This window comes from Nonomuraea sp. NPDC005730, from assembly GCF_040630865.1.
Lineage (GTDB): Bacteria > Actinomycetota > Actinomycetes > Streptosporangiales > Streptosporangiaceae > Nonomuraea.
Genome location: NZ_JBEXYK010000003.1, coordinates 111,330 through 496,403 on the forward strand (window position 1 = coordinate 111,330; position 385,074 = coordinate 496,403).

Here is a 385,074-nt window from a genome sequence, read left to right on the forward strand (position 1 = left end):
CGTGAACGTCAGCCCGGAGAACGCGGCCTGGTTCATCAAGAACACCCTGATCGGGGACCCGATCATCATCACGGGCTCGCCGCGGAAGCTGGAGCCCACCAACGGGTGGGGCCACTGGCAGGAGAACTGGAAGGAGTGGCTCAAGTGGAGCACGCTCAAGGACGGTCCCAGCATCACCTTCTGAGCGACTGACCGCCATCCGGGCCCTGAGCAGGCCCTGGAGGCTCTGCCAGGGCCCGCGGGATTCCGTGTCGCCGAAGGAGGTGAGCGCGCCTCAGAGGCACGCTCACGGTCACGACGGGCGGTAGGAGCTGCTGACCTCGATCCAGCGGCGCAGCGTGTCGGCGGCCAGGCCGGAGTCGATCGCCTGCGTGGCGCGCTCGTAGCCCTTGATCATCGCCGTGTCGAGGTCGTCGCCGGCGCCGTCGTGGGCGACCAGCGCGGCCGCGGTGTTGAGCAGGACGGCGTCACGCACCGGCCCCTTCTTGCCGCCCACCACGTCGTGCACGGCCTGGGCGTTGAACTGCACGTCGCCACCGCGCAGCGCGCCCGCGTCGGCCCGGGGGATGCCCAGGACCGCGGGGTCGAACCTGGCCTCGGTGGCCGTGCCGTCGCGGACCACCCACACCGTGGAGGTGCCGGTGATGGTCAGCTCGTCGAGCCCGTCGTCGCCGCGGAAGACCAGGGCGGACACGCCGCGCTCGGCGAAGACGCCGGCGATGACGGGCAGCATGCGGGCGTCGTAGACGCCGATGGCCTGGGCGCTGGGCCGGGCCGGGTTGGTCAGCGGGCCCAGGAAGTTGAAGACCGTCGGGACGCCGATCTCCTTGCGCGCCGGGCCGGCGAAGCGCAGCGCCGGGTGGTAGACGGGCGCGAAACAGAAGGCGATGCCCGCCTCGCGCGCCACCCGCGCGGTCTGCTCGGGCGTCAGGTCGAGCCTGATGCCCATGTGCTCCAGGACGTCGGCGGCCCCGCACAGCGAGGAGGCCGAGCGGTTGCCGTGCTTGACGACCCTGGCGCCCGCCGCGGCGGCCACGATGGCGGCCATGGTGGAGACGTTGACGGTGTGGGCGCGGTCGCCGCCCGTGCCGACGACGTCGAGGACGGGCCCCTCGACGGTGAGCGGCGTGGAGAACTCCAGCATCGTCCGGGCCAGGCCCACCACCTCGGCCACCGTCTCGCCCTTGGCGCGCAGGGCCAGCGCGAAGCCCGCGATCTGGGCGGAGGTGGCGTTGCCCGAGAAGATCTCCCGCATCGCCCAGGCCGTCTCGTCGGCCGACAGGTGCTCGCCGGAAAGGAGCGCGGAGAACAGGGCAGGCCAGGTCGTCCGGGAGTCCATGGGCACCTACTTCGCGTTGAGTCGGGTGGCGGATCGGCGGCGCATCAGGTCGGCGACGGTGTCGGCCAGCACCATGGGCTCGATGGGCTGCGGGACGACGGCGTCGGCCTTGGACCACTCGGCCAGCCAGCGGTCGTCGCGCCTGGCGATGATCAGGCAGACGGGCGGGCAGTCGTAGACCTCGTCCTTGGCCTGACGGGAGACGCCCATGCCGCCGGCGGGCTGGGTCTCGCCGTCGAGGACCGCCACGTCGATGTCGCCGGAGCCGAGCCACTGGTGGACCTTGGGCTCGGTGGCGCACTCGATGATCTCGACGAGGGGCAGGTCGGCCGCCGGCCGCCGGCCGATCGCCTGGCGGACCTCGGCCCGGGTGGCGGCGTCGTCGCTGTAGACGAGGACCCTCATCGTGTCGTCGGTGCTCCCAGAGGACGTCACTGTCGCGCTCACTATCGGTCGAAGCTGTATGGTCACCTGGATCGTACCGTTGCGCCGGGATGCAATCCCAGGCCACCGGGTCTGACAGGCGTTTTGTCCCAATTATCCCAGGTTGATGGCCGGTTTGTTCCTCCTAACGGGGGGTCGTTGGCCGGACCGAACACCGGAGCCGCAATAATGCTGCCCGTGGCGACAGCATCCGCAATAACTTCGACGACGACAGCACAGTCGTACCGGCGGCCGAACCTGGTCAGTGTCGGGACGATCGTCTGGCTGTCCTCTGAGCTCATGTTCTTCGCGGCGCTGTTCGCGATGTACTTCACCATCCGGTCGGTGAGCGAGGGGAAGGGCATCGAGTGGGGCCCTGCCTTCCTTCCTGCAGGCGTAGAGGCAGAAGGCGCTCACCTGAACATCCCGTTCGCGACGGTCAACACGATCATCCTGGTCCTGTCGAGTGTGACGTGCCAGCTGGGCGTGTGGGCCGCGGAGAAGGGGCAGGTCGGCAAGCTCCGCTTCTGGTACATCGTCAGCTTCCTGATGGGCGCGGTCTTCGTCGCCGGTCAGCTGTACGAGTACGGCGAGCTGGCGTCAGAGGGCGCGACCCTGTCCGCCAACGCTTACACCTCGGTGTTCTACCTGACGACGGGCTTCCACGGCCTGCACGTGACCGGTGGCCTGATCGCGTTCCTGTTCATGCTGGGACGCACGTACGCCGCGAAGCGCTTTACGCATGAGCAGGCCACCAGCGCGATCGTCGTGTCCTACTACTGGCACTTCGTAGACGTCGTCTGGATCGGTCTTTTCGCGACCATCTACATCATTCGTTAAGGAACGGGATCTCTGTGACTAGGATCACCGCTTGGCGGCGGCATCCCCTCGCGAGATACGCCGTCCTGATTTTGGCCTTGGCGCTGGTCGGGATGGTATACGCCGCCTTTGTCCAGGCGGGCAAGCCTGCCGACGCGGCGCTGGCGGCAGGCAAGGTCGACGACGTGGCCGAGGGCAAGAGCCTGTTCGTGGCCCACTGCTCGAGCTGCCACGGCATGAACGCGGAGGGCACCAACACCGCCCCCACGCTCGTCGGCGTCGGCGCCGCGGCGGTCGACTTCCAGATGAGCACCGGCCGCATGCCCGCCGGCAACCCCGGCCCGCAGGCGCCGCGCAAGCCCCTGGCCCACTGGGTCAACGAGGAGTCGACCCGTCAGGTCGCCGCCTACGTGCAGTCGCTCGGCGGCGGCCCGCAGGTCCCGGGCAAGGAGCAGGTCGACCCGAAGCTCGGCGACGCCGGCAAGGGCGGCGAGCTGTTCCGGGCCAACTGCATCCAGTGCCACAACTGGGCGGGCGCCGGCGGTGCCCTGACGCAGGGCAAGTACGCGCCCAACCTCAACGAGTCCTCACCGACGCAGATCTACGAGGCGATGGTCACCGGCCCGCAGGCGATGCCGGTCTTCAACGACTCGACGATCACGCCTGAGGAGAAGCGCAGCATGATCGCGTACATCACCCAGGTCCGTGAGCAGAAGGACCCCGGAGGGTTCGGCCTCGGGCGCATCGGCCCGGTCACCGAAGGTCTCGTAGCGTTCGTGGTAGGCATCGCCGCCCTAGCCCTCGCCGCCATCTGGATCACCGCGAAGAAGCGACAGAAGTCATGACAGACAACGAGCACGAGATCGAGCAGCCGGACGAACGCGTGCCCAAGCGCGTCATCGGCACTCCCGCGCCGGGCACGTCGATGCTGGGCGCCGCGGAGAAGGAAGACGTCGCCGACCGCGACGTCCCAGGCGTGACGCTGCAGGACGAGACGAAGGCCGGCAAGGCCGAGAAGATCGTGGCGCTCTGCTTCGCGATCACGTTCCTGGCCGGCATCGCCTTCCTCATCTCCTACGTGGTGTTCCAGGTCGGCAGCCCTGAGGCGACGGGGGTCTCCAACCTCGCCCTCGGCGGCACGCTGACCCTGGCCGTCCTCGGCCTGGCGGTCGGCATCGTGGTCTGGGTCCGCCAGATCATGCCGAAGTACGCGCTGGTCCAGGAGCGCCACACGATGGCCTCCGACGAGGACGACCGCGAGGTCGTCTCCGAGACGTTCCTGCAGGGCGCCAACGAGAGCGGCTTCGTCAAGCGCAAGCTGATGCGCCGCACGCTGCTGCTGGCCGCCGCGCCGCTCGGCCTGGTGCCGCTGGTGCTGCTGCGCGACCTCGACAACTCCAAGATGCCCGCCGCGAAGTTCAACAAGCTGCTGCGCCACACGGTCTGGGGTGAGAAGACCAAGGAGGGCAAGCCGCTGCGCCTGGTCGTCGAGGGCACCGGCCAGCCGATCCGCGCGGCCGACTTCAACTCGCCCGGCGGCATCCTGTCGGTGGTGCCCGAGGGTTACGAGCACGACCTCAACGCGCTCGCCAAGGCCACGCTGATCCTGATCAAGTTCCGTCCGGAGGAGCTCAAGAGCGGCGTCAAGCAGAACTGGACGCACGACGGCATCGTCGCCTACTCCAAGATCTGCACGCACGTCGGCTGCCCGGCGGCGCTCTACGAGCAGACCACCCACCACATCCTGTGCCCGTGCCACCAGTCGACCTTCGACGCGGCCGACGGTGCGAAGGTCATCTTCGGCCCGGCCGCCCGGCCGCTGCCGCAGCTGCCGATCACCGTCGACGGCGAGGGCTATCTGATCGCCCAGGGTGACTTCAACGTGCCCGTCGGTCCCAGCTACTGGGAGCGCGGCGACGCCGAGGCCGAGGCCAGGGAGAAGGGAGGCCAGGCATGAGCGACCTGAACGCCGTACCGAAGGCCATCGCCGGGCCGTCGACCTTCCTCGACGACCGTCTGGGCGGGGCGAACTTCCTCAAGCGCAACCTGCGCAAGATCTTCCCTGACCACTGGTCGTTCCTGCTGGGTGAGATCGCGCTCTACTCGTTCATCATCCTGCTGCTCACCGGTACGTTCCTGACGCTGTGGTTCAAGCCGAGCATGGGCGAGATCGCCTACGACGGCTCGTACGCGCCGCTCAAGGGCGTCATGATGTCGGAGGCCTACGCGTCGTCGCTGGAGATCAGCTTCGACGTCCGGGGTGGTCTGCTGATGAGGCAGATGCACCACTGGGCGGCCCTGCTCTTCGTGGCCGGCATGACGGTGCACATGCTGCGGGTGTTCTTCACCGGCGCCTACCGCAAGCCGCGCGAGCTCAACTGGATCATCGGCGTGCTGCTGCTGACCCTGGCGCTCGCCGAGGGCCTGACCGGCTACTCCCTCCCCGACGACCTGCTCTCCGGCGCCGGTCTGCGGATCACCGAGGGTGTGGCGATCTCGCTGCCGCTGGTGGGCACGTACATCACGTTCTTCCTGTTCGGCGGGGAGTATCCGGGCGGGGACGTCATCTCCCGGTTCTACTCGCTGCACATCCTGCTCATCCCGGGCATCCTGCTGGCGCTGGTCTCGGCTCACATGGTGCTCATGTGGGTGCAGAAGCACACGCAGATGCCGGGCAAGGGGCGCAACAACAAGAACGTGGTGGGCGCGCCGTTCTACCCGGCCTTCATGGCCAAGGCGGGCGCCTACTTCCTGTTCACGCTCGCCGTGGTGTCGGGGCTGGCGACGTTCGCCCAGATCAACCCGATCTGGTTGTTCGGGCCGTACACGCCGGCGGACATCTCCGCCGGTTCGCAGCCCGACTGGTACATGGGCTTCCTCGAAGGCTCGCTGCGGCTCATGCCGCCGTGGGAGTGGAACCTGTTCGGCACGGCCCACGCGGGCACCTTGCCGATGAGCGTGATCATCCCGGCGCTGGTGCCGATGGGCATCATCATGACCGGTCTCGCGCTCTACCCGTTCATCGAACGGTGGGTCACCGGGGACCACCGCGAGCACCACGTCGCCGACCGCCCGCGCAACAACCCCCACCGCACCGCGATCGGCATCTCGGCGATGACGTTCTACGGTGTGCTGTGGCTGCTCGGCGCCAACGACGAGATCTCGGCGAACTTCCACGTCAGCCTCAACTGGACGACGTACATCGGCCGGGTGCTGGTCTTCGTCGCGCCGGCGCTGGCCTACCTGATCACCTACCGCATGTGCCTCGGCCTGCAGCGCAGCGACGCCGCGGTCATCGGGCACGGTGTGGAGTCGGGTGTCATCAAGCGGCTGCCGCACGGTGAGTTCATCGAGGTGCACACGCCGGCGTCCGACGACCTCGAGGCCCACATGCGGGGCAAGGAGGCCGTGCCGGCCCTGCCCGTGGACGAGGACGCCTCCGGCATCCCGCCCAAGGGCATGCGCGGCCCGCTCGGCAAGCTCCGCGGCCGGATGTCCAAGGCGTACGGCGGGGAGAAGATCCCGCTCGACGACGGGCACCACGGCGAGCACGGGGAGCACGGCGAGCACGCCGCGATCGGTTCCGGCGACGACCGGAGCCTCACCCACTAGGGTTTCGCCTGATCGAGATCGGCCCGGACGGGGTTTCCCCGTCCGGGCCGTTCCGCGTTCCGGGCCGCCTGCCGAGGACGGCTCGGGCCCGGGAACGCGTCGGGCCCGGCCGTGGGACGGCTCGGGCCCAGAAGACGGACGCAGAAGACGGACGCAGAAGACGGTCGCAGAAGACGGTCGCAGAAGACGGTCGCAGAAGCGAACGCGGGGACTTACGGGGAAATTCAGGCGGGGACCGCAGGGGAGCGGGTCAGTCGGCCTCGGGGAAGCCGATCGAGAAGGCGGCGTCGAGGTCGTGCCTGGAGTAGGTGCGGAAGGCGATGTGGGTCTCGGTGTGCTCGACGCCGTCGACCTTGTTGACCCGCCCGGGGATGACCTCGGCCACCTCCTCGTAGCGGGCGACCCTGACCATGGCGAGCAGATCCCATTCGCCGGTGATGGAGTAGACCTCGCTGACCCCGTCGATCTCGGCGATCGTCTGGGCGACCTCCGGGATCCGGTCTACCTCGGCCTTGATGTGGACGATTGCCGTGACCATGCATTAACTGTATCCGGTCATCGCAAAGGCCGTCCCTCTCGGTCGCGCCGCTGATCAAGCCCGCGGTAGGCCAGGTCGATGCGGGCCTTGTGGCGGGCGGCGCCCCGGGCGGGCATCGACCACACGCCGTCGACCTCGACCAGCCGCACGCCCGGCGACTCCAGCCAGCGCAGGATGCACTCGGTCTCCTCGGCGCTGGCCGCGTGCACCGGGCCGGGGCCCGGGATGACGGCCTCCGCCATGGCCTTGAGCGAGGCGACGAACGGCGTGGGATGGGCGCCCTTCGGCATCACGCCCGCCGCGGCCAGCCGGCCGTAGCGGACGACGTGGATGTCCCAGCCGCCGTCGAAGGCCGGGCTGGCGGCCACCAGCTCGGGGATGCGGGTGATGGCGCTCAGGCGCTGCATGCGGGCCGCCGCCCGGACGAACGCGGCCAGCCGGTCGCGGTCGACGGACGCCTCCTCGTAGCGCTGCTCGACCGACAGGCGCTCCATGCGGGCCGACACGGCGGTGTAGACGAGCGAGGCGTCGGAGGTCATGGCCCGGCGGGCGCTCTCGACGTGCGCCGCGTACTCCTCCGGGCTCTCCTTGCCCGCGCAGGGCGCGCCGCAGCGGCCCATCTCGTGCAGGACGCAGGCGGCCCGGCGGGTGCGCAGGCTGATCGGCTGGGTGCACTGGCGCAGCGGCACGGCCTCGTGCAGGGCGATGCGGGCCTCGTCGGCCAGGCGTGAGCTGCTGAACGGGCCGAGGTAGGTGGCGTCGTCGTCCTTCAGCTCGCGCACGATCGACAGGCGGGGGAAGGGGCCGGCGGTGAGCTTGAGCCAGACCATCTTCTCCGGGAAGCGCGAGCGGCGGTTGTAGCGCGGCTTGGCGCCGCCGATCAGCCGCAGCTCCCTGACCTCGGCCTCCAGCCCGGTGGCGCAGACGACGTGGCGCACGCGCTCGGCGATGCCGATCATCTCGCGGATGCGCGGCCGGGTCTCGCCGGCCGTGAAGTAGGAGCGCACGCGGTTGCGCAGGTTGGTGCTCTTGCCGATGTAGAGCACCTCGCCGCGGTCGTCCTCGAAGAAGTAGACGCCGGGGGCGTGCGGGACGGACTCGGCCAGGTGGCGCTTGCGCTGCTGCTCCGGCGTGGGGGCGCGGACGAACGACTTCAGCTCCTCCAGCGTGTGGACCTGGAAGGAGCCGGCCCGCTCGATCAGCCCGTGGAGCACGTCGACGGTGGCCCTGGCGTCCTGCAAGGCGCGGTGGCACGGCTCGGTGGGGCTGCGGAAGAACCGGGCCAGGGTGGACAGCTTGGCGTTGGGCGTCTCGTCGCGGGTCAGCACCCGCCGGGCCAGGTCGACGGTGTCGACGACCGGGTTGGCGGGCGGGGGATAGCCGTGGGCGGCGCAGGCGGCCTTGACGAAGCGGGTGTCGAAGCCCGCGTTGTGGGCCACCAGCGTGGAGCCCTTGATGAACTCGAGGAAGCTCGGCAGCACCGCCTCGATGCGCGGGGCGGCCACCACCATGGCGTCGGTGATGCCGGTCAGCACCGAGATGAACGGCGGGATCGGCCCCCCGGGGTCGATCAGCGTGGAGAACTCGCCCAGCACCTCACCCGCCCGCACCTTGACCGCGCCGATCTCGGTGATCGAGTCTTCGGCCGGCGAGCCGCCGGTGGTCTCGAGGTCGAACACGACGAACGTGACGTCGCTCAGCGGGGTGCCGAGCTCGTCGAGGGTGCCTTGTACCGCGTCCACGTTCCAAGACCATAGAGAGGGGGACCGACAGTTACTCCGGCGGACCACGCCGAAGCGCGGGGAAAGCGGCCGAGAGGGCGAAGGGGGGCGAACGGGAAACGTGCTCGAATAACCATCCTTCTTGATCCTTAGTTACCCTTCCCTTTATGTCCGCGGGAAGACTTGCCGGCCGCTACGCCCTGCTGCGCCCACTCGGCGCCGGCGGCATGGGGAAGGTGTGGCTGGCCAAGGACGAGATGCTCGACCGCGAGGTCGCGGTCAAGGAGCTCACCCTGCCCGAGGGCATGCCGCCCAAGGACCGCGCGGACGCGGTCACCAGGGCCGTGCGCGAGGCGCAGGCCACGGCCCGGCTGCGCCATCCCGGCATCGTGGCGCTGCACGACGTCATCGTCGAGCACGAGCGGCCGTGGCTGGTCATGGAGCTGCTGCGGGGCCGTACGCTGGCCGACACCGTGCGCGAGTTCGGCCCCATGCCCCCCGAGTACGCCGCCCGCGTCGGCGCCGACGTGCTGGAGGCGTTGCAGGCCGCCCACACCCAAGGGCTGCAGCACCGCGACGTGAAGCCGGGCAACGTGTTCCTCACCGACAGCGGCAGGGCGGTGCTGACCGACTTCGGCATCGCCCGGCAGGAGGGGCAGTCCACGCTCACCGAGCAGGGGCTCATGATCGGCTCGCCCGGGTTCATCGCGCCCGAGCGGCTGGAGGGCGAGCCCGGCGGCCCGTCCAGCGACCTGTGGTCGCTCGGCGCGACCCTGTTCGTCGCCGTGACCGGCGGCAACGCCTACCAGGGCTCGGTCGCCGAGCGGGTCAGGGCGACCGTGACGCAGCCGGTGCCGCTCGCGGCGGGGCCGCTCGGGCCGCTGCTGGCCGCCATGATGGCGCGCCATCCGGGCGCCCGTCCCGATCCGCGCAACGTCGTGCACGCGCTCAGGCAGGTGGCCGCGGGCGGCCCCCCGCCGGTCCTGGCGGCCGGCGAGCAGGCGACAGCGCCCCGCCGGGTGGGGCGGCGCGGGCGGCCGCTGCTGCTGTGGGGCGCGGTCGCGGCCGTGCTCGTGGTCGCCGCCGGGGCCACCGGCTTCGTCGTGCTGCGCGACGACGACGGGCCGCCGGCCGCGTTCACCGTGCCGATGGACGTGTGCACCCTGCTCACCCCGCAGGACGTCGGCGGCCTGCTGCGCACCCAGAGCCCGCCCAAGGCCCAGCCGGACAGCAACGAGGTGGGCCCGGAGTGCGGCTGGCCGGCCGCCGGCACCGGCGTCGGGCTGCAGGTGCAGAAGGACTCCGACACCGTCGATCCCTGGTCGATGACCGCCGCCACCGCCCGCACCCTGTTCCAGAACCAGAAGCGCTACTGGGCCACGTACGACCAGATCGACTGGACCTGGCCAGAGATCGGCGTCAAGACCAACATGCGCTCCACGCGCACCACCGTCCACGACCTGGCGGGCCTCGGCGAGGAGGCGTTCGCGTTCGAGCTGAAGGGCGGGACCGGCCGCGTCCACTCGGCTCACGTCTACTACCGGATCGCCAACCTGGTGGTGGCCGTCCAGTACGCCACCCTGGCCGACAAGCCGACCGACGAGGACGTCCGGCAGGCGGCGATCAAGGCGGCACGGGCGAGCGAGCAGGCGTTGCGCCGTGCGAAGTGACCACTACCTGCTGGCCGGCCGCTACCGGCTGGTCGAGCAGCTCGGGCAGGGCGGCGCGGGCACGGTGTGGCGGGCGCTGGACGAGACGCTCGACCGCGAGGTCGCCGTCAAGCAGGTGCGGGTGCCGCCGGGGCTGAGCCCCCACCAGCGGGCCGAGTTCGCCGGCCGCGCCATCCACGAGGCCAGATCGGCCGGACGCCTGCGCGACCCGGCCATCGTGCTCGTGCACGACGTGGTGCTCGACGGCGACCAGCCGTGGATCATCATGGACCTGGTCACCGGCCGGTCCCTGGACAAGGTGATCAGTGAGAACGGCCCGCTGCCGCCCCCGTACGCGGCCCGCATCGGGCTGCAGGTGCTGTCGGCGCTGGAGGTCGCGCACTCCCACGGCATCCTCCACCACGACGTCAAGCCGGCCAACATCCTGCTCGACGCCGACGGCTCGGCGATGCTGACCGACTTCGGCATCGCCGTCCCCCTGGGCGGTCAGGGCGACGGCGCCGGGAGCGGCGGCTCGCCCGGCTACATGGCGCCCGAGCGGCTCAACGAGCAGGCGCCGGGCCCGGCGTCCGACCTGTGGTCGCTGGGCGCGAGCCTGTACACCGCCGTGGAGGGGCGGGCGCCGTTCGAGCGGCAGCTTCCCGCGGCGGTCGCGGCGGCGGTGCTGCTGCACGATCCGCCCTTCCCCGCGCGGGCGGGCCGCGAGTTCGGCGGGCTGCTCATGGCGATGCTGGCCAAGGAGCCCGCCGCCCGTCCCACGGCGGCCCAGGTCCGGCAGGTGCTCAGCGGCGCGCCGGTGCGCTCGGGCCCGGTCCCCGGGCGTCGCCGGCGGTGGTCGCTGCCGGTGGCCGTCGCGTCCGGCGTCGCGCTGCTCGGCGCCGGCTGGTACGCCGTGGACGCCCTGGCCGGTCAGCCGGAGGCCGGCCGGTACGCCGCCGCCCCCGACCCCTGCCGACTGTTGAGCGACGCCCAGGCCGCCGAGCTGGTGCGGGGCGCCGTCCGGCGCAGCGCCACGCGGGACGGCGAGTGCCAGTGGGTCGCGGGGCTGGAGGAGCGGCGGGGCCGGCGGATCACCGTACGTACCTGGATCGAGAAGCCCGACGGCGACCTCGGCGGGCCGCAGGTGGCCGCGCGCCGGTTCACCAGCGAGAAGGGCACCAGGAACGCGGCGCAGGGCACCCGGGCGCGGGCGGCCGCCGGCGAGGTCGTCGACGTCGCGGGGGTGGGGGAGGCCGCGTTCGTGCAGAACCGGTTCCAGCTGTTGATGTCCTCCAGCACGGTCGGCCGGTCCGACAGCACCGTGCTCTTCCGTTCCAGCAACCTGCTCGGTGAGGTGGTCTGGCACCGCGACGAGGTGTCGGTCAAGACGCCGGTCGACAAGGAGACGGCCCTGCGGATCGCCCGGCTGGTCTCCGGGGCGCTGCCGGGATGACCGTCAGGCGTGCTGCAAGGGGCGTTTCGCCATGTCTCACCGCAAGTCACGGCAATCTCAGGAGTCGCAGTGAATCCCGGTAGCGAGTACGAGCCGCCGACCACCCCTCGTCCGGTGCCGGGCCGGCGGTTCGAGCCGCAGGGAAGGCCACCGACGCCACCGCCCGGTTCGCCCCCCGCGCCGCAACCGGGCCCGCCGCCTCGCCCGCAGTCGGGCCCCCAGCCCGGCCCGCAGTGGGGGCCGCCGCCGGAGCCGCGGTGGGCGCCGCCGGGGTTGCCGCCCACCGGGCCGATGGGCGGGCCGCCGGGGCCGCCCGCCGGCCGGCCCGGACGCCGCCCGGCGTGGTTGCTGCCCACCCTCGCCGCGGCACTCGTGGTGGTCGTGGCCGGCGGCGGCGTGGGAGCCTACCTGCTGCTGTCCGGCAAGGGCGGCGCCGGGACGGCCGCCGGACCGTCGTCGTCGGCGGCGCGGTCCGTGGTGCCGGTCGCCGCCGCGCCCGGCCCGGACGCCTGCTCGATGCTGCCCGTGGACGAGGCCGAACGGCTGGCGCCCGGCGCGACGGTGACCAAGTCCTCCAAGGACTCCGACTACACCGTCGCCTTCACCTGCAACTGGCAGAATCAGCGCATCTCCTTCGGCGAGTTCTGGCGCAGCAGGGAGATCGACGTCAGGATCGAGCAGCACAAGGGCGAGGGCGCCAAGACCGGCCGCTCGATGGCCCAGAACGCCTACGAGACGGACTACCGCGGCGCCAAGTACGGCGCCACCGCCAAGCCCTCGCTCGACCCCGACGAGAAGGAGTACGTCTCCCCGGTCAAGGACGTCCCCGGCGTCGGCGAGGGCGCGTTCGCCCAGTACACCTGGCGGCGCGACGGCAAGCTGCTGTGGTACTCCTTCGGCCAGGCCCACGCCCAGGTCGGGGACATGACGATCCGGGTCAGGTTCCAGGCCGGGCAGCAGCGCAAGGACGCGCAGATCCTGTCCAACGAGAGCACCAGGTCCATCACCGAGGAGAACGCGATCCGCGAGGTCGGCGGCCTGATCGCGTACTTCGCCAAGGGCGTGGCCGGCTGGCAGGCGCAACATCCCGGCGTGCTGGCCAAGCCCGACCAGGCCGCGGCCACCCAGTCCCCGACCGCCCGCCCGACGCCCTCGCCCACGGAGCTGGCCGCCTTCCCGCCCGCCTGCCAGGCCGTCACGGAGGCCGCCACCCGCCTGGTGCCGAAGCCGGCCACGAGGGCGCGCGCCACCGAGTCGGGCAACGACGACGAGACCGAGTGCCGCTGGCTCAACCTCGACCTGCCGGGCACGGCCGGGAACGTCAGGATCCGCAGCATGCTGATCACCACCCACCGCTTCACCAACCGGGCCGGCGCGATCGACCCGGGCGCGGCCAAGGCGTACTACGCCGGTGAGTACGGCGGCGACAAGAACACCGCCGGATCGTCCATCGGCGGCATCACCTGGGGTGACCTGAGCGACATCGAGGGGCTCGGCGACCAGGCCTACGGCCAGTTCGTGCAGACCAGGCAGGGCGAGGTGTCGGCCTCCAGCGGCACGGTGACCGCGCGTACCGGCGCGCTGGTGGTCAGGGTCGACTACTCCGGCGCCGAGCGGCCGAAGAGCGCGCCGGCGAACTCGCCCAAGGTCCGGCTCATGCCGCGGAAGGAGGCACAGGACGGCGCGCTCGCCCTGGCCAAGGCGTACCTGGCCGAGCTGGCCGAGCAGCCGGCCGGCAGCTGAACCCGCGCGCGGCGCACGTCACCGACCTCGTGCGGCAGCGGCGGCGTGCCCGGCGGCACGGTGAACTGCGGGACGCGGCCCCGCGCCACAGTGGCCCGAGGATCAGGTCGTGCCGGGTATCCGCTCAGTCCTCGGGGTCGCGCAGGCCGACGCAGTCACGCGCCCAGAAAGCCTCTGAGTAGACGAAGGTGCCCGTCATCCACGGCTCATACGCGGACAACCGGGCGACCTGGAACGCGGCTTCAGGGATACGCAGCGACGGCGGACGGAAGCCCACCGCGCCGGCACCCTCGAAACCGCGCGTGCCGTAGTAACGTGGCGAACCCTCCAGGAACACCAAGGGCACACCCTGGCTGTCGGCCGCCTCAAGGGCGTAGGCGATGAGCCGAGTACCGATCCCCTGACGCTGGAACTCCGGGACCACGCCCAGCGGCGACAGGGACAGGACGTCCACGATCCGGCGCGGAGCGTCCAACCGCGTCGCGCTCAACAGGACATGCCCCACAACCCGGTCATCAACGGTCGCGACGAAGGACATCGGCGCCAACGCGGCCTCCGCGACGCGAAGTGCCTCCACGAGCCCGGGAACCCGCTCGCTGTCGCCGAATGCGCGCGCATGAACCTCCCGCACATCCCGGTGATCGTCAGCGGTCTCCTGCCGGATCACCAGCCCGGCACCATCGGGAGCGATCCGGGAGCCGCCAGGCGCAACGTATGACGTCATGGGCGCGAGGGTAGAGCACGGCGCGGCTCCCGCGCGAGGTCGTTGGAGCCGCCACCGGCGGGGGGCTCGGCTCAACGACGATCGCGTAGGACGCGGACCGTGGGTGGTCGGCCTGGAAGACCGGCGCCGGCTCGGCACGACGGGCCCATCAGCGCCATCCGCTCACCCGGAGCCGGCTCGAAGGTGCGGTCTTCGGTGATCGTACGTCCGCCGGCGCGGCAACTCGGCGGGCGGCACGACAACGCCGGTCCCGGCGCCCCGCGGGGATCATCCTCCCGTCGGGCGATCTACGTCAACGGTCAACAGGGCTGCAACTCGGTTGCAAGCGCGACAAATAGCGTTATTGGCAAGCAAGCCGTCGGGCCGCGCGATCACGCTTGTCCGCTACAGGGGCATGGGCAACCGTGGTGGATCACGCGGCCTGCCGCCCGCCGTCCGGGCCGCCGGTCAGGAACGGCTCCAGCAGCCCCGGCACCGCTCGTGCCGCCAGGTCGAGCCCGTCGCCGCGGCCCACGTCCAGCACCTCGTAGTGGCCGCCGCCCGCGGCCGTGCAGGCCGAGACGGTCAGCAGGCCCGAGCGCCGCTGGAAGAACGACTGCCGGAACGTCCAGCCGGTGATGCCGGCCCGGTCCAGCGCCACCGTACGGCGGACGAGCGCGCCGCGCCGCATGACCAGGTGCCGCGGGCCCAGCGCGTGACCGAGACCGCGCCGGCTCTCGGCGGCCAGCCACAACCCCGCCGGGAGCGCCAGGACGGGCGCCGCCCACACCCACGCGCGCGGCCACGACGCGGGCAGCAGCCACCAGGCCAGCCCCGCGCCCGCCGCCAGCACGACCGTGGCCACCAGCGCCCGCACGACCCGCCGCCGCCCGGCCGCCGCCGGATGCGCGGTCAACGACGTGCCCCCCGCACCGATTCCCGCACCGATTCCCGGGATCCCCGCACCGACGCCCGTGCCGGTCCCCGCACCGACGCCCGTGCCGGTCCCCGCACCGACGCCCGTGCCGGTCCCCGTGCCGACGCCCGGCCTGGCTCCGGCGTCCGCCGTCGTGTTCGCGATCGCGGCCGCGACGCGGGCGGCCTCGGCGCGGGGGAGCGGCGGGGTGAGGGCGGCCACGTCCTCGGTCTCGTCCTCCGTCCTGGCCAGGCCGGTCGCGACGGCCTTGACCCGGGCGCCGCCGCCGAGCCGCAGCAGCAGCGGTTCGCTGATCTCGACACCACGCAGCCGCCGTTCCTCCAGGGTCAGCGAACGCGTGGTCAGCAGCCCGCGGCGCAGCCGGAGCCGACCGGGCTCGCGTTCCAGGCGGTAGCGGCCCCAGGACTCGGCGTACAGCAGGAACGCGCCGAGCGCGCCGACGGCCGCGTTGAGCGTCAGGACCAGCGGGACGGCGAGCCACGGCTGCGCGCTCACCCAGCCCCACAGGCCGGTCGCCGCCCGGTCGGTGAAGTCCTTGAGCCCGACGGCGCCGAGCCCCTTGTAGGCCGCGCCCAGGACCACCGCCGCCCCGGTGAACGTCCAGATCGACAGGGGCGCGTACCGGATCCACGACCAGCGCAGCTCGGCGAGGGGGCCGTCCTCGGGCGCGGGCGCGTCCTGGCGCAGCAGCGTGCGGCGCAACATCTCGGCCGAGTGCCGGTCGAGGGCGTCCAGCACCAGCTCCGAGCCCTCGGCCGCGCGTTCGCCCGTGCCGACCCTGACCACGGTCAGGCCGAACGCCCGGCGCACCGGATCGGCGCGCAGGTCCACGCTGCGCACCCGGTCCAGCGGGACCGAGCGGTGCTGCCGGACGGTCACGCCCGAGCGCAGTTCGAGCCGGTCTGCGGTGAGCCGCCAGGCGGTCGTCCGCAGCCGGGCCGCCTCGTAGGCCACCGCCCCCGCCACGATCAGCACGGCGGCCCCCGCGCACACGGCGACGACGCCGCCCGGTTCCCAGTCCTGGCCCACCAGGAACCGCGCCAGCGCGGCCACGGCGCCGGCCACGAACGCCAGCGACCTGGCGGCCGCGTTCCACAGGCCCCGGCCCGACAGCCGCTGCCAGCCGGTCATGTCGCGTCCCCGGGCGTCGCCTGGGTGCGCGCGGTGAGCCGTTCGGCCAGGTCCGCGGCGAGCCGGTGGTCCAGCGCCGTGATCTTGACGGCCCCCGCGGAGGAGGCGGTGGTCACCGTGACGTCGGCCAGCCCGAACAGCCGCTGCACCGGCCCCCGCTCGATGTCGACCCGCTGGATCCGCGACATCGGCGCCACCTTCCACGTGTGCGTCAGCCACCCCTGGCGCACGTAGACCGCCTCGTCGGTGACCTCCCACCGCTGCACCCGGTAGGCCGCCCGCGGCTCGGCCAGCGCCACCAGCAGGCACGCCGCCGCGAACACCCCCGCCGCCACCCCCAACCCCGGCGTACGCGGCGTGAACACCAGGTACGCGCCCACGGCCGCCGCCGCCACGGGGACGGTCAGGACGAGCCACTGCACCGTCCACCACGCCACCGCCCGGCGGTCGGGACGGTGCCGCGGCGGACGCAGCGCGGTCCCGCTCATCGTCCCTCCTCCGCCCCGCCGGCCGTCCTGCCCACCGCGCCGGCCACCGCGAGCAGCGCGAACCCGAGCACCCCGAGCACGACGGCCGCGAAGACCTCGTAACCGTCGAGGAAGGGCAGCACGTTGACCACGAGCAGGCCGTGCGCCCACCGCCACCAGCCGAACAGGGTGTTGATCAGGCCGCCGATCCCCTGCAGGACCAGCAGCCAGCCGAACGCCTCCAGCACCGCTTTCATGCCCTCCACCCTCACCGCCGCGGCGGCCCGCCGGCCTCGGCCATCGGTCTGCGGCGACATCGACTTTGGTCGCTGTCGCCGGCTCCCGCGCAGGGCATAACCTCGACGAATGTGAGGGAACTGCGGGGGGAGGGCGAGCCGGCCCTGGAATATCGGTGGGCGTTGCCGTCCACGCTGCTCGGCGACGGGCGCGGGGGCCGGGTGCGCCGCTCGACCCTCGACTGGGTCTCCGACATCGCGCTGTTCCTGCTGGCCTGCGGCGTGACGTTCATCAGCCTGGAGGAGATCCGGAACGAGCCCGAGCCGCTGCTGGCCGTCGAGCAGATCGTGGGGGCGCTGGCGTGCGCGGGGGTGTGGCTGCGGCGGCGCTGGCCGGTGGCGTTCGCGCTGGTGACGGCCCTGCTGTCGTCCTATCTGGAGCTGGTCGGCGGGGCCTCGCTGGTGGCGCTGTTCACCGTGGCGGTGCATCGGCCGTTCAAGGTGTCGGGGCCGGTCACGCTGCTGGCGCTGGTCACCCTGGCCCCGTACGTGCTGCTGCGGCCCCAGGAGGACCTGACGCCGCTGTGGGGGGCGGCGTTCGGGGTCACGATCGTGCTGACCATCTACGCCTGGGGCATCGTCATCCGGGCCAGGCGGCAGCTCGTCTGGTCGCTCAGGCAGCGGGCCGAGACCGCCGCCGAGGACGCCAAACGGCTCGAACGCGAGCGCATCGCCCGCGAGATGCACGACGTGCTGGCCCACCGCATCTCGATGCTCAGCCTGCACGCCGGGGCGCTGGAGTTCCGTCCCGACGCGCCCGCCGAGGACGTCGCCAGGGCCGCCGGGGCGATCAGGAGCAACGCCCACCTGGCGCTCCAGGACCTGCGCGAGGTGATCGGCGTGCTCCGCCACACCCCGCCGGGGGCCGCCGACCCGGTGCCCGACCGGCCGCAGCCGACGCTCGCCGACCTGCCCGCGCTGGTCGAGGAGTGCCGCCAGGCCGGCATGGACGTACGCCTCGACCTGGGCGCAGCCGACGGCGTCCCGGCCGGGGTGGGCCGCAACGTCTACCGCATCGTGCAGGAGGCGCTCACCAACGCGCGCAAGCACGCGGGCGGCGCGCCGGTGGCGGTGGCCGTGGCGGGGGAGCCGGCCGAGGGGGTCTCGGCCGAGGTGCGCAACCCGGTGTGGTCGCGGCACGGGCCGCGCATGCCGGGGGCGGGCGCCGGGCTCATCGGGCTGACCGAACGGGCCGAGCTGGCCGGCGGCCGGCTGGAGCACGGCGTGACCGACGGCGAGTTCCGGGTGCGCGCCTGGCTGCCGTGGCCGGGAGAGAAGGACGGGGACGGACGTTGAACGACGGAGGGCCGATGGACGCGCCGATCAAGGTGCTGATCGTGGACGACGACGCGATGGTGCGGGCCGGGCTGTCGATGATCCTGGGCGGGGCCGCGGACATCGAGATCGTGGGCGAGGCGGCCGACGGGGCCGAGGTGCCGTCGCGGGTGGCCGAGCACCGGCCGCACATCGTCCTGATGGACATCCGCATGCCGGGCGTCGACGGGCTCACCGCGACCGAGGCGCTGCGCCGCACCGCTGCGCCGCCCGAGGTCGTGGTGCTGACCACGTTCCACGCCGACGCCCAGGTCGTGCGGGCGCTGCGCGCGGGGGCGGCCGGGTTCCTGCTGAAGGACATCCCGCCCGGCGACCTGGTCGACGCCCTCAGGCGGGTGGCCGCGGGGGAGCCGATCCTGTCTCCGGCGGTGACCCGGCAGCTCATCTCGCACGTGTCCGACGGGGGCGGGCGCGACCGCACCGAGCGGGCACGGGGGCTGCTCGGGCGGCTGAGCGAGCGGGAGCGCGAGGTCGCGCTGGCCGTGGGCCAGGGCCGGTCGAACGCCGAGATCGGGCGGGAGCTGTTCATGAGCGTGCCCACGGTCAAGGCGCACGTCTCGCGCATCCTGACCAAGCTCGACCTGAACAACCGGGTGCAGATCGCGCTGCTGGTCTACGACGCTAGCGGGTGAGCAGCTCCTCGATGGCGGCCCGGTGGAGCACCAGGTCGTCGGGGTCGTCCGGCATGGGCTGCTCGCCGAAGTGGATCCTGCGCTGCCACACCCGGGCCATGATGATGCCGTGGCGGAGGGCGGCGTACATCTCGTAGAAGTCGAGGTCGCGGGGCTCGTAGCCGGTTATTTCGCGATATTTCTGGCATACGTCGTCGCGGCGCATGAAGTCCGGCATGCCGGGCAGGTCCATCGTCACCGCGAGGTCCTGGAAGAAGCGGTGCAGGAAGATCATCCAGGAGACGTCCAGCTCGCGCGGGCCCACGGCGGCCATCTCCCAGTCCAGCACCGCCACCGGCGTGAAGTCCCGGTACATCACGTTGCCGATCCTGGCGTCCCCCCAGGTCAGGACGTCGGGGCCGGGATCGTCCGGCCAGTGTGAGCCGAGCCAGTCGAAGGCCCGCTCCAGCACGGGGATGGGCCGTGCGCCGTGCGCCCACCGGTAGTAGGCGCGCTGGGCCTCGACGTGCGCGCGCAGGCCGTCCGTGCCGCCCGGGGCGAGCGGGCCGAGCACCGCGACGTCCTGTCCGGTGTACGGCGTCTCGTGCAGCGCCGCCATGAGCCCGACGCTCGCGTCCTGCAGCCGCCGCCGGTCGCCGGGGGCGGCGTCGTGCAGCCAGCCCCCGAACGTGTACGGCATGACGTCCGGCGGCACGTCGCCCTCGGCCTGCTCCATGACGAAGAACGGCGTCCCGAGCGGCGCGGGGTCGGGCTCGAACCAGAGCGGCCTGGGCGCTGGGATCCCAGCTTTCTCCCTGGCCAGCCGCATGACCTCGAACTGGGCCCGCAGATCGTAGGCGGGGAACACCGGGACGGCTTCCTCCGCAGGTGCGAGCCTGGCCACGCACCGCCGGGTCCCGGCGGCCCAGGTGGCGGTGAAGAACAGCGTCTCGCTGGACATGCCGTTGCCGGAGGGCCGCGACAGTTCCGACACCGTGGCGTCCCCGCCGACCCGGCCGCGCAGCCAGCGGGACGCCCGCTCGCGCAGTTCCTCCAGGTCACGCGTGGACGTGCGCATCTGTTCCGTCACCGCTCACCTCCACGCCGGATCGCTGCCCCGGCTCAGTCGTATACCCCCTACCAAGCGCTTGTCTAGGTTCAAGGGACCGTTACGGTCAGGTACGCAAGAGCCGTACCCTTGTCTGAAAGGGCATGTCACGAAGGGACAAGTGGGATGAGTTCAGCGGGTGAAGGCCTGTCTCGCCCGCTTCCCGAGCAGGTGCGCCTCAATGTCGTCGACCTGGCCGCGCAGGTTCTCGGCACGATGCCCGCCGTCTCCGTGCCGCCGCCGCTGCGCGGCATCGCCAAGTTCGACCCGCGCAAGCGCGCCAAGCTGGGCGGCGCGCCGATCGCCGCGCAACTGGAGAACGACAAGAAGTTCCGCGAGCTGGTCGCCGAGTCGGTCGCCGCCGGATGGCCCGAGCTGGTCGCCGCGCTGGCCGAGGGCAGTGTGCCGCCCGCCGCCGACCCGGTGCTGGTGGCTGCCGCAGCCTATCTCACCAGGCCGCCCGGCTGGGCGGAGATGATCGAAACCGCCCGCGCCGACCTTGAGCAGTCCGCCGTGGCGGCCGAGGGGTCCGAGCGCGAGGAGGCGGTGACACGGCTGCGCGAGCAGCTCGCCGCCCAGAAGACCGCTGCCAAGGAGGAGGCCGACCGGCTGCGCGAGCAGATCAAGGCGGCCCGCGCCGAGAACTCCGACCTGCGGCGCAAGCTCCACGACGCCCGCGAGCGGGCCAAGGCCGCCACCCGCAGGGCCGAGGAGATGGAGCAGGCCGCCGACGACGTCCGGCATGCCGCCTCCACCGCCGGCAACGCGGGCGAGGCCGAGCTGCGCCGCCTGCGCGAGCGCCTGGCCGACGTGGAGAAGCAGCTCGAAGCCTCCCGCCGGGCCGCCCGCGAGGGCCGCAGCATCGAGGACGCCCGCATCAGGGTGCTGCTCGACGCCCTCCAGGACGCCTCGGCCGGGCTGCGCAGGGAGCTGGCGCTGCCCACCACGATCAGCAGGCCCGCCGACTCGGTCGCGGCCAGCACCGGCGAGCGTCCGGGGGTGCGCGGCGTGCCCGCGCGGGCCCTGGCCGACGACGACCCGCAGCTGCTCGACCAGCTCCTGGCGCTGCCGCAGGTCCACCTGATCATCGACGGCTACAACGTCACGAAGACCGGCTACGGCACGCTCACCCTCGCCGACCAGCGCAACCGGCTGATGACCGGCCTCGGCGGGCTGGTCGCCCAGACCCGGGTCGAGGTGACGGCGGTCTTCGACGGCGCCGAGCTCAACGCGCCGGTGCAGGTGGTGGCGCCGCGCGGGGTGCGGGTGCTGTTCAGCGCGCCGGGGGAGATCGCCGACGACCTCATCCGCCAGCTCGTCCGGGCCGAGCCGCCCGGCCGGGCCATCGCCGTCGTCTCCTCCGACCGCGAGGTGGCCGAGTCCGTCCGCCGGATGGGCGCCAGACCGGTTCCGTCCGGTCTGCTGCTGCGCCGGCTGGGTCGCGCATAAGTTACGAATTAGCACTTTTGGCGAGACCCCGTCCGCCACTTCTGTACTATTTCGCCCCAGGTGTAATCCCTGGGAGGCGACGCTGTGAGGTTTGGCCGGGTGACGGTGGCCGCGGGTCTCGCGATCGGACTGATGACCGTCCCGATGGGTGCGGCGCTCGCTGATCCCAAGCCCACTCTCAAACAGGCCAAGGCCAAGCTCGAGAAGCTCAACGACAAGGCCGACAAGGTCGTCGACCGGTACAACACGGCGACCGAGAACTACAAGAAGGCCAAGGACGCCTACACCACGCTGAACGACCGCTACAAGCGCAAGCTGCAGACGGTCGCCGACCTGCGGGCCGAGATCATCAGGGCGGCGGTGGACTCGTACAAGATGGGCGGGGACGTCACCTCCCTGCCCGGCATGGTCGGGGTCGACAACCCCGAGAACCTGCTGGCCGGGCTGGCCATGGCCGGGCAGCTCTCGCGCGAGCGGCTGGAGAAGCTGGCCGCCTTCGACCGCGAGAACAAGGGCCTCAAGGCCGAGCGCGACAACGCCGAGACCGCGCTGGCCGACGCCGACAAGGAGCGGGACGCCGTCCAGCGGGAGCGGGCCGAGGTGCTGAAGCTGGTCGGCCAGCAGAAGAAGCTTCTGGACAAGCTGGGGGCCTACAACCCGGGCAACCCCAACAGCACCGGCATCAAGTACACCGGCCCCGCCTCGGGCAGCGCGGCCGCCGTCCTGCAGTTCGCCTTCGCCCAGGTCGGCAAGCCGTACATCTACGGGGGCACGGGCCCGCGCGGCTACGACTGCTCAGGGCTGACCCAGGCCGCCTGGCGCGCGGCCGGCGTCACACTGCCGCGTACGACGTGGCAGCAGTGGGCCTGGGGCGCCGGCCGGAAGGTGGACATCAAGGACCTCCAGCCGGGGGACCTCATCTTCAGCGAGGGGCTCGGGCACGTCAGCATCTACGCTGGCGGAGGCAAGATCGTCCACGCGCCGCAGACGGGCGACGTCGTGAAGGTCGTCCGCCTCGCCGACTACCGCCGCCCCCTGGTCGGAGCCATCCGCCCCTGACCCGTCCCGTGACTGCCCGGCGACCGGAATCGCGGGCGGCTTCGGGCTGCCACGACCGCTGGGACGAACGGGACAAACGGGGCGAAAGGGCCCTGACAATCAGGTGTGCCGGGAAGTGTGAGAAGGGTCACAAAGCGGTAACGGAACCCGCTGCTCCAGCAGGGATTTCATCCTTTACACACATCTTTATCTGATCTTTACAGCCGGTGTCTCCCTTTGCCAAATCTTGACCCTTCGGCGTAGTTTCTGGCGTCGCGGTCAGCAAGCCATGCGCACCGCGAATCGACATCGGAACCCCCGATGCGGACCAGATAAAAATCCATCGGTCGCCGCCGATATCCCTATGCAGAGACAACCATCGGGCGGCGACCTGCCGAGTCCGTGCAGCCAGGAGGCACGGAGCCGGGGACCCAAAGATCCCGTAATCCCCCGGGATCAGGGGTGAATCGGCGCGTCATCGCGCCGTAGGGCGACTTCCAGGCCCGAATCCGTCAGCTAACCCGGTAGGCGTTCGTGGAAGACACAAGGAGAAATCCTGTCTACCTCCCTGCATAACCCCCGTCTGTCCCGACTTGCCCTGAGGGGCGTCGCACTCACGATGACCGTGACGGCCGGAGGTGCGGCTCTCCATGCCGTACCGGCCGGGGCGCAGACGGTGAGCGAATCGGCCGCCGGGCTCACCGCGGTGTCCAGCACCGCCAAGGCGGCCACTGCGAAGTCGGCCAAGTCGGCGAAGACCGCCAGGTCCGCCAAGTCGGCGAAGGCCGCGCGGCAGGCGTCGAAGGCCCGCAGGGCCGTCGCCGTCGCCAAGCACCAGGTCGGCGACCCGTACCGGTACGGGGCCACGGGCCCTGGTGCGTTCGACTGCTCCGGACTCGTCCAGTACGCCTGGAAGAAGGCCGGAGTACGACTCCCGCGCGTGACGAACAGCCAGTTCGCCCGCATCAAGCGCAAGGTCTCCTGGCGCCACCTCAAGCCGGGCGACCTGATGTTCTTCAACGGGCTGGGCCACGTCGGCATGTACGTCGGCCACGGCAAGATGGTCCATTCGCCGCGGACCGGCGAACGGGTGCGCATCGACAAACTGGGCGGATGGCGGAAGTCGTCGTTCGTCGGCGCGGTGCGTCCCGGCGCGTGACAACAGGCCCCGCCCGGACCCTCCCCGGTCCGGGCCGGGGCCTGTCGCATGCCCGGCCTCGTCAAGGGACCGGTCTGGCGAAGGGACCGGCCTCGTGAAGGGACCGGCCTCGTGAAGGGACCGGTCTCGTGAAGGCCGGGAGGGGCGCGGGCCGACTAGCATCGGGCCGTGTCCTCGCAGGTGCGTCCGTCCCTCCGCGGTCCGGGCCTGCTCCTTTCGGTCCTGCTGCTGTTGACGGCGGTTCTCGTGGTCGCCGACGCGCCGCCCGCCGCCGTCCTGCCCGCCGGTGCGCGCGGGTTGTGGGGCGACGGCGGTCAGGTGGCCCGCGGCGCACGGTCCGTGGTCGTGGGGCACCGCGCCGACCCCGGCGTGCTCGCCGATCTGGCCCGCCGCGCGGACCTCGCCGGACGGCGGGTGTCCGCGGTGCTCGGCCGTCCGGTACGCGCGCTGGTCGTCGTGCCGGACTCCGACGCCGAGGCGGCCGGGCTGGCGGGCACGGGCCCGCTGGACGGGCTGGCCGCGGTGGCCGACGGCGCCAGGGTGATCATCGTGCCCGGCTCCTTCGCGCGGCTCACCCCCGTGGGACGCGACGTCGTCCTCGCCCATGAGCTCACCCACGTCGCCGCGGGCACCGACCGGCTGCCCGTCTGGCTCTACGAGGGGTTCGCCGACTACGTGGCCTACCGCGACGCCGGGCTCCCCGTCGGGACGGCCGCCGCCGAACTCGCCGCCGACGTACGGGCCGGCCGGCTGCCGAGCGAGTTGCCCGGACCTGCGGCTTTCGCCCCCACGGCCGCCGATCCCGGACGGCTCGCGCGGGCGTACCAGGAGGCCTGGATGGCGTGTCGCTTCCTCGCAGACCGGTTCGGTGACGGGACCCTGGTACGGCTCTACCGTGATGCCCGCGTGGCCGGCGTCGATCAGGCGCTCGCCTCCGTGGGGCTCACCGCCGAGACACTGGCGGCACGGTGGCGCGAGTACGTACGAGAGCAGCTCGCGTGAAGGGGAGGCAGATGAGCGAGCGGAACGACCCGCCCCGGGAAGGGGACGAGCCCGCCGGAGCGGTCGCCGGAGGGGCCGACGAGCCCGGCACGGCGGTCGCGGCGGCGCACGGCGGCGGTGTGGCCATCAGGGACGACGGCGGTGACCGGCCCGGCGACGGTGGACCGCCGGAGCCGTCCGGCACCACCGAGCCTCCGGAATCCCCGGGCCGCCCCGACGACCCGGACGACCCGGACGCCCGCCCCGACGCCCGCCCCGACGCCCGCCCCGACGCCCGCCCCGACGCGGACGCCGACCCCGGCACCGAGGACCCCCGTCACCCCCAACCCCCCACCCCCGACGACCGCCCCCACGCGACGCGCGCCGGCGCCCCCGCCGCCGAGGGCTCGGACGGCTCCGGGAAGAGCCCTGAGAACCCCGACGAGCACCCGGACGACCCGGGAAAGGGCGGCAAAGGCCGCGGCAAGGGCAAGGGCGGCAAAGGCGGAGGCAAGGGCAAGGGCCGCGGCAAGCGTAACGGCGACCCCGCCGCCCCCCTCGCCGAGAACGCCGAGGACACCGAGGACACCGAGGACACCGAGGACACCGAGGACGCCGACGGCGCCGGGCCCCGTCCCCGGACCGGCAAGCTGACGGGAACGGCGGAGCACCTGATCGCCCGGGAACGGCAACGCGCGGAATCCCGCTCCAGGCGCGCGGCCGGCGCCGCCCTCGCCCTGGTCGGCGGCGTGATCCTGGCCGTGGCCGCGTTCACCACCCCCTGGCGGGTCCTGACGGCGGGCGCGCCCGCCGTCGCCCCCGACCCCGCCCGCGACTTCAGCGCCGCCCAGATCGCCAGGGCGCAGGCGTTCGACGCGGCCACCACCCTGCCCGGCTACATCTCGCTCGGCCTCACGGTCCTGTTCGCCGGGCTGCTGGTCCTGACGCCGTTCGCGGCCAAGGTGCTGGGCGTGCTCAGGGGCCCGTGGTGGGTGCGGGTGGTCCTCGGCGTGGTGGTGCTCACCGCGATCACCGAGGTGCTGAGGTGGCCGCTCGGCATGTGGTTCGAGACGATCCTGCGCGACTACGGCCTGTCCACCCAGGACTGGGCGGGCTGGACCGCCGACCGGCTCAAGAACACCGGCGTCAGCGTGCTGCTGATGGCCGTCATGCTGCTCGCCCTCGTGGCGCTGGCGCGCAAGGTGCGCCGCTGGTGGATCCCGGCCGCCGTGGGCGCGTTCGCGCTCACCCTGGGCGTGTCGTACGTCTACCCGGTGGTGTTCGAGCCGCTGTTCAACGACTTCACCTCCATGCCGCAGGGCTCGCTGCGGTCGGAGCTGCTGGCCATGGCCGAGCGGGACGGCGTCCCGGTCGAGGACGTGCTGGTCGCCGACGCCTCGCGGCGTACCACGGCGCTCAACGCGTACGTGTCGGGCTTCGGGGCCACCCGCCGGATCGTCGTCTACGACACGCTGCTCAAGGCGCCGGAGTCGGAGGTCGAGCTGGTGGTCGCGCACGAGCTGGGCCACGCCAAGCACGCCGACGTGCTCGACGGCACGCTGCTCGGCGGCCTGCTGGCCGCCTTCGGCACGATCGGCCTGTTCCTGCTGGTCGGCCCGCTGCGGCGGCGTACGGGGATCGCCTCGGTGGCCGACCCGCGCGCCATCGGCGTGCTCATGGGGCTGATGACGCTGGCCTCGCTGGTCTCCGACCCGGCCCAGAACCTGATCACGCGGCACGTGGAGGCGCGGGCCGACGTGCACGCCCTCGACCTCACCAGGGATCCGGCCACGTTCGTCGCGATGCAGAAACGCCTCGCAATAACCAACATTTCCGACTTGTCGCCGGATGCGGTGGAATATGTGCTCTATGCCTCCCATCCTTCCAGCCCCGAGCGCATCGCCCTGGCCCGCTCGTGGGCGAGACTGAACGGCGTCCCCGAACCGTGACCGACGTGGTCTTCGTGACGAACGACTTCCCGCCCAGGCCGGGCGGCATCCAGTCGTTCGTGCACGGACTCGCGCTCCGCACGCCGGGGGTGGCCGTCTACGCCCCCGCCTGGCCGGGATGCGAGGAGTTCGACCGGCGTCAGCCGTACCGGGTCGTGCGGCACCCGACGCGGCTGATGCTGCCCACTCCGGCCGTCGCGCGCAGGGCGGCCGGGCTGGTGGCCGAGCACCGCGCCGAGACCGTGGTCTTCGGCGCGGCCGCGCCGCTCGGCCTGCTCGCGCCCCGCCTGCGCGCGGCGGGCGCGCGGCGGGTGGTGATGCTCACCCACGGCCACGAGGCGTCGTGGGCGGGCGCGCCGGGCTTCCGCTCGGTGCTGCGCAGGATCGGCGCGCACGCCGACGTGGTGACCTACCTGGGCGACTACACGCGCGAGCGCCTGGCCGCGGCGATCCCCCCGCACAAGCTCGTCCGCCTGGCACCCGGCGTCGACGTCGACCAGTTCCACCCCCGGGCCGCCAAGGCGGCGCTGGGCCTCGACGGCCGGCCGGTGGTGGCCTGCGTGTCCCGGCTGGTCCCGCGCAAGGGCCAGGACCAGCTCATCCGGGCCTGGCCCCGGGTGCTGCGCGCGGTGCCGGACGCGGTGCTGCTGCTCGTGGGCGGCGGCCCGTACCGGTCGCGGCTGGAGCGCCTGGCGGGCGGGCACGAGTCGATCAGGTTCACCGGCACGGTCCCCGCCGCGAGCCTGCCCGGCTACTACGCCGCGGCCGACGTCTTCGCGATGCCCTGCCGCACCCGCTGGAACGGCGTGGACGTCGAGGGCCTCGGGATCGTCTTCCTGGAGGCGTCGGCGACCGGCCTGCCGGTGGTCGCGGGCAACTCCGGCGGCGCGCCGGACGCCGTACGGCCCGGGGAGACGGGCCTCGTCGTGGACGGCGCGGACGTCGCGGACGTCGCCCAGGCCCTCGTCGACCTGCTCTCCGACCCCGCGCGGGCGCGCAAGATGGGCGCCGGCGGCCGCGACTGGATCACCCGCGAGTGGACGTGGGAGCAGGTCGCCACCCGCTTCCACGCCCTGCTCCGGCCCGCCTAGCCCTTGGTCGAGCCCAGCGTGAGCCCGGCGACGAACTGCTTGTGCAGGAGCTGGAAGACGATCAGCGTGGGCAGCGCCACCAGCAGGGACCCGGCGGCCAGCAGGTTGTAGTCGGTGAAGAACTGGCCGCGCAGGTTGTTCAGCGCCGAGGTCACCGGCAGCTTGTCGCCCGACGACATCAGCACCAGCGCCCACAGGAAGTCGTTGTACATCCAGGTGAACTCCAGGGTGGCCAGCGCCGCCAGCACCGGCCTGCACAGCGGCAGCGTGAGCCGCCAGTAGCGCTTCCACACGCTCGCGCCGTCCACGAGCGCCGCCTCGGTGATCTCCTCCGGGATCGTCCGCATGAAGTTCGCGATGACGAAGACGCAGAAGCCGAACTGGAACGCCACGTGGATGAGGATCAGCCCGAGGTAGGAGTCGTAGAGCGACTGGGAGTCCGACAGCCAGGCGGGCAGCGGCACCAGCGTGTAGAGGGTGTACAGCGGGGTGATGAGCACCTGCGGCGGCATCAGGTTCCCGGCGGTGAACACGATCAGCAGCGCCTTGCGCCCGGGGACGCGCACCCGCGCGACGGCGAACGCCGTGAACGAGGCCAGCGCCAGCGTGACCAGCACCCCGGGGACGACGATGATCAGTGTGTTCAGGTAGTAGCGGGGCAGCTCGGCCTGGCTCCATGCCTCGGCGTAGTAATCGAGCGTGAGGTGCTCGGGCACCGACAGGTAGCCCAGCCGGGCCGTCTCGTCGTACGGCCGCAGCGAGGCGTAGACCGACAGGGCCAGCGGCAGGATCCAGCCCAGCGCGACCAGCGCGAGGAAGGCGTGCAGCAGGATCCGCAGCGGCCGCACGGGCCGGCGCGCGGGCGCCCGCCGGTCCTGCGCCGGGGGAGCGTCGGCGGGCGCGGTGAGCGTCATCGCTCCTCCTTGAACAGCTGCGACAGGTACGTGACGATGAACCCCAGCGAGATCACCAGCAGGATCACGGCGATGGCCGAGCCGAAGCCGATGCGGCCGGCCTCGCCCACGATGTTCTCGGTGACCAGCACCGACAGCAGCTCCAGGCCGTTCCTGCCCTTGTTGACGGCGTAGACGACGTCGAACGCGCGCAGCGCCTCGATCACGGTGATGACCAGCACGATCACGTTGACCGGCCGCAGTGTCGGGAACACCACGCGGAAGAAGGCCTGCGCCTCGGTGGCCCCGTCGATGGCGGCGGCCTCCTTCAGCGCCGGGTCCACCGCCTTGAGCCCGGCCAGATAGATGATCATGACGTAGCCGACGTGCCGCCAGCCGGCCGCGACCATCACCACCCAGATGTTGATCGAACGGTCGCCCAGCCAGTCCACGGTCAGGCCGGTGACCGCGTTCAGCACGCCGTAGTCGGCGGAGTAGACGAGCTGCGCGATGAAGCCCACCACGGCCAGCGACAACACGACCGGCAGGTAGAGCGCGCTCTGGTAGACCCGCGACAACCGCAGCCGCCGGTCCAGCAGCACCGCGCAGAACAGCCCGAACGGCGTCGCGACCAGCCCCAGGAAGCCCAGCCACAACACGTTGTTGCGCACCGCCGACCAGAACGGCGGGTACGCGGTGGCCAGGTCGTGGTAGTTGCGCCCGCCCACCCACTCGATCGGCCCGATGCCGTTCCAGTCGGTGCCGGACAGCGCGACGGAGGCCAGCGCGGGCCCCCAGACGAGGCCCACGTTGACGATGACGGCCATCCCCAGCCCGATGACCAGCACGGTCACGTCCCGGGCGGAGTAGCGACGGGTTTTGACGGTCATCAGCGGAAGATGTTGGCCTTCTGCTTCTCGATGCTCGCCAGCAGGGAGTCGATCTCGTCCGGCGCGCCGACGAACGCCTGCAGGGACGGGATCATCACGGTGGAGGCGAAGTCCGGCCGGGTGTCGCGGTCCAGGAACTGCGCCAGGTGCGTGGCCTGGGAGACCAGTTCGGCGCCGCGCTTCTGCAGGGCGCTGTAGCCGCTGGTGTCGGCCTTGGAGCTGGACGCCAGCGTGCCCGGGTCCAGCTTGGTCGCCTCGTTCTGGGACGAGCCCTTGGCCAGGTGCTTGAGCAGGGCCTTGGCGCCGTCCACGTTCCTGGCCTTGGCCGAGATCATGTAGCCGTCGATGGGTGCGTCGATCGAGTCGGTGCCGTGGGCGGGGTCGATCTCGGGGAAGGTGAAGAAGTCGATGTCGTCGCGGTCGGCCTCGGGGAACTGCTGGGCGACGAACATGCCGAGCAGGATCATGCCGGTCTTCTTCTGCGCGAGCGACTGCCCGGCCTCCTGCCAGGTACGCCCGAGCGCGGCCGGCTGGTGGTACTCCATCAGCCCCCGCCAGGTGTCGAAGACCCGCCTGACCCGGGGGTCGGTCCACGACTCCTTGCCGGCCATGAGCGAGATGTGGAAGTCGTAGCCGTTCGTGCGCATGTTGAGGATGTCGAAGGTGCCCATCGCCGGCCAGCCGTCCTTGTCGGCGAACGCGATCGGGACCAGCCCGTCGGCCTTCATCCTCCTGGCCAGGGCGGTGAACTCGTCCAGGGTCCTCGGGGGCTCGTACCCCTTGGCCCGCCACAGGCTCCTGCGGTAGAAGACGGCCCACGGGTAGTAGGTGAACGGCACGAAGTACTGCTTGCCGTCGGTGCCGGTCGACTGGTCCTTGAACGCCTGCGTGTAGTCGCCGCCGATCTCCCGCCACACGTCCGAGATGTCGGTCGCCAGGCCCTGCTCGGCGAAGAAGCGCATCCGGTAGCCGGCGAACCAGGTGAACACGTCGTCGGGCGTGCCCTTGAGATAGCGGTTGATGTTCTCCTGGAAGGTGTTGTGGTCGACCGTGTTGACCTTCGGGACGGCCTGGGTGAAGCCCTTCAGCACGGTCTCCAGGGCCTTCTTCGGCACCTCGTCGGAGGCGTTCGAGCCGATCGTGACCGTGCCCGTGCCGCCGCCGGACGACCTGCCGGCCCCCGTGGAGGGGCTGCCGGACCCGCACCCGACGAGCGCGGCGGGCACGCCGAACGCGGCGGTTCCGAGGAGTAGACGGCGACGGGAGATCGGCATGTGTCGGTCCATGGTGGTTCCTCCTTGCCGGACCCTTCAGATTCCCCCGAGTTCGCTCACACCCATTCATCGAAAGACGAAGCCCTACCGCTGTCAACGCACTGTTTCATGGCGTTTTCGACGCATTCACCAGGTCGGTGTCATGTCATGATGCGAACGGGATTGTGTCGGAACCTGTTGGGATCTGGTGATGCGATGCTCGCCCCGCAGCGTCAGCAGGCGATCCTGGACCTCGTCCGGCAGAACGGCGGTGTCAGGGTCGTGGACCTGGTGCGCGCGTTCGGCGTCTCCGACATCACGATCCGGCGTGACCTGGAGCTGCTGGCCGAGCGCGGCCTGCTGGCCAAGGTGCACGGCGGCGCGACCACCATCGGCGCCACGAACGAGCCCGGCTTCGCCGCCAAGTCCGTTCAGCAGGAGGAGGAGAAGCAGGCCATCGCCGGGCACGCCGCCGCGCTGGTACGCCCCGGCACGGCCGTGGCCCTGTCGGCCGGCACCACGACCTGGACGCTCGCCCACCACCTGGGCCAGGTCCCCGGACTGACCGTCGTGACGAACTCCGTCCGCGTCGCCGACGTCTTCCAGCACGCCGGCCGCCCCGACCAGACGGTCGTGCTCACCGGCGGCGTGCGCACCCCCTCCGACGCCCTCGTCGGCCCGGTCGCGGTCGCCGCGATCCGCCGGCTCAACGTGGACCTGCTCTTCCTGGGCGTGCACGGCATGACCGCGAGGACGGGCTTCACCACGCCGAACATGATGGAGGCCGAGACCGACCGCGCGCTGGTCGAGGCGGCCTCCAGGCTCGTGGTGCTGGCCGACCACACCAAGTGGGGGACCGTCGGCATCAGCACGATCGCCGAGCTCGGCGAGGCCGACGTGGTCGTCTCCGACACCGGCCTGCCGCAGGCGGCCAGGCAGGCGCTGTCGGAACGGGCGGGCCGGCTCGTCCTGGCGGAGGCGCGGCCCGTCACGAGATGAGGCCCGTCACGAGATGAGGCCCGTCACGAAGATGAGGCCCGTCACGGGGTGAGGGGCCGCGCCACGCCCCCGCTTCCGGGCGGCGGCCTCAAGCGGCCGCCGCCGACAGCCGGTCGTACTGCTCGTCGGAGAGCTCGACCGACAGCGCCGCCACGTTCTCCTCCAGGTGGCCGATCGAGGAGGTGCCCGGGATCGGGATCACCGTGGGGGAGCGGCGCAGCAGCCAGGCCAGCGACGCCTGGGCCGGGGTGACGCCGATCTCGCCCGCCACCGCCGCCGGCGGCGTGCCGGGCCCGGCGTGGGAGCCCGCCGCGATCGGGAAGAAGGGCAGGAACGCGATGCCGTGCGCGGCGGCGTGGTCCACGACGTCCTCGTGCTGCCGGGTGGCCAGGTTGTACATGTTCTGCACGGCGGCGATCGGCGTGATCTCCGCCGCCTGGCGCAGTTCCTCGGTGCTCACCTCCGACAGGCCGATGTGCCGGACCTTGCCCTCGTCCCTGAGCTGCTTGAGCGCGCCGATCTGGTCGGCGAGCGGGTAGGCCGGGTCCAGACGGTGCAGCTGGAGCAGGTCGATGCGCTCCACCCGCAGCCGGCGCAGGCTCAGCTCGGCCTGCTGGCGCAGATAGGCCGGATGGCCGAGCGGCACCCATTCGGCGGGCGAGGGCCGCAGCACGCCGATCTTGGTGGCCACCGCCACGCCGTCCCCGTACGGGTGCAGCGCCTCGGCGATCAGCTCCTCGTTGGCGCCGAGCGCGTAGGAGTCGGCGGTGTCGAAGAGGTTCACGCCCAGCTCGGCCGCCCGGCGCAGCACGGCCACGGCGCCCGCCCGGTCCGCCGGCGCCTCCCAGATGGGCGCCTCCAGCGCCGAGCGCGCGGGGTCGGGGGCGTCGGCCAGCCGCATCGACCCGTAGCCGATCCGGCGCACCTCCAGGTCTCCGCCAATGGTGAACGTCTGTACAGTTTCGCGAGGAATTTCTCTCATGGATGTCACGCTAGAAGCTCACATCGATGTGAGATGCAAGCAGGTGTGAGGAGCATCACGTGAAGATCGGCGCGCTCTCCGCGGAGACCGGGGTCAGCCCCCGGCTGCTGCGCTACTACGAGGAGCAGGGGCTGCTGACCTCGTACCGGGCCGACGGCGGCCACCGGCGCTACGGAACGGACGCGCCCGTCGTGGTCCGGCGCATCCGCACGCTGCTCGCCGCGGGCCTGCCGACCAAAGTGATCAAGGACGTGCTCCCGTGCGCCTCCGGCTCCGGCGAGGTGCTGGACGCGTGCACCCTGGGCCGGCTCCGCGGCCGGCTCACCGGCCTGGACGAGCAGATGGCCGAGCTCCAGGCCACCCGCCAGGCCCTGGCCGCGATCCTGACCGCGACCGAGCGGGCCGGCGACCTGGCCGGTGACCTGGCCGGAGCCGCCTGACGGCCTGGGCCTGTCTCGAAGTCCGGCGCATTCGATCTTGTGGCAGGATCGCGGGATGCTGCGACTCACCGACTTCATCATCGACTGCCCTGATGCGATGAAACTGGCGGCCTTCTACTCCGAGGTGACGGGTCGTCCGATCAAGGAGAGCAGCCACGCGAGCTGGGCCGGCATCCAGTTCGGCGAGATCGAGCTGGCCTTCAACCCGGTGGCGGACTACCGCGCCCCGCAGTGGCCCGACAGCGAGCACCCCAAGCAGTTCCACCTCGACTTCGAGGTCGACGACATCGAGGCCGAACAGAGCCGCGTCCTGGCCCTCGGCGCGTCGCTGCGGCACGACTCCATCGGCCCCGACGGCTACGGCTGGCGCGTCTACACCGACCCCGTCGGCCACCCGTTCTGCCTCTGCCGCAACCAGGGCGTCATCTGGACCGACCAGGGCCTCGTCTGGCCCGAGCGCGCCTAGCTAGTGGCCGTAGAGCTCGTCGATCTCCTTGGCGTAGTCGCGCATCACCAGGTTGCGCTTGACCTTCAGCGTCGGCGTCAGGTGGCCGCTCTCCTCGGTGAGGTCGGTTTCGAGGATCGTGAACTTCTTGATCTGCTCGGCCTTCGACACCATGCCGTTGGCCCGGTCGACGGCCTCCTGGACCTGCGCCAGGATCGCCGGGTCGGTGCGCAGCTCGGCCGCGCTGCGGCCGGCGGGCATCGCCTCGGGGTCGAGCGTGACCAGCGCGGCGACGAAGGGACGGCCCTCACCGACGATCATGGCCTGGGACACCAGCGGGTGGGCGCGTAGCGCGTCCTCCAGCGGGCCGGGGGCGACGTTCTTGCCCGCGGCCGTCACCAGGATCTCCTTCTTGCGGCCGGTGATGCGCAGGTAGCCGTCGGCGTCGAGTTCGCCCACGTCGCCCGTGCGGTACCAGCCGTCGGCGTCGACCGCCTCGGCGGTGGCGGCGTCGTTGTTCCAGTAGCCGTGGAAGACGTTGCGGCCCTTGGCCAGGATCTCGCCGTCGTCGCCGATGCGGACCGAGACGCCGGGCAGCGGCTTGCCGACCGTGCCGATCTTGTTGGCGCCCGGCATGTTGACCGAGATGGGGGCGGAGGTCTCGGTCAGGCCGTAGCCCTCGAAGACCTCGATGCCGACGCCCCGGAAGAAGTGGCCGAGCCGGTCGCCGAGCGCCGAGCCGCCGGAGACCGCGGCCGACAGCCGGCCGCCGGTGGCCGCCCGCAGCTTGGCGTAGACCAGCCGGTCGAACAGCATGTGACGCAGCCGCAGGCCGAGCGGCGCGCCGCCGGACGCCTCGGCCTTGCTCCAGGCCACCGCCACGTCGACGGCGCGGGCGAAGATCTTGCCCTTGCCGCCCGCGGCGGCCTTCTGCTCGGCGCCGTTGTAGACCTTCTCGAACACGCGCGGCACGCCCAGCAGGAACGTCGGCTTGAAGTCCTGGAGGTCGGGGGCGACGTTCTTCATGTTCGGGGTGTGCGCCATGATCGCGCCGGCCTCGACCAGCACCACCTGGATCATCCGCGCGAAGATGTGCGCGAGCGGCAGGAACAGCAGCGCCGCCGGGTCCTTCGAGCTGAACAGCCGGTCGAGCGGCCCGCGCAGCACGTTGAGGGCGGTGAACAGCAGGTTGTCGTGGGTGATCCGGCAGCCCTTGGGACGGCCGGTGGTGCCCGAGGTGTAGACGATCGTGGCCAGGTCGGCGGCGACGACCTTCTTCCTGCGCTCCTCCACGGCCGAGCCGGGCACGCCCTCCACGTCGAGCCGCCCCTCGACCCGCCAGACGGCCTTCAGCTCGGGCGCGGCCTCGCGAACGGTCTCCTCGTGCGTGTCGAGCTCGACGAAGGCCGCCTTGGCCTCGCTGTCGGCCAGGATCCACCGGACCTGCTCCACCGACGACGTCTCGTAGATCGGGACGGTGACCGCGCCGACGGCCCAGAGGGCGTAGTCGATCAGCGTCCACTCGTAACGCGTGCGCGACATCAGCGCGACCCGGTCGCCGTGCTCGATCCCGGCCGCGATGAGCCCCCTGGCCACCTCGACCACCTGGTCGCGGAACTCGCCCGCGGTCACGACGGGCCAGCCGTCGTCGGTCCTGCGGCGCATGATCACGGTGCCGGGCTCCCGCTCGGCCCGGTCGAAGACCGTGTCCGGCAGGCTTGCTGAGGCAGGCACATCGACCAGGACGGGGACGCTGTACTCGCGCACGAACTTTCAACTCCTCTACGGGGACCGCCTGGACGTTACCGCCTTAAGTTACGCGCCGGTAGCATCGTCATGGGAGCGTTATGAAGGGCGTTCATCACGCTAGCAGCCGTCCCACCTAGGATTTCCCCATGAGGGTCCACGTGGTGAGTGACGTGCACGGCAGGGCCGACGCGCTGGCCCGGGCGGGCGAGGGCGCCGACGCGCTGGTGTGCCTGGGCGACCTGATCCTCTTCATCGACTACGACGACCACGCCAACGGCATCTTCGCCGACCTGTTCGGCGCGGAGCGGGCCGCCGAGTTCATCGCCCTGCGCACGGCCAAGCGTTTCGACGAGGCCAGGGCCATGTCGGCGCGCCTGTGGGCCACCCTCGACGGCGACCCGCGCGAGCATATCGAGCGCAACGTCCGCGCCCAGTACGCCACCCTCTTCGCCGCCATGCCCACCCCCGCCTACCTCACCTACGGCAACGTGGACATTCCCCGCCTGTGGCCCGACTATCTCAAACCGGGCCATCAGGTGCTCGACGGCCAGGTGGTGGAGATCGGCGGCCTGCGCTTCGGCTTCGTCGGCGGCGGGCTCAAGACCCCCTACCGCACCCCGTACGAGATCGGCGACGAGGAGTACGCCGCCAAGGTCGAGGCGATCGGCGAGGTCGACGTGCTGTGCTGCCACATCCCGCCCGCCCTGCCCGAGCTGCTCTACGACGTCGTGGCCAGGCGTTTCGAGCGCGGCAGCGAGGCCACGCTGGCGGCCATCCGGCGCACCCAGCCGCGTTACGCCCTGTTCGGCCACGTGCACCAGCCCCTCCACCGCCGCGCCCGCATCGGCCGCACCGAGTGCGTGAACGTCGGCCACTTCCGCGGAAGAGGTGAGCCGTTCGTCCTGGAATGGTGAGCCGGGCGGCCCGTGACCGGCGCTCCGCCGCAACGGGCGGATTCTGCATTACGGTGGTCGCATGGCTGATCGCACCACTTCGAGCACCACCATCGGCGCCGGCCGCGCAGAGGTCATGGCGGTCATCGCCGACTTCCCCGCCTATCCCGAATGGGCCGGATCGATCAAGCGCGCCGAGGTCGTCAGTACGGGCGCCGACGGGCGGCCCGAGCAGGTGCGGTTCGTCCTCGACGCAGGCGTGATCAACGACACCTACACCCTGGCCTACACCTGGGACGGCGACGAGGGCGTGCGCTGGCAGGTGGTCGAGCCGGGCAAGATGGTCGGCGACCTGCGCGGAAGTTACCAGCTCGCCGAGACGGGCAGTGGCACCGACGTGACGTACGAGCTCACCGTCGACCTCACGGTCCCCATGATCGGGATGATCAAGCGCAAGGCCGAGAAGGTGATCGTGGACACCGCGCTCAAGGGGCTGAAGAAGCGCGTCGAGGGCCGTCCCCGGTGAACCCCCGGGTCCTGCTCTTCACCGGCAAGGGCGGCGTGGGCAAGACCACCGCCGCCGCCGCGACCGCCACGCTGGCCGCCGAGCGCGGGCTCAAGACGCTGATCGTCTCCACCGACACCGCCCACTCGCTGGCCGACGCGCTCGCCGTCGAGCCCGGCGAGATCGCGCCGGGTCTCCACCTGCACCAGGTCGACACGCAGAAGACGCTGGAGCGCCACTGGGGCGAGCTGCAGCACTACGCCAGGGGCGTGCTCACCGAGCTGGGCCTCGACGAGATCACCTCCGAGGAGATCACCGTGCTGCCCGGCGCCGAGGAGGTCATCGCCCTGCTCGAACTGCGCGAGCACGCCCGCCAGGGCGCCTGGGACGTCATCGTGATCGACTGCGCGCCCACCGCCGAGACGCTGCGGCTGCTGGCCCTGCCCGAGGCGCTCGACTGGCACGTCACCAGGCTCATGCCCGTGGGCCGCAAGCTCGTCAAGGTCGTCTCGCCGTTCATGCGCAGCGTGGCCCGGGTCAGCGCGCCGGGCGACGACGTCATGAACGCCGCCGAGCGTTTCCACCGCGGGCTGATGGAGGTGCGCGAGCTGCTCACCGGCGACAGCGCGTCCGTGCGGCTCGTGCTCACCCCCGAGGCCGTGGTGCTCGCCGAGGCCAGGCGCACCCTCACCTCGCTCAACCTGTACGGCTACCGCGTCGACGCCGTCATCGCCAACCGCGTCTTCCCGGCCGGCGGCGCCGACGAGTGGCGGGCCAACTGGGTGACGGCCCAGGCCAAGCTGCTGGCCGAGGCCGAGGAGTCGTTCGCGCCGCTGCCCGTCCACACCGTCCCGTACCTGCCCGCCGAGCCGGTCGGCCGGCGCGCGCTGGCCGAGGTGGGCGCCTCCGTCTACGGGGAGACCGACCCGTTCGCGGCGCCCGCCGTCGAGCCGCCGCTGCGGCTGAGCGCCGACGAGCTGACGCTCGCCCTGCCCGGCGCCGACCGCGACGACGTCGACCTGGCCCGCAAGGGCGACGAGCTCATCATCACCGCCGGCCCGTACCGCAGGATCCTGGCGCTGCCCGCGGCGCTGGCCCGCAGGAAGATCGGCTCCGCCGTGCTCCGCGACGGCGCGCTGAGAATACGGTTCAGTGTGGGGAGCGAATCCGGCTCCGAATGAGTTGAGCAGGATGAGCGAACCATACGCAGGGAGGGCCAGATGACCGAGAACAACGACAGAGACCCCATCGGCACCGTGGCCGACGAGGCGCGCAAGCTGTTCGAGACGATCCAGGGGCGCGCCACGCGCCAGGTCGGCAAGACCGTCTACAACTCCTTCACGGGCGGCGGCGCCCGCAAGGAGCGGGACGTGTGGAGCGAGGCGGTGTCCGAGCCCCACGACGAGTACATCTGCCGCGCCTGCCCGGTGTGCCGGGCGATCGCGGCGCAGCGGGAGTCGGGCTCCGACGTGACCGGCCACCTGGTGGCCGCGGGCGGCGAGCTGTTCGCCGCGGTGCGCGGGGCGTTCGACGCGCTGAGCAGGCCCGCCCCCCGCGGGCCGCGCGACACCCGTGACCGCGATCGCGGCGACGTGGAACACATAGATCTGGGATAGGGAGACACGCGGCATGCTCACGATCGGTGTCGACATCGGCGGTACCAAGGTCGCCGCGGGCGTGGTCGACGACAACGGCGAGATCGTCGAACACACGCTCAGGCCGACCGCGGCCGACCGGCCCGACGTGGTCGCCGACACGGTCGCGGACGTCGTCCGCGAGCTGTCGGAGGGCAGGGACGTCGAGGCGGTCGGCGTCGGCGCGGCCGGGTTCGTCGACGAGACCCGCTCGATCGTGCGCTTCGCCCCCAACCTCGCCTGGCGCGAGGAGCCGCTGCAGAAGAAGATCGGTGACCTGGTCGGCCTGCCCGTCGTGATCGAGAACGACGCCAACGCCATGGCCTGGGGCGAGACCAGGTTCGGCGCCGGGCGCGGCCAGTCCCACGTGGTCTGCCTGACGCTCGGCACCGGCATCGGCGGCGGCATCGTCATCGACGGCGCCCTCTACCGCGGCCGCTGGGGCATGGGCGCCGAGCTCGGCCACATGCAGGTCGTGCCCGACGGACGGGTGTGCGGCTGCGGCAACATCGGCTGCTGGGAGCAGTACGCCAGCGGCCAGGCCCTGGTCAAGGAGGCCAGGGAGATCGCCGCCCGGCAGCCCGAGCGCGCCGAGATCCTGCTCGGCCTGGCCGGCGGCCGGATCGAGGGCGAAGAGGTGACCGAGGCCGCCCGGCTGGGTGACAAGGCCTCGCTGGCCGCCTTCCGCAGCCTGGCCGACTGGCTCGGGCAGGGCATGGCCGACCTGGCAGCCGTGCTCGACCCCGGCTGCTTCATCGTCGGCGGCGGCGTCTCCCGGGCCGCCGACCTGTTCCTCGACGAGGCCCGCGAGGTGTTCGCCAGGCAGCTCACCGGCCACGGCCACCGGCCGCTCGCCGAGATCCGGCTGGCCGAGCTGGGCGCGTCCGCGGGGGTGGTCGGGGCCGCCGACCTGGCCAGGCGGCGCTGACGCGTGCTGGTCAGGGTCGCCTCGTACAACGTGCGGAGCATGCGCGACGACGTGCCCGCGCTGCGCCGGGTGCTCGCCGCCATGCGGGCCGACCTGGTGTGCGTCCAGGAGGCGCCGAGGTTCGCCCGGTGGCGGGCCAGGCGCCGGGCCCTGGCCGAGGCCGGCGGGCTGCGGGTGGCCACGCCGGGACGCGCCGGCGGCGTGTGCGTGCTGGCCGGGCCGCGGGCGCGGGTGCTGGAGGCGCGGCTGCACCGGCTCAAGGCGTTCCCCGGCCTGGAACGGCGGGTGCTGGCCGTCGCCGTCGTCGAGATCGGCGGCGCGCGGCTGGCCGTCGGCTCGCTCCACCTCGACCTCCACCTGGCCGCCCGGCTGCGGCACGCGGGCGAGGCCATGTCCCTCATGGAACGGGCGGCCGCCGCGCACGACGCCGCGATCGTGGTCGGCGCCGACGTCAACGAGCGGGGGCACCAGCCGGCCTGGCGTTTCCTGGCCGACCGGCTGTCCGACTGCCACGCCGTCGCGCCCGCGGGCGACGGGCTGACCTTCCCCGCCACGCGGCCCGCCGAGCGCATCGACGCGGTGTTCGCCGCGCGCGAGGCACGCGTCCTGTCCTGCGGGGGAGTGGCGGCCGGGAACGCCGATCTGGCCGGGGCCAGCGACCATCTGCCGGTGCTCGCCGAGTTGCAGGTTGGACTCTGACGGGCGAGTCGCCCGGGGCAGCCCGTAGCATTTGTTCATGACCCGTCGCTCTCAGCGGCGTGCGCTCTCCGTCCTTCTGGCGACGTCCGTGGCCTTGCCGCAGGTCACGCCCGCCGCGCATGCCGAGCCCCGTCCCGCCGCCGAGGCGTGGCAGAAGTCGACGAGCGCGCGCCTCGACGCGGACGGCTCGCTCTCCGACGTGCTCGCCGTCTCGCCGGGCGACGTGTGGGCGGTCGGCCAGCAGGAGATCTGGGACGTCTGGAAGAACCGCGGCACGATCCGCCACTGGAACGGCACGTCCTGGAACGAGGTGGCCGTGCGCGACGCCACCGCCGCGGGCAACCTGCGCGGCCTGGCCGCCGCCGGGGCCTCCGACGTCTGGGCGGTCGGCGACGGCCATGACGGCCTGCCCTACCTGGCCCACGGCGACGTCACGGGCTTCGACCGGGTCCGGCCGCAGGGGCTGCACGCCGGCGACTGGCTGGGCGGCATCGACGCCAAGCCGGGCCGGGTGGTCGCGGTCGGCAGCCGGGAGAAGTCCGGGCTCATCCTCACCGGCCAGGGCAACACCTGGGCCGTCCAGGAGACCAAGGAGAAGGGCGCGCTCTACGCGGTCGCCTCGGGCTTCGCCGTCGGCGACACCGGCGGGGCGCCGCTGATCATGCACTACACGTCGGGGGCCTGGAAGTCGATGTCCGTGCCCGCCGTCCCCGGCGGCTACCTGCGTGACATCCAGGTCGACAGCTCCAAGCGGGCGGTGGCCGTCGGCGGGGTCTACCACGGCCCCGGCGAGATCTCGCCGCTCGTGCTCACCTGGAACGGCAAGCGCTGGCAGCGCCTGGCGATCCCGGCCACCGGCGCCCGCCTCTACGGCGTCACCGGCGACGGCAAGGGCCGCTACTGGATGACCGGCTACGACCCGGAGCAGGCGGCCCAGCCGTTCGTGATGCGCTGCGAGAAGGACGCCTGCCAGATCATCCGCGGCGCCGCGGAGAAGGGCCGCAGCAGCGTACGCCTCCAGGCGGTGGCCTACCTGGCCGGCAAGGGGGCGCTGTGGGCGGTCGGCCACGCCGTCGACACGGCCGACCGCTACACCGACGTCGTGGAGTCCTTCGCCCCCCGCACCACCACGGCCAAGTCGTAGCCGGCCGGCCTACAGGACGGCGCCGTCGTCCCAGCCCGAGTCGTTGGGCGGGCCGTCGCCCATGCGCACGACCAGCGCCACGAACCCGCCGATGAACGCCGCCACCGCGGTGAACAGCGCCCACCCCTCCATCTGCCAGCTCGCCATCGCCGCCACCAGCAGGTAGGCGGGCCCGCCGAACAGGGCCACCCACGCGAGCTTGGTGGGCAGGTCGAGCTTGGGCAGCGGCGGCGGGGGCGGCGGCTGGAAGTGCCCCTCGTCCTCGTCGTCGTCGCGGTCATGGTCATGGTCGCGGCCGTCGCGGTCGGGCTCGTCCTGGTCGAGTTCGAGCTCCTCGGACGGTTTGACCACCCTGCGGGTGGGCTCGGCGGGCACGTTCTCGCTGTCCGGCCATGGCTGGTCGGCCGAGTCGCGCTCGGCTGTGTCGTTGAAGGACGCGACGATCTGCCGCCAGACCTCGTCCTCGTCACTCTGGGGCGTCACCTAGATGGGCCTCTCCGCAGCGATCGCGACTTCCCCCTGGGTGCGATCAGTCCCTCTGCAAGGGTACCGAGGCATGTGTCCGGATGAAGTCGAGGCTACCGGCAAAGATCCTGTCGGCATCGTTGTCAAGCGTCGCAACATGGTAGCTGTCCGTGAGCTCCTCGATCGTGGCCTGCGGGACCTTCTGGCGAATGATCGCCACACTCGTCGGTTTCACCACGTGGTCGTCGCGGCTGTGGAAGACCAGCAGCGGCTGGGTGACCTTCGCCAGGTCGGCCTGCACCAGCGACCACAGCCCCGGCAGCGACGCGGCCGCCTTGACCGGCGTACGGGCGTAGGCCAGCTCGGTCACGCCGGGCTTCTTGACGTCGTTGGCGACGCCGGGCACCGACGGCAGGAACCACTTCAGCAGCGGCGCCAGCCTCAGCAGCGGCACGTCGCTGGCGATGGACGGGTTGACCACCACCACGCCCCTGACCGCGTCACCGTGCACCTCGGCCAGCCGCAGCGCCAGGCAGCCGCCCAGCGACAGGCCCGCCACGAACATCTCCGAGCAGCGCCCCTGGAGGTCGGCGAACGCCTTCTCCACCTCGGCGTACCAGTCTTCCCAGCGGGTGCGGTTCATCTCCTGCCACGTGGTGCCGTGCCCCGGCTGGCGGGGCAGCGAGACGCTGACCCCATGGCCCGCCAGGTACTCGGCCCAGGGCCGCAGCGACTGCGGCGTGCCGGTGAACCCATGGCACAGCAGCACACCGACCTGACCCGCTCGGTGGTGGTAGGGCTCCGCGCCTGGCATGAGCGGCATAACAGCTCCTTGACGCAATTTCATCCCGGAACTGCCCGATCGTCGCACGTTCGGGGGTGATTGTGCGAGAGCTGGTGTAGTTGCATCTCGCCAAGGATGGGAAGATGACTCTGCTCAATGACGATGTCCTGGGGAAGAGGTGACCGGGTGTTCTACTGGGTGGTCAAGGCCATCTTGAAGCCGATCCTCATGCTCTTCCGCCCGTGGACGGAGGGTGGGGACAACGTACCCAAGCAGGGGCCCGCGATCCTGGCCGGAAACCACCTCTCCTTCGCCGACCATTTCTTCGGCCCGCTGCAGATCCGCCGCAAGGTGATCTCGCTCGGCAAGGCCGACTACTTCACCGGCACCGGTATCAAGGGCTTCTTCACCCGGCTGTTCTTCAGCGGCGTCGGCACCGTGCCGATCGACCGCTCCGGCGGCAAGGCCAGCGAGGCCGCGCTCCGCACCGGCCTGCGCATCCTGCGCGAGGGCGACGTCCTCGGCATCTACCCCGAGGGCACCCGCTCGCCCGACGGCCGCCTCTACAAGGGCAAGACCGGCGTGGCCCGGCTCGCGCTGGAGTCGCGCGTGCCGGTCATCCCGTGGGCGATGGTCAACACGTACGAGATGATGCCGCCCGGGCGGCTGTTCCCCAAGCTCGGCATCCGGCCGGGCGTCCGGTTCGGCAAGCCCCTCGACTTCTCCCGCTACTACGGCATGGAGGACGACCGGCTGGTCCTGCGCGCGGTCACCGACGAGATCATGTACGCGCTGATGGAACTGTCCGGCCAGGAATACGTCGACAAGTACGCCGCCAGCGCCCGGGTCGAGATGGAACGCGCCCGCCGCGCCGCTGCCAAGGCCGGCTCCTGAGGGCCTGTTCGCCTTCCGATCGCTCCTGGGCCTGCCCGCCTTCGCGGTCAGCTCCTGAGGGCCTGTTCGCTTTTCGTCATCGCGCTGGTCAGTGAGGTCAGCTCCGCGCGGCTGAGCCGGTCGATCAGGTAGTCCCGCACGACCTCCACGTGTCCGGGGGCGACGCGTTCCAGGCAGCGCTCGCCCGCGTCCGTGAGCACCGCCAGCACCCCGCGGTCGTCGGACGGGCACGTGGCGCGCTCCACCAGCCCCGCCTTCTCCAACTGCGTGATCTGGTACGTCAGCGCGCTCTTGGACACCACCACGCCCCGGGCCAGCTCGGTCATGCGCATGCGGCGCTCGGGGGCGGCCGACAACCGCACGAGGATCTCGTACTGCGGGTGCGTCAGCCCGGCCGCGGCCTTGAGCTGTTCCTCGATGCGCCGTTCGAGCAGGTGGGAGGCCGACAGGAAGGCGCGCCAGGCGGCCATCTCCGTCTCGTCGAGCCAGCGGGTGTCCGTCACGTCCCAAGTGTACTTCTTGTTCAGATTTGAACTACCGGTAGAGTGGTTGTTCAAATCTGAACGACACTCTTGGAGGGTCCATGATCGACCGGGCGCGTCCCTTCGCCCTGCTGCTGGCCAGGATCGCCGTCGGGGTGATCTTCCTGGTGCACGGCTACCAGAAGTTCGCCGACATGGGCATCGCGGGCACCACGAAGTTCTTCGAGTCCGCGGGCATCCCCCTGGCCGGGGTGGCCGCGCCGGCCGTGGCGGTGCTGGAGGTGGTCGGCGGGATCGCGCTGATCCTCGGCACCGCCCTGCCGATCGCGGGCACGCTGCTGGCCCTCGACATGATCGGGGCGATCGTCTTCGTCCACGGCTCCAGCGGCTTCGGGGCCGGTGAAGGGGGCTACGAGTACGTCCTCGCGCTCGCGGCGGCGAGCCTGGCGGTGGGATTCACCGGCGGCGGCGCCCTGGCGCTCGACGCCCTCCTCGGCCGTCGCCGCACCACGGCTCCGGCGGCCGCCCAGCTGTAGCGGCCCGCCCGTTCCGGCCGCTCGCGACCCTCGCGCGCGCACGCCTCCGGCGTGGCGTGCGCGGGGGTCCCGCGGCTCGGCATGGCGTGACCGCGGGTTCTCCCTTTTTCGGACGTCGTCCGTACGGGGGCCGGGGCTTCCGGCGTGCCGGTGATGTCTCGCCGGGCGTCAGGTCAGGTGGGCGCGGATCTGCCTGATGTGCTCAGGGGTCGTACGGCAGCAGCCACCGATCAGTGACGCCCCGGCGCGCTCCCACTCCTTGGCGGCCAGGCCGTACTCCACCGGGTCGGACAGGCCAAGCCACCGGCGCCGCTCGGCGTCCCACGTCTCGCCCGAGTTCGGGTAGACCACGACGGGCAGGCCGCCGGACAGGCGGGCGACCAGCCCGGGGATGTGCCGCGGCGCCGTGCAGTTGACGCCGACCGCCACCACCTGCGGGTTTCCGGAGAACAGCGCGGCGGCCCGGTCGATCGGGGTGCCGTCGTTGATGTGCTCGGCGTCGCGGCAGGAGAAGCTCACCCACGCCTTGACCTCCGGCGTGGAGGCCAGCAGCCCGGCCAGCGCCCGCGCCTCGGCGTAGGACGGGATGGTCTCGCAGGCCAGCAGGTCGGCGCCGGCGCCGGCCAGGATCTCCCAGCGCGGACGGTGCCAGGCCAGCAGGCCCTCTTCGTCGAGGTCGTAGTCGCCGGTGTACTCGGCGCCGTTGGCCAGATAGGCGCCGTAGGGGCCGACCGAGGCCGCCACCAGGCCGCGCCCGGCCTCGTCGCGGGCCTGCCCGGCCAGCTCGACCGACAGCCTGATCAGCCGCTCGGCCTCGGACCGGTCGAGCCCGCGCCGCTGGAAGCCGGGGATGGTGGCCTGGTAGCTCGCCGTGGTCGCCACGTCGGCGCCCGCCGCGTAGTAGTCGGCGTGCACCCGCCTGATCAGCTCGGGCTGCTCCATCAGCAGGCGCGCCGACCAGAGCTCGTCGCGCAGATCCGCGCCGAGCGACTCCAGATGCGTGGACAGGCCGCCGTCCAGGACGAGTGTGCTCACCCGTCCAGAATAGGAGGCCGCGGGGGATGGTGGCACATGGGAATGGCACGCCTCTTCTCGCGGACGCCTGAATATCGCGGCAGAGATATCGCCGGGCGTGGAATTCATAATGGGTCGTGGGGTACGGGGATCATGCGTGCGCCGGTACGCGGGTGTGCCGGGTCGTTCGCGGCGCGGGGGCTCGTCCTGGGATGCCGCCGGGCCTCGCGCGCCCGCCGCAAGGCCCGTCACGTCGGGGGTCGCGGATCGTCGGGGTGATTAAGCAGTAAATCGGCGATGAATCCAGAATTACCGCCTTTGATGGAAACGGTGTTCTTGAAAACATCGATGCCGCCAAGTCCGGTGCGGCCCACCTGGTCCCGCCAACCGCCGATTCGCCACTCACCCAAGCAACCGTGAACGCGATCCCCCGCCGCCCCCAGCCCAGCCGCCCCACACCAGCCCACCGCCGGGCTGGGCGGTCCGGGGCGGCGGTGCGCTTCCCCGTCGGGCCGACACCGGGTGGTGGCAGCGCTGCGGGTGGCGCAGCGCTGCCGAGTGTCAGCTGCGTTTCCAGAAGGGGCGGCGGCGCTTGCCGGGGTCGGGGCCGGCTGCGGGAGAGGAGCCCGGGATGCCGGGGGCGGTCGGGTCGCCCGGCATCGCTGGGCCGGTGGGAGGGGTGGGGTCGGTGAGGGTGGCCAAGGTTTCGACGGCGTGGTCGTGCAGGGCGCGGATGTCCGTGCCGGGACGCTCGGCCGCTTCCAGGTCGCGGGCCAGCGTCGCCAGCACCTCGTTCCCGCCCAGGTACGCCGCCAGCGCCGCCAGACGCGAGCCCAGGTCGGCCAGGTACAGCGCGTCCGGTACGCGCATCGCCTTGAGCCGGTCCAGCTCGGCCTTCAGTTGCGGCCTGACCGACTCCAGCCGGTGCGCCGGGCGCGGCGACGACGGAGGCGCGAACTTGGGCGAAGCCCCATGCCCAGGCCCGCCACCGGAACCGGGCGCGGACGGCGTGCCGCCGCCGGGGGTGGGAGGCGGGGGACCGGCAGGGCCGCCCGCGAGGGGCGGGGCCGGGAAGGGGGCGTCGGCCGGGGAAGGGCCGCCGAGCGGAGGCGGCGCGGAGAAGCCCTGGTCGAAGGCGGACGGGGCCGGCGGCATCATGCGGGGAGCGCTCGCGGGCCGCGCCATCGTCATCGCCTGCGCCACGAACCCCCCGCCCATGGACGGGTTCGGCGGCAGCTCCCACCCGCTGGGCGGCTCGACCGGCTGGATGACCCGGTGCTCGGGCGCGCCCTCCGCGACCTGCCGGGTGTCGATCGCCACGTACGCCGTGAACCGGCACAGCACGCCGTTCTCCAGCGAGACCTCGAGGATCCGCGACTCCAGGCCGTGCTCGCCCATGGCGTACCGGTCCTCCAGCTCACGCAGGTGGGCGCGGGCCCAGACGGCACGGAGGGCGGGACTGCCGGTGGTCACCCCCGTGACCCGCTCCTCCCATGGCCCCTCGGCCGACGTGCCGCGCACGGTGACGGCCTCGGCGCCCTCGCGGCACCGTCCGTACACACGGAGCGGCACCCCCGGGAAGATCGAGCCGAGGTGGGTCACCGTGCCGGGCTCGGTCTCCAGCCCCTTCAGGGACAGGTCCGTCACCAGCGGCGCGCCGATCCTGCGGTGGATCTGCTCCATCGCCGCGTCGAGCCGGTCCTCGGACTCGACCAGCTCGCACCGGCCGGCGCCCAGCCCGGCGAGCCGGCCGAGGAACCCGGCGTTCACCGCCCGGTCGATGCCGACCGTGTGCACCCGCATCGCCGACAGCGCGCCGCCGGCCTGCTCCAGGATCTGGTCCTCGTTGCCCACCTGGCCGTCGGTGACCAGCACCACCACCCGCTCCCTGCCGCCGGGCGCGCCGAGGAGCGCGATGGCGCGGCGCAGCGGTTCGAGCAGCTCGGTGCCGCCGCGCGCGTCGACCCGCGCGAGGTGCTCGACCGCGCGGTAGCGGTTGCGGTCGGACGCCTCCACCAGCCCCTCGAACGCCGCCTCGACCACCGAGTCGAACGTCAGCACGTTGAAGCGGTCGTGCGCGGTCAGCGTGTCGACGATGCGCGCCGCCGCCCGCCGCGCCGCCACCATCTTCCAGCCGCCCATGCTGCCCGAACGGTCGAGCACCAGCACCACGTCCCGCGGCGCGCGGGCGGCCTGGAGGGCGGGTGGGACGACGGTGAGCGCGAACGTCCCCCGCCCGTCGAACTGCAGGGACGTGGACGCCTCGAACGACAGGCGCAGGATGAAGTCGCGGTCGAGGCGCTCGCCCGGACTCAGGCGCACGGTGTGGCCGTCCTCCTCGACCACGTGCAGGCTGGAGGCCAGCTCCCGCAGGTCGAGCCCGGAGGCGTCGACGCGGGCGGTGAGCGAGAGCCGCACGGGGCTGGGGAAGCCGGGCAGCAGCACCGGCGGCGTGATCCTCGACGCGTCGGGCACGGCGTCGGTGTCCGGGGCCACCCCGGAGCCCGCCGGGTCGCCGTCGAGCGGGGTGCCCGGGACGTACCGCGGGGCCACGACGAGCGGGAACCGGAACGTCGCCGCGCCGTCCTCGTAGGGGAGGGGCTGGCTCATCGTCAGCCGCACCGAGACGCGTTCGCCGGGCAGGATGTTGCCCACCCTGATGGTGAACACGTCGGGCCGGTCCTCCTCGGCGATGGCCGCCCGCCTGCCCTCCCGCAGCGCCTGGTCGTAGTCGGCCCTGGCCTGGCCGCGCTCCTTCAGCACGCCCTCCACGACCCGGTCGTCGGCCTCCATCCTGAACCCCGTCACCGCCGCCCGGTCGGGCAGCGGGAAGACGTAGGTCGCCTCCAGCGTGACGTCGAACGGGTTGCGGAACCCCTGCTCGACCTCGACCCCGGCGACGAGCCCGGCGATGTCGGCGTGCACGTCCACGCTGTCCAGCGGCAGGTTTCCGCGCTCGGTCAGCAGCGCGCCGAACCCGGCGTCCGGCACCGGCAGACACCGTGCGGGCTCCAGCGAAGTGATCTTCACAGCAGTCTCCTCTCTACGAGCACCGCGAGCAGCGGCCCAGCCGCCGCCAGCACCGCCTGAACGTCGTCCTCGGACGGAGGCCGCCCCCCGTCCCACACAACCCGCACACCGTCCGCGAGCACGACCCCCGCGACCGGCCCCCTTCCGGCGCGCTCGCCTACCGCGCCGGCGCCGCCGGGCCGTTCGCTCTCGGCCGGGGCGCGGCGGCCCGGCCGTTCGGCCCAGAAGCGCTCGCGGCCCGGTTCGCCTCCGGCCCGCCCGCCCGGCGGCCGTCGCGCCGCACCCGCCTGGCCGTCGAAGGTCCCGTTCGTCGTCGCGGTGACGGACGCGGGCCCCGCGAAGGGCGGGCTGTCCAGCGGAGGACGAGGGACCACCCGCCCCTCACCCGCGGACGAAACGTCGGCGAGACCGGCGGCCGCCGCCAGCGTGGCGTTCGTCGCGCCGGCCAGCGCCGTCTGGATCTCGGCGATCGAATGTCCTTCCGCCTGCATGCGCTTGACGGCCACCAGTTGCAGCAGGTGCCGCCGGCCGTAGCGGGCGATCCTGCCACGCCGGGTCAGGGGCGGGTCCACGAGGCCGATGGTGGTGTACCACCTGATCAGGCGTTCCCCGGGCACGTCGCGGACCCGGCCGTTGACCGGCTGGGCGCCCGCGCGCAGCGCCTGCGCCGCGTGCTCGGCCAGCTCGCCGATGGTCCAGGTGTCGCTCATACCTCCACAATGACACTGTCACTATTACACTGTCAACGATGGAAAGATCGGAAGAATCCAGCCGCGGATGACGTTCTAAATAGGCAAAAGCACCACTGAAGGGGAGGAAATACGACATGGCTACGATCACCGGTCCGCTCTCGGGCGAAGCCAAGAACACTGTCGCCGAAGCCCTGCAGGGCGCCCTTGTCGATCTGATCGATCTGTCGCTGATCGCCAAGCAGGCGCACTGGAACCTCGTCGGCGCCCATTTCCGCCCGATTCACCTCCAGCTCGACGAGCTGACCGACCTGGCCCGTACCCACATGGACACCATCGCCGAGCGGGCGGTCGCCCTCGGCGTGAACCCCGACGGGCGTTCGGCGACCGTCGCCAAGTCCACCCAGCTCCAGCAGCCCGAGCGCGGCTGGCTTGAGGACGGCAAGGTCGTGGCGACCGTCACCGACATCCTCGACGGCATCAGCAAGCGCATGTACGAGCGCATCCGCGCCACCGACGAGGCCGACCCCGTCAGCCAGGACCTGCTCATCGCCGTGACGCAGGACATCGACAAGCAGCATTGGATGTTCCAGGCCCAGCGCTGACCGCGCGCGGCCGCCGGCCGCACCACCCGAAAAGCCCGGGCACGACCACAGTGCCCGGGCTTTCGCATGTCCGCCCCCAAGGTGGGCGATCTTCGGCCCAGTGGGTACGGACTGTCACGCATCGTCCAGGGGCCGCCGGCGATCTCGCGCCACCACGGAGCGCGGGGTTTGCGCAGAGTTTGATGTCACGAGTCCTTGCCATTCATGTCGGTGCGGTCGACTAGCGTGGCACCTAGAGGGAGGCCCCACGATGTCCCACAAGACTCTCCTCCGCACGGGCCCGCTCTTGCAGGGCGGCATCAGCCCGTACGGGCCGCTCACGCCGGCGTCCGGCGACGGGCTCGCGCTGCCGCCGGGCTTCACCGGCCGGGTGGTGGCCCGGTCGGGCGACAAGGTGGCCGGGCTCACCTGGCACGCCGCGCCCGACGGCGGCGCCTGCTTCCCCGACGGCGCCGGCTGGATCTACGTCTCCAACTCCGAGCTGCCCCTGCTCGGCGGCGCCTCCGCGCTGCGTTTCCACGCCGACGGCACGGTCGCCGACGCGTACCGCATCCTGTCCGGCACCGACCTCAACTGCGCGGGCGGCGCCACGCCGTGGCACACCTGGCTGTCGTGCGAGCTCGGCGACCGCGGCCGCGTCTTCGAGTGCGACCCCTACGGCGCCCGCGCGGCCCGCCCCCGCCTGGCCATGGGCCGCTTCCGGCACGAGGCCGCCGCCTGCGACCCCGAGCGCCGCGTCGTCTACATGACCGAGGACGAGCACGACGGCTGCTTCTACCGCTTCCGTCCCGGCGACTGGGGCGACCTGACGGAGGGCACGCTGGAGGTGTTGTGCGCCTCGGGCGGATGGCGGCCGGTGCCGTCCCCGGCCGCGCTGCTCACCGCGGCCCGCCACCAGGTCGAGGACGCCCGCCACTTCGACGGCGGCGACGGCTGCCACTACGCGGGCGGCGTCTGCTACTTCACCACCAAGGGCGACACCGGCCTGTGGGCCTACGACGCGCAGACCTCCACGCTCGACCGGCTGTGCGAGGGCGTGCGCGCGATCACCGCCGCCCCCTCGGGCGACCTCTACGTGGCCAGGGAGACGACGGAGATCGACGTCATCGCGCCCGACCGGGCCGTCACGCCGTTCCTGCGGCTCACCGGGCACGCCGGGGCCGAGCTCACGGGGCTGGCGTTCTCGCCGAGGGGCGACCGGCTCTACTTCTCGGCCAGGCGCGGCCGCACCGAGGGCCACACCTTCGAGGTCCGCGGCCCCTTCCGCCCCTGACCACACCCTCGCGGGCTCAGGCCGGGCCCCGGGCTCAGGTCAGGTAGCGGACCAGCATGAGCTTGAGCTCGGCCACGAGCTCCGCGCCGCGCTCCGGCGTCGCCGGCCCCAGCATGGGCAGCACCGCCTTGACCATGGCCAGCGCCATCGTCGCGTTGAGCAGCGCCCGCTCCTGCGGCAGGCCGGGCGAACGCCGCCGCAGCAGCGCCGCGATCCGCTCCGCCAGCGAGGCGTGCATGCGCTGCGCGGCCGCCGCGAGCCGATCGCCGGTGGCCGACCCGTACAGCAGCGACCAGTACGCCGGCGACTCGGCCTTGAACGCCACGCTCTCGTCCACGAGCTGCCCCACCAGTGCCTCCAGCGGGACGTCCGGGGTGACCGCGGCCAGCCGGGCCGCCCAGAACGCGTCCCGGTCGTCGGTGTAGCGGGACACCAGGCCGTCCAGGATCTCCTCCTTGTTCCGGAAGAACTGGTACAGCGAGCCGGGGGAGAGCCCGGCCCGCGCGGCGACCTGGTTCGTCGTCATGTCCGGATAGCCGATCTCGGCGATCACCGACTCCGCGGCGTCGAGGATCTCGGCCATCCGCTTCAGGCCGCGCGCCTGCCTGCGGACCGCGCGTTCAGGCATGGGCCACCTCGTTGACAAATACGAGCATTTACTTGTATTTCTGGGTTCGACAGCGAAACACGAGCAGTTTACCGAGTTTCTACCGGGAGATCCCATGCGAACCTGCCCATCGGGCCCGGCGCGGGCGGTGCCCGCGTGGCCGTGAACGTCGCCACCCGGGGCCCGCGCGCCACCGCCGAGCCGCCGCTGCGCAGGCTGGGCCACCTCCTCGTCCGCCGGCGCCGGCTCGTGCTGGCGCTGGCCGCGCTCGCGCTCGTCGTCGCGGGCGTCCTGGCCGCCGGTACGGTGTCCCGTCTCTCCCTGGCCCGCTTCGAGGCGCCGGGCTCGGAGTCCGACAGGGCCCAGGCCGAGCTCGTCCGCCGGTTCGGCACCGGCAGCCCCGACCTGGTCTTCCTGGTCACCCCGAAGTCGGGCACCGTCGACGACCCCGCGGCCGAGGCGGCGGGCCGCGCCCTCACCGACCGGATCGGCCGCTCGGACGGCGTCGCGGAGTCCTCCTCCTACTGGACCAGGGGCAGGCCCGCCACCCTGCGCAGCCAGGACGGCCGGCACGCGCTGATCGTGGTGCGCGTCCCCGGCGACGCCGACCACGTGCGGACGCGGGTGCTGCCCGAGCTGGTGCCGCGGATCGTGGGCGAGCAGGGCCCGCTCCAGGTGCGGGCCGGCGGCGGGGAGGAGGTGTTCCGCGAGACCGTGCCGCTGGCCAGGCAGGACTTCGTCCGGGCCGAGCTGGTGATCTTCCCGCTGGCGTTCGTGCTGCTCTGGCTCTACCAGCGGCGCGTGATGGCCGCCCTGGCGCCGATCCTGGCCGGGGTGGTGGCCATGATGGTCGGCCTGGCCCTGCTGCGCGGCGTCCTGGTGTTCGCGGAGGTCTCCACCTTCGCCCTGAACCTCACCCTCGCCATGGGCCTCGGGCTCGGCATCGACTACTGCCTGTTCGTCGTCCAGCGCTTCCGCGAGGAGGTGCGCGACGGACGCGACCGCGCGGCGGCCGTCGCCGGAGCCGTCGAGCACGCCGGGCGGACCGTGCTGTTCAGCGGCCTCACGGTGGCCGCCTCTCTGGCCGTGCTGCTCGCGCTGCCCTTCGACTTCCTGCGCTCGTTCGCCTACGCGGGCATCGCGGTCGTGGCCGGCGGCCTGTTCGCGGCGGTGGTCGTGCTGCCCGCCGTGCTGGCCGCGGCCGGCGGCACGATGCTGCCCAGGCCGCAGCGCCCCGGACGCGGCACGGGCCTCCGGCGCGCGAGGTGGGCCCGGGGCGCCGGGTTCTGGCACGGCCTGGCCGTCCGGGTCATGCGCCGGCCGGTGGTGTCCGGCGGCCTGGCGGCGGCGCTGCTGCTGGTGCTCGCCTCGCCCTTCCTCGGCCTGCGCTTCGGCACGGCCGACGACCGCATCCTGCCGCCGGAGGCGTCCTCGCGGCAGACCCAGGAGGTCATCCGGCGGACCTTTCCGGCGGAGGAGACCGACGCCATCCAGATCGTCTCGGCGGGGGCGGCGCGGGCCGCCGACGTCCCGGCGTACGCGGCGCGGCTCTCGCGGGTTCCCGGGGTCGCCCAGGTCGACTCCGCCGCCGGCGCCCACGCGGCCGGGCGGCGGGTCGGCGACGGCGACCCGGCCCGTTTCCGCGGGCAGGGCGCCTGGCTGTCGGTGGTGCCCTCCGCCGAGGCGCTGGCCGGCGACCCGGTCCGGCTGGTGGAGGCCGTACGGGCGGTGCCGCCGCCCTTCGAGGTCCTGGTCGGCGGCTATCCCGCCGAGCTGGCCGACTACCGCGCCTCGGTCGTGGACCGCCTGCCGCTGGTGCTGGCGCTCATGCTGGGCGTCACGTTCGCCGTGCTGTTCCTGATGACCGGCAGCCTGGTGCTCCCGCTCAAGGCGACCCTGCTGAACGTCCTCAGCCTCGGCGTCATGTTCGGCGCCCTCGTCTGGGTCTTCCAGGAGGGCCACCTGGCGGGCCTGCTCGGCTTCACCCCGACCGGCACGCTCGACCCGAGCATCCCGATCCTCATGCTCTGCGTCGCCTACGGCCTGTCGATGGACTACGAGGTCTTCCTCCTGTCCAGGATCAAGGAGGAGCACGACAGGACGGGCGACACCGAGCAGGCCGTCGCCACCGGCATGCAGCGCGGCGCGCCCCTGATCACCGCGGCGGGCGGCATCCTGGCGCTCACCTTCGCCGCCTACGCCACGGCGCGGGTGGCGTTCGTGCAGATGCTCGGGGTCGGCATGGCCGTCGCGGTGCTGGCGGACGCCACCGTGATCAGGGCGGTGCTGGTGCCGAGCCTGATGCGCCTGGCCGGGCCGCTCAACTGGTGGCCGCGAGGTCGAGCGACCACATCTCCTCGGTGACCTCGGCGCCGTTCTCCACGCCCTGCTCCGCCGACTCCAGCTCGAACCCGGACGCCTGGTAGATGCGCCGCGCGCTCACCAGGCAGTCGCGCGTCCACAACGTGATCCGCCGGTAGCCCCGGGCCCTGGCGTGGCGCAGGCACTCGGCCACCAGGCGCCGCCCGATCCCGAGGCCCCTCGCCGACGGCTCGACCAGCAACATGCGCAGCTTGGCCGTCGTGTCGTCATGGTGCACGCAGAACACGCACCCGGCGCGCTCGCCGTCGACCTCGGCGATCCAGCCGGCGTCGCGGCCGGGGTCGTAGGCGCCCACGATCCTGGCCACGAGCTGCTCGAACTCGGTGCCCCAGCCGTACTCCTCGCTGTAGAGGGCGCCGTGCCGGTAGGCGACCCAGCCCAGGTCGCCCGTCCGCGGGGGCCTGATCACGTACGAACGGGCGGCGGGCTCGCCGAGCAGCCGCCTGATCGTCGCCATGCTGCCGACCAGCAGCGCCCGGTCCGCCTCGGGCAGGCCGCCGAGCAGTCGTTCGATCTCCTCGGCCGAGTGGCGGTCAAGCCCGGCGAACGTGGCGGCGCCCGCCCCGGTCAGCCGGACGAGCTGCTTGCGGGCGTCGGTGGCCGAGCGCTCGCGGGCGATCAGCCCGTCGCCCTCGAAGCGGGCCAGGATCCGGCTCAGGTAGCCCGCGTCGAGGTCGAGCAGGCCGCGCAGCTCGCCGGTCTCCATGTTCTCGGCGTGCGCGAGCTCGAACAGCACCCTGACTTCCGTCAGCGAGTAGGGCGAGTCGAGCATGCCTGCCTGGAGAACGCCGATCACTTTCGTATAGAACCGGTTGAAGGCTCTGATCTCAGAAACCCTTGCCTCCGTCAACGAACTCATTGCCCCAGTCAACCATAAGAAGGATTCCGTTGTGAACCTCTACATAGGCGGCTACGGCCCCGGCATCGTCACGGTGGGCGGCGAGCTGACCCGCGTGGCCTCGCCGTCGTTCCTGGCCGCCCACCCCACCCTGCCCGTGCTGTACGCGGCCGGCGAACTGCAGCGCGGCTGGCTCACCGCCTTCACCACCGAGGGCGGCCTGTCCCCGCTGGACGAACGGTCCAGCGACGGCGACAGCCCCTGCCACGTCGCCGTCCACCCCTCGGGCAGCCTGCTGGCCGTGGCCAACTACGGCGACGGCACCGCCGGCCTGCATCACTTGGACGAGCGGGGCGCCTTCACCGGCGACCCCGTCGTCCTGCGGCACGAGGGCTCCGGCCCCGACCCCGACCGCCAGGCCGGATCGCACGCCCACATGTGCGTCTTCCACGACGACGTCCTGCACGTCTCCGACCTGGGCACCGACGAGATCCGCCGCTACCGCCTGGACGGCTCCCCGCTTGATTTGATCGCCCTGGCCCCCGGCACGGGCCCCCGCCACTTCGCCTTCGCCGGCGACCGCCTGTACGTGGCCGGCGAGCTGGACGGCACCGTGACCCTCGTCGAGGGCGAGCGCCGCACCGTCGTGCCCGCCTCGCGCGCCGGGGGCGACAACGCGCCCAGCCACCTGCAGCTCGACGGCGACCTGGTCTACGTCGCCAACCGCGGGCCCGACACGGTCTCGGTGCTGCGCGCCGCCGACCTGTCCCCGGTGGCCGAGGTGCCCTCGGGCGGCCTCTGGCCCCGGCACTTCGCCATCGCCGGCGACCGCCTGTACGTCGCCAACCAGAACTCCGGCGAGGTGACCGTGTTCGCGCTGGAGGACGGCGTGCCCGAGCCGGCCGGTCAGTCGTACGAGGTGCCCAGCCCGTCCTGCGTGCTGCCCGCGTAGGAACGCCGGGAAGGGCGCGGCCCGGTGTAAGGATCTGGCCAAGTCGTGGCCCGGCCCCGTGGCGGGTTACGACGATGGCCGGGTGCGCAAGCTCCTGCTGCTCCTCACCCTGTTGATCGCCGTCCTGCCGGCCGCCGGATGCGGCGGCGGTCCCGTGCGGCCGGCGCCGTCCGCGTCGCCCGCGCCGCCCGTCCCGCAGCCCTCGGAGACGGGCCGGCCGTCGCCGCCGGTGAACGCGGGGGAGTCCTGGCGGATCACCACCCGCGGGACCGACCACGAGATCGAGGGCTACGCCGACCACGTGAGCGTGCTGCCCGGCCGGCCCTTCGCCCTGCACGTCTCCACCACCGCCCCGCGCTTCACCGCCGGCGCGTTCAGGATGGGGGCGCATCCGGCCAAGGTGTGGGAGTCCCCGCAGGTGGAGGGCGTGCGCCAGCCTCCGGCCAGGACCGTGGACGGCACAGTGACCGCCGCCCGCTGGAAACCCTCGCTCACCGTGGACACCCGCGGCTGGACGGAGGGCGCGTACCTGATCAGGCTCGACGCCTCGACCGGCGCCCAGCGGTACGTGCCGATCACCGTCCGCTCGGCCTCCACCCGGGGCCGCGTGGTGCTGGTGAACGCGGTCACCACCTGGCAGGCGTACAACCTGTGGGGCGGCCGCAGCCTGTACCTGGGCCCCGGCGGGTTCGCCGGCCGCTCCCGCGAGGTCACCTTCGACCGCCCGTACGACGGCGGCGGCGCCCGCCTGTTCCTCGACTTCGAGCAGTCGGCCCTGGCCGTCGCCGAGCGCAGCGGCGTGCCCCTGGCCTACCTCACCAGCCTCGACCTCGGCCCCGGCGTGCTGGACGGGGCCAGGGCCGTGGTCTCGCTCGGCCACGACGAGTACTGGTCGCCCGCCATGCGCACGGCCGTCACGAAGGCCAGGGACAGCGGGACGAACCTCGCCTTCCTCGGCGCGAACGCCGTCTACTGGCGCATCGCGATCAAGGGCAGGACGGTCGCCTGCGACAAGGAACGGCTCTGCCCGCTGTGGCGGGACTCCCGCCCGGAGAGCGCCCTGGTGGGCCAGATGTACGACTGCTTCCCCGCCCAGGGCGCCTACACGGTCCGCAGGCCGGGCCACTGGATCTTCGCGGGCACCCGGGGACGGCGCTTCCCCGGCATGGTCGGCCCGGAGACCGACAAGGTCTCGCGCGGCTCACCGAAGGGCGTGCAGGTGCTGGCCGACTCGCCGTTCTCGTGCGGAGGACGCGGGACGACGTCGCAGAGCACGTACTACACGGCGCCGAGCGGGGCCGGGGTGTTCGCCTCGGGCACGATGCGCTGGGTGTGCGCGATGCGCGGCAAGCACTGCGGCCACGGCGTCCCGGAGTCCGCGGCCGCCTTCACCCGCCGCGCCACGGCGAACGTGCTCACCCGGTTCGCCGCCGGCCCGGCCGGGCTCTCCGGTCACCCCGCCCACCCTCCGCAGGGCCGCGCGGGCCCGCCACGGAACGCCGCCCCAGGGAGCGGCCTGAGGGCGGCCCCGGGGGCGGCCCCGGGGGCGGCTATGAGCGGCGCTCGCGCAGGACAGCCGCCAGCCGGTCCCTGATCTCCCGCTCGGCCGCCTCCTTGTGCACGCCGAGGTCGGCCAGGGCCCGCACCACCGGGCCCTCCTCCAGGGAGAGCACGCCGAGCAGCAGGTGCTCGGTGCCGACGTAGTTGTGCCCGAGCCGCAGGGCCTCGCGCAGGGTCAGCTCCAGCGCCTTGGTGCTCTGCGCGGAGAACGGCAGGGTGACGGGCGACTGCCCGCCACCGGGCCCCATGGCCGCCGTGACGGCCTCCCTGACCGCCTCGGGGGAGGCCCCGAGCGTGGCCATGGTCGAGGCCGCCAGCGCCTCGGGTACGTGCAGCAGCCCGAGCACCAGGTGCCCGACCTCGATGTGGTCGTGCCCCGCCAGGCGCGCCTCCTCCTGGGACTTGACCACCGCGACCCGGGCCTTGTCGGTGTAGCGGGCGTAGTTGCGCAGGTCGTCGGCCAGGGAGCCGCTCTCCTTGACCACGAACCGCTTCTGCGCGGCCTGCTTGGTCACGCCCATGCTGCGGCCGATGTCGGTCCAGGAGGCGCCGGAGTGGCGGGCGTGGTCCACGAAGTGGCCGATCAGGTGGTCGGCCACCTCTCCGAGGTGCTCGCCCAGCGTGACGGCGTCGGAGAGCTGGCCGAGCGGGTCGCCGTCCGGATGACGGCTCTTGATGGCGGCGATGAGGTCGTCGAGACGTACGGTTTCATCCATGCGTCAACCATAGGTTGACGGTGCCCCATCGTCAACCCTGGGTTGACGCTCACGCCTTCCAGGAAATGATCGAGGGCCGGGCGTTTGGTCTAGACCACTGAGTGTCGCGGCAGGCACAATGCGAGCTGTCACCGAGCAATGGTTCGTGAACCCCATCGGGAGGAACCCGCCATGCGTATAGGAGTGCTCACCGGAGGCGGAGACTGTCCGGGTCTCAACGCCGTCATCAGGGCCGTGGTGCGTAAGGGGGTGAGCACGTACGGCCATGAGTTCGTGGGGTTCCGCGACGGCTGGCGCGGGCCCCTGGAAGGCGACACGATGCCGCTCGACATCCAGGCCGTACGAGGCATCCTGCCGCGGGGCGGCACCATTCTCGGATCCTCCCGTACCAACCCGATCAAGATCGAGGGCGGCGTCGACCGCATCAAGGAGAACCTCGCCGCCACCGGCGTCGACGCCCTGATCGCCATCGGCGGCGAGGACACGCTCGGCGTGGCCAAGCAGCTCTACGACCGCGACGTCAAGGTCGTGGGCGTGCCCAAGACCATCGACAACGACCTGTCCGGCACCGACTACACCTTCGGCTTCGACACCGCGGTCAACATCGCGATGGAGGCCATCGACCGGCTGCACACCACCGCCGAGTCCCACCACCGCGCGCTGATCTGCGAGGTCATGGGCCGCCACGCGGGCTGGATCGCGCTGCACGCGGGCATGGCCGGCGGCGCGAACGTGATCCTCATCCCCGAGAAGCCGTTCGACATCGACCGGGTCTGCGAGTACGTCGAGTCCCGCTTCCGCACCCGCTACTCGCCGATCATCGTCGTGGCCGAGGGCGCCCACCCGATCGAGGGCCAGATGGAGCTGCAGACCGGCACCCTCGACGCGTTCGGGCACGTCCGGCTCGGCGGCATCGGCGAGGTGCTGGCCAAGGAGATCGAGAAGCGCACCGGCAAGGAGGCCCGCACGACCGTGCTCGGCCACATCCAGCGCGGCGGCACCCCGACGGCCTACGACCGGGTGCTGGCCACCAGGTTCGGGTTGCAGGCGATCGACGCCGCGCACGAGGGCGACTACGGCACGATGGTCGCGCTGCGCGGCACCGACATCGTCCGGGTCGGGCTCGACGAGGCTACGGCCGAGCTGAAGACCGTGCCGGCGTCCCGGTACTCCGAGGCCGAGGTGTTCTTCGGGTGAGGCTCGCTACGGCTGGCTGAAAGCGGCTTGCAAGCGCCGGGCCGTACCTTCTGGGCAGCGGGGTTACCGCTTACAACCCCCCTCGGGGTACGGCTTGGGGCGCAGCGAGTCGGCGGCCCACTTTGCGCCGCAAGCCGTACCCAGGAGATAGCTCAACCGCGGGGCGCGCCGAGGTGATCCACCTCCGGCGCGCCTTGTCGCGTCCGGCCCCGTCCGAACGCTCCTCGCCGGGCGCTACCTGCGGGGCGTGCGCATCATCTGCTGCTGTTGCGGGCGGCGGGGGCCGGCCGGCGGCGTGGGGTAGGCCAGGCGCTGCTGCTGCTGGGCGGTGCGCCGGCGCAGCTCCAGGCGGGCGACCATCTCGGCGTCCTCGTGCAGCTCCTCCTCCGAGGGCGCGAGGATCACCATGAGCAGCATGGTCAGCGTGATCAGGCTGATCACGGTCATGAGCGGGACGAGGAAGTCGAGGGCGTCGGCGCCGGTGACCATGCCTGGCTCGGCGTCGACGGTGACCCGCATGGCGTACATGCCGGTGTAGTGCATGCCCGAGACGGCCACGCCCATGACCATCGCCGCGCCGGTGATCCAGACCGGCTTCTTGACCCGCAGCGTGAACCAGAGCGCGGCGGTGGCGGCCACGACGGCGATCACCACGGACCCGGCCACGATCGTGCGGTCGTAGGAGACGTGGGCGCTCATGTTCATGGCGTACATGCCGAGGTAGTGCATGCTGGCCACGCCGAGCCCGGTGAGCAGGCCGCCGCCGAGCAGCGCCAGCGCCCGGCCGCGGCCGTAGGAGACCAGGAACAGCCCGGTGCCGACCACCACGATGGCCACGGCGGCCGAGGCGACGGTGAGCGGCACGTCGTACTTGATCTGCGTGCCCTCCACCGCGAAGCCCATCATCCCGACGAAGTGCATGACCCAGATGCCGGTGCCGCCGATGGAGATGGCCGCGCCGATCAGCCAGCGCACCCGCGACGCGCCGCGGCTGGCGTGCGCCTGTGCGGTGAGCCGCAGTCCGAGCATCGAACCCAGGCACGACATCAGGTACGCCAGCAGCGGTGTGAGCGGTCCGTGGGTGAAATGATTAACAGCGGTCATATATCGACATTCCTTGTGATTAGGGGTTGACGGATTGTGTCATCCGATCCGTCCCTTCCGCATGGATAACGCAACTATCTGTCAACCGGCGTGTCGGAAACGTGAGAGGGTCTCATGAGCATCGAGGGGCCCTTCTGGCGCGCGATCGCGGTCTTCCGCGCCGCGTCGTTGCTGTACGCCGCCGTGCTGATGGCCCAGTACCGCGGGTACGAGCAGCCGGTCGCCGGCTGGCTGGTGATCGCCCTGATGGCGTTGTGGACGGCCGCAGCCACCTACGCGTACGCGTCCGAAAAGCTGCGCGGATGGCCGCTGCTGGCCATCGACCTGCTGGTGGCCCTGACCTGCCTGCTGACCTCCCCGTACGTGGAGGGCGCCCGTCAGGGCATGGCGGGCACCATGCCCGTGCCCGCCACCTGGGTCGCCGCGCCCGTCCTGGCCTGGGCCGTGTACGGCGGCAGGCGCGCGGGCGCGGTGGCGGCGGCCCTGGTCGCCGCCGCGGACCTGTGGCTGCGCGTGCGCGCCCCGGACGCGCCCGTGATGATCAACGGCGCGGTGCTGCTGTTCCTGTCAGGAGTGGTTGTCGGACACGTGGCCCGGCTGGCCAAGGAGGCCGAGGAGCGCATGCAGCGCGCGGCCGAGATGGAGGCCGCCCAGCGCGAACGCGACCGGCTGGCCCGCGACCTGCACGACTCCGTCCTCCAGGTGCTGGCCCTGGTCCAGCGGCGCGGCCGGCAGATCGGCGGCGAGGCGGCCGAGCTGGGCCGCCTGGCCGGCGAGCAGGAGGCCGCGCTGCGCGAGCTCATCGCCGCCCGCCCCGCCCCGACCGGCGCCACCGACCTGCGTTCCCTGCTCATGCAGCACGGCTCGCCGCTGGTGACGGTCTCCACCCCGGCCACCCCGCTCGTCCTGCCCACGCCGGCGGCCGAGGGCGTGGCGGCCGCGGTCGGGGCCGCCCTGGACAACGTGCGCGAGCACTGCGGCGCGGACGCGCGGGCCTGGGTGTTCGCCGAGTCCTGCGACGACGTGGTCATGGTGACCGTCCGCGACGAGGGCCCAGGCATCCCGGAGGGACGCCTGGAGCGGGCCGCCGCCGAGGGCCGTCTGGGCGTCGCGCAGTCCATCCGCGGGCGCGTCGCCGACCTGGGCGGGACGGTCGCCGTCGCCTCCACGCCGTCCGGGACCGAGATCGAGATCAGCCTTCCCTGCGGATAGGCGGGGACCGGCCCGGTTAGAGTGGCGTCATGGTGCGGGTCATGGTGGTGGACGACCATCCCATGTGGCGCGACGGCGTGGCCAGGGATCTGTCCGAGGCGGGCTACGAGGTCGTGGCCGTGGTGGGGGAGGGGCGGCAGGCGATCAGGGCGGCCGCGGCCGTACGCCCCCAGGTCGTCGTGCTGGACCTGCACCTGCCCGACATGTCCGGCGCCGAGGTGGCCGCCGGTCTGGCCGGGGCCGAGCCGGCGCCCAAGGTCCTGGTGTTGTCGGCCAGCGCCGAGCAGGACGACGTGCTGGCCGCCGTCAAGGCCGGCGCGTCCGGATATCTGGTGAAGTCGGCGAGCCGGGAGGAGTTCCTCGACGCCGTCCGCCGCACTGCCGAGGGCGACGCCGTCTTCACGCCGGGCCTGGCCGGGCTGGTGCTCGGGGAGTACCGGCGGCTGGCCGCGCGTCCCGCCGCCGGACGCGCGGCCGACGACGGCCCGAGGCTGACCGAGCGCGAGACGGAGGTGCTCAGGCTGGTCGCCAAGGGCCTGACCTACCGGCAGGTCGCCGACCGCCTGGTGCTCTCGCACCGCACGGTCCAGAACCACGTGCAGAACACGCTGAGCAAGCTCCAGCTGCACAACCGGGTGGAACTGGTCCGATATGCGATCGAGCAGGGCCTCGACGCGGACTAAACTCGATGGGTCGCGGCGTTGCCTTCCTACGGCCGCGCTTTCCCGTCTTCCCCGGAGGTTCCACCATGACGATGTCCGCCCTGGGCGAGCCATGCGTTCTGCTCAAGCTGGGCGAGATCGTTCTCAAGGGCAAGAACCGTGAGCTGTTCGAGCGCCGCCTGATCGACAACATCCGCTTCGCGCTCCAGGATCTCGGCCTCAAGACGGACGTGCGCAGGCGCCACGGCGTCGTCGCGATCTTCCTGCCCGAGGGGTCGGACGTCGAGCAGGCCGACGCGGTGGCCCGGCGGGTCGCCGACGTGCCCGGCCTGGTGTGGATCCACCGCGCCTGGCGGGTGGCCAAAGACCCCGACAGCGTGCTCAAGGCCGGCCTGGAACTGATCCGCGACCGCGAGGAGGTCGCGCGCGGGGCCCGTTTCGCGGTGCGCTCCCGCCGCCGCGACAAGCGCTTCCCGCTGCGCTCCAACGAGCTCGACCGGCTCGTCGGCGGCGCGATCAACGACGAGTACCACCTGCCCGTCGATCTGAAGAACCCCGAGCTGACCGTCTTCATCGAGGTCGACCGGGACGAGGTGTTCGTCTTCACCGACGGCATCCCCGGCCAGGGCGGCCTGCCGGTCGGCAGCAGCGGCCGGGCGCTGGTGCTCATGTCGGGCGGCATCGACTCGCCGGTGGCGGCCTACCGGATGATGAAGCGCGGCCTCCACGTCGACTTCCTGCACTTCTCCGGCATCCCGTTCACCACCTCCGAGTCGATCTACAAGGCGTACGCGCTGGTCAGGAAGCTCGACAGGTTCCAGGGCAGGTCGCGGCTGTGGGTGGTGCCGTTCGGCAAGGCGCAGCAGTCGATCCGCAACTCGGGCCAGGACCGCCTGGCCGTGATCGCCCAGCGGCGGCTCATGCTGAAGACGGCCGAGGAGGTCGCCCACCGCATCCGCGCCGGCGCGCTGATCACCGGCGACGCGCTCGGCCAGGTCTCCTCCCAGACGCTGGCCAACATCACCGCCCAGGACAACGCGGTCGAGCTGCCGATCCTGCGCCCGCTCGTGGGCTGGGACAAGACCGAGATCATGGCCGAGGCCCGGCGCATCGGCACGCTGGAGATCTCGGAGCTGCCCGACGAGGACTGCTGCTCCCTGCTGGCTCCCAAGCGCGCCGAGACGCGGGCCAAGATCGACGACCTCAAGCAGATCGAGAAGCGGCTCGACGCCGAGGAGCTGTGCGTGCAGCTCGCCGACTCGATCCAGGAGTACACGCTGTAGCTCAGGCCGCGTCGACCTTGAACGGGTCGTGCTCGGCCAGCAGCTTGTCCAGCCTGGCCTGGTCCACGCGGTTGGTGACCTCCACCAGCTCCTGCCGGTCGCGTACGACCTTGCACAGGTTGATCGTGGAGGTGACCACGTACAGCAGGCCGAGCGCGAGGAACGCCCTGATCCAGCCGGAGGCCGGCAGGTAGATCAGGGCGATCACCACGGACGACACGGCGACGGCGAACGACAGGACCGCCTGGACGTAGAACGCGGCGGTCTGTGTGGGACGGATGGGCTTGCTCATGAGTTCATGGTGATCTCGCAGGCCAGGCCGTCGCATGGGGTTTCGTACTCAAGTTACTCCTGAGTACGAAAGGCCCGGCGCCAGCCCCGGACGCGGGACGCGGGCGGGCCGATGGCAGGATGGCCCAAGACGCGAGATCGGTGAGGGGAGTGATCGTGGAGGAGTCGCGCCTGCCTCCAGGCCAGTACGTCCCGCGCGGCCGCCCCGTGATCCACTACGGCAGGGTGCCCGCGTTCAAGCCGGACAGCTGGGACTTCCGCGTCTTCGGCGCCACGGCCTCCGGCGAGGAGCACTGCCTGACATGGGCGGACTTCGAGCTGCTGCCCCGGGACACGCGCATCGCCGACTTCCACTGCGTCACCAAGTTCTCCCTCATGGCCAACGAGTGGCGGGGCGTCACCCCGGCCACGATCATGGAGCTGGCGCCGCCCGACCCCGGCGTGCGCCACGTCATGATCTGGGCCGAGTACGGCTACAGCGCCAACCTCCGCATGTCCGACTTCGCCGCTCCTGACACCCTGTTCGCCACCGAGCTGGACGAGAAGCCGCTCAGCCCCGACCGCGGTTTCCCCGTGCGCATCGTGGTCCCCCACCTGTACGCGTGGAAGAGCGTCAAGTGGGTGCGCGCCGTCGAATACCTCCTGGAGGACCGGCGGGGTTTCTGGGAGGAGCGCGGATACCACAACCTGGCCGATCCCTGGCGCGAACAGCGCTACTCCTACCAGGAGGAACCCGGCGAGGGCCCCCCGTAGACTTCGCTCCGGGTTTCCACCCGAACACGACCGGTTATTGGCTACGGTTTGGCGCATGCAGACCACCGCATGCGTGGCGCTCTCCCTTCTGATCTTCCTCCTCGGCTACGCCTGCGCCAGGACGCGCCGCCCTGCGCTCCCCGACGGCGGCGGCAAGCACGAGGCCACCTTCACCGCGTTGCACGTCGCGGGGCTGGCCGCGCCCGCCCTGCGCGCCGGGCTCGACCGCGACTCGGCGCGCAAGGCCGTCCGCCACCTGCACGCGCTGCTCGGCACCCGCGCCGTCGCGATCACCTCCACCGACGCCGCGCTGGCCTGGGACGGCCCGTGCACCGACGACGTGCTCACCTACGCCCGCACCACCCTGGCCGCCGGGCGTGCGCAGGTGTTCGCCGGGCGGCCGTACGGGGCCGTGGTGGTGCCGCTGACCGTGGACGACACGGTCGTCGGCACGCTGGCGGCCTTCGACGAGGAGGTCAGCGCGGCGCTCGTGCGCACCGTGACCGAGCTGGGCCGCTGGGTGTCGGGGCAGCTGGAGCTGGCCGACCTCGACGCCTCCCGAAGGCGGGCGCTGGAGGCCGAGATGCGCGCGTTGCGCGCCCAGATCTCGCCGCACTTCGTCTACAACGCGCTGACCACGATCGCCTCGTTCGTCCGGACGAACCCCAAGCGCGCCCGCGAGCTGCTGCTCGACTTCGCCGACTTCTCCCGTTACGCCCTGCGCAGGGCCCACGACTTCACCACCCTGGCCGACGAGCTGACCTGCGTCGACCGGTACCTGCTGCTGGAGCGTGCCCGCTTCGGCGACAAACTGCGCTTCAGCATGCAGGTCGCGCCCGAGGTGCTGCCGGTGCCGGTGCCGTTCCTGTGCCTGCAACCGCTGGTGGAGAACGCCATCAAGCACGGCATGCGGGGCCGGCGCGGCGGCGGCGAGGTGCGGGTCGTGGTCCGCGACGCCGGCCCCGAGGCCCACATCACCGTCGAGGACGACGGCACCGGCATGGACCCCGAGTGCGCCCGGCGCATGCTCGACGGCGAACCGGCCCGCGAGGGCGGCGGCATCGGCCTGGCCAACGTGGACCTGCGCATGCGCCAGATCTACGGCGACGGCTACGGCCTCGTCGTGGAGACCGCCCTCGGCGCCGGCACCCGGGTACGGCTGCGCGTCCCGAAGACGCAATTTAGCTCATTGTAGCCAATTCATTACCCTGGGCTGGCGTGTCGCTTGTGACATTTGCTTTCATACGGCAGCGTGGAGGCCATGCTGAGGGTCCTGGCAGTCGACGACGAGGTGCCCGCTCTTGAGGAGCTCGCCTACCTGCTGCGCCAGGACACGAGAATCGAACATGTCGCGACCGCGGCCGACGGCGTCACCGCGCTGCAGGACATGGTGCAGATGATCGGCGGCGGCGAGCGGCTCGACGCGATCTTCCTCGACATCCGGATGCCGGGCCTCGACGGGCTCGACCTCGCCCGGCTGGTCGGTGGCTTCCCCAGCCCGCCCAAGCTGGTGTTCGTCACCGCGCACGAGGAGTGCGCGGTGCAGGCGTTCGAGCTGGAGGCCGTCGACTACCTGCTCAAACCGGTCCGGGCCGAGCGCCTGGCGGAGGCGGTCAGGCGGCTGGAGGCGGCCTCCGCGCCGCTCGCCGAGCCGAGCCAGGACGACGTGATCCCGGTCGAGCTGGGCGGGCGCACCAGATTCGTGCCGCAGCAGGCCGTCTGGTTCGCCGAGGCCAAGGGCGACTACGTGCGGCTGCACACCGGCGACGGCAGCTACCTCGTCCGCATGTCGCTGGCCGCGCTCGAACGCCGCTGGTCGGAGGCGGGGTTCCTGCGCGTCCACCGCAGCACCCTGGTCTCGGCCCGGCACGTCAGCGAGCTGCGCTTCGAGGGCGGCCGGGTCACGCTCACCGTCGGCACCGAGACGTTGCAGGTCAGCCGGCGGCACAGCCGCCAGGTGCGCGAGCAGCTCGTCCGCCAGCATCGCGGCGTCTTCTCCTGACCGCCGGCCCGCAGGCGTCCCTGCGGGCTGGTGCCAATGGGTAGGCGTGAAGCTGGGCGTGTCCGGCGGGCGCCGGGCCCCGGCGGCCGGACGGTCGTGCCGCCGCGATGGTAAAGGATTTCCCAGGTCACGTCGGGGTCAGGCCCCTGGGGCCGGTTCCTGCGATGCCCTCCGGGTGCCCGCCGCCCTCTGGGGAGGACCCATGAACCTGCCGTTCGTCGCTCCCCGGTGACCGCTCGCCGTCCGGCCACCCTCCGTATGTCGATGACTACAGACCGTTCAGCGAGCTGGCCGTGAACAGGGTTTCGCCCACAAGATCGCGACCGTAGTGTTTCGGCATCGAAGCCACCCGGCGCATCGGGGGGGACGGGCCGCAAGGCCCAAGCAAGGGCCTGATGCGCCGGCTTCATCGGTGACCAGCCAGGTCACCACGGCTGTCGGGCCTTTGACCGGGGGGTAGGGCCCGCCTGCCGATCAGGTGAAGGGGCGCCTGCGGAGGCCACGGACCCCGGCCCCGCGATCCGGCCTTCGGGGGCGGCCGGATCGTGCGAGCAGGCGCCCCTCTCACGATCGACGACCAGGGCTTTCGTCCCCGTCACCGGGGACGAGCCGGGTCAGCCCTCGTCGCGCAGCTTCTTCAGCAGCTCGATGTCCTCACGGTGCTTGTCGGCCTTGCCGGGCGTCTCGATGCAGATCGGCACACCCGCCACCGCCGGATGCCGCATGATCTCGGCGAACGGCTGCGCGCCGATGTGGCCCGCGCCGATGTTCTCGTGACGGTCCTTCTTGGCCCCGCACACGTCTTTGCTGTCGTTGGCGTGGATGAGCTTGAGCCGGCCGGGCGCCAGGGCGTGCAGGGCGTCGAACGTCTCCCGCACCCCGCCCTCGGCGGCCAGGTCGTGGCCGGCGGCGAAGGCGTGGCAGGTGTCGAGGCAGACGCAGGCCCGCGGGTGCCAGTCGAGCGCGGCGAGATAGGGCTCCAGGTCCTGGACGGTCGCGCAGAGCATCGCGCCCTGGCCCGCCATGGGCTCCAGCAGCAGGTCGGGGCCGCCCTCGGGGATCTCGTCGAGCAGCGGGAGCAGGGTCTCGTGGATCTGCCGCAGCGCGTCGTCGCGCGACTGGGTGACGGCCGAGCCGGTGTGGACCACGACGCCCTTGGCGCCGGTCTCGACCCCGCGCCGCAGCCCGTGGCGGACGACCGCGATGGAGTTGGCCAGCGTCTCGGGGTTGGGCGAGCCGAAGTTCACCAGGTACGGCACGTGGATGAACGCGGTGACGCCGGACTCGGCCAGCTTGGCGTCCTCGGCGGGCTTGCCGTCGTTGAGCGCCCAGCCGCGCGGGTTGGTGACGAACACCTGGATCATCTCGGCGCCGATCTCGGCCATGTACTTCAGGCCGCCGGTCGCCAGGCCGCCGGTGACGGACACGTGCCCGCCGATCAGGGATGTCAAGGTCATGATGGCTCCCAGTGTAGGCGCAGCTCAGGGGCGTCCCGGCCGGGGCCGGGTTGGAGCATGACACGAAAAGTCCTGGCCATCCCGTTGCGTACTTGGGAGTTCTCACGGATGGACCGGGAACCAGGCTCGTGTGTGTACTGCTGACATGTCCAACTCCCTGGCCGGGTTCAACCGGCGGCCGCGCAAGGAGGCGGAGGCGGAGCTGCTGGCCTGCTGCGCCTCCCGCGCGTTCGCGGCGGCGGTGGCCGCCCGCAGGCCCTACGCCGCCCGCGAACGGCTCGCCGAGGCCGCCGAGACGGCGGTGCGCGAGCTGAAGTGGCCTGACGTGCTGGAGGCGCTGGCGGCCCACCCGCGCATCGGGGAACGACCGTCCGGGGACGGCCGGGAGTCGCGCTGGTCGCGCCAGGAGCAGGCGGGCGCGCAGGGGTACGGCCCAGGCGATGAGGACCTGCGGGCCGCGCTGGCCGCGGGCAACCGCGCGTACGAGGAGCGGTTCGGGTACGTCTACCTGGTCTGCGCCACCGGCCTGAGCGGGGCCGAGCTGCTGGCCCGGCTGCGCGCCCGGCTGGACAACGACGAGGAGACCGAGCGCGGGGTCGTCCGCGACGAACTGGCGAAGATCACCCGGCTCCGGCTGGGGAAGCTCATGGAAGGGGAGGGGAGATGAGCTTCTCGACGCACGTCCTGGACGCGGTCTCGGGCCGCCCGGCCGCCGGGGTGGGCGTCCGGCTGGAGCGCGAGGGCCGCGTGCTGGCCCGGGGCAGCACCGACGACGACGGCCGGATCAAGGGCTGGGACACCGAGGAGGGCGTGCACCGCGTCGTCTTCGACACCGGCGCCTACCTGGCCGACACCTTCTACCCCGAGGTCGTCATCGCCTTCACCGTCACCGACCCCGGAGCCCACCACCACGTGCCGCTGCTGCTCAGCCCGTACGCCTACTCCACCTACCGAGGGAGCTAGATGACCGTCAAGCTCGGCCCCAACCGTTACGGCAAGGCGGAGACCAGGCTGGTCCGCGTGGTCAGGGACGGACCCGTCCACCACCTCAAGGACATCAACGTCAGCACCTCGCTGTCGGGCGACATGGAGGAGGTGCACAGGAACGGCGGCAACGCCGCCGTCCTGCCCACCGACACGCAGAAGAACACCGCCTACGCCTTCGCCAGGAAGCACGGCGTCGGCGAGATCGAGGACTTCGCCCTCTTACTGGCCCGCCACTACGTCTCCGCGCACCCGTCCATCCACCACGCGCGGGTGGAGATCGAGGAGTACGCCTGGAACCGCATCCCCGGCGAGTCGCGGCACTCCTTCGTGCGCGACGGCGGCGAGGTGCGCACGTGCGTCGTCCACCACGACAGGGACGGCCGCAGCACCGTCGTGTCCGGCCTGAGGGACCTGGTCGTGCTGAACTCGACCGGCTCGGAGTTCCACGGCTACCTCGTGGACGAGTACACCACCCTCCAGCCGACGACCGACCGCATCCTGGCCACCGCGGTCACCGCCCGCTGGCGGCACACCGGGACGGGCGAGCGCCCGCCGTACGCGCGGGTGCGCGCCTGCCTGCTGGACGCCTTCGCGCAGACGCACAGCCTGTCGTTGCAGCAGACCCTGTTCGCGATGGGCGAGCGGGTGCTGACGACCTGCCCGCAGGTCTGCGAGGTCCGGCTCACGCTGCCGAACAGGCACCACTTCCTGGTCGACCTGTCGCCGTTCGGCCTGGACAACGAGAACGAGGTCTTCTACGCCGCCGACCGTCCCTACGGGCTGATCGAGGGCAGTGTGCTGGGTGAGGACGCACCCGACGCGGGATTCGCCTGGGAGTGAGAACGATGGACTTCTTGCGGCCCACCACGTGGGCTGAGGCGCTGGCCGCCAAGGCGGACCGGCCCGGAGCGCTGCCCGTCCAGGGCGGCACCGACGTGATGGTCGAGATCAACTTCGACGTGCGCAGACCGGAGGCGCTGCTCGACCTCAACCAGGTGGCCGAGCTGCGCGAATGGGGCATGACCGACGGGGTCTGCCGGATCGGGGCAGGGGTGACGTACGCCACGGTCGTCGACGAGCTGGGCGGCGTGCTGCCGGGGCTCGCGCAGGCCGCGCGCACGGTCGGCTCGCCGCAGATCCGCAACCGCGGCACCGTCGCCGGGAACCTCGGCGCGGCCTCGCCCGCCGGCGACAGCCATCCGCCGCTGCTGGCGGCGGGCGCGGTCGTCGAGGTCGAGTCGCGCGAGCGCGGCACCCGGCTGATCCCCGCGGCCGAGTTCTACCTCGGGGTCAAGCGCAACGCCCTGGAGCCGGACGAGCTGATCAGGGCCGTGCGCGTCGAACCCGCCCAGGGGCCCCAGTACTTCTCCAAGGTCGGCACGCGCAACGCCATGGTGATCGCGGTGTGCTCGTTCGCGGTCGCGCTGCACCCGGGCGAGCGGCGGGTCGGCACCGGGATCGGCTCGGCCGCGCCCACGCCGCGCCGCGCCCTGGAGGCGGAGGACCTGCTGGCCGGGGAGCTGGACTGGCACGCCCCGCTCGACCCCGCGCTGCTGGCCCGCTTCGGCGAGCTGTGCGCGCGGGCCGCCGCGCCGATCGACGACGTGCGCGGCACCGCCGCCTACCGGGTGCACGCGATCGGCGTGATGGCCCGGCGCACGCTCACCTGGGCCTGGAACGACCACCTCGCGAGGAGGGCCGCCTGATGCGCCTCAACGTCACCGTCAACGGCCGCGCCCACAGCGTGGACGACGTCTGGGAGGGGGAGAGCCTGCTGTACGTCCTGCGCGAGCGGATCGGGCTCCCCGGTTCCAAGAACGCCTGCGAGCAGGGCGAGTGCGGCTCGTGCACGGTCTATCTCGACGGGCTGCCGGTCTGCTCGTGCCTGGTGGCCGCCGGGCAGGCCGAGGGGCGGCGGGTGCGCACCGTCGAGGGGCTGGCCGCGGGCGACCGGCTCGACCCGGTGCAGGAGGCGTTCGTCGAGTGCGGGGCCGTGCAGTGCGGGTTCTGCACCCCCGGGCTCGTCGTACAGGCCCATGACCTGCTCGAACGCGTGCCCCGGCCGTCCGACGCGGAGATCCGCGAGGCGCTGGCGGGCAACCTGTGCCGCTGCACCGGCTACGAGAAGATCCTCGACGCGGTCCGGCTGGCCGCCGCGCGGAAGGCGCCCTGATGACCCTGCTGATCGAGAACGTGCACATCGCGCCCGTCGTCGGCCCCGAGATCCCCTCGGGCCACCTCGTCGTCGAGGGCGACCGGATAGCCGCGCTCGGCCCCGGCCCCGCGCCCGCCACCCCCGGCGCCCGGCGCGTGGACGGCTCCGGCTGCCTGGCCACCCCCGGCCTGGTCAACACCCACCACCACCTCTACCAGTGGGCCTCCCAGGGGCTGGCCCAGGACGCCACCCTGTTCGAGTGGCTGGTGGCGCTCTACGACGTGTGGGCCGCCATGGACGCCGAGGTCGTCAGGGGCGCGGCCACGGCCGGGCTCGGCTGGCTGGCGCTGGCCGGCTGCACCACCTCCAGCGACCACCACTACGTCTTCCCCAAGGGCCGGGGCGACCTGCTCGCGGCCGAGGTCGAGGCGGCGCGGGAGATCGGCCTGCGCTTCCACCCGGCGCGCGGCTCGATGGACCGGGGCCGCTCGTCCGGCGGGCTGCCGCCGGACGAGGTGGTCGAGGAGCTCGACGACGTGCTGGCCGCGACGGCCGAGGCGGTGGACGCCCACCACGACCCGTCGCCGTCCTCGATGGTGCGGGTCGCGGTGGCGCCGTGCTCGCCGTTCTCGGCCAGCGCGGAGCTGATGACCGAGTCGGCGGCCCTGGCCAGGGCCAAGGGCGTCCGCCTGCACACCCACCTGGCCGAGACCCTCGACGAGGACGAGCACTGCGTCGAGCAGTTCGGCGTGCGTCCGGTCGACTACATCGACAAGCTCGGCTGGCTGGGGCCCGACGTGTGGCTCGCGCACGCCGTGCACCTCAGCGACGCCGACATCGCCAAGCTCGCCCGCACCGGCACGGGCGCGGCCCACTGCCCCTCCTCCAACGGCCGCCTGGGCGCCGGGATCGCCCGCGTGTCGGAGATGCTGCGCCAGGGCGTGAACGTCGGCCTCGGCGTGGACGGCAGCGCCTCCTCCGAGCTGACCTCACTGGCCGGGGAGATGCGGCAGGCCCTGCTGTTCCAGCGGGCCAGGTACGGCCCCCGCGCGCTGTCGGCCCGCCAGGCGCTGGAGCTGGCCACCATGGGCGGGGCGCGCAACCTGGGCCGCGAGGCCGAGCTCGGCTCGCTGGAGCCCGGCAAGCTGGCCGACGTCGTCCTGTGGCGGACCGGCGGGCCCTTCACCGCCGCCGTGGCCGACCCGGTGTGCGCGCTGGTGTTCGGGCCCCCGCCACCGGTGGCCCGCGTCCTGGTCGGCGGCCGGACCGTGGTCGAGGACGGCGAGCTGCGGACGACGTCCCACGACGCGGCCGGACGGGCGGGCGCCGAGGCCCACCGCAGGCTGATGCGGCTGGCGGCCGAGCGCGGGCACTCGGCGGGCAGGGAGATCCAGCACTAGGGTGGTGAATGTCCGGAACGTGGCATTCAGCACCGAAAGGCGGTCCCGTGTCGGCAGAACTCCCCGGTGAGCGGCTGGCGCAGCTCAAGAGCACCTTCGCCGAGATCGACACCGACGGCGACGGCTTCGTCAGCGAGGCCGAGCTGAAGCGGCACTTCCCCGACCTGCCCGCCGAGGCCCTCGGGGCGCTGAGCCAGGAGGCCGACTCCGACCAGGACGGGCGTTACTCGCTGGAGGAGTTCATCCGCGTGGTCTCCTGACGGCCTACTCCGCGAGCGACCGCTCCAGGGGCGTGCGGAAGCGGGGCGTGATCCGCACGCCGCCGAGCCAGGAGGCCAGACCGGCGATCTCGGCCTCCACGGCGGCCACGGCGTCGGAGCCCAGGTCGGTGAGCGCCCGCCACACGATCTCGCCGCCGGGCCGCTGCCCCCAGCCGCCGACGACCTGCCCGTCCCACCACACGGTCGGGCCGACGTTGCCGCTGCGGTCGAACAGCTCGGCCCGGTGCTCCTTCGGCAGGTACCAGTCGCGGCCCTGCCAGCCCATCGGCGTCGGGTCCAGGGCGGGCAGCAACGCCGCCCATGGCCCGGGCTCGGGCGTCTCGTCCAGGTCGCCGGGCAGGACGTATCCCGCGCCCTCGTCCAGCTCGACCTCGACCGCGCCGACGGCGGCCAGCGCGGCGCGCACCTCGCGCAGCGTCCAGCCGGTCCACCACTTGACGTCGGCCTCCGTGCCGGGGCCGAACGCGGCCAGCCAGCGGCGCACCAGCTCCGCCTGGGCCTGCGGGACCGTGGTCTCGTCCATGGGCGGGGCGACGGCCCACAGGTGCTGCGTGCTCGTCCACGAGCCGGACGGGCGGCCCTGGCGGACCAGCCGGCCCTCCATGCCCATCAGCGTGATCAGCCGCTGCCCGACGCTGTGCACGGCCTCGTACGGCTTGCCCACGGCCACCCGGAACTGCTCGCGCAGCCGCGGCTCCAGCACCCCCAGCCGGGCCGCCGTCGCCGTGCCCTCCTCCGCCAGGACGCGCAGCACCGACGACTCCACGTCGGCCAGCCACGGCTCGTCCCAGCCGCCGGCCGCGGTGAGCTCCTTGACCAGCGCCTTGCGCACCCTCGTGGCGACCGCGAGCGTGGAGGAGTGGTGCACGACGGGCACCAGCGTGGCCGGTACCACGAACACCGTGCGGCGCATCCCGTGCATGCGCACCAGCGTGCGGTCCTCGTACAGGGCCCGCTCGACCGGCCCGGTCCCGGGGGCGGTGAGCCGGGCGCCCGCCGACAGGAACACGGTCGCCGGGTCGGTGGCGTGCAGCGCCACCACGGACGCCGTCGCCTCTTCCGGGGTCGCCGCCTTGGCCGCCAGGCTGTGGCGCACGCCCAGCCGGCGCCGCCTCTCCCGCTCAGATATGCGCATGAAACGCCTCCTTACGGGATGTGAGCCTAATTGGAGGATCACACACCTCAGAACCCGCCAGAACCGCTCAGGTTCGTGCTCGCGGCCCATGGGCGGCGGGTGCGGGCGCCTGTTTCACTGAGGGCACCTACCCTCGGCCGCCGCCGGCCGGGGGGCTGATGTGATGATGAGTCACGCCTTCCTGCCCGCTCGCACCGGGCAGGAAGGCGTGTCCGGCCATTGTTCAGCATCTTGCGGGAGTTCGTAGTGGTAAAGCAGGTTCTGGTGGCACCCGACAAGTTCAAGGGCTCCCTCACGGCCGCCGAGGTCGCGGCGCGGGTGTCGGCGGGGCTCGGGGTGCCCACGGTCGAGCTGCCGGTCGCCGACGGCGGCGACGGCACCGTCGAGGCCGCCGTGGCCTGCGGGTTCGACCGCGTCACCGTGGAGGTCACCGGGCCCACCGGCGAACGTGTGAGCGCGGCGTACGCCTGGCGGACGGCCGGCGGCACGCCGACGGCCGTGGTCGAGCTGGCCGAGGCGTCCGGGCTGCGGCGGCTGTCCGCCGGGCCCGCCCCCTTGACCGCCACCTCCTACGGCACCGGAGAGCTGATCGCCGACGCCCTGCGCAGGGGCGCGCGGCGGGTCGTCCTCGGGCTCGGCGGCAGCGCTTCCACCGACGGGGGAGCGGGCATGGTCCGCGCGCTCGGCGCCCGCCTGCTGGACGGTGACGGCGCCGGGCTGCCCGAGGGCGGCGCCGCGCTGCGCGGGCTGGCCCGCATCGACCTGTCCGGGTTCGCCGACGTCTCCGGGGTGGAGTTCGTGGTGGCGGGCGACGTGGACAACCCGCTGCTCGGCCCGCACGGAGCCGCCGCCGTCTACGGGCCGCAGAAGGGCGCCACCCCCGAGGACGTCAAGGTGCTGGAGGCGGGCCTGTCCCGGCTGGCCGCCGTCGCCACGCAGACCCACGGCCTGCTCGGCGCCGTCGAGCACGACGACACCCCGCGCGCGATGGGCGTGGCCGGAGCCCCCGGGGCGGGCGCGGCGGGCGGCGTCGGGTTCGCGGCCCTGTCCTTCCTCCACGCCGAGCTGCGGCCCGGCATCGAATACCTGCTCGACCTGCTCGGCTTCGGCGCGCTCGTCCAGGGCGCGCGGCTGGTGATCACCGGCGAGGGGTCGCTCGACGAGCAGTCCCTGCGCGGCAAGGCGCCGATCGGCGTGGCCCAGGCCGCGGCCAGGGCGGGCGTGCCGGTGGTCGCGGTCTGCGGCCGGCGCACCCTCGGCGACACCGAGCTCAAGGACGCCGGCATCGAGGCCGCCTACGCCCTGACCGACCTGGAGCCCGACCCGGCCCGGTGCATGGCCGAGGCCGGGCCGCTCCTGGAACGCCTGGCCGCCCGCGTGGCCGCTGAGCATCTGGAGGGCAGATGACCGTCCACGACCTCGTCGTCCGGTCCCGCAGGGTGGTCACGCCCGAGGGGGAGCGGGCCGCGGCCGTGGCCGTACGGGGCGAACGCGTCCAGGCCCTGTACGGCTACGCCGAGCCCCTCGACGCCGCCGAGGACATCGACCTGCGCGACCTGCCCCTGCTCCCCGGCCTGGTGGACACGCACGTGCACGTCAACGAGCCGGGCCGGACCCACTGGGAGGGCTTCGCCTCGGCCACCAGGGCGGCCGCCGCGGGCGGGGTGACCACGATCGTGGACATGCCGCTCAACTCCCTGCCGCCGACCGTCAGCGTGGAGGCGCTGGAGGCCAAGCTGCGGGCCGCCCGCAGGCAGTGCCACGTGGACGTGGCGTTCTGGGGCGGCGCGGTCCCCGGCAACCTCAAGGAGCTGCGGCCGCTGCACGAGCGCGGCGTCCGGGGCTTCAAGTGCTTCATGTCCCCCTCGGGCGTCGAGGAGTTCCCGCCGCTCGCCACGGCCGAGCTGCGGGCGGTGCTGACCGAGGTCGCCGGGTTCGGCGGGCTCGTCGTGGTGCACGCCGAGGACCCTGAGCTGCTGGCCGAGCCGGGCGGGCCGACGTACCGGGAGTTCCTGGAGTCGCGGCCGGGCGCCGCCGAGCGCAGCGCGGTCGAACGGGTCGTCGCGCTGGCCGCCGAGACCGGCGCGCGCGTGCACATCCTGCACGTCTCCAGCGCCGAGTGCCTCGACGTGCTGGCACGGGCCCAGGCCGACGGCGTGGCGGTCACGGCCGAGACCTGCCCCCACTACCTGACACTGGAGGCCGAGCAGGTGCCCGAGGGGCGCACGTCGTACAAGTGCTGCCCGCCCATCCGCTCGCGGGCCAACCGCGAGCTGCTGTGGGACGGCCTGGCCGGCGGTGTGCTGAGCAGCGTCGTCTCCGACCACTCGCCCTCGCCCGCCGACCTGAAGGTGCCCGACTTCGCCGCCGCCTGGGGCGGTGTCGCCTCCCTCCAGCTCGGCCTGTCCGCGGTCTGGACGGAGGCCGCCCGGCGCGGGCACACGCTCGCCGACGTCGTCCGCTGGATGTCGGCCGCGCCCGCCGAGACGGCCCGGCTCGCCGGCAAGGGCGCGATCCGCCCCGGCGGCGACGCCGACCTGGTCGCCTTCGACCCCGACGCCGACAGCCCGGTGGACGCCGCCCGCCTGCACCACCGCAACCCCGTCACCCCCTACCACGGCCGCCTGCTCAAGGGCGCGGTCCTGACCACCTGGCTGCGCGGCCGTCCCGTGGACGGCGAGCCGCACGGCCGCCTCATCCTGGGGGAGCAGTAGATGCCCGGCTTCACCGCCCTGCCCGACCTGGCCCTGCGCACCCTCGGCGGCGCGGTCGTGGCGGCCAGCGACGAGTCCTTCGCCGAGAAGGAGAGCCTGATCAGGCCGGGCCGCCCCGGCTTCCGCGCCGAGACGTTCGGCAACAAGGGGCAGGTGTACGACGGCTGGGAGACCCGCCGCCGCCGCACGCCCGGTCACGACTGGGCCCTGGTGCGGCTCGGCCTGCCGGGCGCGATCCGCGGCGTGGTGATCGACACGGCCTGGTTCAAGGGCAACTACCCGCCGTACGCCTCGGTCGAGGCCGCCGCCGTGCCCGGCCACCCCTCACCCGCCGAGCTGGCCGCCGCCGACTGGACGGAGATCGTCCCGAGGACCGCGCTCAAGGGCGACGCCGAGCACCACGTCGAGGTCACCGGCGACGACACCCGCTACACCCACGTACGCCTGAACATGTACCCCGACGGCGGCATCGCCCGCCTGCGCGTGCACGGCGAGGTACGCCCCGACCTGTCCGTCTACGAAGGGCTGAGCCTCGACCTGGCCGCCCTCCAGAACGGCGGCCTGGTCACCGCCTGCTCCGACGAGTTCTACTCCGCGCCCAACAACGTCATCGCCCCCGGCCTGGCCCGCCACCAGGCCGAGGGCTGGGAGACCGCGCGCCGCCGCGAGCCGGGCAACGACTGGCTGCTCATCCGCCTGGCCGGGCCGGGCCTGGTGCGCTTGGCCGAGATCGACACCACGAACCTGATCTTCAACGCCCCCGGCCACGTCGCGCTCACCGGGCTGTCCGGCGGGCACGAGGTCACGCTGCTGCCGAAGACCCGGTTGCAGCCCGACGCGCCTCACCGCTTCCGGCTCGGCCACCCCGAACCGGTCACCCACGTACGGGTCGACATCCACCCCGACGGCGGGCTGGCCAGGGTGCGCCTGCACGGGCACCTGGCCTGACCCGGCGGACTACTGCCAGAGGAAGACGGTCGCGCCGGGCGGCCGCTCACTGTTCGGTAACGGCCGCTGGTACTGCACGACGCCGCCGTTGGCCAGCCGCTGGATCCGCACGCGGAAACCCAGCGACTCCAGCTCCGACTTGGCGTCCTTGACGTTCTTGCCGATGACCGCGGGCACCAGGCGGAACTCCTGGTCGTCGCGGGCCTCGTTGTCGCCCTTGAACCAGTCCCAGAAGTCGGTCTGGCAGCGCGCCACCGTGATCATCGCAGGCGTGCCCTTGTCGACCTCGGACTTGGCCTTCGGCGCCTGGGCGATGACCGTGCACGGCTCGGCGTCGTCGTCGACCTCGTTGACCTGCACCTGGAAGCCCTGGCCGCCGAGGTAGGCGGCGGCCTCGTCCTTCGGCATGCCGGTCACGTCGGGCATCACCATGCCGGCGCTCACGAAGATGCCGACCTTCGCGCCCTCCTTGACCTTCTCGCCGGCCTCGGGAGAGCTGCGGATCACCTTGTTCCGCTCGACCTCGCCGTTGGGCAGGCGCTTGACGCTGCCCACGGTGAGCCCGGCCTCGGCGATCTTGATGCGGGCCTCGTCGCTGGTCAGGCCCTTGACGCTGGGGACGATCACCCTCTTGGGGCCGAGCGAGGGCACCAGCGTGATGGTGCTGCCGCTCTCCAGCTCGGTCTTGCCCTCGGGGTCGGTACGCAGCACCAGCCCCTCGGCGGTGTCCTCGTCGTACTCGCCGGCGACCTTGTGGACCTTGAAGCCCTTGCTCGTGGCGGTGCGCTCGGCGACCACCATGTTCTGGCCGACCAGGTCGGGCACCAGCACGTATTTGGTCTGGGAGAAGTACCAGCCGGTCAGCGCCACCGCCACGACCATGACCGCGGCGAGCGTGACCAGGAACCAGTTGGGCCTGAACGAACGCTTGGACGGCGGCGGCGACCCCGGCGGCGTCCCCGGCGGCGTCACCTCGGCGCGCGGCTGGATCAGCGTGTGCGCCGGCGCGGCCAGCGGCATCGACGGGGCGCCCGCGCCGCTCGGCCGCGGCGGCATCGACTGGTTGAACACGGCCGTCATGGCCGGCGGGGTGCTCAGCCGGGGCAGCATCCGGTGGGCGTCGACCGCCTCGACGAGCATCGCCGTGGCGTCGGCCGGGCGGTCGTGGGGCTCGCGGGCCGTGGCGTGCCCGACCAGCGTGTCGATCAGCTGCGGCACCTCGGGCACCAGCGACGACGGCGGCGGCACCGTGTCGTGCACGTGCCGGTAGGCCACCGACATCGGCGTCTCGCCGTCGTAGGGCTGCTGCCCGGTCACCAGCTCGAACAGCATGATGCCCGCGGCGTAGACGTCGCTGCGCACGTCGGCGCCGCCGGTGGTGACCTGCTCGGGCGACATGTAGCCGATCGTGCCGATCATCACGCCGGTACGGGTCTGGTTGGTCGCCTCGATCGCCCTGGCCAGCCCGAAGTCGACGACCTTGACCCGGCCGTCGTCGGTCATCAGCACGTTCTCGGGCTTCACGTCGCGGTGGACCATCCCGGCCTGGTGGGCCGCGCCCAGGGCGGCCAGCACCGGGATCATGATCTCCAGCGCCTCGCGGGCGGGCAGCCTGCCGCGCTCGCGCAGGATGTCGCGCAGCGTGCGGCCCGGCACGTACTCCATCGACAGGTAGACGACGTCGGTGTCGGTGCCCTGGTCGAAGACGTGCACCACGTTGGGGTGGGACAGGCTGGCCACCGACTTGGCCTCGCCGATGAACCTGCGGACGAAGGCCGGGTCCTCGGCGAGCGAGGAGTGCATGACCTTCAACGCGACAGTGCGATCCAGCCGGACGTCGAGCGCCAGGTAGACGGTCGCCATACCGCCCCGGGCGATCCGGCTCTCGATGCGGTAACGCCCATCGAGGAGCCGCCCGACCAGGGGGTCCGCAGTCGTCTTATCCACCACCCCCCTGAGTTTACGGGCGTTTTGCCACCGGCAGGGCCCGCGCGCCCGAAACCGATGCGGAGACGTTCTCGCGAGAGCGGCCCCGACCGGCGGGAGGGCCGGCGCGAGCCGGTCCCTCCGGGGACCTCAGGGGGATCTTCAGGGGGTCGTCGGCGAGGACGCCTCGGCGTGGCGCCGGCGCGGGATCCGGCCCGCCTGCCGGGCCTGGCGTCCCGCCACCACGGCCGCCCTCATCGCCGAGGCCATGAGCTCGGGCCGCTGCGCCCGGGTGACCGCCGTGGCCAGCAGCACCGCGTCGCAGCCCAGCTCCATGGCCAGGGCGGCGTCGCTGGCCGTGCCGATGCCGGCGTCGAGGATCACCGGCACCTCGGCGGCCTCCACGATGAGCTCGATGTTGTGCGGGTTCCTGATCCCGAGCCCCGAGCCGATCGGCGCGCCCAGCGGCATCACCGCCGCGCAGCCGGCCTGCTCCAGCCGCCGCGCCAGCGCCGGGTCGTCGCCGATGTACGGCAGCACCACGAACCCGTCGGCCACCAGCCGCTCGGCCGCGTCGAACGTCTCGATCGGGTCGGGCAGCAGCGTGCGCTCGTCGGAGATGACCTCCAGCTTGACCCAGTTCGTCCCCAGGGCCTCGCGGGCCAGCCGGGCCGTCAGCACGGCCTCGCCCGCGGTGAAGCAGCCCGCGGTGTTCGGCAGCACCTTGATGTCGCGGCGGCGCAGCACGTCGAGGACCGAGCCGCGGGCGCCGGGGTCGAGCCGCCGCATGGCCACCGTGGTCAGCTCGGTGCCCGAGGCCACCAGGGCCTGGTCGAGCACCTCCAGGGAGGGCGCGCCGCCGGTGCCCATGATGAGCCGGGAGTCGAACTTCTCCCCGGCGATGATCAGCTCATCCACCCTGCACCGCCGTCAGCACCTCGACGCGGTCGCGGTCGCCGAGCGCCGTCGTCTCCCACGTGCTCCGCGTGACCACCTCGTCGTTCACGGCCACGGCCACCCCGGTGGTGGCCGTGGTCAGCGTCCGTACGGCCTGGGCCACGGTGGTGCCGTCGGCCACCTCGTGCGGGGCGCCGTTGATCGTCACAATCATGAAATATCCCGAAATCTCGCGGGCGAGCACAGCGCGGCCAGCTCGCCCTCCTCACCCGTCAGAATCCCCGCGCCCGTCGAAAGCCCCGCCGCCGGGGCCGCCGCCGGAGCCGCGGCCTGTGTCGCCGTCTGTGTCGCTGTCCGGGCCGTCGTCGAGGCCGTTGTCGAGGCCGCCGTCGGGAGCGCCGTCGGGGGCGACATCGTCGCGGCCGGGGGTGTCGCGGCCGGGGTCATCACCGCCGCCGTGACCAGGGCAGCCGTCAGGGGCGCCAGCAGTACCCCGCCCCGGTGGTGGCCGGTCGCCAGCACCAGCCCGGGGACCTCGCCCGCCCCGATGATCGGCAGGTTGTCGGGGGTGCCCGGACGCAGCCCGGCGACCACGTCGGCGACCTCCAGCTCGGTGACGCCCGGCACCAGCTCCCTGGCGTCGCGCAGCAGCTCGTAGAGCCCGCCCGCGGTCACCCGGGTGTCGAACCCGAGCTCCTCCTGGGTCGCCCCCAGCACCAGCTCACCGTCGCCCCTGGGGACGAGGTAGACGGGCGCGCCGTGCACCATCCCGCGTACGCACCGCCCGAGCAGCGGCTGCGGCGAGCGCAACCGCATGATCTGTCCCTTGACCGGCCGGACGGGCACGTCGGCCAGCTCCCCGCTCCACGCCCCGGCGGCCAGCACCACCCGCTCGGCCGCGATCTCCCGCACCGCCTCAGGCTGACCGGGTACGGGCTCCAGCCGCACACCCGTCACAGCACCCGTCGCAGGGCCTGCCGCACCGCCGGTCCAAGCGCCGGCGCCGGAGCTGGTCCCAGCGCCTGTCACGACGCCTGGAGCGGTGTCGCCGTCGCGCAGCAGTCCGGTCACCCGCGCCCGCACCACGGGCACGCCCAGCCGGTCGAGCGCGGCCAGCAGCGCCGCCGTGACCCGGCGCGGATCGACCCAGGCGTCACCGGGGGCCAGCAGCCCCCCGCGCACCGAAGGCGCCAGCATGGGCTCCAGACGGCGGCACTCGCGCCCGGTCAGCCGTTCGACCCGCAGCCCCAGCTTGTCCATGAACGCCGCCAGGTCGTCGAGCGCCGCGAGGTCGTCGGCCCCGAAGGCGACGTCGAGCGTGCCGTCGGCGCGCAGGTCGAGCGCACGACCAGCGGCCCCCTCCGGCCCGATCACCCCGAACGCGCCCCCGAAGGCATCCCGAGGCCTCGTCCCGACCCCGCCGCTCAGCCCCGCGCCGACACCTGGCCCGAGGTCCGCGCCGACACCTGGCCCGAGGGCCGGGCCGAGGCCCGCGTCGGCGGCCAGTTCGGCGGCGAAGGACGGCCACCGGCGCAGCGAGGCGGCCCCCAGCCGCAGCAGCGGCTCCTCGGTGTAGGCGACCTCGCTGACTGGCGCCAGCATCCCGGCCGCCGCGTAGGAGGCCCCGCGGCCCGGGGCCGGGTCGACCACCGTGACGGGCAGCCCCTCGCGGGCCAGCCGCCAGGCGATCGACAACCCGACGACCCCGCCGCCCACGATCACATTCATCCGCGCTCCCTTCGCCGGCATGATCCGGATCAGGTGTCTTGCGGTCGAAGGCCCGCTCAAGCCTTCCTCTCAGCCCGGTGACGGCCGGACTCCCGCGCGTCTTGCGCCTCCAGCCTACGGCCTCGGCGCGACGCACCGGCACCGCCCCCGTTATGGTCATGAACGTGAACCATGTCGTAGTGGTGGGAGCGGGCCTGGCCGGGCTGCGCAGCGCGGAGGCGCTGCGCGGGCGCGGCTTCACCGGACGGATCACGCTGATCGGCCAGGAGCGCCATCGGCCCTACGACCGTCCGCCGTTGTCCAAGGCCGTGCTGTCCGGCGCGGCCGACTCCAGCTTCCTGGAGGCCGACCTCGACGCGCTGGAGGTCGACTTCTGGCCCGGGGTCACCGCCAAGGCCCTGCGCGAGGGCGTCGTGGAGACGACCGAGGGCCAGCTCGGCTACGACGGCCTCGTGATCGCCACCGGCGCCGAGCCGATCACCGTGCCCGGCGACGGCCCCCAGTACGTCCTGCGCACCCTCGACGACGCCCACGAGCTGCGCGCCGGGCTCGTGGCCGGGGCCCACGTGGCGATCATCGGCGCCGGTTGGATCGGCGCCGAGGTCGCCACCGCCGCCCGCAAGGCCGGCTGCTCGGTGACCGTGATCGAGGCCGGCCCCACCCCGCTGGCCAACGCCGTGGGCCCGGAGATCGGCGCCCGCACCCGACACTGGTACGACGGCATCGACCTGCGCCTGAACACCATGGTCGACGAGGTGGACGAGGGCGGCGTGCGGCTGGTGGGCGGCGAGTTCGTCCAGGCGCACGTGGTCGTCACCGGCATCGGCGTGCGCCCGGCCATCGAATGGCTGGCCGGCTCCGACATCGACCTGCACAACGGCGTCGTCACCGACGAGCACCTGCGCACGTCCATGCCGAACGTGGTCGCCGCCGGCGACTGCGCGGCCTGGTGGTCGCGCCGCTACGGCGTCCGGCTGCGCGTCGAGCACTGGGACACCGCGCTCGGCTCGCCCGAGGTGGCCGCCGCGACCCTGCTGGGCGAGGAGGCCGTCTACGACCCGGCGCCCTACTTCTGGTCCGAGCAGTTCGGCCACATGGTCCAGTACATCGGCCACCACCCCTCCGGCGACCGCCTGCTCTACCGGGGCGAGCCCGAGGGCAAGTGGTCGGCCGTCTGGCTGACGTCCGGCGACACCCTGGCCGCCGTGCTGGCCGTCGACCGGCCTCGGGACTACGTGCAGGGCCGTAGGATCATCGAGGGCGGTCATCGCCTCGACACAGAACGCCTGGTAGATCCAGAGGTCCCCCTACGGGATTGTGTTGTTTGAGCAAGGACGGCATGTGGTAGTTGTGGTTTCGTGACGCTTTCTGTTGCACAGATCGACCGGGAGACCGACCAGCTCGTCGACGAGTGGCTCACTCTCCCCGAAGTGGCCTCACGCCTCGACCTCTCGATCGGGCGGGCCAAGCAACTCCTCAAGGACCACAAGCTGCTCGGCGTGCGCCGCGGCGGCGGCGGGCCACAGGTTCCCGCGGTGTTCCTCGACGGGAAGGACGTGATGAAGGGCCTGCCCGGCACACTGACCGTGTTGCAGGACGCCGGCTTCGACGATGTCGAGTCGCTGCGCTGGCTCTTCACCCCAGACGAGTCCCTGCCGGGGTCGCCCATCGAGGCGATCAAGGCCGGCCGTCACACGGAGGTCAAGCGGCGTGCCCAGGCCCTCGGTTTCTGAGGCCCGCCTCTATCTCTGCACCGACGGCCGCCGCGACCGCGGCGACCTGGCAGAGTTCCTCGACTCGGTGCTGGCCGGCGGCGTGGACATCATCCAGCTGCGGGAGAAGGGCCTGGAGGCACGCGAAGAACTCGCGCTCCTGGAAGTCTTCCGCGACGCCTGCGACCGGCACGGCAAGCTGCTGGCCGTCAACGACCGGGCGGACATCGCCTTCGCCGCCCGGCCCGACGTGCTCCACCTGGGGCAGGACGACCTTCCCGTGACGGTCGCGCGAGAGATACTCGGCGACGACATCGTCATCGGCCGGTCCACCCACTCCGTCGCCGAGGCGTCCGCCGCGGCCGTGGAGGAGGGCGTCGACTACTTCTGCTGCGGCCCGATCTGGCCCACGCCGACCAAGCCGGGCCGCCACGCGCCCGGCCCGGCGCTGCTGCGGCACGCGGCCTCACTGGGACCGGCCCCAAGGTCGGGCGCGGGGTCGGACGCGGGGTCGGGCGCGCGGTCGGGCGCGGCGCGGCCGTGGTTCGGGATCGGCGGCATCGACCTCGCCAACCTCGACGAGGTCATGTCGTACGGCGTGAGCCGCGTGGTGGTCGTACGCGCGATCACCGACGCGGAGGACCCGGGGGCGGCGGCGGCCGAGTTCGCCAAACGCCTGACCCCCTGACACGACCGGGCGCCCGTCCACGACGGGCGCCCGAGCCCCGCGCCGAGGCCGGATGGCCGAAGCCGGATGCGCGGGCCGCATGCCCAGACCCGGACGCGCGCTGAGGCCGGCCGCCGGTGCCGGAGGCCGAGGCCGGAGGTCCGGGGTCAGGTCTTGCGGGAGGTCGCGGCGATGGCCAGCTCGGTCAGCGCCGTGCGCGACCCGGCGGTGACCGGCGCCTCGTCGAGCGCGGCCAGCGCGTCGGCGAGATAGCCGGCGATCAGGTCCTCGCACTCCCGCAGCGCGCCGCTGTCCGTGATGATCTCGCGCAGGGCGCTCACCCCGTCCTCGTCGAGCGCGGGGTCGCCGAGCAGCCTGCGCACCGTCGCGGCCGCCTCCGGGGCCGCCGCGGCCAGGGTGCGGGCCACCAGCATCGTGCGCTTGCCCTCCCGCAGGTCGTCGCCGGCCGGCTTGCCGGTCTGGGCCGGGTCGCCGAACACGCCCAGGATGTCGTCCCTGAGCTGGAAGGCGATGCCGACGCGGCGGCCGTAGCCGGTGCACAGCTCGTCCATCCAGGGCTCCAGCGCGCCGGCCGCGAGCACCAGGCCGAGCCTGAGCGGTTGCTCCACCGAGTACTTGCCGCTCTTGAACAGCGCCACCCGCAGCGCCGACTCGAAGGTGTTCTCGCCGTGGGCCTGCTCCAGCAGGTCGAGGTACTGGCCGCACATCAGCTCGGTGCGCATGTGGTCGTGGACGGGCTGGGCGGCGGCCAGCGACGCCGGCGGCAGGCCACTGGTGCGCCACATCTCGCCCGACCACACCAGCAGCAGGTTGCCCAGCAGGATGGCGGCCCCCTCGCCGAACTGCTCGGGCGAGCCGTGCCAGCCCTCCTTCTCGTGCAGGGACTGGAAGCGGCGGTGGGCGGCCGGCATGCCCCTGCGCAGGTCGCTCTTGTCCATCACGTCGTCGTGCACGAGCGCGCTGGCCTGCAACAGCTCCAGCGACGCGGCGGCGGTGAAGATCTGGGGTACGTCGGTGCCGCCCGCGCCGCGCCAGCCCCAGTAGCAGAACGCGGGACGCAGGCGCTTGCCGCCGGCCAGCAGGTCGCCCGCGGCGGCGCGCAGCGGTTCGAGCTCGGCGTCGCCCGAGGCGGGCAGCTGCCGTTCGACGAACTCCCCGAGGGCGCGCTCCACCTGGGTGCGCAGGGCGTCCATGCTCGCGGCGTCAGTGGTCATGCCTTGAGACTAGTGGGCGCGGACTCGGGGTCGGGTCCCCGGTCTAGGGGCGGCCGATCCGGACACCGGCCTGTACGCTTGGCACATGGCGCTTGGTCGACCCTCCATCCTGCCCGATCGTGTCCCCACCGTCCGCGAGCTGCTCGCCACCGGTGGCCGGTCGTTCTCCTTCGAGTTCTTCCCGCCGAAGACCGACGAGGGGGAGCGGCAGCTCTGGAAGGCGATCAGGGAGCTGGAGTCCCTGCGCCCCACGTTCGTCTCGGTGACCTACGGCGCCGGCGGCTCGACCCGCGACCGCACGGTCGACATCGTCGAGCGCCTGGCCCACGACACCACGCTCACCCCTGTGGCGCACTTCACGGCGGTCAACCACTCGCTGCGTGAGCTGCGTCACCTGGTCGGCCGCTTCGCCGACGCGGGGGTGCGCAACATCCTGGCCGTGCGCGGCGACCCGCCCGGCGACCCGACCGCCGAGTGGGTGCGGCATCCCGAGGGCGTGCTCTACGCCGAGGAGCTGGTGCGGCTCATCCGGCAGGCGGGCGAGTTCTGCGTCGGGGTGGCGGCGTTCCCGTACAAGCATCCGCGCTCGCCGTCGATCGAGTCCGACACCGATTACTTCGTGCGCAAGTGCCGCGCGGGGGCCGACTACGCGATCACCCAGATGTTCTTCCAGGCCGACGACTACCTGCGGCTGCGCGACCGGGTGGCGGCCCAGGGCTGCGACACACCGATCATCCCGTGCATCATGCCGGTCACCCAGATGAGCACGATCGCGCGGTCGGAGCAGCTGTCGGGGGCGCCGTTCCCGGCCGGGGTGGCGGCCCGCTTCGAGGCGGTCGCCGACGACCCGGCCGCGGTGCGGGCGCTCGGCATCGAGCACGGCGCGGAGCTGTGCCAGCGGCTGCTCGACGAGGGCGCGCCCGGCATCCACTTCATCACGTTCAACCGGTCCAGCGCCTCGCGCGAGGTGTTCCAGCGCCTGACGCCGGTCGCCGCCACCGCCTGACCGACCCCGCCCGACCCCGCACGAGCGGATGCCCGCCACCCGCCCGCAGGGGGACCGGGCGGGTGACGGGCAGGGGGTGGTATCCAGTCGGTAACGAGTCCGTCACTTTCTGTCATGAAGATGCCCTCGGGCATGATCCGGCAAACCCTGCAAGTACGGGCTTTACCTGCGGTGATGTGCGACGACTCAGTCGAGGGGGAGCGGGCGGCCCACGATCGCGTACTCCTCGTAGCCGCCGGGGAAGACGAAGCGGGTCAGCAGGTCGGTGAAGCCCATGTCGGCGTAGAGGTGGCGGGCGGCCGTGGGGCGGTCGTGCGTCGACAACACGGCCGAACGCTCGGCGCGGCCGGCGCACAGAGTGCGGATCATGGCCCGGCCGATGCCCTTGCCCTGGTGGTCGGGGTGCACGTGGATCTCGGCCAGCTCGAACGCGTGGCCCATCCAGGCGCGCGCGGCCTCCTCGCCCGCCTCGTCGGCCAGCGCCCTGATCACCACGTCGTGCCACCACTGGCCGGTCGCGCCGCGGAAGCCGTACGCGAAACCGACGATCTGGGGGCGCGCCACGCCGGTCGGGTCCCGCAACTCCGCGAAATAGCACTGAAAATGGGGATATGTGCCGTGGTTCCGCATGATGGTCTTGCGGCCGGAGATCTGCTCGGGGGGCGGGTTCATCGCCGCCGTGTAGACGTCGATCACCGTGTCCAGGCGTTCGGTGAACTCGGCCGGGCCCGCCCCGCGAAACTCGATCACCCGTCGCACATTACTCGACGTCACTCGACGTCGACCGGAGTGCCTCCGGTGATCGCCAGCAACTCCTCGAACGTCGTCGGGAAGACCGTCAGCGGGTGGCCGCCGGCCGCCCACACCACCTCGTGCTTGCTCAGCCAGTTGTCCACCAGGGTGCGGACCGGGGCCGGATGGCCGACCGGGGCCACCCCGCCGATCGGCTGACCGGTCGCGGCCCTGACGAACTCCGGCGTGGCCCGGCGCACCTCGGCGACGCCGGCCGTACGGGCGACGAGCTCGACGTCCACCCGGTGGGCGCCGCTGGTCAGGACCAGCAGCGGCGCGCCGTCGGCGTCGAAGATCAGGCTGTTGGCGATCGCCCCCACCTCGCAGCCGAGCTGGGCGGCCGCGGTCGCCGCGGTCGGCGCCTTCTCGGGCAGGACGACGATCTCTCCGGTGGCGCCCGCCGCGCGCAGGGCGGCCTCCACGACGACGGCGTTCGCCGGCAACTTCTCGGACATGAGGACACTCTAAACAGGTTGACCGCCTTATTACCTGTTCATGGTGGGTGGTGTAGGGTCCATCGATCCGGATAGTTCGTGATAAAAGAGGTGGTACCGGTGGGGGCTCGACGGCTGCCCGGAGTGGCTGCTCTGCTGACGGCTGGGGCCGTCGTACTCACGGGCTGCGGCGCGCGGACGGACACATTCGCCGCGACGACCGGCATCGCCGGCGCGCCGAGCACGCCCGGCGCGGCGGGGGCCAAGGCAGGCCCGGCGGCAGCGCCCCTCACGGCGCCCGTCGCAACAACCGTCACGGCGCCGCGCAAGACGCTGAAGCTGGGCGCGAAGGGCGCGTCCGTCACCTGGCTGCAGCGGCGCCTGGCGGCTCTGGGCTACCTGCCCGGCAAGGCCGACGGCCGCTACGGCGGCACCACCCTCACCGCCGTCTGGGCCTTCCAGAAGGTCAACGGCATCACGCCGACCAGCACGATCGCCCGCAGGACGTGGGAGGCGCTGGAGCAGCCGAAGACCCCGAAGGTGCTGGTGAGCAACGGCAAGCCGACCCGCGCCGAGGTCAACCTCACCAAGCAGATCATGGTCCTGTACGTCGGCGGCCAGGTGCGGCTGATCACCCACATCTCCTCCGGCAGCGGCGTCCCGTACTGCGAGACGACCACCTGGCAGGGCAAGGAGCAGCGCTTCTGTGGCTCGGCCCGCACGCCGACCGGCGACTTCCGCACGACGTGGCGGGCGAGCGGCTGGCACAAGTCGTACCTGGGGCAGCTCTACAACCCGATCTTCTTCAACGGCGGCATCGCCTTCCACGGCGCGCTGTCGGTGCCGCTCTCCCCGGCCTCGCACGGCTGCGTGCGCATGCCGATGAACGTCGCCGAGGTGCTGCCCGGCCTGCTCGGCAAGGGTGTTCCGGTGCATGTGAGAGGCGCGTTCAGGCGCGCGTAACGTCCGCATAACCGGGTCCGGTGACGGCCGGGTTATCCGCCTCTTGCTGGACTTCCCCCGACTTCAGGGGGGATTCCATGACGACGACGTCGTTCGCCACTCGTGTTCCGGCTCCCGCACCGTACGTGCGGCGCGGGGGCCGGTCGCGTTCGCGGTGCTTGTTGGCGATCGGGTGGGTGGCGCAGGTCGCGCTGCGGCTGTGGTTGTTCCGGCAGCACGCCGGGCCCGTGGCCAACCCGGACGAGACCGGATACCTGATCGCCGCACGGTGGCTGGCCGGGGGGCCCGGGGCGGATCTGACCGGCTTCACCTTCTACCAGGGCGGTTACCCGCTGCTGCTGGCGCCGGTGTTCTGGTTCACGTCGGATCCGGTGGTGGCCTACCGGCTGGTCGTCGTGGTGGGGGCGATGGTGGCGGCGGGGGCGTTCCCGCTGGCGTACCTGCTGTTGCGGCGGCTGGGGACGGGGCCGCGGGCGGCGATGGCGGCGGCGTTCGCGGGCGGGTTGTCGCCGTCGCTGCTGCTGTTCTCGGGGCTGGCGCTGGCCGACGCGCTCCTGCCCACCCTCGTCCTGGCCTGGCTGGTCGCGCTGCACGACCTCGTGGCCAGGGGGTCGGTCAGGGCCGGGGCGCTGGCGGGCGGGCTGGCGGGGTTCGCCGTGGCGGTGCACCTGCGCGGCACCGTCCTGCTGGGGGTGACCGTGCTGGCGATGGCGGGGATGCTCATCACGCGCCGCGGGGGCGCGGCGGGGACGTTCTTCGCACGCCGCCGGGGCGCCGCGGCCGGGCTGGTGGCCGCTGTGGTGGTGGCGGGGGCCGCGACGGCGCTCAACCGGGTCCTGTCCGCGGCGCTGTACCCGGGCGGGGCGCGTGATCTGTCCGGCCTCCTGGCCGAGCGGGTGAGCGGGCTCGACGGGCAGGCGTGGGCGCTGGCGGGGGCGGCCGGGCAGCTCTGGTACCTCATCGCCGCGACCTGGGGGCTGGCCGGGGTCGGGCTCGCGGGCGCCGTCGCCGTCGTGGCCAGGCGGTCGGCGCCGGGGCCGCGGCGCGCGCTCGCGGCCGTCCTGCTGGCCACGACCCTGGGCATCGCCTACGCCTCCTCGGCCGCGCTCCCCGACGAGCACCGGGTCGGCAACTACGCCTACGGCCGCTACCTGGCCTGCGTGGCGCTCGCCTGGACCCTGGCCGGGCTGCTCGTGCTGGCCAGGGCCGGCCGCGGGGCCGTCGTGCGGCACGCGCTCGCGGCGGCCGGGCTGCTCGCGGTGACCGGCGGCGTGGTGGTCCGGTACGCGGGGGACCGGCTCCAGCGGTACGCGTTCATCGCCTTCGACTTCCCCGAGGTGATCTTCCTCAGCCGGGTGCGGGACTCCTTCGACCTGGTCGCCGCCTCGCTCGCGGCGCTCGCCCTGCTGGCCTGCCTGGCGGGCGCGGCGCTGCTGACCGCCCGCCGGGGGTGGCCGGCGGTCCTGGCCGTCCTGGCGGCCGTCAACCTGGTCTTCGCCGCCGGCCTGGCGCCGAAGTCCGCGCCCGCCGCCGGGCCCGACTGGCTGCCGGTCCTCACGGGCCCTGGACGCGTGGCCGTGGATCGGCGGGTGCCGTGGAACGTCCGGGCCCCGCTGGCCTACCGCGTCTCCTGGACCGAGCTTGAGCACTACGACCGTACGCCGCCGGCCGGCGTCTGCACCGCCGTCGTCCCGCCCGACTCGGGGCCGCCGCCCGCGGGGTGGGCCACGACCGGCGCGGGCGGCACCCGGCAGGGCTGGACCACCTGGGTCAGCGACCGCTGCCCCGGTGGGTCACCCCGGGGGCGGTGACGCCGTCCGGGCCAGGGTGTGCGCGCGGACCATGCCCACGGCCTGGGCCAGGGCCGCGGCCAGCAGGAGCAGCGCCGAGAACGACTGCCATGGCGGGAGCGCGTCGGCGAAGGCCGGATGATCGTAGAAACCGGCCAGCCGCGGCACGGGGTTGTAGACGGCGACCGCGAGCCCGAGCGCGTACGGCAGGATGAGCACGCCCGACGACACCAGCAGCGCGCCGCGACCCCGGGCCGCGCGGCGCAGCAGCAGGCCCACCACGGCGATGCCCACGGCGGCGACGCCCGCCACCAGCGCGACGCCCCTGACGATCCACCAGAGGTCCGAGCCCAGCGACGACAGGCCGTCGGAGGTGATCCGGCCGGCCGGGTCGTCGCCCCGCGCCCCGGACGCCGTGCGCAGGGCCGCGTAGTTGACGACCGCGTACGCCGCCGCCAGGACCGGCCCCGACAGCAGCAGGATGAGAGTGCCCGTCCGTTCTCGCACCGATCCCCCTCACGCGGCCGCCCTCGCACGGCCGGCCCGTCAGCTGTCCGCCACCCGCGCCGACAGCCTGTCAGACGCGCGGCGTCACCCGCCACCCGCGGGCGCGCCGGTGGGCGGGTCAGCGGGGGAGACCGTGGAAGGCGACGTCGGCGGCCCGGCGGGCGGCGTCGCGGGCCTGCTCCACCGGGAGGCCGTCGATGAGCGTGGTCATCACGGCCAGCTTCACCGCGCCGATCAGCGACCCCACGGCCGCCGCCGCCTCGATCCGGCCGAGCCGGCCGGGGTAGGCCGCCGCCAGCGCCTCCGCCAGCCGGAGCTGGCTGTCGAACAGCAGGTGCAGCGCCCGCGCCTGGAGGGGCGGCTCGCGCATGATGAGCTCCAGGCGCCGCGCCGACTGCTCCGACCAGGTGTCCTGGCCCTCGTCCGGCGTCGACAGCGTGCCCTCGATGAAGGCGCGCAGCAGGTCGGCGGGCGTCTGGCCGGGGGCGGGCGCGGACAGGAACGCCAGCGCGCGCTCGATCTGGTGCTCGGAGTCGTAGAAGAGCACGTCCTCCTTGCTGGCGAAATAGCTGAAGAAGGTGCGCGTGGAGACCTCGGCGGCGGCGGCGATCTCCGCCAGCGTGGTCTCCTCGTAGCCCTTCTCCCCGAACAGCCGGAGCGCGGCCTCGATCAGCGCCCGGCGCGTGCGCTGCTTCTTGCGCTCCCGCAGTCCTACCATGACGGAACTCTACACCGATATACGAATTTCATGCATTGAAATTTTGCATCGGTTGAGGTTTTCTGGGTGGTGAGCTCGGAAAGGAGCCAGCATGTCCGACCTGACCTTTCCCATCACCCGCCGGCGGCCGTTCGATCCGCCCGAGGAAGCCACGGCCCTGCGACAACAGGGCGCCATGCACCGCATGACCTTCGCCGACGGCCACCTCGGCTGGCTGGTAACCGGCTACTCGGCCGCCCGCGCGATCCTGGCCGACCCCCGCTTCAGCAACCGTCCGGAGCGGCTGCACCCCGTCGTGCCCGCCCGGGTGCAGCTCCAGCGGGAACTGCCGCCCGGGTTCTTCCTGCGCATGGACGCGCCCGAGCACACGCGCTACCGCAAGCTGCTCATGGGACAGTTCACCGTCCGGCGGATGAAGGCGCTCGAACCCAGGATCGAGGAGATCACCCACTCCTGCCTCGACGCCATGCAGGCCGCCGGGCCGCCCGCCGACCTGGTGCAGTCCTTCGCGCTGCCCATCCCGTCGCTGGTGATCTGCGAGCTGCTCGGGGTGCCGTACGAGGACCGCGCGGTGTTCCAGGAGGAGACCAAGATCCTGATCAACCTGGAGACCAAGGCCGACGACGCCCTGGCCGCGTTCACCAGGATCGGGGCGTACCTGTCGGAGCTGATCGGGCGCAAGCAGGCCGAGCCGGCCGACGACCTGCTCAGCGGGCTCGTCGCGGAGCTGAGCCACGAGGAGCTGACCGGGGTCGCGTTCCTGCTCCTGCTGGCCGGGCACGAGACGACCGCCAACATGCTGGGACTGGGGACGTACGCGCTGCTCACCAACCCCGACCAGCTCGCCGCCATGCGCGACGACCCCTCGGTGGTGGACAACGGCGTGGAGGAGCTGCTGCGCTACCTCACGATCATCCACCTCGGCCCGGTGCGCAGCGCCCTGGAGGACGTCGAGATCGAGGGCCACCTGGTCAGGGCGGGCGAGTCGGTCGCCTTCCACCTGCCCACCGTGAACCGCGACCCGTCCCGCTTCCAGGACGCCGACCGCCTCGACGTCCACCGGCCGGTCGGCGGGCACCTGACGTTCGGCCACGGCATCCACCAGTGCCTCGGGCAGCAGCTGGCCCGGGCCGAGATGCGCATCGCGTACCCGGCGCTGCTGCGGCGCCTACCTGGCCTACGCTTGGCCGTAACGCCTGAGGAGGTGCCGATGCGTTCGGACATGAGCGTCTATGGAGTGCACCGCCTCCCTGTCACTTGGTAGGTCACGATGAAGATCACAGCGGATACGACGGTGTGCATCGGGGCGGGCATGTGCGCCCTGACGGTGCCGGAGGTGTTCGACCAGAGTGAGGACGAGGGCACGGTGGTGCTGCTGAGCGAGGTGCCCGGGGAAGGGCAGGAGGAGGCCGTGCGGCGCGCGGTGTCCCTGTGCCCGTCGGGGGCCCTCTCCGTCTCCTGAGTCGCCGTCTCGTCCGATCTGGCCGTCCCGCCGCCGCCACCGCCCCCGGTGGCGGCGGCTTCGTGCGCTCCCGGCGCCCTTCCGGTTGGCGATCTCATGCCCGAACGGAGGGGCGTCGCGGGACGGATCGATCGTTTCGCTCCATGGTCATCGAACCTGTGTTCGTGGAACAGGTTGACACCGAGCGTGATCGAAATTATGTTCGACCTAGTGGCGGTGAGGCTCGCGGCTCAACGTCACCCAAGGGCCTGGCCGCGGGCCGTTCGCTTCCCCAAGCGATTCCCACGGCCAGGCTCCACGGGCGAAGGGCGCGTCCTCGTCGTCGGCGGAGACGAGTGGGCGTGTCCTGGCCGGACGGGGAGAGGGGAAGCTCCTCGTCCGGCCGGCCCGGCGGAAATGTCGGTGGCGTCTGAGAGTGTTGGCCTCACCGGCGGAGACGCCGGCCGCCGCCCACGACTCCAAGGAGGCGCGCAAGATGGCACCACGGCCTAGAGAAACGCCCGGGCCCCGGCTGTCGCCTGCGGTTCGGGCACATTTAACCGATTCACGTTCCTGCCTGGCGGAGGCGACCGCCGCTCGCACCCCGGCATCCCGATATGTGGCCGCCCATCTGGCGGCTCTTCGTGCGGCTGCGGCGATCCTGGCCGCCCGTCCCCGTCCCATGGAGGGCCGCAGGCGCCGTCTGCGCAGCGCGTGGGAGTTGCTGCCCGAGGCCGAGCCGCACCTCGCCGAATGGGCCGCCTACTTCTCCGTGAGCGCCGCCAAGCGCGCGGCCGCGGAGGCGGGCGTGGTCCGCGGCATCAGCGCGGCCGACGCCGCCGAGATCCTGGCCGAAGCCGAGACGTTCGTCTCGACGGTGGAAGACCTGCTCGGCGTGCCCGCCCAGCCCCAGCTTCCGGTGGACGTGCCGCTGGCGGGCTGACCCCGCCGCCCGGCTCTCCAGGCGACGCCGCCGCGCGGAAGAGCGCGGGTGGCGGGGTCTAGCAACGCCGATGACGTAGCGAGGCGGCTGTCGCTGACACGCGTGCCCAAAACGGGCAGGGGGCGGTCCGCATCGCCTGTGGGAGCGGAACGCGGCTCCCGCACTGCCCGGTAGCCACGCGCCCAGGCAGTGCTCCAGGCAGTCTCGGGGCGAGCAGTCTGCTCAGGCCCGGCGGTGTTCGGTTTCCCGACGGGCTACCTCGGTGGCGTTCCGTTCGTTTCGAGCTGTCTTCGCCGGCTTTCCGTCGGACCGGTCGGGCCTCCGCTTCGTCGGGCCTCGGTGGTCCGCTGCCCCTCTGGTAGGCCAGAGGGCCCTTCGCTTCGCCGGCTCCCCATAAGCGGATTGTGGTTCCGGTGAAGGGTGGGAGGCGGGGGTAATGGTCGCGTTCGCCGAATAATTGAAAGTTCATTTTGGGCGAGTACGACGGAGGGCCCGCCAGGGGAATTGGCGGGCCCTTCGGGGGTGAAGCGGTGGTTCTAGAACGACTCGACGGCCCGGCGGGCCTCGGCGTCGAGCACACCCCAGCTGATGAGCTCCTCGGTCAACTCGCTGGGCGACTTGTCATAGATCACAGCCAACGAACGCAGGTCCTCCTGGCGGATCGACAGGACCTTGCCGTTGTAGTCGCCACGCTGGCTCTGAATGGTGGCGGCGTAACGGGCGAGCGCTCCGGCCTTCTCCTTCGGCAGTGTCGCCAGGCGCTCCAGGTCGATCACAAGCTTGGGAGTGGGCCCGAGCGGGCTCGGCGCGGCGCCTCCGGGCAGCAGCTCGGAGACGGGCACCCCGTAGAAGTCGGCAAGCTCGGCAAGTTTCTGCACCGTGACAGCTCGGTCGCCACGCTCGTAAGAGCCCACGACCACGGCTTTCCACCTGCCGCGCGACTTCTCTTCGACTCCATGCAGGGACAGCCCCTGCTGGGTGCGGATGGCGCGGAGTCGTGCACCCAGCGACTTTGCGTACTCAGACGGCATCGTGTGGCCCCCCGGCTCTCGTATGTATCGCTCTTAGTAGATTGTGCTCCCTTGCGGCATATGCCCCAGCCACCGGGGGGTACGGTGCCAGGCTCGGCACCATCGGTAGCCGTGGCCCTGGGTTTACCCCAGAACGCCGCGCGGTGTGGTTACGCACAGTGACGGTAAAGGGGTGGGAGCCTAAGGTCAAGCTGATTGGAAAAAAGATGCCGAATCCGGTCCGGGAGGGAACGCAACAAACGCCCCTCTTGTACCGGTGGCAACACTACTTCGTCATAGTTTGACGAGTGAAATCGAGCGTCAGGTCTCGCGGGTCAGAATCATGACGGGGCAGGTCGCGGCCTGGACGATCTTGATGGACGTGTCGCCCAGGAAGACCCGGCGCAGCGGCCCGGCGTCGCTGGAGGCGCACACGAGCAGCTCTCCCGGCAGCCACGTGGTCGTGCCGAGCGCCTGTGCCACGTTCCGGCCCTCCAGGAGCTCCACCTCGACCTGCAGCCGGCGCCGCTGTCCCCGCGCCGCCGCGCGCAGGTCCGCGGCGGCCTGGTCGCGCAGCCGTACCAGCATGTCCTCCTCGACCTGGACGCGGCGGCCGGTCCTGACCACCAGCGTGACCAGCCGCAGCGGGATGTCCAGGGTGACCGCGGCCTTGGCCGCGCCCCTGACGGCGGCGTCGGCGCCGGGCCCGCGGCGGTAGGCGACGGTGATGCGCTCGAACGCGGCCGGCGGGTCGTCGCCGTAGCCGCGCGGGGCCAGCAGCACGGGCACCGGCGAGGAGTGCAGGAGCTGGTCGGCGGTGCTGCCGACGGTGATGCGGGACCGTGTGCCGCCGGCCGCGGAGCCGATGACCACGACGTCGGCGCCGCGCCTGCGGGCCACCTCCACCAGGCCGCGCCCGCTGCCCTTGTTGGTGTGGCGCACGTACTCGGCCTGGTCGCCGGCCAGCTCGCGGGCCTGCGCGAGCGCGGTCTCGGCCTGCTCGCGCAGGTAGGAGCGCCAGGCGCCCTCGTCGGCGCGGGCGGGGCCCGGCGTGGTCGTCACGGGCGGCTGGACGGTCGCGACCGTCAGATCGGCCCCGGTCTGCCGGGTCAGGACGACGGCCAGCGCGAGCCCGTCCCCGCCGCGCGGCTCGGCGATGTACCCGGCCAGCACCTTGTCGAACTTCATGTCACCGCACCTCGGCATTCAGCCGTGAATGCCCGTAGCCGTACAGGAAATAGCAGATCAGGCCGACCAGCATCCACAGGCCGAAGGCGGCCCACGTGACGCCGGCCAGCCCGGCCATCACGATGACGCAGAAGATCGCGCCGAGCACCGGGGTGAGGGGGAAGAGCGGCGTACGGAAGCTGCGCGGCAGCTCGGGGCTGCGGTAGCGCAGGACCAGCACGCCGACGTTGACGATGAGGAAGGCGAACAGCGTGCCGATGCTGGTGGCCTCGGCGAGCTGGCCGAGCGGCACCAGCCCGGCCAGGACCGAGATGAACAGGGCCACGATCAGCGTGTTGGCGACCGGCACCTGGTGCCGCGGGTTCACCCGCTGGAAGATCCGGGGGATGAGCCCGTCGCGGGACATCGCGAACAGGATGCGCGTCTGGCCGTAGATGACCGTGAGCACGACGCTGGCGATGGCGATCACCGCGCCGAAGGAGACGATCACGCCCGGCCAGGTGGCGCCGGTGGCCTGGTCGACGATCTGCGACAGGCTCGCCTCGGTGCTCTCCGGGTCGAACTCGGTCCACGGCTTGGCCCCGATGGCGGCCACGGCGACCAGGACGTACACGGCGGTGACGATGAGCAGGGACAGCAGGATGGCCAGGGGCAGGTCGCGCTTGGGGTTCCTGGCCTCCTCCCCGGCGGTGGAGGCGGCGTCGAAGCCGATGTAGGAGAAGAACACCTGCGAGGCGGCCGCGGTGATCCCGGCCACCCCGAGGGGCGCGAACGGGGTGAAGTTCCCCGACTGGAACGCCGTGAACGCCACCACGCAGAAGAACACCAGCACCGCGATCTTGATCAGCACGAACACCGCGTTGGCCGTGGCCGACTCCGAGGCCCCGTAGAGCAGCAGCCAGGTGGCCAGGAGCACGATGACGATCGCGGTGACGTTGACCACGCCGCCGTCCTGGCCGGGGGAGCGGGTGATCGCCTCGGGCAGCGTCCAGCCGAACAGGCTGCGCAGGAACGCGTTGAGGTACTCGCCCCAGCCCACGGCCACGGCCGCGACCGACACGGCGTACTCCAGCATGAGGCACCAGCCGCACACCCAGGCCACCAGCTCGCCCAGCGTCGCGTACGCGTAGGAGTAGGACGACCCGGACACCGGGATCGTCCCGGCCAGCTCGGCGTACGACAGGGCCGAGAACAGCGCCGTGACCGCCGCCAGCACGAACGCCAGCACCACCGCCGGCCCCGCCTTGGGCACCGCCTGGCCGAGGATGACGAAGATGCCGGTGCCCAGCGTGGCGCCCACGCTGAACAGCGTGAGCTGCCACAACGTCATCGTGCGCCGCAGCTCGCCGCCCTCGCCCTGCCCGCCCTCGGCCACGATGCGCTCGGTCGGCTTGGTGCGCAGCAGCCGTGCGGCCAGTGTCACGTCGGTCTCCTAGAGGGTGCTCGTCAACGGCCACATCCCGTTGGGCGTGACAATCGTGCCCGCGGAACCGGCGAGTATGTCCTGGGCCTCGTCCAGCCTGCCGATGGCGGCCATGTCGCCGGTCGTCTCGACGAACCGGCACACCGCCTCGACCTTCGGTCCCATCGACCCGGCCGGGAAGCGCAGGCCGCGCAGCTCGTGCGGGGTGGTGCAGGCGATCTCGCTCTGGCCCGGGGCGCCGAAGTCGCGGTACACCCGCGGGACGTCGGTCAGGATGAGGAAGGCGTCGCACTCCAGCGCCTCGGCCAGCATCGAGGCGGTCAGGTCCTTGTCGATGACGGCCTCGACGCCCGCCAGCCGGCCGCGCGCGTCCCGCACGACCGGGATGCCGCCGCCGCCCGCGCAGACCACCACGACGCCCTCGCGGACCATCTTGCGGATCAGCCGGGTCTCCACGATGCGCTGCGGCGTGGGGGAGGGGACGACGCGGCGCCAGTGGTCGCCGTCGGGCTTGACCGTCCAGCCGTACTCGGCGGCCAGCTTGCGGGCCTCGTCCTCCTCGTAGATCTGGCCGACGAACTTGGTGGGGTCGTCGAAGGCCGGGTCGACGGCGCTGACCAGGGTCTGGGTGACCATGGCGAGCACCTGCCGGCCGGGCAGGGCGTTCTGCAGCGCCTGCTGCATCCAGTAGCCGAGCATGCCCTGGGTCTGCGCGCCGAGCGTGTCGAAGGGGTAGGGCCGGCTCAGGTTCGGGTCCGCGGCGCTCTCCAGCGCCAGCATGCCGACCTGGGGGCCGTTCCCGTGGGTGATGACCAGCTCGTGCTCGCCGGCCAGCTGGGCCAGCGTCCTGACGGCGGTGGCGATGTTGTCCCTCTGCACGTCGGCGTCCGGCTTCTGGCCGCGCTTGAGCACCGCGTTGCCGCCGAGTGCGACGATGACCCGCATTCAGTCCCCCAGGGTTGCGACCATGACCGCTTTGATGGTGTGCAGCCGGTTCTCGGCCTCGTCGAAGACGATGGAGCGCGGCGACTCGAAGACCTCGTCGGTCACCTCCAGGGCCTCCAGGCCGGTCCTGGCGTAGATGTCGGCGCCGACGCCGGTCTCCCGGTTGTGGAAGGCGGGCAGGCAGTGCATGAACTTCACGTCCGGATTGCCGGTGGCCCGGACGACGTCGTCGTTCACCTGGTACGGCAGCAGCAGCTCGATCCGCTCGTCCCACACCTCCTTGGGCTCGCCCATCGAGACCCACACGTCGGTGTAGAGGAAGTCGGCGCCCCGGACGCCCTCGGCCACGTCCTCGGTGACGGTGATCCGGGCGCCGGTGGACCGGGCCAGCTCCTCGGCGGGCCGCGCCGCGAGGTCCCGGTCGGGCCGCAGCGCCGCCGGGGTGACCAGCCGGATGTCCAGGCCGAGCAGCGCGCCGGTGACCAGCAGCGAATGGCCGGTGTTGTTGCGCGCGTCCCCCAGGTAGGCGAGGGACACCTCGCGCAGCGGCTTGTCGCTGTGCTCCTGGACGGTGAGCATGTCGGCCAGCATCTGCGTGGGGTGCCACTCGTCGGTCAGGCCGTTCCACACCGGCACGCCGGACAGCGCCGCCAGGTCCTCGACGTAGGACTGCTTGCTGCCCCGGTACTCGATGCCGTCGAACATCCGGCCCAGCACCCGCGCGGTGTCCCTGACCGACTCCTTGTGCCCGATGTGCGAGCCGGCCGGGTCGAGGTAGGTGACGTGCGCCCCCTGGTCGTGGGCGGCCACCTCGAACGCGCAGCGGGTGCGGGTGGAGGTCTTCTCGAAGATGAGCGCGATGTTCTTGCCCTTGAGCCGCTGCCGTTCGATCCCGGCGTACTTGGCGGCCTTCAGCTCCGCCGACAGGTGCAGCAGGAAGCCGAACTCCTCCGGCGTGAAGTCCAGTTCCTTGAGGAAACTGCGGTTGCGCAGGTTGAACGCCATGTCGCCCCTTCCCTGAAGCCGTCCGGGTGCCGGCCGGACGTCCGCTAGATGCCGTCGCGCTCCAGCGGGCAGCTCATGCATCGCGGGCCGCCGCGCCCTCTGCCCAGCTCGCTGCCCCGGATGGTGATGACCTCGATGCCGTTGTCGCGCAGGTGGTTGTTCGTGGTGGTGTTGCGCTCGTAGGCGATGACGACGCCGGGCTCGACGGCCAGGCCGTTGCAGCCGTCGTCCCACTGCTCGCGTTCGGCGGCGTACACGTCCTGGTGGGGGGTCAGGACGGTGATGTCGTCCATGTCCAGGGCGCGGGCGATGGCCTTGTGCATGTCCTGGGGCGGGTGGTCGGTGACCCTGAGCTCCTTGGAGGTCTCGCCCGGCTCGATCGTGTACGTCGGCAACATCCCGAGCCCGGCGTACTTGGTGAACACCCCGACGTCGAGCATGGTCATGACCGTGTCGAGATGCATGAACGCGCGCGCCTTCGGCATGTCCAGCGCCACGATCCGGGTCGCGGACCCGGCGCTGAACAGCCGCTGGGCCAGCATCTCGACCGCCTGCGGCTGGGTGCGCTCGCTCATCCCGACCAGCACCGCGCCGCGCCCGATGACCAGCACGTCGCCGCCCTCCAGGGTGGCCGGGGCCATCACGTGGCCGGGCAGCCAGCAGTGGAAGCCGCCCTCGTAGGGCCGGTCGAAGCCGGCGGCGAACATCGGGTGGAACCGGTAGACGGCCTCCAGGTTGACCGTCTCGCGCATGCGGGCCTTCTTGCGCATCGCGTTGATCGACACGCCGTCGTAGATCCAGCAGGAGGTGTCGCGGGTGAACAGGTGGTTGGGCAGCGGCGGCAGGACGAAGTCGTCGTCGGCGGTGGTGTGGAAGGCCACCGACTTGGGGTCGCAGCCCATCGCGACCAGTTCGCGCTTGGTGATGCCGCCGGTCAGGTGCATCTGGAGGGTGCCGGCGTCCATGCCGTCGAGGGTGTTGCGGATGTCGTCGATGGCGGTCGGGCCGAGCCAGCGTTCGTCGATGACCGCGTCCAGGATGTGTTTGCGGGCCTCGGGGATGTCGACCACGTCGCGCAGGAGGTCGGCCAGCATGTGGACGACGATGCCGCGCCCGCGCAGCACCCGCTCGAACTCCTCGTGCTCCTCCACCGCGCGCTGCACCCACAGCACGTCGTCGAACAGGAAGGCGTCCTTGTTGCTGGGCGTCAGCCGCTTGAGGGCCAGCTCCGGCTTGTGCAGCAGGACCTGGCGCAGTCGGCCGACCTCTGAATCGACATGAAAGGTCATTTTTCAGATATCCCCTCAGGGCGCCGGACATCACGCGGGCCGTACTCGCCGTGCCTGGCCTTCAGCCAGATGTAGACGGGCACGCCGACCAACATCATCAGCGTTCCGCCGAGCACGGCCGGAGGCCCCGAGCCGTATGCCATCCAGAACGAGAACAGCAGCGCGAGCACCGCGACGGCCAGGTCGCGGGCCAGCCGCCCGCGCTCGATCCGCCGCTCCCGGGTGACCAGCCAGAACAGTTGCGCGGCGGCCGAGAAGAAGTAGGGGATGACCGTGGTGAAGGAGGCCAGCAGCACGATCGTGTCGAAGGCGTTGGCGGAGGCGTAGCCCACCAGCAGCATGAGCGAGGTGAGGACGGTCCCGGCCAGGATGCCCGTCAGGGGCGCGCCGCGGCGGGTGACCACGGAGAAGGCGGGCGGGAACAGGCCGTCCTTGGCGGCGGCCAGCGGCATCTCGGCGACCAGCAGGGTCCAGCCGTTGAGCGCGCCGATGCCGGAGACGACGGCGCAGGCCGCCATGAGCAGCCCGCCGCCGGTGCCGCCGAACATGTGGTCCAGCGCCGCGGCGAAGGGCGCGGTGGACCCGACGAGCTCCTCCTGCGGCACGGTGCCCATGACGGCGACCGTGCTGAGGATGTACATGACGGCGCAGGCCAGCACGCCGATGACGCTGGCCCGGCCGATGGTGCGGGCCGGGTCCCTGACCCGGTCGGCCGCGATGGCGGCGCTCTCCACGCCCGAGTAGATGAACAGCGTGACCGCCCCCGCCAGGGAGACGGCCGACACCCAGCCGCCGCCGCTGGCGTTGAACGCCGGGTAGTTGTCCTTGTGCACGAAGAACAGGCCCACGATCGCCACGAACAGCAGCGGCGTGAACTTCAGGACCGTGGTGGCCACCTGGAAGGCGGCCGCGTTGCGCACGCCGGCCAGGTTCACCACGGCCGGGATCCACAGCCCGGTCAGGCCGATGAGGGCGGCGCTGAGCGTGCTGCCCCAGTTGAGTCCGAACAGCCCGTGGGCCAGGTACTGGACGTAGCCCACCCACGCCACGGCGATGGCCGCGTTGCCGATCCACGCGGTCAGCCAGAACGACCAGGCGATCCAGAATCCGGCGAACTCCCCGAACGCCTCGCGGGCGTAGGCGTAGGGGCCGCCCGCCGCCGGGGTGCGCCCGCCCAGGCGCCCGAAGACGATCGCCATCGCGATGGCGCCCGCGGTGACCAGGACCATGGAGACCAGGCTCACCGTGCCGAACGCGGCCAGCGAGGCGGGCAGCAGGAAGATGCCGGTGCCCACGACGTTCCCCATCACCAGCGCGACGGCCGCGCCGAGGCCGAGGCCGCCGGCGCCCGCCGGGCGCGTCCCGCGCGCCGCCGTGGTCACGCCTTCCGAGGGCGGACGTGGTTCCCCCATGCGTGCCCCCCGCGCGAGTCCCCAGGAAGAGCCGTCGCCGAGCGCGTACGGCCCTCGGGGACGTGCCCTACGCGGAGGACGCCGACACGGGGCGTGGCGGGGGTTTTACCTGATCACGGCGTGCGGCAGGGGGTCGGGTGAACCCGACACCAGCAGCACGACGGCGAACACCGCCAGGCACAGCGCCATCAGCGCCAGCGGCCAGGCCAGCGACGCGGGGGCGCCGTGCCGGGACATGGCCGCGTACAGCTCCGGGTCCTCGTCCCTGACCTGACGGGCGATGGCCTTGAGCACCGACCGCTCGCGTGCCGACTGCGCCATGTGAAACCTCCCCCGAGAAGACTTAGAGCAGGTTTTATACCGATATGTCGGCAATTGCCAAATTCGCCGGGCCGGCCGGGACGAACGACCGGCCAGGACGCCCGCCACAGCCGGACGGCAGGGCGGGGCGCTCACGTTGTACCAGGTAGCCCCTGGTACTGTGTGTCCCGACCAACACCCTTTTAAGACCCGTCCCGTGAGGCGGGAAAGGTGGTGAGATCCCTCCATGTCCGATTCCAGGGCCGTGCTCGAAGGCCCGGACATCCACCGGGCGCTGACCCGTATCGCGCACGAGATCCTCGAACGCACCAAGGGCGCCGGTGACGTCGTCCTCCTCGGCATCCCGACCCGCGGCGCCACGCTCGCCCGCCGGCTCGGCGACCGCGTCGAGCAGTTCGAAGGGCTCAAGATCCCCGTCGGCTCGATCGACATCACCATGTACCGCGACGACCTGCGCAGCGGCCCCGTCCGCCCGCTCGGGCGCACCGAACTGCCGCCCGACGGCATCGACGGCAAGGTGGTCGTCCTCGTCGACGACGTGCTCTACTCCGGCCGCACCGTCCGCGCCGCGCTCGACGCGCTCAACGACCTCGGCCGCCCGACCGCCGTGCAGCTCGCCACGCTGGTCGACCGCGGCCATCGCGAGCTGCCCATCCGCGCCGACTACGTGGGCAAGAACCTGCCCACGGCCAAGAGCGAGAAGGTCAAGGTCTACCTCTCCGAGATCGACGGCCGCGACGCCGTCCTGCTCATGAAGGAGGACGACAGGTGAACCGGCACCTCATCTCGGCGGGCGACCTCACCAAGGACGACGCGCTGCTCATCCTCGACACCGCCGAGGAGCTGGCCAGGGTCTCGGAACGATCCATCAAGAAGCTGCCCACGCTGCGCGGCCGTACGGTGGTCAACCTGTTCTTCGAGGACTCCACCCGGACCAGGATCTCCTTCGAGGCGGCGGCCAAGCGGCTCTCGGCCGACGTCATCAACTTCTCGGCCAAGGGGTCGAGCGTCTCCAAGGGCGAGTCGCTCAAGGACACCGCGCTCACCCTGGAGGCCATGGGCGCCGACGCCGTCGTCATCCGCCACGGCTCCTCCGGCGCGCCGCACCGGCTGGCCGGCTGGGTGCGCGGCAGCGTCGTCAACGCCGGCGACGGCACCCACGAGCACCCCACGCAGGCGCTGCTCGACGCCTTCTCGATGCGCCGCCGCCTCGGCGGGCTCGACGGGCGCCGGGTCACCATCGTCGGCGACGTGCTGCACAGCCGGGTCGCGCGCTCCAACGTGCTGCTGCTCAACACGCTCGGCGCCGAGGTCACCCTCGTCGCGCCGCCCACGCTGCTGCCCGTCTCGGTCGGCACCTGGCCGTGCGAGGTGTCCTACGACTTCGACGCCGTGCTGCCCAAGTCCGACGTGGTCATGATGCTGCGGGTGCAGAAGGAGCGGATGAACGCCGCCTACTTCCCCAGCGAGCGCGAGTACTCCCGCCGCTACGGCCTCGACCGCGACCGCTTCGCCAAGATGCCGGACGAGGCCATCGTCATGCACCCCGGGCCGATGAACCGGGGCATGGAGATCGCCGCCGAGGTGGCCGACTCACCGCGCTCCACCATCGTGGAGCAGGTCGCCAACGGCGTGACCATCCGCATGGCCGTCCTGTACCTGCTGCTCGGGGGAGAGATCCAGTGATCATCAAGAACGTGCGGATCCTCGGCGGGGAGCCGGTGGACCTCCGGATCGCCGACGGGCGCATCGCCGAGATCGGCACCGGCCTCGACGCCGGCCCCGGCGGCGAGACCGTCGACGGCGGCGGCGCGATCGCGCTGCCCGGCCTGGTCGACCTGCACACCCACCTGCGCGAGCCCGGCCGCGAGGACGCCGAGACCGTCCAGACCGGCACCCAGTCCGCGGCCCGCGGCGGCTACACCGCCGTGCACGCCATGGCCAACACCTCGCCCGTCGCCGACACCGCCGGCGTGGTCGAGCAGGTGTGGCGGCTCGGCCGCGAGTTCGGCCACTGCGACGTGCAGCCGGTCGGCGCGGTGACCGTCGGCCTGGAGGGCAGGCAGCTCGCCGAGCTCGGCGCGATGGCCGACTCGGCCGCCCGGGTCCGGGTCTTCTCCGACGACGGCAAGTGCGTCAGCGACGCCGTGCTGATGCGCCGCGCCCTGGAGTACGTCAAGGCGTTCGACGGCGTCGTCGCCCAGCACGCCCAGGAGCCCAGGCTCACCGAGGGCGCCCAGATGAACGAGGGCGTCGTCTCCGGCAGGCTCGGCCTGACCGGCTGGCCGGCCGTGGCCGAGGAGGCGGTCATCGCCCGCGACTGCCTGCTGGCCGCGCACGTCGGCTCCCGCCTGCACGTCTGCCACGTCTCCACCGCCGGCTCGGTCGAGATCATCCGCTGGGCCAAGTCCAAGGGCTGGAACATCACCGCCGAGGTCACCCCTCACCACCTGCTCCTCACCGACGACCTCGTCGAGGAGTCCCCGGTCGGCGCCTACAACCCGATCTACAAGGTCAACCCGCCGCTGCGCACGCACGCCGACGTCCAGGCGCTGCGCGCCGCGCTGGCCGACGGCACGATCGACGTCGTCGCCACCGACCACGCCCCGCACCCGGTCGAGGACAAGGAGACCGAGTGGCCGGCCGCGGCCATGGGCATGATCGGCCTGGAGACCGCGCTGAGCGTCGTCCAGGAGGCCATGGTCGAGACCGGGCTGCTCGACTGGGCCGGGGTCGCCGAACGCATGTCGATCACGCCCGCCCGCATCGGCCGCCTGGCCGGCCACGGCCGGGCGCTGGAGCCGGGCGCGCCGGCCAACATCACGCTGTACGACCCGTCGGCCCGCACCGAGGTGGACCCCTCCGCCTACGCCTCCAAGAGCAGGAACACCCCGTACGAGGGGATGACGTTGCCCGGCCGGGTGGTCGCCACGTTCCTGCGCGGCACGCCGACCGTTCTCGAAGGGAAGCTGGTTTGAACTCCGCGGTGCTCGTCCTGGAAGACGGCCGCGTCTTCCACGGAACCTCTTACGGCGCCGAAGGCGAGACGTTCGGCGAGATGGTCTTCAACACCGGCATGACCGGCTACCAGGAGACCCTCACCGACCCCTCCTACCACCGGCAGATCGTGGCCATGACGGCCCCGCACATCGGCAACACCGGCGTCAACGACGAAGACCCCGAGTCGGGCCGCGTCTGGGTCGCCGGGTACGTCGTGCGCGAGCCGTCCAGGATCGTCTCCAACTGGCGGGCCGACCGCTCGCTCGACGACTACCTCAAGCAGCAGGGCGTCGTCGGCATCGCCATCACCGGCACCCGCGCCCTGACCCGCCACCTGCGCGAGCGCGGCGCGATGCGGGCCGGCATCTTCTCGGCCCCCTCCGCGACGGTCGAGGAGCTCGTCGAGCGGGTGCGGCGCGCGCCCGCCATGGAGGGCGCCGACCTGGCCGCCGAGGTGGCCACGGCCGAGCCCTACGTCGTGCCCGCCGCCGGCGAGAGGCGCTTCACGGTCGCCGCCGTCGACCTCGGCATCAAGGGCATGACCCCGCAGCGCATGGCCGAGCGCGGCTGCGAGGTGCACGTGCTGCCCGCCACGGCCACCTACGAGCAGATCATGGCCGTCGAGCCCGACGGCGTGTTCTTCTCCAACGGCCCCGGCGACCCCGCCACCGCCGACGTGTCGGCGCTGCGGAGCGTGCTTGCGGCCAGGGTGCCGTTCTTCGGCATCTGCTTCGGCAACCAGCTCTTCGGCCGGGCGCTCGGGCTGTCCACGTACAAGCTGCGCTACGGCCACCGCGGCGTCAACCAGCCGGTCCAGGACGTGCGCACGGGCAAGGTCGAGATCTCCGCCCACAACCACGGGTTCGCCGTCGAGGCGCCGATCGGCGAGCCGTTCGAGACCCCCTACGGCCCGGCCGAGGTCAGCCACGTCAACCTCAACGACCGCTGCGTGGAGGGCCTGCGCCTGCTCGACGGGCGCGCCTTCAGCGTCCAGTACCACCCCGAGGCCGCCGCGGGTCCGCACGACGCCGCTTATCTCTTCGACGAGTTCTGTGAGGTCATGAGCCGTGCCCAAGCGTGAGGACATCCGGTCGGTCCTGGTGATCGGCTCCGGCCCGATCGTGATCGGCCAGGCGTGCGAGTTCGACTACTCGGGCACCCAGGCCTGCCGCGTGCTGCGGGCCGAGGGCTTCCGCGTCATCCTGGTCAACAGCAACCCGGCCACGATCATGACGGACCCGGAGTTCGCCGACGCCACGTACGTCGAGCCGATCACCCCCGAGTACGTCGAGAAGATCATCGCCAAGGAGCGCCCCGACGCGCTGCTGCCCACCCTGGGCGGCCAGACCGCGCTGAACACCGCGGTCGCCCTGCACGAGTCGGGCGTGCTGGAGAAGTACGAGGTCGAGCTCATCGGCGCCGACTTCGACGCGATCCAGGCGGGCGAGAACCGCGAGAAGTTCAAGGAGATCGTTGCCAAGGTCGCGCGCGAGCACGGGCTCAACGCCGAGTCGGCCAAATCGGTCATCTGCCACACGATGGAGGACTGCCTGGCCGCCGCCGGCGAGCTGGGCTACCCGCTGGTCGTACGGCCCAGCTTCACCATGGGCGGCGTCGGCTCCGGCTTCGCCTACGGCGAGGAAGACCTGCGCCGCATCGCCGGCGCCGGCCTCGACGCCTCGCCGACCACCGAGGTGCTCCTGGAGGAGTCGATCCTCGGCTGGAAGGAGTACGAGCTGGAGGTCATGCGCGACAAGGCGGACAACGTCGTCATCGTGTGCTCCATCGAGAACATCGACCCGATGGGCGTGCACACCGGCGACAGCGTCACCGTCGCGCCCGCGCTGACCCTGACCGACCGCGAGTACCAGAACATGCGCGACGTGGCCATCGCGGTCATCCGCGAGGTCGGCGTCGACACCGGCGGCTGCAACATCCAGTTCGCCGTCGACCCGCGCACCGGGCGCATGATCGTCATCGAGATGAACCCGCGCGTCTCCCGCTCCAGCGCCCTGGCCTCCAAGGCCACCGGCTTCCCGATCGCCAAGATCGCCGCCAAACTGGCCATCGGCTACACCCTCGACGAGATCCCCAACGACATCACCAAGGAGACCCCGGCCTCCTTCGAGCCGACGCTCGACTACATCGTGGTCAAGGTGCCGCGCTTCGCCTTCGAGAAGTTCCGCGGGGCCGACCGCACGCTGACCACGCACATGAAGTCCGTCGGCGAGGCCATGGCCATCGGCCGCTCCTTCACCGAGGCGCTGCAGAAGGCGCTGCGCTCGCTGGAGAAGAAGGACTCCGCCTTCACCTGGGCGGGGCCCGTCCAGGACAAGGACGAGCTGCTGGCGGCCTGCCGCACCCCGCACGACGGGCGGCTGCGCACGATGCAGCAGGCCGTGCGCGCGGGCGCGACCGCGGCCGAGCTGTTCGAGGCCACCAGCGTCGACCCCTGGTTCCTCGACCAGCTCCTCCTGCTGGACGAGGAGGCCCAGGAGATCGCCGCCGCGCCCGAGCTGACCGCCGGCGCGCTGACCCGCGCCAAGCACCACGGCTTCTCCGACGCGCAGATCGCCGAGATCCGCGGCGTCGAGGAGGCCCACGTGCGCGCCCTGCGCCACGCGCTCGGCGTGCGGCCGGTCTACAACACCGTCGACACCTGCGCCGCCGAGTTCGCCGCCAGGACGCCGTACCTGTACTCCACCTACGACGAGGAGACCGAGGTCCCCTCCGGCGAGCGGGAGAAGGTCATCATCCTCGGCTCCGGGCCCAACCGCATCGGGCAGGGCATCGAGTTCGACTACGCGTGCGTGCACGCCTCCTTCGAGCTGTCGCGGGCCGGGTTCGAGACCGTCATGGTCAACTGCAACCCCGAGACCGTCTCGACCGACTACGACACCTCCGACCGGCTCTACTTCGAGCCGCTCACGCTGGAGGACGTCCTGGAGGTCGTGCACGCCGAGCAGCAGACCGGCCCGGTCGTGGGCGTGATCGTGCAGCTCGGCGGGCAGACGCCGCTCGGCCTGGCGCAGGCGCTGAAGGACGCGGGCGTGCCCGTGGTCGGCACCTCGCCCGAGTCCATCCACCTGGCCGAGGAGCGCGGCGCGTTCGGGCGGGTGCTGGCCGAGGCCGGGCTGCCCGCGCCCAAGCACGGCACCGCGCTGACGGTGCCCGAGGCGCTGGAGATCGCCGGGGAGATCGGCTACCCGGTGCTCGTCCGGCCCTCGTACGTGCTCGGCGGGGCCGGCATGGCCATCGTCTACGACGACGAGACGCTGACGACGTACATGGCGGCCCAGGAGGGCGGCCACCCGGTCCTGGTGGACAAGTTCCTCGACGAGGCCATCGAGATCGACGTCGACGCGCTCTACGACGGCCAGGAGCTGTTCCTCGGCGGCGTCATGGAGCACATCGAGGAGGCCGGCATCCACTCCGGCGACTCGGCCTGCGCGCTGCCGCCGCTCACGCTCGGCAGCCACGACATCAAGCGCATCCGCGCCGCCACCGAGGCCATCGCGGCCGGGGTGGGCGTGCGCGGGCTCCTGAACGTCCAGTACGCCATGTCCGCCGGCGTCCTGTACGTCCTGGAGGCCAACCCGCGGGCCAGCCGTACCGTGCCGTTCGTGTCCAAGGCGACGGCCACGCCGCTGGCCAAGGCGGCGGCCCGGGTGATGCTGGGCTCCTCGATCGCCTCGCTGCGCGCGGAGGGCATGCTGCCGGCCACCGGCGACGGCGGCACGCTGCCGCTGGAGGCGTCCATCGCGGTCAAGGAGGCCGTGCTGCCCTTCAACCGCTTCCGGGGCGTCGACACCGTGCTCGGGCCCGAGATGCGCTCCACGGGCGAGGTCATGGGCATCGACGCGTTCTTCGGCGTGGCGTTCGCCAAGTCCCAGGCCGGGGCCTACGGCGAACTTCCGACCAAGGGACGCGCGTTCGTGTCCGTGGCCAACAGGGACAAGCGTGCGATGATCTTCCCTGTGAAGGCACTGGCCGACCTCGGCTTCGAGATCCTCGCCACCGAGGGCACGGCCGAGGTGCTGCGCCGCAACGGTGTCCATGCCAAGATCGTGCGAAAGCACAGCGAGGGGACCGGGCCCGGAGGTGAGCCTACGAGCGTGCAGGCGATTCTCGACGGCGAGGTGGACCTGATCGTCAACACGCCGTTCGGCAGCCCCGGTCAGTCCGGGCCGCGCCTGGACGGCTACGAGATCCGCACCGCGGCGGTGCTGCGCGGCATCCCGTGCATCACCACCGTCGCGGGGCTGGCCGCCGCGGCGGCCGGGATCCAGGCGATCGTCCGCGGCGACGTCGGCGTGCGTTCACTCCAGGAGCACGCACAGGCACTACGCGGCTGACCCGCGCGGGAGGTGAGGACGACTGGCCGGCACACCTGTGCAGGTGACGGGCACGGTGCTGACGACGCGCCGGGTCGACGCCTACCATGCGCTGACGGTGGTGGCGCCCGGCATCGCCGAGCGTTACCGTCCCGGCCACTTCGTCTCCGTGGCGGTCGGCGGGGCCCACACGTCGATGGTGACGCGCCGCGCGCTGTCCATCCATGACGTCAAGTCCGACTACGGCGGCACGGTCGAGCTCGTCTTCACCGCCGCGGGGCCGGGCACGTCCTGGCTGGCCGAGCGGCGCGCCCGCGACACGCTCGACCTGGTCGGGCCGCTCGGCCGGCCGTTCCCGCTGCCGCGCGACCCGGTCAACTGCGTGCTGGTCGGCGCCGAGTACGGCTCGGCCGTGCTGTTCCCGCTGGCCGACGCGCTGCTGGCGCGCGGCTGCCGGGTCGACTTCGTGCTCGGCGGCGCCGGGGCCGACCGCGTCTTCGGCGCCATGCGGGCCCGCCGCATCGCCGAGACGACGACCCTGACCACCGAGGACGGCTCGCTCGGCCTGCGCGGCAAGGTCACCGACGCGCTGCCCTCGGTGATCGCCGACACCCGGGCCGACGCCGTCTACGCCTGCGCGCCCATGCCGGCGCTGCGGGCGGTGACGGCGGTGGCGATGGAGTTCGACATCCCGGTGCAGGTGGCCGTCGAGGAGGCGATGGCCTGCGGCATCGGGGTGTGCATGACGTGCGTCATCCCCGTCATCGGCGACGACGGCGCGACCAGGATGGTCCGCGCGTGCGCGGAGGGGCCGGTGTTCCGGGGGGAGCGGGTGCGCTTCGAGGACGTGGGAACGATCCCGTTCGACGCGCTCGGCGCCCCCGGAGGCGGTGCGCGACATGTCAGTTGATATGCGTACGTTTCTGGCGCACGTCGAGCTGGCGAACCCCGTCACCACGGCCGCCGGCTGCGCGGGCTCCGGACAGGAGCTCGCCCAGTTCTTCGACCTCCACCGGCTCGGCGCGCTGACCACCCGGTCCATCACCATGGCCCCCCGGGCGGGCCGGCCGACCCCGCGCATGGCCGAGACGCCCTCAGGCATGCTCAACGCCGTCGGGCTCCAGGGGCCGGGCATCGAGGCGTTCCTGGAGCGCGAGCTGCCCTGGCTGGCCCAGCGCGGCATCAAGACCATCGTCTCGATCGGCGGCGGCACCGTCGCCGAATACTCCGAGCTGGCCCGCAGGCTCGCCGACGCGCCCGGCGTGACCGCGCTGGAGGTCAACCTTTCTTGCCCGAACATGGAGGACAGAGGGCGTGTCTTCGCGCGCGAGGGCAGCGCCGCGGCCGAGGTGATCGCCTCGGTGCGCTCCATCATGCGCTACGACGTCCCCGTGGTGGCCAAGCTGGCGCCCGACGTGGCCGACATCGTCTCGGTCGCGCGCGCCTGCGTGGACGCCGGGGCGGACGCCCTGTCCATGATCAACAACCCGCTCGGCATGGCCATCGACACCGAGGCGCTGCGCCCGTCGCTGGCCGCCGTCACCGGAGGGCTGTCGGGGCCCGCCATCCTGCCCCTGGCCGTCCGGTGCGTGTGGCAGGTGCACGCGGCCCTGCCCGGGGTGCCACTGATCGGCATGGGCGGCGTGATGACCGGCAGGGACGCCTTCCAGCTCATCCTGGCGGGCGCCTGCCTGGTCGGGGTGGGCACCGCGCTGTTCCACGACCCCTACGCGTGCCTGCGCATCGAGCGCGAGCTGGAGGACCTGCTGCGGGCACGCGGCTTCCAACGCCTCGCCGACGCCGTCGGCCTGGCACACCGGCCGCCGGGGAGCGCTCCCCGGCACCTTCCAGTCGACTCCGAGGAGAGCTCCCCTTGACGCCCGCACCCATCGCCGTCGCCCTCGACGCCCCCGACCTGGAGACCGCCGCCAGGTGGGCGAGCCTGGTGACGCCGCACGTCAGCACCATCAAGGTGGGCCTGGAGCTGTACCTGCGTTACGGCCCCGACGTGATCGCCTCGGTGCGCGGCGCCAGCGGCGTCCAGATCTTCCTCGACCTCAAGCTGCACGACATCCCCAACACCGTCGCGGGCGCCGCCAAGGCCGTCGCCCGCCTGCGTCCGGCCATCCTGACCGTGCACGCGGCCGGCGGGGCCGCCATGATCCGGGCCGCGGTCGAGTCCGCCCCGCAGACCAGGATCGCCGCTGTGACGATCCTCACCTCGTTGAACGAGTCCGACCTCGACCGCATTGGCCTGGCCGGACCGGCCGACGAGGCCGTGCGCCGCCTGGCGGCCCTGTCGGTCGAGGCCGGGGCCACGGCGCTGGTGTGCTCGCCCAACGAGGTCGCGGCGGTGCGGGCCGAGGTGGGGCCCGGCATCACCCTCATCACGCCGGGCGTGCGCCCTCAGGGGGCCGACGTCCAGGACCAGGTGCGCGTGGCGACGCCCGAGCAGGCGCTGGCCGACGGCGCCGACCTGCTGGTCATCGGCCGTCCGATCACGGGCGCGGCGGACCCGGGAGCGGCCGCTGCCGCCATCGCCGCCTCACTGCGCCGCACGACCGCCTCCTGAACCGCCGCAGGACCGCCACCTGAACCCGCGCCCGGGGCGCCCGCCTCGGGCGCCCGCCTGCGGCCCGCGCGAGGCGGGGCAGGGTTCTCCGCGCGTGGAGACGTGCCTTCCCGCGCGGGCCGAGGCCGGCTTCTGGGGCGCGGAGGTGTTCTTCTCCGTGCGGGCGTGGGCATGGCGGCAGGTGTCGCCGGACCGTTCGCACAGCCCTCGCTCACAAGATCGTAATGCATCCGCGCGGCGTTCGCGCACGCTTCCCGATTCTGGTTTCGGTCCTGGTCCGGCCCTGGTTTCGGACATCGTCCGGTGCCGCGCGGGCGATCTTCGCCCTGCTCCGGGGCGCCGTCCGGAGTGGACGCGCGAAGCGGGAAGTGAGGGCGATTTGATCAGCAGTGTGTAATTTTACGCTCACGGACAGTGATGAAGTGGATTTTGTGAGGAGAGAAACCGCTCTTGACGTTGCTTAGGGGGCGATGACCAGCTAGTTTCCCTTCCCGTCCGAGTACATCGACAGAAATTCGAGGTGACCCGGCGTGGCTCTTCCTCCCCTGACCCCTGAGCAGCGCGCCGCAGCCCTTGAGAAGGCTGCCAAGGCCCGTAAAGAGCGTGCCGAGGTCAAGAACCGGCTCAAGCATGGCGCGGTTTCTCTGGCTGAGGTGCTCAAGGATGGGCAGACCGACGACGTCATCGGCAAGATGAAGGTGTCGGCCCTGTTGGAATCGCTCCCCGGCGTGGGCAAGGTCCGCGCCAAGCAGCTCATGGAGCGGCTTGCCATCGCCGAGTCCCGCCGCGTGCGGGGTCTCGGTGCGAACCAGAGGGCTTCCCTCGAGCGCGAGTTCGGTGGCAACGAGAGCTAATCTCTGTTCCACAAGAAAGCGCAGGTTCAACGGGGGGTAGGAAGTGACCGACAGGTCCTGGTCCGGCGAAGCAAGGGCCCACGAGGCAGTCGGATCGGGAGCGAAGGTCGGCTTCCTCCCCCTGAGCAGGAGGCGTCTGACGGTCCTGTCAGGGCCGTCGGGCGTCGGCAAGTCCACGGTCGTCGCCGAGCTCCGGCGGGCACACCCAGAGGTGTGGCTGTCGGTCTCGGTGACCACCAGGAGGCCCCGTCCCGGCGAGGTCAACGGGGTCCACTACTTCTTCGTCGACGGCGAGGAGTTCGACCGGCTGGTCGAGGCCGGCGAGCTGCTGGAGTGGGCCGAGTTCGCGGGCAACCGCTACGGCACCCCGCGCGAGCCGGTGCTGGACAAGCTCGCCCAGGGCGTGCCGACAGTCCTGGAGATCGACCTGGAAGGCGCCAGGCAGGTGCGCACCACCATGCCCGACGCCCTGCTGGTGTTCCTGGCCCCCCCGACGTGGGAGGAGCTGGAGAAGCGGCTGCGCGGCCGCGGCACCGAGCCGGAGGACGTCATCGAGCGCCGGCTGCGGGCCGGGCGGGTCGAGATGGCGGCCGAGTCGGAGTTCGACCTCACGCTGGTGAACACGAGTGTCCATGAAGTGTGCCACCGGCTGATAGCCTTGATGACTGACCCTCAGGGGGTCACCACCACCATCAACCGAGAGGTCTGACAATCGTGGCAGGCACCACCCCGGCCGCGGAGGGCATCACCAACCCGCCGATCGACGCGCTGCTCGACATCGTCGACAGCAAGTACTCCCTGGTGATCATGGGCGCCAAGCGCGCCCGCCAGATCAACGCCTACTACTCCCAGCTCGGCGAGGGCCTGCTGGAATACGTCGGGCCGCTGGTCGAGACGCACGCTCAGGAGAAGCCGCTGTCCATCGCGCTGCGCGAGGTCTCCGAGGGCCTGCTCAACGCCGAGCCCATCGAAGGCGCGGTCTGACCCCTTCGATGAAGGTCGTCCTCGGCGTCAGCGGCGGCATCGCCGCGTACAAGGCATGTGAGCTGCTACGGCTGTTCACCGAGTCAGGTCACGAGGTGCGGGTCGTGCCGACCCGCGAGGTCCTGCGTTTCGTGGGCGAGCCCACGTGGGCCGCCCTGTCGGGCAACCCCGTGACCGCCGACGTCTGGGACGACGTTCACGAGGTGCCCCACGTCCGCATCGGCCAGCGCGCCGATCTCGTCGTGGTGGCGCCGGCGACCGCCAACACCCTGGCCAAGGCGGCCCACGGGCTCGCCGACGACCTGCTGACCAACACGCTGCTGACGGCGCGCTGCCCGGTCGTGTTCGCCCCGGCCATGCACACCGAGATGTGGCAACATCCGGCCACCCGCGCCAACGTCGCGACCCTGCGCGAGCGCGGGGCCGTCGTCATCGACCCGGCCGTGGGGCGCCTCACCGGCGCCGACACCGGCCCCGGCCGCCTGCCCGACCCCGCCGAGATCTTCCAGGTCTGCCTGCGCGTGCTGCGCGGCAGGCCGCGCGACCTGGCCGGGCGCAAGGTGGTGATCTCCGCCGGGGGCACCCGCGAGGCGATCGACCCGGTCCGCTACATCGGCAACCGCTCGTCCGGCCTGCAGGGGTACGCCCTGGCCCGCACGGCGGTCGCGCGCGGCGCCGAGGTGACCCTGGTGGCGGCCAACGTCGCACTCCCCGATCCCGCGGGGGCCGCCGTGGTGCGGGTGGGGTCCACGGCCGAGCTGCGCGAGGCGGTGCTGGCCGCCACCGAGAAGGCCGACGCCGTCGTCATGGCGGCCGCGGTGGCCGACTTCCGCCCGGCGTCCCGGCACGAGACGAAGATCAAGAAGACCGACGGCGAGCCCGACCCCATCCACTTGACGAAGAACCCCGACATCCTGGCCGAGCTGGGCCGGCTGCGGGGCGAGGGCGGCGCCGGTCCCCGGGTGATCGTCGGGTTCGCGGCCGAGACCGACGACGTGCTCGCCAACGGGCAGGCCAAGCTGGCCAGGAAGGGCTGCGACCTGCTGGTCGTCAACCAGGTGGGGGAGGGGCTGGCGTTCGGCACGCCCGACAACGCCGCCACCGTCCTCGTCGCCGGCGCCGAGCCGGTCGAGGTGCCGCGCGGCCCCAAGGACGACGTCGCCGACGCCGTCTGGGACCTGGTCGCGCCCCGCCTGTCCTGACGCGCGTTTCGCGCAAGAACGATTACCTGATCGCCAGTTGCGGCACCCCGGACGCCTACCGATACTTGGGGGCAAAGGGGGACGGAATGCCGGTGGGTTCCGCTGTCAGGGATCGTTGCAGGAGATTGCTGGAAGATCAGGGAGGTCTCCGTTACGTCTTCCCCGCGTTGTCCGTGGGGCCGACGGGAACGGGCCACTTCCTCATCGTCGTCACCGATTCGTCCGTCTCGGTGCTCACCACCAGGACCCTCAGGAGCGACCGGCCGGTCGCGGTGTTCGCCACGTACCCGCGGCACACCAGGCTCGGCCCGATCCTGCCCGGCCCGTTCATCGAGCTCGGCAACACCGTGTTCGAGTTCGACGAGGAGTACGCGGCGGTGGTGTCCGCCGCCGACGCCGAGGTCTTCGCGCCGGAGACGCTGCCGCCGGATCCCCTTCCCGACCTGTGACCGGACACGTGACCGGACACGTGACCGGACAGGTGACCGGACAGGTGACCGGACAGGTGACCGGACACGGACACCGGACGGTTTCGCGACCGGACGTCGGGTGGGGCTAGACTTCGGCGAGGCCCTGGCGTGTTCTTCCGTCCCGGGCCCAACATCCGTCAGCAGCCGCTGCATGAGGAGCCACTGAGTTGTCACGTCGCCTGTTCACCTCCGAGTCGGTCACCGAAGGCCACCCGGACAAGATCGCCGACCAGATCAGTGACGCGATTCTCGACGCCATGCTCAAGGACGACCCCAAGAGCCGGGTCGCCGTCGAGACGCTGATCACTACCGGCCAGGTCCATGTCGCAGGCGAGGTCACGACCGAGACCTACGTCGACATCCCCGGCGTCATCCGGGAGAAGATCCTGGAGATCGGCTACGACGCTTCCCACAAGGGCTTCGACGGCGCCTCCTGCGGCGTGTCGGTGTCCATCGGCGCGCAGTCGCCCGACATCGCCCAGGGTGTCGACGACGCCTACGAGCACCGCGTGGGCGGCGACGCCGACGAGCTCGACCGCCAGGGCGCCGGCGACCAGGGCCTGATGTTCGGCTACGCCTGCCGCGAGACCCCCGAGCTGATGCCGCTGCCGATCACGCTCGCGCACCGGCTCGCCCAGCGCCTGTCCGAGGTCCGCAAGACCGGCAAGGTTCCCTACCTGCGCCCCGACGGCAAGACCCAGGTCACCATCGAGTACGACGGCGACAAGCCCGTCCGCCTCGACACCGTGGTCGTCTCCACCCAGCACGCGGCCGAGATCGACCTCAAGGAGATGCTCGCTCCCGACATCAAGGAGCACGTGGTCGACCCCGTGCTCGACGGCCTGGAGATCGAGACCGAGGGCTACCGGCTGCTGGTCAACCCGACCGGCCGCTTCGAGATCGGCGGCCCGATGGGCGACGCCGGCCTGACCGGCCGCAAGATCATCATCGACACCTACGGCGGCATGGCCCGTCACGGCGGCGGCGCGTTCTCGGGCAAGGACCCGTCCAAGGTCGACCGCTCGGCGGCCTACGCGATGCGCTGGGTGGCCAAGAACGTCGTCGCGGCCGGGCTGGCCGACCGGTGCGAGGTGCAGGTCGCGTACGCGATCGGCAAGGCGCAGCCGGTGGGTCTGTTCGTGGAGTGCTTCGGCACCGAGAAGCTGCCGGTGGAGCAGATCCAGGCCGCCGTGCTGCGCGTCTTCGACCTGCGTCCGGCCGCGATCATCCGCGACCTCGACCTGCTGCGTCCGATCTACTCCGAGACCGCCGCCTACGGGCACTTCGGCCGTGAGGGCTTCTCCTGGGAGTCCACCGACCGCGCCGAGGCTCTTCGGACGGCTGCCGGTCTCTGACCTACCCGGTCTCCGGTTTCTTGCAGGTGCCGCGTCCGGCCCGTTGAGGGTTGGGTGCGGCACTTGTCGTCGGCTGGGTGGTTCGGTGCGGGCGTTCGGCTGATCTCCTGGGGCGGGGCTCGCCGGCGACTGCCGGGCTGACTTGCTCTTCTGCCGTGCCTGGGGCTCCGTGACGATGTGGGCGGGAGCGCCTCCGCGTGCGCCAGGGCCCCCTTGGGTGATCTCCGGGGGTTCGTGTGGTGGGCGTTCGGGCTGGTGGGCTGCTCGGGCGGCCGGCGCGCGGCCGGTCGCCTGGGTGGTGCGGGGCGTGTGGTGGGCGTTCGGGCTGGTGGGCTGCTCGGGCGGCCGGCGCGCGGCCGGTCGCCTGGGTGGTGCGGGGCCGTGCGCCGGTGGTGTGGGGATGGCGGGGCGCGGGGTCTGGTAGACGTTAGTGCGTGACCCACTCCGACGACGCCCTCCTGCCGCTCGACGCCGTGCGGCCTCCTGCGTCGTCCAAGGACACCAAGGGGGCGGTGGTCGCGGCGCCCGAGCTGCCCGTGGCGCGGGTGGTCGTGGACAGCCCGCTGCCGCACCTCGACCGGCTCTTCGACTACCTGGTGCCCGCCGCCATGCACGAGGCGGCCCGGCCGGGGGTGCGGGTGCGGGTGCGGTTCGCGGGCAAGCTGATCGACGCGTTCCTGCTGGAGCGGGTGGACGAGAGCGATCACGAGGGCAAGCTGACGCCGCTCGAACGGGTGGTCTCTCCCGAGCAGGTGCTCACGCCGGAGATCGCCGGTCTGGCGCGGGCGGTGGCCGACCGTTACGCGGGCACCCTCACCGACGTGCTGCGCCTGGCCGTTCCGCCGCGTCACGCCAAGGCCGAGGCCGAGGTCCCGCCCCCCACCGGCCCGGCCCCGGCGCCCGCCCCCTCCGGCGAGGCCGCCGAGAACGCTTCCACCGCCGTGGCGCTGGCCGTTGGCAGCGAATCTCCTGCCGTGGCCCATGCTGCCGGGAGCGGGTCTCCCGCCGTCGCGGTCGCGCACGTCGCTCCGGGCGCGACTGCTGAGGGCGGGGGAGCGCAGGGCGCGGCGGGCTCGTCCTTGTCGGGACGGGGGGCGGAGCCCGCGGCGTCGCCTCCGGTGAACGGGCGGGCCGACCAGGACGGCGCCCGGCAGGCGGAGACCCGCGCACGCGGCCGTGCGGCGGCCGGTCCGGACCCCGTGAACGGGAAGGACGCCCCCGAGCGGGCGGCAGAGGGCCGCAACAGCGCCTGGGACGCCTACCCGACCGGCCCCTCCTTCCTGGACGCGCTGCGCCACGGCCGCGCCCCCCGGGCCGTGTGGTCGGCGCTGCCCGGCGCCACGGGATGGGCCGGGGCCATGGCGGAGGCGGTGCTCGCCACCCTCGACGGCGGGCGGGGAGCGGTCCTCGTGGTGCCCGACGGCAAGGACGTCGCGCTGGCGGACGCCGAGTTCGAGCGGCTGCTCGGCCCCGGCAGGCACGTGGCGCTCACGGCCGACCTCGGACCCGCCGAGCGGTACAGACGATGGCTGAAGGTCCTCAGAGGCCAGGTGCGCGCCGTCGTGGGCACCCGGGCCGCGATGTTCGCCCCCGTCGCGGAGCTCGGCCTGGTGGCCATCTGGGACGACGGCGACGACCTGCACGCCGAACGCCTGGCCCCCTACCCCCACGCCAGGGAGGTCCTCGGCCTGCGCGCCCACCGGACGGGCGCGGCCATGCTGATCGGCGGCTACGCGCGTACGGCCGAGGCCACCCAGCTCATCGCCACGCGCTGGGCCAGGCCGATCGTGGCCGCCCGCACCATGATCAGGAGCCTGGCCCCGCGGGTGCGTCCCGCCGGTGAGGACGCCGAGCTGGCCAAGGACCAGGCGGCCCGGCAGGCGAGGCTGCCCAGCCTGGCCTGGCGGGCGCTGCGCCAGGGGCTGGAGAGCGGGCCGGTGCTGGTGCAGGTGCCCAGACGCGGTTACCTGCCCGCGCTGGCCTGCCGCCACTGCCGTGCCCCGGCGCGCTGCGTCCTGCCGCCCACCAGGATCGCCCCGCACCTGGCCGCGCCGCCGGCCCTGGGCGAGGCGGGGGCACGCGGCGAGGCGGAACCGGACGCCGGGACTCTGACCACCGCCACGGACGCACCGGGCGCGACGCCGGACGGACACGGGAGCGGGGAGTCGCAGTGCCACGGGCCGCTCGCGCTCAGGGCCGGGCACGCCGCCCCCTACTGCCGCTGGTGCGGCCGGGTCGACGCCGACTGGCGGTGCCCGTCCTGCGGCAGCCCCCGGTTGCGGGCGGTCGTCACCGGCGCCAGGCGCACCGCCGAGGAGCTGGGCCGGGCCTTCCCGTCGGTGCAGGTGCGCACCTCGGGCCGCGACGGCGTGCTGGCCGGTGTGCCGGCCGCGCGCGCCCTCGTGGTCGCCACGCCCGGCGCCGAGCCGGTGGCCGAGGGCGGCTACGCGGCGGCCGTGCTGCTCGACGGGTGGGCGCTGCTCGGCCGGGCCGACCTGCGGGCGGGGGAGGAGACGCTGCGCCGGTGGATGAACGCCGCCGCGCTGCTGCGGCCGTCCGCCGAGCTGGTGGTGCTCGGGGACGCCGGGCTGCCGGCCGTGCAGGCGCTGCTGCGGTGGGACCCGATCACGCACGCCGAGCGCGAACTGGGCGACCGGGCCGAGCTGGGGTTCCCGCCCGCGGTGCGGATGGCGACGCTGACGGGTTCGGCGAGCGCCGTCCGGCAGATGCTCGACGAGGTGCGCCTGCCACCGGACGCCCAGGTGCTCGGCCCCGTCCCGGTGGACGAGTCGGGCCTGGAACGGGCCATGATCCGGGTACGGCGCGGCGGCGGGGCGGCGTTGTCGGCCGCGCTCAAGGGGGCCAGTGGGGTGCGTGCGGCGCGTAAGACACCAGATGTCGTGAGGGTGAGTGTCGACCCACTCGACCTGATTTAGACCGTTTCCCCGATTCGCTCATCTGTTGGTCAGCCGTTAGCGTGCCCCTGTGTCGATCGAATGGGTGAACCAGGCCATCGACGACCTGCGCGCATGGGGGCGCGCGCGGGAAGTCGAAGTGGACGCGGACGAGGTCCGCCTGCTCTGCGACTACGCCAGCGACTATCTCAACGTCAACGAACTGCGCGACTTCACGCCGGAGACCTTCGACGAGCTGCTGCTGTCCATCTACCCGCGCAAGGTCATCGCGCCGCCGGAGAGCGCGCCCGAGACCGTGGCGGCCGCCCGCACCCTGGTGGACTACCTCGGCGAGGCCGGTCACGTCAGCCCGGCCACCGTGGCCGGCATGCGCGCCCGGCTCGACGACATCGGCCCCCGCATGCCCGAGGCCCTGGCCGACCCGGCCAACTTCGGCATGGCCAAGAGCCTGTTCAGCTCGATCGGGCCCGAATCGCTCGAACAGGCGGTGCCGATCCCGTCCGGGGAGCTGCCCGACCTGGGCGAGGCGCCCTGCGAGTGTCCGGGCTGCACCCCGCTGCCCGCCGTCCGGCTGGCCTCGGAGGAGGAGCTGGCCGAGGCGCTGCGGACCGTTCCGAAGCTGCCCGGCGGCCCGCCGCCGGGCGACGGCGAGCCGCTGGGCGCCTGGGCCGAGACCGTGGCCCGCCTGCTGGAGGACGACACCGGCGGCGAGATCACCGGCCACGCCGAGCTCGACGATGGCCTCTACGACCTGTTCGACATGCTCTACCGCCTCCAGGCGCCGGTGCCGCTCCAGGTCGTCGCCGACTACCTGGAGGAGGTCTCGGGCGAGGGCGGCGTCGACGTGGCAGGGGCGCTCGACCGGCTGGCCGGGTGGGGCATGGTCCGCCTCGACGGCAAGTCGGCCGAGCTGACGCCCCTGGCGGTCTGGGGGCTGCGCGAGCACTACCTGTCCCTCGGCCTCGACGCCCCGATCGCCCCCGACCTGGGCGAGGCCGACGCGCGCGGCCTCATCGAGGGGCTGCTCGAAGGGCTGCCCGCCGAGCTGGCCGAGCAGGACATCTCCCGCTGGCTGTCCGGCCGCGCGCCGGGCGAGGCCGCGGCCGAGCTGCTGACCGCCGCCTCCGGCGCGCCCGCCGTGGCCCGCGGCATCGCGGTCACCATCGTCGACCGGCTGGGCGCCGAGGCCGAGCCGCAGGTGCGCGACCACCTCGACGACCAGGAGTTGCGCCCGCACGTCATACACTGGCTGGCCGCACGTGGTCTGGGCGCGCCGCCGCTCACCCAGGACGAACTGCTCTGGGTCAGCGTCGACATGCTCGCCCTGGCGATGCCGGCCGCGCGGGAGGATCCGGAGATCTTCGCCGAGAACATGGCGGCGTCCGGTCCGCCGGCCCACCTCATCGAGGAGATGTGGCGGGTCGACCACCCCGACGTCGTCGAGGTTCTGGAGCTGCTCGGACGCTCCATCCCCGACGACACGGTGGCCAAGGCGGCGCGCAAGGCGGCGTTCAAGGCGCGCTCCCGGGCCATCCGTTGAGTACGCCCTTGTGACTGCTGTGCAGTAAGTTTCCTGGGTGGCAAACAATGTCTTCGACCTCGCCGAGCTGCGCAAGCTGATCGATGAGCAGGCCGCCGTGCCTCCACGGCCACCTGAGGAGACCTCCGTGGAGCACGAGGCGCTGACCTTCCCGCCCGTCCTGCTGGCGAGCGACGCCGAGCTGGCCCGCGCGGTGCCCGCGGTGCCGCTCGTCGCCGACGCCATCCGCCTGACCGCCTGGACGGGCAGCCGCGAGGTGGCCGCCGACGGCATGCTCGGCGAGTCCGACGCCAGAGCCGCCGCGGAAGAGCTGGGGCTCCAGGAGTCCCGGCTGCGGCTGATCTGGATCGTCGCGGTCAACACCGGCCTGCTGCGCATCCTCGGCGGCCGGGCCTCGCGCGGCCCGCTGTCGATGCAGCTCACGGTCGAGGCCACGCTGGAGTTCTGGGACGGCGTGGTGATGGACGTCCTCGACCGCGCCGACGAGGGCCTGACCGGCTCCTCCGTGGTCGACGACCACCTGGCCGAGATGCTGGCCACGATCTACTCGGTGCGCTCCGGCGTCGCCGTGGGCAACCTGGCCAGGGGCATCCTGCAGTCGCACGAGGTCGCCTGCGCGCCGGGCCAGGTCGAGATGCGCAGACTGGCCGCCGCGCTGCCGGCCGAGCTGCTGGAGGCGGTCTCGCTGCTGACGTACTGCGGGCTGGTGGAGCAGACCGAGGCCGGGCGCACGGCGCTCACCCCGCTCGGGGTCTGGGCCGTCCGGCGCGACCTGCTGCGCGAGGGCCACGACGCGCCCACCGCCGCCGAGGTGCAGGTCTTCGCCGACCTGTCGGCCGCCGAGCTGGTGGAGGCGCTGGTGAAGGGCACCGCCACGCAGAGCGCCGTGGCGGGCTGGCTGGAGCGGCGGCCCCCCGAGGCGGCCGCCCGCGAGCTGATCGAGATCGCCGCCTCCGGCACCGCCGGGCAGCGCGGCGCGGTCGGCGCCATCCTGGAGGAGCTGGGCCCCGAGGCCGAGCAGCCCGTGCGGCAGGCGCTCGACCACCCGCTCACGCGCCGCTACGCCGCCTCCTGGCTGCACATCCGCGACCTGGAGGCCCCGCCGCTCAGCCCCGGGGACCACACCTGGATCGCGGTCGACAACCTCGCCGCGCTCATGCACCTGTCCGGTCCGGCCGCGGGCCGCCTCGACATGCCCGAGCCGGGCGAAGACCTGATCAAGCTCGTCGGCGAGATGCCCGCGGTCGGCCACCCCGACACGCTGGCCGTGCTCGACATGCTCGCCGGCTCCCACGACGACCAGGCGGTGGCCAAGGCGGCGCGCAAGGCCGCGATGAAGGCCCGCTCCCTGCGCCACGACCGGCCGCCGGCCCACCGCCGGTAAACTGGGCTGATCCACGTTCGAGAACAGGAGTGAGCCCCTTGGCGATCCAGTCGATCCGGCTGTTCGGAGATCCGGTGCTGCGCACCCCGGCGGCCCCGGTCGTCGACTTCGACAAGGAGCTGCGCAAGCTGGTCAAGGACCTCACCGACACGATGATGGACGCCCCGGGCGCGGGCCTGGCGGCCCCGCAGATCGGCGTCGGCCTGCGGGTGTTCACCTACTACGTCGACGACCGGCTCGGCCACCTCATCAACCCCGACCTCGACCTGTCCGCCGACCTCGACGAGGAGGGCGAGGAGGGCTGCCTGTCCTTCCCCGGCCTGTCCTACCCGACGCCGCGCGCCGTCCGCGCCGTGGCCAAGGGCTTCGACATGCACGGCGAGCCGGTCACGCTGGAGGGCACCGACCTGATGGCCCGCTGCTTCCAGCACGAGACCGACCACCTCGACGGCATCCTGTTCATCGACCGCATGGACCCCAAGCAGCGCAAGCTGGCCATGAAGGCGATCCGTGAGGCCGAGTGGAGCGGCCTGTCCGCCCCCGTGATCAGGATGTCGCCGCACGCCACCGGCGGAAGGGCGCTCTGACGATGCGGCTGGTCTTCGCGGGCACACCCGAGACGGCGCTGCCGTCGCTGCGCATGCTGATCGACTCGCCGCGGCACGAGGTCGTGGCCGTCGTCACCCGTCCCGACGCCCAGTCAGGGCGGGGGCGCAAGGTCCACCCCTCGCCGGTGGCCGAGCTCGCGGAGGAGGCCGGCATCGAGGTGCTGCGCCCGGCCAAGGTCGGCGACCCGGCCTTCCTCGACACGCTGCGCGCGCTGGAGCCCGACTGCTGCCCGGTGGTGGCCTTCGGCGCGCTGTTGCCGCAGTCGGCCCTCGACGTGCCCCGCCACGGCTGGATCAACCTGCACTTCTCGGTCCTGCCCGCCTGGCGCGGTGCGGCGCCCGTCCAGCACGCGGTGCTGCACGGCGACGAGATCACCGGCGCGACGACGTTCCAGATCGTCAAGGAGCTCGACGCGGGCCCGGTCTACGGGGTCGTCACCGAGGAGATCCTGACCCACGACACCAGCGGCTCCCTCCTCGAACGCCTGTCGGTCTCCGGCGCCGGCCTGCTGGCCGCCACGCTCGACGGCGTCGAGGACGGCGCGCTGGAGGCCCGTCCCCAGCCGCTCGACGGCGTGACGATGGCGCCCAAGATCAACGTCGCCGACGCGCGGGTCGACTGGTCCAAGCCCGCCATGCGGGTCGACCGCCTGATCCGCGCCTGCACCCCCAGCCCGGGGGCGTGGAGCGAGTTCAGGGGCCAGCGGGTGAAGCTCGGCCCGGCCAAGGTCGCCGTCCAGGCCGACCGGCTCGCGCCCGGCCGGATCCTGGCCACGAAGAGCCACGTGCTCGTCGGCACCGCCACCGACCCGGTCGAGCTGGGCGAGGTGCAGCCGCAGGGCAAGCGGGCGATGGGCGCGGTCGAGTGGGCGCGCGGCGTCCGGCTTGCGGGTGACGATGTCTTCGCGTGATCCCCGCCGGTTGCCGGGCGGGCCCACGGGCACCAAGCCGCGCGGCGCGGGCCGTCCGCGCCGACCTGCCCGCGACCACGCCCGCAACGCCGCCTTCGACCTCCTGCGGGCCGTCGACGAGCGCGACGCCTACGCCAACCTGCTCCTGCCGCGGATGCTGCGCGAGCGCGACATCCGGGGGCGCGACGCGGCGCTGGCCACCGAGCTGGCCTACGGCACGCTGCGCGGCCTCGGCACCTACGACGCGATCATCGAGATGTGCAGCGACCGCGCGCCCGACCCGGCCGTGCGCGACGCCCTGCGGCTGGGGGCCCACCAGCTCCTGCGCATGCGCGTCCCGCCGCACGCCGCCGTCGGCACCACCGTCGATCTCGTACGCCTGCGCATCGGGCAGGGCGCGGCCAAGTTCGTCAACGCGGTGCTGCGCAAGATCGGCTCGCGCGAGCTGGAGGACTGGATCCCCATCGTCGCGCCCGACTCCGACCAGGACCCGGTCGGCCATCTGGCCGTCGCCTACGGGCATCCCCGGTGGATCGTCTCGGCCTTCCGCGACGCGCTGGGCGGTGGCGGGGAGCTGGCCGACCTGCTCGACGCCGACAACGTCCGGCCGCTGGTGACGCTGGTCGCCCGGCCGGGGCGCAGCTCGGTGGCGGAGCTGGCCGAGGCCGGCGCCGCGCCCGGCCGCTACTCGCCGTACGCGGCCTACCTGCGGGAGGGCGACCCCGGGCAGATCGAGGCCGTGGCCGAGACCCGCGCGGCCGTCCAGGACGAAGCCAGCCAGCTCGTGGCGCTCGCCCTGACCCGCGTGCCGCTCGACGGCGAGGACGAGCTCTGGCTCGACATGTGCGCCGGGCCGGGCGGCAAGGCGGGCCTGCTCGACGCCGTCGCCACGTACGGCGACCTGGCGGGCCTCGACGGCGAGCGCCGCACAGGCGACGGCCCGGCGGCGGGCGAGAGCGGTGTGGCGGGCAGTGGTGCGGCGGGCAGCGGTGCGGCGGGCGACGGCCTGGTGGCGTTCCCCGGCGGGGCGCGGGTGCTGGCCGCCGACGTGCAGTACCACCGGGCGCGGCTGGTCTGGCAGACCACCAGGAACGCCTCGGTCGTCACCGCCGACGGCACCGAACCCGCCTGGCGGCCCGGGGTGTTCGACCGGGTCATGCTCGACGCCCCCTGCACGGGATTGGGCGCGCTGCGGCGGCGTCCGGAGGCCCGGTGGCGGCGCGACCCGGCCAGCATCGCCGAGCTGGGCGCGTTGCAGCGGCGGCTGCTCGGCACGGCCCTCGACGCCGTGCGCCCGGGTGGGGTGGTGGCGTACGTGACCTGCTCGCCGCACCTGGCCGAGACGCGCGTCGTGGTCGGCGACGTCATGGGCCGCAGGGGCGACGTGGAGCAGCTCGACGCGCGCGACTACCTGCCGGAGGTCGACGGGCTCGGCGACGGCCCGTACGCGCAGTTCTGGCCCCACCGCCACGGCACGGACGCCATGTTCCTCGCCCTCCTCCGCAAACGCCCCTGACCCCTCCCTCCTCGCCCGCGCGCCCGTGTGGTGGCGGGGGCGAGGCGGTGGGAGGGGGCGTCGAGGGGGAGCGGGCGGTTCAATAGACTGGCGCATCATGGCCGTACAGATCTCGCCCAGCATCCTCGCCGCCGACTTCGCGCGGCTGGCCGACGAGGCCGCCGCCGTGCCGAACGCCGACTGGCTGCACGTGGATGTCATGGACTACCACTTCGTGCCCAATCTCACCCTCGGGCTGCCCGTGGTGGAGTCCCTGCGCAAAGCCACCCAGACACCCCTCGACTGCCACCTGATGATCGCCGACCCCGACCGCTGGGCCCCCCAGTACGCCGAGGCCGGGGCGGGCAGCGTGACCATCCACGCGGAGGCGTCCAAGGCGCCGGTGCGGACGTTGCGCGAGATCCGGTCGCTCGGCGCCAGGGCGGGGCTCGCGCTCAACCCGGCCACGGCGGTGGAGCCGTTCGAGGGGCTGTTCGGTGAGATCGACATGCTGCTGCTGATGACGGTCGAGCCGGGGTTCGGGGGGCAGAAGTTCCTCGACATGGTGCTGCCGAAGGTGCGGGCGGCGCGGGCGATGATCGAGCGGCACGGCGGGTCGGTCTGGCTGCAGGTCGACGGAGGCGTGACGGCCGAGACGATCGAGCGCTGCGCGGAGGCGGGCGCCGACGTGTTCGTGGCCGGCAGCGCCGTCTACGGGGCCGCCGACCCGGTGGCGGCCATCGACGCCCTCCGCGCCGCCGCCACCCGCTGACCCTTCCTCAGCACCCGCTGACCGTTCCCCAGCACCTGCTGACCGTTCCTCAGCACCCGCTGACCGTCCCCCGCCATCCGCCGACCGTTCCCCACCACCGCTGCCCCTTCCTGCCACGGGCGTGCCCCGCGCGCTCCCGTGGCCCCTCCACCCCTCCGTGAGGCGTGCTCCGCGCAGGGCCGATGCTCCATCGCCTCTCCACGAGGCGTGCCCCGCGAGCTGGTGCCGCGCCTTTGCGAGGTGCTTCGGGCACTCCCGTGGCCTCTCCGCGAGGCGCGCACCACGGCCCTGCCGCCGCGCCCCGGCCCCCGCCTGTCAGGTGCGGGGTCCACCGGGGGGCGGGTCCGCTGGGGGTGCAGGCTCACTGAGAGTGCGGGCCCAGGGAAGTGCAGGCTCACTGGGGTGCAGGCGCGCTCGGAGTGCAGGCTCGTTCGGGGTGCAAGCCCACTGGAGGTACGGGCTCACTTGGGGAAGGCGGGCCTGCTGGGAGTGTGAGGTCCGCTGGGGGTGCGGGGGGTGGGGGCGGGCTTCCGCGGGGGGACAGCGGAGGGGGCCGGGGTGGTGAGCGGAGCGTGAGCGTGGGGTGATCGTCCCGGGGACGCCTTCGGGGCGGGCGGCAGCGTGCCCTCGGACCGATCCACTTCGGTCACCCGCCTGAGATCAAAAGCCGCGACGTCGCGAAATATCAATCCCCGACCTATTGATCAGTATGACGTGCGTCACTTTGGGATTGGGTTAATTTTTGTCAGGATTCTGTGACACACGCTGATCCGATAGCGCCGGTTACCGATCTTGTTAGCTCATGTTTCCCTAGGTCAAGCCCCATGTACGGCCATGATCGACGGCGAGGTGCCACGGTGCTTAGTGACCTTACCGTTATGTCGAACTATTGCTGACTGTGATGTTTGGCTAGATATCCTGCGTTTTGATCGCCGTTCCGCGTCATGACTTTTCGCGGCGTAAGACGGTCTTTTTCCATTGCGGGGGTCTTCTCCTACCGGGGTTTCCGGGCCCTCGTTCAGTGCGAACGGAGGGTAATGGGCAAGTACCTGCTCCGCAGGTTGGCGATCAATCTGATCCTGGTCGCGATCGCGGCCAGCTTGGCTTACATGCTCGCCGCGACGACCATGAACCCCCGCGGTGCGTATGAAGGCCGCCAACCTCCTGTCGCCGAGGAAGTCATCGACGCCACCCTCGACAACTACAACCTCAACGACAAGACGCCCGTCCTGGAGCGCTACGCGACCTGGGCCAAGGGCGTCGTCACGGGTGACTTCGGCAAGACCTGGAACGGCGGTTCGGTCAACGACGAGATGGGCCGGCGGATCTTCGTCAGCCTCCGGCTGCTGCTGGTGGGCACGATCCTCGGGTTCGTCTTCGGAGTGGCGCTCGGCGCCCTGTCGGCGATCAAGCAATATCGGGTGACCGACCGGGTGATCGGCGTCGGCTCGTTCGTGATCATGGCGATTCCGGTGTTCGTGCTGGCCACGCTGCTGGCGATCAGCGCCTACAACCTCAACCGCGGGCTCGGCTTCACGCTGATCGAGTTCACCGGCGAGTACAACCCCAAGCTGTCCGGCTGGGACCAGTTCGCCAACCGGCTGAACCACCTGATCCTGCCGACCATCTCGCTCAGCCTCGGCGCGATCGCCTTCTACAGCCGCATCCAGCGCAACATGATGCTCGACGTGCTCGGCCAGGACTTCGTCCGCACCGCGATGGCCAAGGGCCTGCGGCGCAGGACGGCCCTGATCAAGCACGCGCTGCGCACCGCGCTGATCCCCGCGGCCACGTACTTCGCCTTCGCCTTCGGCACGATGCTCACCGGCGCCACCTTCACCGAGAAGATCTTCGCCTGGAACGGCATGGGCGCCTGGCTGGTCGACTCGATCAACCAGAACGACGTGAACTCGGTCGCCGCGGTCAGCATGTTCGCCTCCGTCTGCGTCCTGTTCGCCGGCTTCCTGTCGGACCTGCTGGTGGCGGCCCTCGACCCACGAGTGCGGGTGAGCTAAGTGCGTTCCAAGGTTGTTCTCGGGCGGATGCTGCGTAACCGGCAGGCCCGCTACGGCTTCATCGCCCTCCTGCTGCTGGTGGCGCTGGCCTACATCGGCCCCTTCTTCGGCGCCTACGACTGGACGGACAAGGACTTCCTGTCCTTCCTGTCGGCCCCGTCGTCCGACCACTGGTGGGGCACCACCACGATCGGCCAGGACATGTACGCCGTCACCCTGCGCGGCATGCAGAAGTCGATCATCATCGGCCTGCTCGTGGCGCTCATCTCGACCGGCCTGGCCGCCGTGGTCGGCGCCTTCGCCGGGTACTTCGGCGGCTGGGTGGACCGCGTCCTCATGTGGGGCGTGGACCTGCTCCTCGTCCTGCCCAGCTTCCTGATCATCGCGATCGCCTCGCCGCGCCTGCGCGGCGCCTCCTGGCTCTGGTTCGTGGTCCTGCTGGCGGCGTTCGCCTGGATGATCACCTCCAGGGTGGTGCGCAGCATGACGCTCTCGCTCCGTGAGCGCGAGTACGTGCAGGCGGCCGTCTACATGGGCATCCCCCGCTGGAAGATCATTTTCCGGCACATCGTGCCGAACCTGTCCTCCTTGCTGATCATCGACGCCACCCTCAACGTGAGTGGCGCGGTCATCGGCGAGGCCGCGCTGTCCTTCTTCGGCTTCGGCATCCAGCCGCCCGACGTCTCGCTCGGCACGCTGATCGCCGAGGGCTCCCGCAACGCCACCGGCTACCCCTGGCTGTTCGCCTTCCCCGCCGGGCTCCTGGTGCTGCTGGTCCTGAGCATCAACCTCATCGGAGACGGCCTGCGCGACGCACTCGACCCGGGGAGCAACTCATGAGCATCCTGGAGGTTCAAGACCTCACCGTGACGTTCCCCGGCGGCATCGAGGCCGTGCGCGGCGTCAGCTACGAGGTCGCCCGCGGCGAGGTCCTGGGCATCGTGGGCGAGTCCGGTTCGGGCAAGTCCGTCACGTCCCTGGCGATCATGGGCCTGCTGCCGCGCAACGCCCAGATCAGCGGCTCGGTCAAGCTCCACGGCCAGGAGCTGATCGGGATGAAGGAAGACGACCTGGTCAAGGTCCGCGGCAAGTCGATGAGCATGATCTTCCAGGATCCGCTGTCGGCGTTCACGCCCGTCTACACGATCGGCGACCAGATCTCCGAGGCGCTGCGCGTCCACCAGAAGCTGGGCAAGGACAAGGCCGCCAAGCGCGCGGTCGAACTGCTCGACCTGGTCGGCATCCCGCACCCGGACGTCCGGGCCAAGGCGTTCCCGCACGAGTTCTCCGGCGGCATGCGGCAGCGCGCGATGATCGCGATGGCCATCGCCAACGACCCCGACCTGCTGATCTGCGACGAGCCGACCACCGCGCTCGACGTGACCATCCAGGCCCAGGTGCTGGAGGTGCTCAAGACCGCCCAGCGCGAGACGGGCGCCGGCATCGTCATGATCACGCACGACCTGGGCGTCGTCGCGGGCATGGCCGACCGGGTGCTGGTCATGTACGCCGGCAAGCCGGTCGAGCAGGGCAACGTCGACGACATCTACTACCGGCCGCGGATGCCGTACACGATGGGACTGCTCGCCTCGATCCCCAGGATCGACGGCGAGGAGGGGCCGCTGGTGCCGATCGAGGGCAACCCGCCCTCCCCGGCGGCGCTGCCGCCGGGCTGCCCGTTCGCGCCGCGCTGCCCGATGAAGATCGACTCGTGCGACGACGAGGAGCCCCCGCTCACCGACGTCGGCGGCGGCAGGCACGTCGCCTGCATCCGCTCCCGCGAGATCGAGTACAAGGGCCTGACCGGCACGGACGTCTTCCCGGTCCCGGTCATCCCGGTCAGCGAGGTGGTCCGCGTGCCGCGCGAGCAGCGCGCGACCGTGCTGGAGCTGGACAACCTCATCCGGCACTACCCGCTGATGAAGGGCGCGGTGTTCAAGCGCCGCGTCGGCACCGTGCACGCCGTGGACGGCATCAGCTTCGACATCGCCGAGGGCGAGACGCTGGCCCTGGTCGGCGAGTCGGGCTGCGGCAAGACCACGACCCTGCAGCAGATCATGCAGCTCGCCCCGCCGCAGAGCGGCCGGATCGTCGTGCTCGGCCAGGACAGCGCCAAGCTCGGCCCGTCCGGGCGCAAGGCGCTCAGGGGCGACCTGCAGATCGTCTTCCAGGACCCGATGGCGGCGCTCGACCCGCGCATGCCGGTCGGCGACATCATCGCCGAGCCGCTGCGCGCCCACGGGCGCAAGAACGTCAAGCAGCGGGTCGCCGAGCTGCTCGAACTGGTGGGCCTGGCGCCTGAGTACGCCGAGCGCTACCCGCAGAGCTTCTCCGGCGGCCAGCGCCAGCGCATCGGCATCGCCCGTGCCCTGGCCCTGGAGCCCAAGCTGCTCGTCCTGGACGAGCCGGTCTCGGCACTGGACGTGTCCATCCAGGCCGGCGTCATCAACCTGCTGGACGAGCTGAAGAACACCCTGGGGCTGTCGTACCTGTTCGTGGCGCACGACCTGGCCGTGGTCCGGCATCTGGCCGACCGCGTCGCGGTCATGTACCTCGGCAGGATCGCCGAGATCGGCACGGTCGAGGAGGTCTACGACCGCCCCGCGCACCCCTACACGCAGGCGCTGCTGTCAGCGATCCCGCTGCCCGACCCCGAGATGGAGCGCACGCGCAAGCGGATCCTGCTCGAAGGCGACCTGCCCAGCCCGGCCGACCCGCCATCGGGTTGCCGGTTCCGTACGCGCTGCCCCAAGTTCGCCCTCCTCACCGAGGCCGAACGCCGGCGCTGCGTGGACGAAGAGCCCTCGGTTGCCCGGCTCGCGACCGCCGTGGACCACGGCGCCGCCTGCCACTACGCGGAGGAAGTCGAGGTCATCACGGCCTCGGACGATCAGGAGGAAAAGTGAAGGTTCGTTACCGGGCGGCGGCGGGAATCGCCGTCCTCGCCATGGCCGCGGCGGCTTGTGGCGGTGGTGGCGGCGAGGCCAAGAAGCCGAGCGCCGAGCAGTCGCAGCAGGCTCAGCAGCAGATGTCGCAGACCCCTGGCATCTCGATCAACCCCGTCGCGTACGAGCAGGTCAAGGACGGCGGCACGCTCACCCTCTCGGTCGGCCAGTGGCCGAGCCAGTGGAACGGCAACCACGTCGACGGCAACCAGCGCGACACGGCGGACATGCTGGACTCGCTGATGCCGCAGCTGATGGTCGCCGACGCCGAGGCCAACTTCAAGGCGAACCCCGACTACCTCACCGACGTCAAGATGGACCTGTCGTCGGGCAAGCAGGTCGTCACCTACACGCTGAACGAGAAGGCCCAGTGGTCGGACGGCACGCCGATCACCTGGAAGGACCTCGAGGCGGCGTGGAAGGCCAACAGCGGCAAGGACAAGAAGTTCAAGCCGGCCTCCACCGACGGCTGGGACCGCATCGAGTCGGTCACCAAGGGTGACAGCGACAAGGTCGCCGTCGTGACGTACGGGAAGAACTACCCCGAGTGGATGGGGCAGTTCTCGCGCTCGCCGCACCTGTACCCGGCCTCCCACATGGAGAGCCCGGAGAAGTACGAGAAGGACTACCTGCAGAAGATCCCGGTCACCGCCGGGCCCTTCAAGGTCGAGAGCATCAACGAGGGCACCAAGACCCTGACCGTGGTGCGCGACGACAAGTGGTGGGGCAGGAAGGCCAAGCTCGACAAGGTCATCTTCCGTACCATCGAGACCCCCGCCGCGCAGGTCAACGCCTTCGCCAACGGTGAGCTCGACGCGGTGGAGATCCCGCCGGGCAGCCCGGCCGACCTCAAGCGGGCCAAGGAAGTCCCGAACGTGGACGTCCGCAAGGCGCTCAGCCCGAACTGGCGGCACATCACCGTCAACAACCAGAGCGAGTTCCTGAAGGACAAGTCGGTCCGCCAGGCCGTCGAGTACGCGATCAACCGTGACGTGATCACGCAGTCCGACCTCAAGGACATGGACTGGCCGCTGCAGACGCTCGGCAACCACGTCTTCATGAACAACCACAAGGCGTACGCCGACAACTCCGGCGACCTGGGCAAGTACAACCTGCCCAAGGCCAAGGAGCTGCTCGACGCGGCCGGCTGGAAGCAGGAGGGCGACGTCCGCAAGAAGGACGGCAAGGAGTTCTCGCTGAACTTCGTCGTCCCGGCGGGCCTGCCGTACGCCAAGACCGAGGGCGAGCTCACCCAGGCCATGCTCAAGGAGGCCGGGATCAAGCTGACGATCCGCCCGGTCCCCGATGACAAGTTCTTCACCGACTTCATCATCAAGGGCGACTTCGACCTGGTGCCGTTCTCCTGGATCGGCACGCCGCTGCCCCTCGGCGGCCTGCCGCAGATCTACAAGACCGGCTCCGAGTCGAACTTCCCCAAGGGCAGCGACCCGGCGCTGGACGCCGCGATCGACGCCGCGGTCAGCGAGATGGACCCGACCAAGGCCTACGAGCTGGCCAACGCGGCCGACAAGCTGATCTGGGACCAGGTGCACACCATCCCGCTGTACCAGCGTCCTGACATCCAGGCCACCAAGAAGACGCTGGCCAACTACGGCGCCTTCGGCTACCAGAGCGCCGACTACACGGCGATCGGCTTCACCGGCTGATCTCCGTAGCCTCGTCGAAAACCCCTGGCCGGTTCCCGGCTGGGGGTTTTTGGCATGGTTTGTCGTCCAACTGGGTAACTGTTCACTTATGGACGACGACTATGGGATCTTCGGCCCCGAGTCGGTGACCTGGCGGGTGATGGGGGAGCCGATCCAGCTCGTCGGCGGCTTCCGGGCGCTGCTGATGCAGGGGCTGCACCCCAGGGCGATGCGCGGCGTGCTGCAGAACTCGGCGCTGCTCGACCCGGCCGAGGCGTGGTCGCGCTTCCTGCGGACCAGCGAGTTCGTCCGGGTGCGCACGTACGGCACGCGCGCGGAGGTCGAGCGGGCCGGACGCCGGGTGCGCAAGATCCACGCCACGCTGACCGCCCGCGACCCCGACACCGGCGAGACCTACCACCTCGACGACCCCGAGGCGCTGCGCTGGGTGCACGTCGGCGAGGTCGACTCCTACCTGACGGTGGCCCGCCGCGCCGGCGTGCGGCTGTCCGACGCCGACGCCGACCGGTTCGTCGCCGAGTGGCGGCGCGCCGCCGAGGTCGTGGGCCTGGAGCGGGACGACGTGCCCGGCTCGGTGGCCGAGCTGCGCGACTACATCGACGGCCGGCGTCCGGGGCTGCGGCTCGTGCCCGAGGCCGCCCATCCGCTGCGGTTGTCGCTGCACACGCCGCTGCCCGGCGCGCTGTCCGCGCTGCGGCCCGCCGTGCCCGCGCTGACCGTGCTGGCCCTGGCCACGCTGCCGCGCTGGGCCCGCCGCCTGTACGGCCTGCCCGCCACGCCCGTCGGCGACCTGTGGGCCTCGGCCACGCTGCGCGCCCTGCACACCGGCATCGGCCTGGTCCCCGAGCAGGTCCGCTACGCGCCCTCGGCCCGCCGGGCGCGCAAGCTGATGGCTGCCTGAGCGAGCGCTTGTTCAAATAGCACGGGGGCGGTCGCGCTTTCCGTAATCGGCATGGCAAACTGGTACAAGAAGAGAGCTAGCGTGCTCCGGGGTCGGTGAAAGTCCGAACCGGCGGTTACAGTCCGCGACCCGGCCGATGCCATCGGCCGGTTGACCTGGTGAAATTCCAGGACCGACGGTTAAAGTCCGGATGGGAGGAAGCGCGCGAGGTGTCCGGCGTCCAGCCGGGCTCCTGACGTGGTGCCGTGACGGCACCAGAAAACCCCCCGGGGCCCGCCGTGGCTTGAAGCTACTGGCGAGTAGGAGACCCGGGTGGACATCTCAGCCGCCGACGCCGCGCACATGGCGCGCGCCGTCGAGCTGGCCGCGCGAGGACACGGCGGCACCAGCCCCAACCCCGTCGTCGGCTGCGTCGTGCTGTCGGCCGCCGGGCAGGTCGTCGGCGAGGGCTTCCACGCGTACGCGGGCGGGCCGCACGCCGAGGTCGTGGCGCTGGCGCAGGCGGGCGAACAGGCGCGGGGCGGCACGGCGTACGTGACGCTGGAGCCCTGCGACCACACCGGCCGCACCGGGCCGTGCAGCCGGGCGCTGCTGGCCGCGGGCGTGGCCCGGGTGGTCGTCGCCGTGGCCGACCCCAACCCCAAGGCCGCCGGCGGCGCGGCGCGGCTGCGCGCGGCCGGGGTGAGCGTGACGCGGGGAGTGCTGGCCGAGGCGGCCGAGCGGGTCAACGAGGAATGGCTCACCTACGCCCGGCTCGGCAGGCCGCACGTGACCTGGAAGTTCGCCGCGACCCTCGACGGCAGGTCGGCCGCCGCCGACGGCACCAGCCAGTGGATCACCTCGCCGCAGGCGCGGGCCGACGTGCACCGGCTGCGCGCCGCTTCCGACGCGATCGTGGCCGGGATCGGCACCGTGCTCGCCGACGACCCCCACCTCACCGTCCGCCTGCCCGAGAGCGTCGCGGCGGGCACCGGGGTGAACGCGGCGGAGGGCGACGCGGGGGCGCTGCCGGCCGGCAGCCCGCCGCTGGCCGGCCGGCCCCTGGGCGCCCGCCCGCCGCTGCGGGTCGTCGTGGACACCGAGGGCAGGACGCCGCCCGCGGCCCGCGTCCTCGACGACGAGGCCCCCACGCTGGTCGCCGTCGCCGTCGACGCCGTGACGGGGCTCAAGGCCGGCCTGCTGCGCCTGCCCCGGCACGCGGAGGGCGGCCTCGACCCGCACGCCCTCCTGCGCGAGCTGGCCGCCCGCGAGGTGGTCAGCGTGTTCCTGGAAGGCGGCCCCACCCTCGCCGGCGCGTTCCTGCGGCAGGGCCTCATCGACCGCGTGATCGCCTACCTCGCCCCCGCCCTCCTCGGCGAGGGCAGGGCCGCGCTCGGCCCGGCGGGCGTCGGCACGATCAGCGGCGCCCACCGCCTCACCTTCGACGAGTTTTCCCCCATCGGGCCGGATCTGCGGCTGACCGCGCGGCCCGCTCCGCATCAAGGCAGGGAGAAGTGATGTTCACCGGAATCATCGAGGAGAAGGGCGAAGTCGTCGCCATCGAGCTGGCGGGCGGCGGCGCCCGGCTGTCCGTACGCGGCCCGCTCGTCACCTCCGACGCCGCCCACGGGGACTCGATCGCCGTCAACGGCGTCTGCCTGACGGTCGTCGAGGCCAAGGACGACGTGTTCACCGTCGACGTCATCAGGGAGTCGCTCGACCGCAGCTCGCTCGGCGGCCTCACCGCCGGCTCGGCGGTCAACCTCGAACGGTCCGTACGCGCCGACCAGCGCCTCGGCGGCCACATCGTCCAGGGCCACGTCGACGGCACCGCCCGCCTGCTGTCCCGCGCCCCCGGCGAGAACTGGGACGACCTGCGCTTCTCCCTGCCCGGCCCGCTCAGCCGGTACGTGGCCGAGAAGGGCTCGATCGCCATCGACGGAATCAGCCTGACCGTCACGACGGTTGACGACGAAAGCTTCGGCGTGAGCCTCATCCCGACCACGCTGAAGCTGACCACCATGGGCGACCGCCAGGTGGGCGACGTGGTGAACCTCGAGGTCGACGTGATCGCCAAGTATGTGGAGAGGCTGGTGGGCACCCGATGAGCTGGGTGGACGCATCGATTGACATCTTCGGTCTGCCGGTGAAGTGGACCGACCTGCTGGGCAACGTGTTCGCCCTCGCCACGGTGGCGTTCGCGATGCGCAAGTCCATGTGGACCTGGCCCGTGCAGTTCACCGGCTCGGTGCTGCTGTTCCTCGCCTCGATCAGCGCGCACGTCACCGGCAACGCGCTCAAGCAGGCCCTGTTCGCCGTGCTGGCCGTCTACGGGTGGTGGAAGTGGCGGCAGGGCACCCAGGAGCACGCCCTGTCCGTCCGGCCCGCCACGGGCGGCGAGCGGTGGCGGATGCTGGCGGCGCTCGCGGTGGGCACCGCGGTGGTGACCGTCCTGTTCAAGGCGTTCGACCTGTCGTGGTACCCGGGCGCGCCGGTGGCCGTCGTGGCCTCCGACGCCTACATCTTCGTCGGCGGCGCGGTCGCCACCTGGGCGCAGGGCCGCGCGCTGGTCGACTTCTGGATCGTCTGGGTGCTGGTCGACCTGGTGGGCGTGCCGGTGGCGTTCAACTCCGGCCTCTACGTCTCCGGCGCCGTCTACGCCGTGTTCTTCGTCATGGTCCTCACGGGCTTCGCCAAGTGGCTGCGCGAGTACCGCGCCGCCCGTCCGGAACTGGTGGCAGCGGCATGAGCGAGTTCAAGCTCGACCCGATCGAGCGGGCCATCGAGGACATCCGCAACGGCCGTCCCGTCGTGGTCGTGGACGACGAGAACCGCGAGAACGAGGGCGACCTGATCTTCGCCGCCCAGAAGGCCACGCCGGAGCTGTGCACGTTCCTGATCCGGCACACCAGCGGCATGATCTGCGTGGCCATGGACGGCAAGGAGCTCGACCGGCTTGGGCTGCCGCTCATGGTGGCCCAGAACCGCGAACGCCTGCGCACCGCGTACACGGTCACCGTGGACGCCCGTGACGGCGTCACCACCGGCATCTCCGCCGCCGACCGCGCGAGGACCATCCGCACCCTCGCCGACTCGGCCACCGAGCCCAACGAGCTGGTCCGGCCCGGCCACGTCTTCCCGCTGCGCTACCGCGAGGGCGGCGTGCTGGCCCGGCGCGGCCACACCGAGGCGGCCGTCGACCTGGCCAGGCTCGCCGGGCTGTCGCCGGCCGGGGCGCTGGCCGAGGTGGTCAACGACGACGGCACCATGGCCAGGCTGCCCCAGCTGCGCCGCTTCGCCGACGAGCACGACCTGGCGCTGGTCTCCATCGAGCAGCTCGTCGACCACCGCCGCCGCGCCGAGAGCATGGTCACCAGGGTCGCCGAGACCCGGCTGCCCAACGCGTACGGCATGTGGCGGGCCTACGGCTACGCCAGCGCCCTCGACGGCGGCGAGCACGTCGCGCTGGTCTACGGAGACCTCGGCGGCGGCGACAACATCCTGGTCAGGGCCCATTCCGAGTGCCTGACCGGCGACGTGTTCGGCTCGCTGCGCTGCGACTGCGGCGTGCAGCTCGACCACGCCATGGGCGCCATCGCGCAGGAGGGCCGCGGCGTCGTCGTCTACCTGCGCGGCCACGAGGGCCGGGGCATCGGCCTGCTGGCCAAGCTCAAGGCCTACAGCCTCCAGGACAACGGCAGCGACACCGTCGACGCCAACGTCGAGCTGGGGCTGCCGGTGGACGCCCGCGAGTTCTCCAACGCCGGGCAGATCCTGGCCGACCTCGGCGTGCGCTCGGTGCGGCTGCTCACCAACAACCCGGCCAAGCTCAAGGGCATGGACGGCTACGGCATCAAGGTGCTCGGCCGCGAGCCCATGCCCGTGGCCCTGAACCCGCACAACGAGCGTTACCTGGAGGCCAAGCGCGAGCGGCTCGGCCATGACATCGCGGCGGGCGTCCCGCACGACATCTCGGAGGCATCATGAGTGGCGAAGGCCGTCCCGGCGTGGCCGTGGTGGACGCGGCGGGCCTGGTCGTGGGCGTGGTGGCGGCCAGCTGGCACGCCAAGATCACCGACCAGCTCGTGGCGCGGGCCGTGCAGGCGTGCGACGACAGCGGCGCCACCGCGACCGTGGTCCGCGTGGCCGGCTCGCTGGAGATCCCCGTCGTGGCCCAGGCCCTGGCCCGGCGTTGTGACGCGGTGGTCGCCCTCGGCGCGGTCATCAAGGGCGAGACCGCCCATTTCGACTACGTCTGCGACTCGGTCACCAGCGGCCTGACCCGCGTCTCGCTCGACGAGGAGACGCCCGTCGGCAACGGCGTGCTCACCTGCGAGACGATGGACCAGGCGCTCGACCGCTCCGGGCTGCCCGGCAGCAAGGAGGACAAGGGCTACGAGTCGGCCCTGGCCGCCCTGGAGACCGCCCTCCTCCTGAGGGACCTCCACTGACCTGCGGTAGGTTTCCCTCGTGCCCGAGCCCGTGACCCCGCCGCCCCTGCCCGTGACCTGGCGTCCCCGCCGGGGCCGGATCGTGCCCTACGCCTTCGCCCTGGTGGTGGTGGCGGGGGCGGTTGTCATGGCGGTCTTCATCGCCGACCCGTTCAAGCTGCCCGACCGGGTGGCGATCGTGGGCTTCGGCCTGGCGGTGGCGTACGTGCTCCACCTGCTGGGCCGGGTCCGGGTGGAGGCCGACGACAAGGGCCTGACCGTCGTCAACGCCCTGCGCATCCACCGCTACACCTGGCCCGAGGTCATCGACGTGACCCTCCTGGTGGGCGACCCGTGGCCGAAGATCGACTTCTCCGACGGCCGGACGATCGGCGCCATGGGCATCCAGGGCTCGGAGAAGGCCCGCGCCCGCCGGGCCACGGCCGAGCTGGCCGCGCTGATCCGCGAGCGCGGCGAGGCGTCCGAGTCCGGCGACTGAACCGGGCGACTGAAACCCGTTGCGAGGGCGAGCCGATATCGCCGGAGCGGGGTTGCGACGTAGCCTGAAGCCGTGCTGCGGCGGACAATCAGGGCAATGGACATCGAGTCGCCGGACAAGCTCATCGAGCTGCTCGACCGGCACGACTACCTGGCCGACCGGGGGCTGGCCACGGCCGCCTTCCTGGCGCTGCGGATGGGGCGGCCGCTGTTCCTGGAGGGGGAGGCGGGCGTCGGCAAGACCGAGCTGGCCAAGACCCTCGGGACGCTGCTCAAGGCCCCGCTGATCCGGCTGCAGTGCTACGAGGGCCTCGACGCGTCCCAGGCGCTGTACGACTGGGACTTCGCCCGCCAGCTCCTCCACCTCAAGGCCGCCGAGGCCGCCGGGATCACCGACGCCGCCCGGCTGGAGGGGGAGATCTACGACCGCCGCTTCCTGATCGCCCGTCCCCTGCTGAAGGCCGTGGAGACCCAGCCGAGCGTGCTGCTGGTGGACGAGATCGACCGGGCCGACGACGAGTTCGAGGCGTTCCTGCTCGAAGTGCTCTCCGACTTCACCGTCTCCATCCCCGAGCTGGGCACGATCAGGGCCGCGACGCCGCCGGTCGTCGTGGTGACCTCCAACCGCACCCGCGAGGTGCACGACGCGCTCAAGCGGCGCTGCCTCTACCACTGGCTGGAGCACCCGAGCTTCGACCGCGAGGTCGCGATCCTGCTGCGCCGCCTGCCCGGCTGCACCGAGGAGCTGGCTCTGCAGGTGGCGCGGGCGGCCGAGCGGCTGCGGCGGGCCGACCTGGTCAAGCCGCCGGGCGTGGCCGAGACGCTCGACTGGACCGAGGCGCTGCTCACGCTCGGGGCCAGGGAGCTCGACCCCGACCTGGCCGCGGCCACCCTGGGCGCCGCGCTGAAGTACCGCGAGGACGTCGCCGCCGTCCTGGCCGACGGGCTGCTGTCCGGTGGATGAGCTGGTCCGGACCGTGACGGGCTTCGTCAGGACGTTGCGCGCGGCGGGCGTGGACGCCGACCACGAGCGCACGCGGAGCCTGCTGCAGGCCCTCGGCCACCTCGACGCCGGAGACCGGGAGGCGTTCTACTGGGCCGGCCGGCTCACCCTGTGCGCCACGCCCGACGACCTGCCCCGCTACGACCGCTGCTTCGCCGCCTACTTCGGCGGGCGGCGGGCGGCGGTGGCCCGTACCGGGACGACCAGCGTCACCCGGCACCTGGCGGCCGGCGACGGCGACGAGGCAGGGGCGGGCGAGGACGCCGCAGCCCCGGCCACGGCCAGCCGCGCCGAGGTGCTGCGGCACCGGGACGTCGCCCGGCTCACCGAGGCAGAACGGGCCGAGGTGCACCGCATGCTGGCCCTGCTCGGCCGTGGCCGGGCCGCGCGCCGCTCACGCCGTTTCGAGCGGGCCCACCGGGGCAGGCTGGACCAGCGTCGCACCGTGCGTGAGGCGCTGCGCAACGGCGAGGTGGCCCGGCTCCGCCGCCGCCGGCACACGACCAGGCCCCGGCAGGTGGTGCTGTTCGTGGACGTCAGCGGGTCGATGGCCCCCTACGCCGAGACCCTGCTGCGCTTCGCCCACGCGCTGGTCAGGAGCGAGCCGCGGGCCACGAGGGTCTACTCGGTCGGCACCCGGCTCACCGAGGTCACCGCGGAGCTGCGCCACCGCGACCCGGGTACGGCGCTGAACGCGGCGTCCGCGGCCATCCCCGACTGGAGCGGCGGGACCCGGCTCGGAGAGGAGTTCAAGGAGTACCTGATCCGTCACAGCGCCCGGGGGGCGATCGTGGTCATCGCCTCCGACGGCTGGGAACGCGGTGACCCCGCGCTCCTGGGCGCCCAGCTCGCCAGGCTGGCCCGGCAGGCGTACCGGCTCATCTGGGTCAATCCGCACAAGGGACATGCGGACTACCAGCCGCTGACCGGAGGCATGCGGGCCGCCCTGCCGCATCTGGACGATCTGGTGGCCGGGCACAGCCTGGCCGCCTACGAGGAACTCAGCGAAAGGCTCGCCCATGCGTGACGTGCTCCCGGAGATCATGCGGTGGTGGAGGTCGGGGCTCAGGTTCGGGCTGGCGACCGTGGTGAGCACGTTCAGCAGCGCGCCACGCCCGCCGGGCGCGGCGATGGCGGTGCGCGGCGACGAGGTGGTGGGCAGCGTCTCGGGCGGGTGCGTCGAGGGGGCGGTCTTCGAGCTGGCCTCCGAGGCCGACACACCCGTCCTGCAGCGGTACGGCGTCAGCGACGACGACGCCTTCGCCGTCGGGCTGACCTGCGGCGGCATCATCGACATCCTGGTCGAGCCGGTCTCCATCGAGACCTTCCCCGAGCTGGGCGAGATCTTCGCCGCGGTCGAGGCGCACCAGCCGGTCGCGGTCGCCACCATCGTCGCCGGCCCCGGCCCGATCGGCGCCCGCCGGATCGTCTGGCCCGGCCGCTCCTCGGGCACCCTGGGCCTCGACCGCCTCGACGAGGCCGTGGACGACGACGCCCGCGGCATGCTCGCCCAGGGCCTGACCGGCATCAGGCACTACGGCGGGCACGGCGAGCGGCGGCTGGACGACCTGTCGGTGTTCGTCCAGTCGTTCGCGCCGCCGCCGCGCATGCTGGTCTTCGGCGCGATCGACTTCGCCGCGGCCGTCGCCAAGGTGGGCAAGTTCCTCGGCTACCACGTCACCGTCTGCGACGCCCGGCCGGTCTTCGCCACCCCCAAGCGGTTCCCCGAGGCCGACGAGGTGGTGGTCAAGTGGCCGCACGACTACCTGGCCTCGGTGCAGGTGGACGAGCGCACGGTGATCTGCGTGCTGACCCACGACCCCAAGTTCGACGTGCCGCTGCTGGAGGTGGCCCTGCGGACCGGGGCGGGCTACATCGGGGCCATGGGCTCGCGCCGTACGCACGAGGACCGGCTGGCCCGCCTGCGCGAGTCGGGGCTCACCGAGGCCGAGCTGGCCCGGCTGAGATCGCCCATCGGCCTCGACCTCGGCGCCCGCACACCGGAGGAGACGGCCGTGTCGATCGCCGCCGAGCTGATCCAGCTGCGGTGGGGTGGCTCGGGCCGGCCCCTGTCGCAGACCGGCGGGCGCATCCACGGGGAGCCGGCGTGATCGCCGGGCTGCTGCTCGCCGCGGGGGAGGGCGCCCGGCTGGGCACGCCCAAGGCGCTCGTGGAGTTCGGCGGCGAACGGCTGGTCGACCGCGGGGTGCGTCTGCTGGCGGAGGGCGGCTGCCATCCGGTGGTGGTCGTGCTGGGCGCGGCGACCGTACAGGTGCGCGGGGCGGTCAGCGTGCGCAACCCGGACTGGCACACCGGCATGGGGTCCTCGCTGCGCGCCGGGCTGGCCGCGCTGCCGCCGGAGGCGACGGCCGTGGTGGTCGCGCTGGTGGACCAGCCCCTCGTCCGGGCGGGCGCGGTGCGGGCGCTGGCCGGCTCGGGGGCCGGGCTGGCGGTGGCCACGTACGGCGGGCGGCGGGCGAACCCGGTGCTGATCGCGCGCGAGCACTTCGCCGGGGTGGCGGAGCTGGCGGTGGGCGACGTGGGGGCGCGGGCGTTCATGAAGGCGCATCCCGGGCTGGTCACCGAGGTCGCCTGCGACGAGCACGGCGACCCGGCCGACATCGACACGCCGCAGGACCTGGAGCTGCTGGAAGGCCGCTAGAAACGCAGCGAGGCGATCGCCGCGCGGTGGTCGCTGCCGGTCGCCGGGGCCACCCCCGCCCTGGTCGCCGTCATGCCCCTGAACAGGATGTGGTCGGGCCGGGTGATCGGGAACTCGGCCGGCCAGGTGAACCCGAACCCGTCGCCGGCCACGCTCTGGGCGTCGGTCAGCGGCGGGGTCAGCCCGCGCATGCCGCGGTCGGTGGTGGCGGTGTTGAGGTCGCCGAGCAGCAGGACGCGCTTGCTGGGGTCGGCGTCGACGAGCCGGCGGGCGTGGGCCAGGGAGGCGTCGCGGGAGGCGGTGTGGCCGGGCCTGGCCGAGGCCAGGTGCATGACGTAGACGGTGACCTTGCCCTTGGGGGTGCTCACCACCGCGCGCAGCGCCCGCGGCCAGCCCATGCCGACGTCGAGCGGGCGGGTCTCGCTGATCGGGTAGCGGCTCCACAGGCCGACCGTGCTGACCGGGTAGTGGTAGCGGAACATCTTGTTGAGCTGCTTGGCCGCGGGCCCGCCGGGGGTCAGCTCCTGGGCGGCCAGCAGGTCGAGCTCTTCGGCGATGGCCTTGACCGCCTCGCCGGACGCGCTGTTGCGCACGCCCACGTTGACCGTGCCCACGGCCAGGTCGCTGGGGCCGCCGGGCGGCGCGGCCAGCAGCGTGGAGCCGAACATCGCCGCCCACACCAGGCCGGGCGCCAGCGCCGCGAGCGCGGCCGCCCTGGACCGCGCCAGCAGGGCGAGGAGCAGCAGCAGCGGCACCGCCACCCCCATCCAGGGGAGCAGGCTCTCCAGGACGGGCGTGAACCCGCCGAGCGACGGGATCAGCGAATGACCCGCCAGGGCCAGGGCGACCACTGCGGAGGCGATGACGACGACCCGGCTCAGCACCCGAACCAGGCTAGTGCTTCGCCGTGCGACACGCCGACACGCTAACCTGTTGACGTCGCAACGGAACAACATTCGGTTCATCGGGAGCCCGGCATGCGCATCGGTATGGCACTCAACTACTCGGGCGGTTTCAAGGAGACGGTCACCGAGCTGGCCGACTACGAGAAGGCGGGCCTCGACATCGTCTTCGTCGCCGAGGCGTACAGCTTCGACGCCGTCAGCCAGATGGGCTACATCGCGGCCAAGACCGAGCGGGTGCAGATCGCCTCGGGCATCCTGCCGATCTACTCCCGCACGCCGACGTTGCTGGCCATGACCGCCGCGGGCATGGACTTCGTCTCCGACGGGCGCTTCACGCTGGGCATCGGGACGTCGGGGCCGCAGGTCATCGAGGGCTTCCACGGGGTGCCGTACACCGCGCCGATCGGGCGTACCAGGGAGGTCATCGAGATCTGCCGCAAGGTGTGGCGGCGCGAGCGGCTGGAGCACGCGGGCCGCAACTACCAGGTGCCGCTGCCCGCCGGGGAGGGCACCGGCCTGGGCAAGCCGCTGAAGATCATCAACCACCCGGTGCGCCCGCGCATCCCGATCGTGGTCGCCGCCATCGGCCCCAAGAACGTGGAGATGACCGCCGAGCTGGCCGAGGGCTGGGAGCCGATCTTCTACTACCCGGAGAAGGCCGCCGACGTGTGGGGCCCCTCGCTGGCCGCCGGCCGGGCGAAGCGCGACCCCGAGCTGGGCGAGCTCGACGTGATCGCCCAGGCGGCGCTGGCCATCGGCGACGACGTGGCCGGGCTGCGCGAGTTCGGCCGGGCGATGGCGGCCCTGTACATCGGCGGCATGGGCGCCAAGGGCAAGAACTTCTACAACGACCTGGCCCGGCGCTACGGCTACGAGAAGGAGGCCGAGCAGATCCAGGACCTCTACCTGGAGGGCAAGAAGGACGAGGCCGCCGCGCTGGTGCCCGCCGAGCTGCTGGAGAACATGTCGCTGATCGGCAGCGAGGGCTTCGTCCGCGACCGGATCGCGGCGCTGAAGGAGTCGGGGGTGACGACGCTCAACGTCGCGCCGCTCGGCCGTACCCACGAGGAGCGCGTCCGCCTGCTGGAGAAGGTCAAGGAGCTGGCCGCCTGATCGGACGGGCTCCGGAAGGGGTGTGACGCACGTCACAATGTCGAGCGGGAATATGCCCCGTTTCGCATGGTGTTGTACGTCCTCGTGAGGTTCTCTGTGGTCATCGTGCGGCTCGTCGAGCGTCTGCACGTGGATCTGTGCCGTCTGCACGGATCCCTCTGTCGCTGATCGGCGCGTCCCCCAGACTCCCCCCTTCCTCACTCGCATGCCTCCCTTCGCTGTGGCGTGCCCGACTTCCGGAGCCTTCCTTCCGTGAAGAGATTCACCTTCTCCCTTCAGCTGCTGCTCGGCCTCGTGGCCGGCGTCGCCCTGGGGTTCGTCGCCAAGATCTGGGACGTGGCCTGGCTGGCCGAGACGCTGACCCAGGTCGGCAAGCTCTTCGTCCAGCTCCTCAAGCTGGCCGTGCCGCCGCTGGTGTTCACCGCCGTCCTGGTCAGCGTGGCCAACCTGCGCAACGTCAACGGCGCCGCCCGCCTGGCCTCCAAGACCCTGCTGTGGTTCCTGATCACCGCGTTCGTCTCGGTGGCCTTCGCCATCGCGCTCGGCCTGATCATCAACCCGGGCCAGGGCGTCACCCTCGACACCGGCGCGGCCAAGGCCGTCGACACCGAGGGCGCCGGCACCTGGCTCGACTTCGTCACCGGCATCCTGCCCACCAACATCGTCACGGCCTTCACCGAGGTGAACGTCCTCCAGATCGTCTTCCTGGGTGTCGTCCTCGGCGCGGCGGCCCTGGCGGTGGGCGAGAAGGCCGAGCCGTTCCTCAACCTCAGCCGTTCGGTGCTCGAACTGGTGCAGAAGGCCCTGTGGTGGGTCATCCGCCTGGCCCCGATCGGCACCGCCGGCCTCATCGGCAAGGCCGTCTCCACCTACGGCTGGGACCTGCTGGCCCCGCTGGCCAAGTTCAGCGTCGGCGTGTACGTCGGCTGCTTCATCGTCCTGCTGGCCGTCTACCCGACGCTGCTCGCGGTCTGGGGCAAGGTCAACCCGATCACGTTCTTCCGCAACGCCTGGCCCGCCATCGAGCTGGCCTTCGTCTCCCGTTCCTCGGTCGGCACGCTGCCCCTGACCCAGCGCGTCACCGTCGAGCGCAACGGCGTGGACCGTGACTACGCCTCCTTCGCGGTGCCCTTCGGCGCCACCACCAAGATGGACGGCTGCGCCTCGGTCTACCCGGCGCTCGCCGCGATCTTCGTGGCCCAGGTGTTCGGCGTGCACCTCGGGGTGGGGGACTACCTGCTGATCGCGTTCGTCTCGGTCGTCGGCTCGGCCGCCACCGCCGGTCTGACCGGCGCGATCGTCATGCTGACGCTCACGCTGAGCACGCTGGGCCTGCCGCTCGAAGGCGTCGGCCTGCTGCTGGCGATCGACCCGATCCTCGACATGATCCGCACCGCGACCAACGTGGCCGGCCAGATGGTCGTCCCGGTCCTGGTGGCCCGCTCGGAGGGCCGCCTGGACGAGGCGGTCTTCAACGCGCCGCCGCAGCCGCTCGACGACGCCCCGGCCGCGGCCGCCCGCACGCCGCGCGCGCCGGAGCCCGCGACGGCCTGACCGGAATTCCGCTGAGGGCGGGTGGCCGTACGGCCACCCGCCCTCAGTCGTAGGTGAGCAGATCGCCGGGCTGACAGCCCAGGGCCTCGCACAGCCTGGTCAGCGTGGAGAAGCGGATCGCCTTGGCGTGGCCGTTCTTGAGTATCGACAGGTTCACCACGGTGATCTCGACCTTGTGCGACAGCTCGGTGAGCGTCATGCCGCGCTGGGCGAGCAGTTCGTCCAGGCGTACCCGGATGGTGCCTTCGGGCATCAGATCGTGGCCTCGACCTCGTCGAGCAGCGCCACGCCCCGGCGGACGATCTCCGAGACCCCGAGCGCGCACAGGCCCGCCACGAGGCCCGCGAGCGGCACGCCCGGCGCCGGGACGAACGCCGGACCGGTCGTCAGCAGCATGCCGGACAGTATGGCCTGCGCCGCCGTGCCGAGCCCGGCCGACACGAGCGAACCGGCGATCAGGATCCAGCCCAGCCGCCGCAGGTGCCCGGCCGTCACCGCGGAGAACAGCGCCCGGTCGCCCGACCGCGCCCTGCGCAGCGCGCGGACCACGGTGTACAGCGCGAGCAGTCCGGTCGCCGTGGGCGGCGCCCACAGCAGGAGGTAGAGCAGCGCCGCCGCGGGCGAGGGCCCCACGGGACGGAGGGTCACGTCGGCCGCGGCGCTGACGATCTCCACCCCAGGGACGGGGGTCACGGGCGGCGTCACGCCGGAGACGTGCAGCGGGACGCCGATGCCGTTGGCCGTGCCGAACACGGCGATCAGGACGGTTGCGCCCAGGGCGGTGAGCGCGCCGACGCAGCCGAGGACGAGACCGATGCTCAACACGACCTCGAGCCGGTTGATCCATTTCATGGACATAACGATAATCGTAAATAACGAATTTCGTTATGTCGAGGGACGGCAGACGCTGTGCGACGGCGGGTGCGAAGTGTGGATCATGGGGCGGGGAGGGGCTGGAGGGCCCTATGGTGGGTCGGAAATAGCCCACTTTTCGAGTTTTTGGCGGGGATATGTCCGACGCTACGCCTTCGATGGTCGCCGACCGGTACCGGCTTGACGAGCTCATCGGCAGCGGTCCGATGGGTGAGGTGTGGCGGGCCTACGACACCCGCGCCGACTGGGTCGTGGCCGTGAAGATCCTGGGCGCCGGCGCGGCCGGCGAGGCCGCCAGGGAGGCGCTGAAGCAGCACGCCCAGGCGGTGGCCAGGGTGATCCACCCCAACGTGGCCATGGTCCTCGACGTGGGCGACCAGGAGGGCGCCCCCTTCCTGGTGACCGAGTTCCTCACCGGGACCAGCGTGGGGGAGGACCTGGCGGCCGAGGGTCCCATGCCGATCGTCGAGGTGTGCGACCTGGTCGGCCAGGCGGCCGCGGGGCTGGACGCCGCGCACCGCGCCGGGGTGTTCCACGGGCAGATCGACTCAGGCAGCTTCCGGCGGGCGGCCAGCGGCGTGCTGAAGGTCGTCGGGTTCGGGCTGCCGGACGAGGAGCCGTCCCAGGCCGAACGCCGTTACCTCGCCCCTGAGCGGGCCTCCGGCCGTCCCGCCACGGCCGCCGCCGACCTGTACGCCCTCGGTGCCGTCTGCTACGAGCTCCTCTGCGGCCGCCCGCCCGCTGCCACCCCTGACATTCCGGTAACCGGCATGCGCGCCACCCCGCCGCCCTCCGCCGCGTCCCCCGGCGCGTCCCCCGAAGTCGGGGCCCCGGGAGCCGAGGCCGCCGGTGGTGCGGGTGCCGGGAGTGCCGGGCAGGGGGTCGTCCCGCCCAGCGCGATCCGGCCCGAGATCCCCGCCGAGCTGGACCGGCTCGTCCTCGCGATGCTCGCGCCCGACCCCGCCAGGCGGCCCTCGGGCGGCGAGCCCGTCCGCCGGGCCCTGGCCGCCATCGCCCGGCCCGGCGCGGCTCCAGGAGCGGCCCCCACGGCCCCGAACCCCGCCGCCGCGAACCCCGCCGGAGCCCCGGCGGGCCGGCCGGGCGACACCCGGGTCTACGACTTCAACGGCGTCCCGCGAGCCGGCGACACCGCCGTCTACGAGTCGGCCGAGCTGGATTCGGCGCCGCCGCGTACCGGCAACAAGCTGCTGATCCAGATGGGGATCGCCGTCGCGGTCATCGCGGTGGTGACCGTCGCCATGGTGTTGTGGGCCGGCTCCCGCAAGGAGACCCCGGTGGCCGAGCCGAGCGCCGGCACGCCGCCCACGCCCGTCCTGTCCCCGGACGCCACGTCGACCGCCGGCCCGACCCCCGGACTCACCGAAGCCGGCCCCACCGACCTCACCCCGGGCGACACCCCCACCGGCCTGGTCCAGACCGTCGGCCCCAAGGTGACCCTGGGCCGCGGGCAGACCCCGGCGGGCGGCTGGGACCACTGGCTGGTGAAGTTCGACGAGGCGGTGACGGCCCAGGAGGACATCGGCGACATCAACCCCCGCGTCGCCGAGAAGGTCCACGACAAGCTCAGGAAGGTCGCCAAGAAGCTCCAGGACGGCCATTTCGAGCCCGCCCGCGGCCAGATCGCCGGCGTCTACCAGGACCTGCGCAACGCCCAGGCGAAGGGCGACGTCCCCCTGTCGGGCCCGCTCGCCTCCTTCCTGAACGACTTCGCCCTCTCCTGACCGGCGCGGTGGAGGGGGGCGCGTACTCTCCCCCTCGTGACCCGGATGGGGGAGGGAGGCGGGCACTTTCCCCACCCTGACCGGGGGTGGGGGAGGGGCGGGGCGCGCGTACATTGGCGGGATGACCATCGACCACGCGGCGCGCCGGGCGCGCCTGGCCGCCGCGCTGCCCGCCCACGAGGTCCCCGCGCTGCTCGTCACCTCCCCCGTCAACGTCCGCTACCTCACCGGGCTGGTCAGCTCGAACGCGGCCGTCCTGGTCAGGGCGGACGGCTCGGCGCTGCTGGCGACCGACAACCGCTACATCGACAAGACCCGCGCCCTCGACGTGCCCGCGGTCGAGGCGTCCGACGTGGCCGCCCGGCTGGCCGCGCCGGGCGTGGGCATCGAGGCCGCCGCCATGACCGTGGCGACCTTCCGCCGCCTGGAGTCGGGCCTGGGCGAGGGCGGCGAGGGCGGCAAGGGCGGCAAGGGTCAGGGCGGGGGCCTGGTGCCGCTCGGCCCGGTGGTCGAGGAGCTGCGCGCGGTCAAGGACGAGGCGGAGCTGGAGCTCATCCGCACCGCCTGCGCCCTGACCGACCAGGCCTTCGCCGACGTGCTCCCGCTGATCGCGCCGGGCCTCACCGAACGCGCCCTGGCCCGCCTCCTGGACAACCGCATGACCGAGCTGGGCGCCGACAAGCCGGCGTTCGACACGATCGTCGCCGCCGGTGAGAACGGCGCGATCCCGCACCACGCCCCCACCGACCGCGAACTGCGCGCCGGCGACCTGGTCACGATGGACTTCGGCGCCCGCTACCACGGCTACCACGCCGACATGACCAGGACGGTCTGCCTGGGCGCGCCCGCCGCGTGGCAGCGCGACCTGTACGACCTGGTCAGGCGCGCCCAGCGGGCCGGCCGGCACGCCCTGACCCCGGGGGCCGCGGCCAAGGACGTCGACGCCGCCGCCCGCGGCCTGATCGAGGCGGCGGGCCACGGCGAGCACTTCCGGCACGGCCTGGGCCACGGCGTCGGCCTGGAGATCCACGAGGACCCGTTCCTGGGCCCCTCCAGGACCGGTAGACTAGAGGATCGAGTTCCGATCACCGTCGAGCCTGGGATCTACCTCCCCGAGCGGGGCGGGGTTCGCATCGAGGACACCCTCGTGACCCGTGAGGGCGGGCCGGAACTTTTCACCAAGACCACCAAGGAGCTGCTCGTCCTTTAGAGCGGCCACACGCGGGAGAGAACGAGTGGCGACGACCAACGACCTCAAGAACGGCATGGTGCTGAAGCTCGAGGGCGGTGAGCTCTGGAGCGTTGTCGAGTTCCAGCACGTCAAGCCGGGCAAGGGCGGCGCGTTCGTGCGTACCAAGCTCAAGAACGTCCTCTCCGGCAAGGTGGTCGACAAGACCTTCAACGCCGGCGTGAAGGTCGACGTGGCCAACGTCGACAAGCGCGAGATGCAGTACTCCTACAAGGACGGCGACGACTTCGTCTTCATGGACACCGAGACCTACGACATGGTCAACGTGCCCGCCCGCACCGTCGGCACCGCCGCCAACTACATGCTGGAGAACACCCTCGCCACGATCGCCTTCAACGAGGGCTCGGCGCTCTACGTCGACCTGCCCGCCGCCGTCGAGCTGCTGATCTCCAACACCGAGCCCGGTCTGCAGGGCGACCGCTCCACCGGCGGCACCAAGCCCGCCACCCTGGAGACCGGCGCCGAGATCAAGGTGCCGCTGTTCATCACCACCGGCGAGAAGGTCAAGGTCGACACCCGCAGCGGCGAATACCTCGGCCGGGCCTGAGGTGTCTGCACGCGGCAAAGCACGCAGGCGCGCCCTTGACATCCTCTTCGAGGCCGAGCTGCGCTCGGAGGATCCGCTGAGGATCCTCGCCGAGCGCGTCGAGCGGCAGGAGCCGCCGGTCAACGAGTACACCTCGACCATCGTCGAGGGCGTCGCCCGCCACCATGCCCGTATCGACGAGTTGATCACCACCTACTCCGAGGGCTGGACGCTCGACCGCATGCCCGCGGTCGACCGCAACCTGCTGCGCGGCGGCACGTACGAGCTGCTGTGGATGCCCGACGTGCCCGAGGGCGTGGTCATCAGCGAGTGGGTGCACCTGGCGGGCGAGCTTTCGACCGACGAGTCGCCGCAGTTCATCAACGGCCTGCTGGCCCGGTTCAAGCAACTCAAGCCAAGCCTCACCCTTTAGACAAAGGCCGCGAAGGCCGTTTCGGGGTACGTTCCACTCACACGGTCCGTACGACTCGCGAAGAGGCGACGGAAGGCGCGCCGGCGCGCGGCCTTCCGGTGCGGCCCCGGCCTGTTCCGCGGGGGCCGTGAGCCGGTCCGGGGAAGTGGCGCGTCACCAGCCGCGACGCGCCCTTTTCCGGCCGTCGGGCCCCTGTGTGAGCATCGACCCCATCGAGGTGCGCGCCCTCGCCCTGGCGCTGCCCGAGACCGCCGAGAAAGCCATGTACGGCCCGCCCGCCTTCTACCCGCGCGGCAGATGGTTCGCCCGGATCACGCGGGAGGGCGGCGTGCACGCCGTGCCGGTGGGCGGCGAGGAGCTCAAGCGCGAGCTGATCGCCGCCGTCCCCGGCACGTTCTTCTCCGCACCCCACTACGACGGGCACGCCGTGGTGCTGGTGCGCCTGGCGGCCGGCCGAGCTGCTGACCGACGCCTGGCGGCTGCGGGCGCCGAAGAGGGTGGCGGCGGCCTGCGACGGTCAGGGTCCGGCCTGCGGGCGACGGCGCGTACGGCGTAGGCTGGGCCCGTCCGCACAGGGCGAGGGCCGCCCGCGGAGGAGAGAGAGGCGAGCCGACGTTGCGAGCAGAAGGCGTCACCACGAAGACCCCGGCGGTGCGCACCGCCGTCGTGTGGGGCGCGTTGCGATCGGTGCTGGCCGAGCGTGCCGAGGCCGTCGGCCGTGACGCGCTCGACATCGTCGACGCCGGCGGGGGCACCGGCGGGTTCGCCGTGCCGCTGGCCGAGCTCGGCCACACCGTCACCGTCGTCGACCCCAGCCCCGACTCGCTGGCCGCGCTGGAGCGCCGGGCCAAGGAGAAGGGCGTGGGCGTGCGCGGCCTGCAGGGCGACACCGCCGACCTCGGCGACCTGCTCGACCACGACAGCGCCGACCTGGTCCTGTGCCACAGCGTCCTGGAGTACGTCGACGACCCCACCGGCGCGCTGGCCGCCGTCGCCGGGCTGCTGCGCCCGGGTGGCGCCGTCAGCGTGCTGGCCGCCAACCCCGTGGCCAGCGCGATCCACCGGGCGCTGGCCGGGCAGTTCGACGAGGCCAGGGCCGTGCTGGCCGACCCGCGCGGCACGTGGGGCGACCGCGACCCCACGCCGCGGCGTTTCACCGCCGAGATCCTGGCGCAGCTGCTGACCGCCACGGGCTTCACCGTCGGCGCGGTCCACGGCGTGCGGGTCTTCGCCGACCTGGTGCCCAGCCGGCTCGTCGACGGCGAGCCCGGCGCGGCCGACGCGCTCGCGGCGCTGGAGCAGGCCGCCGCCGTCCACCCCGTGCTGCGGGACATCGCCACCCAGGTGCACGTCCTCGGCCACCGCCCCTAGTCTGGAACGTCTGTTCGGATAGACTCGCAGGCGTGTCCCGCAAGCAGATCACAGGCATCGGCCCCGCGCCGCGGACCGGGGTCGATGACAGCGGCTGCCCGATTCTCCACGTCGACATGGACGCCTTCTTCGCCAGCGTCGAGCTGCTGGAGCGGCCGGAGCTGCGGGGCCGCCCGGTGATCGTCGGCTCGCCGGCCGGGCGCGGCGTCGTGCTCAGCGCCACCTACGAGGCCAGGGCGTTGGGCGTCCACTCGGCGATGCCGATGAGCAGGGCGCGCCGGTTGTGCCCGCAGGCCACGATCATCCCGCCCAGCCACGGCAAATACTCCGAGGTCTCCAGGGGCGTCATGGAGATCTTCCACTCGATCACCCCGCTGGTCGAGCCGATCGCCTCCGACGAGGCGTTCCTCGACGTCGGCGGCGCCCGGCGGCGGCTCGGCCCGCCCGCGGCGATCGCCGCCATGATCAGGGAGCAGGTCCTCGACCGCTACGGCATCACCTGCTCGGTGGGGGTGGCCTCCAGCAAATTCGTGGCAAAGCTGGCCTCCAAGCAGTGCAAGCCCGACGGGCTGCTGGTGGTGCCCGAAGGGCAGGTGGTCGACTTCCTCCACCCGCTGCCGGTCGCGGCGTTGTGGGGCGTGGGGGAGCGCACCGAGCAGTCCCTCGTACGGCTCGGCATCCGCACCGTCGGTGACCTGGCCAGGGTGCCCCTGAACACGCTCCAGCGCGAGCTCGGGCAGGCCGTCGGCGGCCACCTGGCGACGCTGGCCTGGGGTCGCGACGAGCGTCCGGTGACCGCGCACGTGCCCGACAAGAGCATCGGCAACGAGGAGACCTTCGCGGCCGACGTCGACGATCCCGAGGTGATCCGGCGCGAGCTGCTGCGCCTGGCCGAGCGCGTGGCGGCCCGGATGCGTAAGGGCGGACACGTGGGCAGAACTGTAAGTGTGAAGCTGCGCCGGGCCGATTTCACCACGATCACCCGGTCGCGCACCCTGCGGGAGCCGACCGACGTGGCCCAGGTGATCTACGCCACCGCCTGCGAGCTGTTCGAGGCCGCCGGTCTCCAGCGGGTGCGCCTGCGCCTGGTCGGGGTCCGGATGGAGAACCTCCGCCCGGCCGGCGAGGCCACCCACCAGCTCGGTCTGGGCGAGCGCGAGACCGGCTGGCGCGAGGCCGAACAGGCGATGGACAAGGCGATCCGGAGATTTGGCCCCGATGCGGTGCTCCCAGCGTCGCTGGTACGTGGCAAGCTTGATGAAATAGAGACATGACGCCCATGTCCTACTTGATCGGTCAGTCGGGTAGGAGAAGGATGTCGCGATTTTGGGGGAAGGGGTGCGAGATGGTCCACAATGGAGCCATGACGTCACCTCCGGTTTGGTCTGCGTTGGACGTTTGCTTTCGCCTACGTCTACAGCCTCGTATTCTGGGGATAACCGACCGCGAGGTTCGGACACCCCGTGTCGTCCGTTGCCGTCTTCCCCGTCCTGGGGCTGTCCTTGGGAGGCGCCGTGCCGCTCTCTGAGCACGAGCAGCGCTTGCTCGACCAGATCGAGCAGGCCCTCTACGCCGAGGACCCGAAGTGGGCCAACACCGTAAGGATCAGTGACCCGCGCAGCCATTACAAGCGTCGCCTGATCAAAGCCTCCATCGGCTTTGCCCTCGGCGTCGTGATCATGATGGTCGGCGTGGTCATGAGTCAGATCCCGCTCGGCGTCGGCGGTTTCGTGGTCATGCTCGCCGCGTGTCTGTGGGGTCTGTCCAGCTGGAAGCGCATGAACGGGTTCGGCGACTCGCCGCCGGCTCCGGGCGCGGGCGCTGTGGGCAGGCAGCCCCGGCGCGCCAATCGGGGCACCTTCATGGAGCGCATGGAAGAGCGCTGGCGCCGTCGTCACGACGAGCGCTGACCTCCTCCCCGGCGCCGAACTTCTCGCCATACGCGAACGTGCGGCCGTTCCCCTTCCGGGGAGCGACCGCACGCTCGGTCCTGGGCGGGCGGCTCAGGCGCCCTTGTGGGCCGCCGTCCGCCGCAGCCTGATGTTCTCCAGCAGGTCGAAGCCGTCCAGCAGGCGCTCGCCCAGCGCCCGCAGCCGCCGCAGCGTCGAGGGCGGCAGCAGCACCGCCCGCATCCGCCTCCCTCGCGACACCGTCGCCGCCAGGGCCTGCCGCACCTTGCGCAGGTCCTTCTTCATGGGCCCGATCGTGCCCGGGTCCCTGGCGAACAGCACCCGCTCGACCGTCGTCGCGATGGCCGTCATGGCGGCCGCCGACTCGGCGTCGAACTCGTACTGCCGGCTCAGCCGTCTGGCCAGCGCCCTCGGGGTCTCGCTGGCGCCGCGGGTCATGCCGTAGTCGCACAGCACGTCGTCCAGCTCGGCCCACACGGCCGCGACCGACGGGTGGTGTGCGGTCGCGATCCTGGCCGTCAGGTCGTCGGCCGGCTGGGAGACCTTCCAGCCCAGCGCGCGCACCCGCCGGTTCCTGGTGAGCAGCCGCAGCGCCGCCGGGACCAGCAGGAGCAGCAGCAGCGCGCCCGCGCCGAGGCCGATCTTGCCGATCAGCGGCATCGAGTCGTCCGGCGGCAGGCCGCCCGTGGCGATCAGGCCCTCACGGTCGAGCTCGCGCGGGTTGCGCCGGGTGGAGGGGTTGATCGGGTCGTCGGCGCCGGACTCGGTCGCGCCGCTGCTCGGCGAGGTGGACGGCGTCGTGGAAGGCGCCGGCGGGACCGTGTAGTCCGGCACCCGCGCGCTGCCCTGCCCCAGCGTCCCCGACGGCGTCGGCTCGAACGGCAGCCAGCCCACGCCCTCGAAGTACAGCTCGGGCCAGGAGTGCGAGTCGCCGGTCGTGACCGTCCAGTTGTCGCCGACCTTCGTGCCGCCGGTGTAGCCGATCGCCACCCGCGACGGGATGCCGACGATCCTGGCCAGCACCGCCATCGAGGCCGCGAACTGCTCGCAGTAGCCCGTACGGTCGCGCAGCAGGAAGTCCCGCAGCGCGGAGTTGCCGTGCCCCTGTGTCCGCAGGTCGTAGCGGAAGTCGCCGTCCTTGGTGAAGAACTGCTGGAGCTTCACCGCCGCCTCGTAGTTGGAGTTGGTCTGCGCGGTCAGCGAACGCGCCAGCCGGACGATCTCCGGCGGCAGGTTGTCCGGCAGCTTCAGGTACCGCCGGTCCACGCTCGGCTGGACGCCCTCCAGCGACTCCAGCAGCTCCGGCGTGGCGGCCGGCTCGCTGGTGGCGACCTCGTACTCCAGGCCGGCCGCCTCGTCGGGGATGGAGAAGACCATCAGCGTGCCCACGTCGGCGCGCCAGTCGCCGTCCACCCGGATCTGCCGCGGCGGGTACGGCAGCGGGAGGAACTGCAGCCGCTCGATCTCGTCGCTCATCCGGATCTTGGTGACGACGTTGCCGACCTTCGTGCTCGCGCTCAGCCCGGGAGGCGGCGGCAGCGGGCCGTTCTCCGTCCTGTTGTCCGGCGAGCCCTTCGGCTCGGTCATGCCGAACTGCTGGCCGTCGAAGGTGTCCAGCGCGTAGATCCGCAGGTACCTGGGCTTGTTGTCGTTGTTGCTGTAGGTGAGCACCACGCGCCGCTCGGGCAGTTCGAGCTGCCCGCGCAGGCTGGCGATCGGGCTCGCGATGCTGATCGAGTTGCCCTTGCCGCCGCCCCGGCCGCCCACGCCGAACTGGAAGAAGGAGACCGGCTCCATCACCGGCAGCGCCGCGGGCAGCAGCACGGCCAGCGCGATGGCGGCGAACCCGATGCGCTTGCCCGACAGCCGCAGGCCGCTGGTGTCGGCCCTGGCCCCGCCGGTGTCCGGACGCGGCCCGGTCGCCACCCTGGTCCGGCGGACGAGCACCGCCCGTCCCCAGTGGCCCACCCGCTCGCGCCCGTCGGCGACCAGCAGGCTGACGAAGCCGAGGGCGGCGATGATGAAGGCGGGCCAGCTGATCGGCTCGGCCAGGATCGTCGCCGGGACCGTGGCCAGCGCCAGCAGCGGCAGCCCGGCCAGCGCCGCCCGCCGCAGCCGCGCGGCCAGCAGGTCCACGGCGATCGCGATGACGCCCACGCCGCCCGCGGTCAGCAGCGTGATGCCGTCCGTGGACGGCACGGGCGCGGCGTAACGCTGGATGTCGGCCCAGCCGACCCCGATCAGCCGGCCCAGCTCCCACACCGACTCCTTGGTCGGGATCACCAGCGCCCACGCCTTGCCCGAGGCGAAGACCACGGTCAGGAAGATCCACAACGCGGCCAGCCCGGCCGGCGGCGCGGCCCAGGCGGGCAGCGACAGGCGGGAGCTGAGCAGCCCGGCGGCCATCACGGCCAGCACGGCGCCGAGCGACGTCCAGAACCAGGCGCCGCCCTGGAAGAGCGGATAGAGCAGGATCGCCGCGGCGAACGCGGCCACACCCGAGGCGGCCGTCAGCCTCATGCCGCACCTCCCGTGGGGTTGAGCGCGTACCTGCCGCGGTTGGCGGCGTCCGGCCAGACCGAGGCGATGGAGGTGCCGGCGGGCAGGCGGACGATCCGCCAGCCGTAACCGGCCAGGACGCCCTGCACGGCGTCGAAGTTCTCGTGCGAGCCCCGGCCGGCGCCCTCCCAGGTGCCGGCGTCGAGCAGGACCGCGACGCCGGTGACGCCGCTGTGCCGGAGTCTGGCCAGCTCCCTGGCCTCCTCGGGGTCGAGCGCGCCGAGCACGGCCACGATCAGGCCGTCGCCGCCGCCCTGGCGCAGGGCCGAGACGCCCATCTCCAGCGAGCGGGCCGAGCTGTGCCGCACCATGGCGAGCGTGTCCAGCAGCGAGTAGCTGAGCCCCTGGTCGGTCAGGTGCTCGGCGCCCTGGTCGGTCACCAGCCGCAGGCCCAGGCCCTCGTGGGCGAGGTGCACGCCGATCGAGGCCGCGGCCGAGACCGCCACCTCGAAGGAGGAGCGCGGGCCCTCGCCGCGGTGGGCGTGCCTGCGGGTGTCCAGCAGGAGCGCGCCGCGGCTCTGCCACTGCTGCTCCTCGCGGCGCACCATCAGCTCGCCGTACCGGGCGGTCGAGCGCCAGTGCACCCGGCGCAGGTCGTCGCCCTGCCGGTACTCGCGCGGCGCCACGTCGTCGTCGCCGGCCGCGGCCACGCTCCTGGTGCGGCTGTCGCCGCCGCCCGTCCACTCGCCCGACAGCCGTACGTGCGGTAACGCCACCACCTGCGGCGTCACCACGAGCGTGTCGCTGATCGTGAACGCCCGCGTCAGCTCCACCAGCCCGAACGGGTCGGTGATGCGCACCGACAGCGGCCCGATCGTGTACCTGCCGCGCAGGTCGGACCGGACCCGGTAGTCGATCTCACGCACCCCCTTGGACTCGACCCGGTCGAGCACGAACCGCGGCCGCACGCCCAGCGCGTACGGCACGGTGTCCTCGATCAGCAGCAGCCCGGTCGGCAGCCTGGTCACGTTCTCCAGGCGCAACGTCACCGTGGCCTCCCCGCCCACCTCCGCCCTGGGCGGGTCCAGCCTCCGCGCGCAGCTCAGCCGGTACCTGGTACGTGCCACCACCAGCGCGGCCAGCAGCGGCAGCGCCGTGACCAGCACGCCGATCCTGAACAGGTCGTTCTCGCCCAGGATCAGCGCCATCAGCAGCGCCGCGATCCCCGAGGCCAGGAACGACCTGCCGCGGGAGGTCAGCGCCCGCAGTCCGGCCCTCACGACGCTCGCGTCTCCGGCACCGGCACACGCCTGACCAGGTCGGTCACCACCTGCTCGGGCAGACGGCGCTGGCCCTGGGCCTCGACGCTGGGCAGCAGCCGGTGGGCCAGCACGGGCACGGCCAGGTCCTGCAGGTCGTCGGGGATGACGTAGTCGCGTCCGGCCAGCGCCGCGTGCGCCCTGGCCGCGCGGACGAGCTGCAGCGTGGACCGGGGGGAGGCGCCCAGCCGCAGGTCGGGGGAGTGGCGGGTGGCCACGACGAGGTCGATGGCGTACTTCTTGACCGGCTGCGAGACGTACACGCCGCGCACGGCCTCGATCAGGGCGCGCACCTCGGCGGTCGTGGCGACCGGCTCCAGCTTGTCCAGCGGCGAGGTGCTGCCGTGCACGTCGAGCATCTCCAGCTCGGCCGTCGGCTCCGGGTAGCCCATGGCGACCCTGGCGGTGAACCGGTCACGCTGGGCCTCGGGGAGGGGATAGGTGCCCTCCATCTCGATGGGGTTCTGGGTGGCGATCACCATGAAGGGGGCGTCCAGGGGGTACGTCACGCCGTCCACGGTGACCTGGTGCTCCTCCATGCACTCCAGCAACGCCGACTGTGTCTTGGGGGAGGCGCGGTTGATCTCGTCGCCCACCACGATGTTGGCGAACACCGGTCCGGGCTTGAACTCGAACTCACGCGTCTGCTGGTTGTAGGCGCTGACCCCGGTGATGTCACTGGGCAACAGGTCGGGCGTGAACTGCACGCGGCGCACCGGGCAGTCGATGGACCGCGCCAGCGCCTTGGCGAGCATCGTCTTGCCGACCCCCGGCACGTCCTCGATCAAAAGGTGGCCCTCGGCGAGCAGGACGGTCAGCGTGAGACGGACGGCGTCGCTCTTTCCCTCGATCACCGACTCGATGGCCTGCCGGATTCGGTGGGCGGTGGAGACCAGCTCGTCAAGCTGGGGAGGGACGTCATGGGTTAGTGCCACCAGGCCTCCATAGTGCGACGGCTGTCCCGCACGGTGCCATTACGGGAGCCATGCCATTCCTTTTCCATTGTCTGTACGACCCTACGACGCTGCGGGTTCTTGAGCGACATTTGTGGATATTCCAGGGAACCCCGCTGATGTTCCTGTTCTTGTCGCATAGCAGTGCGAATCCCGTGACACTGGCCCCCTCGGCCGCTCCACTTTCCGCCACCCCCGCCTTGGCGCCCGCCGCGACCCCCTATATCGCCGGTCTTTCGAACCCTCGACACGCCCATGAGGGTTGGCCCGCCCCCCGGCGCCCCCCACCTCCGCTCCACCCCGCTGACCTGCGGTAACGCAACGGAAACTGATGATGAAGACGGTTCGAATCAGTTGACGGTGGGGAGAAGTGGAGTATGGTGGTGCGCAGTGGAGGGCCCGGTGCGCCAGCGCTGAGCGCTTCGCTGAGGCACGGGAGGTGGCGCCGATGTTCCTCGGCACCCATCAACCGCGTCTTGACGACAAGGGACGGCTGTTCCTGCCGGCTAAGTACCGTGAGGAGCTGGCGGAGGGTCTTGTGATCACCAAAGGCCAGGAGCGATGCCTCTACGTCTTTCCAGTAGAGGAGTTCCAGCGCATAACCGAGGCTCTCAGCACCGCCCCGGTCACCGCCAAGGCGGTGCGTGACTACAGCCGCGTCTTCTTCGCCAGCGCGTCCGACGAGAAACCAGACAAGCAGGGACGCGTCACGATCCCGCAGAGCCTGCGCAAGTACGCCGGCCTGGAGCGTGACTGCGTCGTCATCGGGGCCAACACCCGGCTGGAGATCTGGGACTCGCAGGCTTGGGACACCTACCTCAACGCGCAGGAGCAGGCGTTCGCCGATCTGTCGGAGGAGGTGCTGCCAGGGATCTTGTAGTGACCACGGTCGATCCGTCGGTGATGTCGTTCGGCGAGGTCTCCACCCGCAACCACTGCCTGCCAACTGATGCACCTTCCCCGGTGTCAGAGGGCGGGCGTCCACGAAGAGGGTGCGGATGGGGACCTGGCCGGGCGGCGCCGGGTGGGGACCCGAGAATGACTGACGATTGATCGATACGCGTCATCCGCGAGCAGGACGCGAGAGGGGGGGTTGGAGATGGACGACAACGTAGGCACGGGCGGTCACGTTCCGGTGATGCTCGAGCGCGTACTGGAGCTGCTGGGCCCGGCGCTGTCGGGGCCGGAGCCGGTCGTCGTCGACGCCAACCTCGGGCTCGGCGGCCACTCCGAGGCCCTGCTCGCCGCCTTCCCCTCCCTGCACCTCATCGGGATCGACCGCGACCCGTTCGCGATCGACTTCTCCACCCGCAGGCTCGCCCCCTACGCCGGCCGCACCACCCTGGTCCACGCCTCCTCGGGCGACCTGGCCCAGATCATCGACGAGGCCGGGCATCCCGCGGTCCACGGCGTGCTGTTCGACCTCGGCGTCTCCTCACCGCAGCTCGACGAGGCCGAACGCGGCTTCGCCTACTCCTACGACGCCCCGCTCGACATGCGCATGGACACCGAGCAGGAGCTGACGGCCGAGCGGGTGGTCAACACCTACCCGGCCGGCGACCTGGCACGAATCCTGCGCGACTACGGCGAGGAACGTTTCGCGCCGAGGGTCGCGGGGCTTATCGTCAAGGAACGCGCCAAGGAGCCCATCACCTCCACCAAGAGACTCGCCGACATCGTGCGCGACGCGATCCCCGCGGCGACCAGGCGCACCGGCGGCAACCCCGCCAAGAGGACTTTCCAGGCGCTGCGCATCGAGGTCAACGCGGAGCTGTCCGCCCTGGAGGCGGCGCTGCCCGCGGCGCTCGACGCGCTGGCGCTGGGTGGGCGGGTCGTCGTGCTCTCCTACCACTCCCTTGAGGACCGGCTCACCAAGCAGGCCCTCACGGCGCGAACCAAGGACACCAGCCCGCCAGGGCTGCCTGTCCCGCTACCGGCACACCAGCCGAGGTTCCGCCTGCTGACGAGGGGAGCCGAGCTCCCCAGCGATGAAGAGCTCGCCCGCAACCCGCGGGCGGCCTCGGCCCGGCTACGGGCGGCAGAGAGGATCCGCGTTGACGATTGAGCAGGAGACCGGCCGGGTCGCGCCCGTCCGCCGCGCCATGCCCAAGCCGGGCACGCGCAGGCCGGGCGTCTCTCACCAGACCAAGCCGCGGCCTCGTCCTGACACCGGCGGCCGGCGGCCGGCCGACGCGCGTCCCGGCGAGAGCGCCGCGCCCGCGCGCCGTCCCGCCGCGCGGCGACCCTCGACCAAGCGGCAGCGGGCGCCGTTCGTGCTGCTCGTCGTCGGGTTGATGTGCGGCGGCCTGGTGAGCCTGCTGCTGCTCAACATCATGCTCAACCGCGACGCCATCACCGACGCCAAGCTGCGCGACGAGATCGCGGTGGCCCGGCAGGAGAAGGAAGCGCTCCAGCAGAAGCTCGACAGCAAGATGCAGCCCCAGAACCTCGCCGATCGTGCCGAGGCGCAGGGCGACCACCTGGACAAGAGCCTGCGGCCCTACAACGCGGGCGACCCGAGTGCTCAGGCGGTCCCGGAGCGGTGAGGGATTCAGGCGGCAGGGGACAGGGTCCCGGCCGCGGCGCCGGCGGCGCCGGCTCTCCCGGAGGGCCCGGCGCCGCTCGTCGTACGCCGGGCGGTCCGGGGCGGGCGGGGCGAGGGGGCTCTGCCCGTTCCGAGGGGGCGGGCCGCCCGTCGCCGCCGGACGACTCGTCGCGCAAGCGCCCGCCCGACCCGTTCGACCTGCCGTTCGACGACGACCTGAGGGGTCGCCGGCCCCAAGACCCCGGCGACGACGCGCGCGGCAGCGCCCGACGCGACTCCGCCGGCGGTTCCCGCGGCCGGCAGCGCCGCGACGACGGCGACCGGACGCGGCCCCGCGACGACTCCCGCGACGACTCCCGCGGCCGCGCCGCCTCCCAGGGGCGCGGCGACGACGACCGCCCGCGCGGGCGCACCTCGCAGAGCCGCGACGGTGACGACCGTCCGCGTGGCCGTGCTGCCCAGGGGCGGGACGAGAGCGACCGGGCGCGCGGGCGCGCGTCCCAGGGGCGCGACGACGGCGCCCGGGACAGGGCGCCGCAGGAGGGGCCGCGCCGTCGCGGCGACGGTCCCGGCCCCGACCAGGCCCGCGGCTCAAGAGCGGACCAGGGGCGCGGCTCGCGGCCCGACCCGGCGCGCGGCTCGCGGTCCGAGCAGGCGCGGCCCGGCTCAGGGCCGGGCCAGAGCCGGGGCTCCCGGCCCGATCAAGGGCGCGGTGCCAGGCCTGGCCAGACCCGCGGTCCGGCGTCCGGCCAGGCGCGCACCTCCGGGCTGGACCAGGCGCGCGGGCGTGAGCGCGGCATGTTGCGCCGGGGCGCGGACGTGCCGCCCCCCAGGGGCCCGCGCCGCCCGCCCACCCCGCCGCGCCCGCCGCGGCCCCCGCTGGTGCTGCGCCTGGGCAGCCCGCGCCGGCGCATCAACATCGGCCTGATCGGCATGACGTTCATCCTGTCGATCTTCGCCGGCCGGCTGATCCAGATGCAGGGCCTCGACTCCAAGGTCTACGAGGCCGCCGCCGTCGGCCAGCGCCAGCACGTCGAGGAGATCCCCGCCAAGCGCGGCACGATCACCGACGTCAACGGCAACGCGCTGGCCCGTACGTCGGAGGCCCGCGAGGTGTCCATCGACCCCTCCAAGGTCCCCGAGGCCGCCCGCGCCAACGTGGCCGCGATCCTGGCCAGGCAGCTCGGCAAGACCGTGGAGGAGATGACCGCCAAGCTGTCCAGGACCGGCAGCCGCTACCAGCTCCTGGCCAGAGACGTCGACCCGGTCGTGGCCACCCGCCTGCTGCAGGCCCGCGTGCCCGCGCTCAGCGCGAAGAAGACCTACCGCCGCGACTACCCGGCCGGCGACCTGGCCGGCAGCCTCATCGGCTTCGTCGGCGACGAGGGCAACGGCCTGGGCGGCATGGAGCAGGCCAGGAACACGATCCTGGCCGGCCGCGACGGCAAGCAGCGGGTCGAGACCGGCCGCGACGGCCTGCGCATCCCCATGACCAGCAGCGAGCGCACCGCGCCCGTCAACGGCCAGGACGTACGGCTCACCATCGACCGCGACATCCAGTGGGCCGCCCAGAAGACGGTCGCCGAGCAGGTACGCGAGTCGGGCGCGAGCAGCGGCGCGGTCATCGTCATGGACGTCAGGACCGCCCAGATCATCGCCATGGCCAACGCGCCCGAGCTCGACCTGGGCAACTGGCGCAGGGCCCCCGCGTCCTCCTACGTCAACAAGGCCGCCGCGGACGTGTTCGAGCCCGGCAGCACCAACAAGGTGATCACCGCCGCCGCCGCGCTGGAGGCCAAGGAGGTCACCCCCGACACGGTGTTCCAGGTGCCCGACAACATCAGGTGCGCCGACCGGGTGCTGCGCGACGCCCACGCCCACAAGCCCGAGGCGATGACCTTCCGGCAGGCCATGGCCCAGTCCAGCAACGTCGCCACGATCATGGCCGCCCGCAAGGTCGGCAGCGAGCGCCTGTACGCGATGCTCAGGGCGTTCGGGTTCGGCACCACCCCGGCGGGCGGCGTGCCCAACGCCGAGGCGGGCCTGCTGCCCAACTACAAGAACTGGTCGGGCAGCCAGAGCTGCACGGTCGCCTACGGACAGGGCGTGTCGGTGACCGCCCTGCAGACGGCCAGCGTCTACCAGACCATCGCCAACGGCGGCGTCCGCGTCGATCCGCAGATCGTGGCGGGCACCACCGACGCGTCCGGCAGGTTCGTCCCGGCTCCCGCGGGCAGGCAGACCAGAGTGGTGAGCGAGACGACGGCCAAGGAGATCACGACGATGCTGGAGACCGCGGTGAGCGCCGAGGGCACCGGCGCGCTGGCCGCCATCCCCGGCTACCGGGTGGCGGGCAAGACCGGCACGGCCGACCGCTACGACGCCGAGCTGGGCCGCTACGACGGTTACACGGCCTCCTTCGTCGGGTTCGCGCCCGCCGACGCGCCCCGGCTGGTGGTGCTCTCGGTGCTCCAGAACCCCAAGAACGGCCATTTCGGCGGCCAGCTCGCGGCCCCCGTCTTCAAGGATGTGATGACGTTCGCCATCAAGAGCAGGAAGATTCCTCCCACAGGCTCGGACGCGCCGCCGGTGCGTACGCGCGCGGGACAGTGAGCAGGGAAGGTACGCTCTCGCCGTGCGTCCCCCGTCGTCTATGCGTCCCAAGACCAGCCCGCCCCGTCCGCTGACCGGGCTCGCGACCATGCTCGACGCCGATTCCGGCACGTCGAGGTCGCCCCATGCCGCCCTGACCGGCGTCACCATCGATTCCCGCGCCGTGCAGCGCGGCGATCTCTACGTGGCGCTGCCGGGCAACCGCGTGCACGGCGCGACCTTCGCCGCCGAGGCGATGGCGCGCGGAGCCGTGGCCGTCCTCACCGACCCGGCAGGGCGGGAGGCCGCCGTGGCCACCGGCCTGCCGGTGCTGATCGTGCCCGACCCGCGCGCGCTGCTCGGGCAGGTCTCCTCCTGGGTCTACGGCCAGCCGGCCCACGACGTCCAGGTGATCGGGGTGACCGGCACGAGCGGAAAGTCCACCACCACCTTCATGGTGGAGGCCGGCCTCCGGGCGGCCGGCCACACGACGGGCCTGGTCGGCGGCGTCGAGATCGCCGCCGGAGACCTCCGCTTCGAGCCCACGCTGACCACGCCGGAGGCCCCGCAGCTGCACGCCCTGTTCGCGCTGATGCGCGAGCAGGGGGTCACCGCGGCCACCATGGAGGTCTCCAGCCACGCGCTGGCGCTCGGCCGGGTCGACGGCATCTTCTACGACGTCGCGCTGTTCACCAACCTCTCCCAGGACCACCTCGACTTCCACAAGGACTTCGAGGACTACTACGCCACCAAGGTCAGGCTGTTCCAGCCCGAGCTGAGCCGCGTCGGCGTGACCAACATCGACGACCCGCACGGCCGGGAGCTGCTGCACCGGGCCAAGGTGCCGATGACCACGTTCTCGGCGCTCGGCGACCCGGAGGCGGAGTGGCGGGCGCTGGAGGTCCGGCTCGGCGCCGACGGCAGCGCGTTCCGGGTGGCCGGCCCCGGCGGGGTCGAGGCCGACGCGCAGATCTCGCTGCCCGGCCCCTTCAACGTCGCCAACGCGCTCGGCGCGATCGTCTGCCTGGTGGAGTCGGGGGTGCCGCTCCAGACCGCCGTGCACGGCGTGGGCAGCCTCACCGGGGTGCCCGGGCGCATGCAGCGCATCACCTCCGCCGAGGAGGAGTTCCAGGCGCTCGTGGACTACTCCCACAAGCCGGGCGCCGTGGAGTCGGTGCTGCGCTCGCTGCGGGAGGTGACCGCGGGCACGCTGACGATCGTCCTGGGTTGCGGCGGCGACCGCGACACCGGCAAACGCCCGCTCATGGGCGAGATCGCCGCCCGGCTGGCCGATGTGGCGATTTTCACCAACGACAACCCGCGCTCGGAGGATCCGCTCGCCATCCTGGCCGCGATGATGGAGGGAGCGCTCGGCGTTCCGCCCCGCGACCGCGCCCATGTGATCATTGAGCCCGACCGCGCGGCCGCGATCGACCTGGCCGTCGGCCGGGCCGGCCGCGGCGACGTGATCGTCGTCGCGGGCAAGGGTCACGAGCAGGGCCAGTACGTCTCAGGCGAAGTGATCCCGTTCGACGACCGCGAGGTGGTCGCCGAAGCGATCGACGCACGCAAGGAAAGCAGGAAGCACCGATGATCCCGTTGCCGCTGGCCAGGATCGCCGAGATAACCTCGGGCGCCCTGTCGGGCATGGCAGACCCCCGCGCCGTGGTGCGCGGGCCCGTAGTGATCGACTCACGCGCGGTGGAGCCGGGATCGCTGTTCGTCGCCTTCGCCGGCGAGCGGGTCGACGGCCACGACTACGCCGCGCAGGCGATCCGGGCCGGCGCGGTCGCCGTCCTGGCCTCCAGGCCGGTCGACGCGCCGGCGGTGATCGTCCCCGACGCCGCGGTCGCGCTGGCCGAGCTGGCCGCCGCGCAGACCGCCGCGCTGCCGCAGGCCACCGTGATCGGCGTGACCGGCTCGGCGGGCAAGACCAGCACCAAGGACCTGCTGGCCAGGCTGGCCGGCCGGATGGGCCCGACCATCGCGCCCGTGGGCAGCTTCAACAACGAGCTCGGCCATCCGCTGACCGTGCTGCGCGCCGACGTCGACACCCGGTTCATGGTGCTCGAACTGGCCGCCCGCAACATCGGTCACATCAAGGACCTCACCCGCATCGCGCCGCCCACGATCGGCGTGGTGCTCAACGTCGGCACCGCGCACCTCGGCGTGTTCGGCGGCAAGGAGGCCATCGCCAAGGCCAAGGGCGAGCTGGTGGAGGCGCTGCCCCGCACCGGGGTGGCGGTGCTCAACGCCGACGACCCGCTGGTGTCGCAGATGGCCTCGCGCACCGACGCGCGGGTGACGTACTTCGGGCGCGGCGAGGGCGCGGCCATCAGGGCCGAACAGGAGACGGTCGACGGGCGCGGGCGGGCCTCGTTCACGTTGCGCACCCCGTCCGGGGCCGCGCCGGTCACGCTCCAGCTCTACGGCGCGCACGCCGTGGAGAACGCCCTGGCCGCCGCGGCCGCGGCCTACGAGCTCGGCCTGCCGGTCGCCACGATCGCCGAGGAGCTGTCGGAGGCCACGCCGCGCAGCCGCTGGCGCATGGAGGTCACCGACCGGCCCGACGGCGTCACGGTGGTCAACGACGCCTACAACGCCAACCCCGACTCGATGCGGGCCGCGTTCGACATGTTCGGCGTGATGGGGCAGGAGCGGCGGCGGTTCGCGGTCATCGCGGCGCTGCGCGAGCTGGGCGAGGAGAGCGCGGCGCTCAACGCCGAGCTGGGGCGGCTGGCGGGCGGTTCCGGGCTGACCGGCCTGGTCGTCGTCGGCCCCGACGCGGGCCCGGTGCTGGAGGGCGCGAACGCGGCGGCCTCGGCCGCCGCGGGACCGCCAGGTGGCGGAGGGCCATATGCTCCCCAGATGACCCGGATCGTACACGTCCCTGATGCCGAGGCAGCGGCGGCCGCACTGGCCGGCCTGCTGCGCCCCGGCGACGCGGTGCTCGTCAAGGGCCCCCGCGCGATGGGCCTGGAACGCACGGCGGAGCTCCTTCTCGGAGGTGCCGCTCAGTGATCAACATCGTCATCGCCGGCGCGGTGGGCCTGGTCCTGTCGATGCTGGGGACCCCCTTGGCGATCAGGCTGTTCTCGCGGCGCGGCTACGGCCAGGAGATCCGCGAGGAGGGTGTCCAGGCCCACCTGGGCAAGCGTGGCACCCCCACCATGGGCGGCATCGTCTTCGTGCTGGCCGCGCTGCTCGCCTACGGCGGCTCCCACCTGGCCACGCTGTCGCCGCCGACGGTGTCGGGCATGCTCGTGCTGTTCCTGATGACCGGCCTCGGCGCGGTCGGCTTCCTCGACGACTTCATCAAGATCTACAAGCAGCGCAGCCTGGGCCTGCGCAGCGGCGCCAAGGCCCTCGGCCAGCTCGTCGTCGGCGCCGTGTTCGCCGTGCTGATCACCCGCCAGCCCAACGTCTACGGCATCACCCCCGCCGAGACCCGGCTGTCGTTCCTGCGCGACATCGGCCCCTCGATCGGCATCGTCGGCTTCACCATCTGGGTGCTGTTCATGATCGTCGGGTTCTCCAACGCCGTGAACCTCACCGACGGCCTCGACGGCCTGGCCAGCGGCGCGACCGGCGTCGTGCTCGGCGCGTACGTGCTGATCGGCAACTGGCAGCTCCGCAACAACTGCATCGACCAGCTCGGGCCCAACTGTTACTGGGTGCGCGACCCGCTCGACCTGTCGGTGGTGGCCGCGGCCGTGCTGGGGGCGCTGGTCGGGTTCCTGTGGTGGAACGCCCCGCCGGCGAAGATCTTCATGGGCGACACCGGCTCGCTGGCCCTGGGCGGCGTGCTGGCCGGGCTGGCCATCGCCACCCGTACGCAGCTCCTGCTGATCATCCTGGCCGGGCTGTGCGTGATCATCACGGCGTCCGTCATGATCCAGGTCGGGTTCTTCAAGATGACCGGTAAACGGGTGTTCAGGATGGCGCCGCTGCAGCACCACTTCGAGCTGAAGGGCTGGGCCGAGACCACGATCGTGGTGCGGTTCTGGCTGATCGCCGGGCTCTGCGCGGCGCTCGGGCTCGGGCTGTTCTACGTCGAGTGGATGCCCAAGCCATGACGTTCACGTGCGTGGCCGGGCTCGGCGTCTCCGGCACCGCGGTGGCCAGGGCGCTGGCCGAACGCGGCGAGCGGGTCGTGGTCGTGGAGGCCGTGGAGGGTGAGCGGCAGCTCGCCGCCGCGGCCGAGCTGGCCCGTGCCGGGGTCGAGACCAGGTTCGGCGAGATGGTGCTGCCCGAGGGCGCGACCAGGCTCGTCACCACCGGCTGGGCCCCGCACCACCCGCTGGTCGCCGCCGCGCTGGCGGCCGGCGTCGAGGTCGTCGGCGAGGTGGAGCTGGCCTGGCGGCTGCGCCCGCCGCACGCGGCCCCCTGGCTCGCGCTGACCGGCACCAACGGCAAGACCACGGCCGTGCGCATGCTCACCTCGATCCTCCAGGCCGCCGGGCTCGACGCCCTGGCCGTGGGGAACGTGGGCGTCCCGGTCGTCCGCGCCGTCGCCGAGCCGTACGACGCCCTGGCCGTCGAGCTGTCCAGCTTCCAGCTCCACTGGTCCAGCACCCTGGCCCCGCACGCCGCGGCGATCCTGAACATCGCCCCCGACCACCTCGACTGGCACGGCTCCATGGCCGAGTACGCCGCCGCCAAGGGCCGCATCTACGAACGCGCCGGCACCGTGATCTACAACGCCGACGACCCCGAGTGCGCCCGCCTGGCCGAGCCCTACGAGGGCGCCGTCGGCTTCACGCTGCGGGCGCCGCGCAGCGGCCAGCTCGGCGTGGTCGAAGACCTGCTGGTCGACCGGGCGTTCGTGGCCGACCCGGTCGAGGCGGCCGAAGAGCTGGCCACGTTCGCCGACATCCGGCCCCTGGCCCCCCACAACGTGGCCAACGCCCTGGCCGCCGCCGCCCTGGCCCGTTCGCTCGGCGTGCCGTCCGAGGCCGTACGGCTGGGCCTGCGCGCCTTCAGGCCCGACCCCCACCGCCTGTCCCACGTCGACCGGGTCGGCGACGTCGACTACGTCGACGACTCCAAGGCCACCAACCCGCACGCCGCCGCGGCCGCGCTGAGCGCCTACCCGTCGATCGTGTGGGTGGCGGGCGGTCAGCTCAAGGGCGCCGACGTCGACGACCTGGTCCGCCGGGCCGCGCCCCGGCTGCGCGGCGCGGTGCTGCTGGGCGCCGACCGCGCGGCGATCGCCGAAGCACTCGCGCGACACGCGCCGAATGTCCCCGTCGTGGACATCCCGGGCCAAGACACTGGTGTGATGGACACCGTCGTCACCGAAGCCGCGCGCCTGGCCTCGCCCGGGGACACCGTGCTGCTCTCCCCCGCGGCCGCCTCGCTCGACATGTTCCCCGGCTACCCGGCACGAGGGGAGGCCTTCGCGCGTGCCGTCCACGAGCTGAGGCGGCGGCGTGAGCAGTAGCACCGGCACCACCGGCGCCCGTCCGGCCGCGGACAAGCCCAAGACGCAGTCGAAGGCCCAGGAGGGCCCGGCGAGCTGGGTCCGCGAGCAGCGCGCCGTGCTGAAGGAGCTGCTCGACAAGCCGCTGACGACCTATTACCTGATCATCATGTGCAGCGCGCTGCTGCTCGCGCTCGGGCTCATGATGGTGCTGTCGGCCTCCGCGATCGAGGCCCAGCAGAAGACCGGCAACCCGTTCTCGTGGTTCATCAAGCAGTCGCTGTCGGCCGGAGTCGGCGTGCCCGTGATGTACGCCTGCTCGCGCCTGCCGCCGAAGTTCTTCCGCTGGGCGGGCTACCCGCTCATGGCGCTGGCGGTGCTGGCGCTGGTCATGGTGCTGTTCATCGGCGAGTCCGAGCTGGGCGCGCAGCGGTGGATCTACCTCGGCCCGTTCACCCTTCAGCCGTCCGAGCCGGCCAAGCTGGCGCTCGTCCTGTGGGGGGCCGACCTGCTGGCCAGGCGGGCCAGGCAGGGCCGGATCGAGTGGCGGCAGATGCTGATCCCGCTCATGCCCGGCACCGCGATCCTGGTCGTCATGGTCCTGCTCGGCCGCGACCTCGGCACCACCCTCGTGCTCTTCATGATCTTCCTGGCGCTGCTGTGGGTGGTGGGGGCGCCGGTCAAGCTGTTCGGCGGCATCCTGGCGCTGGCGGTGCTGGCCGCGGTCATCATGATCAAGGTGGAGCCGTACCGGATGGCGCGCATCGGGGCCTTCCTCGACCCGTGGGCCGACGCCCAGGGCGCCGGCTACCAGGCCGTGCAGGGGCAGATCGCGATGGGCTCGGGCGGCTGGTTCGGCCTCGGGCTCGGCAGCAGCCGCCAGAAGTGGAGCTGGCTGCCGCACGGCGAGAGCGACTTCATCTTCGCCATCCTCGGCGAGGAGCTGGGGCTGATGGGCACGCTGATGGTGGTGGCGCTGTTCGGCCTGCTCGGCTACGCGGGGCTGCGGGTCGCGGTCCGGGTCAACGACGGCTTCGTCCGCCTGGCCGCGGCCGCCATGGTGGCCTGGATCGTCGGGCAGGCCACCGTCAACATGGGCGCCGTGCTCGGCGTCCTGCCCATCACCGGCATCCCGCTGCCGCTGGTCTCCTACGGCGGATCGTCCCTGCTCCCCACGCTCGCGGCGCTGGGCATCCTGCTGTCGTTCGCCAAGCGCGAGCCCGGCGCGCGCGAAGCCTTGGCCGCGCGTGGCCCCGGACCCGCCGCACGGGGCCTAAGCTGGCTTGGCCTGGGGGGTACGTCCAGAGGCCGAGTGAGACGTTAGGGAGTGACCGAGATGAGGGTGGTCCTCGCCGGTGGGGGGACGGCCGGGCACATCGAGCCCGCGCTCGCCCTTGCGGACGCGCTGCGCCATCTTGACCGGAGCGTCGGCATCACCTGCGTGGGCACCGAGCGCGGCCTGGAGACGCGGCTCGTGCCCGCCAGGGGCTACGACCTCGAGCTGGTGCCGGCCGTGCCGCTGCCCAGGGCGATCACCCCGAGCCTGCTGACCGTGCCGGGCCGGCTGGCCGGGGCGATCAACGCCGTGTCGGGCGTCCTCGACCGGGTCGGCGCCGACATCCTGGTCGGTTTCGGCGGCTACGTCGCCACGCCCGCCTACCTGGCGGCCAAGCGCAAGGGCCTGCCGATCGTCGTCCACGAGGCCAATCCCCGTCCCGGCCTGGCCAACCGGCTGGGCGCCCGGCTGACCGACCACGTCTTCACCGGCTTCCCCGACGCCGCGCTGCCCAAGGCCGAGTTCATCGGCACCCCGTTGCGCCGCGAGATCGTCACGCTCGACCGGCTGTCCACGGGGGACAAGGCGCGCTCCTGGTTCGGGCTGGAGAACGACCGGCCCACGCTGCTGGTGTTCGGCGGCTCGCAGGGCGCCAGGTCGCTCAACCAGGCCGCGCTGGCCGCCGCGCCGGTGTTGCGCCGGGCCGGCATCCAGGTGCTCCACGTGCTCGGCCTGAACAACACCGTCGAGCACGAGCCGCCGCCCGGCGACCCCCAGTACGTGCTGCTGCCCTACGTCGACCGCATGGACCTCGCCTACGCCGCCGCCGACGTCGCGCTGTGCCGCAGCGGGGCCCTGACCTGCGCCGAGCTGACGGCCGTCGGGCTGCCGGCCGCGTACGTGCCGCTGCCGCACGGCAACGGCGAGCAGACCGTCAACGCCGAGCGCGTCGTGCGCGGCGGCGGCGGCCTGATGGTCGACGACTCCGACCTGTCACCCGATTGGATCATCCAGAACGTGCTGCCCATGCTCCACGACCCCGAACGGGTCGCCGTCATGTCGGAGGCCGCCTCCCGGCTGGGGCGCAAGGACGCCGATATCATGCTTGCCAGGAAAGTGTTGGAGATAGCCCGATGAGTCTCGTCAAGCTGGTCGATCCCGTAGCCGTCGAAGACCTCGGCCGCGTGCACTTCATCGGCATCGGCGGCGCGGGCATGTCGGGCATCGCCCGTATCCTGCTCAAGCGCGGCGTCCGCGTCACCGGAAGCGACGCGCGCAGCTCCGAGCTGGTGACCGAGCTGCGCGAGCTGGGCGCGACCGTGCACATCGGGCACGCCGCCTCCCACATCAGAGACGTCGACACCGTCGTCGTCTCCACCGCCATCCGCGACTCCAACCCCGAGCTGGGCGAGGCGCTCAAGCAGGGGCTGCGGATCATCCCGCGGGCCGCCGCGCTGGCCTCGGTGATGGCCGGCCGCACCGGTGTGGCCATCGCCGGCACCCACGGCAAGACCACCACCACCTCCATGCTGACCGTGGCGCTGCAGAAGTGCGGCGCCGAGCCGTCCTACTGCGTGGGCGGCCAGCTCGTCACCACCGGGCTGGGCGCCGACGAGGGCACGGGCCGGGTGTTCGTGGCCGAGGCCGACGAGAGCGACGGCTCCTTCCTCATGCTGGCCCCCGACATCGCCGTGGTGACCAACGTCGAGGCCGACCACCTCGACAACTACGGCGACCCGCGCGCGGTGCACGACAGCTTCGCCCGCTTCGCCGACCGGGTGGGCTCGCTGCTCATCGTCTGCGCCGACGATCCGGGCGCCGCCGAGCTGGTCGGGCGGGCGCGCGAGCGCGGGCTGCGGGTCAGGACCTACGGCGAGCGGGGCGAGGACTACCGGGTGACCGGCGTGCGTCCCGACGGCTTCGGCACGGTGTTCTCCATCGAGGGCAGGGGAGACGTGCGGCTGGCCGTCCCCGGGGCGCACAACGCCCTCAACGCCACCGCCGCCATCGCCGTGGCCGACGAGCTGGGGCTGGCGTTCGAGGACATCAGAGACGGCCTGGCGGCCTTCACGGGGGCCAAGCGGCGCTTCGAGGCCAAGGGCGAGGCGGGCGGCGTCGCGGTGTTCGACAGCTACGCCCACCACCCGACCGAGCTGGCCGCCGACCTGCGGGCCGCGCGCGACGTGGTGGCCTCCTACTCGGGCACCGGCCGGGTCATCGCGATCTTCCAGCCCCACCTGTACTCGCGCACCCGCTTCTTCGCCGACGAGTTCGGCGCCGCGCTCGCGCTGGCCGACGAGGTCATCGTGCTCGACGTCTACGGCGCGCGGGAGGATCCCGAGCCGGGCGTGTCCGGCGCGATGGTGGCCGGGCGTGTGCCGCTGCCCGCCGAGCGGGTGGCCTACGCCCCCGACCGGGCGGCGGTGCCCGACCTGGTGGCCGGGCGGGCGCGTCCGGGTGACATCGTGCTCACGATGGGGGCGGGCGACGTGACCGAGCTCGGGCCGCAGCTCGTGGCGCGCCTGTCCTGAGCCGTACGGGCGTGGCGGGCGGGCGCCGGGCGGCCCGGCGGCGTACGTTCGAGGCCGGCGTACGAGGAGGGCGATGAAGGCGCGTAACGCGTTCCTGGTGCTGTTGACGGCGGGGGTGGTCGGCTCGGCCGCCTGGCTGGTGTTCTTCTCGCCGGTGCTGGGCGTGCGGTCGATCGAGATCGTGGGAAATCTCACAGTCACCAGCGAGCACATCAAGCAGCAGGCCGCCGTGCCCGACCTGCATCCGCTGGCCACGGTCGACCTGGCCGACGTCCAGGCGCGCGTGCTCGGCATCCGGCAGCTCGCGACGGCGAGGGTCGACCGGGTGTGGCCGGGCACGCTCAAGATCGAGGTGGTCGAGCGCGAGCCGGTCGCGGTGATCCCCGCGGGCGGCCGGTTCGCGGTGATCGACAAGCAGGGCGTGGTGATCGAGGTCAAGGACACGTCGCCGTTCATGCTGCCGTTGCTCAAGGTCGACCGGCCGGCCGCGGGCGACCCGGCCACCATGGCGGCGCTCCAGGTCGTCCAGGCGTTGCCGCCCGTGGTGGCGGGCAAGGTCCGGCAGGTTCGCGCCGCCTCGGCCGAGGGCGTGACGCTGGAGCTGTCCGACGGCCGTACCGTCCTGTGGGGCGGGGCCGACAGGGCGGAGGAGAAAGGCCGCATCCTGGTCTCGCTCCTGGGCCGCAAGGCCACCCTGTACGACGTCAGCTCTCCCGACGTCGTCACCTTGAAGTGATCACGAGTGTCAGGGTCTGGCAACTCCGTGGCAAGGGCATCGCGTGCCTGTGCGAGGTGGGGGTCGCGGCGTGAGAGCCTGTAGATCGGAGCTTCGGCAGAGGAAGGCCCCGACCAGGCGCGACTTCGGAGCGAATCGGACAGCCCGCGACACGCCGGACGTGCTTGCGGCGCGGTTAGTTGACCCGCCTGGTAGGGGCCTCCTACTGTCCGTATCAATCCTCAGGTTGACATAAATCTAAATCTCAACCTGAGGTTGAGAGTTACGAAAACTGAGAAAAAGCGGAGACGATCCGCACCGAAATGGCAAGTCAACGAGCGGAAAGGCCCCTCGTCGTGGCAGCACCGCAGAACTACCTCGCGGTCATCAAGGTCGTCGGCATTGGCGGCGGCGGAGTGAACGCCGTCAACCGGATGATCGAGGAGGGACTCAAGGGCGTCGAGTTCATCGCCATAAACACCGACGCCCAGGCGCTGCTGATGAGTGACGCCGATGTGAAACTCGACGTGGGCCGCGAGCTCACGCGCGGACTGGGCGCCGGAGCCAACCCCGACGTGGGGCGCAAGGCGGCCGAAGACCACCGTGAGGAGATCGAGGAGGTCCTCAAGGGGGCCGACATGGTCTTCGTCACGGCCGGCGAGGGCGGTGGCACGGGCACCGGCGGCGCGCCGGTCGTGGCCAACATCGCCCGGTCGCTCGGCGCGCTGACGATCGGCGTGGTGACCCGGCCCTTCAGCTTCGAGGGGCGGCGTCGCGCCTCGCAGGCCGAGGCCGGCATAGAGACGCTGCGCGACGAGGTCGACACCCTCATCGTGATCCCCAACGACCGGCTGCTGTCGATCTCCGACCGGCAGGTGAGCGTGCTCGACGCGTTCAAGGCGGCCGACCAGGTGCTGCTGTCCGGTGTCCAGGGCATCACCGACCTGATCACCACGCCCGGCCTGATCAACCTCGACTTCGCCGACGTCAAGTCGGTCATGTCGGGTGCGGGCTCGGCGCTCATGGGCATCGGACACGCACGCGGCGACGACCGGTCGGTCGCCGCCGCCGAGATGGCGGTCTCCAGCCCGCTGCTGGAGGCGAGCATCGACGGCGCCCACGGCGTGCTGCTGTCGATCGCGGGCGGCTCCGACCTCGGCCTGTTCGAGATCAACGAGGCGGCCCAGCTCGTGTCGATGGCCGCCGCGCCCGACGCCAACATCATCTTCGGCACGGTCATCGACGACGCCCTCGGCGACGAGGTGCGGGTCACCGTGATCGCGGCGGGCTTCGACGACGTGCCGCCGCCGGTCGAGAAGCCGCTGCCGAGGCCCGCGGCCCGGCCTGCCGCGCAGCCCGCCGCGCCGGTGTCGTCCTCGGTCCTGCGGCCCGGCGTCCCGGCTTCGCCCAGCGTGAAGTCCGAGCCGCCCGCGCCGCGCCCTGAGCCGAGGCCCGAGCCGCGTGCCGAGCTCCGGTCGGAGCCGCGCCAGGAGTTCAGGCCGGAGCCTCGCCAGGAGTTCCGTCCCGAGCCCCGGCAGGAGTTCCGTCCCGAGCCGCGCCCCGAGCCGCGCCCGGAGCCGCGCGAGTTCAGGCCGGAGCCGCGTCCTGAGCCTCGCCCGGAGCCGCGTCCCGAGCCGGTGCGCCCGGTGGAGTCGGTCCAGCCCGCCGAGCCCGTCGCCGCCCTCGGCGACGACGAGCCGCAGGCCCCCGTCTCCATCCCGAGGCCCACGCCCGAACCGGCCAACCCGCCCACGCCCATCACCTCCCGCATGTCGGAGCCTCCCAAACGTCCTCGGGTGATCTTCGAGGAGCAGGAGGAAGAGCTCGACGTCCCCGACTTCCTCAAGTAGCTCACCACCCACCGCCGCTCCCCGCAGGCATACGGGAGCGGCGCCGTCGTGTGTGCCGGGAACCGACCCGCGGCACGGAAAGGGGGCCATCGTGGCGTACGGCGTGCAGGCCGAACTGCGAGGCGATGGAGGCAGGGAGAGGGAGTCAGGCGTGCGTAGGGACGAGATCGCGGCCGGTCTCACCGAGATCGAGGCCCGCATCGGCGCGGCCTGCCACGCGGTGGGCCGCGACCGCGGCGAGGTCACCCTGATCGCGGTGACCAAGACCAGACCGGCCGACGACATGCGCATCCTGTGCGAGCTGGGCGTGCGCGACGTCGGCGAGAACCGCGACCAGGAGGCCGCGCCCAAGGCGCACGAGCTGGCCGGCCTGCCGCTCACCTGGCACTTCGTGGGCCAGCTGCAGACCAACAAGGTGCGGTCCGTCGTCGGGTACGCCGACGTGATCCACTCGCTCGACCGCCTCCGGCTGCTGGAGGCGATCAGCAAGGAGGCCGTGCGGCAGGGCCGCAGGGTCGGCTGCCTGATCCAGGTGGCGCTCGACGACGACCCCTCCAGGGGCGGTGCCCGGCCCGCCGACGTGCTCGCGCTGGCCGACGAGGTGGCGCTGGCCGACGGCGTGTGGCTGGGCGGCGTCATGGCGGTCGCCCCGCTGGGGGTGGAGCCCGCCCGCGCCTTCGCCGTGCTGCGCGATGTCGCGGGCCGCGTCCAGGAGCAGCATCCGCGGGCCACGATGGTCTCCGCGGGCATGAGCCAGGACCTCGACGAGGCGGTCGCGTACGGTGCGACACACGTGCGGATCGGTACGGCGTTGCTCGGTCGTCGCAGGCCCTTCGTCAGGTAATGTCCCCTCAAGTGGGCCTTCAGGCCCATGATCAAGTAGAGGTCGATCCGCGGTGAGCTCCAAGGGGGTACGGCTGCCGCCTCGGCCCCGGCGACGGGTCCGAGCCAGTGCGACCATGAGCAGGAGGACGACGTAGCGATGGCCGGCGCGATGCGCAAGATGGCGGTCTACCTCGGTCTCGTGGAGGACGACCGCTACGAGAGGTACGAGACCTACACCGACGAGTACGCCTACGACGACGATGTCCAGCGGACCGGCGAGGAACGGCCCGTGGCGGTCCAGGACCGCGACGAGGAGGCCGACTCCGCGGTCCCCGCGCCCAGGCCCGCCACGACGATCCTGGAGCGCCGTACGACCGACCTGGCGCGCATCACGACCCTCCATCCCCGGACCTACAACGAGGCCCGAACCATCGGAGAGCACTTCCGCGACGGCACCCCGGTCATCATGAATCTGACCGAAATGGTTGACAGCGACGCGAAGCGGCTCGTGGATTTCGCGGCAGGTCTGGTCTTCGGCCTACATGGAAGCATTGAACGTGTTACCAACAAGGTGTTCCTGTTGTCCCCTGCCAATGTCGAGGTGACCGCCGAGGACAAGGCCCGAATCGCGGAACGCGGGTTCTTCAACCAGAGTTAGAGTCTCTGTATGTCCATCGCACCCAACCGGGTCCACGCGCGGCCGGGAGGGCACACCAGAAGTGGAGGCGCGGCCGGGCCGTGGAGATCGTGAGTGGGATCTTGGTCGTAGTCCTGTCTCTGTATTTGGTGCTGCTCATCGGCAGGATGATCTTTGAGACGGTGCAGGCGTTCGCCCGGCAGTGGCGGCCTTCCGGGGTCGTGCTGGTGCTGGCGGAGGCCACGTACACCGCGACAGACCCACCTCTCAAATTCCTCCGCCGTTTCATTCCCCCGCTCCGGTTGGGTACGGTGGCCTTTGACCTAAGCTTCACTGTCCTGTTCATCGTCGTTCTGATCTTGATCCAGATCGCTGGGTCACTGGGCGGCCGGTGAGGCGGGCTGGTGGGGTGCCGGTCGTGATCCAACTCGTGTCCGCGCTGAAGTGATTCGGGTTCACCGTCCCTCCGGACAGACTCCAAGCGCGCCAAGGAGACCAAAAAATGCCGCTGACGCCCGCTGATGTGCGGAACAAGCAGTTCAGTACCACCCGGCTGCGGCCGGGCTACGACGAGGAAGAGGTCGACGCCTTCCTCGACGAGGTGGAGGCTGAGCTCGACCGCCTGATCCAAGAGAACGAGGAGCTACGCGCCAAACTGGCCGAGTGCCTGCGTGGGAAGGTGCCGGGCGGCATGGGCATGCCCATGGCCTCCGCCCCCGTCCAGGAGCAGCCGAAGCCGGAGATGATGGCGCCGCCGCAGCCGGAGCCCATGCGGGCCCCCGAGCCGCAGCCGATGCGAGCCCCCGAGCCGCAGCCCGTGGCCATGAGCATGCCTCCCGCCGAGGACAACATGGACACCGCGGCCCGCGTGCTGGCCCTCGCCCAGCAGACCGCCGACCAGGCGATCTCCGACGCCCGCCGGGAGGCGGACGAGACGGTGACCCGCGCCCGCCGCGAGGCCGACGAGATCCTCACCAAGGCCCGCCGCCAGGCCGAGCAGGTCATCGGCGACGCCCGTGCCCGCGCCGAGACGCTCGAGCGCGACGCGCAGGAGCGCCACCGCCAGGCGATGGGCTCGCTGGTGCAGACCCGCGACGAGCTCGAGCGCAAGGTCGAGGAGCTGCGCAGCTTCGAGCGCGAATACCGCAGCCGCCTCAAGCTCTACCTGGAGAACCAGCTCGCCGAGCTCAACGTCTCCGCCGAGGGCAGCGGTGGGTTCCCGGTCATGTCCGGTCCGCAGGGTCAGGCTCCCGCCATGTCGCACGCGGTTCCCCAGGGTGGCCAGCAGCCTCTCCCCGGTGGCCCCAACCCGTTCGGCGGCGAGGCTCCGCAGGGCGTCTTCCCCGGCGGCGACGGTCCGCACAACGACCGCCGGTAAAGTAACGGGTCACTAGGACCTGTCACTCGAAAGAGCCCCCTGTGATCCTTATCAGTGCTGGTTTGGTGCTCGCGGCGGTCGTGTTGCTGATCGCGGGCTTCGTACTGGCTAAGCCGTTCCTGATCATGTGGTCCATCGTGGTCAGCGTGCTGTCCGCGCTGTTCCTGGTGATCGGGGCGTTGCTGCGGCGTCACGAGCTGTTTCCCGGTGGTGGGCGGGCCGCTGCGCCGGCCACCCCTCCGGCCCCGCTCCCGCCGCCCGGCCTGCCGTACAACCAGACCGGTCCTGCCGGGCCCCAGCCGCACCCGCGGCCACAACCCCATCCGCATCCGCAGCCGCAGACGCTTCAGCGGACCGCCGTTCCGGCCTCCGCGCCTCGCCGCCCCGCGGCGAGCGGCATCTCGCCGGACGCGATCGTGATGGTGATCCCGGGCCGCAGGAGATACCACGTGCCAGGCTGCCGCCAGCTGGCCGGACGGGATCACGAGGAGCTCACCTACGAGGAGGCACGCGAGGAGGGCTTCACGCCCTGCACCACGTGCCTTCCGGACGCCGCGCTCGGCGGACGGCAGTTGCCGCCTGCCGCCGACCCCGGCACCGCCGCCACCCCCTCCGCCGTGGCGGAGAGCCGGGCCGAGAGCCGGGCCGAGACCTCCGCGGAGACCCGGGACCTGCGCCCGCCGGTCGTACCGCCGAAGCCCGACACGAAGGCTTCCACCCCCACCCCGGAGCCCGCCGCCTCCAGCGAGGAAGGCCCAACCGGGTGGTTCGGCCGTCCGGCCGCCGTCGCGCAGGCGAGCGACCCGGCCAAGTCCCCCTCCTCCGCCGCCGCGCCTGATTCCGGGGCCGGTCCGGACGACGAGCAGGGGGAGATCCAGACCTCCTACTTCCGGCCGCCGTCGGAGCGCGAGCGGCCCGCGCGTCCCTCTTCGCCGGACGACGCCAAGGGCCCGTCGGGCGCCCCTTCGAGCCCTGCTGCGGCCTCCAAGAGTTCGCCGGCTTCGGGGCCGTCCAAGAGTTCGGCCAAGCGCCCGTCGGAGAGTTCGTCGGAGAGCGCGGCGGCTTCCGGGGCGGCTGAGGGTAAGGCTTCGGCTCCGCCGTCCAAGGGGGCGGCTCCGGCCAAGGCCGGTGCGGGTGCGGCGACCTCGGGTCAGAAGGGCGATGACGCGGCTGATTCCGGCAAGTCGGTCGAGAGCGCGCCCGGCAGGCCGTCCTCGGCCGCTCGGCCGTCGCCCGCCGCCCGGCCCGCCGAACAGCCCGCCCGGCCCGCCGAACAGCCTGCCGACGACGGTGACGACGCGTCCGACCCGGACACGGCTCCGCAGCCTCGCGTGACGTCCTCCGGGCTGCCGGTCCAGGCGGAACCCTCGGGTGGGGCGTCCGGGGCGTCCGAGCGGCCTTCTGGGGCTGCGCCGGCCCCTTCCGCCCGTCCGGCGGGAGCGACCGCCCCGGCACCGAAGACCGAGAGCGAGGACGCCGAGTCCGGCAAGGAGAGCGCGGCCAAGGGCGAGACGTCCGGTGCCAAGCCCGGCAAAACGGGTGAGGGCTCGAAGGGCGAGACCGGCGGTACGTCCGGTGCGGGCGGGCGGCCAGGGACGGTCAAGGTCATCACCGGCACCCGCCGCTACCACAGCGCCACCTGCCCGCTGATCAGGGGCGCGGGGGAGACGGGCGTGGAGACCATGACGATCCCCGAGGCCGAGGACGCCGGTCTGACCAGCTGCCCGGTGTGCCAGCACGACCGCGAGACGGCCAAGTAACACCCGACCGCCCCGGGCCCGCTGCGCTGTCGCCGGCGGGCCTCCGGGGCTCGTCAGGCATCCACGCAGGCGGGCCTCCGGGCTCGAGGGACGTTCACGTCGGCGGGTCTTCGGGTGCGAGGGACGTTCACGTCGGCGGGTCTTCGGGGCTTGTATGACGTCCGCACCAGTGGGCCGGGCTCATGGGCGTCCGCACCGGCGGGTCTTCGGGGTTCATGACGTCCGCGGGGGCGGGCGTCAGGGGCGGAGCTCGGTGGGGGCGGTGCGGTGCAGGCGGGTGAGCCACGGGTGGGTGGTGTGCTCGGTGCGCAGGGCCGCTGCCAGCCAGTGGCGGCGACCGTCGTCCAGATGTGGCAGGACGGTCTCGAAGTCGATCTCGTCCTTCGGGCGGGGAGCCGTGGACTTGTAGAGGAGCTGCACTTCCGGTGCGAGGTGCCGGAAGCCGTTCCACATGATTGTCAGGTCTGTCAGGGGACGGCGGATCCGCGGGTCGCGACGGTAGATCCACTCGTCCTCGGCGGACTCGTCGAGCATGAGCTGGAAGCGCCAGGGGGCCTCGGGGTGGTCGCGCACCCAGATGTCGTGGGCGGAGGCGGGCAGCACCTCGTCCACGGGCCAGGGGCGCAGGGTGCCGGGGATGGTCGCGGCGTGCACGTCCCAGCCGGTCAGGAGGCGCCGGACGGCGAGCTGGTCGCGGCGCAGCAGTGCGACGTCGACGTCGTCGTGCTCGCGGTACGCGCGTCCGACGGCCAGTTCCAGCGCGTGGCCGCCGGCCACCCACCAGGGCGCGGCCAGTCCGCGCAGCAGCGCGACGACCTCCTCCAGGGGTGCGGCCTCCCAGGGGCCCCACGGCGTGTCGATACGCGTCATACGGCCATTGTCCGTCCTTCGCCGGACGAGAGGGCTTCCGTCGGGAGAAGTCAGGAAACCTGAGGAGATGTACGAAGCGGCGGCCGCCATGCTGCTCAGCGGGCCGAAATCACTGCGCTCTCCACGCGGCCGCCGTCCTGCTGGTGGACTTGGCCACGACGGGCTCGGCGTGTGGGGCGGGCCACACCTGGATCAGGTACTCCTCGACGGGGGCGCCGTCATCCCGCGGGTCGCCGTCGTCGCGGTTGCGTCCGTGGACGCGCAGCCGGTAGTCACCGGGGCCGGGCAGTTCCAGCTGCTCGGCCGGGTTCTCGCCGCCGTCCGTCGTCGCGAAGTCCATGAACGCGGACCGCCAGACGACGGACACCTCGGCGACGTCCTGCCAGCCGTCGGTGGTCAACGGCGGGGCGGCGTCCCACAGTTCGGCGGTGACACCGATGTCGCCGATCTCCTGACCGCACACGATGCGCGCGCCGTCGCCGTCGGGGTCGGCCTGGACCAGGCCCGTCGCGGTCATGTCCCACTCGAGTTCGGTCACGAGATCTTCGCCGGTCAGGTCGACGGTGGACGCGTCCACGAACACCTGACCGGAAGCGCGGCGGATCAGAGTCGGCACGGGACCAGATCCTTTCGGAACGCGAGAGGAGGCAAACGATCACTACGACCGGTGGGGCGCCACCGAGGTGATCGGTGGCGCCCCCACGTGGTCGCCGGTCGGACCGCGGCCCGGGTCAGGCGCGGCGCAGGTGGAACGTCAGGCCCAGGTCCTCGTCGTGGTGGGCCGGGAGGTCCTCCTGGGCGCCCTCGGTGAGGGACGTGGCCAGGACCTCCTCGGCGACCGTTCCGCCGCCGGAGCGCAGGGCGGCGGCCAGGTCGGGCGAGGAGGCCGTCCACCACAGGTCGATGCGGTCGCTGATCGACAGGCCGGAGGACTTGCGGGCATCCTGGACCAGCCGGATCACCTCGCGCAGCAGGCCCGCGCGGCGCAGCTCGTCGGACAGCTCCAGGTCGAGGGCGACGGTCTCGCCGGTGCCGGTGCCGATGGCGCCGGTCTCCACGGCCCAGCCCGCGCGCGGCTGCTCGGTGACGATCACCTCGTCGGGGCCGAGCATGATCTCGCCCAGCTCGTCCGCCTCGATCATGACGGGGGTGCCGCCACGCAGCGTACGGGCCACGCGGGTGGCGTCGGCGGCGGTCACCGCGGCGGCCACCAGCTTGGTACGCGACCCGAACCGCTTCCCGAGCGCCCGGAAGTTCGGCTTCACCGTGTACGACACGAGATCGGCGTCGAATCCGGACATGTCCTCAAGGGCCTGGACGTTGAGCTCGTCCGCCACCAGCCCCCGCAGCTCGGCGGGCAGCGACGGCCAGCCGTGCGCACCGACCAGCGCCCGGCGCAGCGGCTGCCGCGTCTTCACACCGGAGGAGGCGCGGGCCGAGCGGCCCAGCTCGACCAGCCTGCGGACCAGGGCCATCTGGTCCGACAGCGCCGGATCGAGCAGGTCCTCGCGCACCTGCGGCCAGCTGGTCAGGTGGACCGAGGAGGGCGCGCCGGGTGCGCGCAGCACGTCCCAGAGGTAGTCGGTGACGAACGGCGTGATCGGCGCCATCAGCCGGGTGACCGTCTCCAGGCACTCGTACAGGGTGGCGAACGCCTCGCGCGAACCCTGCCAGAAGCGGCGGCGGGAGCGGCGGACGTACCAGTTGGACAGGTCGTCGAGGAAGTCGGCCAGGCGGCGGCCGGCGCGCTGGGTGTCGTACTCGTCCAGGGACGCGGTGACCTCGGCGACCGTCCGGTGCAGCTCGGCCAGCACCCAGCGGTCCAGCAGCGGACGCTCGGCGGCCGGCGGAGCGGGCTCGGACGGGGTCCAGGACTCGGCGTTGGCGTACAGGGTGAAGAAGGAGGAGGTGTTCCACAGGGTCAGCAGGACCTTGCGGACGATCTCCTCCAGGCCGTTGTGCCCCACCCGACGGGCCGCCCAGGGGGATCCGGAGCAGGCCATGAACCAGCGCAGCGCGTCGGCGCCGTGCTGGTCCATCAGCGGGATCGGCTCCAGGATGTTGCCCAGGTGCTTGCTCATCTTGCGGCCGTCCTCGGCCAGGATGAGGCCGAGGCAGAGCACGTTCTCGTAGGAGGACTGGCCGAAGACCAGCGTGCCGACCGCCATCAGCGAGTAGAACCAGCCGCGGGTCTGGTCGGTGGCCTCGCAGATGAACTGCGCGGGGTAGACGCCCTCCGGCTTGCCGTGCTCGCCCCACTGCGCGAACGGCATCGAGCCCGAGTCGTACCAGGCGTCGATCACGTCGGGCACGCGGGTGGCGAGCGCGCCGCAGGAGGGGCAGTCGAAGCTCACGTCGTCGACGTACGGGCGGTGCGGGTCGAGCGCGGAGACGTCCTGGCCGGCCAGCGTGCCCAGCTCGGCCAGCGAGCCGACGCAGGTGACGTGGCTCTCGTCCGCCGAGCACACCCACAGCGGCAGCGGCGTGCCCCAGTAGCGCGAGCGCGACAGCGACCAGTCGACGTTGTTGCGCAGCCACTCGCCGAACCGGCCCCACTTGATGGTCTCGGGGTACCAGTTGGTGTTGGCGTTCTCCGACAACATCTGGTCCTTGACCGCGGTGGTGCGGATGTACCAGGACGGGAGCGCGTAGTACAGCAGCGCGGTGTGGCAGCGCCAGCAGTGGGGGTAGGCGTGCTCGAAGTGGGTGCCCCGGTACAGCAGGCCGCGCCGGCGCAGGTCCTCGGTGAGCTCCTCGTCGGCGTCCTTGAAGAAGCGGCCGCCGACCATGGGCACGTCGTCGAGGAACCGGCCGTCGGGGCCGATCGGGTTGACGATCGGCATGTCGTACCGCTTGATGACGGCCATGTCGTCGGCGCCGAAGGCGGGGGCCTGGTGAACCAGGCCGGTGCCGTCCTCGACGGTGACGTAGTCGCCGAGCACGACGTAGTGGGCGCCGGGGATGTCGACCAGGTCGAAGGGGCGGCTGTAGCGGGTGCGCTCCAGCTCGCGGCCGGTGTAGCGGGCCACCTCGGTGACGTCCTCGCCGAGGACGGCCAGCAGCGGCTCGGCCACCACCAGCACCTCGCCGTCGGCGGTCCTGGCCGCGACGTAGGTGACGTCGGGGTGCACGGCGACGGCCGTGTTGGACACCAGCGTCCAGGGCGTGGTGGTCCAGATCAGCAGCGCCGCGCCCAGCTCGGCCAGCGGCCCGGACGTGACGGGCATGCGCACGTACACCGACGGGCTGGAGACGTTCTCGTAGCCGCCCGGCTGGCCCAGCTCGTGGTCGGACAGGCCGGTGCCGCAGCGCGGGCAGTACGGCGTGATGCGGAAGTCGCGGAACAGCAGCCCCTTGTCGAAGACGACCTTCAGCGACCACCAGACCGACTCGATGTAGGACGGGTCCATCGTCCGGTACGCCTGGGACAGGTCGATCCAGTAGCCCATGCGCTCGGTCATCTGCTCGAACGCGTCGACGTGCCGCAGCACCGACTCGCGGCACTTGGCGTTGAACTCGGCGATGCCGTAGTCCTCGATGTCCTTCTTGCCGGTCAGGCCCAGCTCCCGCTCGATGCCGACCTCGACGGGCAGGCCGTGGCAGTCCCAGCCGGCCTTGCGCGGGACGCTGAAGCCGCGCATCGACTTGTAGCGCGGGAACAGGTCCTTGAACACCCTGGCCTCGACGTGGTGCACGCCGGGCAGGCCGTTGGCGGTGGGCGGGCCCTCGTAGAACACCCAGGCGGGGTTGCCGGCGTTCTGCTCGACGGACCGCTCGAAGATCTTCCCGTCCCGCCAGCGGTCGAGGACCTCGCGCTCGAGCGCGGGCAGGTCGACCTGCGCGGGAAGAGGGCGGAATGATGGGGAAGACATGTCGGGCGGGACCTCCACGCGTCGTCGGCCGGTTGTGGCGTGCGCGAAGGGACGAAGCCTCGCGGCTCCGCGGTACCACCCTTCTTGGCCTCCGGGGAGGCCCTCTTCATTCGCTTGCTGCCGGGTCTAGTGAGCTCTGCCGAGCCGTTCTTCCGGCGGCTCCGGGGTGATATCCCTCACAGCGGGGCCCCATCAACGCCTTGCAGTCTCAAACCATAACGCAGAGTGGAGCCGAAGACTTCCAGGTTTCCTCCCGCTGCGGGCGGCGTTGGTACGCGGGGAGGAAATTTGTGGGAATGGACGTCCCTGGGGAGGAGTTGAACGGGCGAGGCGGGATAGTACGGGTGAGGTAAACCATCCGGCGGGTCGTTTGCCGTTCCGTTATGAGGATCCTAAGCTGCCCGCACCATTCACGGCCTTGATCAGCATGGAGGCAGCCATGGCGGCAGTCACGCAGACCGCTACACCGTCGATGTGGTCGGAAGAGGAGCTGGCCGAGGTACGCGGCAGGCTGCGGACCGAGATCGACGAGCTCGAGGCCGACATCCTTCGCCACGAGTCGGAGATAGCCTCTGGTGACGTCACCCAGGGCGCGGGCGACGACCAGGCGGACGCCGGCGCCAAGACGTACGAGCGCGAACGCGAGATCGCCCTTACCCTGAATGCGCGCGATCTGGTCGCGCAGAACGAACGTGCGATCGCCAGGATCGACGCAGGGACCTATGGAGTGTGCGAATCGTGCCACAAGCCGATCGGCAAGGAACGTCTTCAGGCGTTCCCGAGGGCGACGCTGTGCGTGGCCTGCAAGCAGAAGGAGGAACGCCGCTAGGCAGGCCACGCGGACGCCTCCTCGCGATCCTCACCTCGCTGGCGGTCGTCGTCTACGCGGCTGACCTGATCAGCAAGACGATCGTGCTGCGTACGCTCGAAGGCAAGGCGCCGCTCGTCGTCCTCCAGGACGTCCTGCAGTTCCGGGTGATCTTCAACTCGGGCGCGGCGTTCAGCATCGGCACGGGGATGACGTTCGTGTTCACGTTCATCGCGGCGGGCGTGGTGGTGGCGATCGTGCGCACCGCGCGCAAGCTCCACAGCCTGCCGTGGGCGATCACCCTCGGGCTGCTCCTCGGCGGGGCGCTCGGCAACCTGACCGACAGGTTGCTGCGCCACCCGTCGGGGTTCGGCCGGTCGACGCAGTTCCAGGGGCACGTCGTGGACTTCATCGAGGTGCTGCCCGGTCACTTCCCGGTGATCGACTACTTCCCGGTGTTCAACGTCGCCGACTCGGCGATCGTCTGCGGCGGCATCCTGGCGGTGCTGCTGGCCTGGCGCAACGTGCAGATCGACGGCACCAGGGAGACGGAGAACACTGTGGAGACCGGGAAGGAGCCCCAGGATGGCTGAGCGGCGGAGCCTGCCCGTCCCCGACGGGCTGGAGGGCGAGCGGGTCGACGCGGCGATCTCGCGGCTGTTCGGCTTCTCGCGCACCCGCGCGGCCGAGCTGATCGCCGCCGGCGAGGTGCAGGTCGACGGCGGGCAGCCGGCCAAGTCCGACCGCGTGCACGCCGGCGCCTGGCTGGAGGTGACGCTGCCGCCCCCGGTCAGCACGCCGATGCCGGTGGCCGAGCCGGTGCCGGGCATGACGATCGTCTACGAGGACGACGACATCATCGTGGTCAACAAGCCGATCGGCGTGGCCGCCCATCCCACCGTCGGCTGGACCGGCCCGACCGTGATCGGCGGCCTGCTCGGCGCCGGCCACACGATCGCCACCAGCGGCGCGGCCGAGCGACAGGGCATCGTCCACCGGCTCGACGCCAACACCACGGGCGCGATGGTCGTGGCCAAGAGCGAGCACGCGTACTCGGCGCTGAAGCGGGCCTTCAAGGAGCGCACGGTCGACAAGCGCTACCACGCGCTGGTCCAGGGCCACCCCGACCCGTTCCGGGGCACCGTCGACGCGCCCATCGACCGCCACCCCTCGGGCGAGGGCAAGTTCGCCGTGGTCGCGGGCGGCAAGCCGTCGGTCACCCATTACGACACGATCGAGGCGTTCCGGGCGGCCTCGCTGCTGGACATCAAGCTGGAGACCGGCCGTACGCACCAGATCCGCGTGCACATGTCGGCCCTGCGCCACCCCTGCGTCGGCGACATGCTCTACGGCGCCGACCCCACGCTCGCGGCCCGGCTGGGCGTCACCCGGCAGTGGCTGCACGCGGTCGCGCTGGGCTTCGAGCACCCGGCCACCGGCGACTGGATGTCCTTCAGCACCGACTACCCCGAGGACCTGCAGAAGGCGCTCGACGCCGTCGCCGCCGACACCTGAGCCGGCCGCTACTCCTCGCCGTCCTGCGACGGGTCGATCTGGCCGGGGGATCTGGAGGGGGCGTCGTCCTTCTTCTCCTGCTCGTCCCGCTGGGCCGCCGACCTGGTCGGCGTCGGCTTCTTCGCCGGGGACCTGGCGGGGGTGCTGGTCCGTTCGCCGCTGGTGGGCGAGGGGGCGTTGCTTCGCGGCGGTGCGGTGGATCGCGGGGGATGCGAGGTGGCGGGAGGCGGCTCGGAGTCGGTGACGGTGGTCTTCGGCGTGTCCTTCGGGGCGTCGCTGCCGGGCGGGGTGACGACCGCCGGGATCGTCGGGGCGCGGCCCTGCACCGGCTGGTCCGACTGCTTCGTCCACCAGGCCGCGCCGCCGGTGACCAGGCCCACGAGCAGCGCGCCCGCCGCGATGGCCAGGATCGGCATCCGGCGTGTGCGGCGTACGGCCATCGGGGGCACCGGGACCGGGCCGGTCTGCTCCAGCGGCCCGCCGGTCAGGACCAGTCTCAGCCGCTGCTCGGCCTCCTCCAGCGACATGCGCTGCGAGGGGTTCTTGCGCAGCAGCCCGAGCAGCACGGGGGCGAGCACGCCCGCGCGGGCCAGCGGTTCGGGCTCGGCGTGCATGACCGCGCCGAGCGTGGCCAGGGCGTTCTCCCGGTGGAAGGGGGAGTGGCCCTCGACCGCCATGTACAGCGTCACGCCCAGCGACCACAGGTCGGAGGCGGGCCTGGCCTGGCCGCCGGCCGCCCGTTCCGGGGCCATGAAGGCGGGGGTGCCGATGAGGATGCCGGTCCTGGTGACGGGGGCCTCGTCCTCGGTGGTGGCGATGCCGAAGTCGGTGAGCACCGCCCGGCCGTCCTCGGTCAGCAGCACGTTGTCGGGCTTGACGTCACGATGGAGCACGCCCGCCGCGTGCGCGGCGCGCAGCGCCTCCAGCAGTTGCAGCCCGATGGCGGCGACCTTGGTCGGGGGCAGCGGGCCGTCGGCGCGGATGGTCTCGCCCAATGTACGGGAGTGCACGAGCTGCATGACGATCCACGGATGCCCGCCCTCCTCCAGCACGTCGTAGACGGCCGCCACCCCCGGATGCGCCACCCGGCCGGCCGCCCGCGCCTCGCGGAACGTGCGCACGGCGAACACCTCGCGCTCAGGGCCGGTCAGGTCCGGCGGCGGCAGCACCTCCTTGACGGCCACGTCACGGCCGAGCACCTCGTCGTGCGCCTGCCACACGGTTCCCATACCGCCCTGGCCGATCGTCCTGAGCAGCCGGTAGCGGCCACCGACCATCCCCGCAGAATCGGACATGCACGGCGACTACCCAAGAAACATCCGGGCAAGCGCGGTGACGACGGCCGCCGCCGCCAGGACGACGAGGAACGGCGCCCGCAGCACCAGGGCGACCACGGCCGCCACCAGCCCGGCCGTACGCGCCGGGTCGAACGCGGGCCTGCCCTCCTCGGTGAACATCTGCACCGCGATCAGCGCCGACAGCAGCGCCACGGGCACCAGTTCGGCGAACCTGCGCACCGCCGGATGGTCCAGCACCCGGCGCGGCGCGGCCAGCCCGGCCAGCTTGAGCGCGTAGCAGCCGAGGCAGACCGCGACGATCGCCCACCACACCGTCATCGCACCATCACCACCAGCACCGCGACCGCCGACAGCAGCACCGGCACGCCCGGCGGGAAGAACGGGCTGGCCGCCAGCGCGACCGCCGCCCCGGCCACCGCCAGCACCCGCAGCCGCCCGCTGGCGGCCAGCCGCGGCCACAGGATGGCCAGGAACGTGGCCGGGCCCACGGCGTCGAGCCCGAGCACCCGCGGGTCGCCCAGGAAGGACGTGCCGACCGCGCCGGCGAGGGTGGTGAGGTTCCAGGCGACGTACAGGCTGGCGAAGGTGGTGAGGAAGCCGGTGCGCGCCGACGGCTCGTCCGGCTGGGCCAGCGTGACGGCCGTGGTCTCGTCGATCACGCCGTGGGCGGCCAGCAGCCGGCGCGGGCCGCGGACGTTCAGCAGGTCGGCCAGGCGCAGGCCGTAAAGGGTGTTGCGGCCGCCGAGCAGCAGCGCGCCCGCGGCCGCGGCCGTCAGGTCGCCGCCCGCGCCGATCGCACCGGCCAGCGCGAACTGCGAGGCGCCGGTGAAGGCCAGCAGGCTCAGCACGCACGCCTGGGGCACGCTGAGCCCGGCGGTGATCGCCGCCGCGCCGAACGCGAGACCGGACAACCCCACGGCCAGACCCACACCCAGGCCGTCACGCACCGCGGCGGAACGGCGAATTGTCTGTTCCATGGGAAACAGCTTATGAACTGGGCAAATATCCGGTCTTGTACGTTCCTGCGGCCCGTTGGTAGGCGGCGGGCGGCACGCCCACGACGCGCTTGAAGTGCCGGTTCAGGTGGGCCTGGTCGGTGAAGCCCACGTCCGCCGCCACCTGCGCCGGGCGTACCCCCGCCAGGAGCAGCCGGCGGGCCTGCCGGACGCGCAGCGAGGTGAGGTAGGCGTGCGGCGGCAGCCCCGTCACGGCCTTGAACGCGCGCAGCAGCGGGAACGGCCGCACCCCCACCGCCGCCGCCAGCGCCTCCAGCGTCGGCGGGTCGAGCAGGCTCTCGTGCAGCAGCGCCATCGCCTCGCGCACCGCCTGCCGGCCCGCGCCCGGCGGGTCCGCGTCCGGCCTGGGCGTGGCGTGCCTGCTCAGCAGCCGGGCGAACAGCGTGCGCGACAGCGTGGAGGCCGCCAGCGCGTCGCCGCGCTCGGCCGCCTGGTGCGCCCGCCCGAGCAGCACCGCCACCTCCGGGTCGCGCACCACCTGCTCGGGGAAGTAGGGGGTGGCGAGCGGCGCGTCGAGCTCGGCCGCGATCCCGGCCAGCGCCTCGACCGACGGATACAGCATCCGGTACGCCCACCCGCCCGGCGTGCCCGCCTGGCCGGTGTGCACCGAGTCCGGGTTGACCAGCACCAGCTCGCCCGCGCCCGCCCGGTGCAGGGTGCCGCGGTAGTCGAACTCCTCCACGCCCGCCACGATCAGCCCGATGGCGTAACCGTCGTGGACGTGCCGGGAGAAGCGGTGGGTGACGTAGCGGGCCTTGAGCAGGTCGGTCCCGGGGACCGCAGGATGCCGCCAGAACCTGGCCCGTTCGCGCGCGCCGTCGTGCTCCGGCGTCATTCCGGGCGGAAGGTCTTGACGAAGGTGTCGAACCAGTGCCGGTCGGCGGCCCAGCGGGAGTCGAGGGTCTCCCAGTACAGGGCGTACGGGCGGCCGGCCGCGGTGTGGAAGCCGCGGTTGATCACGTGGATGAGCCGGCCCTTGCGCATCTGGGTGAACTCCCAGTCGGAGGCGCGCAGGCCGAGGTACTCGGTGGAGGTGATGCCGATCCGGGTGTAGCGGTCGAACTCGCCCTTGGCCTTGATCTCCTTCTCCAGGCCGATCCAGTGCTGCTCCGGGTCCTTCCACGGGATGTCGGGGACGGTCCACTCGACGATCATCGAGCCGGGGGTGCCGGGGCCGGAGAGGCGGATGCTGTCCCTGGTCGGGTTCTTGGCGGCCGTCCAGGTCTTGGGGATGGCCATCGAGAAGTGGCCGGTGGCGCTGGTGAGGGGGCGCCAGCCGGCGGGCACCGGCGGGGCCGTGGGGGTCGGCTCGCCCGTGGGCTCGCCGGTGGGTTCCTTGGTCGGCTGCGGGCTCGGCTCGGGCGTCGGTTCCTTCGACGGCGGCGTCGAGGGATCGGACGTGGGGCCGCCGGTGGCGGGCGGCTGGGCGCCGGCCGTCGGGGTGGGCGTGGAGAACTGCTCGTAGAGCAGCACGCCGCCGCCGCCGAGGAGCGCCAGGACGGCCAATGTGGCGGGCACCGCGATCCACAACGTCCGGCCGCGCCGCCGCGGCTCTCCCGGGACCGTCCGGTGCGGCGGCCGGGCGTCGCCGGTGACGGGCTGCGGGCCCTGCGGCGGTGGGTAGGGGCCGCCCGGCGTGGGATGCGGGGCACCGGGGCCGCTGGGAGTGGCGTGCGGGCCGCTCGGGGGTGGGCCTTGCGGGTACGGGCCGGGTGCGGCGGGCCCCGGGGCCGGGAAGGGGGCCGACCACATGGGGGTCTGGTCGGCCAGCAGCGGCTGCCCGGTGGCCACCTGGTGGAGCAGGCGCGCGGCCTCGCCGGCCGGCATCCTGGCCGCCGGGTCGCGCCGCAGCAGCCCCATGATGACCGGCTGCAACGCCCCCGCCCGCACGGGCGGCTCGGGCTCGTCGCGCAGCACGGCCGCCACCGTGGCCGCCCACGAGTCGCGCTTGAACGGCGGACGCCCCTCCACCGCCGCGTAGAGGGTGGCGCCCAGCGACCACAGGTCGGACTCCGGACGGGCGGCCTCGCCGTTGAGCCGCTCCGGCGGCATGTACGCCGGGGTGCCCACCAGCCCGCCGGTCGCCGTCAGCCCCGACTCGGCCTCCAGCGCCGCGATGCCGAAGTCGGTCAGCACGACCCTGCCGTCGTCGGCCAGCAGCACGTTCTCGGGCTTCACGTCACGATGGAGCACCCCGGTGGCGTGGGCGGCCCGCAGCGCGTCGAGCACCCGGCCGCCGACCATCGCCACCAGCGCCGCCGGCAGCGGCCCGCGCTCGCCGATCACCTCGGCCAGAGAGCGGGACCGGACGAGCTGCATGACGATCCACGGCCGGCCGTCCTCCTCGACGACGTCGTGGATGACGATCACCGACGGGTGGTCGAGGCGGCCGGCCGCCCTGGCCTCCCTGATGGTCCTGCGGTTGAGGTCGGCCCGCCTGGCGTCGCCCACGCCCGTGTAGCGGACCTCCTTGATCGCCACCGTACGGTCGAGCAGCTCGTCGTAGGCACGCCAGACCACCCCCATGCCGCCCTCCCCGAGGGGCTCGATGAGGCGATACCGGTTGCTGACCTGCCTTTCCACGCAGGGAAGCCTACTTGGCGGGTTTGAAGGTCGCGCTGAAGCCCTCGAACAAGTGGTAGTCCTTCTTCCAGTGACTGTTGAGGGTGTGCCAGTAGATGGCGTACGCCTTCCCGTTCTCGGTGATGAAGCCGCGGTCGCGCACCCGGGTCTTGCCCGTGTTGGTGTTCCAGGTGAAGTCCCAGTCGGCGGCGGCCTTCATGTAGTCGACCTTCTTGATGCCGATCTTCTTGTAGCCGCCGAAGTTGTGCTTAAGCGACGGCTCCTGCTTCTTCCAGTCCTTGTACGGGTCCTTGCCGGGCTTGGCCGCCTCCTCGATCATCAGGTAGGCGTTGGAAGCCGCGCCGGGGCCCTTGAACTTGACCTGCCGGCCGCCGCGGTCCCAGACGTCCCAGCCCTTGGGCAGCCCGATGGAGAAGCCGAGCTCCTTGTCCTTGTACATCTTCCAGCCGCTGGGCAACGGGTCGGACTCCTCGGTCTTGTCCGGCGTGGCCGAGGGCGAGGAGGACGGCGTGGCCGCGGGCGTGCTCGTGGCCGGCGGCTTCGACTCGGTGCCCGAGGCGGGCGCGGAGGACGAGGTGTGGACCTTGGCCGACTGCCTGGCCTGCGGCGGCCTGGACGAGTGGTCCTCGGGGGCCGAGCTCAGCCCGAGATAGCCGCCGATACCGGCGACCAGCACGACCGCTCCGGCGGCGAGCGCGATCGGCCCGAACTTGCGGCCCTCCTGGCGGCTGCTCACCGTGGGCTGGCCGGTGGGCTCGTCGGGGAGCGCGGAGTCCCTGGTCGAGGGCGGGATCCGCCGGCCGGTCCCGACGGGCGGCGGCGTGCCGGCGGCCCTGCTCCTCGGTGTGGGAGTGGTCCGGGGCGCGGGCCTGGGCGGGGGGACGGGCAGGTCGGGGTCGGTCGGGGTGTCGTCCTCGTCCTCGACGGGGGCCGGGGCGGGGACGGCGGCGCGCAGCTTCCGGCTGGGGAACCGCCTGGTCTCCGCCGGGCTCGACGCGCTGGCGGCCTCGCGCAGCATCCGCGCGGCCTCCTCGTACGTCAGGCGCTGCACCGGCTCCTTGACCAGCAGCCCGCTGATCACCCCGGCCAGCGGCCCGGCGTGCGGCGCGGGGTCGGGCTCGTCGGTCAGGACGGCGTGCATCGTGGCCAGCGCCATGCCGCGCTCGTGCGGCGAGCGGCCCTCCACGGCCGTGTAGAGCGTCGCGCCCAGCGACCACAGGTCGGACTCACGGCGCGCGGGCAGCCCCTTGAGCCGCTCGGGCGCGATGAACGCGGGGGTGCCGGCCAGGCCCGTCACGGTGAGCTGCGTCTCGGTCTCCAGCGTGGCGATGCCGAAGTCGGTCAGCACGACCCTGCCGTCGTCGGCCAGCAGCACGTTCTCGGGCTTGACGTCGCGGTGGAGCACCCCGGCCTCGTGCGCCCGGTGCAGCGCGTCGAGCACGGCGACGCCGATCTCGGCCACCCGCTCGGGCGGCAGCGGCCCCTCCTGCTTGATCACCGCCCCCAGGGAGCGCGACTGGACCAGCTGCATGACGATCCAGGGCCGGCCGTCCTCCTCGATCACGTCGTGGACGACGATCACGTTGGGGTGCTCGAACCTGGCCGCGGCCCGCGCCTCGCGCATCGTGCGCCGGTTGAGCAGCTGCACCTCGTCGCCCAGGGCAGCGGCGTAGCGGACTTCCTTGATGGCGACGGTGCGGTCGAGGAGCTCGTCGTGGGCGCGCCAGACGATGCCCATGCCGCCCTTGCCGATGGGCTCCAGCAGCTCGTACCGGCCGGCGATGCGGCGTCCGTCCTGCTTGCGATCCGACATCAACGGCCTCAAACCCTCCCTCTCGGCCAAGAAATACTCCCATAGCGAGGGATCATCGGCGACTCGCCGGAAGGTCAGTCCGCCATATGAGAAGGAACGTCCAGCAGGTGGAGGCGGGTGTAAGGTTTCAGACATGACTTGTCGCTACACCTTTACCGAGCCGGCTCCGGGAGGGCCGGTCGTCAGCTAGCGACCACCTGGAGTCGGCACAAGGCAGAGACGCCCCGTCTCTGCCTTTTTGGTTTTCCTGCCGGCTTCGCTGGGCCGGCCCGAGCGGGGAGTCGAGATGACATCGACCTTGGAGCGGCACATGGTGACGATCGGCGGGCTGCGCGTGGGCCACGGCCCGGCCGTGGTGATCGGCGGGCGGGTGAGCCTGCGCCCGCATCGGGGGCAGGTCGACGCGCGTGAGGCGCTGGGGGAGCGGGCCACGCTGGTGGAGCCGTACTCGGCGGCCGACCTGCCGGCGATCGCGGCGCTGGCCGACGCCGTGGTGGTGGGGGCCACGTGGACGCGGGACATCCCGCTGGTGCGGGCCGCGGCCGGGCTCGGGCTGCCGGTGGTGGTCGAGCGGCGGCCGTCGGCGTCTGTGGAGGAATGGGTGGGCCTGGCCGGCTACTGTGCGGCCGAGGGGAACGACCAGGTGGTCCTGTGCGAGGGGGGCCGGCTCGACCTCGGGGTGCTGCGGGCGGCGCGGGCCGCGTCGGGGCGTCCGGTGCTGGCCGACGTCTCGCGCGACCCGGGGCTGGCGGCGGCGGCCGTGGCGGCGGGCGCCGACGGCCTCGTGGTAGCCGGGCCCGGCGGCGCCGGCGACTCCGGCGGCGCGGGCGACTCCGGGCGGGCGGACGGGGCTGCGGACGTGCGGGCGGCCGAGGAGGCCGTGACGCTGGTCGGCGCGTTGTTGCGGCCGGAGTCGCCGGCCACGCTGGCCGAGTGCCGGGAGGCGATCGACCGGGTCGACGCGGCGCTGGCCACCCTCCTGGAGCGGCGCGCCGCCCTGGCGGGCGTCGTGCAGCGGCTCAAGCCGGTGGGCGGGTTCGCGGGGCGCGACCTGGCGCGGGAGCGGGCGCTGGTGGCGCGGATGGCGGCCCGGGCGCCCCAGCTGGGCGAGGAACGGCTGGCGGCCGTCATGAACGCCGTCATCGAGGCGGGCCTCCACCTGGCCGAGGAACGCGCCCGCCGCTGAGCCCACCGCTGAGCCGCGGGCGGGCCGCCCGCGGCTCAGGAGGGGGTGAGGCGGTAGTTGTGCAGGGGGCGGCCGGGGCCGGTGGCGATCTGCTGGTTGATCAGCTCGGCGAAGCGGCGGTAGCCGTCGCCGGTGGGGTGGAAGCTGCGGGCGTTGACGGTCAGCGGGTCCATGTCCACGGCCAGGCTGTTGAGGTACGGCTGCGGCGTGCCGGCCTCGTGGCCCGTGAACGCCTCGTAGGCGTCGACGTACTCGACGCTGCCGGGGGCGCCGAGGCCGGCCAGGCCGCGGTCGTGCTCGGCCGTGACGGCGCCCACCGTGTCGTTGAGCTTGCGCGTGACGGTGTTGAGCCACCGCTGGTCGGCCACGCTCAGGTTGTCGACCGTGCGGACGGGCGAGGCGGGGAACGGCCTGGGGTAGCCGAGGACGATGACCCGGGCCCCCGGCGCGCGGGCGCGCAGCTCGCCGAGCACCCTGGTCAGGCTGGGCCGCAGCTCGGCGATGCGCCGGGCGACCGCGGCGTCCTGGTCGACGCAGGCCGAGGACCAGGGCAGCTTGACGATGCACCCGGTCAGGACGTCGGTGAACCCGGCGTCGTTGCCGCCGATGCTGAGCGTCACCAGGCTGGCCGACGGGCCGACGCGGGTGATCTGGGGCTGCTGGCCGTACTGGCCGGACAGGAGCTGGCGGGTGGTGGCGCCGCTGCAGGCGTAGAAGGAGCTGCCGCCGGTGAACGGGTGAGCCTTCGCCACCAGCGGGACGTAGGAGCCGCTGGCGCGGTGGCAGCGGTCGGCGCCGTCGTTGACCGGGCCGGCGTCCTGCTCGAAGACGCCCTCGCCGGAGGAGTAGGAGTCGCCGAGCGCGACGTACGTGCCGCTCAGCGCGGCCTGGACGGGCGTCAGCCGGGTCAGCCGCGGCAGGTGGCCGCGCGGCTCCTGGAGCGGTTCCGACGGGCAGCCGGGGGAGAGCACGGCGCAGGCGAGCCTCGGGTAGACGCCCAGCGGCACGCCGATCAGCGCGAGCACGGCTCCCGCCGCCGCTGCCGCCGCCGCGACCCGCCAGACCCTCCGCCGCCGCTCCGCCCCGACCACGACCGGGGCCGAGGGCTCGACGGCGGGCACGCTGGGGGGCTCGACGGCGGTCACAGCGGCGGGCCCGGTGGCAGGCACAGTGGCAGGCACAGCGGCGGTCACAGCGGCGGGCTCGGGACCGGTGGTGTCCGGCGGCCCGGCGACGGGGACGGCGGTCGCCGTCCGTCCGAGCGCGGGATCGAGTGTGTCGTCCAGCTTGTCCAGTGTGGCCTCCCCCAAGCGGCGATTCCTGCCCGGACGAGACTAACCCGCCTCCTGCGCGGCCTCCCGCGGCCGGCGGCGGCGGCGTACCAGCAGCCAGCCGAGCGCGATGCCCGCGACCAGGGCCGGGATGAGGAAGAAGGCCACCCGCTGATCGCGGTCGGCGAACGGCATCAGCAGGATCACCAGCGCCAGGAACCCGAGCGTCAGCCAGTTGGTGTACGGCGAGCCGGGCATCGGGAACGCCGACCGGTGCCCGGTGGCGCGCAGCCGGATCTGGCAGTAGACCAGCACCCCCCAGGTGGTGATCACCCCCAGCGAGGCGACCGCCGTGGCGATGTTGAAGGCGCGCTCGGGCAGGTAGTAGAACAGCGCCACGCCGCCGAGGAACATGGCCGCGGTGAACACGATCCCGCCGATCGGCACGTGCCGGGAGCTGAGCGTGGCGGCGAAGGCGGGGGCCTCCCGCTTGGTGGCCATCGAGCGCAGGATGCGCCCGGTGGCGTACAGGCCCGAGTTGCAGGACGAGAGCGCGGCCGTGATCACCACCAGGTTCATCGCGTCGGCCGCCCAGGGCACCCCGAGCCCGGCGAAGAACGTGACGAACGGCGAGGTGCCGGCGCTGTAGGACGTCCAGGGCAGGACCATCGCCAGCAGCAGCACCGAGCCCACGTAGAAGATCGCGATGCGCCAGATCACGCCGTTGATCGCCCGCGGCATGACCTCGTTCGGCCGGGCGGTCTCGCCGGCGGTGATGCCGACCAGCTCGATCGAGGCGTAGGCGAACACCACCGACTGCAGGCTCATCAGCACCAGCGGGAAGCCGGTGGGGAAGAAGCCGCCGTGCGCGACCAGGTTCTGCGGCCCGGCTTGGCCGACGGCGAAGACCACCAGCACCAGCGCGACCACCAGGAAGATCACGATGGCCAGCACCTTCAGCATCGCGAACCAGAACTCCAGCTCGCCGAACAGGCGGACCGACAGCAGGTTGACCACCAGCACGAACCCCAGCGCGAGCAGCGCGGTCAGCCACTGGGGGAAGCCGCCGGCCCAGTAATGGACGTACGCGGCGATGGCGGTCAGCTCGGCGATGCCGGTGAAGGCCCAGTTGACCCAGTACATCCAGCCGCTGGCGAAGGCCGCCCACGGGCCGATGAACTCGCCCGCGTACTCGACGAAGGAGCCCGAGGCCGGACGGTAGAGCACCAGCTCGCCGAGCGCCCGCATGACGAAGAAGGCGGCCAGCCCGGCGGTGGCGTAGGAGAGCACGAGCGCGGGCCCGGTGGCGGCCAGGCGGCCGCCCGCGCCGAGGAAGAGGCCGACCCCGATCGCGCCGCCGATCGCGATCATCTGGATCTGGCGGTTGCCCAGCGCGTGGCTGTACCCCTCGTCGGACTGCGTGCGCACCCGGTGTCTCCTTCATTACTTTGAGTGAGGGAGACGATATCGAGGCCGGTGGCCGCGACGCTTCCGGCGCGCCGGTCCCGCGGGGCGCGCGAGGCGGCTCCGGGATGTCGGTCCGGCCCACTAGAGTCGGAGCGCACCATCGCATCCAGACCCGGGGAGGCGCCGCTCCATGTCGTCCAGCGACTCGTTCGTCCATCTGCATGTGCACACCGAATACTCCATGCTCGACGGGGCCGCGCGGCTCAAGCAGATGTTCAAACAGGTCGGCGACCTGGGCATGCCCGCCATCGCGATCACCGACCACGGCAACATGCACGGCGCGTACGACTTCTACCGGCAGGCCACGGGCGCCGGCATCAAGCCGATCATCGGCATCGAGGCCTACGTCGCGCCGGAGCTGCGGCACAACAAGAAGCCCGTGCTGTGGGGCGAGCCGCACCAGAAGAAGGACGACGTCTCGGCGGGTGGCTACTACACCCACATGACGATCTGGGCGCGCAACAAGACCGGCCTGCACAACCTGATGAAGCTCAGCTCGCGCGCCTACACCGAGGGCTTCGTGCGCAAGTGGGCCCGCATGGACGCCGAGATCCTGGCCGAGCACGCCGACGGCCTGATGGCCACCACCGGCTGCCCGTCGGGCGAGGTGCAGACGAGGCTGCGGCTCGGCCAGTACGACGAGGCGCTCAAGGCCGCCGCGAAATATCAGGAAATCTTCGGCAAGGACAATTTCTTCCTGGAGATCATGGACCACGGCCTCGACATCGAGCGCCGGGTCCGCGACGGCCTGACCCGCATCAGCAAAGAGCTCGCCATCCCGCCGCTGGTGACCAACGACTCCCACTACACCTACGAGTCCGACGCCGCCTCCCACGACGCCCTGCTGTGCATCCAGACCGGCAAGCAGCTGTCCGACCCCGACCGCTTCCGCTTCGACGGCTCCGGCTACTACATCAAGACCGCCGACGAGATGCGCGCCGTCGACTCCTCCGACCTGTGGGCCGAGGGCTGCCGCAACACGCTCCTGGTGGCCGAGAAGGTCGATCCGGCCGGGTTCTTCGAGTTCAAGAACCTCATGCCCACCTACCCCATCCCCGACGGCCTGACGGAGAGCGAGTTCTTCCGCAAGACCGTCTGGGAGGGCATGGACCGCCGCTGGCCCGAGGGCTACGACGCCGAGCACAAGCGGCAGGCCGACTACGAGATCGGCATCATCGAGCAGATGGGCTTCCCGAGCTACTTCCTCGTGGTCGCCGACTTCATCATGTGGGCCAAGCAGAACGGCATCCCGGTCGGCCCTGGCCGTGGCTCGGCGGCCGGCTCGCTGGTGGCGTACGCGATGGGCATCACCGACCTCGACCCGCTGCCGCACGGCCTGATCTTCGAGCGCTTCCTCAACCCCGACCGCGTCTCCATGCCCGACGTCGACATCGACTTCGACGAGCGCAGGCGCGGCGACGTGATCCGCTACGTGACCGAGAAGTGGGGCGCCGACAAGGTCGCCATGATCGCCACGTTCGGCACCATCAAGGCGAAGGCCGCCATCAAGGACGCCGGTCGCGTCCTGGGCTATCCCTACGCGCTGGGCGACAAGGTGTCCAAGGCGTTCCCGCCGGCCGTGATGGGCAAGGACATCCCGCTGTCGGGCATCTTCGATAAGGACCACCCGCGCTACAACGAGGCCGGCGAGCTGCGCCGGCTCTACGAGGAAGACGTCGACGTCAAGGCGACGATGGACCTCGGCAAGGGCCTGGAGGGCCTGATCAGGCAGACGGGCGTGCACGCCGCCGGCGTGATCATGTCCCGTGAGGTGATCACCGACCACATCCCGATCATGCGCCGCGACTCCGACGGCGCGATCATCACGCAGTTCGACTACCCGACCTGCGAGACGCTCGGCCTGCTGAAGATGGACTTCCTGGGCCTGCGCAACCTCACGATCATCGACGACTGCCTGAAGATGATCGAGGGCACCACCGGCGAGCAGATCGACCTGCTGAAGCTGCCGCTCGACGACCGCAGGACGTACGAGCTGCTGGGCAGGGGCGACACGCTGGGCGTGTTCCAGCTCGACGGCGGCGGCATGCGCTCGCTGCTGCGGCTGATGAAGCCCGACAACTTCGAGGACATCTCGGCCGTCGGCGCCCTCTACCGTCCCGGCCCGATGGGCGCCAACTCCCACACCAACTACGCCCTGCGCAAGAACGGCCAGCAGGAGATCACCCCGATCCATCCCGAGTTCAAGGAGTCGCTGGCCGAGATCCTCGACACGACCTACGGCCTGATCGTCTATCAGGAGCAGGTCATGGCCATCGCGCAGAAGGTCGCCGGGTTCTCGCTCGGCAAAGCCGACCTGCTGCGCCGGGCGATGGGCAAGAAGAAGAAGGCCGAGCTGGACAAACAGTTCGAGTCCTTCGAGAGCGGTATGAAGGACAACGGCTACTCGTCCGCCGCCGTCAAGACGCTCTGGGACATCCTGCTGCCCTTCTCCGACTACGCCTTCAACAAGGCCCACTCGGCGGCCTACGGCCTGGTCTCCTACTGGACGGCCTACCTCAAGGCCAACTACCCGGCCGCGTACATGGCGGCGCTGCTGTCGAGCGTCAAGGACGACAAGGACAAGTCGGCCCTCTACCTCAACGAGTGCCGCCGCATGGGCATCAAGGTGTTCCCGCCCGACGTCAACGACTCCGACTTCGACTTCACCCCGCGCGGCACCGACATCCGCTTCGGCCTGTCGGCGGTGCGCAACGTCGGCGGCAACGTCGTCGACGGCATCATCTCGGCGCGCAAGTCCAAGGGCCGCTTCGCCGACTTCAAGGAGTTCCTGCGCAAGGTGCCCGCGATCGTGTGCAACAAGCGCGTGATCGAGTCGCTGGTCAAGGCCGGGGCCTTCGACTCGCTCGGCCACGTGCGCAAGGGCCTGGTCATGGTGCACGAGCAGGCCGTCGACGCGATCATCGACATCAAGAAGAACGAGGCCATCGGCCAGGACTCCCTGTTCGGCGCGATCGACGGCGGCGAGGACCAGACCTTCGACGTGCAGATCCCGGTCGGGGAATGGGACAAGAACACGCTGCTGCAGTTCGAGCGGGAGATGCTCGGCCTCTACGTCTCCGACCACCCGCTGTTCGGCGTGGAGCACATCCTGGCCGCCGGGGCCGACTGCTCGATCGCCGCCGTCCAGGACGAGAGCCGGGCCGACGGGCAGGTGGTGACGCTGGGCGGCATCCTGAGCGGGGTGCAGCGCAAGGTCACCAAGAAGGGTGACACGTGGGTGCTCACCCAGCTTGAGGACCTCGAGGGCGCGATCGAGGTGATGATCTTCCCGTCGGCGTACCAGCTGTGCTCGACGATCCTGGCCGAAGACGCGATCGTCTTCGTCAAGGGGCGCATCGACAAGCGCGAGGACGTCGCGAAGATCATCGCCATGGAGGTGACCGCGCCCGACCTGACCCAGGAGGCGGGCGGGCCGCTGCTGGTGAGCCTGCCGCTGACCCGGTGCACGCCGCCGGTGGTCGGGCGGCTGAAGGAGATCCTCACCACGCATCCGGGCACCTCGGAGGTGCACCTCCAGGTGCACAACGGGCCGAAGACCACCGTCATGCGGGTCGACGACCGCCTCCGGGTGTCCCCGTCGCCGGCGCTGATGGGCGACCTCAAGCAACTCCTCGGCCCGGCCTGCCTGGGCGCCTGACCCAAGGGAGCCTCCGGCCCGTCTTGTGGGCGGGTGCCAAGGCGGGCGGGGGAGGTGGGCAAAGGTCGCCGTCGTGTCCCGGCGCGCGGGTGGGGCAGGATCGCAGGGTGAGCGAACTGCACTACCTGACCGCGACCGAGATGGCCCGCCTGATCAGGGCCGGGCAGGTGAGCGCCGTGGAGCTGCTCCAGGCCCACCTCGACCGCATCGAGCAGGTCAACCCCCAGGTCAACGCCATCGTGACACTGGTGGCCGAGCGGGCGCTGGAGGCGGCCAGGGCGGCCGACGCGGCCGAGCCCGAGGGGCCGCTGCACGGCGTCCCGGTCGCGCACAAGGACCTGGTGGACACCGCGGGCATCCGCACCACGTACGGTTCGCCGCTGTTCGCGCGGAACGTCCCCGAGAAGGACGACCTGATCGTGCGCCGCCTGCGCGCCGCCGGGGCGATCACGATCGGCAAGACCAACACGCCCGAGTTCGGCACCGGCTCGCACACCGTCAACGAGGTCTTCGGCGCCACCAGGAACCCCTACGACCTCACCAGATCGGCCGGCGGCAGCAGCGGCGGGGCCGCGGCTGCCCTGGCCACCGGCATGGTCCCGCTGGCCGACGGCTCCGACATGGGCGGCTCGCTGCGCAACCCCGCCTCGTTCTGCAACGTCGTGGGCCTGCGCCCCACGCCGGGGCGCGTCCCCGACCCCTCCGACACGGCCGCCTGGTACACGCTGGCCGTGCCGGGGCCGATGGCGCGCACGGTCGACGACCTCACGCTGATGCTCGGGGCCGTCGCCGGCTTCGACGCCCGCTCGCCGTTCGCGATCAAGGAGAGGTTCGCGCCCGAGCCCGAGCAGGGGGTGCGCGGGATGCGGGTGGCGTGGAGCCCCGACCTGGGCGGCCTGCCGGTCGACCCGCGCACGGCCGCGGTGACCGCGACGGCGCCGGCCGTGTTCGAGGAGCTGGGGGCGCACGTGGAGCAGGTCGAGCTCGACCTGTCCGACGCCGAGGACGCCTTCCGGATCTACCGCGCCTGGTACTACGCGCTGTCCTTCGGCGACCTGACCGGCCTCGGCCCCAACACGAGCTGGAACGTCGAGCGGGGCCGCTCGGTCACCGGCGCCGACCTGGCCCGCGCCGAACGGCTGCGCAGCGGCCTCTACCAGCGCATGGCCGGCTTCTTCGACACCTACGACGTGCTGATCGCGCCGGTCAGCCAGGTGCCGCCGTTCCCGGTGGAGCAGCCGCACGTGAGCGAGATCAACGGCGAGCCGCTGCCCGACTACCTGGCCTGGATGCGTTCGGCGTACTGGATCAGCGTGCTGCACGCGCCGGCGGCCTCGGTGCCGGCCGGGTTCACGCCCGAGGGGCTGCCGGTCGGGGTGCAGATCGTCGGGCGGCCGTTCGCCGACGCCAGGGTGCTGCGCGTGGCCCGCGCGTTGGAGCAGGCCACCGGCCACGGCCTGCGCAGGCCGCCGGTCTAGGGCTCGATCCCGTACGGGTGCCGCAGCGGCGACTCGCGGTAGCCGTGCATGCCTTCCAGCAGCCCGAACAGGCCGACCGCGAGCAGCGGCCAGGCCACCAGCACCCCCTCGGCGGTCAGCTTCAGCGCCCCGGGGACGATCCGCACCCCGGGCTCGGCCGCGGCCTCCACCACCACCGCGCCGACCGTGAACGTGGACCCGGCCCACAACGTGAGGAAGCTGCCCGCCACCCCGCCCGCGCACAACCCGAGCAGCACCGCCAGCATCCAGCGCCGTCCGGCGAACCACGCCAGACCGCCGCAGAGCAGCCCCAGTGCGCCCGTGATCACCGCGAACCAGCCGTCGGCCGCGATCAGCGCCTGCGTGGTGAGGTCGGCCAGCACCAGGCCGTGATCGGTCACCTGGTACGGAGCCCGCGGCGAGATCGCGGACCAGCTCAGCCCGGCGGCGACCCCGAGAGTGGCGAGTATGAGGACAGTTACCGCAAAAGCGCGTACTTCCCTCGTCACGCCATTCCCCCTCACAACTGCATCCGAACCTGCTCGATGGTATCTCCCGGTTAGGCTCGCTTCGTGATTGCAGAAGAGGTCTGGCTGATCGAGCCCTCCGGCCCCCTCCGCGGGGACGTCGTCGTACGGGGCTCCAAGAACGGTGTGTCCAAGCACATGGTCGCCGCCATGCTGGGCAACGGCGAGAGCAGCATCCACAACGCCCCCGACGTGGGCGAGGTGGGCATCACCGCGGCGATGCTGGAGGCGCTCGGCATCCACGTCGAGATCGCCGGTTCCGAGATCCGCATCGAGCGCGGGGCGGAGATCAGGCCGCGGGTGCCCGACGCGTTCACCGGGCTCAACCGCATCCCCATCCTCATGCTCGGGCCGTTGCTGCACCTGGCGGGGGAGGCGTTCGTGCCGCTGGTCGGCGGCGACCCGATCGGGCGGCGGCCGGTGAACTTCCACGTGGAGGCGTTGCGCTCGATGGGCGCCGAGGTGGAGGTGGGGGACACCGGCATCTCCGCCAAGGCCAAACGGCTCAACGGGGCCCGGCTCGAACTGCCGTACCCCAGCGTGGGGGCGACGGAGACGATCCTCATGTCGGCGGTGCTGGCCGAGGGCAAGACCGTGCTGAAGAACGCCGCCATGGAGCCCGAGGTGGTGGAGCTGGCGCTGTTCCTGCAGCGCATGGGCGCCCGGATCGAGCTGTCGCCCGACCGCCGGATCGTCATCGAGGGCGTCGACCACCTGCGCGGCGCCTCCACCTGGCTGACCGGCGACCGCATCGAGGCGTTCTCCTACCTGGCGGCCGGGCTGGTCACCGGGGGAGAGGTGCGCGTGCACGGCTGCCCCCAGGACCGCCTGGTCACCGCGATCACCACGCTGGCCAGGATGGGCGCCCGGTTCGACATCAACGACGAGTACCTGTGCGCCACCGCCCCGCCCGAGGGGCTGCGCTCGGCGGCCGTGCAGACCGACACCCACCCCGGCTTCATGACCGACTGGCAGACGCCGCTCATGGTGCTGTTCACGCAGAGCCAGGGCATGTCGGTGCTGCACGAGACGGTCTTCGAGAACCGCCTGGTCTACGTGCCCGCGCTGCAGCGGATGGGCTGCGAGATCGAGGTGTTCGACCAGTGCCTGGGCGGGCCGGCCTGCCGTTACCACGACACCAACGCCCGGCACTCGGCCGTGGTGCGCGGGGTCTCCAAGCTCAAGGGCGCCGACGTGACGCTGCCCGACATCAGGGCCGGGTTCTCGGCCGTGCTGGCCGCGGCGGTGGCCGACGGGACGTCCACGCTGCGCGGCGTGCACCACATCGAGCGGGGCTACCACCGGCCGTACGAGCAGTTCGCCTCGCTTGGTCTGAACATCCGAAGAGAACGGTAAAGACCGAGGAAGTGGGCGTTTGCCGATGATCTGCTGGTTGCAGATCATCTGCGTGACCGTACTCAGATCCATCGGTGGCCTCGCCATGGCGGGGGCGCTCGGCGGGGTGCTGGCGGCGGCACTGGCCGTTCCCGTGGTGAGCGGCGGCGGCCTGGCCGCCAAGAACGTCGCCGACACCTTCGTCGACCTGCCGCCCGCGCCCCGCGAGGAGCCCCTGGCGCAGGTGACCAGGCTGCTGGACAAGGACGGCAGGCAGTTCGCCCAGTTCTACGAGGCCAACAGGACGGCCGTGCCGCTCGGGGCCGTGGCGCCGCTGATGCGCAAGGCCATCGTGGCCATCGAGGACGCCCGCTTCTACGAGCACGGCGGCCTCGACGTCCGGGGCACGTTGCGGGCGCTGCTCACCAACACGCAGGCGGGCGGCATCCGGCAGGGCGGCTCGTCGCTGACGCAGCAGCTCGTCAAGAACATCCTCGTCGAGAGCGCTCGTAGCGCCGCAGAACGGGACAAGGCGCGCGCCCCCAACCTGGCCCGCAAGATCACCGAACTGCGGTACGCGATGGCCCTGGAACACAAGTACCGCAAGGACGAGATCCTTGAGCGTTACCTCAACATCGCCTACTTCGGCGCGGGCGCGCACGGCGTGGAGGCGGCGGCCCGGCGTTTCTTCTCCACCACCGCCTCCAGGCTGACGCTGACCCAGGCGGCCACGCTGGCGGGGGCGGTGCGGATGCCGTACTCGACCGATCCCTCGCTCGGCCGCTCGCACCAGGTGCGGCTGAGGGAGCGGCGCGACCTCGTGCTGGACCGGATGGCCGGGCTCAAGCTGATCACGCAGGCCCAGGCGAGCGCCGCCAAGAGCACGCCGCTGGCCCTGCGGCTGCGGCCCGAGCCGGGCGGCTGCGGGCAGAGCGCGTACCCCTACTACTGCCTGTACGTCCAGAACGAGATGTTGTCGAACCCTGCGTTCGGCAACACCCCGGCCGAGCGGCGGGCCAGGATGGCCAGGGGCGGCCTGGTGATCAGGACCGGCCTCGACCCGGTCGCGCAGCGCGCGGCCGAGCACGCGATCCGGCGGCACGTCTCGCCGGAGGACAGCGAGGTCGCCGCGGAGGCCATGATCGAGCCCGGCACCGGCCGGATCAGGGCGATGACGGCCAGCAAGGAGTTCGGCCGCAACCGCGGCAACAAGAAGAACGGCCCGAGGACCACCTTCAACCTGGCCGCCGACGTGGCGCACGGCGGCGGCCAGGGCTTCCAGGCGGGCTCGACGTTCAAGGTCTTCACCCTGGCCACGGCGTTGCAGCAGGGCTGGCGGTTCGGCGACGGCTTCCAGACGCCGGGGGAGCTGGTGCCCGCGCAGGGCTACCGCAACTGCGCCGGCCGGCCGGTCAACGACCCCGAAACGCGCATACTCAACGCCAGCGGCGAGGGCTCGGGCGGCCCGCACAGCATCGAGACCGGCACCTGGAAGTCGGTGAACATCTTCTACATGATGCTGGAGCGCAAGGTCGGGCTCTGCAACGTGGTCAAGACGGCCAGGGCGCTCGGGGCGGTGCGGGCCGACGGCAGGCCGCTGCGCGAGGTGCCGACGTTCACGCTGGGCGTCAACGAGATGGACCCGGTGACGGTCGCGGGGGCCTTCGCCACCTTCGCGGCGCGCGGCGTGCACTGCCGGCCGCTGGCGATCGTGGAGATCACCGACCGGAGCGGCCGGCGCGCGCACGTGCCGCCGTCCTGCGAGCAGGTCATGGAACGGCCGGTCGCCGACGCCGTCAACCACGTCCTGTCCGGGGTGTTCGACAAGGGCACCATGCAGGGGCAGAGCGTCGGCCGCCCGGCCGCCGGCAAGACCGGCACCAACAACGGCTACACCTCGGCCTGGTTCGCCGGGTACACGCCGGACCTGGCGGCGGCGGTGAGCCTCGGCGACATCCGGGGCTCCTACCGCTACCCGCTGCAGGGCGTGCAGATCGGCGACCAGTACTACGGCGCCGTGCAGGGGGCGTCGCTGCCCGGCCCGATCTGGGTCGAGTCGATGCAACAGGCCCTGGGCAACACCGAGCCGAGGGGTTTCCCCGGGCCGGACATGGGCCGGTTCGGCGGCGGGTTCACGCCCGGCCTGAAGGAGGCCGAGGCGCAGGAGGACAAGAAGAAGAACAAGCGGCAGGGCGAGCGCGCGTTCTTCCGGCATCACCGGCGGCTGTTCGAGTGGCTGCTCGGACAGGGCCCGCCCGACCCGTCGTTCCGCCGCCCGCGCCACCGCTCCCGGTAGCCTTCCGGCGGGACGCTCAGCCGGCCTTGCCGATGGGCGCGGTGGCCGCGCGGGTGAGGGTGATCAGGTTGTCGGGGGCGGTCTCGATCTGGAGCCCGCGCCGGCCGGCCGAGAAGTAGATCGTCTCGTGGTCGAGCGCCGAGGAGTCGACCACGGTGGGAAGCTGCTTGCGCTGGCCGAGCGGGCTGATGCCGCCCACCACGTAGCCGGTCACCCGCTCGACCTTGGCCGCGTCGGCCATGGCGGCCCGCTTGCCGCCCAGCGCCGAGGCCAGGGCCTTGAGGTCGAGCTTGCCCGACACCGGCACGACCGCCACCGCGAGGCCGCTCTCGGTCTCGGCCACCAGCGTCTTGAAGATGCGGTCGTAGGGCACGCCGAGCGCGTCGGCCGCCTCCTCGCCGTAGGCCTGGGCGCCCGGGTCGTGGTCGTAGGGGTGGAGCGTGAAGTCGGCCTTGGCCTTGGTCAGCGCCATGGTGGCCGGAGTACCGCCGCCCTTGCCTTTCGTTTTGCTCACGTCTGACAAGTGTAGCGAATCTACATCGTAAAGGCGCGGCCCGGCGTGTACCCGAGCGCCCGCCGGAAGACGTCGATGAACGCGCTGGCCGAGGCCCAGCCGCAGCGATGGGCGACCACCGTCACCGGCAGGCCGTCGGCCAGCAGCAGCAGCGCCTGGTGCAGGCGGAGCTGGGTGCGCCACTGGGGGAAGCTCATGCCGAGCTCGCGGCGGCACAGCCGGGCGAGCGTGCGCTCGCTGGTGCCCGCCAGGGCGGCGAGGGTGGCGAGGGTGCGCCCGTCGGCGGGGTCGTCGTGCAGGGCGGCGCAGACGGCGGCCAGGCGCGGGTCGCGGGCGGCGGGCACGTGGAAGGGCTGCTCGGGGGCGCGTCTGAGCCGGTCGAGCAGGACGGCGAGCAGCCGTTCGCGCTCGTCGCCCACGGGGGCGTCGTCGTCGGTGTAGGCCATGACGAGCTCGCGCAGCAGCGGCCCGACGGCGAGCACGGCGGGCCGGTCGAGGCCGAGCGGGTTGCCGGTGAGCCCGACCAGGCGCAGGTCGGTGCTGCCGTGGGCGCGGTGTTCGTGCACGGTGCCGGCGGGCACCCAGATCGCGCGGTTGGCGGGGGCGACCCAGGTGCCGGCGTCGGTGGTGACGGAGAGCATTCCGGCGCAGGCGTAGGCGATCTGGTGGGTGTCGTGCCGGTGGGCGTCGATGCCCGTGCCGGGCGCCAGGGGGCGGCGGCCGGTGGGCGCCACGGGGGTGTGGCGGATATTCGGCATAGATTGGCATTTTATCGGAAGCAGGCCAAGCCGGGCCGGGGACATCATCGATGCCGTGAACAGGATCCGGTCGTTGGCTGCGGGGCACGCGTGCGTGGACTTCTACCAGGGCGCGGTGCCCGCGTTGGTGCCGTTCCTGGTGTCCGGGCGGGGCTACGGCTACGTGGCGGTGTCGGGGATCGTGCTGGCGGCCACGTTGTCGTCGTCGGTCGTGCAGCCGGTCTTCGGGCTGCTGACGGACCGGTGGCGGATGCCGTGGCTGATCCCGTCGGCCACGGTGGTGGCGGGGGCGGGGGTGGCGTGCGCCGGGGTGACGGGGTCGTACGCGGTGACGTGGCTGGCGGCGGCGGTGTCGGGGCTGGGGGTGGCCGCCTACCATCCGGAGTCGGCGCGGCTGGCCAGGATCGCCGGTGAGGGCGGCCATGTGCCGATGAGCTGGTTCTCCTTGGGCGGGACGCTGGGGTTCGCCGCGGCGCCGGTGCTGGTGACGCCGCTGTTGTCGGCGTGGGGGCTGGGGGCCTCGCCGCTGCTGGCGGTGCCTGCGGTGCTGGGGGCGGTGCTGACGCTCCCGGCGGTGCGGGCCCTGGCGGGCGGCCGGGGCGGGGCGCGTCCGGCGGTGCGGGCGGCGGGCCGTGACGACTGGCCGGGGTTCGCCCGGCTGACGTCGGTGATCGTCTTCCGGTCGGTGGTGTACGTCGGTCTGAGCGCGTTCGTGGCCCTGTACGTGGGCGGCGGCGCGGCGGGCGCGGTGGCGTTGTTCGTGCTGTTCGCGGGCGGGGCGGCGGGCACGGTGCTGGGCGGCCGGCTGGCGGCCCGGTGGGGGAGGGTGCCGGCGATGCGGGTGGCGTACGCGGCGGCGGTGCCCGCGGTGGCCGGGGTGGTGCTGGTGCCGGGCCCGCTGGTCTACGTCTTCGTCGCCGCGTCGTCGGTCGCCCTGTACGTCCCGTTCTCCCTGCATGTGACCCTGGGCCAGGATCTCCTGCCGAACCGGGTGGGCACGGCGAGCGGCGTCACGCTGGGGCTGGCGGTGAGCGTGGGCGGCCTGACCGGCCCGCTGGTGGGCGCGGTCGCCGAGGCCGCCTCGCTCAGGACGGCGCTGGCCTGCCTGATCGCCTTCCCGGTGCTGGCCTGGCTGCTGGCGCGGACGCTGCGGGAGCCGGCGCCGGCCGCTGCTTAGCCGGTGGCGGTGCGCAGGCGCAGGACGGCGGAGTTGTCGCGCTGGGCGGGGTCGAGGCGGGTGGAGGTGACGTGCATGGTGACCGGCAGGGCGGCGTCCGCGTCGCGGCCGACGGCGACCTTGGCGGAGATGCGTACCGGCCGGCCGGGGTGGATGACGTCGATCACGCATTCGGCCCGGTGGTCGCCGTGGCGGCAGGTGGCGCCGTTGACGGAGGTCAGGGTGGCACCGGCCGGGAGGGTGAGGGTGACGGGCACCTGGGCGGCGGCCATGAGCCCGCGCATGGTGACGGTCGCGGTGACGGTGGCGGTGCCGCCGCGGCGGACGGGCGCGGCGGGGCCGGCGGCGTCGAGGGAGAGGGAGTCGTAGACGCCCTGGGGGTCGGCCTGGCGGACGATCGCGCCGTAGCTCTCCTGGTTGAGCGCGTTGGCGACGGAGTTGCCGTCGGGCTCGCCGTCCTCCTTGCCGGCCGACAGCACGCCGACCAGGTCGTCGCTGCCGCGGACGACCCATGGCCCGCCGCTGTGGCCCTTGGCCAGGTGGCAGTTGTAGGTCTCCATCCGTCCGGCCGGGTCGCCGGTGCCGGCCAGCCGGGCGGCGAGCATGTCGCCGGTGGTGTTCTCGCCGCGGGCCTGCTGGGTGCGGCCGAGGCACCAGAGCTGGTCGCGGCCGTCGTAGGGGCGGCGGCCGAGCACGCCGGGGTAGCCGGAGGTGGCGATGGTGAAGCGGCCGCCCTCGTTGCGCAGGGGGGTGAGGGCGCCGACGGTGTCCTGCAGGGTGCGGTTCCTGCCGCCGACCTCGACGAGCGCGACGTCGTAGACGGAGTTCCAGTCGCCGCCGGTGCGTCCGGTGTAGGCGTCGGGCTTCCAGGCGCGCCGTCCGCCCCATCTGCCGTACGGCTCGCGCTGCGCGGCGGTGGCGGCGCGGCCGTCGTAGGCGGGGACGAAGGCGAAGTTGGTGTGCCAGGTGCCGGACGCGGAGCCGTCGGGGCTGCTGTAGACGCAGTGGGCGGCGGTGATGACCAGCAGCCTGCTGGCCGAGCGGACGACGGAGGCGCTGCAGGAGTCGTCGCGGCCGGTGGCGTTGACGAAGAACAGGCGGCCGGTGACGCGGCTGTTGCCGTCGGCGGTGTACGGCCGGTTCACGGGGGCGTAGCCGTTGGTGTCGCCGCCGGGGGTGAGCCGCTTGGCGCCGGGCACGCTGCGCCGCTCGGCCGCGCTGTGGTCGGCCGCGCTGTGGTCGGCCGCGCTGTGGTCGGCCGCGCTGTGCTCGGCCGCGCTGTGGTCGGCCGTGTCGTGGCCGCTCGTGTCGTGGCCGGTCGTGCTGAGGGGGAGGGCGACGGCCTTGGCCTTGGCCTGTTTGCCGGGCGTCCAGTAGCGGGCGGCGCGTCCCGGGCGCATGAGCGGCGACGACGCGGCGCCCGGACTGCGGTCCCGGCTCCGGGCCTTGGCAGGGCTCTGGGCGACGTTGTGACCAGGGCTCTGGGCGGGGCCCTGCGCGGGGGCCTTGAGGGGCGGCGGTTCCGCGGTGGCGGGCGGGGTGACGAGGGCGGTGGCGGGCACGGTGGTGAGGGCGGTGGTGAGCGAGACGCCGGCGAGCGCGGCCAGCGTGGTGACCAGAGTCTTCGACACGATGTCCCCTTGAGCGGTCCGAAGCGATTTCGATCACTGTAAGTCATGACTTCATCGCTCAACGTGGCCGAACAGGACGTGTCGCGCCATGTCCTCTGCGTGCGGTCAGCCCGCCGCGGCGTCCCCCGGGGCCAGGAACTCGGCGGTGCTGGCCTCGCCCGGTTCGCGGTCGGGGCGCAGGCCGCGCCAGGAGGGGTGGCGCAGCCGGCCGTCGCCGGTGACCTCGGCGTACTGGACCTCGCCGACGACGCGGGGTTCGACCCAGCGCGCGTGGCGGGCGTGCTCGCGCGGGACGGGCTCGTCGAAGGGCGGGCCGGGGCGCTCCAGGGGCGCGAGGAGGTCCTGGAGGTCGCGCAGCATCTGCTGGGTGAAGCCGGTGCCGACGTGCCCGACGTAGAGCAGGCGGCCGCGCGGGTCGTAGGCGCCGAGCAGCAGCGAGCCGATCATGCCGGACCGCCGTCCGCCGCCGGGGTGCCAGCCGCCGATGACGACCTCGGCGGCGCTGACGTTCTTGACCTTGGTCCATTCGCCGCTGCGCCGGCCGGGCCGGTAGGGGGAGCCGAGCCGCTTGCAGACGATCCCTTCGAGCCCGAGCTGGCGGGAGGAGTCGAAGGCGCGGTCGGCGTGGTCGGCGAACCACACGGGCACCTCCCAGCGGAAGCCGGGCCGCAGGGTGTCCTCCAGCAGCTCGCGGCGCTCGCGGTAGGGGCGGCCGATCACGCTGTCGTCGTCGAGGTGCAGGATGTCGAAGGCCATGAACGTCACCGGCACCGCCCGGGTGAGCTCGGCGACGGTGGCGGGGTTGCGCTGGTGCATGCGGGGCTGGAGGGCGGCGAAGCTGGGGCGTCCGGTCTCGTCGAAGGCGACGATCTCGCCGTCGACCACGGCCGCGTGCCGGCCGGTGGAGCCGGCCATGAGCTGGAGCTCGGGGTAGGCGGGGGTGATGTCCTTGTTGTTACGGGACATCAGGCGGACCGAGCCGCCTTCGACGTAGGCGAGGGCGCGTACGCCGTCCCATTTCATCTCCACGGCCCAGCCCTCGCCCTGGACGGAGGTCAGGGTGCCCAGCTGGGCCATCATCGGCGCGTAGGCCGGCAGCCCCACCATGGATCATGCCGTACCCCGGGGGGTTGATCGACAGTGGCGGGCCGGGGTCTACAAATGGTCAAGCGGGGTGTCTTCCACCAGTTCGCCGAGGTCCACGCCGTGTTCGTCCAGTTCGGAGACGGTCTTGCAGTAGCCGCGCAGGTACGTCCGGCCGTTGACGCGGTGGGAGACGCGCAGCAGTGGACGATCATTGAGGATGATCGCCTCCACCAGGATGCCGCCGGGGGCTCGCCACTGTCCCATGCCGCCCAGGGTAGGCGAGCGGACATAATGGACATGTAATGCGAAAGGCGCGACGAACCGCCTACGCCGCGCCGAGCGGGGCAAACAGCCGCAAGGTTATTTTTAACTCACCTAGAGTTTTCTTTGCCGCAGGGTGTTAGACGCCTGGCGGGCCGGGCAGAAGGGGGCCAGGCCATTCCCCCGGCCGTGACCGCGCCCCCGTGGCGGCCACGGCCTCTCGGCCCCGGCTTGGCCCGGTCCGGGGCTCTGGCGGCCGCGAGCGCGGCGTCGGCGAACGCCGCGCTCGCGGCCCCCGTAACCCGTCCCACCTGCGTCCCGTATTCTGGACAGAAGCGGATCCGGGGCCCGGACTCCGTAGACTGTCAGGGTGATTTCCCGTATTGACATGCGCGGTTCCCTTCCTGCGGACCTGCGCGACGTGCTGCCACGCGCCGAGCTCGACGTCGAGGCCGCCCTGGAGAAGGTGCGGCCCATCTGCGACGACGTGCGCCATCGCGGGGCGGCAGCCGTACGGGAGCTGACCGCCAGGTTCGACGGTGTCGAGATCGCCTCCGCCCGCGTCCCCGTCGATGTCGTCCGGCGGGCGCTCGACGAGCTCGACCCCCGGGTCAGGGCCGCGCTGGAGGAGTCGATCAGGCGGGCCCGGCTGGTCCACCGCGACCAGCGCCGCTCCGACGTCACCACGCAGGTCGTGCCCGGCGGCACGGTGACCGAGCGCTGGGTGCCGGTCGACCGCGTGGGCCTCTACGTGCCCGGCGGCCGTGCCGTCTATCCCTCCAGCGTGGTCATGAACGTCGTCCCGGCCCAGGAGGCGGGCGTCGCCTCGCTGGCCGTCACCAGCCCGGCCCAGAAGGAGTTCGGCGGGCTGCCCCACCCCACCATCCTGGCCGCGTGCGCGCTGCTCGGCGTCGACGAGGTCTACTCCGTGGGCGGGGCGCAGGCCGTGGCCATGTTCGCCTACGGCACCGAGGAGTGCCCGCCCGCGACCATGGTGACCGGCCCCGGCAACATCTGGGTCGCCGCCGCCAAGCGCCTGCTCAAGGGCCGCATCGGCATCGACTCCGAGGCCGGCCCCACCGAGATCGCCATCCTGGCCGACGAGACCGCCGACCCGGTGCACGTCGCCGCCGACCTGATCAGCCAGGCCGAGCACGACACGATCGCCGCCGCCGTCCTGGTCACCACCAGCCTCGAGCTGGCCGAGGCGGTCGAGAAGGAGCTGCCGGGCCAGGTCTCGGCCACCCGCCACTCCGAGCGCATCACCGAGGCGCTGGGTGGCCGCCAGTCGGGCATCGTGCTGGTCTCCTCGATCGACGACGGCATCAAGGTCGTCGACGCGTACGCGGCCGAGCACCTGGAGATCCACACCGCCGGCGCGGCCGAGGTCGCGGCCCGCGTCCGCAACGCCGGGGCGATCTTCGTCGGCCCCTACGCGCCGGTCTCGCTCGGCGACTACCTCGCCGGGTCCAACCACGTGCTGCCCACGGGCGGCTGCGCCTGCCACTCCAGCGGCCTGTCGGTGCAGTCGTTCCTGCGCGGCATCCACGTCGTCGACTACACCCGCGACGCGCTGGCCCGCGCGGCGGCCCACGTGTCGGTGCTGGCCGACGCCGAAGACCTGCCGGCGCACGGCGCCGCGATCCGCGCCCGCTTCGACTGGCGAGTCCCCACGGAGTCAGAGTGAACCCCACCGACGTGACGCCCACCGACGTGACGCTCGACGACCTGCCGATCCGCGACGACCTGAAGGGCCGCTCGCCCTACGGCGCGCCGCAGATCGACGTGCCGGTCCGGCTCAACACCAACGAGAACCCCTATCCGCCCTCGCCCGCGCTGGTCGCCGACCTGGCCGAGGCGGTCGCCGCGAACGCGGGCGAGCTCAACCGCTACCCCGACCGCGACGCCACCGGGCTGCGCGCCGACCTGGCCGCCTACCTGGGGCACGGGCTGAGCCCCGAGCAGGTGTGGGCGGCCAACGGCTCCAACGAGGTGCTCCAGCAGATCCTGCAGGCCTTCGGCGGCCACGGGCGCACCGCCATCGGGTTCGAGCCGTCGTACTCGATGCACCCGATCCTCACCACCGGCACCAGCACCGAGTGGATCAGTGCCGTCCGCGAGGACGACTTCTCGCTCGACCCCGGCAAGGCCGTCGCGGCGATCGAGGAGCACCGGCCCGACATCGTCTTCCTGGCCTCGCCCAACAACCCGACCGGCACCGCGCAGCCGCTGTCGACGATCGAGGCCGTGCTGGCCGCCGCGCCGGGCGTGGTGGTGATCGACGAGGCCTACGCCGAGTTCGCCCGCCAGGGCACCCCGTCGGCGCTCACGCTGCTGCCGCGCCACCCGAGGCTGATCGTCACCCGCACGATGTCCAAGGCGTTCGCCATGGCCGGCACCCGCCTCGGCTACCTGGCCGCGCACCCGGCCGTGGTGCAGGCGCTGCTGCTGGTGCGGCTGCCGTACCACCTGTCCACGCTCACCCAGACGGCCGCGCGGGTCGCGCTGCGCCACCGCGCCGAGCTGCTCGGCACGGTCGACGCGCTGCGCGCCGAGCGCGACGCCACGGTCACGTGGCTGCGCGGCAAGGGGCTGTCGGTGGCCGACTCCGACGCCAACTTCGTGCTGTTCGGGCGGTTCCCCGACCGGCGCAGGGTGTGGGAGGGGCTGTTGGCGCGCGGCGTGCTCATCCGCGAGGTGGGCCCGCCAGAATGGCTGCGTGTGTCGATCGGCACCGGCGAGGAGATGGCGGCCTTCCGCGCCGCGATGGAGGAGGTTCTGTGAGTCGCGTAGGGCGCGTGGAGCGGGCAACGAAGGAGACCTCGGTCCTGGTCGAGGTGGGCCTCGACGGCACCGGCCTGGTCGACGTCTCGACCGGGGTGGGCTTCTTCGACCACATGCTGGCCCAGCTCGGCAAGCACGGTCTGTTCGACCTGACCGTCAAGACCGAGGGCGACCTGCACATCGACGCCCACCACACGATCGAGGACACCGCGCTGGCGCTGGGCGCGGCCTTCCGCCAGGCGCTGGGCGACAAGTCCGGCATCCGGCGGTTCGGCAGCGCGTCGTGCCCGCTGGACGAGTCGCTGGCCCAGGTCACGGTCGACCTGTCCGGGCGGCCGTACCTCGTGCACACCGAGCCCGAGGGCATGGCCCCGATGATCGGCCCCGACTACGACACGACGATGACCCGGCACATCCTGGAGTCGCTGGTGGCCCAGGCGGCCATCTGCCTGCACGTGCACGTGCCGTACGGGCGCAACGCCCATCACATCGTCGAGGCCCAGTTCAAGGCGCTGGCCAGGGCGATGCGCGAGGCGTCCGAGCTCGACCCGCGCGCCTCGGGCGTGCCGAGCACCAAGGGCGTGCTATGACCGACAACCTCATCGCGGGCGTGATGGTGTTCCTCGGGCTGTTCCTCGCCGGAGGCGTGTTCTCGCTGGCCAAGCAGGGTCTCAAGGTGGGCGCGGCGTGCTGCGCGCTCGGCGCCGCGATGGCGATCACGGCGGGGGTGTTGTGGTGGTGAGCAAGAACATCGTGGTCCTCGACTACGGCTCGGGCAACCTGCGCTCGGCCGAGCGGGCCCTGGCCAGGGTGGGCGCGGACGTCACCGTGACCGCCGACTTCGACACGGCCCTCGAAGCCGACGGGCTGGTCGTGCCGGGCGTCGGCGCGTTCGCGGCCTGCATGGCCGGGCTCAAGGGCGTCCACGGCGACCGGGTCATCGGCCGCCGCCTGGCCGGCGGTCGTCCGGTGCTGGGCATCTGCGTCGGCATGCAGATCCTGTTCGCCCGGGGCGTCGAGCACGGCGTCGAGACCGAGGGCTGCGGCGAGTGGCCGGGCACGGTCGAGCGGCTGGAGGCGCCCGTGCTGCCGCACATGGGGTGGAACACGGTCAAGGCGCCCGCTGACAGCGTGCTGTTCGCCGGGCTCGACGCCGCCACCCGTTTCTACTTCGTGCACTCCTACGGCGTGCGCGAGTGGGAGCTGCATCCTGCCGACCCCGGTTTCGCCGCGCCCGTGGTGACCTGGGCCGAGCACGGCGTGCCGTTCGTGGCCGCCGCCGAGAACGGCCCGCTCATGGCCACCCAGTTCCACCCGGAGAAGTCCGGCGACGCCGGAGCCGCCCTGCTGAGGAACTGGCTAGAGACGGTATGAGCAAGGAGCGGGCGCGCCGGCGGGCCGAGCGGGAGGCCGAGCGGGCGCGCGCGATCCGGCGCAACGAGGAGCGGCAGGCGCGCCGGGCGCGGCGCCGCGCCCTGACCGCCCGCCTGATCCCGCGCCCGGTCAGGTTCGCCCGGCAGGGCGGCCTGATCGCCCGCCGCCATCGCGCCCAGAACGTCGCGGTGGCGCTCGGCTTCCTGATCGTGCAGGCGATCGTGTGGCTGGTCTGGGGCTCGCCGGCGGTGAGCCTCGCCGTGTTCGTCTTCTCCCTGCTGCTCGCACCTGTTGTCGTGACCCTCGCTTTCGACCGGAGGACCTGAATGTCGCTCGTATTGCTTCCCGCCGTGGACGTGGCCGATGGCCAGGCCGTACGCCTCGTCCAGGGTGAGGCCGGGACCGAGACCGGCTTCGGCGAGCCGCTCGCCGCGGCGCTGGCCTGGCAGGAGGCGGGCGCCGAGTGGATCCATCTGGTCGACCTCGACGCCGCGTTCGGCAGGGGCTCCAACAAGGAGCTGATCAGCGAGGTGATCGGCAAGCTCGACGTCAAGGTGGAGCTGTCCGGCGGCATCCGCGACGACGAGTCGCTGGCCGCCGCCCTGGCCACCGGCTGCCGCCGGGTCAACATCGGCACCGCCGCCCTGGAGAACCCCGACTGGTGCCGGAAGATCATCGCCGAGCACGGCGACCGGATCGCGGTGGGCCTCGACGTGCGCGGCACCACGCTGGCCGCCCGCGGCTGGACGCAGGAGGGCGGCGACCTGTGGGAGGTGCTCGCCCGCCTGGAGGCCGACGGCTGCCCCCGCTACGTCGTCACCGACGTGACCAAGGACGGCATGCTGCAGGGGCCCAACCTCGACCTCTACCGGCGGATCTGCGCACACACCGACAAGCCCGTGATCGCCAGTGGCGGCGTGTCCAGTCTTGACGACCTGGTGGCACTGGCTTCTCTCGTCCCGGACGGAGTGGAGGGAGCCATCGTGGGCAGGGCCCTGTACGCTCACGCGTTCACTCTGGAGGACGCGCTGGCCGCGGTACGCGTTTAGCTTCGCCGGGAGGGGGCGGAATGAGCGTCAGCATGGAAAGCACCGGTCCGAGGGTGTTTTCGGGCGGCATCTGGGAGGAGAAGTACGGCTACGCCCGCGCCGTGGTCGTGGGCGAGCGCGTGATCGTCTCCGGGTGCACGGCCACGATCGACGGCGAGGTACGCCACGTCGGCGACGCCTACCGGCAGAGCCTGACCGCCATCGACATCGCGCTCGACGCCGTCGAGGTCGGCGGCCTGACCCGCGAGGACGTCGTCATGGTCCGCTACTACGTGGTGGAGCAGCGCCACTTCGACCTCGTCGGCCGGGCCATCTACGAAGTCTTCGGGCACGTGCGGCCCGCCTGCACAGGAGTGAGGGTCGCCGGGCTGGTCGACCCTCGAATGCTGGTCGAGATCGAAATCGAGGCACTGCGAGCATGACCGTAGCGGTAAGAGTGATCCCCTGTCTCGACGTCGACGCCGGGCGTGTGGTCAAGGGCGTCAACTTCGAGAACATGCGCGACGCGGGAGATCCGGTCGAGCTGGCCAGGCGCTACGACGAGGAGGGCGCCGACGAGCTGACCTTCCTCGACATCACCGCCTCGTCGGGCGAGCGGGAGACCATGCTCGACGTGGTGCGCAGGACCGCCGAGCAGGTGTTCATCCCGCTCACCGTGGGCGGCGGCGTGCGCGTGGTCGACGACATCAACCGGCTGCTGCGGGCCGGGGCCGACAAGGTGTCCCTGAACACCGCGGCCATCGCCAGGCCCGAGCTGCTGACCGAGGCGTCGCGGCGGTTCGGCGCGCAGTGCGTGGTGCTGTCGGTCGACGCCCGCCGGGCGCCGGGCATGCCCAGCGGGTTCGAGGTGACCACCCACGGCGGCCGGCGCGGCACCGGCATCGACGCGGTGGAGTGGTCGGCGCGCGGCGAGGAGCTGGGCGTCGGCGAGATCCTGCTCAACTCCATGGACGGCGACGGCACCCTCGACGGCTACGACCTGGAGCTGCTGCACGCGGTGCGCGCGGCGGTGCGGGTGCCGGTGATCGCCAGCGGCGGGGCCGGCCGGCTGGAGGACTTCCCGCCGGCGATCGAGGCCGGGGCCGACGCCGTGCTGGCCGCCAGCGTGTTCCACTTCGGCACGCTGAAGATCGGCGACGTCAAGGAGACGCTGCGGATGGCGGGCCACCCGGTCCGCTGAGGCCACCCGGTCCGTTGAGGCCGCCCGGTCCGTTGAGGTCGCCCGGTCCGTTGAGGTCGCCCGGTCCGTTGAGGCCGCCCGCCGGCCCCGCCCGCGCGGGGCCGGCGGCCGGTCAGAACACCCGCATGTGGTGGAAGAGCTCGTAGGAGGCGTCCTTGGCGGCGAACGCGGCCGCCTCAGAACGTTTGACCGCCAGGTACGCGCTGCGCCGCAACGGTCCGAGCGCCTCCATGAGCACCTCGTCGGCCTCCAGCGCGTCGAGCGCCTCCGCCAGGGAGCCGGGCAGGCGGGGATAGCGGTCCGGCATGGTGTCGGGATCGACGTCCACGGCCTCGCCCGGGTCGAGCTTGCGGCGGATGCCGTCGAGCCCGGCGTGGATGACCGCGCCGAGCGACAGGTACGGGTTGGCCGAGGAGTCCGACGGCTTCAGCTCCAGGTTCGGCTCGCCGCTCTCGCCCAGCGGCGAGCACACGCGGACGGCCGCCTCCCGGTTGTCGGGGCCGTAGACCGCGTAGGCGCTGGACCACATGCGGGGTGAGAGCCGGCGGAAGCCGTTGACGCTGCCACAGGTCAGGGCGGTAAGGCCGGGCAGGTGGGCGATCAGGCCGCCGATGAAGTGCGCGCGGTCCTCGCCGTCCTCGGCGAACAGGTTCTGGGTGTCGCGCCACAGCGACAGGTGCAGGTGGGCGCCGTTGCCGGCCTGGTCGGCCAGGGGCTTGGGGGCCAGTGAGGCCCACATCGACATGCGCATCGCCACGCCGCGCACGGTCTCCCGGTAGAGCACGTGGTTGTCGGCGGCGCGCAGCGCGGGCGCGTGGTGCACCGACACCTCCTGCTGACCGGGGCCGAGCTCGGGATGGTAGTGCTCGACGCGCAGGCCCTGGGTCTCCAGCGCCCGCACGAGCTTGATCGTGTAGTCGTGCGCGGTGTCGAAGCCCGTGCCGGCATAGCAGAGAGAGTCGTCGAGCGGCACCAGCCGGTCGGGGCCGCCGGCAGGGTCGGGCAGGCGGCGGCCGAGCGTGAACTCGGGCTCGAAGGCCGCCTCGATCCGGTAGCCGTCGCCGGCCAGCTCCGCCACGGCGTCCTTGAGGAACGTCCGCGCGCAGGCTTCCCACGGTGAGCCGTCGGGCCGGCGCAGGTCCGACAACATCGCGGCGGCGCCCGGTGCATGGGGCAACGGGACGAACGTGGCCGGGTCGGGGACAATGCGAACCTCGCCCACCGGACCCAGGTGCTCGACCTCCTGAAGCTGGTCGAGCATGTTCATCGCCATCATGGCCACCGTGTGCCCGATGCCCGAGTTGAGCCGTTCGGCCAACCGGGACCGGGACGCCGCCTTGCCACGGACCACGCCACCGTGGTCGGCGTACAGGAAACGGATCAGCTCGATGCCCTCAAGCTCTGCTCGTTCGAGGACGCGCCGGGCCTGCGGATCGAGCTGATTGATCTTGGTGCCGCTGGGGCGATCTCTCATCCTGCCTGCGTAACACGATCTGTCAGCGCGTGGAAGCACCTAGCGCGGACAGAACGCGAACATCAGGTCAGAACATTCGTAAAGAAGACCGCCAATTGGTTGGCTCCTTGGACAATTCCGTCAAACACGCCGTTGACCGCGGCCGCCGCCTGGGCCGGCCGGGTGAACAGGTAGAAGACCACGAACGCCACCAGAACGTACGTAGCCACCTTCTTGACCTGCATGGGGGGCCTCCTGCAGTCCATTCCCAGCCGTATATACCCGGATCTGGGCGATCACGGTCATCTTCTGTGAAGATGTCCAAGATCCTAACCGGGGGGCTTCTTTCCTGTGCCATCGTACGGGCTGGAGGTTTAAGACGAGGGGTTTCTGGGCCGAGGGTTTCGGTCAGAATCCGAGCCGGGCTTCGGTTGCCCGGCTCACCGCCGCGTCGTCGCCGGTCAGCTCCACCCGGGCGTGCTCCTGCCGGCCGAAGCAGAACAGCAGCAGCTCCTGGGCCGTGCCGGTGACCTGAACCTTGGCGCCCTCCCGCGCCCCGCCGAGCGCCACCCCGCCGAGCGCCACCCCGCCGAGCGCCACCCCGCCGGGTGCCGCCCCGCCGCCGCCGGTGCGGCGCAGCACCAGGCGCACCGGCGAGCGGCGCAGCATGAGCCGGGCGCCCGCCGACACCCGCTTCCAGATGAGCTCGTCGAGGTCGGCCGGCAGCTCGCGCGGCTCCCACCCGGGCTGGGCGCGGCGCACGTCCTCGTGGTGGACGTAGAACTCCAGCGTGTTGACCGCCTTGTCCAGGAAGGGCAGCAGCCCGTAGACGCCGCCCGGCCGGCGCACGATGCCGACCAGCTCGGGGTAGGGGTGCCTGGCCTTCAGGCCGTTCTGCACCGAGGCGGTGTAGCCCGCCAGCGCGCTGATCCCGATGCCGCCCATGGCGTCCGGCCGGCGCTCGCGCAGAACGAGGTGGGCGGCCAGGTCGTAGGTGGTCCACCCCTCGCACAACGTGGGCGCGTCGGGGCCGAGCCGGTCGAACAGGTCGCAGAGTGCGGCGCGTTCGCCACGAGCGTGAGTCACCCGGCCAAGCCTACCTGTGGGAATAAGGAGACGATCGGACGTGATAGGGACATAGATAGAAATATCGACGTTTGAAGGGAAAAATATCGAGTGGCGAGCAAGGTCACCTCGGCCGTCATGCGTCAAGGGCTGCGTGTCCTTGGGGTGGCCATTCGCACGGAGAGAGCCGTGTTCGCGATGGCCGCGCTGGCCAGCGCGGTCTACGGCGGCATGACCGTCGCCTCGGCCTGGGCACTGGGCTGGGCGACGCAGAACGTGGTACTGCCCGCCTTCGACCAGGGCCGGACCTCCACCGGCGCCCTGTGGACCGGCGCGCTGCTGATCATCGGCACCGCGCTGCTCAAGGCGATCGGCGTGGCGGGGCGGCGCATCCTGGCCGGCGTCGTGCAGTACCGCATGCAGGCCAGGTCACGCAGGGACGTGACCAAGCAGTACCTGCGGTTGCCGCTGTCCTGGCACCACCGGCACCCGACCGGGCAACTGCTGTCCAACGCCAGCGCCGACGCCGAGGCCGCCTGGGCGCCGCTCGCGCCGCTGCCGATGGCCGTCGGCGTGCTGGTCATGCTGTTTACCGCGGCCGTCGCCATGTTGTTCACCGACCTCGTGCTCGCGCTGGTGGGCTTCCTGATCTTCCCGGCCATCGCCGTGCTGAACCTGGTCTACCAGCGCCGGCTCAGCCCCCTGGCCACCCGCGCCCAGCAACTGCGCGCCGAGGTCAGCGAGATCGCGCACGAGAGCTTCGACGGCGCGCTGGTCATCAAGACCCTCGGCCGCGAGGAGCTGGAGACCGACCGGTTCCGCCGCCGCGCCCACGAGCTGCGCGACGCCAACATCGCCGTCGGCCGGGTGCGCGGGCTGTTCGACCCCATGCTGGAGGCGCTGCCCACGATCGGCGTGCTCGCCGTCCTCGCGGTCGGCGCGCTGCGCCTGTCCACCGGCTCGATCGACTCCGGCGACCTGGTGCAGGTCGCCTACCTGTTCACGCTGCTGGCCTTCCCGATCAGGGCGCTGGGCTGGGTGCTGGCCGAGCTGCCGCGCAGCGTCGTCGGCTGGCAGCGGGTGCAGGCCGTGCTCGACGCCGAGGGCTCCATGGACTACGGCGACACGCCCGTGGCCTCCTCCGGGCCCGCCGAGCTGAAGGTCGCCGGCGTGTCCTACGCCTACGGCCAGGCCGAGGTGCTGCACGACGTCACCTTCGACGTGCCGCCCGGCCGTACCGTGGCCCTGGTGGGGCCGACCGGGTCGGGCAAGTCGACCCTGGTCCAGCTCCTGGTCCGGCTCGTCGACCCCGACTCCGGGCAGGTGCTGCTCGACGGCGTCGACGTGCGCGACCTGCCCTACGGCGCCATCGCCGGCTCCGCCGCGCTGGTGCCGCAGCAGACGTTTCTGTTCGACGACACCGTACGCGGCAACGTCGCGCTCGGCCTGGACGCCGGCGACGAGGACGTGTGGGCGGCGCTGCGCCTGGCCCAGGCCGACGGCTTCGTCGGCCGCCTGGGCGACGGGCTCGACACCCGCGTCGGCGAGCGCGGCGCGTCGCTGTCCGGCGGCCAGCGCCAGCGCGTCGCGCTGGCCCGCGCGGTGGTCCGCCGCCCGCGCCTGCTCATCCTCGACGACGCCACCTCCAGCGTGGACCCCCAGGTCGAGGCCAAGATCCTGCACGGGCTGCGCGACAGCGCGGAGGCCTCCACCGTCGTGGTCGTCGCCTACCGGATGGCCACCATCGCCCTGGCCGACGAGGTGGTCTACCTCGACCACGGCCGGGTCGTGGACCGCGGGACCCACGAGGAGCTGCTCGCGCGCTGCCCCGGATACCGCAACCTGGTGACCGCCTACGAACGCGAGGAGGCCGAACGGGCCGCCATCGACCTGTCGCTGGCCCAGGACGCGGAAGAGGAAGAGGAAGAGGTCAGCGCATGAGCGAGGCGCTCCAGGGCAACGTCGAGCGGTCGGCGCTGGCCACCATCTGGCACGGCCTGTCGCTCACCCCCGAGTTCCGCAAGGGGCTGGCCGGCACGCTCGCACTGGCCGTCGTGGCGACCATCGGCAAGATCATCGTGCCGATCGCGGTGCAGCAGACGATCGACACCGGCATCAAGGGCGGCACGCCGGACCTGCCGTACATCACCCGGGCCGTCCTGGTGTGCGCCGCCGCCGTGCTGCTGACCGCGCTGGCCGGCTACATCATGAACGTGCGCCTGTACAAGGCCACCGAGTCGTCGCTGGCCACCCTGCGCGTGCGCGGGTTCCGGCACGTGCACGACCTGTCGGTGCTCACCCAGAACAGCGAGCGGCGCGGCGCGCTGGTCTCGCGGGTCACCAACGACATCGACCAGATCAGCACGTTCATGCAGTGGGGCGGGCTGATGATCATCGTGGCGTTCGGCCAGCTCTTCGTGGCCAGCGTGCTCATGCTGGTCTACTCCTGGCAGCTCACGCTGCTGGTGTGGGTGTGCTTCGTGCCGCTGATGATCGCGCTGCCGCGTTTCCAGCGGCTGTTGTCGCGGGCGTACACGACCGTGCGCGAGCGGACCGGCGACATGCTCGCCGCGGTCAGCGAGTCCGTCGTCGGCGCCGCCGTCATCAGGGCCTACGCCTCCGAACGGCGTACCGCGGACCGCATCGACAAGGCGGTGGACGGCAACAGGACCGCGCAGATCAAGGCGCAGACCATCGTCGGCTTCGTCTTCCCGCTGACCGAGATCGTCGCCGCGCTGGCCATCGCCGGGATCGTGCTGCTCGGGGTCAGGCTCGGCGTGTCCGGCGACATCACCGCGGGCAAGCTGGTGGCCTTCCTCTTCCTGGTCACGCTGTTCGTCTCGCCGCTGCAGACCGCCACCGAGGTGCTGAACGAGGCCCAGAACGCGGTGGCCGGGTACCGCCGCATCCTGGGCGTCCTGGACACCCCGCCGGACGTCGCCGACCCCGGCGAGAAGGGCGCGCAGCTGCCCAGAGGCCCGATCTCGGTGGCCTTCGAGAACGTGCACTTCTCCTACCCGGGCGGCCCGCCCGTGCTGCGCGAGGTCTCGCTGGAGATCCCGCCGCGCTCGCGCGTCGCCGTCGTCGGCGAGACCGGGTCGGGCAAGACCACGTTCGCCAAGCTGCTGACCCGGCTCATGGACCCGGTCGGCGGCCGCGTCACGGTGGACGGCCACGACCTGCGCGACGTGCGCTTCTCCTCCCTGCGCGAACGCATCGTCATGGTCCCCCAGGACGGCTTCCTGTTCGACGGCACCCTGGAGGACAACGTCCGGTACGGCAGGCCGCCGGCGACCCGCGAGGAGATCCAGCTCGCGATGACCGAGCTGGGCCTGGCCGACTGGGTCGAGGGCCTGCCCGCGGGCCTGGACACGCCTGTCGGCCAGCGCGGGGAGTCGCTGTCGGCGGGCGAGCGCCAGCTCGTCGCCCTGGCCCGCGCCTACCTCGCCGACCCCGACCTGCTGCTGCTGGACGAGGCCACCTCGGCCGTCGACCCGGCCACCGAGGTGCGCCTGGCCCGCGCGCTGGAGGGCGTCACCAGGGGGCGCACGGCCGTCTCGATCGCCCACCGGCTCTCGACGGCGGAGAACGCCGACGAGGTGCTGGTGTTCGACGCCGGCCGCCTCGTGCAGCGCGGCCCGCACGCCGAGCTGGTCACCCAGCCGGGTGTCTACGCCGACCTGCACGCCTCCTGGGTCTCGGCGGCGCACTCGTAGGAGTGCGTTCCTAGTCGAGGGCGGCGGCGAACGTCACGCTCGTGCCCGCGGGGCCGGACACGATCGTGATGTGGTCGCACAACATCCGGGTCAGCCACAGCCCCCGCCCGCGGAACTCCAGCCCGGCGGGCGGGCGTGCCTCGCCCATCCAGCCGGGCGGCAGCCCCGGGCCCTGGTCGGTGACCTCGCACCACAGCCGTCCCTCGCCCGACCACAACCGCAGCCGGCCCTGGCCGCCGCCGTGCAGGACCGCGTTGGTGGTGACCTCGTTGACCGCCAGCACGAAGTCCTCCAGCCGCCGGCCGCTCAGCCCCTCGTAGGCGGCCTGCTCGGCCACGGCCCTGCGCAGGAACGTGATGCGCCCGCGCGCGAAGGTCGCCCGGAGCACCTGCCTACCCATCGCCCACCCGGCGGACGACGACGTGCGAGTCGGCCCTGACCAGCCGGAGCACCCGGGCCACCCGCTCGGCGCAGACGACCACGGTCGAGCCGTACGGCCTGGCCGCGGCCGTGACGGTCAGCAGCCGGGCCGAGCCGGCGTCGATGAAGTCGAGGTGGGAGGCGTCGATCACGACCTGCCCCGGCTCCTTCTCCAGCGGCGACAGCACCGAGCCGAACGCCGGCCTGTTGGTGAGGTCGACGTCGCCCCACACCCGCAGCCCCGGCGGCGAGGAGGTGTTGGCGAAGCGCAGCAGGGCCTGCTCGGGCGCGATGGGGTGCACCGCGGTGGCCCGCTCGATGATGTCGAGGGGGAACAGCTCGCGGTCGTACTGGCACACCGCGGCCAGCCAGCGCTCGCCGAACAGCTCGTTGGCGGCGGCCTCGAACGCCGCCTGGGCCTGCGCGTCACGCGCTCCCCAGGAGGCGTCGATCAGGGCGTAGACGCCGTGCTGGCCGTGCCTGCGCGCCCGGTGGTGGGCGTCGGCCAGGCCGTGCAGCAGGCGGTCGGGGTCGAGGCGGCCGTCGGTGAAGTGCGTGTCGGCGCAGGACAGGATCTCCACCTGCCCGGCCGCCTCGGCGTCGTCGAACCCCGGGACGAGCGGCGCCAGCCAGCCCCGGGTGCGCTCCGGGGTCTCCGCATGGGTGATGATCACCACCTTGGTCCGGCGGCGCAGCCCGTTGAGTGTGAACTGCCTGGTCGTCGTCATGCGCTCCCGCTCGCCCTCGAACGGCAGGCAGACGTGGTCCCCCAGATCCGGGTCGAGGACCGAGCCCGCGACGTGCACCACGATGTGTCCTCCCTAGCACGCGTCGCCTAGAAATTACCGTGATGCCCGCGATCACGTAGCGCGTTCTCGGCAAAACACACCGTTACCCGTTCTCGCCGGTGTACGTTTTCGGCGGGGCCGCCCAGGAAGGGTCATGAAAGGCATGGGCGTGGACGTTCTGGAGACGACGCACAGCAGGCACGGGGACATCGTGGTGGTCGCCCTCACGGGCGAGGTCGACGTGGACAACGTCGCCCGGGTCAGGAGGTGCCTCGACGAGGCGGTGGCGGCCCACGGCACGCGGCTGGTGGTCGACCTGACCGGGCTGACCTTCATCGACACCACGGGGCTCGGGGTCCTGGTGCGCCAGCTCGCCGCGTTGCGCGACAGGGACGGCACGATGGCGCTGGTGGCCTCCGACGGCCAGGTGCTGCGGCGGCTGCGCAGGACGAACCTGGCGGCCCTGTTCCCCATCCATGACACCTTGCCGCAGGCGCTGGCCCAGCCGGAGGCGGGAGCACGGGGGCGGGCTGGTTGAATGGCACCATGTCCCTCGACCCCGAGATCGCAGCACGGCTGAAGCGCAACCCGGACGGCCTCGTGCCCGCCATCGCCCAGCAGCACGACACCGGCGAGGTGCTCATGATGGCCTGGATGAACGACGAGGCGCTGCATCGCACGCTCACCACCGGCCGGGCCACCTACTGGTCGCGCAGCCGCGACGAGCTGTGGGTCAAGGGCGACACCTCCGGGCACGTCCAGCACGTCAAGAGCGTGGCCCTCGACTGCGACGGCGACACCATCCTGCTCAAGGTCGACCAGGTCGGCGCCGCGTGCCACACCGGCGACCGCACCTGCTTCGACGCCGGTCTGCTCGGTTAGTGGCTCCCGACATGGCGTCCGGCACGGCAACCGGCACGGCAACCGGCACGGCAACCGGCACGGTGTCCGGTGAGGTTTCCGGCAAGGGTTCCGGGAACGGGCGGCGCGAGTTGTGGGCGTGGCTGGCGCTGACCGTCCTGGGCAGCTGCCTGGTGCTGCTGGCGGCCGGTCAGGTCTGGGTGCGGGTGCTCGGCGCGCAGGCCGCCGACGCGGTCGCGCCGACCGGCGGCGCCCTGAGCCCCGTGCTGTCGCCGCTGGGGCTGGCGGGGCTGGCGGGCGTGGTGGCGGTGCCGGCGACCAAGGGCGCCGGGCGCCGGGTCGTCGGCGCGCTGGTCGCGCTCTGCGGCGCGGGCGCGGCGGCGGGCACGTGGGCGGCGCTGGCCTCGGCCACCGTGACCGGCTGGCTGCGCGAGCACAACGCGGTCCGCGCGGTGGCCGGCCTGCCCTGGGAGCCGGTGCCGGGCTGGCCGGTCGTGGCCGGGCTCGGCGCGTTCCTGCTGCTGGCCGGCGGCGTGCTGGCCGCGGTGCGCGGCGGCAGGTGGGCGGGCATGTCGTCGCGCTACGACAGGGCGGCCGACGCGACGGGCGAGCGGGCCGGCGACGGGGTCGGCGACACGGCGGTCGCGGCCACGGCCCGCAGGCACCATGAGGATCGCGAGCTGTGGGACGCGCTCGACCGCGGCGACGACCCGACGGAGTCCCCGGACCGCCGCTGAGGTCGGTAGTTACGAAATCTCCACGGTTCTGAACCTCTGTCTGCTTGGCAAACGTTTTCTCAATAAGCTGCCGTTGCAACTCGCCAAAAGACAAGAGGAGCCAGGCTCATGAGCTACGGGGACCAGGGCGGCAGCGGGGGCTACGGCGCGCAGCCCCCCGGCGGAGGTTACGGCCAGCAGCCGCCCACCGGCGGCGGCCACGGCCAGGGCCCGGGTTACGGCCAGCAGCCCCAGAGCGGCGGGGGCTACGGTCAGCAGCCCCAGAGCGGCGGGGGCTACGGTCAGCAGCCGCAGAGCGGCGGGGGTTACAACCAGCAGCCGCCCAGCGGCGGCGGTTACGGCTACAACCAGCAGCCGCCGAGCTACCCCCAGGAGCCCCTCGGCTACGGCCAGCAGCCGCAGCCCCCGAGCGGCGGTTACGCCCAGCCCGGCTACGGCCAGCAGGGTTACGGGCAGCAGGGCTACGGCCAGCCCGGTTACGGCCAGTACGGCGCCCCGCAGCAGCCCCGCTCCACCAACGGCATGGCGGTGGCCTCGCTCATCCTGGGCATCGTCGGCCTGATCACCTGCGGCGCGACCAGCATCGTGGGCGTCATCCTCGGTCACATCGCGCTCAACCGCATCAAGCGCTCGGGGGAGGAGGGCCAGGGCATGGCGATGGGCGGCCTGGTGACCTCCTACATCATGGTCGTGCTGTTCGTGCTCTTCTGGATCCTCTTCGGCGGGTTCTGGCTGACCCTGATCGGCATCGGCTCGGCGGCCTCCGTCAGCGACTACTCGTGAACGGGCGGGGCGCAGCGTGACGCCCCGCTTGCGGTGTGATTACGAATTGTCCGCAACGTGGGCGTTAGTCCACGTAGGGGATGCTTTATCGCTAGGCTGCCGCGCGCAACTCGCTTCACGCTGACGACATGAGGAGTCACGAGCATGAGTTACGGAAACCAGGGCGACGGCGGTTACGGCGCCCAGCCGCCCGGCGGCGGTTACGGGCAGCAGCCGCCGAGCGGTGGTGGCGGCTACGGCCAGCAGCCGCCCAGCGGCGGCGGTTACGGCGGCGGCTACGGCCAGCAGCCCCCGAGTGGCGGCGGCTATGGTGAGCAGCCCCCCGGTGGCGGCTACGGCCAGCAGCCCCCGAGCGGTGGAGGCTACGGCCAGCCCCCTGGTGGCGGTTACGGGCAGCCGCCCGGTGGCTACCCCGGTGGCGGTTACGGCCCCGGCGGCGGCACCCCGCCGGACAACCAGCTGGTCCCGGCGATCCTCACCACCCTGTTCTGCTGCCTGCCCCTCGGCATCGTGGCGATCGTGAAGTCGTCGCAGGTCAACTCCAAGTGGCAGGTCGGCGACGTCCAGGGCGCCATGCAGGCCGCCGAGGAGGCCAAGACCTGGTGGAAGCGCAGCCTGATCTTCGGCGCCATCGCCATCGTCCTGCTCATCATCTTCTACGTGGTGGTGTTCGTGCTGCTCGCCGCCTCGACGAGCAGCTACGGCTCGTACTGACGGACGGGGATACTGGGAGCATGGACATCGCAACAACCGGGCGGCGCGGGACGGGGCGGCTGAAGGGCCTGCTCGCGCCGCTCGGTGTTGCGGCCGCGGCGGGGGCCGTGTTCGGCGTGGTCGGCGTGGTCGACCCCAACCAGCCCGGCCACTACCCGACCTGCCCGTTCCTGTGGGTCACCGGTCTCTACTGCCCGGGTTGCGGCACGCTGCGCACCGTCCATGCGCTGGCCCACCTCGACCCGCTGGCCGCCCTCGGGCTCAATCCGCTGGCCGTCGCCATGATCCCGTTCCTGCTGTTCTGGTGGGGCCGGTGGGTCGTACGGGCGTGGCAGGGCAGGCCGCGGCGCACCACGTTGGCCCATCCGGCGTGGCTGTGGGCCTTCCTCACGGTCGTGATGGTCTACTGGGTCGTCCGAAACCTCCCCTTCGGGGCGTTCCTCGCGCCGTAGTACGGGCCCTGTGGCGAGGTGACCCCGGTGGGGCCGATACCATCGCAGGACAAGGCCGAGAGCGGACGCGAGGCGAACTCTCTGCCACCCCCACTGTCAACCGGAGGGACCCCAAGCGCGTGAGTGAGCGGACGGAAGGACCGAGTGTCCTCGACGACATCCTCGAAGGGGTGCGCGCCGATCTCGCCGCACGTCAGCAGGCCGTGTCGATCGACGAGCTCAAGCGGCGAGCCGAGCGGGCCCAGGGGCCCAGAGACGCGATGGCCGCCCTCGGGGGTGACAGGATCTCGGTGATCGCCGAGGTCAAGCGGTCGAGCCCGTCCAAGGGCGCGCTCGCCGCCATCGCCGACCCCGCCGCGCTGGCGGCCGACTACGAGGCCGGCGGGGCCCACGTGATCAGCGTGCTGACCGAGCGGCGCAAGTTCGGGGGCAGCCTGGAGGACCTGGCGGCCGTCCGCGCCCGTGTCGACATCCCCATTCTGCGTAAAGACTTCATCCTCACCTCCTACCAGCTCTGGGAGGCCCGGGCCCACGGCGCCGACCTGGCGCTGCTGATGGTCGTCTGCCTGGAGCAGGAGGCGCTGGTGTCGCTGATCGAGCGGGCCGAGTCCATCGGGCTCACCCCGCTGGTCGAGGTGCACACCGAGGAGGAGCTGGAGCGGGCGGTCGCCGCCGGGGCGCGGGTCATCGGGGTCAATGCGCGTAATTTGAAGACTCTTGAGGTCGACCGCGACGTCTTCGCGAAGCTGGCGCCGAAGATCCCGGATAATGTGATCAAGATCGCCGAGTCGGGCGTGCGCGGCCCGCACGACCTGCTCGCCTACGCCAGGGGTGGCGCCGACGCCGTCCTGGTGGGGGAGAGCCTGGTCACCGGCAAGGATCCGCGCAAGGCAGTGGAGGCGCTGGTGACCGCCGGTGCTCACCCGTCGACGCGCCCCGACCACTCAGCAGAGGGATAGCAGTGGCTAACGAAGGCTCCATCCTCAGCGCCGCCGACCTGGCCGGCGGCGCCGCGTACGGCAACGACCCCGACCTGCACGGCAAGTTCGGCATCTTCGGCGGCCGCTACGTGCCCGAGGCGCTCATCCCTGCGCTCGACGAGGTGGCCGCCGTCTACGACAAGGCCAAGACCGACCCCGAGTTCCTGCGCGAGTTCGACCACCTGCTGCGCACCTACGCCGGCCGGCCGACCACGCTGACCGACGTGTCGCGCTTCAGCCAGGAGGCCGGCGGCGCGCGCATCGTGCTCAAGCGGGAAGACCTCACCCACACCGGCGCGCACAAGATCAACAACGTGCTCGGCCAGGCGCTGCTGACCAGGCGCCTGGGCAAGAAGCGGGTGATCGCCGAGACCGGCGCCGGCCAGCACGGCGTGGCCACGGCCACCGCGGCCGCCCTGCTCGGCCTGGAGTGCGTCATCTACATGGGCGCGGTCGACTGCGAGCGCCAGGCGCTCAACGTGGCCCGGATGAAGCTGCTCGGCGCCACCGTGGTGCCCGTCCACAACGGCTCCAAGACGCTGAAGGACGCCATCAACGAGGCGTTCCGCGACTGGGTGACCAACGTCGACACCACCCACTACCTGTTCGGCACCGTCGCCGGCCCCCACCCGTTCCCCGAGATCGTGCGCGACTTCGCCCGCATCATCGGCGTCGAGGCCCGTCGCCAGATGCTGGAGCTGACCGGCGGGCTGCCCGACGCGGTGTGCGCGGCGGTCGGCGGCGGCAGCAACGCCATCGGCATCTTCCACGCCTTCATCGGCGACGAGGGTGTGGCCCTGCACGGCTACGAGGCGGCCGGCCACGGCCTGGAGAGCGGCGAGCACGCGCTCACCCTCACCGCCGGCTCGGTGGGCGTGCTCCACGGCTCGCGCACGTACGTGCTCCAGGACGACGAGGGCCAGACGATCGAGTCCCACTCGATCTCGGCCGGGCTCGACTACCCGGGCGTCGGCCCCGAGCACGCCTGGCTGAAGGACTCCGGCCGCGCCACCTACCACGGCATCACCGACGACGAGGCCATGGCGGCGTTCTCGCTGCTGGCCAGGACCGAGGGCATCATCCCGGCCATCGAGTCCTCCCACGCGCTGGCGGGCGCGCTGAAGCTGGGCCGCGAGCTCGGCCCCGGGGCGACGATCCTGGTCAACCTGTCCGGGCGCGGCGACAAGGACATGGGCACCGCCATGAAGTACTTCAACCTCTGACGCCCTCGGCCGCGCGGCGCGGGTGACCGTGAGACGGCCTGCGGCAGGGCATCATGGTGGGACTCGACCTTCGAAACGGACAGACATGACGACTCTTCAGACGGTTTTCGCCAAGGCGAAGGCGGACAACCGGGCCGCGCTCGTCGGCTACCTGCCTGCCGGCTTCCCGTCCAAGGACGGCGCGATCGCCGCCGCCGCGGCCCTGGTCGAGGCGGGCTGCGACGTCATCGAGATCGGCCTGCCCTACTCCGACCCGCTCATGGACGGGCCGACGATCCAGGACGCGGTCCACCGCTCGCTGGTCAACGGCACCCGCATCGCCGACGTGATGCGCACCGTCGAGGGGGTCGCCGCCACGGGGGCCGCCACGCTCGTCATGACGTACTGGAACCCGATCGACCGCTACGGCGCCGACCGGTTCGCCCGTGACCTGGCCAACGCGGGCGGCGTGGGCACGATCACGCCCGACCTGACGCCGGAGGAGTCCGAGCCGTGGCGCACCGCCTCGGCAGAGGCGGGCATCGACACGGTGTTCCTGGTGGCGCCCAGCTCCACGGAGGAGCGCATCAAGGCCGTGGTCGACTGCTGCACCGGCTTCGTCTACGCCGCCTCGCTGATGGGCGTCACAGGCGCCAGGGAGAGCGTGAACTCGGCGGCCGAGGGCCTGGTCAAGCGCACCCGGGCGCACACCGACCTGCCCGTCTGCGTGGGCCTGGGCGTCGGCACGGGCGCGCAGGCGGCCGAGGTGGCCCGCTACGCCGACGGCGTGATCGTGGGGTCGGCGTTCATCCGCCGCATCCTCGACGCGCCCGACGAGGCGGCCGGTCGTGAGTCGATCATGGCGCTGGCCGGAGACATGGCGCGCTCCGTGCGCCGCTGAGCCTTCTCCGGGCTGTCCCGATCGTCGTGAAAGGCGCGTCCCCGAGTGGGGGCGCGCCTTTCGCTCACTGTGCCGCCGTGGGTCAGCCCAGGTCGGGTTCCGTACGCAGTTCCAGGGCCGGGCCCACCTGGTCGAGCTCCAGGACGACGATCTCGTTCGTCCCGGCGCGCAGCAGCGGGGCCGGGACGTAGAGGGTGCGCTGCGGGCCGCGGTCCCAGTAGCGGCCCAGGCAGAAGCCGTTCACCCAGACGTACCCCTTCCCCCAGCCGGGCAGGGCGAGGAACGTGTCGGCGGGCTCGTCCACCTCCAGGACGAACCGGAAGAACGACCTGGGCCCGGCTTGCGAGCCGTCGGCGAACGGCACCGCGGAGACGTCCCGCAGCGGGATCGGCCGTGCGCTCCATCCGTTCAGGTACTGCTGGTGGTGCAGGACCCCGCCGGTCAGGCCCTTGGTCTCGCCGGTCAGCGGCCCGTAGTTCGTCCGCCCCATCGACTCCACCAGCAGCTCCACCGTGGCGGGGCCGGACACCGTCACCTCCGGCTCCTCGGCGTCGCGCTCGAACACCCCGGCGAGCCGGCCGTCCACGAACACGTGCGCCCGGTCGCGCAGCCCGGGCAGCCGCAGCCGGTAGGCGCCGCGCGGCCCCGGCACCTCCCCCCGGTACAGCACCAGCCCGTGCTCCAGCCCCAGCTCCTCGAACGACGGCGGCACCGGCGCACTCGTTTCGGGCCCCGCCACCGCCTCCAGCGCGTCGCGCAGCGACACCGACTGGACCGGCCGCAACGTCGCCGGCGGCAGCACGGCCGGGACCGGCGGCACCGCCGGCGGCTCGCCCGCGTACCGCGACAACACCTCGCGGAAGCGCCAGAACTTCTCGGTCGGCGCCCCGCGCTCGTCGATCGGCGCGTCGTAGTCGTAGGAGGTCACGGTCGGCCGCCAGTCGCCCATCGCGCGCTCGCCGGCCTGGTTGGCGCCCGCCCAGGTGCCGAAGTTGGTGCCGCCGTGCGCCATGTACAGGTTCACCGACGCGCCGAGCTCGAGGATGCGCTCCAGGACGGCGGCCGCGTCACCGGCGTCCCTGGTCATGTGCTTGTGGCCCCAGTGGTCGAACCAGCCGCACCAGAACTCCATGCAGAACGGCGGGTCGTCCGGCCGGTGCTCGCGCAGCGCGGCGAACGCCCGGTCGGGGTCGGAGCCGAAGTTCACCGTGGCCAGCACGCCCGGCAGGGTGCCGCCGGTCAGGTACCAGTCGGCCGGGCCGTCGGAGGTGAACAGGGGCACCTCCACGCCCCTGGCGGTCAGGCCGTCGGCCAGGTGGCGCAGGTAGGCCAGGTCGCTGCCGTAGGAGCCGTACTCGTTCTCCACCTGGACCATGATCACGTTGCCGCCGCGGGTCACCTGCCGCTCGACGACCTGCGGGAGCAGCCGGTCGAAGAAGCGGTCCACGTGGTCCAGGTATTCGGGGTCGCAGGTCCTGATCCGGCCGGTGAGCCAGGCGGGCAGGCCGCCGTTGTCCCATTCGGCGCAGATGTAGGGCCCCGGCCGTACGATCGCCAGCAGCCCCTCCTCGGCCGCCGCGTCCAGGAACGCGCCCAGCTCCTCCATCCGGCGGAACTCGCCCCTGCGCGGCTCGTGCAGGTTCCACGGCACGTACGTCTCGACGGTGTTCAGCCCCATCGCCCGCAGCATCGCCAGCCGGTGCCGCCACTGCCCGGGATGCACCCGGAAGTAGTGCATGGCGCCCGACAACACCCTGAAGTCCGCGGCGTCGAGCCGGAACACTCCGTTCTCGACCGAGAAAACACCCATAACTCTTCCTCCGATAGGATTTCGCGCCCCGCAACCTTGCCAAGACCGCAGGTCAACGGCCATGGACAAACCCAGACAACCTGTTGGACTCACCCGCGGAGACCGGATGACCCCGCCCTACGACAAGTGGATGCAGTACCTGACCCCGGCGCCCGCCCACCGCGGGCTCGGCCTGGTGTGCCTCGGCGTCGGGCGCCAGGAGGGACGGCTGCCCACGGTCGGGCCGCGCACCCTGCAGCACCACGTCGCCGTCCTGGTGACCGCGGGCCGCGGCTGGTTCTGCCAGGGTGAGGGGCCCGTCGTCGACGTCGTCGCGCCCGCCGTCATCTGGCTCCTGCCCGGCGTACGCCACCACTACGCGCCCGACGAGGCCGGCTGGGACGAGTGGTTCGTCGACTTCACCGGCCCCGCCGCCACCGCCTACCAGGACCTCGGCTTCGTGGACGCCGACAACCCGGTCACCCCGCTCACCACGGCGGAACCGGCCGCCCACGCCATCGGCCGCATCGCCCAGGCGTGCCGCAGGGGCGGCCCGTACCTGGAGGTGGAGACCTCGGCCATCGTGCACGAGGTCCTGGTCGCCCTCAGGCGCAGCCGCGCCGACGAGGACCCCTACGGCGACCCGGTGCTGGCCGGGCTGGCCAGGGACGCCTGCCTGCCGGTACCGGTCGCCGAGCACGCCAGGCGCCTCGGCATGCCGCTGACCGAGCTGCGCCGCGCCGTACGCCGGCTGGCCGGGTGCAGCCCCAAGGACTACGTGCTGTCGATCAGGCTCAACCGCGCCAAGGACCTGCTGGCCGGTACGGACCTGCCGGTCGCCGCCGTGGCCCGGCGCGTCGGCTACGCCGACCCGGCCTATTTCACCAGGTTGTTCACCCGCCGCGCCGGTCTGCCGCCGAGCGAATTCCGGGCGCAGCAGTATCGTGGACTTCCTACCATTTGATGAACGGGACTCTGCCTTAGCCGACGCTTATCCCGAGCGTGATCGGATGATGTCCCGGTACTGTGCGCATTCCCGGCGCAGAGAAAGAGGAGATCACCCGTGGCCGCGTCACACCCGTCACACAACGGCAGATCGGCGATACCCTGGGTGACGACCGTCGCCCGGCTGATCCTGGGGGGCGTGCTGATCGCGGCGGGGGCGCTGAAGATCGGCAATCCGTCCGACTCCGTGGTCGCGGTCAAGGCGTACCAGTTGCTGCCCGAGTCGATCGCCGAGATGGTGGGCTACGTCCTGCCGATCCTGGAGATCGTCGTCGGCGTGCTCCTGGTCGTCGGTCTGCTGACCAGGGTGGCAGCGGTGATCGCCGCGCTGCTCATGTTCGCCTTCGTGTTCGGCATCGCCTGGGCCTGGGCGCACGGCCTGCGGATCGACTGCGGCTGCTTCGGCGGCGGCGGCCAGCTGGAGACAGGACAAGAGCCGGCCTACCTGCTCGACATCCTGCGCGACTTCGGTCTGGTGCTGCTCGGCGCATGGACGGCCCGCTTCCCGCCGGGACGGTTCGCCCTCGACGGGGCGCTCGGACTGGCGGGTGCCGAGCAGGACACAGGTGACGAAGAGGAGATCGAGGATGAGCAAAGCGCAGCGCACCAAGTCTGACCGGAACATGTCGGCGCGCGAGAAGATCAGAGAGCAGCAGGCAGCCGCCCGCGCCCAGGAGAAGCGCAAGAAGCTGGTGACCTACACCACGGCGGCCGTGGTCGCGGTGGCCGCGGTCGGCCTCGGCGCCTGGTACACGATCAGTTCCTCCAAGTCGGAGGAGGCCGGCGCCGCGCTCGCGCCGATCACCCTGCAGCCCGACGGCAGCGCCGTGATGGCCCAGGCGGGGGTGACCCAGCCGGTGGTGGACATCTACGAGGACTTCCAGTGTCCGGTCTGCAAGGAGCTGGAGCGGGTCAGCGGCTCGACGTTCAAGAACCTGGCCGCCGAGGGCAAGGCCAAGATCGTCTTCCATCCCATCACGATCTTCTCCAGGGAGCCGACGAAGGGCAACTCCGTACGCGCCGCGGCGGCCGCCCGCTGCGTCGCCGACGGCAAGCAGTGGATGGCCTTCCACGACCTGATCTACAAGAACCAGCCGGCCGAGACCGTCCAGGGGTTCAAGACCGGCCAGCTCGTCGAGTGGGGCAAGGAGGCCGGGGTCACCTCGCCCGATTTCGAGAGTTGCGTCACGTCCCAGAAGCACGCTCCCGCCGTGCTGATCGACAGTACGAAGATCATGGGACAGCAGGCGATCGAGGGCACGCCCACCGTGAAGCTCAACGGCACCAGCATCGGCGAGGCGGCGTTCTCGCCGCAGCAACTTCGCGATGCGGTCACGAAGGCCGCCAAGTAGCCGCAGGCTGCGCTACCCTCACCTGACATGCCCCTAGCCTCGATTCCCAGCCCTTCCCAGGGGGTCTGGTATCTCGGAATCATCCCGATCCGGGCGTATGCACTGTGCATCGTGCTCGGCGTCGTCGTCGCCGTCTGGCTGAGCGAGCGGCGCTGGGTCGCCCGCGGCGGCCAGAAGGGGACGATCATCGACATCGCCGTCCCCGCGGTGATCTTCGGTCTGATCGGCGGCCGGCTCTACCACGTCATCACCGACTGGCAGACCTACTTCGGCAGCCGTGCGATCAAGGAGCCGTACCAGGCCCTGTTCATCTGGGAGGGCGGGCTCGGCATCTGGGGCGCGATCGCGCTCGGCGGCGTCGGCGTGTGGTGGGCCGTGCGCAAGCGCGGCATCTCCATGAGCGCCGTCGCCGACACGGTCGCGCCGGGCATCGCCTTCGCGCAGGCCATCGGCCGCTGGGGCAACTGGTTCAACCAGGAGCTCTACGGCGGTCCGACCACGCTGCCGTGGGGCCTGGAGATCGACGTCGACCACGGCGGCGAGCCGGGCGTCCTGTACCACCCGACCTTCCTGTACGAGTCGTTGTGGGACGTCGCGCTCGGCTTCCTGCTCATCCTGGCGGGCAAGCGGTTCGCGCTGCGGCACGGGCGGCTGTTCGCGCTCTACGTCGCGGGGTACACGCTGGGCCGCTTCTGGATCGAGGGCCTGCGCATCGACCCGGTCGGCGGGGTCGACCACGCGGTGACCTTCCTCAGCCTGCGGCTCAACCAGTGGACGTCCATCGTGCTGTTCGTCGGCGCGCTGGTCTACCTCTGGGTGACCAGGAACAAGGACACCGAGGAGCGGGTCGTGCCGCTCGACCTGACGGTGGATCCGGCGCACGAGAGCGGCCAGGCCGATCCCGGCTCGTCCGACGCGCCGGCCGTCGTGGCGGCCGAAGCTGCCGATCGTTCCGAGGAGGGCGACGGTCCGGCCGCCTCGGCCGAGCCCGCCGAACCCGCCGAACCCTCCGAGCCCGCCGAACCCTCCGACACCGACGCGGACGACGATGCCGCGACGAAGGAGAAGAACCCGCGATGACCGGCGGCGCGGAGATCCACCATCGCCATCGCGACGTCAGCGGGGGCTGGTTGCGGCCCTCGGTGTTCGGCGCGATGGACGGCCTGGTGTCGAACTTCGCGCTCATCGCCGGCGTCGCGGGCGGCACCGCCAGCACCAAGGTCGTCGCCCTCAGCGGCGTGGCCGGGCTGGCGGCCGGGGCCCTGTCCATGGCGGGCGGCGAGTACGTCTCCGTGGCCAGCCAGCGCGAACTGGCCCAGGCCGAGATCGCCGTGGAGCAGCGGGAGCTCGCCGGCAACCCGGAGGCCGAGCTGGCCGAGCTGGCTCAGTCGTTCGTGGACAAGGGGGTGGAGCCCGACCTCGCCGCGGCGGTGGCCGGGCAGATCTCCCGCAATCCCGAGCGGGCCCTTGAGGTCCACACCCAGAACGAGCTGGGTGTCGTTCCCGGCGCGCTGCCCTCGCCGAAGGTGGCGGCGGTGTCGTCGTTCCTGTCGTTCAGTGTGGGGGCGGTGCTGCCGCTCCTGCCGTACCTGTTCGGAGTCGAGGGGCTTACCTTGTCGGCCGTGGTGTCGTGCGCGGCGTTGTTCGGGGCGGGCGCGCTGGTGTCCGCCGTGACGGCGCGCAGCTGGTGGTACTCGGGGTTGCGTCAGCTCGTGGTGGGCGCGGTGGCCGCGGGCATCACGTACGGGCTGGGCAACCTGATCGGGGCGTCGGGACTGTGAGATCGGGACGACGCTCCGGCGACTCCGCCGGCACCGGCGACCACACTCCGGGCGCCGGCGGCACCTTCGGCTCCGGCGGCGCTTCCGGCGGGTATGGCGGTGCTCCTGGGGCCTATGACGGTTCCGGACACTCCGGTGGTGCGCCCGGTGCTTCTGGTGGGGCTGGTGGTGGCGGGCGAGCCGGTGGTTCGCGTGGCGGGCGTGGCGCGGGGTCCGGGAGGGCTCGTCGCCGTTCCGCCGCACGCGCCGCTGAGGCCGCGCCGCCCGAGCAGCCGACGACCGGCGGCGACGGCGGACAGGACCTCTGGGCGGCCCGCCGCGCCGCCCGCCCTCAGCAGCCCCCCGACGCGGGCTGGGCCCCCCGCCCCGCCCCCCAGGGCTACGACGCCCCCTGGCCCTCTCACCCCGCCCCGCAGGGCTCCGACGCGCAGTGGGCGGCTCGTTCCGGCTCCCAGGGCTCGGACGCGCAGTGGCCTGCTGGTCCCGCCGCCTCTCAGGGGTCGAATGCGCAGTGGCCTGCTGGTTCCGGCTCTCAGGGGTCTGGCGCGCAGTGGCCTGCTGGGCCCGGGGCGCAGGGGTCGGATGCTCAGTGGGCGGCTCGTGGTGACGCTCAGGGCTCCGATGCTCAGTGGGCGGCTGGTCGCGAGCGGAGTGACGGTCAGCGGCCCGCGTCCCAGGCTGCTGATGCCGGATGGGCCGCGCAGCCCGCTGGGCCAGGGGCGCCCCCGCCCGCCGACGACGCCGACGCACCGCGCGGCAGACGTTCGCAGCGGGGCAGACGTTCCCAGGCAGGCACCCAGGCGGGCACCCAGGCAGGCACGGAGTCCGGCCGGGGCAGGCGTGCCCACGACGGCGGAGAGGCGTCCCGGGGGAGACGTGCCCACGACGGTGGGGAGACGGCTCGCGGGAGGAGACGGGCGTCGGACAACGACGACGCCGTCTGGGCCGCGAGCATGGACGACCTGGCGGAGGCCGCCCGTACGGGCCGTCGCAGCGCGGCCACCGACGGCGGCGAGCAGTCCCGGTCGGGACGCCGCAGCGCCACCGCGGACGGTGGCGGGCACGACGACGGATCCGAGGGTTTCGCCGGGTTCAGGGCGTCGGGATCGTCCGCGGAGTCCGCCGAGCTCCCGACCGCCTCCGGCTCGCGCAAGCGCCGCCGCACACCGCGCTCCGACTGGCAGTTCCCGGTGCTCACCGAGTGGGGCCTGCGTCCGGAGCAGCAGCGGCTGATCGTCATCATCGCCACGGTCATCGGCGTCGTCGCGGGCGCGGCGGGGCTGGTGGCGGTCGTCGGCTCGCTCGGCGAGTACGCCCCCGAGCGGGAGGCCAACGCCGCCGTCCTGGGCCCGGACGCCGCCATGCCCATGTCCTACCAGGGCTGGAGCTCGCCCAAGCTGTTCGCCTCCCTCGCCGACCGGGCCAAGGACAGCCGGGAGCTCACCGACAAGGAGGTGTTCGGGCAGAGCGAGCTCGCGGTCTCCAAGAAGCTCACGCTCAAGCTCGCCGCCAAGCGCATCGACGCCGACTGCTCGGCCGCCCTGTGGGGCACGGCCCTGCTGGAGAAGGTGTCCGAAGCCGACTGCCTCCAGGCCGCCCGCGGCCTGTACGTCAGCTCCGACGGCCGCTACGTCGGCCAGTACACGCTGCTCAACCTCAAGGACGGCCAGTCGGCCGGCGACCTGGTCGAATCCCTGAAGACCCTCTACCGGGGCGGCTGGGCACGGCCGTTGACCTCGTCCAAGGCGGCCTTCCCGGCGGGCGGCTACTCCGAGGGCGGCGGCTACGCGCTCGGCCACTACGTCGGCCTCGTCTGGCTCGGCAAGACCGACGGCCTCGACCCCACCGCCCGGGACGACTTCGTCTCCGTCACCCTGGCCCTGCGCGGCGCCGAGAAGTCCGTCTACCGCCGCGTCGTCGCGATCACGGGCCCGGCATCGTGACGTCGTCTCCGACGGTCGCGATCAGGAGGGGCGTCGTGTCCTGGGAGGCGGTCGCGTGATGTCCCGTCGTGTCGTCGTGGTGGCGGGGGTGGCCGTGGGGGTGCTGGCGGTCGCCGTGGCCGGGTGGTTGTGGCTGCGTCCGGGGGAGCCGCGACCGGCCGCCTTCCGGGGCGAGCCCACCTCGGCCTTCTACGCGGCCGTCGACTCCCGTCAGGCCGACGCCGCGCCGCTGACCGCGCAGGAGGTCTTCACCGCTGAGACGCGGACGCTCGGCTCGCTGCGGCGGCTCTCCACGCAGGAGCACGCCGACTGCGACGAGGTCCTGTGGGGAGCGTCGGCGTCCGGGTGCACGCAGGTGCTGGCGGCGGCGTACGAGGGCGACGGGCTGGCCGGGCAGTTCGCCATCTTCAATTTGCCCGACGGGCGCGCGGCCGACGCCCTCGTGGCGGCGCTGGGCAAGGACGGCTTCGTCCGGCAGGACGCCGCGTTCGACGCCGCCCGCAGCCGTGCCCAGGCGCGGGCCATGGGCCACTACGTGACGGTGAGCTGGGCGGGCGGCACGGTCTCCGCCGACGGCCTGGTCACGGCACTGGTCGCCCTCGACGGTCTCGGCCGCGTGGTCCAGAACCGCATCCTCGCCGCCACCTGACCGCCCGTCCGGCCACTTGCCCCTCGAAGGGTTGCCGCGGTTCAGCCGCGTTCGTCGCGGGGTCAGGGGGTCGTGGTGGTGAGGGCGGTGACGGTGGTGGAGACGGCGGTGGGGAGCCCGGTCAGGCGGTGGAGGGGGGCTTCCAGCGGGGTCAGGTCGTCGGACCAGGGAGCCGTCTGGCGGATGAGGGTGCGGGCCTCGTTCTTGGTGAGCGCCGTGCCCTGGTCGCGGGCCACCGCGATGAGGGCCTCCCGCCAGGTGTTGGCGAGTTTGGCGTGGCCGTTGTCGAGGATCCGGCGCAGCACCGCGTCGGCCGCACCGGCGGGCTGCGGGCGGCGTACGGCGTCGAGCGCCCCGCCCGTCCGGCGGAACTCGTAGCCGGCGGACAGCGCCTCGGGCAGCGGCGGCAGGTCGGCCCCCCACACGCGTACGTGCGCGGCGCGGGTGGCGAGCAGCACGCGGGGGAGCGCCGCCGCCAGCCCCGGCGGCAGCGCGACGGCCACCCGCTCGACGGCCGCCGCGTACGGCTTGGCCAGCCAGGTCGCCAGCCGCACCCGAGGCTGGGGAAGCTCCTTGGGCCACTCGCCCACCAGCAGGTCGGGCTCGAACCCAGCCAGATCGGGCGCCGGGAACGCCGCCGGGGCCGACTCGACCGACTGGGGGCCCTGGGTGTAGATGGCCGTGGCCTGACGGCCCAGCCGGGCGTTGACCGCCGGGCGGGTCTTGGTCGTGGGACGCAGCAGGTAGAGGTCGGCCGCCGAGCCGATCGCCTCCGCCCCGAAATAGCGATTGAAATCCGGATAGATCGCCTCGTAGGCGAGGTTGAGCTCCGACAACGCCTGCTGGACCTTGAAGGCCAGCATCGGCGTACGCTCGCTGGCCCCGTACGCCACCAGCACCCGCCCGTCGTCCTTCAGCCCCTCCACGGCGCGCGCCGTGAACAGCCCGATCCCCTCCGGCGTGTACGGCGGGTCGGTGAACGCCAGGTCGTGCTCCCGCGCCGAGGCCGGCAGCCCGAGCCGCAGGTCGGCCCAGCGCGTGCGGACCCCGAGCTCCTGCTCGTCGATGTAGGCCAGGATGCGCTCGTCGACGTCGACCACCGTGACGTCGGTCTCGGGATGGACCAGCTTGACGGCCAGCGAGGTCAGGTCGTGGTCGCCGACGCACAGCAGCCGCGCCCCGGGCAGCCAGTAGCGCGCCCCGAGCAGCAGCGCGCGCCGCAAGGCCGTCTCCGGCGTGGCCGAGACGTGGTCGAGCACGTGACGGGCCCGCGGCGCGCCCGCGACCAGCGCGGTCAGGCGTTCGAGCACGCCGGGGTAGTGGGGGAGCAGGTGGGCCACCGGGTCTTCGGGCGGCGGCGCCATGGCCAGCAGGTCCTGGTAGGCGGGCGTGTCGCCGGGCGGCACCCGGAACTTCTCGCCCGAGCGCTCCAGGCGCACCTCGCGCAGCAGGGCCTCGATGGTCCGCCGGGAGGTGGCGGTCTCCCTGGCCAGGCCGCCCAAGGCCCACCACTGGCCGTCGCACAGGAGGGTGAGGGCGTGCCGCAGCCGCCTGCCGTCGACGCCCGCCTCGGCGAGCAGGCGCTCCACCCCGTCACGATCCATGGGCCAACCCTATCGAGGGGCGGGGCCGGCTCCGGCCGCCGCGGGGGAGGGCCGGGCTCGTCCGGGAGGAGCTCCCGGGGTCTGTGAGAGCCATGGGGCAACAGGGGCGTGACCTGGGAATTCTGCTGGCCTGGTCCGGGGTTTGGGATGGCGGGTTCGGATGCTGGAACCGTGCGCAATGTTCGCAATGCGGACGTGGCGGGCACCATTCCGGCATCGTGCGGTAATCTCTACCCACGATATGCAGCAGGGCCAACGTCGTCCCCGCCTGTAGAGCAGTTCTTGACAGACGAAGACGACGGGAGGGATTCAATGCCTGCTGCCCACCTCGGATTCCCCGAGCCTCAGGGCCTCTACCACCCCGCCAACGAGCATGATGCCTGCGGTGTCGCCATGGTCGCCGACGTCGCCGGACGCCGTGGGCACACGATCGTGGTCAAGGCGTTGACGGCGTTGTGCAATCTCGATCACAGGGGAGCCAAGGGTAGCGAGCCGGACACCGGCGACGGAGCCGGGATCCTGACGCAGATCCCCGATGGGTTCTACCGCGCGAGCGTGCCGTTCGCGCTGCCCGAGGCCGGCGCGTACGCGACCGGCATCGCCTTCCTGCCGGCCGACGAGCAGGCCAGGGGCGTCGCCACCGGCCTGATCGAGGAGATCGCGGCCGAGGAGGGCCTCACGGTGCTGGGCTGGCGGGACGTCCCCGTCGACCGCGCCCTGCCGGGCCCGAGCGCCCGCGCCGTCATGCCGCACTTCGCCCAGCTCTTCGTGGCCGGCCCCGGCGGCGAGCAGGGCCTCGACCTCGACCGGCTGGCCTTCTGCCTGCGCAAGCGGTCCGAGCACGAGGCGGACGTCTACTTCCCCTCGCTGTCGGCCCGCACGGTGGTCTACAAGGGGATGCTCACGCCCGACCAGGTGGAGCCGTTCTTCCCCGACCTGAGCGACGAGCGTTACGAGAGCGCGATCGCGCTGGTGCACTCGCGCTTCTCCACCAACACCTTCCCGAGCTGGCCGCTGGCCCACCCCTACCGGTACGTGGCGCACAACGGCGAGATCAACACGGTCAAGGGCAACCGCAACTGGATGCGGGCCCGCGAGGCGATGCTGGCATCGGCCCACATCCCGGGCGACATCTCGCGGCTCTTCCCGATCTGCGACCCCGACGGCAGCGACACCGCCAGCTTCGACGAGGCCCTGGAACTGCTGCACATCGGCGGCCGGAGCCTGCCGCACGCGGTGCTGATGATGATCCCCGAGGCGTGGGAGAACCACACCGAGATGGATCCGGCGCGCCGCGCCTTCTACGAGTTCCACTCCTCCCTGATGGAGGCGTGGGACGGCCCGGCCTCCATCACGTTCACCGACGGCACCCTGGCCGGGGCCGTGCTCGACCGCAACGGGCTGCGTCCCGGGCGTTTCTGGGTGACCGCCGACGGGCTGGTCGTGCTGGCCTCCGAGGCCGGCGTGCTCGACTTCGCGCCCGAGGACGTCGTCCGCAAGGGCCGCCTGCAGCCGGGCCGCATGTTCCTCATCGACACCGCCCGCGGCAAGATCATCGAGGACGACGAGATCAAGGCCGAGCTGGCCGCCGCGCACCCGTACGAGGAGTGGCTGCACGCCGGGCTGGTCAGGTTCGAGGAGCTGCCCGCCCGGCAGCGGGAGATCCCCACGCACGAGGCGCTGGTCAAGCGGCAGCAGACCTTCGGCTACACCGAGGAAGAGCTGCGGATCATCCTGTCGCCGATGGCCAGGAGCGGTGCCGAGCCGATCGGCTCGATGGGCACCGACACGCCGGTCGCGGTGCTGAGCGAGAAGCCGCGGCTGCTGTTCGACTACTTCACGCAGCTGTTCGCGCAGGTCACCAACCCGCCGCTGGACGCCATCCGGGAGGAGCTGGTCACCTCGCTGGCCAGCGTGCTCGGCCCCGAGGGCAACCTGCTCGACCCGGGCCCGACCTCCTGCCGCCAGCTCGTGCTGCCGTACCCGGTGATCGACAACGACGAGCTCGCCAAGATCATCCACATCAACGACGAGCACGACCTGCCGGGCTTCCACCCGCACGTCATCAGCGGCCTGTACGAGGTCGCGGGCGGCGGCCAGGCGCTGCTCGGCCGCCTGGCGGAGATCAGGGCCGAGGCGTCCAGGGCCATCGCGAACGGCGCGCGCATCATCGTGCTGTCCGACCGCGGCTCCTCCGACGCGCTCGCCCCGATCCCGTCGTTGCTGCTCACCGGCGCGGTGCACCACCACCTGATCCAGGAGAAGACCCGGACCAAGATCGGGCTGGTCATCGAGACCGGCGAGGCCCGCGAGTGCCACCACATGGCGCTGCTCATCGGCTACGGCGCCGGCGCGGTCAACCCGTACCTGGCGATCGAGACCGTCGAGGACCTGGTCGACACCGGTGTGCTGCAGATCGGCAAGCACAAGGCCGTGCGCAACCTGATCAAGGCGTACGGCAAGGGCGTCATCAAGGTCATGTCCAAGATGGGCGTGTCCACGGTGGCCTCCTACACCGGCGCGCAGATCTTCGAGGCGCTCGGCCTGAGCCAGGAGGTCATCGACGCCTGCTTCACCGGCACGACGTCCCGCCTGGGCGGCGTCGGCTTCGACGTGCTGGCCGAGGAGACCGCCCAGCGCCACCGCCACGCCTACCCGCGGGCGGAGAACGCCCACCGCAGGCTCCAGGTCGGCGGCGAGTACCAGTGGCGGCGCGAGGGCGAGCCGCACCTGTTCAACCCCGAGACCGTCTTCAAGCTGCAGCACGCCACCAGGACCCGCCGCTACGAGATCTTCAAGGAGTACACGAGCCTCGTGGACTCCCAGGCCGAGCGGCTGATGACCCTGCGCGGCCTGTTCAAGCTGCGCAAGGGGCAGTCGATCCCGATCGACGAGGTCGAGCCGGTCGAGAGCATCGTCAAGCGCTTCTCCACGGGCGCGATGTCGTACGGCTCGATCTCGATGGAGGCGCACGAGACGCTCGCCATCGCGATGAACCGGCTCGGCGGCAAGTCCAACACCGGCGAGGGCGGCGAGGACCCCGAGCGCCTGTACGACGCCACCCGCAGGTCGGCGATCAAGCAGGTCGCCTCCGGCCGGTTCGGCGTCACCAGCGAATACCTGGTCAACGCGGCCGACCTGCAGATCAAGATGGCCCAGGGGGCCAAGCCCGGCGAGGGCGGCCAGCTGCCCGGCCACAAGGTCTACCCGTGGATCGCCAAGACCCGCCACTCCACGCCCGGCGTCGGCCTCATCTCGCCGCCGCCGCACCACGACATCTACTCGATCGAGGACCTGGCCCAGCTCATCCACGACCTGAAGAACTCCAACCCGGAGGCCAGGGTCCACGTGAAGCTGGTCGCCGAGGTCGGCGTCGGCACGGTCGCGGCGGGCGTGTCCAAGGCGCACGCCGACGTGGTGCTCATCTCCGGCCACGACGGCGGCACCGGCGCCTCGCCGCTGACCTCGCTCAAGCACGCGGGCGCGCCCTGGGAGCTCGGCCTGGCCGAGACCCAGCAGACGCTGCTGCTGAACGACCTGCGCGACCGTATCGTCGTGCAGGTGGACGGCCAGCTCAAGACCGGCCGTGACGTCGTCATCGCCGCCCTGCTGGGCGCCGAGGAGTACGGCTTCGCCACCGCCCCGCTGGTCGTCTCCGGCTGCGTGATGATGCGGGTCTGCCACCTCGACACCTGCCCGGTGGGCGTCGCCACGCAGAACCCCGAGCTGCGCAAGCGCTTCAGCGGCAAGCCCGAGTTCGTGGTCAACTTCTTCGAGTTCATCGCCCAGGAGATCCGCGAGTACCTGGCCGAGCTGGGCTTCCGCTCGCTCGACGAGGCGATCGGGCACGTCGAGATGCTCGACACCACGGCCGCCGAGAACCACTGGAAGGCCGGCGGGCTCGACCTGTCGCCGATCCTGCACCAGCCCGACCTGCCCGCGGGCACGCCCAAGCGGCGCACCGTCGAGCAGGACCACGGCCTGGAGCACGCTCTCGACAACACCCTGATCCAGCTCGCCGAGGGCGCGCTCAACGAGGGCACCCCGGTCACGCTGGAACTGCCCATCCGCAACGTCAACCGCACGGTCGGCACCATGCTCGGCTACCAGGTGACCAAGCGGTACGGCGGCGAGGGCCTGCCCGAGAACACCATCGACATCGGCTTCACCGGCTCGGCGGGCAACTCCTTCGGCGCGTTCGTGCCCCGCGGGATCACGCTGCGCCTGACCGGCGACGCCAACGACTACCTCGGCAAGGGCCTGTCGGGCGGGCGGATCACCGTCCGGCCGCACGAGGAGGCCCCGCTCGACGGGCACATCATCGCCGGCAACGTCGCCCTGTACGGCGCCACGTCCGGCGAGGTGTTCGTCCGCGGGGTGGTCGGCGAGCGGTTCTGCGTCCGCAACTCCGGCGCCACGGCGATCGTCGAGGGCGTGGGCGACCACGGGTGCGAGTACATGACCGGCGGCCGGGTGGTCGTGCTCGGGCCGACCGGGCGCAACTTCGCGGCCGGCATGTCCGGCGGCGTGGCGTACCTGCTCGACCTGCGGCCCGAGCGGGTCAACCGGGAGATGGTCGCCATCGAGACGCTGTCCGAGCAGGACGCCGAGTTCCTCAAGGAGACGGTCGAGAAGCACTTCGCCGAGACCGCGTCCCCGGTGGCCAAGGAGCTGCTGGCCGACTGGGACGCCGCGCTCGCCCGGTTCGGCAAGATCATGCCGACCGACTACAAGAGGGTGCTGGCGGCCGCCGAGGCCGCCCGCGCCGAAGGCAGGGACATCGACGAGGCCGTCATGGCGGCTGCGGTTCAGGGCTAGGGAGGCGTACTCGATGGCTGACCCCAAGGGTTTTCTCACGCACGAGCGGGAGCTGCCGGCGCGCCGCCCGGTCGACGTCCGCATCAGCGACTGGCGGGAGGTCTACCAGGACTTCCCGCAGGAGAAGCTGACCAGGCAGGCGGCCCGCTGCATGGACTGCGGCATCCCGTTCTGCCACAACGGCTGCCCGCTCGGGAACCTCATCCCCGAGTGGAACGACCTCGTCCACCGCACCGACTGGCGGGAGGCGATCGAGCGGCTGCACGCCACGAACAACTTCCCGGAGTTCACCGGCAGGCTCTGCCCGGCTCCGTGCGAGGCGGCGTGCGTGCTCGGCATCAACTCCGACCCGGTGGCGATCAAGCGGGTCGAGGTCGAGATCATCGACCGCGCGTTCGCCGAGGGCTGGGTGACCCCGCAGCCGCCGCGGGTGCGCACCGGCAAGAAGGTGGCCGTCGTCGGCTCGGGCCCCGCGGGCCTGGCCGCCGCCCAGCAGCTCACCAGGGCCGGGCACGACGTGGTGGTGTTCGAACGCGCCGACCGCATCGGCGGCCTGCTGCGGTACGGCATCCCCGAGTTCAAGATGGAGAAGCGCCACATCGAGCGGCGCCTGGAGCAGATGCGGGCCGAGGGCACCAGGTTCCGCACCGGCGTCGACGTCGGCGTCGACGTCACCGCGGCCGAGCTGCGCGAGCAGTTCGACGCGGTGGTGCTGTCGGGCGGCGCCACCCAGTGGCGTGACCTGGCGGTCGCCGGGCGCGACCTCAAGGGCGTCCACCAGGCGATGGAGTACCTGCCGCCGGCCAACAAGGTCCAGGAGGGCGACTACGAGGTCGCGCCGATCTCGGCCGAGGGCAAGCACGTCGTGGTGATCGGCGGCGGCGACACCGGGGCCGACTGCATCGGCACCGCGATCAGGCAGGGCGCCGCGTCGGTGACCCAGTTGGAGATCATGCCCCAGCCGCCCGCGTCCCGGCCCGGCAGCCAGCCGTGGCCGACGTTCCCCATCCTGTTCAAGATGGAGAGCGCGCACGAGGAGCTGGCCGACGGCGGCGGGGAGCGCGTCTACGCGGTCTCCACCACCGAGTTCGTCGGCGACGACGAGGGCAACGTCAGGGCGCTGCGCCTGGTCGAGGTCGAGGGGCCGCAGAACGGCTTCAAGCCGATCCCCGGCACCGAGCGGGAGATCCCGGCCGAGCTGATCACGCTGTCCATGGGCTTCCTCGGGCCGGAGAAGGGCGCCCTGCTGGAGGACCTGGCCGAGGTCGCGGGCGAGGGCTTCTACGACGCCCGCGGCAACGTCGCCCGGGACAAGACGTACATGTCGAAGGTGGACGGCGTGTTCGTGGCCGGTGACATGGGCCGCGGGCAGTCGCTCATCGTGTGGGCCATCGCCGAGGGCCGTTCGGCCGCCTCGGGCGTCGACCGGTACCTGAGCGGGGAGACGGCGCTGCCGTACGCGATCCTGCCGACGGCGCGTCCGCTGGTCTGACCTGCGCGAAGGGCCCCGGAGCCGGACGGCTCCGGGGCCCTTCGTCATTTGCACACTCTGCAAGACTTGCAGGGTGTGCAAATCCTGCGTAGAGTGCAACGCATGGAGAGTCCGGAACAGCGCCGTGAGCGCCGCCGGGCCGAGAAACGGCAGGCCATCCGGCTGGCCGCGGTCCGGCTGGCGCTCGACGAGGGCCTCGACGCCGTGACCGTCGAGGCCGTCAGCGCGGCGGCCGACATCTCGCCCCGCACGTTCTTCAACTACTTCGCCTCCAAGGAGGAGGCGCTCGTCATGGAGCCGGTCTGGCGGCCGGACGACATCGTCGCCATGCTCGCCGACCGTCCGGCCGATGAGCCCGCCTTCCGGTCGCTCAAGGCGGTGGCCCGGGAGCTCGCCGTGCGCGTGCGCCCGATCTGGGACACCATGCAGCCGTTCATGGAGCTCAACAACCGTTATCCCGAGCTGGCCGCCAGGGCGCGCGCCGTCGACCAGACCCAGATCATGGAGACGGTCCTCGGCGCCGTGCGGGCCAGACCTGGAGTGACCAGCGGCATCCACGCCCGGATGCTGCTCATCACGACGTTCGGCGCGATGATCTCCGCCATCCAGGAGTCGGCCGCCACGGAGAAGCCGGTCGAAGAACTGCTCGACGAGGCGTTCGCGCTGCTCGAACGCGGACTCTGACACATCCGGAAAGAAAGCGGCGATCGGGGTGGCACCCCCGACCGCCGCGGATTCCTCCTGCCCTCGCGAAAGAAGCAAGGAGACAACTGAATGGTATCGACAATCGCCCAGGAGGCCGCACCGCGGCGCGGCCTCCTGCTCAGCATGGGCTCGCTGCTGCTGTGCCTGTTCCTGGCCGCCGTCGACCAGACGGTGGTGGCCACGGCCACCCCCACCATCGTGGGCGAGCTGAACGGCCTGGAGAACGTGTCGTGGCTGGTCACGGCCTTCTCCCTGACCTCCGGCATCGTCGCGCCCCTCTACGGCAAGCTCAGCGACATGTACGGCCGCCGCCGCCTGTACCTGTCGGCCATCGCCCTGTTCCTCGCCGGCTCGGCCCTGTGCGGGCTCGCCCAGACGATGGCCCAGCTCATCGCCTTCCGCGCCTTCCAGGGCATCGGCGCCGGCGGCCTGATGGTGCTGACCCTGGCGATCTCGGCCGACATCGCCACACCGCGCGAGCGCGCCAAGTTCCAGGGCCTGTTCGGCGCGGTGATCGGCGTGGCCGCCGTCCTCGGGCCGGTCATCGGCGGCTACCTCACCGAGCACGTCTCCTGGCGCTGGATCTTCTACATCAACCTGCCGCTCGGCGCGATCGCGCTGGCGGTCGCCTTCGCCGTGCTCCGGCTGCCGCGGCGCACCTCGCCGCACCGGATCGACTGGCCGGGGGCCGCGCTGATCTCCGGGGTGCTGACCTGCCTGACGTTGTTCGCCTCGTGGGGCGGGACGACGTACGCGTGGACCTCGCCGGTCGTCGTCGGGCTGGGCGTGGGGGCGGTCGTGCTGGCGTGGCTGTTCGTGGTGGTGGAGCGCAGGGCCGAGGAGCCGGTGCTGCCGCTCGGGCTGTTCCGCGACCGCACGTTCACGATCGCCACGGCGACCATCGTGCTGATGGCCACCGGGATGGTGGGGGCGGCCACATTCCTCCCGCTCTACCTGCAACTGGCCGCCGGGGCCAGCGCGTCGAACTCGGGGCTGCTGCTGCTTCCGCTGATGACGGGCATGATCGCGTCCTCGGCCGTCGCGGGGCGGGTGGTGACCGGGCTGGGGACGTACAAGTGGGTCGTGGTGACCGGGGCGGCGCTGGCGACGGTGGCCGCTTTCCTGTTCTCGACCATGGGGCTGGGGACCGGGGCGGTCACGTCCGGGCTGTACATGGTGCTGTTCGGGGTGGGGCTCGGCATGGTGCTGCAGAACCTGATGCTGGCCGTCCAGGTCAGCGCGCCCGCCGCCGACCGGGGCGCGGCCACGTCGGTGGTGTCCTTCGCCAGGAACGTGGGCGGCGCCGTCGGGGTGGCGGTGCTCGGGGGCGTCTTCAGCGGCAGGCTGGGGCAGGCGGCCCTGGCCTCGGGGGCCGCCGGTGCGGTGCCCGAGTCCGTACGTCCGGCGTTCGCCGAGGCGATCAGCGGCGTCTTCGCCTGGGTCACGCCGGTCATGCTGGTCGGCGTCGTCCTGCTGGCCTGCCTGCCGAACGTGAGCCTGCACCGCGACGCCTGACCTCGTAGGGCGCGGGCTCTGGACGAAAACCCCCAGAGCCCGCGCCACCCCCCATCAGCCGAAATTTCGCACTTAAGTTGCATCAGCCGTTGAGTGTCGGGAAGATGCAGATTCTGCGACAGTCGGTGGATGGGGGAGCAATGCGGCGAGTCGCCTCTGGCCTGACGGCGCTGGCCGTCGCCGCCGCGCTGACCGCGTGCTCGTCCGCCGCCGGCGACCGGACCACCCCCGAACAGCCCGCGCAGGACGGCCCCACCAGCTCCGCGCAGCCCACCACGACCTCCGGTACCGGCCAGAACCAGAACCTGGTCTTCTACGCCGACGGCAGGCAGAGCCAGGCCCTCGCGGCCGTCAAGCGCGCCGGCGGCACGGTCGTCGAGGAGGACGGCAAGCTCGGCTACGTGCTGACCCAGGGCGGCGGCGACGGTTTCGCCGAGGGCGTCGGCGCCGACCCGGCCGTCGTCGGCGTCTCGCCCGACCGCCGCGTCATCGGCGCCACCTCCTCCCGCGCCGCCCGCCCCGCCGGCAGGGGCTTCCCCGACGCCGGATCCATGGCCGGGAAGGGCCTGGCCCAGGAGCCGCTGGCCCACCTCCAGTGGGACATGAAGATGATCGGCGCCGACCGGGCCAACGCCAAGGCCCCCGGCGACAAGAAGGTGCTGGTCGGCGTCATCGACACCGGCATCGACGGCAAGCACCCCGACATCGCGCCCAACTTCGACCGCGAGCTGAGCCGCAACTTCGTCACCGACAAGCCCAAGGACGAGCGCGGCGAGACCCTGGACGGCCCCTGCGAGGTCTCCTCCTGCAAGGACCCCGTGGACGAGGACGACGACGGCCACGGCACCCACGTCGCCAGCACCATCGCCTCCCCGATCAACGGCATCGGCATCGCCGGCGTCGCCCCGGACGTGCGGCTCGTCAGCATCAGGGCCGGCCAGGACTCCGGCTTCTTCTTCCTCAAGCCCAGCCTCGACGCCCTCACCTACGCCGCCGACATCGGCGTGGACGTCGTCAACATGAGCTACTACGTCGACCCCTGGCTGTTCAACTGCGCCGCCAACAAGGCCGACACCAAGAAGGAGCAGCTCGAACAGCGGGCCGTCGTCGTCGGCATGCAGCGCGCCCTCGACTACGCCCGCGGCAGGGGCGTCACGCTCGTCTCCGCCCTCGGCAACGGCTCCACCGACCTCGGGCACCCCACGGCCGACAGGCAGAGCCCCGGCTACCCGCGCGGCGACGAGAAGACCCGCAAGATAGACAACTCGTGCATCAACGTGCCCGCCGAGTCCAAGGGCGTGATCTCGATCTCCGCCGTCGGCCCGTCCGGACGCAAGGCCGTCTACAGCGACTACGGCCTGGAACAGGCCGACCTGGCCGCCCCCGGCGGCGACGCGCTGGACGGCAAGGGCGCCGCGGCCACCCGGTCGATCCTGGCCGCCGCCCCCGAGCACGTGCTCAAGGCCGGCGGCCGGATCGACGCCGCCGGCAAGCCCAAGGGCGCCGACGTCGTACGCGACTGCCACAAGGGCGTCTGCTCCTACTACCAGTACCTCGACGGCACCTCCATGGCCGCCCCGCACGCCACCGGCGTCGCGGCCATCCTGATCAGCCGGTTCGGCAAGCCCGGACCCGGCGGCCTGGCCATGGACCCCGCCACCGTCGAGGACCTGCTCTACCGGACCGCGACGCCCGTGGCCTGCCCGACCCCGCGCGCCTACGTCTACAAGGTGTACGGCGAGAACGAGACCCACCAGTGTGAGGGCGACCAGGCCAAGAACGGCTTCTTCGGGCACGGCGTCGTGAACGCCTGGAAGGCGGCCACCATAGAGCCATGATGTACCGCCTGCTCGCGGACGCGGTGATGGTGACGCACTTCACCTTCCTCGCCTACGTGGCCGTGGGCGGGTTCCTGGCCTGGCGGTGGCGGTGGACGATCTACCTCCATCTCGCGGCCGTCGGCTGGGCCGTGGTGACACTCGTCACCCGCGTGGACTGCCCGCTGACCGTCGCCGAGGACTGGGCGCGGCGCAGGGGCGGGCTGCCGGGCCTGCCGCCGAGCGGCTTCGTCGACCACTACATCGAAGGCGTGATCTACCCTGAACAGTACGCGAACTTGGTACGGCTGGGACTCACCGTTCTCGTGTTGTTCTCCTACGTCGGGTACGTTCTCCGTCGTCAGTGACTGCCAAGTGGTCTGTACCAATTAAGGTAGGACTCGTGACTCGTCGCGCGAAAATCGTCTGCACCCTAGGCCCAGCCACTTCGTCCAAAGAACGCCTCCACGAGCTGATCTCCGCGGGCATGGACGTGGCACGGTTCAACCTCAGCCATGGCAACCATGACATGCACAGAGAGGTCTACGACCGGGTCCGGGAGGTGGCGGCCGACCTCGGCCGCGGCGTAGGCGTGCTCGCCGACCTGCAGGGCCCCAAGATCCGCGTCGGCACCTTCGAGGAAGGGCCGGTGCGCCTCGGCTTCGGCGACGTCTTCACCATCACCACCGAAGACGTGCCCGGAGACCGCGAGCAGGTCTCGACCACCTACAAGGGCCTGCCCGGCGACGTGCGTCCCGGTGACAAGATCCTGGTCGACGACGGCCGCCTGGTCCTGGAGGCCACCCGCGTCGACGGCGACCGCGTCACCACCCGCGTCGTCATCGGCGGCATGATCTCCAACAACAAGGGCCTCAACCTGCCGGGCGTCAACGTCAGCGCCCCCGCACTCACCGACAAGGACGAGGCCGACCTGCGCTGGGCGCTGCGCACCGGCTTCGACATGATCGCGCTGTCCTTCGTCCGCCGTCCCTCCGACGCCGACGTCGTGCGCAACATCATGGAGCAGGAGGCCGTCCGCCTGCCGCTGCTCGCCAAGATCGAGAAGCCGCAGGCCGTCGACCGCCTGCCGGAGATCGTCGAGGCCTTCGACGGCATCATGGTCGCCCGCGGCGACCTCGGCGTGGAGCTGCCCCTGGAGCAGGTGCCGATCGTGCAGCGGCGCATCATCGGGCTGTGCCGCGAGAAGGCCCGCCCGGTCATCGTCGCCACCCAGATGCTCGACTCCATGATGAGCGCCCCGCGCCCCACCCGCGCCGAGGCCAGCGACGTCGCCTACGCCGTCATGGACGGCGCCGACGCCGTCATGCTGTCGGGCGAGACGTCGGTCGGCAGCTACCCGATCGAGTCGGTCGCGACGATGGACCGCATCGCCTGCGCCGCCGAGAAGTCGTCCCTGCACGCCACCCACAGCCTGGAGCGCCTGCCGGAGACCACCGGCGGGGCCATCGCCAGGGCCGCGGCCGAGGTCGGCGCGATCGTCGGCGCCAAGGCGCTGATCGCGTTCACCATGTCCGGCGAGACCGCCCGCCGCCTGGCCCGCTACCGCTCGCCGATCCCGCTGCTGGCCTTCACCTCGGCCCCGCACGTGCGCGGGCAGCTGTCGCTGACGTGGGGCGTGGAGACGTTCCACGTGCCGTTCGTGCACCACACCGACGACATGGTGCGGCAGGTGGAGGCGTCGCTGCTGTCGCTCGGGCGGCTGGAGAAGGGCGACAAGGTGGTCATCGTGGCCGGCTCGCCTCCCGGCACGCCGGGCAGCACCAACGCGCTGCGGGTGCACACCATCGGCTCCGCGGTCTCGCACGCGAACTGACGCGCCCGCCGCCGCCCGACCCGCCCACGCTCCGCCCGACCCGCCCACGCTCCGCGCAGGCTCGCCCACGCGGGCGAGCCTGCGCCGGTGCGACCGTGCGGACTTCCTTTCCGCACGGCTTCGCCCGGCCGGCCACCCGCCGCACTCCGGCCGGGGGCCCTCCAGGAAACGCCCGCTGACCCTTCACCGGCGCGCCGCCGTGACGGAGCGCCCTGTGGGCCCCCTCCGTGGCGCCAGCCGGCGGAGAGGGCCTTGACGGTCAGTGGGCGTGCAGGCCCCTTCACCGGCGCGCCGCCGTGACGGAGCGCCCTGTGGGCCCCCTCCGTGGCGCCGGCCGGCGGAGAGGGCCTTGACGGTCAGTGGGCGTGCAGGGCGGCGTTCAGGGTGATGCCCGAGCCCGTGCGGGGGAGGGCCTCCACCGCGCCCGACTGCGAGTTGCGGCGCAGCAGGATCCCGTTCGAGCCCGACAGCTCCGCCGCCTTGACCACCGTGCCGTCGGGCAGCGTCACCCGCGTGCCCGCGGTCACGTAGAGGCCCGCCTCCACCACGCAGTCGTCGCCCAGCGAGATGCCGATGCCCGCGTTGGCGCCCAGCAGGCACCGCTCGCCGATCGAGATGACCTGCTTGCCGCCGCCCGACAGCGTCCCCATGATCGAGGCGCCGCCGCCGACGTCGGAGCCGTCGCCGACCACCACGCCCGCCGAGATGCGCCCCTCGACCATCGAGGTGCCCACCGTGCCGGCGTTGAAGTTCACGAAGCCCTCGTGCATGACGACCGTGCCCGACGCCAGGTGGGCGCCCAGCCGCACCCGGTCGGCGTCGGCGATCCGCACGCCCTCCGGCAGCACGTAGTCGACCATCCGCGGGAACTTGTCCACCCCGTACACCGTCACCACGCCCCTGGCCCGCAGGCGCAGCCGCGTGCGCTCGAAGCCGGGCACCGGGCACGGCCCGAAGTTGGTCCACACCACGTTCGCCAGCAGGCCGAACTGGCCGTCCAGGTTCACGCCGTGCGGCCGGACCAGCCGGTGGGAGAGCAGGTGGAGCCGGAGGTAGACGTCGTGCGCGTCGACCGGCGGCTCGGAGAGCTTGGCGACGCCCGTGCGCACCGCCACCACTTCGACGCCCCGCGCCGCGTCGCGGCCGGTCAGCGCGGCCAGCTCGCCGGCCTCCTCGGCGGAGATCCGCTCGGTGCCCGTCGCGGGCGGCTCGCCCAGCTCGGGAGCCGGGAACCAGGTGTCGAGAACGGTGCCGTCGTCGGCGATGGTGGCGAGGCCGACGCCGAACGCGCCGGTCGAGGTGGGATCGATTGCAGTCACGAGCCAAAAATACCGGGCGCCCGCTCAGCCCAAGGAGCCCAGGTCCGCCGACAGCCACCGCTCGGGCCGCATCCGGAACGTCACCAGGACGTGCAGGTCCGAGCCGTGCACGTAGCCCGACACCGCCTCCTGCGGCAGGTAGCGGGCGGCGATGCGGGTCAGCTCCTCGATCGTCGTGGGGTCGGAGCGCACCACCGGGCCCTCGACCGACACGTACCGGTAGGTCGGGCTGACCCGCTGGACCAGCATCGTGAACCGGCCCGCCTTCGCCACCAGCCGCGCCTTGCGCGACTCGCTGTCGGTCAGGAACCTGATCTCGCCGCCGGGGCTGTAGTCGTACCAGACGGGCACGGCCAGCGGCGACCGCCCCGCGCCCGTCTCCACCGCCAGGCTCGCGATGTGCGGCTCGGCCAGGAACATCTCCCGCTCGGTCACGCTCAACGGCATCCCCCGCCACCCCCGTCTCGTCCGTCGCAACTCGTCACAGTGGACTGTTCCCGGACAACCGCCCGCGAAATCCCGCCCGGCCGCCGCGCCGGCTCCTTGATCGCGCCGGCGCCTTCACCGGCGAAAACCACTCGCACCGCCGCCGGGGTGCCGCCATCATCGTCAGGTTGGCCACCCTCGGGCCGGACGGGCCGACCGGTGGGTTCTTCGACGACGACGGGACATCGCCTTGGCAGACATCATCGAGCTCAACCGGCGGTCGGTGCGGGCCACCGTCGACCTGGTGAACACGATCAAGCCCGCCGACCTCGACCGGCCGACGCCCTGCGCCGGATGGGCCGTCCGCGACCTGCTGGAACACCAGACCGTGCAGAACCACGGCTTCGCCCTGGCGGCCTCGGGCGCGCGGTCGGAACTGGCGAGCTGGCAGCCGCGCCCCCTGGGCGAGGACCACGTGGCCGAGTACGCCGCCTCTGCGCAGGCCGTCGTCGCCGCCTTCGCCGCGGACGGCGTGCTCGACCGGGCCTTCTTCCTGCCCGAGATCCGCGACGGCGGCCCGTTCCCGGCGGCCATGGCGATCGGCTTCCACTTCATCGACTGCGTCGTGCACGCCTGGGACTTCGCCAGGGCTCTCGGCGTGCCGCCCGGCATCGACGACGACCTCGCCGCGGCCGCTCTCCCGCTGGCCGCGCAGGTGCCCGACACGCCGGAATCGCGCGGTTCAGGGAAGGCGTTCCTGCCCGGCGTCGAGCCCGGCGGCGCCGCCGCGGCCCTCGACCGCGTGGTCGCCCTCCTCGGCCGCTCGCCGTCCTGGACGCCCTGACCCGGTCGACATTTTCGGGCCCGCCTGTCGAGCCGGCAGTCACGGGTGGAAAAGGAAAAACCGCCCGGCCTACGAGGGGGCCGGGCGGTCAGGCCGGTGCCCCGGGTGGGATTCGAACCCACACTGTATGGATTTTGAGGCCATCGACTCTGCCGTTGGTCTACCGGGGCGACTTCGTCCGGTTGGTGATCTCGCAGCGTAATGCCCGAGGCCGCACCGGCGTGGATCTAATCTACCGGACGTCTGTACTCTTCTGCTCGTGAGTACGCAGCGGCGAGTAGTGATCGCGGAAGACGAGGCCCTGATCCGCCTCGACCTCAAGGAGATGCTCCAGGAGGACGGTTACGTCGTCGTGGGCGAGGCCGGTGACGGGGAGCAGGCGATCCAGCTCGCCGCCGACCTGCGGCCCGACCTCGTCATCCTCGACGTGAAGATGCCCGTGCTCGACGGCATCTCGGCGGCCGAGCGCATCGTGGCCGACCGGATCGCGCCGTGCCTCATCCTCACCGCCTTCTCCCAGCGTGACCTGGTGGAGCGGGCCCGCGACGCGGGGGCGATGGCCTACCTGGTCAAGCCGTTCACCAAGGCCGATCTGGTGCCGGCGATCGAGATGGCGGTCAGCAGGCACGAGGAGATGGTGGCGCTCAGCGCGGAGGTGTCCAGCCTGTCCGAGCGGCTGGAGACCCGCAAGCTGGTCGAGCGGGCCAAGGGCCAGTTGATGGCCCAGCACGGCTGGACGGAGCCGCAGGCGTTCCGATGGATCCAGAAGGCGTCGATGGACCGGCGGCTGAGCATGCGGGAGGTTGCTCAGATCGTTATAGACGACGCGGCCGAGCGGGCATGAAAAGCGCCTATATCAGGTGATTTAGCCCCGCGGGTTGTGGCCCGGTCACGACTGGGCATCCAACCGGCTTCGGCTTCTTTCTGCGCAGGCGTCCCGGCGCATGCTGATGGGCGGACGGAAGGTCCGCTCATCTCGAACGGAGACGCTTTCGATGATCCGCATTTCCCGCGCGCTGGCCGTCGCCACAGCGGCGAGCCTGGCACTGGCGGCGTGTTCGACCGGCGGCACGACCGCCGGGACGGGCGCCACCGGAGCCGCGTCCGTGAAACCCTCCTCGGCCGCCGCGGTCAAGGGGGACGGCACGCTGACGATCGGCACCGTGCTGCCCCAGACGGGCAATCTCGCGTATCTGGGACCACCCGAGTTCGCCGGGGTCGACCTGGCGCTGAAGGAGATCAACGACGCCGGGGGAGTGCTCGGCAAGCCGGTGGCGAAGATCGACACCGACTCGGGCGACACCACGACCAACATCGCCTCGCAGTCGGTGGACAAACTGCTCGGCCAGAAGGCCGACGCGATCATCGGTGCGGCGTCCTCGTCGGTGTCGGAGTCGATCCTGGACAAGATCACGCGGGCGGGCGTGGTGCAGTTCTCGCCGGCCAACACCTCTGACAAGTTCACCACGATCAACGACCAGGGCCTGTACTTCCGTACGGCGCCGCCGGACAAGCTGCAGGGCCGCGTGCTGGGCGACCTGGTGGTCTCCGACGGCAACGACACGGTCGGCATCCTGGCCATGCAGGACTCCTACGGCTCCGGCCTGGCCGACCAGGTGACAACGACGGCCGAGGAGGCCGGCGCGACCGTGGTCGAGCGGGTCGACTACGACCCGAAGGCGGCCGAGTTCTCCGCGGACGTGGCCAAGATCAAGGCCAAGAACCCGAAGGCGATCGTGCTGATCGGCTTCGAGGAGACGGCGAAGGTCGTGCAGGAGCTGGTCAAGCAGGGCCTGACGGCCGACAAGGTCAAGTGGTACATGGTGGACGGCAACATGTCGAACTCCAACTACCTCAAGATGCCCAAGAGCACGCTCAAGGGCGTCAAGGGCACGATCCCGGGTGCCGCGGCCCCGGAGGCGTTCCAGAAGCGGCTGCTGACGGTGAACCCGAAGCTGACGAACTACACCTACGCGGCGGAGTCGTACGACGCCACGACCCTGATCGCGCTGGCGGCCGAGGCGGCCAAGGACGACTCGGGCACCGCGCTGGCCCCCAAGCTGATCGAGGTCAGCAAGGGCGGCGAGAAGTGCCAGGACTTCAAGTCGTGCGTCGACCTGCTCAAGGCGGGCAAGGACATCGACTACGACGGCGTGAGCGGCCCCGTGGACTTCAACGACGCCGGTGACCCGTCGGTCGCCACGATCGGCGTCTACCAGTACGACAAGGACAACAAGTACGACGCGGCCAAGGCGCTCGAATATCGCAAGGGCAACATCGCCGGCTAGGCGGTGGCGGCCCCAAGCCGGACAACCCGCCATAACCACCCCAGTCCCGAAATTTCGGGCTGGGGTGGTTCATATGGAGTCATGACCGTAACGCTGATGAAACATGCAATTACAGAGGGTGATTGCGACATTACAAATTAGCATAAAAGTACCCGAAATCCCCACATCTCCCCGTCAAAGAGGCATGCTGAGCTCGGAAAACGCAGCGAGGGAGATCGTTCCCCGCTGGGAATAAGGGGAGTCTCTTTTATGATCCGCATTGCTCCAGCAGGGCGCTTCCTGGCCGTCGCGGCAGCGGCGAGCCTGGCCCTGACGGCCTGTGGCGGCGGTGGCGACACGGCCGCGCAGCAGACCACGTCCGCGGCGCCGTCCTCTTCGGCCCCGGCCACCCAGACGGAGGCGGCCAAGGGTGACGGCACGCTCACGATCGGCACCGTGCTGCCGCAGACCGGTTCGCTGGCGTTCCTCGGCCCGCCCGAGTTCGCCGGCGTCGACCAGGCCGTCAAGGAGATCAACGACGCGGGCGGCGTGCTCGGCAAGCCGGTCACCAAGATCCACACGGACTCGGGTGACACCACCACGAACGTGGCCTCGCAGTCGGCGGACAAGCTGATCGCGCAGAAGGCCGACGCCATCATCGGCGCCGCCTCCTCGTCGGTGTCGGAGTCGATCATCGACAAGGTCACCGGTGCCGGCGTGGTGCAGTTCTCGCCCGCCAACACCTCTGACAAGTTCACCACCATCAGCGACCAGGGCCTGTACTTCCGTACCGCGCCCCCGGACAAGCTGCAGGGCCGCGTGCTCGGCGACCTGATCGCCGCGGACGGCAACGACACCATCGGCATCCTGGCCATGCAGGACTCCTACGGCTCCGGCCTGGCCGACCAGGTGACCAAGACCGCCGAGGCGGCCGGCGCCAGCGTCGTGGAGCGCGTGGACTACGACCCGAAGGCGGCCGAGTTCTCCGCGGACGTCGCCAAGATCAAGGCCAAGAACCCGAAGGCGATCGTGCTGATCGGCTTCGAGGAGGGCGCCAAGGTCATCCAGGAGCTGGTCAAGCAGGGCCTGACGGTGGACAAGGTCAAGTGGTACATGGTGGACGGCAACATGTCGAACACCAACTACCTCAAGATGCCCAAGGGCACGCTCAAGGGTGTCAAGGGCACGATCCCCGGCGCCGAGGCTCCGGAGGACTTCCGCAAGAAGCTCCTGGAGATCGACCCCAAGCTGGAGGACTACACCTACGCCGCCGAGTCCTACGACGCCGCGATCCTCATCGCCCTGGCGGCCGAGGCGGGCAAGGACGACAGCGGCAAGTCCATCGCCGCCAAGCTGCCCGAGGTCAGCAAGGGCGGCGAGAAGTGCAAGACCTTCAAGGAGTGCGCCGACCTGCTGAAGGCCGGCAAGGACATCGACTACGACGGCATCAGCGGCCCGATCGAGTTCAACGACGCCGGTGACCCCGCCGTGGCCACGATCGGCGTCTACCAGTACGGCGACGACAACAAGTACGCGCCCAAGGCCCTGGAGTACCGCACGGGCAACATCGAGGGCTGACCCTCACCCGCCGCCCAGGCCGCACACTCGCAACGAGTACTGGATCAACCGGTCCTGCAGCGGCTTGGGCGGCACCACGATCATCACCCGCTCGGGCCCGCCGTCCACGGTGGCCCGTACCGGGAACAGGAACGCCTTCTTGGCCTCGGCGAAGGCGTGCGGGTCGCAGCGGCCGGGGGTGAGCGTCACCGGCACCTCCAGCCGCTGTCGCCCGCTCTCCAGCACGGCCACGGGCCGCCCGCCGGCGTCCGGCGTGATGATGTAGTGCGTGGTGCCGCCGAGCTCGGTCAGCGTCACCTTGCCGCCGCCGCGCCGGGTGACCACCAGCTTGCCCCGCATCTCCTTGCCCACCTGCTTCCAGTCGGGCCCGAACTCGATGCCGGCCGCCTCCTTGATGAGGAATTCCGAGCATTCGTCCCGTAGCAGGCGGGTCAGCAGCGGGCTGGGGTGCGGCACCTTGAAGACCACCCGGCGCGGCTGCTCGGCGCCGGCGCGGATGTTGGCCACGACGGTGGCGGGCTGGAGCCGCGGCAGGCCCGCGGGCAGGCAGTTGGCCGCCCCGAAGGTGATGCGCAGGTCGGTGCGCTCGGTCCGCTTGATCGTGGCGTCCGTCCTTTCCGGCGGCAACGTTTTGAACGACGGCGTCACGAGCTGGACGTCGGCGAAATACACGGGCACGCCGCCGGTATTACGGACGGCCACCTCCAGCGCGTGCACGGGCTCGTCGGAACGCCATTGCTCCAGCGTGACCGATACGCCGGCGGGCGGATCCGAGGAAGGCGGCGGGGGCGGCGGCGACGAGGCGCACCCGGCAAGAAGGACCGCCGTGACAAGGACGGGCGTAAAACGCTTCACCCGTCGCACATTAAGCCTGCTAGCGCAGGTCCGTAAGTTGAGGACTGATTACGACTCCGCATCCAAGTGCCGACAGTTCACCCCGCCATCTGGTTCGAGTACACAGCGATTTTGTACGTTTCCGTCATTCGATCGGGAGCGCTCGGCGGTGCTGACGATCCCGGCCTGGAAATGAAGGAGACACTTCATGATCCGCATTGCACCCGTGGGGCGGGCGCTGGCTGTCGTGGCCGCCACCAGCTTGGCCCTGACGGCCTGCGGCGGTGGCGGCAGCAACACCGCCACGCAGTCCTCGCAGCCGGCCGCGCCATCCTCGTCGGCTCCCGCGGCCAAGGGCGACGGCACCCTCACGATCGGTACGCTGCTGCCCCAGACCGGTTCGCTCGCCTTCCTCGGCCCGCCCGAGTTCGCCGGCGTCGACCTGGCCATCAAGGAGATCAACGAGGCCGGAGGCGTGCTGGGCAAGCCCGTCACCAAGTACGACACCGACTCGGGCGACACCACCACGAACATCGCCTCGCAGTCGGTGGACAAGCTCCTGGCCCAGAAGGCCGACGCCATCATCGGCGCGGCGTCCTCCTCGGTGTCGGAGTCGGTGATCGACAAGATCACGGGCGCGGGCGTCATCCACTTCTCGCCCGCCAACACCTCCGACAAGTTCACCACGATCGAGGACAAGGGCCTGTACTTCCGCACCTCGCCGCCCGACAAGCTGCAGGGCCGCGTGCTCGGCGACCTGGTGGTGTCCGACGGCAACGACACCGTCGGCATCCTGGCGATGCAGGACTCCTACGGCACCGGCCTGGCCGACCAGGTGCAGAAGACGGTCACCGACGGCGGCGGCGAGGTCGTCGAGCGCGTCGACTACGACCCCAAGGCCGCCGACTTCTCCGCCGACGTGGCGAAGATCAAGGCCAAGAACCCCAAGGGCATCGTCCTGATCGGGTTCGAGGAGACCGCCAAGGTCATCCAGGAGCTGGTCAAGCAGGGCCTGCCGGCCGACAAGCACAAGTGGTACATGGTCGACGGCAACACCTCCAACACGAACTACGTCAAGATGCCCAAGGGCACGCTTGAGGGCGTCAAGGGCACCATCCCGGGCGCGGCCGCTCCGGAGGAGTTCCAGAAGAAGCTCCTCGGCATCAACCCCAAGCTGGAGGACTACAGCTACGCCCCCGAGTCCTACGACGCGATGAACCTGCTCGCCCTGGCCGCCGAGGCCGCCAAGAGCGACGCGGGCACCGACATCGCCGCCAAGCTGGCCGAGGTCAGCAAGGCCGGCGAGAAGTGCAAGGACTTCAAGAGCTGCGTCGACCTGCTGAAGGCCGGCAAGGACATCGACTACGACGGCGTGAGCGGCCCGGTCGAGTTCAACGACGCCGGTGACCCCGCCGTGGCCACCATCGGCATCTACCAGTACGGCAAGGACAACAAGTACGGCACCAAGGCGCTGGAGTACCGCACCGGCAACATCGCCGGCTGATCAGCCTCCGGCAGCACCCCGTGAAGGGCCCGGTCCGCGCGGACCGGGCCCTTCCGTCATGCGCAGCCGGCCACGATCTGCTCGGCGGCGGCCCGGTACTGCCGCAGCAGCGCGACCTGCCGCGCGTGCGGCACGTCGTTCCTGGACAGGCCCGCGGTGGCCGTCTCGACGCTCTGGACGGCGGCGTGCAGCGAGGCCGGCAGCCGGTCGCCGAACTGGAGCGTGATGCCGCGCAGCTCGGCCAGCCGGCCGATGACGGCGTCCTCGAAGTACTGCTGCTCCTCCTGGCCCTTCGGTCTCAGCATCAGGTCGGCGTAGCCGATGGCCGAGACCACGCGCGCGCACGGGCTGTCGGTCGGGTCGCCGCCGGTGCTGTACCGCTGCGCCGAGGAGGCGTCCTCCTGGCAGCCGACGAGCAGGACGGGCAGGACGAGCGCCACTGTCAGCATTCGTTTCACAGCGCTCATTAAAAAACGGAGAAGGGACCCCGGGGGAGCCCCTTCTCCGTTCGATTCGGTTACGCCTTGGCCAGCGTGCCGAGGTACAGCTCGATGACCTTGGGGTCGTTGGCGAGCTGCCGGCCGGTGCCGGTGTAGGCGTTGCGGCCCTGGTCGAGCACGTAGCCGCGGTGGCAGATCTGCAGGCAGCGGCGGGCGTTCTGCTCCACCATGACCACCGTCACGCCCGCCTTGTTGATCTGCTGGGCCTGGATGAAGACCAGGTCCTGGAGCTTGGGCGACAGGCCCGCCGACGGCTCGTCGAGCAGCAGCACCGACGGCTCGGTCATGAGCGCCCTGGCCATGGCCACCATCTGCCGCTCACCGCCGGACAGGGAGCCGGCGCGCTGCTTGCGCCGCTCCTTGAGCGCCGGGAACAGCTCGGCGACGAACTCGAAGCGCTCCTTGAACTTGCCGGGCACCTGGAAGGCGCCCATCTCCAGGTTCTCCTCGATGGTGAGGCTGGGGAAGACGTTGTTGGTCTGCGGCACGTAGCCGACGCCGCGGGAGACCAGCGAGTGCGCCTTCATGTTCGTGATGTTCTCACCCTTGAGCAGCACCGTGCCGCTGCGGATGTTGACCAGCCCGAACATGGCCTTCAGCAGTGTCGACTTGCCGGCGCCGTTGGGGCCGATGATGCCGATCAGCTCGCCCTCTTTGACGTAGAGGTCGGAGCCGTTGAGGATGTTGACGCCCGGCAGGTAGCCGGCGATCAGCTCGTCGCACCGCAGCACGGCGTCTTCGGCGCCTTCCAGGTGCGCGGTGCGGTCGGTGACGGCCGCCTGCGACTCGGGGGCGGCCTCGGGGGCGTCGCTCACTTCTGCGTCTCCTCTTCGATCTCGGCCTCCAGAGCCGCCTCGGCCTCGTGGAGCTGCGACTCCAGTTCGGTGTCCGAGAGCGGGGCGTCGTGGTGGGCGCCGAGGTAGGCGTCGATCACGCGCTCGTCCGACATGATCGTGTCGGGCGGGCCCTCGGCGATCACCGCGCCCTGCGCCATGACGATCACCCAGTCGCTGATGTCGCGGACCATGTCCATGTCGTGCTCGACGAACAGCACCGTCATGCCCTGCTCGCGCAGGTCCTTGACGTGGCCGAGCAGCGACTGGGTCAGGGCCGGGTTCACGCCCGCCATGGGCTCGTCCAGCATGACCAGCTCCGGCTGGACCATGAGGGCGCGGGCCATCTCCAGCAGCTTGCGCTGGCCGCCGGACAACGATCCGGCGAAGTCGTCCCGCTTGGCGCCGAGCTTGAAGCGTTCGAGGAGCTCCTCGGCGCGGACGGTGATCTCGTCCTCCTGGCCGCGCCACATCGACGGGATGAGCGCCCGCCAGAACGTCTCGCCCTTCTGCCGCTGGGCGCCCAGGCGCATGTTCTCCATGACGGTCAGGCGGGACAGCGCCTTGGTGAGCTGGAAGGTGCGCACCATGCCGGCGCGGGCGACCTTGTGGGCCGGCACCCCGCTCATGCTGCGCCCGTTGAACGTCCACGAGCCGGAGTCGGCGGTGTCGAAGCCGGTGAGCTGGTTGAAGAAGGTCGTCTTGCCGGCGCCGTTGGGGCCGATCAGCGCGGTGATGGAGCCCCGCTGGATCTCGACGTGGCCGACCTCGACCGCGGTCAGGCCGCCGAAGCGGCGCACGACGTTGTCGACCGTGAGGATCGGGTCCGGCTTCGGCACGCCCGGGTCGCGGGCCAGGTCCTTGAAGGCGGCCAGCGCCGCGGCCTTGCGCTCGGTGGCCGTGGTTTCAGCGTGCATTGATTGCTATCTCCCTCTTGTCGCCGAAGATGCCCTGTGGCCGGAAGATGAGCAACAGGACGAGACCCAGGCCGACCAGGATCCAGCGGACGGCGCCCACCTGGTTCGTGTCCATGAAGGTGATGATCCCCGCGCCGACGGCCTCGGACAGCACGCCGTAGATCAGGACGAGCAGCACCCAGAAGATCGACGCGCCCACGACGGGGCCGAGCACGCGGGCGGCGCCGCCGAGGATGACCATCGTGTACGCGTAGAACGTGGTCTCGGTGCCGAAGATGTCGGGCTGGACGGAGGCGTAGGCCAGGCCGTAGATGAAGCCGCCCAGGCAGCCCACGACGCCGCCCAGGATGAGCGACTGCATCTTGTAGGAGAAGACGTTCTTGCCGAGGCTGCGCACGGCGTCCTCGTCCTCGCGGATGGCCTTGAGCACGCGGCCCCAGGGGCTCTTCATCAGCAGGTAGACCAGGCCGCAGCACAGGGCGATGAGCACCCAGCCGACGGTCAGCACCCACAACACCCGGTGGTTGAAGAACAGGGGGACGGAGCCGAGGTTGAAGCCGTACTGGCCCTCGGAGTAGGGGTTGAGCGCGTAGAAGCCGTCGGAGAAGCCGCGCTGGCCGTCCGAGCCGCCGAAGACGCTCTTGAACGCCACCGAGCGGAACACCAGCCGGACGATCTCGGCCGCCGCGATGGTCACGATGGCCAGGTAGTCGGCGCGCAGCTGGAGGGTCGGGATGCCGAGCAGGATCGCCAGGAGCACCGCGGCGAGCAGGCCGACGATGATGCCGACCCAGAACGGCAGGCCCATGACGGTGACGGTGACGGCCAGGCCGTAGCCGGCCACACCCATGAACGCCGCCTGGCCGAAGTTGAGCAGGCCGGTGTAGCCGAATTGGATGTTGATGCCGATCGCGGCGAGCGCGTACAGCACGGTCTCGACGCCGACCGCGGACTTCAGCGTCGTGCTGATGATCGTGATCCAGTCCATTCTGATCCTCCCCCGATCAGCCGATTCGCTCGCGGCGGCCCAGGATGCCCTGGGGCCGGACGAGGAGCACGATGATGAGCACGACCAGCGCGCCGACGCTCTTGAGCTCCGGCGGCACCCACAGGGTCGAGACCTGGATGAACAGGCCGACCACCAGCGAGCCGACGAGCGCGCCGAAGGCGGTGCCGAGCCCGCCGAGCGTGACGCCGGCGAAGATGAGCAGCAGGATGTCCTGGCCCATCGTGTACTTCAGGTTCTGGGAGAGCCCGAGCATGATGCCGGCCAGCGCCGCGATGGCGCCGCCCAGGGTCCAGACGATCCGGATGACCCGGTCGACGTTGATGCCGGACGAGGCCGCGAGCGCGGGGTTGTCCGACACGGCCCTGGCCGCCTTGCCGGTACGGGTGCGCAGCAGCGCGAAGCCGACCAGCAGCAGCACGGCCAGCTCGATGCCCATCGCCACGAAGTTCTTGGGCGCCGCGGAGATCGGCCCGACCTGGATGCCGGGCTGGGCCGTGTACTGGGCGTAGGCCTCGTTCTGACCGCCGAAGAAGATCAGCATGACGTAGCGCATGACCAGCGCGACGCCGATGGAGACGATCATCATGGCGACGATGCCGGTGCCGCGCCTGCGCAGCTGGCCCCAGAAGAGGCGGTCCTGGGCGTAGCCGAACGCGCCGCCCAGCGCCACGGCGAGCACCGCGGCGGGTATGAGATGGAGGCCGAAGCCCACGTTGAACATGTACGCCAGCACCGCGCCGAGCGTGACCAGCTCACCGTGGGCGAAGTTGGTCAGGCCGGTCGTGCCGTAGATCAGCGACAGGCCGAGCGCGGCCAGGGCGATGATCAGGCCGAGGTTGAGCCCCTCGAAGCCGAGCTGCGCCGCGGTGTCCCAGAAGGTGCTCTCCCCGCTCTCGTCGCCTCCCTGCGGCTGCCCGGCGACACCCTTGGCCTGCAACGCGAACAGCACGGTCGAGCAGTTGCCCTCGAAGACGGTCGGCGTGCGGACGTTGCTGCCGCCGCGCACCTCGGCGTTCTTCGGAAGGGAGTTCGGGTCAAGGGTGACCTTGAACTTGCCCTTGTCGGTAGGAACTTCCCACGTGCCCTGTGCGTTTGTTGTGACCTCCTTGACGGGTTGTCCGCCCTCGGTGGTCACGGCGATTTTGACGCCGTTCACTGGCTGGCCTTGGAGTTTGAGCGTCCCCTTCAAACCCTGGCATCCGGCCGGCCCCGCCTGCGCGGGACTGGCCAGCAGGAAGATGAGTCCACCCAGGAAGGCCGTGAACGCGATCACGGCTCTGCGCAATGGTGCTCCCTCAAATAGGTCAAGGCGGGGTTGTACCCCTCCATCTCGACACGCGCGCATCGCAGGCACAACTGGGATGCAATGGCGGGAGCTTATTCCGCAGACGCCCGTTTCAGTATGGTTCGTCACCAATTAGTGACATGCGTGTGCCACACATGTGAGCAAACAACGCGGCAGGTCAGGGGCTAAATGAGGGAAGACGCCTGGCCAGGCCGAAAACGAAACGGTAACGATGGGGAGAAAACGTGGACGAGCCCGCGGAGCGGCCTTTGGGGCCATGTAGGGCTTCCCCGGCCGTACACGTTATCTACCGGGCCTCCCCGCGGGCTCTGTTCGGACAACCGTAGCGATCGATGGGGCCGCTGCGCAAAGGTTCGGTCAAAGTGACGTCAGGGGCGCTGGTCGCGCAGCATGCACGTCAATCTGGAGGTGCACACCCGCCGTCCCTCCTCGTCGGTGATCTCGATGTCGTACGTCGCCAAAGTGCGTCCGCCGTGCAACCGCGTCGCGACCCCGGTCACGTACCCGGAGGTCGCCGAGCGGTGATGGGTGGCGTTGATCTCGATGCCGACGGCGATGCGGCCGGGGCCGGCGTGGATCGCCGCGGCCACCGAGCCCAGCGTCTCGGCCAGCACCGCCGACGCGCCGCCGTGCAGCAGGCCGTAGGGCTGGGTGTTGCCCTCGACCGGCATCCTGCCGACGACGCGCTCGGGCCCGGCCTCGACGAACTCGATGCCCATGCGGTGGGCCAGCGTGCCCTCGTGCACCGCGCCGTACGCGGAGAAGTCCAGCGGATCGGTCTGCGTCAAGGGGATGTCTCCACTCTTCCGAGCTCGGGTTTTCTGTCGTTGACGCAGACTAGGCTGCGTACGTGCCGAAGAGTGAAGTGACCCCCAGCCGCCCGTGCCTGTTGCTGCTTGACGGGCATTCCCTGGCCTACCGCGCCTTCTACGCGCTCAAAGACGCCAACCTCATGACCACCGACGGTCAGCACACCGAGGCGGTCTACGGGTTCACCTCGATGCTGACGAACATCCTGCGCGACGAGCAGCCGACCCATGTGGCGGTGGCCTTCGACCGGTCGGAGCCGACGTTCCGCCACGAGGAGTACTCCGACTACAAGGCCAACCGGAGCGAGACCCCCGAAGACTTCCGCGGCCAGATGCAGCTCATCTACGAGCTGCTCGACACGCTGCGCATCCCGCATCTGTCCAAGGCGGGCTTCGAGGCCGACGACCTCATCGCCACCCTGGCCACCCGCGCGGCCGGCGACGGGATGAACGTCCTGATCGTCACCGGCGACCGCGACGCCCTGCAGCTCGTCAACGAGCACGTCACCGTGCTGATGACGCGCCGCGGCATCAGCGACATGACCAGGTTCACCCCCGAGGCGGTCGAGGAGAAGTACGGCCTGACCCCGGCCCAGTACCCCGACTTCGCCGCCCTGCGCGGCGACCCCAGCGACAACCTGCTGTCCATCCCCAGCGTCGGCGAGAAGACCGCGGCCAAGTGGGTGCGCGAGTTCGGCTCCCTCACCGCGCTGGTCGACCGCGTCGACGAGGTCAAGGGCAAGGTCGGTGACAAGCTGCGCGAGCACGTCGCCCAGGTGCTGATGAACCGCCGCCTGACCGAGCTGCTGCGCGACGTGCCGCTCGACGTCGAGCTCGGCGACCTCACCCAGGGCGCGTGGGAGCGCGAGGAGATCAACAAGCTGTTCGACACCCTGCAGATCCGCGGCGAGCTGCGCGAGCGCGTCTTCAAGGTGCTCGGCACCGGCGAGGCGGAGCCCGAGCAGGGCTTCGAGGTCGAGACCGTCATCCTCGGGCCCGACCGGGTGGCCGGCTGGCTGGCGGCGCTCCCGCAGGGCCGCGCCGGGCTGGCCTTCAAGGGCTCCTACGGCAGCGGCTCGGGCCGCATCGACGGCATCGCCATCGCCTCGCCCGACGGCACCGCCGCCCACATCGACCCCGTCAAGCTCACCGAGGCCGACGAGGCGGCGCTGCGGGCCTGGCTGGGCGACCGGAGCAGGCTCAAGGCCGTCCACGACGCCAAGGGCCCGATCCTGGCCCTGTGGGCCCAGGGCATGGAGCTGCGCGGCCTGAGCTGCGACACCGCGCTGGCCGCCTATCTCGCCATGCCGGGCCAGCGCACGTTCGCGCTGGAAGACCTGGCCAGGCGCTACCTCCACCGCGACCTGCGGGCCGAGGAGGAGTCCGGCGGCCAGGCCGCGCTGTTCGGCGACGACGAAGACGCGCCAGCCAAAGACCTCGCGCTGCGCGCCCACGCCGTCCGCGAGCTGGCCGAATCCCTCGAGGGCTTCCTGGCCGGCCGCGGCGGCACCCAGCTCCTGGCCGACGTCGAGCTGCCGCTGCTGTCGGTGCTGGCCGAGATGGAGCGGGCCGGCATCGCCGTCGACAGCCAGTACTTCGCGGGCCTGGAGGCCGAGTTCGGCGCCGCGGTCAAGCACGCCGTGGAGGAGGCCCACCGCTCGGTCGGCGAGCAGTTCAACCTGGGCTCGCCCAAGCAGCTCCAGGAGATCCTGTTCACCCGGCTCAACCTGCCGAAGACGAAGAAGATCAAGACGGGCTACAGCACCGACGCCGACCAGCTCGCCTGGCTCGCCACCCAGACCGACCACGAGCTGCCGACGATCATGCTGCGCCACCGCGACCAGCAGAAGCTGCGCACCACGGTCGAGGGCCTGATCAAGGAGGTCGGCGACGACGGGCGCATCCACACCACGTTCAACCAGATCATTGCCGCGACCGGCCGCCTGTCGTCGGAGAAGCCCAACCTGCAGAACATCCCGATCCGCACCGCCGAGGGCCGTCGTATCCGGCAGGGCTTCGTGGTCGGCGAGGGCTACGAGCGGCTGCTGACGGCCGACTACAGCCAGATCGAGCTGCGCATCATGGCCCACCTGTCCGGCGACGAGTCGCTGATCGAGGCCTTCGAGTCCGGCCACGACTTCCACCAGGCCACCGCGGCCCGGGTGTTCGACCTGCCGCCCGAGCAGATCGACAGCGAGCTGCGGGCGCGCATCAAGGCGATGAACTACGGCCTGGCCTATGGCCTGTCCGACTTCGGCCTGTCCGGGCAGCTCAACATCCCGGTCTCGGAGGCGCGGGCGCTGAAGGAGGAGTACTTCACCGAGTTCGGCGGCGTGCGCGACTTCCTGCAGGCCATCGTGGCCCAGGCGCGCACCGACGGCTACACCGAGACGATCATGGGCCGCCGCCGCTACCTGCCCGACCTGACCAGCGACAACCGCCAGCGCCGGGAGATGGCCGAGCGTATGGCGCTCAACGCCCCCATCCAGGGCTCGGCGGCCGACATCATCAAGGTCGCCATGCTCCACGTCCACCAGGCCATCGCCGAGGAGGGGCTGGCCTCGCGCATGCTGCTGCAGGTCCACGACGAGCTGGTGTTCGAGGTCGCGCCGGGCGAGCTGGAGACGCTGCGGCAGCTCGTGTGCGACCAGATGAACGCCGCCTACCACCTGCGCGTTCCGCTGGAGGTCTCGGTGGGTGTCGGGCGTACGTGGCAGGACGCCGGCCACTGACCATGTTTATCCCGACACGGCGGGGCAGACCGACATATCGCGAACGGCGTGGCCCCGCCGTCTCCGGGGCTTCTCGTCTACGCTGAAGATAGTTTTGGCCGAGATGCGGGAGATTTGTGCGGGTACCAGCGTCCTTCACGCGGATCATCGCAATCGCGAACGCGGCCGTGGTGACCGTGGCCGTCGCCGGGCTGAGTCTCTTACCTGACGGTGAGACTCCTACTACCCAGGCGTCGGCCCGGGTCGGCGTGATCGCTCCCGTCTCACCCCCGCAGGGGCAGCCGCAGGACACCTCCCAGCCTCCCGGCGTGGTCGCCACCCCCGAGTTCGCCCGGCAGGTGCGCGCCAACGAGGCAGGCATGGTGCCGATCATCATGTACCACCGGATCCTGCGCAAGCGCGTGGCCTCCATCGACCGCACCCCCGGCCAGCTCAGGCAGGAGCTGGAGAAGCTGGCCAGGCAGGGCTACGTGCCCATCACGGCCAGGGAGTTCGCCACCGGCGACATCCGGGTGCCGGCCGGGCGGTTCCCGGTCGTGCTGACGTTCGACGACGGTCACCCGAGCCACTTCGCGCTCGACGACGCGGGCAACCCCAAGCCCGACACCGCCGTCGGCGTGATCCTCGACGTGGCCGCCCGTTACCCCTCGTTCCGGCCGGCCGCGACGTTCTGGATCACCCGTGAGCCGTTCGGGCTGCGCGATCAGGAGCGGCAGGCGGCCGCGGTGCGGTGGCTGGTCGATCACGGCTTCGAGGTGGCCAACCACACCTGGTCCCATCCGGACCTGCGGCGGCTGGGGAAGAAGAAGGTGCGCGAGCAGATCGTCCGGCTGGAGCGGCTGCTCAAGAAGCTGGGGGCGCCGCCGGACAAGACCCTGGCCCTGCCGTACGGGTCGGTGCCGCGGCCCAAGAAGCTCGCCCGTACCGGCTCCTGGGACGGGACCCGCTATGATTTCGCCGGCGTGTTCCTCGCCGGGGCCCAGCCGTCCCTTTCGCCCTTCGCGAAAGACTACGACCGTGGGGCGATCCAGCGGATCCAGAGCAACGGCAAGCGGGGAGAGTGCCGCAAGTGGTGCTCCCAGTACTGGCTGGAGTGGCTGAACAAGCACCCTGGCGAGCGCTACGTCTCGGACGGGGATCCCATGCGGATCTCCATCCCGCGCAAACTACGGGGTAATATCAACCCCAAGCGGGAGTCCCAGATCATCGCGTACTGATGTGCCTCCGGATTGACCCCGTGGCCAAGGTCTCATATGCTGATCGCTGCGCTGTGGGCTCGCGCGCGCCTCAGACGGAGCGGGCTCGCGCTCGGTCACGTCGATGTCGTAATTCCTCGGCTTGATGCGGAAGAGGGCCTGCCGCGCATCCGCCACATCGACATCCTGTCCGCGTTCGGAGCAATTCCACACATGACGTCCAGCACTGAGGCCACCTCGAGCACCCCGCAGGTAGCGGTCAACGACATCGGGTCCGAGGAAGCCTTCCTCGCAGCGATCGACGAGACCATCAAATACTTCAACGACGGCGACATCGTCGAGGGCACCGTCGTCAAGGTCGATCGAGACGAGGTCCTTCTCGATATCGGCTACAAGACCGAGGGTGTCATCCCCTCGCGCGAGCTTTCGATCAAGCACGATGTCGACCCTGCTGACGTCGTGGAGGTCGGGGAGCACGTCGAGGCCCTGGTTCTCCAGAAGGAGGACAAAGAGGGCCGCCTGATCCTGTCCAAGAAACGCGCACAGTACGAGCGCGCCTGGGGCACGATCGAGAAGATCAAGGACGAGGACGGCATCGTCACCGGTACCGTCATCGAGGTCGTCAAGGGTGGTCTCATCCTCGACATCGGCCTGCGCGGCTTCCTCCCCGCCTCCCTGGTCGAGATGCGACGGGTCCGCGACCTGCAGCCGTACGTCGGCCGCGAGCTCGAGGCGAAGATCATCGAACTCGACAAGAACCGCAACAACGTGGTTCTCTCCCGCCGCGCCTGGCTGGAGCAGACGCAGTCCGAGGTTCGCCAGACGTTCCTCAACACGTTGCAGAAGGGCCAGGTCCGCAAGGGCGTCGTCTCCTCGATCGTCAACTTCGGCGCCTTCGTCGATCTCGGCGGGGTCGACGGTCTGGTCCACGTGTCCGAGCTGTCCTGGAAGCACATCGACCACCCGTCCGAGGTCGTCGAGGTGGGCCAGGAGGTCACGGTCGAGGTCCTCGACGTCGACATGGAGCGCGAGCGCGTCTCCCTGTCGCTCAAGGCCACGCAGGAAGACCCGTGGCAGCAGTTCGCCCGTACCCACCAGATCGGCCAGGTCGTGCCGGGCCGCGTCACCAAGCTGGTGCCGTTCGGTGCGTTCGTCCGGGTCGAGGAGGGCATCGAGGGCCTGGTCCACATCTCCGAGCTGGCCGAGCGCCACGTGGAGATCCCGGAGCAGGTCGTCCAGGTCGGCGACGAGATCTTCGTGAAGATCATCGACATCGACCTCGACCGTCGTCGCATCAGCCTCTCGCTGAAGCAGGCCAACGAGGGTGTCGGCACCGAGGTCGAGTTCGACCCGACCCTCTACGGCATGGCGGCCACGTACGACGACCAGGGCAACTACATCTACCCCGAGGGCTTCGACTCGGAGACCGGGGAGTGGCTCGAGGGCTTCGACAAGCAGCGTGAGGAGTGGGAGCGGCAGTACGCCGAGGCCCAGACGCGCTTCGAGGCTCACCGCAAGCAGATCGAGGAGGCCCGCAAGGCCGAGGCGGAGGCCGGCGAGGCCGCTCCCTCGTCCTACAGCGGCGAGACCGCTCCTCCGTCGGGCAGCTCGTCGTCGGCTCCGGCCAGCGGCGCGCTCGCCTCTGACGAGGCGCTCGCAGCCCTCCGCGAGAAGCTCGCGGGCGGCCAGAGCTAAGGCTCAGCCTTGAAAGGCCCCGCACGGGCTTCCGTGCGGGGCCTTTTCATGCCTTTTCTTGGACGGGCATCGCGGGAGAGCCTTGCGCCCCGGGGTTCCAGGGTTCTTCCGTGCGCCCTTTCGCATCGCCATTCCGGAGCCCGCCCTCGACGGCTCTACGGAGCGGACGCGCCGCACCCGGTGGGCCGGTGCCGCTCCCGGGCGGAGGGGGCGCCCCTTTCCGTCGGGCCAGGGAGACCTTGTCCAAGGGGCCCTGGCCATCGAACAGCAGGGGCAGCCGCCGAGAGACTGGCTTCAGCCTCTTTCCCCTCCTCTGACCCGAGCGGGGTTCTGTGAGGGGTGCGGGGTTCGGCGGCACGCCGAATCGCCGAGCGGGCCCAAGATTTTACCCACCGACCTTTTACGACTTCTCTACCTGCGAAGACGGCCGCTGGGAAACTGGCATGCGGCTGGAGGTACGAGCGTTCGGGGGCGATGCGGTGCGTATGGTTCGGCACGTGATCCCGGTGGTGGCGGCGGTCACCGTCCTGGTCCTGGCGGCAGGCGGGGGAGTCGGGCAGGCGATGCGCCTGGCGGCCTCGCCGACCCCCTGGCCGGAACGCGACGTGACCGAGCTGGCGGAGCCGCAACCGGAGGCCGCCTGGCCTCAGCAGCCGGAGCAGGACGCGGCCGGACCGGCAGGGGCGGAGCTGGGAGCGACCGGATCGGCAGGCTCGGAGCTGGAGCCGGCCGGATCGGCAGGCTCGGAGCTGGAGGCGGCCGGATCGGCAGCGCCGGTGCTCGGGGCGGCCGGATCGGCAGCGCCGGAGCTCGGGGCGTCCGAGCTGGAGGCGGCGGGGGTGGAGCGGGGCGTTGCCGGGCGCCTGCGGCCGGCGCCTGGGCGGGAGACACTCGCCTGGACCGAGTGCGGCGGCGGGCTGCGGTGTGCCACGTTGCCCGTCCCCGCCGACTGGGCCAGGCCGAATGAGGCTCGCGTGGCCGTCCAGCTCGCCATGCTGCCCGCCCAGGACCCGCTGCGGCGGCTCGGCGCGCTGGTGGTCAACACGGGGTCCGCCTCGGTCGTACGAGAGGTCGCGGCGCGGCCGGACACCGTGGGCGAACTGGCCAGGTGGTTCGACGTCGTGCTGGTCGAGGCGCGCGGGGTCGAGGATGGGGGGCACGCGGGGGCGTGCCCCCGATCCCGGCCGGACCCCGCCCGGCTGCAGGTGGCCGAGGGGCGCACGGCCTGGCGCGCGTTCGCCCGGGACAACGCCGCCTACGACAGGGCCTGCCGTGCCGCGCTCGGGCCCGCCTACGCCGGGCTGACGTCCTGGCAGGTCGCCCACGACCTCGATGCCGTACGTGCCGCGCTGGGGGAGTCGCGGCTGCGCTACCTCGGCAACGGCTACGGGAGCGTGTACGGGCAGGCGTACCTGGAGCTGTTCCCCGGCCGGGCCGGGCGGATGTACCTGGAAGGGCTGCCCGACCACACCGAGACCGGGCTCGAACGGCGGCTGCTCGCCCACGCCCGCGCCCAGGAGCGGCAGCTCGGGTACTTCCGCGACTGGTGCCGGAACCGTCCCGGCTGCCCGCTCGGCCGCGCGGACGCCGTCCGGGTGTTCGACGGCCTGGTCAGGCGCGCGCCTCTGGGGCTGGGCGGTGGCGAGCGTACGGTGAGCGGGCACGAGATCGCCGCCGCCGTCTGGGCGGGCCTCACGCCCGCACGGTGGCCGGCGCTCGCGCACGCCCTCTCCAGAGCCAGAACGGGCGACGCCACGGGCCTGGCCGCCCTGCTCCCCGCCGAGCCCCCGCAGGCCACCCCTCCCGGCCCGACAGGAGCAACCCCCGGCGCAGGACAGGCGTCTCCCGGTACGCCGGGGACGATCCCCGGCCCGGGGCAGGCGTCTCCCGGTACGACGGGAGCACTCCTCGGGGCAGGGCAGACGCCTCCCGGAGCGGCCGGGGCACGGTCTCCTGAGGCGCCGCAGGGGATGCCGGGGCCGACGCCTCGGACGATGGCGGGAACGGCGCCTCAGGGCCGAACGGCGGCTCCTGGCACGCCGGCTCCTGGCACGCCGGCTCCTGGCACGGCGGTTCCCGGCACGGCGGGGGTAGGCGTCGCGTCCGGGGCGCGGGTGGCTGCGGGGGCGGTCGGAGCGGTGCCGCAGCCTGGGAAGGCGGTTCCCCGTGCGGTGGGGGGAGCGGCGTCCGGTGTGGGGGAGACGGGGCCGGGGAGCGCCGAGGGGGTCAGGTGGTGTCATGACTTCGGGCTGGCGGTGCCCGGATATCGCCGGTTCCTCCAGGTAGAGGCACGACTGCGGAAGGCGGCCCCTCGGGTGGGGTGGTTGAGCGGGCGGGCGGAGGTCGCCAGGTGCCTGGGGGCGGCGCGCTCGCCGGGCTGGGCGCCGCACCCGTTGGCGGCCGGGCTCAGGGTGCCGCCGGTACTGGTCGGCGTGGGACGGCTGGACAACGAGACGCCGTCCTCCGGGGCGGCGCGGGTGGCCGGGCAGATCCCCGGGGCGCGGGTGCTGTGGCACGGGGACGGGCAGGGCGCGTACCTGGCGCAGGGGGTGAGCAGGCTGCGCGCGGCCTGCCTGCGTACGAAGGTGCACGACTACCTGGTCAACGGCGTGCTGCCGAAGCCGGGCACGTTCTGCCCGGGCGAGCTCACGGCGGGCAACGCTCCCTAGCCGGAAGCGCGCGAGGACGTCCGGGTCAGGAGCCCGGAGGGGCGTGGAAGTCGGCGGTGGGGACGGGGAGACAGCCGGTAGGGTGCTGGCGTGATGGTCGAACGGGCGGTGGCGGCGGACGCGGGAGAGATCCTCACCCTGCAGCGGGCGGCGTACGTGAGCGAGGCCCAGCTCTACGGCGACCCCTACATCCCGCCGCTCGTGGAGTCGCTGGAGCAGGTGCGCAAGGCCGTCGAGACGGGCGTCGTGCTCAAGGCCGTGGACGCCGGGCGGATCATCGGCGCCGTACGCGGGCAGGTGGCCGGCACCACCTGCCTGGTCGGGCGGCTCGTGGTCGCGCCCGACCGGCAGGGGCAGGGGCTCGGTACGGCACTGCTCGCGGCGCTGCACGAGCAGGTGCCGGAGGCGCGGGCGTTCGACCTGTTCACGGGGCATCTGTCGGAGGGGAACCTGCGGCTGTACCGGCGGCTCGGCTACCGGGAGACCCGGCGGGAGCGGATGGACGACCATCTCACCCTGATCCACCTGCGTCGCAGTCCGGACTGATCGGTTCCCCGGGGCGCGCACGGTCTTCGCCTGCGACGACGCCGTCCCGCCCGGCACCCGGATCCGACTGATCCGCAAGAAGCACTCCCGATGCTGCTGCGCCTGCGTATGAGAAAGCTCGTGTGGCCCGCGGTCGTGCTCACCCTGACCGCGCTCGTCACCACCCCCACCGTCGCGGCCCGGTGCTCTCCGCGGCCCGTCTCATCACCCAGGACGCCCTGACGGCCCCCGACGGGAGCGCGACCGACCCGATCGGTGAGCAGTCGCAGGCGGGCGACCGCTTCGGGCAGACGGTCAAGGTGCTGGACGTCACCGGTGACGGCAAGGCCGAGGTCGTCGCGGGCGCCCCGGTGAAGAACGGCGGCGCGGGCATGCTCGTCGTCCTGCGCGGCTCGTCCGGCGGCGTCTCCGCCACGGGCACCCCGCTCTTCCACGCGGACCGGTTCGGCCTCGCCTCGCCCGACACCGCGTTCGGCGAGCTCCTGGCCCGGTGACCCCGCCCGGACCGGGGTCCGTCCGGTCCGCGTGCTGTCAGGCGTTCAGCGATCTCCGCACGGCGGCGTCCACGAACTGGCGCACCTCCTGCTCGGTGAAGATGTCGGGCAGGGTCAGTCGCTCGACGATGAGCCAGTTCAGGGCGAGGTAGAGGAGGACCACCGAGGTCGAGTCGCCGGGCAGGCCCGACTTCGCGTGGTAGTCGATGTTGGCGTCGATGTCCTCGCGGATGCGCTTGGTGAGCACGGCGCGCAGCTCAGGACGCCGGGTGGACTCCAGCCGGAGTTCGAGCAGGGCCAGGTAGCCGGAGTTGAAGGCGGTGATCCGGTCCACCAGCTCGTGCATGAGCTCGGCGTAGCGGGTCTCGTCCTGCACGCCTTCCTGGCCACGGGCGAGCGTGGCCGCGTCGGGCAGCAGTCGTTCATAGATGCGTCCGCCGACCTGGGTGAACAGGTCGTCGCGGTTGGCGAAGTAGTTGGAGGCCGTGCCGGGGGGCACGGCCGCCTCGGCGTCGACGGCCCGGAACGTCAGCCCGCGCGCTCCTTCCTTGGCCAGCACCTCGATGGCCGCGTCGATCAGCGCCTGCCTCCGCTCGGGGTTCTTCCGCACTTGACACCACTCCAGTCGTAGTACTACGTTCAGACCACTTCATTCATAGTACTACAGCAGGAGTTGCTCCGTATGCGAAAGCTTGTCTACTACGTCGGCGTCTCCCTCGACGGCTACATCGCCGGGCCCGGCGCCGAGTTCGACTTCTACCCCGTGTCCGCCCAGATGGCCGACTGGATCAATGCCCGTTATCCCGAGACGCTGCCCACCCACGTCCGCAAGCTGGTCGGCCTCGAGGGCGTGCCCAACAAGGTGTTCGACACCCTGGTGATGGGCCGCGGCACCTTCGAGCCGGCCCTGGAAGTGCCCACCACCAGCCCGTACTCCCACCTGCGCCAGTACGTCGTCTCCAGCACGCTGACGATCGACGACCCCACGGTGCACGTCGAGACGGGCGACCCGATCGAGCTCGTCCGGCGGCTGAAGGCCGAGGACACCGGCATGGACATCTACCTCTGCGGCGGCGGCAAGCTCGCCGGATCCCTGCTCTCGGAGATCGACGAGATCATCCTCAAGCGCTACCCCGTGGTGGCGGGGGCGGGCATCTCCATGTTCTCCGGCCGGTTCAGCCCCACCCTGTTCACCCCCACCAGGCGCGAGTCCTTCGACAACGGCGCCCAGGTCACCTGGCTCACCAGGGCCTGACACACACCCCCAAGGAGGAAAAGTATGCATATCAAACTTCCCGCCACGATCATCCAGACCAAGTCCGGGCAGCAGGCCCGCTCTCCGCACCGGCACGACCAGCCGGCGCGCGACCTCAAGCCCACGGGCCGGGCCAACCTCTCCCGCCGTCCGACCGCCGCCCCACGCCGCGGTGGGTACTGAGCGAGCCGGCGGGATGACCGGGTACGCCGGGATGGGTAGTCTTTTCCGGTGCTGAAGATTGGGCTCACCGGCGGTATCGGCTCCGGCAAGAGCGAGGTGTCCAAGCGGCTGTCGGCCAGGGGCGCCGTCGTCATCGACGCCGACAAGATCGCGCGTGAGGTGGTCGAGCCCGGCACGGCGGGGCTGTCCCGGGTGGTGGCCGCGTTCGGGGAAGGGGTGCTGCGCCCCGACGGCTCGCTGAACCGGGAGCGGCTGGGCTCGGTGGTCTTCGCCGACCCCGACCGGCTGGCCGCCCTCAACGCGATCGTGCATCCGCTGGTGGGGGAGCGGGTGGCCGAGTTGCAGGGGCAGGCGGCCGACGACGCGATCGTGGTCTACGACGTGCCGCTGCTCGTGGAGAACAAACTGGCACCCATGTACGACCTGGTGATCGTGGTCGACGCGGCCGACGAGGTGCGGATCCGGCGCCTCGCCGACCATCGCGGCATGCCGGAGGCCGACGCCAAGGCCCGCATCGCCGCCCAGGCGAGCCGGGAGGACCGCCTGGCCGCCGCCGACCTGGTGATCCCCAACGAGGGCTCGCTCGCCGACCTGGAGGCCCGGGTCGGCGAGGTCTGGCACGAGCTCGTACGCCGCGCCGCCCGCGGCTAGTGACCCGCCGGTCAGAAGGGCGAGTCGAGCGGCACCTGACGCACCCCCGGCAGGTACGGATCCAGCTCCCCCAGCTCGAACCGCGACATCCCGATGACGTGCCAGAACTGCCCGCCCGGCTCGCCGTGCACCTTGTAACGCCCGTCCGGCGTCAGGGCGGCCCATCCCTCGGGCAGCCCCAGCAGCGTCGCCCGCCGCTCGCCGCCCTCCCAGAGGATCACCACGCCGTCGTCGCCCGCGCTGGCCAGCAGGTCGGACGCGGGGCTGTAGGCCACCGACCACACCCGGCGCGCGTGGCCGGTGAGGGTGTGCAGCAGCCGCCCGGTCGCGGTCTCCCACACCCGTACCGTCATGTCGTCGCCGCCGGTCGCCAGGTGGCGGCCCGTGGCGTCGAAGGCCAGGCTCCACAGCCGGCCGTCGTGCTGGGTGAGCGTGTGCGCCAGGCGCGGCTGCCAGGGTTGGCCGGGGCGCAGCTCCCACACCATCGCGCGGCCGTCGTTGCCGGCGCTGGCCAGGTAGCGGCCGTCGGAGGAGAAGGCCACGGAGTACACCCGGTCGGTGTGGCCCTCCAGCGTCGCCACCCGGCCGCCGGAGGCGACGTGCCACAGGCGGACGAGCTTGTCGTCGCAGCCGGTGGCCACGTAGTCGCCGAGGGGGCTGAAGGCGATCGAGCGCACCCGCCCGCGGTGGTCGACCAGGTCGACGGCCATGCGGCCGGTCGGCCGGTACCAGATCTTGACGCTGTCGTCGTCGTTGGCCGTGGCCAGCATGTTGCCGTCGGGGCTGAACGCCTCGGCCCACACGTGGTCGGTCTCGGCGTGCAGCTCGCGCTCGTAGTCGCCGGTGGTGGCGTTCCAGAAGTGCACGCCGCCGTCGTTGCTGGAGGTGGCCAGCACCGGGCCGGCGGGCGAGAACAGCGCGGAGATCAGCCGGTCGGCGGTGCCGGTGAACTCCCGCAGCCGCCGCCCGGTGTGCGGCTCCCACACCCGGACGACGCCGTCGTTGCCGCTGGTGGCCAGCATCGAGCCGTCGGCGCTGAAGCGCACCGACGAGATGCGCCGGCCGTGGCCGCGCAGCACCCGCTGGCACTGCCCGGAGAGCGGGTCCCACAGGCGGACGGTGCCGTCGTTGCTGCTGGTGGCCAGCTGCTGACCGTCGGGACGGAACGCGAACGGCCAGACCGAGCTGCGGTGGCCGGTCAGCTCGACGCGCTTGCCGCCGCCCACGGGCTGCAGCCGGACCGTGCCGCCGGAGTCGCCGCTGGCCACCGTACGGCCGTCGGGGCTGAAGGTGACCTGGTAGACGGCCGCCGTGTGGGTGGTGTGCACGCCGAGCGGCTCGCCGGACGCCTGCCACAGGCGGACGCTGCCGGCGGTGTCGCCGCTGGCCAGCATCGAGCCGTCGGGGGAGAACGTCAGGCAGTAGACGCTGCCGGCGTGCCCGGTCAGCTCGTGCCGGGGCGACCAGGTGGCGGTGTCCCAGAGCCGGATCGTGCCCGCCTCGTCGCCGGTGGCCAGCAGGGTGCCGTCGGGGCTGTGCACGGCCCGGAAGACGCTGCCGCGGTGGCCGTCGAGAGTTACGGCCGTCTGCCCGGCGGTCAGGTCCCAGACCCGGACGACGCCCGCCGAGTCGCCGGTCACCAGCTGCGAGCGGCCGAAGGAGGCGGTGTAGACCGGCGCGCGGTGGCCCGGGAGCTCGTGGACCAGCCGGCCGGTCGCGGTCTCCCACACCCGGACCACGCCGTCGCCGCCGCCGGCCGCCACCAGCTCGCCCGAGGGGCTGAGGCGTACCGGCCACACGCCGTCGGGATGGCCGGTCAGGGTGTGCAGGCGCCGGCCGGTGAGGGTGTCCCAGAGCAGGACCGTGCCGTCGCTCGCGCCGGTGGCCAGCAGGTCACCGGCGAAGGTGACGGCGTAGACGCGGCCGCGGTGGCCCTGGAGGGTGCGTACCGGGGAGCCGCCGGCGCACAGCAGCACGCCGCCGTCCTCGTTGCCGATGGCGATGGTCGAGCCGTCGGGGCTGTAGGCGATGGGCTCGGGCAGGCGGGAGGTCTGGAAGTGGTAGCCGTACGGGACGCCGATGCCCGCGGGCGCGAACTCCACCTCCACCGGCTGGCCCGGCACCACCGCCGCGCCCGGCAGGTGCGGCAGCGTGCCGGTGACGTTGATCAGGGACGCCCGGTGCCAGCGGGCGCCCTCGACCGTGACGTCGCTCAGGTCGACCTGCGCCAGCCGTGCGCCCGACAGGTCGGCCCCGGTCAGGTCGGCGCCGGTCAGCCTGGCGCCGTCGAGCCGGGCGCCGGCCAGGCTGGCGTCGCGCAGCACGGCCCTGGACAGGTTCGTGCCGGCGAGGGTGGCCTCCGACAGGTCGGCGCCGGTCAGGTCGACCTCCTGCAGGTCGCGCGCGGACAGGTCTTCGCCCTTGAGGTTGGCGCCGCGCAGGTCGGCCTTGGCCGGGGTACGCAGCCGGGCGGCGATCTTGACCGCGTTCGCCCTGGCCACGTCGTCGGCGGGCGGGTCGGCCACCCAGGCGCGCAACGCCCGTACGTCGGCCAGGTCGCACAGGAACTCGACGGTCAGCGCCGACAGCGGCCTGCGGACCAGCGGGAGGGGATTGTCGAGGTTCGCGGCGATGTGGCGGGCGATGAGCCACTCCATCACCGAGGCGTGGATGAACCCGAACATGCCCTCCTCGGTGCGCACGAGCAGGCTGCCCGAGCCCATCGCGTGCGCGGCGTGCGCGGGTGAGAGCTGGCCCGAGGCCAGGTCGCTCAGCGTCTCGCCGATCTCGGTCAGCTCGTCGACGCCGAGCAGCGTCTCGCCGCTGTCCCACAGGCGCAGCGCCAGCGCGGTCACCACCCGCCACAGCTCGCCGATCGACAACGCGCCGGGCGAGCCGGGGACGCGGGCCCGCCGCTCCTCGAAGGCCAGCCAGGTGCTGAGGATCTCCTCGTACAGCAGGGCCGGGCTGAGGGTGTGCTGGGCGCCGGCGACCGTGCGCAGGCGGTCGGCGTCGAGGTCGGCGATGAAGCTGAGCATGCGCGGGTTCTGGGCCAGCGCGAGCAGGTCCTTGATCTCGCCCATGAGCGACATGCGGGCGCCGGCCTCGTCGCCGTCGTCGAACCGGTTGGCCAGGTAGGAGCGGATCTGGTCGTGCGTGAAGTCCTCCACGCTGAGCACCCGCCGCTGCGGCAGCACGCCCACCATCTCGCCGAGCGAGGTCAGCACCTGGCTGTGCGACTTGAAGTGCTGCGTACGGCTGGCCACCACGATCTTGGCCTTGTCCTCGGCCGCGGCGAGCAGGGTGGCCAGGTGGTCGGCCGCCCGGTCGTAGGTCAGCCGGGTGACCAGCTCGTCGAACCCGTCGAACAGCAGCACGATGCGCCCCTGCCGGAGCAGGTAGCGGAACGCCTTGAGGTCGATGAACTCCTCGCCGTGCCCGGCCAGGTGCGCGGCGACCAGCGCGTCGACCGAGTGGGCCTTGTCGAGGGCGCGCAGCTCGATGAAGATCGGCGTCAGGTGCGGCAGCTCGGCCGGGATGCGCCTGGCCAGCTCGCGCAGCGCGAACGTCTTGCCGTGGCCGAAGTCGCCGAGCATCAGCAGGAAACGGCCGTGGTCGGCGGCCAGCAGCCGCATCAGCTCGTCGGTGAGCCCCTGCCTGATCTGGCTGCCCGGCCGGTCGAGCTCGCGGTAGCGCTGGGGGACGTAGAGGCCGGGCGGGTAGCGGCGGTCGCCGGTGAGCCTGGCGGTCTGCTCGGCGACGTATCCCGACAGGTCGAGCAGGCCCTGGAACTCCACGAAGCTGCGCGTCCGCACGCCCTTGCGCATGAGGTCGTCGCGGAGCGCGCGGGAGGCCGGTGGGCCCTGGTAGACCAGCTCGGCGGCCAGGTCGGCGGCATGGGCGCGGCGGGCGAACCCGGTCGCGGCGGCCTCGGTCAGCTCGCCGACGTGCGCGCCGATCATCAGCTGCCGGACGAACCCGTCCTCGGGGTGGGTGACCACCAGGTGGTCGGGGAAGCGGCGGATCTTGGCCCGCTCGTGCCGGGCCTCGCAGACCTCGGTGATGCGGTCGAGCAGCAGCTCGACGGGGCTCGGCTCGCGCTCCTCGGGCTGGGCGGCGGGCGGCGGGGTGCCGGGGGTCTCGCCGGTGAACGTGGCCCGCACCGCCCGCCAGCCGTGCCGGGCGCGCGCGGGCTTGCCGGTGTCGGGCGTCCAGGTGCGCATGCCGTCGGGGGAGATCTCGACCACCTGGTGGCGGCCGGAGCGCGGGGCCACCACCGCGGCGAAGCCCGGCCGCGGCTCGGCGGCCGGGATGCCCGCGCCGGACCCGTGGAAGAGCAGGTTGAGCCGGTGGGTGAGCAGCCGGTCGAAGGTGGGCGCGTCCCGCAACGCGGCGGGCGGATGGCCGATCGCGCCCAGCCGCAGCCAGGCGCTCTCCTCGTAGGGACGCAGCCGCTCGGCGAACCACGCGGCCTGCGCCTCGCCCAGCAGCGCGTACGCGTCGCGCTCCAGATGGCTCATCGCCATCGTCGAGTTGAGCCCGGCCACGACCACCCTCAGGTCGGGCACCTCGAACAACGTCCAGGGCTGGCCGCCGTCGAACACCCGGTCGTCCAGCCCCTGGTACACCTCGCGGAACAGCCCGGCGAAATGCCGCCACTTGGGCCAGTAGGGGGGCTGCGGGCTCACGTCGTCGGCCTCGCAGGTCATGAAGTACGCGCTGGCCGCGGCCTTGGTGACGTCGCGCGGGCCGGGCAGCAGCACCAGCCGGTGGGGTTCCAGCCCGATCAGCAGCCGCAGGTCGGTGACGAACTGGGTGGCCTGCGCGAACTGCCCCAGGCTGCCGGACTCGGTCAGGTCGCCGCTCACCACCATCAGGTCGGGACGCGGCATGCCCCGGTCGTACATGGCGGTCAGGTCGGCCCAGATGCGGGCCTGCATGTCCTCCGGCGTGAACGGCTCGCCGGGATCGGGCAGCGCCCGCCCGAACCTCGGCCCACCGATGTGCAGGACGTTGACCGACTCGCGCCCGCGGTCGTCGCCGCCCGAGGGCGGGAACTTGGGGGCCGTCACCGGGGTGCGGCGGGCCCTGGCCAGGTCGGCCGTCGGGGGCAGCGTCGGGATGGCCGGGGGCGGGACGACCCGGCCGGTGGGGAAGGCGGGGGCGGCCTCCGGTTTGGCCCGCCCGGCCAGCGCCTCGCCGACCCGGCCCAGCAGCAGCGCCCTGGCCTGCCCGGAGTCGGTGACGCCGAGCAGGTCGACCCAGGTGATCGTGGACAGCAGGCCCTCCAGCTGCACGTCCTCCAGCCGGATCGTGACGAGCTTGTTGGAGGGGTTGTCGGGGTCGGCGCGCATGGCCGCCTGCCACTCCATGCGCCCGTAGCGCGAGGTGAGGTAGTTGCGCGAGAGCACGGCCACGACGAGCTGCGCCTCACTGACCCCGCGGTCCATGAAGTCGATGAAGTTGGTGCCGGGCACGAAGTCCCAGGCTTGGATCATGGTCCGGTAGCCGGCCGCCTCCAGCTCCCAGGCGATCCAGGTCGCCCAGGCGGTGTCGGCCGGGGAGTAGCTGACGAAGATCTCGGTCGGCCTGCCGTCACGTGCCATCTGCTCAGTATCCACCGAGGAATCGGTGATTTGGAGTCAGTGTGCGATCATCGTCGAGTGTGGCGGCGTCTGGCTGTGCTCGATCTGATCCGGATCGGGCTGCTTGCTCTCGGTCTGGTCTTCGTGGCGACCGGTCTGCTGCCGTGGCGCAACGCCGTCGAGAGCCTGGAAACGATCGGGCCGTTGCTGATCTTCCTGGTCGCCATCATCGTGCTGGCCGAGCTGACCAAGGAAGCGCAGGTCTTCGACGCCATCGCGGCCAGGATGGCGGTGCTCGGCCGCGGCAACTACACCGCCCTTTTCTTTCTTTGTACGGCTTTCGCGTCATTTGTCACCATATTTCTGAACCTTGACACCACCGCCGTCCTGCTCACCCCCGTCATGCTCGCCCTGGCGCCACGGGCCCGCATCGCCGCCCTGCCGCTGGCGATGACCACCATCTGGCTGGCCAACACCGCGAGCCTGCTGCTGCCGGTCTCCAACCTGACCAACCTGCTCGGCATGGAGAAGCTCGGCCTCGACGCCCAGGGGTTCGCCGCCCGCATGTGGGCCCCGCAGATCGCCTCGATCGCGGTGACGATGGTGTTCCTGTGGGTGTTCTTCTGGCGCCGGGGCGAGCGCCGCGACCTGCGTTACACACCGCCGGTGCTGGAGCCGGTGGCCGACCGGGTGCTGTTCGGCGCGGCCTCGGCCGGCTGCCTGCTGTTCATCGCCCTGCTGCTGCTCAAGGCGCACGTCGCCGTCGCCGCCACCGCCGCGGCCGTGCTGGTGGTGGCGGCCTTCCTGGTGCGCGACCGGGCCCGGCTGACCTGGAGCCTGCTGCCCTGGCAGCTCGTCGTCTTCGTGACCGGGCTGTTCCTGGTGGTGCCCACGCTCAGCGCCCACGGGCTCGACGCGCTGATGACGTGGATGATCGGTACGGAGGGCGACCCGTACCGGACGGCCGCGGTGGGCGCGGGCCTGTCCAACGCGATCAACAACCTGCCCGCCTACCAGGCCGTCGCGCAGGTCATCCCGGCCGCCGACCAGGACCGCCTGCTGGCCCTGCTCGTGGGCACGAACGTGGGCACGGTGATCACCCCGTGGGCCTCGCTGGCCACGCTCCTGTGGTTCGAGTCGTGCCGCCGCCACGACGTCGCGGTGCCGCTGCGCCGCTTCCTGCTGACCGGCGCCGGCCTGGCCGTCACCGGCCTGCTGGCCACGGTCTGGGCCCTGGTCACCTTCGGCTGAGCAGCGGGGGCGTCAGCCGGGCAGCAGCGACATCAGCGCGGGAAGCGCGCGCGGGTGGGCGGCCACGAAGCTGCGGTCGTCGGCCGTGCCGTCGATGCTCTCCTCGAACGGGCCGCCGTCGAGCGCCCTGATCTCGATCCCGGCCTCCTGGGCCAGCAGCGCGCCGGCCGGCAGGTCGACCGCCTCGGCGCGGTAGCCGACGATGCCGTCGATGTCGCCGCGGGCCAGCATCGCCCACGACAGCAGCGGCGCCCACAGTTGCAGCACCCGCCGCGCGCCGACCTCCAGCGCCGCCTTCAACGCCAGCACGGTGGCGTCGCCCCTGCTCACGCCGTATCCCTGGGTCCAGGCCAGCAGCGGGCCGTGCGGGCTGGCCGTGTACGGCGGCGCCAGCCGCGCCCCCGTGGACGCCACGGCCCCGCGCCCCCGGATCGCCGACCACGTCTGGGCCGTCACCGGGTCGTGCACCACGCCCAGCACCGGCCGCCCGGCCCGGCACAACGCCACCCCCACGACGTACGTGGGCAGCCCGATGGCCACGTTGTTGGTGCCGTCGAGCGGGTCGACCAGCCACGTCCACTCGCCGCCCGCCGCGCCGATCAGCCCGGACTCCTCGGCCACGATCGCGTGCGAGGGGAAGGCCGTCAGGATGCGCTCGACCAGCAGCTTCTCCGAGGCCAGGTCGAGATCGGTGACGACGTCGCCGGCGTCGCCCTTGGCCCGGATGCCGACGGCCCCACGCGTGCCCGCCGCGAGCAGCGCCCCGGCGGCCTGGGCGGCCTCGACGGCCACAGAGCGAGCGTGATCCAGGTCCATCGGGCACCCCTCAGGTCAGGTGGGCGGTGATCAGCCGGACGGCCAGCGCCGTCTCCTCGGCGTTCAGTGCTTCCCGGGGAACGTGGTGGCTGCCCGCCCCGAGCGGGCCGAGCGACAGGTCGCGGCTGCCGGGCCGGCCGCGCCCGAGCGCGATCGTGGCCGCCTCGCCGCCCTCCGGCACCACGCTGCTGTGGAAGCGGTCGGCCGACAGGGTGTAGGTGTCGCCGGGGCCGAACAGCTCCACCAGCCCGGTCGCGTGCCGAACGGTGCGGCGGGTGGGCGAGATGCGGTCGCCGTCGGCGCCGCTGACCACCTCGAACACCCGGTGCGTGGCGTCGGGCCCCGCGTCGGTGACCACCGCGTGCACGTTGCGCACCTGGCCGTAGAGCACGTGGCTGACCAGGTCCCAGCTGTGGCAGTGGATCTGCGAGGTGGTGCTCTCGGCGTGCTGGAGCGAGTCGGACCACAGGTGGAGGCATACCCCCTCGCCGCCCTCACGCTCCAGCGGCAGGCAGACGAAGCCGAGCGGATGGCGTACGGCCCTGGGGCGCGCGGTTTCCCTCAGCACGCCGAGCGCCCACGACCTGGCCTGTCCGTCGCGGACCCGCTGGAAGACCGACCGATAGCTCATGAGTGGCACTCACGTTCCGTCTCGTCGGAGGGCCGCAGGACGCGCCTCGCCATAGGGGTCGACGGCGCGCAGGGCCTTGCGCGCGATGTCCACGACGTCGCGGCCGTCGTAGGCCTTGGGAAGAGGCACCCCGATGCGACCGAACAGGTCCTGGACCTCCTCGATCGTGGGCTCGTCGCCGAGCGGCGCCTTCTTGTACATGTCCATCGGCACCCGCCGCGCCTGCTCGAAGCTGAGCCGCAGCTCGGTGTCGCAGTTCTCGTAGTAGAACGTGCCGGCCAGCGCGGTCATGGCGCGGTTGGGGTCCTCCACCGTCATGATCAGCCGGGTGGCCGACAGGTCCCAGCGGAACGTCGTCATCGACGACGACAGGCCCACCTCGATGTCGAGCAGGCCGTAACGCTGGCGGTACCAGAAGGCGGCCAGGATCGTCGCGTACGACTCCTTCCTGACCCGGTCGGTCGTCCACGTCTCGCCGGTCGCGTCGGGGGAGTCCGACAGGGAGCGCCGGTAGTGGGCGTAGGTCTCGCACACCTCGACGTTGGACGGGTCGATCACCTCGACCCGCACCACGAGGTGCCGTTTCTCCCGGCGGGCGGCGGCCACGCACTCGGGCAGGGTGACCGCGCGCAGGTAGGTGCCGGTGCCGCCCTTGAAGCTCCACCGGGTGGTGTCCTTGCGCGCCTCGGCGTGCATCTGGGCGATCTCCTGCTTGCTGCCCAGCACCCTGACGAGCTGCAGCGCGTCGAGGGCCTTGCGGGTGCCGTGGACGAGCGTCTCGATCTCCTCCAGCCGCGACAGCCGGACGGGCAGCTGGGCCAGCGCGCCGGAGGTGATGGTCTCCTCGACCGGGGCCTGACGGGCGCGGTCGCGCAGCAGGGCGGTGGCCACCAGCGCCATGATCACCAGCGTCGCGGCGTTGACGAGCTGGGTCTGCACATCGGTCGGCACCACCTCGTCGGGCATGATGCCGAGCACGCCGATCACGACGGCCAGTAACAGCGCGATGGCGCCGTCGGCGTTCTGGGCCGCCCATGGGGCGACCCGCTTCAGCGCCGCCATGAACCGTGCCATCGTTCGCCCGCCCGTCCGACGATCAGTCAATCCCTAGGTCATCGTAACGACCGCCGGCATGCGACTTCCAGCGCACGGGAAGGAGGTATCTCCTACCCGGGAATGACATGACATCTCCCCCTAACAGCTCAGGACCGGGACCTGACCAGGTTCGATACTGGAAGCGCACGGGGGGTGGGGATGAAGGGGATCAGGATGTTCTCGGCGGCCGCGCTGGCGCTGGTGCTGGTGGCCGTGCTGGCGTGCCCGGCTCCGCCCGCCGCGGCGTGGGCGGAGGCCTACCGGCCGTCGTCGGCGGAGCGGTTCGTGCAGGTCGTGGCCCATCCGGACGACGACCTGCTGTTCATGAGCCCCGACCTGTACGGCGCCGTCCAGTGGCACCGTCCGACGGTGACCGTCTACCTGACCGCGGGCGAGGGCCAGGCCGGCTGGGACGACGACCGCGACCCCGTCGCCTACGCCCGCGACCGCGCGCAGGGCCTGCGGGCCGCGTACGCCTTCCTGGCCGGCGCGCCCGACGTCTGGCAGGTCAGGACGATCACGGTGGGCGGCTTCCCCGTCCGCCTGGAGGAGCTGGCCGACAGGCCGGCGGTCAGGCTCGCCTTCGTCGGACTGCCCGACGGCGGCGACCCGCGCGCCGACGGCGGCCGCGACGCGCTGACCAGGCTGTGGCAGGACCGCTCGTGCGTGCGCCGGTTCGGCGCCGGCCCCGAGCCGCGCTGCGTCGGCAGGAGGGACGTGGTCGGCGTGCTGCGCGCGCTCTACGCCCGCTTCCGGCCGACGGTGCTGCGCACGCTCGACCCCGAGCCGCCCGTCAGCCGGGGGCTGTGCGACCACCCCGACCACGTGGCCTCGGCCCGCTTCGCGCTGGCCGCGGCGAGCGGCCTGGGGCTGCGGGCGGTCTCCTACCGCGGCTACCCGATGACCGGCTGGGCCCCCAACGTCGCGGGGGCGCTGCGCGAGCTCAAACGCCGGGTCTTCGGCGTCTACCTGGGCCACGACTACCGCGTCGGGCACACCTGGCGCTACCGGGCCTGGACCGAGCGCATGTACCGGGTCCCCTGAGCCGGGACGGGGCCGCCCGGCTCGGGGAGCGCCCGGCTAGAACCAGCCGCGGCGGCGGGCCATCTGCTCCAGGCCGTGCTGCAACGCCTGGTCGGCCGCGCCGGGGTGGTCGTCGTAGCGCACGGTGAAGCGGTTGTAGGTGTCGTGGCTGGAGGTCAGGAAGCCGCCGCGCTTGTCGGCCTCCAGGATGACGTCCATCTGCCGCGGCCCGGCGATGAACGTCAGCTCCAGCTCGTTGAAGTGCCGCCGCCACTGGCCGCCCGCGTAGTACTCGATCTCCTGGAAGAACGGCATCGTCGAGCCGTACAGCGTGCCGCGCTCCAGGTCGGCCTTCTTGAAGCCGAAGCCCAGCCGGTCCAGGGCGGCGATGACGTGCTCCTGGGCCGGCAGCGGGCTGACGAACAGCGGGTCGAGGTCGCCCTTGTCGATCGCGCCCGCCAGCGCCAGCTCCGTCTGGACGCCGAGCCGCATGCCGTGCAGCGGGTGGCCGCCGATCGCGCTGATCGGCGTCTCCCACGGCACCATGATCTGGAACGGCTGCTGGTGCTGGGCGCCCGAGGCGAGCTGGAACGTCCCGGCGACCTGCTGGCGCAGGAAGCTGTAGGTCGTCTTGTACTCGTTGTCGCCGCTCTCGACCTCCACCACGGCGGTCAGGTCGAGGTAGATGCCCTCGACCTTGTAGTCGGAGCCGCCGCCGCGGAAGTGCACGACGCCGCGCAGCGGCTCACCGGGACGCACGGTCGTGTCGGTGAGCACCGTGTCGACCTCGACACCCGCGCCGAAGGCGGCCATCAACTTGCGGAACACCATGGGGTCTCTCCTATGCGGTGGGGGTCTGGCCGTTGGCGGCGACGTGTCCCGTGCCCGAGATGCGGGGGAGCAGCTGGGCCAGGACGAGGGTGGACAGCGCCGAGTCGGCCTGGCCCTGCTGGGTCCGTACGACCAGCGGCTGGGGGGCGTTCTCGGCGAGTTTGGCGCCCACGTCCAGGCGCCGGCGGGCCAGCTCGTACTGCAGCACGGCCCGGTTGTCGCGGTAGGACTCGGCCAGCCTGCGCAGGGCCTTGGCCTCGTTCTCGGCGGCGGTCAGGTCGGCCCTGCCGCGCGCCTCGATCTCCCACGTCACGCGCTGGGCCTCGGTCTCCTGCTCCTCCAGCATGCGCGCCACGTTCTTGCGCGCGTTGTTGTGGGCGGCCTTGACCTCGACCACGCGGGCGTCGCGGGTCTTCTTGGAGCGCTCGATCTCCATGAGCAGCGTGTCGATGCGGCGCTTGCGGGTCAGCTCCCACTCGCGCTCGTAGGCCGACAGCTCCTTGGCGACCTTCTCCCGGGTGGCCAGGTGCTGCTGGTACTGGTCGGGGAGCTGGACGTCGGGGATGTTGGCGCCGGTGACGCGCACGCCGTACCGGCCGAGCTGGCGGTTGAGCGCCTCCTGCATGTCGCCGACGTCGGAGCCGCGCAGGTCGTAGGCGCGCTCGGTGTTGACCCGCCGGCTGCGCTGCCTGATCGCGTCCTGCACGGCGCTGGAGAGCACGAGGTCGAAGTTGCCCGCGCCGATCGTCCGGACGAACGCCACCGGGTCCACGATGCGGAACTTCAGGAAGAACTCGATCGACTTCAGCGGCACGTTCTCGGCCGTCGGGCAGGCCACGATCGGCGCCGAGTACGGGATCTCGGTGGAGGTGTCCACGACCGCGTCCACCCGGTCCCACGGCAGCCACAGGTAGTGGCGGCCCGGCGGGAGCGTGCCGGTGATCGCGCCCCAGCGGCTGCGGACGCCGGTGGTGCCCTCCTCGATCTCGATGATCGCCTGGCGCCAGATCGTGACCAGCGCCACGACCAGGAAGAACAGCGCGGCCAGCGCGGCGGGCAGGGTGAGGTCGGTGAGCGCGGCCATCCCGGCGAAGTACAGGGCCAGCAGGACGAGCGCCATCCAGGCGAAGCCGCGCCGGTCCTTGGGGATCACCACCGGCACGAGCTGGCCCTGCTCGCCGCCGCGCAGGAGCTGGCGGATGTCCGACCAGGAGGCCAGCGATTCCTTGATCTTCGAGAACTCGCGGGTCATCGGACCTCACCCTCGCTCAGGCGGCCGGGCAGCAGGCGCTCGACCGTGCTTTCCAGGTCGTGGTCGGGCTCAGGCGTCGCCTGCGGCTCGCTCACGTCGGCGGCGGCCTTCTTCAGCAGGGCCGCGATCTCGTCCTCGCGGCTGCTGACGCGGGCGGCGATCTCGCCGAGCCGGCCGCGGATGGCGGCCATGTCCTCGGCGGAGAACAGCGCCGCGCCCTTGCCGCCCACGAGCTGCTGGGCCAGGGCCAGGAAGTCGATGTCGGTCTGCTCGCCGACCTGCACCACCTGCGGCAGCCGGGTGGCCACCGACTCCAGCTTGGTCAGCAGGTCCTGCTGGAAGCGGTAGTCGAGGATCTCGGGGGCCTCGGCGGCCGACAGCGCCCGGATGTCCAGGGCCTGGGCCTCCAGGAGCGCGGCGTTGGCGTTGGCCGTGGACTCGGCCTCGACCAGGCGCTGCCTGGCCTGCGCGGTGGCCTGGTGGCTGGCGCGTTCGAGAGCGGTGTCCATGCGGGCCTGGTAGCCGGCGATCTCGGCCTGGATGGCGCTCAGCGTCTCCTGGAGCCCCGCCAGCTCCTTGACCAGGTCGCCCTCGTTCTGCTCCTTGCGGAGCTGGAGCTCGTACTCGTAGGTGTAGGCCTCCTTGGCCACCCTGACCATCTCGGGGGCGGCCAGGTCCATGCGGTACTCCTGGCTGGACGGCTCGGCGTGGGTGATGTTCACGTCGGTGAGCCGTACGGCGGGCAGGAACTGCTGGTTCAGGTTCTCCAGCATGCCGAGGGTGCTCTCGCCCACCAGGTCGTAAATGTCCTCGGCCCGCTGGGCGTAGATCAGCGAGCGGGTGACCTCGCTGATGGCGTTCTGCAGCTTGGACTGGAAGCCGCTGACCGAGCCGAGCACGAAGATGAACTCGGCCGGGTTCTCGATCCTGAACTGCAGGAACAGGTCGACGCTGGCCTTGACGCCCTGCTGGGTCGGCGCCTCCCTGATGGGCGCGTTGAACGGGTACTCGCGGGTGGTGTTGACGATGTAGCTGACCCGCTTCCACGGGTTGAACAGCGTCACCCGGCCCGGGTCGGCGATGTGCACCAGCTTGCCGAACTTGGTGATCAGCGCCTTGCAGCCCTCGGGGACCATCACCATGCTCCTGCGCCACCACAGGAACGCGGCGGCCAGCACCAGCACCACCCAGTAGTGCGGGCCGAAGAAGATGTCCGACCCCGGCACGATGCCGCCGAGCGCGCCGATCAGGCCGAGGACCACCAGAACGGTCAGCGGGATGACCACCTTGGCCGTGCTGCCCTTGGGGATCACCACCGGCGAGATGACGTGCATGCCGTTCTCGGCGAAGCTGCGGTTGACGATCTCGCCGGCCTCGTTCAGCGAGGCGGACCTGGCCTCGATCAAGGTGCCGACGGAGGCGCCGCCGTCGCGGGCGGCGGCGAAGTCGTGCGGGTTGAGCGTGAAGCCCGGGGCCTGGCCGGTGAGCTGGCCGGCCTGGTCGGCGACCTGTCCGATCGCCTGGCTCATCGCCTGCCGTACGTCACCTCCTTGAGCGACCGCTTGGGCTATGCCCTGACCTGCCTGGATCAGTGCCTCTCGGGGTCGTGACATCGAACCTTCCTTTTCCGCTACAGGCGAATCCGACCGTATCGGGTATGACTTGCTGTTCGCTTGCAGTGTGTCGTCATATGACTGTTACGTCCCATAGCAGGGGTGTTATGGATGGAGCAGGTCTGCTACATGGAGGGTTGATGAGTGAGACCGTCCACAACCGCATCGCGCTGCTGCGCGCCGAGCGGGGGGTGAGCCGCAGGCAGCTCGCGCAGGCGCTGGGGGTGCACTACCAGACCGTGGGATACCTGGAGCGGGGCGAATACAGCCCGAGTCTTCACCTGGCGTTGCGCATTGCCGGATACTTCGAGGTGCCGGTCGAGGTGGTGTTCTCCACCACGCCGTTCCCCCGGATCGGGCACCCCACGGCCTGACGGTTTCTGTCGGTGGCGCCGCCTACAGTGGCAGCATGCGTCCGGTCACAGATTTGCAGCGGAAGGTGGCGCCTTTCGAGGTCGTCACCGAGATGACTCCATCCGGCGACCAGCCGACGGCCATCGCCGAGCTGGAGCGCCGCGTCCGGGCCGGGGAGAAGGACAGCGTCCTGCTCGGCGCCACCGGCACCGGCAAGACGGCCACGATCGCCTGGCTGATCGAGCGGCTGCAGCGGCCCGCGCTGGTCATGCAGCCCAACAAGACGCTCGCCGCCCAGTTCGCCAACGAGCTGCGCGAGATGCTGCCCAACAACGCGGTCGAGTATTTCGTCTCGTACTACGACTACTACCAGCCCGAGGCGTACGTGCCGCAGAGCGACACGTACATCGAGAAGGACTCCTCGATCAACGACGAGGTCGAGCGGCTGCGCCACTCGGCCACCAACTCGCTGCTCACCCGCCGCGACACCATCGTGGTCGCCTCCGTCTCGTGCATCTACGGCCTGGGTACCCCGCAGGAGTACGTCGACCGCATGGCCAGGCTCCGCGTCGGCATGGAGGTCGACCGCGACCAGCTGCTGCGCCGCCTGGTCGACATGCAGTACACGCGCAACGACCTGGCCTTCACCCGGGGCACGTTCCGGGTGCGCGGCGACACGATCGAGATCATCCCGAAGTACGAAGAGCTGGCCGTGCGCATCGAGATGTTCGGCGACGAGATCGAGAAGCTCGCCACCATGCATCCGCTGACCGGCGAGGTGATCACCGAGGACGAAGAGCTCTACATCTTCCCCGCCTCCCACTACATCGCCGGCGAGGAGCGCATGGCGGCGGCCGTGGCCGGCATCGAGGCCGAGCTGGCCGCGCGGCTGTCGGAGCTGGAGCGGCAGGGCAAGTTGCTGGAGGCCCAGCGGCTGCGCATGCGCACCACCTACGACATCGAGATGATGCGCCAGATCGGCACCTGCTCCGGCATCGAGAACTACTCCCGCCACCTCGACGGCCGCGCCGCCGGCACCGCGCCCAACACGCTGCTCGACTACTTCCCCGAAGACTTCCTGCTGGTCCTCGACGAGTCCCACCAGACCGTGCCGCAGATCGGCGCGATGTACGAGGGCGACGCCTCGCGCAAGCGCACGCTGGTCGACCACGGGTTCCGGCTGCCGTCCGCGCTGGACAACCGGCCGCTGAAGTGGGAGGAGTTCCTGGAGCGCATCGGGCAGTCGGTCTACCTGTCGGCCACGCCGGGGCCGTACGAGCTGGGGCGGGTCAAGGGCGACGTCGTCGAGCAGGTCATCCGGCCCACCGGCCTGGTCGACCCCGAGATCGTCGTCAAGCCCACCAAGGGGCAGATCGACGACCTGGTCCACGAGATCCGTGAGCGCGCCGAGCGCGACGAGCGCGTCCTGGTCACCACGCTGACCAAGAAGATGTCCGAAGACTTGACCGACTATCTTCTGGAGCTCGGCATCCGGGTGCGCTACCTGCACAGCGAGGTCGACACGCTGCGCCGCATCGAGCTGCTGCGCGAGCTGCGCATCGGCGAGTTCGACGTGCTGGTCGGCATCAACCTGCTGCGCGAGGGCCTCGACCTGCCCGAGGTGTCGCTGGTGGCCATCCTCGACGCCGACAAGGAGGGTTTCCTGCGCTCGGAGACCTCCCTGATCCAGACCATCGGCCGCGCCGCCCGTAACGTGTCCGGCCAGGTGCACATGTACGCCGACAAGATCACGCCGTCGATGGAGCGGGCCATCGACGAGACCAACCGGCGCCGGGCCAAGCAGATGGCCTACAACGAGGCCAACGGCATCGACCCGCAGCCGCTGCGCAAGAAGATCGCCGACATCCTCGACTCCCTCCAGCGAGAGGACGCCGACACCGACAAGCTCCTCGGCGGCGGCCGCCAGCAGTCGCGCGGCAAGGCCCCGGTGCCCGGCTTCGCCGCCCGCCAGGCGGGCCAGCACGCCAAGGCCATCGCGGGCGAGATGCCGCGGGCGCAGATGGAGTCGCTGATCGAGTCGCTGACCGAGCAGATGCACCAGTCGGCCGCCGACCTTCAGTTCGAGGTGGCCGCGCGGCTGCGCGACGAGATCAAGGAGCTCAAGCGCGAGCTCCGCGACATGCGCGAAGCGGGCGTCAAGTAGTGAGCGACGGCATGCGCGACGCGGGCGTCCAGTAGGGGCCGGCGGGCCTGCGGTGTGCCCCCGCGTGGCGCGCGCTGCCGGCCCCGATCCTGGGCCAGGGTTCTGACCTGCGGGAATGAAGGCCGGTTCCTGGGGCAGCGGTCCAGGTATGAACAAGTCGATCATCGGGGCTCTGGTCGGTGCGGCGGTGCTCGCCGCCGGCTGCGGCGCCGTACCGGAAGTCGGCCAGTTCGCCGTCGAGCCCACGCCGGGCCCCACCATGGGAAGCCCGTCTCCGTCGATGGAAAGCCCGCCCGCCACGGGGACCATGTCCCCCTCGCCGGGCGCCACGTCCATGCAGCCAGGGGCCGGAGAGCTCAAGGACGCCGCCAAGGTCGCGATGGCCGCGGTGCCCGGGTCCAAGGTCGTCTCCGTCGAGAGCGAGGAGAACGGCATGGTCTGGGAGGTCAAGGTCGTCGGCTCCGACGGCACGGAACACCAGGTGGACGTGCAGTCCGGCAAGGTCGTCAAGGGGCCGACGGCCGAGCAGATGGACGAGCAGGAGAAGGCCAAGATGCAAACCCGCATCACCGAGGCCAAGCTCGACTACGCCCAGGCCGCCGACAAGGTCGCCGCGGCCGTACCGGAAGGACACGTCGCCAAGCTGAAGCTCGACACCGAGAACGGCAAGACCGTCTGGCAGTCGGACGTGATGACCCCGGACGGGACCAAGCACGAGGTGATGGTCGACGCCGCCACCGGTGAGGTCACCAAGAAGAACGCCACCAGCTGACCTGCGGGGGGAGCAGGCCACCTCTGACCATCGGCGGAGGTGGCCGCCTCGCTGGGGGCGAGGCCTCGACCGGATGCGCGCGGGCTCGGGACGCCACCAGGGGGCAGAGAGGCCGGAGGCCCGGCAGGACCGGGCGGCTGCTGAAACGCCGGAGGTCGGCAGGGCCGAGGTATGTGCTCTACGGGTTGTAGAGTAAAGTCTTGATCGCGTTTTCGGCCGCCATCCGCGGCGGTTCGCCGAGCAGCAGAGAGACCTCTTCCCCCATGACCACTCCTTTCCAGTGGCTCGCCGCCCGGGTCGCCTTCGAACGAGCCGCCCTGCGACGGGCCGCGGGCGCGGCGCTGGCGACCAGCCTGATGATCATCGTGACCGGCGGAGTCGTCCGGCTGACCGGGTCCGGTCTGGGCTGTGACGGGTGGCCGCGCTGCTCGGAGGCCGGTTTCGCGGCCACGCCCGAGCTCGGCGTCCACGGTGCGATCGAGTTCACCAACCGGGTGTTGTCCGGCGTCGTGTGCGTCGCCGTCGGCTGGCTCATCGTCGTCGCCCGGCTGCAGCGCCGTCCGGTGCCCGAGCTGACCCGGTGGGGGTGGGTGCAGTTCTGGATCGTCGTGCTGAACGCGGTCGTCGGCGGCCTCACCGTGTGGGCGCGGCTGAGCCCGTACCTCGTCGCCGCGCACTTCCTGGCCGCCGTGCTGTTCCTGACCGCCACCACGGTCGTCTGGCACAAGGCCCGCCTGCTCGACCGGCCCGCGCGGCCACTCTCCACGCCGGTGGGCCGGCTTCCGGCGGCGCTGGTCGCGTCCGTGGCGGTGCTGGTCGCGGCGGGCACGATCGTCACCGGCACCGGGCCGCACGCGGGTGACTCCTCCGACGTGCCGCGCATGCCGTTCAACTGGACGGCGATGGTCTGGCTGCACGGGGCCGCCGCCGCGCTCAGCCTCGGCCTGGCCGTCGCCCTGTGGCTCAGGACCAGGCGCGAGCCGGGCTCGGCGGCCCACCTGCGCACCACGCTGTTCCTCGCCGTGCTGCTCGCCCAGGGGCTGGTCGGCCTGACGCAGATCGTGACGGACCTTCCCGAGGTCGTCGTCCTCGCCCACCTGCTCGGCTCGGCCCTGGTGTGGGTGGGCGCGGTACGCGTGCTCCTCGACACCCGGCTCCCGGCGGCGGCAGGACAGGAACGGACCCCGCTCGCCCACGCCCGTACGTAGACGATCCGCGCGGACGGGCCCGGACGCCGGGGCCGCGCTCCGGTCACGTCCGGCCGGACTCCTTGCGGAGCAGGTCGGCGAGCGCGTCGGGGTCCGCGGCGGCCACGCCCTTGGCGGCGAACCAGGTGGCCACGTTGCGGGCGTCCCGTTCCAGGTACGACGGGCCCGCGGGATGGGCGATGACGTCGACGATCTGCGGCAGGTCGATGATCACCAGCCGCCCCTCGTGCACCAGCAGGTTGTACGGCGACAGGTCCCCGTGCGCCAGCCCTTCCGCGGCCAGCGTCACCATGGCCGCCACGAGCTGCTCCCACAGGTCGTCGAGGCCGTCGGAGACCTGGGCCAGGCGCGGGGCGGCGAACCCGTCGGGGGTGCCGACGAACTCCTCGAGGATCTCCGTCCCCACGATCTGCACCGGGTACGGCACCGGTACCCCCAGCTCCCAGAGCCGGCAGAGCGCCCCGAACTCGGCCACCGCCCACTGCGCGGCGATCACCTGCTTGCCGAAGGCGGTGCGGTTGGCCATGGCCCGGTTCATCCGGCTCTCGCGGGCCCTGCGGCCCTCCAGGTAACCGGAGTCCCGGTGGAACAGGCGGTGCTCGGAGGAGCGGTAGCGCTTGGCCGCCAGCAGGCAGACCCGGTCGGTGCCGGGCACGCCACGCGAGATCAGGTGGACGTCGGCCTCTTTGCCGGTCTTGAGCAGGCCGAGCTCGGTGTCGACGGCGGCCAGCTCGGTGACCAGCCAGCCGGGGTACGGCTTCGGCCCCTTCTCGGTGGGCGTGCTCTGGTCCCAGGTGGACCAGCGGTCGCCCTCGGGCGGCCCGTCATCGGTCTCGGGGGTGCTGTCGAGCCATTCGATGTCGTCGGCGTCGAGCGCGAACTTGCCACGGCGGCGGTGCTGCGAGTGCTTGGGCACGGTGAGATGTCTCCAGTTTCGAGGCCCCACCGGCTCGCCGCACGGATCAGGTCAGCGGACACCTGGTGGGAAGGTCTGAGGTCGCGGAAAACGGCACGCGGGCAACGGTCGTCACGGTCTCAGCCTCCCTTCGTCTCGCTGCGAGCAACGCGGACGAGTATGCCGCGTCCGGCACGGCCCCCGCAATCGAATAAACGACGGCCCGATATTCGGGTGCGCCGCGACGCGCCAGGCTTGTACGGTTCGGGCCATGCGGCGATGTGAGGTGTGCGGACATCGGGAACCCGCCGGCGCGCCGGACTGCGACCACTGCGCCGGGCTGGTGGACGAACTGGTCGAGGCGGGCTGGCGGGCCTTCCTGCTGGCGGAGTTCGGCACCGTGGACCCTCCGGACGAGCAGCTCATCGCCCGCATGGTGGTCGACGAGACCGACAAGCACCCGTGGCGGGTCGTGGACGCCGCCTACGACCGCCTGACGTGCCCCGAGTGCGGCGGCAGGCTGAGCCGCGGCCCGGCCGGATGCGCCTCCTGCGACCTCGCGAACGGCTTCCGCTACTCGGCCGTCGAGATCGACCGCCCCGGCGTGCCGCCCGGCAACGAGCACGCGCTGCGGGTCAACGTGGCCGTGACGCGCCGCCCGTACGGGATCGCGGCCACGGAGGTGCTGGTGCGCCGGCTCTCGCTGCCGGTGCTGATCGAGGGCCGCCTGCCCACGACGGCCCAGGCCCAGGCCACCAAGGCCCTGGCCCGCAAGGGTGCCACGGAACAGGAGCTGGCCGCCGTGATCTACGCGGACTGGGACAGCTGAGCGTGACGCGTGGCCGGGCGAGGGGCTCCGCCATCGCCGTGGCCGAGTGAGGGGCTCTGCCGACGTTGTGGCCGGGAACGTGCGACGCCCGCGCCGTGAACCGCCGTGCCCGCGCCGTCCGCTCGCCGTGGCCTGACCCGGCGGGCCCGTCACTTCTGGTCGGCGGCGGGCTGGTCGGCGGCGGGGCGGTCGGCGGAGTCGCGGGCGAGGGCGACGATCCGCTCCAGGGCCGCCGCATGCCGCTGGAAGGCCGACCGCCCCTGCGGGGTGAGCTGCACGTACGTCCGTCGGGCCCGCTTGTCCTGGTCCTTGCGGACGACCACGTACCCGGCGGCGGCCAGCGCGGAGACCTGCTTGGACAGCGCCGAGTCGCTGGTGCCGACCGAGTCCCTGAGGAAGCCGAAGTCCACCCATTCGGCCGGCGCCAGCAGCGCCACGACCGCCAGGCGCGCCGGGACGTGCAGGAACTCGTCGAAGAGCGGATCCATCAGGCGGCCCCGCCACCCTGCTGGACGATCGACCTCATGACCAGGCGGTTGACGGGCGTGGCCGCGACGTACGCGACGGCCGCCACGACCGCGCCCGCGACCGCCTGCGACAGCAGCCCGTGCGGCGGCAGGTCGAACAGCGCGAAGGAGGCGATCCGGCCGATGCCGAAGGCCACCATGACGCAGGCCAGCAGCACCCCGTGGAACAGGGCCTCCCGGCCGGTGGCCGTCCGCCGGACCGAGGCCCGGTGCTCGTAGACGATCCCCACGCCCGCGTACACGACGACCCCGAGCGCCGCGCCGAGGTAGTACCAGGGGCTCGGCAGGTCGATGGCCGCGAGCATGACGAAGAGGCCGAGCGCGGAGACGAGCACGCGGGGGAGCGCGAAGCTCTGGCGGACGATCTGCTGCCGGGTCCTGGCCTGGAGACGGTGGATGTCGTCGAGCGAAGTCTGGGCGTCGTGCTGGTTCATGGGCCTTCCCCGAGGTCGACTACTGCTTTCCTGTAAGGAAAGTACCATCTGTTTTCCCCTCGGGAAAGTCGTCGGTGGCCGAACGGCCCGGCGCTGGGGGTGAGCCATCTCTCTTTGATCTTCGGAGTCGGCGGAACTAGGGTCGCTGCCATGGTCAAGGCCAGGGGTGACAAACCGTGATCGGCCGCGCAAAGCTCGCTCTGGGGCGGCCGCTCGGGCGTGAGGGCCAGGGGATGGTCCACGAGGAGCTCAGCGGCAGGATCAACGGCCGGCCGGGCGTCGCGTACAAGGAGATCGACTACGACGTCCGACCGGGCCTCGACGTCGCCGTCCTCACCGCGATGACCCAGCTGACCGGCCGTCTCTCCGCGTCGGACGCCGCCTGGCTGGAGGAGCGCGCGGCCTGGCCGGCCGAACTGGTGGCGGAGAACGGCGCCGTCGTCGGCTTCCTGATGCGGACCGTGCCTCAGCGGTTCTTCCGCGAGACGCCCGGCCCGTCCGGCGCGGTACGCCGGCTCGCGACCGTCGACCGCCTGTTCGGCCGGGAGGACGTCACCGACCGCGACCGCCTGCTGATCCTGGCCGAACTCGCCGATACGCTCGCCCGCCTGCACACGATGGGCGTCGTCGTCGGCGACCTGTCGCCCGAGAACGTGCTGTTCACGACGGAGCCCCGGCCGGGATGCTTCCTCATCGGCTGCGACGCGATGGGGCTGGGCGGGGCGCGGGCGCTGCCGCCCGTGGAGACGCCGCCCGACCGGCGGATTCCCGCCGGAGAGCAGCCGGGGACGCCGCAGGGTGACGCCTACCAGTTCGCGCTGCTGGCCATCCGCGTCTTCGCCCGTGACCCGTCCGCCACCGACGTGTCCGCGTTGGCCGCCGTCCATCCCGGCCTGGCGGAGTTCGCCACGACCGCGCTCGACCAGCCCCCGTTCAGCCGTCCCATGCCCGCGCAGTGGGCCGCGCGATTACGCGAGGCAGCGCAGCCGGAGCCGGTCTCGCCGCCGGTCCAGGCCGAGGCGGCCTCGGGGGCCGGACGGTCGAAAATGCTCGGCATCGGGGCCGCGGTGGTGGCGGTCGTGCTGGTGCTGCTCGCGGTGGTCGGGAAGAACGTGCTCAAGAACACCGTGCGCGAGACCCTGACCGGCTCTCCGAGGACCACGACCGAGCCCGCCGAGACGTCGTCGTCGTTCCCCGCGCCCACCGGCTTCCCCACCCAGGCGCCACCCACCCAGGCGCCACCCACCTCGGCCCCGACCGTGGCCCCGACTGAGGCCCCGACTGAGGCCCCGACTGAGGCTCCGGCCGTGGCCCCGACCTCGGCCCCGAGCGAGCCGGTGGCCGACTTCAAGGTCGGCGACTGTCTCTCCGGCCTGCCGGACGCGCCGGTGACCGACAGTTGCAAGCAGGGCGCGCCCTACCGGGTGGCCGCCATCACCACTCCCTCCGGCCTCTGCGACGGCAAGACCAACCACCGCTACCTCATCCACAACGACGTGCTGTACTGCCTGGCGTACCAGTTCGGGCGGGACTACTGCTACAAGTGGTCGAAGAACGATGAATTCGTGGACTTCGCCGGCAAATGCCGAGCGCCGAAGACGTTCACCGTGCGGCGCGTCCTACGGGGGAACGCCGACAAGGACGCCACCGCCTGCGATGGCGTGACCAGACATTCCTGGACGTGGCCCGTGCCCGCGCTGACCATCTGCGTCGACAAGTACTGAGCGGCGTCCGGCCGGGCACCGATGAGTTCCGGGCGGCTCCGATGTCCTACGTGTCACCGGACGACCCGAGATCACGGAGACGCGCTCATGCGGAAGCTGATAGCGACGGTGTTCAACTACTCCCTCGACGGCCTGCTCGCCGACGAGGGCACCGACTTCTGGAAGTTCTGCTTCGACCTGCCCGAGAACAGCCGGCCCGACTCCCCGGCCTACCTCGACTTCCTGCGCGGCGCCCACGCGCACGTCATGGGCCGCACCGCCTACGAGGGCATCGCCAAGGGCATGACGACCGCCACCGACCACCCGTTCGCCGACATCCTGACCGCCGGGCGCAAGGTCGTCTTCTCCCGGACCATGAAGACGGCCGACTGGGCCAACACCACCATCGCCGACGGCGACACGGCAGCAGAGATCGACAAGCTCCGGCTGGACGGCGACGGCCACGTCCTGGTCTGGGGCGGGGTCGGCCTCTGGCGGTCGCTCATGCGGCTCGACCTGATCGACGAGTTCCGGCTGAGCGTGTACCCCTACGTCGCGGGTGAGGGCACCAGGCTGTTCGACGGCTTCCCCAAGTCCTGCCGGCTCGACCTGGTCTCCAGCTTCGCCTCCAGCGGCGGGATCATGGAGCTGCAGTACCGCCGGCACCGCTGACCCCGGCCGCGGCCGGTCCGTGCCGTCGAGGGGCCACAGGACCGCCTGGGCCCCTCGACCGCCGTGACAGCGGAACTAGCCGGGTGGCCATTCCAGGCCGAGGTCGATGTCCACGTCGAACCCGACGTAAGCTCGCAGCTGCTTGCGATGGATGCCGGTGGGGACATATGCCTTGACTGCGGGTTCCAGCTCGAAGGTGTAGACGACGGGTAGGCCGTCTTCCTGCTCGACCCGCCAGAAGTGTTGGATGCCGGCATCTGAGTATTTGATCGGTTTGGTGCTGCGATCCCGCTCCTTGGACTCCTCTGAAACCACCTCGGCGACGAGGTGTACGTCCTCTGGGCGGAAAGAAGTCGTCTCCGGCCCGATCGCTGACTTCTCCACCACCAGAATGTCCGGTTCCGGCCGCTGCCGTAGGCCCAGGGTGACGGTCATTTCACGAACCACCGCGAGATGTGCGGGCGGTTTCAGGGCGCTTTCCAACAACCGGATTGTGTAAAGGTGGAAGGCGGTCTGCGGCGACATCATGATGAGCGACCCATCGATCAGCTCGACGTGCCGGGGCGCACCGGGGGGAAGGTGATCGAGCATGTCGGCGGTCCAGCCGCCGGGTGGGCCGGGGTAGAACCACTCAGGAAGGGCTGTACTCATGCGCGCCTCCTAAGGTTTACTCGGCGAGCTTATCGTGTCACGGATAGTGACTGTCAGGGATGGTCTTTGCGCTGCTCCATCGAGCGGCGGTAGAGCTCGTCGATCTGGTCCAGCGGGTCCGGGGGACGGCGGCGGGCCTCGATCTCCAGCTCCGTGCGCGAGTACAGCTCGTCGATGCCGGACGACGCGTGGTGCATCTGGTCGCCCAGGAGGTCGGCGCGGATGCGGGCGCACATGGCGGTCAGCTTGGCCTGGTGCTCGCGCAGCCGGTCGAGGGCGGCGTGGTCGACGTACGGCGAGACGCGGCGCTGCTGGGCGTACATGGCGAGCTGGCCGTCGTGCACGTCGGCCTGGGCCGACAGGTCGGCCAGCAGCCGGGGCAGGTCGCCGAGGCCCCAGCCGCGCTGCTGGGCCTGTTCGACGGCCTGGCGGGTGAGGGCCACCTCGCGGCGCAGGTCGAGGCGGAGGCGTTCGACCTCGGCCGCGTCGCCGGTGCCCATGGCGTTGACGTGCGTGGTCAGCCGGGTGGTGGCCTGCCGGGCCTTCTTGGCCGCCTTCTTGCCCAGTTTGACCAGCAGATAGACGCCCACACCGGTCAGCAGCAGGAGGAACGCCAGGATGGCCAGCACGATGACAAGGAACTCGCTGATCTCCGCCACCTCCCGTGGGTCGTTGCCTAGAAGGATAGTTCGACGCGCGAGGGGTTCAACGCACGACGGGGATCCCGGGTTCCGGCGACCGCGCCGAGCAAGCCCTTGATCGGGGACGGGGGCGCGTGTTTCAGTGCACATGTTCGGTCGTCTCGGATGAGGGGTGCGCGTGCTCGACGGCAAGGTAGTGATCATCACGGGCGGCGCCCGGGGCATGGGCGCGGCCACGGCGCGCCGGTGCGCGGCGGGCGGGGCGCGGGTCGTGCTCACCGACGTGCTCACCGAGGAGGGGACGGCCACCGCCAAGGACGTCGGGGGCACGTTCGTCCCGCACGACGTGACGGACCCGGAGCAGTGGGCGGCCGTCGTGGCCGCGACCGTCGAGGCGCACGGGCGGCTCGACGGGCTGGTGAACAACGCCGGGATCGTCACCGTGCGGACCATCGAGCAGCAGTCCCTGGCGGAGTTCGAGCGGGTGCTCCAGGTGAACCTGGTGGGCGTGTTCCTCGGGCTGAAGGCCGTGGCCGGGGCCATGCGGGCGTCCGGCGGCGGGGCCGTGGTGAACCTCTCGTCGGTCGCGGGGCTGACCGCGCTGCCCGGCACGGGCGGGTACGGCGCGTCGAAGTGGGGCGTACGCGGGCTGACCAAGATCGCGGCGTTGGAGTTCGGGCGGGACCGCATCAGGGTGAACTCGGTGCATCCCGGGATGATCGTCACCCCGATGACGGCCTCGCTGGGCGCGGTCTCGGGCGAGGGCACGTTCCCGCTGGCCGCGGCCGGGCGATGGGGGGAGCCCGAGGAGGTCGCCGAGGCCATCGCGTTCCTGCTGTCCGACGCGGCCTCGTACGTCACGGGCGCGGAGCTGGCGATCGACGGCGGCTGGACGGCGGGGGAGACGGCGCTGCTGGGCTCCGTCCCGCGCGAGGCCGCTCCCGCGACGGAGGAGGAGGCCGGAGATGGCCGTTGACGAGCCGACCCGCGCGGTCATCGACCTGATGAGCGAGTTCTTCCCCAAGGGGGAGGGGCCCTGGGACCCCGTGGCGGCGCGGCGCGTGCTGGCCTCGGTCCCGAGCCCGGAGCCGATGCCCGTGGGCCGGGTCGAGGACCGCGACGCGGCGGGCGTCCCCGTGCGCGTCTACTGGCCTACGGAGGGCGCTGAGGGGCGGCCGCTCGTCGTGTACTTCCACGGCGGCGGGTTCACGCTGGGGTCGCTGGACAGCCATGACGGTGTCTGCCGCCAGATCTGCGCCGGGTCCGGGGCGGTGGTGGTCGCCGCCGACTACCGGCTCGCGCCCGAGCACCCCTATCCGGCCGCCGTCGAGGACGCCTTCGCCGTCACCCGGTGGGCCCACGAGCACGCGGCCGGGCTCGGCGCCGATCCGGGGGCGCTGGTGGTGGCGGGCGACAGCGCGGGCGGCAACCTCGCCACCGTCACCTGCCTGCGGGCGCGCGAGGAGGGCGGGCCGCCGATCGTGCTGCAGGTGCTGGTCTATCCCGCGACGGACGCCGTCCGCCACTGGCCCTCCTACGACCGGAACGGCGAAGGATATTTCCTGACGACGGCGCACATGAGGTGGTTCTGGGACTGCTACCAGCCCGATCACGAGCGGCGCGGGGAGCCGTACAGCTCGCCCCTGGGCGCGGACGTGAGCGGCCTGCCGCCGGCCCTGGTGATCACGGCCGGGCACGACCCGCTGCGCGACGAGGGCGAGGCGTACGCCCGCCACCTGCGCCACTCCGGGGTCGAGGCGGAGTGCGTCCGGTACGAGGGCCTGTTCCACGGCTTCTTCGGCACGGGACCGATCCTGCCCGCCGCCGGCGACGCCATGGACCGGGTGTGCGCCGCCATCCGCGCCCTCAAATAAGGGGATATTTCATGCCACACGCCGAAATTTCGGCAACCATCAGCCTCTTCTACACCGACGACGGCGCCGGCGACCCGCCGCTGCTGCTCGTGCACGGCTGGGGCGCCGACTCCCACCAGTGGTCCTGGCACATCGACGCCCTGGCCGCCCGCCACCGCGTCATCGCCGTGGACCTGCGCGGCCACGGCTACTCCTCGGTCCCGGAGACCGGCAACACCTCACAGGCGATGGCCGAGGACCTGAACACGCTGCTCGACCGCCTGGACGTCCCCGAGGTGATCGCGGTCGGCCACTCGATGGGCGGCCAGGTCGTCTCGATCCTCGCGGTCGAGCATCCCGGCCGCGTACGGGCGCTGGTCACCCTCGACCCCGGCTACGGCATGAGCCAGGACCTCGCCGCGGGCTTCCCCGGCATGATCGCGGGCCTGCGCGGCGAGCACCCGCACGCCGTCGCCGAGGAGATCGACCGATGGTGCACCACCTCCGCGACCCCCGCCGTCATCCGGCGCTGGCACAAGCGCCGCCTGTCCGGCATGCCCCCGCACGTGCTGGCCGAGGCGTTCGAGGCCATGTTCACCGCCCCGGGGGCCATCGGCGTGCGGCCGGCCAGTGACGACTACCTGGCCCGCCGGAGCTGCCCGGTGTTGTCGATCTGGGCCGACCCCGGACGCGCGGCCTGGGAGGCCGGGCTGCTCAAGCATCCGGACTCGAAGGTCGTGTGCTGGGAGGGCTCGGGCCACCGGCTGCACGAGGAGCGCCCGGCGGAGTTCGTCCGCGTGCTGGAGGGCTGGCTCAGGGGGCGTTGAACGACATGGTGAAGGGCCCGGCAGCGCGGACGCTGCTGCCGGGCCCTTCGTGTGAGCGCACACAGGGGGTTGGGGGCCATGGCGCTCACACGTCTATGCGGGCAGCTCCACCCGGACGATCTCGCCCTTGCCGGGGGTGAAGCCCTTGTTCGACACGTAGACCGAACCGTCGCCGGCGACCGCCATGCCCAGCGGCACGGTCAGCGTGCCCGGCTTGAGCAGCTCGGTGCGCGTGCCGTCGGCCTCGATCCGGTAGAGCGACGTACGGGGCTGGTGGTCGGCGGGCACCGGGCCGACCGAGCCGAGCACGAGCAGCCGGCCCGAGGCGTCGAAGGCGACGTCGACCGCGGTGGTGAAGCCCTTGACGGCGGTCTCGGCCTTCTTCCCGGCCAGCCTGAACACCCTGGCCACGCCCTCGGGCTGCGGGAACCCGGCGTGCTCCGCGACGTAGTAGGAGCCGTCGGGGGCGGCCGCGATGCCCATCGGCACCGACTGCATCGGCACCTTGCTGCCCTTGGGGAGCTTGAGCATGGCCGGGGCCGCGACCTTGCGCGCGTGGAACACCGCCCGCAGCGTCACCTTGCCCGACGCGCTGACCTGGAGCACGTCGTTGGCGCCCACGTCCGTGACCAGCGCGCCGCCCTGCGGGGTCGGCACGACCGCGAACGGGTACGAGTCGATCGCGCTGCCCTTGTCCTTCTTGTCCGGGTTGTGGTTGACCTCGAACGCGAGCAGATCGCCCATGACGGACGACTTCCCGTCCTTGATCTTCAGCAGCGTGCCGAGGGTGCGGCCCTTGGGGCCGAGGTCGGCCCGCAGCTTGCCGTTGCCGCCCAGGCCGACGGGCACCAGCATGGAGCCGTCCGCGGCGAAGGCGACGTCGTGCGGGCCGGTGCCGAGCCCGTCGGAGCCGGCCGAGGGCAGGCCCTTGACCACGGTGGTCAGCCGGCCGTCGGCCAGCTTGGAGATCTTCCCGGTGAGGCCGAGGCACACCTTGCTCGCCTCGCCGCCCGGCTCGGCGGGCACGGTCGCGCACTTGATCTTGCCGCCGGAACCGGACTCGGCGACGTACAGGGCGCCGTCGGGGCCGAAGGTCAGGCCGCGCGGGCCGTCGAGCTTGGCGGCGACGACCGTGACGCTCGCCTGCGCGGACGCCGACGCCGGGACGGGCGCGACCGACGCGGCCAGGCCGAGAGCAGCGACTCCCCCCGTGATGATGACTCGCTTCATGAGGGAACACCGTAGGAGCGCGGGACGGGGGAGCGGATCAGCCCGCAGGGTGAGGCGTACTCAGCCTGGGGGTGGATTTCTCCTGATCCTGCGCCGGGCGCGCAGCCGGCGTACCCGCCGGAAGGTCCACCACGCGAGCAGGACGAGCAGCAGCAGCGCGACGATCACCAGCAGCGGCAGGAACACCGCGATCAGGCTCATGCCGAGCGAGCCGGCGTCCTCGGCGGTGCTCACCACGGGCGCGCCCACCCCCGCCGTGCCCGCGTTGATCACCGGACGGGCCGTCGCCTTCAGCGTGTGGACGGCCAGCGCCATCACGATGCCCAGCAGCCAGCCGGCCCACGGGTTCTCGGTCATCCAGGTGGAGTGGTCGAGCTCGGCGGCGGCGTTGGTGGCGGAGAAGACCACGCCGCCCGCGGCCGGACGCACCACGGTCTGGATGGCGTCGTTGACGGAGTCGACGGCCGGCACCTTGTCGAGGACCATCTCGGCGACCAGCAGCACCGCGATGATCGCCAGCACGCCCCAGTTCGACAGCCAGGAGTAGCCGTCGGGCAGTTTCACCCGGTCGGTGAGGTTGGCCAGCACGCCCACGACCAGGAGCGGGATGTAGGCGTTAAGGCCGGCGGCGGTGGAGAGGCCGAGACCGGTCAGCGCGGCGAACATCCCCCTAGTCTGCCCCCGCCGCGGCCTCCATCACGCGGGCCAGGCCCGGCCGGGTGAACTCGGCCGCCGCACGCTCGTACTTCTCCATGCCCCAGGACCAGAAGTCGAAGTCGATCGTGTCGTTGGCGCCGTCCTGGATCGAGGCCCACAGGGTCCAGCCGTACTTGGACATCAGGCCGAGCAGCCGGGCGCGGGCGATCTTGTGGCGCAGGCGGCGGCCGTAGTAGGCGGTGACGAGCTCATCCAGGTGGCCGGGCGGCAGGTCGGCCTCGCTCCACAGGTTGCCGAGCTCGAAGCAGGGGTCGTTGTTGCCGGCGTACTCGTAGTCGATGAGATGGAGGCGGTCGCCGCACTCGACGATGTTGCCGGGCAGGAGATCGTTGTGGCAGGGGACGGTGGGCTCGGCGCGTACCGCCAGACATTTCCTGATTTCTGCGGCGGCGGGCATGAAATCCAGATATTTCGCAGGAAGTCGGAAACCTCGCTCCTGGACGATCCGCAGATACCCCCGCTGCACCTCGAACATGTCGAAATCGCGGACGAAGCGCGGCCCCGCGTGCAACCGCCGGCACACCTCCGCCACCCGGGGCAGGTTCGCCGGCTCCCACAGGTCGGCCTCGGTGAACGTGCGGCCCGGCAGGAACCCGATCACCAGCACGCCCGCCTCCGGCAGGTAGCCGTGCACGGGCGCCCCCACCCCGGCCCGCGCGGCGGCGACCGAGTCGGCGTGCTCGGCGTCCTTGTCGATGCCCAGCAGGGAGCCGTCGCTGGCGGCCACGCGCACGACGTAGACCCCGGCCGGGGTGGTGACCTTGTAGTTGCGGTTGGTCATCCCGCCGGGCAGCTCCTCGACGGAGCGCGGCAGGCCGGACAGCAGCGGGATGCGGTCGAGGACCCGGGCGATCGCCATGATCGATGCTAGCTCCGCCGTCCTAAACGGTCTAGACCTTTTACGGTACGCGGGTTAGCCTCGCGACCATGAGCGACTCGGCCCGCATCGTGATCATCGGCGGCGGGGTGGGCGGCGCGTCCGTCGCCTACCACCTCACCCGGCGCGGCGAACGCGACGTCGTCCTGCTGGAGCGGGACGAGCTCACCAGCGGCTCCACCTTCCACTCGGCGGGCCTGGTCGGCCAGCTCCGCTCCGATCCGACCCTGACCCGGATGAACCAGTACTCCGTGGAGCTCTACCGCACCCTCGACGCCGGCTGGACCGAGTGCGGCGGCCTCAAGCTGGCCTCCACCCCCGAGCGGATGGCCGAGATCCGCCGCCAGATCGGCTGGGCCAGGACGTTCGGGCTGCCGCTGGAGGAGATCTCGGTCGCCGAGGCGGTGGAGCTGTTCCCGCTGATGGAACCGTCCGGGGTGGTGGGGGCGGCGTACCTGCCGACCGACGGCCAGGTCGACCCCTCGATGCTGTGTTACGCCCTCGCCGCCCGGGCCCGCGAGGGCGGCGCCCGCGTGCGCACCCGTACGCGGGTGCTGGGCATCGGCGTCGAACGCGGGCGCGTCACCGGCGTCCGCACCGACCAGGGGGACATCGCCTGCGAGATCGTGGTCAACTGCGGCGGCATGTTCGCCGCCGAGATCGGCCGCATGGCCGGGGTGCGCGTCCCGATCGTGCCGATGTCCCACCAGTACGTCGTCACCGACGCCTGCCACGACCACCCCGTCCTGCCCACGCTGCGCGACCCCGACCTGCTCGTCTACTACCGGCAGGAGGTGCGCGGCCTGGTCATGGGCGGCTACGAGCGCACCTGCGCCCCCTGGACCGCCTCCGAGACCTCCTACGACGCCGTCCCGGCCGACTTCAACGGCAGGCTGCTGCCCGAGGACTGGCCGCGCCTGGAGGAGATCTCCGCCAACTCCCGGATCCGGGTGCCCGCGATGGCCGACGTCGGCATCCGCAAGCTGATCAACGGGCCGGAGGCGTTTACCCCGGACAACGAGTTCTGCCTGGGGGAGACCGAGGTGGGCGGGCTCTTCGTGGCGGCCGGGTTCTGCGCCCACGGCATCGCGGGCGCGGGCGGCATCGGCCGGGTCATGGCCGAGTGGATCGTCGAGGGCGAGCCCGGCATGGACGTCCACCACATGGACGTGCGCCGCTTCGGCCGCCAGTACCGGTCGCCGTCGTACACGGTCAGACGCTCGGTCGAGAACTACGAGACGTACTACGACATCCGCTACCCGGGCCACGAGCGCGCGGCCGGGCGCCCGCTGCGGGTCTCGCCCGCCTACTCCTGGCACGCCGCCCACGGGGCCGTCTTCGGCGAGAAGGCGGGCTGGGAGCGGGTCAACCACTACTCCGCCGCCCCCGGCGGCGCGGACGAACGCCCCCGCGGGTGGGCCGGGCGCCTGTGGTCGCCCGCCGTCGGGGCCGAGCACCGCGCCACCCGCACCACGGCCGGGCTGTTCGACGAGAGCTCCTTCGCCAAGATCGAGGTCACCGGTCCGGACGCCGCCGCCCTGCTGGAATGGGTGTGCGACAACCGCGTGGCCCGCCAGGTGGGCGCCGTCACCTACACCCAGGCGCTGAACCGGCGCGGCGGCATCGAGTGCGACTTCACCGTCACCCGGCGCGGCGAGCAGGAGTTCCTGATCGTCACCGGCACCGCGTCCGGCTCCCGCGACCTCGCCTGGCTGCGCCGGCAGGCCGCGCTCACCGGCTCGACGGCCAGGATCGCCGACGTCACCGGCCAGTACGCCTGTTTCGCCCTGTGGGGCCCCAAGGCCCGCGACATCCTGTCCGGGCTGACCCCGGACCCGCCGGACCTGCCGTTCATGTCGGCCCGGGAGCTCACCGTGGGCGACGTGCCCGCGCTGGCGCTGCGGGTGACGTTCGTGGGGGAGCACGGCTGGGAGCTGTACTGCTCCAGCGAGTACGGGCTCGCGCTGTGGGAGACGTTGTGGCGGGCGGGGGAGCCGTACGGGCTGGTCGCGGGCGGCTACCGGGCCATCGACAGCCTGCGGCTGGAGAAGGGCTACCGGGTGTGGGGGGCCGACATCGGGCCCGAGACGACGCCGTACGAGGCCGGGCTCGGGTTCTGCGTCAAGCCCGGCAAGGACTTCCTCGGCCGCGACGCCCTCGACCCCGCCCCGGCCCGCCGCCTGCGCTGCCTCACCCTGGCCGACCCGCGGGCGGTCGCCCTGGGCAACGAGCCGGTACGGGTGGACGGCCAGGTCGTGGCCCGGGTCACCTCAGGCGGCTACGGGTACACGGTCAGGCAGTCGATCGCCTACGCGTACCTGCCGGTCGGGCCGGGAGCCGAGGTGGAGGTCGAGGTCGAGGGGGAGTGGGTGCCGGGCGCCGTGGTCAGGGAGCCGCTGCACGACCCGGCGGGGTCGCGGGCGCGGTGACGCCGCTGCGCACCGACAGGCGCACCCGGTCGGGGCGGAACAGGTCGCGGGCGTACTCGACGGGGGTGCCGTCGGCGGCGTAGGCCGTGCGCTCGATCAGCATGAGCGGCGCGCCCGCCGCGATGCCCAGCTCGGCCGCCTCCTCAGGACCGGCGATCACCGGGTCCAGGTGCTCGACCGCGGTCCGCGGCTCCAGCCCGTAGCGGCCGGCCAGCAGGGCGTAGAGGGAGCCGCCGAGGTCCTCGCCGAGGAAGCCGGGCAGGGCGGGGAAGAAGGAACGTTCGAGCGCCACCGGCGAACGGCCCGCCGACCGCACCCGGGCCACCTCGTGCACCGGCTCGCCGGGCTCGACGCCGAGCGCGGCGGCCACGGCCGCCGGCGCGGGCACGGTGGCGGCCGTCAGGATCCGCGCCTCGGCCCGCAGGTGGGCGCGGCGCATCTGCTCGGTGAACCCGGCCAGGCCCGTCAGGTCGCACTCGATGCGCGGCTCGGCCACGAACGCGCCGCCCGACCGGCCGGGGAGCCTGATCAGCACGCCGTCGCGTTCGAGGGTGGCCAGGGCCTGGCGCAGGGTCATCCGGCTCACGCCGAGGCGGGCGGCCAGCTCCCGCTCGCCGGGCAGCCGGTCGCCCGGGGCCATCTCGCCGGAGGAGATCGCCGCCAGCAGCCACTGCTCGATCTGCGTGTGCGCGGGAACCCCGGTGCCACGCTCCAGCTCAGGCGGTGTCCCGACCACACGCGCATGCTATCGGGCCATACGGGAGGAACCACGCCGCGCGGGGGCGGCGAGAGGGGCCTTCAGGGGGCAGTGAGGCGGGTCAGGCGCGTCACGGCGTCGGTGAACTCGCTGATCAGGTCATAGACCACGGCACGGGCCGGGCGCACCCGGTCGAGCTGGCCCACCACCTGGCCCACGTAGTAGGTGACGAGTTCCACGGCTCCGGGGTCGCCGCGGTCGGCCGCCGCGCCGATGCGGGCCATCGCCCCCTCGGCCAGCAGCAGTTGCAGGGGCATGCCCAGCGGCCCCGGGCTCTCCTGCCCGGAGTCCCACTCCTCGGTCCAGGCCGACCTGAGCTGCCGCGCCGGCTTGCCCGTACGCGACCGGGACCGCACGGTGTCCAGCGACGAGGCGGCCAGCAGCTTGCGCCGGAGCGCGGGCGACGTCTCCGCCTCCTCGGTCGTCAGCCACACCGAGCCGCACCAGACCCCCTCGGCCCCGAGCGCCATGGCCGCGGCCATCTGGCGTCCCGAGGCGATGCCGCCCGCGGCCAGCACGGGAACCGGCGCGACCGCGTCCACGACCTGCGGCACGAGCACCATCGTGGAGATCTCGCCGGTGTGGCCGCCCGCCTCGGTGCCCTGGGCCACGACGATGTCCGCCCCGGCCGCCACCTGCCTGCGGGCGTGCTCCACGGTTCCGACCAGCGCGGCCACCGGCACGCCCGCCTCCCTGGCACTCGCCACCATCTCCGGCGGCGGCGGTCCGAGGGCGCTGGCGATGAGCCCGATCGGGTGCTTGAGCGCCACGTCGATCAGCGCGGTCGCCCCCGATGCCGTCACCCGCCTGCCGAACTCGTCGGCCACCGCGCTCAGGGGTTGCGGCGGCGCGTTCACGCCGTACTTGGACAGCAGGTGGGCGACGAAGTCGCGGTGGCGGTCGGGCACGAAGTCCAGCAGGTGGGCCCGCAGGTCGAGCGCCGAGGCGTCGATCCGGCCGGGGACGAGCACGTCCACCCCGTACGGCCGCCCGCCCACCCGCTCGTCGATCCACGTCAGCTCGGCGTCGAGCCGCTCAGGGGAGTACGCGACGGCCCCGAGCACCCCGAACCCGCCGGCGTTCGTGACCGCGGCCACCACGTCGCGGCAGTGGCTGAAGGCGAACAACGGGAACTCGACGCCCAGGCGCTCACAGATGGCGGTCCGCATGCACCGACGCTAACCTCCAGAAGCTTGTTCGGTCCATCCCCGTTCTCGGGCCGGTCCCAGCCCTCAGGACGGCCCGGCCTGCCCGTCGAGCGCCAGGGCGATCGCCGCGGCGGCCTCGGCGGCGCCGGGGGCGTGCCAGCCGAGCTCCGGCGTGTACCCGCGGACGCGCTTGGCGGGCACCCCGGCGACCACACTGTGGTCGGGGAACTCGCCGCGCACCACCGCGCCCCCCGCCACCACGCACTGCCGCCCGAGGACGGTGCCCGGCAGGATGATCGCGCCCGTGCCGATCCAGGACCCGGCGCCGATCGAGACCGGGCTGTTGCGCGGCCACTGCCGCCCGATCGGCGTCTCGGGGTCGTCGTAGACGTGGTTCTGGTCGGTGATGTAGACGTACGGGCCGGTGAAGACGTGGTCGCCGATGTCGATCGACTGGTGGGCCACGATGTGCGAGCCCCTGCCGATCGAGCACGAGCCGCCGATCCGCAGGATCGAGTCGGGGCCGAGCTCGACGCCAGGCCACATGCCGCAGGAGATCGACACGCGCTCGCCGATCAGGGTGTGCTCGCCGATCTCGATCCACCGCTCGCCGAAGATCGCCCCCGGCGGGAAGGCGATGCTGACTCCCGCGCCGATCCGGCGGAATCGGTAACCCGCCGTGGAGTCCGGAGAGATCGCCCCGGCGTGGCGGATCGCCGTGTACGCACGGTGAATCAGCGCGCCCATGGCCCGGCGTACTAGTGACATAGGGCCCAAAGTTACCGCTAGGTCATGCCGTTCGGGCATGTGAGGGGCGTTGTTTGATATCCTGAGAGCCCGTGGACACTTCGGCCACCATTCGAGCCACGGGAGCCCCTTTGCGCAGCGCATCGCAAACCAAGCATCTGTTCGTCACCGGCGGTGTCGCCTCCAGTCTCGGCAAGGGGCTCACGGCCTCCAGCCTCGGCCGGCTGCTCAAGGGGCGCGGTCTCCGGGTCACCATGCAGAAGCTCGACCCTTACCTCAACGTCGACCCCGGCACGATGAACCCGTTCCAGCACGGCGAGGTCTTCGTCACCGACGACGGCTCCGAGACCGACCTCGACGTCGGCCACTACGAGCGTTTCCTCGACACCGACCTGCACGGCTCGGCCAACGTCACCACCGGCCAGGTCTACTCCAACGTCATCGCCAAGGAGCGGCGCGGCGAGTACCTGGGCGACACCGTCCAGGTCATCCCGCACATCACCAACGAGATCAAAGACCGCATCCGGGGCATGGCCGGCCCCGACGTCGACGTCGTCATCACCGAGGTCGGCGGCACGGTCGGCGACATCGAGTCGCTGCCGTTCCTGGAGGCCGTCCGCCAGATCAGGCACGAGGTCGGCCGCGACAACGTCTTCTTCCTGCACGTGTCGCTGCTGCCCTACATCGGCCCGTCCGGCGAGCTGAAGACCAAGCCGACCCAGCACAGCGTGGCCGCGCTGCGCAGCATCGGCATCCAGCCCGACGCGATCGTGCTGCGCTCCGACCGTCCCGTCCAGACGGCGATCAAGCGCAAGATCAGCCTCATGTGCGACGTCGACGAGGACGCCGTCGTCTCCGCCGTCGACGCCGCCTCCATCTACGACATCCCCAAGGTGCTGCACGCCGAGGGCCTCGACGCCTACGTCGTGCGCCGCCTCGGCCTGCCCTTCCGCGACGTCGACTGGAAGGAGTGGGAGCAGCTCCTGCGCCGCGTGCACCGCCCGGCCAAGGAGGTCACGATCGCGCTGGTCGGCAAGTACATCGACCTGCCCGACGCGTACCTGTCGGTCACCGAGGCGCTGCGCGCCGGCGGTTTCGCCAACGACGCGCGGGTCAACATCCGCTGGGTCAAGAGCGACGACTGCGAGACCCCCGAGGGCGCCGAGCGTGAGCTCGACGGCGTCGACGGGGTGCTGATCCCGGGCGGGTTCGGCGTGCGCGGCATCGAGGGCAAGATCGGCGCCATCCGGCACGCCCGCGAGGGCCGGATCCCGCTGCTCGGCATCTGCCTCGGCATGCAGGGCATGGTCATCGAGGCCGCCCGCAACATGGCCGGCGTCGAGGACGCCAACTCCGCCGAGTTCGACCCCGACACCAAGCACGCGGTCATCTCCACCATGGCCGACCAGGAGGACGTCGTCGCCGGCGAGCGCGACATGGGCGGCACCATGCGGCTCGGCAGCTACACCGCCAAGCTCGGCGAGGGCACCCTGGCCAGGCAGCTCTACGGCGGCAAGGCCAAGGTCGACGAGCGCCACCGCCACAGGTACGAGGTCAACAACGCCTACCGCGAGCGCCTGGAGAACGTCGGCCTGGTCTTCTCCGGCCTGTCGCCCGACGGCCGCCTGGTGGAGTACACCGAGCTGCCCGTCGACGTGCACCCGTTCTTCATCGGCACGCAGGCGCACCCCGAGTTCCGCTCCCGTCCCACCCGGGCCAACCCGATGTTCAAGGGCCTCATCGGCGCCGCCCTGGCCTACGCCGACAGCCGCGTGAGCACGAAGGTCGGCAAGTGAACGTCACCGGAGCGGCGCGCCTCGGTCCGGAGGCGGTAGCTCGCGTAACCACGGAGGACCGGAAGCGAGTGCGGCCATGATCAGAGACACGCCCGAGGCGTGGGAAGTCGTCGCGTCCAAGGAACACTTCCAGGGCTACGTGATCAAGGTCGTCACCGACACGGTCAGGATGCCCCAGGACGAGGTCGCCGACCGCGACTACGTCGTCCACCCCGGCTCGGTCGCCGTGCTCGCGCTCGACGACCGCGACCGCGTCCTGATGATCAGGCAGTACCGCCACCCCACCCGGCAGCTCATGTGGGAGCTGCCGGCCGGCATCCGCGACGTGGCGGGCGAACCGCTCGCCGACACCGCGGCCCGCGAGCTCGCCGAGGAGTCCGGCTACCGCGCCGACACCTGGCACACCCTGGTCGACCTGCGCTCCTCTCCCGGCATGACCGACGAGCGGATCAGGGTCTTCCTCGCCCGCGGCCTGAGCAGGATCCCCGACGAGGAGAACACCTTCGTCCACCGGCACGAGGAGATCGGCATGCCGGTCGAATGGGTGCCGCTGTCCGACGCGGTCGAGAAGGCGCTCATGGGAATGATCCACAATTCCCCGGCCGTGGCCGGTATCCTCGCCGCATATGCGGCTTCGGTTGAGGGATTCGCCCTGTTGCGCCCCGCCGACGCCCCGGAGGCGTGACGGAAGGACCATGTCGTGGAGGCGGTGCTCTCCAGCTACCTCGCCCATCTGGCGGTGGAGCGGGGCCTGGCTGCCAACACGCTCGCGTCCTACCGCCGTGACCTGCGGCGATACTTCGAACATCTGCAGGCGCGCGGGCGGCTGAAGCTCGACGAGGTGGGGGAGGCCGACGTCCAGGCCTTCCTCGCCGCGCTGCGCGAGGGCGACCGGGAACATCCCGCCCTCGTGGCCAGCTCGGCCGCGCGGGCGGTCTCGGCCGTACGCGGGCTCCACCGGTTCGCCCTGCGCGAAGGCGTCACGGCCCACGACCCCGCCCACGAGGTACGTCCGCCGCGCCAGCTCCGCAGGCTGCCCAAGGCCATCGCCGTCGACGAGGTCGAACGCCTCATCGCCGCCTCCGGCCCCGACGGCGCCCCGCTCACCCTGCGCAACCGCGCCCTGCTGGAGGTCCTGTACGGCACCGGCGCCCGCATCTCCGAAGCCGTCGGCCTGGCCGTGGACGACCTCGAACCCGACCAGGTGCGGCTGCGCGGCAAGGGCGGCCGCACCCGCGTCGTCCCGCTCGGCCGCTACGCCCGCTCGGCACTCGACGCCTACCTCGTCCGCGCCAGGCCCGGCCTGCTGGCCCACGGGCGCGGCACCCCGGCGGTCTTCCTCAACGCCCGCGGCGGCCGGCTGACCAGGCAGGGGGCCTGGGAAGTGCTCCAGGCCGCGGCCGAACGCGCCGGCCTGGCCGGCATCAGCCCGCACGTCCTGCGCCACTCCTTCGCCACCCACCTGCTCGACGGCGGCGCCGACGTCCGGGTGGTCCAGGAGCTGCTCGGACACGCCTCCGTCACGACCACGCAGGTCTACACCCTGGTCACGGTCGACAAACTCCGCGAGGTCTACGCCGCGGCGCACCCGCGCGCCCGGCAGTGATCTATAGTCTTTTGCGCGTGCGCGGTGCCCCGGCGTGCCGCCTTGCCGCGTTTAGTGGTGACGCCATAGTGTCCGTCCGGACGGTCCGGTTCGGGATCGTCAGGGAGGTTCGAGCTGGTGACTGTGACGACCAAGGGTTCGACCCAGGGGACCCCCGACAACCCCTGGGGTGACACCAAGACCAACGCGCCTTCCAACGGCGTCAACCTGGGCCCCACCCAGCGCCCGCGGCCGGTGTTCCCTGAACCGGTCCCGCCGCAGGTGCACGGGCCGGCGCGAGTGGTCGCGATGGTCAACCAGAAGGGCGGCGTCGGCAAGACGACCACCACCATCAACCTGGGCGCGGCGCTGGTCGAGTGCGGGCTGAAGGTGCTGCTGGTCGACTTCGACCCGCAGGGCGCGCTCTCGGTCGGCCTGGGCATCAACCCGCTCCAGCTCGACCTGACCGTCTACAACCTGCTGATGGACCGCGGCGTCACCGCCGAAGATGTCCTGCTGGAGACCGGCGTCGAGGGCCTCGACCTGCTGCCCAGCAACATCGACCTGTCGGCCGCCGAAGTGCAGCTGGTCACCGAGGTCGCCCGCGAGCAGGTGCTCGGCCGGGTGATCAAGCCGCTGCTGCCGCACTACGACGTCTGCCTCATCGACTGCCAGCCGTCGCTCGGCCTGCTCACCATCAACGCGCTGACCTGCGCCCACGGCGTCATGGTGCCGCTGGAGTGCGAGTTCTTCGCCCTGCGCGGCGTCGCGCTGCTCATGGACACCATCTCCAAGGTCCAGGAGCGGCTCAACGAAGACCTCGAGATCGAGGGCCTGCTCGCCACCATGTACGACGCCCGTACCCTGCACGGCCGCGAGGTGCTGGCCCGCGTGGTGGAGGCGTTCGGCGACAAGGTGTTCCACACGGTGATCAACCGTACGGTCCGCTTCCCCGACGCCACCGTCGCCGGCGAGCCGATCACCACCTTCGACCCGTCGTCCCTCGGCGCCAACGCCTACCGCGAACTGGCCCGCGAGGTGCTCTCGCGCTGGCCGGCTCCTGCGACAATGGCCAGGTGACCGCAGAGCAGACCGAGGCCCCCCAAGGCTTCCAGGTGCACCTGGACGTCTTCGAGGGCCCCTTCGACCTGCTCCTCGGCCTGATCGCCAAGCACAAGCTCGACATCACCGAGGTCTCGCTCTCCAAGGTCACCGACGAGTTCATCGCCTACATCCGGTCCAGGGGCCCGGAGTGGGACCTCGACCAGACCAGCCACTTCCTGCTGGTCGCGGCCACGCTGCTCGACCTGAAGGCGGCCCGGCTGCTGCCGTCCGGCGAGGTGGAGGACGAAGAGGACCTCGCGCTCCTGGAGGCCAGAGACCTGCTGTTCGCCCGGCTGCTGCAGTACAAGGCGTACAAGGAGGTCGCGAAGGTCTTCGCGGGGCGGATGGCCGAGGAGGGGCTGCGGTTCCCCCGCACGGTGTCGCTGGAGCCGCAGTTCGCCAACCTGCTGCCCGAGCTCATCCTCGGCATCGGGCCCGAGCAGCTCGCCCGCATCGCGGCCAAGGCGTTCACCCCGAAACTGCCGCCCACGGTCAGCGTCGGCCACATCTACCAGCCGCTGGCCAGCGTCAAGGAGCAGGCGGCCATCCTGGTCATGCACCTGCGCAGGCTGCGCCGGGCCACCTTCCGCGCGCTGACGGCCGACTGCGAGGGCACCTTCGAGGTCATCGCCCGCTTCCTGGCCGTGCTGGAGCTGTTCCGGGAGTCCGCGGTGACGTTCGAGCAGGTCGAGGCGCTGGGAGAGCTCCACGTGACCTGGACGGGCGCCGACGACGGCGACGTCGCGGTGGGGGACGACTACGAGGAATCCGCGGAGAAACCATCGAATGACTGACAACCCCAACCCCCTGCCCGGCCCCCGCAAGGCCCCCGACTCGGGGTCGCCGCTGCCCGCCTGGATGACCCTCCCGGGCTCCCTCGTCCAGCCGTCCTCCCCGGAGGAGGCGGCCGCCCTGCCCGCCGGCCCCGACCTCCCGGTCGCGCCGCCGAAGCCCGCGCCGTCGCCCGAGTCGTCCCTCCCCGAGCCGCCTTCCGCCGGCCCCGAGCGGCCTTCGGACACCGCCGCCCCTCCCGAGGCCGCGCCGGTGAGCGTCGCCGACCGGCAGGGAGACCGGCAGGGAGACCGGCAGGGAGACCGGCAGGACACCCCGGAGGAGGCTCAGGCGGGGCCCGCTCTTGAGGCGGCCCTGGAGGCCATCCTGATGGTCGTCGACGAGCCCGTCGCCGAGATCACGCTGGCCCAGGTGCTGGAGCGCCCCACCCACCAGGTCGCGGCGGCACTCAGGGGGCTGGCGGCGGAATATTCGGCCGCCGGGCGGGGTTTTGATCTGCGGGAAGTCGCGGGTGGCTGGCGTTTCTACACGCGGGCCGACTGCGCGGCGCTGGTCGAGCGGTTCGTCCGCGACGGCCAGCAGACGCGGCTGACCCAGGCCGCGCTGGAGACCCTCGCGGTCGTGGCCTACCGGCAACCGGTGAGCCGCGCCCGCGTCGCCGCCGTACGCGGCGTCAACAGCGACGGCGTCATGCGGACGCTCGTCGCCAGGGGGCTGGTCGAGGAGGCCGGCACCGACCCGGAGAGCCAGGCAGTGCTCTACCGGACAAGCTCATACTTCCTGGAACGTCTGGGACTGCGGGACCTCAGCGAGCTTCCCGAGCTCGCTCCCTTCCTCCCCGACGACGTGGAGAACCTCGAGGAGACAACAAAGTGATCAACAGGCGCAGCACCCCGTCCGGTGATGGACGCGGTCGTGGACGTACCGGCGGCTCCGGCCGCGGCGGGCGTCCCGCCTTCCGCTCCGACGACAACCGCCGAGACGGCTTCGGCGGCGGCTTCGGCGGGGACGACCCCCGCCGCGACTCCCTTCGCGCCGACCGCGGCGGCGCCCGCTTCGGCGACCGCGACGACCGCGCCCGCCAGGACTCCGGCTCCCGCGGCGGCGACCGCTCCGGCCGTCCCGCCTCCGGCGGCGACCGCTCCGGCCGTCCCGGCTCCGGCGGGGACCGCTCCGGCCGTCCCGGCTTCGGTGGTGACCGTTCCGGTCGCCCCGCCTCCGGTGGTGACCGCTTCGGCCGTTCCGGCGGCGACCGCGACGGCTACTCGCGCGGCGACCGCGCGGACCGTCCGGCGCGTGACGACCGCTACCAGCGCGCCGACCGGCCGGCCGGTGGCGACCGCGGCGACCGCTTCCGTGACGACCGTCCCCGTGACGACCGCGGTGACCGCGGTCCGCGTGGTGACCGTTTCGACCGTCCCCGCCGTGAGGGCGGTGACCGTTTCGACCGTCCCCGCCGTGAGGGCGGTGACCGTTTCGAGCGTCCGCGTCGTGAGGGCGGTTTCGAGCGTCCGCGTCGTGAGGGCGGTTTCGAGCGTCCGCGTCGTGAGGGCGGGGACCGGCCGCGTGGTGAGGGCTTCGGCGGGGCTGCCCGGTCCGGCGACCGGGGCAGGTTCGGCGACGACCGGCGCGGCGGCTACGGCGGCGACCGGCGCGGTGAGCGCAGTGGTTACGCCGGTGGCGAGCGCGGCGGGTACTCCGGCGACCGTGGCGGGTACTCCGGCGAGCGCGGTGGCCCCTCGGGTGACCGTGGCGGGTTCTCCGGCGGTCGTGGCGGGTCTTCCGCGGGCCGCGGTGGTTACGCGGGCGAGCGGCGCGGGGAGCGCGGCGGTTACGCCGACTCCCGTGGCGGCGGGCGTCCCGGACGTGGCGGCGACGGCGAGCGTCAGGGCGGCGGCTTCCGTGCCGACCGCGGCGGGCGCAGGGACGACGCCCCCAGGTCCGCCTCCGCCGGCAACACCCGCGCCCGTTTCGGCAGGCGCGAGGACAACCCCCGCGGGCAGCAGCCGCGTACCCCGAGGCGCGACGACGTGCAGACGCTCGGCGGCGGACGGCGTGCGACCGGCTCCGAGAGCCCCCAGGCCAGGCGCGTCAAGGCCGCCCGCCAGCCGCTGCGCGACCGTGCCTTCTACGACGACGACTACACCGACGAGCGCGACACCACCGAGGTCCCCGACGGCGTGCGCCTGCAGAAGGTGCTCGCCCAGGCGGGCGTGGCCAGCAGGCGCGCCTGCGAGGAGATGATCGGCGACGGCCGCGTCACGGTCAACGGCCAGGTCGTGCGCCGGTTCGGCGCCAAGGTCGACCCCGCCGCCCAGGTCATCCATGTGGACGGCAAGCGCATCCCGACCGCCCCCGACCTCGTCTACTACGCCCTCAACAAGCCGATCGGCGTCGTGTCCACCATGGACGACCCGCAGGGCCGCCCGTGCCTGGCCGACTACGTCGAGGAGCTGGCGCCCCGGCTGTTCCACGTCGGCCGGCTCGACACCGAGACCGAGGGCCTGCTGCTGCTCACCAACGACGGCGAGCTGGCCAACCGGCTGACGCACCCGAGCTACGGCGTGCAGAAGAAGTACTGGGCCAAGGTGCCGGGGCCGATCCCGCGTGACCTGGGCCGCAGGCTCAAGCAGGGCATCGAGCTGGAGGACGGCATCGCCAAGGCCGACAGCTTCGCCATCGTCCAGGAGCACGGCCAGCAGGCGCTGGTCGAGGTGGTGCTGCACGAGGGCCGCAAGCACGTCGTCAGGCGCATGCTGGAGGAGGCCGGTCACCGGGTGATCGACCTGGCCCGGATCGAGTTCGGTCCGGTGAAGCTGGGCCGCACCAAGGCCGGCACGGTCCGCGCGCTGAGCCTGAAGGAGGTCGGCGAGCTTTACGCGGCCGTGAAGCTGTAATCTGGCCGGAACGCAGGGGCCCGTGCGCATCTCCGCACGGGCTCTCCCGCTATGGAAGGGGATAAGAGCGCATGGTGCGGGCGATCCGCGGGGCGATCCAGGTGGATGCCGACGACCGCGACTCGATCATCCAGGGGACGACCGAGCTGGTCCAGGCGATCATGGAGCGCAACAGCCTGACCACCGACGACGTGATCAGCGTGCTGTTCACCGCCACGCCCGACCTGACCTCCGAGTTCCCCGCCCTCGCGGCGCGCAAGCTGGGTTTCCACGACGTGCCGCTGATCTGCTGCACCGAGATCGGCGTGCCGGGGGCGCTGCCGCGCGTGGTGCGCCTGATGGCGCATGTGGAGACCGACCGTCCGCGGGCAGAGATGCAGCATGTGTATCTGCGGGGCGCGGTGGCGCTGCGTCAGGACATCGCCCAGTAGGCGACCGGCGTGAGCCGGATCGTCGTGCGGCACGTGCCTGACCGACACGGCAGGCAACACTCTCATTAGCCCGATAAATCAGGACATCAATATGGCCTCGGAACTCCGCACCGTGCTCGTCGTCGGCACCGGTCTCATCGGCACCTCGGCGGCCCTGGCGCTGCGCAAGCACGACGTGCGCGTGCTGCTCGCCGACCGTGACGCGGCCGCCGTGCGGCTGGCCAGGGAACTGGGCGCGGGCGAGGAGTGGGACCCGGAGCGGGTCCCTGCCGGGCAGGTCGACCTGGCGGTCATCGCGGTGCCCCCGGCGCACGTGGCCGACGAGCTGCTGAAGCTGCAGCGGCGCGGCGCGGCCCGGTTCTACACCGACGTCGCCAGCGTCAAGGCCGAGCCCATCCGGCTGGCCGCGCGGCTCGGCTGTGACCTGACGACCTATGTCGCCTCCCACCCGCTGGCCGGGCGGGAGAAGTCCGGCCCGGGGGCGGCCAGGGCCGACCTGTTCCTCGGCCGGCCGTGGGCGATGTGCCCGACCGGCGAGGCCGCGGAGGACGCCAGGGCCGCGGTGCTCAAGCTGGTCGAGCTGTGCGGCGCCAACCCCGTCGAGGTGGGCGCGGAGGAGCACGACCGCGCGGTCGCCGTCGTCTCGCACGCCCCCCACGTCGCCGCCTCGGCCGTGGCGGCCCGCCTGGCCGACGCCACCGAGGTCGCGCTCGGCCTGGCCGGGCAGGGGGTGCGCGACGTGACCAGGATCGCGGGCGGCGACCCCGGGCTCTGGCTCGGCATCCTGTCGGGCAACGCGACCCCGGTCGCCGAGGTGCTGGAGGCGGTCTCCCGCGACCTGGCCGAGGCCGCGACCGCGCTGCGCTCCCTGGCCGAGGGCGACGGCACCGCGAGCGGCGACCTCACCCACCTCCTCAAGCGCGGCGTCGCCGGGCACGGGCGCATCCCGGGCAAGCACGGCGGCCCCGCTCCCGCGTACGTGGTCGTCCAGGTGGTCATCGGTGACCGTCCTGGGCAGCTCGCGCGGCTGTTCCAGGTGTGCGACGAGGTCGGCGTCAACGTCGAGGACGTGCGGCTGGAGCACGCTCCCGGGCTGCCCCTGGGCATCGCCGAGCTGTGGGTCCAGCCGGACGCGGCCTCCCCGCTCGCCGAAGCCCTGCGCGAACGCGGCTGGCAGGTCCCCTGACCGCGGGACGCTGAGCACGACCCGACGGGGCACGACGCGACGGGGCACGACGCGACGGAGCACGACCCGACGCGCGGGCGCCGAGCGCCGCCCACGGCGTCAGTCGGCGGTCCGTTCCAGTCTGCGGCGGGCGCGTTCCACGGCGACCGGCAGGCCGCGCCGGGCGGCCAGGGCCCTGGGCAGCCGCCGTACGGCGGTGCGCAGCCCCTCCCGGCCCGCCGGACCGCCCAGCAGCGCCTGCAGCGACCTGCGGGCCACCACCGGCCAGGGACGGCGCAGCACGGCGGTCAGCACCGCGTTGCGCGCCGCCAGCGCCTGCCTGCCGCGCGGGTCGCGGGCGGGGGAGGGGTGGTGGTGGGCGACGACGTCCGCCACGTAGGCCAGCCCCCAGCCGCGCGCGGCCAGGTCCACGGCCAGCCGCTCCTCCTCGCCGAAGAAGAAGATCACGTCGTCGAAGCCGCCCGCCTCCAGGAACGCCTCCCTGCGCACGACGGCCCCGCAGGCCAGGAAGCCCAGCACGCTCGGCCCCGGCAGGTCGTCCTCGACGCCGAGCGGGGAGTCGCGCATCGCCTCCGACACCGGGTCCAGCCGCTCCTGCGGCCCCACCAGCACGCGCGCGCCCAGCACGGCCAGACGGGGATGGGCGTCCAGCACGTCGGCGGCCAGCTCCAGGGCGCCGGGCGCCCACCAGGAGTCGTCGTCGGCGAAGGCGACGTAGGGCGTCCCGGCCAGGCGCACGCCGACGTTGCGGCCCGGCGCGCCCAGGTTGGACCCCGCCTCGACCACCTGGACGTCGGGGAAGTGCTTGCGGACGAACCCGGCGGTCCCGTCGGAGGAGCCGTTGTCGACGAGGATCACCGGCCTCGGGTGGCGGGGGATCGTCCGGGCCAGCGATCGGACCCGGTCCCTGGTGGCCACCACGACCGTGACCCGCGCTCGGTTCGTCTCCGTCACGCCGGACCTCCTTACCTGGGCGGACGCTCTTACTCCTCGCCGGCGGCATTGACGGCGGGACGGAGGAGGCGTACAAAGGTCGGTAACAGCGTTACCGAGAAGAAACGGTGTTACTCAGATGGCGGTCACCGCGTACCGGCAAGCCCAGCGGGAAGGCCAGAGCGTGGTCAGGACGGCCATCCTCGACGCCGCCAAACACCTGCTCGTCGCCGAGGGCCCGGCGGCGCTCACCGTCCGGCGCATCTCCGGCGAGGTCGGCTGCTCGACGAAGGTGATCTACACCCTCTTCGGCGGCAAGGACGGCCTCAGCGAGGCGCTGTGGCTGGAGGGCTTCGCCCGGCTGGAGGCGCGGCTGCTGGCCGTCCCCGTGCAGGAGGACCCGCTTCCGGCGCTGCACGCGGGCCTGGCGGCCTACCGCGAGTACGCGCTGGACGAGCCCGACTACTACCGGGTCATGTTCCAGAACGCGATGCACGGCTTCCAGCCCGCCCCCGACGCGGTCGCGGCCGGACGGCGGACCTTCGACATCCTGGTCGAGGCCGTGGCCGCCGGCCTGGAGGCCGGACGGCTGCGCGGGGCCGCCGCCGGCGAGATCGCCGACGTGCTGTGGATGGCGATCCACGGCGCGGTGAGCCTGGAGATCTCCGGCTTCTTCGACAGCGCCGAGGCCGAGCGGCGCTACCGGCTGCTCTACACCTCCGTGCTCACGCCGTTCCTGACCTGAGAGGAAGCGCACGATGACCAGCACCCCCTTCCGCAACGGCTTCGCACCCGCGACGGAGGAGATCACGGCCTTCGACCTGGAGGTCACCGGCCGCATCCCCGCCGAGCTCGACGGCCGCTACCTGCGCAACGGCCCCAACCCGCTCAGCCTCGACGACCCGGCCGCCACCCACCTGTTCATGGGGCACGGCATGGTCCACGGCGTGCGGCTGCGCGGCGGGCGGGCCGAGTGGTACCGCAACCGGTGGGTGCGCAACGCCGAGGTCGCCCGCCGGCTGGGCGAGCCGCCGGCGCCGGGCCCGGTGCACGCGGGCATGGACTTCGCGGCCAACACGCACGTCATCGGCATCGCCGGGCGCACGTTCGCGACCGTCGAGGCGGGCGGGCTGCCGTACGAGCTGGGGTACGAGCTCGACACGGTCGGCGCGTGCGACTTCGTCGGCGGCCTGCCCGGCGGGTACGCCGCCCACACCCACCTCGACCCGGTCACCGGCGAGCTGCACGCGATGGCCTACTTCGCCGGCTGGGACCACCACCAGCACATCGTGATCGACCCCAAGGGCGTGGTGGCCCAGGTCAGGGACATCCCCGTCGCCGACCGCCCGATGCTGCACGACTTCGCGCTGACCCGCCGGCACGTCGTGATCTACGACCTGCCGGTCACGCTCAGCATGGCCCACGCCGAGCGCGGCGCGCCGCTCCCGTACGCGTGGGACGACGACCGGCCCGCCCGGCTCGGCCTGCTCTCCCGCGAGACCGGCGACGTGCGGTGGGTGGAGATCGACCCCTGCTGGGTCTTCCACACCCTCAACGCCTACGACGACGGCGACCAGGTCGTGGTGGACGTCGTCCGCTACCCCAAGCGGTTCGTGGACGCCCGGCTCGACCTGGGCGGCGCGCCCACGCTCGACCGTTGGCGCATCGACCCCGAGGCGGGCCGGGTCACCACCACCCGCCTGGACGACCGCCCGCAGGAGTTCCCCCGCATCGACGAGCGCCGCACCGGCGGCCCGTACCGTTACGGCTACACCGCGGCCGCCGCCGACCTGCACGACGTGATCTACCCGGCCGCCGAGCTGGAGGACCTGCCGGACGAGGCGTTCGACAACACGCTCATCAAGCACGACCTGGAACGCGGCACGCAGCAGGCGCGGCGGTTCGGGCGCGGCGCGTACGTGGGGGAGCCGGTCTTCGTGCCCTCCGGCGCGGCCGAGGACGACGGTTACCTGCTCACCTACGTCAACGACCCGGCCAGGGGAGCGGCCGACCTGGTGATCCTGTCGGCCCAGGACTTCACCGGCGAGCCGGTCGCGATCGTGCACCTGCCCGCCAGGGTCCCGCTCGGCTTCCACGGGAGCTGGATCGCGGACTGACCGGAGGCGGTAGCCTCTTCAGGTTGGGGAAACACACGTGAAGAGGGAGAGGCCGTGTCCGGTCTGGTCGTCGCCATGGACGGTCCTTCGGGGTCGGGCAAGTCGAGCGTGTCGCGCGGGGTCGCCCGTGCGCTGGGCCTGCGTTACCTCGACACCGGGGCCATGTACCGGGCGATGACGTGGTGGATGCTCCGGCAGGGCGTCGACCTGGCCGATCGCGAGGCGGTCGCGGCCCGGTGCGGCGAGCCGTCCATCGTCTCCGGCACCGACCCCGAGGGCCCCACGATCCTGGTCGACGGCGTCGACGTGGGCGGGCCCATCCGGGAGTCCGAGGTGACCGGCGCGGTCTCCGCCGTCGCCGCCGTCCCCGAGGTGCGCAGGCGGCTGGTAGAGCTGCAGCGGGAGATCGCCGGCGCCGGTGACATCGTGGTCGAGGGCCGCGACATCGGCAAGGTCGTCTGCCCCGACGCGCCCGTCAAGGTCTACCTCACGGCCAGCGCCGAGGCCCGTGCCCGCCGCAGGAGCGCCGAGCTGACCGGCTCGACGGTGGAGGCGCAGCAGGCCGCCATGGCCCGGCGTGACACCCTGGACTCGACACGTAAGACGGACCCACTCTCGATGGCGGATGGCGCCGTCGAGCTCGACACCACCGCGCTCAACCTCGAAGAGGTCATCGCGGAGGTGCTGAGGCTGGTCAAGGAGCGCACCTGACCTCCAGGTGCGGTACTCACCTAAGGATGAACAACCATGTCAACGGGGGATTGGGTCGAGGCTGACCTCGACGAGCTGGAAGTCACCGAGCACGGCGACACCACGCCTCTGCCGGTCGTGGCCATCGTGGGCCGCCCCAACGTGGGCAAGTCCACGCTGGTCAACCGCATCATCGGCCGCCGCGAGGCGGTCGTGGAAGACGTGCCGGGAGTCACCCGCGACCGCGTCACCTACGACGCCAACTGGCGTGGCCGCCGCTTCACCGTGGTCGACACCGGCGGCTGGGACCCTGACGCCACCGGCATGAACCTGCGCATCGCCGAGCAGGCCCAGGTCGCCGTCGAGCTGGCCGACGTGATCGTGTTCGTGGTCGACGCCACCGTGGGCGCCACCGACGCCGACGAGATCGTGGGCGCGGTGCTGCGCCAGTCGGGCAAGCCGGTGATCCTGGCCGCCAACAAGGTCGACAACCAGCAGCTGGAGCTGGAGGCCGCCGCGCTGTGGGCGCTCGGGCTGGGCGAGCCCTACCCGGTCTCCGCGCTGCACGGCCGCTCCAGCGGCGACCTGCTCGACGTGGTGCTCGACGCGCTGCCCGAGACGCCGCAGCTGACCTTCGGCGGCGAGCGCGGCCCGGCCCGCGTGGCGCTGCTCGGAAAGCCCAACGTGGGCAAGTCCTCGCTGCTCAACCAGCTGGCGGGGGAGGAGCGGGTGCTGGTCGACCCGATGGCGGGCACCACCCGCGACCCGGTCGACGAGCTGATCGAGCTGGGCGGGCGCACCTGGCGTTTCGTCGACACCGCCGGCATCCGGCGGCGCGACCGCGAGCTGCAGGGCGCCGACTTCTACGCGGCCATGCGCACCCGCGCCGCCCTGGAGCGCTCGGAGGTGGCGATCGTGCTGATCGACGCCAGCGAGCCGCTCACCGAGCAGGACCTGCGGATCATCGGCCTGGTGATCGAGTCGGGGCGGGCCATGGTGGTGGCGTTCAACAAGTGGGACCTCGTCGACGAGGACCGCCGCTACTACCTGGAGAAGGAGATCGACCGGCAGCTCGTGCGCACCCCGTGGGCGCTGCGGGTGAACATCTCCGCCAAGACCGGCCGCCACATGGACCGGCTGGTGCCGGCGCTGGAGAAGGCGCTCGACTCCTGGTCCACCCGGGTGCCGACGGCGCGGCTCAACGCGTTCCTCACCGAGCTGGTGCACGCGACGCCGCCGCCCGTCCGGGGTGGCAAGCAGCCGAAGATCCTGTTCGCCACGCAGGCGTCCGTCGAGCCGCCCAAGTTCGTGCTGTTCACCTCCGGCTGGCTGGAGGACACCTACCGGCGCTTCATCGAGCGGCGCATCCGCGAGGAGTTCGGGTTCGCCGGGTCGCCGATCGACGTCACGATGAAGATCCGCGAGAAGCGCCCCAAGAAGGACAAGTAACGGCGTTGCCGTATCATCGACGGCAACGCGTGGACGGAGACGAGTAACCAGCGGGCCGCACGGGCCCAGAGAGCCGCCGGCAGCTGCGAAGGCGGTCCCGTGCCCCGCTGGTGAAGACACTCCCGAGTGCGGGGAGGAAATGCCCCGCCGGCCTGACCCCCGTCATCGGGTCGTGGAGGCCGCCCCTCGCGGGCGGCGAAAGTGCGGTGGCACCGGGAGCTCCCTTCTCCCCCGCACTCCCAAGGGGTCATGCATTTCCTGCAGAGGAGCTGTAATGATCTCTCGTGTCCTGTCGGCGTCGCTCGCTGAGCACGCCGGCCGACGAGTGACGATCGCCGGCTGGGTCCATCGCCGCCGGCACCTGAAATCCGTCTCCTTCCTGGTCGTACGCGACCGTGCCGGGCTGGCCCAGGTGGTCAGCGCGGACGGGGAGCTGCCGCCGGAGGAGAGCGTCGTCCGGGTCACCGGCACCGTGACCCCGGCCGGGCAGGCGCCGGGCGGGGTCGAGCTGACCGGGCCGGAGATCGAGGTCCTGGCCGAGCCCGCGCAGGCGCCGCCGTTCGACCTCTACCGGCCGGTCGTAACCGCGACGCTGCCGACGATCCTCGACCACGCGCCCGTCGCGCTGCGGCATCCGCTGCTGCGGGCGCCGCTGGAGATCTCGGCGGCGAGCGTGGCCGGGTTCCGCGAGACGCTGGACGGCCTCGGGTTCACCGAGATCCACACGCCCAAGATCGTGGCCTCGGCCACCGAGTCCGGCGCGAACGTCTTCGGCATCGACTACTTCGGCCGTCGCGCCTACCTGGCGCAGTCGCCGCAGTTCTACAAGCAGACGATGGTCGGGGTGTTCGAGCGGGTCTACGAGGTCGGGCCGGTCTTCCGCGCCGAGCCGCACGACACCGTCCGCCACCTGGCCCAGTACACCAGCCTCGACGCCGAGCTGGGCTTCGTGACCGACCACCGGGACGTGATGGCCGTGCTGCGGGAGGTCGTCGCCGGCATGGTCGAGTCGGTGCGCCGCCGGGCCGCGTCCGCCGTCGAGGTGGCCGGGGCCGTGCTGCCCGTCGTGCCCGCCGAGATCCCGGCCGTGCACTTCACCGAGGCCCAGCGGCTGACCGGCGAGGACGAGCCCGACCTGTCACCGGCCCAGGAACGGTGGTTGTCGGAGTGGGCGCTGCGCGAGCACGGGTCGGAGTTCCTGTTCGTCACCGGCTACCCGATGTCCAAGCGGCCGTTCTACACCCATCCCGACCCGGCCAGACCGGGCCACTCCAACGGCTTCGACCTGCTGTTCAGGGGCCTGGAGCTGGTGACCGGCGGCCAGCGCCTGCACCGGTACGAGGACTACGTCCGGGCCCTGGAGGGGGACGTGGAGCCGTACGAGGGCTACCTCCAGGCGTTCCGGTACGGGATGCCGCCGCACGGCGGGTTCGCGCTCGGCCTGGAACGCTGGACGGCCCGGCTGACCGGCGCCGCCAACATCCGCCAGACCACCGCCTTCCCCCGCGACCTGCACCGCCTGTCGCCCTGACCGGCGGCCCGGCCTGATCCGCGATCAGAGCTCGGGATCGGGGGCGGCGTCCGCGAGGGCGGGCGCCGCCTCCGGCAGGGCGCGGCGCGGCATGAGCAGCGCCACCGCCGCCCCCAGCAGGCAGACGAACGCCGTGAGCAGGAACATCTCGGTGTACTCGACGTGCAGGGCGGCATCGACCTGGGCCAGGTAGTCGGCCAGCCGCCGCTGGTAGGTCTGCGCGTCCACGCCGAACGGCAGCGGCGTGTCCAGGTCGGCGGTCAGCGACTGGAACCGGTGGAACCCCCACGCCGACACGCCCGCCACGCCGACGAGCATGCCCATCATCCTGGCCACCACGACCGCCGCCGAGGCGACGCCGTGCTGGACGGCCGGGCTCACCCGCAGGACCGCCGAGGAGACCGGCGCGATCACCAGACCGAGACCGAGACCCGCCACCACCAGGTCGGCGTCCACGGCCAGGCCCGCGCCGGCCAGGTCGAGCGGCCAGCGGCTCATCAGCCAGTATCCGGCCGCGGCGATCAGCAGGCCGGGCACCGCCACCGCGCGCTCGCCGGCCCGCCGGGCCAGCACGCCGCCGAGCAGCGCGCCCACGGCCAGCGCGCCGAGGAACCTGGCCAGGACCAGCGCCGCGCCCAGGGCGTCCTTGTCCAGCAGCGTCTGGGCGGCGAACTGCACGAACACCATCGTCACCAGCAGCGCCGCCCCGGCCAGGAAGCTCACGCCCAGCGTCGCCAGCAGCGGCGACTTGCGGGCGGCCGACAGGTCGAGCAGCCGGACGGGGGAGCGGATCTCCCACCAGACGAAGACGGCGCCCGCCACCGCCCCGGCCGCGATCACCGGCGGCCCCCACGGCGGCAGCACGGTCGTGGCCGGGTCGGGGTTGTACAGGCCGACGACCAGGAGGGCCAGCGCCAGCGCGAGCAGGGCGCCGCCGACGCCGTCGACGCGGGCCGTGCCGGAGGGCGGCCGGGCCGGGACCGTACGCTGCACGGCGACGGCGGCCAGGGCGGCGAGGGGCACGTTGACCCAGAAGATGGCGTGCCAGCCGCCCAGCTCCACGCCCGCCACGGCGACCGGCGGGACCAGCGCCAGCACGCCGCCGTACAGGGGGCCGAGGGCGCTGCCCAGCTCCTGCGCCGCGCCCACCGCGCCCAGCGCGAGCGGCCGGTCGCGCGCCTCCCACAGGTCGCCGATCAGCGCCATCGTGATCGGCAGCAGCGCCCCGCCCGCCACGCCCTGCACCGTACGGCCCGACACCACCATCGCCTCACCGGCCGCCAGCGCGGTCAGCACCGAGCCGAGCGCGAACGCCGCCAGGCAGGCGTGGATCAGCGGCCGCCTGCCGTAACGGTCGGAGAGCTGGCCGAGCAGCGGCATCGCGGCGACGTAGCCGAGCAGGAACCCGGTGACGACCGGTGTGACCCGCTCCAGATGGTTCTGCGGCACGCCGACGTCGTGGGCGATGTCCATCAGGACCGTCACGACCACGTAGGCGTCGAGCGCGGCCAGCAGCACCACCGCGCCGCCCGCGCCGAGCGCGACCCGGCGGGCGCGGTCGGCCGGGACGTTCCGGCTCACCCGGCTCACCCGGCTCATCCGGACGGGGGCGGCGTGATCGTGACCGGCGCGTCGTAGTCGCTGAACGTCACCGTCACCGTGCCGTTCTGCAGCGGCAGGCTCGCCTTGGTGAGCCTGCTGGTGGCCTTGTCGATCCAGACCTTGCCGTTGACTCCCTGCGTGACGCCCGGGACGATCTGCCCGACGACCTGCCCGGAGAACGTCGTGGCCACCCGGTACGAGCCGTCCTCGACCGCCTCCACCCGGGGGTCGGCCGCCGAGGCGAGCAGCTGCGCGATGCCCTTGGCCGGATTGAGGATCACCGACGGGTCGTAGAACTGGGCGAGCTGCTGCCTGGTCATCGTCTGGAAGCCGCCGGTCGGCCCCTTGAAGTGCACGGTGTCGCCGATCACGGCGAAGGTGATCTCCTGCAGGGTGCCCAGCACCTCCAGCGTGATCGTGCCGTCGGCGTCACCCGCCGAGGTGAGCCTGCCGTCGGCCTTCTTGAGCGGCACGTTGGGCTTGCCCTCCGTGGCGATCGAGAAACCGGCCGACCGGACGGCCTTCATGGCCTCCGCGGACTTCTTCATCACATCGGGCCCGGCGGGCAGCTCGTCACCTCCGCCGCCACCCGCGGAGCAGGCCGGCATCAGCGCGAGCACGACAACGATCAGCAGCTTTCGGAGCATGAGCGGATCGTAGCGACCGCCCGGGAACGCCGGTGAGCCGTCGCAGATATCGGTTGGGCCTCAGCGCAGCTTCTTCAGGTGGTCGACGATGGGCCCGAACGCCTGCTCCAGCGCCTCCAGCTGGTCGTCGGTGAGCCGGTCGACGAAATGCTCGCGCACGCTCGCGACGTGGTCGGGCGCCACCCGCTGGATCGTCGCCCAGCCCTCGTCGGTCAGGACGGCGAACGTGCCGCGCCGGTCGTCGCGGCAGTCTTCCCTGGTGACCAGACCTTTGGCCTCCATACGGGAGATCTGGTGCGACAACCTGCTGCGCGACTGGATCGTGGCGTCGGCCAGGTCGCTCATCCGCATGCGCCGCTCGGGGCTCTCGGAGAGGTTGACCAGGATCTCGTAGTCGTTCAGCGAGAGCTGGTGCTCCTGCAGCTCACGGTCGAGGCGGTGCATGAGCAGCTTGTGCAGCGCGAGATGCGTACGCCAGGCACGCTGTTCGGCGGGGGAAAGCCAGCGGGGCGCGCTCATGATCCCCAATCTATCGCACGCCCGCGGCGATGCGGCTACCTGCGGGGGGCCGTCGCACAGGGCCGCCGTACAGTGATCTGATGGAGGAGAAGTCGGGGGAGAGCCTGGCGACCGTGCTGGTCGCGGGCGCCGCGAACCTGACCATCGCCCTGGCCAAGCTCGTCGCCGGGCTGATCGGCGGCTCGGCCGCGATGTTGTCCGAGGCGGCCCACTCGGCCGCCGACACGATGACCGAGCTGCTGCTGCTGGTCTCCGTACGCCGGGCGGGCAAGCCGCCCGACGAGCGCCACCCGTTCGGCTACGGCAAGGCGGGGTTCTTCTGGGCGATGATGGCGGCGGTCGCGACGCTGGTCGGCGGGGCGGGGTTCTCCGTCACCCACGGGCTGCACGAGATCAGCCACGGCGAGAAGCTGGGCAACCTCACACCGTCCTACGTCGTGCTGGCCGTCTCGTTCGTGATCGAGGGCATCTCGTTCACGAAGGCGTACTCGCAGTTGCGCGCCGAGGCCGGCAGATACAAGGTGCATCCGGTGCGGCTGGTGCGGATCACCTCCGACACCGCGTTGAAGGCCGTGCTGTTCGAGGACGCCGCCGCGCTGGTCGGCCTGGTGATCGCGGCGCTCGGGCTGCTCGGCTCGCAGTGGTCCGGCTCGGCCCTGTGGGACGGCGCGGCCTCGGTCGCCATCGGCCTGCTCCTGCTGGTGGTCGCGCTCATCCTGATCCAGTCGAACCTGTCGCTGCTGATCGGCCAGGCCGCCCCCAGGCAGATCGAGGTCGGCATCCGCGCGGTGCTGCTGGCCCAGCCCGAGGTGGACGACGTGGTCGAGCTGCTCACGATGATGATCGGGCCGGGCTCCGTCATGGTCGCCGCGAAGATCGACTTCCGGGACGAGGCGAGCGCGGCGGGGGTGGAGATCGCCTGCGACGAGATCGACCGGCGGCTGCGCGACCGCTTCTCCGGCGTCACCCTGGTCTTCCTCGACCCCACCCCCACCCGCCGCCGCTAGCCGGGCCCTCAGAGGGACGGGACGGGGACACGCTCGGCCGGCGTGTCGGTGATGACGGCGACCCTGATGTCCGGGACGGCCTGCCATTCCAGCAGATGGCCGACCGGCAGCGGGTCGACGCCGGTGGTGCGCAGCTCGTCCAGGGTGAGCTCGCCGCGTTTGACCAGGGCTTCCTTACGGGTCCAGTGGCGGATCAGGTCGTCGTTGCCGGTCACCGAAGCACGTTCGGCGGGGGTGAGCGCGTGGTCGGCCAGGCCCTCGTTCAGCGGGCCCGGCGGCACGTGCTCGGCGTCCACGCCGACCCGGCCGGGACCGGCCGCGGCGCACACGTAGCCGCGGGTGTGGCTGAAGCTCACGCCCAGGCCGGGCGCCTCGCGCAGGTACGGCCTGCCGTGGCCGGGGCCGTGCACCTCGCAGTGCTGCAGCAGGGTCAGCCCCTCCGGCGGCAGATCGAGCACGGCCGCGGCGCACAGGCGTACGAGCAGGTGGGCCGCGACGAAACAGGCGCGGTCGGCGGGGAAGACGAACCGGTCGGCGCGTTCGCGCTCGGCCTCGGTCAGCCACGTCTCGGGGGCGCGCACCTCTTCGGGGCGGCCGCCCATCGCCAGGGGGACGATCGTCAGTCCTTCTTCTTCGCCGCGGGGTCGTCGAGCTTGTACTGGTCCTCCGAGGCCGCGCCGAGCACGGTCACGTCCTGGACCTTCCAGGCGCCCTTCTGCTTCACAAGCGTGATCTTAAGGTGCGAATCCTGCACCGAGCGAATCGCCTGCGCGGTGTTCACCTGCTGGTCCACGACGACGATGGCGTGCGCGGTGGCCTCGTCGGCGTCGGCCAGGTAGACCTCGCGGACCTTGGCCTGGGAGACGGCCTTGAGCTTGACGATCACCTGGGACATCGCGCCGCCGAACGCCGCGTCGTAGGTGGCCTGGAAGTCGCCCGTGGCCTGGGCGGACAGGGTCGAGCGGGTGCTCTGGAGGTCTTTGTAGTCGTAGCTGAGCAGGGCCTGGCTGAAGGCGCTCGCGGCGCCGGAGACCTCCAGGCGCAGGGCGCGTTCGCCCTCCAGACGGGCCAGCGCGTCCCGGGCCCGGGAGGCGTCGATCCACTGCAGCACCGCCGTGGCCGCGACCGCCGCCGCCAGCATCGCGGCCAGCGCCCCGAGCAGCCGCGCCCGCGTGAAGCGCCCGCCCGCCGCCGTCCCCGGCACCGGCCCGGCGCCCTCCGCCATTCCGTCGCCCGCCGCCTCGACGGTGGCCTCTGTAGGTGCCTCGGTGTCGGGGTCGGCGAGGTGGTGGTCGGTGGTCATGGCGACTCCTCACGGCGGCGGGCTGCCCGGCCCGCCGCGATCCAGCCCACGATGCCACCACTCACCACGACGGCGAGGAAGATCGCGGCAATCAGCGGCGTGGGGCTCGGTGGGGTACGGGACGCGGCGCCGGCGGCGGCCACGCTGCTCGACGACGCCGGGGACGGCGGCTCTGGCGCGCCGGGCTTCTTCTTCTCGGCCCGCGGGCCCTCGCCGTCCGGCCCGCCGGTGTCCCGGGCCGTCCTCGACGGGCCGGTGTCCGGGGCGGTGCCGGAGGTGTCCCGGGCGGTGCCGGCGGGGGTGTGCGAGGGGCAGGTGGCCGGCCGGGGGACGCGGGGCGGGCCGACGGGGCCCGCGTACTCCTCGGCCGGGGTGGGGCCGCCGGGCACGCTGAAGATGAACGACGCCTTGCCGTACACCGTGTCCCCCTGCCGTTCGCTGATGTCGTCGGCCAGGCTCAGCGCGGTCGGCACCACGCTCAGCAGGCGGTGCACGTCCTTCTCGGTCGCGGCGGAGAAGACCGGCCGGTGCGGCAGCCCGGCGGCGGTCAGCAGGCAGGAGAACCCGGGCCTGGACCTCCTGATCGCCGCGTCGAGCCGGGCGAACACGCCGGGGCCCTGGTCGAGGAAGGCGTTCAGGTCCGTGCGTGAGGCCCGCAGCGAGCCCGTGACGGCGCTCAGGTCCGTGATGCCGGAGGCCAGCTGGTCCTTCCGGCCGGCCAGCGTGTGGGTGAGCCGGGTCAGCTGCACCGACAGCTCGTCCAGGGTCCGGGAGTCGTCGGCCAGGGTGCCGGTCAGGTCGTGGGCGTTCTCGATGACGGTCCTGATCGCGGGCGCGCGCCCGTCCAGGGCGGTGGCCAGCTCGTGGGTGATCGTCCTGGCGTCGTCGGCGGGCACCGCGTCGAGCAGCTTGCCCACGCCCTCGAACAGCTTGCGGTAGTCCAGCGGCACGGTGGTCCTCGAGAGCGGGATGGTGTCGCCGGGCGCGAGGGTGGCCGCGCCCACGCCGCCGGCGGGCGGCGACAACTCCACGTACGGCTCCCCGACCGCGGACTTGCGGCGCACCTCGGCCGTGCTGCCCTTGGGCAGCCTGATCTCCTTGTCGATGTCCAGCCCGACGACGATCCTCCCCGGCGCCGGCCGCACGTCGCCGATCCTGCCGACCCGCACCCCCAGGTACGCCACGTCGAAGCCGCGTACGAGACCGGGGGAGGAGGCGAACTCCGCCGACACCCGGTACGGCCGCTCGATCACGTCGAGCCGGATGATCGTGCTGAACGCCCAGATCGTCATGACCACGCCCAGCAGCACGAAGAAGCCGAGGTTGAGGTGCACGCGGTTCCTCATCGCGGCGGCTCCCACAGCAGGCGGAAGTCGCTCAGCCGGTCGGCGACCTTCCTCGCGGCGCCGGTCCTCTTGTTCCCGCCGGCCCCGGGCAGCAGCAGGCCCTTCAGCCAGACGTAGATCAGCACCTGCCCGTTGACCGTGATCGGCGGCGCGTCGATGAACGCCTGGATCCGCGCCACCAGCCCCTTGAGGTCGTCCTTGCCCCGCTGCATGGCCGAGGAGACGGCCTCCAGCTCGCGCAGCAGCGTGCGCAGCCGGGCCGCGTGCCGCGGGTACACGGTGAGGTTGGCCTCCCTGGCCAGGTCGGTCAGCGCCACGATGGCCCGCTTGACGTGCTTGCGGCCGTGCGCGAGGCGGGTGGTGGCGGCGGCCAGGGCGCCGGGCAGCCGGTCCAGCTCGTCGCTGCCCTCGGCGAGGTCGTCGCCGAGCCTGGCCAGCGCGTCGATGCCGGTCGCCAGGTCCCGCCGGGCCGCGGCGTAGGCGTCGGTGACCTCGGCGGTCCGCCGGATCAGCTGGTTGACGTCGGCGCCCTTGCCGGCGAACGCGGTCGAGGCGGCGTCCAGGATCGCGTTGACGTCCTGGGCGCCGAGAGCCTCGACGAGCGGGCCGGCCTTGGCGGTGACCTGCTCGATGTCCGGTTCGACCGAGGTGTCGGCGATCGTGGCCCCGTCCGCCAGGTACGGGCCCGTGGCCAGGTCCCTGCCCGCGGGCGGGCTGAGCAGGACGTAGTTCTCGCCCAGCACGGACGTCTTGGCCACGGTCGCGGTGCTGCCCACGGGCACCCGGTGCGCGGACTGGATCGACATCGTCACCCTGGCCCGGTAGCCCTCCAGCCGGATGCCGGTCACCGTGCCCACGCGGACGTCGGAGATCTGCACGCTGTGCCCGGCCACCAGGCTCTGGACGTCGTCGAAGGTGGCGTTCAGCGTCAGGTCGCCGGTCGTCGCGCCGAGCGTGCGCAGCGAGCAGGACGTGGTGAGGACCAGCGCGAGCAGCGCGGCCGGCAGGCGGCCCCTCATCGGGTGGCCTTCTTCCGCTCGAAGGGACAGTTGCTCAGCCCGGCCGGCAGGCACGGCACCTCGCCCAGGTTCAGCGCCTGGAACAGCGGCGTCAGCCAGGTCCTGGTCATCGCGTTGAGCACGACGCGGATCTTCAGCACGTGCCGGTCCCGGTCCCAGGAGTCGATCAGCACGTCGGCCAGGTCGGCCGCGCCCTTGACCGCCCGCGCCATGGACTCGCTGTTGGCCCGGACCGTCAGCACCAGCTCGGCCAGCGTGCTCGCGGCCCGCGGCAGGCGTTCGGAGTAGGCCTCGATGATCAGGTCGCCGCGCCGGACGAAGCCCGCCATGTCCGCGACGAAGCCGCGCAGGCGCTGCCGTTCCTCGGCCAGGATCGCGCCGGCCTCGGCGAAGGAGTCGATCGCGCCGGTCACCTGGTCCTGCCGCCTGTTGAGGCCGGTGGCGAGCCGGTTCAGGCCCTTGGCCAGAGCGATGAGCTGTTCGTCCTGGCGGGCCAGGGTGTCGGTGAGCCGGGCGGTGCCGGCGATCGCGTCGTTGATCGTCCGGCCGCGCCCCCGTACGCCGTCGGCCAGGTTCCCGGCCACGTCGCCCAGCTTCTCGTCGTCGAGGGCGTCGGTGAGCCTGGTGAAGGCGGCCAGGGCGTCGTCGATCTCCACGGGCAGGTCGGTGCGCTCCAGCGGGATGACGGCGCCGGGCGCGATCCGCCGGTCGCCCGGCTTCCACGGCGGGTACAGCACGACGTTGCGCTCGCCCAGCGTGTTCTGCGGCGCGACCACCGCCTTGACCCCGGTCGGCAGCGGCACCTCGCGGTCGACCAGCAGCTCGACCCGTACCTCGGCGCCGTCGATGCGGATCTTCTCCACGCGTCCGGCGTCCAGCCCCATGACCTTGACCCGGGCCTCCTCGTACAGGGAGGGCGTCTTGCGGAAGACCGCCACCAGCCGGTACGGCTGCTCGCCCAGCACCGAGCAGCCGCCGTTCGCCGCCAGCAGCGCCCCGGCCAGCAGGACCGCGAGGAGCCGTCTCATCGGTCGCTCCTCCTGTCCTTGGCGACGGCGGTCAGCACCTCGGGGTCGATCGGGCCGAGACCCGTGGCGACGGCCTCCAGCCACGGCCCCTGACCGCCCATGGTGGCCAGGCCGGAGAACGTCGGGCCCGCCCAGGCCAGCAGCGAGTTGAGCCGCTCGCCGCTGCCGCTCAGCCGGGTGGTGACGGCCGCGCTGTCGTCCAGGACCCTGATCAGGGCCCGCTCGTGCTCGTCGATCAGGCGGGTGGTGCTCCGCACCAGGCCGCTGCCGTCGCCGAGCAGGGTGCGCAGTTCCTTCCTGCGGGCGCGCAGCTCGTTCAGCATGATCTGGACGGCGTCGATGAGCCGGCCGAGCTGGCGGTCCTTCCGCTCCAGCACGCCCATGATCTTCGTGCCGTTGTCGAGCAGCCGCTGGAGTTGCGGCTCGCTCCTGCTGACGGTGTCCGACAGGTCGCCGATGTTCCTCAGCAGCCTGCTCACCCGGCCGCGCCGGGAGGTGTCGATCTTGCCCAGCTCGGTGAGCAGGTCGTCCACGGCGTCGGTGTCGAGCCGCCGGACCAGCCGGGTGGCGTCGTTGACCGCGTCGTTGACCAGCGTCGGCACGCCGGTCCGGTCCACGGGGATGCGCCGCCGCGCCTCGGGGAGCTGGTCGAGGTACGGGGCGGCGACCGGGCCGGTGAGCTTGACGTAGCGGCCGCCGAGCAGGTGCGACAGGGCGATGTCGGCGCGGGTGGACCGGCCGAGCCGCACGCCGTCGTCCACCTTCCAGGTGACGACCACGTTGCCCTGGGCGTAGTCGGCGCGCACCTCGGTGACCCTGCCGACCCGCACCCCGGCCACGCGCACGTCGTTGCCGGTGCGCAGGCCGCCCGAGTCCACGAAGACGCCCGACATGGAGTAGCCCCCTTCGAGCAGCCCCAGGCTGCCCACCAGGAACGTGGCCACCAGCAGCGCGCCCAGCACGGCCACCGACACCAGGCCCACCACGACCTTGTTCCGGTCCCGGAACGATTTGACCGCCATCACCGGCCCACCAGCAGCCTGCGCAGGTCCTTCTCGCTCTGGACGCGGGCGTTGCGCAACGGCGGCGGCGACCGCATGGGGTACGGGCAGGGCGACGGCCCGAGCGCCAGGCAGGGCACGGCGGTGATGAAGTAGTGCCCGCGGTCCACGGTCGAGTACGCGCGGGCGAACAGCGGCTGGAACGTGCTGACCGTCCTGTCGATCTCCCGGACGTGCCGCCGGACGCCGCCGGTCAGCCCGGACAGGTTCTCCACCACCCGGCCCAGCTCGCCGGCGTTCTTCCCGATCACCTCGTCGGAGGTGTGGAAGGCGGCCGACAGCTCGACGAGGGCGTCGTCCACCAGCTCGCGGTTGCCGGCGAACGCCTCCGAGAGCATCACCAGGTCGTCCACCAGCCGTTCGATCTGCCGGTCGCGCCGGGCCACCACGCCGGTGACCGTCGCGTAGTCCTTCAGCAGCTTCTCGATGGTCGCCCTGCGCTCGGCGAGCGTGCCGGTGACGGCGTCGACGTTGTCCAGCAGCCGCGGGATGTTCCGGTCGTTGCCCTTCAGCGACCTGGCCGCGGCGGTGAGGAGCCGGTTGATCTGCTCGGGGTCCAGGCTGCGGGTCAGCGGGCCGAGGTCGCCGACCAGCTCGCCGATGTCCACCACGGACGAGGTGCGGACGATGCGCGAGCCCGGCGGCAGCCGGCCCGGCGCGGTGCCCGGCAGCAGGTAGACCACGCGCTGGCCGATGGCGTTGCGCCAGCGTACGGCCGCCTCGGTGTCGGTGGGTACCCGGACCTCGTCGCGCACCTCCATCGTGACCTCCGCCCTGCCGGCCACCACCTCGATCGACTCCACCTGGCCGACCGGCGCTCCGGCGATCTTGACCTGGTCGCCCTCGGTCAGCCCCGACACGTCGTCGAACGCGGCCACCAGCCGGTAGCCGCCGCCGGTGCCGACCCGGGCGATCTGGACGGTGATCAGCACGATCAGCGACATCGTCAGGCCGACGAACAGGGCGAACCGGACGAACGTCCACCGGCGTGCGACCCGCGTCCTGGAGACCGCCACCTCAGCGCCTCCCGTCGGTGGGGCCGCAGACGCCGACGACCAGCTCGCAGACGTCGGTGGCGACGAACGCCTCGACCTGGAGCATGCCGCTGCCGTCCGGCCCCGGTGTCTCGATCAGCTCGTTCAGCAGGTCCACCAGTCTGCCCAGCCCGCGTACGCCGTCGCCGGCCAGGCCGAGCTGGGCGTAGATCAGGGCGGCCACACGCTCGCCGGAGTGCACGGCCGCGCGCAGGTCCTGGCGGTGCGCGCGCAGGCCGTGCGCGGCCAGGCCGGAGACGGAGGTGATCTCCTGGAGCAGGGCGCGCACCTTGTCGGCCCGCCTGAGCAGGTCGGGGGTGATGACGTCGGCGTCGGAGGCGATCGAGACCAGTTCGTCGCCCTTGTCGGACAGGGCCGTGCCGAGCGCGGCGGCGTCGTGCAGGAACCGCCGGGCCCGCTCCCGCTGCCGGTGGGCGACGCCGACGACCGTGCCCGCGTCGCCGATCAGCTCGCGCAGGTTGCGGCCCTCGCCGTCCAGTCCCTTGGCCAGGGTGTGCACGATGACCGTCACCTCGCGGGGGTCGACGGCGTCCAGGCCCCGGTAGGCGTCGCCGAGCGTGTCGGACAGGTCGAGCGGCTCCTTCGTGTCGGTGATGACCGCGCCGCTGCCCAGGTACGGCCCGGTGGTCTCGCCGGAGCCCGGCCGCAGGTCGATCATCTTCGGGCCGAACACCGACAGCGGCTCGACCGCCGCGACGGTGGTCCGCGGCACCTTCACGCCGGGCTGGAGGTGCATCGTGACCACGGCCCGGCCCCTGGCGTCCAGGGTCACGTCCGTCACGTCGCCGACGGTGATGCCGCGGATCTTGACCTTGGAGTTGGTGTCCATGCCCTGCCCGGCCCGGCCGAACACCGCCTCGATCCGGGTGCCGCGCGCCTCGGTGGCGCCCCGCACGACCAGGAACGTCGCCGCGGCCAGCGTCAGGACCACGCCCAGGGCGATGCCGAGGCGGACGGCGAGGGGGAGTTCGAATCGGGACACCGGCTCACCCCGTCAGCGGAATGTTGCCGCCGCCGCCCCAGAACAGGAACGACAGCAGCAGGTTCAGCAGCACGATCGTGACGATCGACTGGCGGATGGCGCGCCCGGCCGCCACGCCCACGCCCACCGGTCCGCCGGTGGCGTGGAAGCCGTGGTAGCAGTGGATCACGATGACGGCGAAGGCGAAGATCCCGACCTTGACCAGGCTGTGGACGATGTCGCTGACCGGCAGGTACAGGTAGAAGTAGTAGTCGTAGGCGCCGGGCGCCAGGCCGAACAGCGCCGTGCACATCAGGCGGGTGGCGAAGAAGCTGGCGAACAGCGCGATCAGGTAGATCGGCAGCAACGCCAGCAGCGCCGCCACCACGCGGGTGCAGATCAGGTAGGTGAAGGCGTTGATGCCCATCACCTCCAGCGCGTCGATCTCCTCCGAGATGCGCATCGCCCCGAGCTCGGCCGTGAAGGCCGAGCCCACCTGCGCGGCCAGCGCGGTCGCGGCGATGATCGGGGTGATCTCGCGGACGTTGGCGAAGCTGCCGATCAGCCCCACGAACGACTCCGCGCCGATGGCCTGCAGCCCCTGGTAGCCCTGCAGACCCACGGTCGCGCCCACGACGAACGCCATCGTGAACACCACGAAGATCATGCCGCCGCCGATGACGGTCGCGCCGACGCCCACCACGACGTCGCTGACCTGCCTGATCACGACCTTGCGGTAACGCAGCCGCAGGACGACGTCGCGGACGGAGTAGAAGAGCACCTTCCACGCGAACAGCGGCCAGTCGGAGAGTGTCGCGAACCGCTCGGCCAGGTCCCGCCCGCGGTGGGCGATCCCGGGCCCGGCCGCCGGCGTCGCCGTCACATCGACCTCGGCGGGTAGGCCAGGAAGTAGACGGCCGAGATCACGTAGTTGAACGTGAACACCAGGATGAACGTCAGCACGGTCGCCTGGTTGACCGCCCGCCCCACGCCCACCGGGCTGGTCGCGCAGGTCATGCCCTTGTAGCAGGCCACGGCGGCGGCGACGAAGCCGAAGATCCACGCCTTGAACAGGGTGACGTACAGGTCGGAGCCGACGACCAGGGACAGCGCGCCGTCGAAGTACGCGCCGGGCGTGACGCCCTGCACCACCACGTTGAAGAAGTAGCCGCCGGTCGCGCCGGCCAGGATGACCAGCGGGCACAGGCAGACCGCGATCGTGGAGGCGGCCCACATGCGCGGCGTGACCAGGCGGTGGACGGGATTGACCGACATGACCTCCATGGCGCTCAGCTCGTCGCGGATGTGCCGCGCGCCGATGTCGGAGGTCATCGCGCTGCCGCCGGCCCCGGCGATCAGCAGCGCGCTGGCCAGGGGCGCCACCTCGCGGATGAGGCCGACGAAGACCGCGCTGCCGGTGGCCGAGCCGGCGCCGAGCTGCCAGGCCAGCTCGCCCACCTGCAACGCCACGGTGGCGCCCAGCGGCAGGGAGACGAGCAGCACCGGGACGCTGGTGACCTTGGCGAGGAACCAGCACTGGTCGACGAACTCCCACCACCAGTTCCTGACGTCCCAGGTGCGGCGTAAGCCCTCCAGGACGATGACGAACAGCTCGCCCACCTGGCCCAGGAGCGACCCGGCCGTGCGTCCGACGTACCCGGGCAGGGCCATCAGGCGCCTGTCCGCACGCGTGTACCCGCCATGACCACCTCCGCCTACGGAGCAGTCACCTTACTGACGGGTTGTCTAGTAGTCGATGCCTTGTCGGGAATTTGCGCGAAAACTATGAGACCTGGGTCACACCTTGTCAGTCATCTACGAAAAGTGACCGGGTGGTCACGACCGGACGACGTTCATCCACGACTCGATCTCGTCAGGATGGCGGGGGAGGGCCTTCGACATCAGGGTGGCGCCCTCTGCGGTGACCACCAGGTCGTCCTCGATGCGGATGCCCATGCCGCGCAGCTCGGCGGGCAGCGTCAGGTCGTCGGGCTGGAAGTACAGGCCGGGCTCGACCGTCAGGACGTTGCCCTCCTCCAGCACGCCGTCGAGGTAGACCTCGGCCCGCGACCTGGCGCAGTCGTGCACGTCGAGGCCGAGCATGTGGCCGCTGCTGCACAGCGTGTAGCGGCGGTACAGGCCCGACTCCATGAGGGCGTCGGGGGAGTCCTTCAGCAGGCCCCAGTCGTGCAGGCCCTCGCAGATGACGCGCATGGCCGCCAGGTGGAAGTCGCGGAAGCTCGCGCCGGGCTTCAGCGCCGCGATGCCGGCGTCCTGGGCGGCCAGCACCAGCTCGTACGCCTGCCGCTGCGCCGCGGTGAACCGGCCCGACAGCGGGAACGTCCGGGTCACGTCGGCGGTGTAGAGGGTGTCGGTCTCGACGCCCGCGTCCAGCAGGAGCAGGTCGCCCTCGGCCAGCGCGCCGTCGTTGCGGATCCAGTGGAGCACGCAGGCGTGGGCGCCGGAGGCCACGATGCTGTCGTAGCCGACCGCGTTCCCCTCCAGGCGTGAGCGCAGCCCGAAGACGCCCTCCAGGTAACGCTCGCCGCGCGGGTGGCCGAGGGCCGCGGGCAGGGCGCGCACGACGTCCTCGAAGCCGCGCACGGTGGCGTCCACGGCCGACTGCAGCTCGCCGACCTCCCACTCGTCCTTGACCAGCCGCATCTCCGACAGGAACACCTCCAGCTCGGCGTCGCGGCCGCCCGCCGGCACCAGCGCGTCGACGGAGGCGTCGACGCCGCGCAGCACGCGGGCCGGGCCCTCGGGCCGCAGGTCGCGGATGTGCGCGCACTCGATCTGGTACAGCTCCGACGCCTCGGCCAGGTCGGGCCTGCGGCCCACCCAGAACTCGCCGTAGCGGCGGTCCCGGTAGAACTCCTCGCCCTCCTCGCGCGGCGAGCGCGGGCGCACGTGCAGCACGGCCTGCCCGGACGGCTCGATGACCAGCACGTCGCCCGGCTCGCCCGCGCCCGTCAGGTAGGAGTACGCGCTGTGCGGCCGGAACCGGTAGTCGCTGTCGTTGCTGCGCACCTTGAGCGTGCCCGACGGGACGACCAGGCGCTCACCGGGGAAACGCGCGGCCAGCGCCGCCCTGCGCCGGGCCGCCCAGGGGGCGATCGGCAGCGCGGTCACGCCGGTGCGCCGGGTGTCGGCCCAGCCGGTGCGCATGAACGCGGCCAGCTGCGGGGTGATGGGCAGGTCGTGGCTTCCGGTGTTGAGCTGCTCGGTCATCGATGCCTTCCACGTCGTCGGAGATGCGGCAAGTCAGCCTACGTGACCGCTTGACGGGGTCCCCACTCGGTTGTTTGCCTGTGAGGACCGGGCATAAGCCGGCCTTCGGCCGGGGACATTGGGAGCAGAGGTGGTGCACATGCTCATCGGGACGATCCTGCGCAACAAGGGAAGCGCTGTTACCACGGTGGCGCCGGAGGCGACGGTGCGGGAACTGCTCGGCAAGCTCGCCGACGACAACATCGGCGCGGTCGTCGTCTCCACCGACGGCACGACGATCCAGGGGATCGTCTCCGAGCGCGACGTGGTGCGGCGGCTGCACGACCGGGGCCCGGAGATCCTCGACGCGCCGGTCTCCTCGATCATGACGACCGAGGTCCGCACGGCCGGGCCCGGCGACAACGTCGACGAGCTGCGCCGCACGATGACCACACACCGGTTCCGCCACATGCCCGTGGTCGAGAACGGCCGCCTGGTGGGCATCGTCAGCATCGGCGACGTGGTCAAGAGCGCGATCGAGGAGCTGGAGACGGAGAAGGCGTCGCTCGTCGACTACCTTCACCGCTGACAGGGGCGTTGACAGGGGCGTCGATGGGGATGGCACCCTTGGGTCCGTGACGTACGGCCCCCCTGAGCCCCCTCGGGCGACGAGCAGTCCGCCGATCATCCTGCTCGTGTCCGGGCTGGCCGCCGTGGTGGCCTTCATCCTGGGCGTCTTCGTCGGGTACGGCGCGGAGGGCTCGTCGGCCTCGCCGGCCCCCAGGGTCACGGTGACGGTCGAGGGCACCGGCCCGCCCTCGGCCTCCGGCCCCGCCACCCCGCCCGCCCCGACGGACGCCCCGACGGACGCCCCGCAGACCGACCCCCTCCAGACCGGTCCCGCTCAAACCGGTCCCGCTCGAACCGGCTCCGCCACGCCGCCCACGACCGGGCCCGCCCAGACCGGACCCACGCAGACCGGACCCACGCAGACCGGACCCACACAGACCGGACCCACGCAGACCGGACCCACGCAGACCGGACCCACGCAGACCGGACCCACGCAGACCGGACCCACACAGACCGGACCCACACAGCCCGGTCCCGCGCAGACCGGGCCGACGGCCGGGATGCGGACGTTCGTCGTGGGCGTGGACATCCAGCCCGGCATGTACCGCACGACCGGTCCCGTCGCGGGCTCCACGAACTGCTTCTGGGCCCGGCTGAACAGCACGTCCCCCGACCTCGGCTCGGTGATCAACGCGGGTGCCCCGACCGGGCCGGCGAGCGTCACCATCGAGCCGGGCGACAAGGCGTTCCAGACCGCCGGATGCGCACAGTGGACCAAGGCGTGACGGCCGCCATGGCCGGCGGGTTCGACCTCCTGGTCGTCGGCGACGCCAATCCCGACATCGTGCTGTCGGGCGCGCCGCGCGAGCTGGCGTACGGCCAGCGCGAACGGCTCGTCGCGGGCGGCGACCTGGTTCTCGGCGGGTCAGGCGCGATCACCGCGTGCGGGGCCGCCAGGCTCGGCCTGCGCACCGCCTTCGCCGGCCGCGTGGGCGACGACGCGGCGGGGCGTTTCGTGCTCGGCGCGCTGGCCGAGCGCGGGGTGGACGTCTCCCACTGCGTGACCGACCCCCGGCCCACGGCCATGACCGTCGTGCTCGCCGACGGGACGGACCGGGCCATCCTCACCTCGCCGGGCTGCCTGCCGTACCTGACCGCCGGGGACGTGCCGCGCGGCCTGGCCCGGCACGTGCACGTGTCGTCGTACTTCCTGCAGCCCGGACTGGCGGACGGGCTGCCCGCGCTGCTGGCGGAGCTGCGCGCGGCGGGCGCCACCACCTCGCTGGACACCAACGACGACCCGGCCGGCCGCTGGGACGGCCTGGCGGACGTGCTCGCCGCCACCGACGTGTTCCTGCCCAACGCCGGCGAGGCCAGGGCGATCGCGGCCCGCCTGACCGGCGTCCGTGACGGGCCGCTGGAGGCCGTCGCGGCGCGGCTGGGCGCACTCGGGCCGGCCGTCGTCGTCAAGGACGGCGCGGACGGCGCGCTGGCCTGGGAGTCAGGCCTGGTGACGCGGGCTCCGGCCAGGCCCGTCGAACCCGTGGACACCGTCGGCGCGGGCGACAGCTTCGACGCGGGCTACCTCGCCGCCAGGCTGCGCGGGATGAGCCGGCGCGAATGCCTCGACGTGGCCGTGGCCTGCGGATCGTTGTCCACCCGCGCGGCCGGCGGCACCGCCGCCCAACCCGCCTGGAAGGAACTGTGAAGACCGCCTTCCCGCGTCGTTGCGCAGGTGAGTCCCGCTGGAGGAGGATGCGCTCAGCCCAACAAGGAGGATGACATGTCGGTGTTGCAGAGCTTCCTGGACAGCGTGCGCGGCGGCGCGATCGAGGTGGTCGACCTCACCGCGCCCCTCTCCTCCGAGACGCCGATCCTCCAGTTGCCCGAGCCGTTCGGCAACACCATCCCGTTCCGGCTGGAGGAGATCAGCCGCTACGACGACCGCGGCCCCGCCTGGTACTGGAACGACATCCACACCGGCGAGCACTCCGGCACCCACTTCGACGCCCCGGTCCACTGGGTCACCGCCCGCGACGGCCAGGACGTCTCCCAGGTGCCCGTCCGCAGCCTGATCGCGCCCGCGGTCGTGCTCGACTTCGCCGCCGAGGCGTCCAAGGACCCCGACTTCCTCCTGCAGATCGACCACGTCAAGGAATGGGAACGCGCCAACGGCCCGCTGCCCGACGGCGGCTGGCTGCTCTACCGCACCGGCTGGGACGCCCGCTCCGCCGACCAGGCCGCCTTCCTCAACGCCGACGAGACCGGCCCGCACTCCCCGGGCATCTCGGTCGAGTGCGCCTCCTGGCTGGCTGCCGAGACCCCGATCCTCGGGCTCGGCGTGGAGACCGTCGGCACCGACGCCGGGGCCGCCCACTCCTTCGACCCGCCCTTCCCCTGTCACTCCTTCCTGCTCGGCGCGGGCAAGTACGGCCTGACCCAGCTCCGCAACCTCGACCGCCTGCCGGTGACCGGGGCCGCCGTGGTCGCCCCGCCGCTGCCCATCGTCGGCGGCTCCGGCAGCCCCGTCCGCGTCCTGGCCCTGGTGGAACGTTGACCGTCCCGGAGACGGCGGCCGCGGCGGTCGGCCGGGTGCTGGCCGCCCGCGTCCGCACGGCGTTCGGGGTGGTCGGCAGCGGCAACTTCCATGTCACGAACGCGCTGGTCGAGCACGGCGTGCGGTTCGTCGCCGCGCGGCACGAGGGCGGGGCGGCGACCATGGCCGACGCCTACGCCCGGATGAGCGGCGAGGTCGGCGTCGTCACGGTCCACCAGGGGCCGGGGCTGACCAACGCGATGACGGGGATCGCCGAGGCGGCCAAGAGCCGTACGCCGGTGATCGTCCTGGCCGGTGAGGCGACGGACGCGCGCTCCAACTTCCACGTCGACCAGGACGCCCTGGCCGCGGCGGTGGGCGCGGTCCCCATGCGCCTCACGGACGCCGCGCGGGCCGAGGAGCAGGCGCTCGAAGCCTTCCGCGTGGCCGCCCTGGAACGCCGCACGGTCCTGCTGAACCTGCCGCTCGACGTGCAGTCCGCCCCCTCGGGCTCCCGCGCCCCCGGCTCTGTCCTGACCGGCGCGGCGGGGACGGGAACGGCCGGACGGCACGATCCCGGCGCGGCCGACGCGGACCGGTCAGATGCGGGGGACGCGACGGCCGAGCTCGGGCGGTTGCTGGCCGGGGCGCGGCGGCCGGTGTTCGTCGCGGGCCGCGGCGCCCGGCACGCCCGCCGTGAGCTGGAGGCGCTGGCCGACCGCACCGGCGCCCTGCTGGCCACCTCCGCCGTCGCCAAGGGCCTGTTCCGCGGCAGCCCCTGGGACCTCGACGTGAGCGGCGGCTTCGCCACCCCGCTGGCCGCCGAGCTGATCCGCGGCGCGGACCTGATCGTCGGCTGGGGCTGCGCCCTGAACATGTGGACGACCCGGCACGGCTCGCTGATCCCGCCGGAGGCGAAGGTGGCCCAGGTCGACCTCGACCCGGCGGCCGTCGGCGCGCACGTCCGGGCCGACCTGGGGGTGGTCGGGGACGTCCGGGCCGTGGCGGCGGCCCTCACCGGGCCGGGCGGCGCCGCGCCGGGCTACCGGTCGGCCGAGCTGGCCCGGCGGATCAGGGACGAGGGACGCTGGCGCGCGGTGCCGTACCGGGACGAGAGCGGCGCGGGCCGCATCGACCCGAGGACGCTCACCATCGCCCTGGACGACCTGCTCCCGAGTGAGCGCGTCGTGTCCGTCGACTCCGGCAACTTCATGGGGTACCCCTCGATGTTCCTGGACGTGCCGGACGCGGGCGGGTTCTGCTTCACCCAGGCGTTCCAGTCGGTCGGGCTCGGCCTGGCGACCGCGATCGGGGCCGCTCTGGCCCGTCCGGACCGGCTCCCCGTGGCCGCCCTGGGCGACGGCGGCGCGCTCATGGGCATCGCCGAGCTGGAGACCGTCGTCCGGCTGGGGCTGCCCATGGTGGTCGTGGTCTACGACGACGAGGCGTACGGGGCGGAGGTGCACCACTTCGGGCCGCACGGGCATCCGCTCGGCACGGTCCGCTTCCCGCCCGCCGACCTGGCCGCGATCGCCCGGGGCCACGGGTTCGCGGCGGTGACCGTCACGGACGCCGCCGGGCTGGCGGGCGTGGCCGAATGGCTCAAGGGGCCCAGGGACCGCCCGCTGCTGGTGCACGCCAAGATCACCGGCGAGCACGGCTCCTGGTGGCTGGAGGAGGCCTTCAAGGGCCACTGAGGAGAACGGCGGGGCCGGGGCGGGTGCCGGGGAGCGGTCAGAGTTTGCGGTAGGTGCGGGCCTCTTCGGCGGCGGCCAGCACCTCCGCCAGCGACCCGCCCGTGCACGCCGCCACGCACGCCGCCACCGCCCCCTCCACGAACGGCACGTCCGCGATCACGACGCGCCCGTCCTCCTCCAGCAGCCGGGCGGTCAGCACCGAGCTGCCGAGGTCGGGGATGATCAGCACGCCGTCGCCCCGGTCCACGCTGCGCACGGCCTGCTCGACGAGGTCGAAGCTGGTGCCCAGGCCGCCGTCCGCGGTGCCGCCGGCCGCCGCCACCGGCACGGGCTCCGCGGCGATCCCCAGGGCCAGCGCCGCGGTCTCGGCCGCCAGCCCGGCACTGTGCGAGACCAGCACCACCCCGACCATCAGCCCTCCGCCCGCCCCTGGCCCTCCGCCGCTGTCCGGCGCTCTGTCTGGTTCCGGCCTTCTGCCCGGTTGCGGGCCACCGTGGCCAGGGCGCGCATGATCAGGGCTGCCGAGGCCGCTCCCGGGTCCTCGTGTCCCACGCTGCGTTCGCCCAGGTAGCTGGCCCGGCCCTTGCGGGCCTGGAGGGGGATCGTCTCCCGCGCGCCCTCGGCCGCCGCGTCCGCCGCCCGTTCGAACGCCTCCAGCGCCCCGATGCCGTCCCGTACGGCCAGGGCCAGCGACCGGGAGGCCGGGACCAGCGCGTCCACCATGGTCTTGTCGCCCAGGACCGCCTTGCCCAGCCGTTCCAGCGCGACCACCCCTTCCTCGAACGCCGCCTCGAAGCGGGCCAGCGTCACCGGGGACTCCAGCGTCCGGCCCATCTGGCGGAACATCGACCCGTACAGCGGGCCGGAGGCGCCGCCGACGCGGCGGATGAGGGCCGTGCCCGCGTCGGTCAGCACCTGCCCGGGTGAGCCCGGCGGCCGGTCGGCCAGTGCCTTGGCGACCTCGGTGAAGCCGCGGTCGAGGTTCGCGCCGTGGTCGGCGTCGCCGATGGCCGCGTCGAGCTCCGTCAGCCGCCCGCGGCCGTGGCGGACCAGCCGGGCCGCCTCGTCGAGCCAGTCCGCGAAGAAGCGGGTGTCCATCAACGCCCCCAGCGCAGCGCCGGTGTCTCGACGGGCGCGTCCCAGAGCCGGGTGAGCGTGTCGTCGACCCGGCACACGGTGACCGAGAAGCCCTGCATGTCCAGGCTTGTCACGTAGTTGCCGACGAGCGAGCGGGCCACCCGCGCGTCCTTGCCCTTCACGAACGCCGCGACCTCGGCGAACAGCACGTACAGCTCCATGAGCGGGGTGCCGCCCATGCCGTTGACCATGACCAGCAGGTCGCCGCGGAGCGGCAGGTCGCTGTGCAGGGCCTCCATGGCGACGGCGGCCAGCTCGCGGGCCGAGGCCATCGGCACCCGCGTGCGGCCCGGCTCGCCGTGGATGCCGATACCCAGCTCCACGTCCGTCTCGGGCAGGTCGAACGTCGGCTTGCCCGCCGACGGCGTCGTGCACGAGGTCAGCGCGATGCCGAACGACCGGCTGCGCTCGTTCACCTCGGCGGCGACCCTGGCCACCTCGGTCAGCGGCGCGCCCTCCTCGGCCAGCGCGCCCGCGATCTTCTCCACGAACAACGTCGCGCCCGTGCCGCGCCGCCCGGCCGTGTAGAGCGAGTTCTGGACGGCCACGTCGTCGTCGACCAGCACGGAGGCGACGTCGTTGTCCTCGGCCAGCTCGGCGGCCATCTCGAAGTTGAGCACGTCGCCGGTGTAGTTCTTGACGATGTGCAGCACGCCGGCGCCGCCGTCGACGGCCCTGGTGGCGTCGATGATCTGGTCGGGCACGGGCGAGGTGAAGATCTCGCCGGGGCAGGCGGCGTCCAGCATGCCGTGGCCGACGAACCCGGCGTGCAGGGGCTCGTGGCCCGAGCCGCCGCCCGACACCAGCCCCACCTTGCCGGGGCGCGGCCCCGCGGCCCGGTAGACCACGCGGTCCTGGACCCTCAGCGCGGGATGGGCCGCGGCCATGCCGTTCAGCGCGTCCTCCACGACGGAGTCGGCGGTGTTGATGAGCTTCTTCATGGTCAAAACATCTGCCCGTTCTCACGGGAGGGCAAGCGCCGCCGCGTGAACAGGGACGATGTCCTACGATCTCGTGACCAGAGCCGATCTTTTCCGGGCGGGTACGGGTCTCCCGAGTGGCCTGCCGACCGGCGTGAGTAGGCTACCTTCTGCTCATGGCTGAGATTGTGTACCCGCCGGTGATCACCGCCGCGCGGACCCTCTTTCGCGTGCTCGACTACCGCTTCCACATGGAGGGCACCGAGCACGTGCCGCGGACCGGGGGAGCGGTGCTGGTGAGCAATCACATCAGCTACCTCGACTTCATCTTCGCCGGGTTCGCCGCGCTGCCGTCCAAGCGGCTGGTGCGCTTCATGGCCAAGCAGGACGTCTTCGACCACCGTGTCTCCGGGCCGCTGATGCGCGGCATGCACCACATCCCGGTCGACCGCGGGGCCGGGGCAGGCTCGTACGCCACCGCGCTGCGCAAGCTCAAGGCCGGCGAGGTGGTGGGCGTCTTCGCCGAGGCCACGATCAGCCGCTCCTTCACCGTCAAGGAGATCAAGAACGGCGCCATCCGCATGGCCCAGGCCACCAACGTGCCGGTCGTCCCGGTCGCCCTGTGGGGCAGCCAGCGGTTGTGGACCAAGGGCCGTCCCAAGCAGCTCACCCAGCGGCACGTGCCGATCACCATCCTGGTGGGCGAGCCGTTCCACCCCAAGCGCGGCGAAGACGTCAACCAGCACACCGTCGACCTGCACACGCGCCTGTCGGAGCTGGTCGACCGGGCGCAGCGCACCTACCCCGAGGTGCCGCCGGGCGTGTGGTGGCAGCCCGCGCACCTGGGCGGCACCGCGCCCACCCCCGAGGAGGCGGCCGCCATGGACGCCGCCGAGGCCGAGGCCCGCGCGCAGAAGGACTGAGCCCGCCGGAGCCGGTTTCAGATGGCGGCCTGGTAGGCGCTGGCGCGCATGCCCGCCAGCAGGCCCGCCGTCTGCTCCGGCGTGTAGCGGCGCACCGGGTCGTGGTGGAGCAGCCCCTCGATGAGGGGGCGCATCACCCCGGCCCGCCGCGGTGGCGGGTACGGGCCGCTGCGGGCCATGCCGAGCACCGTGGCCGCGTCCTGCCCGGGGTAGGGCGGCTGGCCCTCGACGGCGCTGTAGAGCGTCGCGCCGAAGGACCACATGTCGGCCTCCTTGCTGGCCGGCCCGCCGTGCAGCCGCTCCGGGGCCATGAACGCGGGCGTGCCGCGCAGCCGCCGCGAGGTCGTCATGCGGATGTCGCCCTCGGCCGTGGCGATGCCGAAGTCGGTCAGCACCACGCGGTCGCCGGTCAGCATCACGTTCGCGGGCTTGACGTCGCGGTGGAGCACGCCGGCCTTGTGCGCGGTGCGCAGCGCGGCGAGCAGGTGCTGCCCGATCGCCACCACCGACTGCGCGGGCAGTGTGCCCACCTGGGAGAGCAGCTGGTGGAGTGAGAGCCCGTGCAGGTACTCCATCACGATCCAGAGCTTGCCGCCCACTTCCATCAGGTCGTGGACCGTGACGATGTTGGGGTGCGTCAGGCCGGCCGCCATCCGGGCCTCACGCAGCACCCGGCGGCGAACCATCTCGGCCTCACCGGCCAGAGTCAGCTCCTTCAACGCCACCTCTCGGTGGAGGAGCCGATCGAACGCCCGCCAGACGACTCCCATACCCCCACGACCGGCCTCCTCGTTCAGGAGGTACCGTCCGCCGATCTCCCGCATACCATCCCCTCAAGCTCGGGGATAATCATGTCATCTCCGTACGCGGCATAGGGTGCCTAACGTGATCTGGATATGTCGGAAAGCGTAGGTTCGCTGGTCAGCGCCGCAGAAATTCGCCCAGGCAGGGCGCGCCACACGAGCCCCACAGCCACCAGGCACAGCCCCGCTGCCCCGGCCAGCACGGTGGCCAGCCCGAACAGGTCGCCCACCACGCCGGCCAGTGCCGCGCCCACCGGCATGCCGCCCATGCCGACCAGCCGGTAGGCGGAGTTCACCCGGCCCAGCATCTCGCCGGGGATCAGCCGCTGCCGGACCGAGACGACCAGCACGTTGGCCGCCGCCCCCGTCACGCCCCACACCACCGCGACCGGGTACAGCGCCCACGGCGACGGCACGAGCATGGGGACGAGCAGCAGCAGGCTGCTGATCAGCCACGCCCCCACCAGCGTGCCGCTCTCGCCGATCAGTCGCGTGACCGGCCCGGTCAGCGGCGAGCCGAGCACCGCGCCGGCCGCGAACGCCGTCATCATGAGGCCGTAGCCGCTCGGGTCGAGGCCGATGCGCGACCCGTCGCCGACGGCCCACAGGACGAAGACGGCGAAGTATCCGGCGTTGGCCAGGTTCAGCATGCCCGCGGAGATCGCCAGCCTGCGCAGGAACCGGTGAGCCCACAGGTAACGCAGCGCCTCGCCGATGTCGGCGCGCAGCGGCCGGCGCGGCCCGGACGTGGCCGGAGCGGCCCGGAAGGAGCCGGCCATGCCGGTCAGCAGCAGGGCGGCGGCGGCGTACAGCAGGGCGGGGGCGCCGAAGAGGGCGGCGGGCAGCAGGCCGACGAGCAGCCCGGCCAGCGGCGCGCCGACGAAGTCGTTGCCGACGGTCTGGACGCCGACGATCCGGGCGTTGGCCCTGGTGAGATCGTCCTTGGCGACGGTCATGGGCAGGACGGACTGCGCCGAGGTGTCGGCGAAGACCTCGCTCACCCCGGCCGCGAAGACCACCGCGAGCAGCGTCCACAGGTTCAGCAGGCCCGCCGTCGCCAGCAGCGCCGCCACCGCCAGCACCGCCGTACGCGCGGTGTTGGCCAGCGTCATGACCCGGCGGCGGTCGACCCGGTCGGCGACCGCCCCCGCGTGCAGCGCGAACAGCAACCAGGGCGCGGTCGCGGCGGCCCCGGCCAGCGACACCAGCGTGGGGGAGCGGGTCATGGACACGGCCAGCAGCGGCGCGCCGACCCGCAGGACACCGTCGGCCAGGTTCGACAGCGCGGTGGACGACCAGAGGAACCAGAAGGCCCGGCCGAGACGGTTCACGGTGTACCCCGATAGTGTGTAAGGAAAAGTGTGCATAGATTCCTTTGCAAAGATAGGCTTGCACAGTGACAGAAGGCAAGAGCTTCTCCGCCCGCACCCTCGACGCGAAGGCGCTGAAGTCGTTCGCGCACCCGCTGCGGCTGCGCATCTACGAGCTGCTCGACGAGCACGGCCCGGCCACCGCCACCGGCCTGGCCGGCCTGCTCGGGCAGAACACCGGGGCCACCAGCTACCACCTGCGCGAGCTGGCCCGCCACGGCATGATCGAGATCGCGCCCGAACTGGGCCGGGGCAAGGAGAAGTACTGGCGGATCACGCCCGGCGGCTTCAGCTTCGGGCCGGCCAGGGACCACCCGGAGGAGGCCGACGCCCTGGAGTTCCTGCTGGACGACATGGTCCGGCAGCGCGGCGCGGAGCTGACCCGCTGGCGCGAGGGCTCGGCGCAGGCCGCCGAGGAATGGATGCAGGCCAGCGTGTTCGCCCGCCGCTCGCTGCGGCTCACCCCCGAGGAGACGGCCGACCTGCGCGACCGGGTGCTGAAGGTGCTGGACCGCTTCCGCCGCCTGTCGGACGGCAGGGACACCCCCGCCGGTGGCACCCACGTCGTCGTGCACTTCGACGTCCTGCCGCTCGGGGCCACGGGCGACCCGCCCCCGGCGGACCGGCCCTGACCCCCGCAACGCGCGGCGCCCCCGTCCCGGGAGGGACGGGGGCGCCGCGGCCGGACGGTCAGGAGATCAGGCTCATGGCCCGCTCGACGGTGCCCTCGGGCGCCTTGGCGGGCGAGCCCGCGTCGAACGGCGGGCGCGGGTCGTACTCGATCGCGAGCTGCACCGCCTGGGCGGTCTCGACGCCGTCGGCCTGGGCCAGCAGGGTCAGGGCCATGTCGATCCCGGCCGACACCCCGGCGGCCGTCACGATCTTGCCCTCGGTGACGACGCGCTCGCTCACCGGCTCGGCGCCGACGCCCGTCAGGCCGTCCAGCGCCGCCCAGTGGGTGGTCGCGCGCACGCCCTTGAGCAGCCCCGCCGCGCCCAGCACGTACGAGCCGCTGCACACCGACGTCGTCCACCGCGTGTGCTCGTGGGCCTCGCGCAGCCAGCCGAGCAGCGCCTCGTCCGACATCGCCTCCGCGGTGCCGGGCCCGCCGGGCACGATCACCACGTCGGGACGCGGCAGGTCGGCGTAGGAGGCGGTGGCGGCGATCGACAGGGTGCCCTGGTCGTCGGTCACCGGCCCCACCTCCCCGGCCACGAACGTCACCGTGACGCCGGGCGCGAACGCCAGCACCGTGTAGGGGCCGACCGCGTCGAGGGCGGTGAAACGGGGATAGAGCGGGATTGCCACATGCATGGTGTCATTTCTCCTTCGACTGGAATCTGCGGCGGTGCTCGCCCGGCGACACCCGCCAGTGGCGGCGGAAGACGCGGTAGAGGGTCTCCGGCGTGCCCAGGCCCGCCTCCCTGGCCACGGTCTCCAGGGGGTGCCCGGTGACCTCCAGGAGACGTCTGGCGGCGTCGGCGCGGCTGCGTTCGACGTACCGGCCGGGTGGCAGGCCGGTCTGCTCGGTGAAGACGCGGGAGAAGTGCCGTTCGCTCATCCCGACGCGCCGGGCGAGCGCGGGCACGCTCAGGTCGGCGGCCGGGTTGGCGTCGATGTAGCCCTGCAGCTCCCGCAGGGGCAGGCTGCGCGGCGTCATGGCCCGCATCGGCGCGCTGAACTGGCTCTGGCCACCCGGCCGGTGCAGGTAGACGACGAGCCCGCGGGCGACGTCGCGGGCCAGCTCGTGGCCGTGGTCCCTGGCCACCAGCGCGAGCGCGAGGTCCACGCCGGACAGCACGCCCGCCGAGGTCCACACGTTGCCGTCCTCGATGTAGAGGGGATCGGGGTCCACCTCGACGTCGGCGTAGCGGTGGCGCAGGTCGTCGGCGGACAGCCAGTGGGTGGTGGCCCGGCGCCGGCCGAGCAGCCCGGCCTCGGCCAGCAGGAAGGCCCCGTTGCAGACCGAGGCCACCCGCCCGGCCCGCGCGGCCAGGCCGGCGATCGCCCCGACCAGCGTGCGGTCCTCCAGCTGCCGCGGCACCGACAGCCCGCCGGCCACCAGGAGCGTGTCGATCGGCCCTGAGACCTCGCCGAGTGCCCCCGCCATGACGGTGACCCCGTTCGACGCGCTCACCGCCCCCGCCTCCACCCCGGCCACCTCGACCCGGTAACCCCGCCCCCGGGCGATCAGGTCGGCGGTCGCGAACACGTCCGCCGGCCCGGCCATGTCCAGCAACTGGAAGCCCGGGAAGACGACGATCACGATCCGTCGCTGCATGTCTTCATGCTGGTCGCGGCCCTGCGCTGGCGTCAATGACACAAACCTTGCACATTACGCCACCCGCTCCCGCCTCTCGGTGAAGGTGGGTTGCACTTATTGCAGATATCGAGGGCCGGAGGTGGTCATGCCCCGCAGCGGCGTCCTGGCCGGCGCGACACGCGTCGAAGCCGACAGCGGTGACCGCAAGCTGCTCGAACATCTGGAGGCGACGGCTGCCGCAGGGAACGCGTCGCTGGTGCTGCGCGGGCCGGACGGCACCGACCTCGTGCTGCCACGCTCGTTGGTCACGCTCCTGGCCGCCGCGGCGCACGACCTCGGCAAGGGGCACGCCGTCTGGGCCCTGCCCGCCGAGGTCCTGTTGAGCCCCAACGAGGTCGCGGAGCTGCTCGGCCTGTCGCGTCCCTTCGTCGTGCGACTGCTGGACGAGGGCGACATCCCCGCACAACGCCTCCCGGGCAGTCGCCATCGGGTCGTCCGCCTGGAAGACGTCCTGGAGTTCCAGGATCGCCGCGAGCGTCGCGCCGAAGCCCGCCGCAGGATCATGGAGGTCGCCGAAGAGGCGGAACTTCCCTCCTGATCTCCCGAGGGATAGTGGCTGATGGCGCGGGTCTTCGTCGACACCAACGTGCTGTTCCCGTTCTCGCTGATGGACCTCATGCTCGCGCTGACCGAGGACGCCGTGCACACGTGGGTCTGGAGCGATCACCTGCTGTCGGAACGGGAACGTGTGATCGTGCGCGAGCAGCGACCGCCATCACATGGCCGCCGCGACAGCAGGTCACGCCCGGACCCTGGTCACCTGGAACGTCACGGACTTCCCGGCGTCGTTCCTCGGCCGCCACGGGACGAGCGTCAGCGCTCCCGACGCTTACCTGCGCTCGCTGCCGGACCGCAGTCCGCGTGAGGTGCTGGGCGTGCTCGCGCGGATGGCGGCGGGGAAACGCCGTCCGCCCATGACCGCCCATGACGTCCTCGCTGCGCTGGACAGGGCGGGGGTTCCCGGCTTCGCCAGAGGTGCGGAGAGTTCGCTGACGATCGTCGAAGGCGGTTCTTGACGGAATTGGAGACGGCCGGCACCCCTGTGGGGGTGCCGGCCGTGGCTCTTCGGGGGCGTCAGCCCATGTGCGGGTAGCGGTGGTCGGTCGGCGGGACGAACGTCTCCTTGATCGTGCGGGCGTTCACCCAGCGGATCAGGTTGAAGATCGAGCCGGCCTTGTCGTTGGTGCCCGAGGCCCGCGCGCCGCCGAACGGCTGCTGGCCCACGACCGCGCCCGTCGGCTTGTCGTTGACGTAGAAGTTGCCCGCCGCGAAGCGCAGCCGCTCCGAGGCCGCGGCGATGGCGTACCGGTCCTGGGCGATGATCGAGCCGGTCAGCGCGTACGGGGCGATGCCCTCCATCTGGTCGAGCACCGTGTCGAAGTCGCGGTCCTCGTAGACGTGCACGCCGAGGATCGGCCCGAAGTACTCCTTGACGAAGATCTCGTCCGTCGGGTCGGCGCACTCCAGGATGGTCGGCTTGACGAAGTAGCCGACGCCGGAGTCGTACGAACCGGTGAGCACGTCGATGTTCGAGGCGGCCCGCGCCCGGTCGATGGCGTCCTTGTGCTTGGCGAAGGCCCGCTCGTCGATGACCGCGCCCATGAACGTCGACAGGTCGGCCGCCACGTCGCCCACGGTCAGCGACTCGGCCACGCCCACGAAGTCGTCACGCATGCGGTTCCACACCGAACGCGGCACGTACGCCCGCGAGGCCGCCGAGCACTTCTGGCCCTGGTACTCGAAGGCGCCCCTGACCAGCGCGGTCGACAGCACCGCGGGGTCGGCCGACGGGTGGGCCAGCACGAAGTCCTTGCCGCCGGTCTCGCCCACCAGGCGCGGGTAGCCGTGGTAGGAGGCGATGTTGGCGCCGATCGTGCCCCACAGGTGCTGGAAGGTGGGGGTGGAGCCGGTGAAGTGCACGCCGGCCAGGGCCGGGTGCGTCATCGCCACGTCGGAGACGGCCTGCCCGTTGCCGGTGACCATGTTGATCACGCCCGGCGGCAGCCCGGCCGCCTCCAGCAGCCGCATCGTGTGGTGCGCGGCGAGCTGCTGCGTCGGCGACGGCTTCCAGACGACGACATTGCCCATCAAAGCGGCAGAAGTCGGCAAATTTCCGGCGATGGCGGTGAAGTTGAACGGCGTGATCGCCAGCACGAACCCCTCAAGGGGCCGGTACTCCATCCGGTTCCACACACCGGGCGACGAGATCGGCTGGTCGGAGTAGAGCTGACGGGCGTAGGCCACGTTGAAGCGCAGGAAGTCGATCAGCTCGCAGGCCGCGTCGATCTCCGCCTGCTGCGCCGACTTCGACTGGCCGAGCACGGTGGCCGCGTTCAGCGTCTGGCGCCACGGGCCGGCCAGCAGGTCGGCGGCCTTGAGGAAGACCGCGGCCCGCTCGTCGAAGGACAGCGCCCGCCAGGCGGGCGCCGCCCGCAGGGCGCTGTCGATGGCGTCCTGCACGTCCTGAGCCGTAGCGTCGTTGGTACGGCCCAGGACGGAGGCATGGTTGTGCGGCTGCACCACGTCGATGGGCGCGCCGCCGCCGAGCCGCTGCTCGCCGTCGATGGTCATGGTCAGGTCGACGGGGGAGCCGGCCAGCTCCTTGATGCGGTCCTCCAGTGCCGAACGCTCGGCGCTGCCCGGCGCGTAGCCGAGCACGGGCTCGTTCACGGGGACGGGGACGTTGCTGATGGCATCCATTTACTTACCCCCAAGGGCACGAAGGAAGAAGGCGACGTTGGCGGGGCGCTCGGCCAGCCGGCGCATGAAGTAGCCGTACCAGTCGTCGCCGTAGGGGACGTACACGCGGACCGTGTGGCCGGCCCCGGCCAGGGCCTCCTGCCGGTCGGTCCGGATCCCGTAGAGCATCTGGAACTCGTGGTCGCCGAGAGTCCGGCCGAAGCGGTCGGCGAGCAGCTCGGTGATGGAGATCAGCCGGTCGTCGTGCGTGGCCACCATGGGGTAACCCTTCCCCGCCATGAGGATGCGCAGGCATCGCACGTACGCCTTGTCCACGGCCTGCTTGCCCTGGTGCGCGACCGAGGCGGGCTCGCGGTAGGCGCCCTTGACCAGCCGTACGCGCGATCCCTCGTGGGACAGGTCGCGGCAGTCGTCCTCGCTGCGGAACAGGTAGGCCTGGATCGCCACGCCGGTCGACGGGTAGTCCTCGCGCAGCTTGCGCAGGATGCCCAGCGTCGAGTCGACGGTGGTGTGGTCCTCCATGTCGAGCGTCACGGTCGAGCCGTTGGCCGCGGCGGCGGCGCAGATCTCGCGGGCGTGCTCCAGGGCCATGCCGTCGTCGAGCCGCTGCCCGACGGCCGACAACTTCACCGACACCTCGCCCCGGCTGCCGAGCTGCAGCGGCTTCAGCGCCTCCAGCAGCGTCACGTACGCCCGCGCCACGGTCTCGGCGGCGCGCGCGTCGCGCGTCTCCTCGCCGAGGTGGTCGACGGTCACGGCCAGGTTGGCGTCACGCAGCCGTTCGATGGCGTCCCGGGCCTCCTGGACGCTCTCGCCCGCGACGAACCGGTCCACCACCTTGCGGGTGAGCGGGAAGCCTGACACGGAGCGGCGCACGACGCCGCTCCCGGAGGCGGCAAGGAGCAGTTGACCCAACATGTCTCAAGTCTAGAAACCCCAGGTCAGAGGGGGCCATGAACGCGCGTAACGATCGATGTGGCAGGCTGTCATACAAATGCACAACACGTCCGACCTTCAGGAAATCGTCGACGAGATCGCCGCCACGCTCGGGGCGTCCGCGACGCTGGAGGACCGCTCGTTCCGGCTGCTCGCCTACGGCGCCCAGCACGGCGACATCGACACGGTCCGCCAGGAGTCCATCCTGCGCCGACGCGCCACCGGCGAGGTACGCGACTACTTCGAACGCTACGGCATCGCCAGGGCCGGCGGCCCGGTCAGGATCCCGGCCGACGCCGAGCTCAAGGTGCTGGCCCGGGTCTGCTGGCCGCTGCGCCACGGCGAGGTCACCTACGGCTACCTGTGGCTGCTGGACTCCGGCAGCCTCGCCGACGAGGCGCTGCGCCGCGTCGCGCCGCTGGTCGCCAGGGCCGCCGCGGCGCTCGCCCAGGAGGCCAGGAGCCGCCAGGACCTCGGACGCGGCCTGCTCGCCCTGCTCTCCGCCGACCCCGAGGAACGCGCCGCGGCCTCCATCGAGATCCCCGGCCCGGTCACCGCCGTCGCCGTGCGCGAGTCCAGCGAACGCGTGGCCGCCCTCTGGACGCTCCCGCGCGGCGTGCTGGCCCGCACCGGCTCGCCCGTCGCCCTGCTGGCCCCCGCCCACCTGGCCGGAGAGGTCGCCCAGACCCTGCAGAGCGCGTACGGCACCGCCGCCGGCATCGGCGCCCCCAGGAACGACCCGGCCGAGGCGTGGCAGAGCTGGCGCGAGGCCCGCCAGGCGCTGCGCATCGCCGAGCACTTCCCCCGGCACGCCCCCATCGCCCGCTGGCAGGACCTGGGCGTGCACCGCCTGCTGGCCCGCCTCGGCCGCTCCGACCTGCGCGAGCTGGCCGCCGAGACCGCCGCCCTCGACGCCGAGCTGGCCCAGACGCTGGAGGTCTACCTCGATCTCGGCGGCCACGCCCAGAAGACGGCCGCCGAGCTGGGCGTCCACCGTCAGACCCTCTACTACCGCCTGGGCAAGGCCGAACGCCTCCTGCACCGGGACCTGTCCGACGGCGACGACCGGCTGACCGTGCACCTCGGGCTGAAGGCGGCCAGGCTGCTGCCTCAGGACGGCCGGTAGACCTTCACCCAGTCCACGTACATCGACACCGTCGCGGGGGTGGACGAGTCGCGGCAGCGCGGCTCGCACACCACGTCGTTCTGCAGCGCCAGGCCCATGCGGTCGCCGTCGGGCACGTACCGGCCGCGGTAGTCCCACACCTTCCTGCCGTCCAGCCAGAACGTCAGCCGGCCGGGCAGCCAGTCCACGGCGGCGGTGTGCCAGCGGGTGAAGTCGGCGCGCAGCTGCCGTTGCGCGCGCCCGCGGCCGCCGTGCACGAAGATGCCGCCGCCCTGCCGGCGCGGGTCCACGATCTCGGCGAAGTCGACCTCGGCGTAGCCGTCGCCGTCGCTCTGGGCGGTGGGCCACAGCAGCGCGACCGGCGTGTAGCCGTTGCCCGCCTCGGCCCTGAACCGCACCTCCCATCTGCCGTACCGCTGGGCGAGCCGGGTGGCCACGCCGCCGGACAGGTCCTTGCCGCCGTACCGGCCGCCCTTGAGGCGCAGCATCCCGTCCGCGACCGTGGCGGCCCTGCCCGTACGGGGGTTACGGGCCGCGTCCGGCGAGTGGTAGACCATCCACCTGCTCGTGTCGACCGAGGAGCCGTCGAAGTTCTCGACGAGGACGGGGGTGCCCCACCTCGACGTCTCCGCCTGTGCGCTCTGGGGGAGGGTGAGGGCCGTGATCAGCGCCGCCACCGCCGCCCGCTTCGAACCGCGAGTAGACATGCGGACCATCGAAGCAAAGATCTCACTCTGGTAACAAGGGCCCCTTCCGGACAGGCTGGGCGCCGCCCCGCATCGCCCTGGTCAGCTCCTCCCGGCCGCGCATCATCTCCTCCAGCGCCGCCGACAGGTGCTCCCTGCTCAGCGCCTCCGCCCGGCCGCCCGAGCGCAGCGCCTCCAGCACGGCCCTGCGCAGCAGTTCCTTGAAGAACGAGGCGGTCATCCCGTCCGTGCCGGCCACCAGCGGCTCCAGGTCGACCTCCGCCAGCAGGTCGCCGCCGTACAGGCGCAGCAGCGCGGCCCGCAGGCGCGCGTCCGGCTGCGGCACCTCCACGGCCAGGTCCACCCGGCCCGGCCGGTCGGCCAGCGCCTTCTCCAGCACCTCGGCGCGGTTCGTGGTGAGCACGAAGGTGACGTCGGCGTCCGCGCCGACGCCGTCCATGGCGTCGAACAGGGTGAACAGCAGCGGGCTGCCCTCCTCGGAGAAGCGGCGGTCGTGCGCGACCAGGTCGACGTCCTCGACGACCACGATGGCCGGCTGCAGGCGCCTGGCCAGGGCGGCCGCCTCGGAGACGAAGCGCAGCCCCGTACCGGCCATGACCACGACCGTCACGCCCGGCATGCGGCCCATCAGGTAGCGGACGGTGTGCGTCTTGCCGGTGCCGGGCGGGCCGTGCAGCAGCAGGCCGCGCTTGAGATGCTGGCCGCGGGCGCGCAGCACGTCGGCGTGCCTGGCGATGCCGACGACGTGCCGCTCGATCGTCTCCAGCACCCCTTCGGGCAGGATCACCTGCTCGGGGTCGATCGACGGCCGGGGCAGGAACGTCACCAGCTGGTTGCCCCGGTGCTCGGAGACGCCGAAGGTGAGGATCTGGCCGCGCAGCACGTCGTTCTCGCGCATCAGCCGTTCGATCTCCTGGCCGGCGGCGGTCGCGGCCGAGCGGGCGGTCCCGATCAGCTCCACCCGGCAGTCGTCCCTGCCGTACCTCTCGACCGCTCCTCGCATGCCGAGCACGATCGGCTCACCGCCGGGCGCGTGCGTCAGGGCCAGCCCGAACGAGACCACCTCGGTCGTCTCCTCCGGGCCGACGGACACGGTGGCGTAGTCGACGGCGCCGACGCCGACCATCTCGGCGCGGGCGGACATGGCGATGACGTCGATGCTGTCGGAGTGCTCGCGCCCGGTCCCGGACACGCCGAACCACTCGGCCCCGCCCCGGGCCTCCAGATACGCGTCGACGCCCCGCTGGAGGCTCGCGTGCTCCCAGTTCTTGAAGCTCCGCGTGACGCAGATCAGGTCCTCCAGCCCGCAGTCGAGGTGCGCGGTCACCCGGCGCACCAGCTCGGCGGGGGGCTGGGACTCGTCGATCAGGGTGTGGGCGTCCTGAAGGAGCCGCCGCAGCGCGGGTGCCAGCGAACGTGCCTCACTGATCTCCATGGGCGTCACCCTGGCACACCGGGCCACGCCTGGGAACGGCGAGAGGCGGACGACGGCTTCCGCCGCCCGCCTCTCCAGCCGTCCCCAGCCGTCCCCAGCCGTCTCCAGCCGTCTCCGTCAGACGCAGGCGGACTCGTAGACGCGGACCAGCTCCTGGCTCACGCGCTCCCAGGAGTAGCGCGAGCGCGCCCGGTCGGCGCCCGCGTACCCGAGCGCGGTGCGCAGCGTCGGGTCGCACAGGATCTCGCGGGCCAGCCGCGCGGTGCGCGCCGGCCGGTCCGGCGGGACCAGCAGACCGGTCACGCCGTCGATCACGGAGTCGAGGTGGGCGCCCACGGCCGAGGCGATCACCGGCACGCCGCAGGCCATGGCCTCCAGCGCGACGACGCCCGTCGCGGCCTCGCGCGGCACCGACACCACGGCGTCCGCGCTGCGCATCAGCTTCGGCACCGAAGCCCGCTTGACCTGCCCCAGCAGCGTCACCCGGTCGGCGACGCCGAGCTGCTCGGCCAGGGCGCGCAGCCGGCGCGCGTCCCTGTCCTGGTCCAGGTCCTCGGGCTCGGGGCCGCCCGCGATGACCAGCTCGACGTCCGTCAGCCCCTGCAGCGCCCGCACCGCCGTGTACGCCCCGCGCTCGGGGGACAGCGGGCCGACGTGCACCAGCCGCTTGCGGGCGCCCTTGGTGGCGATCGCCCCGCGCCGCTGGAAACGCTCGGTGTCCACGCCGTGCGGCACGATCGCGATGTTCCCGCGCGGCACACCCAGCCTGATCAACGCCGACTCCTCGTCGCCCGAGCCGGCGATGACCGCCTTGGCCCGGCGTCCGAGTGCCCGCTCCAGCTTCTGGTGCGCGGCGTCCACGGTGTGGAAGGTCTGCATGACCGGAACGTCCAACCCCTTGGCGCCCGCCACGGCGGCGAGCCCGCCGGTCCACGAGTGGGCGTGGATCACGTCCGGGCGCTCCTGGTTCCACCGCTTCATGAGGTGCTCGCCCACGTCGTTCAGGTACGGCACGACGTCCTCGGGCGTGAGGTCCTTGGCCGGGCCCACGTCGATCTGCTCCAGAGTGACTCCCGGGGCCACCCGCGTCTTGGGCTTGCCCTCGGCGTCGTCACGGCGGGAGTAGATGGTGACGTGGTGTTCGCGGCCCAGCTCGCGTGCTACGGAGAGGATACGGTGGCGCTGGTTTCCCTTGGCGGACGCGACGATCGCAATATTCATGGCACACCTCAGCGTGGAAAAGCCTTCAAGGTGTGCCTGCGTCTTAGGCACGTTGTTCTACGGAAAGACAATACCCATGTTTAGCCGGATCGCAAACCCCCGCAGATCAGACACCCTTGAGGGCCAGGACGACGATCTCGTCCCACACCTGGCCGCCCGAGAAGGCGTGCCGGTCGGCCTCCACCGCCTTGACCACGGTGGCCGGTGACTGGCCCGCGCAACGGCCCAGCACGTCGGCCAGCCGCTCCTCGCCGTACGGCTCGCCGACGTCGTTCCTGGAGGAGATCAGGCCCTCGGAGTAGAGCACCAGCGTCTCCCCGACGGAGACGGTCAGCTCCTGCACGTTCGTCTCGGCCTCCGGGGAGATGCCCATCGGCACGCCGCCGCCCGCCGCGAAGCGCACGTTGCCGTCGGGCTGCAGCAGCGCCGCCGGATGGTGGCCGGCCGAGGAGAGCTGGATCGTCCGGCCCTTGACGAACCCCACCACCGCCATCACGAACATGCCCGTGCCCTGCGCCACCAGAGCCTCGTTGACCTTGCGCATCACCAGGTCGGGATGGGTCTCCCAGGTGCTGAGCACCCGCAGCCCGCCGCGCACCATGGCGCTGACCGAGGCCGCCTCCTCACCCTTGCCCGCCGCGCCGCCCAGGGCGAACCCCCAGCCGCCCGCGACCGGGAACACGTCGTAGAACTCCGCGCCCACCGACGCACCCGGATGGTAGACCGCCGACGCCTCGTAGCCGGGCACGTCGGGCAGGTTGCGCGGGGCCACGCTGGCCGACAGCGCGTCGGCGGCCCGCGAACGGCTCTGGAAGCTCGACTGGGCGCGGACGGCCAGGCCGAGCTGCATCCCCACGTCCTGCAGCACGCCGAGGTCGGCCAGCGAGAACGGCGGCCGGTCGTGCGTGCGCACCAGCGTCAGCACCCCGTCGGACTGCCCGATCGGCACCGACAGCAGCGAGCCGGCGCCCATCGCGGTCAGCAGCGGCCCCTCGGCGGTGAAGCCGAGCAGCGACTCGTCGTCGACCATCTCGTGCACCACGCCCGAACCGCGCTCCAGCACCTGCATCACCACCTGGCCGCCGGCCGGGTCGGCCGACTCCACCTGGCGCACCAGGTCGCCCAGCGGATGGTTCTTCGGCGCCACCACCACCGAACGCCGCGGCAGCCCGTCGCGCACCAGGTCGGCGATCACCCAGTCGGCCCACTCGGCCGCCAGCAGGCGCGTGGTGCGCGGCATCGCCACCGGACGCAGCAGCGCCTCCTCGTCCAGCAGCAGCCCGCCGACCCTGGCCAGCAGGTCTTGCCGTTTGGACGCGGCCAGCAGCAGCGCCCCGTCGGACTGCTCGGGTCGCCGCCCCCCGGGCTCGGGCAGCTGCACCTCGGTGGGCAGCGCCACGGCCGCCACCATCTGCTGCGGCTCGCCCGGCATCGTCACCCGCGTCAGCGCGAGCTGGACGGTGTGCGTGCGCCCCTGGTGCGCCAGCCGCGTCTCGAACGCCGACGGCTGCCCGGTCTGCAGCACCGAGTTCAGGTGCGAGCGGAACGCCGCCCGCCTGGAGACGTCGACCAGCAGCGGGAACGACCGCCCGACCAGGTAGCCGTCGGGGCTGCCGAGCACCCGCGAGGTCTCCGGGTTGATCCGCCGGACCACCCCGCCGCCGTCGAGGACGATCACCGGCACCGGGAAGGCCCGGAACACCTGGCGCAGCAGCTTCAGCTCCCGCTGGGTGCCGTCCTTCTTGCTCGCGGCGCGCTTGGGCGCCTTGCGCAGCGCCTCGCGCGCCTCGGCGAGCAACTCGGCGGCGGTGTCCAGTTCGGCCAGGGCGGCGTCGAGCGTGGGCGCGAGGTCGGTAGGGTAGGCGGTCCTCGCCTCACGCAAGGACGACACGCGTCCCGCCAGCGCGTCCAGAGCGTGTTCGAGGTCCGGCATGGTCATCCTTTGACGCTACGCCACCGGGGATAACGGTAGCCATAAGGGGTAGGGGCTTCTTGCTATGGAATCGACGGCGATGATCACTCCCGGGCTCGCCCGAGACCTGGCGGCACTGGGGCGGCTGGGCGAGGACACCTCCACCGAGAGCGTGCTGCGCGGCCTGACCACGGCGCTGGCGGCCGGTGTGCCCGGGTGCTCGGGCGGCTCGGCCGAACACTGGCGCGACCAGCGGGTGCTGGTCTCCGGCTCGCACAGCGAGCTGATCATGCTGGTCGAGGGCGAACGCGAGATCGGTGAGGGGCCGTCCCTGGAGGCCCGCCAGAGCGGCGCCCGCGCGAGCCTGACCGACGTGCTGAGCGACAGCCGCTGGCCCCGCTACAACGCACTGGCCACCCGCTGGGGGGTGCGTTCGGTACTGATCGTGCCCATCGAGGTGGCGCCGGCGCAGCTCATCGTCGGACTCTACTCCGTACGCCCGGGTGCCTTCTCCCCGCAGGCCGCCCATTCGCTGGCCGACATGCTGACCGAGCAGGTCGGGGTGGCCATGGCGAACATGTGGGAGTTCGAGGAGGTGCGCACCGACGCCGCCCAGCTCCAGGAGGCCCTGGCCGGCCGGTCGGTCATCGACCAGGCCAAGGGCATCATCATGCAGACCAGCGGATGCACGGCCGAGGCCGCCTTCGAGGAGCTGCGCAGGATCTCGCAGCACCATCAGGTCAAGGTGGCCGATCTGGCCAGGCTCCTGGTGGAGGAGCATCAGCGCAAGTCGTCGACGCGTCGCTCATAGAGCCTCAGCCGATGGCGGCCAGCGCGTCGTCGAGCGTGTCGTACAGCGGCAGGCGCTGGGCCAGCCCGGTGATCCACATCACCTTCGACTTCGAGTACTCCACGCCCACCAGGGCGAACCGCGCTCCTGACGCCAGGCTGGTCTGCCAGTGATGGACGATCAGCCCGAGCGCGCGCGAATCCATGAACGTCACCCCGGCCAGATCGAGTATCAGGTGGGCTCCGGCCAGCGACAGGTAGTCGGCGAACTGCTCACGCGTCGTGGCGTCGAGCACGCCGTCGACCTTGACGACCGTGATCTCGTCGACGGTCGACGACGTCAGGCTCAGGGCGGCCACGGGCCCTTCGCCGTTTTCGGGCATTGTCACGAAGCAACCCTACTGTCACCACGCGACCGAGGAATACTTCCCGCGGCAGGGGGGAGACTGGGACCGAAGTCCAGCAGAGGGCTTCCGTCTCGAGAGTAGAGCGAGGCGTGCCTCTGCCTGGGCTTTTCTGCTGGCGGAGGCCGCCCTGCGACCCATATGAGGAGCAGCGATGGCTGTGCAGGAGTACGTCCTCGAGGAGATGACCGCGGAAGAACTCCTGGCTGAGATGGTCAGGGAAGACACACCCGACAGCCACAGGGAACGGCTGCGCGAGCGCATCGTGGAGATGCACCGGCCGCTGGCCATGGAAATCGCCAGGCGTTACCGTTACCGGGGCGAACCTTTGGAGGACCTCCTCCAGGCCGCGTACGTCGGCCTGATGAAGGCCGTCAACGGCTTCGACCCGACCCTCGGCCACGCCTTCAGGGGCTACGCGGTCGTCACGATGACCGGTGAGGTCAAGCGGCACTTCCGCGACCGCACCTGGGCCATCCGGGTGCCGCGTCTCTACCAGGAGCGACGGTCCGAGCTCAACCGGCTCGTCGCCGACCTCAGCCAGGACCTCGGCAGGTCCCCGACCGTGGCCGAGCTGGCCGCGAAGATGAACATCTCGGAGGAGGACGTCCTGCTCACTCTCGACGCCTCGGCCGCGTACAGCACGCTGTCGCTCGACGCGCCGCTCGGCACCGACGACGACGCGGCCTCGCTCGGCGACGTCATCCCCGAGGACGACGACACGCTGAGCACCATGGTCGACCGCGAGGCGGTCAAGCCGCTCATCGACGCGCTGCCCAGCCGGGAGAAGCACATCCTGCTGCTGCGCTTCTTCGGCAACATGACGCAGGCCGAGATCGCCGCCGAGTTCGGCATCTCGCAGATGCACGTCTCACGGATTCTCCGTAAGGTACTCGACCAGCTCCGCAGTGAGCTGCTGGTCGGTTAGCCGCTGGCCGGCTGGTGAGAGAAAGGCGAGTCGCCGGGTGAACGAGGACGTCGAGCCTCAGTCGGGCTTCACGAGCCCGCCACCCGGCGTGCCCGTGAAGGAGCTGCGCTTCCGCCTGCCGGACCTGCCGGAGGTCCGGCAGTTCGCCGAGGACGAGGCCCGCGCCGTCGGGATGCCCGAGGAGGCGGTCGGCGACTTCGTCATCGCGGTCAACGAGGTGGCGACCAACGCGGTCACGCACGGGGCCGACCGGGCCGCCATGAGGACCTGGGTGATCAGCGGGGACCTGGTGGTCGAGGTGCACGACGAGGGCTTCTGGAAGCCGGGGCCGCTGCCGGGGGCGGTGGGGGGGATGGGCTTGTGGGTGGCGCGGCTGCTGTCCTCTGATTTCACGTTGAGGGTGGGCAGCGGGGGGAGCACCGTGATCATGCGGTTCCCTGGTAAGGGGTGACCTGATTCTTCGCCCGTCCTGGCCCGGTTTTTTCTGGATATTTAGCGCTATTTAGTTCTTTGGGGCGTTTCCGGGTGGGAGGCCGGTCGGCCTCCCACCCGGACAGCGCGCTCAGCGGCTGGTCGGTATCCTGCTCAGCGGCGGCTGCGGCCGCGCCAGTTGCCGGACCCGCCGCGGATGCTCGCCGTGCCGACGCCTGCCTGATGCAGGGCCAGCAAGGTCAGCCCCAGCAGGACGAACGTCATGCCGGAGATCCCGCCGATCTTCACACCCACGAGGTCGAGCAGGAAGCCCAACCCGAAGATGATCGCTGCGACGACTGCGAGCATGCCGATCACCTCCTCGTTTCAGCGGACAGATTGTGCGTGGACAGCGCCAGCAGCCGCTCCAGGACGTTGCGGTAGTCGCGGAACGCCTGACGCAGGTCCTCGGTGTCGGGGGAGTCGACGTCCTTCCACCGTTCACGCAGAGCGCCGGTACGGCTGGTGAGGGAGCTGGTCAGCGACTCCACCACCTCGCCGACCAGGCCGTCCGCGCGCTGGATCGCCTCGGCGGGGTCGTCCACGAAGGACGCCTGGACGTCCCGCCAGCGGGCCTGCACCTCGGCGGGGTCCTGGTCGAACAGGGCGACCTCCTGAGGGGCCGCGTGCGAGGGAACGTCATCGACCGGAGCGCCCTCGACGGGTGCTCCCTGAACGGGCGCCCCTTCGAGGGGAGCCCCCTCGACCGGCCGCCTGCCCTCGCCGATCTCACCGTCGGTGAGATCGTTGTCGGTGCGACGGCTGTCGGTGAGACCGCCGTCGGTCGTCAGCCCGTCGCGGGCCGCTCCAGCAGGGGTCAGGTTGTCGCGCGCCAGATCGTCGCGCGCGAGATCGTCGTCGTCCCGCTCCCCGTGAACCAGGACGTCGTCGTCCTGGGCTCGCCCGTCATGAGCCAGCTCGTCGTGAGGCCGGTCGCCGTGCACCGACCTGTCCTCGGACCGGTCGCCGTGGACCAGCACGTCGTCGGACCGGTCGCTGTGCACCAGCACGTCGTCGGACCGGTCGTCGTGGCGTGCCCCGGTTCCGGACAGCACGTCCCGGGAGGTCCCGTGCCCGGGCGTCTCGTCGGCGGGGACACCGGCGTGAGCGGGGTCGGGGTCGGGGGAGCGGTGGTCGGAGCCGTGTCCCAGAGGGGTCTCGCGGTGCGGCTCCGTTGGCAGGTCGCCGGTGGCATCGGTGCTCGCGTAGGGGTCCTTGTAGGACGGCTCGTCGTCATGGTCCCGGTCGGGGACCGCGGGGGCGTACCCGTGGCTCGCCGGGGTGTGACCGGCGTCGTTCGGGTAGCCGCCGTCGTGCCGCCCGGTGGTGTCGTCGTGACGGTCGCCGGTCCCGTCGGTGAGGTCCCTGTGCTCGTCGTCCCCGCCGGCATCGTCCGACCGCTGCGACGGGACCTTGAGCTCGTCCTCACTTCTTCTGCTGCTGCTCATCTACGTTCACCGCCCTCGCGTGGTCTCGTGCAGCAGTTCCTCGAACAACGCGCGGTAGTGAACCATGGCCTGTCGGAGCTCCTCGGTCGAGGCTTCCTTCCTGGCCGCCCGCCCGCTGATCTCGTGGGCCGTCCGGTAGTGGTCGAGAGTGGCCGCGTGCCCGACCGACAGATCGGACACCCGCTGCTCGAAGTCGTCCGTGGGGTAGCCGCGTTCCGCCATCACCGAGGTGACGAGCTGGTCCGCCTCGGTCACCGCGAACCCGGGGGCGTCGACGAAACGCTCCTGGACCTCGGTCCACCGGGTGGCGTACGCATCGCGCGTCTCCTCCGGCAGCGGCCGGATGTCGAGCTCGGAATGGCGCTGCTCGCGGGCGATGAGCTCCCGCTCGGCCTCACGCCGGTTGTCACTCTCGGCCACCGTACGCTCGTACTCAGGGCCGAAACGTTCGCGGAGACGGCTGCGGCGTTGCTGCTGTAGCACGACATAGCCCACTGCGGCGAGCGCCACCACCGCGACCACGACGACGGCCACCCAGATCAAGGTGGTCATTGATGTTCGCCTCCGGTCTCTGTAATGAGACCTGCGACTGCCCACGATCAAGGCCATCGAAACTCGCGTACTCAGTGAGCTGCAAGCCCTTTCCTGGCGGCCTCCAGCACCGTCGCGACGTGCGAGCCCGCAGCTGACGCCGGAACCTCACTGAACCCTTCAGCCGCGTCGTACCGAACGTCGAGCCCCGCGTCCACGAGCCGCTGAGCCCACCGCAGCGCCGTGTTCAACCGCTCCGCCGCCGGTGGCTTCCCCTGCGCCGCCGCCGACAGGTTCCGCAGGTTCGTCGCCGGCCCGGACTGCGCGTGCACGCGCGCCAGCTTCCACGGTACGGCGGCACTGTGGTCGAGCATCGGCTTGGCCAGCCCGGCGGCCCGCTTGGCCTGGAGCACCCCCGACTCGGACACCCCGAAATGAGCGGCCAGCTCCTGCACGCTCATCCCGCCTGCCACCAGCCGCGCCAGCTCCGCCCGATCAACGCTCGGCCTCCGCCCCACCACGCCCTCCGCTCCCGCTCTCCGTGTACGCGCCTACCTCCGATGTGCGCTAAGGTTATGACGTCCCGCCCCGCAGGGGGCGGCCGACACAACCGGGACGTAGCGCAGCTTGGTAGCGCACTTGACTGGGGGTCAAGGGGTCGCAGGTTCAAATCCTGTCGTCCCGACCAGTTTTAGCTGGTCGGAAGGGGTGCCAGAGTTTCTCTGGTGCCCCTTTTCGGATCTTAGGGAGCCAAACGGGGAGCCACTGCTCTACCCGGCTCGCGACTTGAAGATCTTGTCCATCACCACGGCGCCGTCTGTCAGCGCTGGTCGGATCTCCTGCCGGTACACGGTCTCGGTCACGTGCGTTGACGAGTGACCAACGAGGCGGGCGATCTCTTCACTCGCCACCTTGTGAGCGGACAGCAGCGACACGAAGCTGTGCCGCAGTTCGCGCGGGCACCAATCATCTCCGATGCCTGCGGCGGTTGTTATCTTCTTGAATTCGCGCCGGACGTACCAGCGATCGTAGGGGCGTCCGTCTTCCCGTCGGAATACCAGCGCAGTATCCGCGCCTCGTTCGCCGGATGCCAGGCGTTCGACTGCTCTGGCCTTGTGGAGCTCATTGAGGATTTGGATGCCCCATTGGGCGACTTTGAGAACTCTCCGTGATTTCTTGGTCTTGGTGTCTCCTTTCACTCGCTCGGAGCGATAAACCGCTACCGTTTGTTCTTTGAGATCCACCTCCGTCCATCGGAGGGCGCGAGCCTCTTCTGTCCTGATCCCGCAGAGCAGGCATATGATGACATACGCCATGAGCGGAGAAGACCGGGCACCGCGGATAACCGCCTCCGCCTGATCAAAGTTCAGCGCTTTGGATGGGCGCCCCTCTTGCCCTTCTGGGATATCAACGAGGTCGGCGACGTTCCGTTTGACCTTGTCTCGCTTCTGGGCGTGGCGTATGGCGCGCTGAAGGATTTGATGGATGAGGCGAAGTGACCGCGTCGCGAGTACTTCCGCCCGTTCGTCCAGCCAGTCGTCAAGATCGTCAGCAGTCAGCTTCTTGAGCTTGATCTGACCGACCTGGGGGATGATGTGATGGATGGCCATGGATCGGTAGCTGGCTACCGTGCCCTGGCTGCGAGCCTTCAGCCCTCTCGCCAGCCAGTCGTTGATGCAGTCTTCGACGGTGTAGCCCTCCTCCGTCGTCACACCTGCCTCTAGCTCTTCGACCAGTGCGATGAGCTTTTCCTTGACTTCGGCCTTCGTTCGCCCCTTTCGCTTGGGGCGTTGACGCTTACCCTGCGCGTCGAATCCGAGAGAAAGAGCTCCCGTGTAGCCCTTCCCCTCTCGGTAGATGCTGGCCTGGTACTTGCCGATGTGAATTGTTGCCATCCGCTCTCCCTTCACTCGGTTTTGGCGGGGCGCGTCCCGGCCTGCTTTTGAGGCGTACCGCCGGCTTCGCGGAGGCCGGGACCTTTTGTGTGGCGGTCTATGTATTCATCGATGGCCTTGCGGATGATGTAGGCCATGTCTCGATCCTGTTCCTCTGCGATCTCTTGGAGCTGCCTGCGGCGGTCACTGTCGAGTCGCAAGGTGTAGTTCTCTGTGGGCAAGGCGGTTCCTCAGGTCTCGGGCTTGACGCTGGGTTCTAGCCGAGAGTGTGAACCAGGGTGCATTGCAGCGCAATGCGGTTGCGGGAATCAGTCTTGATCGACTTGTTCGAGGGATGCGATGAAGTCCGCTAGATGCTGATCGGTGATCCTTCTCGACCGTCCGATCTTTATGCTGCGGAGCTGGCGGGTTCTGATCAGTTCGTAGATCTTGTCTCGTCCTACACCGAGTAGTTCAGCTACCTCCTCGACTTTGTACGCCTTCAGGTGCCTCACCTCCCTTCGCCGGCTTCTGTCTGCTCGTTGGGCGTCACCTTCCTTCGGTTCGTTGATTGGTCGTCGGGCAGGGCGGCCTCGCGTTGGAGTCGGCGGAGGTGGTTCCAGATGCGGCGGCCGAGTCTGAGGCGTAGGCCGGTGCCCTGGCATCGGGGGCAGAAGCGCCAGCCACGGCCGAACAGGTAGGGGATACGGCCGGTGCCGTTGCAGCGGCGGTGCTCGCGGAACGGGCGCGCATAACAGGTGTAGACGTAGCTGAGTGTGAGCAGGATGGGTACGGCGGTTGCTGCGGCAGCAGCGAGTGTGTCTAGGTTCAGGACCACCTCCTGAGCTGGTTTGCGAAATGGCGGACGGGCAGGGCGCTACCTGCTACAGACCTGGTCAGGTCATGTCTCAGGGTGCTAGCGGGGGTGCTTCCGGAAGCAGGCACAGCCGCTTCCGGAAGCACGCTCCATGCCTAGTCGGCAGGGCGGTTCTGGTTACGTCCCGCGATGGCTTGAGCGAGCTCGGCGCGGTAGATGCCGCGCCGGGTGTGCTTCTTGCCGTCGATGCGGCGGCCGATGGGGCCGACCTTGACGCCGAGTGGTTTCAAGGCGCTGGTCAGTTGTTCTGATTGCCAGCCGCCGTAGACCTCTGACCGTAGGGCGGTCAACCGCTCGCACAGTTGTGCGTTCCATGCGGCGTCTTCCCCGTCCGGCCAGACGGTGACAACATCGGCCAGCAGGTCATATGTAGGCGGTTCGGGTCGGGTCTGCGTTGCGGGAGCGGGCAGAGTGCCGGCCTCGGTACGCGCCCTGATCGCCCGATCTATGACTCTTCTCGCTTGGTCGCCGTTGACCTCGAAGCCACGGCGGGCGCCGGGCTTGCCCACGCCGACGACCACGCCCCAGCCGGCGTCGTCAACGGGTTGGAACACGGTGGCGCGGTATCCCGCCTTGTACATGCCGGTACCGAGAATCATGTCGTTGGCGACCTGATCGCGTACCGACAGACAAACGCGCGTGTTGACGTTGCGGGTGATGCCGGTCGGCAGGCTGTCCTTGTCCGGAATCTGGGTGTCGAGCAGCAGGATCACGCCCAGCGCGCGGCCGAGCTTGATCACCTTTTCGCAGAGTTCTCCGGCTTCCGTGCCGTAGTCCTTGTGCTGGAACAGCTCCTGTACCTCGTTGAGGAACACCACAAGCGGATGCAGGCCGGACCCCTTGCGTGAGGCCAGCTCGGGCGTGACCTTGTTCTCCGGCGCCAGGCCCAGCTCGTGGTAGTGGCTGATCTTCGCGGCGCGCTGCTGGCATTCGGAGTGGTACAGCCACTTGATCAGCGCGGCGGCACGGGCAATGGTCTCGTCATCCTGCCCGTTGCCGTACTCGGCACAGACAGGTTCCACGGCCTTGAAGTCTCCGACGCCCTTGAACTCATATCCCCTTATCTCGGCGCGAGGATCGAGGCTTGCGGCGAGCACCAGCAGGCGCAGCAGGAACGTCTTGCCGGAACCCGGTTGTCCGCCGATCAGCCAGTTCCGGAAGCTCAGCATGGCGTTCACGGTCTCCATGCGGGGTGTGATGAAGACCGGGAACGGCTGGAACACATCCACGCTGCCGCTCTTCAGCAGTGGCCACGGCGGTGCGTCCATGGTGCTGGCCGGTTGGTAGCCGACCCACAGCGCCAGCCGTCCGGGGTGGCCTGTGGCGATGTCCGGCCACACCTGGTCGAGCGGGAGCCGCAGGCCGGAGGCCAGTTTGCCGCGCCGCGCGACCACGTCGGCGGCCTCCACCCCGAAGGGCAGGTCCACGATGGCCAGGTGTCCAGGTCCGTCGCGGTGGATCTCCTCTGGAAAACTGATCGCGTGCTGGTCCCTGGCCACAGCCTGGTTGATCGCCTGAATGCCAGTGCTGAGCAGGGCCCGCCGTACCAACTCGGCCGTGAGTTTGCGGTAGCGCGGCCCCTGGCTGACTCGATCGGTGATCGGCTTGTCCTCCGGACGGCCGACACGCGCCAGTATCGGCACCAGCACGGCGATCAGCACCAGGCGCGCCCAGACCGGCACATGCACGTCCAGCACCAGGGCGAGAGTCACGGCGGCACCCATGAGTACGGTTACCGTGAGCACCATTGACCAGCGCCAGCGCGCTTGCCGTTCCCGTTGCTTGTCAAGCTTGAGCCAGGTCATCGGGTCGTTGCGGTCGGCGGCGGCCTGCCGCAGCGCCCAGTTGCCCTCCTCGGCGCTGGCCCAGCGCAGTACGCGGGCGATGCCGGCGAAGAACCCGATCGGCGTGTAGAGGAGCGCCTTGGTCGCGTACTTGGGCAGGCGGACCGCGTGATAGCCGAGCACGTACCCGGAATGCCTGACCCACCAGGCCAGCATCGCGCGCCGGCCGGCGCGCGTGCGTGTCCACGGCGGGAGGATGGGAGAGCGCCCCCGACCGGTCTGGGACCGGTGGGGGAGCGCTTCCAGGTCGTCGGGCGGATCGACCGGCGGCCCGGTCATCGGTCGGTCCTCGGCTACCGATTCCTGATCGAAGGACGCCTCCGCTGCGGCGTTCTGGCCCTCCTGATCAGAGGTGCTGGCGTCTTCTGGTTTGTCCTGCCAGGTGAACCCGTTCAGCGGTGGCCGCATCAGGAACCCCCTTTCGGACGTGCGCGGATGGCCTGGTCGTCGACTTCGTCGCGCAGGTAGGCCAGCGGGTCGGGCTCGCCGTCGGTGTGAGCGCTCAGGGCGGCGTTGATGGCGGCGAGGTAGTTGGCTCGGCTGAGCCGAAGCGTGCGGACCTCGTGCCGGAGGCGACGGATCTCCTGTACGAGGATGGGGATGTCGCGCAGGGCGGCGGTGACGTGCTGCCACAGGTCGTTCAGCGCCGGAGCGGAGCGGGCGAAGGTCGCGATGAGCTGGCGGGCGGTGCGGTGGCGGTTGATGACCTCCTGTAGAGCGGATGCGGGGTATGGGTGGCGGTAGGGCACTGGGGCATCACCTCTTTCGGGTCGGCGGGCAGGTCAGGAGCCGGTGAGCCAGGACCACAGGGCCCTGAGCCCGCGGTTGATGTCGGGGGCGAGCGCGGTGGCGGCGAGCAGGAAACCGAACACGGTGCAGATCAGCGCCATCCACAACCGCAGCTTGAGGAACCGCACGGCGACCACAATGACGATCGCCAGCACGAGAACCAGGGGAATAGACACGTTCATCAGGAGCTTCACCTCCCTTCCGCAGACGAGTCGGTTGCGTGCTAAGAGATGCCGTCGTGACGGGCCTTGCGACGACGCCAGCGAGCGCGAGCGCGGCACTTGTGGCAATGCTTGTTGCCAGGCTCCAGAACGGCACCGCAGGGGCACCCACGAGTGAGCGGGGTAGTGTGCAGCGTTGATCAACTCCTTCTGACTCTGTCGGGGTCAGGGGCGGGCGTGGTGTTCTCGGGATGGTTCTTGCAGCGGGCGTACATGAGCACGCTGCGCGTCATGTGCTCGACTTCCGAACGGGGATCGCTGAAGGGGTGACGGTGCCGGTCATCGGCGCGGATGCCGATGACCGCGAACATGAACAGCGCCAGCACGATCAGTCCAGAGATCACCGCGAGCGTGACGATCAAAAGCGGGATATCCACCCGTCACTCCCCGGGTGGATCCGTCGAGATGTTGTCGCAGTACGAGTCCTGCGCGGCACGCCGATCCCTCGCTGCCTGCGTGATCAGCACGGCCTCGTACGAGACGACACCGAAGTCCGCGCAGGCGATGTGGTGGCCGTTCTCGACCCTGAGCGGGACCCCCAGCAGGCCGGCGATCCGCTCCACTTCGGCGATCGCCGCAGCCTCGGTGGTGGCCTCGGTGTCGTAGATGGGGTGGACGGACACCCGTACGGGCCCGTACCGGGGAATGGGCACCTCGGGGTGTCGGTCCAGGTAGTCCGCCAAGCCGTGAAGGTCGGCGACGAGTTGGCCCCGACGGGCTTCGGGGGTCATGTTGTACGCCATTCAGACCAGCTCCTTCCGAGTCGCGCGGTGCAGAGAGTGAGCACGTCCGGGCAGGTCTCCAGCCCATCGGCCACCGCGTGCAGAGCGATGACCACCAGGAGCAGCACCGTGGCGGCAAGAACACCGGAAACCAGGCCATCTGTGCAGTTGTCCAGCAGTTCGGCCACGGTGCGGATGACGGTGATCAGCCGGTCGTGGTGTGCGTTCTCGATGCCAGTCACCGAAGATCACCTCCATCCGAACCTGTGTGGCCGACGCTGGCCGTTTCCCCCTGGCCAGTTGGCCGTGTAGGGGGCCCTACACGAAGAACCGTACAGCCCCCCCTGTACGACCGTCAAGGGGGGACTGTACGACGCGTGTCTAGTCCCCCCTGTCCGAAGTCGTTACGCTGGCCACATGGCAACTGAAGGCGTGAGCGAGGCGGTCTTGTCCGCGCTAGCCGACCTTGAACGCGCTTTCGATGCAGCGCTTATGGCGATAGATGCGGATACAGACCACAACCGGGCGTACTACGGCGCAACGGAACTGGTCGAAACTCTGAGACGGCTCTTTGAGACCTCTGGAAATCAAAGAGCACTCTCGGCGGCCCGCATTTTCGAGCAAGAGGAGATGTCGTTGGCAAGCCTTGCCGACCGCATCGGCGTATCGAAAGCACGCGCGGCCCAACTAATAAAGACAGCCAAGGACACCCGAGCCCGAAGCGAACGCGATGATCGCATCACGCTCGGTCTCTCCAGGGTGGCGATCTCCTCGGCACGCGCGCAGCATCTGGCACGAAAACAGGCAGAAGATGCCGGCTCCGAGACGAGAAAAGAGGAAGACAAGGGTGAGTGAGCGGACAGAGGTAATCGTCGAAGTCTGGCCCGTATCAGCTGATGACATCGGGCTCTGGCTGATAAGCGGAAAGGACGCATGGCGTTCAGAGGCCGTTCGACAGAGCAGCGACCCTCACACCTCTGTCACAGACCTTCTGGCTGCGAATGGCGCTTCAGATGCGGTCAAGCTGCTGCACTCCACGTCATGGCGTGCAGAGGATACGGCAGTCGTGCTCACCTACGTCGCTGTCATCGGTTGCAGAGCGTTCGTGCGAGATAGATGGAGGAACGCGGCTCCTATCAGTCCGGCCCTTCCGGATGTCGTAGGAAAGCCGATTCCAGTAGAAGCTACAGAAGCGCCTATCCCTCGATACATAGACGTGCTTATGCACGGCCTGAGACACCTGCAATTCCTACTGCAAACAGATTCGGCAGCTAGATCGGCTCTTTGTGGGCGGTGGCCAGATCATCTAGCGGTCTTCCGGCCGGCGCTCGCAGGCATGTACGACCACGAGCACGGACAAGAGCCCATCACGCTTCCGAAGGGGCAGGATGCTCGATAAATCTTCCCGCAAGGGTGACGGAAGGCTGGCCGCTCGTTATGGCAGACAAAGAATCACTTGACAAACTGCACGTACAGCAGCGCGCCGCAGATGAGCTCAGGACCCTGCTGGCGCGCATCGTGAACGAGGATCTGCCCGTGATTAGCTGGTCGATCCGGAGCGACCCAAGGGAGACTGCGCTCATTGGCACCTGTGATGTGGGGAGCGCCGAGACTCGACGTAGAGACTTCGAGGCGTGGCGAGTGGCGTTGAACGCAACCATGCTCACCAGTGAGACGCGCGGCGATGGGGGAGAGCAACTGCGAGCCTCGGTCACAGACAACTATGCCGATCTAACAATCATGCTCATCGCTGACTCCTAGCGGCACACAATAAGAGAAGCCTCCGCATCTCCCCTCCCCCTTCTGGCCGAATTAGATGAGGAGATGCGGGGGTCTCTTTTGTGTCACGGGAACAACGCAGGCCCTCCCAGGTGCAATGTTCCCGCCCCGGCAGAAATTGGACTGCCTACTCCTGCCGAAGACTTTGGGGGTCTATTGAATATTTTCCGCCCTACGATTCTTGGGCTGACCTTATGCTCTCCCACGTTCCGTTAATCGACCAGTAGCGATGCCGCTGGTAGATGGCCTTCGAGTTATCTCCGAAGGGCTTTGGCAGATCACGCCACGGGCATCCAGTTCGCGCTTGGTAGAACGTAGCGTGTTGATCACAACCTGAGGGTTAATGTACTGGCTTCCTGCTCTCGGTCCCTTGAAGGTATTGTGGGCTTAACTCGTTCCACTCATCCATCGGTCAGATCTGACCGATTCAGCCTGTGGTCTCCGGTCATTCTGCCTTCCCGCTCTGCCTAAGGATGCGCTTGGCGACTGGGATCTATTTCGCTACCACGAGCGACACGAAGCAATTGGCTGGCGCGCGCCTTGGAGACTCCTAACTTATCTGCCAGCCCTGCCAGTGAAAGACTTTCGGCCTCGCTTATCCGCGCCGCCGATCTCGCGCGAGCCAAAGCAGCTTCCTCCGCCATTTCACGCAGGCTCTCTGCGAGCTCCGTTGCGAGGCGGAAAGCTTCCGCGCAATCCGGGTTCGCCAGCAACTTCCCCTGGATTTGCTCGTATGCATGTTTCATGGCGGCCAATTCTGGCTGCTCGGATTCTCCGGCCGCCGTTCTCTTGGTGCCCACAATTCACTCCTCTACGTTGGGGTCGTACCGAGAGAGGAATTCCATGCTTGCCTCGATGTCATCCGAAGTGGATCGCACGGGGGGTGGACTCTTGCGCAATAGCTGCTGCCAACGCGCTCGGGCACGCAGTCGCCGTTCCTCCCACGCGACTTCTTGAGGGTCGCGCCTGTCCCACTCGGTTTGGCGATGCGGTTGTTCTGCGTGGCCTGTGGCGCCCAGTCGATCAGCGGGTTGGGACCGCTTAGGGGGACGGGGCATGGATGCCTCGCGCGCTTGGCCCTCCTCGCTGCTCACGGCCACTACCGTACTACACCATGCTATAGCTCGCCAGGCATGGCGTATCTCGCTTGCCACGGTATCCCTTGCCTAGGTTGTCTTCGTGGCTGATCTAGAACCAACGCCGTTCAGTTAAGGGAGAGGGCGGTTGGTCAAGACCGGTGAACAAAACAGCGGAGCCGCTGTAGAAGAGGTCTGTCACTCCAAGACATCC

The 385,074-nt window shown here is 71.9% G+C and carries 368 protein-coding genes, 2 tRNA genes, 1 pseudogene and 3 riboswitches (1 of these 374 cut by a window edge); of the genes and pseudogenes, 224 read left to right on the forward strand and 147 right to left on the reverse strand.

What is annotated here, in order from left to right:
- Positions 1 to 184: the 3' portion of an Ig-like domain-containing protein gene (locus ABZ444_RS05520; RefSeq protein WP_357993084.1), read on the forward strand. It extends 1,016 nt beyond the left edge of the window; 184 of the gene's 1,200 nt are visible here — the last part of the coding sequence; its start codon lies beyond the left edge, outside the window; it ends in the stop codon at positions 182 to 184.
- A 108-nt stretch (positions 185 to 292) separates the two neighbouring features.
- Here ABZ444_RS05520 and trpD read toward each other — a convergent pair whose 3' ends face one another.
- Positions 293 to 1,339: an anthranilate phosphoribosyltransferase gene (gene trpD / locus ABZ444_RS05525; protein WP_357993087.1), complete on the reverse strand. Its 1,047-nt coding sequence runs from the start codon at positions 1,337 to 1,339 to the stop codon at positions 293 to 295.
- Positions 1,340 to 1,345: 6 nt separating this feature from the next.
- The gene (locus tag ABZ444_RS05530) at positions 1,346 to 1,744 is read right to left on the reverse strand and encodes a hypothetical protein (protein WP_357993090.1); all 399 of its coding nucleotides are present in this window, start codon (positions 1,742 to 1,744) and stop codon (positions 1,346 to 1,348) included.
- A 207-nt stretch (positions 1,745 to 1,951) separates the two neighbouring features.
- Here ABZ444_RS05530 and ABZ444_RS05535 point away from each other — a divergent pair, with 207 nt between their 5' ends.
- The 4 genes from ABZ444_RS05535 to ABZ444_RS05550 are packed head-to-tail and all read left to right on the forward strand — an operon-like array spanning position 1,952 to position 6,193.
- Positions 1,952 to 2,602 carry a heme-copper oxidase subunit III gene (locus tag ABZ444_RS05535; RefSeq protein WP_357967700.1) on the forward strand — a complete coding sequence of 217 codons (651 nt, stop codon included), beginning with the start codon at positions 1,952 to 1,954 and terminating at the stop codon, positions 2,600 to 2,602.
- Between the two features lie 14 nt (positions 2,603 to 2,616).
- Complete coding sequence (locus ABZ444_RS05540; protein ID WP_357967702.1) at positions 2,617 to 3,426, forward strand: c-type cytochrome; 810 nt, start codon at positions 2,617 to 2,619, stop codon at positions 3,424 to 3,426.
- Positions 3,423 to 4,538: a Rieske 2Fe-2S domain-containing protein gene (locus ABZ444_RS05545; protein WP_357967705.1), complete on the forward strand. Its 1,116-nt coding sequence runs from the start codon at positions 3,423 to 3,425 to the stop codon at positions 4,536 to 4,538. The genes ABZ444_RS05540 and ABZ444_RS05545 overlap by 4 nt, the downstream gene beginning before the upstream one ends.
- Positions 4,535 to 6,193: a ubiquinol-cytochrome c reductase cytochrome b subunit gene (locus ABZ444_RS05550; RefSeq protein WP_357993093.1), complete on the forward strand. Its 1,659-nt coding sequence runs from the start codon at positions 4,535 to 4,537 to the stop codon at positions 6,191 to 6,193. The genes ABZ444_RS05545 and ABZ444_RS05550 overlap by 4 nt, the downstream gene beginning before the upstream one ends.
- A 250-nt stretch (positions 6,194 to 6,443) precedes the next feature.
- Here the strand turns inward: ABZ444_RS05550 and ABZ444_RS05555 are convergent, their stop codons facing one another.
- Entirely contained in the window at positions 6,444 to 6,731 is a 288-nt protein-coding gene (locus ABZ444_RS05555) for an Lrp/AsnC ligand binding domain-containing protein (RefSeq protein ID WP_357993096.1), read from the reverse strand.
- Positions 6,732 to 6,748: 17 nt separating this feature from the next.
- Positions 6,749 to 8,473, reverse strand: coding sequence for a DEDD exonuclease domain-containing protein (locus ABZ444_RS05560; RefSeq protein WP_357993099.1), 1,725 nt, complete (start codon positions 8,471 to 8,473; stop codon positions 6,749 to 6,751).
- Between the two features lie 146 nt (positions 8,474 to 8,619).
- Here ABZ444_RS05560 and ABZ444_RS05565 point away from each other — a divergent pair, with 146 nt between their 5' ends.
- The 3 genes from ABZ444_RS05565 (at position 8,620) to ABZ444_RS05575 (ending at position 13,297) form a co-directional block, all read left to right on the forward strand.
- On the forward strand, positions 8,620 to 10,122 hold the full coding sequence (locus tag ABZ444_RS05565; RefSeq protein WP_357993102.1) for a serine/threonine-protein kinase: 1,503 nt from the start codon (positions 8,620 to 8,622) through the stop codon (positions 10,120 to 10,122).
- Positions 10,112 to 11,554: a serine/threonine-protein kinase gene (locus tag ABZ444_RS05570; protein WP_357993105.1), complete on the forward strand. Its 1,443-nt coding sequence runs from the start codon at positions 10,112 to 10,114 to the stop codon at positions 11,552 to 11,554. Before ABZ444_RS05565 ends, ABZ444_RS05570 begins: the two co-directional genes overlap by 11 nt.
- 69 nt (positions 11,555 to 11,623) lie before the next feature.
- Positions 11,624 to 13,297, forward strand: a complete 1,674-nt coding sequence (locus tag ABZ444_RS05575; protein WP_357993108.1) for a hypothetical protein — start codon at positions 11,624 to 11,626, stop codon at positions 13,295 to 13,297.
- A gap of 124 nt (positions 13,298 to 13,421) precedes the next feature.
- Here ABZ444_RS05575 and ABZ444_RS05580 read toward each other — a convergent pair whose 3' ends face one another.
- The 4 genes from ABZ444_RS05580 to ABZ444_RS05595 all read right to left on the reverse strand — a co-directional run bounded on the left by ABZ444_RS05580 (position 13,422) and on the right by ABZ444_RS05595 (position 16,792).
- Entirely contained in the window at positions 13,422 to 14,021 is a 600-nt protein-coding gene (locus ABZ444_RS05580) for an N-acetyltransferase (RefSeq protein WP_357993111.1), read from the reverse strand.
- Positions 14,022 to 14,433: 412 nt separating this feature from the next.
- Positions 14,434 to 16,068: a PH domain-containing protein gene (locus ABZ444_RS05585; RefSeq protein WP_357993114.1), complete on the reverse strand. Its 1,635-nt coding sequence runs from the start codon at positions 16,066 to 16,068 to the stop codon at positions 14,434 to 14,436.
- Complete coding sequence (locus ABZ444_RS05590) at positions 16,065 to 16,556, reverse strand: PH domain-containing protein (RefSeq protein WP_357993117.1); 492 nt, start codon at positions 16,554 to 16,556, stop codon at positions 16,065 to 16,067. Before ABZ444_RS05590 ends, ABZ444_RS05585 begins: the two co-directional genes overlap by 4 nt.
- Positions 16,553 to 16,792 (reverse strand): hypothetical protein, encoded by a 240-nt coding sequence (locus ABZ444_RS05595; RefSeq protein ID WP_357993120.1) that lies wholly within the window; start codon positions 16,790 to 16,792, stop codon positions 16,553 to 16,555. Before ABZ444_RS05595 ends, ABZ444_RS05590 begins: the two co-directional genes overlap by 4 nt.
- A gap of 111 nt (positions 16,793 to 16,903) precedes the next feature.
- Between ABZ444_RS05595 and ABZ444_RS05600 the strand changes: the two genes are divergently transcribed.
- Both ABZ444_RS05600 and ABZ444_RS05605 read left to right on the forward strand, forming a co-directional pair.
- The gene (locus ABZ444_RS05600; RefSeq protein WP_357993123.1) at positions 16,904 to 18,127 is read left to right on the forward strand and encodes a histidine kinase; all 1,224 of its coding nucleotides are present in this window, start codon (positions 16,904 to 16,906) and stop codon (positions 18,125 to 18,127) included.
- A 14-nt stretch (positions 18,128 to 18,141) separates the two neighbouring features.
- Positions 18,142 to 18,798 (forward strand): response regulator transcription factor, encoded by a 657-nt coding sequence (locus tag ABZ444_RS05605; RefSeq protein ID WP_357993126.1) that lies wholly within the window; start codon positions 18,142 to 18,144, stop codon positions 18,796 to 18,798.
- Here ABZ444_RS05605 and ABZ444_RS05610 read toward each other — a convergent pair.
- On the reverse strand, positions 18,788 to 19,867 hold the full coding sequence (locus ABZ444_RS05610) for a phosphotransferase family protein (RefSeq protein WP_357993129.1): 1,080 nt from the start codon (positions 19,865 to 19,867) through the stop codon (positions 18,788 to 18,790). The two genes, ABZ444_RS05605 and ABZ444_RS05610, sit on opposite strands and share 11 nt — an antisense overlap.
- A gap of 189 nt (positions 19,868 to 20,056) precedes the next feature.
- Between ABZ444_RS05610 and ABZ444_RS05615 the strand changes: the two genes are divergently transcribed.
- The 6 genes from ABZ444_RS05615 (at position 20,057) to ABZ444_RS05640 (ending at position 27,552) form a co-directional block, all read left to right on the forward strand.
- A complete protein-coding gene (locus ABZ444_RS05615; RefSeq protein ID WP_357993132.1) occupies positions 20,057 to 21,334 on the forward strand; it encodes an NYN domain-containing protein in 1,278 nt (425 codons plus the stop codon).
- Positions 21,335 to 21,466: 132 nt separating this feature from the next.
- The gene (locus ABZ444_RS05620; protein ID WP_357967746.1) at positions 21,467 to 22,393 is read left to right on the forward strand and encodes an NlpC/P60 family protein; all 927 of its coding nucleotides are present in this window, start codon (positions 21,467 to 21,469) and stop codon (positions 22,391 to 22,393) included.
- A gap of 361 nt (positions 22,394 to 22,754) precedes the next feature.
- Positions 22,755 to 22,918, forward strand: a riboswitch (cyclic di-AMP (ydaO/yuaA leader).
- Positions 22,919 to 23,048: 130 nt separating this feature from the next.
- Positions 23,049 to 23,531, forward strand: coding sequence for a C40 family peptidase (locus ABZ444_RS05625; protein ID WP_357993135.1), 483 nt, complete (start codon positions 23,049 to 23,051; stop codon positions 23,529 to 23,531).
- Between the two features lie 168 nt (positions 23,532 to 23,699).
- Positions 23,700 to 24,533 (forward strand): hypothetical protein, encoded by an 834-nt coding sequence (locus ABZ444_RS05630; RefSeq protein WP_357993138.1) that lies wholly within the window; start codon positions 23,700 to 23,702, stop codon positions 24,531 to 24,533.
- An 11-nt stretch (positions 24,534 to 24,544) separates the two neighbouring features.
- Positions 24,545 to 26,461 (forward strand): M48 family metallopeptidase, encoded by a 1,917-nt coding sequence (locus ABZ444_RS05635; RefSeq protein WP_357993140.1) that lies wholly within the window; start codon positions 24,545 to 24,547, stop codon positions 26,459 to 26,461.
- On the forward strand, positions 26,458 to 27,552 hold the full coding sequence (locus ABZ444_RS05640) for a glycosyltransferase family 4 protein (protein WP_357967757.1): 1,095 nt from the start codon (positions 26,458 to 26,460) through the stop codon (positions 27,550 to 27,552). The genes ABZ444_RS05635 and ABZ444_RS05640 overlap by 4 nt, the downstream gene beginning before the upstream one ends.
- On the opposite strand, the gene ABZ444_RS05645 is transcribed toward ABZ444_RS05640, so the two are convergent.
- From ABZ444_RS05645 to ABZ444_RS05655, 3 genes are read right to left on the reverse strand one after another with little or no spacing between them, the layout of a single operon-like run.
- Positions 27,549 to 28,466 (reverse strand): carbohydrate ABC transporter permease, encoded by a 918-nt coding sequence (locus ABZ444_RS05645; protein WP_357993143.1) that lies wholly within the window; start codon positions 28,464 to 28,466, stop codon positions 27,549 to 27,551. The genes ABZ444_RS05640 and ABZ444_RS05645 overlap by 4 nt on opposite strands.
- Positions 28,463 to 29,335: a sugar ABC transporter permease gene (locus ABZ444_RS05650; protein ID WP_357993146.1), complete on the reverse strand. Its 873-nt coding sequence runs from the start codon at positions 29,333 to 29,335 to the stop codon at positions 28,463 to 28,465. Before ABZ444_RS05650 ends, ABZ444_RS05645 begins: the two co-directional genes overlap by 4 nt.
- Positions 29,335 to 30,621 carry an ABC transporter substrate-binding protein gene (locus ABZ444_RS05655; RefSeq protein WP_357993149.1) on the reverse strand — a complete coding sequence of 429 codons (1,287 nt, stop codon included), beginning with the start codon at positions 30,619 to 30,621 and terminating at the stop codon, positions 29,335 to 29,337. Before ABZ444_RS05655 ends, ABZ444_RS05650 begins: the two co-directional genes overlap by 1 nt.
- A 183-nt stretch (positions 30,622 to 30,804) precedes the next feature.
- On the opposite strand from ABZ444_RS05655, the gene ABZ444_RS05660 reads away from it, so the two are divergent.
- A complete protein-coding gene (locus tag ABZ444_RS05660; protein WP_357993153.1) occupies positions 30,805 to 31,587 on the forward strand; it encodes a DeoR/GlpR family DNA-binding transcription regulator in 783 nt (260 codons plus the stop codon).
- An 88-nt stretch (positions 31,588 to 31,675) separates the two neighbouring features.
- Here the strand turns inward: ABZ444_RS05660 and ABZ444_RS05665 are convergent, their stop codons facing one another.
- Positions 31,676 to 32,569, reverse strand: coding sequence for an aldo/keto reductase (locus ABZ444_RS05665; protein WP_357993157.1), 894 nt, complete (start codon positions 32,567 to 32,569; stop codon positions 31,676 to 31,678).
- A gap of 59 nt (positions 32,570 to 32,628) precedes the next feature.
- Here ABZ444_RS05665 and ABZ444_RS05670 point away from each other — a divergent pair, with 59 nt between their 5' ends.
- Both ABZ444_RS05670 and ABZ444_RS05675 read left to right on the forward strand, forming a co-directional pair.
- Complete coding sequence (locus ABZ444_RS05670; RefSeq protein WP_357993159.1) at positions 32,629 to 33,009, forward strand: MerR family transcriptional regulator; 381 nt, start codon at positions 32,629 to 32,631, stop codon at positions 33,007 to 33,009.
- A gap of 55 nt (positions 33,010 to 33,064) precedes the next feature.
- Positions 33,065 to 33,475: a VOC family protein gene (locus ABZ444_RS05675; RefSeq protein WP_357993162.1), complete on the forward strand. Its 411-nt coding sequence runs from the start codon at positions 33,065 to 33,067 to the stop codon at positions 33,473 to 33,475.
- Here ABZ444_RS05675 and ABZ444_RS05680 read toward each other — a convergent pair whose 3' ends face one another.
- Positions 33,476 to 35,221, reverse strand: coding sequence for an AMP-dependent synthetase/ligase (locus ABZ444_RS05680; protein ID WP_357993165.1), 1,746 nt, complete (start codon positions 35,219 to 35,221; stop codon positions 33,476 to 33,478).
- A gap of 128 nt (positions 35,222 to 35,349) precedes the next feature.
- Between ABZ444_RS05680 and ABZ444_RS05685 the strand changes: the two genes are divergently transcribed.
- The 7 genes from ABZ444_RS05685 (at position 35,350) to ABZ444_RS05715 (ending at position 41,006) form a co-directional block, all read left to right on the forward strand.
- Positions 35,350 to 36,117 carry a metallophosphoesterase gene (locus tag ABZ444_RS05685; RefSeq protein ID WP_357967778.1) on the forward strand — a complete coding sequence of 256 codons (768 nt, stop codon included), beginning with the start codon at positions 35,350 to 35,352 and terminating at the stop codon, positions 36,115 to 36,117.
- Positions 36,118 to 36,178: 61 nt separating this feature from the next.
- Positions 36,179 to 36,622 (forward strand): SRPBCC family protein, encoded by a 444-nt coding sequence (locus ABZ444_RS05690; protein ID WP_357967781.1) that lies wholly within the window; start codon positions 36,179 to 36,181, stop codon positions 36,620 to 36,622.
- The gene (locus ABZ444_RS05695; protein WP_357967783.1) at positions 36,619 to 37,782 is read left to right on the forward strand and encodes an ArsA family ATPase; all 1,164 of its coding nucleotides are present in this window, start codon (positions 36,619 to 36,621) and stop codon (positions 37,780 to 37,782) included. Before ABZ444_RS05690 ends, ABZ444_RS05695 begins: the two co-directional genes overlap by 4 nt.
- 39 nt (positions 37,783 to 37,821) lie before the next feature.
- The gene (locus ABZ444_RS05700; protein WP_357967786.1) at positions 37,822 to 38,217 is read left to right on the forward strand and encodes a DUF5304 family protein; all 396 of its coding nucleotides are present in this window, start codon (positions 37,822 to 37,824) and stop codon (positions 38,215 to 38,217) included.
- 13 nt (positions 38,218 to 38,230) lie between these two features.
- Positions 38,231 to 39,163, forward strand: a complete 933-nt coding sequence (locus ABZ444_RS05705) for an ROK family glucokinase (protein ID WP_357993168.1) — start codon at positions 38,231 to 38,233, stop codon at positions 39,161 to 39,163.
- A 39-nt stretch (positions 39,164 to 39,202) separates the two neighbouring features.
- Positions 39,203 to 39,862, forward strand: a complete 660-nt coding sequence (locus ABZ444_RS05710) for an endonuclease/exonuclease/phosphatase family protein (protein WP_357993171.1) — start codon at positions 39,203 to 39,205, stop codon at positions 39,860 to 39,862.
- 37 nt (positions 39,863 to 39,899) lie between these two features.
- Positions 39,900 to 41,006 carry a hypothetical protein gene (locus ABZ444_RS05715; protein ID WP_357993175.1) on the forward strand — a complete coding sequence of 369 codons (1,107 nt, stop codon included), beginning with the start codon at positions 39,900 to 39,902 and terminating at the stop codon, positions 41,004 to 41,006.
- Positions 41,007 to 41,015: 9 nt separating this feature from the next.
- On the opposite strand, the gene ABZ444_RS05720 is transcribed toward ABZ444_RS05715, so the two are convergent.
- Together ABZ444_RS05720 and ABZ444_RS05725 are read right to left on the reverse strand one after the other, a co-directional pair.
- Entirely contained in the window at positions 41,016 to 41,489 is a 474-nt protein-coding gene (locus ABZ444_RS05720; RefSeq protein WP_357993178.1) for a hypothetical protein, read from the reverse strand.
- 46 nt (positions 41,490 to 41,535) lie between these two features.
- Positions 41,536 to 42,294, reverse strand: a complete 759-nt coding sequence (locus ABZ444_RS05725) for an alpha/beta fold hydrolase (RefSeq protein WP_357993181.1) — start codon at positions 42,292 to 42,294, stop codon at positions 41,536 to 41,538.
- A 147-nt stretch (positions 42,295 to 42,441) separates the two neighbouring features.
- Between ABZ444_RS05725 and ABZ444_RS05730 the strand changes: the two genes are divergently transcribed.
- Complete coding sequence (locus ABZ444_RS05730; RefSeq protein WP_357993939.1) at positions 42,442 to 43,149, forward strand: lysophospholipid acyltransferase family protein; 708 nt, start codon at positions 42,442 to 42,444, stop codon at positions 43,147 to 43,149.
- Between the two features lie 47 nt (positions 43,150 to 43,196).
- Here the strand turns inward: ABZ444_RS05730 and ABZ444_RS05735 are convergent, their stop codons facing one another.
- Positions 43,197 to 43,652, reverse strand: a complete 456-nt coding sequence (locus ABZ444_RS05735; RefSeq protein WP_357967800.1) for a MarR family transcriptional regulator — start codon at positions 43,650 to 43,652, stop codon at positions 43,197 to 43,199.
- 80 nt (positions 43,653 to 43,732) lie between these two features.
- Between ABZ444_RS05735 and ABZ444_RS05740 the strand changes: the two genes are divergently transcribed.
- A complete protein-coding gene (locus ABZ444_RS05740; RefSeq protein ID WP_357993184.1) occupies positions 43,733 to 44,167 on the forward strand; it encodes a DoxX family protein in 435 nt (144 codons plus the stop codon).
- 168 nt (positions 44,168 to 44,335) lie between these two features.
- Here ABZ444_RS05740 and mmuM read toward each other — a convergent pair whose 3' ends face one another.
- From mmuM to ABZ444_RS05755, 3 genes are all read right to left on the reverse strand, one after another.
- A complete protein-coding gene (gene mmuM / locus ABZ444_RS05745) occupies positions 44,336 to 45,202 on the reverse strand; it encodes a homocysteine S-methyltransferase (protein WP_357993187.1) in 867 nt (288 codons plus the stop codon).
- A 540-nt stretch (positions 45,203 to 45,742) separates the two neighbouring features.
- Complete coding sequence (locus ABZ444_RS05750; RefSeq protein WP_357993190.1) at positions 45,743 to 48,211, reverse strand: VIT domain-containing protein; 2,469 nt, start codon at positions 48,209 to 48,211, stop codon at positions 45,743 to 45,745.
- Positions 48,208 to 48,921 (reverse strand): helix-turn-helix domain-containing protein, encoded by a 714-nt coding sequence (locus ABZ444_RS05755; RefSeq protein ID WP_357993193.1) that lies wholly within the window; start codon positions 48,919 to 48,921, stop codon positions 48,208 to 48,210. The genes ABZ444_RS05750 and ABZ444_RS05755 overlap by 4 nt, the downstream gene beginning before the upstream one ends.
- 116 nt (positions 48,922 to 49,037) lie before the next feature.
- Here ABZ444_RS05755 and ABZ444_RS05760 point away from each other — a divergent pair, with 116 nt between their 5' ends.
- Together ABZ444_RS05760 and ABZ444_RS05765 are read left to right on the forward strand one after the other, a co-directional pair.
- Positions 49,038 to 49,505 (forward strand): DNA starvation/stationary phase protection protein, encoded by a 468-nt coding sequence (locus ABZ444_RS05760; RefSeq protein WP_357967813.1) that lies wholly within the window; start codon positions 49,038 to 49,040, stop codon positions 49,503 to 49,505.
- A gap of 250 nt (positions 49,506 to 49,755) precedes the next feature.
- Complete coding sequence (locus ABZ444_RS05765; RefSeq protein WP_357993197.1) at positions 49,756 to 50,778, forward strand: alkaline phosphatase PhoX; 1,023 nt, start codon at positions 49,756 to 49,758, stop codon at positions 50,776 to 50,778.
- 34 nt (positions 50,779 to 50,812) lie between these two features.
- Here ABZ444_RS05765 and ABZ444_RS05770 read toward each other — a convergent pair whose 3' ends face one another.
- Positions 50,813 to 51,406: a TetR/AcrR family transcriptional regulator gene (locus ABZ444_RS05770; RefSeq protein WP_357993200.1), complete on the reverse strand. Its 594-nt coding sequence runs from the start codon at positions 51,404 to 51,406 to the stop codon at positions 50,813 to 50,815.
- Positions 51,407 to 51,541: 135 nt separating this feature from the next.
- Between ABZ444_RS05770 and ABZ444_RS05775 the strand changes: the two genes are divergently transcribed.
- The gene (locus ABZ444_RS05775) at positions 51,542 to 53,749 is read left to right on the forward strand and encodes an MMPL family transporter (protein ID WP_357993203.1); all 2,208 of its coding nucleotides are present in this window, start codon (positions 51,542 to 51,544) and stop codon (positions 53,747 to 53,749) included.
- Here ABZ444_RS05775 and ABZ444_RS05780 read toward each other — a convergent pair.
- Entirely contained in the window at positions 53,706 to 54,563 is an 858-nt protein-coding gene (locus ABZ444_RS05780) for a helix-turn-helix domain-containing GNAT family N-acetyltransferase (RefSeq protein WP_357993206.1), read from the reverse strand. The two genes, ABZ444_RS05775 and ABZ444_RS05780, sit on opposite strands and share 44 nt — an antisense overlap.
- Before the next feature lie 94 nt (positions 54,564 to 54,657).
- Here ABZ444_RS05780 and ABZ444_RS05785 point away from each other — a divergent pair, with 94 nt between their 5' ends.
- Both ABZ444_RS05785 and ABZ444_RS05790 read left to right on the forward strand, forming a co-directional pair.
- Positions 54,658 to 55,557 (forward strand): beta-propeller fold lactonase family protein, encoded by a 900-nt coding sequence (locus tag ABZ444_RS05785; RefSeq protein WP_357993209.1) that lies wholly within the window; start codon positions 54,658 to 54,660, stop codon positions 55,555 to 55,557.
- Between the two features lie 82 nt (positions 55,558 to 55,639).
- Positions 55,640 to 57,151, forward strand: coding sequence for a N,N-dimethylformamidase beta subunit family domain-containing protein (locus tag ABZ444_RS05790; protein ID WP_357993212.1), 1,512 nt, complete (start codon positions 55,640 to 55,642; stop codon positions 57,149 to 57,151).
- Here ABZ444_RS05790 and ABZ444_RS05795 read toward each other — a convergent pair.
- Positions 57,108 to 57,833: a Clp protease N-terminal domain-containing protein gene (locus tag ABZ444_RS05795; RefSeq protein WP_357993214.1), complete on the reverse strand. Its 726-nt coding sequence runs from the start codon at positions 57,831 to 57,833 to the stop codon at positions 57,108 to 57,110. The genes ABZ444_RS05790 and ABZ444_RS05795 overlap by 44 nt on opposite strands.
- A gap of 171 nt (positions 57,834 to 58,004) precedes the next feature.
- On the opposite strand from ABZ444_RS05795, the gene ABZ444_RS05800 reads away from it, so the two are divergent.
- Positions 58,005 to 59,030 (forward strand): 6-phosphofructokinase, encoded by a 1,026-nt coding sequence (locus ABZ444_RS05800; RefSeq protein WP_352331196.1) that lies wholly within the window; start codon positions 58,005 to 58,007, stop codon positions 59,028 to 59,030.
- Positions 59,031 to 59,264: 234 nt separating this feature from the next.
- Here ABZ444_RS05800 and ABZ444_RS05805 read toward each other — a convergent pair whose 3' ends face one another.
- Positions 59,265 to 60,134, reverse strand: a complete 870-nt coding sequence (locus ABZ444_RS05805) for an MHYT domain-containing protein (RefSeq protein ID WP_357993217.1) — start codon at positions 60,132 to 60,134, stop codon at positions 59,265 to 59,267.
- Between the two features lie 114 nt (positions 60,135 to 60,248).
- On the opposite strand from ABZ444_RS05805, the gene ABZ444_RS05810 reads away from it, so the two are divergent.
- The 3 genes from ABZ444_RS05810 (at position 60,249) to thiI (ending at position 63,291) form a co-directional block, all read left to right on the forward strand.
- The gene (locus ABZ444_RS05810) at positions 60,249 to 61,346 is read left to right on the forward strand and encodes a DUF5931 domain-containing protein (protein ID WP_357993220.1); all 1,098 of its coding nucleotides are present in this window, start codon (positions 60,249 to 60,251) and stop codon (positions 61,344 to 61,346) included.
- A gap of 29 nt (positions 61,347 to 61,375) precedes the next feature.
- Complete coding sequence (locus ABZ444_RS05815; protein ID WP_357967835.1) at positions 61,376 to 62,029, forward strand: response regulator transcription factor; 654 nt, start codon at positions 61,376 to 61,378, stop codon at positions 62,027 to 62,029.
- Between the two features lie 65 nt (positions 62,030 to 62,094).
- Complete coding sequence (gene thiI / locus ABZ444_RS05820; RefSeq protein ID WP_357993223.1) at positions 62,095 to 63,291, forward strand: tRNA uracil 4-sulfurtransferase ThiI; 1,197 nt, start codon at positions 62,095 to 62,097, stop codon at positions 63,289 to 63,291.
- Between the two features lies 1 nt (position 63,292).
- Here the strand turns inward: thiI and ABZ444_RS05825 are convergent, their stop codons facing one another.
- Positions 63,293 to 63,583 carry a YiaA/YiaB family inner membrane protein gene (locus ABZ444_RS05825; protein ID WP_357993226.1) on the reverse strand — a complete coding sequence of 97 codons (291 nt, stop codon included), beginning with the start codon at positions 63,581 to 63,583 and terminating at the stop codon, positions 63,293 to 63,295.
- A gap of 155 nt (positions 63,584 to 63,738) precedes the next feature.
- Between ABZ444_RS05825 and ABZ444_RS05830 the strand changes: the two genes are divergently transcribed.
- From ABZ444_RS05830 to ABZ444_RS05840, 3 genes are all read left to right on the forward strand, one after another.
- On the forward strand, positions 63,739 to 64,335 hold the full coding sequence (locus ABZ444_RS05830) for a molybdopterin-dependent oxidoreductase (RefSeq protein ID WP_357993229.1): 597 nt from the start codon (positions 63,739 to 63,741) through the stop codon (positions 64,333 to 64,335).
- Between the two features lie 55 nt (positions 64,336 to 64,390).
- Positions 64,391 to 65,530 (forward strand): histidine kinase, encoded by a 1,140-nt coding sequence (locus ABZ444_RS05835; protein ID WP_357993232.1) that lies wholly within the window; start codon positions 64,391 to 64,393, stop codon positions 65,528 to 65,530.
- A gap of 66 nt (positions 65,531 to 65,596) precedes the next feature.
- Entirely contained in the window at positions 65,597 to 66,337 is a 741-nt protein-coding gene (locus ABZ444_RS05840) for a LytTR family DNA-binding domain-containing protein (protein WP_357967846.1), read from the forward strand.
- A 614-nt stretch (positions 66,338 to 66,951) separates the two neighbouring features.
- Here ABZ444_RS05840 and ABZ444_RS05845 read toward each other — a convergent pair.
- On the reverse strand, positions 66,952 to 67,794 hold the full coding sequence (locus ABZ444_RS05845; RefSeq protein WP_357993235.1) for a deoxyribonuclease IV: 843 nt from the start codon (positions 67,792 to 67,794) through the stop codon (positions 66,952 to 66,954).
- 145 nt (positions 67,795 to 67,939) lie between these two features.
- Here ABZ444_RS05845 and uraD point away from each other — a divergent pair, with 145 nt between their 5' ends.
- From uraD to ABZ444_RS05880, 7 genes are read left to right on the forward strand one after another with little or no spacing between them, the layout of a single operon-like run.
- Positions 67,940 to 68,461 (forward strand): 2-oxo-4-hydroxy-4-carboxy-5-ureidoimidazoline decarboxylase, encoded by a 522-nt coding sequence (uraD, locus tag ABZ444_RS05850; protein ID WP_357993238.1) that lies wholly within the window; start codon positions 67,940 to 67,942, stop codon positions 68,459 to 68,461.
- Positions 68,458 to 68,757 carry a hydroxyisourate hydrolase gene (gene uraH, locus ABZ444_RS05855; RefSeq protein WP_357993240.1) on the forward strand — a complete coding sequence of 100 codons (300 nt, stop codon included), beginning with the start codon at positions 68,458 to 68,460 and terminating at the stop codon, positions 68,755 to 68,757. Before uraD ends, uraH begins: the two co-directional genes overlap by 4 nt.
- Entirely contained in the window at positions 68,758 to 69,621 is an 864-nt protein-coding gene (pucL, locus tag ABZ444_RS05860; protein ID WP_357993243.1) for a factor-independent urate hydroxylase, read from the forward strand.
- 5 nt (positions 69,622 to 69,626) lie between these two features.
- On the forward strand, positions 69,627 to 70,487 hold the full coding sequence (locus ABZ444_RS05865) for a xanthine dehydrogenase family protein subunit M (protein WP_357967859.1): 861 nt from the start codon (positions 69,627 to 69,629) through the stop codon (positions 70,485 to 70,487).
- Complete coding sequence (locus tag ABZ444_RS05870; protein ID WP_357993246.1) at positions 70,487 to 70,954, forward strand: (2Fe-2S)-binding protein; 468 nt, start codon at positions 70,487 to 70,489, stop codon at positions 70,952 to 70,954. Before ABZ444_RS05865 ends, ABZ444_RS05870 begins: the two co-directional genes overlap by 1 nt.
- Positions 70,954 to 72,336: an 8-oxoguanine deaminase gene (locus ABZ444_RS05875; RefSeq protein ID WP_357993249.1), complete on the forward strand. Its 1,383-nt coding sequence runs from the start codon at positions 70,954 to 70,956 to the stop codon at positions 72,334 to 72,336. The genes ABZ444_RS05870 and ABZ444_RS05875 overlap by 1 nt, the downstream gene beginning before the upstream one ends.
- Before the next feature lie 47 nt (positions 72,337 to 72,383).
- Positions 72,384 to 72,596: an EF-hand domain-containing protein gene (locus ABZ444_RS05880; protein WP_357967865.1), complete on the forward strand. Its 213-nt coding sequence runs from the start codon at positions 72,384 to 72,386 to the stop codon at positions 72,594 to 72,596.
- A gap of 4 nt (positions 72,597 to 72,600) precedes the next feature.
- Here ABZ444_RS05880 and ABZ444_RS05885 read toward each other — a convergent pair whose 3' ends face one another.
- On the reverse strand, positions 72,601 to 73,752 hold the full coding sequence (locus ABZ444_RS05885; protein WP_357993252.1) for a winged helix DNA-binding domain-containing protein: 1,152 nt from the start codon (positions 73,750 to 73,752) through the stop codon (positions 72,601 to 72,603).
- A 264-nt stretch (positions 73,753 to 74,016) separates the two neighbouring features.
- Between ABZ444_RS05885 and ABZ444_RS05890 the strand changes: the two genes are divergently transcribed.
- The 3 genes from ABZ444_RS05890 to alc are packed head-to-tail and all read left to right on the forward strand — an operon-like array spanning position 74,017 to position 77,414.
- The gene (locus ABZ444_RS05890; protein ID WP_357993255.1) at positions 74,017 to 75,159 is read left to right on the forward strand and encodes a glycerate kinase; all 1,143 of its coding nucleotides are present in this window, start codon (positions 74,017 to 74,019) and stop codon (positions 75,157 to 75,159) included.
- On the forward strand, positions 75,156 to 76,466 hold the full coding sequence (gene allB / locus ABZ444_RS05895; protein WP_357993258.1) for an allantoinase AllB: 1,311 nt from the start codon (positions 75,156 to 75,158) through the stop codon (positions 76,464 to 76,466). The genes ABZ444_RS05890 and allB overlap by 4 nt, the downstream gene beginning before the upstream one ends.
- Positions 76,467 to 77,414 carry an allantoicase gene (gene alc, locus ABZ444_RS05900; protein WP_357993261.1) on the forward strand — a complete coding sequence of 316 codons (948 nt, stop codon included), beginning with the start codon at positions 76,467 to 76,469 and terminating at the stop codon, positions 77,412 to 77,414.
- A 9-nt stretch (positions 77,415 to 77,423) separates the two neighbouring features.
- Here alc and pknB read toward each other — a convergent pair whose 3' ends face one another.
- From pknB to ABZ444_RS05920, 4 genes are all read right to left on the reverse strand, one after another.
- Positions 77,424 to 79,361 carry a Stk1 family PASTA domain-containing Ser/Thr kinase gene (pknB, locus tag ABZ444_RS05905; RefSeq protein WP_357993264.1) on the reverse strand — a complete coding sequence of 646 codons (1,938 nt, stop codon included), beginning with the start codon at positions 79,359 to 79,361 and terminating at the stop codon, positions 77,424 to 77,426.
- Positions 79,362 to 79,502: 141 nt separating this feature from the next.
- Positions 79,503 to 80,258, reverse strand: coding sequence for a thiazole synthase (locus ABZ444_RS05910; protein WP_357993267.1), 756 nt, complete (start codon positions 80,256 to 80,258; stop codon positions 79,503 to 79,505).
- Positions 80,251 to 80,451 carry a sulfur carrier protein ThiS gene (gene thiS, locus ABZ444_RS05915; RefSeq protein ID WP_357967885.1) on the reverse strand — a complete coding sequence of 67 codons (201 nt, stop codon included), beginning with the start codon at positions 80,449 to 80,451 and terminating at the stop codon, positions 80,251 to 80,253. Before thiS ends, ABZ444_RS05910 begins: the two co-directional genes overlap by 8 nt.
- Positions 80,448 to 81,965: an FAD-dependent oxidoreductase gene (locus tag ABZ444_RS05920; RefSeq protein ID WP_357993270.1), complete on the reverse strand. Its 1,518-nt coding sequence runs from the start codon at positions 81,963 to 81,965 to the stop codon at positions 80,448 to 80,450. The genes thiS and ABZ444_RS05920 overlap by 4 nt, the downstream gene beginning before the upstream one ends.
- Positions 81,955 to 82,071, reverse strand: a riboswitch (TPP riboswitch). Its footprint overlaps the gene before it by 11 nt.
- 52 nt (positions 82,072 to 82,123) lie before the next feature.
- Here ABZ444_RS05920 and ABZ444_RS05925 point away from each other — a divergent pair.
- From ABZ444_RS05925 to thiE, 3 genes are read left to right on the forward strand one after another with little or no spacing between them, the layout of a single operon-like run.
- A complete protein-coding gene (locus ABZ444_RS05925) occupies positions 82,124 to 83,293 on the forward strand; it encodes an FAD-dependent oxidoreductase (RefSeq protein ID WP_357993273.1) in 1,170 nt (389 codons plus the stop codon).
- A 30-nt stretch (positions 83,294 to 83,323) separates the two neighbouring features.
- Positions 83,324 to 83,698, forward strand: coding sequence for an Rv2175c family DNA-binding protein (locus tag ABZ444_RS05930; protein WP_357993275.1), 375 nt, complete (start codon positions 83,324 to 83,326; stop codon positions 83,696 to 83,698).
- Positions 83,676 to 84,365, forward strand: a complete 690-nt coding sequence (gene thiE, locus ABZ444_RS05935; RefSeq protein WP_357993279.1) for a thiamine phosphate synthase — start codon at positions 83,676 to 83,678, stop codon at positions 84,363 to 84,365. The genes ABZ444_RS05930 and thiE overlap by 23 nt, the downstream gene beginning before the upstream one ends.
- A gap of 146 nt (positions 84,366 to 84,511) precedes the next feature.
- On the opposite strand, the gene ABZ444_RS05940 is transcribed toward thiE, so the two are convergent.
- Positions 84,512 to 85,579, reverse strand: a complete 1,068-nt coding sequence (locus ABZ444_RS05940; RefSeq protein WP_357993282.1) for a polyprenyl synthetase family protein — start codon at positions 85,577 to 85,579, stop codon at positions 84,512 to 84,514.
- Positions 85,580 to 85,664: 85 nt separating this feature from the next.
- Here ABZ444_RS05940 and metF point away from each other — a divergent pair, with 85 nt between their 5' ends.
- Positions 85,665 to 86,585 carry a methylenetetrahydrofolate reductase [NAD(P)H] gene (gene metF / locus ABZ444_RS05945; RefSeq protein WP_357993285.1) on the forward strand — a complete coding sequence of 307 codons (921 nt, stop codon included), beginning with the start codon at positions 85,665 to 85,667 and terminating at the stop codon, positions 86,583 to 86,585.
- Positions 86,586 to 86,771: 186 nt separating this feature from the next.
- Here metF and ABZ444_RS05950 read toward each other — a convergent pair whose 3' ends face one another.
- Together ABZ444_RS05950 and ABZ444_RS05955 are read right to left on the reverse strand one after the other, a co-directional pair.
- Positions 86,772 to 87,335 (reverse strand): GNAT family N-acetyltransferase, encoded by a 564-nt coding sequence (locus ABZ444_RS05950; RefSeq protein WP_357993288.1) that lies wholly within the window; start codon positions 87,333 to 87,335, stop codon positions 86,772 to 86,774.
- Positions 87,336 to 87,355: 20 nt separating this feature from the next.
- Positions 87,356 to 87,832 (reverse strand): YbaK/EbsC family protein, encoded by a 477-nt coding sequence (locus ABZ444_RS05955; RefSeq protein WP_357967906.1) that lies wholly within the window; start codon positions 87,830 to 87,832, stop codon positions 87,356 to 87,358.
- A 99-nt stretch (positions 87,833 to 87,931) separates the two neighbouring features.
- Between ABZ444_RS05955 and ABZ444_RS05960 the strand changes: the two genes are divergently transcribed.
- Both ABZ444_RS05960 and ABZ444_RS05965 read left to right on the forward strand, forming a co-directional pair.
- Positions 87,932 to 88,774: a L,D-transpeptidase family protein gene (locus ABZ444_RS05960; protein WP_357993291.1), complete on the forward strand. Its 843-nt coding sequence runs from the start codon at positions 87,932 to 87,934 to the stop codon at positions 88,772 to 88,774.
- A 161-nt stretch (positions 88,775 to 88,935) separates the two neighbouring features.
- Positions 88,936 to 90,585 carry a hypothetical protein gene (locus ABZ444_RS05965; protein ID WP_357993294.1) on the forward strand — a complete coding sequence of 550 codons (1,650 nt, stop codon included), beginning with the start codon at positions 88,936 to 88,938 and terminating at the stop codon, positions 90,583 to 90,585.
- On the opposite strand, the gene ABZ444_RS05970 is transcribed toward ABZ444_RS05965, so the two are convergent.
- Together ABZ444_RS05970 and ABZ444_RS05975 are read right to left on the reverse strand one after the other, a co-directional pair.
- Positions 90,568 to 91,071 carry a hypothetical protein gene (locus tag ABZ444_RS05970; RefSeq protein ID WP_357993297.1) on the reverse strand — a complete coding sequence of 168 codons (504 nt, stop codon included), beginning with the start codon at positions 91,069 to 91,071 and terminating at the stop codon, positions 90,568 to 90,570. The two genes, ABZ444_RS05965 and ABZ444_RS05970, sit on opposite strands and share 18 nt — an antisense overlap.
- A gap of 118 nt (positions 91,072 to 91,189) precedes the next feature.
- A complete protein-coding gene (locus ABZ444_RS05975; RefSeq protein ID WP_357993300.1) occupies positions 91,190 to 91,789 on the reverse strand; it encodes a helix-turn-helix domain-containing protein in 600 nt (199 codons plus the stop codon).
- 91 nt (positions 91,790 to 91,880) lie between these two features.
- Between ABZ444_RS05975 and ABZ444_RS05980 the strand changes: the two genes are divergently transcribed.
- The 3 genes from ABZ444_RS05980 (at position 91,881) to ABZ444_RS05990 (ending at position 94,173) form a co-directional block, all read left to right on the forward strand.
- A complete protein-coding gene (locus tag ABZ444_RS05980; RefSeq protein WP_357993303.1) occupies positions 91,881 to 93,053 on the forward strand; it encodes a cytochrome P450 in 1,173 nt (390 codons plus the stop codon).
- Positions 93,054 to 93,059: 6 nt separating this feature from the next.
- Positions 93,060 to 93,251, forward strand: a complete 192-nt coding sequence (locus ABZ444_RS05985; protein ID WP_357993306.1) for a (4Fe-4S)-binding protein — start codon at positions 93,060 to 93,062, stop codon at positions 93,249 to 93,251.
- A gap of 475 nt (positions 93,252 to 93,726) precedes the next feature.
- Positions 93,727 to 94,173: an SAV_6107 family HEPN domain-containing protein gene (locus tag ABZ444_RS05990; protein ID WP_357968486.1), complete on the forward strand. Its 447-nt coding sequence runs from the start codon at positions 93,727 to 93,729 to the stop codon at positions 94,171 to 94,173.
- Between the two features lie 536 nt (positions 94,174 to 94,709).
- Here the strand turns inward: ABZ444_RS05990 and ABZ444_RS05995 are convergent.
- The 8 genes from ABZ444_RS05995 to ABZ444_RS06030 all read right to left on the reverse strand — a co-directional run bounded on the left by ABZ444_RS05995 (position 94,710) and on the right by ABZ444_RS06030 (position 102,766).
- Positions 94,710 to 95,204 (reverse strand): transcriptional regulator, encoded by a 495-nt coding sequence (locus tag ABZ444_RS05995; protein ID WP_026214021.1) that lies wholly within the window; start codon positions 95,202 to 95,204, stop codon positions 94,710 to 94,712.
- A gap of 300 nt (positions 95,205 to 95,504) precedes the next feature.
- Positions 95,505 to 96,371, reverse strand: a complete 867-nt coding sequence (locus ABZ444_RS06000; protein ID WP_357993309.1) for a universal stress protein — start codon at positions 96,369 to 96,371, stop codon at positions 95,505 to 95,507.
- A 1-nt stretch (position 96,372) separates the two neighbouring features.
- Positions 96,373 to 97,794, reverse strand: a complete 1,422-nt coding sequence (locus ABZ444_RS06005) for an amino acid permease (RefSeq protein WP_357967922.1) — start codon at positions 97,792 to 97,794, stop codon at positions 96,373 to 96,375.
- A 9-nt stretch (positions 97,795 to 97,803) separates the two neighbouring features.
- Complete coding sequence (arcC, locus tag ABZ444_RS06010; RefSeq protein WP_357993312.1) at positions 97,804 to 98,739, reverse strand: carbamate kinase; 936 nt, start codon at positions 98,737 to 98,739, stop codon at positions 97,804 to 97,806.
- A complete protein-coding gene (gene argF, locus ABZ444_RS06015; protein ID WP_357993315.1) occupies positions 98,740 to 99,744 on the reverse strand; it encodes an ornithine carbamoyltransferase in 1,005 nt (334 codons plus the stop codon). It lies immediately after the preceding gene.
- 44 nt (positions 99,745 to 99,788) lie between these two features.
- Complete coding sequence (locus ABZ444_RS06020) at positions 99,789 to 101,033, reverse strand: arginine deiminase (protein ID WP_357993318.1); 1,245 nt, start codon at positions 101,031 to 101,033, stop codon at positions 99,789 to 99,791.
- Positions 101,030 to 102,445 (reverse strand): amino acid permease, encoded by a 1,416-nt coding sequence (locus ABZ444_RS06025; RefSeq protein ID WP_357993321.1) that lies wholly within the window; start codon positions 102,443 to 102,445, stop codon positions 101,030 to 101,032. Before ABZ444_RS06025 ends, ABZ444_RS06020 begins: the two co-directional genes overlap by 4 nt.
- 105 nt (positions 102,446 to 102,550) lie before the next feature.
- Positions 102,551 to 102,766 carry a DUF3040 domain-containing protein gene (locus ABZ444_RS06030; RefSeq protein ID WP_357993324.1) on the reverse strand — a complete coding sequence of 72 codons (216 nt, stop codon included), beginning with the start codon at positions 102,764 to 102,766 and terminating at the stop codon, positions 102,551 to 102,553.
- A 226-nt stretch (positions 102,767 to 102,992) separates the two neighbouring features.
- Between ABZ444_RS06030 and pyrR the strand changes: the two genes are divergently transcribed.
- From pyrR to ABZ444_RS06210, 36 genes are all read left to right on the forward strand, one after another.
- Positions 102,993 to 103,538 carry a bifunctional pyr operon transcriptional regulator/uracil phosphoribosyltransferase PyrR gene (pyrR, locus tag ABZ444_RS06035; protein ID WP_357705334.1) on the forward strand — a complete coding sequence of 182 codons (546 nt, stop codon included), beginning with the start codon at positions 102,993 to 102,995 and terminating at the stop codon, positions 103,536 to 103,538.
- Positions 103,535 to 104,452 (forward strand): aspartate carbamoyltransferase catalytic subunit, encoded by a 918-nt coding sequence (locus ABZ444_RS06040; RefSeq protein WP_357993326.1) that lies wholly within the window; start codon positions 103,535 to 103,537, stop codon positions 104,450 to 104,452. Before pyrR ends, ABZ444_RS06040 begins: the two co-directional genes overlap by 4 nt.
- Positions 104,449 to 105,744: a dihydroorotase gene (locus tag ABZ444_RS06045; protein ID WP_357993329.1), complete on the forward strand. Its 1,296-nt coding sequence runs from the start codon at positions 104,449 to 104,451 to the stop codon at positions 105,742 to 105,744. Before ABZ444_RS06040 ends, ABZ444_RS06045 begins: the two co-directional genes overlap by 4 nt.
- Positions 105,741 to 106,847 (forward strand): glutamine-hydrolyzing carbamoyl-phosphate synthase small subunit, encoded by a 1,107-nt coding sequence (carA, locus tag ABZ444_RS06050; protein WP_357967942.1) that lies wholly within the window; start codon positions 105,741 to 105,743, stop codon positions 106,845 to 106,847. The genes ABZ444_RS06045 and carA overlap by 4 nt, the downstream gene beginning before the upstream one ends.
- Complete coding sequence (carB, locus tag ABZ444_RS06055; RefSeq protein ID WP_357993333.1) at positions 106,834 to 110,121, forward strand: carbamoyl-phosphate synthase large subunit; 3,288 nt, start codon at positions 106,834 to 106,836, stop codon at positions 110,119 to 110,121. The genes carA and carB overlap by 14 nt, the downstream gene beginning before the upstream one ends.
- Positions 110,122 to 110,143: 22 nt before the next feature.
- Positions 110,144 to 111,010: a dihydroorotate dehydrogenase electron transfer subunit gene (locus ABZ444_RS06060; protein ID WP_357993942.1), complete on the forward strand. Its 867-nt coding sequence runs from the start codon at positions 110,144 to 110,146 to the stop codon at positions 111,008 to 111,010.
- Positions 111,000 to 111,977: a dihydroorotate dehydrogenase gene (locus ABZ444_RS06065; protein WP_357993336.1), complete on the forward strand. Its 978-nt coding sequence runs from the start codon at positions 111,000 to 111,002 to the stop codon at positions 111,975 to 111,977. The genes ABZ444_RS06060 and ABZ444_RS06065 overlap by 11 nt, the downstream gene beginning before the upstream one ends.
- A complete protein-coding gene (gene pyrF / locus ABZ444_RS06070; RefSeq protein ID WP_357993339.1) occupies positions 111,974 to 112,672 on the forward strand; it encodes an orotidine-5'-phosphate decarboxylase in 699 nt (232 codons plus the stop codon). The genes ABZ444_RS06065 and pyrF overlap by 4 nt, the downstream gene beginning before the upstream one ends.
- Positions 112,673 to 113,202: 530 nt before the next feature.
- Positions 113,203 to 113,526, forward strand: coding sequence for an integration host factor, actinobacterial type (mihF, locus tag ABZ444_RS06075; protein WP_020541698.1), 324 nt, complete (start codon positions 113,203 to 113,205; stop codon positions 113,524 to 113,526).
- 121 nt (positions 113,527 to 113,647) lie between these two features.
- Entirely contained in the window at positions 113,648 to 114,235 is a 588-nt protein-coding gene (gmk, locus tag ABZ444_RS06080) for a guanylate kinase (protein WP_357993945.1), read from the forward strand.
- A 5-nt stretch (positions 114,236 to 114,240) separates the two neighbouring features.
- Positions 114,241 to 114,510, forward strand: a complete 270-nt coding sequence (gene rpoZ, locus ABZ444_RS06085) for a DNA-directed RNA polymerase subunit omega (RefSeq protein WP_043638590.1) — start codon at positions 114,241 to 114,243, stop codon at positions 114,508 to 114,510.
- A gap of 8 nt (positions 114,511 to 114,518) precedes the next feature.
- Positions 114,519 to 115,712 carry a bifunctional phosphopantothenoylcysteine decarboxylase/phosphopantothenate--cysteine ligase CoaBC gene (coaBC, locus tag ABZ444_RS06090; RefSeq protein ID WP_357993342.1) on the forward strand — a complete coding sequence of 398 codons (1,194 nt, stop codon included), beginning with the start codon at positions 114,519 to 114,521 and terminating at the stop codon, positions 115,710 to 115,712.
- A 125-nt stretch (positions 115,713 to 115,837) separates the two neighbouring features.
- On the forward strand, positions 115,838 to 116,161 hold the full coding sequence (locus ABZ444_RS06095; protein ID WP_357993345.1) for a hypothetical protein: 324 nt from the start codon (positions 115,838 to 115,840) through the stop codon (positions 116,159 to 116,161).
- 188 nt (positions 116,162 to 116,349) lie between these two features.
- On the forward strand, positions 116,350 to 117,537 hold the full coding sequence (gene metK / locus ABZ444_RS06100; protein ID WP_352322591.1) for a methionine adenosyltransferase: 1,188 nt from the start codon (positions 116,350 to 116,352) through the stop codon (positions 117,535 to 117,537).
- Between the two features lie 434 nt (positions 117,538 to 117,971).
- Positions 117,972 to 120,473 (forward strand): primosomal protein N', encoded by a 2,502-nt coding sequence (locus ABZ444_RS06105; RefSeq protein WP_357993348.1) that lies wholly within the window; start codon positions 117,972 to 117,974, stop codon positions 120,471 to 120,473.
- 49 nt (positions 120,474 to 120,522) lie between these two features.
- Entirely contained in the window at positions 120,523 to 121,992 is a 1,470-nt protein-coding gene (locus ABZ444_RS06110; RefSeq protein ID WP_357993351.1) for a hypothetical protein, read from the forward strand.
- Between the two features lie 37 nt (positions 121,993 to 122,029).
- Positions 122,030 to 123,376: a hypothetical protein gene (locus tag ABZ444_RS06115; protein ID WP_357993354.1), complete on the forward strand. Its 1,347-nt coding sequence runs from the start codon at positions 122,030 to 122,032 to the stop codon at positions 123,374 to 123,376.
- A 38-nt stretch (positions 123,377 to 123,414) separates the two neighbouring features.
- Entirely contained in the window at positions 123,415 to 123,963 is a 549-nt protein-coding gene (def, locus tag ABZ444_RS06120) for a peptide deformylase (RefSeq protein ID WP_125630555.1), read from the forward strand.
- 2 nt (positions 123,964 to 123,965) lie between these two features.
- On the forward strand, positions 123,966 to 124,895 hold the full coding sequence (gene fmt / locus ABZ444_RS06125; protein ID WP_357993358.1) for a methionyl-tRNA formyltransferase: 930 nt from the start codon (positions 123,966 to 123,968) through the stop codon (positions 124,893 to 124,895).
- Complete coding sequence (locus tag ABZ444_RS06130) at positions 124,882 to 126,411, forward strand: transcription antitermination factor NusB (protein ID WP_357993361.1); 1,530 nt, start codon at positions 124,882 to 124,884, stop codon at positions 126,409 to 126,411. Before fmt ends, ABZ444_RS06130 begins: the two co-directional genes overlap by 14 nt.
- A gap of 97 nt (positions 126,412 to 126,508) precedes the next feature.
- Complete coding sequence (rpe, locus tag ABZ444_RS06135) at positions 126,509 to 127,162, forward strand: ribulose-phosphate 3-epimerase (RefSeq protein ID WP_352353174.1); 654 nt, start codon at positions 126,509 to 126,511, stop codon at positions 127,160 to 127,162.
- A 1,037-nt stretch (positions 127,163 to 128,199) separates the two neighbouring features.
- Positions 128,200 to 129,177 (forward strand): ABC transporter permease, encoded by a 978-nt coding sequence (locus tag ABZ444_RS06140; protein ID WP_357993363.1) that lies wholly within the window; start codon positions 128,200 to 128,202, stop codon positions 129,175 to 129,177.
- Positions 129,178 to 130,017: an ABC transporter permease gene (locus ABZ444_RS06145; RefSeq protein WP_357993366.1), complete on the forward strand. Its 840-nt coding sequence runs from the start codon at positions 129,178 to 129,180 to the stop codon at positions 130,015 to 130,017.
- Positions 130,014 to 132,083, forward strand: a complete 2,070-nt coding sequence (locus ABZ444_RS06150) for an ABC transporter ATP-binding protein (RefSeq protein WP_352322581.1) — start codon at positions 130,014 to 130,016, stop codon at positions 132,081 to 132,083. Before ABZ444_RS06145 ends, ABZ444_RS06150 begins: the two co-directional genes overlap by 4 nt.
- Positions 132,080 to 133,789: an ABC transporter family substrate-binding protein gene (locus ABZ444_RS06155; RefSeq protein WP_357993369.1), complete on the forward strand. Its 1,710-nt coding sequence runs from the start codon at positions 132,080 to 132,082 to the stop codon at positions 133,787 to 133,789. The genes ABZ444_RS06150 and ABZ444_RS06155 overlap by 4 nt, the downstream gene beginning before the upstream one ends.
- An 88-nt stretch (positions 133,790 to 133,877) precedes the next feature.
- Complete coding sequence (locus ABZ444_RS06160; RefSeq protein ID WP_357993372.1) at positions 133,878 to 134,690, forward strand: oxygenase MpaB family protein; 813 nt, start codon at positions 133,878 to 133,880, stop codon at positions 134,688 to 134,690.
- Between the two features lie 77 nt (positions 134,691 to 134,767).
- Positions 134,768 to 134,898, forward strand: a riboswitch (FMN riboswitch).
- 104 nt (positions 134,899 to 135,002) lie between these two features.
- Positions 135,003 to 136,187: a bifunctional diaminohydroxyphosphoribosylaminopyrimidine deaminase/5-amino-6-(5-phosphoribosylamino)uracil reductase RibD gene (gene ribD, locus ABZ444_RS06165; RefSeq protein WP_357993375.1), complete on the forward strand. Its 1,185-nt coding sequence runs from the start codon at positions 135,003 to 135,005 to the stop codon at positions 136,185 to 136,187.
- Complete coding sequence (locus ABZ444_RS06170) at positions 136,187 to 136,777, forward strand: riboflavin synthase (protein WP_357993378.1); 591 nt, start codon at positions 136,187 to 136,189, stop codon at positions 136,775 to 136,777. Before ribD ends, ABZ444_RS06170 begins: the two co-directional genes overlap by 1 nt.
- The gene (locus ABZ444_RS06175) at positions 136,774 to 137,418 is read left to right on the forward strand and encodes a nicotinamide mononucleotide transporter family protein (protein WP_357967989.1); all 645 of its coding nucleotides are present in this window, start codon (positions 136,774 to 136,776) and stop codon (positions 137,416 to 137,418) included. The genes ABZ444_RS06170 and ABZ444_RS06175 overlap by 4 nt, the downstream gene beginning before the upstream one ends.
- Positions 137,415 to 138,656, forward strand: coding sequence for a bifunctional 3,4-dihydroxy-2-butanone-4-phosphate synthase/GTP cyclohydrolase II (locus ABZ444_RS06180; RefSeq protein ID WP_357993381.1), 1,242 nt, complete (start codon positions 137,415 to 137,417; stop codon positions 138,654 to 138,656). The genes ABZ444_RS06175 and ABZ444_RS06180 overlap by 4 nt, the downstream gene beginning before the upstream one ends.
- On the forward strand, positions 138,653 to 139,120 hold the full coding sequence (gene ribH / locus ABZ444_RS06185) for a 6,7-dimethyl-8-ribityllumazine synthase (RefSeq protein ID WP_357967995.1): 468 nt from the start codon (positions 138,653 to 138,655) through the stop codon (positions 139,118 to 139,120). Before ABZ444_RS06180 ends, ribH begins: the two co-directional genes overlap by 4 nt.
- 19 nt (positions 139,121 to 139,139) lie before the next feature.
- Positions 139,140 to 139,598, forward strand: coding sequence for a PH domain-containing protein (locus tag ABZ444_RS06190; protein WP_357993384.1), 459 nt, complete (start codon positions 139,140 to 139,142; stop codon positions 139,596 to 139,598).
- Positions 139,599 to 139,694: 96 nt separating this feature from the next.
- Positions 139,695 to 140,561: a MoxR family ATPase gene (locus tag ABZ444_RS06195; RefSeq protein ID WP_357968000.1), complete on the forward strand. Its 867-nt coding sequence runs from the start codon at positions 139,695 to 139,697 to the stop codon at positions 140,559 to 140,561.
- Positions 140,554 to 141,627, forward strand: coding sequence for a VWA domain-containing protein (locus ABZ444_RS06200; RefSeq protein ID WP_357993387.1), 1,074 nt, complete (start codon positions 140,554 to 140,556; stop codon positions 141,625 to 141,627). The genes ABZ444_RS06195 and ABZ444_RS06200 overlap by 8 nt, the downstream gene beginning before the upstream one ends.
- Complete coding sequence (locus tag ABZ444_RS06205) at positions 141,620 to 142,711, forward strand: XdhC/CoxI family protein (protein ID WP_357993390.1); 1,092 nt, start codon at positions 141,620 to 141,622, stop codon at positions 142,709 to 142,711. The genes ABZ444_RS06200 and ABZ444_RS06205 overlap by 8 nt, the downstream gene beginning before the upstream one ends.
- Positions 142,711 to 143,262: a nucleotidyltransferase family protein gene (locus ABZ444_RS06210; protein WP_357993948.1), complete on the forward strand. Its 552-nt coding sequence runs from the start codon at positions 142,711 to 142,713 to the stop codon at positions 143,260 to 143,262. Before ABZ444_RS06205 ends, ABZ444_RS06210 begins: the two co-directional genes overlap by 1 nt.
- Here the strand turns inward: ABZ444_RS06210 and ABZ444_RS06215 are convergent.
- Positions 143,259 to 144,146 (reverse strand): endonuclease/exonuclease/phosphatase family protein, encoded by an 888-nt coding sequence (locus tag ABZ444_RS06215; protein WP_357993393.1) that lies wholly within the window; start codon positions 144,144 to 144,146, stop codon positions 143,259 to 143,261. The genes ABZ444_RS06210 and ABZ444_RS06215 overlap by 4 nt on opposite strands.
- A 93-nt stretch (positions 144,147 to 144,239) precedes the next feature.
- Here ABZ444_RS06215 and ABZ444_RS06220 point away from each other — a divergent pair, with 93 nt between their 5' ends.
- A complete protein-coding gene (locus ABZ444_RS06220; protein WP_357993395.1) occupies positions 144,240 to 145,280 on the forward strand; it encodes an LLM class F420-dependent oxidoreductase in 1,041 nt (346 codons plus the stop codon).
- 252 nt (positions 145,281 to 145,532) lie between these two features.
- Positions 145,533 to 146,834, forward strand: coding sequence for a dicarboxylate/amino acid:cation symporter (locus ABZ444_RS06225; RefSeq protein ID WP_357993398.1), 1,302 nt, complete (start codon positions 145,533 to 145,535; stop codon positions 146,832 to 146,834).
- Positions 146,835 to 146,877: 43 nt separating this feature from the next.
- Here the strand turns inward: ABZ444_RS06225 and ABZ444_RS06230 are convergent, their stop codons facing one another.
- Together ABZ444_RS06230 and ABZ444_RS06235 are read right to left on the reverse strand one after the other, a co-directional pair.
- Positions 146,878 to 147,087, reverse strand: coding sequence for a helix-turn-helix transcriptional regulator (locus ABZ444_RS06230; RefSeq protein WP_357993401.1), 210 nt, complete (start codon positions 147,085 to 147,087; stop codon positions 146,878 to 146,880).
- Positions 147,087 to 147,686 carry a DUF2975 domain-containing protein gene (locus tag ABZ444_RS06235; protein WP_357993404.1) on the reverse strand — a complete coding sequence of 200 codons (600 nt, stop codon included), beginning with the start codon at positions 147,684 to 147,686 and terminating at the stop codon, positions 147,087 to 147,089. Before ABZ444_RS06235 ends, ABZ444_RS06230 begins: the two co-directional genes overlap by 1 nt.
- Before the next feature lie 179 nt (positions 147,687 to 147,865).
- On the opposite strand from ABZ444_RS06235, the gene ABZ444_RS06240 reads away from it, so the two are divergent.
- The 8 genes from ABZ444_RS06240 to ABZ444_RS06275 all read left to right on the forward strand — a co-directional run bounded on the left by ABZ444_RS06240 (position 147,866) and on the right by ABZ444_RS06275 (position 154,938).
- Positions 147,866 to 149,449 carry a serine/threonine-protein kinase gene (locus ABZ444_RS06240; RefSeq protein ID WP_357993407.1) on the forward strand — a complete coding sequence of 528 codons (1,584 nt, stop codon included), beginning with the start codon at positions 147,866 to 147,868 and terminating at the stop codon, positions 149,447 to 149,449.
- A 121-nt stretch (positions 149,450 to 149,570) separates the two neighbouring features.
- Positions 149,571 to 150,659: an aminopeptidase P family protein gene (locus ABZ444_RS06245; RefSeq protein ID WP_357993410.1), complete on the forward strand. Its 1,089-nt coding sequence runs from the start codon at positions 149,571 to 149,573 to the stop codon at positions 150,657 to 150,659.
- 25 nt (positions 150,660 to 150,684) lie between these two features.
- Positions 150,685 to 151,245 (forward strand): elongation factor P, encoded by a 561-nt coding sequence (gene efp, locus ABZ444_RS06250; RefSeq protein ID WP_352326968.1) that lies wholly within the window; start codon positions 150,685 to 150,687, stop codon positions 151,243 to 151,245.
- Between the two features lies 1 nt (position 151,246).
- On the forward strand, positions 151,247 to 151,657 hold the full coding sequence (gene nusB, locus ABZ444_RS06255) for a transcription antitermination factor NusB (RefSeq protein WP_357968019.1): 411 nt from the start codon (positions 151,247 to 151,249) through the stop codon (positions 151,655 to 151,657).
- A gap of 196 nt (positions 151,658 to 151,853) precedes the next feature.
- A complete protein-coding gene (locus ABZ444_RS06260) occupies positions 151,854 to 152,213 on the forward strand; it encodes a hypothetical protein (protein ID WP_357993413.1) in 360 nt (119 codons plus the stop codon).
- Between the two features lie 59 nt (positions 152,214 to 152,272).
- Positions 152,273 to 153,028, forward strand: a complete 756-nt coding sequence (locus ABZ444_RS06265; RefSeq protein WP_357993416.1) for a methyltransferase domain-containing protein — start codon at positions 152,273 to 152,275, stop codon at positions 153,026 to 153,028.
- A 32-nt stretch (positions 153,029 to 153,060) separates the two neighbouring features.
- Positions 153,061 to 154,302: a DNA polymerase IV gene (dinB, locus tag ABZ444_RS06270; protein ID WP_357993419.1), complete on the forward strand. Its 1,242-nt coding sequence runs from the start codon at positions 153,061 to 153,063 to the stop codon at positions 154,300 to 154,302.
- A 240-nt stretch (positions 154,303 to 154,542) separates the two neighbouring features.
- Positions 154,543 to 154,938 carry a DUF3040 domain-containing protein gene (locus tag ABZ444_RS06275; RefSeq protein WP_357993422.1) on the forward strand — a complete coding sequence of 132 codons (396 nt, stop codon included), beginning with the start codon at positions 154,543 to 154,545 and terminating at the stop codon, positions 154,936 to 154,938.
- Positions 154,939 to 155,031: 93 nt separating this feature from the next.
- Here the strand turns inward: ABZ444_RS06275 and ABZ444_RS06280 are convergent, their stop codons facing one another.
- The 3 genes from ABZ444_RS06280 to ABZ444_RS06290 are packed head-to-tail and all read right to left on the reverse strand — an operon-like array spanning position 155,032 to position 159,691.
- Positions 155,032 to 157,458, reverse strand: a complete 2,427-nt coding sequence (locus ABZ444_RS06280) for a DUF3488 and transglutaminase-like domain-containing protein (protein WP_357993425.1) — start codon at positions 157,456 to 157,458, stop codon at positions 155,032 to 155,034.
- A complete protein-coding gene (locus tag ABZ444_RS06285) occupies positions 157,455 to 158,717 on the reverse strand; it encodes a DUF58 domain-containing protein (protein ID WP_357993428.1) in 1,263 nt (420 codons plus the stop codon). The genes ABZ444_RS06280 and ABZ444_RS06285 overlap by 4 nt, the downstream gene beginning before the upstream one ends.
- Positions 158,714 to 159,691, reverse strand: coding sequence for a MoxR family ATPase (locus ABZ444_RS06290; RefSeq protein ID WP_352326975.1), 978 nt, complete (start codon positions 159,689 to 159,691; stop codon positions 158,714 to 158,716). The genes ABZ444_RS06285 and ABZ444_RS06290 overlap by 4 nt, the downstream gene beginning before the upstream one ends.
- Positions 159,692 to 160,157: 466 nt before the next feature.
- Here ABZ444_RS06290 and mraZ point away from each other — a divergent pair, with 466 nt between their 5' ends.
- The 18 genes from mraZ (at position 160,158) to ABZ444_RS06380 (ending at position 181,240) form a co-directional block, all read left to right on the forward strand.
- Entirely contained in the window at positions 160,158 to 160,589 is a 432-nt protein-coding gene (gene mraZ, locus ABZ444_RS06295) for a division/cell wall cluster transcriptional repressor MraZ (RefSeq protein WP_357993431.1), read from the forward strand.
- Positions 160,590 to 160,808: 219 nt separating this feature from the next.
- A complete protein-coding gene (gene rsmH, locus ABZ444_RS06300) occupies positions 160,809 to 161,774 on the forward strand; it encodes a 16S rRNA (cytosine(1402)-N(4))-methyltransferase RsmH (protein ID WP_357993433.1) in 966 nt (321 codons plus the stop codon).
- The gene (locus ABZ444_RS06305) at positions 161,764 to 162,255 is read left to right on the forward strand and encodes a hypothetical protein (RefSeq protein WP_357993436.1); all 492 of its coding nucleotides are present in this window, start codon (positions 161,764 to 161,766) and stop codon (positions 162,253 to 162,255) included. Before rsmH ends, ABZ444_RS06305 begins: the two co-directional genes overlap by 11 nt.
- On the forward strand, positions 162,252 to 164,867 hold the full coding sequence (locus ABZ444_RS06310; protein ID WP_357993439.1) for a penicillin-binding transpeptidase domain-containing protein: 2,616 nt from the start codon (positions 162,252 to 162,254) through the stop codon (positions 164,865 to 164,867). Before ABZ444_RS06305 ends, ABZ444_RS06310 begins: the two co-directional genes overlap by 4 nt.
- Positions 164,868 to 164,907: 40 nt before the next feature.
- On the forward strand, positions 164,908 to 166,440 hold the full coding sequence (locus tag ABZ444_RS06315) for a UDP-N-acetylmuramoyl-L-alanyl-D-glutamate--2,6-diaminopimelate ligase (protein ID WP_357993951.1): 1,533 nt from the start codon (positions 164,908 to 164,910) through the stop codon (positions 166,438 to 166,440).
- Entirely contained in the window at positions 166,437 to 167,867 is a 1,431-nt protein-coding gene (gene murF / locus ABZ444_RS06320) for a UDP-N-acetylmuramoyl-tripeptide--D-alanyl-D-alanine ligase (RefSeq protein ID WP_357993442.1), read from the forward strand. Before ABZ444_RS06315 ends, murF begins: the two co-directional genes overlap by 4 nt.
- Positions 167,864 to 168,922, forward strand: coding sequence for a phospho-N-acetylmuramoyl-pentapeptide-transferase (mraY, locus tag ABZ444_RS06325; RefSeq protein ID WP_357993445.1), 1,059 nt, complete (start codon positions 167,864 to 167,866; stop codon positions 168,920 to 168,922). Before murF ends, mraY begins: the two co-directional genes overlap by 4 nt.
- Positions 168,919 to 170,289 (forward strand): UDP-N-acetylmuramoyl-L-alanine--D-glutamate ligase, encoded by a 1,371-nt coding sequence (gene murD, locus ABZ444_RS06330; RefSeq protein ID WP_357993448.1) that lies wholly within the window; start codon positions 168,919 to 168,921, stop codon positions 170,287 to 170,289. Before mraY ends, murD begins: the two co-directional genes overlap by 4 nt.
- Positions 170,290 to 170,386: 97 nt before the next feature.
- Positions 170,387 to 171,592: a putative lipid II flippase FtsW gene (gene ftsW / locus ABZ444_RS06335; RefSeq protein ID WP_357993953.1), complete on the forward strand. Its 1,206-nt coding sequence runs from the start codon at positions 170,387 to 170,389 to the stop codon at positions 171,590 to 171,592.
- 12 nt (positions 171,593 to 171,604) lie between these two features.
- A complete protein-coding gene (gene murG, locus ABZ444_RS06340) occupies positions 171,605 to 172,681 on the forward strand; it encodes an undecaprenyldiphospho-muramoylpentapeptide beta-N-acetylglucosaminyltransferase (protein ID WP_352358438.1) in 1,077 nt (358 codons plus the stop codon).
- Positions 172,678 to 174,075: a UDP-N-acetylmuramate--L-alanine ligase gene (murC, locus tag ABZ444_RS06345; protein ID WP_357993451.1), complete on the forward strand. Its 1,398-nt coding sequence runs from the start codon at positions 172,678 to 172,680 to the stop codon at positions 174,073 to 174,075. Before murG ends, murC begins: the two co-directional genes overlap by 4 nt.
- A gap of 73 nt (positions 174,076 to 174,148) precedes the next feature.
- A complete protein-coding gene (locus ABZ444_RS06350; protein ID WP_357993454.1) occupies positions 174,149 to 174,811 on the forward strand; it encodes an FtsQ-type POTRA domain-containing protein in 663 nt (220 codons plus the stop codon).
- Positions 174,812 to 175,146: 335 nt separating this feature from the next.
- Positions 175,147 to 176,640, forward strand: a complete 1,494-nt coding sequence (gene ftsZ, locus ABZ444_RS06355; RefSeq protein WP_357993457.1) for a cell division protein FtsZ — start codon at positions 175,147 to 175,149, stop codon at positions 176,638 to 176,640.
- Between the two features lie 151 nt (positions 176,641 to 176,791).
- Positions 176,792 to 177,484: a YggS family pyridoxal phosphate-dependent enzyme gene (locus ABZ444_RS06360; RefSeq protein ID WP_357993460.1), complete on the forward strand. Its 693-nt coding sequence runs from the start codon at positions 176,792 to 176,794 to the stop codon at positions 177,482 to 177,484.
- Positions 177,485 to 177,622: 138 nt separating this feature from the next.
- Positions 177,623 to 178,123 (forward strand): cell division protein SepF, encoded by a 501-nt coding sequence (gene sepF, locus ABZ444_RS06365; protein WP_357968056.1) that lies wholly within the window; start codon positions 177,623 to 177,625, stop codon positions 178,121 to 178,123.
- An 80-nt stretch (positions 178,124 to 178,203) separates the two neighbouring features.
- The gene (locus ABZ444_RS06370; protein WP_125630468.1) at positions 178,204 to 178,497 is read left to right on the forward strand and encodes a YggT family protein; all 294 of its coding nucleotides are present in this window, start codon (positions 178,204 to 178,206) and stop codon (positions 178,495 to 178,497) included.
- Between the two features lie 107 nt (positions 178,498 to 178,604).
- Complete coding sequence (locus tag ABZ444_RS06375; protein ID WP_357993463.1) at positions 178,605 to 179,480, forward strand: DivIVA domain-containing protein; 876 nt, start codon at positions 178,605 to 178,607, stop codon at positions 179,478 to 179,480.
- A 62-nt stretch (positions 179,481 to 179,542) separates the two neighbouring features.
- Positions 179,543 to 181,240 carry a hypothetical protein gene (locus ABZ444_RS06380; protein ID WP_357993466.1) on the forward strand — a complete coding sequence of 566 codons (1,698 nt, stop codon included), beginning with the start codon at positions 179,543 to 179,545 and terminating at the stop codon, positions 181,238 to 181,240.
- Between the two features lie 237 nt (positions 181,241 to 181,477).
- On the opposite strand, the gene ABZ444_RS06385 is transcribed toward ABZ444_RS06380, so the two are convergent.
- From ABZ444_RS06385 to ileS, 3 genes are all read right to left on the reverse strand, one after another.
- On the reverse strand, positions 181,478 to 182,110 hold the full coding sequence (locus tag ABZ444_RS06385) for an amino acid transporter (protein ID WP_357993469.1): 633 nt from the start codon (positions 182,108 to 182,110) through the stop codon (positions 181,478 to 181,480).
- 109 nt (positions 182,111 to 182,219) lie between these two features.
- Positions 182,220 to 182,726: a hypothetical protein gene (locus ABZ444_RS06390; protein ID WP_357993471.1), complete on the reverse strand. Its 507-nt coding sequence runs from the start codon at positions 182,724 to 182,726 to the stop codon at positions 182,220 to 182,222.
- Between the two features lie 115 nt (positions 182,727 to 182,841).
- The gene (gene ileS / locus ABZ444_RS06395; RefSeq protein WP_357993474.1) at positions 182,842 to 185,982 is read right to left on the reverse strand and encodes an isoleucine--tRNA ligase; all 3,141 of its coding nucleotides are present in this window, start codon (positions 185,980 to 185,982) and stop codon (positions 182,842 to 182,844) included.
- 427 nt (positions 185,983 to 186,409) lie between these two features.
- Between ileS and ABZ444_RS06400 the strand changes: the two genes are divergently transcribed.
- The 3 genes from ABZ444_RS06400 to ABZ444_RS06410 are packed head-to-tail and all read left to right on the forward strand — an operon-like array spanning position 186,410 to position 188,305.
- Positions 186,410 to 186,811, forward strand: coding sequence for a TraR/DksA C4-type zinc finger protein (locus ABZ444_RS06400; protein ID WP_352324926.1), 402 nt, complete (start codon positions 186,410 to 186,412; stop codon positions 186,809 to 186,811).
- A 26-nt stretch (positions 186,812 to 186,837) separates the two neighbouring features.
- The gene (gene lspA / locus ABZ444_RS06405; protein ID WP_357993955.1) at positions 186,838 to 187,383 is read left to right on the forward strand and encodes a signal peptidase II; all 546 of its coding nucleotides are present in this window, start codon (positions 186,838 to 186,840) and stop codon (positions 187,381 to 187,383) included.
- Complete coding sequence (locus ABZ444_RS06410; RefSeq protein WP_357993477.1) at positions 187,376 to 188,305, forward strand: RluA family pseudouridine synthase; 930 nt, start codon at positions 187,376 to 187,378, stop codon at positions 188,303 to 188,305. Before lspA ends, ABZ444_RS06410 begins: the two co-directional genes overlap by 8 nt.
- Positions 188,306 to 188,313: 8 nt before the next feature.
- Here ABZ444_RS06410 and ABZ444_RS06415 read toward each other — a convergent pair whose 3' ends face one another.
- Genes ABZ444_RS06415 through ABZ444_RS06440 form a run of 6 tightly spaced genes read right to left on the reverse strand, consistent with a single transcriptional unit; the run spans position 188,314 to position 195,015 of the window.
- Positions 188,314 to 189,600, reverse strand: a complete 1,287-nt coding sequence (locus tag ABZ444_RS06415; protein WP_357993480.1) for a protein kinase — start codon at positions 189,598 to 189,600, stop codon at positions 188,314 to 188,316.
- Between the two features lie 9 nt (positions 189,601 to 189,609).
- A complete protein-coding gene (locus tag ABZ444_RS06420) occupies positions 189,610 to 189,921 on the reverse strand; it encodes an AzlD domain-containing protein (RefSeq protein WP_357968074.1) in 312 nt (103 codons plus the stop codon).
- Positions 189,918 to 190,580: an AzlC family ABC transporter permease gene (locus ABZ444_RS06425; protein WP_357993483.1), complete on the reverse strand. Its 663-nt coding sequence runs from the start codon at positions 190,578 to 190,580 to the stop codon at positions 189,918 to 189,920. The genes ABZ444_RS06420 and ABZ444_RS06425 overlap by 4 nt, the downstream gene beginning before the upstream one ends.
- Before the next feature lie 10 nt (positions 190,581 to 190,590).
- Positions 190,591 to 191,454, reverse strand: a complete 864-nt coding sequence (locus tag ABZ444_RS06430) for an AraC family transcriptional regulator (protein ID WP_357993486.1) — start codon at positions 191,452 to 191,454, stop codon at positions 190,591 to 190,593.
- Positions 191,451 to 193,202 (reverse strand): protein kinase, encoded by a 1,752-nt coding sequence (locus ABZ444_RS06435; protein ID WP_357993489.1) that lies wholly within the window; start codon positions 193,200 to 193,202, stop codon positions 191,451 to 191,453. Before ABZ444_RS06435 ends, ABZ444_RS06430 begins: the two co-directional genes overlap by 4 nt.
- A gap of 10 nt (positions 193,203 to 193,212) precedes the next feature.
- Entirely contained in the window at positions 193,213 to 195,015 is a 1,803-nt protein-coding gene (locus tag ABZ444_RS06440; protein ID WP_357993492.1) for a protein kinase, read from the reverse strand.
- Positions 195,016 to 195,301: 286 nt separating this feature from the next.
- Here ABZ444_RS06440 and ABZ444_RS06445 point away from each other — a divergent pair, with 286 nt between their 5' ends.
- The gene (locus ABZ444_RS06445) at positions 195,302 to 196,201 is read left to right on the forward strand and encodes a chorismate mutase (RefSeq protein WP_357993495.1); all 900 of its coding nucleotides are present in this window, start codon (positions 195,302 to 195,304) and stop codon (positions 196,199 to 196,201) included.
- A gap of 35 nt (positions 196,202 to 196,236) precedes the next feature.
- On the opposite strand, the gene ABZ444_RS06450 is transcribed toward ABZ444_RS06445, so the two are convergent.
- Both ABZ444_RS06450 and ABZ444_RS06455 read right to left on the reverse strand, forming a co-directional pair.
- A complete protein-coding gene (locus tag ABZ444_RS06450) occupies positions 196,237 to 197,511 on the reverse strand; it encodes an SGNH/GDSL hydrolase family protein (protein ID WP_357993498.1) in 1,275 nt (424 codons plus the stop codon).
- A 24-nt stretch (positions 197,512 to 197,535) separates the two neighbouring features.
- Entirely contained in the window at positions 197,536 to 198,900 is a 1,365-nt protein-coding gene (locus tag ABZ444_RS06455; RefSeq protein ID WP_357993501.1) for an amino acid permease, read from the reverse strand.
- Between the two features lie 169 nt (positions 198,901 to 199,069).
- Between ABZ444_RS06455 and dnaE the strand changes: the two genes are divergently transcribed.
- Both dnaE and ABZ444_RS06465 read left to right on the forward strand, forming a co-directional pair.
- Positions 199,070 to 202,597: a DNA polymerase III subunit alpha gene (gene dnaE / locus ABZ444_RS06460; RefSeq protein WP_357993504.1), complete on the forward strand. Its 3,528-nt coding sequence runs from the start codon at positions 199,070 to 199,072 to the stop codon at positions 202,595 to 202,597.
- 107 nt (positions 202,598 to 202,704) lie between these two features.
- The gene (locus ABZ444_RS06465) at positions 202,705 to 204,075 is read left to right on the forward strand and encodes an amidase (protein ID WP_357993507.1); all 1,371 of its coding nucleotides are present in this window, start codon (positions 202,705 to 202,707) and stop codon (positions 204,073 to 204,075) included.
- Here the strand turns inward: ABZ444_RS06465 and ABZ444_RS06470 are convergent.
- A complete protein-coding gene (locus ABZ444_RS06470) occupies positions 204,072 to 204,584 on the reverse strand; it encodes a hypothetical protein (RefSeq protein ID WP_357968099.1) in 513 nt (170 codons plus the stop codon). The genes ABZ444_RS06465 and ABZ444_RS06470 overlap by 4 nt on opposite strands.
- A gap of 63 nt (positions 204,585 to 204,647) precedes the next feature.
- Between ABZ444_RS06470 and murA the strand changes: the two genes are divergently transcribed.
- Together murA and ABZ444_RS06480 are read left to right on the forward strand one after the other, a co-directional pair.
- Entirely contained in the window at positions 204,648 to 205,958 is a 1,311-nt protein-coding gene (gene murA / locus ABZ444_RS06475; RefSeq protein ID WP_357993510.1) for a UDP-N-acetylglucosamine 1-carboxyvinyltransferase, read from the forward strand.
- A 25-nt stretch (positions 205,959 to 205,983) separates the two neighbouring features.
- A complete protein-coding gene (locus ABZ444_RS06480) occupies positions 205,984 to 208,233 on the forward strand; it encodes a transglycosylase domain-containing protein (protein WP_357993513.1) in 2,250 nt (749 codons plus the stop codon).
- A 16-nt stretch (positions 208,234 to 208,249) separates the two neighbouring features.
- Here the strand turns inward: ABZ444_RS06480 and ybaK are convergent, their stop codons facing one another.
- Together ybaK and ABZ444_RS06490 are read right to left on the reverse strand one after the other, a co-directional pair.
- Complete coding sequence (gene ybaK, locus ABZ444_RS06485; protein WP_357993957.1) at positions 208,250 to 208,705, reverse strand: Cys-tRNA(Pro) deacylase; 456 nt, start codon at positions 208,703 to 208,705, stop codon at positions 208,250 to 208,252.
- Positions 208,706 to 208,767: 62 nt separating this feature from the next.
- On the reverse strand, positions 208,768 to 209,505 hold the full coding sequence (locus tag ABZ444_RS06490) for a helix-turn-helix transcriptional regulator (protein WP_357993515.1): 738 nt from the start codon (positions 209,503 to 209,505) through the stop codon (positions 208,768 to 208,770).
- Between the two features lie 55 nt (positions 209,506 to 209,560).
- Here ABZ444_RS06490 and ABZ444_RS06495 point away from each other — a divergent pair, with 55 nt between their 5' ends.
- Positions 209,561 to 210,682: an MFS transporter gene (locus tag ABZ444_RS06495; RefSeq protein ID WP_357993518.1), complete on the forward strand. Its 1,122-nt coding sequence runs from the start codon at positions 209,561 to 209,563 to the stop codon at positions 210,680 to 210,682.
- Here ABZ444_RS06495 and ABZ444_RS06500 read toward each other — a convergent pair.
- The 3 genes from ABZ444_RS06500 to ABZ444_RS06510 form a co-directional block, all read right to left on the reverse strand.
- Positions 210,679 to 212,313: a trypsin-like peptidase domain-containing protein gene (locus tag ABZ444_RS06500; RefSeq protein ID WP_357993521.1), complete on the reverse strand. Its 1,635-nt coding sequence runs from the start codon at positions 212,311 to 212,313 to the stop codon at positions 210,679 to 210,681. The genes ABZ444_RS06495 and ABZ444_RS06500 overlap by 4 nt on opposite strands.
- Before the next feature lie 105 nt (positions 212,314 to 212,418).
- Positions 212,419 to 213,420: a non-homologous end-joining DNA ligase gene (gene ligD / locus ABZ444_RS06505; protein ID WP_357993524.1), complete on the reverse strand. Its 1,002-nt coding sequence runs from the start codon at positions 213,418 to 213,420 to the stop codon at positions 212,419 to 212,421.
- Positions 213,421 to 213,468: 48 nt separating this feature from the next.
- A complete protein-coding gene (locus ABZ444_RS06510) occupies positions 213,469 to 213,663 on the reverse strand; it encodes a hypothetical protein (RefSeq protein WP_357993527.1) in 195 nt (64 codons plus the stop codon).
- Positions 213,664 to 214,030: 367 nt separating this feature from the next.
- Here ABZ444_RS06510 and hisD point away from each other — a divergent pair, with 367 nt between their 5' ends.
- The 9 genes from hisD to hisF are packed head-to-tail and all read left to right on the forward strand — an operon-like array spanning position 214,031 to position 220,047.
- A complete protein-coding gene (hisD, locus tag ABZ444_RS06515) occupies positions 214,031 to 215,347 on the forward strand; it encodes a histidinol dehydrogenase (protein ID WP_357993530.1) in 1,317 nt (438 codons plus the stop codon).
- Positions 215,344 to 216,444: a histidinol-phosphate transaminase gene (locus tag ABZ444_RS06520; protein WP_357993533.1), complete on the forward strand. Its 1,101-nt coding sequence runs from the start codon at positions 215,344 to 215,346 to the stop codon at positions 216,442 to 216,444. Before hisD ends, ABZ444_RS06520 begins: the two co-directional genes overlap by 4 nt.
- A complete protein-coding gene (hisB, locus tag ABZ444_RS06525) occupies positions 216,441 to 217,034 on the forward strand; it encodes an imidazoleglycerol-phosphate dehydratase HisB (RefSeq protein WP_357968121.1) in 594 nt (197 codons plus the stop codon). Before ABZ444_RS06520 ends, hisB begins: the two co-directional genes overlap by 4 nt.
- A complete protein-coding gene (locus ABZ444_RS06530; RefSeq protein WP_352326349.1) occupies positions 217,031 to 217,186 on the forward strand; it encodes a hypothetical protein in 156 nt (51 codons plus the stop codon). The genes hisB and ABZ444_RS06530 overlap by 4 nt, the downstream gene beginning before the upstream one ends.
- Positions 217,183 to 217,818, forward strand: a complete 636-nt coding sequence (gene hisH, locus ABZ444_RS06535; RefSeq protein WP_357993535.1) for an imidazole glycerol phosphate synthase subunit HisH — start codon at positions 217,183 to 217,185, stop codon at positions 217,816 to 217,818. The genes ABZ444_RS06530 and hisH overlap by 4 nt, the downstream gene beginning before the upstream one ends.
- Positions 217,815 to 218,144, forward strand: a complete 330-nt coding sequence (locus tag ABZ444_RS06540) for a hypothetical protein (RefSeq protein WP_352358374.1) — start codon at positions 217,815 to 217,817, stop codon at positions 218,142 to 218,144. The genes hisH and ABZ444_RS06540 overlap by 4 nt, the downstream gene beginning before the upstream one ends.
- Positions 218,145 to 218,867: a bifunctional 1-(5-phosphoribosyl)-5-((5-phosphoribosylamino)methylideneamino)imidazole-4-carboxamide isomerase/phosphoribosylanthranilate isomerase PriA gene (gene priA / locus ABZ444_RS06545; RefSeq protein WP_357993538.1), complete on the forward strand. Its 723-nt coding sequence runs from the start codon at positions 218,145 to 218,147 to the stop codon at positions 218,865 to 218,867.
- Between the two features lie 32 nt (positions 218,868 to 218,899).
- The gene (locus ABZ444_RS06550) at positions 218,900 to 219,289 is read left to right on the forward strand and encodes a Rid family hydrolase (RefSeq protein ID WP_352326354.1); all 390 of its coding nucleotides are present in this window, start codon (positions 218,900 to 218,902) and stop codon (positions 219,287 to 219,289) included.
- Positions 219,286 to 220,047, forward strand: a complete 762-nt coding sequence (gene hisF / locus ABZ444_RS06555; RefSeq protein WP_357968125.1) for an imidazole glycerol phosphate synthase subunit HisF — start codon at positions 219,286 to 219,288, stop codon at positions 220,045 to 220,047. Before ABZ444_RS06550 ends, hisF begins: the two co-directional genes overlap by 4 nt.
- Positions 220,048 to 220,159: 112 nt before the next feature.
- Here the strand turns inward: hisF and ABZ444_RS06560 are convergent, their stop codons facing one another.
- From ABZ444_RS06560 to ABZ444_RS06570, 3 genes are all read right to left on the reverse strand, one after another.
- Complete coding sequence (locus tag ABZ444_RS06560; RefSeq protein ID WP_357993541.1) at positions 220,160 to 221,521, reverse strand: glutamine synthetase family protein; 1,362 nt, start codon at positions 221,519 to 221,521, stop codon at positions 220,160 to 220,162.
- Positions 221,522 to 221,583: 62 nt separating this feature from the next.
- A complete protein-coding gene (locus ABZ444_RS06565; protein WP_185844438.1) occupies positions 221,584 to 221,745 on the reverse strand; it encodes a hypothetical protein in 162 nt (53 codons plus the stop codon).
- A gap of 163 nt (positions 221,746 to 221,908) precedes the next feature.
- On the reverse strand, positions 221,909 to 222,586 hold the full coding sequence (locus ABZ444_RS06570) for a TIGR03085 family metal-binding protein (RefSeq protein WP_357993544.1): 678 nt from the start codon (positions 222,584 to 222,586) through the stop codon (positions 221,909 to 221,911).
- Positions 222,587 to 222,703: 117 nt separating this feature from the next.
- On the opposite strand from ABZ444_RS06570, the gene ABZ444_RS06575 reads away from it, so the two are divergent.
- On the forward strand, positions 222,704 to 224,506 hold the full coding sequence (locus tag ABZ444_RS06575; protein WP_357993959.1) for an ABC transporter ATP-binding protein: 1,803 nt from the start codon (positions 222,704 to 222,706) through the stop codon (positions 224,504 to 224,506).
- Entirely contained in the window at positions 224,503 to 226,281 is a 1,779-nt protein-coding gene (locus tag ABZ444_RS06580; protein WP_357993547.1) for an ABC transporter ATP-binding protein, read from the forward strand. Before ABZ444_RS06575 ends, ABZ444_RS06580 begins: the two co-directional genes overlap by 4 nt.
- Before the next feature lie 10 nt (positions 226,282 to 226,291).
- Here the strand turns inward: ABZ444_RS06580 and ABZ444_RS06585 are convergent, their stop codons facing one another.
- Both ABZ444_RS06585 and ABZ444_RS06590 read right to left on the reverse strand, forming a co-directional pair.
- Positions 226,292 to 226,681, reverse strand: coding sequence for an ATP-binding protein (locus tag ABZ444_RS06585; protein WP_352326361.1), 390 nt, complete (start codon positions 226,679 to 226,681; stop codon positions 226,292 to 226,294).
- Positions 226,674 to 227,510, reverse strand: coding sequence for an MEDS domain-containing protein (locus tag ABZ444_RS06590; RefSeq protein WP_357993550.1), 837 nt, complete (start codon positions 227,508 to 227,510; stop codon positions 226,674 to 226,676). The genes ABZ444_RS06585 and ABZ444_RS06590 overlap by 8 nt, the downstream gene beginning before the upstream one ends.
- A 133-nt stretch (positions 227,511 to 227,643) precedes the next feature.
- Here ABZ444_RS06590 and ABZ444_RS06595 point away from each other — a divergent pair, with 133 nt between their 5' ends.
- The 9 genes from ABZ444_RS06595 (at position 227,644) to trpA (ending at position 234,119) form a co-directional block, all read left to right on the forward strand.
- On the forward strand, positions 227,644 to 228,027 hold the full coding sequence (locus ABZ444_RS06595) for an STAS domain-containing protein (protein ID WP_357993553.1): 384 nt from the start codon (positions 227,644 to 227,646) through the stop codon (positions 228,025 to 228,027).
- 8 nt (positions 228,028 to 228,035) lie between these two features.
- Positions 228,036 to 228,371: a phosphoribosyl-AMP cyclohydrolase gene (gene hisI / locus ABZ444_RS06600; RefSeq protein ID WP_357968144.1), complete on the forward strand. Its 336-nt coding sequence runs from the start codon at positions 228,036 to 228,038 to the stop codon at positions 228,369 to 228,371.
- Positions 228,371 to 229,087, forward strand: a complete 717-nt coding sequence (locus tag ABZ444_RS06605; protein WP_357993556.1) for a Trp biosynthesis-associated membrane protein — start codon at positions 228,371 to 228,373, stop codon at positions 229,085 to 229,087. Before hisI ends, ABZ444_RS06605 begins: the two co-directional genes overlap by 1 nt.
- A gap of 108 nt (positions 229,088 to 229,195) precedes the next feature.
- On the forward strand, positions 229,196 to 229,870 hold the full coding sequence (locus ABZ444_RS06610; RefSeq protein WP_357993559.1) for a DUF4190 domain-containing protein: 675 nt from the start codon (positions 229,196 to 229,198) through the stop codon (positions 229,868 to 229,870).
- A 144-nt stretch (positions 229,871 to 230,014) separates the two neighbouring features.
- On the forward strand, positions 230,015 to 230,584 hold the full coding sequence (locus ABZ444_RS06615; protein ID WP_357993562.1) for a CD225/dispanin family protein: 570 nt from the start codon (positions 230,015 to 230,017) through the stop codon (positions 230,582 to 230,584).
- A gap of 20 nt (positions 230,585 to 230,604) precedes the next feature.
- Positions 230,605 to 231,036, forward strand: coding sequence for a DUF2752 domain-containing protein (locus ABZ444_RS06620; RefSeq protein WP_357968154.1), 432 nt, complete (start codon positions 230,605 to 230,607; stop codon positions 231,034 to 231,036).
- Positions 231,037 to 231,155: 119 nt separating this feature from the next.
- A complete protein-coding gene (trpC, locus tag ABZ444_RS06625) occupies positions 231,156 to 231,995 on the forward strand; it encodes an indole-3-glycerol phosphate synthase TrpC (RefSeq protein ID WP_125630391.1) in 840 nt (279 codons plus the stop codon).
- A 38-nt stretch (positions 231,996 to 232,033) separates the two neighbouring features.
- Positions 232,034 to 233,239: a tryptophan synthase subunit beta gene (gene trpB / locus ABZ444_RS06630; RefSeq protein WP_357993961.1), complete on the forward strand. Its 1,206-nt coding sequence runs from the start codon at positions 232,034 to 232,036 to the stop codon at positions 233,237 to 233,239.
- An 85-nt stretch (positions 233,240 to 233,324) separates the two neighbouring features.
- Positions 233,325 to 234,119, forward strand: a complete 795-nt coding sequence (trpA, locus tag ABZ444_RS06635) for a tryptophan synthase subunit alpha (RefSeq protein WP_357993566.1) — start codon at positions 233,325 to 233,327, stop codon at positions 234,117 to 234,119.
- 82 nt (positions 234,120 to 234,201) lie between these two features.
- Here the strand turns inward: trpA and ABZ444_RS06640 are convergent, their stop codons facing one another.
- Complete coding sequence (locus ABZ444_RS06640) at positions 234,202 to 235,929, reverse strand: beta-galactosidase family protein (RefSeq protein WP_357993569.1); 1,728 nt, start codon at positions 235,927 to 235,929, stop codon at positions 234,202 to 234,204.
- A 106-nt stretch (positions 235,930 to 236,035) separates the two neighbouring features.
- Here ABZ444_RS06640 and ABZ444_RS06645 point away from each other — a divergent pair, with 106 nt between their 5' ends.
- The 7 genes from ABZ444_RS06645 to ABZ444_RS06675 all read left to right on the forward strand — a co-directional run bounded on the left by ABZ444_RS06645 (position 236,036) and on the right by ABZ444_RS06675 (position 242,638).
- Complete coding sequence (locus ABZ444_RS06645) at positions 236,036 to 236,872, forward strand: helix-turn-helix transcriptional regulator (RefSeq protein ID WP_357993572.1); 837 nt, start codon at positions 236,036 to 236,038, stop codon at positions 236,870 to 236,872.
- A gap of 147 nt (positions 236,873 to 237,019) precedes the next feature.
- Positions 237,020 to 237,529 carry a MauE/DoxX family redox-associated membrane protein gene (locus ABZ444_RS06650; RefSeq protein WP_357993575.1) on the forward strand — a complete coding sequence of 170 codons (510 nt, stop codon included), beginning with the start codon at positions 237,020 to 237,022 and terminating at the stop codon, positions 237,527 to 237,529.
- Positions 237,501 to 238,265, forward strand: a complete 765-nt coding sequence (locus ABZ444_RS06655) for a thioredoxin domain-containing protein (RefSeq protein ID WP_357993578.1) — start codon at positions 237,501 to 237,503, stop codon at positions 238,263 to 238,265. The genes ABZ444_RS06650 and ABZ444_RS06655 overlap by 29 nt, the downstream gene beginning before the upstream one ends.
- A gap of 27 nt (positions 238,266 to 238,292) precedes the next feature.
- On the forward strand, positions 238,293 to 239,345 hold the full coding sequence (lgt, locus tag ABZ444_RS06660) for a prolipoprotein diacylglyceryl transferase (protein ID WP_357993581.1): 1,053 nt from the start codon (positions 238,293 to 238,295) through the stop codon (positions 239,343 to 239,345).
- Positions 239,342 to 240,046, forward strand: a complete 705-nt coding sequence (locus ABZ444_RS06665) for a VIT1/CCC1 transporter family protein (protein WP_357993584.1) — start codon at positions 239,342 to 239,344, stop codon at positions 240,044 to 240,046. The genes lgt and ABZ444_RS06665 overlap by 4 nt, the downstream gene beginning before the upstream one ends.
- A 953-nt stretch (positions 240,047 to 240,999) precedes the next feature.
- Positions 241,000 to 241,989, forward strand: a complete 990-nt coding sequence (locus tag ABZ444_RS06670; protein ID WP_357993587.1) for a hypothetical protein — start codon at positions 241,000 to 241,002, stop codon at positions 241,987 to 241,989.
- Between the two features lie 58 nt (positions 241,990 to 242,047).
- On the forward strand, positions 242,048 to 242,638 hold the full coding sequence (locus ABZ444_RS06675; protein ID WP_357993590.1) for a hypothetical protein: 591 nt from the start codon (positions 242,048 to 242,050) through the stop codon (positions 242,636 to 242,638).
- Positions 242,639 to 242,700: 62 nt separating this feature from the next.
- On the opposite strand, the gene ABZ444_RS06680 is transcribed toward ABZ444_RS06675, so the two are convergent.
- Positions 242,701 to 244,242: a bis-aminopropyl spermidine synthase family protein gene (locus tag ABZ444_RS06680; RefSeq protein ID WP_357993593.1), complete on the reverse strand. Its 1,542-nt coding sequence runs from the start codon at positions 244,240 to 244,242 to the stop codon at positions 242,701 to 242,703.
- A 312-nt stretch (positions 244,243 to 244,554) separates the two neighbouring features.
- Between ABZ444_RS06680 and gltB the strand changes: the two genes are divergently transcribed.
- From gltB to pyk, 7 genes are all read left to right on the forward strand, one after another.
- Positions 244,555 to 249,060: a glutamate synthase large subunit gene (gene gltB, locus ABZ444_RS06685; RefSeq protein WP_357993596.1), complete on the forward strand. Its 4,506-nt coding sequence runs from the start codon at positions 244,555 to 244,557 to the stop codon at positions 249,058 to 249,060.
- 13 nt (positions 249,061 to 249,073) lie between these two features.
- Positions 249,074 to 250,552: a glutamate synthase subunit beta gene (locus ABZ444_RS06690; RefSeq protein WP_357993598.1), complete on the forward strand. Its 1,479-nt coding sequence runs from the start codon at positions 249,074 to 249,076 to the stop codon at positions 250,550 to 250,552.
- 102 nt (positions 250,553 to 250,654) lie between these two features.
- Positions 250,655 to 251,236, forward strand: a complete 582-nt coding sequence (locus ABZ444_RS06695) for a helix-turn-helix domain-containing protein (protein ID WP_357993601.1) — start codon at positions 250,655 to 250,657, stop codon at positions 251,234 to 251,236.
- Between the two features lie 90 nt (positions 251,237 to 251,326).
- The gene (locus ABZ444_RS06700) at positions 251,327 to 252,772 is read left to right on the forward strand and encodes an MDR family MFS transporter (RefSeq protein ID WP_357993604.1); all 1,446 of its coding nucleotides are present in this window, start codon (positions 251,327 to 251,329) and stop codon (positions 252,770 to 252,772) included.
- 140 nt (positions 252,773 to 252,912) lie between these two features.
- The gene (locus tag ABZ444_RS06705) at positions 252,913 to 254,610 is read left to right on the forward strand and encodes a S8 family serine peptidase (protein WP_357993606.1); all 1,698 of its coding nucleotides are present in this window, start codon (positions 252,913 to 252,915) and stop codon (positions 254,608 to 254,610) included.
- Positions 254,607 to 254,957, forward strand: a complete 351-nt coding sequence (locus tag ABZ444_RS06710; protein ID WP_357993609.1) for a DUF2784 domain-containing protein — start codon at positions 254,607 to 254,609, stop codon at positions 254,955 to 254,957. Before ABZ444_RS06705 ends, ABZ444_RS06710 begins: the two co-directional genes overlap by 4 nt.
- A gap of 35 nt (positions 254,958 to 254,992) precedes the next feature.
- Positions 254,993 to 256,423: a pyruvate kinase gene (gene pyk / locus ABZ444_RS06715; protein ID WP_357968198.1), complete on the forward strand. Its 1,431-nt coding sequence runs from the start codon at positions 254,993 to 254,995 to the stop codon at positions 256,421 to 256,423.
- A gap of 356 nt (positions 256,424 to 256,779) precedes the next feature.
- Here pyk and dapD read toward each other — a convergent pair whose 3' ends face one another.
- Positions 256,780 to 257,742, reverse strand: coding sequence for a 2,3,4,5-tetrahydropyridine-2,6-dicarboxylate N-succinyltransferase (gene dapD / locus ABZ444_RS06720; protein ID WP_357993612.1), 963 nt, complete (start codon positions 257,740 to 257,742; stop codon positions 256,780 to 256,782).
- A 24-nt stretch (positions 257,743 to 257,766) separates the two neighbouring features.
- On the reverse strand, positions 257,767 to 258,189 hold the full coding sequence (locus tag ABZ444_RS06725) for a pyridoxamine 5'-phosphate oxidase family protein (protein WP_357993615.1): 423 nt from the start codon (positions 258,187 to 258,189) through the stop codon (positions 257,767 to 257,769).
- Positions 258,190 to 258,418: 229 nt separating this feature from the next.
- Here ABZ444_RS06725 and ABZ444_RS06730 point away from each other — a divergent pair, with 229 nt between their 5' ends.
- Positions 258,419 to 259,012, forward strand: coding sequence for a TIGR03086 family metal-binding protein (locus tag ABZ444_RS06730; RefSeq protein WP_357993618.1), 594 nt, complete (start codon positions 258,419 to 258,421; stop codon positions 259,010 to 259,012).
- A 97-nt stretch (positions 259,013 to 259,109) separates the two neighbouring features.
- On the opposite strand, the gene ABZ444_RS06735 is transcribed toward ABZ444_RS06730, so the two are convergent.
- A tRNA-Leu gene (locus tag ABZ444_RS06735) sits at positions 259,110 to 259,182 on the reverse strand.
- A gap of 89 nt (positions 259,183 to 259,271) precedes the next feature.
- On the opposite strand from ABZ444_RS06735, the gene ABZ444_RS06740 reads away from it, so the two are divergent.
- The 3 genes from ABZ444_RS06740 (at position 259,272) to ABZ444_RS06750 (ending at position 262,857) form a co-directional block, all read left to right on the forward strand.
- Entirely contained in the window at positions 259,272 to 259,856 is a 585-nt protein-coding gene (locus ABZ444_RS06740) for a response regulator (RefSeq protein ID WP_352327599.1), read from the forward strand.
- 151 nt (positions 259,857 to 260,007) lie between these two features.
- Positions 260,008 to 261,300 carry an ABC transporter substrate-binding protein gene (locus ABZ444_RS06745; RefSeq protein ID WP_357993621.1) on the forward strand — a complete coding sequence of 431 codons (1,293 nt, stop codon included), beginning with the start codon at positions 260,008 to 260,010 and terminating at the stop codon, positions 261,298 to 261,300.
- A gap of 249 nt (positions 261,301 to 261,549) precedes the next feature.
- Positions 261,550 to 262,857: an ABC transporter substrate-binding protein gene (locus ABZ444_RS06750; protein ID WP_357993624.1), complete on the forward strand. Its 1,308-nt coding sequence runs from the start codon at positions 261,550 to 261,552 to the stop codon at positions 262,855 to 262,857.
- 3 nt (positions 262,858 to 262,860) lie between these two features.
- On the opposite strand, the gene ABZ444_RS06755 is transcribed toward ABZ444_RS06750, so the two are convergent.
- Entirely contained in the window at positions 262,861 to 263,712 is an 852-nt protein-coding gene (locus ABZ444_RS06755) for a hypothetical protein (RefSeq protein ID WP_357993627.1), read from the reverse strand.
- A gap of 187 nt (positions 263,713 to 263,899) precedes the next feature.
- On the opposite strand from ABZ444_RS06755, the gene ABZ444_RS06760 reads away from it, so the two are divergent.
- Positions 263,900 to 265,195 (forward strand): ABC transporter substrate-binding protein, encoded by a 1,296-nt coding sequence (locus ABZ444_RS06760; RefSeq protein WP_357993630.1) that lies wholly within the window; start codon positions 263,900 to 263,902, stop codon positions 265,193 to 265,195.
- 56 nt (positions 265,196 to 265,251) lie between these two features.
- Here ABZ444_RS06760 and ABZ444_RS06765 read toward each other — a convergent pair whose 3' ends face one another.
- The 6 genes from ABZ444_RS06765 to ABZ444_RS06790 all read right to left on the reverse strand — a co-directional run bounded on the left by ABZ444_RS06765 (position 265,252) and on the right by ABZ444_RS06790 (position 270,530).
- Positions 265,252 to 265,653: a hypothetical protein gene (locus ABZ444_RS06765; protein WP_352358300.1), complete on the reverse strand. Its 402-nt coding sequence runs from the start codon at positions 265,651 to 265,653 to the stop codon at positions 265,252 to 265,254.
- A 59-nt stretch (positions 265,654 to 265,712) separates the two neighbouring features.
- On the reverse strand, positions 265,713 to 266,510 hold the full coding sequence (locus ABZ444_RS06770; RefSeq protein ID WP_357993633.1) for an ABC transporter ATP-binding protein: 798 nt from the start codon (positions 266,508 to 266,510) through the stop codon (positions 265,713 to 265,715).
- Positions 266,507 to 267,445, reverse strand: coding sequence for an ABC transporter ATP-binding protein (locus tag ABZ444_RS06775; RefSeq protein ID WP_357968216.1), 939 nt, complete (start codon positions 267,443 to 267,445; stop codon positions 266,507 to 266,509). Before ABZ444_RS06775 ends, ABZ444_RS06770 begins: the two co-directional genes overlap by 4 nt.
- Positions 267,435 to 268,433: a branched-chain amino acid ABC transporter permease gene (locus tag ABZ444_RS06780; protein ID WP_357993636.1), complete on the reverse strand. Its 999-nt coding sequence runs from the start codon at positions 268,431 to 268,433 to the stop codon at positions 267,435 to 267,437. Before ABZ444_RS06780 ends, ABZ444_RS06775 begins: the two co-directional genes overlap by 11 nt.
- A 16-nt stretch (positions 268,434 to 268,449) precedes the next feature.
- Positions 268,450 to 269,610, reverse strand: a complete 1,161-nt coding sequence (locus ABZ444_RS06785) for a branched-chain amino acid ABC transporter permease (RefSeq protein ID WP_357993639.1) — start codon at positions 269,608 to 269,610, stop codon at positions 268,450 to 268,452.
- A 518-nt stretch (positions 269,611 to 270,128) separates the two neighbouring features.
- The gene (locus tag ABZ444_RS06790; protein ID WP_352328462.1) at positions 270,129 to 270,530 is read right to left on the reverse strand and encodes a hotdog fold thioesterase; all 402 of its coding nucleotides are present in this window, start codon (positions 270,528 to 270,530) and stop codon (positions 270,129 to 270,131) included.
- A gap of 80 nt (positions 270,531 to 270,610) precedes the next feature.
- Here ABZ444_RS06790 and polA point away from each other — a divergent pair, with 80 nt between their 5' ends.
- The 6 genes from polA (at position 270,611) to ABZ444_RS06820 (ending at position 279,901) form a co-directional block, all read left to right on the forward strand.
- Entirely contained in the window at positions 270,611 to 273,301 is a 2,691-nt protein-coding gene (gene polA, locus ABZ444_RS06795) for a DNA polymerase I (RefSeq protein ID WP_357993642.1), read from the forward strand.
- 248 nt (positions 273,302 to 273,549) lie between these two features.
- Positions 273,550 to 274,518 (forward strand): polysaccharide deacetylase family protein, encoded by a 969-nt coding sequence (locus ABZ444_RS06800; protein WP_357993645.1) that lies wholly within the window; start codon positions 273,550 to 273,552, stop codon positions 274,516 to 274,518.
- Between the two features lie 192 nt (positions 274,519 to 274,710).
- Positions 274,711 to 276,192: a 30S ribosomal protein S1 gene (gene rpsA / locus ABZ444_RS06805; RefSeq protein WP_125631182.1), complete on the forward strand. Its 1,482-nt coding sequence runs from the start codon at positions 274,711 to 274,713 to the stop codon at positions 276,190 to 276,192.
- Positions 276,193 to 276,689: 497 nt separating this feature from the next.
- Positions 276,690 to 278,861, forward strand: coding sequence for an alpha/beta hydrolase (locus ABZ444_RS06810; protein WP_357993649.1), 2,172 nt, complete (start codon positions 276,690 to 276,692; stop codon positions 278,859 to 278,861).
- A gap of 93 nt (positions 278,862 to 278,954) precedes the next feature.
- On the forward strand, positions 278,955 to 279,407 hold the full coding sequence (locus ABZ444_RS06815) for a GNAT family N-acetyltransferase (protein WP_357993963.1): 453 nt from the start codon (positions 278,955 to 278,957) through the stop codon (positions 279,405 to 279,407).
- A gap of 182 nt (positions 279,408 to 279,589) precedes the next feature.
- Positions 279,590 to 279,901 (forward strand): FG-GAP repeat protein, encoded by a 312-nt coding sequence (locus tag ABZ444_RS06820; RefSeq protein ID WP_357993652.1) that lies wholly within the window; start codon positions 279,590 to 279,592, stop codon positions 279,899 to 279,901.
- Between the two features lie 37 nt (positions 279,902 to 279,938).
- Here the strand turns inward: ABZ444_RS06820 and ABZ444_RS06825 are convergent, their stop codons facing one another.
- The gene (locus ABZ444_RS06825; RefSeq protein WP_357993655.1) at positions 279,939 to 280,511 is read right to left on the reverse strand and encodes a TetR family transcriptional regulator; all 573 of its coding nucleotides are present in this window, start codon (positions 280,509 to 280,511) and stop codon (positions 279,939 to 279,941) included.
- Between the two features lie 72 nt (positions 280,512 to 280,583).
- Between ABZ444_RS06825 and ABZ444_RS06830 the strand changes: the two genes are divergently transcribed.
- The 3 genes from ABZ444_RS06830 to coaE are packed head-to-tail and all read left to right on the forward strand — an operon-like array spanning position 280,584 to position 281,990.
- A complete protein-coding gene (locus ABZ444_RS06830; protein ID WP_357993658.1) occupies positions 280,584 to 281,156 on the forward strand; it encodes a dihydrofolate reductase family protein in 573 nt (190 codons plus the stop codon).
- A 24-nt stretch (positions 281,157 to 281,180) separates the two neighbouring features.
- Positions 281,181 to 281,339 (forward strand): hypothetical protein, encoded by a 159-nt coding sequence (locus ABZ444_RS06835; RefSeq protein WP_357993661.1) that lies wholly within the window; start codon positions 281,181 to 281,183, stop codon positions 281,337 to 281,339.
- 48 nt (positions 281,340 to 281,387) lie between these two features.
- Positions 281,388 to 281,990, forward strand: coding sequence for a dephospho-CoA kinase (gene coaE, locus ABZ444_RS06840; RefSeq protein ID WP_357993664.1), 603 nt, complete (start codon positions 281,388 to 281,390; stop codon positions 281,988 to 281,990).
- Between the two features lie 11 nt (positions 281,991 to 282,001).
- Here coaE and ABZ444_RS06845 read toward each other — a convergent pair whose 3' ends face one another.
- Positions 282,002 to 287,596: a TIR domain-containing protein gene (locus tag ABZ444_RS06845; protein WP_357993667.1), complete on the reverse strand. Its 5,595-nt coding sequence runs from the start codon at positions 287,594 to 287,596 to the stop codon at positions 282,002 to 282,004.
- A gap of 75 nt (positions 287,597 to 287,671) precedes the next feature.
- Here ABZ444_RS06845 and ABZ444_RS06850 point away from each other — a divergent pair, with 75 nt between their 5' ends.
- The gene (locus ABZ444_RS06850) at positions 287,672 to 288,826 is read left to right on the forward strand and encodes an SLC13 family permease (protein WP_357993670.1); all 1,155 of its coding nucleotides are present in this window, start codon (positions 287,672 to 287,674) and stop codon (positions 288,824 to 288,826) included.
- Positions 288,827 to 288,838: 12 nt separating this feature from the next.
- Here ABZ444_RS06850 and ABZ444_RS06855 read toward each other — a convergent pair whose 3' ends face one another.
- Genes ABZ444_RS06855 through ABZ444_RS06865 form a run of 3 tightly spaced genes read right to left on the reverse strand, consistent with a single transcriptional unit; the run spans position 288,839 to position 291,335 of the window.
- Positions 288,839 to 289,618 (reverse strand): inositol monophosphatase family protein, encoded by a 780-nt coding sequence (locus tag ABZ444_RS06855; protein ID WP_357993673.1) that lies wholly within the window; start codon positions 289,616 to 289,618, stop codon positions 288,839 to 288,841.
- Positions 289,619 to 289,652: 34 nt separating this feature from the next.
- The gene (locus tag ABZ444_RS06860) at positions 289,653 to 290,273 is read right to left on the reverse strand and encodes a hypothetical protein (RefSeq protein WP_357993676.1); all 621 of its coding nucleotides are present in this window, start codon (positions 290,271 to 290,273) and stop codon (positions 289,653 to 289,655) included.
- A gap of 9 nt (positions 290,274 to 290,282) precedes the next feature.
- Positions 290,283 to 291,335 carry a hypothetical protein gene (locus tag ABZ444_RS06865; RefSeq protein ID WP_357968251.1) on the reverse strand — a complete coding sequence of 351 codons (1,053 nt, stop codon included), beginning with the start codon at positions 291,333 to 291,335 and terminating at the stop codon, positions 290,283 to 290,285.
- A 192-nt stretch (positions 291,336 to 291,527) separates the two neighbouring features.
- On the opposite strand from ABZ444_RS06865, the gene ABZ444_RS06870 reads away from it, so the two are divergent.
- The gene (locus tag ABZ444_RS06870) at positions 291,528 to 292,412 is read left to right on the forward strand and encodes a PIG-L family deacetylase (protein WP_357993679.1); all 885 of its coding nucleotides are present in this window, start codon (positions 291,528 to 291,530) and stop codon (positions 292,410 to 292,412) included.
- 36 nt (positions 292,413 to 292,448) lie between these two features.
- Here ABZ444_RS06870 and ABZ444_RS06875 read toward each other — a convergent pair whose 3' ends face one another.
- From ABZ444_RS06875 to ABZ444_RS06885, 3 genes are read right to left on the reverse strand one after another with little or no spacing between them, the layout of a single operon-like run.
- A complete protein-coding gene (locus ABZ444_RS06875; protein ID WP_357968257.1) occupies positions 292,449 to 293,222 on the reverse strand; it encodes a sporulation protein in 774 nt (257 codons plus the stop codon).
- 10 nt (positions 293,223 to 293,232) lie between these two features.
- Entirely contained in the window at positions 293,233 to 294,474 is a 1,242-nt protein-coding gene (locus ABZ444_RS06880) for an SPFH domain-containing protein (RefSeq protein WP_357993682.1), read from the reverse strand.
- Entirely contained in the window at positions 294,471 to 296,087 is a 1,617-nt protein-coding gene (locus tag ABZ444_RS06885; RefSeq protein WP_357993685.1) for an SPFH domain-containing protein, read from the reverse strand. The genes ABZ444_RS06880 and ABZ444_RS06885 overlap by 4 nt, the downstream gene beginning before the upstream one ends.
- 140 nt (positions 296,088 to 296,227) lie before the next feature.
- Between ABZ444_RS06885 and ABZ444_RS06890 the strand changes: the two genes are divergently transcribed.
- The 4 genes from ABZ444_RS06890 to ABZ444_RS06905 all read left to right on the forward strand — a co-directional run bounded on the left by ABZ444_RS06890 (position 296,228) and on the right by ABZ444_RS06905 (position 300,585).
- Positions 296,228 to 296,461: a helix-turn-helix transcriptional regulator gene (locus ABZ444_RS06890; RefSeq protein WP_357993688.1), complete on the forward strand. Its 234-nt coding sequence runs from the start codon at positions 296,228 to 296,230 to the stop codon at positions 296,459 to 296,461.
- Between the two features lie 35 nt (positions 296,462 to 296,496).
- Entirely contained in the window at positions 296,497 to 298,605 is a 2,109-nt protein-coding gene (gene uvrB, locus ABZ444_RS06895) for an excinuclease ABC subunit UvrB (protein ID WP_352358255.1), read from the forward strand.
- Between the two features lie 148 nt (positions 298,606 to 298,753).
- Positions 298,754 to 299,377: a PepSY domain-containing protein gene (locus ABZ444_RS06900; protein ID WP_357993691.1), complete on the forward strand. Its 624-nt coding sequence runs from the start codon at positions 298,754 to 298,756 to the stop codon at positions 299,375 to 299,377.
- 263 nt (positions 299,378 to 299,640) lie between these two features.
- On the forward strand, positions 299,641 to 300,585 hold the full coding sequence (locus tag ABZ444_RS06905) for a COX15/CtaA family protein (RefSeq protein WP_357993694.1): 945 nt from the start codon (positions 299,641 to 299,643) through the stop codon (positions 300,583 to 300,585).
- A 43-nt stretch (positions 300,586 to 300,628) separates the two neighbouring features.
- Here the strand turns inward: ABZ444_RS06905 and ABZ444_RS06910 are convergent, their stop codons facing one another.
- A complete protein-coding gene (locus ABZ444_RS06910) occupies positions 300,629 to 301,501 on the reverse strand; it encodes an RIO1 family regulatory kinase/ATPase (RefSeq protein ID WP_357993696.1) in 873 nt (290 codons plus the stop codon).
- Positions 301,502 to 301,751: 250 nt separating this feature from the next.
- On the opposite strand from ABZ444_RS06910, the gene ABZ444_RS06915 reads away from it, so the two are divergent.
- Positions 301,752 to 302,309: a hypothetical protein gene (locus ABZ444_RS06915; RefSeq protein ID WP_357993699.1), complete on the forward strand. Its 558-nt coding sequence runs from the start codon at positions 301,752 to 301,754 to the stop codon at positions 302,307 to 302,309.
- A gap of 149 nt (positions 302,310 to 302,458) precedes the next feature.
- On the opposite strand, the gene ABZ444_RS06920 is transcribed toward ABZ444_RS06915, so the two are convergent.
- Together ABZ444_RS06920 and ABZ444_RS06925 are read right to left on the reverse strand one after the other, a co-directional pair.
- On the reverse strand, positions 302,459 to 302,797 hold the full coding sequence (locus tag ABZ444_RS06920) for a transcriptional regulator (RefSeq protein ID WP_357993702.1): 339 nt from the start codon (positions 302,795 to 302,797) through the stop codon (positions 302,459 to 302,461).
- Positions 302,797 to 303,270: a hypothetical protein gene (locus tag ABZ444_RS06925; protein WP_357993705.1), complete on the reverse strand. Its 474-nt coding sequence runs from the start codon at positions 303,268 to 303,270 to the stop codon at positions 302,797 to 302,799. The genes ABZ444_RS06920 and ABZ444_RS06925 overlap by 1 nt, the downstream gene beginning before the upstream one ends.
- A gap of 176 nt (positions 303,271 to 303,446) precedes the next feature.
- Here ABZ444_RS06925 and ABZ444_RS06930 point away from each other — a divergent pair, with 176 nt between their 5' ends.
- Both ABZ444_RS06930 and ABZ444_RS06935 read left to right on the forward strand, forming a co-directional pair.
- Entirely contained in the window at positions 303,447 to 304,994 is a 1,548-nt protein-coding gene (locus ABZ444_RS06930) for a hypothetical protein (protein ID WP_357993708.1), read from the forward strand.
- Between the two features lie 87 nt (positions 304,995 to 305,081).
- Entirely contained in the window at positions 305,082 to 305,645 is a 564-nt protein-coding gene (locus ABZ444_RS06935; protein ID WP_357993711.1) for a dihydrofolate reductase family protein, read from the forward strand.
- A gap of 75 nt (positions 305,646 to 305,720) precedes the next feature.
- Here ABZ444_RS06935 and ABZ444_RS06940 read toward each other — a convergent pair whose 3' ends face one another.
- Together ABZ444_RS06940 and ABZ444_RS06945 are read right to left on the reverse strand one after the other, a co-directional pair.
- The gene (locus ABZ444_RS06940) at positions 305,721 to 306,296 is read right to left on the reverse strand and encodes a Uma2 family endonuclease (RefSeq protein ID WP_357993714.1); all 576 of its coding nucleotides are present in this window, start codon (positions 306,294 to 306,296) and stop codon (positions 305,721 to 305,723) included.
- A 53-nt stretch (positions 306,297 to 306,349) separates the two neighbouring features.
- On the reverse strand, positions 306,350 to 306,955 hold the full coding sequence (locus ABZ444_RS06945) for a hypothetical protein (protein WP_357993717.1): 606 nt from the start codon (positions 306,953 to 306,955) through the stop codon (positions 306,350 to 306,352).
- A gap of 160 nt (positions 306,956 to 307,115) precedes the next feature.
- On the opposite strand from ABZ444_RS06945, the gene ABZ444_RS06950 reads away from it, so the two are divergent.
- The 3 genes from ABZ444_RS06950 to ABZ444_RS06960 are packed head-to-tail and all read left to right on the forward strand — an operon-like array spanning position 307,116 to position 309,617.
- A complete protein-coding gene (locus tag ABZ444_RS06950; protein ID WP_357993720.1) occupies positions 307,116 to 307,913 on the forward strand; it encodes a glucose 1-dehydrogenase in 798 nt (265 codons plus the stop codon).
- Entirely contained in the window at positions 307,903 to 308,811 is a 909-nt protein-coding gene (locus ABZ444_RS06955) for an alpha/beta hydrolase (protein ID WP_357993723.1), read from the forward strand. Before ABZ444_RS06950 ends, ABZ444_RS06955 begins: the two co-directional genes overlap by 11 nt.
- Positions 308,812 to 308,822: 11 nt before the next feature.
- The gene (locus tag ABZ444_RS06960) at positions 308,823 to 309,617 is read left to right on the forward strand and encodes an alpha/beta hydrolase (protein WP_357993726.1); all 795 of its coding nucleotides are present in this window, start codon (positions 308,823 to 308,825) and stop codon (positions 309,615 to 309,617) included.
- Between the two features lie 93 nt (positions 309,618 to 309,710).
- Here ABZ444_RS06960 and ABZ444_RS06965 read toward each other — a convergent pair whose 3' ends face one another.
- Genes ABZ444_RS06965 through ABZ444_RS06975 form a run of 3 tightly spaced genes read right to left on the reverse strand, consistent with a single transcriptional unit; the run spans position 309,711 to position 312,423 of the window.
- Positions 309,711 to 310,847, reverse strand: coding sequence for a ScyD/ScyE family protein (locus ABZ444_RS06965; protein WP_357993729.1), 1,137 nt, complete (start codon positions 310,845 to 310,847; stop codon positions 309,711 to 309,713).
- A 60-nt stretch (positions 310,848 to 310,907) separates the two neighbouring features.
- Entirely contained in the window at positions 310,908 to 311,513 is a 606-nt protein-coding gene (locus ABZ444_RS06970; protein WP_357993732.1) for a DUF4126 domain-containing protein, read from the reverse strand.
- A gap of 4 nt (positions 311,514 to 311,517) precedes the next feature.
- Positions 311,518 to 312,423, reverse strand: a complete 906-nt coding sequence (locus tag ABZ444_RS06975) for a phosphotransferase (protein ID WP_357993735.1) — start codon at positions 312,421 to 312,423, stop codon at positions 311,518 to 311,520.
- A 68-nt stretch (positions 312,424 to 312,491) separates the two neighbouring features.
- Here ABZ444_RS06975 and ABZ444_RS06980 point away from each other — a divergent pair, with 68 nt between their 5' ends.
- A complete protein-coding gene (locus ABZ444_RS06980) occupies positions 312,492 to 314,870 on the forward strand; it encodes an FAD-dependent oxidoreductase (RefSeq protein ID WP_357993738.1) in 2,379 nt (792 codons plus the stop codon).
- Here the strand turns inward: ABZ444_RS06980 and ABZ444_RS06985 are convergent.
- From ABZ444_RS06985 to ABZ444_RS06995, 3 genes are all read right to left on the reverse strand, one after another.
- Entirely contained in the window at positions 314,827 to 315,606 is a 780-nt protein-coding gene (locus tag ABZ444_RS06985; RefSeq protein ID WP_357993741.1) for a GntR family transcriptional regulator, read from the reverse strand. The two genes, ABZ444_RS06980 and ABZ444_RS06985, sit on opposite strands and share 44 nt — an antisense overlap.
- A gap of 62 nt (positions 315,607 to 315,668) precedes the next feature.
- Entirely contained in the window at positions 315,669 to 316,796 is a 1,128-nt protein-coding gene (locus tag ABZ444_RS06990) for a nitronate monooxygenase family protein (protein ID WP_357993743.1), read from the reverse strand.
- A gap of 63 nt (positions 316,797 to 316,859) precedes the next feature.
- Positions 316,860 to 317,543, reverse strand: a complete 684-nt coding sequence (locus ABZ444_RS06995) for a DapH/DapD/GlmU-related protein (RefSeq protein WP_357993746.1) — start codon at positions 317,541 to 317,543, stop codon at positions 316,860 to 316,862.
- A gap of 110 nt (positions 317,544 to 317,653) precedes the next feature.
- Between ABZ444_RS06995 and ABZ444_RS07000 the strand changes: the two genes are divergently transcribed.
- The 9 genes from ABZ444_RS07000 (at position 317,654) to ABZ444_RS07040 (ending at position 327,313) form a co-directional block, all read left to right on the forward strand.
- The gene (locus ABZ444_RS07000; protein WP_357993749.1) at positions 317,654 to 319,318 is read left to right on the forward strand and encodes a CTP synthase; all 1,665 of its coding nucleotides are present in this window, start codon (positions 317,654 to 317,656) and stop codon (positions 319,316 to 319,318) included.
- 76 nt (positions 319,319 to 319,394) lie between these two features.
- Positions 319,395 to 320,003 carry an NUDIX hydrolase gene (locus tag ABZ444_RS07005; protein WP_357993752.1) on the forward strand — a complete coding sequence of 203 codons (609 nt, stop codon included), beginning with the start codon at positions 319,395 to 319,397 and terminating at the stop codon, positions 320,001 to 320,003.
- A 15-nt stretch (positions 320,004 to 320,018) separates the two neighbouring features.
- The gene (locus ABZ444_RS07010; protein ID WP_352321922.1) at positions 320,019 to 320,924 is read left to right on the forward strand and encodes a site-specific tyrosine recombinase XerD; all 906 of its coding nucleotides are present in this window, start codon (positions 320,019 to 320,021) and stop codon (positions 320,922 to 320,924) included.
- Between the two features lie 117 nt (positions 320,925 to 321,041).
- Positions 321,042 to 321,983 carry a ParA family protein gene (locus ABZ444_RS07015; protein ID WP_125630250.1) on the forward strand — a complete coding sequence of 314 codons (942 nt, stop codon included), beginning with the start codon at positions 321,042 to 321,044 and terminating at the stop codon, positions 321,981 to 321,983.
- A complete protein-coding gene (locus ABZ444_RS07020) occupies positions 321,980 to 322,801 on the forward strand; it encodes a segregation/condensation protein A (protein ID WP_357993755.1) in 822 nt (273 codons plus the stop codon). The genes ABZ444_RS07015 and ABZ444_RS07020 overlap by 4 nt, the downstream gene beginning before the upstream one ends.
- 352 nt (positions 322,802 to 323,153) lie before the next feature.
- Positions 323,154 to 323,675, forward strand: a complete 522-nt coding sequence (scpB, locus tag ABZ444_RS07025; protein ID WP_357993965.1) for an SMC-Scp complex subunit ScpB — start codon at positions 323,154 to 323,156, stop codon at positions 323,673 to 323,675.
- Positions 323,672 to 325,696, forward strand: coding sequence for a pseudouridine synthase (locus ABZ444_RS07030; protein WP_357993759.1), 2,025 nt, complete (start codon positions 323,672 to 323,674; stop codon positions 325,694 to 325,696). The genes scpB and ABZ444_RS07030 overlap by 4 nt, the downstream gene beginning before the upstream one ends.
- Positions 325,697 to 325,767: 71 nt before the next feature.
- Complete coding sequence (aroH, locus tag ABZ444_RS07035) at positions 325,768 to 326,127, forward strand: chorismate mutase (RefSeq protein ID WP_357968329.1); 360 nt, start codon at positions 325,768 to 325,770, stop codon at positions 326,125 to 326,127.
- 91 nt (positions 326,128 to 326,218) lie between these two features.
- Positions 326,219 to 327,313 carry a prephenate dehydrogenase gene (locus tag ABZ444_RS07040; RefSeq protein ID WP_357993762.1) on the forward strand — a complete coding sequence of 365 codons (1,095 nt, stop codon included), beginning with the start codon at positions 326,219 to 326,221 and terminating at the stop codon, positions 327,311 to 327,313.
- Between the two features lie 99 nt (positions 327,314 to 327,412).
- Here ABZ444_RS07040 and ABZ444_RS07045 read toward each other — a convergent pair whose 3' ends face one another.
- Positions 327,413 to 328,267: a glycosyltransferase gene (locus ABZ444_RS07045; RefSeq protein WP_357993765.1), complete on the reverse strand. Its 855-nt coding sequence runs from the start codon at positions 328,265 to 328,267 to the stop codon at positions 327,413 to 327,415.
- 118 nt (positions 328,268 to 328,385) lie between these two features.
- Here ABZ444_RS07045 and ABZ444_RS07050 point away from each other — a divergent pair, with 118 nt between their 5' ends.
- From ABZ444_RS07050 to aspS, 5 genes are all read left to right on the forward strand, one after another.
- Complete coding sequence (locus ABZ444_RS07050; protein WP_357993768.1) at positions 328,386 to 328,991, forward strand: TetR/AcrR family transcriptional regulator; 606 nt, start codon at positions 328,386 to 328,388, stop codon at positions 328,989 to 328,991.
- Positions 328,992 to 329,004: 13 nt separating this feature from the next.
- The gene (locus ABZ444_RS07055) at positions 329,005 to 330,363 is read left to right on the forward strand and encodes a carotenoid oxygenase family protein (RefSeq protein WP_357993771.1); all 1,359 of its coding nucleotides are present in this window, start codon (positions 329,005 to 329,007) and stop codon (positions 330,361 to 330,363) included.
- 54 nt (positions 330,364 to 330,417) lie between these two features.
- Positions 330,418 to 331,074 (forward strand): (d)CMP kinase, encoded by a 657-nt coding sequence (cmk, locus tag ABZ444_RS07060; RefSeq protein ID WP_357993774.1) that lies wholly within the window; start codon positions 330,418 to 330,420, stop codon positions 331,072 to 331,074.
- A 36-nt stretch (positions 331,075 to 331,110) separates the two neighbouring features.
- A complete protein-coding gene (gene der, locus ABZ444_RS07065) occupies positions 331,111 to 332,502 on the forward strand; it encodes a ribosome biogenesis GTPase Der (RefSeq protein ID WP_357993777.1) in 1,392 nt (463 codons plus the stop codon).
- 274 nt (positions 332,503 to 332,776) lie between these two features.
- Positions 332,777 to 334,033 carry an aspartate--tRNA(Asn) ligase gene (gene aspS, locus ABZ444_RS07070; protein ID WP_357993780.1) on the forward strand — a complete coding sequence of 419 codons (1,257 nt, stop codon included), beginning with the start codon at positions 332,777 to 332,779 and terminating at the stop codon, positions 334,031 to 334,033.
- A gap of 24 nt (positions 334,034 to 334,057) precedes the next feature.
- Here aspS and ABZ444_RS07075 read toward each other — a convergent pair whose 3' ends face one another.
- The 3 genes from ABZ444_RS07075 to ABZ444_RS07085 are packed head-to-tail and all read right to left on the reverse strand — an operon-like array spanning position 334,058 to position 336,801.
- Positions 334,058 to 335,614 carry an MFS transporter gene (locus ABZ444_RS07075; protein ID WP_357993783.1) on the reverse strand — a complete coding sequence of 519 codons (1,557 nt, stop codon included), beginning with the start codon at positions 335,612 to 335,614 and terminating at the stop codon, positions 334,058 to 334,060.
- Between the two features lie 14 nt (positions 335,615 to 335,628).
- Positions 335,629 to 336,282, reverse strand: a complete 654-nt coding sequence (locus ABZ444_RS07080) for an LppX_LprAFG lipoprotein (protein WP_357993786.1) — start codon at positions 336,280 to 336,282, stop codon at positions 335,629 to 335,631.
- A gap of 60 nt (positions 336,283 to 336,342) precedes the next feature.
- Positions 336,343 to 336,801, reverse strand: coding sequence for a MarR family transcriptional regulator (locus tag ABZ444_RS07085; protein ID WP_352321897.1), 459 nt, complete (start codon positions 336,799 to 336,801; stop codon positions 336,343 to 336,345).
- An 80-nt stretch (positions 336,802 to 336,881) separates the two neighbouring features.
- On the opposite strand from ABZ444_RS07085, the gene ABZ444_RS07090 reads away from it, so the two are divergent.
- Positions 336,882 to 337,808, forward strand: coding sequence for a cation diffusion facilitator family transporter (locus ABZ444_RS07090; RefSeq protein ID WP_357993788.1), 927 nt, complete (start codon positions 336,882 to 336,884; stop codon positions 337,806 to 337,808).
- Between the two features lie 8 nt (positions 337,809 to 337,816).
- On the opposite strand, the gene ABZ444_RS07095 is transcribed toward ABZ444_RS07090, so the two are convergent.
- The 11 genes from ABZ444_RS07095 to ABZ444_RS07145 all read right to left on the reverse strand — a co-directional run bounded on the left by ABZ444_RS07095 (position 337,817) and on the right by ABZ444_RS07145 (position 348,812).
- Positions 337,817 to 338,410 carry a 4'-phosphopantetheinyl transferase superfamily protein gene (locus ABZ444_RS07095; RefSeq protein ID WP_357993791.1) on the reverse strand — a complete coding sequence of 198 codons (594 nt, stop codon included), beginning with the start codon at positions 338,408 to 338,410 and terminating at the stop codon, positions 337,817 to 337,819.
- A 17-nt stretch (positions 338,411 to 338,427) separates the two neighbouring features.
- Entirely contained in the window at positions 338,428 to 339,111 is a 684-nt protein-coding gene (locus tag ABZ444_RS07100; RefSeq protein ID WP_357993794.1) for a hypothetical protein, read from the reverse strand.
- Entirely contained in the window at positions 339,108 to 340,457 is a 1,350-nt protein-coding gene (locus tag ABZ444_RS07105; RefSeq protein ID WP_357993797.1) for an MCE family protein, read from the reverse strand. Before ABZ444_RS07105 ends, ABZ444_RS07100 begins: the two co-directional genes overlap by 4 nt.
- Positions 340,454 to 341,476, reverse strand: a complete 1,023-nt coding sequence (locus ABZ444_RS07110; RefSeq protein ID WP_357993800.1) for an MCE family protein — start codon at positions 341,474 to 341,476, stop codon at positions 340,454 to 340,456. The genes ABZ444_RS07105 and ABZ444_RS07110 overlap by 4 nt, the downstream gene beginning before the upstream one ends.
- Positions 341,473 to 342,504 (reverse strand): MCE family protein, encoded by a 1,032-nt coding sequence (locus ABZ444_RS07115; RefSeq protein ID WP_357993803.1) that lies wholly within the window; start codon positions 342,502 to 342,504, stop codon positions 341,473 to 341,475. The genes ABZ444_RS07110 and ABZ444_RS07115 overlap by 4 nt, the downstream gene beginning before the upstream one ends.
- Positions 342,501 to 343,526: an MlaD family protein gene (locus tag ABZ444_RS07120; protein WP_357993806.1), complete on the reverse strand. Its 1,026-nt coding sequence runs from the start codon at positions 343,524 to 343,526 to the stop codon at positions 342,501 to 342,503. Before ABZ444_RS07120 ends, ABZ444_RS07115 begins: the two co-directional genes overlap by 4 nt.
- Positions 343,526 to 344,581 carry an MlaD family protein gene (locus ABZ444_RS07125; protein ID WP_357993809.1) on the reverse strand — a complete coding sequence of 352 codons (1,056 nt, stop codon included), beginning with the start codon at positions 344,579 to 344,581 and terminating at the stop codon, positions 343,526 to 343,528. Before ABZ444_RS07125 ends, ABZ444_RS07120 begins: the two co-directional genes overlap by 1 nt.
- A gap of 1 nt (position 344,582) precedes the next feature.
- Complete coding sequence (locus ABZ444_RS07130; protein ID WP_357993812.1) at positions 344,583 to 345,602, reverse strand: MlaD family protein; 1,020 nt, start codon at positions 345,600 to 345,602, stop codon at positions 344,583 to 344,585.
- A 4-nt stretch (positions 345,603 to 345,606) separates the two neighbouring features.
- The gene (locus ABZ444_RS07135; protein WP_357993815.1) at positions 345,607 to 346,464 is read right to left on the reverse strand and encodes an ABC transporter permease; all 858 of its coding nucleotides are present in this window, start codon (positions 346,462 to 346,464) and stop codon (positions 345,607 to 345,609) included.
- Positions 346,461 to 347,252 (reverse strand): ABC transporter permease, encoded by a 792-nt coding sequence (locus ABZ444_RS07140; RefSeq protein ID WP_357993818.1) that lies wholly within the window; start codon positions 347,250 to 347,252, stop codon positions 346,461 to 346,463. The genes ABZ444_RS07135 and ABZ444_RS07140 overlap by 4 nt, the downstream gene beginning before the upstream one ends.
- A gap of 165 nt (positions 347,253 to 347,417) precedes the next feature.
- Positions 347,418 to 348,812 (reverse strand): aminopeptidase P family protein, encoded by a 1,395-nt coding sequence (locus tag ABZ444_RS07145; RefSeq protein WP_357993821.1) that lies wholly within the window; start codon positions 348,810 to 348,812, stop codon positions 347,418 to 347,420.
- Between the two features lie 139 nt (positions 348,813 to 348,951).
- Between ABZ444_RS07145 and ABZ444_RS07150 the strand changes: the two genes are divergently transcribed.
- From ABZ444_RS07150 to ABZ444_RS07170, 5 genes are all read left to right on the forward strand, one after another.
- A complete protein-coding gene (locus ABZ444_RS07150) occupies positions 348,952 to 349,380 on the forward strand; it encodes a CBS domain-containing protein (protein WP_357993824.1) in 429 nt (142 codons plus the stop codon).
- 46 nt (positions 349,381 to 349,426) lie between these two features.
- Positions 349,427 to 350,146, forward strand: coding sequence for a hypothetical protein (locus ABZ444_RS07155; RefSeq protein WP_357993827.1), 720 nt, complete (start codon positions 349,427 to 349,429; stop codon positions 350,144 to 350,146).
- Positions 350,143 to 351,069, forward strand: coding sequence for a carbohydrate kinase family protein (locus ABZ444_RS07160; RefSeq protein ID WP_357993829.1), 927 nt, complete (start codon positions 350,143 to 350,145; stop codon positions 351,067 to 351,069). The genes ABZ444_RS07155 and ABZ444_RS07160 overlap by 4 nt, the downstream gene beginning before the upstream one ends.
- 75 nt (positions 351,070 to 351,144) lie before the next feature.
- On the forward strand, positions 351,145 to 351,918 hold the full coding sequence (locus tag ABZ444_RS07165) for a cyclase family protein (RefSeq protein ID WP_357993832.1): 774 nt from the start codon (positions 351,145 to 351,147) through the stop codon (positions 351,916 to 351,918).
- Positions 351,915 to 353,594: a thiamine pyrophosphate-binding protein gene (locus ABZ444_RS07170; RefSeq protein ID WP_357993835.1), complete on the forward strand. Its 1,680-nt coding sequence runs from the start codon at positions 351,915 to 351,917 to the stop codon at positions 353,592 to 353,594. The genes ABZ444_RS07165 and ABZ444_RS07170 overlap by 4 nt, the downstream gene beginning before the upstream one ends.
- Before the next feature lie 37 nt (positions 353,595 to 353,631).
- Here the strand turns inward: ABZ444_RS07170 and dhaM are convergent, their stop codons facing one another.
- Genes dhaM through dhaK form a run of 3 tightly spaced genes read right to left on the reverse strand, consistent with a single transcriptional unit; the run spans position 353,632 to position 355,672 of the window.
- Entirely contained in the window at positions 353,632 to 354,006 is a 375-nt protein-coding gene (gene dhaM, locus ABZ444_RS07175; RefSeq protein ID WP_352358152.1) for a dihydroxyacetone kinase phosphoryl donor subunit DhaM, read from the reverse strand.
- Positions 354,006 to 354,692, reverse strand: a complete 687-nt coding sequence (gene dhaL / locus ABZ444_RS07180; protein WP_357993839.1) for a dihydroxyacetone kinase subunit DhaL — start codon at positions 354,690 to 354,692, stop codon at positions 354,006 to 354,008. The genes dhaM and dhaL overlap by 1 nt, the downstream gene beginning before the upstream one ends.
- Complete coding sequence (gene dhaK / locus ABZ444_RS07185; RefSeq protein WP_357993842.1) at positions 354,692 to 355,672, reverse strand: dihydroxyacetone kinase subunit DhaK; 981 nt, start codon at positions 355,670 to 355,672, stop codon at positions 354,692 to 354,694. Before dhaK ends, dhaL begins: the two co-directional genes overlap by 1 nt.
- A gap of 155 nt (positions 355,673 to 355,827) precedes the next feature.
- On the opposite strand from dhaK, the gene ABZ444_RS07190 reads away from it, so the two are divergent.
- Entirely contained in the window at positions 355,828 to 356,574 is a 747-nt protein-coding gene (locus ABZ444_RS07190) for a lysophospholipid acyltransferase family protein (protein WP_357993845.1), read from the forward strand.
- A 17-nt stretch (positions 356,575 to 356,591) separates the two neighbouring features.
- On the opposite strand, the gene ABZ444_RS07195 is transcribed toward ABZ444_RS07190, so the two are convergent.
- Entirely contained in the window at positions 356,592 to 357,398 is an 807-nt protein-coding gene (locus ABZ444_RS07195) for a serine/threonine-protein kinase (protein WP_352358144.1), read from the reverse strand.
- Between the two features lie 56 nt (positions 357,399 to 357,454).
- A complete protein-coding gene (locus ABZ444_RS07200) occupies positions 357,455 to 358,708 on the reverse strand; it encodes an MFS transporter (RefSeq protein ID WP_357993848.1) in 1,254 nt (417 codons plus the stop codon).
- 65 nt (positions 358,709 to 358,773) lie between these two features.
- On the opposite strand from ABZ444_RS07200, the gene ABZ444_RS07205 reads away from it, so the two are divergent.
- On the forward strand, positions 358,774 to 359,379 hold the full coding sequence (locus ABZ444_RS07205; RefSeq protein ID WP_357993851.1) for a winged helix-turn-helix domain-containing protein: 606 nt from the start codon (positions 358,774 to 358,776) through the stop codon (positions 359,377 to 359,379).
- Positions 359,380 to 359,437: 58 nt separating this feature from the next.
- Here the strand turns inward: ABZ444_RS07205 and ABZ444_RS07210 are convergent, their stop codons facing one another.
- Together ABZ444_RS07210 and ABZ444_RS07215 are read right to left on the reverse strand one after the other, a co-directional pair.
- The gene (locus tag ABZ444_RS07210; RefSeq protein WP_357993854.1) at positions 359,438 to 360,061 is read right to left on the reverse strand and encodes a DJ-1/PfpI family protein; all 624 of its coding nucleotides are present in this window, start codon (positions 360,059 to 360,061) and stop codon (positions 359,438 to 359,440) included.
- A 4-nt stretch (positions 360,062 to 360,065) separates the two neighbouring features.
- Positions 360,066 to 361,028: a GlxA family transcriptional regulator gene (locus tag ABZ444_RS07215; RefSeq protein WP_357993857.1), complete on the reverse strand. Its 963-nt coding sequence runs from the start codon at positions 361,026 to 361,028 to the stop codon at positions 360,066 to 360,068.
- Positions 361,029 to 361,155: 127 nt separating this feature from the next.
- Between ABZ444_RS07215 and ABZ444_RS07220 the strand changes: the two genes are divergently transcribed.
- Together ABZ444_RS07220 and ABZ444_RS07225 are read left to right on the forward strand one after the other, a co-directional pair.
- The gene (locus ABZ444_RS07220) at positions 361,156 to 361,608 is read left to right on the forward strand and encodes a helix-turn-helix domain-containing protein (RefSeq protein ID WP_357993861.1); all 453 of its coding nucleotides are present in this window, start codon (positions 361,156 to 361,158) and stop codon (positions 361,606 to 361,608) included.
- A 181-nt stretch (positions 361,609 to 361,789) separates the two neighbouring features.
- Positions 361,790 to 362,086, forward strand: coding sequence for a hypothetical protein (locus tag ABZ444_RS07225; RefSeq protein WP_357993864.1), 297 nt, complete (start codon positions 361,790 to 361,792; stop codon positions 362,084 to 362,086).
- A gap of 58 nt (positions 362,087 to 362,144) precedes the next feature.
- Here ABZ444_RS07225 and pruA read toward each other — a convergent pair whose 3' ends face one another.
- A complete protein-coding gene (gene pruA / locus ABZ444_RS07230; protein ID WP_357993867.1) occupies positions 362,145 to 363,770 on the reverse strand; it encodes an L-glutamate gamma-semialdehyde dehydrogenase in 1,626 nt (541 codons plus the stop codon).
- Positions 363,771 to 364,688 carry a proline dehydrogenase family protein gene (locus ABZ444_RS07235; RefSeq protein WP_357993870.1) on the reverse strand — a complete coding sequence of 306 codons (918 nt, stop codon included), beginning with the start codon at positions 364,686 to 364,688 and terminating at the stop codon, positions 363,771 to 363,773.
- Between the two features lie 76 nt (positions 364,689 to 364,764).
- Between ABZ444_RS07235 and ABZ444_RS07240 the strand changes: the two genes are divergently transcribed.
- Positions 364,765 to 365,832, forward strand: a complete 1,068-nt coding sequence (locus ABZ444_RS07240; RefSeq protein WP_357968417.1) for a helix-turn-helix domain-containing protein — start codon at positions 364,765 to 364,767, stop codon at positions 365,830 to 365,832.
- On the opposite strand, the gene ABZ444_RS07245 is transcribed toward ABZ444_RS07240, so the two are convergent.
- The 4 genes from ABZ444_RS07245 to ABZ444_RS07260 all read right to left on the reverse strand — a co-directional run bounded on the left by ABZ444_RS07245 (position 365,817) and on the right by ABZ444_RS07260 (position 371,134).
- On the reverse strand, positions 365,817 to 366,539 hold the full coding sequence (locus ABZ444_RS07245) for a glycoside hydrolase family 16 protein (protein ID WP_357993873.1): 723 nt from the start codon (positions 366,537 to 366,539) through the stop codon (positions 365,817 to 365,819). The two genes, ABZ444_RS07240 and ABZ444_RS07245, sit on opposite strands and share 16 nt — an antisense overlap.
- A 22-nt stretch (positions 366,540 to 366,561) precedes the next feature.
- Positions 366,562 to 367,974: an ATP-binding protein gene (locus ABZ444_RS07250; RefSeq protein WP_357993876.1), complete on the reverse strand. Its 1,413-nt coding sequence runs from the start codon at positions 367,972 to 367,974 to the stop codon at positions 366,562 to 366,564.
- 117 nt (positions 367,975 to 368,091) lie between these two features.
- On the reverse strand, positions 368,092 to 369,195 hold the full coding sequence (locus ABZ444_RS07255; protein WP_357993879.1) for a glycosyltransferase: 1,104 nt from the start codon (positions 369,193 to 369,195) through the stop codon (positions 368,092 to 368,094).
- A gap of 106 nt (positions 369,196 to 369,301) precedes the next feature.
- On the reverse strand, positions 369,302 to 371,134 hold the full coding sequence (locus tag ABZ444_RS07260; protein ID WP_357993882.1) for a SpoIIE family protein phosphatase: 1,833 nt from the start codon (positions 371,132 to 371,134) through the stop codon (positions 369,302 to 369,304).
- Positions 371,135 to 371,207: 73 nt separating this feature from the next.
- Here ABZ444_RS07260 and ABZ444_RS07265 point away from each other — a divergent pair, with 73 nt between their 5' ends.
- On the forward strand, positions 371,208 to 371,918 hold the full coding sequence (locus ABZ444_RS07265; RefSeq protein ID WP_357993885.1) for a GAF and ANTAR domain-containing protein: 711 nt from the start codon (positions 371,208 to 371,210) through the stop codon (positions 371,916 to 371,918).
- Positions 371,919 to 371,922: 4 nt separating this feature from the next.
- Here ABZ444_RS07265 and ABZ444_RS07270 read toward each other — a convergent pair whose 3' ends face one another.
- Positions 371,923 to 372,279, reverse strand: coding sequence for an STAS domain-containing protein (locus tag ABZ444_RS07270; protein WP_357993967.1), 357 nt, complete (start codon positions 372,277 to 372,279; stop codon positions 371,923 to 371,925).
- A gap of 175 nt (positions 372,280 to 372,454) precedes the next feature.
- Between ABZ444_RS07270 and ABZ444_RS07275 the strand changes: the two genes are divergently transcribed.
- Together ABZ444_RS07275 and ABZ444_RS07280 are read left to right on the forward strand one after the other, a co-directional pair.
- Positions 372,455 to 373,228, forward strand: coding sequence for a SigB/SigF/SigG family RNA polymerase sigma factor (locus ABZ444_RS07275; protein WP_352330971.1), 774 nt, complete (start codon positions 372,455 to 372,457; stop codon positions 373,226 to 373,228).
- Positions 373,229 to 373,265: 37 nt separating this feature from the next.
- Positions 373,266 to 373,679: an ATP-binding protein gene (locus tag ABZ444_RS07280; RefSeq protein ID WP_357993888.1), complete on the forward strand. Its 414-nt coding sequence runs from the start codon at positions 373,266 to 373,268 to the stop codon at positions 373,677 to 373,679.
- Between the two features lie 134 nt (positions 373,680 to 373,813).
- On the opposite strand, the gene ABZ444_RS07285 is transcribed toward ABZ444_RS07280, so the two are convergent.
- The 4 genes from ABZ444_RS07285 to ABZ444_RS07300 all read right to left on the reverse strand — a co-directional run bounded on the left by ABZ444_RS07285 (position 373,814) and on the right by ABZ444_RS07300 (position 376,139).
- Entirely contained in the window at positions 373,814 to 374,008 is a 195-nt protein-coding gene (locus ABZ444_RS07285) for a hypothetical protein (RefSeq protein WP_357993891.1), read from the reverse strand.
- A 5-nt stretch (positions 374,009 to 374,013) separates the two neighbouring features.
- Complete coding sequence (locus ABZ444_RS07290) at positions 374,014 to 375,147, reverse strand: hypothetical protein (RefSeq protein ID WP_357993894.1); 1,134 nt, start codon at positions 375,145 to 375,147, stop codon at positions 374,014 to 374,016.
- A 6-nt stretch (positions 375,148 to 375,153) separates the two neighbouring features.
- A complete protein-coding gene (locus ABZ444_RS07295; RefSeq protein WP_357993897.1) occupies positions 375,154 to 375,699 on the reverse strand; it encodes a hypothetical protein in 546 nt (181 codons plus the stop codon).
- A gap of 71 nt (positions 375,700 to 375,770) precedes the next feature.
- Positions 375,771 to 376,139, reverse strand: a complete 369-nt coding sequence (locus ABZ444_RS07300; protein WP_357993900.1) for a hypothetical protein — start codon at positions 376,137 to 376,139, stop codon at positions 375,771 to 375,773.
- Between the two features lie 150 nt (positions 376,140 to 376,289).
- Here ABZ444_RS07300 and ABZ444_RS07305 point away from each other — a divergent pair.
- Positions 376,290 to 376,366, forward strand: a tRNA-Pro gene (locus ABZ444_RS07305).
- 82 nt (positions 376,367 to 376,448) lie between these two features.
- Here ABZ444_RS07305 and ABZ444_RS07310 read toward each other — a convergent pair.
- From ABZ444_RS07310 to ABZ444_RS07350, 9 genes are all read right to left on the reverse strand, one after another.
- Positions 376,449 to 377,573, reverse strand: coding sequence for a tyrosine-type recombinase/integrase (locus ABZ444_RS07310; protein ID WP_357993903.1), 1,125 nt, complete (start codon positions 377,571 to 377,573; stop codon positions 376,449 to 376,451).
- An 11-nt stretch (positions 377,574 to 377,584) separates the two neighbouring features.
- A complete protein-coding gene (locus tag ABZ444_RS07315; RefSeq protein WP_357993905.1) occupies positions 377,585 to 377,710 on the reverse strand; it encodes a hypothetical protein in 126 nt (41 codons plus the stop codon).
- Positions 377,711 to 377,881: 171 nt separating this feature from the next.
- Positions 377,882 to 378,217 carry a helix-turn-helix domain-containing protein gene (locus ABZ444_RS07320; RefSeq protein ID WP_357993908.1) on the reverse strand — a complete coding sequence of 112 codons (336 nt, stop codon included), beginning with the start codon at positions 378,215 to 378,217 and terminating at the stop codon, positions 377,882 to 377,884.
- Positions 378,218 to 378,524: 307 nt separating this feature from the next.
- Positions 378,525 to 380,681, reverse strand: a complete 2,157-nt coding sequence (locus tag ABZ444_RS07325; RefSeq protein ID WP_357993911.1) for a cell division protein FtsK — start codon at positions 380,679 to 380,681, stop codon at positions 378,525 to 378,527.
- Complete coding sequence (locus ABZ444_RS07330; protein WP_357993914.1) at positions 380,681 to 381,022, reverse strand: hypothetical protein; 342 nt, start codon at positions 381,020 to 381,022, stop codon at positions 380,681 to 380,683. Before ABZ444_RS07330 ends, ABZ444_RS07325 begins: the two co-directional genes overlap by 1 nt.
- A gap of 33 nt (positions 381,023 to 381,055) precedes the next feature.
- On the reverse strand, positions 381,056 to 381,244 hold the full coding sequence (locus ABZ444_RS07335) for a hypothetical protein (protein WP_357993917.1): 189 nt from the start codon (positions 381,242 to 381,244) through the stop codon (positions 381,056 to 381,058).
- A gap of 179 nt (positions 381,245 to 381,423) precedes the next feature.
- On the reverse strand, positions 381,424 to 381,660 hold the full coding sequence (locus tag ABZ444_RS07340) for a hypothetical protein (RefSeq protein WP_357993920.1): 237 nt from the start codon (positions 381,658 to 381,660) through the stop codon (positions 381,424 to 381,426).
- Positions 381,661 to 381,663: 3 nt separating this feature from the next.
- Positions 381,664 to 381,966: a hypothetical protein gene (locus ABZ444_RS07345; RefSeq protein WP_357993923.1), complete on the reverse strand. Its 303-nt coding sequence runs from the start codon at positions 381,964 to 381,966 to the stop codon at positions 381,664 to 381,666.
- A 44-nt stretch (positions 381,967 to 382,010) separates the two neighbouring features.
- Positions 382,011 to 382,247 carry a hypothetical protein gene (locus tag ABZ444_RS07350; protein ID WP_357993926.1) on the reverse strand — a complete coding sequence of 79 codons (237 nt, stop codon included), beginning with the start codon at positions 382,245 to 382,247 and terminating at the stop codon, positions 382,011 to 382,013.
- 175 nt (positions 382,248 to 382,422) lie between these two features.
- Between ABZ444_RS07350 and ABZ444_RS07355 the strand changes: the two genes are divergently transcribed.
- Together ABZ444_RS07355 and ABZ444_RS07360 are read left to right on the forward strand one after the other, a co-directional pair.
- The gene (locus ABZ444_RS07355; protein WP_357993930.1) at positions 382,423 to 382,860 is read left to right on the forward strand and encodes a hypothetical protein; all 438 of its coding nucleotides are present in this window, start codon (positions 382,423 to 382,425) and stop codon (positions 382,858 to 382,860) included.
- Between the two features lie 582 nt (positions 382,861 to 383,442).
- On the forward strand, positions 383,443 to 383,766 hold the full coding sequence (locus ABZ444_RS07360; RefSeq protein WP_357993933.1) for a hypothetical protein: 324 nt from the start codon (positions 383,443 to 383,445) through the stop codon (positions 383,764 to 383,766).
- A gap of 190 nt (positions 383,767 to 383,956) precedes the next feature.
- Here ABZ444_RS07360 and ABZ444_RS07365 read toward each other — a convergent pair.
- Positions 383,957 to 384,091 (reverse strand): annotated as a pseudogene (locus tag ABZ444_RS07365) (transposase); the annotation flags it as partial.
- Positions 384,092 to 384,251: 160 nt separating this feature from the next.
- Positions 384,252 to 384,584, reverse strand: coding sequence for a hypothetical protein (locus tag ABZ444_RS07370; protein WP_357993936.1), 333 nt, complete (start codon positions 384,582 to 384,584; stop codon positions 384,252 to 384,254).
- Between the last annotated feature and the right edge of the window lie 490 nt (positions 384,585 to 385,074).

Bases quoted from the DNA above. Each gene is read 5' to 3' on its own strand.
- trpD (WP_357993087.1), bottom strand. From the start codon at position 1,339: ATGGACTCCCGGACGACCTGGCCTGCCCTGTTCTCCGCGCTCCTTTCC.
- ABZ444_RS05530 (WP_357993090.1), bottom strand. From the start codon at position 1,744: ATGAGGGTCCTCGTCTACAGCGACGACGCCGCCACCCGGGCCGAGGTC.
- ABZ444_RS05535 (WP_357967700.1), top strand. From the start codon at position 1,952: ATGCTGCCCGTGGCGACAGCATCCGCAATAACTTCGACGACGACAGCA.
- ABZ444_RS05545 (WP_357967705.1), top strand. From the start codon at position 3,423: ATGACAGACAACGAGCACGAGATCGAGCAGCCGGACGAACGCGTGCCC.
- ABZ444_RS05550 (WP_357993093.1), top strand. From the start codon at position 4,535: ATGAGCGACCTGAACGCCGTACCGAAGGCCATCGCCGGGCCGTCGACC.
- ABZ444_RS05555 (WP_357993096.1), bottom strand. From the start codon at position 6,731: ATGGTCACGGCAATCGTCCACATCAAGGCCGAGGTAGACCGGATCCCG.
- ABZ444_RS05565 (WP_357993102.1), top strand. From the start codon at position 8,620: ATGTCCGCGGGAAGACTTGCCGGCCGCTACGCCCTGCTGCGCCCACTC.
- ABZ444_RS05580 (WP_357993111.1), bottom strand. From the start codon at position 14,021: ATGACGTCATACGTTGCGCCTGGCGGCTCCCGGATCGCTCCCGATGGT.
- ABZ444_RS05585 (WP_357993114.1), bottom strand. From the start codon at position 16,068: ATGACCGGCTGGCAGCGGCTGTCGGGCCGGGGCCTGTGGAACGCGGCC.
- ABZ444_RS05590 (WP_357993117.1), bottom strand. From the start codon at position 16,556: ATGAGCGGGACCGCGCTGCGTCCGCCGCGGCACCGTCCCGACCGCCGG.
- ABZ444_RS05595 (WP_357993120.1), bottom strand. From the start codon at position 16,792: ATGAAAGCGGTGCTGGAGGCGTTCGGCTGGCTGCTGGTCCTGCAGGGG.
- ABZ444_RS05605 (WP_357993126.1), top strand. From the start codon at position 18,142: ATGGACGCGCCGATCAAGGTGCTGATCGTGGACGACGACGCGATGGTG.
- ABZ444_RS05620 (WP_357967746.1), top strand. From the start codon at position 21,467: ATGACCGTCCCGATGGGTGCGGCGCTCGCTGATCCCAAGCCCACTCTC.
- ABZ444_RS05635 (WP_357993140.1), top strand. From the start codon at position 24,545: ATGAGCGAGCGGAACGACCCGCCCCGGGAAGGGGACGAGCCCGCCGGA.
- ABZ444_RS05645 (WP_357993143.1), bottom strand. From the start codon at position 28,466: ATGACGCTCACCGCGCCCGCCGACGCTCCCCCGGCGCAGGACCGGCGG.
- ABZ444_RS05650 (WP_357993146.1), bottom strand. From the start codon at position 29,335: ATGACCGTCAAAACCCGTCGCTACTCCGCCCGGGACGTGACCGTGCTG.
- ABZ444_RS05655 (WP_357993149.1), bottom strand. From the start codon at position 30,621: ATGGACCGACACATGCCGATCTCCCGTCGCCGTCTACTCCTCGGAACC.
- ABZ444_RS05660 (WP_357993153.1), top strand. From the start codon at position 30,805: ATGCTCGCCCCGCAGCGTCAGCAGGCGATCCTGGACCTCGTCCGGCAG.
- ABZ444_RS05665 (WP_357993157.1), bottom strand. From the start codon at position 32,569: ATGAGAGAAATTCCTCGCGAAACTGTACAGACGTTCACCATTGGCGGA.
- ABZ444_RS05675 (WP_357993162.1), top strand. From the start codon at position 33,065: ATGCTGCGACTCACCGACTTCATCATCGACTGCCCTGATGCGATGAAA.
- ABZ444_RS05685 (WP_357967778.1), top strand. From the start codon at position 35,350: ATGAGGGTCCACGTGGTGAGTGACGTGCACGGCAGGGCCGACGCGCTG.
- ABZ444_RS05690 (WP_357967781.1), top strand. From the start codon at position 36,179: ATGGCTGATCGCACCACTTCGAGCACCACCATCGGCGCCGGCCGCGCA.
- ABZ444_RS05700 (WP_357967786.1), top strand. From the start codon at position 37,822: ATGACCGAGAACAACGACAGAGACCCCATCGGCACCGTGGCCGACGAG.
- ABZ444_RS05705 (WP_357993168.1), top strand. From the start codon at position 38,231: ATGCTCACGATCGGTGTCGACATCGGCGGTACCAAGGTCGCCGCGGGC.
- ABZ444_RS05710 (WP_357993171.1), top strand. From the start codon at position 39,203: ATGCGCGACGACGTGCCCGCGCTGCGCCGGGTGCTCGCCGCCATGCGG.
- ABZ444_RS05715 (WP_357993175.1), top strand. From the start codon at position 39,900: ATGACCCGTCGCTCTCAGCGGCGTGCGCTCTCCGTCCTTCTGGCGACG.
- ABZ444_RS05725 (WP_357993181.1), bottom strand. From the start codon at position 42,294: ATGCCGCTCATGCCAGGCGCGGAGCCCTACCACCACCGAGCGGGTCAG.
- ABZ444_RS05740 (WP_357993184.1), top strand. From the start codon at position 43,733: ATGATCGACCGGGCGCGTCCCTTCGCCCTGCTGCTGGCCAGGATCGCC.
- ABZ444_RS05755 (WP_357993193.1), bottom strand. From the start codon at position 48,921: ATGAGCGACACCTGGACCATCGGCGAGCTGGCCGAGCACGCGGCGCAG.
- ABZ444_RS05760 (WP_357967813.1), top strand. From the start codon at position 49,038: ATGGCTACGATCACCGGTCCGCTCTCGGGCGAAGCCAAGAACACTGTC.
- ABZ444_RS05765 (WP_357993197.1), top strand. From the start codon at position 49,756: ATGTCCCACAAGACTCTCCTCCGCACGGGCCCGCTCTTGCAGGGCGGC.
- ABZ444_RS05770 (WP_357993200.1), bottom strand. From the start codon at position 51,406: ATGCCTGAACGCGCGGTCCGCAGGCAGGCGCGCGGCCTGAAGCGGATG.
- ABZ444_RS05795 (WP_357993214.1), bottom strand. From the start codon at position 57,833: ATGGATGAAACCGTACGTCTCGACGACCTCATCGCCGCCATCAAGAGC.
- ABZ444_RS05800 (WP_352331196.1), top strand. From the start codon at position 58,005: ATGCGTATAGGAGTGCTCACCGGAGGCGGAGACTGTCCGGGTCTCAAC.
- ABZ444_RS05805 (WP_357993217.1), bottom strand. From the start codon at position 60,134: ATGACCGCTGTTAATCATTTCACCCACGGACCGCTCACACCGCTGCTG.
- ABZ444_RS05810 (WP_357993220.1), top strand. From the start codon at position 60,249: ATGAGCATCGAGGGGCCCTTCTGGCGCGCGATCGCGGTCTTCCGCGCC.
- ABZ444_RS05815 (WP_357967835.1), top strand. From the start codon at position 61,376: ATGGTGCGGGTCATGGTGGTGGACGACCATCCCATGTGGCGCGACGGC.
- thiI (WP_357993223.1), top strand. From the start codon at position 62,095: ATGACGATGTCCGCCCTGGGCGAGCCATGCGTTCTGCTCAAGCTGGGC.
- ABZ444_RS05825 (WP_357993226.1), bottom strand. From the start codon at position 63,583: ATGAGCAAGCCCATCCGTCCCACACAGACCGCCGCGTTCTACGTCCAG.
- ABZ444_RS05835 (WP_357993232.1), top strand. From the start codon at position 64,391: ATGCAGACCACCGCATGCGTGGCGCTCTCCCTTCTGATCTTCCTCCTC.
- ABZ444_RS05840 (WP_357967846.1), top strand. From the start codon at position 65,597: ATGCTGAGGGTCCTGGCAGTCGACGACGAGGTGCCCGCTCTTGAGGAG.
- ABZ444_RS05845 (WP_357993235.1), bottom strand. From the start codon at position 67,794: ATGACCTTGACATCCCTGATCGGCGGGCACGTGTCCGTCACCGGCGGC.
- uraD (WP_357993238.1), top strand. From the start codon at position 67,940: ATGTCCAACTCCCTGGCCGGGTTCAACCGGCGGCCGCGCAAGGAGGCG.
- uraH (WP_357993240.1), top strand. From the start codon at position 68,458: ATGAGCTTCTCGACGCACGTCCTGGACGCGGTCTCGGGCCGCCCGGCC.
- pucL (WP_357993243.1), top strand. From the start codon at position 68,758: ATGACCGTCAAGCTCGGCCCCAACCGTTACGGCAAGGCGGAGACCAGG.
- ABZ444_RS05865 (WP_357967859.1), top strand. From the start codon at position 69,627: ATGGACTTCTTGCGGCCCACCACGTGGGCTGAGGCGCTGGCCGCCAAG.
- ABZ444_RS05870 (WP_357993246.1), top strand. From the start codon at position 70,487: ATGCGCCTCAACGTCACCGTCAACGGCCGCGCCCACAGCGTGGACGAC.
- ABZ444_RS05875 (WP_357993249.1), top strand. From the start codon at position 70,954: ATGACCCTGCTGATCGAGAACGTGCACATCGCGCCCGTCGTCGGCCCC.
- ABZ444_RS05885 (WP_357993252.1), bottom strand. From the start codon at position 73,752: ATGCGCATATCTGAGCGGGAGAGGCGGCGCCGGCTGGGCGTGCGCCAC.
- allB (WP_357993258.1), top strand. From the start codon at position 75,156: ATGACCGTCCACGACCTCGTCGTCCGGTCCCGCAGGGTGGTCACGCCC.
- alc (WP_357993261.1), top strand. From the start codon at position 76,467: ATGCCCGGCTTCACCGCCCTGCCCGACCTGGCCCTGCGCACCCTCGGC.
- thiS (WP_357967885.1), bottom strand. From the start codon at position 80,451: ATGATTGTGACGATCAACGGCGCCCCGCACGAGGTGGCCGACGGCACC.
- ABZ444_RS05920 (WP_357993270.1), bottom strand. From the start codon at position 81,965: ATGAATGTGATCGTGGGCGGCGGGGTCGTCGGGTTGTCGATCGCCTGG.
- ABZ444_RS05925 (WP_357993273.1), top strand. From the start codon at position 82,124: ATGAACGTGAACCATGTCGTAGTGGTGGGAGCGGGCCTGGCCGGGCTG.
- ABZ444_RS05940 (WP_357993282.1), bottom strand. From the start codon at position 85,579: ATGACCACTGACGCCGCGAGCATGGACGCCCTGCGCACCCAGGTGGAG.
- metF (WP_357993285.1), top strand. From the start codon at position 85,665: ATGGCGCTTGGTCGACCCTCCATCCTGCCCGATCGTGTCCCCACCGTC.
- ABZ444_RS05955 (WP_357967906.1), bottom strand. From the start codon at position 87,832: ATGTCCGAGAAGTTGCCGGCGAACGCCGTCGTCGTGGAGGCCGCCCTG.
- ABZ444_RS05975 (WP_357993300.1), bottom strand. From the start codon at position 91,789: ATGGTAGGACTGCGGGAGCGCAAGAAGCAGCGCACGCGCCGGGCGCTG.
- ABZ444_RS05980 (WP_357993303.1), top strand. From the start codon at position 91,881: ATGTCCGACCTGACCTTTCCCATCACCCGCCGGCGGCCGTTCGATCCG.
- ABZ444_RS05985 (WP_357993306.1), top strand. From the start codon at position 93,060: ATGAAGATCACAGCGGATACGACGGTGTGCATCGGGGCGGGCATGTGC.
- ABZ444_RS05990 (WP_357968486.1), top strand. From the start codon at position 93,727: ATGGCACCACGGCCTAGAGAAACGCCCGGGCCCCGGCTGTCGCCTGCG.
- ABZ444_RS05995 (WP_026214021.1), bottom strand. From the start codon at position 95,204: ATGCCGTCTGAGTACGCAAAGTCGCTGGGTGCACGACTCCGCGCCATC.
- ABZ444_RS06000 (WP_357993309.1), bottom strand. From the start codon at position 96,371: ATGAAGTTCGACAAGGTGCTGGCCGGGTACATCGCCGAGCCGCGCGGC.
- arcC (WP_357993312.1), bottom strand. From the start codon at position 98,739: ATGCGGGTCATCGTCGCACTCGGCGGCAACGCGGTGCTCAAGCGCGGC.
- argF (WP_357993315.1), bottom strand. From the start codon at position 99,744: ATGGCGTTCAACCTGCGCAACCGCAGTTTCCTCAAGGAACTGGACTTC.
- ABZ444_RS06020 (WP_357993318.1), bottom strand. From the start codon at position 101,033: ATGACCTTTCATGTCGATTCAGAGGTCGGCCGACTGCGCCAGGTCCTG.
- ABZ444_RS06025 (WP_357993321.1), bottom strand. From the start codon at position 102,445: ATGGGGGAACCACGTCCGCCCTCGGAAGGCGTGACCACGGCGGCGCGC.
- ABZ444_RS06030 (WP_357993324.1), bottom strand. From the start codon at position 102,766: ATGGCGCAGTCGGCACGCGAGCGGTCGGTGCTCAAGGCCATCGCCCGT.
- pyrR (WP_357705334.1), top strand. From the start codon at position 102,993: ATGTCCGATTCCAGGGCCGTGCTCGAAGGCCCGGACATCCACCGGGCG.
- ABZ444_RS06065 (WP_357993336.1), top strand. From the start codon at position 111,000: ATGTCAGTTGATATGCGTACGTTTCTGGCGCACGTCGAGCTGGCGAAC.
- coaBC (WP_357993342.1), top strand. From the start codon at position 114,519: ATGAAGGTCGTCCTCGGCGTCAGCGGCGGCATCGCCGCGTACAAGGCA.
- fmt (WP_357993358.1), top strand. From the start codon at position 123,966: ATGCGGCTGGTCTTCGCGGGCACACCCGAGACGGCGCTGCCGTCGCTG.
- ABZ444_RS06130 (WP_357993361.1), top strand. From the start codon at position 124,882: ATGTCTTCGCGTGATCCCCGCCGGTTGCCGGGCGGGCCCACGGGCACC.
- rpe (WP_352353174.1), top strand. From the start codon at position 126,509: ATGGCCGTACAGATCTCGCCCAGCATCCTCGCCGCCGACTTCGCGCGG.
- ABZ444_RS06140 (WP_357993363.1), top strand. From the start codon at position 128,200: ATGGGCAAGTACCTGCTCCGCAGGTTGGCGATCAATCTGATCCTGGTC.
- ABZ444_RS06150 (WP_352322581.1), top strand. From the start codon at position 130,014: ATGAGCATCCTGGAGGTTCAAGACCTCACCGTGACGTTCCCCGGCGGC.
- ABZ444_RS06160 (WP_357993372.1), top strand. From the start codon at position 133,878: ATGGACGACGACTATGGGATCTTCGGCCCCGAGTCGGTGACCTGGCGG.
- ABZ444_RS06170 (WP_357993378.1), top strand. From the start codon at position 136,187: ATGTTCACCGGAATCATCGAGGAGAAGGGCGAAGTCGTCGCCATCGAG.
- ABZ444_RS06175 (WP_357967989.1), top strand. From the start codon at position 136,774: ATGAGCTGGGTGGACGCATCGATTGACATCTTCGGTCTGCCGGTGAAG.
- ABZ444_RS06180 (WP_357993381.1), top strand. From the start codon at position 137,415: ATGAGCGAGTTCAAGCTCGACCCGATCGAGCGGGCCATCGAGGACATC.
- ribH (WP_357967995.1), top strand. From the start codon at position 138,653: ATGAGTGGCGAAGGCCGTCCCGGCGTGGCCGTGGTGGACGCGGCGGGC.
- ABZ444_RS06195 (WP_357968000.1), top strand. From the start codon at position 139,695: ATGGACATCGAGTCGCCGGACAAGCTCATCGAGCTGCTCGACCGGCAC.
- ABZ444_RS06205 (WP_357993390.1), top strand. From the start codon at position 141,620: ATGCGTGACGTGCTCCCGGAGATCATGCGGTGGTGGAGGTCGGGGCTC.
- ABZ444_RS06220 (WP_357993395.1), top strand. From the start codon at position 144,240: ATGCGCATCGGTATGGCACTCAACTACTCGGGCGGTTTCAAGGAGACG.
- ABZ444_RS06230 (WP_357993401.1), bottom strand. From the start codon at position 147,087: ATGCCCGAAGGCACCATCCGGGTACGCCTGGACGAACTGCTCGCCCAG.
- ABZ444_RS06235 (WP_357993404.1), bottom strand. From the start codon at position 147,686: ATGAAATGGATCAACCGGCTCGAGGTCGTGTTGAGCATCGGTCTCGTC.
- ABZ444_RS06240 (WP_357993407.1), top strand. From the start codon at position 147,866: ATGGTCGCCGACCGGTACCGGCTTGACGAGCTCATCGGCAGCGGTCCG.
- ABZ444_RS06245 (WP_357993410.1), top strand. From the start codon at position 149,571: ATGACCATCGACCACGCGGCGCGCCGGGCGCGCCTGGCCGCCGCGCTG.
- ABZ444_RS06280 (WP_357993425.1), bottom strand. From the start codon at position 157,458: ATGAGGCTGACGGCCGCCTCGGGTGTGGCCGCGTTCGCCGCGGCGATC.
- mraZ (WP_357993431.1), top strand. From the start codon at position 160,158: ATGTTCCTCGGCACCCATCAACCGCGTCTTGACGACAAGGGACGGCTG.
- rsmH (WP_357993433.1), top strand. From the start codon at position 160,809: ATGGACGACAACGTAGGCACGGGCGGTCACGTTCCGGTGATGCTCGAG.
- ABZ444_RS06315 (WP_357993951.1), top strand. From the start codon at position 164,908: ATGCGTCCCAAGACCAGCCCGCCCCGTCCGCTGACCGGGCTCGCGACC.
- murF (WP_357993442.1), top strand. From the start codon at position 166,437: ATGATCCCGTTGCCGCTGGCCAGGATCGCCGAGATAACCTCGGGCGCC.
- murD (WP_357993448.1), top strand. From the start codon at position 168,919: ATGACGTTCACGTGCGTGGCCGGGCTCGGCGTCTCCGGCACCGCGGTG.
- murG (WP_352358438.1), top strand. From the start codon at position 171,605: ATGAGGGTGGTCCTCGCCGGTGGGGGGACGGCCGGGCACATCGAGCCC.
- murC (WP_357993451.1), top strand. From the start codon at position 172,678: ATGAGTCTCGTCAAGCTGGTCGATCCCGTAGCCGTCGAAGACCTCGGC.
- ABZ444_RS06350 (WP_357993454.1), top strand. From the start codon at position 174,149: ATGAAGGCGCGTAACGCGTTCCTGGTGCTGTTGACGGCGGGGGTGGTC.
- sepF (WP_357968056.1), top strand. From the start codon at position 177,623: ATGGCCGGCGCGATGCGCAAGATGGCGGTCTACCTCGGTCTCGTGGAG.
- ABZ444_RS06375 (WP_357993463.1), top strand. From the start codon at position 178,605: ATGCCGCTGACGCCCGCTGATGTGCGGAACAAGCAGTTCAGTACCACC.
- ABZ444_RS06385 (WP_357993469.1), bottom strand. From the start codon at position 182,110: ATGACGCGTATCGACACGCCGTGGGGCCCCTGGGAGGCCGCACCCCTG.
- ileS (WP_357993474.1), bottom strand. From the start codon at position 185,982: ATGTCTTCCCCATCATTCCGCCCTCTTCCCGCGCAGGTCGACCTGCCC.
- ABZ444_RS06400 (WP_352324926.1), top strand. From the start codon at position 186,410: ATGGAGGCAGCCATGGCGGCAGTCACGCAGACCGCTACACCGTCGATG.
- ABZ444_RS06410 (WP_357993477.1), top strand. From the start codon at position 187,376: ATGGCTGAGCGGCGGAGCCTGCCCGTCCCCGACGGGCTGGAGGGCGAG.
- ABZ444_RS06415 (WP_357993480.1), bottom strand. From the start codon at position 189,600: ATGTCCGATTCTGCGGGGATGGTCGGTGGCCGCTACCGGCTGCTCAGG.
- ABZ444_RS06420 (WP_357968074.1), bottom strand. From the start codon at position 189,921: ATGACGGTGTGGTGGGCGATCGTCGCGGTCTGCCTCGGCTGCTACGCG.
- ABZ444_RS06425 (WP_357993483.1), bottom strand. From the start codon at position 190,580: ATGGAACAGACAATTCGCCGTTCCGCCGCGGTGCGTGACGGCCTGGGT.
- ABZ444_RS06430 (WP_357993486.1), bottom strand. From the start codon at position 191,454: ATGACGCCGGAGCACGACGGCGCGCGCGAACGGGCCAGGTTCTGGCGG.
- ABZ444_RS06440 (WP_357993492.1), bottom strand. From the start codon at position 195,015: ATGTCGGATCGCAAGCAGGACGGACGCCGCATCGCCGGCCGGTACGAG.
- ABZ444_RS06445 (WP_357993495.1), top strand. From the start codon at position 195,302: ATGACATCGACCTTGGAGCGGCACATGGTGACGATCGGCGGGCTGCGC.
- dnaE (WP_357993504.1), top strand. From the start codon at position 199,070: ATGTCGTCCAGCGACTCGTTCGTCCATCTGCATGTGCACACCGAATAC.
- ABZ444_RS06480 (WP_357993513.1), top strand. From the start codon at position 205,984: ATGATCTGCTGGTTGCAGATCATCTGCGTGACCGTACTCAGATCCATC.
- ybaK (WP_357993957.1), bottom strand. From the start codon at position 208,705: ATGGCGCTGACCAAGGCCAAGGCCGACTTCACGCTCCACCCCTACGAC.
- ABZ444_RS06490 (WP_357993515.1), bottom strand. From the start codon at position 209,505: ATGCCGAATATCCGCCACACCCCCGTGGCGCCCACCGGCCGCCGCCCC.
- ligD (WP_357993524.1), bottom strand. From the start codon at position 213,420: ATGGTGGGGCTGCCGGCCTACGCGCCGATGATGGCCCAGCTGGGCACC.
- ABZ444_RS06510 (WP_357993527.1), bottom strand. From the start codon at position 213,663: ATGGGACAGTGGCGAGCCCCCGGCGGCATCCTGGTGGAGGCGATCATC.
- ABZ444_RS06530 (WP_352326349.1), top strand. From the start codon at position 217,031: ATGACCGACAACCTCATCGCGGGCGTGATGGTGTTCCTCGGGCTGTTC.
- ABZ444_RS06540 (WP_352358374.1), top strand. From the start codon at position 217,815: ATGAGCAAGGAGCGGGCGCGCCGGCGGGCCGAGCGGGAGGCCGAGCGG.
- priA (WP_357993538.1), top strand. From the start codon at position 218,145: ATGTCGCTCGTATTGCTTCCCGCCGTGGACGTGGCCGATGGCCAGGCC.
- ABZ444_RS06550 (WP_352326354.1), top strand. From the start codon at position 218,900: ATGGAAAGCACCGGTCCGAGGGTGTTTTCGGGCGGCATCTGGGAGGAG.
- hisF (WP_357968125.1), top strand. From the start codon at position 219,286: ATGACCGTAGCGGTAAGAGTGATCCCCTGTCTCGACGTCGACGCCGGG.
- ABZ444_RS06560 (WP_357993541.1), bottom strand. From the start codon at position 221,521: ATGAGAGATCGCCCCAGCGGCACCAAGATCAATCAGCTCGATCCGCAG.
- ABZ444_RS06565 (WP_185844438.1), bottom strand. From the start codon at position 221,745: ATGCAGGTCAAGAAGGTGGCTACGTACGTTCTGGTGGCGTTCGTGGTC.
- ABZ444_RS06575 (WP_357993959.1), top strand. From the start codon at position 222,704: ATGCGTCAAGGGCTGCGTGTCCTTGGGGTGGCCATTCGCACGGAGAGA.
- ABZ444_RS06580 (WP_357993547.1), top strand. From the start codon at position 224,503: ATGAGCGAGGCGCTCCAGGGCAACGTCGAGCGGTCGGCGCTGGCCACC.
- ABZ444_RS06585 (WP_352326361.1), bottom strand. From the start codon at position 226,681: ATGGGTAGGCAGGTGCTCCGGGCGACCTTCGCGCGCGGGCGCATCACG.
- ABZ444_RS06595 (WP_357993553.1), top strand. From the start codon at position 227,644: ATGAAAGGCATGGGCGTGGACGTTCTGGAGACGACGCACAGCAGGCAC.
- hisI (WP_357968144.1), top strand. From the start codon at position 228,036: ATGTCCCTCGACCCCGAGATCGCAGCACGGCTGAAGCGCAACCCGGAC.
- ABZ444_RS06610 (WP_357993559.1), top strand. From the start codon at position 229,196: ATGAGCTACGGGGACCAGGGCGGCAGCGGGGGCTACGGCGCGCAGCCC.
- ABZ444_RS06615 (WP_357993562.1), top strand. From the start codon at position 230,015: ATGAGTTACGGAAACCAGGGCGACGGCGGTTACGGCGCCCAGCCGCCC.
- ABZ444_RS06620 (WP_357968154.1), top strand. From the start codon at position 230,605: ATGGACATCGCAACAACCGGGCGGCGCGGGACGGGGCGGCTGAAGGGC.
- trpA (WP_357993566.1), top strand. From the start codon at position 233,325: ATGACGACTCTTCAGACGGTTTTCGCCAAGGCGAAGGCGGACAACCGG.
- ABZ444_RS06640 (WP_357993569.1), bottom strand. From the start codon at position 235,929: ATGGGTGTTTTCTCGGTCGAGAACGGAGTGTTCCGGCTCGACGCCGCG.
- ABZ444_RS06645 (WP_357993572.1), top strand. From the start codon at position 236,036: ATGACCCCGCCCTACGACAAGTGGATGCAGTACCTGACCCCGGCGCCC.
- ABZ444_RS06655 (WP_357993578.1), top strand. From the start codon at position 237,501: ATGAGCAAAGCGCAGCGCACCAAGTCTGACCGGAACATGTCGGCGCGC.
- lgt (WP_357993581.1), top strand. From the start codon at position 238,293: ATGCCCCTAGCCTCGATTCCCAGCCCTTCCCAGGGGGTCTGGTATCTC.
- ABZ444_RS06665 (WP_357993584.1), top strand. From the start codon at position 239,342: ATGACCGGCGGCGCGGAGATCCACCATCGCCATCGCGACGTCAGCGGG.
- ABZ444_RS06670 (WP_357993587.1), top strand. From the start codon at position 241,000: ATGGACGACCTGGCGGAGGCCGCCCGTACGGGCCGTCGCAGCGCGGCC.
- ABZ444_RS06675 (WP_357993590.1), top strand. From the start codon at position 242,048: ATGTCCCGTCGTGTCGTCGTGGTGGCGGGGGTGGCCGTGGGGGTGCTG.
- ABZ444_RS06680 (WP_357993593.1), bottom strand. From the start codon at position 244,242: ATGGATCGTGACGGGGTGGAGCGCCTGCTCGCCGAGGCGGGCGTCGAC.
- gltB (WP_357993596.1), top strand. From the start codon at position 244,555: ATGCCTGCTGCCCACCTCGGATTCCCCGAGCCTCAGGGCCTCTACCAC.
- ABZ444_RS06690 (WP_357993598.1), top strand. From the start codon at position 249,074: ATGGCTGACCCCAAGGGTTTTCTCACGCACGAGCGGGAGCTGCCGGCG.
- ABZ444_RS06695 (WP_357993601.1), top strand. From the start codon at position 250,655: ATGGAGAGTCCGGAACAGCGCCGTGAGCGCCGCCGGGCCGAGAAACGG.
- ABZ444_RS06700 (WP_357993604.1), top strand. From the start codon at position 251,327: ATGGTATCGACAATCGCCCAGGAGGCCGCACCGCGGCGCGGCCTCCTG.
- ABZ444_RS06705 (WP_357993606.1), top strand. From the start codon at position 252,913: ATGCGGCGAGTCGCCTCTGGCCTGACGGCGCTGGCCGTCGCCGCCGCG.
- ABZ444_RS06710 (WP_357993609.1), top strand. From the start codon at position 254,607: ATGATGTACCGCCTGCTCGCGGACGCGGTGATGGTGACGCACTTCACC.
- ABZ444_RS06725 (WP_357993615.1), bottom strand. From the start codon at position 258,189: ATGCCGTTGAGCGTGACCGAGCGGGAGATGTTCCTGGCCGAGCCGCAC.
- ABZ444_RS06745 (WP_357993621.1), top strand. From the start codon at position 260,008: ATGATCCGCATTTCCCGCGCGCTGGCCGTCGCCACAGCGGCGAGCCTG.
- ABZ444_RS06750 (WP_357993624.1), top strand. From the start codon at position 261,550: ATGATCCGCATTGCTCCAGCAGGGCGCTTCCTGGCCGTCGCGGCAGCG.
- ABZ444_RS06760 (WP_357993630.1), top strand. From the start codon at position 263,900: ATGATCCGCATTGCACCCGTGGGGCGGGCGCTGGCTGTCGTGGCCGCC.
- ABZ444_RS06775 (WP_357968216.1), bottom strand. From the start codon at position 267,445: ATGCACGCTGAAACCACGGCCACCGAGCGCAAGGCCGCGGCGCTGGCC.
- ABZ444_RS06780 (WP_357993636.1), bottom strand. From the start codon at position 268,433: ATGGACTGGATCACGATCATCAGCACGACGCTGAAGTCCGCGGTCGGC.
- rpsA (WP_125631182.1), top strand. From the start codon at position 274,711: ATGACGTCCAGCACTGAGGCCACCTCGAGCACCCCGCAGGTAGCGGTC.
- ABZ444_RS06815 (WP_357993963.1), top strand. From the start codon at position 278,955: ATGGTCGAACGGGCGGTGGCGGCGGACGCGGGAGAGATCCTCACCCTG.
- ABZ444_RS06830 (WP_357993658.1), top strand. From the start codon at position 280,584: ATGCGAAAGCTTGTCTACTACGTCGGCGTCTCCCTCGACGGCTACATC.
- ABZ444_RS06835 (WP_357993661.1), top strand. From the start codon at position 281,181: ATGCATATCAAACTTCCCGCCACGATCATCCAGACCAAGTCCGGGCAG.
- ABZ444_RS06845 (WP_357993667.1), bottom strand. From the start codon at position 287,596: ATGGCACGTGACGGCAGGCCGACCGAGATCTTCGTCAGCTACTCCCCG.
- ABZ444_RS06860 (WP_357993676.1), bottom strand. From the start codon at position 290,273: ATGAGCTATCGGTCGGTCTTCCAGCGGGTCCGCGACGGACAGGCCAGG.
- ABZ444_RS06865 (WP_357968251.1), bottom strand. From the start codon at position 291,335: ATGGCGGCGCTGAAGCGGGTCGCCCCATGGGCGGCCCAGAACGCCGAC.
- ABZ444_RS06870 (WP_357993679.1), top strand. From the start codon at position 291,528: ATGAAGGGGATCAGGATGTTCTCGGCGGCCGCGCTGGCGCTGGTGCTG.
- ABZ444_RS06875 (WP_357968257.1), bottom strand. From the start codon at position 293,222: ATGGTGTTCCGCAAGTTGATGGCCGCCTTCGGCGCGGGTGTCGAGGTC.
- ABZ444_RS06880 (WP_357993682.1), bottom strand. From the start codon at position 294,474: ATGACCCGCGAGTTCTCGAAGATCAAGGAATCGCTGGCCTCCTGGTCG.
- ABZ444_RS06885 (WP_357993685.1), bottom strand. From the start codon at position 296,087: ATGTCACGACCCCGAGAGGCACTGATCCAGGCAGGTCAGGGCATAGCC.
- ABZ444_RS06890 (WP_357993688.1), top strand. From the start codon at position 296,228: ATGAGTGAGACCGTCCACAACCGCATCGCGCTGCTGCGCGCCGAGCGG.
- uvrB (WP_352358255.1), top strand. From the start codon at position 296,497: ATGCGTCCGGTCACAGATTTGCAGCGGAAGGTGGCGCCTTTCGAGGTC.
- ABZ444_RS06900 (WP_357993691.1), top strand. From the start codon at position 298,754: ATGAACAAGTCGATCATCGGGGCTCTGGTCGGTGCGGCGGTGCTCGCC.
- ABZ444_RS06905 (WP_357993694.1), top strand. From the start codon at position 299,641: ATGACCACTCCTTTCCAGTGGCTCGCCGCCCGGGTCGCCTTCGAACGA.
- ABZ444_RS06915 (WP_357993699.1), top strand. From the start codon at position 301,752: ATGCGGCGATGTGAGGTGTGCGGACATCGGGAACCCGCCGGCGCGCCG.
- ABZ444_RS06920 (WP_357993702.1), bottom strand. From the start codon at position 302,797: ATGGATCCGCTCTTCGACGAGTTCCTGCACGTCCCGGCGCGCCTGGCG.
- ABZ444_RS06925 (WP_357993705.1), bottom strand. From the start codon at position 303,270: ATGAACCAGCACGACGCCCAGACTTCGCTCGACGACATCCACCGTCTC.
- ABZ444_RS06935 (WP_357993711.1), top strand. From the start codon at position 305,082: ATGCGGAAGCTGATAGCGACGGTGTTCAACTACTCCCTCGACGGCCTG.
- ABZ444_RS06940 (WP_357993714.1), bottom strand. From the start codon at position 306,296: ATGAGTACAGCCCTTCCTGAGTGGTTCTACCCCGGCCCACCCGGCGGC.
- ABZ444_RS06955 (WP_357993723.1), top strand. From the start codon at position 307,903: ATGGCCGTTGACGAGCCGACCCGCGCGGTCATCGACCTGATGAGCGAG.
- ABZ444_RS06960 (WP_357993726.1), top strand. From the start codon at position 308,823: ATGCCACACGCCGAAATTTCGGCAACCATCAGCCTCTTCTACACCGAC.
- ABZ444_RS06965 (WP_357993729.1), bottom strand. From the start codon at position 310,847: ATGAAGCGAGTCATCATCACGGGGGGAGTCGCTGCTCTCGGCCTGGCC.
- ABZ444_RS06970 (WP_357993732.1), bottom strand. From the start codon at position 311,513: ATGTTCGCCGCGCTGACCGGTCTCGGCCTCTCCACCGCCGCCGGCCTT.
- ABZ444_RS06975 (WP_357993735.1), bottom strand. From the start codon at position 312,423: ATGGCGATCGCCCGGGTCCTCGACCGCATCCCGCTGCTGTCCGGCCTG.
- ABZ444_RS06980 (WP_357993738.1), top strand. From the start codon at position 312,492: ATGAGCGACTCGGCCCGCATCGTGATCATCGGCGGCGGGGTGGGCGGC.
- ABZ444_RS06990 (WP_357993743.1), bottom strand. From the start codon at position 316,796: ATGCGGACCGCCATCTGTGAGCGCCTGGGCGTCGAGTTCCCGTTGTTC.
- ABZ444_RS06995 (WP_357993746.1), bottom strand. From the start codon at position 317,543: ATGTCACTAGTACGCCGGGCCATGGGCGCGCTGATTCACCGTGCGTAC.
- ABZ444_RS07005 (WP_357993752.1), top strand. From the start codon at position 319,395: ATGATCAGAGACACGCCCGAGGCGTGGGAAGTCGTCGCGTCCAAGGAA.
- aroH (WP_357968329.1), top strand. From the start codon at position 325,768: ATGGTGCGGGCGATCCGCGGGGCGATCCAGGTGGATGCCGACGACCGC.
- ABZ444_RS07040 (WP_357993762.1), top strand. From the start codon at position 326,219: ATGGCCTCGGAACTCCGCACCGTGCTCGTCGTCGGCACCGGTCTCATC.
- ABZ444_RS07050 (WP_357993768.1), top strand. From the start codon at position 328,386: ATGGCGGTCACCGCGTACCGGCAAGCCCAGCGGGAAGGCCAGAGCGTG.
- ABZ444_RS07055 (WP_357993771.1), top strand. From the start codon at position 329,005: ATGACCAGCACCCCCTTCCGCAACGGCTTCGCACCCGCGACGGAGGAG.
- der (WP_357993777.1), top strand. From the start codon at position 331,111: ATGTCAACGGGGGATTGGGTCGAGGCTGACCTCGACGAGCTGGAAGTC.
- aspS (WP_357993780.1), top strand. From the start codon at position 332,777: ATGATCTCTCGTGTCCTGTCGGCGTCGCTCGCTGAGCACGCCGGCCGA.
- ABZ444_RS07080 (WP_357993786.1), bottom strand. From the start codon at position 336,282: ATGCTCCGAAAGCTGCTGATCGTTGTCGTGCTCGCGCTGATGCCGGCC.
- ABZ444_RS07085 (WP_352321897.1), bottom strand. From the start codon at position 336,801: ATGAGCGCGCCCCGCTGGCTTTCCCCCGCCGAACAGCGTGCCTGGCGT.
- ABZ444_RS07090 (WP_357993788.1), top strand. From the start codon at position 336,882: ATGGAGGAGAAGTCGGGGGAGAGCCTGGCGACCGTGCTGGTCGCGGGC.
- ABZ444_RS07095 (WP_357993791.1), bottom strand. From the start codon at position 338,410: ATGGGCGGCCGCCCCGAAGAGGTGCGCGCCCCCGAGACGTGGCTGACC.
- ABZ444_RS07100 (WP_357993794.1), bottom strand. From the start codon at position 339,111: ATGACCACCGACCACCACCTCGCCGACCCCGACACCGAGGCACCTACA.
- ABZ444_RS07105 (WP_357993797.1), bottom strand. From the start codon at position 340,457: ATGAGGAACCGCGTGCACCTCAACCTCGGCTTCTTCGTGCTGCTGGGC.
- ABZ444_RS07110 (WP_357993800.1), bottom strand. From the start codon at position 341,476: ATGAGGGGCCGCCTGCCGGCCGCGCTGCTCGCGCTGGTCCTCACCACG.
- ABZ444_RS07115 (WP_357993803.1), bottom strand. From the start codon at position 342,504: ATGAGACGGCTCCTCGCGGTCCTGCTGGCCGGGGCGCTGCTGGCGGCG.
- ABZ444_RS07120 (WP_357993806.1), bottom strand. From the start codon at position 343,526: ATGGCGGTCAAATCGTTCCGGGACCGGAACAAGGTCGTGGTGGGCCTG.
- ABZ444_RS07140 (WP_357993818.1), bottom strand. From the start codon at position 347,252: ATGGCCCTGCCCGGGTACGTCGGACGCACGGCCGGGTCGCTCCTGGGC.
- ABZ444_RS07145 (WP_357993821.1), bottom strand. From the start codon at position 348,812: ATGACCGAGCAGCTCAACACCGGAAGCCACGACCTGCCCATCACCCCG.
- ABZ444_RS07150 (WP_357993824.1), top strand. From the start codon at position 348,952: ATGCTCATCGGGACGATCCTGCGCAACAAGGGAAGCGCTGTTACCACG.
- ABZ444_RS07165 (WP_357993832.1), top strand. From the start codon at position 351,145: ATGTCGGTGTTGCAGAGCTTCCTGGACAGCGTGCGCGGCGGCGCGATC.
- dhaM (WP_352358152.1), bottom strand. From the start codon at position 354,006: ATGGTCGGGGTGGTGCTGGTCTCGCACAGTGCCGGGCTGGCGGCCGAG.
- dhaL (WP_357993839.1), bottom strand. From the start codon at position 354,692: ATGGACACCCGCTTCTTCGCGGACTGGCTCGACGAGGCGGCCCGGCTG.
- dhaK (WP_357993842.1), bottom strand. From the start codon at position 355,672: ATGAAGAAGCTCATCAACACCGCCGACTCCGTCGTGGAGGACGCGCTG.
- ABZ444_RS07190 (WP_357993845.1), top strand. From the start codon at position 355,828: ATGGCTGAGATTGTGTACCCGCCGGTGATCACCGCCGCGCGGACCCTC.
- ABZ444_RS07195 (WP_352358144.1), bottom strand. From the start codon at position 357,398: ATGCGGGAGATCGGCGGACGGTACCTCCTGAACGAGGAGGCCGGTCGT.
- ABZ444_RS07210 (WP_357993854.1), bottom strand. From the start codon at position 360,061: ATGCATGTGGCAATCCCGCTCTATCCCCGTTTCACCGCCCTCGACGCG.
- ABZ444_RS07215 (WP_357993857.1), bottom strand. From the start codon at position 361,028: ATGCAGCGACGGATCGTGATCGTCGTCTTCCCGGGCTTCCAGTTGCTG.
- ABZ444_RS07220 (WP_357993861.1), top strand. From the start codon at position 361,156: ATGCCCCGCAGCGGCGTCCTGGCCGGCGCGACACGCGTCGAAGCCGAC.
- ABZ444_RS07225 (WP_357993864.1), top strand. From the start codon at position 361,790: ATGGCCGCCGCGACAGCAGGTCACGCCCGGACCCTGGTCACCTGGAAC.
- pruA (WP_357993867.1), bottom strand. From the start codon at position 363,770: ATGGATGCCATCAGCAACGTCCCCGTCCCCGTGAACGAGCCCGTGCTC.
- ABZ444_RS07235 (WP_357993870.1), bottom strand. From the start codon at position 364,688: ATGTTGGGTCAACTGCTCCTTGCCGCCTCCGGGAGCGGCGTCGTGCGC.
- ABZ444_RS07240 (WP_357968417.1), top strand. From the start codon at position 364,765: ATGCACAACACGTCCGACCTTCAGGAAATCGTCGACGAGATCGCCGCC.
- ABZ444_RS07245 (WP_357993873.1), bottom strand. From the start codon at position 366,539: ATGTCTACTCGCGGTTCGAAGCGGGCGGCGGTGGCGGCGCTGATCACG.
- ABZ444_RS07250 (WP_357993876.1), bottom strand. From the start codon at position 367,974: ATGGAGATCAGTGAGGCACGTTCGCTGGCACCCGCGCTGCGGCGGCTC.
- ABZ444_RS07255 (WP_357993879.1), bottom strand. From the start codon at position 369,195: ATGAATATTGCGATCGTCGCGTCCGCCAAGGGAAACCAGCGCCACCGT.
- ABZ444_RS07260 (WP_357993882.1), bottom strand. From the start codon at position 371,134: ATGACCATGCCGGACCTCGAACACGCTCTGGACGCGCTGGCGGGACGC.
- ABZ444_RS07265 (WP_357993885.1), top strand. From the start codon at position 371,208: ATGATCACTCCCGGGCTCGCCCGAGACCTGGCGGCACTGGGGCGGCTG.
- ABZ444_RS07270 (WP_357993967.1), bottom strand. From the start codon at position 372,279: ATGCCCGAAAACGGCGAAGGGCCCGTGGCCGCCCTGAGCCTGACGTCG.
- ABZ444_RS07275 (WP_352330971.1), top strand. From the start codon at position 372,455: ATGGCTGTGCAGGAGTACGTCCTCGAGGAGATGACCGCGGAAGAACTC.
- ABZ444_RS07285 (WP_357993891.1), bottom strand. From the start codon at position 374,008: ATGCTCGCAGTCGTCGCAGCGATCATCTTCGGGTTGGGCTTCCTGCTC.
- ABZ444_RS07290 (WP_357993894.1), bottom strand. From the start codon at position 375,147: ATGAGCAGCAGCAGAAGAAGTGAGGACGAGCTCAAGGTCCCGTCGCAG.
- ABZ444_RS07295 (WP_357993897.1), bottom strand. From the start codon at position 375,699: ATGACCACCTTGATCTGGGTGGCCGTCGTCGTGGTCGCGGTGGTGGCG.
- ABZ444_RS07300 (WP_357993900.1), bottom strand. From the start codon at position 376,139: ATGAGCGTGCAGGAGCTGGCCGCTCATTTCGGGGTGTCCGAGTCGGGG.
- ABZ444_RS07310 (WP_357993903.1), bottom strand. From the start codon at position 377,573: ATGGCAACAATTCACATCGGCAAGTACCAGGCCAGCATCTACCGAGAG.
- ABZ444_RS07315 (WP_357993905.1), bottom strand. From the start codon at position 377,710: ATGGCCTACATCATCCGCAAGGCCATCGATGAATACATAGACCGCCAC.
- ABZ444_RS07320 (WP_357993908.1), bottom strand. From the start codon at position 378,217: ATGCCAGGGCACCGGCCTACGCCTCAGACTCGGCCGCCGCATCTGGAA.
- ABZ444_RS07325 (WP_357993911.1), bottom strand. From the start codon at position 380,681: ATGCGGCCACCGCTGAACGGGTTCACCTGGCAGGACAAACCAGAAGAC.
- ABZ444_RS07335 (WP_357993917.1), bottom strand. From the start codon at position 381,244: ATGAACGTGTCTATTCCCCTGGTTCTCGTGCTGGCGATCGTCATTGTG.
- ABZ444_RS07355 (WP_357993930.1), top strand. From the start codon at position 382,423: ATGGCAACTGAAGGCGTGAGCGAGGCGGTCTTGTCCGCGCTAGCCGAC.
- ABZ444_RS07360 (WP_357993933.1), top strand. From the start codon at position 383,443: ATGGCAGACAAAGAATCACTTGACAAACTGCACGTACAGCAGCGCGCC.